This is a genomic window from Pseudomonas sp. HD57-3 (assembly GCF_056113135.1).
The window spans coordinates 1,735,792-2,197,164 of sequence record NZ_CM148568.1 but is presented as its reverse complement, the minus strand read 5'-3'; the positions used below and the strand labels follow the sequence as shown (position 1 = coordinate 2,197,164).

Genomic DNA, 461,373 nt, shown 5'->3' with positions numbered 1-461,373 from the left:
CGGCATCGAGCTGGCTCGTGATCGTCTGCGTCGTTCGGCCTTCCATCGCTCGGTGATCAACGGCGAGATGTTTGATCCGCAAAGCGCGGTGGATGCCGGCTTCCTCGATAAAGTGGTTGCGGCCGAAGAACTGCAAGGCGCCGCCCTTGCCGCCGCGCGTCAGTTGAAGAAGATCAACATGACCGCACACAAGAACACCAAGCTGAAAGTGCGCAAGGCGCTGCTGGAAACCCTGGACAACGCCATCATCCAGGATCAGGAACACCTGGGCTGACACCCGGCTCATACCGATACAGAAAAGCCCGACCGTCGTGTCGGGCTTTTTCTTGCACGCCCCGTTGAAAACTCCGCAGCAGCTCTAGGACGCCTCTGACCAACAAGTCGGAAACATGCGCTTAAACATCGCCCATCTCCGGACTCTATAGCGGCAATTGCCGAAAACAGTGCACATCCGTACACTGCGCCACCTTTTGTCCCGATGGGCCTGAAAATGCTGTTTGTGTTTCGTATGTTATTGATGGGCCTGCACTTTATTCTGGCGGGGATCCTCGGAGTGATCCTCGGCCTGTGCCGCCCGTTCAATCCGGACAACAGTCGCCTGTGCGCCCGTCTCTATGCACTGCCAGCGATGTGCATTTTGCGTCTGCGAGTGAAGGCCGACGTGGGCCCGTTGATGAACAAACCCGACAGCTGCGTGATCATCGCCAATCATCAGTCCAACTATGACCTGTTCGTGTTCGGCAACGTGGTGCCGCGTCGGACGGTGTGCATCGGCAAAAAGAGCCTGAAGTGGGTGCCGCTGTTCGGGCAGTTGTTCTGGCTGGCGGGCAATGTGTTGATCGATCGTGGGAACGCGCACAAGGCGCGCCAGTCGATGCTGACCACCACCGACACCTTGCAGCACAAAGACACCTCGATCTGGGTGTTCCCGGAAGGCACGCGCAACCTGGGTGAGGAACTGCTGCCATTCAAGAAAGGCGCGTTCCAGATGGCCATCGCCGCCGGGGTGCCGATCGTTCCGGTGTGTGTCAGCAGCTACATCAAGCACATGCGTCTGAATCGCTGGCACAGCGGGAAAATCCTCATACGCTCGCTGCCGGCAATTCCTACCGCCGGCCTGACCATGGATGACATGCCCATGCTGATCAACCAGTGCCGCGAACAGATGCGCGAATGCATCGATGCGATGGATCGGCAACTGCAAGCCGCGTGAAAAAGAAGCCCGCCCTGTGCGGGTTTTCTTTTGCCCGGTGAACTGTGCAGATTTCACTGACTCTCAAGCAGCGACACGGCTAAGCTGAAGCCATGTCTCCCCTGCCATCTGCCAAGAAGAAGTGAATCACCACCATGGGTCGAGTTGTTGCTGCTGCGGTTTACAGCGCCGGTAAGAAAGTCACCAATATTTCCCTCGACGAAGGCGCGGCCTGGGCCGCCAAGACCGGCCACTTCGTCTGGATCGGCCTCGAAGAGCCGAACGCCCAGGAACTCTCCAACCTGCAACGCCAGTTCAACCTGCACGAACTGGCCATCGAGGACGCCCTGGAAAAACACAGCCGCCCGAAGCTGGAAACCTTCGGCGACGCGCTGTTTATCGTCACCTACTCGCCGGTGCGCGAGCACGGGATTCTGCAGTTCATCGAAACCCACATCTTCGCCGGCAAGGGCTACATCATCACCGCCCGCAACGGCCACTCGGCGTCCTACGCCCATGTCCGTCAACGCTGTGAGGCGCGTCCGCTGTTGCTGGAGCACGGGGAAGATTTCGTACTGTATGCGCTGCTGGATTTCGTGATCGAAAACTATCAGCCGGTGGGCGAAGCGATCCACGCCGAGATCGATGAACTGGAACGCAACGTTTTGTGCAGCGCATTGAATGAATACGACATCCAGAAGCTGCACGGCCTGCGTCGCGACGTCCTGCGCCTGCGCCGTTACGCCGCGCCGATGGTGGAAATCAGCGAGGAACTGCAGAAGCTGAGCTTCCCCTTCATCGACAAGAACATGCGCCCGTACTTTCGCGACGTGCAGATTCACGTGAACCGGCAGATGGAAGATCTGACTACTCTGGCCGACATCGCCAGCCAGACCATCGAAATCGGCGTGCTGCTGGAAGCGTCACGACAGAGCGTGGTGCAACGCAAATTCGCTGCATGGGCGGCGATTCTGGCGTTCCCGACGGCGGTAGCGGGGATTTACGGGATGAATTTCCAGAACATGCCGGAGCTGAGCTGGCACTACGGCTATTTCGGCGTGCTGGGTTTTATCACGGTCGGCTGCGTGAGCCTGTGGGCGAGCTTCAAGAAATCCGGCTGGCTATAAGAAAAAACGCCCCCGTGCAAAACACAGGGGCGCCTGGATTCAAGCAGCGGTCGGCTTGTGCGCCACGAAACGCATCATCCATTCCGCAACGGTGGTGCCGTGGTGCTGATGCTCCAGGCTGGCCACGCCCTTGCTGTACACCTGCTCGCCCAGCGCTTCCTGACGCAGATCCAGCAGCGCCCGCGAGTAGTCGTGAATGAATTCCGGATGCCCCTGGAAGCACAGCACCTGATCGTTGATGTGGTACGCGGCGAACGGGCAGAAATCGCTCGATGCAATCACCGTGGCGTTCTCCGGCAACGCGGTGACCTGATCCTGGTGGCTGATCAACAGCGTCAGCTCTTCGCGCACCGGGCTCATCCACGGTGCCTTGGCCGCCAGTTTGTAGTTGTGGATGCCAACACCCCAGCCTTGAGTAGCACGCTCGCTCTTACCGCCCAGCAACAGCGCCAGCAGTTGATGGCCGAAACACACGCCGAGCAGTTTGTCGCCGCGCTCATAGCGGTTCAGCAGGTATTGCTTGAGGGTCTGGATCCACGGGTCGGTACCGAACGAATCGGCCTTGCTGCCGGTGACCAGGTACGCATCAAAGGTCAGGTCATCACTCGGATAATCACCCTGCATCACGTTGTACACCGTGAACTCGGCGGCGATCGGCTGTTGCGAGAACAGGCGCTGGAACATCTGCCCGTAACCCTGATATTCATCGACCAGTTCCGGACGCAGGATGTCGGTTTCCAGAATGCAGATGCGTAGCGACATAAAAAATACCTGACACGTGATGGGAATAATGCACACCCCAGAGCCTGCCTTGAAACCACCCGGCAAGGCAAGCCCCGAAATGCGTCCCCACCCCGTTAGAACGACTCGCCCTTGGCAGCTTTTTCCAGCAGCAGCGCAGGCGGTGCGAAACGCTCACCGTACTGCTCCGCCAGGTACTGCGCCCGGGCGACAAAGTCCTTCACGCCATATTGGTTGATGAACTGCAACGCGCCGCCCGTCCATGCCGCAAAACCGATGCCGAAGATCGAGCCGACGTTGGCGTCAGCCGTCGACGTCAGCACGCCCTCCTCCACACAACGCACGGTTTCGATGGCCTGCACGAACAGCAGTCGATCACGCACATCCTTCGGCGAAATCTGCCCGTCGGCTTTCTCGAAACGGTTTTTCAGCTCGGGCCAAAGATGTTTCTGCCCACCCGCCGGGTACTCGTAAAAACCGCCTCCCGCTGCCTTGCCCGGCCGCTTGTATTCGTTGAGCAGCAAGTCAATCACGGCGAACGCCGGGTGCTCAATCAGCGGTTTCCCTTCTGCTTGAAGGTCTTTGGCCGTTTGCTGACGGATATGGCTCATCAGGCTGAGGGAAACTTCGTCAGAGATCGCCAGCGGTCCGACAGGCATGCCGGCCTTGCGCGCTTCGGTCTCGATCATCGGCGCACTGACGCCCTCACCGAGCATCGCAATGCCTTCATTGGTAAAGGTGCCGAATACTCGCGACGTGAAGAAGCCGCGACTGTCGTTGACCACTATCGGGGTTTTCTTGATTTGCAGTACGAAATCGAACCCGCGTGCGAGGGTTTCGTCGCTGGTTTGCGCGCCCTTGATGATTTCCACCAGCGGCATCTTTTCCACCGGGCTGAAGAAGTGCAGGCCGATGAACTTGCTTTGATCCGGTACTGCGGTCGCCAGGCCAGTGATGGGCAAGGTCGACGTGTTGGAAGCAATCACCGCGTCGGCGCCAACCACCTGTTGCGCTGCTGCCGAGACCTTGGCCTTGAGTTGACGATCCTCGAACACCGCCTCGATGATCAGATCGCAACCTGCCAGATCGTCATCGCTTTCGGTCGGATGAATCCGCGCCAGCACCGCTTCACGCTGCTGCGCAGACATTTGCCCGCGAGCAACTTTCTTGTCCAGCAGCGCCGCCGAATGCGCCTTGCCCTTTTCCGCAGCCGCAAGGTTGATGTCCTTGAGCACCACGTCGATCCCGGTCGAGGCGCTGACATAAGCGATCCCGGCGCCCATCATGCCCGCGCCGAGCACGCCCACGCGTTTCGTCACATAAGGCGCAAAACCCTGCGGCCGCGAACCGCCGGCATTGATTTCATTGAGCTGGAACCAGAACGTGCCGATCAGGTTTTTCGAGATCTGGCCGGTGGTCAGTTCGGTGAAATAGCGGGTTTCGATCAGGTGCGCCGTGTCGAAATCCACCTGCGCGCCTTCCACAGCCGCACACAGAATTTTCTCCGGTGCCGGCAACGTACCCTGGGTTTTGGTGCGCAGGATCGACGGCGCAATCGCCAGCATCTGCGCGACTTTCGGATTGGATGGCGTGCCGCCGGGAATCTGATAACCCTTCACATCCCAACGCTGCACGGCCGCAGGATTGGCCAGAATCCAGGCCCGGGCCTTGGCCAGCAGCTCATCGCGATCCGCCGCCAGCTCATCGATCAATCCGGCCTGCAACGCCTGCTGCGGACGGACTTTCTTGCCTTCAAGCAGATACGGCAAAGCCTTTTCGATGCCAAGCATGCGCACCATGCGCACCACGCCACCGCCGCCCGGCAACAGGCCGAGGGTCACTTCCGGCAAACCGAGTTGCACCGACGCATCGTCCAGCGCCACGCGGTGGTGGCAGGCCAGGCAGATTTCCCAGCCACCGCCGAGCGCCGCGCCGTTGATCGCCGCCACCACCGGTTTGCCGAGGGTTTCCAGGGTGCGCAACTGGCCCTTGAGGGTCAGCACCATGTCGTAGAAAGCCTTGGCTTCGGGCTTGCCGACCTTGATCAGTTCATTCAGGTCGCCGCCGGCGAAGAAGGTTTTCTTGGCCGAGGTGATGATCACCCCGGCGATGTCATCTTTTTCCGCCTGCAAACGGGCGACGCTTTCGGCCATGGCTTCGCGGTACACCGCGTTCATGGTGTTGGCGCTCTGGCCCGGCATGTCGATGGTCAGGAGGACGATGCCGTCCTGGCCTTTTTCGTAACGAATGGCTTGGGTCATGACAGGATTCCTTGGGGTCAGAGGCGTTCGATGATGGTGGCGATGCCCATGCCGCCGCCGACGCACAGCGTCGCGAGGCCGTAGCGCAGGCGCCGGGCTTCCAGTTCATCGAGCAAGGTGCCGAGAATCGCGCAACCGGTGGCGCCCAGCGGGTGGCCCATGGCGATCGAGCCGCCATTGACGTTGACCTTGTCCGGGTCGACGGCCATGTCCTTGATGAATTTCAGCACCACCGAGGCGAACGCCTCGTTGACCTCGAACAGGTCGATGTCTTCCACCCGCAGCCCGGCCTTGGCCAGCGCCTTGCGAGTGGCCGGCGCCGGGCCGGTGAGCATGATGGTCGGGTCAGTGCTGGTGACCGCCGTGGCGACAATCCGCGCCCGGGGTTGCAGGCCCAGCGCACGCCCCTTCGCTTCCGAGCCGATCAACATCAGCGCCGCGCCGTCGACGATCCCCGAGCTGTTGCCCGGCGTGTGCACATGATTGATGCGCTCGACATGGCTGTAGACCCGCAGTGCCGTGGCGTCGAAGCCCATCTGGCCGATCATCTCGAAGCTCGGCTTGAGTTTGCCCAGACCTTCAAGGGTCGACTCGGCGCGAATGAACTCATCGTGATCGAGCAGGATGATGCCGTTCTGATCCTGCACCGGCACCAGCGACTTGTTGAACGAACCGTCGGCCCGGGCACGCGCGGCTTTCTGCTGTGAGTGCAGCGCGTAGGTATCGACATCCTGCCGGCTGAAGCCTTCAAGGGTGGCGATCAGGTCGGCGCCGACGCCTTGCGGCGTGAAGTGGCTGTGCAGGTTGGTCTGCGGGTCCAGCGCCCAGGCGCCGCCGTCGCTGCCCATCGGCACGCGGGACATGGATTCGACGCCACCAACCACCACCAGGTCTTCGAACCCGGAGCGCACTTTCATCGCCCCCAGGTTCACCGCTTCCAGCCCCGAGGCGCAGAAGCGGTTGATCTGCACGCCCGCGACGCTGACGTCCCAATCGGCCACCTGCACGGCGGTCTTGGCGATGTCGGAGCCCTGATCGCCAATCGGCGTGACGCAACCGAGCACCACGTCATCGACCTGGCTGGTGTCCAGCACGGTGCGCGCTTGCAAAGCGGTCAGCAGCCCGGCCACCAGGTTCACCGGCTTGACGCTGTGCAGCGATCCGTCGGCCTTGCCCTTGCCACGGGGCGTGCGTAACGCGTCGAAAATCAAAGCTTGGGTCATGACGTCCTCGAACCTGTGCGGTGAGTGAAATTCGTGCTGTCACTGTTGTCTTCGCAGGCCAAGGATTCAATGACCACAGCGCTCAATGACGTTGACGCGCACGCTCAGACGGACGGTCATCCGTGTCTTGGTTAACCGGTTCAGGTGCGCGAGCTGTCTAGCAAACGGGCGGCAAAGAAGCTGGCAATGGGCCTCATGCCTTTTTAATCGCGACAGGTAGCAAATACATACGAAATGGATCTAAGCCAAGCGTGACGCGGGCCCTAAGGTGAAGATGTACGTCGTTGTCGTCGGGTTTTGCCGAGACAGGCGTTCGCTACAGGAAGTGCAGCGCTTGCCGTCATGGATATGCAGGCAGGCATCAGGAAATAACAAAAAAGGCGGTCAAGCCATGTTCAAACAACCGAAAGTACGGCAAGCAGGGCTCATTCTTTTCGCCACGACGCTGTTGTTGATTCTGCCGAACCTGACCAAGGTCATCGGCTGATTCAAGCGGCAGGTATTGTTCATCGCCACTGAAAATGTGACTGGCCCGCTACCCGGGCCAGCGTGGCTGTGCCAACCTTTGCGCACTTCCACGACACGGACGGCGATCACTTGAAAACGCTCATTCTGTTCGGGGCCATGCTGCTGAGCATGCCCCTGTCTGCCGCGCAGCTGAACCTGGAGCTGGGCGCGAACAGCCGCACCTGGCAGACCGAGGAGTTGCTCAAGCATCCTCAGGTACAAACTCTCACGATCAAGAATGATGTGTCCTACAAGAAGGACATGACTTATCGCGCCGTGCCGATGGCCGCGCTGCTGACCGGCATCAAACCGGACGATCATCTGCAAGCCGTAGCGCTGGACGGTTTTGCCGCAGAGCTGTCCGCCGCGCCGCTACTGAACAACAAGGGTTCACGCGCCTGGCTCGCCATCGAAGATCCGGCGCAGCCCTGGCCGCCGCTGTCGGAAGGCAAGCACAGCGCCGGGCCGTTTTATCTGGTGTGGACCGATCCGCAAGCCGGCAATATCAGCCCGGAACAATGGCCGTTCGAAGTGGCGAGCATCAAGCGCATGGCGCCGGTGGCCGAGCGCTTCCCTGCCCTGTTGCCGGATCCTGCGTTGAAGGCCGATGACCCGGTGAATCAGGGGTTTGCGCTGTTCCAGAAGAACTGTCTGGCGTGCCATCGCCTGAATGGCGCGGGCGATGCGCAGTTCGGTCCGGACCTGAATATTCCCTACAACCCGACCGAGTACTTCGGCGCGGACTTCCTCAAGCGCTATATCCGCGATCCGCAGAGTCTGCGTCAGTGGCCGCAGGCGAAGATGCCGGGGTTTTCCGCCGAAGTGTTGCCGGATGCGGATCTGCAGAAGCTGATCGGGTATTTGCAGCACATGGCCGGGCGCAAGGTTGCGCCCGCCAAGTAAGCCAACTACGCCGTTTACTGCTGCTGCACCGAGATGATTGGCGCTGGTGTCGGCGACACCAGCACTTTCGCGTGCATCTGCTCTGAGCCGCCGCCCCGGCGCATCCCGCGCACCGGGCAGGCATCCAGATAATCCAGACCCACCGCCAGTTTCAGGTGCCGCTCCGGCCGCGCCAGTTCATTGGTCACGTCAAAGCTGTACCAGGCGTCATCGATCCAGGCTTCGGCCCAGGCATGACTGGCCAGATGCTCGCAATCCTCGCTGTACAGATAACCCGACACATACCGCGAAGGCACACCGAGGCTGCGCGCGCAGGCCAGAAACGCGTGGGCGTGATCCTGGCAAACACCCGCCCGGCCGGCAAACGCTTCGGCGGCGCTGGTGTCGACTTCGGTGGCGCCCGGCTTGTAGGTCATGTGCTGGTTCAAACCATGCATCAGATCGATCAGTGCATTGCGGTCCCGACGCTGTTTGCAGGACATCTCGGCAAACGCCCGCAATGCCTCGTCAGCCTCGGTCAGCCGGGTGAAACGCAGGAACGGCAGCGCCGACTGACTCTCGTGCTCCGCCTCGCGCAACTCGTCGATATCGACCTGCCCCCGGGCGCCGATGATGATCGCTTCGTGGGGCTCGTCCATAGTCAGCACATGCAGGATGTTGCCGAACGGGTCGAGCTGGGCACGCACCGGGCGCGGCAGATCGAGTTGCCAGCTCAGCACGTGCTGACGCTCGCTGTCGTGGGGTGTCAGGCGCAGGTACTGGATGCTCGCGCGCACCTGATCTTCGTAGTGATAGGTGGTCTCGTGGCTGATGGAAAGTCTCATGCGGCCTCCAGGTAGGAACTGTGAATGGCGTTGCCCAGCTGGCGCACCAGCGGGATGAATTCGGTGAGCCAGGCGTGCAGCCCTTCCTCGAGAATTTCTTGAATGCCGGTGTAGCGCAGACGCGCGTCCATTTCCGCCGCCAGTCGTTGCGCAGGACGACCGTTAGCCCCCGGCAATTGCGCGAGAATCTGGTCGATCTCTTCGGTGCAGGCCCGCAGCGAACGCGGCACGTCGGCGCGCAGCAACAGCAGCTCGGCCACATGCCGGGCGCCGGGCGCATCGCGATAGATCTCGGTGTAGGCCTCGAACGATGACAGCGCCCGCAACAGCGCACTCCACTGGTAATAGGCGTGAGCGGTGCCGTCGCTGACCGCTTCGGCCTGATCGCCGGCCATCTCGTAACGAGCATCGAGCAGGCGCAAGGTGTTGTCAGCGCGTTCGATGAAGGTGCCCAGGCGAATGAAACGAAACGCATCGTTACGCATGATGGTGCCGTAGGACGCGCCCCGAAACAGGTGCGAACGCTCCTTGATCCACTCGCAGAAACGGCTCATGCCATAGCGGCTGAGGCCCTGATTGGCGATCCCGCGGATCTCCAGCCAGGTGGCGTTGATGTTCTCCCACATGTCGGCGGTGATCCGACCGCGCACCGCGTGGGCGCTGGCCCGCGCCGCACCGAGGCAGCTATAGATGCTCGCCGGATTCGCCGCGTCGAGGGCGAAGAAATGCAGCAAGCGCTCGGCATGCAGCTCGCCGTGACGTTCCAGGTAATCGTCCAGCGTGCCGGTGATCAACAGCGGCATCGCCAGTTCGTGCAGACCGTCGCCACGGCCGTCCTGCGGCATCAGCGACAGCGAATAGCTGACATCGAGCATCCGTGCGAGGTTTTCCGCCCGCTCCAGGTAACGCGACATCCAGTACAGATCCGAGGCAGTTCTACTTAACATGGCAGGCTTCCTTCAATCCTCGACCACCCAGGTGTCCTTGGTTCCGCCGCCCTGGGATGAATTCACCACCAGAGAGCCTTCACGCAGGGCCACACGGGTCAAACCGCCGGGCACGACCCGGGTTTCGCGACCGGACAATACGAACGGGCGCAGGTCGATATGGCGCGGCGCAATGCCGTTTTCGACAAAGGTCGGACAGGTCGACAGCGACAGCGTCGGTTGCGCGATGTACGCGTGGGGCTTGGCCTTGATCCGCTCGCGGAACGCATCGATTTCCGCGGTCGTCGCCGCCGGCCCCACGAGCATTCCGTAACCGCCGGAGCCCTGGGTTTCCTTGACCACCAGATCCGGAAGATTGGCCAGGACATGGGAAAGTTCAGACGGATTGCGGCATTGCCAGGTCGGCACGTTCTTCAGGATCGGCTCTTCGTCGAGGTAGAAACGGATCATCTCGGTAACGAACGGGTACACCGATTTGTCGTCCGCCACGCCGGTGCCGATCGCATTGGCCAGCACCACGTTGCCCGAGCGATACGACGACAGCAGTCCCGGCACGCCGAGCATCGAATCCGGGCGGAACGCCAGCGGATCGAGGAACGCGTCGTCGAGCCGACGGTAGATCACGTCCACCGCTTTCGGGCCGTCGGTGGTGCGCATGAAAACCTTGTCGTCGCGCACGAACAGATCCGCGCCCTCCACCAGCTCCACGCCCATTTCCCGGGCGAGAAACGCATGCTCGAAAAACGCGCTGTTGAACCGTCCCGGCGTCAGCACCACCACACTCGGGTCGTCGATCGGGCTTGAGCTTTTCAGGGTGTCGAGCAGCAGGTTCGGGTAATGGTCGATCGGGGCGATGCGCTGGGCCGCGAACAGTTCGGGGAACAGGCGCATCATCATCTTGCGGTCTTCGAGCATGTAGCTCACGCCGCTCGGTGTGCGCAGGTTGTCCTCGAGCACGTAATACGTGCCGTCGCCGTCGCGCACCAGATCGACGCCGGAGATGTGCGAATAGATATCGCGGTGCAGATCCAGCCCCTGCATTGCCAACTGGTATTGCTCGTTGGCCAGCACCTGCTCGGCAGGAATGATCCCGGCCTTGATGATGCGCTGCTCGTGGTAAAGGTCGGCGAGGAACATGTTCAACGCCTTGACCCGCTGGATGCAGCCGCGCTCGACGATCCGCCACTCGCTGGCGGGGATGCTGCGCGGAATGGTGTCGAAGGGAATCAGGCGTTCTGTCCCTTGCTCGTCCCCGTAGAGCGTGAAAGTAATCCCGGCACGATGGAACAGCAGATCGGCCTCGCGTCGCCGCTGGGCCAGCAGTTCATCAGGCGTTTCGGCCAGCCAGCGGGCAAACTCCCGGTAATGCGGGCGAACCTGGCCGCCGGCATCGTACATTTCATCAAAATAGGTGCGGATCATGCCGTACTCCTTGTCACCCCGGACATACAGGCCTTCGCAAGGCCCGTGCCATCGGCATAAACGCTTTGATTTCAATCGGTTGGATATTCACGCCACACGCACCGCACCATTCCTGTGCGGCAAATGCCCCAACCTGATCGCCCCCGCTTCATTGCGACGCAGTCCCGTCGCCTATCACCAGCATAGTCAGAGTTGATTTCACTGCCCGCCGGCGGCTGCGGATAATCCGCGCATCCGCTGCAAAAACGTCGCCGACGAATTACGCAGCTCCACTGATCCGGCTTGCCTCGGCAGCCCTCCCGGCCGTAACCCTGACCGGTTTCCTCTCCTTCCGGTCTTCCCTTTCAGCCACCTTTTCAGGTGGCTTTTTTTTGCGCCGGTTTCTTGTTTCAGGGTTTTGCCATGCGCTTTCGGGGCGGCAGAAACGACAACGGCCGACCCGAAGGTCAGCCGTAGCTCGACGTGTTGCGAGAGTGATCAGTTCAAACGGTGCCGGTTGCGGATCTCCTGTTTCACGCCCCAGCCTTCGATGATGCCGCCCAAGGGCTCGACCACCGCCGAAAAGCCCTGCTCGAAATCGCCAATGTCGTCGTAGGTTGCGTACATCACCTTGCTCAATTCCAGAGACCAGGCGCCGTCGTCGCGCGCACTGACCTGGGCATTGATGGATTCACCGCGAAACTTGCCTGCCGCCCTGCGCGCCCGCTCCTCGTCCGGGAAAATGGCGTAGAACTCGATGGGATGGAATCGGGAAAAATCGAAACCGCCTTCTTTCATGCGGCGCAGCACGCTGCTGCTGATGTCTTCTTGATAGGCTGTGCTCATGAATCGTCCCCCTCGCATAGATGGATAGACTTTCCGTATTCCCTGCACTGACCCAACGGGCCCGGGTGCTTACGGCAACCGCGTTGCCGGCGGGAAACAAGCATGTAGCTGACAAGACCAGACCTTAGCGATCCGTTCGCTGATCTCGCTTGCAGAGTAGCCCCAAGATAGAGCCGCTGCCAAGGCCTGGTACATGAAGAAAATGAAGATTCAGATTGGGGTGATGCTGCGGATTTCGATGCTGTTCTGGGTTTTCAGGCTTTTCACGCCGGCATCGGCGGTGCGCCCTTCCAGATCGTTCAGGTCAAGCTCGGCGGCGACTGGCAGGAGTCGTTCCTTGATGAGGCGGGCTGCCCGTTCATGGCTGGGGCATTCCTCGCACTCGAAGACTTCGTCGATCGTTTCACCATGATCGTCCACGAAAGTGACTTTCCACTTTGACATCGGAGCCTCCTCGATCAAACCCGCAAATGGGCTTACACCTATCTCGACTTTTGTCAGGATTGATCGTTCAAAAGGTTTACACCGATGCAACATGAAAAAAGCCGAGGCCGGCGTGTTTTCGCACACCGGCCTCGGCTTTTTCTGACCCGCGAACGATCAGTCGTTGCTTGGCTTGTTCACTGCTTGCAGCACGTATTGCGGCAAGGCGAAGGCGCCGATATGGATTTCCGGGTTGTAGTAGCGGGTGACGATGCCGCTGCCGATGAAGCGTTGTTGCAATACTTCGCGGCTCAGCTTGCGGTAGGCCGGGTTGGTCGAGCCCCAGGCGAAGGTCATCGAACCACCGATGTAGGTCGGCACGGCCGCCTGATAGAAGTGCCAGTCCGGGAACAGGCTGCGCAGGCGGCCGGCGGTGGTTTTCACTTCTTCGATCTGCATGAACGGCGTGCCGTTCTGGGTCACGAGGATGCCGCCCTCGTTCAGGCAGCGGTGGCAGGCCTGGTAGAAGTTTTCCGAGAACAGCACTTCACCCGGGCCGATCGGGTCGGTGGAGTCGGAAATGATCACGTCGAACTTTTCAGTGGTGGTCGCGACGAAACGCATGCCGTCATCGATCACCAGATTCAGGCGTGGATCGTCGTAGGCGCCCTTGGAGTGGTTCGGCAGGAACTCCTTACACATGTCGACCACGGTGCCGTCGATCTCGACCATGGTGATGTGCTCGACGCTGGCGTGCTTGGTCACTTCGCGCAGCATGCCGCCGTCGCCGCCGCCGATGATCAGCACTCGCTTGGCGGTGCCGTGGGCGAGGATCGGCACGTGGGTGAGCATTTCGTGGTAGATGAATTCATCGGCTTCGGTGGTCTGGATCACGCCGTCCAGCGCCATCACCCGGCCCATGCGCGGGTTCTGGAAAATCACCAGGTGCTGGTGTTCGGTGCGCACTTCGTGCAGCAGTTTTTCCATGCGAAAACGCTGGCCGTAGCCTTCGTAGAGGGTTTCCAGGTATTCGCTGGTCTTGGTGACGGTCATGGTGAAGTGCTCCGATGAATGCGCGGGCGCCAATCGTCAGGTTCGATTGCCCGGGAAAGGCGCGCATTCTACGTTGCCGAAGATGACAGGTCGAACCTCAGTTCATCGGCCCGACCCAATCAGGGTGCGAACGGTCAGATCCGCACATTGCCCCGCGGCCCGGCAATCGCCCAGATGATCAGGCCCAGCACCGGCAGGAGGATGATGAGCAGCACCCAGAGGATTTTCATCCCGGTCTCGGCGCCGCTTTTCAGCACATTGATGATCGCCCAGATGTCGAGCGCAAGAATGATCAGGCCGACCAGGCCGTTGAACGTGGAACCCATGGTGTCGCTCCAGAATAGTGGCATGCACTTTTAGGATAGACGGTCGCGCACAGGGTTCCCTTTTATTGCATTCAGACGTGAACGGCGACCTTCAGGGCTTCCAGCGACGGCGCGGCGGCAATGCCGACTTCGGCGCACAGTTCCAGTACGCGCGGCACGTCGTTGTCGTAGACCAGCACCACTTGCAGCTCGTCATCGAGCAACTGGCTGAAGTTCATCAGGGTGTAACCGCCGTTTTCCTTGTTCAGGCTGCTCATCTGCACCTGGATGCGGTTGAGCGCGGTCAGCGCTTCGGTCTTGGCCAGTTGCTTGGGCTTGAGGTTGAAGTCGACGCCCGGGCCGAACGAGGCAACGATCTGCGCGAACAGGTCGGCGTAGGTGTCGGCCTGGAACAGCACGGTCTCTGGCAGGCTGCCGACCACGACCCACTCGCCCAGCGGAATCGGGAAAGTGTCGTCGTAGTTGATGTCCGGGTTGGCGGTCAGAAAAGCGTCGGCATCGGCGTAGGCCTGTGCCGCTTCGTCAGCGACCTTCAGGATCTCGTCTTCGCCCATGCAGCCGGAGCTGATTTTGCTGATGAGTTCGGCGAGTGCGGCTTTCATGGGGGCGGATCCTGTGGCGAAGGGAATTTTGAGGGCGCGAAGGATAGCGCATTCTCGCCTTCGCCACAGAGCGGGTTCCGGCCAGCGGCTTCAGCCCAGCAGTTTTTCCAGCTGCGCAGTAGTGTCGACAGCGCCCATTGTGCGGGCCGCGTCCAGCGCGGTGATGCCGTTGGCATCCTTGGCTTTCGGGTCGGCGCCCTGGTCGATCAGGAAGTCGACGATTTCAACGCGGTTGAACATCGCCGCCATCATCAGCGCCGTGCGGCCGTCGAAGGAGGCGCCTTCGATCTGCGCGCCACCGGCCACCAACGCCTTGACCACCGCCAGATCACCTTTGAACGCGGCGCCGGCAATCGGGCTCTGGCCGTTGCCGTTGCGTTGTTCCGGGTCAGCCTTGTGCTTGAGCAACACTTGCACCGCGTCCACATGCCCGTAGTAACTGGCGAGCATCAGCAGGGTGTCGCCCTTGCTGTTGGTCAGGTTCACCGGCAGACCGGCAGTGATCAGGCGATCCAGCATCACCGCATCGCCCTCGCGCGCCTTGTTGAATACCTGCTCGGTGAATTCGGCAGCTTCTTCTGGGGTCATCTGGCGGCTTTGGTCGGACATGGGGCAACTCCACTTTCGGTCTATCGGAAAGCCGATAGTTTCCCGAGCGCGGCGATAGCTGTCATCCCCTTTTTTCCAAGACCGCCGATAGCCAATATCAATAGCGGTACTTGCCTGCCCGGATGTCCGCAAGGATTTCATCCGTGACCTGCACGTAGGTTTCAGTCCCCGGCAGCCAGGCGTAAATCGGATCATCCCCCGTCTGGCCGGGGTCGAAGCCTTCGTTTTTCAGGCGGGTTTTCTGGTATTTGAAGGTGCCGGTGGTTTCCATTTTCACCTTGACCCGCAAGAACAGCGGCACCGCGTAGGCCGGCATGCGCTGGCGGGCGAAAGCCAGCAGCTCGGCGAAATCCAGGGTCGCCAAAGACTCGGCCGGGGTGATCGCCGCCATCCCGGCGCGGCCATTGGTGTTGGGGATTTCCACGCCATAGGCCACCGCTTCGGAAATATGCGGATGCTGGAGCAGCAGATTCTCGACCTCGGTGGTCGAGACGTTCTCGCCCTTCCAGCGGTAGGTGTCGCCGAGGCGGTCGACAAACTGCGCATGACCGAATCCGATGTTGCGCAGCAGATCGCCGGTGTTGAAAAAGCGATCGCCCTTGTTGAACACGTCCTGCAACACGACCTTGGCGGTTTTCTGCGGATCGGTGTAGCCGTCCAGCGGCGCCTTTTCATCGATCCGCGCCAGCAGCAGGCCCCGCTCGCCCCGGCCGACCTTGCGCATGAATCCATCATCGCCGCGAATCGGTTCGCCGCTGTCCTGGTCGTAGGCCACCAGTTCCCAGGCCATCAGCGAGAAACCGATGGTGTTTTCGAAATTGAGGATGTTGGTGAAGCCGATATTGCCGTCGCTGGCGGCGTAAAGCTCACAGATGTGATCCACGCCGAAGCGGGTCTTGAACTCGGCCCACGCACCGGGTCGCAGGCCGTTGCCGATCATCTTGCGCACGTCGTGACGACTGTCGTCGGCGCTGAGCGGCTGATCCACCAGATACCGGCACAACTCGCCGACGTAACCGATGGTGGTTGCGCGGTAGCGGCGCACATCGCTCCAGAACTGCCGGGCGCTGAACTTGCGGCGAATGGCGAAACCCGACGCGCCATTGACCGCCGAACCCCAGCACACGCAAAGCCCGGTGGCGTGGTACAGCGGCAAGGTGCAATAGACGATGTCGTTCGGGCGCATGTCGAGGGCGATCATGCCGAAGCTCGCCGAACTGCGCATCCAGCGTCCGTGCTTGAACACCCCGGCCTTGGGCAAACCGGTGGTGCCGGAGGTGTAGATATAAAAACAGGGATCGTCGAAGAAAATCTGCCGGCTACTAGCCGGGTTGTCGCCAGAGGCATCGGCACTGGCGCTGATCAGGTTGATATAACCCTCGGGCGCGATGCCCGGATGGCTGAAGGTATCCTGATCGGCGACGAACCATGCGCGCGCTGCCGAGATCGCTACTTCCTCGCGTACCGCCGCAAATGCCGGCAGCAATTCTTCACCGACGACAATCGCCGCCGGTGTCACCAGATTGATGCTGTGGATCAGCGTATCGCGGGTCTGCGAGGTATTGAGCAGCGCGCTGACCGCACCGACTTTGGCCAGGGCCAGAATCGTCACCAGCAGTTCCGGGCGGTTCTCGATGAACACCGCCACCACATCGCCCTTGCCGATGCCCTGCCCGATCAAATAATGGGCGATGCGGTTGGCCCACTGGTTGACCTGTGAATAACTCAGCACCACCTCGCCCGACAGCAGCGCGGGGCCTTCGGGATTGCGCAGGGTCGCTTGCTCGAATGTCCAGCCCAGGCCACAGGTTTGGGTCGGATCCTTGACGTTGGCCACCTTCATGCCTTTCACCACCCGAGGGATGGCTTTGGCAATCATCGGCAGTTTGCGGAGCATCATGCCCCAGGTAATCGTGTCGCTCGGCGCGTGGCGCATGGCAGCTCCCGTTCGACCTTGACGTGCAGGCCGGATTTTTATTGTCGGGCAATCGGGTGAGGCAACCAGCGCTTCTCGAGCGAGGGTCGAGGCCGAAAATACGTCAGGGCTTCGCGGGCTGTACACGCGGTTTTTGCAATGTTTTGTATCCGCCAGCGCTACAAGGCGAAGCGGGATTGCGGCCCGCCGGAATGGTTCCATCGGATCGACAGCGATCCCGCAAAATGCAGGATGCACGATGGCCATTCATGCAGATTGCACGACGATGGGAATTAGACAATTTTATAAGCTATTGATTTATAACGATTTTTAAAAAAATAAATACTGGCACAATCGCTGCAACTCCCTACGCATGCTTGCCATTCAAGTGCATACGGAGCTGAAAGACATGAGCCTGATCCAAGAAAAATTTACCTCCCTGTTCTCCAACTTCAATGTCACCACTGCGCCACGTCCCGATGGCGGGATTCTGCTGACGCTGAAGAGTGCCGACGGCAAAGTGTTCAAACGTGCGCTGACCTATCAGCAACTGCATGCCGGCGACCAACTGTCGTGGGCAATCAGCGCGATCCGTCGTGATCTGGCGGAACAAGCCAGCGAGCTGCCGCAGATCGGCATGCTGCAAAGTCAGCAGCGTTTTGCCCTGCCGACCTATCACTCGATGTAATTCGAACACCGTATAAACGGACAGGCCGTGGAGCTTTCGCTTCACGGCCTGTTTTTTTTGCGCGTCGATTGTGTGAACTCAGAACGCTTCCGGTTCGATCCCGGTGAAGCTGTCCACGGTTACATGCCCTGCCAACTCCCCGCCTTCACGGGCCAGCCCGCAGGTTTGCAGGCCGGCGGCCTGGGCGGCATCGAGTTCCTGGACGATGTCGGACAGGAACAGGATCTCCTGCGGCTCGACCCCGATGGCCTGCTGGATATTGCTGTACGACTGCGCCTCGCGCTTGGGGCCCGACGTGGTGTCGAAGTAGCCATTGAACAGCGGCGTCAGATCCCCTGCTTCCGAGCAGCCGAAAATCAGCTTCTGCGCCTGAATCGAACCGGACGAATACACAAACAGTTGATAACCGGCCTGATGCCAGCGCTGGAGCGCTTCAACGGCGTCCGGATAAACATGGCCTTTCAACTGCCCGGCCTGATAACCCTGTTCCCAGACCATGCCTTGCAACGCTTTCAGCGGCGTGGCCTTGCGGTCTTCGGCGATCCAGTCCAGCAGAATTTCCACGACCCGCTCGACGTCAGCCTGCGGTTCGTTGCTGTCGCGGCGCACGGCATCCAGTTGCTCGGCAACGTCGGCACGCTGGGCGTTCTGGCGAACGAAGTCCGGCAGGTGTTTGGCGGCATACGGAAACAGCACGTCGAACACAAAACTCACCGCGCTGGTGGTGCCTTCGATGTCGGTGAGAATGACCTTGATCGACATCGGCTCAGTCCTCCAGACGCGGGAAGCGGCCGGCGATGTCTTCGCCGGTGAAGTTGGCGACCCAGCCTTCAGGGTTGTTGAACAGGCGGATCGCCACGAAATGCGGGTTCTCGCCCATGTCGAACCAGTGCTTGGTGCCGGCTGGCACCGAAATCAGGTCGTTCTTTTCGCACAGCACGGCGTAGACGTAATCGTCGATGTGCAGGGTAAACAGGCCACGACCGGCGACGAAAAAACGCACTTCGTCTTCGCCATGCCGATGTTCTTCGAGGAACTTGGCGCGGAATTCGGCTTTTTGCGGGTGATCGCTGTTGAGGCTGATCACATCGACAGTGATGTAGCCGCGCTCGGTCATCAGTTTGTCGATCTGTTCTTTATAGGCACCGATCACTTCTTCCTGGCTGGCGCCGGGCTGGATCTTCGCGGCGGCTTGCCAGCGGTCGAAGCGCACGCCCTGCTCGGCCAGGGTCGAGGCGATGTCTTCGAAATGGGTCAGCACCTTGTTCGGAATTTCGGGGCTGGAAACGTGATAGACGGACAGGCTGCTCATGGGGCATTCCTCGGTATCGGCCTTGCCGTCCGGTTCTTCGAGACCGGTCGGGCACTGCATTCATCAGGCAAATGGGCTGGTTCTGGTGAAGTCAGCCTTGGCGGTTCATGACGCTGCGGGTCTTCAACTCGCATTCAAACAGAAATTCAAAGGCCTCGATCTGGCGCAGCGCATCGCTCATCTGCGCGCCCCAGGTGTAGAGGCCGTGGCCGCGAATCAGATAACCGACGCAATCGGGATGGGCTTCAAGCCAAGGCTGCACCTTGGCGGCGAGGCGTGCAATGTCCTGATCGTTGTCGAAGATCGGCACGCGCACCCGGGACTCGTGGGTCGAGATGCCGCTGAAGGCTTTTTGCAGTTCGTAGTCTTCGAACTCGATGAAGTCTTCCGGCGTCAGGCGCGACAACACCGTGGCGTTCACCGAGTGGGTGTGCAACACCGCGCCGATCTCCGGGCGCCAGCTGTAGAGCTGGGTGTGCAACAGGGTTTCGGCGGAAGGTTTTTTGCCGGGCTCAAGACTGTTGCCGGACAGGTCGGTGGCGAGCACGTCGTCCAGGCCCAATTGGCCTTTGTGCTTGCCGGACACGGTCAGCAGCGCTTCGCTCGGCGACAGGCGCGTCGAGTAATTGCTGCTGGTGGCCGGCGACCAGCCGCGACCATAAAGAAAACGCCCGGCGTCGACAATTTGCTGGGCAAGCTGTTCACGGGTAAGGCTCATGGCCTGTCCTCTTGCATTCGAATGGCAATGATAACGGCAGCGGCGAGCGCTGCGAGACTGGCAATACTAAAGGTCAATGTCGCGCCGAGGGCATTCCAGCTGTAACCGGAATACAATGCGCCGAGCGCACCACCGGTGCCGGCCAGCGCTGCATACAACGCCTGGCCCTGCCCTTGCTGGCGCGCGCCGAAGCTACGTTGCACGAACGCGATGGCAGCCGCATGAAAGCTGCCGAACGTCGCCGCGTGCAGCACCTGGGCGAACAGCAAGACCCAGAGGAACTCGGCGAACGAACCTAGCAGCAACCAGCGCAACGCCGCCAGCAGAAAACTCGCCATCAGCACCCGCCGCAGGGAAAAACGCGCGAGGATCCGGCTCATGGCCATGAACATCAGCACTTCCGCCACCACGCCGACCGCCCAGAGCATGCCGATCACGCCACGGCTGTAGCCCAGTCGTTCGAGGTGCAGGGTCAAAAACGTGTAATACGGCCCGTGGCTCATCTGCATCAGCGCCACGCAACCGTAGAACGCCAGCACCCCGGGATTGCGCAACTGCTTGAGAAAACCTTCCCCTGTCGGCCGGTTGCCCTGAGGCGGCTGCGCGTTTGGCACCCACAGACTGCTGAGCACGATGCCGGCCATGATCAACACCAGCGCCGCCGGATAGATATCGAGGCTGAGCCATTCGAACAGGCGACCGAGGGCGACCACGGTGATGATGAAACCGATCGAGCCCCAGAGGCGGATCTGACTGTAGCGGGAGGTCTGGCCCTGCAAATGCGCGAGGGTGATGACTTCGAACTGCGGCAGCACCGCGTGCCAGAAGAAGGCGTGCAAGGCCATGACCATCGCCAGCCAGGCGTAGGTCTTGCTGACGAAAATCAATGAGAACGTCAGCAGCGTACACACCGCGCCGAAGCGCACGATGGCCAGGCGTCTGCCGGTGTAATCGCCGAGCCAACCCCAGATATTCGGCGCCACGCAGCGCATCAGCATCGGGATCGCCACCAGCTCGCCAATGCGCGCGGCGCTGAATCCGAGGTGATCGAAGTACAGCGCCAGAAACGGCGCCGTCGAACCGAGCAAGGCGAAATAGAACAGATAGAAACTGGACAGCCGCCAGTACGGGAGCGCCGCCACGGTCAGACCGCGGCGGCCTTGAGATCACCCATCAAAGCTGACCCAGCACCGGGGTGCTCACGCGCACATCGGCGTTCTGGCCACGGTGACGCAGCAGGTGATCCATCAGCACGATGGCCATCATCGCCTCGGCAATCGGCGTGGCGCGGATGCCGACGCACGGATCGTGACGACCCTTGGTGATCACGTCGACCGGGTTGCCGTCGATGTCGATCGAACGGCCCGGGGTGGTGATGCTCGAAGTCGGCTTCAACGCCAGATGCGCGACGATCGGCTGACCCGAAGAGATCCCGCCGAGGATGCCACCCGCGTTGTTGCTGAGGAAGCCTTCCGGGGTCAGCTCGTCACGGTGTTCGGTGCCCCGCTGGGCAACGCAGGCGAAACCGGCACCGATTTCCACGCCTTTGACCGCGTTGATGCTCATCAGCGCGTGGGCCAGTTCGGCGTCGAGACGATCAAAGATCGGCTCGCCCAGGCCCGGCATCACGCCTTCGGCAACAACGGTGATCTTCGCCCCGACGGAGTCCTGATCGCGACGCAGTTGGTCCATGTAGGCTTCCAGCTCCGGCACTTTGTCCGGATCCGGGCTGAAGAAGGCGTTCTGCTCGACCGATTCCCAGGTCTTGAACGGGATTTCGATCGGACCGAGCTGGCTCATGTAGCCGCGAATGACGATGCCCTGGCTGGCCAGGTATTTCTTGGCGATGGCGCCGGCCGCGACGCGCATGGCGGTTTCCCGCGCGGAGCTGCGACCGCCGCCGCGATAATCGCGCTCGCCGTATTTGTGGTGGTAGGTGTAGTCGGCGTGGGCCGGGCGGAACAGGTCCTTGATCGCCGAGTAGTCCTTGGACTTCTGGTCGGTGTTGCGGATCAGCAGGCCGATGGAGCAGCCGGTGGTGCGACCCTCGAACACGCCGGAAAGGATTTCGACTTCGTCGGCTTCCTGGCGCTGGGTGGTGTGGCGGCTGGTGCCCGGCTTGCGACGGTCGAGATCGCGTTGCAGGTCCTCAAGGGAAATCTCCAGGCCCGGCGGGCAGCCGTCGACAATGGCGACCAACGCCGGACCATGGCTTTCGCCCGCGGTGGTGACAGTGAACAGCTTGCCGTAGGTATTGCCGGACATGCAGGACGCTCCGTGAAATCGAACCCAAATTCGTGATGCGCGCCAGTATACGCAGGCTAACCGAGTAGTTCATCCTCGAACCTTAGCGGTGTGGGTGAGTCCAACCGGCACCTTGGCAAATGATGGCGTGATGATGCTGCGAGTTTTGATCTTGAGCCTTTCCCTGTTTACCGGCTTTGTCCAGGCAACTGTCCTGCAACGACCGGTCACGTTGACGACTGACAACGGCGAACTTTTCGGCTCGCTGTTGCTGCCGAAATCCGACAGCCCCGTGCCGGTTGTCCTGATCCTTTCTGGCTCGGGTCCTACCGATCGTGACGGAAACAACCCCGAAGGCGGGCGCAATGACAGCCTCAAGCGACTGGCCTGGGTTCTGGCCAAACACAATGTCGCCAGTGTGCGCTTCGACAAGCGCGGGGTGGCGGCCAGCCTTGCGGCAACCCCGGACGAGCGAAACCTGTCGGTGGAAGCCTACGTGGCGGACGCCGTGGCCTGGGGCCAGAAGCTGAAAGCCGATCCGCGCTTCGGTCCGTTGATCCTGCTCGGCCACAGCGAAGGCGCGCTGATTGCCAGCCTTGCGGCGCCAAAGGTCGACGCGGCGGCGGTCATCTCGCTTTCCGGCACGGCCCGACCGATTGATCAGGTGCTGCGCCGGCAACTGGCCCGCAGCCTCCCTCCCCCGTTGATGCTGCGCAGCAATGAACTGCTCGACAGCCTCAAGGCCGGGCATACCGACGACAATGTGCCGGCGCCTTTGCAGGTGATTTTCCGTCCGAGCGTGCAGCCGTATCTGATTTCACTGTTCCGTCAGGATCCGGCGGCGGCCTTCGCTCAACTGAAAATGCCGGCACTGATCGTGCAAGGCAGCAACGACATTCAGGTCCAGGTCGATGATGCGAAATTGCTCAAGGCCGCCAAACCGGACGCGCAACTGGCGCTGATCGAAGGCATGAACCACGTGTTGCGCATCGTGCCCAACGACGTGAAGCGGCAACTGGCCTCCTACAAGGACCCGAATTTGCCCCTGGCGGCTGAACTGGGGACACGCGTCCTTGAATTTATTGACGGACTTCGCACCCGTAGAGCTCTTTTACCCTCTAGTCCTATGGAAAACGGCCGATAAGCCTTTGTCGCCAGCGTACTGGCTGGCGGCAAGCAGCTTGGACAGGATCTCGCCGTTATGACTGATACCCAGACTTCACCCGACACCACCGCTGAAAAAGACGCACCGCCAGCGGTCGAGCTGCCATGGGCGGATGTCCACGTCGAGCACCACAAGATGCTCCGCCTGGCGCCGCTGCAGACCGACCGCAACACCGGTGGGCGGCCGCTGCGCTTCGTTGAGTTCGGTTACGCCGAGCGCAACGGCAAAGAACACAGCCTGATGCGCATGGCGATCAAGTTGCCCGCGCAGCGCGTGCGCAAAGAGCAGAATCATCTGGACGTGTGGGTAGATCACACGACCAAACGCGTGCATTTCGGCCCGGACAGCGGTTTGCAGATCGAACCGATGAACCGTGGCATCGGCCGTTTCATGGCCGCCCAGGGCATCAACTGGGCGAAAAAACGCTGGCCCACCTACACCGTCGACGGCATGGACTTGAACAACAAGGACGCGCTGAACGAAGACACTCGCCTGCGCCGCGATCACTTTCTGCGGGTGCACGGCTTTGATGTGGTTTACGCCGACGCCCAGCATTTGAAGGGCAGCGTCAAGGAAGTGCAGGTCGGTGATTTGCTGGGCGACTGGAACAGCGAAAAGCTGCAGATCGTCGAGATTCTTGAAGCCGCGCAGATGTTGCAGCAGGCCGAGCAGAATCTGGCCGAGCAGGAAGTGAAGCTGAAGAAGCAGGAAGACAAGGTCAGCAAGTTCAAGCGCGAAGACGCCGGGTTGCGGTTCACCATTACTTGTCTGGTGGCGTTTGCGGTGTTTCAGGCCGGGTTGCTGATCTGGATTGCAACGCACCGCTGACTGATTGATCCCAGGCTCTGCGTTCAGTTTGGGGTGGGACGCGGAGCGTCCCGGGCTGCATTCCCACGCAGAGCGTGGGAACGATCGGCGCCCCGTCAGCGTTCGGCGTCAGTCAGACGCGGGAAGCGAACAGTGCCTGATGGGCGCGGCACTGTTCGGCGGTCAGCATGAACACGCCATGCCCGCCGCGCTCGAACTCCAGCCAGGCAAAATCGACTTCCGGGTACAGCGCTTCGACGTGCACCTGGCTGTTGCCCACCTCGACAATCAGCAACCCCTTCTCGGTCAGATGATCCGCCGCTTCGGCGAGCATCCGGCGTACCAGGTTCAAACCGTCATCGCCGCAGGCCAGGCCCAGTTCCGGCTCGTGCTGGTATTCGTCCGGCATGTCGGCGAAATCTTCCGCATCGACGTAGGGCGGGTTCGACACGATCAGGTCGAAACGTTGACCCGGCAGACCATCAAAACCATCGCCCTGCACAGTGAACACACGCTCATCGACGCCATGACGCTCGATGTTCTGGTTCGCCACTTCCAGCGCTTCGAACGACAGATCCGCCAGCACCACTTCGGCGTTCTGGAACTCGTAGGCGCAGGCGATGCCGATGCAGCCGGAGCCGGTGCACAGGTCGAGAATGCGCGCAGGTTCGTCGCCGATCCATGGGGCAAAACGGTTTTCGATCAGCTCGCCAATCGGCGAACGCGGGATCAGCACACGCTCATCGACGATGAACGACATGCCGCAGAACCATGCCTCGCCCAGCAGGTAAGCGGTCGGAATGCGTTCTTCGATGCGGCGCTTGAGCAGGCGCTGAAGATTGACCAGTTCATCGTCTTCCAGCGCGCAATCCAGATAGCTGTCGGCGATTTCCCATGGCAGGTGCAAGGCACCCAGCACTAGCTGCCGGGCTTCGTCCCAGGCATTGTCGGTGCCATGGCCGAAAAACAGATCCTCCCCATGGAAGCGGCTGACGGCCCAACGGATGTGGTCGCGCAGGGTACGAAGTCGGGAAGTGATCACGGGGCAGAACTCCAGAAAAAACGACTGGCGATTCTAGCAGCCAAAACGCGCCGCGACGACGCAGGAAAGATTCCGGGGCGACAGTAGGACTCTTCCGATTTTCCCATCGGCTATTGAACAGATCGTGTAACTTGACAAGGCTGCAGGCCAGCAACGACGGTGTCTACGATGGTAGCGATTCACAGAACCGCTCAGCCAGAGGACAATGTCGCAAAAGCCCCACCCGAAGGAGCCCCAGAATGTCCGTTCCAAAAACGATGTTTCAACTCAGCGGTCGCGGTTACGCAGCGGCCACGTTGAGCCATGCCACCGTGGTCATCATCGATGCCCAGAAAGAGTACCTCAGCGGCCCGCTGGCCCTGAGCGGCATGGACGCGGCTGTCGCGAACATCAAACAACTGGTTGCCGCCGCTCGCGCAGCCGGCCGGCCGATCGTGCACGTGCGCCACCTCGGCACCGTCGGCGGTCTGTTCGACCCGCAGGGCGAACGCGGCGAGTTCATCCCCGGCCTGGAACCCCAGGGCGATGAAACGATCATCGGCAAACTGCTGCCGAGCGCCTTTCACGGCACCGAACTCTACGATCGTCTGCAAACCATCGGCTCGCTGGACCTGATCGTCTGTGGTTTCATGAGCCACTCCAGCGTCAGCACCACCGTGCGCGCGGCGAAGAACCTGGGTTTCCGCTGCACCCTGGTCGAAGACGCCTGCGCCACCCGCGATCTGCCGTTCAAGGGCCGCGTACTCAGCGCTGAACAGGTGCAGGAAGCGGAGATGGCGATCATGGCCGACAACTTCGCCACCCTCGCGCTGACCCAGGATCTGATCTGATCGACCGTAAATGAGCGGTTCAGCCCGCCGCTCATCTGCAAAAACCTCGCATTTGCTTCAATTACCCTAGCCTCAGGAACAACCCGGTCAACTCCCGGTCGAAGGGCCGATACCCATTGAGGAAGGTCGGAATGAAGTTATCCGATGGATTTGACGCACGCCGCTTGCGGCCCAAAGGCCAAAGCAACTGGCGATTTCGATTCGGCGCGGCGATCGCGGCCATACTGGCCACGTTCGGCGTGCTGCTGGCGATGGCCGGGGCCGCCAGCCTGCTGGGGCGCCCGCCGGCGCTCGGCGACCTGAATGCAACACCGCTCGGCTCGGCGATCATTCTCGCAGTCGGCCTGCTGTTCCTGTATTTCGGCGTGGCCCTGTGGCGTCGTTGCCGGCGTCGCGCACGGCAATCGCGGGAGCTGAACATGTCCCCGCACCTGATGAAAAAACACGATTGATCGACGGCCTGGCTTTTTGCCGGGCCGTTTTGTGTCTGTTTGGGTAAACTGGCCGCCCTTCGCGGAGGCTGACATGCAAGACGACGATTTTTCTCTGTTCAAAAGTGCGATCCAAGGCGTCAAGCCGATCAAGCACGACCGCGCCGACACCGGCAAACCCAAGGCTGACCGTGACCGGATCGCCAAGCTGCGCCAGTCCGCCACCGTGCGCACCGACACCGCTACCGTTGATGGCCTGTCCGATCAGTTCGTGATCGACGTCGGTCCCGAAGACGAGTTGATGTGGGCCCGCGACGGCGTGCAGGAAAGCCAGATGCGCAAGCTCAAGATCGGGCAGATCCCGTTCGAAGGCAGCCTCGACCTGCACGGCATGAGCGTCGAAAAAGCCCGGGAAACCCTTTGGGCCTTTCTCGCCGAAGCGACCAAATTCGAAATCCGCTGCGTGCGCGTTACTCACGGCAAGGCTGTGCGTCTGGATGGCAAGCGGCCGATGATCAAAAGCCACGTCAACACCTGGCTGCGCCAGCATCCGCAAGTGCTTGGCTTCACGTCCTGCCAGGCGAAACATGGCGGCGCCGGCGCCGTGTATGTGATGCTCAAACGCACCATGATGGAAGGCCGCGACGAATAATCCCGTTACACCGAACTTGCAGGGTCGTGTCCGCCACCGTACCCTTGCCCTTTGCGAAAATCCCCACAGGTAGTTTCATGTCCCTGGAACAGAATTACACCGCGATTCTCGGCCAACTGGGCGAGGACGTCTCCCGCGAGGGCCTGCTCGACACGCCAAAGCGTGCCGCCAAAGCCATGCAGTACCTCTGCCGCGGTTATGAACAGACGCTCGAAGAGGTCACCAATGGTGCCCTGTTCAGCTCCGACAACAGCGAAATGGTGCTGGTCAAGGACATCGAGCTGTACTCGTTGTGCGAACACCACCTGCTGCCGTTCATCGGCAAGGCCCACGTCGCGTACATCCCGAGCGGCAAAGTGCTGGGCCTGTCGAAGGTCGCGCGGATCGTCGACATGTACGCCCGCCGCCTGCAGATCCAGGAAAACCTCAGCCGCCAGATCGCCGATGCGGTCCAGCAGGTCACCGGCGCGCTGGGCGTGGCCGTGGTGATCGAGGCCAAGCACATGTGCATGATGATGCGCGGTGTCGAGAAACAGAATTCGTCGATGATCACCTCGGTGATGCTCGGTGAGTTCCGCGAAAACGCGGCGACCCGCAGCGAGTTTCTCAGCCTGATCAAGTAATGCGTGACACAAAAAAACCGGCGTTGATCGCCGGTTTTTTTTCGTCCGTGAAAAATCGGGTAAGCTGCGCGCCTTCTTCAATGTCCCTGTGAGGCTTGTAACGTGTTCGTCAAAGCGCTTCGTGTCGGCCTCGGCCAACTGATCATTTTCGTTGATTTCCTGACCCGCCCGGGCAAGAAGCAGCGCCCCGCCGCTGCCCAGGCTCAGGTTGATGCCGCCGCCAAGGACCTGACCATGTATCAGTTCCACGCCTGCCCGTTCTGCGTGAAGACCCGCCGCAGCCTGCGTCGCCTGAATGTTCCGGTGGCCCTGAAGGACGCGAAAAACAACGAGCAGGATCGTCAGACCCTGCTGGAACAGGGTGGCAAGATCAAGGTGCCATGCCTGCGCATCGAAGAGAACGGCCAGACCACCTGGATGTATGAGTCCAACACGATCATCGAGTATCTGAACAAGCGGTTCGCCGCAGTCTGACTCAAAAAAACCGGCCTGATGGCCGGTTTTTTTATGCCGCCTGCGCGGCCTGGGCCTGGCGCACCACCGCCGCCAGACGCTTGAGCCCTTCATCCAGTCGGGCCGGATCGATGTGGCTGAAGTTCAGGCGCAGGTGGCCGGGGTTGCGATCCGGCTCGGGGAAGAACGGTTCGCCCGGCATGAACGCCACATCATTGGCCAGCGCGGTGTTCAGCAAGGTGCGGGTGTCCAGCGGTTGCTTCAGGGTCAGCCAGAAAAACAGCCCGCCCTGGGGTGTGTTCCAGTCCGCCAGATCGCCGAAGTGAGTTTCCAGCGCTGATTGAAATGCATCGCGACGCTGACGGTAGAAGCCACGCAATTCACTCAAGTGCTGCTGATATTTCTCACTGCCAATCCACTGCAACGCCTGCCACTGACCGATGCGGTTGGTGTGCAGATCCGCCGATTGTTTGAGCTTGAGCAGATGCGGGAAAAGATCCGGGCTGGCGATCAGGTAGCCGACGCGCAGACCCGGTAGCAGGGTTTTCGACACGGTGCCGGTGTAGATCCAGCTGGATTTCTTCAGGCGTCCGGCAATCGGCTGGGCACTGCCGCCATCGAAGGTCAGCTCGCGATAAGGCTCATCTTCGATCAGGGTCACGCCGAATTCGTCGAGCAATGCCGCAACGGCTTCGCGCTTGGCTTCGCTGTAGCGCACGGCGGACGGGTTCTGGAAGGTCGGAATCAAATAGATGAACGCCGGACGATGCTGCTCCAGGCGCTGACGCAATTGCGCAAGGTTCGGACCGTCAGCCTCCAGCGGCACGGTCAGGCAATCGGCGCCGAACAACTGGAAGATCTGCAAGGCCGCCAGATAGGTCGGCGCTTCGAGCAGGATTTCGGTGCCCTTGTCGATGTACAGCTTGGCCGCCAGATCGAGGGTTTGCTGGGAGCCACTGACCACCAGCACCTGACTCGCCTCACCCGGCAAACCCAGCGCCCTCGCCTCTGCCGCCAGCGCTTCGCGCAGTGCTGGCTCGCCTTCACTCATGCCGTACTGGCCGAGAGACAGTGGCATCTCAGCCCATTCAACTTTCGGCAGCATCGCTTCGGCCGGTAAACCACCGGCGAATGACATGACCTCCGGGCGCTGGGCCGCAGCAAGGATTTCACGGATCAGAGAACTTTTGAGGCGCGAGACACGTTCGGAAAAAGCCATGGAAGTCACCGCTAGCGAGGCATGGAAAAAATGAGTCAAACTTGTTGACTGAAATTACGACACCCTCTCTGGAAACGTCAATATGCTTGACCTTAAAAACTGCGCCAGCCAGCAACAAGCCATGGAAGCGTTTTTCTTCGGTTACCAGGCGTTCACCGCCAAGGCCGATGAAATGCTCGAGCGTCGCGGCTTGTCCCGCGTGCATCAACGCATCGTGTTTTTCATCGCTCGCTATCCGAACCTGAGCGTCAAGGAATTGCTCGCGCTACTCGGCGTCAGCAAGCAGGCGCTGAACATGCCGTTGCGGCAATTGCAGGAAATGCACTTGGTGGACAGCGTGGCGTCCGAGACAGACAAGCGTAAACGCCTGCTGGAGCTGACCGTTGAAGGGGCGAAATTTGAACAGGCATTGCGCCGCGAGCAGGTGAAATTGCTTGAGCGCGTCTTTGCCGAAGCGGGCGAAACGGCGGTCAACGGCTGGCTGGCGGTGAATCTGGCACTGGGAACACATCGTCCGAACGAGTGATATAGCTTGATCGCCAGTATTTTCGTCTACAAAACCAAAAACAATATTTGCTTTATTTGTACACAAAAGCATAATCCACAGCGTGCGAGTTCCTGACCGCATGGTCAACAAATTCGCGTATGCCTCAAAGGGCCGCTGCCACCCCTCATGGGTCCGGTCCTGGAAATAACAATAAAACTCTTGAGGAGTACTCGCTGTGGAAAGCCGCAAATCCGAAGCATCGACGCTGGAACTCTCGCCGCCGTTACGCAATGGCCTGCTTGAGCGCATCTTTAAACTCAGCTTGCATGGCACCACGGTGAAGACCGAGCTGATTGCCGGTCTGACAACCTTCATCACCATGGCCTACATCATTTTCGTCAACCCGAACATCATGGCCGATGCCGGGATCGATCACGGTGCAGCCTTCGTCGCCACCTGTATCGCCGCCGCGCTGGGCTGCCTGCTGATGGGCCTCTACGCCAACTGGCCGGTAGGCCTGGCGCCGGGCATGGGCCTCAACGCGTTTTTCACCTACACCGTGGTCGGCACCATGGGCTACAACTGGGAAACCGCGCTCGGTGCGGTGTTCGTCTCGGGCGTGCTGTTCATGATCCTGACCTTTTCGCGGATTCGCGAATGGCTGCTCAACAGCATTCCGGTCAGCCTGCGCTATGCAATGGGCGCTGGCGTGGGTCTGTTCCTCGGGCTGATCGGCCTGAAAACCGCCGGCATCGTCGTCGATAGCCCGGCCACCCTGATCAAACTCGGCTCGCTGCGTGAACCCGGCCCGCTGCTTGCCGCCATCTGCTTCCTGATGATCGCGATCCTCAGCTATCACAAAGTGTTCGGCGCGATCCTCATCAGCATCATCACCGTGACCCTGGCTGGCTGGGGGATTGGTCTGGTGCACTACGAGGGCATCATGTCCGCCCCGCCAAGCCTGGCACCGACCTTCATGGCCATGAACGTCGCCGGCGTGTTCAACGTCAGCATGATCAGCGTGGTGCTGGCCTTCCTCTTCGTGCACATGTTCGACACCGCCGGCACCCTGATGGGCGTCGCCCAGCGCGCCAACCTGGTGAACGCTGACGGCCGCATCGAAAACCTGTCCCGCGCCATGAAAGCCGACTCCGCCTCCAGCGTTTTCGGCGCAGTGGTCGGTGTCCCTCCAGTCACAAGCTACGTGGAAAGCGCCGCCGGTGTAGCGGCTGGTGGTCGGACTGGTCTTACCGCAGTCACCGTGGGTGTGCTATTTATAGCCGCGATGTTCTTTGCACCGCTGGCCGGCATGATTCCCGCCTATGCCACCGCCGGCGCGCTGATTTACGTAGCGATGCTGATGATGGGCGGCATGGCGCACATCGAATGGGACGAAGCGACCGACAGCATTCCGGCGATCGTCACCGCGATCATGATGCCGCTGACCTTCTCGGTCGCCGACGGTATCGCGCTGGGCTTCATTACCTATGTCGCGCTGAAGGCCGGCACCGGCAAGTACAAGGAAATCTCCGTCAGCCTGTGGGTGCTCTGCGCGATCTTCATCGCCAAGTTCATCTTCCTGTAAGCGCTACGCGGTTCACGCTTCAAAACAGCCTCACCCCACCGGGTGGGGCTTTTGCACATTCTTGATAACGATAAAAAGGAGCAAGTGATGAGTCTGGAAACCTGGCTGCTGTTCAGCGGCGCTGCGCTGGTGGTGATCCTGATTCCGGGGCCACTGTCGTTGCTGATGATCAGCAACAGTCTGAATTACGGTCTGCGTCGTTCGTACCCGGCGTTTCTCGGTGGCGTGTTCGCCTCGATCTGCCTGCTCAGTGCCTCGGCGCTGGGGCTGGGCGCCTTGCTGCTGGCGTCCGAAAAACTGTTCAGCGCCCTGAAGATCGTCGGCGCGATCTACCTGTTCTACCTCGCCTGGCAGAGCTGGCAGCAATCGCGCCAGCCGTCGGTGGGTGCCGAAGTACCTCAGGCTGCACCGGTTCCGAAATTCCGTGCATTGTTCAGCCGGGCCTTCGTGCTGGGCGCGAGCAATCCGAAAGACATTTTGTTTTTCGCCGCGTTTCTGCCGCAATTCCTCAGCGCCGAACAACCGTTCCTGCCGCAACTGCTGGTGATGATCGCCACCTGGACGCTGCTCGATCTGCTGTGCAAATTGACCTACGGCCTCGGTGCCCATGGTGCAGCGCGTTACCTGCGCAGCGGCAAGGGTCAGAGCTGGTTCAACCGCATCAGCGCCGGATTGTTCGGCGGTGCCGGTGCCGCATCGCTGCTCAGCGGGCACTGATTCCTCGCAGACAATCTTCTGAGCTTCAGAAATTTCAAAGCTGGCTGCCAGTTTCGACACTTGATTCATGCATCGAAACTGGCAGCAACTTCCGTTTCCAAAACGCAACACACCGCAACACCCCGCCGATGTACATCGTTTGAACCCTCTTCCTAAGATGACGCCACAGCGCAACCTCATCTTCAGAACAAGGATGTTCAAATGGCTACCCTTATCCTCCCGTCATCGATCGAACATAACGACGTAGACATTGCCGACATGCAACTTGTCGGCAATGAACGGCAACCGTCAACGATCGACTATGACGACAACAATTCCCTCCAGACCCCGCCCGCGCTCAAACGCAAAAGAGCGCAACTGAAAACGGTAGACCAGGTATTCGGCCCACTGCAGATAGGCGGATATTCAATCACCCGTAGAGCCCTGGATACATTGGGCGCGACCATTGACGGGCAACCCCTGAACGGCAAGAACACGTTTTTCCGCACGCCCGGAAAGCGTTTAATCAATGCGTTGCAGTTTGATCCAGCCGTCATTGAAGCGCGGATGAAAACAACGACCGGGGCGGATGATTATCTGCTTCCCAGCCTGCTCTTCGAACTTGCCAGCCATCGCCCCTTGACGGCGCCGCCGTTGTTGCATGACTCATTCGATTCCCCGAGCGATCCAGGTACTTATCCGGGCAAGCTGAAACAACTTCTGAACGCAGCGCAAAAACTCGACATCCGCCATGCCCATATTCAGGAGCCACTCCCAAACTGGGTCAAACGCTCAACCAGCCGCACCATGGCCAGCACGGGTATCGGACTTCAGGCGTTCGGGATCTACAGTGGTCTGCGCGGCCTGCAAGATGCAATCAGAGACAAGGATTCATATGGCATCGTGTTCAACAGTTCGGCGTTCAGCGCTGACGTTGCTTCGATAGCGATCGATCTCGCGGTAGCTCGCAAAGCCACGCAAATGCTCAAGGCCAGCGAGAGTGCCTTCAAGGGTTTTGCCAAAACCAGTTTCGCCCTGAAACTGGGGCGCGGCGGCGGCTTGATTGGCGGCGCCCTGACGCTGCCCTTCGATATCATTTCTGCGGTGGATGGTTTCAAGGCGGCAGCCCGGACAACCGGCAAAGAATCCATCAATCACTATGTGAATGCCGGGTTGAGTGTCACCAGCGCGGCCATGACCGTGCTGCTCGGTGCAGCGGCACTGGCCGGATTCTCCTCGGCGGGCCCGATCGGGCTGATCGCCGGTTTGCTGCTGGTCGCGGGATCCCGAGTCTGGGCGGCGATCAATGTGGTCGATGACATTGACGACTACATCACGTTGACCACCGAAGAGCGTCTGCGCACCGGCTGGTTTGCGTTCTGGGGTATCAGCCCGGATGAAAGCATTGAAGATCGCCACCTTATCGCCAGGTCGGCCGCCCGACACTCACAACAACTGCGCGCCACTGCCCGAAAGTTGCTGGACGAGACACTAAAAGACCAGGCCGAAGCCATCGTCAATGGCAGTTTCCAGGTGGATGTCGAACCCATCCAGGTCGCGACTTATGAGTGGACAGCACAAAACCCGAAGTACAAAACCATCAAGCGTCCCCGCATCAACGATCACAACGACACCATCGATGCACGCGCAGGCGTTACCAAAGACACTCCCGGAGCAGTGCTTGGAACTTCTGCCGACGACAAGGACATCCTGTGGTTTATCGGCGGCGGTAACGACACTATTCAAGGGGTGAAAAAAAAGCCCAACGGCTTCTATTACGCTGCGGGCCATAAATCCCTGAACGGTGGCGAGAAAGCCGACGAGTTCATCTTCGAGGGCGCTGCCGACCTGCTGAAAACCGGCACCCAAGAAACACTGATTTCCGAACTGCAAGGTGATGCAGGTAACGACACGCTGAAACTGGCGGGACACTTCCCGGAAACCAACGAAGATCGTTACGGATTCCGAGTGGACTTGCATAAGGGCGAGATGTCGCTACTGGTCAAGCCGCCCACTCCAAAAGAGCAGGCCTACAGGCTGCACAGTCATCTGCAAAGTATCGAAAACGTCGAGACGCTGGCCGGTGCAACCAATGAAGTCATCGGTAGTGACGGTCCGAACATCATCAAGTCCCGTGGTCGCGACGAGATTGATGCAGGCCCCGGCGAGGATCAGATTTATTTGCTCAGCCATTACGTATCGGCCAATGGCGGCAAAGGCAAAGATGCCTACGCTATCGCTCATGTCCCCGGCACAGCATCGATTATTGAAGACGGCGCAGAGGAAAGCATCATTGCACTGGACTGGCGATCGGACCTGATCGAAAGCTGGAAGATCGAAAACCGGGAGTTGGTCATCACATCAGGATTCGAATTCGACGACGTCAGCAAGAAAGTGGTCAGGATCAAGAATGTCTACCAGCGAACCGGGGACAAACGAGCGCTACAGAATGGAAAACTGACCTTCATCACCAAAGACGGATTTCATCTCGTGCCAGAACTTCCAGCCAGCATCGAAACGCCGCAAGCGGTCGATGTGGCAGTGGTGATCCTGCGACAGGGAATCCGACAGCTTCCGGTCATCGTGTTTGATACGAAGTGCACCGTCCCCAACGACAGGAGTTCGAGCTACTGGCTGTCACGCAACAATATCCAGACAGTTTTCCAGGTAACAGCGCCCGGTAATAATGGGGTCACTACGCTGCACATTGATTGCCCCAGCACAGAACTGACGCGCGTCGAGGCTTATTACAGCGCCGACCTCATACACGGAACTCACTTCAACTACATCATGTACAAGGAGTGCGGGATGACCCTGCATTTCGGCAGCAAACAGCTAGCGATCAAAAATCTTGCCTCTTCGACCATGTCCGGCATGCGCGATCTCAAGCCCCGATTGAAGGCCCCCGTACTGGCAACCCATCACTCGTTCATTCTGGTCATGAACGACGGCGCGTCTTATCGGCTTGTTCAGCCCGCCGTCACCGACAGTCATTTTTGGAACGACACGTTTGAAATAAGCGGTCCGATGCATTGGACCAGCAACGTGCCTCTGCCACTTTCCCCCAGAGCGGGAACGCATCAATACCTGCAACCGCTCGACAACCAGGCACATGCGCTGGGTAGCCGGGAGAAGTGCGTCATGCTCAAACCCGCTGCGTACCAGACTGCCGTGGAAAGCCTCACCGGTGAGGGCTCGAAGTACCTCGTCCACCTCAGTCCCGGCATGTCGTTGCGCATTTCCACACCCGACGCATTGGCGAGCGCGAGCCAGCAACTGGGATTTTCCTCGACGTGGGAATTCGACGCCTCCAGCCTGGGCACGGTCGAGATCACGCTCGTCGACAACCGGTTACAGATCGGGCAGACGATCATTTACCTGCCGCAATACCAGAACACGGGCGACCTGATCGACCAGATTCGCATCATCACCGCGCAAGGCATTGTCTGGGCGGTCGACCTGATCTTCGAAGCGGTTTATATCGAAGCGATCGATGCACGGTTTCTCGTACCGCCAACCGACCTCTCCACCCCGTTGCCTATCGAACTGAAGCACTATCCGGAAGACGACATACTTGTGCGCAACATGGCCATGAAAGATGGCACCCTCGGCGCCCTGCGATTTCACCTGGCGCAACGTCAATGGCTACTCGACACGGACAAGTCCCGCGAAATTGATCGCCAGGATCTGCAGACGACCAACCACTGCACCCACCAACTGAAACTGTTCGAAGAAGTGGCACAGATCGGCCTCGCTTACACTCCCCCGCTGGGCGACCACGCCTTGAAACTCCTGCGCGAACATTGCATCAGGTTGATGGGCGATCTCTCGCTGGACTACCCGGAGAAACTGGAAAAGGCGAAACACTTCGCCTGGCTTTTATCCGGACAAACGCACTACAACTGATGCCCTCGGGAGCAACGGACTCAGCTGGAAACGCTTTGCATCAGTCGCTTGCACCGATTGATCTATGTACCACACGCCAGAAGTGCGCTTTGACGATCATTCAGCCCCCTTTAGCCAGCATCACTCCATGGCTTTACACAGCTGAATCAGTCGTACATCGGAGCACTTCAAATGGCCAAGCCACCCAAGCAGATTCCTCCAGCGGGTTCGTCGCCTCCCAGGCCTTCAACAGACACGCCTCACGTCAACCTCGATAACGTTTCGAACATTCGCCCCGGCATGCATCTGCCCACCGGCGAGCCGACTCTGACCGGACACTCTTCGCCGCGCACGACGGAACATGACGCAGGCAACCGACAGCCCTCGGTCGAAGTCAGCGAGATGCTGCCCCGCCAGCCGCCACACGCGTCAGGCATTGCACCTGAAGCCTCGCCAAGGCCGACATCACCCGTATTCATTCCTGCACATCTGGCCCTCAGGCTGACCCCGGCAGCCGCGTCCTCGCAAGGCATCCGCCGTGACGGCCGGGAGCGAACCTATGTGGACATGCGCGAAGGCACCGCCATGGTTCATCAGCACCCTGACGGACGCTTTCAACTGACCTCGGCCAGCGAACTGACGCACTCCGGTTTTCTGGTCGAGCGGATCCGGGGCACGAATCTGTGGCAAAAACGACAAGCAATCACGGCACGCCGCCCGCATGTCGACGAGCCGGATACGCAGGCCGATCCGGGCAAGCGCCCGCGACTGAATGAAGATGACGCGTCGACCGATCCAGCCCCACTCGCCGACAAGCCTTCGACCATTGCCCAGCCGCTGGATCTGTCCAACAAGCCATGGCGAAATTGGGGCCAGCCGACAAAGCCCACCGGCGGTCAATCGGTTGAGATAGACGGGCTGCACTACCCGATCGTGCCGCAGATCGTTCGCTCCAACACATCGATCGTCTGCATCAAGCACCCGCGTTTCAACCCCGAGCGCTTTGATGCCTTCGAACAGATGCTCGTGGACGATCGCACACTGCAACCGCGCTGGGCAGCTCGCGGCCCGGACAATCAGTGGCGCTTTACAGACCATCGACTGCCATTCGAAAAGCCGCTGACGCAATATGTTGCCGATGCCTTCGAGTGCTTGTCCGGGCCGTCTGCCAGGGCCGTGGCCAAGGCCATGTTCAGAGAGTCCCGCGGCGCCGAAGTGATCAACGGTGAAGGGTTGCAGGCGCTGAGCCAGACCTTCCGTCACTGGCAAGACAGGGCCATGCCCGCCCACCGACACCTCGCAGATCCACTGCTGTTGCTGCCGGTCCAGCCCATCATCTCTGACGGCACTTTCGGGGGAAGAATCGTGCTGCCCCCGACAACCGGGCCGAGCCTGCAGCGAGTCGATTTTGATCCGCAGAAATTCTCGCAGCAATGGAGTGAATATACGGCTGCACCGGGGGCTGCGAGCTTGCAAAAGCTCTTCTACAACATCCTGGTCAAGAGCGGCTACACGGTCAGTCCGCCAGATCCCTCGCTGCTGGAACACTCGCTGGTTTTCCATCGGGAAGGACTGGACTCGCTTTTCGTATTGAAGCTACCGCTGGTCTCCCCGGGCTTCATCCCTCGCTATACCAGGCCGGGTTCCGAACTGACCAGTTCGGCAGCGCGGATGACACTCGATGAAACCGGACAACAAAGGCTGAACGCTCTGCTGGCACAAGACAAAGTCAATTATCTGGTGGGCGGCATTCAACATCCGAGCCCGGACCAACCCACCCTCTTCATTCTTCGCGAAGACTGATCATCAATGAGTCCCAAACGTCCTATCCGAACGAAAACAGATACAGCGGATTCCACGCCTGTCGTACGAGACACCACGCCGGACATTTCAACGCCGCCTCGACTGCTGCCCGACACACTGATTGATCCGACCTCGACCCACCCGGCCTGGCAATTGCCTGCGCCACCCGTTACCCGTCAACAGATGATCGAAATCTACGATCTCCCTGCCGAGACACATGTCCGGAACGTCACCGCGCAACGACCGATCGGCAGCTATTTTCTCGCCCCCGGACTGGTCAACAGATTGCCGCCTGCCGATCCTCGGGACGGCACGCGCACAGCGGGACGTTATACCTACGTCGACCTTGTCGAGGGGGGAACGGTGCAGATCGGCCCCGATGCGCAGAATGGATTGAGGGCCCGGTTATCCAGTGAACTCCTGGCATCCGGCCCACTGCTGGAAAGGGTTGAGGGTACGCTTGTGTGGCGTCCGCTCCTTGCGCAAAACGCGCCGGATGCCGACATCTCGCAGCTGTCCATGACACGTCACCGATTGCCGGATGACGAACCGTCGGTCGTACCGCCCAAACGTCAGCGCACCGATGAAACGCTGGATCCGTGGAGCAATTGGGCCATCGACCCGCAACATGCCACCACCGGTGACATTCGCATCGACGGTATCCAGTACAAAGTCATTCCGCGAGGCGATGCGAGCGATCCGATCGTCTACATCAAGAACCCGAGTCATCTGATCTACGACTTCGACTTGCTGGACCGCACGCTCAGACTGGAACCACAGGAACAGCCGCGGGGCGCCATCCAGGTTCCGCCTGCTCATGACTGGCAAATCGATCCGACGCTGCCGTTCGAACGTCCACTGACGAAATACATCAGCCAATACTTTCCGGAGCTATCGACGACCTCGCTGGAGAGTGTCGCCTTTCACCAGTTCGTGCTGGCAAATGGTTCCGACACGGCGACCGGATCGGGGCTGACCCTCCTGCGCCAGACATTCAACGACTGGCAGACCGGAAACCGCCATCCCCGCCCGCAACTGGCCGATCCGCTGCTGATGCTGCCGATTCTCCCGACGTCGGGCAATGGAGCGGTTCGCATCATCGAACTGCCGACGCCGACATCGAACGGTCCGCTGCAGCGACTGGATTTCGATCCGGCACTGTTTCGCCAGGAATGGCTGTATTCCAACACCACGCAATCGGCGCTGGATCTCAAACGTTTCATGGCGACGCTGCTGACCCGTAACGGCTACGCCGTATTCGATCCCAGCCTCTCCAACTCGTTTCCGGCGCTGGTGTTCAAGCGCTCGGGGCATGACTACGTGTTCTTCATCAGCCTGCATCGCATCCGGGGCCGCAAGATCAACCAGACGCTGAATGTCGATCACAGCAGTGCCAATCTGCGTCTGCACATTCAGGTGGGTGCGACAGCGGCGGCGGCCGTTATCGCAGCAAACGCTGCAAACAAGGTCGTCTGGCTCAGAGGCGGTCCCCAGATGCTGGCGAACGCCAACGACACCGTGTTTATCGTGCGCGATGCAAACCCACGGCTGTGATTGCACTTCGCTGAACGACGGGCGAAAAAAAGCCCGCAGTGTGAGCGGGCGAAAGACCAAAGAAGCTATATGCGCAGTCGCTTCCCGGTAGGGGCAGCTGCTTGGGGGTCAGCTGCCCCGATAGGTGGAATAGCTGTAAGGCGAGATCAGCAACGGTACGTGGTAGTGATCCTGTTCGGCAGAAATGCCGAACCGCAGCACGACCACGTCCAGGAATGCCGGCTCCGGCAACTGGACGCCACGGGCGCGGTAGTAATCGCCGGCGTGGAACTGAACCTGATAGACACCGGTACGGTAGTCATCGCCTTGCAGCAGCGGCGCATCGACCCGGCCATCGCTGTTGGTAAGCGCACTGGCGACCAATTCCAGGTGCGAACCTTCAACGCGGTACAGCTCGACCTTGATCGAGCTGCCCGGGCAACCGTGTGCAGCGTCCAAAACGTGTGTTGTCAAACGTCCCATTGATTCTGCGCGCCTGCCTGCGTGGAGCAGTCAGACTTCGCGCCTCCCGAAGTCAGTTGAAAAGGAGACCGCACCGTTTCGGAGCACGAAAAGCTGCGGCGAGCGATTGATTAAGACACTTTTCAAAAAAATTGTACACAATAAAAAACGACATTTTTGCTGCTACCCCCGCTATCTTTCGATTTCCCGGTGATTTGCCCCATAACCTCGCATTCATTGAACCCCCAATCCATTAGCTGACTGGTCAGGCAGGTTTCTTGCAGGTTCACGCCATTAACAGCAAAAGATGACAGCCGGTGAAAAATGCGAAAATTCAGGCTTACAAATTGAGATTAAAGTTGTATACAATCAGCCCATCGCTGTGACGCCAGCCTGCCATTCAAACTTCAGGGCGCCACACAATCTGTCAACGAATAAGAAGGAAGACTGCAGTGAGCGCTGACTACCCACGCGACCTGATCGGTTACGGCAGTAACCCTCCTCACCCACACTGGCCGGGCAATGCCCGGATCGCCCTGTCGTTCGTACTCAATTACGAAGAAGGCGGCGAGCGCAACATTCTGCACGGCGACAAAGAATCGGAAGCCTTCCTCTCGGAAATGGTCGCGGCCCAGCCTCTGCAAGGCGCGCGCAACATGAGCATGGAATCGCTTTACGAGTATGGCAGCCGCGCCGGCGTCTGGCGGATCCTGAAACTGTTCAAGGAATTCGACATTCCGCTGACCATCTTCGCCGTGGCCATGGCCGCCCAGCGTCACCCGGACGTGATCCGCGCGATGGTCGAGGCCGGTCACGAGATCTGCAGCCACGGCTACCGCTGGATCGACTACCAGTACATGGACGAAGCGCAGGAACGCGAGCACATGCTCGAAGCGATCCGCATCCTCACCGAACTCACCGGCGAGCGCCCATTGGGCTGGTACACCGGTCGCACCGGCCCGAACACCCGTCGCCTGGTGATGGAAGAAGGCGGTTTCCTCTACGACTGCGACACCTACGACGACGACCTGCCCTACTGGGAACCGAACAACCCGACCGGCAAGCCGCACCTGGTGATCCCGTACACCCTGGACACCAACGACATGCGCTTTACCCAGGTCCAGGGTTTCAACAAGGGCGACGATTTCTTCGAATACCTCAAAGATGCGTTCGACGTGCTTTATGCCGAAGGCGCCGAAGCACCGAAGATGCTGTCGATCGGTCTGCACTGCCGTCTGGTGGGCCGTCCGGCGCGTCTGGCTTCGCTCAAGCGCTTTATCGAATACGCTAAAAGTCATGAACAGGTGTGGTTCAGCCGTCGCGTCGACATCGCGCGTCACTGGCACGAAACCCACCCGTACCAAGGGGCTGCCAAATGAGCACCTTTCAAACCCTGAAACCGTCGACCCTGAGCCGCGACGCCTTCGTCAAAGCCTTCGCCGACATCTACGAACATTCGCCATGGGTGGCCGAGAAGGCCTTCGACCTGGGCCAGGACGCGTCGATCGACCAGATCGAAACCCTGCACCAGCGCATGAGCGACATCCTGTTGAGCGCCGATCACGCCAGCCAGCTGGCACTGATCAACGCTCACCCGGACCTGGCCGGCAAAGCTGCCGTCCAGGGCGAGTTGACCGAAGCCAGCACCAATGAACAGGCTGGCGCCGGTATTCACCAATGCACGGCCGAAGAGTTCCAGCGCTTCACCGAGCTGAACGACGCCTACAAAGCCAAGTTCAAGTTTCCCTTCATCATGGCGGTAAAAGGCAGCAACCGGCATCAGATCCTCGCGGCGTTCGAAACGCGCATTCACAACCCGGTCGACACCGAGTTCAAATGCGCGCTGGCGGAGATCAACAAGATCGCCCTGTTCCGATTACTGACTCTCTAGCGAGCCTGGCCCGAGAAACCTCTAGAACGCTTGTGTTTCCCAGGGCCCTGCAAGCATCCCAAGCCACTTATTTAAAGGCAGACAAGAAGAATGAAAGCTTACGCCGTACCTTTCGAGAAGTTCGTCAACCTGGCCGATGCCCGTCTGGGCACCAAAATCATCTCGGTCACCGATGACTGGTTCGCAGACGCCAATCGTCTGTTTCAGCCGACCCCGGCCGTGTGGAAGGAGGGCGTGTTCGATGACAACGGCAAGTGGATGGACGGCTGGGAGTCCCGCCGCAAGCGCTTCGAAGGCTACGACAGCGCGGTGATCCGCCTGGGCGTACCGGGTTCGATCAAAGGCGTGGACATCGACACTTCATTCTTCACCGGCAACTTCCCGCCATCGGCCTCGCTGGAAGCCTGCTTCCTGGCGTCGGGCGAGCCGGACGAAAACACCCAGTGGACTGAAGTGCTGTCGGCCGTCGAGCTGCAGGGCAACAGCCACCACTTCCACGAAATCAGCAACGACAAGGCGTTCAGCCACCTGCGCTTCAACATCTACCCGGATGGCGGCGTGGCCCGTCTGCGCGTGTACGGCATTCCGTTCCGCGACTGGTCGGCTGTCGGCGACAACGAGCAAGTCGACCTGGCTGCAGCCCTCAACGGTGGCCGCGCCCTCGCCTGCTCCGACGAACACTTCGGCCGCATGAGCAACATCCTCAACCCGGGCCGTGGCATCAACATGGGCGACGGCTGGGAAACCGCACGTCGTCGTACCCCGGGCAATGACTGGGTGATCGTCGCGCTGGGCCATCCGGGCGAGATCGAAAAAATCATCGTCGACACCCTGCACTTCAAGGGCAACTACCCGGACACCTGCTCGATCCAGGGCGCGTTCGTCAAGGGCGGCACCGACAGCCAGATCGAAACCCAGTCGCTGTTCTGGCGTGAACTGCTGCCGAGCCAGAAGCTGGAAATGCACGCCGAACACACCTTCGTCGAGCAGATCAAGGCACTGGGCCCGATCACCCACATCCGTCTGAACGTGTTCCCGGACGGTGGTGTGAGCCGCCTGCGCGTTCTCGGCAAGGTCGCGAAGTAACACCCGATCGTTCCCACGTCGAGGCGTCGAACCGTCTGCGTGGGAATGCATACCGTGACGCTCCGCGTCACAGTGGACGCGGAGCGTCCATGGCAGCGTTCCCACGCAGAGCGTGGGAACGATCAATTTTCAAGAGATTAAGAAGAACAGCATGCGCACACTGACGATTGAACCGCTGACCAAAGAAGCCTTCGCCCCTTTCGGTGACGTGATCGAAACCGACGGCAGCGATCACTTCATGATCAACAACGGTTCGACCATGCGCTTCCACAAACTGGCGACGGTCGAAACCGCGACGCCTGAGGACAACGCGATCATCAGCATCTTCCGCGCCGACGCGCAGGACATGCCGCTGACCGTCAGCATGCTGGAACGCCATCCGCTGGGCAGCCAGGCTTTCATTCCGCTGCTCGGCAACCCCTTTCTGATCGTGGTCGCGCCACTTGGCGATGTACCTGTATCAGGCTTGGTCCGCGCCTTCGTCACCAACGGCAGGCAGGGCATCAATTACCATCGCGGCGTCTGGCACCACCCGGTGCTGACGATCGAAAAGCGGGATGACTTCCTGGTGGTTGATCGCAGTGGCACAGGCAATAACTGCGATGAGCATTTTTTCAAAGAGGATGAGCGTTTGATCCTCGCCCCCCACCAATAAGAGAAGGTCTGATCACTCGACAACAAGAGTGACAGGCGAGAGGTAAAGACTGTGGAAGCACATCTGTTGGAATGGCTGAACCTGAGCGTGCGCTGGGTTCACATGATCACTGGCGTGGCCTGGATCGGCGCGTCGTTCTACTTCGTCTGGCTGGAGAACAACCTCAACCGCGTCAACCCGAAAACCGGACTTGCCGGTGATCTGTGGGCGATCCACGGCGGCGGTATCTATCACCTGGAAAAATACAAACTGGCCCCTCCGTCGATGCCGGAGAACCTGCACTGGTTCAAATGGGAAGCCTATTTCACCTGGATGTCGGGGATCGCGCTGCTGTGCGTGGTGTTCTACTCCAACCCCGTGCTCTACCTCGTGGCACCCGGCAGCGGCCTGACCGGCCCTGAAGGCGTGGCCATCGGCATCGGTTCGCTGATCGCCGGCTGGTTCATCTACGACTTCCTCTGCGATTCGCCTCTGGGCAAGAAACCTGCCCTGCTCGGCTTCATCCTGTTCGTGCTGATCATCGGCGCGGCATATGGCTTCAGCAAGGTGTTCAGCGGTCGTGGTGCGTACCTGCACGTCGGCGCGATCATCGGCACCATCATGGTCGGCAACGTGTTCCGCATCATCATGCCGGCCCAGCGCGCACTGGTTGCCGCGATTGCCGAGAACCGCACGCCAGATCCGGCGCTGCCGGCCAAAGGCCTGCTGCGTTCGCGTCACAACAACTACTTCACCCTGCCGGTGCTGTTCATCATGATCAGCAACCACTTCCCGAGCACTTACGGCAGCCAGTACAACTGGCTGATCCTGGCCGGGATCGCGGTGTTGGCGGTGTTGGTTCGTCACTACTTCAACACCCGTCACGACAGCCACAAGTTTGCCTGGACCCTGCCGGTTGCAGCGGTGGGCATGATCAGTCTGGCGTACGTCACCGGCCCTGCGCCGATGTCGACCGCTCCGGACGTGGCCAAGGCGCCTGCGAAAATCGAGTACCAGCCACTGCCGGAAACGGCTTTGGGTGGTGGCGCGAAACCGGCTGAAGCGGCACAACCAGCCGCCCCTGCTGCACCGGCCGCTGCTCCGGCTCAGGCGTCCAACGCCGGCCCGGGTTTCGACAAGGTGCACACCGTGATCCAGGAACGCTGCGCGGTCTGCCACTCGGCCAAACCGACCAGCCCGCTGTTCAGCGCTGCCCCGGCCGGTGTGATGCTCGACACCCCCGAGCAGATCCGCCAGAACGCGGCACGGATCCAGGCGCAAGCCATCACCACGCAGATCATGCCACTGGGCAACATCACACAGATGACTCAGCAGGAACGTGACCTGATCGGTGCATGGATCGCCCAGGGAGCCCAGACCAACTAAGCCGTAAAAACCTCGCGAGCAGGCTCGCGCCCACACGGATCATCCGGATCCTGTGGGCGCTGGCTTGCCTGCGATTGGCCGCATAAGCGGCCCGCCTGATGCAAAGAGGACAGCGGCAAGCAACCCGGCCGCTGTTCATCACAAGAATAAAAAAGATCCGAGGTGTTGCATGTCCGAGCTGTCCAAAGCGCGCATCCCCGACGCACCCGCCATTCAGCGTTTGCCCCTTTTGCAACTGATCCTGGTCGGTTTGCAACATGTACTGCTGATGTACGGCGGCGCCATCGCGGTACCGCTGATCATTGGACAGGCCGCTGGCCTGAGTCGTGAAGAAATCGCCTTCCTGATCAACGCCGACCTGCTGGTCGCCGGCATCGCCACCATCGTGCAGTCCTTGGGGATAGGCCCGATGGGCATTCGCATGCCGGTGATGATGGGCGCCAGTTTCGCCGCCGTCGGCAGCATGGTCGCCATGGCCGGCATGCCCGGCATCGGTCTGCAGGGAATCTTCGGCGCCACCATCGCAGCCGGGTTCTTCGGCATGATCATCGCGCCGTTCATGTCCAAGGTCGTACGCTTCTTCCCTCCTCTGGTGACCGGCACGGTCATCACCTCGATCGGTTTGTCGCTGTTCCCCGTGGCCGTGAACTGGGCCGGTGGCGGCGCTGGCGCTGCTCAATTCGGTTCACCGATTTACCTGGCCATCGCCGCACTGGTACTGGCTACCATTCTGTTGATCCACCGCTTCATGCGCGGTTTCTGGGTCAACATTTCCGTGCTGATCGGTATGTGCCTGGGCTACGTGCTCTGCGGCGCCATCGGCATGGTCGACCTGAGCGGCATGGCCAACGCGCCGTGGGTTCAGTTCGTCACCCCGCTGCATTTCGGCATGCCGAAGTTCGAACTGGCACCGATCCTGTCGATGTGCCTGGTGGTGGTGATCATCTTCGTCGAGTCCACCGGGATGTTTCTGGCGCTGGGCAAGATCACCGGCCAGGAAGTCTGCCCGCGCATGTTGCGTCGGGGCTTGCTGTGTGATGCCGGCGCGTCGTTCTTCGCCGGATTCTTCAACACCTTCACCCACTCCTCCTTCGCGCAGAACATCGGCTTGGTGCAAATGACCGGCGTGCGCTGCCGTTCGGTGACCATCGTTGCCGGCGGCTTGCTGATCGTCCTGAGCCTGCTGCCGAAAGCGGCGTTCCTGGTGGCATCGATTCCACCAGCGGTACTGGGTGGCGCGGCGATTGCGATGTTCGGCATGGTGGCGGCGACCGGCATCAAGATTCTGCAGGAAGCCGACATCGGCGACCGTCGCAACCAATTGCTGGTAGCCGTGAGCATCGGCATGGGCCTGATCCCGGTGGTGCGCCCGGAATTTTTCGCCCATCTGCCATTGTGGATGAGCCCGATCACCCACAGCGGGATCGCCATGGCCACCCTCAGCGCGCTGACGCTGAACCTGTTGTTCAACATTCTCGGCGGCGCCGAACGCGCCGCGATCAACGACTGCCACGCACACCCGCACTGATCCGAAGAGTAAAAAAGGGGGCTCGCCCAAGCCTGCCCCCTCGCGACAGCTTTGCCTCAAACAATAAAAACAAGAGGGAGCAACAGATGATCCGGACTCAAACCAACGTGTTGTTGAGCGGCGGCCTGCTGGCCGCATCGCAAGCCATGGCCGGCGATTTATTGCTGTGGCAGACCAACAGCCTGAGCTACCTGTACGGCAAGAATTTCGCGATCAACCCGTCAATCCAGCAGACGGTGACGTTCGAGCACGCTGACAAGTGGAAGTACGGCGACAACTTCCTGTTCGTCGACAAGATCTTCTACAACGGCCAGGAAGACCGCAACAAAGGGCCCCACGCGTTCTATGGCGAATTCAGCCCGCGTCTGTCGTTCGGCAAGATCTTCGACAAGAAACTGGAGTTCGGCCCGATCAAGGACGTGCTGCTGGCCATGACCTACGAGTACGGCGAAGGCGACAGCGAGGCCTATCTGATCGGCCCCGGCTTCGACCTCAAGGTGCCGGGCTTCAACTATTTCACCCTGAACTTCTATCGCCGCCAGACCGAAGGGCCGCGCCCCGGCGACGGCGTCTGGCAGATCACCCCCGGCTGGTCCTACAGCATTCCCGTGGGCAATTCCGACCTGCTGATCGACGGCTATCTGGACTGGGTGGTCGACAACGACCAGAACTCACGCGGCACCTATCACGCCAACCTGCACATCAACCCGCAGATCAAATACGACCTGGGCAAAGCGCTCGGCTGGGGTGAAAAGCAGGTGTACGTCGGCACTGAATACAGCTACTGGAAAAACAAATACGGGGTCGAGAGCACCCACAGTTTCGACACCAACCAGAACACCGCCAGCCTGCTGGTGAAGGTGCACTTCTAAGATGACCCGCAACCGTGCCCCCTACCTGTCGTCGGTGCTCTGTTGCGGGGCACTTGAGGCCTGGCCGTTGAGTCAGTATTCTCCGCGGCCTCCTGAATTCGGTCTAAAAAAAAGCCCGAATTTAATTCCTGACCGAAAAGCCAACTTATCCCGGCCGCGGTCAGTACCGAGGCATCCCGAAAACACGCTCAATCGACTGTTTTTCAGCAGCCGACGGGCGTTTTTTTGCTTTTCGAAAAGCCTTGGCTCAGCTCTTGCTAACAGCACTAAAGCTGACCGAATGGATGAATTTTGCTGCAACGAAAAAAGGCGCCACACCAGAGCGCCGACTCAAAAAAATAAACGTGGAACACCTACTTTGGGAGCAACCGAATGAAACGTATGTGCACCAGCCTGATGCTTGCGGGATCGCTGCTGGCAGGGGGTCAGGCCATGGCCGACGGCCTGCTGCAATGGCAGAACAACAGCCTGACCTACCTCTACGGCAAAGACTTCAAGGTCAACCCGGCCATCCAGCAGACCGTGACCTTCGAGCACGCCGATGCGTGGAAGTACGGGGACAACTTCTTCTTCCTCGACAAGATCTTCTACAACGGTGACAAGGACTTCAATAACGGTCCGAACACCTACTACGGCGAGTTCCAGCCACGCATCTCGCTGGGCAAGGTCCTCGACCAGAAGATCGAGTTCGGCCCGATCAAGGACGTCCTGCTGGCGATGACCTACGAGTTCGGCGAGGGTGACACCGAGTCCTACCTGATCGGCCCGGGCTTCGACCTGGCCATTCCGGGCTTCGACTACTTCCAGCTGAACTTCTACCAGCGTCACACCGAAGGCTCGCGTCCGGGTGACAACGTCTGGCAGATCACGCCTGTCTGGTCTTACACCATTCCGGTGGGCGACTCGAACATCCTGATCGACGGCTACATGGACTGGGTGGTCGACAACGACGTCAATAGCAGAGGCGAATACCACGCCAACCTGCACTTCAACCCGCAGGTCAAATACGACCTGGGCAAGGCGCTGAATTTCGGCGAGAAGCAGTTGTACGTCGGTGTTGAATACGACTACTGGAAAGACAAGTACGGTATCGACGACACCAAGGCCTTCACCACCAATCAGAACGTGACCAGCTTCCTGGTGAAATTCCACTTCTGATGAAGGTTCAGATGGCGCCCGTTCGGGCGCCATCGTTCTCAGGCCGGAACTAGCGCCTCGCCAATCCCGAGAAACCGGCACAGTTCATCGCGCTTGGCCAGGGCATCGCGCCGTCCAAGGTCGATCAATTCGCTGCAATACCCCGCCTCGAATAGCAAGTAACTCAACACCCCTGCCCCGCTCGTCTTGGTCGCTCCCGGCCCACGCAGAAACAACCGCAAAGCCGCCGGTAGTTCCTGACGATGCCGCGCCGCGATTTCATCGATCGGCTGACTCGGCGAGATCACCAGCACTTCCACCGGCGCCACCCCCAGCGCACGGGTCGGCGTGCCTTCGGGCATCAGATGACTGAACTGGTTGAGACGTTGAAGCAACTCGATGTCGCTTTCCAGGCTATCAATGAACGTACTGTTGAGCATGTGCCCGCCGATCTGCGCCAGCGTCGGCTGCTGCCCGGTGTAGGTGCGTTCCAGCGGTTGCGCCGGATCGAAACCGCGCGGGTTGCCGCTGACGCCCACCACCAGCACCCGGCTCGCGCCCAGGTGCAGCGCCGGGCTGATCGGCGCCGACTGTCGCACCGCGCCATCGCCGAAATATTCATCGCCGATCTTCACCGGCGCGAACAACAGCGGGATCGCCGAACTGGCCAGCAAGTGCTCCACCGACAACTGCGTCGGCACACCGATGCGCCGATGACGCAGCCAGGAATCGATGGTGCCGCCACCCTGATAGAAGGTCACGGCTTGCCCGGACTCGTAGCCGAACGCCGTCACCGCCACCGCGTGCAATTGCTTGCGGGCGATGGACTCGGCGATGCCGGGCAGGTGCAGTTTTTCGTTGAGCAGATGACGCAGCGGCGAACTGTTGAGCAGCGCCACCGGCATTTGCCGGCCCATGCCCAACAGGCTGTGGCTGACGAAACGACTGGCCTGGCGGATCACCCCCGGCCAGTCGCTGCGCAACACGCGATGGCTGCGAAAGCCTTGCCAGAAAAGCGTCAGGCGTTCGATGGCGGCGCGAAAATCCGTAGCACCGCTGGCCAGGCTGACCGCGTTGATCGCCCCGGCCGAGGTGCCGACGATCACCGGAAACGGATTGTCCGCCCCCAACGGCAGCAATTCGGCAATCGCCGCCAGCACCCCCACCTGATACGCCGCCCGAGCCCCGCCGCCGGAAAGAATCAAACCTGTGACCGGTTCAGCTGGGCTCATCGCAACGCTCCGTGGTGCTTATGGGGATGGGTCAATCAACCGCGTTTGGCGTACAGCTTCGGCTCGCCCGGTGGCCGGCTCTTGAAGCGCCGGTGTGCCCACAGGTATTGCTCGGGACACTCACGCAACACGCCTTCGACCCACTGATTGATGCGGATGCAATCTTCTTCTTCGGTCTCGCCCGGGAAACCTTCCAGCGGCGGATGAATCACCAGACGATAACCGCTGCCGTCGGCCAGACGCTCCTGGGTGAACGGCACCACCAGTGCCTTGCCCAGACGGGCGAACTTGCTGGTGGCGGTGACCGTCGCGGCCTGAATACCGAACAGCGGCACGAAGATGCTTTGCTTGGCGCCGTAGTCCTGATCCGGCGCGTACCAGATCGCCCGACCTGCGCGCAGCAATTTGAGCATGCCGCGCACGTCGTCACGTTCCACCGCCAGCGAATCGAGGTTGTGCCGCTCGCGGCCCTGACGCTGGACGAAGTCGAACAGCGGGTTCTTGTGTTCGCGGTACATGCCGTCGATGGTGTGCTGCTGGCCGAGCAGCGCCGCGCCGATTTCCAGGGTGGTGAAATGCACCGCCATCAGAATCACGCCCTTGCCTTCGCGCTGGGCCTTCTGCAAATGCTCAAGCCCTTCGACGTGGGCCAGCTTCGCCAGGCGCTGACGCGACCACCACCAGCTCATCGCCATTTCAAAGAAGGCGATGCCGGTGGAGGCGAAGTTTTCCTTGAGCAGGCGTTTGCGTTCGGCGGCGGATTTTTCCGGGAAACACAGTTCCAGATTGCGCTTGGCAATGCGCCGCCGGTCGCCGGCGAAGCGATACATCAAGGCACCAAGAAAACGACCGATGGCCAGCAAGGCCGGATACGGCAGCTGCACGATCAGCCACAACAGCCCGAGGCCGCACCAGAGCGGCCAGAAGCGTGGGGCAAGAAATGCTTTTCGAAAACGCGGGCGATCCATTAAAGCTTCCGTAAATACAGTGGCCGCGCATTCTACATCGTTCGACCCGGCTTGCGGCCTGCGGGCGTTCTCGTTATAAGTCTCGGCACTTTTAGTGACAAGCCGTTGTATGCCGACATGAGCCAAACCGAACCGAAAGACCAAGATCCCGTGTTCCAGCTGAAGGGCAGCATGCTCGCCATTACAGTGCTGGAGCTGTCCCGCAACGACCTGGACAGCCTCGATCGGCAATTGGCCGCCAAAGTCGCCCAGGCACCGAATTTCTTCAGCAACGCGCCGCTGGTTCTGGCGCTGGACAAACTGCCGCCAAGCGAAGGCGCCGTCGACCTGCCGGGCCTGATGCGCGTGTGCCGTCAGCACGGCCTGCGCACCCTGGCGATCCGTGCCAGCCGCATCGAAGACATCGCCGCCGCCATCGCCATCGACATCCCGGTGCTGCCACCGTCCGGCGCCCGCGAACGACCGCTGGAAAGCGCTGAACCCGTCGCACCGAAAAAACCGGAAAAGCCGCCGGAGCCGGCCGTCAAACCGACCCGCGTCATCACCACGCCAGTACGTGGTGGCCAACAGATATATGCGCAAGGTGGCGATCTGGTGGTGGTTTCCTCGGTCAGCCCGGGGGCGGAACTTCTCGCCGATGGCAACATCCATGTATACGGCCCGATGCGCGGTCGTGCGCTGGCCGGGGTCAAGGGCGACACCAAGGCGCGGATTTTCTGTCAGCAATTGAGCGCTGAACTGATCTCCATCGCAGGCCATTACAAGGTTTCCGAGGACCTGCGTCGCGATCCGATGTGGGGTTCAGGCGTACAGGTCAGCCTGTCGGGCGACGTGTTGAACATCATTCGGCTTTAACGGATACTGCCGCATTTTCCAAGCATCTCTAAAACGTAGCGAAAACGGCTCAAACGAAGTAGGAAAAAGGCCAAAAGCCGAATTCCAGCCAAGGCTGTCCGACTGCAGTAGTTTTCTAGAGATGTTTTTCAGGGGCTGAACAGTCCTTCTTCCTTAGGGGTGAAACACCTTGGCCAAGATTCTCGTGGTTACATCCGGCAAGGGTGGTGTGGGTAAGACCACCACCAGCGCCGCTATCGGTACCGGCCTCGCTCTGCGCGGCCACAAAACAGTGATCGTCGACTTCGACGTGGGCTTGCGTAACCTTGACCTGATCATGGGTTGCGAGCGCCGCGTGGTGTATGACTTCGTCAACGTGGTCAACGGCGAAGCCAACCTGCAACAGGCCCTGATCAAAGACAAGCGCCTGGAAAACCTCTATGTACTGGCCGCCAGCCAGACCCGCGACAAAGACGCACTGACCGTCGAAGGCGTGGAAAAAGTCCTGATGGAGCTCAAGGAACAATTCGAGTTCGTGGTCTGCGACTCCCCGGCGGGTATCGAAAAAGGCGCCCACCTGGCCATGTACTTCGCTGACGAAGCGATCGTCGTGACCAACCCGGAAGTGTCCTCGGTACGTGACTCGGACCGCATGCTCGGCCTGCTGGCCAGCAAGTCCCGTCGCGCCGAACGCGGCGAAGAGCCGATCCAGGAACACCTGCTGATCACCCGCTACCACCCGGAGCGCGTAGAGAAAGGCGAAATGCTCGGCGTCGAAGACGTCAAGGAAATCCTCGCCGTACGCCTGTTGGGCGTCATCCCGGAATCCCAGGCCGTACTCAAGGCCTCCAACCAGGGCGTACCTGTGATCCTCGATGATCAAAGCGACGCCGGCCAGGCCTACAGCGATACCGTTGATCGCCTGCTGGGCAAGGAAAAAGAACACCGGTTCCTGAATGTCGAGAAGAAGGGATTCTTCGAGCGTCTGTTTGGAGGTAGGTAATGAACCTTTTTGACTTCTTTCGTGCCAACAAAAAGCCAAGTACCGCCTCGGTCGCGAAAGAGCGTCTACAGATCATCGTGGCGCATGAACGCGGCCAGCGCAGCACCCCTGACTACCTGCCATCCTTGCAGAAGGAACTGGTGGAAGTGATCCGCAAGTACGTCAACATCGGTAACGACGACGTACACGTGGCACTGGAGAGCCAGGGCAGCTGCTCGATTCTGGAACTCAACATCACCCTGCCAGACCGCTGAGTCGATCCGGCAGGAACGACGGCGGCTCAGGGCCCTTCCGACACCGGAGGGGCCCTGAGCCGCCGTTGGCATTTGTTACGAGGCTGTTTTAATGCCGTTGTCCAACGTCCAAATCATTCATCAGGACGCCGCCGTTCTGGTGGTGAACAAACCCACCCTGTTGCTCTCCGTCCCCGGCCGGGCCGACGACAACAAGGACTGCCTGATCACCCGCCTGCAGGAAAACGGCTACCCGGAAGCGCGTATCGTCCATCGCCTGGACTGGGAAACGTCGGGGATCATTCTGCTGGCCCGTGACGCCGACACCCATCGCGAACTGTCACGCCAGTTTCACGACCGTGAAACAGAGAAAGCCTACACTGCGCTCTGCTGGGGTCAGCCGGAACTGGACAGCGGCAGCATCGACCTGCCATTGCGCTACGACCCGCCGACCAAACCGCGCCACGTGGTCGATCACGAACTCGGCAAGCACGCGCTGACCTTCTGGCGCGTGCTGGAGCGTTGCGGCGACTGGTGCCGCGTCGAGCTCACGCCGATCACCGGGCGTTCGCACCAGTTGCGCGTGCACATGCTGTCGATCGGTCATCCGTTGCTCGGAGACGGCCTCTACGCTCACGAACAAGCCCTCGCCGCCTGGCCACGCCTGTGCCTGCACGCGAGCATGCTCAGCTTCACCCATCCACAGTCCGGCGAGCGTTTGCGCTTCGAATGCCCGGCACCGTTTTAAGCACTGTCAGACCGACAGTTGCCCGATTTAAAGGATTTTGTTCCGGATGAGTTGTACTGATTCCCTGGCAACACCCGTCAAGAAGACCCGTCATCAACTGCTCTACCTGATTTACGGCAATCAGGACGTCTACCGGCGCGAAGCCAAGTTCAGCATCCTGACCGTCCTGTCCCAGGCCCAAAACGGCAAACGTCCGGCGATCAGGATTCTCACTGACCGGCCACAAGACTACGCAGGCTGGCCAGTCGACACCGTACTGCTCGACCAAGCGACCCTGACCCGCTGGCAGGGGCAGAACGGCTACCACCATCGGCGCAAGGCCTGCGCGATTGCCGCCGGCCTGCAACTGGCCGAGAAAACCCTGTTCGTCGACACCGACACCCTGTTCACCAGCCACCCGAACAGCCTGTTTCAGCACATCGATACGAATCAGTCGGTAATGGACCGCTTCGAATACGACTGGAAAGATGTCTTCGAACGGCCGGACTACCTGAAGCTCGCTCGCGACCTCAGCGTCCACGGTGTTTCCCCGCAGAACGGTTTCAAGCTTTACAACAGCGGCCTGTGTGGCATCACCGACCGCGATTCGGCACTGTTCGAAGAGTCGATCCGCCTGATCGATGAGTGGACGGCTGGCGGGTTCGAGATTCACACCATCGAGCAGATTGCCCTGTCCTACGCGATGCGCGAACGTCCTGTGGTGGAAGCGCGCAAACACGTCTACCACTACTTCGCGGAAAAACGTTTCTTCCACGCGATGCAGGCGTTTTTCTTCGCCCAGCACGGCGAGAAATTCAGCCAGCGACTGGTGGATCTGTGCGCTGACGTACCTCGGGTCAAACCCTTTCCGTCCGCCTGGCAGCGGCTGAAGATTAAATGGAAGCTGCGCAACCAGAGCGGTGCCATGCGCAAGGTCGGCCGGGATCTGCTGTACGGCAGCGCCGCGCCGGATCACCCTTACTACAGCGCCTGTCGCCATGAATGGTGGGAATGCGCCTCGCGGGAAATCCTGCGCTGGGACGAGAGTCGTCAGAAGAAGCTTCTGGAACAGAGTCGCTGGCCCAAGCAACTGCCTCGCCCGGACAAGCCTGAAGACGAAAAAACGATCATGAACTACCTGAAAAAACGCGTGGCCGCCGCTCGTTGACGCGAGCGGCATATGTCATGTCCCAAGCATCAGGCCGATGCGTTAAACTCCCGCCCATTGCTGTCTGGAGCTTCTTATGCGCGAAGAGTTGAACCAAGGCCTGATCGACTTCCTCAAGGCCTCCCCTACCCCGTTCCACGCCACCGCCAGCCTTGTTCAACGCCTGGAGGCCGCCGGTTATGTGCGCCTCGACGAGCGCGAAACCTGGCACACCGAAGCCAATGGTCGTTACTACGTCACCCGTAACGATTCCTCGATCGTCGCGATCAAGATGGGCCGCAACTCGCCGCTGCACGACGGCATCCGTCTGGTCGGCGCCCACACCGACAGCCCGTGCCTGCGGGTCAAGCCGCAACCTGAACTGCAACGCCAGGGTTTCTGGCAGCTCGGCGTCGAAGTCTACGGCGGCGCGCTGCTGGCACCGTGGTTCGACCGCGACCTGTCGCTGGCCGGCCGCGTCACCTTCCGCCGCGACGGCAAGGTCGAAAGCCAACTGATCGACTTCAAGGCCCCGATCGCGATCATTCCCAACCTGGCCATTCACCTCAACCGTGAAGCCAACCAGGGCTGGCCGATCAATGCCCAGACCGAACTGCCGCCGATTCTCGCGCAGTTCGCCGGTGACGAGCGCGTGGACTTCCGCGCGGTGCTCACCGATCAACTGGCTCGCGAACACGGCCTCAATGCCGACGTGGTGCTGGATTACGAGCTGAGCTTCTACGACACCCAGAGCGCTGCGGTCATCGGCCTGCACGGTGATTTCATCGCCGGCGCGCGTCTCGACAACCTGCTGTCGTGCTACGCCGGCCTGCAAGCCCTGCTGACCGCCGACACCGAAGAAACCTGCGTGCTGGTGTGCAACGACCACGAAGAAGTCGGCTCCTGCTCGGCCTGCGGCGCCGACGGCCCGATGCTGGAACAGACCCTGCGCCGTCTGCTGCCGGAAGGCGACGAATTCGTACGCACCATCCAGAAATCCCTGCTGGTCTCGGCCGACAACGCCCACGGCGTACACCCGAACTACGCCGAGAAGCACGACGCCAACCACGGTCCGAAACTCAACGCCGGCCCGGTGATCAAGGTCAACAGCAACCAGCGCTACGCCACCAACAGCGAAACCGCCGGCTTCTTCCGCCATCTGTGCATGGCCGAAGAAGTGCCGGTGCAAAGCTTCGTGGTACGCAGCGACATGGGCTGCGGCTCGACCATCGGCCCGATCACCGCCAGCCACCTGGGCGTGCGCACCGTCGACATCGGCCTGCCGACCTTCGCCATGCACTCGATCCGCGAACTGTGCGGCAGCCACGACCTGGCGCACCTGGTCAAAGTGCTGAGTGCGTTCTACGCCAGTCGCGAATTGCCATAAGAAACAGCCGGGATCGTAGCGTGGAGCTGCGATCCCCTGGTCTATAGAACCGGCTCATTTCTGATACACATCAGCACCGTCCATCGAAAACCCACCTAGACTTGAATTATCCCTTTCGACAAGGCTGTCGCCATGATCTCGATGTCTGCGTTCCACTCCATGCTCATTCCCATCCTGTGTGGAATGATTCTGCTGGCCATCGGCTTCAACTTCCGTGACAAGAACGCCGGTGTGTTGGCCATGTGGATCGGCATGCTGATGATCCTGGCCACCGTGGTCTACAAGATCCTCGCCAAACTCAACGAATAAATCCGCGCCCGGCTCGCATTGAATCTGGCGGGCTCGTACACTCGCCCGATCCGCCCCTTGCGAGGTTGACCGCCTAGTGTTCGCTCGTCTTTTTGCCCTGCCCTGCCTGTTTCTCGTCTGCCTGATGACCCTGATGTCGCCGGCACCTGCCGACGCCGCCGGTCTGCCGGGACTGCTCACGGGCTCCGGCAAGGCTCAGCCCGAGGCTCAGGAACCGCTTGGCCAGTCGCTGGACGAAGTCATCAAGTCGCTGGAAAACGACAAGCAACGCGCCCAGTTGCTGAGCGACCTGAAAAAACTCCGCGACGCCACGAAAAAAGCCCAGGCCAGCCCCGAAGAAGGTGTGCTGGGACTGATCGGCGGCACCCTCGCCACTTTCGAAAAACAGTTCACCGGCGCCGACAGCCCGCTCAATCGCTGGTCCGCCGAATTCGACATGGCCCAGGACGAGCTGAAAGGCCTGATGCTGCCGGCCAGCGAATGGCTGCCGATCATCTTCGCCTTCGCCGTGATCCTCGCGGTCTGGAGCCTGCTCGCCGCCGCGCTGATCTGGCTCGGCCACCGGGTACGCATGCGCTTCGGCCTGACCGAAGAACTGCCGCAAAACCCCCGAGCCCTCGACATGCTGCGCTTCGCCCTGCGCAAGCTCGGGCCCTGGCTGATCGCGTTGGTGATCACGGTCTACATGAGCTACGCACTGCCCTCGTCACTGGGCAAAAGCCTGGCGATGGTGCTGGCTTACGCGCTGGTGGTCGGCACCTGTTTCTCGGCGATCTGCGTGATCGCCTTCTCCGTACTCGACGGCCCGCACCGCCATCGCGCGCTGTACATCCTGCGTCACCAGGCCTTCCGCCCGTTGTGGCTGATCGGCAGCTTCGCCGCCTTCGGTGAAGCCCTGAGCGATCCGCGCCTGGTGGCCGGCCTCGGCGTACACCTGGCCCATACCGCCGCGACCGTCGCCAACGTCCTCGCGGCGCTGTCGACCGGCCTGTTCATCCTGCGTTTCCGCCGGCCGATCGCCCACCTGATCCGCAACCAGCCACTGTCCCGCCGCCTGACCCGCCGCGCCCTCAGCGACACCATCGAAATCCTCGGTACCTTCTGGTACGTCCCGGCACTGGTGCTGGTGGGCATTTCCCTGTTCGCCACCTTCGTCTCCGCCGGCGACACCAGCACCGCCCTGCGCCAGTCGCTGATCTGCACCGTGCTGCTGGTGTTGTGCATGGTCATCAACGGCCTCGTCCGCCGCCACGCCCTCAAACCCCAACGCGGGCCGAAACGCCACGCGCTGTATTCCGAGCGCCTGAAAAGCTTCTTCTACACCCTCGCCCATTTGCTGGTGTGGCTGGCCTTCATCGAACTCGGCCTGCGGGTCTGGGGCATGTCGCTGATCGGCTTCACCGAAGGCGAAGGCCACGACGTCAGCGTCAAACTGTTCAGCCTGATCGGCACGCTGATCTTCGCCTGGCTGATCTGGATCCTCAGCGACACCGCCGTCCACCACGCCCTCACCCGCTCCCGCAAAGGCCTGGCCAACGCCCGTGCGCAAACCATGATGCCGCTGATCCGCAACGTACTGTTCGTGGCGATCTTCATCATCGCCCTGATCGTCGCCCTCGCAAACATGGGCATGAACGTCACGCCCCTGCTGGCCGGTGCCGGCGTAATCGGCCTGGCGATCGGCTTCGGCGCCCAGTCGCTCGTAGCGGATCTGATCACCGGCCTGTTCATCATCATCGAAGACTCTTTGGCCATCGACGACTACGTCGACGTCGGCGGCCACCTGGGCACCGTCGAAGGCCTGACCATCCGCACCGTACGCCTGCGGGACATCGACGGCATCGTCCACACCATCCCGTTCAGCGAAATCAAAAGCATCAAAAACTACTCCCGCGAATTCGGCTACGCCATCTTCCGCGTGGCCGTGCCGTTCAACATGAGCATCGACGAAGCCATCAAACTGATGCGCGACGTCGGCCAGAAAATGCGCACCGACCCGCTGCAGCGGCGCAACATCTGGTCACCCCTGGAATTTCAGGGCGTGGAAAGCTTTGAATCCGGCAACGCAATATTGCGTGCAAGATTCAAAACCGCACCGATCAAACAATGGGAAGTTTCACGAGCGTTCAACCTATCGCTGAAACGACATCTGGATGAGGCGGGGCTGGACCTGGCGACGCCAAGGATGAATGTTCAGGTGATTACAGCAGGCGGCGGCCAAACCCAAGAATAGCCCAACCTCCCCACCACTCACCACGATGAGCGTTAGCTCGAGTACCGCTTTTGACGTGCCGGCCCCATCGGAAGGCTGAGTGGAGGGATTTATCCGGGGGGTGGGAGCGCAGCGACCGTTCGACGAAGTCGAACACATCGAGAGGAGGTGCAGCGAAGCAAACCGTAGGCGATGCCCCCGGATGAATCCCGGAACGAAGGAACACCGAGCCAAAGCGAGGTGCCGAACGCCGGGGCCCAGACCTTTTGGTTACTTTTGGGGCGTTTGCCAAAAGTGACCCGCCGTAAGGGCGGAACCATAAGCCGCAACACCCGAAGAAACGGATATTCACACAAAACGATCAAACCACATCAACCCCAACGTGAATCGCATCATGCCGCCAAAACTCCAGATCACAATCAATCAACCGCCCAAACTGATCATAATTAACCCGAGCAATCCTCAACCCCGGACTCCCCACCGAAACCCGTAACCCCGCCGCCGCCTCCACCGACAACGACGTCGGAACAATCTCGAACCGCACCCGCCCATAGTGCAAATCGTAATGCCGCGCATACAACTCGGTAATCGACTGATTCAAATCAAACTCCAGAATCCCCGGAAAAAACTGCGGATTCAGATAATGCTCCACATACAACACCAGCCGCCCATCGATCCGCCGCGACCGGCAAATCTGAATCACGCTCGACAACGCCGGCAACTGCAACCACGCACACACCGCCGCTGACGCCGGCTGCAAGCGCGCCGAGATCACCTCGGTCGACGGCACCCGCCCCTGCGCACTGACCATCGCGTGAAAATGACTGCGCTGCATCAGGTTGTAAGCCAGACGCGGCGGCGACACGAACCAGCCCCGACGCTCCTCGCGATAAATCTGCCCCTGCGCCTCCAGCTGCAACAAGGCTTCCCGTACCGTAATCCGCGTCGTGCCGAACAACTCACTGAGCTTGCGCTCGGCCGGCAACTTGCTACCCGCCGCCAGCAACCCATGGTCGAGCTGCTCCTGAAGGATCTGCCCAATCGCTGTCACCGCTTTTGTTGCCTCATCGCGCATCAACGTTACCTATCTGGACTAGACCAGCACTGTTTCGGGGCAAAACCGCACAGCTATTGCGCCGTTTGGTCGTGTTGCAAGCCTAGGCAGTGCAGATGACCGAGAGATGACAAAACTACCGAACGGTCGCCCTGACAACTTGCAATACATCGGCCAAGTCCCTTGCCCACCGGGACTTTGCGGGTGGTCTACGCTTAGCGGGCAGCCGTCGATACCGGAGAAATAAAACGCGGGTCGGGTATCCGCCGACATCAAAGTGTCATCCAGCCCCCCTACATTGGCTCAGGTATTGCTGACCTAGACCAACACAAACCGCAATCGCAGCGTTGAACACGACCAAGGAGCTTCGGAATGAAACAGCTTTTCCTGGCAACACTGTTAGGCTCGACCATTGCCATGTGCACCGCCGCCATGGCGGCTGATGATCTGAAAACCCTCGAAGCCGCTGCGAAAGCGGAAGGCGCCGTCAACAGCGTCGGCATGCCCGATGACTGGGCCAACTGGAAAGGCACCTGGGAAGACCTGGCCAGGAAATACGGCCTGAAACACATCGACACCGACATGAGCTCGGCCCAGGAAATCGCCAAGTTCGCCGCTGAAAAAGACAACGCCACCGCCGACATCGGCGACGTCGGCGCGGCCTTCGGCCCGATCGCGGTCAAGCAAGGCGTGGTGCAACCGTACAAGCCGACCACCTGGGATCAAGTGCCAGACTGGGCCAAGGACAAGGATGGCAACTGGGCACTGGCCTATACCGGCACCATCGCCTTCATCGTCAACAAGAAGCTGCTGCACGGCTCCGAGGTACCGACCAAATGGGCTGACCTCAAGGGCGGCAAATACAAGGTCTCCATCGGTGACGTGAGCACTGCTGCACAAGCTGCCAACGGCGTACTCGCCGCAGCACTGGCCAACGGCGGCGACGAGAAAAACCTCCAGCCGGCCCTGCTGCTGTTCGCAGACATCGCCAAGCAGGGTCGCCTGTCGATGGCCAACCCGACCATCGCCACCATGGAAAAAGGCGAGATCGAAGTCGGCGTGGTCTGGGACTTCAACGGCCTGAGCTACAAGGCCAAGATGGCCAACCCGGATGACTACGTGGTGCTGATCCCGTCCGACGGTTCGGTGATTTCCGGCTACACCACCATCATCAACAAATACGCGAAGAACCCGAACGCCGCCAAGCTGACCCGCGAATACATCTTCAGCGACGCCGGCCAGACCAACCTCGCCCGTGGCAACGCTCGTCCGATCCGCGCCGAGCATCTGCAACTGCCGGAAGACGTGAAAGCCAAGCTGCTGCCAAACGAGCAGTACAAGAAGGTCACGCCGATCAAGGACGCCGATGCGTGGGAAAAAACCTCCAAGGCCCTGCCGCAGAAGTGGAACGAAGAAGTCATCGTCGAGATGAAGTAAGCCCGTAAGTCCCGCTTCCGGGATTGCTGGAGATCCCTGTGGGAGCGAGCTTGCTCGCGAATGCGGTCTTTCATTCAACATTGATGTTGGCTGACACGACGCCTTCGCGAGCAAGCTCGCTCCCACCAGGGCTCCCGAATGAATCTGAAATTTTCTGTTTCGCGGAGTTTTTGCCCCTATGAAGCACACCGTCATCCTTGTCGTGCTCGACGGCCTCAACTACGAGGTTGCGCGTCACGCCATGGGGCATCTGCAGGCTTACGTTGGCGCAGGACGCGCCGCGCTCTATCAGTTGGAGTGCGAGCTGCCGGCCCTGTCCCGACCGCTTTACGAATGCATCCTCACGGGCGTGCCGCCGATCGACAGCGGCATCGTCCACAACAACGTCTCGCGCCTGTCCAACCAGCGCAGCATCTATCACTACGCCCGCGATGCCGGTCTGAAAACCGCCGCTGCGGCGTACCACTGGGTCAGCGAGCTCTACAACCGCTCGCCGTTCGTGGCAGCACGGGATCGGCATACCGATGACCCGACGCTACCGATCCAGCACGGCCACTTCTACTGGAACGATCACTACCCGGATTCGCACCTGTTCGCCGACGCCGAAAACCTGCGCCTGCGTCATGCCCCGGATTTTCTGCTGATCCACCCGATGAACATTGACGACGCCGGGCACAAGCACGGCCTCGACACCCCGCAATACCGCAACAGCGCGCGCAGCGCCGACATCATCCTCGCCGACTACCTGCAAGGCTGGCTCGACGCCGGCTGCCAGGTGCTGGTGACCGCCGACCATGGCATGAACAACGACCGCTCGCACAACGGCCTGCTGCCGGAAGAACGTCAGGTGCCGCTGTTCGTACTCGGTGATGCCTTCAGCCTGAACAGCGATGCTGCACCGAAGCAGACCGACATCTGCGGCACCGTCTGCGAACTGCTCGGCGTGCCCCACGACAAACCTGTGTGCCGGGAGTTGCTCAAGTGAACTCAATGACTCGCGGCAAATGGCTGGCGGCCCTGTGCCTGGTGCCTTTCGCGCTGTTTTTTATCGTGTTCGAAATCGCACCGTTGATCTGGGTGATGATCAACAGCCTGCAATCGGAAGAATTCGGTTGGGGCTTCGCCAACTTCAGCAAGATCTTCAGTTCGAAGTTCTATCTGCAGGCGATCCAGTACAGCCTCGAAATCAGTTTCTGGTCGAGTGTGTTCGGCATCATCATCGCGGTGCTGGGCGCCTACTCCCTGCGCCGGGTCGATTCGAAACTGCGCAACTTCGTCAACGCCTTCGCCAACATGACCAGCAACTTCGCCGGCGTGCCCCTGGCGTTTGCGTTCATCATCCTGCTCGGCTTCAACGGCAGCATCACCATCATGTTGAAGCAGGCCGGGATCATCGAGGACTTCAACCTGTATTCGAAAACCGGGTTGATCATCCTCTACACCTACTTCCAGATTCCCTTGGGCGTCCTGCTGCTATACCCGGCGTTCGACGCCCTGCGTGAAGACTGGCGCGAATCCGCCGCACTGCTCGGCGCTGACGGCTGGCAGTTCTGGCGCCACATCGGCCTGCCGGTGCTGACCCCGGCCCTGCTCGGCACCTTCGTGATCCTGCTGGCCAACGCCCTCGGCGCCTACGCCACGGTCTACGCGCTGACCACCGGCAACTTCAACGTATTGCCGATCCGGATTGCGGCGATGGTCTCCGGTGACATTTCCCTCGACCCGAACCTGGCCAGTGCCCTGGCCGTGGTGCTGGTGGCGCTGATGACCCTGGTGACCGTCGTGCATCAACTGCTGCTGAAGAGGAGCTACCATGTCTCGCGCTGAATCCGGCCCGGCCGGCGTCTACCACCGCGTCGTGGTCTATCTGCTGTTCGCCATCCTGCTGCTGCCGCTGGTGGGCACGCTGGTCTATTCGATCGCCAGCAGTTGGTCGGCCACCATCCTGCCCAGCGGTTTCACCTTCAAGTGGTACATCCAGTTGTGGAGTGATCCGCGCTTTCTGCACGCCTTCGGCCAGTCGTTGCTGGTGTGCGTCGGCGCGCTGATCCTGTCGGTGGTGCTGATTCTGCCGCTGCTGTTCGTGGTGCATTACCACTTTCCGAAACTCGATGCGCTGATGAACATCCTGATCCTGCTGCCCTTCGCGGTGCCGCCGGTGGTGTCGTCGGTGGGCCTGTTGCAGCTCTACGGTTCCGGGCCGTTCGCGATGGTCGGCACGCCGTGGATCCTGATCGGTTGCTACTTCACCGTGGCGCTGCCGTTCATGTACCGGGCGATCACCAACAACCTGCAAGCGATCAACCTGCGCGACCTGATGGACGCCGCCCAACTGCTTGGCGCCAGCACTTTTCAGGCAGCTTTCCTGGTGGTGCTGCCGAACCTGCGCAAAGGCCTGATGGTCGCGTTGCTGCTGTCGTTCTCGTTCCTGTTCGGTGAGTTCGTGTTCGCCAACATCCTGGTCGGCACCCGCTACGAAACCCTGCAGGTTTATCTGAACAACATGCGCAACAGCAGCGGCCACTTCACCAGTGCGCTGGTGATCTCCTACTTCTTTTTCGTGCTGGTCCTGACCTGGGTCGCCAACATCTTGAACAAGGACAAAAGCGAATGAGCTATGTCAGCGTCCAACACCTGCAAAAAAACTACGCGGGCACCACGGTGTTCAGCGACATCAACTGCGAGATCCAGAAGGGTGAATTCGTCACCCTGCTCGGCCCGTCCGGCTGCGGCAAATCCACCCTGCTCCGTTGCATCGCCGGGCTGACGCCGGTGGATGGCGGCAAGATCCTGCTCGATGGCGTCGACATCGTGCCGCTCACCCCGCAGAAACGCGGGATCGGCATGGTGTTCCAGAGCTATGCGCTATTCCCCAACATGACAGTCGAGCAAAACGTCGCCTTCGGCCTGCGCATGCAAAAGGTCAATGCCGACGACAGCCACAAGCGGGTTGCCGAAGTGTTGAAACTGGTTGAACTCAACGACTTCGCCAGCCGCTATCCGCATCAGCTCTCCGGCGGTCAATGTCAGCGTGTCGCCCTTGCCCGCTCGCTGGTCACCCGTCCGCGCCTGTTGCTGCTGGATGAACCGCTGTCGGCCCTCGACGCGCGGATTCGCAAACACCTGCGCGAACAGATCCGTCAGATCCAGCGCGAACTCGGCCTGACCACGATCTTCGTCACACACGACCAGGAAGAAGCCCTGACCATGTCTGACCGGATTTTCCTGATGAATCAGGGAAAGATCGTACAAAGCGGCGACGCCGAAACCCTCTACACCGCGCCGGTCGACGTGTTCGCCGCCGGCTTCATCGGCAACTACAACCTGCTGGATGCCGAGAGTGCCTCGAAGCTGTTGCAGCGGCCGATCAACCACCGCATCGCGATTCGCCCGGAGGCCATCGAGCTGAGCCTCAACGGCGAACCCGACGCGCAAATCCGCAGCCACAGCCTGCTGGGCAACGTGATCCGCTATCGCGTCGAAGCCCGGGGCGTGGAACTGGTGGTGGATGTGCTCAACCGTTCGGCGGCGGATCTGCATCCAGACGGCCAGCGCCTGTCACTTTCCATCGATCCCACCGCCCTGTGTGAGGTAGCCTGATGACTTTGCTGACACCCAAGAGGGAACTGAACTGATGGCCCTGGCAATTTTTGATCTGGACGAAACCCTGATCCACGGCGACTGCGCCACTCTCTGGAGCGAGCAGATGGGGCGCCTGGGCTGGGTCGATCCCGAGTCGTTCATGCGCCGGAACAACGAGCTGATGGACGCCTACAGCCATGGCAAGTTGCGCATGGAAGACTACATGGACTTCAGCCTCGAACCACTGATCGGGCGCACCCCGGAAGAAGTCGAGCATTTGGTTGGCCCGTGGGTTGAAGACTTCATCGAACCGATCATCTTCAGCGACGCCACCAAGACTATCGCCGCCCACCGCAAGGCCGGCGACCGGATTTTGGTGATCTCGGCCTCGGGCACGCACCTGGTCAAACCGATTGCCGAACGGCTGGGCATCGACGAGGTGCTGGGGATCGAACTGGAAGTGGCGCATGGCGTGTACAGCGGCCATACCGTGGGCACCCTGACCTACCGCGAAGGCAAGATCACCCGTTTGCTGGAATGGCTGGATGCCGAAGAGGAAAACCTTGAAGGCGCGAGTTTCTATTCCGACTCACGCAATGATCTGCCGCTGCTGCTGAAAGTGGATTACCCGCATGTGGTCAATCCGGATCCCGTACTGCTTGCAGAGGCCGAGAAGTCCGGCTGGCCGATCCACCTCTGGAAGTAAGCGATGGTCTTGTGGGAGCGAGCCTGCTCCCACAAGCATCGATGATCAGATCAGGCTTTCGTCGATCACCAGTACCAGCTTTCCCGCCACCGTGTTGCTCGCCAGCTCGGTGAACGCTGCCTCGGCATCCTTGATCGGGAACGCCTTGGCCAGTTGCGGCTTCAGCCGACCTTCGGAAAACAGCGGCCACACGTGCTGGCTCAGATCGCTGAACAGATCGGCCTTGAACTGATCGTCACGGCTGCGCAGGGTCGAGCCCAGCAGTTGCACGCGCTTGGCCAACACCTGGGCCAGATCCAGTTTCGCCTCGCGGCCGCCCATCAGGCCGATCAGCACCCAACGGCCGTCCTGAGCCATCAGCTTCAGATTCAGCGCCGAATAATTGCCGCCCACCGGATCGAGGATCACATCGAACGGCCCGAAATCCCGCAGGCTTTCCAGATCGTCGGTGCGCACCACCCCGCCCTGGGCACCCAGCGATTCGCAGTAGGCCAGCCGCTCAGCCGAGCCGACGCTGACCCAGCAGGGATTGCCGAACGCCTTGCACAGTTGAATCGCGGCTGAACCGATGCCACTGGCTCCGGCGTGCAGAAGAACTTTCTCACCCGGTTTGAGCGCCGCAAGCTGAAACACGTTCAGCCAGACGGTCGCGTACACCTCGGGCAACGCCGCGGCTTCGATCAGCGATACGCCTTCCGGAACCGGCAGCACATGCCGTCCGTCGACGACCACCTCTTGCGCCATCCCGCCCCCGGCCAGCAAGGCGCAAACCCGGTCACCGACCTGCCAGGACGAGCCTGCGCCGACCTCGCTGATCACCCCGGAACACTCAAGACCCAGCACCTGGCTGGCACCCGGAGGGGGTGGATAAAGTCCGGCTTTCTGTAATAAATCCGCGCGATTGAGGCCCGCTGCCGCCACCCGGATGCGAACTTGTCCTACATCACATGTAGGACTTGGTTCATCAACCCATGCCACTTGACCTTCAACGCCTTGCAATGCCTTCACAGTGCCTCCATAGTGAGTCTGGACTGAGCCCGAAGCTGTAGCGCCGGGCTTTTTGCATTATGCGACCGGCCCTGGGGTCTGAACGAACGCTGAACAGCAGTTATCGTACAGAGCGTAGAGGTACCGGCGACTTCAAAGACGGCCTAATATGCGTTATCAATTGTCCCCGCGTCGAATCAGCATGAAGCATCTGCTCCCCAGCACCGCCCTCGCTCTTTTCATCGGTATCGGTCTGTTGCCGGTGTCGGGCACCACATTCGCAGCCAACAGCTGGGACAAGTTGCAGCCTGATCGCGACGAAGTGATCGCCAGTCTGAACGTCGTCGAGTTGCTCAAGCGTCACCACTACAGCAAGCCGCCGCTCGACGATGCGCGCTCGGTGATCATCTACGACAGCTACATCAAGCTGCTCGACCCGTCGCGCAGCTACTTCATGGCCAGCGACATCGCCGAATTCGACAAGTGGAAGACCCAGTTCGACGACTTCCTCAAGAGCGGCGACCTCAACGCCGGGTTCACCATCTACAAGCGCTATCTGGATCGCGTGAAAGCGCGTCTGGACTTCGCCCTTGCCGAGCTGAACAAAGGCGTCGACAAGATGGACTTCACCACCAGGGAAACCTTGCTGATCGATCGCAAGGACGCTCCGTGGCTCAAGTCCACCGCCGAACTCGATGACTTGTGGCGCAAACGCGTCAAGGACGAAGTGCTGCGGCAGAAGATCGCCGGCAAAGAGCCGAAGCAGATCCAGGAAACCCTGACCAAGCGCTACAAGAATCAACTGGCGCGTCTGGACCAGACCCGCGCCGAAGACATCTTCCAGGCGTACATCAACACCTTCGCCATGTCTTACGATCCGCACACCAACTATCTGTCGCCGGATAACGCGGAGAACTTCGACATCAACATGAGCCTGTCCCTCGAGGGCATCGGCGCCGTGTTGCAGAGCGACAACGACCAGGTGAAAGTCGTGCGTCTGGTGCCGGCAGGCCCGGCCGACAAGACCAAGCAGGTTGCTCCGGCCGACAAGATCATCGGTGTTGCCCAGGGCAACAAAGAGATGGTCGACGTGGTCGGCTGGCGTCTGGACGAAGTGGTCAAGCTGATCCGTGGCCCGAAAGGCACCGTGGTGCGTCTGGAAGTCATCCCGGCCAGCAATGCGCCGAACGACCAGACCAGCAAGATCGTGCCGATCACCCGCGAAGCGGTGAAGCTCGAAGACCAGGCCGTGAAGAAGTCCGTGCTGAACCTGAAACAGGACGGCCGCGACTACAAGCTCGGCGTGATCGAGATTCCGGCGTTCTACCTCGACTTCAAGGCCTTCCGTGCCGGCGATCCTGACTACAAGAGCACCACGCGCGACGTCAAGAAGCTGCTGACCGAACTGCAGAAAGAGAAAGTCGACGGCGTGGTCATCGACCTGCGCAACAACGGCGGCGGTTCCCTGCAGGAAGCGACCGAGCTGACCAGCCTGTTCATCGACAAGGGCCCTACCGTACTCGTGCGTAACGCCGATGGCCGGGTCGATGTACTTGAAGATGAAAACCCGGGCGCGTTCTACAAAGGCCCGATGGCGCTGCTGGTCAACCGCCTGTCCGCCTCGGCTTCGGAGATCTTCGCCGGCGCCATGCAGGACTACCATCGCGCGCTGATCATCGGTGGCCAGACCTTCGGCAAAGGCACCGTGCAGACCATCCAGCCGCTGAACCATGGCGAACTGAAACTGACCCTGGCCAAGTTCTACCGGGTTTCCGGTCAGAGCACCCAGCATCAGGGCGTACTGCCGGACATCGATTACCCGTCGATCATCGACACCAAGGAAATCGGCGAAAGCGCCCTGCCGGAAGCCATGCCGTGGGACACCATCCGCGCGGCGATCAAACCGGCGAGCGATCCGTTCAAGCCGTACCTGGCCCAGCTGAAATCCGAGCATGACAGCCGTTCCGCCAAGGACGCGGAGTTCGTGTTCATCCGCGACAAGCTGGCCCTGGCGCAGAAGCTGCTGGAAGAAAAAACCGTCAGCCTCAATGAAGCCGAACGTCGTGCCCAGCACGCCGACATCGACGCCAAGCAACTGGCGATGGAGAACATCCGTCGCAAGGCCAAAGGCGAAGAACCGCTCAAAGAGCTGAAGAAAGAAGACGACGACGCACTGGCAGCCGCCGAGCCGGACAAGGTCAAACCAGAAGACGACGCCTACCTGAGTGAGACTGGGCGCGTACTGCTGGATTACCTGAAGCTGAGCAACCAGGTCGCAAAGAAGTAAGGTGATGGCAATTTAATGCTGAAGATCCCCGGATCGTCATCAAACAGTCATCATTCTGTCGTGCAATAAAGGACTGGGAGCTGTTCTCTTCATCGAGAACGCTCCCAGTCCTTTTTTTATCGCCAGAGATTGCCATGACCACGACCGAACAGCTGAGTGCCTTGAGCTCGATCCTGACTCAAAGCGGTTTACACAGCCTGTTCCAGCCGATCATTTGCCTCTCCGAACGGCGCATTCTCGGCTACGAAGCCCTGACCCGCGGCCCGTCCAACAGCCCGCTGCACTCCCCCATCGCCCTGTTCGCCGTGGCCCGCCAGGCCGGACGCCTGAGCGAGCTGGAAATCGCCTGCCGCCAGAGTGCCTGTCGTCGTTTCAACGAACAGCAGTTGCCGGGCAAGCTGTTTCTCAACGTCTCCCCCGAATCCTTGCTTGAAGCCGCGCACCAGCCGGGGCGTACGCTGCAATTGCTGCAGGACTTTGGTATCCCGCCTAGCCAGGTGGTTATCGAACTCACCGAACAGACGCCGATCGATGATTTCCAGTTGCTGCAAACCGCGCTGCATCACTATCGGGCGATGGGGTTTTCAATTGCGCTGGACGACCTTGGAGCCGGTTATTCGAGCCTTCGTCTGTGGTCGGAGCTGCGGCCGGATTACGTGAAGATCGACCGGCACTTCATCGACGGCATCCATCAGGATGCGTTGAAACGAGAGTTCGTTGGATCGATCCTGCAAATCGCCAAAGCCTCGCGAGCTCAGGTGATTGCCGAAGGCATCGAGTTGCCGGAAGAGTTGGCGGTGCTGACCGAGATGGGTGTGGATCTGGTGCAGGGCTATCTGCTCGGCCGCCCTCAGGAACACCCGCCGCGCGATGCCCGCGCCTTGATGCCCAAGCACGACAGCAGCGCCGTTGCGTTGAACGATGAAGGCAGCGACCTCAGCGCCCTGCTCAACGATCAACCGGCCGTGAATCGCGACACACCGACCGCTACTGTACTGGAAGCCTTCCGCCGTCAGGCCAACCTGAACTCACTGGCGGTGCTCGACGAACAGGGTCAGCCATGCGGCATCGTTCATCGTCACTCGCTGTCCGATGCGCTGCTCAAACCGTTCGCCACCGACCTGTTCGCCCGCAAACCGATCAGCCGCCTGATGAACGACGACTTCCTCGCCGTGGAAATGAGCCAGTCGCTGCAACAAGTCAGCCGCCTGATCACCAGCCGCGCCCGACAACGTATCGAAGAAGACTTCATCATCACCCTCAACGGCAGCTACCTGGGCCTGGGCCGGGTGATTGACGTGCTCAAGCTGATTACCGAACTGAAGATCCAGCAGGCGCGCTATGCCAATCCGCTGACCTTGTTGCCGGGGAATGTGCCGATTCAGCAATGCCTCACCCGACTACTGCAACAGGGGCGCGAGTCGGTCATTTGTTATGTCGACATCGACAGCTTCAAACCCTTTAACGATATCTATGGGTATGGGCGTGGGGATGAGGTGCTGCTGTGTCTGGCGCAATGCCTCAACGAACGGGTTGACCCGTCCCGCGATTTCGTTGGCCACATCGGGGGTGACGACTTTCTGTTGGTACTCGGCCCGGAGGATTGGCGCAAACGGCTGAACCAATTGCTCGATGACTTTCAGAGCCAATGCCGACGGTTTTATCGTCCCGAACACCTGGAGGCTGGTTGTTTTGTTGCGCCGAATCGTCAGGGTATTCGTCAGGAGTTTCCGTTGCTGTCATTGTCCATTGGCGTGGTGCATTTGCATCCTGAAGCTTGTGCGCAGCTGGATGCGAGCCAGTTGGCGGAAATGGCTTCGCAGGCGAAGCATCATGCGAAGAATGTTCCGGGGTACAGCGTACATTTGATTGATAGCCTGTTCGCTCAGCCACCTACAGAAGCACTTACACTCGGACATCGGTGATTCGACATAACCGAATTCGTGCAACCAGCATCTTCACCCTATGAATGCCCCCAAAACTTACAAAATCGCAGCGAGCACCAAGTCGCGCCTACCAAGTTGATAACTCTTCTTGACTGGCTTTGTAAAGCTCGTCCATCCATGCTTCGGACAACTGAAAGTACATACCTTCGAAAAATGCCCTTGGATCATTCATCTCATCCCAGCCGTCTGGTAGCAAGGAGTGAGAGTATGGATCATGCTCCAGCACCTCTTGAAAGACATCACCACTTTCTTCAAGCGCCTCTCCCAAGACAGCAAACAAAACGAACTTATGCCGATGGCTAAGTTTCGAAAACCGCTTGATTACGTACCTGGATATTAAAATACTTCTGTCTGATGGATCCTCCGGATCGTATGCAGACAGCGTCTCACCCAAGCTCTCCTCGCGATCATATGTATCAAACCCACCGAGAAAGTGAGACAACCTTGGACGATAAGGAATATCAAGATAAGGATGCATCAACATTATGCTTTCTCTATCGGATAAAGAGCCCAAGGCTTTAGCGTCTCGAAATCAAATCTCATTTCAAAGCCGTTCATTTCAGAAATGTAGCGTGGATCAGATGGATCTGCAGGATTTGGCTCATATCCTTCACCAATATTTTCAGTTTCCATTCTCACTACCAGATTTCCCATACTATCCTCTCCAGTGAAACGGGGCATTTTTCTGGATTCTCTTGTCATCGCCTCGTTATATGCATTCATTTGTGCTTTGTGACTCAAAAAGCGAGTGCTGTGAACACCCCGACACTTTCCAGGCTTAACAGAGTTCGCATCATCAATTTGTAAAAAAACTTCATTACCAACTTGGACTCCTGGCTTACGCCTTGCACCAAAAAACGACAGGAAAAACCGAAAAAAATCTTTAATCACAGCTACCCCACAACCAAAAAACTTAATCAATCTCACAGCATTTCATAAAACTTCACGACGATATCTTGAAAGACATTCTAGAAGCACGGTCATAAACTGCCTCCTGTCTTCCACCTCATCATCAAAGTAGGTTGTCATCCTTCCAAAAACCCGCTCAAAATCATCGTGTTCATTTAAGAAGTATCTAACAGTCTCGATTAACAAATCCTGCTCGTTTGTTGTGTATTCAAAAAACTCAACGCGCAACAAATCGTCAAACAGCTCGGCAAGCTCTAATCGGCTGTTTACATCCTTCGAAACTATCAATCTCTCCCTAGCATCATCCGTCGTATTCTCTATATCAAAAACAAAAAGCAAATTCTTAATATCTACAATTTTATATAAACTATTCATTAGTCAAAATCCGCATAAGCTGTCCTGACACGCTGCTGCGGCGTAAGAATCACCACAGCCCTAGATTGCCTTCCATATTCAAGACTTCCTTTTTTGTGCCCTTCACCAATAATCTTACCCATATCAATAGGCCTCTTGGAAACTTGTAAATTCGTATACTTAAAAATCAACTGCGCTCTATAGATCGCATTCAACTGATCCCTATGACTCAAAAAGTGTGTTGCTGCAGACGGAATTTTTGGTTCCCCATCCTTACTACCACCAATGTATCTCTCTATTTCACCCGTGGTTGGATTCCTGCCTGAATTCAACCTTTCAAGTTGAGATCCCAATGTAGTTTGAGCACCATGCTTTTCCAAAAAATGCTCTCCATTATCTGCATCTTCCATTTCATATAAACGCCGATAGGCATTCTCCTCCGCCAATTCATCAATCCGCGCCCGTCGCTCTTGCGCGGTCATCTTCGGTAGTGGTGGTTCCCCTTCATTAACTACCGAGCCAGATCCCGCATATTTCACCGGTCGACACGGTTTTTTCGGCGGCGGACAATTGGAGCTCAACCCCAACGGATCCACCCACCCCGTCGGATTCGGCACGTACCGGTACTGATTCAGCCCACCCGCCAGCTTCACCGGATCCGGCGTCAGATACCGGCCCACGTCCGGGTCGTAATACCGGTGCCGGTTGTAATGCAGCCCGCTTTCGTCATCGAAATACTGCCCCTGAAAGCGCAGCGGCTGGTTCAGGTAGTCCTCGGTCGCCAGTTCCAGCGAGGTGACCTTGCCGTAGGCGCTGTATTTGGCTGACCAGACGATGTCGCCGCTGTAATCAGTCAACTCTTGCGGAGTGCCGAGGTGGTCGATCTGGTAGTAGAACGGACAGGCGCGTTTCGGGCCTTTGCCGTCGAGCATGGCCAAGGGGCGGAAGGTGCCGGGTTCGTAGATGAAGCTGCGGTGCTGGGTCGGGCTGCTTTCGGCGATCAGGTGGTCGCCTTGCCAGAAGAACTCGGTGGTCTGGCCGTCGACGGTCTTGCGGATGCGGCGGCCGAAGGCGTCGTATTGGTAGGTGGCGCTGGTGCCGTCGGGGCGCGTGAGGCCGATCAGGCGGTGCTGGCTGTCGTAGCGGTATTCGGTGACCAGTGTTTGGGCGCGGCCGCGGCGTTCGCGGATCAGGTTGCCGAAGGCGTCGTAGTCGTAATGGCGGTCGCCCTGCATCAACAGGCGGTTGCCTTTGATCTGTGTCGGACCGGGGCGATCCTGCATCAGCAGGTTGCCGGCCGGGTCGTGGGCGAAGTTTTCCGGCAGGTCGTCGCGGGTGTGGCGCACGCGGATCAGCCGGTCGAGGGTGTCGTACTGGTAGCTGCGCTGGCCGTGGCGGGTGTCGGCGATGTGTTCGAGGTTGCCGTTGGCGCTGTAGGCAAAGTCGCGGCGGTACAGTCCGCTGCGCTGATGGCCTACGGCGTGGGCGCGTAACCGGCCCTGTTCGTCGTAGGCGTATTCGCTGAGCAGCAGGCCTTGCTGGCGCTGCTGTTCGCGGCCGTTCTGGTAGACGTGACGGGTCAGCAAGGCACCGTTGAGGTCGATCGCCGTCAGCGCGCCGCCCTTGGCGTAGTGGTAGTCGAGCTTGCTGTTGTCCGGCAAACGCATGCGAGTGAGCTGGCCGCAGGCGTCGTAGGTGTAACGCAGGGTGCCCCAGCCCTGATGCTCGCGCACCAGCCGGTCCTGCAGGTCGTATTCGAAGGCCAGCGGGTGATCCTGGCCGTCATCCACGCCGACCAGCCGACCGAGACGGTCATAGCGGTAGCTGACCTCGACCCCGTCCGGCAGGGTCTTGAGCAGCAGACGTCCGGCGCTGTCGCGCTCATAAGCGGTGACCAGCGTCGAGCCGTCGTCGCCGTACTCGGTCTTTTCCAGCAGGTGGCCGTTGCGGTCGTAGGCGTAGGCCGTGCGCCGGCCATCGAAGCCGGTTTCCTGTCGGATCAGTCCGGTCGGCGTGTAGTCCAGCCGGTACTTTTCGCCGGACTCGTTCTCGATTTCCGTGAGCAGCAGCTGCGCATGGTCGTAGCGGTACTGGACTCGTGTACCGTCCGGATTGATCCGCCGGCTGACCAGGTGCAGGTCGTCGTCATACTCGTAACGGGTGATCCGCCCCAGTTCGTCGCGTTCGGCGGTGATCTGGCCGTAGGCGCTGTAACTGAAGGCTCGAGTGGCGCCATTCGGCGAGGTGGTCTGGATCAGCCGGCCAACGGCGTCCCACGCATGACGAGTGATCGCGCCATGCTCGTCCTGCGCAGTAATCCGCCGCCCCAAAGCGTCGTAGGAAAACCTCCGAACCCCGCCGTCGGGCAAACTTTCCTCGACCAGTTGCCCGAGGTCGTTCCACACGAACACATGCCGGCCGCTATCCGGATAACGGATCGACAGCAACCGCCCCTGCGCGTCGTAGTGGTAATGGGTGACATGACCGTCCGGGTCAACCGCCTCGGTGATGTCACCCTGAGCATTGCGCCGGTACGTCCAAACGGCATCACCACGCGAACGGCTGTGCAGGAAACCATTGCGGTACTCGTAGGACGTCGGTGCATCGTCCGGCGGAATCAACGCGATTAGCCGTCCGACATCGTCGTAGCGGTATTCGGTGACCGCCCCCAGCGCATCCTGCTCGGCGACCAATCGGCCCTGCGCGTCATAGGCCTTGAGCTGTTCGCCCCCGTCGGCAGCGACCTGACGCACCAGCCGCGCGGTGTCGTCGTGGACATAAACCTCTTCGCGACCGTCGACGTACTGCACGGTGACGCTACCGGCGTCATCCCAGACGTAACGCGTATCCATCTGCGAAAACGACGCCCAATGCCGCACGCAGCGCGCAGCCTTGCCGGCACGCTCCCACTCCCAGAAGAAGCTCGCGCCGCCGCTCAGTTGTCGTTGCAGGATGACGTGCTGATCGTCGTAGTCGTAACGCTCAGTCTCGCCAACCGCGTTCGACGCCTCGATCAATCGATGGCGAGCATCAAAGCGGTAACTGGCCAGCGTCTGCTCGGTACGCCAGACAGACCCTCGAAAAACCTGATAATCGACCGCGACCAGATGCGCCCGCTCATAGCGCAGCAACAAGGAACGACCAGCGCCGTTGTCCAGGCGCTGAATCCGGTCGGAAAGATCCCGATGCACCGTCAGACGATTGCCATAGGCATCGCTGACAGCCGTCAGGCGCCCAGCCCGAAAGTGATAAAACCGCGCCGCCTCACCCGCCAGCGCAACGATCAACTCCTCCGGCTCATCCCCGAGAAAGATCGCCGCCCGCGAAAGGCTGTTGTGAATCGCCGGCCGCTCAACGCTCGGCAACGGAAACCGCGTCCACCGGTTCTCATGGTCAACCCAGACCACGCCATCGCCATCAACCTCCAGCCGATGCGCCAGCGAATGGCTCCAGCCAAACCCCAGCCCGACATCAATCTCGGCCGCACTGGTGCGATACAACCGACTGAACTCGAACGGCAGCAGTCCATCGAGCACACCGTCAGTCAGCGTCAACAATTCTTCGCCGGTGACCATCGACACCGGACAGCCGTTGGTGCAGGTTCGCGGCGCACAATCGGCACTGTCACCGTTGGGATTTTTCGCCTGATCCGGCGTGTCGTCGTGGTGCTCGTCTTTTTTCAGGGAAGCATTACGCCGGGCATCCCAGCGCAATTGCATGCGGCCCTTTTTCACCCCGGCGGCGATGCCCCGAGCGGCGACGGATTTGTATTGGTTCACGTAGCCGATGAAGGTGCTGACGATGCCGAACATCGCCTTCACCAGTCGCGCCACCGCCGACAGCAACTGAGCGCCACGCTCCGCCAGCCGCAAGGTCAGATACGCAATCCCCGCCCCGGCACCGACAAAGGTCAGCACAACGCCGATCAACACATCGATAAGCAGTTGAACCACCACCATCGATGCCACCTCGGCGGTTTTCCCGGCAATCTCATTGGGAGGCAGCATTTCCAGCCAGAGGCTGGCGGTACGCAGCAACAAACACAGCGCCGCTTCGTCACTGACCAGTAACTGAAGCTTCTCCATCATTTCAGGCGCTGTTTCTGCCAGCGCGATCAGCTGTGCAGCGCCACTGCCCAACCGCTCGGCAAACTTTGCGGGTTCCTGGAGAATCTCCGACAGCAACCCGATGCTGTCCCACACCCCCTCGATCGCCGCCCAGCTGCCGGCCAGCATGCCGTTCCCGGCTGCTGTGGCCACCGACTGCGACCATTGCGGCTTGAATCCCTGCCACTCGCTGCGCAGCCAGCCATCCAGCTGCCGAGTCAGGCCATCGTAGGATTCGAAAAGCGCATCAACCTGCTGCTCGCTGGCCTCGCCGTGCACCACCACCCGATAAAACTTGCCCGCCTCACCGGTGAACACCCCTTTGCCCTGAGCATCGAGGGTGACCGACTCGACTGCACCGCCCTCCACCGCCACCACATCGACAACGATGCCGCCCAACGGAATGTCGTAGGCCGACTCGAACTTGCTCTCGATCTCCATCGGACCGGTTTCCGGGCATTGCACGATCGCAGAAGAGAAACGGTTGTCGTCAATCGCAACCGCCGTGCTGTGCTCGCCGAAACGGATGATCCGCTCCATCCCCATCAGCGACGGCAGATCGGCCGCGTGACTGACGCCGTCTGCCGAGCGACTGAGCCAGTGCTTGAGCTGTTCGCGATAGAGATCGAGTGTGCGGGGAAAGCTGTCGAGTTCTTGCTCGATGCGGGTGACGGCATCCATCAGCGCATTTCCATACGCATGGCGAAACGAAAAACCGGGTCAAACATGTGCGTTCCCTCGCGCAAAAATCAGGCGAGGGACTTTGCGGGGGATCAACCAGAAAAGAAGTCAGGCGAGTAGGCAGAGGATGTAGGAGAAGTCTGTAACTGATTTTTATCGAATTGCAGACGCAAAAACGGGGCGGGAGGTTTCCCTCACGCCCCGTTCACGGAACAGATGAATTGTTTATTGAGAAGCGTCTCGGCCGGCCAGCTCTTTCAACTTGAGCTCGGCCAACGGGTGCCCGGCCTTCGCGGCCATGGTCCACCAGCGAGCGGCTTCCGAAGGATCTGGCGCTTTGCTCGGTGTACCTGCAAGACTGATGACACCGACTTGATACGCCGCCTTGCCATCCCCGGCCAGCGCCGCCAGTCGCAGCAACCGCACACCCTCTTCACGTGCGCCCAGGCCAACCCCGCGAAACGTCAGGATGTGCCCGTAAAAGCTTTGCGCGCCGACATCGCCCAGGTTGGCCATGCGCGCAAACTGTCCTTCGAGCCAGCGCCAGCCGCGGGGCTGACGGACAAACCACGACCAGTGAAACAGCCTACGGGCGAGCCAGTAACTTGCCCGCGCCTTGAGTCGTAAAAACACTCAAGCCTCCGCCGATTCCGGGTACTCGTACTCAAAGACCCGCACCACTTCCGAGGCATGCCAGGAGGCGGCGGCGACACCGTCGGACGGCCCGGAAAAACGGCCCAGACGTTCGACACATTCAAAGAAACCGGTGCGTGGCAGGCGGCTTGCACCCTGGCTGATCACCAGCGAGCTGCGCAACGGTTGTTCGGCTTTCGCGTCCAGTGCTGCGAGATGCTCCAGTGCAGCGGTCAATGTCTGCATGGCCGGCGTGGGCAGTTGCAGGCGTTCAAGCAAGGCTCGATAAGTCAAAAGATGGCGCTGCCTGCGCGCCTGATCCAGCTCCCCCAGCAATCCGTCCCAATGTTGACGACTGATGCGTACGCTCACGATTGTTCCCTCCACCCTGGCACCGTCAACTCCCAGGCCAGGCTGCGGCGAATCGCGGCGTCGGGCAGACGCTCGCCACTTTCAATCATGGCCAGGTAAGACGGGCTGATGCCTACCGTGCGGGCCAGCGCCTCGATGGCGATGCCCTTCCCTTCGCGCAAACTGCGTAACTGATCCAGACCTGGAAGTATCGGGTCCGGGGTTGCCGCAAGCGGCGCTGGAGCCAGTTGCGACGGTGCTTCGTTGATGCCTGCTGCTTTCAGTAGAGCCTGATACTGAGCCCATGGCAGAACCGCATATTCGGGCTCGCCATCGCGTGCAATTATCTGAATATCCATGACTACCCCGTAGGACAACAACACTTAGCGAGTCGGCACTTTTCCCTAGAAGTGTAATCCTAACAGCGGCCAAGGTCGTGGGGGGTATCTATCTGTGTACGAGGCTGTCGCGATTCAGGACTTTTTCGGCCCCTGAAGCTGAAGTTGTTCGGGCGTATCGGGCAGACGCTCGACCACTCTGAGCTTTTCCGGCGCCTGGCGCTGGCGCCACAGGCGGAAGGCATTCAGTTCATCGTCGAGGGTTTTCATCAGCCAGGCGAGGACGGCGATGTCATCGAGCATGCCAAACATGGGAATGAAATCGGGGATCGCATCCACCGGGCTGAGGAAGTACATCAGACCGGCCACTACCGAAACGATGGCCTTGGCGCTGATCGCGCGGTATTCGCCGCGCCAGTACGCCAGGCACAGAGCCTGCAACAGACGTAGATCGTCCTTCAGCTTGCCGAGACGATTGCCTTGGGCGGCGCCTTTGCTGGCCACGGCGAACAACAAGGTCGGCAAGCGGCCTCGAGCCAGCAAGCGTCCGGCCAAAGGCAGGAATCGGGCGAAATTCCACGGCGCTTTCATTTATTTCTCCCGTTGAAATGTTATCCACACAAATTGTGGATAACCTTGTGAACAGAGCTGCATTTCAGCGCTGAGAGCCCCGTTTCATAAGGGCTGCGCTCAGATCGGGCGTTTTTTACTCACATAAAAAAACCCAATATTTCATTGACTTGGCGGCTCCGGGCGTCTAGCGCGGGCAACCTTAAAGTCTAGGACTGCCATGACCGGCATCGGTTCGGTCTGTTTACGCTGACCATCGTCCAGATGCAACAACGCCCCGCATAAGCGAGGCGTTGTTGTTGAGACCGGCGCAGATTACTTGGCGGCGGCGTCTTCTTTGGCTGGATCCTTGATGGCCAGCAGTTCCAGGTCGAAAACCAGAACCGAGTTGGCCGGGATTGCCGGGCTTGGCGATTGTGCGCCGTAAGCCAGATCGCTAGGGATGTACAGCTTGTACTTCTCGCCAACGTGCATCAGTTGCAGACCTTCGACCCAACCCGGGATCACACCGCTGACCGGCAGATCGATCGGGCTGCCGCGCTCGACGGAGCTGTCGAAAACGGTGCCGTTGGTCAGCTTGCCGGTGTAGTGAACGGTCACGACGTCGGTAGGCTTAGGCTGTGGGCCGTCGGCTTTCTTGACCACTTCGTACTGCAGACCGGAAGCGGTGGTGGTCACGCCAGCCTTCTTGCCGTTTTCTTCGAGGAATTTCTTGCCAGCGGCTGCCGACTCTTCACTCATCTTGGCCATACGCTCTTCGGCACGCTTTTGCAGCGCGGCGAAAGCTTCGACCAGTTCTTCATCTTTCAGCTTCTGTTCTTTCTTGCCGACGGCATCTTCGATGCCCTGGGCTACCGCTTTGGAGTCCAGATCATCCATGCCTTCCTGAGCAAGGCTCTTGCCCATGTTCAGGCCGATACCGTAGGAAGCTTTTTGCGCCGGGGTTTTCAGCTCTACGCTGGTCTGCGAGTCACAACCCGCGAGTACCAGGCTAACCAGGGCAACCGCCGCCGCCAACCGATGCTGTTTCATGCTATTTCCTTGTTCATGCGCCGAAAGGGCAATCGAGTAAAGCCGCGAGCTTATCAGGCCGCCACGACCAATGGCTACCGGCATGAGAGCAGGAATCTTCCGATAAGTTCAGGGATTAAAAAGCATTTGGCGAAAGGCACGATGAAGCTTCTGTCATCTTTCGCCGACAGCGATTGATGCCGCTTCCCACAACACTTGGCGTAATGGCCACTTGCCGCACATGGCTTTGCTCAGGCATAACAGCGCAACAACTCGACAAGGATGTTCATCTTGCGCCTCTTATACCGTGTGTTGACGCTGATCGTGGTGCTGCTGGGACTGGTTCTGGCGGTGGTTCTTTACTATGTCGCCAATCCGAGATTGCCCTTCCCCGCGCCCGCAAAACAGGTGCATTACCTGAACCAGTGGACTGAGCAAGAACGCCAGACCTACTACTTCACTCCGCAGGGGACGCAGGTCAAAGGCCTTCGTTACGAATGGTTTCAGGCGCTGGAGCTGCCGTTCTCGCAGCAACGTTTTGCCTCCCCGGAATACCTCGCGCGCTTCGGGTTTCTGATCGATCCGCAGCAGAAAGCCACGCCGGACAACCCGGGCAATCTGCCGGTAGGTTTCGCCCGGCATCAGAATCCCGGCAGCTCCGAGCAATATCTCGACATCACGTGTGCGGCCTGCCACACCGGTGAACTGCACTTCAATGGCCAGGCAATACGCATCGACGGTGGCTCGGCCCAGCATGTGTTGCCTTCCAGCGTTCCTACATTGCGCGGCGGAAGTTTCGGACAGGCATTGGTCGCCAGTCTCACCTCGACTTACTACAACCCGTGGAAATTCGAGCGCTTCGCCCGCCACGTGCTGGGCAACGACTACGACGCACGCCACGAACAACTGCGCAAAGACTTCAAACGCTCACTGAACACCTTCATCAAAGTGGCCTGGAACGACACCCATCGTGGCCTCTACCCCACCGAAGAAGGCCCCGGCCGCACCGATGCGTTCGGGCGTATCGCCAACGCGACCTTCGGCGATGCGATCTCCCCAAGCAATTACCGCGTGGCCAACGCCCCGGTGGATTACCCGCAACTGTGGGACATGTGGACCTTCGACTGGGTGCAATGGAACGGTTCGGCGCAACAACCGATGGCGCGCAATATCGGCGAGGCGCTGGGCGTCGGCGCCACCCTGAATTTCTTCGACGCCAACGGCCAGCCGCTGCAGGGCGATGAGCGCTACGCCTCCAGCGTACGTGTGCGTGATCTGCACAAGATCGAAGAAACCCTGCAAAAACTGCGACCTCCGGCATGGCCTGAAGAGTTGCTCGGTGTCGTCGACAAACCGTTGGCAGCCAAGGGGCGAGCCCTGTTCGCCGAGAATTGCGCCGGATGCCACGTCCCGCGTCAGACCCAGGAAGGCGAGCGTTGGGTGCAACACCTGCACATGCTCCCGGTGGACGTCATCGGCACCGACCCGAATGCCGCCAACAACATTGCCAATCACCGCTTCGACCTGACCGCCCTGCAATGGAACCCGGCGGAACTCGAACAAATGGACGTGAAGCTGCACCCCAAACCCAAGGAACCGCTGGACCTCAGCCAGCTGTCAGTGGCCAAAGGACTGGCTTACGTCACTGCCTTCGTGGAAAACCGCGCGTACCGTGAAGCAGGCGTCAGCGCCGCCGAAAAACCACAGCTCGATGGCTTCGGTCTGCCGATTGGCGTTCGCGAAAAAGTCGCCTACAAGGCGCGTCCGCTTGCCGGCGTATGGGCCACGGCCCCGTTCCTGCACAACGGCTCGGTGCCGAGCCTTTATCAGTTGCTGTCGCCTCAGGACGAGCGCGCCACCACCTTCTATAAAGGCACTTTCGAATACGACCCGCGCCATCTGGGCTACCGCACCGAAGCCTTCACCAACGGTTTCCTGTTTGACACCCGCATCACCGGCAACCACAACAGCGGCCACGAATTCCGCGCCGGCGAGCGCGGCAACGGCGTCATTGGCCGACTGCTGCAGCCAGAAGAGCGCTGGGCGCTGCTCGAATACCTGAAAGTGCTGGGCGGCCCGCTGGAGGCGCAACTGCCATGATCTTCAATTCATTCAAAAGACCTTCGATGCTGGCGCGTTTCTGGCTCTGGCTGGGACGGTTACTGGGCAAAACCCTGTTGATCCTGCTGGTGATCGGCCTGATCGGCTGGGCCCTGAGCACCGCGTGGTTCGCCTGGCAGCACCGTGGTCCGGTGTCGGCACTGGAGCAGATTCCGGACGGCGAAGCCACCATGACCCAGGACGTGATTCAAACCGCCGTGCGCATCGTCGATCAGCACCGCGAAAGCACCCGCTACCTGCGCGATGCCCATGCCAAGGCCCATGGCTGCGTGAAAGCCGACGTGCAGGTGTTGCCGGATCTCGCTCAGGAATTGCGCCAGGGCGTCTTCAGCGAACCGGGCAAGTTGTGGAAAGCGACGATGCGCCTGTCCAACGGCAACGCCTATCCGCAATTCGACAGCATCCGCGATGCCCGGGGCATGGCGCTCAAATTGCTCGATGTGCCGGGCAAGCAGTTGCTGGGGGACCGTCAGGGACTGAACGAGCAGGATTTCGTGATGTTCAGTCACCCGAACTTCTTTGTCAGCGATGTCGCCGAGTATCGTCAGAATGTGGCGGCGCAGGCTGACGGCAAGAAGGTCATGGCGTTTTTTCCGGGGTGGGATCCGCGCAGCTGGCAGATCCGGCATTTGTTCATTGCATTGGCGACGCTTTCGCCGCCTCCAGAGAGCCCGACGAGTACTACGTACTTCTCGGTATCGCCCTACAAGTTCGGCGAGGCCAACGCCAAATTCCGGGTGATGCCGGATCCGGAGCGCTGCCCGGCTTATACCTTGCCGAAACAGAACCAGGATCTGCCGAACTTCCTGCGCAGCGCGCTGAATCAACAGCTGTCGACTGACCGGATTCCGGCGTGTTTCGTGTTGCAGATCCAGCGACAGGACGCGAACAAGTACATGCCGATCGAAGACACCAGCATCGAATGGCGCGAGCAGGACAGCCCATTCCAGACAGTGGCGAGGATCACCCTGCCCCCGCAGGACTTCGACACCCCGGCGCTGAACCTGCAATGCGACAACCTGTCGTTCAATCCCTGGTTCGGCATCGACGCTCATCGCCCGATTGGCGGGATCAACCGCCTGCGCAAAGCGGTGTATGAAGCAGTCAGCGATTACCGCCACAGCCGCAACTCGGCGCAATAGCAGCGCCAGAAACGAAAAAAGCGACCTTCAAAGGTCGCTTTCTCATGTTCAGGCCGGCAAAAGCCAAATCCCGGACAGCAAAAAGCCCGCACTAGGCGGGCTTTCTGTGGTGATCTGGCGTTCAGTGTTCCAGATTACCTAATATGGCGCAGCGGACGGGACTCGAACCCGCGACCCCCGGCGTGACAGGCCGGTATTCTAACCGACTGAACTACCGCTGCGCGAAACGCTTGAAACGAATGGTGGGTGATGACGGGATCGAACCGCCGACATTCTGCTTGTAAGGCAGACGCTCTCCCAGCTGAGCTAATCACCCTTCGCTTCGTTACGGGGCGCATTATGCCACAGATTTTCGTAATGTGTTGATTTAATTGAATTTTTTTTCAAATAAATCCGAAAACCGGTGAAACGACACATCCCGCATGTACAACTCGAGGCAGAAAAAAACCCGCCTTGGCGGGTTCTTCCGTGGTGACCTGGCGTTCAGTGTTCCAGGTTACCGAATATGGCGCAGCGGACGGGACTCGAACCCGCGACCCCCGGCGTGACAGGCCGGTATTCTAACCGACTGAACTACCGCTGCGCTAAACACTTGAAACGAATGGTGGGTGATGACGGGATCGAACCGCCGACATTCTGCTTGTAAGGCAGACGCTCTCCCAGCTGAGCTAATCACCCTTCGCTTCGGTGTGGCGCGCATTCTACGGAGCGACCCAACCTCTGGCAAGCACTTTTTTAATTAATTTTCTTAGCCCTTCCAAAGGCTTAGAGAAGGGTTGGCCTATGACCCGGCGAAGACAATAATGCCCCCCTTTGTATAAAGGAGAGACTCACCCCATGTGGTTCAAAAACCTGCTTATCTATCGCCTGACCCAAGACCTGCCTGTCGATGCCGAGGCGCTGGAAACTGCACTGGCCACCAAACTGGCGCGTCCATGTGCAAGCCAGGAGTTGACCACCTACGGTTTCGTCGCGCCGTTCGGCAAAGGCGAAGATGCTCCACTGGTGCACGTCAGCGGTGACTTCCTGCTGATCTCCGCCCGTAAAGAAGAACGCATCCTGCCGGGCAGCGTCGTGCGCGACGCGGTCAAGGAAAAGGTCGAAGAGATCGAAGCCGAGCAGATGCGCAAGGTCTATAAGAAGGAACGCGATCAGATCAAGGATGAAATCATCCAGGCTTTCCTGCCGCGCGCCTTTATTCGCCGCTCGTCGACCTTCGCCGCCATCGCGCCGAAACAGGGTCTGATCCTGGTCAACTCGGCCAGCCCGAAACGCGCCGAAGACCTGCTCTCCACCCTGCGTGAAGTGATCGGCACCCTGCCGGTTCGTCCGCTGACCGTGAAAACCGCGCCGACCGCCGTGATGACCGAGTGGGTCACCACCCAGCAAGCTGCCCCGGACTTCTTCGTGCTGGACGAGTGCGAACTGCGCGACACCCACGAAGACGGCGGCATCGTGCGTTGCAAGCGTCAGGACCTGACCAGCGAAGAAATCCAGCTGCACCTGAGCACCGGCAAGGTGGTGACTCAACTGTCGCTGGCCTGGCAGGACAAACTGTCGCTCATGCTCGACGACAAGATGACCGTCAAGCGCCTGAAATTCGAAGATCTGTTGCAGGATCAGGCGGAACAGGACGGCGGCGACGAAGCCCTCGGCCAACTGGACGCCAGCTTCACCCTGATGATGCTGACGTTCGGCGACTTCCTGCCGGCGCTGGTTGAAGCACTGGGCGGTGAAGAGACTCCGCAGGGCATCTAAGCCTCTGCGCAGTCTTTGGGTTATCTTCAAACGCCACCGCTTCGGTGGCGTTTTCACATAATAAGGAACAGGCCATGCGCGCACTGGCTGCACTGAGTCGTTTTGTCGGCAACACCTTCGCTTACTGGGTTCTGATTTTCGCGGTGATCGCGTTCCTGCAACCGGCCTGGTTTCTCGGCCTCAAAGGCGCGATCGTGCCACTGCTCGGGCTGGTGATGTTCGGCATGGGCCTGACCCTCAAACTCGACGACTTCGCCGCCGTCGCCCGCCATCCATGGCGCGTCGCATTGGGCGTAGTTGCGCATTTCGTGATCATGCCGGGGATGGCATGGTTGCTGTGCCAGATTTTTCATCTGCCGCCGGAAATCGCCGTCGGCGTGATTCTGGTCGGTTGCTGCCCGAGCGGCACGTCATCGAACGTCATGACCTGGCTGGCCCGTGGCGACCTGGCGCTGTCGGTGGCCATCGCCGCCGTCACCACCCTCCTCGCCCCGCTGCTGACCCCCGCGCTGATCTGGCTGTTGGCTTCGGCGTGGTTGCCGGTTTCGTTCATGGAGTTGTTCTGGTCGATCCTGCAAGTGGTGCTGCTGCCGATCATCCTCGGCGTGGTCGCGCAACGTGTGCTCGGTGACAAGGTCCGCCACGCGGTGGAAGTGTTGCCGCTGGTGTCGGTGGTCAGCATCGTGATCATCGTTGCCGCCGTGGTTGCCGCCAGCCAGGCGAAAATCGCCGAATCCGGCCTTCTGATCATGGCCGTGGTGATGCTGCACAACAGCTTCGGTTATCTGCTGGGTTATTTCACCGGACGCCTGTTCGGCCTGCCGCTGCCGCAACGCAAATCCCTGGCGCTGGAAGTCGGCATGCAGAACTCGGGGTTGGGGGCTGCGCTGGCCAGTGCGCACTTCTCGCCGCTGGCGGCGGTGCCGAGCGCGTTGTTCAGTGTGTGGCACAACATTTCCGGGGCGCTGCTTTCGACGTACTTCCGGCGGATGAGCGAAAAAGAAGACCGTGAGACGCTGGCGCAACAAGCGGCCGACTGATCCCGGATCAAGGCGCGGCGCACAATTTTAGGTAGTATGTGCGCCACGCGGGGACGACCCTGCGGCTCAATCGAGTTTTCAATCTGGGGACGGCCCCGTCAATCGATGGAGGTCTTTCATGTCCTGGATCATTCTGTTTTTTGCCGGTCTGTTCGAAGTCGGCTGGGCCGTCGGCCTGAAATACACTGATGGTTTCACCCGTCCCCTTCCGACCGTTCTCACCGTCGCCGCCATGGCAGTCAGCTTGGGCTTGCTGGGTCTGGCGATGAAGGAATTGCCGCTTGGCACGGCTTACGCGATCTGGACTGGCGTCGGTGCCGTGGGCACGGTGATTGCCGGGATCATCCTGTTTGGCGAATCGATGGCGTTGATTCGCCTGGCCAGTGTGGCGTTGATCGTCACCGGATTGATCGGGCTCAAGGTCAGCGCCTGAGCCGTTGCCGCCATCCGTCAGGGATGGCGGCTTTCCAACCAACTACCTGACAGTCCCGCGCAACTCCCCGACCATCGCCTGCAACTCCGCTGGCTGCGCCGCTTCAACGGCAACCGGCGAACCCGCCACCAGCGTCACCCGCGACCACAACCGGTGAAAGAAACCTTTATCGGGATCGCGACTGAAGAAACTCCCCCACAACCCCTGCAACGCCAGCGGAATCACCGGTACTGGCGTCTCCTCGAGAATCCGCGTCAGCCCGCCCTTGAACTCGTTGATCTCACCGTCGGCAGTCAATTTGCCTTCCGGGAAGATGCACACCAGCTCACCGTCCTTCAGATACTGGGCAATCCGGGTGAAGGCCTTTTCGTAGATCTGAATGTCTTCCTGGCGTCCGGCGATAGGAATAGCCCCCGCTGTGCGGAAGATAAAGTTCAGCACCGGCAGGTTGTAGATCTTGTAGTACATGACAAAGCGAATCGGCCGACGCACCGCGCCACCAATCAGCAAGGCATCGACGAACGACACGTGGTTGCACACCAGCAACGCCGCGCCCTCATCGGGAATCGCCTCAAGGTTGCGATGCTCGACGCGGTACATGGAATGGCTGAGCAGCCAGATCATGAACCGCATGCTGAACTCGGGGACGATCTTGAAGATGTAGGCGTTGACGCCGATGTTCAGCAGCGACACCACCAGGAACAGCTGCGGAATCGATAGCTTGACCACGCTCAGCAACACAATGGTGACAATCGCTGAAACCACCATGAACAACGCGTTGAGAATGTTGTTGGCCGCAATTACCCGCGCCCGCTCGTTCTCGGCGGTGCGCGACTGGATCAATGCGTACAGCGGCACGATGTAGAAACCGCCGAAGATCCCGAGGCCCAGCACATCGATCAATACCGCCCAGGCATGGCCGAAACTCAGCACTTCGGTCCAGCTATGGCCAACAGCGCTTTCTGGAACTCCACCGGAATGCCACCACAGCAACAGCCCGAAAACGGTCAGACCGAACGAGCCGAACGGCACCAGGCCGATCTCGACTTTGCGTCCGGAAAGCTTTTCGCACAACATCGAACCCAGTGCGATGCCGACCGAAAACACGGTAAGAATCAGGGTGACCACGGTTTCGTCGCCGTGCATCCATTCTTTGGCGTAAGCCGGGATCTGCGTCAGATAAATCGCCCCGACGAACCAGAACCACGAGTTGCCGACGATCGAGCGCGACACCGCTGGCGTCTGCCCCAAGCCGAGTTTCAAGGTCGCCCACGACTGACTGAAGATGTTCCAGTTCAGGCGCATTTCCGGAGTAGCCGCTGCGGCGCGAGGAATGCTGCGACTGGCCAGATAACCCAGCACGGCGATGCCGACTATCGCGGCGGACACCACCGGCGCGTAATTGGCCGACGACATCATCACACCGGCGCCGATGGTCCCGGCCAGGATCGCCAGGAACGTGCCCATCTCCACCAGCCCGTTGCCGCCGACCAGTTCGTCTTCTCGCAATGCCTGCGGCAGGATCGAATACTTCACCGGCCCGAACAGCGCCGAGTGCGTGCCCATGGCGAACAGCGCCACCAGCATCAGCGACAGGTGATCGAACAGGAAGCCGACGGATCCCACGGCCATGATGGCGATTTCTGCCAGTTTGATCAGACGGATCAACGCATCCTTGGCGAATTTTTCCCCGAACTGTCCGGCCAACGCCGAAAACAGGAAGAACGGAAGGATAAACAGCAGCGCACACAGGTTGACCCAGATGGAGCGGTCACCTTCGATGGTCAGCCGATAGAGAATGGCGAGGATCAGCGACTGCTTGAACACGTTGTCGTTGAACGCGCCCAGCGACTGGGTGATGAAGAACGGCAGGAAGCGCCGGGTGCGCAGCAGGTTGAACTGTGAGGGGTGACTCATCTTCCGTGTGACCCTGTTGTTTTTGGAAAGAGAAGGTAGCGAGTGGCCTGGCTACGCTTATAAGAATCTCGAACCGCGATCCAGGCCACACATTACCTAATCTTTGCAGGTTATTTCTTCAAACCTGCAATGCACGGTGAAACAAACAGCTCGCCGCGCCACGCACCTTGCAGCGTGCGTTTACCAACGATCAGCCACATCACCGCCAGCAACGTCACCAGCACACAACCGACCACACTGAAGAATGTCAGGTGCAACGTGCTGCCCAGTTTCAGGGTGGCCAGCGAATAAACGCCCAGCGGGAAGGTAAATCCCCACCAGCCGAGATTGAACGGGATGCCGTCACGCAAGTAGCGCAAAGTGATCAGCAGCGCCATCAACATCCACCACAGACCGAAGCCCCACAGCGTGATCCCGGCGACCAGGCCCAGGCCCGACGCCATTTCGCCGATGCCCGGCAGACCGTTGGCCGCGAAGATCGCCGGGGCATCGCCACCCAGCAGCAACATGCCCAGGGCGCCAGTGCCGATTGGCCCCAGGGCCAGCCAGCTCGATGCCGCCATGTTTTCGTGGGGCAATTTGTGCAAGGCCATACGCAACAACAGGATGGTCAGGATGCTGAACGCCACCGGCAGGGAAAAGGCCCACAGCACATAGCTGGTCACCAGCACCACCAGTTGCGAGTGCGCATCGGCGAGATGCGGCGCCAGCAGTCCACCGCTGGCCGCCGCCACTTCCGCGGCCACCACCGGCAGCAGCCAGACGGCGGTCATCTGATCGATGCTGTGTTCCTGACGGGTAAACATCATGTAGGGAATCAACACACCGCAGGCCAGCGACATCGCCACGTCCAACCACCACAACACCTCGGCCAGCTGAATCACCCCGTCGCCCCAGCGTGGCAGACCGAACAGCAGAAAACCGTTGATGATGGTCGCCAAGCCCATGGGAATGGTGCCGAAGAACATCGAAACCGTGGAGTGGCCGAAGATCCGCCGCGCTTCGTCGAAGAACAGAATCCAGCGCGCGGCGTAGGCAGCGGTAAACAGCACGAACAACAGAATGTTGAACAGCCACAGCCCTTCGGCCACGGCGTGCAGGCCGGGAATGGACACCGGCAATTGCGCCAGCGCCAACGCCAGCACGCCGGTGCCCATGGTCGCGGCGAACCAGTTCGGGGTGAATTGGCGAATCACTTCACGCGGGTGCTGAAGCTGACTGAATGGCTTGATGCCGGGTTTGGCGCTGTTGGGGCAAATCATCATGAACTCCTGTCCTCAGGTGAGGTTGGGCTCATGGTAGAACCGAATCGAATATCTATATAACGGGTAATATCTCTAACTGCTATCTGTTTTGCAGATATGCAGTCAAACACTGCCTTCGGTTTCGATCACCAGAATCCGCGCCGCGCCCTGCGGATGAGCGACGTGTTCAGTGCCGATGGACGCGTAGAAGATGTCACCGACATCGAGCAAGACTTGTTTCTCCTCGCCCTCTTCGCGGTAGTGCATGAGCACCTGACCGTCGAGCACCACAAACACTTCTTCGCCATCATTGACGTGCCATTTGTACGGCTGATCAGTCCAGTGCAGGCGCGTGGTGATGCCGTTCATGTTGGCGATGTCGAGCGCGCCCCAGGCGCGCTCGGCGGTGAAGGTCTTGCTGCGGATAATCTTCATGCGTTGATCCGTGAGAAGAATGGCCTGGCCAAGGCTAACCGAATCCAGAGTTGTTATGGAGCGCTGCAGGTCTTGGTTGCTTGCGCCCGGAAACTCATCAGCAGCGCACCAACCGCCAGCACGATCAGCACCGCACCATATACATCGGTGGTGGCCAGCAGGCCCACGCTGTGGGTGAAGTGCCCGGCCAGCAACGCCGGCAGGCAGAACGCCAGGTAACTCAGCACATAAAACGCCGACATCAAACCAGCCCGCTCATGAGGCAATGCCAGCGGCACCAGGCTGCGCACCGCACCGAGAAAACCCGAGCCAAAGCCACAACCGGCCACTAGCGTGCCAAAGAAGAACAGCGACAGACTGGCGCTGTGCACGCCCAACAGAATCAGCACAATGCCGGCCGGCAACAGACTCGCCCCGAGTTGCAGCGCCCGGGAGGCAGGACGGTTGCGCAACGTGAAGATCATCAATGCACCGGTCACGGTCAACGCCGCCACGGTCGCGCCGCCGATCAGGTTGGAGGTGGAACCGGTGGCCGTGCGCACCAGCGACGGCGCCAGCGAGGCATAGAAACCGCCGAGCGCCCAGGTCGCGGTGTTCAGCGGCAACACTCGCCACAACGTCGAACGCGCCTGAACCGGCACGTGCAGGGTCGGCCGTAACGAGGCCCACGCTCCGGCCTGCGGCGAGACGCTTTCCGGCAGGCGCCAAACATAAATGCCCTGCAACACAAACAGCGCGAGCAGCAGCCAATAGGTCAATTGCAACGGCGCCGGGGCGAATTCCGCCAGCAAACCGCAGCCCATGCCGCCCAACGCCATGCCCAGCAAAGGCGCAACGCTGTTGATCAACGGCCCCTGCTGGCGATCAGTGTCGAGCAGTGTCGCGCTCAACACGGCGGTGGCCATGCCGGTGGCGAAACCTTGCAGGACCCGCGCGCCGATCAACCAGCCCACGCTGTCGGCGTAGATAAACAGCAGCATCGCCAGCGCATTGAGCGTCACGGCGGCGAAGATCACCGGTTTGCGTCCCAGGTGATCCGACAGCGAACCGACCGTCAGCAACGCGGCCAGAAGACTGAGGGCGTAGACGCCGAAAATCAGGGTCAGCACCGCCGCCGAAAAATGCAGTTGATCCTGATACAGGTGATACAACGGCGTCGGCGCAGTGGAAGCGGCGAGAAAACTCAGTAAGGTAATCGCCAGAAACCACAGGCTGGAACGGTGGGAAACAAGGCTGGTCATGGGCACACTCCACAAAAGCTAATTTTTTGCTTTTGCGGAGTGTGCTCTCGGCTTGCTCTTAAAGCAAATTCTTTGTGTTAAGGTCTGCCGCATGGCTATTAAAGAAGGTTTACGCCCCGGCGGTCGCAGTGCCCGGGTGCAAGAGTCGATTCACTCGGCAGTCCGCGCGCTTCTGCAAGAACAGGAGCGCTCGACGGTGACCGTCCCGCAAATCGCGGCGCGCGCCGGGGTGACGCCGTCGACGATTTATCGGCGCTGGGGCGATCTGGCGACCTTGCTGGCCGACGTCGCCCTCGCCCGCATGCGCCCCGAAAGCGAGCCGGCTGAAACCGGCAGCCTGCGCAGCGATATCCGCGCGTGGGCGGAACAATATCTCGACGAAATGAGTTCGGAGCCAGGGCGCAACATGATGCGCGACGTGCAGGCGAGTGCAACGCCGGGCTACTGCGTGGCGATCATCGGCGCGCAGTTGCAGACCATCATCGAGCGCCACCCCGAGGAACCGGCGCCGAGCGTGGATCGGCTGATCAATCTGGTGGTGTCCCCGGTGGTGTTCCGCATTCTGTTTTCGGCAGCGCCGCTGGAAGTCGAAGAACTGCACCGGCTGATCGACATCGCGCTCAAACCGGACTGACCACAGAACTGCCCGGTTCTGTTCCTGCGACACCCCGCCGCGCCACGACCTTGGTCGACACTGACTAACCGCCGCGCCCGTGCGAGACTGTCTGACCGGGCGCGAGTCCGGTCGTTTTCTGTCGGGAGTGTTCCATGTCGTTGTCCACCGGGCTGATCGCCGCCGTCGCCCTGGCCTATATGGCCATCATGTTCGCCATCGCCTTCTACGGCGACCGTCGCAGCACACCGCTGCCGCCGCGGGTGCGCGCCTGGGTGTACAGCCTGTCGCTGGCGGTCTATTGCACTAGCTGGACATTCTTTGGCGCGGTCGGCCAGGCTGCCGAACAACTGTGGTCGTTCCTGCCGATCTACCTGGGGCCGATTCTTCTGCTACTCGGTGCGCCGTGGGTGCTGCAGAAGATGGTGATGATCAGCAAACAGGAGAACATCACCTCCATCGCCGACTTCATCGCTGCCCGCTACGGTAAATCCCAATCGTTGGCAGTCGTGGTTGCTCTGATCTGTCTTGTCGGCGTCCTCCCTTATATAGCCTTGCAGCTCAAAGGCATTGTCCTCGGCGTGAACTTGCTGATCGGTGCCGGCGCCGACGCCATGGGCACCCGCGCCCAGGACACCGCGCTGATTGTGTCGCTGGTGCTGGCGCTGTTCACCATCGTTTTCGGTACGCGCAACCTCGATGCCACCGAGCACCACCGGGGCATGGTGCTGGCGATTGCCTTTGAATCGCTGGTCAAACTGTTCGCCTTTCTCGCCGTCGGCGCATTCGTCACCTACGGGCTGTATGACGGCTTCGACGACCTGTTCAATCAGGCAATGCTCGCCCCGCGCCTTGAGGAATACTGGAAAGAAACCATCAACTGGCCGTCGATGGTCGTGCAGACCGGCGTGGCGATGATGGCGATCATCTGCCTGCCCCGGCAGTTCCACGTAACGGTGGTCGAGAACATCGACCCGCAGGATCTGCGTCTGGCCAAATGGGTGTTCCCCGCCTACCTCGCACTGGCCGCGTTGTTTGTAGTCCCGATCGCCCTGGCCGGTCAGATGATGCTGCCCAGCTCGGTCATCCCCGACTCGTTCGTTATCAGCCTGCCATTGGCCCAGGCTCACCCGGCGCTGGCGATGCTGGCGTTTATCGGCGGTGCATCGGCGGCCACCGGTATGGTGATCGTGGCGAGTGTGGCGCTGTCGACCATGGTCTCCAACGACATGCTGTTGCCGTGGCTGCTGCGCCGCAACAATGCCGAGCGCCCGTTCGAAGTGTTCCGCCAGTGGATGCTCTCGGTGCGTCGGGTCAGCATCGTGGTGATTCTGTTGCTGGCTTACGTCAGCTACCGCTTGCTCGGCTCGACCGCGAGCCTGGCGACCATCGGCCAGATTGCCTTCGCCGCCGTGACCCAACTGGCTCCGGCGATGCTCGGCGCGCTGTACTGGAAACAGGCCAACCGCCGCGGCGTGTTCGCCGGTCTCGCCGCCGGCACGTTCCTGTGGTTCTACACCCTGATCCTGCCGATCGCTGCGCGCAGCCTCGGCTGGTCGCTGGACAGCTTCCCCGGCCTTGCCTGGCTGCACAGCAACCCGCTGAACCTGCCGATTACCCCACTGACCCAAGGTGTGGTGCTGTCGCTGGCGGGTAACTTCACGTTGTTCGCCTGGGTCTCGGTGCTGTCACGCACCCGGGTTTCGGAGCACTGGCAGGCCGGACGCTTCATCGGTCAGGAAATCAGCGCACGGCCGAGCGCCCGCTCGATGCTGGCGGTACAGATCGACGACTTGCTGCAACTGGCGGCACGATTTGTCGGTGAAGAGCGCGCGCGGCAGAGCTTCATCCGCTTCGCCTACCGTCAGGGCAAAGGCTTCAACCCGAATCAGAACGCTGACGGCGAATGGATCGCCCACACCGAGCGCTTGCTGGCGGGTGTCCTTGGCGCCTCTTCGACGCGAGCTGTAGTAAAAGCCGCCATCGAAGGTCGGGAAATGCAGCTGGAAGACGTGGTCCGGATCGCCGACGAAGCCTCGGAAGTGCTGCAGTTCAACCGTGCGCTGCTGCAAGGCGCCATCGAAAACATTACCCAAGGCATCAGCGTGGTCGACCAGTCGCTGAAACTGGTGGCCTGGAACCGGCGCTATCTGGAGCTGTTCAACTACCCGGACGGTTTGATCAGCGTTGGCCGGCCGATTGCCGACATCATTCGCCACAACGCCGAACGTGGTTTGTGCGGCCCCGGTGAAGCGGAAGTTCACGTTGCCCGACGCCTGCACTGGATGCGTCAGGGCCGCGCCCACACTTCCGAGCGGCTGTTCCCCAACGGCCGGGTGATCGAGCTGATCGGCAACCCGATGCCCGGCGGCGGTTTCGTCATGAGTTTCACCGACATCACCGCGTTCCGCGAAGCCGAGCAGGCGCTGACTGAGGCCAACGAAGGGCTGGAGCAACGGGTCAGCGAGCGGACTCAGGAACTGTCGCAACTCAACGTCGCGCTGACCGAAGCCAAGGGCAATGCCGAAGCGGCCAACCAGTCGAAAACCCGTTTCCTCGCCGCCGTCAGCCACGATCTGATGCAGCCGTTGAACGCCGCGCGGCTGTTCTCCGCCGCCCTCTCCCACCAGGACGACGGCCTGAGCGGCGAAGCGCAGAAACTGGTGCAGCATCTGGACAGTTCGCTGCGTTCGGCCGAAGGCCTGATCAGCGACCTGCTGGACATCTCGCGCCTGGAAAACGGCAAGATCAACCCGGATCGCAAGCCGTTCGCGGTCAATGAGCTGTTCGATATTCTCGGCGCGGAGTTCAAGGCGCTGGCTCAGGAACAGGGCTTGAGTTTCCGGGTACGCGGAAGTCAATTGCGCATCGACAGCGACATCAAGCTGCTGCGGCGCATTCTGCAGAATTTCCTCACCAACGCGTTCCGCTACGCAAAAGGCCCGGTGCTGCTGGGCGTGCGTCGACGAAAAGGCGAAATCTGTCTGGAAGTGTGGGATCGCGGGCCGGGGATTCCGGAGGACAAACAGCAAGTGATCTTCGAGGAATTCAAACGCCTCGACAGTCACCAGACCCGCGCCGAAAAAGGTCTGGGCCTGGGCCTGGCGATCGCCGATGGCCTGTGCCGCGTGCTCGGCCATACCTTGCGCGTGCGCTCATGGCCGGGGCGCGGCAGCGTGTTCAGTGTCCGCGTGCCGTTGGCCAAAGCGCAGACCGTGCAGGCGCCAGCAGCGGTGGAAATCAATGGCAAACTGCACAGCGGCGCGCAGGTGCTGTGCATCGACAACGAAGACAGCATTCTGATCGGCATGAACAGCCTGCTCACGCGGTGGGGCTGTCAGGTGTGGACCGCGCGCAACCGCGAAGAATGTGCGGCGCTGCTCGACGACGGCGTGCGCCCACAATTGGCATTGGTCGACTATCACCTCGATCACGGCGAAACCGGCACCGATCTGATGGCCTGGTTGCGCACAAGACTGGGCGAGCCGGTGCCGGGCGTAGTGATCAGCGCCGACGGGCATCCGGAAACGGTGGCGCAGGTGCACGCGGCGGGACTGGATTATCTGGCCAAACCAGTGAAGCCGGCGGCGTTGCGGGCGTTGTTGAGTCGCTATTTGCCGCTCTAGCAGAGCGGCTTATTCAGGCAGTTCGACCAGGCCGTCGGCGTCGGTCATCGCGCGTTCCAGCAGATCCGCCGGCAGGCTTTTGCTGGCTCGCGCGCCCAACAACTTGAGCTGCTCGCTGCGGCTGACAAGGTTGCCGCGCCCTTCCGTCAGCTTGTTTCGCGCCGCGCTGTAGGCCTTGTCCAGTTGCTGCAAGCGATTGCCGACTTCGTCCAGATCCTGAATGAACAACACGAACTTGTCGTACAGCCAGCCAGCGCGCTCGGCGATTTCCCGGGCGTTCTGGCTCTGGCGCTCCTGCTTCCATAGGCTGTCGATGACTCGCAGTGTCGCCAGCAATGTGGTCGGGCTGACGATTACGATGTTGCGGTCGAAGGCTTCCTGAAACAGCGTCGGCTCGGCCTGCAACGCGGCTGAAAACGCCGCTTCGATGGGCACGAACAGCAAGACGAAATCGAGGCTGTGCAAACCTTCCAGACGCTTGTAATCCTTGCCGGCCAAGCCTTTGACGTGGCTGCGCAGGGATAGCACGTGCTGCTTCATGGCGATCTGGCCGATGGCCTCGTCGTCCGCAGCCACGTACTGCTGATACGCGGTGAGGCTGACCTTGGAGTCGACCACCACCTGCTTGTCGCCCGGCAGATAAATGATCACATCCGGCTGGAAACGCTCGCCGTCCGAGCCCTTGAGATTGACCTGGGTCTGGTACTCGCGGCCCTTCTCCAGCCCGGCGTGCTCAAGCACACGCTCGAGAATCAGCTCGCCCCAGTTGCCCTGGGTTTTCTGGCCCTTCAGGGCGCGAGTCAGGTTGGTCGCTTCGTCGCTGAGGCGCAGGTTCAGTTGTTGCAGGCGTTCCAGCTCCTTGGCCAGCGAGAAGCGCTCGCGGGCTTCGGCCTGGTAGCTTTCCTCGACGCGTTTTTCGAACGACTGGATGCGCTCCTTCAACGGGTCGAGCAATTGGCCGAGGCGCTGCTGGCTGGTTTCGGCAAAGCGTTGTTCGCGCTCATCGAAGATCTTGCCGGCCAGTTCGGCGAACTGGGCGCGCAGCTCGTCGCGGGAACCTTGCAGGTCATCCAGGCGTTGTTGATGGCTTTCCTGTTGCTCGCGCAATTCGGCGTTCAGCGAAGCCGCCTGGGCGTCCAGGCGCCGCAATTCTGCTTCCTTGTTGGCGCGTTCGAGGTTCCAGGCATGGGCGGCGTCACGGGCGTCATCGCGCTCGATCTGCAACAGCTCGACTTCCCGGCGCACGGCCGCGAGGTCCGCTTGTTTCGAGGCATTGGCCTGGCCGAGGTCGGCGATTTCATCGCGGCAGGCTTCCAGCTGTGCAGTAAGGCCGTCCTGGGCCAGCTGCGCCATGGCCAGCCGCTCTTCGAGCAACGCGACTTCAGACTGCTTTTGACTGGCCCGGCGTTGCAGTTGCCAGGCCAGTGCCAGCAGCGGCACGGCCGCGCCTGCCAGCCCCAGCAGGATGCTGGTCAAGTCCATCGCCATAGTGATTCCCGCCGATCCGATAAAGCCTGAAGGTTAACCAAGGCGTCTGGTCTTGGACAGCTCAGTCTTCGATCAGGCCGAGTTCCTGTTGCGCGCGGCGGTCACCGGCGCGGGCGGCCTGGCGCAGCAGGTCCTGGCCGATCCGGCGATCCCGGGCATTGCCGCACTCGCGGCACATCAACTGGCCGAGACGACTTTGCGCGGCGACCACCCCTTCCCGGGCCGGTTGCTTGAGCAGGCGGCCGGCGAGATGCTTGGCATTCTGGCTATCGCCCAGGCGCGGGCTGTCGAGCAGCCATTCGGCCACGCGCACGGAAAATCGCTTGGGAGCGGTAACACGAGGGGGTTGGGAGGTAACAGATTCTGGAGCTGAACGAAACTTCATAAAGCACTGTGGGACAGATCGGAAGGCGCGCCACTCTACTCTTTTTTTCGCACAGGTAAAGTCGAAAAAAACCCGGCACGCCCGTGCTAGAGCAAGCGCTCGGGACAATCCACAGAAGCTGTGGATAACTCAGTGGACAACCGTCCTCCAGTCGCCGCAAAGCCTTGTGGAATGGGGCTCGCAGTCAAACTGACGATTTTTTCACCAGTTAAAAAAAGCGATGTTTTTCATTGACTTAAACTTTCGATGCAGGCAGCCATCGGGGTCAGGATCGTTGTGACAGCGCCGTTACAGTCTGCGCAACTAATGTGCACAAGTACCTGTTACGCGGTTATATCGATGCGCCTTTTCGGGTCGTTTTGGCATTCGGACTGGGTATAAGCCCCTGCGCCGAGCTTCAGCGCCGGTCATGTCGTGGCGACCGACGGTCATGATGTGAGTCAGATCGGGGCAGGCTCGGGGCCGGGGCAATGTCTCCGGATTTTTTTGATCAACGGGTTTGCCTTCCGGGGATCGTTCCGTTAGTATCCGCGGCGTTAGTACCAAGCTGAAAGTCAATTCCGGTCGAACACACCCCCACGGTCAAGTTTCTCTCACAGAAGTCTTCACCGGAAAAAGCGGGATCGACCCCTCGATGGTTTCCAGGTAAATCTTGCGACAACACAGCCTTTGAATCGAATGCAAAGGGTGTTGCGAAGACCACTTACTCTGACCGAACCAACCTGCAAATTGATCAGGATCTTCACCCCGGGCCCAGAACCTCTGCCCTCGATGTGTTGCCTGTCCTCCTAAGTACCTACCTGCCAGCCCAAGCGCGCCAACTTTTATAGCGCTCGAACTGGCTGCCTTGTTCCAGTCGGGTTCTTCGTTCGACCAATGGTGGTTGACGTTACTGGAACGTTTTAACGTTGCACGGTTCTTATCCGTGTCATTTGTAGGAACACCTAATAACTATGTCGACTCAAATCCAGACTCAGGATGCCATTCGCACCCTAACCAACGCTTTTGCTCCAATGAACTGCCTGATCATGGCCGCTCGCAAAGGCTGCTTCAGCTTCACCGTGGTCAATGAACACGGGATCGCCCGCCACAGCGAGCGTCTGTACCCCGATCAATACTCCAGCGCCGAACCGCTGCAGGCCGTGATTGATCGCACCCGTCAGGCATTGATCGCCTGAGAGGCCGAAATGGCTGCAAAAGCAAAAGCCCCGCTGAGAATGCGGGGCTTTTTATTGCCCGATGTTTCACTTCTGCCACTTTCTGCCTAATCACTAACCGATATAACGGTTATAACGCCTCGCCGGAAATATTTTAAAAACAGGCCTTTACGTCGCGAATATGACACTACACTTCAACTCAAGCGGCGTGATCCGCTTCCGGCGAGCCTGAGTCGATCCACAGCTGCCAAGCTCCCCTTCAGGTCTCGCCGCCCGATAACAAGATCCGAGGGTTTTATGGGTATCGCTGCCAGCGAACTGTGCCGCTATGTGATCCGTCCTACGCTGATTTACCTGGGACGCCACTGCGCAACTGCCGAATCCCTGTTGCTGGGCATTGCCGCCAGCCAGTCCGCCCTCGGTTCCGCCCTGCATGACCGCCGTGGCCACGGCCTGTACCGGATTGCCGAACACCGTCACCAGGCCCTCTGGGATCATTACCTGGCACTGGATCCGGAACGCGCCAGCCTGGTTCGCGGCCTCGCCAGCCAGCATGCTTTCCTCAGCGGCCCGCACCTCGAACTGACCGTCAACCTGCGTTACGCCACGGCCATCGCTTGGCTGCTGGTCGAAGAACAAAACCCCATCCTCCCCGAGCCGGATGATCTGCTGGGTATGGCGCGCATCTGGCGTCAGACCTTCCAGCCTCAAGGTCGTCTGCGCGATTTCACCTGCGCCTGGCAAACCTGTGTTTCACCGCTGAATCAGGTCGCTTGCTGACCCACCGGTTTCGCAACATCGCCCAACGAGTAGCGAATTTGGTCGGATTGTCCTACAAAACCGCTCTAACTCAAGGCATACGGACTATAGCGCTGGGACGAAAATGTTGGTAATTTTCGCCCCGGTGATCACCAGGAGTTCTAATAATGAAAAAAGTCATGCTCAAAACCACCCTTAGCTTTGCCGTAACCGTGGCATCCACCCAGATCTTCGCAGCTGGCTTTGCCATCAACGAACACAGCATCAGCGGGATGGGGACTGGGTACGCCGGGCGATCTTCTTCTGCCGACGACGCAAGCACTGTTTATGGCAACCCTGCTGGCATGTCGCGCATCACGCGCGAACAAGTCACTGGCGGTGTTGCATTCCTCGACGCAAAAACCGATATCAGCGACGCCAGCTCCAGCCCGAACGGCGGCAGCAACAAAGGCGATATGGTGCCCTTCACCTCCGTACCTATGGGCTACTACGTCAAGCCGATCGACGAGCATTGGGCATTCGGCCTGGGTGTGTACGTACCCTTCGGCCTGATCACCGACTATGAAAACGGCTTCGCCGGCCGTTACTTCGGCAGCAAGTCCGAAGTCCAGGTCATCACCTTCCAGCCGACCGTCAGCTACAAATTCAACGACGTGGTGTCGATCGGTTTCGGTCCGACCATCAACCGCATCGACGGTGCGCTGGAATCCAACCTGTCGATCACTCAGGCTGCGCCGGACGGCAAGGTCAAGATCAAGGGTGACGACACCGCACTGGGCTACAACATCGGCGTACTGGTACAGGCTACCGACACCACTCGCCTGGGTCTGACCTACCACTCGAAAGTCGACTACAAGCTCGAAGGCAACACCAAGGTCAACTACGGTGTGCTGGGCGCGATCGGCCTGGGTGCGAACCAGAAATACGACGCTTCGCTGAAGATTACCACGCCTGAATCCGTGGACCTCTCGGTCACTCAGGCGATCAACGATCGCTGGAACGTCTACGCCGGTACCACCTGGACCCGTTGGAGCCAGCTGGAAAAGATCACCGTCAAGAACTCCGGTGTACAGCCTCTGCTGGCTGGCCAGTTCGGCGAGATCACCGAAGAACAGAACTGGCATGACACCTGGGCTTACGCCATCGGTACGTCCTACCAGCTGAACAAGGAATGGGTACTGCGTACCGGTCTGACGTTCGACCAGTCGCCGACCAACAACGTCGACCGTTCGCCACGCATCCCGACCGGCGACCGGACCATTTTCAGCATCGGTGCCGGCTGGAGCCCGACTGAAGACCTGACCATCGACGTTGCCTACTCGTACCTGAAGGAAGAGAAGGTCAACATCCGCAACGAAAACGATCGTGGCCAGAGCTACAACTCGCAGTATGAAAACTCGGCAAACGGCTTCGGTGTCGGCGCAACCTACCGCTTCTGATGCTGTACGGCGAGGCTGAGCTCTTTACCATTTGAGGCCTCGCCCACTAAAAAGCCCCGCTCTCTTCACAGAGGCGGGGCTTTTTGATGGGCGTCGATCAGGGTTTCAGCGGTTTGGAGGCAATGGCTTTCTCGATGGCTGCCAGAAACTCCGGATCATCCGGTTTGGTCAAGCTGGAGAAATTGGCGATCACCTTGCCCTGGCGGTCGATGACGTATTTGTAGAAATTCCACTTCGGTGCACTGCTCTGTTTGGCCAGCACCTGAAACAGATGAGTCGCATCGTCACCCCGCACCTTCTGCGGCTCGGTCATGGTGAAGGTTACGCCGTAGTTGGCGTAGCAGACCTTGGCGGTCTCGGCGCTGTCCTTGGACTCCTGCTTGAAGTCATTGGAGGGCACGCCGAGCATTTCAAGGCCCTGGGCCTTGTAGCGCTGATTGAGCGCTTCGAGCCCCTCGAACTGCGGAGCGAAACCACAGAAGCTGGCCGTGTTGATCACGACCAGCGGTTTGTCGGCGTAGCGCTGACACAGGTCGATGGATTCCTTGGCCCGCAACTTGGGCAGCGAACCTTGCAACAGATCCGGACAGTCCGCGGCCTGGGCCAGTCCGGTCAACGCCATCAGCAACGCGGGAACAGCACACCAGCGCTTGAGCATGTCGGGCATCCTTGAGCAATCGTCAGACCCCGACGTTACTCGCCCTCCCGCCGGTCTAGCAAGCACCCATGCCCAACTGCATCAGCGCCAGCCCGCCCTGATGCCAGCCCCACCACACCAGCGCCAGCAATGCGGCGCCGAGTGCGGTGACGACGATCTGCGGCCAGAAACGGCTCATGCGGCGCTCGCACGCGGTTGCAGTCGCTCGACCGGACGCTCGCGCACCGGCCAGTTCAGCGCTGCCGCCAACAGGCTCAAGAGAACCGCCACTTGCCAGATCAAGTCATAACTCCCCGTCCGGTCATACACCACCCCGCCCAGCCAGCCACCGAGGAACGAACCCAACTGATGGAACAGGAACACGATACCGCCGAGCATGGACAGGTTTCGTACGCCAAACAAGGTCGCCACCGTACCGTTGGTCAACGGCACCGTCGACAGCCACAGAAAGCCCATGGCCATGCCGAACAGATAGGCCGAAGTCGTCGTCACCGGCAGCCACAGGAACAGCACGATCACCACCGCCCGCAGCAGGTACAACCCGGTCAGCAGACGCGGTTTGGACATCCGCCCGCCGAGCCAACCGGCGGTGTACGTACCGAAGATGTTGAACAGACCGATCAACGCCAGCACCGTGGTGCCGACACTCGCCGGCAAATGCTGATCGACCAGATACGCCGGCAGGTGCACGCCAATGAACACCACCTGAAATCCGCAGACGAAAAAACCGAACGCCAGCAACCAGAACCCGGAATGCGAGCAGGCCTCACGCAGCGCTTCGGACAGGGTTTGCTCATGCCCGAGCACCGGCAGCGGCTTGTCCTTGAGCATGCTAACCAGCGGCACGATCAACGCCACCAGCAGGCCCAGCACCAGCAACGCCGCCGACCAGCCGAGCCAGCCAATCAGACCGAGGGTGCCCGGCAGCATGGCGAATTGGCCGAAAGAACCGGCAGCACTGGCAATGCCCATGCCCATGCTGCGTTTTTCCGGCGGCACAGCGCGGCCAACCACACCGAGGATGACCGAGAACGAAGTGCCGGAAAGCCCGATGCCGATCAGCAGACCTGCGCTCAGGGACAGGCCCAGCGCCGTTTCCGACAGGCCCATGAACACCAGGCCCAAGGCGTACAGCACACCTCCGATCAGCACCACTTTTGCCGCGCCGAAGCGGTCGGCCAGTGCGCCGGTAAACGGCTGCGCCAGGCCCCAGATCAGGTTCTGCAAGGCGATGGCGAAGGCGAACACTTCACGACCCCAGCCAAACTGGGCGCTCATCGGCGACAGAAACAAACCGAAACCGTGCCGCACGCCCAATGACAACGCCAGAATCAGCGCGCTCCCCAGCAACACCCAACCGCACGTACGCCACATCGAACTCATTGTTATTCTCCAGTCGCGGGTATATACCCGCTTAGATTCGGAAAAAACCGGCCCTCAGGCCAGTTCATCCAACAGCCGCAGCAAGGTTTCACGCTTCTCGGCACCCAGTCGGTCGATCAACCGCTGTTGCGCCGCTTCCCAGGCCGGCAAGGCTGCTGCCAGGCGTTGCGCACCGGTTTCGGTGAGCCGGACGATGCGGTTGCGCATGTCCTCGCCCTCGGCCAGCGCCACCAGGCCCTCGCCTTCCAGCACCCGCAGATTGCGCCCGAGAGTGCTGCGGTCCAGGCCCATCGCTTCGGCCAGTTCGGAAATGCTCGGCTGATCCAGCCGCTGCAGGTTGCACAGCAAAGAATACTGGGCAACGTTGATCCCGAAGCCGTCGAGAGCGCCGTCGTAATGCCTGCTGACGCCACGCGCGGCGCGTCGCAGGTTGGTGCACAAACACTGAGAAGGAAGCATGATGCGTGTATATACCCGCGACTGTGTTAAATCAAGTTACAGATCAAAGTTACTTATCAAAACAAGGCCAGCCCGACCAGCACTGACATCTCCAGCAATTCCAGCAGGGCACCGGCCGTATCACCGGTGGTTCCGCCCAATCGCCGCACCATCAAATGCCGTAGCCAGATGAACACGACAACCGCCAGCAGCAGCGCCACGACGGCGTTGAACCCAGCGATCACCACGCATACCGCTGCGCTCACCGCCAGCACCTGCCAACCCGTCTTGCGTGGCAGATGATCAGCCAACGCCTGCCCCAATCCACCGGCCCGCACATAAGTCGTGGTGAGGAACAGTCCGAGCAGCGCCGCACGCCCGATCAGCGGCACGATGATCAACGCTATACCCTGCTGTTGTTCGATCAACGCCAGCAACGCGGCGAACTTGAGCAACATCACCAGCACCAGCGTCACCACCGCGATCGGCCCGCTGCGCGGATCCTTCATGATCGTCAGCGTACGCTCGCGATCACCGAAACCGCCGAGCCACGCGTCAGCGCTGTCCGCCAACCCATCGAGGTGCAATGCGCCGCTGAGCAGCACCCACACCGTCAGCAACAGTGCTGCGTGCAACAGCAATGGCGCGCCGCCCAACGCAATGTTCAGCGCCCAGAGGATCACGCCGAACAGCAAGCCCACCATCGGATAAAACAGCAGCGAGCGCCCGAGCTGTTCAGGCGCCGGCATGCCCGGCAGACGAATCGGCAGGCTGCTGAGAAATTGCAGGGCGATCCACAGGGACAGCATCTCAGCACACTTCCTTGAGCGAACCGTCGGCCTCGACGATCAGCGAAAACAGCGCGCCGTGAGCGACTTCGACATTCAGCAACTGCTCACGGGGCAAACCACGGGCCCGCGCCAGCAACAGACGCATGACGCCGCCATGACTGACCAGCAACACCCGCTCACCCGCGTGCGCTGCATGCAGTCGCATCACCGCCGCCAGCACCCGCGCAGAAAAATCGCTGACCGGCTCACCCTGCGGCGGAGTAAACCCATACGGATCCGCCCAGAACAGCCCAAGCGCCTCGGCATCGGTTTCCATCAACGCCGCCGCGCTTTGCCCTTCCCAGGCACCGAAATGCAACTCTTGCAGATTCTTCTCCAGAGATACCGGCAGATCCCGCTGCGCGCTCAACTCTTCAGCAAACCGCGCGCAACGCTGCAACGGCGAACTGACCAGCCGATTCCACGGCCCCTGCCCGCTCACCGCCTCGCGCATCTGCGCCCAGCCTTTTTCGGTCAGTGCGTCGTCGAGGCTGCCACGCAGGCCGCCGCCGAGTTCGGTTTCACCGTGGCGCAGCAGATCCAGACGCAAGGTCATGCCGGGCGATCCGCCACCGCGGCTTCGGCGAAGGTCGCCATCTGCCCGTGCAGGTCGCAGGCCAGACGCAACAACGGCACCGCCAGCGCGGCGCCACTGCCCTCGCCCAGACGCAGGCCCAGTTCGAGCAGCGGTTCAGCGCCGAGGGTTTCCAGCACATGTCGATGACCCGGCTCGGCACCGCGATGACCGAACAGCAGCCACTCACGGCAGGCCGGATTCAAACGCACCGCCACCAGTGCGGCGACCGTGCAGATAAAACCGTCCACCAGCCCCGCCACACCTTCCTGAGCACAGGCCAGATACGCACCGACCAAAGCCGCAATCTCAAAGCCGCCGAGATTGAACAGGGTCTGCAACGCGTCGCCACGCTGCGCCGCATGCAGCGCCAGCGCCCGCTCGATCACCTGCGCCTTGTGGCTGACGCCTTCGGCATTCAGCCCGGTGCCCGGACCGGTCAGATGCGTCACCGGGCAATCCAGCAAGGCACAAGCCAGCGCACTGGCGGCGGTGGTGTTGCCGATGCCCATTTCGCCGCCGATGAACAATTGCGCGCCTGCCGCTTTCGCGCGCAGCACACTGTCGCGGCCGCCCTGCAAGGCGAGCTCGCCCTGGGCCCGAGTCATCGCCGCGCCCTTGGCGAAATTCGCCGTGCCCGGGCCGATGTTCAGGTGACGCACGCCCGGCATGTTCAGCGACGGGGTCACGGTGCCCAGATCCACCACTTCCAGCTGCGCGCCGAGTTGCCGCGCCAGCACGCTGATCGCCGCACCGCCGCTGACGAAGTTCAGCAGCATCTGCCCGGTGACTTCCTGCGGGAACGCGGAAACCCCTTCGGCGACAACGCCATGGTCGCCGGCAAAAATCGCGATCCAGACCTGATCGAGTGTCGGTTTGACCTGGCCCTGCAATCCCGCCAGTTGCACCGCCACCGATTCAAGCTGCCCGAGAGAGCCGGCGGGTTTGGTCAATTGCTGCTGACGCGCCGCCGCGTTTTCAACGGCTTGCGCATCCACCGGTTTGCACGGGTTCAGCCACCAGGCTTTGGTCATAACGCAGGTCCTTTCAGAGTCAGGGGCAGGCCGGCGACCGTCAGGACGACTCGCTGACAACGCTCGGCCAGAGCTTGATGCAGCCAACCGGCTTCATCGACGTAGCGGCGAGTCAATTCGCCCAGCGGCACGACACCCATTCCGGTTTCGTTGCTGACAAAAATGATTTCACCCGGCAGCGACGCCAGGCATTCGAGCAGGGCCTCGCGTTCGGCGGCGAGGCGTTCGGCGTCATCGAGCATCAGCAGATTGGTCAGCCACAGCGTCAGGCAATCCACCAGCAGGCAGCGCTCGGGACCGGCGTTTTCGCGCAGGACACGGGCCAGCTCCAGCGGCTCCTCAATCAACGCCCACTCGACGGGACGACGGGCGCGATGATGGGCGACGCGCTCATTCATCTCGCCGTCAAGCGGCTGGCTGGTGGCGATGTATGTCACGGCCAGTGCGCTGTCAGTGGCGAGCTTTTCCGCCAGGCGACTTTTACCGGAGCGGGCGCCGCCGAGGATCAACTGGAGCATGGAGGCATCCTGAAAAAAATTCGTTGAGACAACTGGCCTCTTCGCGGGCAAGCCCGCTCCCACAATGGATGTCGGCCGGACATGGCACTTGAGTACACCTCAGCCCCCTGTGGGAGCGGGCTTGCCCGCGAAGAGGCCATCACATCCAGCCTGGATGCCACAAAGTTCACACAACAGATCGGTATCCAGATGCTTCTCCACCAGATCCGCCAAGCGCTCGATATCGCGTTCACGCAGGCCGTGGTAATCCACCTCCTGCACATCGTTCAGACCGGCCCAGCGCAACAGCGCCGCACTGGCCGCCGGCGATTCGAACAGGCCATGCAGGTAGGTGCCGAAAATCTGCCCGTCGAGGCTTTGAGCGCCGTCGCAGCGGCCGTCGTCCAGATGCACCGCAGCATTTTCCAGCGCAGCTCCCGTGGTCACACCAGCATGAATTTCGTAGCCGCTGACTTCGGCGTCTTCCAGCGCCAGACGCCCGCGCACATTGCGCAATTGCTTCTCGGCTTCGAGCTGTGTTTCGAACGCCAGCAGCCCCAGACCGGCGCTGGAACCCCGCGCGCCTTCAAGGCCCAGCGGATCGTGCACTTGCTCGCCGAGCATTTGCAGGCCGCCGCAGATCCCGAGTAATTTGCCGCCGTAACGCAGGTGACGGCGGATGGCCGATTCCCAGCCATTGGCGCGCAGATACGCCAAATCACTGCGCACGCTTTTCGAGCCCGGCAGGATGATCAAGTCGGCCGGCGGAATCGCTTGCCCCGGACCGATGAATTGGAGATCCACCTGCGGATGCAGCCGCAGCGGATCGAAATCGGTGTGGTTGCTGATGCGCGGCAGCACCGGCACCACCACTTCCAGGACTTGCTCGGCCTTGTCGGTCTGACGCTGGTCGATGCCGTCCTCGGCCTCCAGATGCAAGTCCATCACGTACGGCAGCACGCCCACCACCGGCTTGCCGGTGCGTTGTTCCAGCCAGTCGAGGCCCGGTTGCAGCAAGGCGATGTCACCGCGAAAACGGTTGATGATGAAGCCTTTGACCCGTGCCTGTTCGCTCGGCGACAGCAGTTCCAGCGTACCCACCAGATGGGCAAACACGCCGCCACGATTAATGTCGGCAATCAGCAACACCGGGCAATCCACCGCTTCGGCGAAGCCCATGTTGGCGATGTCGCCGGCGCGCAGATTGATCTCTGCTGGCGACCCAGCGCCTTCGACCATCACCAGCGGATACGCGGCTCTCAAGCGCTCGTGGGAAGCGAGCACGGCTTGCATGGCGATGGCTTTGTAGTCGTGATAGGCGACGGCGTTCATGCTGGTGACCGCCCGACCGTGGATGATGACCTGGGCACCGGTGTCACTGTTGGGCTTGAGCAGCACCGGGTTCATGTCGGTGTGCGGTTCGAGGAACGCCGCCTGGGCCTGCACCGCTTGCGCGCGGCCGATCTCGCCGCCGTCGGCAGTCACCGCGCTGTTGAGCGCCATGTTCTGCGGTTTGAACGGCACCACGGCGACACCCTGACGGGTTGCCCAGCGGCACAGCGCCGTCACCAGCGTACTTTTGCCGGCGTCGGAGGTGGTGCCCTGCACCATTAATGTGGTCATGCTGGTTTTTCCATGGAGCAATGCTTGGCGAATGCTTGCAGGGCTTGCTCAAGGCGCGCCTCGTCGGCGGCATCGGCGGGCAGGCCGAATCGCAGGCTGCTGTTGTGCGCAAACAGGCGCAGGAGAATGCCGCGACGAGCCATGAATTCGTGCAGCACGGCGGCCTGTTCGGTGATCAGCCACTGAAACAGCGCGCAGCCGCCCTGCGGTTTGAAGCCGTGGCGCTCAAGCAGCGCAGCCAGCCGTTCGCTGGCCTCGTCGCTGCGGATCCGCTGGCGGGTATGGCCTTCGGTGTCGCGCAGACAGGCCTGGCCAAGCACCCGGGTCGGCCCGCTGACTGCCCACGGCCCGACCTGTTCGGCCAACAACCGGAGCAACTTGCGCTCGGCCAGCACGAAGCCCAGCCGCACACCGGCCAGACCGAAAAACTTGCCGAACGAGCGCAACACGATCAACCCAACCTGATGCGCATGCGGGGCCAGACTCAGCTGCGGCGTGTTGTCCATGAACGCTTCGTCGACCACCAGCCAGCCGCCGCGCTGGGCCAGCCGCGCATGCCAGTCGAGCAGGCGCGCCGGGGTCAGATTCAGGCCCGTTGGATTGTTCGGATTGACCACCACCAGCACGTCGAGGCTGTCGAGAAAGAAATCGACTTCCTGCTCCAGCACCTCGCGCACGATATAGCCGCTGCGCCGCCAGGCTTCGGCATGCTCGGCATAACACGGCGACAGCACGCCGACCTTGCCGGCGCGACGCAATCGCGGCAGCAGTTGAATGGCCATCTGCGAACCGGCAACCGGCAGCACTTGGCCGGCCCCGTAGTAATCACACGCAGCCTGCTCCAGACCGTCATCGTTTTCCGGCAGGCGCGCCCACGCCCGCAACGGAATCTCCGGGACCGGAAACGGCCATGGCGCTAGCCCCGTGGACAGGTCGAGCCAGTCTTCTTCCGCGATGCCGTATTCGAGCGCCGCCCTGCGCAACCGGCCACCGTGCTCAAGCATAGAATTCAGCCCCCACGCAGAGAATCAGCAGCCATAACCATACCCCGCGCTGGACCAATTGCCAGCCGCGATCAATGGAATCGGCATCCGCCTGCACGCCCTCGCCCAGTTGCGGACGCTCGTGCAGCTCGCCGTGGTAAATCGCCGGGCCTCCCAGCTCGACGCCCAAGGCACCTGCGCCGGCGGCCATTACCGGGCCGGCGTTCGGGCTGTCCCATTTCGGCGCCTGAGTGCGCCAGCATTTCAGCGCCAGTCGGGTCTTGCCCAGCAGCGCGTAGGTCAACGCCACCAGCCGCGCAGGAATGTAGTTGAGGACGTCGTCGATTTTTGCCGCTGCCCAGCCGAATCGCTCGAAGCGTTCGTTGCGATAGCCCCACATCGCATCGAGCGTATTGCTCAGACGATAGAGCACCACGCCCGGCGCACCAGCCACGGCAAACCAGAACAGCGCGGCGAACACCGCATCGCTGCCGTTCTCCAGCACCGACTCGGTGGCGGCGCGGGCGACAGCGGTGCTGTCCAGCTCATCGGTCTGGCGACTGACCAGATAACCCACACGCTTGCGCGCCTCTTCCAGATCATCGGCGCGCAGGGCCTTGGCCACCGGCTCGACGTGCTCACCCAGACTGCGCATGCCGAGGGCGCAATACAGCGCAAGAATCTCGACGACCCAGCCCACGTAAGGCGCCCAGGAAAACGCCGTGGCCAGCAGGGTCAGCGGCAACACCGCGATCACCCACGCGGTAACGCCATGGCTGCGCCAGCCACGACCAGCGCTATTGAAACGTTGCTCGATGCGCCCGGCGAAATTGCCGAACGCCACCAGCGGATGCCAGCGTTTCGGTTCACCCAGCAGCGCATCCAGCGCAACCGCGGCGACACTCAACAACGCCACACTCATTGACTCACTCCCCAAAAATTTTCATACAGCAGCTCATTGAGCGGACGCGCCTGCGCCCACCCTTCGAGTACCAGCATCGGCGCCGGATAGAATTCCTTGACCGGCCCCAGGCAAAGCACCGCCAGCGGCTTGGCCCCGGCCGGCAGTTTCAGCAGATCGGCCAGCGCCTGCGGCTCGAACAGCGACACCCAGCCCATGCCCAACCCTTCGGCACGCGCGGCGAGCCAAAGATTCTGGATTGCGCAGGACAACGACGCCATGTCCATTTCCGGCAGCGTGCGACGACCGAAAATATGCCGCTCGCGATCGTCCATCAACGCGGCGACCAACACTTCGGCGCAGTCGTTGATGCCTTCAACCTTAAGCTTCATGAACTCGTCACTGCGCTCGCCGAGGGCTTCGGCAGTGCGCACGCGTTCTTCTTCAACAAGGTTCTGGATCTGGCCACGCAAGGTGCGGTCGCTGATACGGATGAAGCGCCACGGCTGCATCAGGCCGACGCTCGGTGCCTGGTGCGCGGCTTCAAGCAAACGGCGCAACAGTTCAGGCTCGACCGTGCCGCCGCTGAAATGGCGCATGTCGCGGCGTTCGGCGATGGCGCGGTAGACCGCTTCGCGCTCGGCGTCAGTGAAGGCGTTGTCGGTCATGGCACCAACAGTGCGGCAATCGCCGACGGATTCGACGGAAAGTAAAAATGCACGTACGAGGCGGTCATTCGCCCTTCCCGGTACACCGCTTCCGCGCCACGCCCGCCGTTGGGACTGTGGCCACGGGCAATCGGCGTCAGTTCGGTGGTGGTCAGGGAATGGTGATAGGTGTGGCCGCGCAATAGGCCTTCCGGCAGGTCGACTTCTTGCAATGCCAGCGCGGCGAGGCGTTTTTGCATCACGGCGTCGCCACTCAACAGGCCGACCAAATCAGCGCGGGTGCCTTCGACATCGGTCAACGAGTCGAGCAGATAAAGCATGCCGCCACATTCGGCGAGCAGCGGTTTGCCGGCCGCATGATGCGCGCGGATCGCTTTGAGCATGTCGGCGTTCTGCGACAAGGCAACGTGGTGCAATTCCGGATAGCCGCCGGGCAGGTACAGACTGTCGGCGTCGGGCAATTGCGCATCGCGGATCGGCGAGAAGAAACTCAGCTCGGCGCCCATCGCCCGCAACAGATCGAGACTGGCGCCGTAGGTAAAGGCGAAGGCTTCGTCGCGGGCGACGGCAATTCGCACGCCTTCGAGCAGCTTTTCGGTCTCAATGATTTCAGGCGCGGCGAATTCCACAGCCGGTGGCAGCGCTACCTCGCAAGTGCCGGCCAGTGCTTCGGCGGCGGCGTCGAGGCGCACATCGAGATCATTGAGTTCGCTGGCCTGCACCAGGCCGAGATGACGGCTCGGCAGTTCGATTCCGGTTTCCCGGGACAACGCGCCGTACCAGCGCAGGCCTTCGGTGAGGCTGCCCTCGAGCAATTGCGCATGGCGCACAGTGCCGACACGGTTGGCCAGCACGCCGGCGAACGGCAAGTCCGACTGATAGCGCGCCAGGCCCAGGGCCAAGGCGCCGAAGGTCTGGGCCATGGCCGTGCCGTCGATCACGCCGAGCACCGGCACGCCGAAATGCCGGGCCAGGTCGGCACTCGACGGCGTACCGTCAAACAAACCCATCACGCCTTCGATCAGGATCAGATCGGCTTCAGCGGCGGCTTCCCACAAAAGACGTCGACTTTCCTGCTCGCCGACCATCCACATGTCCAGTTGATAGACCGGCGCACCGCTGGCGCGCTCGAGGATCATCGGGTCGAGAAAGTCCGGACCGCACTTGAATACGCGAACCTTGCGCCCCTGATTGCGATGCAGACGGGCCAGCGCAGCGGTGACGGTGGTCTTGCCCTGACCGGAAGCCGGCGCGGCGATCAGTACCGCCGGGCAGTGACGTGGTTGATTCAAAGTTCGACGCCTTTCTGCGCTTTGATGCCGGCCTGGAAGGCGTGCTTGATCATGCCCATTTCGGTGACGGTGTCGCCCATCTCGATCATTTCCGGCTTGGCGGCGCGACCGGTAACGATCACATGCTGCATCGGCGGACGGGCCTGGAGATCGCTGAGTACCTGATCCAGATCGAGGTAACCGTGCTTGAGGGCGATGTTCAGTTCATCGAGCACCACCAGACCGATCGACGGATCACGCAGCAGCTCGCGAGATACTTCCCACGCTGCCTCGGCGGCGGCGATGTCGCGCTGGCGGTCCTGGGTTTCCCAGGTGAAGCCTTCGCCCATCACATGAAAGCGCACTTGCTCGGGGAAGCGACGGAAGAACAGCTCTTCGCCGGTGCTGTTGCGGCCCTTGATGAACTGCACCACGCCGCACTGCATGCCGTGGCCCATGGCGCGGGCGAGCATGCCGAACGCCGAGCTGCTTTTGCCTTTGCCGTTGCCGGTCAGCACCAGCACCAGGCCGCATTCGTCTGGCGAATTGGCGATGCGTTCGTCGATGACGGCTTTTTTGCGCTGCATGCGCGCAAGGTGGCGCTCGTCGCGTTCGGGGGAATCAGTCATGGGGGAGCTCTCCGTTGAGGCTGGATAACGGCGGGCAGGCACAAGAATAGACGGCAACAAGCCTGGCATCGCCCACCATGATGCCGCTGGATGGATCAGGCCGGTCTCCGGGCTCATGAGCGGCTTGCGCCTGGCTGCGCGCCTTCCCGCTTTTACGCAGTGGCATCAGACGCAGCTTTTACTCATTTACCGTTGCGGGGGCAGCGCCGGGATCGTGAGGGTTCATCGCTTGAAGACCCGCCTCACCGGCTTCCCTGTTTCACTCTGTCGACATGCGCCACAGAGCACCTGAAACAAGCCGCGAAGGTTAGAGGGTTGGGGGTGGAGCGTCAATTGAAGAGGGGCTTGTGCGGCGAATAACTGCCGCCGATCAATTAACTGACGCCAATCTTGTGCCACACTGTCAGCAGTGATATCAAAGAGCCATGCTTTTTGACTGCAGAGAGCACATCACAATAACAAGGGAGAGCACCATGCAAGGCATGATCATCAGCAATCCGCGGCTGGAATTCCTGCGCCCGGTGCTGGAACGCTGGTTTGACTGTATCGACCGCTACAACGCCGTGCGCGGCGACAATGACACGCCCTACTGGCACGACGAAAAAGCCAACCTCGGCCTGCTGTCGGCCGCTGCCTGGATGGCCGAACTGGTCACCCTGCGCGACACCGCCACCCGCAAACAAAACGAAGAAGGCGAGCGCAATGCCCGCGCCGACCTGTTTATCGCTGGCGCCGAGGATCGCGCCTTCATTCAGGCCACCCAACGCTGGCCACGCGTCACCAGCCTGAATCTGACGCAGGCCCTGGTAGATATCACCAGCGATGCCAAGCGCATCAGCTACGCCAGCGACCTGAAACTCGGCTGCCTGTTCGTCGCCCCGCAAAAAGCCCAGCACAGCGCCAGCCCGGAAGAGCTGCAGGACATGGTCGACGACCTGCAAAAGGAACACACCTGCGCCGTCGCCTGGTATTTTCCCTACGCCTATCGCAAATTGCGCAGCGAAGCCGGCAACTATCACCCCGGCATTGCCGTGCTGTTCAAGGAAGCCCGCGGCTGAGGGTTGAACCATCGGGCTTGTGCGCTTCTCTATGATTAAGAATGCATTCATAGGGAAGATCAGCAATGCGCAAGCCCCAGCTCGTTTTCGTCATCGTGATCGCCGGAGGGCTCGCCGCCTGTGGTGAATCCTCCAGCCTGCAAGTCTCCGACGGCACCGGCCCGTCACCCCGATTGCCCGAACCGAACAAGACCCTGATCCCGACGGTGAACATCGCCCCGGCCATCGGCTGGCCGGCCGGCGCGAAACCGACGGCAGCGGCAGGCACGCAGGTAGCAGCCTTTGCCGAGAATCTCGATCACCCGCGCTGGCTGTACGTATTGCCCAATGGCGACGTGCTGGTGGCGGAAACCAACGCCCCGCCCAAACCCGACGACAGCAAAGGCATTCGTGGCTGGGTGATGAAAAAAGTCATGGGCCGTGCCGGTGCCGGCGTTCCCAGCCCGAACCGCATCACCCTGCTGCGCGATGCCGATCATGACGGCGTGGCCGAGACCCGCACGGTGTTCCTGCAGAACCTCAACTCGCCGTTCGGCATGACCTTGGTCGGCAACGATCTGTACGTGGCCGATACCGATCGCCTGCTGCGCTTCAACTACGAGCCCGGCGCGACCGAAATCAAGAGCCAGCCAATCAAGGTCGTCGACCTGCCTGGCGGTACGCTCAACCACCACTGGACCAAAAACGTTATCGCCAGCAAAGACGGCAGCAAGCTGTACGTGACGGTCGGCTCGAACAGCAACGTCGGCGAAAATGGCCTCGATCAGGAAGAAGGCCGTGCGGCGATCTGGGAAGTGGATCGCGCCACCGGCAACCACCGGATCTTCGCATCGGGCATCCGCAACCCCAACGGCCTGGCCTGGGAGCCGCAAAGCGGTGCGCTGTGGACTGCCGTGAACGAGCGCGACGAAATCGGCAGCGATCTGGTGCCGGACTACATCACGTCGGTCAAGGACGGTGGCTTCTATGGCTGGCCGTTCAGCTACTACGGCCAGCACATCGACGTGCGCGTGGAACCACAGCGGCCGGACATGGTGGCCAAGGCCATCGCTCCCGACTACGCCGTCGGCCCGCACACCGCGTCACTGGGCCTGACCTTCGCTGAAGGCAATCGCCTGCCGGCGCAGTTCAAGGAAGGCGCGTTCATCGGCCAGCACGGCTCGTGGAACCGCAAACCGCACAGTGGCTACAAGGTGATCTTCGTACCGTTCGCCGCTGGCAAACCGAGCGGAACGCCCGTGGACGTGCTGACCGGTTTCCTCGACAAGGACGAGAACGCGTTGGGTCGCCCGGTCGGCGTGGTGATCGACCAACAAGGCGGACTGCTGGTAGCCGATGACGTGGGGAACAAGGTGTGGCGGGTGTCAGCGGCCCGCTAGCGTATTGCAGGCATTAAAAAACCCGTGGGAGCCATTCAGCTCCCACGGGTTTTTATGTATCTGGATTACGGGTTATGCGCCAGATGCTCCGGCTGCAGAACGCGCTTGGCGCTCAGATAAGCCTTCTGCCAATACGCCTTCGACAGGCTGTCCAGCTTCACCGTGCCGCCGGTGGCCGGCGCATGAACGAAGCGCCCTTCCCCGACGTAGATTCCGGCATGGCTGACCTGCGAGCCGCCATTGGTGGCGAAGAAGATCAGGTCGCCGGTTTGCAGCCCTTCCTTGCCGACATTCGGCGCCTGCATCACGATCATCTCGCGGGTCGAACGCGGCAGGCTTATGCCCGCGGCGTCGCGGTAGACGAAACCGATCAGGCCACTGCAATCGAAGCCCGAATCCGGCGTATTGCCGCCCCAGCGATAAGGCGTGCCCACCAGCCCGAGCGCGCGGAACAGCACGTCTTCGGCAGCGGGGGAAAAGGCCTGGGAGGATCCGAACACGATCGGAGCGCGAACCACCGGCGCAGGCGGCGGAGTGCGACTGGCGCAGCCACTGAGCAGCGCTGCGAAGAACATCAAGGCAAAGCGGGCCGACATCGTCATATGCAGAACATCCTGATCTGGCTGAGGCTTTGACTGCCGATTCGACAGAAAACAAAACCGCCTGCGTTGGGACGCAGGCGGTTTGCCATCAATATAGATCAGGATTCTAGCGGCTACGCGGCAAACTTCAAGTAAGACTTTAACTTCACCTTGTAAAGTTTAAGTCTATTGCCCCTGAAGTACCGCTTGTCGCCACGAACGTGACGACAAAGGCGTGATTACTTGCGAGCGGTAACCACGGTTGGAGCGTTCGCCAAAGCGCGTTTGGCTTCGATGAAAGTCTTGCTCCAGTAGCTGTCGCCCAAGCTGTCGATGCGAACACCGCCGCTGCGACGAGAGCTGGAATGGATGAACTGGTTGTCGCCCAGGTAGATCCCGGCGTGGCTTACACGACCGCGACGACCATTGGTGGCGAAGAACAGCAGGTCGCCCGGCTCGAGGTTGCTGCGAGAAACCAGCGGCGCATCCACGTTGATCATTTCGCGGGTGGAGCGCGGCAGGTTCATGCCGGCTTCTTCGCGGAACAGGTAGCCGATGAAACCGCTGCAATCGAAACCGGCTTCAGAGGTACCGCCGAAACGGTAACGGGTACCGATCAGGGACATGCCGCGTTCGAGGATGCTGTCGGCCAGAACCGGAAGCTGGTAAGGCTTCTTGCCGTTGAAGTCGGCGAGTTCTTTTTCGGTGTACAGCTCTTCCTGGTAAATAACGGAAGACTGGGCGGTGGCAGAATTTTTAGCCTGTTGTTGCTGCTCTTGATTAACAGGTGAATGAGCAGCGCAACCGAACAACAGGGTGACGAGTGCGAGAGGCACGAGGGGTGCGAAGCGCTTTAGCATGGGCACGACCGTGGCTGATAGTTGTAAAGAAGCCGAGACTATGCCCGCTATCAGCCTCATTTGCAAATTCAATCGATCTTTTTGTGACTTCTCGGTTTCTCGTTAACATCTAAGCGCTTAAGCCTATTTGAATCGAGACGCGGCCTGTGCAACCCACAGGAAAGCGGGTTTTCTGGCGCCTGAAATATGCCGAAACCGGCTGAAAGCCCCGGTTTTACCAGCCCAGGGTTTCTTTCAGGAAGGGAATGGTCAGCTTGCGCTGAGCCTGCAAAGAGGCCTGATCGAGCTGCTCCAGCAGCTCGAAAAGCGCGCTCATGCTGCGGGTACCGCGAGTCAAAATAAAATGCCCGACTTCGTCGGTCAGATGCAGACCGCGACGGGATGCGCGCAATTGCAGGGCACGCAATTTGTCTTCATCGGAGAGAGGACGCATCTGGAAGATCAGCGCCAGGGTCAGGCGCGATTTCAGGTCAGCCAGTTTGATCGGCAGTTCACGCGGCGAAGTGGACGCCGCGATCAGCAAGCGGCGACCGCTGTCACGCAGACGGTTGAACAGATGAAACATCGCTTCTTCCCAGTCCGCCTTGCCGGCAATCACCTGCAAGTCGTCCAGACAGACCAGTTCGTACTGTTCGAGGTTGTCGAGAATTTCGATGCCGCGGTCCATCAACTCGGCCAGCGGCAGGTACACCGCCGGTTCACCCATCTGTTCGAAGCGCAGGCACGCGGCCTGCAACAGATGCGTACGCCCTACCCCGTGCTTGCCCCACAGATAGATCAGGCTTTCGGTCCAGCCGGCGTCGGCTTCGCATAGACGCTCGACATAGCCGAGTGCAGCGGCATTGGCGCCTGGGTAGTAGTTGATGAAGGTGGCGTCGTCACGCAGACGCACACCTAGGGGCAGCTGAATCGGTTTCATGCTGACTGAACAGTTCCCAAGGAACCGTTAGTGGCCTCTGTGTAAAGTGAGCGAAGTTTATACCCGTGAAGCGGAGCGCACAATGCGACAGACCCCAAGCAAAATCAAAGGTTTGCGTTAACGTGCTGGTTTTATGACAGTTTCTTTGGCGCCATGGCCTGCATGAGACGGGCCAACCCGGCAATCCACCGGGCGGCCCGCGCGTCACGATTACAACTCCGGCTCATCCACCCCGCTATAGATGTCGGAATCCTTGTACAGATCGTGGACATGTCGCACCAACACCATGATCACCGCCGCCACCGGCAACGCCAGCAGCACACCGGTGAAGCCGAACAACTCGCCACCGGCCAGAATCGCGAAGATCACCGCCACCGGGTGCAGACCGATCCGGTCCCCCACCAGCAAAGGCGTCAGCACCATGCCTTCCAGGGCCTGACCGACCATGAACACCGCGACGATCCCGATCATCGGATACAGATCGCCACCGAACTGGAACAACCCGGCAATCAGCGCCGCGCCAATACCGATCACGAACCCCATGTACGGCACAATCGCCGCCAGCCCTGCGATCAGACCGATCAACAGACCCAGTTCCAGACCGACAATCATCAAGCCGGCCGCATAGATCACACCCAGCGCCAGCATCACCAGCAACTGCCCGCGCACGAACGCGCCCAGCACTTCATGGCACTCACCCGCCAGCGCCACCACGCGCTCCTCGCGATCACGCGGCAACAGGCCACGGATCTTGGCCATCATCACGTCCCAGTCGCGCAGCAGGTAAAAGCTCACCACCGGGATCAGCACCAGATTCGCCAGCCAGCCGATCAGCGCCAGGCTCGAGGCCGTCGCCTGACTCAGCACCACACCGACGATGTCGGTGGTCTGGCCCATATGCTCGCTGATCGCGGCCTTGACCTTGTCGAACTTCCAGAAGCCGTCCGACAGCCCCAGCTTCGATTGTGCCCATGGCACGGCGGTATGTTGCAACCAGTCGAGCATTTGCGGCGCCAGTTCATACAGCCGCAGCAATTGCTTGGCGAGCATCGGCACCAGCACCAGCAACAGCGCGGTGACGATCAGGGTGAACAAGGCGAACACCGTGATCACACCCCAGGTGCGGGACAGCCCCAGACGCTCCAGTCGATCAACAAGCGGATCGAACAGATACGCGAGCAGCAGCGCCACCAGAAACGGCGTGAGGATCGGATGCAGCAACCAGACAAACGCGCAAAGCAGGAGCACCCCACCGAGCCAGAACCAACGCCGCGTATCGGCCATGTAACACTCCATTGCTTATATATAAGAAAGAAAACCTACCAGCGGAACCGCAAGGACGGCGCCACCGGTGTCGGCGTCGGCGCAGCAACTGGCGGCGCCCCGGCGACCGCAGGCTGAGGCGCAGCGACCGGCGCCGGCGCCTCGGCAGGCAGTTCCTGCAGCTTCGCCAGCGACAATTGCGCCCGCAACTGATCGGCACTGCCGTTGACCCGATACAGGATGCGATCAGCATCGACACTCTGCAGACGCACGCCGAACGGTTCGAGTAACCGCAGCAGCGCCGCGTAGTGCTCCAGATTCATGCCCTGCACTTCCAGGGTCTGCTGGCCGGACGCGCCCGGTTTGGCCACAAAGCGTGGCGCCAGACGTTCAGTCACCGCCAGCATCACCGCATCGGCCACGGCGGCCTGATCCGCGCCCTGCACGTTGCCCGCCTCTTTTTTATCGCCCAGCCACAATTGCCATTTGGCCTGCCATTGCCCGCCATCTTCGCGGGCATGCACGGCGAGCAAGGCGTCAGCGTTGTAGCGCTCGGAAGCGTTGCGCAGCGGCGCCGGGTCGGCTCCCTCAAGCGCTGGCGCCGTAGCGACCAATTGCTCGCTCAAATCAGCCAACGGCAGGCGCAACGGCAATCCACGGTGCTGGGCCGCACGGCGCAACGGTGCAGCACTGGCCTGACCGTCACCCACCAGACTTGAGCCCTCGGTCGAATCGTTCAGCCACCAACTGAGGATCGAGGGCCGATTGGCGCCCCACAGCGCCAGCCCGGCGCGGCGCAACGCCTGCTCGGTGGTTCCCGGATCGAAATCGACTTTCAGCACCTCCGGCGGCCCCGCATCGAAACCGAACTGACTGATGATCTGCTGCGGATCCTTGCGAACCGGCGCCAGCCCCGGATTCTGCGGGGCCTTCGGGTCGCCGGTCAGGCGCAGCACCAGCGTATCCAGCGCAGCCTGGGTCGCGCGATCGCGCTCCTCTGGCGACTGGCCAGTGACCGGTTCACGCACCTGATAAAGACCTTTGAGATTTTCGGCCTGGCTCGCCAGGCTAATCAGAGACAAGCCACCCACTAACAGCCATTTACAAAAACGCATGGAGAATTCCCGTCGACAAGAGCGGCTGGAACAGGCCGCGTGTACCGTTGTGGCAAGCCTGTGACCACAGGCCGTCGCAAAACATTCACACGCGGTCGGTAAGTTTTTGCACAGTCCTAACGATAGACGGTTCCTTATACAGGCACCCGTGATGTCATCCACAGCGTCAATTGCAAAATTTTTCCATCGATATGCCCCTGCCCGTCGGCGTGAGGATGGCCGCTGCCCCTCAAGCCTGATAAAATCGCGCGCCTTCGCAGACCGGCAACAGCCGGGCACCCCGAACTTCGCGTGAGGCAATCGCCCCTGTCGGATTCGGCGTACCCGCTGAACTCGGTCGTTACCCCTGAATCCCCTCCCCTAAAGGCCTGGATCATGAGCAAGCAACCCTCCCTGAGCTACAAGGACGCCGGTGTAGACATCGACGCCGGTGAAGCATTGGTCGAACGCATCAAGAGCGTCGCCAAGCGCACTGCGCGCCCGGAAGTCATGGGCGGCCTGGGCGGTTTCGGCGCCCTCTGCGAAATCCCGGCCGGCTACAAGCAGCCAGTACTGGTTTCCGGTACTGACGGCGTCGGCACCAAGCTGCGCCTGGCGCTGAACCTGAACAAGCACGACAGCATCGGCCAGGATCTGGTCGCCATGTGCGTCAACGATCTGGTGGTGTGCGGCGCAGAGCCGCTGTTCTTCCTCGACTACTACGCCACCGGCAAACTGAACGTCGACGTGGCTGCAACCGTGGTTACCGGTATCGGTGCAGGCTGCGAACTGGCTGGCTGCTCGCTGGTCGGCGGCGAAACCGCTGAAATGCCTGGCATGTACGAAGGCGAAGACTACGACCTGGCCGGTTTCTGTGTCGGCGTCGTGGAGAAAGCCGAAATCATCGACGGCTCGAAAGTCGCCACCGGTGATGCCCTGATCGCCCTGCCATCGTCCGGCCCGCACTCCAACGGCTACTCGCTGATCCGCAAGATCATCGAAGTGTCCGGCGCCGACATCGAAACCGTTCAGCTCGACGGCAAGCCGCTGACCGAACTGCTGATGGCCCCGACCCGCATCTACGTGAAGCCGCTGCTCAAGCTGATCAAGGACACCGGCGCTGTCAAAGCCATGGCCCACATCACCGGTGGCGGCCTGCTCGACAACATCCCGCGCGTTCTGCCAAAAGGCGCTCAAGCCGTGGTTGACGTGGCCAGCTGGAACCGCCCGGCCGTCTTCGACTGGCTGCAAGAGAAAGGCAACGTCGACGAAACCGAAATGCACCGAGTACTGAACTGCGGCGTGGGCATGGTGATCTGCGTGGCTCAGGAGCACGTTGAAGTGGCCCTGAACACCCTGCGTGACGCCGGCGAGCAGCCTTGGGTCATCGGTCAGATCGCTGTCGCTGCCGAAGGCGCGGCTCAGGTCGAACTGAAGAACCTCAAGGCTCACTGATGCCAAACACCTGTGATGTCGTGGTGCTGTTGTCCGGCACCGGCAGTAACTTGCAGGCCCTGATCGACAGCACGCGGACCGGCGACAGCCCGGTCCGCATCGCTGCGGTGATTTCCAACCGCGCCGACGCCTACGGCCTGCAACGCGCCAGTGACGCGGGTATCGCCACCCGCTCGCTGGATCACAAGGGATTCGAGGGCCGCGAGGCCTTCGATACCGCTCTGATCGAACTGATCGACGAATTCAACCCCAAACTCGTGGTACTGGCCGGCTTCATGCGCATTCTCAGCGCTGACTTCGTCCGCCACTACCAGGGTCGCCTGCTCAACATCCACCCGTCGCTGCTACCCAAATACAAAGGGTTACACACTCATCAGCGCGCGCTGGAAGCCGGCGACGCCGAACACGGTTGCTCCGTGCACTTCGTCACCGAGGAACTCGATGGCGGACCACTGGTCGTACAGGCAGTAATACCGGTAGAGTTGCACGATTCGCCGCAAAGTCTGGCGCAACGGGTTCACGTTCAGGAACACCTGATCTACCCGATGGCGGTACGCTGGTTCGCCGAAGGACGGCTGAGCCTCGGCGAGCAAGGTGCTTTACTGGATGGCCAGCTACTCGGGGCCAGCGGTCACTTGATTCGAAACTAGGAGATTTTATGCGTCGCGCCCTGCTCTTCGCTTGCGCTCTGCTCGCCCTGCCTTTTGCCCAGGCGGCAGACCTTCAACCGTTCTCCGCCAGCTACACCGCCGACTGGAAGCAGCTGCCCATGAGCGGCACTGCCGAACGCAGCCTGACCAAACAGGCCAACGGCGTCTGGAAGCTCAGCTTCAAGGCCTCGATGATGATTGCCAGCCTGTCCGAGGAAAGCACCCTGACCCTGGACAAGGACACCCTGCTGCCGCAGTCCTACCACTTCGAACGCGGTGGTCTGGGCAAGGCGAAAAAGGCTGACCTGGACTTCGACTGGGCCAACAAGCTGGTGACCGGCACCGACCGCGGCGACGCGGTGAAAATCCCGCTCAACCGCGGCATGGTCGACAAATCCACCTATCAACTGGCGCTGCAGCATGACGTGGCCGCCGGCAAGAAAAGCATGAGCTATCAGGTGGTCGATGATGGCGAAGTCGATACCTACGACTTCCGCGTGCTGGGTTCGGAAAAAGTCGAAACCAAGGCCGGCCAGATCGATGCGATCAAGGTCGAGCGCGTTCGCGATCCGACACAAAGCAAGCGCATCACCGTCCTGTGGTTCGCCAAGGACTGGGATTACCTGCTGGTTCGCCTGCAACAGGTCGAAACCGACGGCAAGGAGTACAACATCATGCTCCTCGACGGCACGGTCAACGGCAAGACGGTCAAAGGCAGCTGATCCGACGCAAAATCAAAAAGCCCCGCAAACGCGGGGCTTTTTTTCGCCTGTCGAAAGGTGATCAAACCGAGAATTTGGCCACCATGCTGTTCAGGTCCACCGCCAGCCTCGACAGCTCCTGGCTCGCGGCGCTGGTCTGATTGGCCCCGGCAGACGTCTGCATCGCCAGGTCACGGATGTTCATCAGGTTGCGATCCACTTCCCGCGCCACAGCCGCCTGCTCTTCCGACGCACTGGCGATCACCAGGTTGCGCTCGTTGATCAGGGTAAACGCCGAAGCAATTTCTTCCAGCGCCACGCCAGCCGCCTTCGCCAACTCCAGGGTCGAGCGCGCCCGGACGTTGCTCTGCTGCATCGAGCTGACCGCCGAATCGGTGCCCTGCTGGATGCCGCCGATCATCTGCTCGATCTCCTGCGTCGACTGCTGAGTGCGATGGGCCAGCGCCCGCACTTCGTCCGCCACCACCGCAAAACCCCGCCCGGCATCACCCGCCCGCGCGGCCTCGATTGCCGCGTTCAATGCCAGCAGATTGGTCTGCTCGGCAATCGAGCGGATCACATCCAGCACTTTGCTGATGCTGTAGACCTTCTGCGCCAGATCTTCCACCTGCGTGGCATTCGCCGTGACATCGTCCGCCAGCAACTCGATGGACGATACCGTCTGCTGGACCTGCTCCCGGCCATGCTGGGCAATGCGATCAGACTCACGGGATGCCTCGGAAGTCGCGACGGCATTGCTCGCCACTTCTTCCACGGCGGCGGTCATCTGATTGACCGCCGTGGCGGCCTGTTCAATCTCCAGACTCTGCTGATGCAGCCCCCGCGTCGCGTCTTCGGTGACGCAGCTCAACTCTTCCGAGGCCGAAGCCAGCTGACTGGAGGACTCCGAGATTCGGCGGATGGTGTCGCGCAGGTTGTGCTGCATGCTCTTGAGCGCGTGCAGCAGCCGCGCCGGTTCGTCCTTGCCGGAAATGCTGATATCGCCGGTCAGATCACCACCGGCCACCACTTCCGCGACATTGAGCGATTGCGACAGCGGCAGCACGATGCTGCGGGTCAGCAACAACGCCAAGGCGATGGTAATCAGTGCGGTGATGCCGATCATCACCCCGACCCAGACCCGGGAATTAGTGAACACCAGCCGTGCGGCCTCAGTGGCGAGGTTGGCGTTGTGCTTGTTCAGCTCGACCAGCTCACGCAGGCTCACCGCAATTTCGTCCGCCAGCGGGCTCATCTGCCCGTTGAGAATGGCGGCCGCCTCTTCCACTCGTCCCTGAGCAGATAACGTCATCACCTGCGCCTGAAGCTCCAGGTACTTGTGTTCAGCGACCTTGAAGCGATCGAACAGCGCGCGCTCTTCGGGCAATACGATCAGGATGTCGTAACGCTGCTGGGCTTCACTCAGCACACCGCGCAAATCATTGAGCTTGGCCACATTCTGATCCAGCGCCTGCGGATCGCGATTGAGCAACAGGCGCATGGTCAGCGCGCGCAGGCGCAACATGTCCTGGCTCATCTCGCCCACCGCCATCACGCTGGGTAGCCAGTTGTTGTCGACCTCGTCGGACTGCGCGCGCATGTTCGACATCTGCAGCAGTGCAAACGCCCCAAGGGCAAACACCATCAGCGCCAGCACGCCAAAACCCAGCCCGGCCCGGGGCGCAATATTGAGACTACGGATACTCATTGCTCTGGTTCCTTCCAAAAGCGCTGCATCAACCCTGCAGCTGGTTGCTCTAGAAGGTATCGGCCCTTTGGAAAATTGCGTAAGACCAAAACGTGATATCAAAAGGCCTCGATACTTCGAACCTGGCGCATTAACGATTCAGCGCGGGTTTGCCGGACTTGAGCGCTGTTCGCGGCAAGATCACCAGGAAGTTGTCCCGCGCGACTTTTTTCGCGACCGCCTCGGGCAACGCGTCGAGAAACGGCTTGAAGCCATGGATTTCCTTGCCGAGTTTGTTGAATCGCCCGACTACATCGGAACCGATCATGAAGCGATCCGGATAGCGCTCCACCAGTTGCACCCATTCCGCTCGCGGCTGGCCCTTTTCGTCCAGCAGATAAGGCGTCAGCAGGCTCCACGACAGATCAATGAACAGGTTCGGGTACGCCTCCAGCATTCGCGTCAGGGTCGGCAGCAGAAAATCCAGCTGCGTCTGATGACGATGGATTTCGGCGCTGGTGCCGGCATGCGCCCAGATAAACCGGGTGTGCGGATGATTACGCAGCGGCTCTTCGATTTCCTTCAGATACAGCGGATTCTTCTCACGCTTGGAGGTGATGTTGGAATGCAGCATCACCGGCAGATCGTGTTCGGCGGCCAGGTGATAGATGCGGGTCATCGCTTCGTTATTGGCACGCGGCGTGTCACCCGAGGTGAGCGCCGTGAGGTCGTCGTGACGGGTAAAGACCTCGCCGATGCCCTGCCACAAGCCGGGATACAGATCGAGCATGCGCTGGATGTGCGCGGCGGAGTTCTTGTCGTTGGGGTTGAAGCCTGAAAGAAACGGGTGAAAGTACTGGCGTTGCTCAGGTGTCAGTTTCTGCACCGCGTCGGCGACGATCACGTCAGTCGCGCTGTACCAATAGGCATCGGCATCATCGCCAGCGTAATAGCGCGGGCGCTTCGGCTCGTCTTCATGCCATTTCTTCGCCACGGGTATGCCGGAAATCATCACGTGCTCGATGGAATTTTCCTTCATGGCCGTCAGCAATTTCGGCATGCCGGCGGTTTCCTGGAAAAAATCCACGTAATGCAGGTGCGCGTCACTGTAGGTGTAATCCCGGGCACTGGCGGCGCCGGTGAAAACCATCAGACAGACAAGACTCAAACGAAACACGGACACAAGCATTCTCCGGCAGACAGGCATAGCCTAGACCCTCGCCGGGCGACGAGGGTTCACCCGGCAAGAAAGTGGAACGCGCCTGTGTGGGAATGCTCTATACCTGCAAGGTCTTTTTTGATCGAATCCCTTTTCCTACAGCTTGCGAGGTTCACATGACCGTTACCGTCAATACCGTGTCCGCCGAAGGTTTTCGCCACACCGTACAGATCGATGAGCATGAGCTGTTTGCCGATGTCCCGACCACTGCCGGCGGCGAAGGCTCGGCTCCGGAGCCGCACGATTACTTCGACGCCGCCCTCGGCGCCTGCAAGGCCCTGACCCTGAAGCTGTACGCAAAGAGAAAGGACATCCCGCTGACCGGCGTCGGCGTTGAGGTCAAACGCGACAACAGCCAGGAACAGAAAGGCAAATACGCCCTGCACGTGACCCTCACCCTCAAGGGCGTGCTCACCGATGCCCAGCGCGAAGAGCTGCTGCGTGTTGCCGATCGCTGCCCGATCCACAAGCTGATGACCACCAGCGAAGTCATCATCGAAACCCACGCGCCAGTCGGCTTCGACAGCCAGTAATCACCCCGACGACACCGGCGGGTTATGCTCCTCGCATCACCCGCCAAGCCTGGAATGGAACATGGACACCCAACCCCTGATCATCCGCCCGCGCGCCGAAGACGTCGAAGGCCAGCCGATTCTGCGCCCGCTGCCGTCAGCCAAATGCCGCAGCGTCGGGCCTTTCGTGTTTTTCGACCACATGCTCGAAACGGTTTATCCGGCGGGCAAAGGCATGAACATCCGACAGCACCCGCACATCGGTCTGTCGACCCTCACGTATTTGTTCGACGGGCAAATCCAGCACAAGGACAGCCTGGGTTCGGATCAGGTGGTCAGCGCCGGCGATGTCAGCTGGATGACAGCCGGCACAGCGATCGCTCACGTCGAGCGCACACCTGAACCGCTGTGGGAACAAAGCTTCAAGATGCACGGGCTGCAAATCTGGCTCGCCTCGCCCAAGGAACACGAACAAGGCCCGGGGCATTACAGCCATCACCCGGCCTCGACCTTGCCGGTCAGCGATAACCTCGGCGTGCAAATCCGCATGATCGCCGGGTCAGGCTTTTGCCTGGAATCGCCGGTGCCGGTGCTTTCTCCTACGCTGTACGCCGAATTGAAGATGCAAACCGCGACCACACTACTGATCCCGACCGAGCATGAAGAGCGGGCGCTGTACGTGTTGAGCGGTGATGTGCAATTGAATGGCGAAGCGGTCGAACCCCATGCACTGGTGGTGTTGCCAACCGGGGAAGAGATGAGCCTGTTTGCCGAGAGCGATAGCCACGCGGTGCTGTTTGGTGGCGCGCCACTGGATGGGCCACGGCGGATCAACTGGAACTTTGTTGCAAGCGATCCGGCGGCGATCGATGAGGCGCGGCGCAAGTGGGCGGCCGGGGATTGGCCGACGGTGCCGGGGGAAGTCGAGCGGATCGAGCTGCCTAAATCGCGCAGCGAACCGACACCGCTGTAAAGCAACACTCCCACGCCAGGCGTGGGAGTGCGTTCAGCCGATTCAGCCCTTGAACACTTCTTCCAACAAGTCATGCATCGACTTGAACGCCCGCGCTGCGGTCTTCGCGTCGTACATCATCTTGCCCGGAACATTGGCATGCGGATCGGTGAACGAGTGCACCGCGCCGCCGTAGCTCAGCAACTGCCAGTCCACGCCAGCCGCGTTCATCTCGTCCTCGAATGCCGGCAACTGTTCTTTCGGCACCAGCGGATCGGAAGCACCGTGCAGCACCAGCACCGAGCCCTTGATGTTTTTCGCGTCCGCCGGGTTCGGCGAGTCCAGCGTACCGTGGAACGACACCGCCGCTTTCACCGCAGCGCCGGTGCGCGCCAGATCCAGCGCACAGCAACCGCCGAAGCAGAAACCGAACACCGCCAGTTTCGAGGTATCAACCACCGCCTCGCCCTGCTTCTGCAATTGTTCGAACGCGGCCTGCATACGCTTGCGCAGCAGCGCGCGGTCGTCCTTCAGCGGCATCATCGCCGCACCGGCCTGATCGGCATTCTGCGGACGCACCGCCTGGCCGTACACGTCAGCGATCAGCACCACATAACCCTTGGCCGCCACCGATTTGGCGATCTCTTCAGCGCCAGCGCTGACACCCATCCAGTTCGGCGCCATCAACAGACCCGGACGCGCGCCTTTATGCTCGGCGTCGAACGCCAGGCGACCTTCATAAGGCTGGCCGTCAATCTGATAGACCACGGAACGTACAGTGACTTGGCTCATTTCTGACTCCTGATTGGTTGAACACCAGAATGAAAAAACCCGCCGAAGCGGGTTTTTCTACAGTTTGATCAAGCGGACAGCTCGACCAGCAGCTTGTTCAGGCGGCTCACGTAAGCGGCCGGGTCTTTCAAGCTGTCGCCAGCCGCCAGCGCAGCCTGGTCGAAGAGGATGTGCGACAGGTCGCTGAAGCGATCTTCGCTGGCCTCGTTGTCGAGCTTCTCGATCAGCGGGTGGCTCGGGTTGAATTCGAAGATCGGCTTCGAATCCGGCACCTTCTGCCCGCTGGCTTCAAGGATCTGACGCATTTGCAGACCCAGATCCTGCTCGCCAATCGCCAGGATGGCCGGCGAATCGGTCAGGCGATGGGAAACCCGGACTTCGGCAACGGAATCGCCCAGTGCGGTTTTCAGACGCTCGACCAGACCTTCTTTCGACTTGGCGACTTCTTCTGCGGCCTTCTTGTCCTCTTCCGAGTCCAGGTTGCCCAGGTCCAGGTCACCGCGCGCGACGTCGACAAACGTCTTGCCGTCGAATTCGCTGAGGTAGCTCATCAGCCACTCGTCGATACGGTCGGTCAGCAGCAGCACTTCGATGCCTTTCTTGCGGAAGACTTCCAGGTGCGGGCTGTTCTTGACCTGCGCGTAGGTTTCGCCGGTGAGGTAGTAGATCTTGTCCTGACCTTCCTTGGCGCGCGCCAGGTACTCGGCCAGACCGACGATCTGCTCGCCATCGGTGCCGTTGGTCGATGCGAAACGCAGCAGACCGGCAATTTTTTCCTTGTTGGAGAAATCTTCAGCCGGGCCTTCTTTCATGACCTGACCGAAGTTTTTCCAGAAGCCCTTGTATTGCTCAGGCTCGTTCTTCGCCAGTTTTTCCAGCATGTCCAGCACGCGCTTGGTCAGCGCCGACTTCATCGAGTCGATGATCGGGTCTTTCTGCAGGATTTCCCGCGACACGTTCAGCGACAGGTCGTTGGAGTCGACCACGCCTTTGATGAAGCGCAGGTACAGCGGCAGGAACGACTCGGCCTGATCCATCACGAACACGCGCTGCACGTACAGCTTCAGGCCTTTTGGCGCTTCACGCTGGTACAGATCGAACGGTGCGCGGGCCGGCACGTACAGCAGCGAGCTGTACTCGAGCTTGCCTTCGACCTTGTTGTGGCTCCACGACAGCGGGTTTTCGAAGTCGTGGGCGATGTGTTTGTAGAACTCCTGGTATTCCTCGTCCTTCACTTCAGTGCGAGGACGGGTCCACAGGGCGCTGGCGCGGTTGACGGTTTCCCATTCAACTTCAGGCTTTTCTTCGCCCTCGGCAGCGGCCACTTCTTTCGGCAGCTCGATCGGCAGTGCGATGTGGTCGGAGTACTTCTTGATGATGTTGCGCAGACGCCAGCCATCGGCGAACTCGTCTTCACCGGATTTCAGGTGCAGAACGATGCGGGTGCCGCGCTCCGGCTTGTCGATGGTGGCGACTTCGAATTCGCCCTCGCCTTTCGACGACCAGTGCACGCCTTCGCTGGCGGCGGTGCCGGCGCGACGGCTGTACACGTCAACTTTGTCAGCGACGATGAAGGCCGAATAGAAGCCCACACCGAACTGGCCGATCAGGTGCGAATCCTTCTTCTGATCGCCGGACAGGTTTTTCATGAAATCGGCAGTGCCGGATTTGGCGATGGTCCCCAGGTGGGTGATCACATCGTCGCGGTTCATGCCGATGCCGTTGTCTTCGAGGGTGACGGTCTTGGCGTCCTTGTCGAAGCTCACACGGATTTTCAGTTCAGCGCCACCTTCGAGCAACTCAGGCTTGGCCAGGGCTTCGAAGCGCAATTTGTCGACGGCGTCAGAGGCGTTCGAGATCAATTCGCGAAGGAAGATTTCCTTGTTGGAATACAGCGAATGGATCATGAGGTGCAGCAGTTGCTTCACCTCGGTCTGGAAGCCCAGGGTTTCCTTTTGAGTTTCCACACTCATGGTCATCAAACTCCAATCAGATGGCATTGGCCGCGACCTTGCTGGTCGGCGGCGGGTTGTTCTGTGAGTTGGGGGCGTGGTTCAGGATTTCAAGGGCTCATCGATTTTGAAGTGAGCACGGGCGGTGGCAATCGGTTGGCTTTCGGTGCTTTGCCAGGCCGTGACCGCGACGTTTGCCACCCGCCGGCCCTGACGGCAGACCTGACACCGGGCCCACGTATCGCGAAACTGCCCGGCCCGCAGGTAATCGAGGGAGAAATCGATAATCTTCGGCACACCCGGCGCGCCGGTGAAAATCAGCAGGTGCAGGGCCGCAGACAACTCCATGAACCCGGCAATCACCCCGCCGTGGATCGCCGGCAATAAGGGGTTACCAATGTTGTCCTTGTTGGCTGGCAGCTTGAACAGCAAGTCGTCACCGACTCGCGAACACTCGACGCCGATGAGTCCGGCATAGGGGATCAGCTTCAGCAGCGGCGCGTAGTCACCCTTCTCGTGCGCCTCTTGCAGTTGCTGCTTGAAATCATCGCTCATGGGTTTTCTCCCTTGATCGCGCCACCAAAACCTTTGGTGCCTTTTAGGCCCTTGCCCATGCGCATGAAGGTGCCGACGACGTGGGCAATCGGTTGCTCGGGATCTTCCTGATAGGCAAAGCCGCGAGCGAAGATCACATCGGTGGTGACCCGATAACATTGGGCGAAGCCATAGACGTCTTTATGCGGCTCGGCGGCGTGCATGTAGTCGATGCGCAGATCGAGGGTCGGGCAGACTTCGAATTCCGGCAGAACGCACAGGGTCGACATGCCGCACGCGGTATCCATCAATGACGTGATTGCCCCACCGTGGATGACGCCGGTCAGCGGGTTGCCAACGATTTGCGCACTGTACGGCAGCACCACCGTCAGGCCTTCGCTACTTGCGCTGTGCACCTTCAATCCCAGCACCTGACAGTGGCGCAAGGCCGAGAGAAACCGTGTCGCACGCTCAAAAACGGGGTTTTCGGCCATTTGATAATTACTCTTGTTAGTCGCTATTCCCAGTAGTGGAAAGAACAGCAAAAGTTCCATTGCAAAACAAACTTATATATCTGAAAGAAATGAGGAACTTAAGCCTCGGGCCTGAGCTCTTAAGGCCAGTAGTTATTTTCCATAAGGAGAAACACCCCATGCGTAAGACTTTAGCTATTGCCTTGATGTTGACCGCTTCCCTCGGTCTCGCTGCCTGCGATAAAAAATCCGAGGACAAAGCTCAAGATGCCAACCAACATGCTGAACAAGCTCAGCAAGACATGAACAAAGCTCAGGATAAAGTGAACGACGCAGCGAAAGAAAACGCCGAAGCTGCCAAAGCTCAGGCCGAATCGAACGCTGCAGCGCAAGAAGAAGCTGCCAAGAAGCAGTAAGCCGCTTCTAGCTGGCAAAAAAGAAAACCCGCCAAGTGCGGGTTTTCTTTTGCCTGTCATTTTTTTGCCGGTGCCGCCTTAGAGCAAGACAGTTCTAAAAGTCGGACTAATCATCAGCAACAATGAACACACTAAGCCGACCAGCCAGACCAGACTGCGCAGCTTGGGAATATCCGCCAGGTAAAACCACAGATAGAAAATCCGCGAGATCACGAAGATGATCGCCAAGGTATCGATCAGCCACCCCGCCGTCTGCGTGGTATGCGCCATCAGCACGCCAACGGCAAACAGAATGAAGGCTTCGATGCTGTTCTGATGCGCCGCCAGCGCCCGGGCTCCGTAACCGGTAAGTTGCGCCTGTTGCTGACGCGGCAGATGGTTGTTGTAGCCGCCCTGCTCTTTCATGGCCTTGCCGACCGGCATCCGCGCCACGTAGATTAACAATGCACTGATAAACACACACCAGAACGGAATACTCATCAAGCAGCCTCCTTGTTCGCTTCGGGCAATGGCGCCTCTGTAGGGGTATAGACCATTACATCGAGCACGTCGGAATGAAACTCCCGGCGATACAACACCAGCACCACGCCTGCGCTCATCAACATGAACAGCCACGGGCTGACGAACCACGCCAGCATGCTCATGCCGAAGTAGTAGGAACGCAGACCGAAGTTGAACTGGTTGGCCGCCATCGAAATCACCCGAGCCGCCCGTGAGGCGAACGCCTTGCGCTCCTGCTCCGAGACTTGCCGCTCACCGATCATTGGGGCCGAGCCGACCAGAATGGCGGCGAAATTGTATTGGCGCATGCACCAGCTGAAGGTGAAGAAGGCGTAAACGAACACCAGCGCCAGGCACAGCAACTTGATCTCCGACATGCCCTGCGAGGCCTGTTGCACCATCGGAATGTCCGCCAACAGCGACACCGCGCGCTCGGACGCGCCGAGCACTGTCAAGATGCCCGCCAGGATAATCAGCGTGCTGGAGGCAAAGAACGAGGCGTTGCGCTCGAGGTTGCCGATCACGCTGGCGTCGGCGATGCGGTTGTCACGCAGCAGCATGCGGCGCATCCAGTCTTCGCGATACAGGTGCAGCACGCTGGCCAGGCACGCGGTGTCACGAGCCTTCCAGGTGGCATAACGGGTGTAACCGCCCCAGCAGATGACAAACCAGAGCGCGGCCAGCAGATGGATCAGGTTGGCTTGGATGAACGACATGCAATTCCCTGTGATGAAGATTTCGGCTCCCCTTCGACGTTAGTCGAGGGAAAAAGACACTGCCTGAAGCCCATAAAAAATGCCCCGTATCGATTGATACGGGGCATTTCTGTTTAATCGCTCGGCAGCCGCTTGTGGCGGCCCGGCAATCTTAGGCGAGTGCTTCGGCGCGCTTGCCCAGCAGGCGGTCGCAAACCACAGCAACCACCAGGGTCATTACGCATGGCACCAGCCACGCCAGACCTTGCTCGCTCAGCGGCAGGTGGGCCAGTTGCGATGGCATCCAGTCCGCCAGACCGGCGCCTTTCAACGCATCGATGGTGCCAAACACGAACGACACCAGCATCACCGGGCCCATGATACGGCTCTGCTCATGCCAGAACGCAGCGCAGAAGCTCAGGGCCACCAGCACGATGCACGGCGGGTAGATCGCGGTCAGCACCGGGATCGAGAACGCGATCAGCTTGGTCAGGCCCAGGTTGGACACCAGCAGCGAGAACGCCGCGAGGATGATCACCAGGGTCTTGTACGACAGCGGCAGTACGCGGCTGAAGTATTCGGCACACGCGCAGGTCAGGCCAACAGCGGTCACCAGACAAGCCAGGGAAATCAGCACAGCGAGGAAGCCACTGCCCAGCGAACCGAAGGTGTGTTGCACGTAAGCGTGCAGCACCGCCGCGCCGTTGGTCGCGCCCGCCGCCACTTCATGGCTGCCGGAACCCAGACGAAACAGGCTGACATACACCAGCGCCAGACCGACGCCGGCAATCAGCCCGGCGATGATCGCGTAACGGGTGATCAGTGCTGGCGACTCTACGCCACGGGAGCGGATCGCGTTGACGATGACGATGCCGAACACCAGCGCGCCCAGGGTATCCATGGTCAGGTAACCATTGATGAAGCCTTGGGAGAACGGTGCCGCAACGTATTCCGGAGTGGCAACGCCGATATCACCGGCCGGCAGTGCGAACGCGGCGATGCCGAGCACGGCCAGGGCGATGATCTTCAGCGGCGCGAGGAAACGACCGACGGTGTCCAGCAGACGCCCAGGGTAGAGCGAGATGAAGAACACCAGCAGGAAGTACACCGAACTGTAGAGGAACAGTGCCAGCGGGCTCTCGCCGGTCAACGGCGCCAGACCCACTTCAAAGGAAACGGTCGCGGTACGCGGGGTGGCGAACAGCGGGCCGACTGCCAGGTAGCAAGCCGCTGCCAGTACGCCGCCAGCGATCTTGCCGATCGGGCTGCTCAGGGCGTCCATGGCGCCACCGACCTTGGCCAGTGCGACCACGGTGACCACCGGCAAACCGACCGCCGTGATCAGGAAGCCCAGCGCCGCCATCCAGACGTTTGGCCCGGACTGCAAACCGACGATAGGCGGGAAGATGATGTTGCCGGCCCCGACGAACAGGGCGAATGTCATAAAGCCAAGTGCCAGGATGTCCTGACCTTTCAAAACTTTCATTAAGGAAATACCACACTACTGAATCGGAATTTAGAGGGGGATTTCCCTGTGGGGTTAGGGAAATGCTGTCAATCCGTATAAGACTGACCCGTTTAGCGCGTTGCATGCCTTGTGGGCGGCAGACGCAAAAATGGCTGCTAGCCTAACGAATTTGCCTGACAAACGCACTGTTAGAGGGCGAACTATCCGATACGCGACGTTTCCGTGTCGCGTTTTTGCATGTTATTGGGTGAGTGCTTATAAGTTGCCATCGTCCACCGAACCCCAGAAACGACAAAGGCCACCCGAAGGTGGCCTCTGTTGCTGGAGCAGAGAAGTCAGCCGAAGCTTACTTCTTCACTTCCCAGCCAGTCAGCTCGGCCAGGGCCTTGCCGATGTCTGCCAGCGAACGCACGGTTTTCACGCCTGCGTCTTGCAGAGCAGCGAATTTCTCGTCTGCAGTGCCTTTGCCGCCGGAGATGATTGCGCCAGCATGGCCCATGCGCTTGCCCGGAGGAGCAGTCACACCAGCGATGTAGGAAACAACCGGCTTGGTCACGTGTGCCTTGATGTAGGCAGCCGCTTCTTCTTCAGCCGAACCGCCGATCTCGCCGATCATTACGATCGCTTCGGTCTTCGGGTCTTCCTGGAACAGCTTCAGGATGTCGATGAAGTTCGAACCCGGGATCGGGTCACCACCGATGCCGACGCAAGTCGACTGACCGAAACCGGCGTCAGTAGTCTGCTTCACAGCTTCGTAGGTCAGGGTGCCGGAACGGGAAACGATACCGACCTTGCCTGGCAAGTGAATGTGACCTGGCATGATGCCGATCTTGCATTCGCCTGGGGTGATCACGCCTGGGCAGTTAGGGCCGATCAGGGTAACACCCAGCTCGTCGCACTTAACTTTGGCATCCAGCATGTCCAGGGTAGGAATGCCTTCGGTGATGCAGACGATCAGCTTGATGCCGCCGAAAGCTGCTTCCAGGATCGAGTCCTTGCAGAAAGGAGCCGGAACGTAGATGACGCTGGCGGTGGCGCCAGTGGCTTCTACAGCTTCTTTCACGGTGTTGAACACAGGCAGGTTCAGGTGAGTGGTGCCACCTTTGCCTGGAGTCACGCCGCCAACCATTTTGGTGCCGTAGGCAATGGCTTGTTCGGAGTGGAAAGTACCCTGCGCACCGGTGAAGCCCTGGCAGATTACTTTGGTGTCTTTATTGATCAGGACGCTCATTACTTGCCCTCCGCAGCTTTAACGACTTGTTGAGCAGCGTCGGTCAGGCTGGTAGCAGCGATGATGTTCAAACCGCTTTCTGCCAGTACTTTAGCGCCCAGTTCAGCGTTGTTGCCTTCAAGACGAACAACAACCGGGATTTTCACGCCGACTTCTTTCACTGCACCGATGATGCCTTCGGCAATCATGTCGCAACGAACGATGCCGCCGAAGATGTTAACCAGTACTGCAGCGACATTGCTGTCGGACAGAATGATTTTGAAAGCTTCGGTTACGCGTTCTTTGGTAGCACCACCACCTACGTCGAGGAAGTTGGCTGGCTTGCCGCCGTGCAGGTTGACGATGTCCATGGTACCCATGGCCAGGCCGGCACCGTTCACCATGCAGCCGATGTTGCCTTCCAGTGCTACGTAGTTCAGTTCGAACTTGGCAGCGTGCGCTTCGCGCGGATCGTCCTGCGACGGATCGTGGAAAGTCTTCAGCTTAGGCTGACGGTACATTGCGTTGGCGTCGATGTTGATCTTGGCGTCCAGGCAGTGCAGATCGCCGTCAGCCTTGATCACCAGCGGGTTCACTTCCAGCAGAGCCAGGTCGTGATCCTTGAACAGCTTGGCCAGACCTACGAAGATCTTGGCGAACTGAGCAACCTGCTTGCCTTCCAGACCCAGCTGGAATGCCAGCTCGCGACCCTGGAATGGCTGAGCGCCAACCAGTGGATCGATAGTGGCTTTCAGAATTTTTTCTGGAGTGTCGTGAGCGATTTTCTCGATGTCCACGCCACCTTCGGTGGAAGCCATGAACACGATACGACGGCTCGAACGGTCAACGACAGCGCCCAGGTACAGCTCTTTAGCGATATCAGTGCACGATTCAACCAGGATCTTGGTGACTGGCTGGCCGTTGGCGTCAGTCTGGTAAGTCACCAGACGCTTGCCCAGCCACTGCTGTGCGAAGGCTTTGGCGTCTTCTTTGCTGCGAACCAGCTTGACGCCGCCCGCTTTACCGCGACCACCGGCGTGAACCTGGGCTTTGACAACCCACTCGTTGCCGCCGATTTTGTCGCAAGCTTCTGCTGCTGCTTCCGGGGTGTCTACTGCGAAACCAGTGGAAACTGGCAGGCCGTATTCAGCGAACAGCTGCTTACCCTGATACTCGTGAAGATTCATGCTTTTTACCGTCTTCGTTAGGTACTGCGCATTCGGCGCTGCGCTCTTTATGAGTGCCGCGCCACCTGTGACTGCTGCTTGCGTAGCCTTTCCGGATACCCGGTGCAGCTACGCAAGGCTGCGTCCAGCGGACATTCCGCGGTGAGTCTTGCACGCAAGGCTCACGACGGGCCGTACCGCCGTGGTTTCTTATTGTGTCTTAACGCTTCTTGCGGTTGGCAATGTGGATGGCGCCGCCATTCACTGCCAGAGCTGCTTCGTGCAAGGCTTCGGACAGGGTCGGATGGGAGAAAACCATCATGCCCAGGTCTTCAGCGCTGGTACCGAATTCCATACCGATCGCGCCCTGCTGAACCAGTTCTGCAGCGCTCGGGCCAATCACGTGCACGCCCAATACGCGGTCAGTCTTGGCATCGGCGATGACCTTGACGAAACCACCGGTATCGTTGGCGGCCATGGCACGGCCGGATGCTGCGAACGGGAAGGTGCCGACGTTAACTTCAACGCCTTCAGCTTTCAAGGCCTGCTCGGTTTTACCGACCCATGCGATTTCCGGGTGAGTATAAATAACCGAAGGGATCAGGTCATAGTTCATCTGGGCCTTGTGGCCCTTGATGCGCTCGACAACCATGATGCCCTCTTCCGAGGCCTTGTGAGCCAGCATCATGCCGCGAACCACGTCACCGATGGCGTAAACGCCCGGTACGGTGGTGGCGCAGTGATCGTCAACGTGCACGAAACCGCGCTCGTCCAGGGTCACGCCGCTGTCGGCAGCCAGCAGATCAGTGGTCACCGGACGGCGACCAACGGCTACGATCAGCTTGTCGAAAGTAATGGTCTGTTCGCCGTTGGCATCGGTGTAGTTCACAACGACTTCGTCGCCGTTCACTTTCGAGCCGGTTACGCGAGCGCCCAGTTTGATGTCCAGACCCTGTTTGGTCAGGGTTTTCAGCGCTTCCTTGGAAACAGCGGTGTCCGCTGCCATCAGGAAAGTGTCCAGTGCTTCCAGAACAACCACTTCGGCGCCCAGACGCGACCATACCGAACCCAGTTCCAGACCGATCACGCCAGCGCCGATCACGCCCAGACGCTTAGGTACGGATTGGAATTCCAGAGCGCCAGTCGAATCAACGATGACTTTCTGATCGACCGGAGCCGGTGGAATATCGATCGGACGCGAGCCTGGAGCCAGGATGACGTTTTCGGCTTCGATGACTTCAACCGAGCCGTCCGGCTTGGTGACTTCGACTTTCTTGCCGGCCAGCAGTTTGCCGTGGCCCTGGATCGAAGTAACACCGTTGGCCTTGAACAGGGTGGCAACACCGCCGGTCAGGTTCTTGACGATGCCAGCCTTGCGGCCAACCATCGCTGCGACGTCCATTTTGACTTCGCCGGTCGAGATACCGTGGACGTTGAAGCTTTCTTTCGCTTCCTTGTATTTCCAGGAGCTGTCCAGCAGCGCCTTGGAAGGAATGCAGCCTACATTCAGGCAGGTGCCGCCCAGGGCTTGCTTGCCTTCAGCATCGGTGTACTTCTCGATGCAGGCAGTGCTCAGGCCGAGTTGCGCGGCCTTGATAGCTGCCACGTAGCCGCCAGGGCCCGCACCGATCACTACTACGTCAAATTTCTGCGACATTCAAAAAATCCTCTTTAGCGAAAAGCTTCAAGCCGCGCGCTGCAAGCCAGGCTGCGTTTTCCCGCAGCTTGAAGCTTGCAGCGCGTGACTGCTTCTATCAGATATCCAGCAACAGACGAGCCGGATCTTCCAGCAGGTTCTTGATGGTCACCAGGAAGGTTACAGCTTCTTTGCCATCGATCAGACGGTGATCGTAGGACAGTGCCAGGTACATCATCGGACGGATCACGACCTGACCGTTGATGGCCATCGGACGCTGGATGATGTTGTGCATGCCCAGAATCGCTGCCTGCGGCGGGTTGACGATCGGGGTCGACATCATCGAACCGAAGGTACCACCGTTGGTGATGGTGAAGGTACCGCCGGTCATTTCGTCCATCGACAGTTTGCCGTCACGGGCTTTCTTGCCGAAGGTTGCGATGCCGCCTTCGATTTCAGCCAGGCTCATGTGTTCGGCGTTACGCAGAACCGGAACCACCAGGCCACGGTCGCTGGAAACAGCGACGCCGATGTCAGCATAACCGTGGTAAACGATGTCGTTGCCGTCGATCGAAGCGTTGACAGCCGGGAAGCGTTTCAGCGCTTCGGTGGCAGCCTTCACGAAGAACGACATGAAGCCCAGGCGTACGCCGTTGTGGGACTTCTCGAACAGGTCCTTGTACTTCGAACGCAGGGCCATGACTTCGGTCATGTCGACTTCGTTGAAAGTGGTCAGCATCGCCATGTTCGATTGAGCTTCAACCAGACGCTTGGCAACGGTGGCACGAACGCGGGTCATCGGAACGCGCTTCTCGATGCGGTCGCCAGCGGCGAACACAGGAGCGGCGGCGGCCGGAGCAGCAGCCTTGGCAGGCGCGGCAGCCGGAGCGGCTTTCTTGGCAGCAACGGCTGCAACCACGTCTTCCTTGGTCACGCGACCGCCTTTGCCGGTGCCGGCAACGGAAGCGATGTTGATGCCGTTCTCTTCAGCCAGCTTGCGCGCGGCTGGAGCTGCGATCGGGTCGTCTTCGCCATCGGCGGCTGGAGCAGCGGCAGCAGCGGCCGGAGCAGCAGCGGCAGCCGGGGCGGCAGCAGCAGCGCCGCCTTCAACGATGGAGCCCAGCACTTCGTCGGACAGGACGGTTTCGCCCTCGCCCTTGACGATTGCGCCCAGCACGCCGTCGGCGGTAGCCAGCACTTCCAGTACGACTTTGTCGGTTTCGATGTCGACGATCAGTTCGTCACGCTTGACGGCGTCGCCCGGTTGTTTGTGCCAGGTGGCAACGGTGCCATCGGCAACCGATTCCGGGAAAGTGGGGGCTTTGATCTCGATAGCCATTATCTGTGGTTCCTTAAATTCGGTTTCAGGTGCGCGAAGGCGTTAAACGGTAAACGCGGCTTGCAGCAGTTGTTCCTGCTGCTCGGCGTGCATCGATGCGTAACCACATGCAGGTGCAGCAGAAGCCTCACGGCCCGCGTACTCGAGTACGAGAGATTTGTTGAGGTTGCTGATGCTGCGACGCAGGTGGTGCTGGCTGCAGTACCAGGCGCCCTGGTTCATCGGCTCTTCCTGACACCACACGGCCGCTTTGGCGTTGGTGTAAGGAGCCAGGACTTCTTTCAAGTCGTCCTCAGGGAACGGGTACAGCTGCTCGATACGCACGATGGCGATATCTTCGCGGCCTTCGGCACGACGTTTTTCCAGCAGGTCGTAGTAGACCTTGCCGCTGCACAGAACAACGCGCTCGACCTTTTTCGGGTCCAGTGCATCGATTTCCGGGATCACGGTCTGGAACGAACCTTCGGCCAGATCTTCCAGGGTCGAGATGGCCAGTTTGTGGCGCAGCAGCGACTTTGGAGTCAGAACAACCAATGGCTTGCGCAGCGGGCGAATCACCTGACGGCGCAGCAAGTGGTAAATCTGGGCCGGGGTGGTCGGCATGCACACCTGAATGTTGTGCTCGGCGCACAGCTGCAGGTAACGCTCAAGACGTGCCGAGCTGTGCTCAGGGCCCTGACCTTCGTAACCGTGTGGCAGCAGCATGGTCAGACCGCAGAGACGGCCCCACTTGTGCTCGCCGCTGGTGATGAACTGGTCGATAACGACCTGTGCACCGTTGGCGAAGTCGCCGAACTGGGCTTCCCAGATCACCAGCGCGTTCGGCGTGGTGGTCGAGTAACCGTATTCGAACGCCAGTACAGCTTCTTCCGACAGGAACGAGTCGTACAGGTCGAAGCGTGGCTGACCTTCATACAGATGCTTGAGCGGAATGTAGGTACCGGCATCTTTCTGGTTGTGCAGCACAGCGTGACGGTGCGAGAACGTACCGCGGCCGATGTCCTGACCGGTCATGCGGATCGGGTGACCTTCGAACGCCAGGGTCGCGTACGCCATGGTTTCGGCGTAACCCCAGTTGATCGGCAGGCCGCCGGCTTGCATCTTCTGACGGTCTTCGTAGATCTTCGCGACCTGACGCTGAACCACGAAGCCTTCCGGAATTTCCAGCAGCTTGGCGGACAGTTCCTGCAGGGTCTTGAGGTCGAAACGAGTGTCGTGACGCGCAGTCCAGGCGTGGCCCAGATACGGACGCCAGTCCACGAACAGCTCTTTGTTCGGCTCTTTGACCAGCGATTTCACTACGTGCAGACCGTTGTCCAGCGCGTTGCGGTATTCGTCGACTTTCGCCTGAACACGCTCTGCGTCCAGCACACCGCCCTGGGTCAGACGATCAGCGTACAGCTCACGGGTGGTGCGCTGCTTGGTGATCTGCTGATACATCAGAGGCTGGGTGCCGCTTGGCTCGTCGGCCTCGTTGTGGCCGCGACGACGGTAGCAGACCAGGTCGATCACCACGTCACGCTTGAACTGCATGCGGTAGTCGATGGCCAGCTGGGTCACGAACAATACGGCTTCCGGATCATCACCATTCACATGGAGGATCGGCGCCTGGATCATTTTCGCAACGTCGGTCGCGTACTCGGTGGAACGCGAGTCCAGCGGGTTGCTGATGGTGAAACCGACCTGGTTGTTGATCACGATGTGCACGGTACCGCCGGTCTTGAAACCGCGGGTCTGCGACATCTGGAAGGTTTCCATCACCACGCCCTGACCTGCGAATGCCGCGTCACCGTGAATGGAGATCGGCAGAACCTTCTCACCGGTAGGGTCGTTGCGACGATCCTGACGGGCGCGAACCGAACCCTCGACCACCGGGGAAACGATTTCCAGGTGGGACGGGTTGAACGCCATGGCCAGGTGAACTTCACCGCCGGTGGTCATTACGTTGGACGAGAAGCCCTGGTGGTATTTAACGTCACCGGAACCCAGCTCGACCTTCTTCTTGCCTTCGAACTCGTCGAACAGCTCGCGCGGGTTCTTGCCGAAAGTGTTGACCAGTACGTTCAGACGGCCACGGTGGGCCATGCCGATGACGACTTCCTTGGTGCCGTAGGAACCGGAACGCTGGATCAGTTCGTCGAGCATCGGAATCAGGCTTTCGCCGCCTTCCAGACCGAAACGCTTGGTGCCCGGGTATTTGGTGCCCAGGTATTTTTCCAGGCCTTCACCGGCCGTCACGCGCTCGAGCAGGTGGCTCTTGATGTCCGCGGAATATTCCGGACGGCCACGCACGCTTTCCAGACGCTGCTGGAACCACTGGCGCTGCTCGGAATCGGTGATGTGCGTAAATTCAGCGCCGATGGTGCGGCAATATGTCTGCTGCAACGCTTCGTGAATTTCGCGTAGGCTCGCTTCCTCTTTGCCGATGAACAGGTCGCCGGCACGGAAGGTCGTATCAAGATCGGCATTGGTCAAGCCGTAGTGATTGATCGACAGGTCTGCAGGTGCAGGACGCTGCCACAGCCCCAGCGGGTCAAGCTGGGCTGCCTGGTGGCCACGCATACGGTAGGCCTGGATCAATCGCAGCACTTCAACTTGCTTCTTCTCGTGCTCACTGCTCACGCTGCCGGCGGAAACCGGTTGGGCGCGGCGCTGGTTCTTTGCCAGCAGCACGAAATGATCGCGAATTGTGGAGTGCGAAACATCTGTGGCAGAGCTGCCGTCGGCAGGCAGCTTCTGAAAGTAGGTGCGCCACTCTTCCGGCACAGCGTTAGGGTCGTGCAGGTAGAGCTCGTAGAGCTCTTCCACATAGGCAGCGTTTCCACCTGAAAGGTAGGCGCTGTTCCACATGCGCTGCATCACGCTTTCTTGCATGCTTGGTCACCCTCGGTTAGGGGAACACCATCGGTGTCGACACCGAGCAAGCTTGCAGAAGTCCGAATGCAGCGACCAAAACAAGCCACTTAGGATCACACTGATAGTCCGGGTACCAGCCCGGATGCCCCTGCTTGTCTCATTTCTTCAAAATAAGAGCCGCAGCTTATGGCTGCTGCTCTGGTTATAGCCATGGCGCGGGTTGAAGCCCGCGCCTAAGCCCTCTGCGGGTACAGCGGTTACAGCAGCTGAATCACACGCCGCTCGAAAGCAGCATGTTACGGATGTGACCGATGGCCTTAGTCGGGTTCAGGCCTTTCGGACATACGTTGACGCAGTTCATGATGCCCCGGCAGCGGAAGACGCTGAACGGGTCATCGAGGGACGCCAGACGCTCGGACGTCTTGGTATCACGGCTGTCTGCCAGGAAGCGGTACGCTTGCAGCAGGGCAGCTGGACCCAGGAACTTGTCCGGGTTCCACCAGAAGGACGGGCAAGAGGTCGAGCAGCAAGCGCACAGGATGCACTCGTACAGACCGTCGAGCTTTTCACGCTCTTCAGGGGACTGCAGACGTTCGATGGCCGGAGCCGGCGTGTCGTTCTGCAGGAATGGCTTAACCTTCTCGTATTGCTTGTAGAAGATGCTCATATCGACAACCAGGTCACGGATAACCGGCAAACCTGGCAGCGGACGAACGATCAGCTTGTTACCTTTTACGACAGCGGACAGCGGCGTGATGCACGCCAGGCCGTTCTTGCCGTTGATGTTCATGCCGTCGGAGCCGCAGACGCCTTCACGGCAGGAGCGACGATAGGAGAAACCCTCGTCCTGCTCTTTGATCAGGGCCAGAACGTCCAGCACCATCAGGTCTTTACCACCGGTATCGACCTGGAATTCCTGCATGAACGGCGCAGCGTCCTGATCAGGGTTGTAACGATAAACACTGACTTGCAACATGGCGGTCACCCTTAATAAGTCCGGACTTTAGGTTCGAAAGTCGGAACAGTCTTCGGCGAGAAGTTCACGGCACGCTTGGTGACGCGCTTGTCACCCGGGAAGTACAGGGTGTGGCACAGCCAGTTTTCGTCGTCACGGTCTTCGAAGTCTTCACGGGCGTGAGCGCCGCGGGACTCTTTACGTACTTCGGCAGCGATGGCGGTAGCTTCAGCCACTTCCAGCAGGTTTTGCAGTTCCAGCGCTTCGATACGTGCAGTGTTGAACGCCTGCGACTTGTCGTTGATCTTCACATTCGCGATGCGCTTGCGCAGATCAGCCAGCTGGGCAATACCCTTCTGCATGTATTCGCCGGTACGGAATACACCGAAGTAGTTCTGCATGCAGCTTTGCAGCTCGCGACGCAGGGTAGCGACGTCTTCGCCGTCGGTACGGTTGTTCAGGGCGTTCAGACGCGCCAGGGCAGCTTCGATGTCGGCTTCGGTAGCGTCGTCGTATTCGATGCCGTCGGTCAGCGCCTTTTCCAGGTGCAGGCCGGCAGCGCGGCCGAATACCACCAGGTCGAGCAGCGAGTTGCCGCCCAGACGGTTGGCACCGTGAACCGATACGCAAGCCACTTCACCTACCGCGAACAGACCAGGAATGATCTGATCCACGCCTTCGGCGTCCTGGGTGATCGCCTGGCCGTGAATGTTGGTGGCAACGCCGCCCATCATGTAGTGGCAAGTCGGAACAACCGGAACCGGAGCAACCACCGGGTCAACGTGCGCGAAAGTCTTCGACAGTTCGCAGATGCCTGGCAGACGGCTGTGCAGCACTTCCTCGCCCAGGTGGTCGAGTTTGAGCATTACGTGGTCGCCATTCGGACCGCAACCGTTGCCGGCAATGATCTCTTTAACCATCGAACGGGCAACAACGTCACGACCGGCAAGGTCTTTGGCGTTCGGAGCATAACGCTCCATGAAACGCTCGCCGTGCTTGTTGATCAGGTAACCACCTTCACCACGGCAACCTTCGGTAACCAGTACACCGGCACCGGCGATGCCGGTCGGGTGGAACTGCCACATTTCGATGTCTTGTACCGGCACGCCAGCACGCAGAGCCATGCCGACGCCGTCACCGGTGTTGATCAGGGCGTTGGTGGTGGATGCGTAGATACGACCTGCACCGCCGGTAGCCAGTACGGTGGCTTTGGCGCGGATGTAGGTGGTTTCGCCGGTTTCGATGCAGATCGCGATCACACCGACGAATTCGCCTTCCTGGTTTTTCACCAGGTCGACAGCGTAGTACTCGTTCAGGAACGTGGTACCGGCTTTCAGGTTGCCCTGATAAAGGGTGTGCAGCAGCGCGTGACCGGTACGGTCGGAAGCGGCGCAGGTACGGGCAGCCTGCCCGCCTTTACCGTAATCCTTCGACTGACCGCCGAACGGACGCTGGTAGATACGGCCTTGCTCGGTACGCGAGAACGGCAGACCCATGTGGTCCAGCTCGAAAACGGCAGCCGGGCCTTCCTGACACATGTATTCGATAGCGTCCTGGTCACCGATGTAGTCGGAACCCTTGACGGTATCGTACATGTGCCAGCGCCAGTCATCGTTCGGGTCGGCCGAAGCGATGGCGCAGGTGATGCCGCCCTGTGCGGACACAGTGTGCGAACGGGTCGGGAAAACCTTGGTGATCACGGCAGTCTTGTGACCGCCCTGTGCCAGTTGCAGCGCTGCGCGCATGCCGGCACCGCCGCCACCAATAATGATGGCGTCGAAAGAAATCGTTGGAATGTTAGCCATGAATCAGATACCCCAGAGAATCTGCACACCCCAGACGAAGTAAGCGAACATCGCGACGCCGCATACTGCCTGGAAAAGGAAACGTACTGCAGTCGCGGACTTACCCAGCGCCATTGGCGTCAGGTAGTCGGTCGCGATGGTCCACATGCCGACCCAGGCGTGAGCGCCCAGGGCAACCAGTGCCAGCAGACTGAAGATACGCATTCCGTTGTGGGCGAACAGGCCGTGCCATTGGTCGTAGCCAATGCCCGGGTTCGCGACGAGGTAGCCGATCAGGAAGATGAAATAAGCCGCGAGAACGACCGCAGACACACGCTGTGCCATCCAGTCATAGAGGCCCGAACGCGAAAGGTTTGTAACGCTGGTTACCATATCCAAACTCCTGCCAGAACGATCAGCACCACGGAAACGGCGATGATCAGTTTCGAGCCCAGGCGGCCGCCTTCCAGCGTCTCACCGATGCCCATGTCCATGATCAAGTGGCGCACACCGGCAACCAGGTGATACAGAAGAGCGGACAGGAGGCCCCATGCTACGAACTTGGCCAGCGGGCTGGTCAAGCATGCCTTCACCTCGACATAACCTTCCTCGGAACCCAGGGATTTGCCCAATGCATAAAGCATGATGCCAAGGCCCAGGAAGAGGATGATGCCGGAAACACGGTGAAGAAACGACGTAACGCCGGTGATGGGGAGTTTGATGGTCCTTAGGTCTAGGTTTACAGGTCGTTGGCTTTTCACGGCTTTTTTTTCACACTGAAGAGCCCCTAACAATCAGGGCAAAGTTGTTGGGGAGTGCACTGGTCAGGTAACCACCACCCAGGGATGCGACCCCCAATGAAAGCAAGCCCAAAAGCCCTTGGCGGTCGGTCGCCGAGTATAGACAGTTAGGCTACTAATGACAACGCAATCGCCTACCCCCAATAGCGGATTGCACAAGTCGTATAAAAGGCGTAAATGGCAGGCAATTTCGAGGAAAAAGTACGGTTAAAGCCTTCTGGAGCAAGACTTTAGGCAAATTGACATTCGAATTTATCTCACTATAGTGGTGCGGGCCCTGCGTGGGGGGTCTGTCTGATGATTTCAAGCATAAATAGGAGGCCACATGGCTGACAAAAAAGCGCAGTTGATCATCGAGGGCGCAGCCCCCGTCGAGCTGCCCATTTTAACCGGCACCGTTGGTCCCGATGTTATCGATGTTCGGGGCCTGACGGCCACGGGCCGCTTCACTTTCGACCCCGGTTTCATGTCGACCGCTTCCTGCGAATCGAAGATCACCTATATCGACGGCGACAACGGCATCCTGCTGCACCGCGGCTACCCGATCGAACAGCTGGCTGAAAAGTCGGACTACCTGGAAACCTGCTACCTGCTGCTGAACGGCGAACTGCCGACTGCAGAGCAAAAGGCCCAGTTCGTCGGCACCGTGAAGAACCACACCATGGTTCACGAGCAGCTGAAAACCTTCTTCAACGGCTTCCGCCGTGACGCCCACCCGATGGCCGTCATGTGTGGTGTAGTCGGCGCCCTCTCGGCCTTCTACCACGACTCCCTCGACATCAATAACCCGCAGCATCGCGAAATCTCCGCGATCCGCCTGGTTGCCAAGATGCCGACCCTGGCCGCGATGGTTTACAAGTACTCCATGGGTCAACCCATGATGTACCCGCGCAACGACCTGTCGTACGCGGAAAACTTTCTGCACATGATGTTCAACACCCCGTGCGAGATCAAACCGATCAGCCCGGTACTCGCCAAGGCCATGGACCGGATCTTCATCCTCCACGCCGACCACGAGCAGAACGCTTCGACCTCCACCGTGCGTCTGGCGGGCTCTTCGGGTGCCAACCCGTTCGCCTGTATCGCCGCCGGCATCGCCGCACTGTGGGGCCCTGCCCACGGCGGTGCGAACGAAGCCGTGCTGACCATGCTCGATGAAATCGGCGATGTTTCGAACATCGACAAGTTCATCGCCAAGGCCAAGGACAAGAACGATCCGTTCAAGCTGATGGGCTTCGGTCACCGCGTCTACAAGAACCGCGACCCTCGCGCGACTGTCATGAAGCAGACCTGCGACGAAGTGTTGAAGGAACTGGGCATCCAGAACGATCCGCAACTCGAACTGGCCATGCGCCTGGAAGAGATCGCCCTGACCGATCCGTACTTCATCGAGCGCTCGCTGTACCCGAACGTCGACTTCTACTCGGGGATCATCCTCAAGGCAATCGGCATTCCTACCAGCATGTTCACTGTGATTTTCGCCCTGGCACGTACTGTCGGCTGGATTTCGCACTGGAAGGAAATGCTCTCCAGCCCGTACAAGATTGGCCGTCCGCGTCAGCTGTACACGGGTTATGAGTCGCGGGATATCACCAAGCTGGAAGACCGCAAATAAGGGCTGTCTTGCGATAGCGTCTTAGCGTTGTACCGGGAACGGCCTCCATGAGAATGGGGGCCGTTTTTGTTTTTGCGGTCTTTGATCGGGTGTATATCCGTTGCTGCGGTAACGGCTTCTTAGGGTTCCGCCCTTACGGCGGGTCACTTTTTCCAAACGCCGAAAAAGTAACCAAAAAGGCTGAGCCCCGGCGTACGGCACTTCGCCTAGGCTCAGTGTTCCCTCGCTACGGTGTCCATCAGGGGGCATCGCCTACGGTTTGCTTCGCTGCACCTCCTCTCGATGTATGCGGCTTCGCCGCACGGCGCTGCGCGCCTACCCCCTGATGGACACCTCCGCTCGGCCTGCCGAAGGGGCAAAAAATCAAAAGCCAGAGCCAAAGCAAAAACCAAGTCAAAAGCCCCGCTCCTCCCCACTCACCACAATGAGCGCTAGCTCGAGTACCGCTTCTGATCGCAGGGCCCGTCGGCAGGCTGAGTGGAGGGATTGATCCGGGGGTGGGAGCGCAGCGACCGTGCGGCGCAGCCGCATGCATCGAGAGGAGGTGCAGCGAAGCAAACCGTAGGCGATGCCCCCGGATCAATCCCGGAGCGAAGGAACCCCGAGCCTCAGCGAGGGGCCGTACGTCAGGGTTAGAGACCTTTTGGTTACTTTTGGGGCGTTTGCCAAAAGTGACCCGCCGTAAGGGCGGAACCCCAAGAAGCCGTTACCACAACAACGGATATACACCCAACCCCAAGAACATCCGATAACCGCCCACAAAAAAATGCCCCAATCTCTCGATCAGGGCACTTTTCCATTCAACTCAACCTACACAAAAACCTCAGTGCGAAACCGCCCCACTAGCCCCCAACCCAGTCTGCGAACGCACAAACTGCGGGAAGAACGCCGCACGCTCGTTCTCAGCCGCCGCCGACTTGTCGGTAACGGAGAAGAACCAGATCCCGATAAACGCAATGATCATCGAGAACAACGCAGGATACTCGTAAGGGAAGATCGCCTTCTCATGATGCAGAATCTGCACCCAGATGGTCGGGCCAAGAATCATCAGGCCCACCGCACTCACCAGACCCAACCAGCCGCCAATCATGGCGCCACGGGTGGTCAGCTTCTTCCAGTACATCGAAAGCAGCAGCACCGGGAAGTTGCAGCTCGCCGCGATGGAGAACGCCAGGCCAACCATGAACGCAATGTTCTGGCTTTCGAACAGGATGCCCAGGCCGATGGCCAGAACGCCCAGTGCGATGGTGGTGATCTTCGAAACGCGGATCTCATCCTTCTCGTTGGCCTTGCCCTTCTTGATCACGCTGGCGTACAGGTCGTGAGACACCGCCGAAGCACCGGCCAGAGTCAGACCGGCCACTACTGCCAGAATGGTCGCGAACGCTACCGCCGAGATGAAGCCGAGGAACACGCTGCCGCCCACGGCGTTGGCCAAGTGCACCGCCGCCATGTTGTTGCCGCCGAGCAGAGCGCCAGCCGCATCCTTAAAGGCCGGGTTGGTGCTGACCAGCAGGATCGCGCCGAAGCCGATGATGAAGGTCAGGATGTAGAAGTAGCCAATGAAACCGGTCGCGTACAGCACGCTCTTACGGGCTTCCTTCGCATCGCTCACGGTGAAGAAACGCATCAGGATGTGCGGCAGGCCGGCGGTACCGAACATCAGTGCCAGCCCCAGGGAGAACGCCGAGATCGGATCTTTTACCAGACCGCCCGGGCTCATGATCGCTTCGCCCTTGGCGTGAACCTTGATGGCTTCGGAGAACAGGGTGTTGAAGTCGAAGTTGACGTGCTTCATCACCATCAGTGCCATGAACGAGGCACCGGACAGCAACAGCACCGCCTTGATGATCTGCACCCAGGTGGTCGCCAGCATGCCGCCGAACAGCACGTACATGCACATCAGGATACCGACCAGAATCACCGCAACGTGGTAGTCGAGACCGAACAGCAGCTGGATCAGCTTGCCGGCACCGACCATTTGCGCGATCAGGTAGAACGCCACCACCACCAGCGAACCGCAGGCAGACAGGGTGCGGATCTGGGTTTGCCCGAGGCGGTAGGACGCCACGTCGGCAAAGGTGTATTTACCCAGGTTACGCAGACGCTCGGCGATCAGGAACAGAATGATCGGCCAGCCCACCAGGAAGCCGATCGAGTAGATCAGGCCGTCGTAGCCGGAGGTGAACACCAGCGCGGAAATACCCAGGAAGGACGCCGCCGACATGTAGTCACCGGCAATCGCCAGGCCGTTCTGGAAACCGGTGATCTTGCCGCCCGCCGCATAGTAGTCGGCCGCCGAGTTGTTGCGCTTGGACGCCCAGTAAGTGATGCACAGGGTCGCGCCAACGAACGCCACGAACATGACGATCGCGGAAACGTTGAGTGGTTGTTTGTGGACTTCGCCGGTCAGGGCGTCAGCGGCCCAGACGGCCGGAGCGAACGCTGCGATGCTCAAAAGAGCCAGTAGACGCCGGATCATTGCTGAGCCTCCTTGAGAATCGCGTTGTTCAGGTCGTCGAACTCGCCATTGGCGCGGCGCACGTAAATGCCGGTCAGGATGAAGGCCGAGATAATCAGCCCGACACCGATCGGAATGCCCCAGGTGATGGACGATTCGGGACTGATTTTCGTGCCGAGCACTTGCGGCCCGTACGCGATCAGAAGGATGAAGCCGGAGTAGAGCCCGAGCATGATCGCCGAGAGTATCCAAGCGAACCTTTCTCTTTTCTTGACCAGCTCCTTGAAGCGCGGGCTGTTCTGAATAGAGAGGTAAATGCTGTCGTTCATTGTTTTTATCCTCGCAGCACAGATTTTTATTTTTGGAACATATCCACTGTATGCGGCTACGAGCCGGGTTCCAGACGACCTTAGTAGTAGAACGCCATGACGTTTTTGCCAATTTCCAGACAAGCCGAAAACGGCCAACGCTGCTTATTAATAGTGGGCAAATAAAAAAGGCCGCCCGACTGTCATGTCGGGCGGCCCTGGGAAGCGCAGATTAGACGCTTCGGCTTAAATCACTTGGTCCAGTCGGCAACACGTTCCGGGTGTTTGGCAACCCAATCCTTGGCCGCTGCGTCAGGTTTTGCACCGTCCTGAATCGCCAGCATGACTTCGCCGATTTCGTCTTTCGAAGCCCACTGGAAGTTCTTCAGGAACTTGGCCACTTCCGGCGCCTTGGTCGCCAGTTCCTTGCTGCCGATGCTGTTCACGGTTTCAGCCGCGCCGTACACGCCTTTCGGGTCGTCGAGGAAGCGCAGTTTCCACTTGGCGAACATCCAGTGCGGCACCCAGCCGGTGACGGCGATGGATTCGTTTTTCTTCTCGGCACGGGTCAGCTCGGCAATCATGCCGGCGCCGGAACTGGCCTTGAGTTGATAGCCGGTCAGGTCGTAATCCTTGATCGCCTGATCGGTCTTGAGCATCACGCCTGAACCGGCGTCGATGCCGACGATGCGTTTCTTGAAGGAGTCGTCGGTTTTCAGGTCTTCGATGGTCTTGGCCTTGACGTACTCCGGCACGATCAGACCGATTTTCGCGTCCTTGAAGTTCGGGCCGTAATCGACGACCTGATCCTTGTTCTTGGTCCAGTAGTCGCCGTGGGTCACCGGCAGCCAGGCCGAGAGCATGGCGTCGAGTTTGCCGGTGGCAACGCCCTGCCACATGATGCCGGTGGCGACGGCTTGCAGTTTCACGTCGTAGCCGAGTTTCTGCTTGATCACTTCGGCCGCCACGTGGGTGGTCGCGACGCTGTCGGACCAGCCGTCAACGTAACCGATGTTCAGGGTCTTGGTTTCAGCACTGGCGAGTGTGGAGCCCATCGCAAGCACCAGAGCGGCACCTGCGCCTAAAAGTCGTCGCATCTTCATCGTTACTTCCCCGAAATGCTGCGCCCGACGGATGCCGGACATCGTCAACGTATTGTTATGGTGCACAGCGCCCCCATCACGCCTGACCGCAAACTCGTTAGTACATCAGCCGGATTATCAATAAGGGTACTGACGAGTTCGATCATCAACCTGACGCCCGATAAGACCTGCTCTGTCAGCGACCTCAAGGCAACGAGAAACGACATCAGAAAGCCATTAACTGCCTCCGGATATTTGGCGCCAGACAATCCGCCCGAACTTTGCATGTCAAAATCGTGCGGGCCACCAACCTGCTTATAAATGCAGGTAACATGCGTCGCTTTGCAGCCACTCGGCCTGACCATGTCCGCGACTTCCCGCTTCCCCTTTCTTCCTTATGTGTTCGCCTGCCTGCTCGGGCTGTTTGCCCTGTGCGGCTTCTGGTACGGCCTCGGCAAACCGGTGATCCTGCCGGACGTCGCCACCCCGACCCACAAGCTGCAATGCGCCTCCTACACCCCGTTCGACAAAGACCAGTCGCCGTTCGACGTGCCGTTCAAACTGCGCCCGGAGCGCATGGACGCCGACCTCGCCCTGCTCGCCACCCGCTTCGAATGTATCCGCACCTACTCCATGACCGGCCTCGAAGCGCTGCCGGACCTGGCGCGCAAGCACGGCTTGAAGTTGATGATCGGCGCGTGGGTCAACAGCAATCCGGTGGACACCGAGAAAGAAGTCGACTTGCTGATCGCTTCGGCCAACGCCAACCCGGACGTGGTCAGCGCCGTAATCGTCGGCAATGAGGCCTTGCTGCGCAAAGAGGTCACCGCGACCCAACTGGTGAAGCTGATCAACAAGGTCAAGAGCCACATCAAGCAGCCGGTGACCTACGCCGATGTCTGGGAGTTCTGGCTCAAGCACCCGGAAGTTGCGCCGGCGGTGGATTTCCTGACCATTCATTTGCTGCCGTACTGGGAAGACGATCCGTCGAACATCGACGCCGCGCTGCACCATGTAGCGGAAGTGCGTCAGGTGTTCGGCAACAAGTTCGCCCCCAAGGACGTGATGATTGGCGAAACCGGCTGGCCGAGCGAAGGTCGCCAGCGGGAGACCGCGCTGCCGAGCCGGGTCAACGAGGCCAAGTTCATTCGTGGTTTTGTCACCCTCGCCGAACAGGAAGGCTGGCGTTACAACCTGATCGAAGCGTTCGACCAGCCGTGGAAGCGCGGCAGCGAAGGCGCGGTCGGCGGTTACTGGGGGCTGTTCGATGCCGATCGTCAGGACAAGGGCGTGCTGGCCGGCCCGGTGTCGAACGTGCCGTACTGGTCGCAGTGGCTGGCGGTCGGTGGACTGATTTTCCTCGGAACACTGCTGCTGGGTGGTCGGGTTCGTACGACGCGTTCGGCGTTGATCCTGCCGCTGCTCGGCGCCCTCGCCGCCTGCTCAATTGGTGCCTGGGGTGATTTGGCGCGGGTGACCACGCGGTTTGCCAGCGAATGGCTGTGGGTCGGGTTGCTTACGGCTCTGAATCTGTTGGTGCTGGCCCATGCCGCGCTGACCTTGAGCGCCCGCAGTGGCTGGCGTGAACAGGCGTTCAACGCTTTCGAGCGACGGGCCGGCTGGCTGGTCGCAGCAGCCGGTTTCGCCGCTGCGGTGATGATGCTGGAGCTGGTGTTCGATCCGCGCTATCGCAGTTTTCCGAGCGCGGCGTTCATCCTGCCCGCGCTGGTTTACCTGTGCCGCCCGGTGCCCGTGGCCCGTAGGGAGATCGCCCTGCTGACCTTCATCATCGGCGCCGGCATTGCGCCGCAGCTGTTCCGTGAAGGATTGCAGAATCAGCAGGCGTGGGGCTGGGCGCTGGTCAGCGTGGTGATGGTGGCTGCACTTTGGCGCTGCCTGCGGGTTCGCAAAGCCTGATTCACAGAGAATGCCCGCGATGACTGACGATCAGGCGTCGCGGGATTCCCGGACCAGTCGCAACCCGGCAATCACCACCGCAAACACCGCCAGCGTCGTGTTGTACAGCGCCAGCGCCGGCAACCCGAACACCAGCGCCAGCACCGCCAGCCACCACCCTGCCCGTCCCGGCACGACAAAACCGATCACCGCAGCCGCGATCGCCGCCCAGCCCAGCATCTGGAAATGAATCATCAGGCCCAGGTTCGAGCGCACCGAGCATTCCCAGCGGCTCGCCTCATCCACGCAGATGCCCACCCACTGCGCGTCCTCCATGAAGCCATAACGCGCGCCATAACTGGCGGCCAGCCACAACGGCAACAGAACGAGCAGCAGAATCACGGGCAAGCGGCGGGACATGGAACACTCCAATCGATGAAATCGGCGGCCAGCTTAATCTGCCGCCGCGCATACGCAAGGCCTAACAACTCTTAACTGGCCATTCATTCCGTGCAAAGTGTATCGTCCGGCTACTATTACTCCGAATTCCGTCAGTTTGGTGCCGTGGCATGGCACTTTGGCGCAAACCCGGTGGTCATAGCCTGCGAACCTCATTCGGCACCTTCCTCTAAGGGATCTAGTCATGCTCCGTTCCTTGCGCTTCGCCGCCCTGTTTGGCGGCCTTATTCTGAGTGCGTCCGCGCTGGCGGTGGATATCGACGCCGCCAGCTATGGCTATCCCCTGACCAACCCGTTCGAGGCGACCATCGCCACCACGCCGCCGGACTTGCGCCCTGAACTGCCACTGGACGACGACATCGATCAGACCGATCGCAGCGTCACCCTGCGCCCCGAGCGCGAATTCATCCTGCCGGACAATTTCTGGCCGGTGAAAAAACTGACTTACCGCATCGCCACCCAAGACAAGGCCGCGCCGCTGATCTTCCTGATCGCAGGCACCGGCGCGCGCTACGACAGCACGCTCAACGAATACCTGAAGAAGCTTTATTACAAGGCCGGCTACCACGTGGTGCAGCTGTCATCGCCGACCAGCTTCGACTTCATGAGCGCCGCCTCGCGTTTCGCCACCCCCGGCGTGACCAAGGAAGACGCCGAAGACATGTACCGGGTGATGCAGGCCGTGCGGGCGCAGAACCCGAAACTGCCGGTCACCGACTATTACCTGAGCGGCTACAGCCTCGGCGCACTGGACGCCGCATTTGTGGCCCATCTGGATGAAACCCGTCGCAGCTTCAACTTCAAGAAAGTCCTGCTGCTGAATCCGCCGGTCAACCTCTACACCTCGATCACCAACCTCGACAAACTGGTGCAGACCGAGGTCAAGGGCATCAACAACAGCACCACCTTCTATGAACTGGTGCTGAGCAAACTGACCCGCTACTTCCAGCAGAAGGGCTACATCGACCTCAACGATGCACTGCTCTACGACTTCCAGCAGTCCAAGCAGCACTTGAGCAACGAACAGATGGCGATGCTGATCGGCACCTCGTTCCGCTTCTCGGCGGCGGATATCGCGTTCACTTCGGACCTGATCAACCGCCGCGGCCTGATCACCCCGCCGAAATTCCCGATCACCGAAGGCACCAGCCTCACGCCATTCCTCAAGCGTGCGCTGCAATGCGACTTCGACTGCTACCTCACCGAACAGGTGATTCCGATGTGGCGCGCCCGCACCGACGGCGGCAGCCTGCTGCAACTGATCGATCAGGTGAGCCTGTACGCATTGAAGGATTACCTGCACGACAGCCCGAAAATCGCCGTCATGCACAACGCCGACGACGTGATCCTCGGCCCGGGCGACCTCGGTTTCCTGCGCCGGACCTTCGGCGATCGCCTGACCGTTTATCCGCTGGGCGGCCATTGCGGCAACCTTAACTACCGCGTCAACAGCGACGCCATGCTGGAGTTCTTCCGTGGCTAAATATCTCCTGCTGATTGCAGCGCTCCTCAGTGCAGGTATGGCCCAGGCCGACAACAGCAAAGCCAATGCACCGGTGGTCATCGACAGCGATGGCTTCAAGGAGCCGCTGTCCAAACTCAAGTTCAACCCGGGGCTGGATCAGCGCGAGTTCGAGCGCTCGACCCTCAGCGCGCTGAACGTCTATGACCCGCTGGAAGAGTGGAACCGCCGCGTCTACCACTTCAACTACCGCTTCGACCAATGGGTGTTCCTGCCGGTGGTCGATGGCTACCGCTACATCACCCCGAGCTTCGTGCGCACCGGCGTGAGCAACTTCTTCAACAACATTGGCGACGTACCGAACCTGGTCAACAGCCTGTTGCAGTTCAAGGGCAAGCGCTCGATGGAAACCACCGCGCGCCTGCTGCTCAACACCACCATCGGCATCGCCGGGCTCTGGGATCCGGCCACCGCCATGGGCCTGCCGCGTCAGAACGAAGACTTCGGCCAGACCCTGGGCTTCTACGGCGTACCGGGCGGCGCTTACTTCGTGCTGCCGATCCTCGGCCCGTCGAACCTGCGCGACACCGCAGGCCTGGCCGTGGACTACACCGCCGAGTCCGCGATCAACTTCCTCAATGTCTCGGAAGTCAGCTCCAACCACCCAGAAGTCTGGGTACTGCGTGGCGTCGACAAGCGTTACCAGACCAGCTTCCGCTACGGTCAGCTGAACTCACCGTTCGAGTACGAGAAGGTGCGCTACGTCTACACCGAGTCGCGCAAGTTGCAGATCGCCGAGTAAAAACGCCGGCCACAAAAAAGGCCATTCGATGCGAGTCGAATGGCCTTTTTTATTTCACAGTGATCAATCCTTGCAGATTGAACTTTCAAGCATGAACAACCTTTGGCTCCCTTGGGTCCGGGCCGTGACTGTTCTCCCCTTTTGTCCCGCTTGCCGCCAACGTGATCAAGAAAATGAACGGCCCAACCAAAGGAACAGCCGCCCAGAATATATTGAGTCCACTTTTATTCATGTCGTGATACCTGCGCCAAATCACTGCTAGACGAGGGCTCAAGGTCAATACGCCATAAATTGGCAGTGCCAGCAAATAATAAGGTTCTCTATTCAGTTCCGTAGCGTATCCAATCGCAAGAAACACCGCCTGCAAACAGGTTTCCATTAGAAAAAACATCCAAAACTCTTTTCTGCTGGCTCTCCCTTTGAACGTTGCGTACTTCCTCAATACCTGCAAATACCATTTCATTCCAGAATCCCTTCGCTACCGAAAAATCTGTTCCAACCGTTACTGGAGAAACAGCGGTGCGGAGTCTACGAATGTCCTCAAAACAACAATGTAGGAACAATCTGAAAGAAATGTGGGAGAAGCGATTTTTTTAGCCCTTCAGAGCTTTCCAGACTTTGCCGATCACGGACACGCCCGCCAGCACCACCGCACCCGCGATGATCCCCGCCACGCCGTTCAACAGCATCGGCACCACAAACCCGGCGCCACCGGCCGCTGCGCCGACGCTTTCGATCCAGTGATGCACCACCGGTACGCCGTGGGTCAGGATGCCGCCACCGACCAGGAACATCGCTGCGGTGCCGATTACCGACAGGCTTTTCATCATGTACGGCGCCGCACGCAGGATGCCGTTGCCGATACTTTTGGCCATCTGCCCAGGCTTCTGGGTCAGCCACAGACCGAGATCATCGAGTTTGACGATGCCGGCCACCAGACCGTAAACACCCACGGTCATGACAATGGCGATGCCCGACATCACGATCACTTGCTGGGTCAGCGAAGCATCGGCCACGGTGCCGAGGGTGATGGCGATGATTTCCGCCGAGAGGATGAAGTCGGTGCGGATCGCGCCCTTGATCTTGTCCTTCTCGTACGCCACCAGATCGGTTGCCGGATCAGCCACGGCCTCGACCAGTTGCGCATGCTCGACCTCGTCTTCGGCCTTGCTGTGCAGAAACTTGTGCGCGAGTTTTTCGAAACCTTCGAAACACAGGTAGGCGCCACCGACCATCAACAGCGGCGTCACCAGCCACGGCACGAAGGCACTGATCGCCAGCGCCGACGGCACCAGGATCAGTTTGTTGACGAATGAGCCCTTGGCCACCGCCCAGACCACCGGGATTTCCCGCTCCGCGCGTACGCCGGAGACTTGCTGGGCGTTGAGCGCCAAGTCGTCGCCGAGCACGCCGGCGGTCTTCTTGGCAGCCATTTTGGTCATCAACGCAACGTCGTCCAGAACGGTAGCGATGTCGTCGATCAGCACCAGCAAACTGCTTCCTGCCATGAATCTTGTTTCCTTATGTGAATAATGCCGCGCAGCATACCGCGACTGCAGGCCACACGGGGCATTGTTGAGCGCTGCGCGAGGCCGGTGCTACCATGCGCAACCGCCAGAACAGGCAAGGAACCACCGGGTTTATGAGCACAATCCGCGAGCGCAACAAAGAACTGATCCTGCGTGCAGCCAGTGAAGAGTTTGCCGACAAGGGCTTCGCTGCCACCAAAACCAGCGACATCGCCGCCAAGGCAGGACTGCCCAAGCCCAACGTCTATTACTACTTCAAGTCCAAGGAAAACCTCTACCGCGAGGTGCTGGAAAGTATCATCGTGCCGATCCTGCAGGCCTCGACCCCGTTCAACCCGGACGGCGTACCGAGCGAAGTGCTGAGCGGCTACATCCGCTCGAAGATCCGCATCTCCCGCGACCTGCCCTTCGCCTCCAAGGTGTTCGCCAGCGAAATCATGCACGGCGCCCCGCACCTGAGCGCCGACCTGGTCGAGCAGCTCAACGGCCAGGCCAAGCACAACATCGACTGCATCCAGACCTGGATCGACCGCGGCCAGATCGCCCCGATCGACCCCAACCACCTGATGTTCAGCATCTGGGCCGCAACCCAGACCTACGCCGACTTCGACTGGCAGATCTCCGCCGTCACCGGCAAGGACAAGCTCGACGAAGCCGACTATGAAGCGGCAGCACAAACCATCATCCGGTTGGTGCTCAAGGGCTGCGAGCCGGACTGAAGTCCGCACCTCCAGACACAAACAAGCCCGCCCTCACATCATCCTGTGAGGGCGGGCTTGTGCGTTTCAGCGACTATTCGGTTTTAGTCACTTAAGCCGCCACCCCCGCATCCGCACGCAGGTCCAGGGCCTCTACGGCCTTGATTGCCACCTGTTCATCGATGTCCGACAGATCGCCGCTGATGCCGATCGCACCCAGCACGTTGCCCGCCTGATCACGAATCAGCACACCACCCGGTGCCGGCACGACGCTGCCCTGCCCCATGCTGTTGAGTGCGGCGATGAACGCCGGGCGTTGTTGCGCGTCCAGCGCCAGCAGGCGTGAGCCCTTGCCCAGGGCGATGGCGCCCCAGGCTTTGCCGATGGCGATGTTCGGGCGCAGCAGGCTGGCGCCGTCTTCGCGTTGCAAGGTGACCAGATGGCCGCCGGTATCCAGTACCGCGATGGTCAGCGGCGCGGCGGAGATGGCCCGCCCTGCATTGATGGCTTCGTTGACCAGCTTGACTGCGACTTTCAAGGTTAAAGCGCTCATGGTGCCGTCCTCATTTTGTTATTGGGAAAGTCGTTGGGCTGCGCGTTTGTGCCGCAGCCCGATGCAACAAATAGAACACAATGAATTATTTTTTTGTATACAATAATTCTCGAAAAGCGCCTCATGCGACGAAAAGCCACAGCAGAACAGGCTTCCGACGAATGAAACAGGCGCTTGAGAAAATGGATTGACCTGCGCCGTCCGCCGTGAATACACTCTGCGCAAAGCCACTTGTATACAATTACAAAACGTAAAGAGGCACAAAACCATGAGCAAAATGAGAGCAATCGAAGCCGCCGTTCTGGTGATGCGCCGTGAAGGGGTTGATACCGCTTTTGGCATTCCAGGCGCTGCAATCAACCCGCTGTACTCCGCCTTGCAGAAAGTCGGTGGCATCGATCACGTCCTCGCTCGCCACGTTGAAGGCGCCTCGCACATGGCCGAGGGCTACACCCGCACCAAGGCCGGCAACATCGGCGTGTGCATCGGTACTTCCGGCCCGGCCGGTACCGATATGGTCACCGGTCTGTACAGCGCCTCCGCGGACTCGATTCCGATCCTCTGCATCACCGGGCAAGCACCCCGCGCCCGTATGCACAAGGAAGACTTCCAGGCCGTCGACATCACCAGCATCGTCAAGCCAGTGACCAAGTGGGCGACCACCGTTCTGGAGCCGGGCCAGGTGCCTTACGCCTTCCAGAAAGCCTTCTACGAAATGCGCTCCGGCCGTCCAGGCCCGGTGCTGATCGACCTGCCGTTCGACGTGCAGATGGCTGAAATCGAATTCGACATCGACGCTTACCAGCCACTGCCGCTGGCCAAGCCGAGCGCGACCCGTGTGCAAGTCGAAAAAGCCCTGGCGATGCTGGACCAGGCCGAGCGTCCATTGCTGGTCGCCGGCGGCGGCATCATCAATGCCGACGCCAGCGAGCTGCTGGTCGAGTTCGCTGAGCTGACCGGTATTCCAGTGATCCCGACCCTGATGGGCTGGGGCACCATTCCGGACGATCACCCGCTGATGGTCGGCATGGTCGGTCTGCAGACTTCGCACCGTTACGGCAACGCCACGATGCTGAAATCCGACGTGGTACTGGGCGTCGGCAACCGCTGGGCCAACCGTCACACCGGCTCGGTCGACGTTTACACCGAAGGCCGCAAGTTCATTCACGTTGACATCGAACCGACCCAGATCGGCCGCGTGTTCACCCCGGACCTGGGCATCGTTTCCGACGCCGCTGCCGCGCTGACCGTGTTCATCGAAGTCGCCCGTGAATGGCAAGCCGCCGGCAAGCTGAAAAACCGCTCTGCCTGGCTGCAAGACTGCCAGCAGCGCAAAGCCAGCCTGCACCGCAAGACCCACTTCGACAACGTGCCGGTCAAGCCGCAGCGCGTTTACGAGGAAATGAACCAGGTGTTCGGCAAGGACACCTGCTACGTCAGCACCATTGGTCTGTCGCAGATTGCCGGCGCGCAGTTCCTGCACGTCTACAAGCCGCGTCACTGGATCAACTGCGGCCAGGCCGGCCCGTTGGGCTGGACCATTCCGGCAGCGCTGGGCGTGGTGAAGGCCGATCCGAACCGTAAAGTCGTGGCCCTGTCGGGGGACTATGACTTCCAGTTCATGATCGAAGAGCTGGCGGTCGGCGCTCAGTTCAAACTGCCGTACATCCACGTCGTGGTGAACAACTCGTACCTGGGGCTGATCCGTCAGGCCCAGCGCGGGTTCGATATGGACTACTGCGTGCAGCTGTCCTTCGATAACCTGAACGCGCCGGAACTCAACGGTTATGGTGTCGACCACGTCGCAGTCGCCGAAGGCCTGGGCTGTAAAGCGCTGCGTGTGTTCGAACCGGCTGACATCGCCCCTGCCCTGCGCAAGGCCGAAGAGCTGATCGAAGAGTTCAAGGTGCCGGTGATCGTCGAGATCATTCTGGAGCGTGTGACCAACATCTCCATGGGGACCGAGATCAACGCCGTCAACGAATTCGAAGACCTGGCGCTGGTCGGCAACGATGCGCCTACCGCGATTTCGCTGCTCGACTGATTGCTTTTGCTTGATCGTTCCCACGCTCTGCGTGGGAACGCAGCCGGGGACGCTCTGCGTCCCAAAGCGGACGCAGAGCGTCCATAGAGGCATTCCCACGCAGAGCGTGGGAACGAGAATCTAGAACGGGAGACCACCATGCCGCGTTTCGCAGCCAACCTGTCCATGCTGTTCACCGAACAGGATTTCCTTGCCCGTTTCGACGCCGCCGCCAAGGCTGGCTTCAGCGGTGTCGAGTACCTGTTCCCGTACGATTTCAGCTCCGCCGAAATCAAGGCCAAACTCGACGCCAACGGTCTGACCCAGGTGCTGTTCAACCTGCCGGCCGGTGACTGGGCCAAGGGCGAGCGCGGTATCGCGTGCCTGCCGGACCGGGTCGAAGAGTTCCGCGCCGGGGTCGACCTGGCCATCGCTTACGCGCAGGTTCTGGGCAACACCCAGGTCAACTGCCTGGCCGGTATCCGTCCGCAGGGCGTGGACGATGCCACCGTTGAAAAGACCTTCGTCGCCAACCTCAAGTACGCCGCCGACAAGTTGCAAGCCGTCGGCATCAAACTGGTGATGGAAGCGATCAACACCCGCGACATCCCGGGCTTCTACCTGAACAACACGGCGCAGGCCCTGTCGATTCGCGAGCAGGTCGGCAGCGCCAATCTGTTCCTGCAATACGACATCTATCACATGCAAATCATGGAAGGCGATCTGGCCCGCACCCTGCAATCGCACCTGGCCGAGATCAACCATGTGCAGCTGGCCGACAACCCGGGCCGCAACGAGCCGGGCACTGGCGAGATCAACTACCGCTTCCTGTTCGAACACCTTGATCGCATCGGTTATCAGGGTTGGGTCGGCTGCGAATACAAACCGCTGACCACCACTGAAGCAGGCCTCGGCTGGCTGAAGACCCACAACGCGATCTGACCCCCTATTTGCTTGAGCAAGACAAAAACAAGAGGAATTTCTCATGGCTAAAATCGGATTCATCGGCACCGGCATCATGGGCCACCCAATGGCGGCGAACCTGCAGAAAGCCGGTCACAGCCTGTTCCTGTCGGCGCACCACGACGCCGCCCCTGCCGACCTGGTCGCCGCTGGCGCCGTCGCTCTGGCCAACCCGCGTGACGTGGCTCAAGAAGCCGAATTCATCATCGTCATGGTGCCGGATACCCCGCAGGTCGAAGACGTGCTGTTCCGCGCGGACGGCGTCGCTGCCGGCATCGGCAAAGGCAAGGTCGTGATCGACATGAGCTCGATCTCGCCGACCGCCACCAAGGCTTTCGCCGCGAAGATCAACGAGAAAGGCGCGCAATACCTCGACGCTCCGGTGTCCGGTGGTGAAGTCGGCGCCAAGGCCGCGACCCTGAGCATCATGGTCGGTGGCGACGCCGATGCCTTCGAACGCGCACTGCCGCTGTTCCAGGCCATGGGCAAGAACATCACCCTGGTCGGCGGCAATGGCGACGGTCAGACCGCCAAGGTGGCGAACCAGATCATCGTTGCCCTGAACATTCAGGCCGTCGCCGAAGCGCTGCTGTTCGCTTCGAAAAACGGTGCCGATCCAGCCAAGGTGCGTGAAGCGCTGATGGGCGGTTTCGCCTCCTCGAAGATCCTCGAAGTGCACGGCGAGCGCATGATCAAAGGCACCTTCGATCCGGGCTTCCGCATCAGCCTGCACCAGAAGGACCTGAACCTGGCCCTGCAAGGCGCCAAGGAGCTGAACATCAACCTGCCGAACACCGCCAACGCCCAGCAAGTGTTCAGCACCTGCGCGGCCATCGGTGGCAGCAACTGGGACCACTCGGCGTTGATCAAGGGCCTGGAACACATGGCCAACTTCTCGATTCGCGACAAGAAGTAAGCCCTGCCCCGTCGCTCGTTCCCACGTCGAGGCGTCGAACCGTTTGCGTGGGAACGCAGCCCGGGACGCTCCGCGTCCCTGCCGAAGCGGACGCAGAGCGTCCATTGAGGCATTCCCACGCAGAGCGTGGGAACGATCACCCGCACTAACCAAGAACAATAAGAATGGGAGCCCGCCATGTCGGTCGATCCGCAACAACTGCTGCGCGAGCTGTTTGCCACAGCCATCGACGCGGCCCATCCGAACCAGGTCCTCGAAGCGCATCTGCCGGCCGATCGCACAGGTCGCGTGATCGTCATCGGCGCCGGCAAGGCTGCCGCGGCCATGGCGCAAGTGGTCGAGCGCTGCTGGGAAGGTGAAGTCTCGGGCCTTGTGGTGACCCGCTACGGTCACGGCGCCCCGTGCGAAAAAATCGAAGTGGTCGAAGCCGCGCACCCGGTACCGGATGCTGCCGGTCTGGCCGTGGCCAAACGCGTGCTGGAACTGGTCAGCAACCTGACCGAAGACGACCGCGTGATTTTCCTGTTGTCCGGTGGTGGCTCTGCCCTGCTGGCGCTGCCGGCCGAAGGCATCACCTTGGCCGACAAGCAATCGATCAACAAAGCCCTGCTCAAATCCGGCGCGACCATCGGCGAGATGAACTGCGTGCGCAAGCACCTCTCGGCGATCAAGGGCGGACGCCTGGGCAAGGCCTGCTGGCCAGCGACTGTTTATACCTACGCGATTTCCGATGTACCGGGTGACCTCGCCACGGTCATCGCTTCCGGCCCGACCGTGGCCGACCCGAGCACCAGCGCCGAAGCGTTGGCCATCATCAAGCGCTACGGCATCGAGATTCCGGCCTCCGTGCGCACCTGGCTGCAAAGCCCGGAATCGGAAACCGTCAAACCCGGCGATCCGAGCCTGGCCCGCAGTCACTTCCAGTTGATCGCCCGCCCTCAGCAATCGCTGGATGCCGCGGCAGTGAAATGCCGTCAGGCCGGTTTCAGCACGCTGATCCTCGGCGACCTGGAAGGCGAATCCCGTGAAGTGGCGAAAGTCCACGCCGGCATCGCGCGCCAGATCATTCATCACGGCCAGCCACTGGCGGCGCCGTGCGTGATTCTCTCCGGCGGCGAAACCACGGTGACCGTGCGCGGCAATGGCCGTGGCGGACGCAACGCCGAATTCCTCTTGAGCCTCACCGACAGCCTCAAAGGTCAGCCCGGCGTTTATGCGCTGGCCGGTGACACCGACGGCATCGACGGCTCGGAAGACAACGCCGGCGCGATCATGACCCCGGACAGCTACGCCCGCGCCGCCGCCCTGGGCCTGAGCGCCAGCGACGAGCTGGATAACAACAACGGCTATGGCTACTTCGAGGCGCTCGATGCGCTGATCGTCACCGAGCCGACCCGCACCAACGTCAACGACTTCCGCGCCATCCTGATCCTCGAGAGCTCTAAATCATGACGCCTGATAAAAAGGTCAAAATCCTCGCCACCCTCGGGCCTGCCGTCGACGGCATCGAAGACATCCGCGAGCTGGTCGAGGCCGGGGTCAACATCTTCCGCCTCAACTTCAGCCACGGCGATCACGCCGACCACGCCAAGCGCTATCAGTGGATCCGCGAAGTCGAGCGCCAGCTCAACTACCCGCTCGGCATCCTGATGGACCTGCAAGGGCCGAAACTGCGGGTCGGCAAGTTCGCTGACGGCAAGGTTCAGTTGCATCGCGGTCAGGCCTTCCGCCTTGATCTGGACGCGACGCCGGGCGACGAACGCCGGGTGAACCTGCCGCATCCGGAGATCATCGCGGCGCTGGAAGCCGGGATGGATCTGCTGCTCGATGACGGCAAACTGCGCCTGCGCGTCGTGACCAAATACTCCGACGCGATCGACACCACCGTGCTCAATGGCGGCGAACTGTCGGATCGCAAAGGCGTGAACGTGCCGCAAGCGGTACTCGACCTGAGCCCGCTGACCACCAAGGATCGTCGCGACCTGAGCTTCGGTCTGGAGCTGGGTGTGGACTGGGTCGCACTGTCGTTCGTGCAGCGTCCGCAAGACATCATCGAAGCCCGCGAACTGATCGGCGACAAGGCGTTCCTGATGGCGAAAATCGAGAAGCCATCGGCCGTCGAGCAACTGCGCGAGATCGCCGAACTGAGCGACGCGATCATGGTTGCCCGCGGTGACCTGGGCGTGGAAGTGCCGGCCGAGAGCGTGCCGCAGATCCAGAAAAACATCATCACTACCTGCCGCCAGCTCGGCAAACCGGTGGTGGTGGCGACGCAGATGCTCGAGTCGATGCGCTTCTCGCCTGCCCCGACCCGCGCCGAAGTCACTGACGTTGCCAACGCCGTGGCCGAAGGCGCCGATGCGGTGATGCTGTCGGCCGAAACCGCGTCCGGCGAATACCCGCTGGAAGCAGTGCAGATGATGAGCAAGATCATCCGTCAGGTCGAAAACGGTCCGGACTACCAGACCCAACTCGACGTCAGCCGCCCGAAAGCCGAAGCGACCGTGTCCGACGCGATCAGCTGCGCGATTCGCCGGATCAGCAACGTGCTGCCGGTGGCGGTGCTGGTCAACTACAGCGAGTCCGGCGCATCGAGTCTGCGTGCCGCGCGGGAACGGCCGAAAGCGCCGATCCTCAACCTGACGCCAAACCTGCAGACCGCCCGCCGGTTGAGCGTGGCGTGGGGCATTCATTCGGTGGTCAATGATCGCCTGCGTCAAGTGGATGAGGTGTGCTCGACCGCGCTGGAAATCGCTCAGGCTCAAGGAATGGCCGAGCGTGGCGATACGTTGCTGATCACCGCGGGTGTGCCGTTCGGGCAGCCGGGATCGACTAATTCGCTGCGGATCGAAACATTGATTTAACCACTGACCAAGATCGTTCCCACGCTCCGCGTGGGAATGCGGCCCGGGACGCTCTGCGTCCCAAGAGCAGACGCAGAGCGTCCTTTGAGGCATTCCCACGCAGACGGTTCGACGCCTCGACGTGGGAACGATCAGTACCGAATGACCTGCCATGCCTGCCAATCATTTCAACACCCACTGCCCTGACTGGGCCGAGGCTTTGCTCAACGGCTTCAGTCAAATCTTCCTCCAGCGCCATCCGCTGTGTGGACTCCTGTGCCTTCTGGCCATTTTATTCACCGCGCCGGTGCTGTTCGCCGGCGCGCTGCTGGGCGCGGTTGCCGGTTTGCTCACCGCGCAACGGCGCAACTACGCCAAGGCGGATCGCCAGGCCGGACTGTTCAGCTACAACGGCGTGCTGGTCGGCCTGTTGCTGAGCCTGTATTTCCCTTGGTCGCCGATGCTGCCGCCGCTGATTCTGGCGGCCGGCGGACTGAGCGCGATGATCACGCAGCAATGGCTCAAACGCGCGCGCCTCACCGAGTACCTGCCCGCCTACACGGCGCCGTTCGTATTGTTGAGCTGGGTGTTCCTGTGTTTCGCCGAGCCTTCGACGCCGGCTCCGGCGCTTGAGCTGAATACCGTGAACCTGCTCGGTGCCGCCCTTAAAGGCTTCGGTCAGGTGATGTTCCTCGACCATCCGTTGGCCGGAGGATTGATCGCCGCCGGCTTGCTGATCGCCGATCGCCGGGCCTTTGCCTGGGCGCTGCTGGCTTCGGTAATCGGTCTGGGTTCCAGTCTGTTGCACCACGACAGCCAGGTCGCGCTGCTGGGGTTGGGTGGCTACAACGCGGTGCTCGCCGCCCTCGCCTTCAGCGCCCAACGCCAACAACCGTGGCTGCCAATGTTCGGCATCGGCCTGGCGCTGCTGCTGACGCCGCTGTTCAGTGCCTTGGGGCTGGCGACCCTCACGGCACCGTTCATTCTCGCCTGCTGGCTGCTGCGCACCGGCATTCGCCTGATGCGCCAACCGGAGATCAACGTCGCGCCTTGCGCTAACGGGGAGAATCAACCTAGGCTGCGCTGATTGATGGCCAAGGCAATGTGCATGAACGGTAACAACACGTGGCGTGATCGCCTGTACGTGATCATTTTCCAGACCGATACGGTGGCGGGCCGCCGTTTCGACAAGACCCTGCTGCTGATCATTCTCGCCAGTCTGGTGATCGTGATCCTCGACAGCATCGATGAAGTCCACCAGAACTACGCCAATGTGCTGGCGTACATCGAATGGGGCTTCACGATCATCTTCCTCGGCGAGTATTTGCTGCGCCTCTACTGCTCGCCCAAGCCTTTGCGCTACGCCTTCAGTTTCTACGGGCTGGTGGACTTGCTGGCCATCGTGCCGGGCATCCTCGCGCTGTATTACAGCGATGCCCAGTACCTGCTGATCATCCGGGTGATCCGAATGCTGCGGATCTTCCGCGTACTCAAACTCGGGCCGTACCTGAAACAGGCGCATTACCTGCTCGATGCCCTGCGCGGCAGCAAGCAGAAAATCCTCGTATTCCTGCTCAGCGTCTGCACCCTTGTCACGGTGTTCGGCACCCTGATGTACGTGGTCGAAGGCCCGGAACATGGCTTCACCAGCATTCCCAAAGGCATCTATTGGGCTATCGTGACCCTGACCACCGTGGGTTACGGCGACATCGTGCCGAGGACCGTGCTGGGCCAGGTGATTTCGTCGCTGGTGATGATCACTGGTTATTCGATCATCGCCGTGCCCACCGGGATTTTCACCGCTGAACTGGCCACCGCCATGCGCGGCGGTCAGCTGCAACACGACTGCCCCGTGTGCAAGAAAAGCAGCCATGAACACGAAGCGTCGTTCTGCTCCCGTTGCGGCAATGCGCTGTTCAGGAAAACGGAATAAGCAAAGTTCTTTTTAATCTTTAAACGACTATGCGGGCCCCGCTATAGTCGCTGGCAAATGGCCTCATCTTTGTAAAAAAACACCCCCACAGAACAAGGAATGCGCAGTGAAAAAACTCTTTGGCGCCTCACTTCTCGCCGCTGGTCTTGCCTTCGGCAGCGTGGCTCAGGCCGCACCGACCCTGCTCAACGTTTCCTACGACGTGATGCGCGATTTCTACAAGGACTACAACGCTGCGTTCCAGAAACACTGGCAAGCCGAGCACAAAGAGGACATCACTGTGCAGATGTCTTTCGGCGGTTCGAGCAAGCAAGCCCGTTCGGTCATCGACGGTCTGCCGGCTGACGTCATCACCATGAACATGGCCACCGACATCAACGCCCTGGCCGATAACGGTCAACTGGTGCCGAAAGACTGGGTCACCCGTCTGCCGAACAACAGCGCGCCGTTCACCTCGGCCACCGTGTTCATCGTGCGCAAGGGCAACCCGAAAGCCCTGAAAGACTGGCCGGACCTGCTCAAGGATGGCGTGCAAGTGATCGTGCCCAACCCGAAAACCTCGGGCAACGGCCGCTACACCTACCTGTCGGCGTGGGGCTACGTGCTGAAAAACGGCGGTGACGAGAACAAGGCGAAAGACTTCGTCGGCAAGCTGTTCAAACAGGCGCCGGTGCTGGACACCGGTGGCCGCGCCGCCACCACCACGTTCATGACCAACCAAATCGGTGACGTGCTGGTGACCTTCGAAAACGAAGCCGAAATGATCGCCCGCGAGTTCGGCCGCGACCAGTTTGAAGTGATCTACCCAAGCGTCTCCGCCGAAGCCGAGCCACCGGTGTCGGTGGTCGACAAAGTGGTCGAGAAGAAAGGCTCCCGCGCCGCTGCCGAGGAATACCTGAAGTTCCTGTGGTCGCCGCAAGGTCAGGAAATCGCGGCCGCCAACTACCTGCGTCCACGTGACCCGGCGGTACTGGCCAAGTACACCGACCGTTTCCCGAAAGTCGACTTCCTGTCGGTCGAGAAGACCTTCGGTGACTGGCGCACCGTGCAGAAGACCCACTTCAACGATGGCGGGATCTTCGACCAGATCTACAGCGGCCAGTAAGGCGTGAGCTGACATGAAAAAGGCGACCTGCAGAGGTCGCCTTTTTTGTGGCCGGCTACATGGGCGGCTTGACGCCATCCTTGCCGGCCGAGATCGATTGCGCGGTCAACGTGCCGTCCGCGCTCTGGGTCACGAAGGTGACGATCTTCACCCCAACCTTGAGCAGGCTGCGATCGCCCGGGGTCAGGTTGACGATCGGCACGTCCTCCGGCACCAGAATCTTCTGCTGGCCGCCCTTGTAGTTGACGGTCAGCACCCGGCCGTTGCTCACCACCAGATCGCCGACGCTGCCGTTGGTCATGCTGCTGCCCTTGGTCAGGTCGAACGGACGATGGCCATCGCCGCTGCCGGCCAGTTCCGGTGGGAAGACATGAACCTCCAGCGCCTTGAGCGTGCCATCTTCCTGGGGAATGGCGGCCGAACCGATGTAGCTGCCGGGCTTGATGTCTTCGATGTTGGCCAGGGTGACCGCGCGGACCTTGGTGTCCGGGGTCAACTGGACCACCACGTTTTCACCGCTGTTGACGTGAACCTTGAGCGAGTCGGGGCTGACCCCGGTGATCTCGCCGCGCACGCCCATGCGCATGCCGGGCGCTTCGGCGGCCTGTGCGGCAGTGGCGCCGAGCAGGCTGATCAGGGCAATGGTTGTGGTGTGGCGAAGCAACTGACGAAACATCGCAATCCTCCGTTGATGAACGCTGAAACCCGGTCACAACATAAGCACGCTATCGAACAAGATGTAAGTGAATGTATCATCGACACTCAACGGTCGGACGCAAGGTTCGCCGATGAACAATGGATTGTTCGGCGCCACCTATTCCGCAACGGAATAACTGATATCGATCAGAAGCCTCTACTGCCGGCTCGGCCCGTCCCTTAGCCTCACCGCATTCCTTTTCGCTGGATCGAGAAACCCTATGACCGCCACAACTCACGCAATGACCCGAGGCATGGTGCTGCTGTTCGCTTTCTGCTGCGGCGCCATCGTTGCCAACATCTACTACGCCCAACCGATCATCGGCCTGATCGCGCCGGACATCGGCCTGAGCGACACCATGGCCAGTTTCATCGTGTCGCTGACCCAGATCGGGTATGCGCTGGGCCTGTTCTTCCTAGTGCCGCTGGCGGACCTGCTGGAAAACCGCCGTCTGATGATCATCACCACCGTGGTGGCAATTGCCAGCCTGCTCGGCGCGGCGTTTACCGATCAACCGAATGTGTTCCTGCTGATCTCGTTGCTGGTGGGTTTCAGCTCGGTGTCGGTGCAAGTGCTGATTCCATTGGCGGCGCATCTGGCGCCGGAAGAATCCCGTGGCCGGGTGGTCGGCGGGATCATGGGCGGTTTGCTGCTGGGGATTCTGCTGGCGCGTCCGGTGTCGAGCGTGGTGGCTGACCATCTCGGCTGGCGGGCGATGTTCATGATCGCCGCAGCCTTGATGGCAGCGATCAGCGTAGTGCTGGCGTTGACCGTGCCCAAACGCCAGCCGGATCACAGTGCTTCGTATGGTCAGTTGCTCGGATCGTTGTGGACGCTGCTGCGCAAGCAACCGGTGCTGCGTCAGCGCGCGTTTTACCAGGCCTGCATGTTCGCCACGTTCAGCCTGTTCTGGACCGCCGTGCCGCTGGAACTGGCGCGCAACCATGGCCTGTCCCAGAGTGAAATCGCGATCTTCGCCCTGGTCGGCGCCATCGGTGCCATCGCCGCGCCGATCAGCGGACGCCTGGCCGACGCCGGCCACACCCGCATCGCCTCGCTGCTGGCCATGCTGTTCGCCAGCCTGAGTTTCCTGCCGGCCTTCATCCACCCGGCCTACAGCGTGATCGGCCTGGCCGTGACCGGCGTGGTGCTCGACTTCTGCGTACAAATGAACATGGTGCTCGGCCAGCGCGCGGTCTACTCCCTCGACGCCAAAAGCCGCGGCCGCCTCAATGCGCTGTACATGACCAGCATCTTCGTCGGCGGCGCCTTCGGCTCGTCGGTGGCGAGTGCGGTGTACGAGCATGGCGGCTGGTTGTGGATCGTGATTGTTGGCAGCGCGTTCCCGCTGCTGGCGCTGGTGCGGTTTTTGAGTGCTTCGCAGAAGCCTGTTCTGGCAACGGCCTAAAATCTGAAAAGCACTGCCGGATCGCTGATCCGACAGTGCTTGATGCTCAATGCCGGACCAGTTTTTCCATGGCGGCATCCGCCAGGAAAGATGAACGGCTTTTGACGTTGTGCTCACGCACGTAGCGGTCGATCCGCCGGATGACATAGCCGGGCAACGTCACATTGACCTTTTCGGTCTTGCCCATGTACGGCGAGATGTCCAGCTCGAGCATGCCCCAACCCATGTCCGCGAACTCCGGGTTGTTGCGATGTGCAGCCGCAGAAGTCGGCATCGGAATCGAATCACCATCCGCCGCGATCTCCTGCAGCATGATGTGGGCAATCTCGACAGCCGCGTTGTAGGCATCCTCAAACGTATCCCCGGCCGTTACCGCGCCGGGAATATCGGGGATCTGAATCCCGATGGCGGTGTTCTCGTCACCCCACTCGATGCAGATTGGGTATTGCATTGTGAAATTGCCTCGCCCATTAAAGTAACTCTAGAGATACCTTTAGTAGTCTGCGGAAGCCTGTGACACAACGTTGGTTGTTTTGCAGGATGTTTTGACTACCTGTCGGCGGTGTTTCCGACGGGCAGGCTGGCCAGTGTCAAGGCGCGGGCGTTCGTTGAATATGTGCAGGGGTTGTTGACGAAAAAACCATAAAACCCAAACTCGTTTCGTTTATTGCGATTTTCGCTTATTTCGAATAACGTTCCGGCATTCCTCATTTCCAAAGCCGGACTCGCCATGTCGACCGTTATTCATCCCTCCATCAGCCTCCCCGTAGAACGCGAAGTAAAAGCCGCCATTGAAGGGCAGCGTGCCCTGGCGGCATACCTCGCGACCCATTTCGAGACTCAGCACATCCAGATTTTCGACGAGCAGAACGAAGCTCATCGCGTCGAACTGCCCACCTCGGCCCTGCGCTTGCTGATCGACATTCTGGCGGAACTGGCAGCCGGCAACGCGGTGCAGGTCGTACCGGTGCATGCCGAATTGACGACCCAGGAAGCCGCCGACCTCCTCAACGTCTCACGTCCACACCTCATAAAACTGCTGGAAAGCGGCGAGTTGTCCTACCACAAAACAGGCAAGCACCGACGTGTGCGTTTTGCCGATCTGATGGACTATAAGACCCGGCGCAACACCGCCAGCGAGCAGGCAATGGCGCTTCTCGCAGAGCAAGCTCAGGCGTTAAGGACAGGATACGAGTGAGGCATTCCTCTTTTACTGCTTTGTACGGATCTACTGCAACGACAAGGCCTGATTAAATCGGTCCAGGCACTCAGCAGTTATCACGCGATCCTTTAAAAACTCACCACCCCACACAGCAAAACGGCGATCCAAAGATCGCCGTTTTTCATTACTGCCCGAACTGCTTGCCCAGTCCCGCCGGTACGCCGTGGATGTTGGTTTCTTCCCACGGGCCGCTGGGGCTGATCGAGCGGCTCCAGCCGTTGTTCCAGCGGTAGTAGGTGCGCTGGCGGTAGAAGGTGTTGGTCTGGTTGTCGAGCACGTACACGCCCAGTTTCTGGTCCCAGTGGCTGTTGCCGCCCGGTGGCGGGGCAAAGCTGGCGGAGGTGCGCGGGACCGGTTTGGCGGGTTTGGCCGGGATGCCCGGTTTGCTCGGCGCCGGGCTGGTCGACGGGGTCGGGCTGGGTTGTGACGGCGGGATCGGCGGCAGCCGTGTGGTCGGCTCCGGTCGTTGCACCGCACATGCGCTCAAGCCCAGGGCCAGTGTGAGGACTGTGATTCGGGCGATGGCGTTCATGGCGGTGCTTTCCTGTTGGTTCCGGCTATTTGTCCGGGCTGTCGATGGTCAGTGTCTGCGGCGCGGTGGTGCTGCTGGCCAGAGGCCCGCTGCGACCGACCCACTCCCCGGCGGTCGCTTGACCGGCACGGGAGATACGCGCAACCAGTTGGACTTCGGGGAAGTTCGACAGTTTCAATTGCGGCATCATCGCGTCGGCATCGCCCAGTTCGACGGTCACCGGCAGATCGGCGACGGTCAGGCGCTTGGCTGCCAGCGGTGCCGGTGGGCCCGAGGTAGCGCGGGCAAAAATGAACACGCTGTCACCCGGTTGCACCTTGGCTTTGAGCTCGCTGGCCAGATCCACACGCACTTTCAACAACGCCGCCGCTTTCGCCGCCGGTGCCTGGGCGACCTTGCCGCCGCTGGCTTGCAGTTTCTCGGTGGCGCGGGTGATGCCGCCCTGCAGGGCCTCGCGGGATTTGTCCTGTGGCGGCAGTTGCGCCAGCAGACGGTTCCAGTAGTCGATGGCTTCCTGATAACGCTCGCCTTCGAACGCGGCGATGCCCAACAAGCCGAGGCTGGTGACTTCCTTCGGATCGGCTTTCAGTGCTTCATCGGTCAGGGCCTGAACCTTGTCCGACCATTTTTTGTTGTCGGCAAAGTACTGGGCCTGCGCCCACTGACCGAGCAGTTCCGGCTGACGACCGGCGAGATTGACGGCACGCTCGAACATCTTCGCCGCGTCTGCTGGACGATCCTGGGCCATGTAGGTGCGACCGAGGAAATACACGCCTTCGGCGGAATCCGGTTGCGCAGCGACTGCGCGCTCCAGACGCTGGGTCATCTCCTCCATCGACTGCGGCGCCTGGGCGAACTCGCGGGTCAGTTCGACCTTGTCGCTCGCGCCAAAGTGCAGGTACAGACCGAGGCCCAACACCGGCACCAGCACGGCTGCCAGCAATGGCAGTGGTTTACCCAAACGCGACACCCGCGCCGGCGCCACACCTTCGGTGTCGGCCAGCAACTCACGGGCTGCTTCGGCACGACCGCTGTCCATTTGCGCGGCATCGAGCACGCCTTCGGCCTGCTGCGATTGCAGTTCGGCGACGCGTTCCTGATACAGCGCGACGTTGAGAGCGGTTCGATCCTCTTCACGCTGGACGCGACGTTCACGCAGGACGGGGATCAACAGAAAACTCAGGGCGACCAGAAGCAACAGCCCTGCGGCAAGCCAGAAATCAATCATTCTTGGTTTTTATCCAACAGTTGGTCGAGGCGCTGACGTTCTTCAGGGGACAGCGATTGCGGAGTCTCGGCGCGTTGTCCGCGACGGCGGCGGACGATCACGGCGATGACAACAAAACCGCCGAGCAACAATCCGGCCGGGCCGAACCACAGCAGAGCGGTCTTGGCATTGAGCGCCGGTTTGTAGCGGACGAAATCACCGTAGCGGTCGACCATGAAGTCGATGATCTGCTGATTGTCCTTGCCCTCGCCGAGCATGCGAAAAATCTCTTTGCGCAGGTCGGCGGCAATCGGCGCATTGGAATCGGCGATGTCCTGGTTCTGGCACTTGGGGCAGCGCAGTTCCTTGGTCAGTTCGCGGAAGCGCTCGCGATCGCCCTCTTTGGCAAACTCGTAGGTATCGATAGCGGCGTGGGCCACACCGGCCAGGCTCAAGCCCAGCACCATGGCGGCTAAGAAGCGCTTCATGGCTTGGCCTCATCGACCAGAGCCTGATACTTGGCCGCCAGTTTTTCCCGCCAGACCTGCTCGTCGATCACCCCGACGTACTTGTCGCGGATGATGCCCTTGGCGTCGATGAAGAAGGTTTCCGGCGCACCGTAGACACCGAGGTTCAGGCCCAGCGAGCCTTCGTCGTCGCGGATGTCCAGTTGATAAGGGTTGTGGAATTCGGCCAGCCACTTCAACGCATCGGCGTTGGTGTCCTTGTAGTTGATGCCGTAGATCACCACGCCGCGCTCGGCGAGTTTGTTCAGCACCGGGTGCTCGACCCGGCAGGAAATGCACCAGGTGCCCCAGACGTTGACCAGTGCCGGTTTGCCGAGAATGTCAGCGCGGGTCAAGGTCTTGTCGCTCTGCACCGCCGGCAGGGAAAACTCCGGGAACGGCTTGTTGATCATCGCCGACGGCAGCTCCGCCGGATCCAGATACAGACCGCGATAAAGGAATACGGCCACCAGCAGGAAAATCGCCAATGGCACCAGCATCAACCAACGTCTCATGCAGCGGCTCCTTCCATGCCCAGCGCTTCACGCACGCGGGCTTTGACCTTGACTCGATAACGCCGATCCAGCGCCGCCAGCAGACCACCGAAACCGGTCAGCAGACCGCCGAACCAGATCCAGCGCACGAACGGTTTCACATGCACCCGCACCGCCCAGGCGCCATCGCCCAGCGGTTCGCCCAAGGCGACGTAGAGGTCGCGGGTGAAACCGGCGTCGATCCCGGCCTCGGTCATCACCGAGTTCTGCACGGTGTACAGGCGTTTTTCCGGGTGCAGCACGCTGACTTCCTGACCGTTGCGGATCACCCGAACGGTGCCCTTGTCGGAGGTGAAGTTAGGGCCTTCGAAGTGTTTGGCACCCTCGAACACGAACTGATAACCGGCCAGGTCCATCGACTCGCCCGGCGCCAGGCGCAGGTCACGCTCGGCACTGTTCTGGCTCGACAACACCACGCCCAGCGCGCAGACGGCGATGCCCAAGTGCGCGATCTGCATGCCCCAGTAGCTGCGGGTCAGGGTCGGCAGGCCTTTGATCAGGCCTTTGTGACGAGTCTTGTCGAAGATGTCGCGCACACCGGCCAGCAACACCCAGGCCGCGAGCAGGAACGTCGCGATCACCGCCCAGTTGAAATCGCCGTAAGCGACGCCGGCCACCACCGCCAGCGCAACACTGCCCAGCAGCACCGGAGTGAGCATGCTGGCCAGCCATTTCACCGGGGTGTCTTTCCAGCGCACGATCACACCGACCGCCATCACCAGCATCAACAGCGCCATCAACGGAATGAACAGCGCGTTGAAGTACGGCGGGCCGACCGACAGCTTGGCGCCGCTGATCGCATCAAGAATCAACGGATACAGGGTGCCGAGCAGGATCATCGACGCGGCCACCACCAGCACCAGGTTGTTGCCCAGCAGCAGGGTTTCCCGTGACCACAGGTTGAAGCCGACCTGGCTCTTGACCACTGGCGCACGCAGCGCGAACAGGGTCAGCGAACCACCGACGACAAACAGCAGGAAGATCAGGATAAACACGCCGCGCTCAGGATCCGAGGCAAACGCGTGCACCGAGGTCAGCACGCCGGAACGCACGAGGAAGGTGCCGAGCAGGCTCAGGGAGAACGCGGCAATTGCCAGCAACACCGTCCAGCTCTTGAACACGCCGCGTTTCTCGGTGACCGCCAGCGAGTGAATCAGCGCCGTGCCCACCAGCCATGGCATGAACGAGGCGTTTTCCACCGGGTCCCAGAACCACCAGCCGCCCCAGCCGAGTTCGTAATAGGCCCACCACGAACCGAGGGTGATGCCGATGCCGAGGAAGGCCCACGCAACGATGGTCCACGGACGCGACCAGCGTGCCCACGCGGCATCGAGACGACCGCCGAGCAATGCGGCGATGGCGAAAGCAAACGCCACGGAGAAACCGACGTAGCCCATGTAGAGCATCGGCGGATGCACGATCAAGCCGATGTCCTGCAGCAATGGGTTGAGGTCACGACCGTCGGCCGGGATCTGCGGCAGGATCCGCGAAAACGGGTTCGAGGTCAGAATCAGGAACAGCAGAAAACCAGTGCTGATCATGCCCATCACCGCCAGCACGCGAGCGAGCATCACTTGCGGCAGTTGCCGCGAGAACACCGACACCGCGAAGGTCCAGCCGCCGAGGATCAACGCCCACAGCAGCAGCGACCCTTCGTGGGCGCCCCACACCGCGCTGAACTTGTAGTACCACGGCAGCGCGCTGTTGGAGTTCATCGCGACGTAAGCCACGGAGAAGTCGTCGGTCATGAACGCATAGGTCAGGCAACCGAACGCGAACAGCAGGAATGCGAACTGCCCCCACGCTGCCGGCTGGGCCAGGCCCATCCACAGACGATCGCCGCGCCAGGCACCGAGCAACGGCACCACGGCCTGCACCAGCGCGAAACACAGCGCGAGGATCATGGCCAGATGGCCGAGCTCGGGAATGAATATGATGGATGTCATCGATCAACCCTCCTTCGCAGGGGTTGGCGCGGATTGACCGCTGTCCTTCAGGGCTTTGGTCACTTCTGGCGGCATGTATTTCTCGTCGTGCTTGGCCAGCACTTCATCGGCGACGACCACGCCGTCGGCGTTGAGCTTGCCGAGCGCGACGATGCCCTGCCCTTCACGGAACAGGTCCGGCAGGATGCCGCGATAGGTGATGGTCACGGACTTGTTGAAATCGGTGACCACGAATTTGACGTCCAGCGAATCCGTGGAGCGTTGCAGCGAGCCCTTCTCGACCATGCCGCCGGCGCGGATGCGGGTGTCCTGCGGCGCTTCGCCGTTGGCGATCTGGGTCGGGGTGTAAAACAGGTTGATGTTCTGCTGCAGGGCGCTCAGGGCCAGGCCGACGGCAGCGCCGACCCCGACCAGAATTGCCAGGATGATGATCAGACGCTTTTTACGCAGCGGATTCACTTGCCGTTCTCCCGGCGCAGACGACGCGCCTCTTGTTGCAGATAACGCTTGCGGGCCGCAATCGGCGCCGCCACGTTGAGGATCAGTACCGCCAGACAGATGCCGTAGGCCGACCAGACATACAGGCCGTGATGGCCCATGGCGAGGAAGTCGCCGAATGACGCGAAACTCATCGAGCGGCCTCCAGGCTGTTCTGCACTTCTTCTTTCACCCAACTGGCGCGGGATTCGCGCTTGAGCACTTCAAGGCGCATGCGCAGCAACAGCACAGCGCCGAAGAAACAGTAGAAACCCAGCACCGTCAGCAGCAGCGGCAGCCACATTTCAACGGGCATCGCCGGTTTTTCGGTGAGGGTGAAGGTCGCGCCCTGGTGCAGGGTGTTCCACCACTCCACCGAGTATTTGATGATCGGAATGTTGATTACGCCGACGATGGCCAGCACCGCGCAGGCCTTGGCGGCGCTGTCGCGATTGCTGATGGCGTTGCCCAGGGCAATGACGCCGAAATACAGGAACAGCAGAATCAGCATCGAGGTCAGCCGCGCGTCCCAGACCCACCACGAACCCCAGGTCGGCTTGCCCCAGATCGCCCCGGTAACCAGCGCCACGGCGGTCATCCACGCGCCGATAGGTGCGGCGCATTGCAGGGCGACGTCGGCCAGTTTCATCTTCCACACCAGCCCGACCACACCGCACACCGCCAGCATCACGTAGATCGACTGAGCGAGCATCGCGGCGGGTACGTGGATATAGATGATGCGAAAGCTGTTGCCTTGCTGATAGTCCGGCGGCGCGAAGGCCAGGCCCCAGATGACGCCAACGGAGATCAGCAACAACGCTGCGATGCTCAACCACGGCAGGAACTTGCTGCTGATGCCGTAGAACCACTTGGGCGAGCCGAGCTTGTGAAACCAGGTCCAGTTCATACTGTTTCCATCACGGGTGCCGCTCATCGGTGTGAGCAGTCTCAGGGTCTTTGCTGGTTAAATTTTAACCAGACCTCATTATTCGCCGACGCTGATCTTCAGGCCAGCAGCTATTGCAAAGGGTGTCAGGGTTATTGCCAGGGCGGTCAGGCTACCAAGCCACAACAGATAACCAATCGCCGGCATGCCCTGCAACGCCGCCTGCAAGGCGCCACTGCCCAGGATCAACACCGGGATGTACAACGGCAGAATCAGCAGCGCCAGCAATAGGCCACCGCGTTTCAGACCGACCGTCAGCGCCGCGCCCACCGCGCCGAGCAGGCTCAGCACCGGTGTTCCCAGCAGCAACGAAAGCAGCAAAACCGGCAGACACGCAGCCGGCAACCCGAGCATCAACGCCAGTAACGGCGAGAGCAAAACCAGTGCCAGCCCGGAAAAAAGCCAGTGTGCCAGCACCTTGGCCAATACCAGAAGTGGCAGGGGGTGCGGCGAAAGGACCCACTGTTCAAGGGAGCCATCTTCGAAATCACTGCGGAAAAGCCCGTCCAGCGAGAGCAGGACCGACAAAAGTGCCGCCACCCAGACTAACCCCGGGGACAAGTTTTGCAATACTTGAGTTTCCGGTCCGACGGCCAGCGGGAACAGCGCGATGACGATGGCGAAGAAAATCAGTGGATTGGCCAGCTCCGCCGGGCGGCGGAACAGCAGTCGGGATTCACGGGCAACCAGCAGGCCGAACACACTCATACCGCCCAATTCCCCAGATCGATGTCGCGATAACCGGCCGGCATACGGCTCAGCGTGTGGTGCGTGGTGAGCACCACCAGCCCTCCCCGTTCGCAGTGCCCGGCCAGGTGCTCTTCAAGCTGTGCCACGCCCTGCTTGTCCAGCGCGGTGAACGGTTCGTCGAGAATCCACAACGGCGGGCTGTCCAGATACAACCGCGCCAGTGCCACGCGGCGCTGCTGGCCGGCGGACAGACTGTGGCAGGGAACATCCTCGAAACCGCGCAATCCAACCGCCGCCAGCGCCTGCCAGATCGCGTCGCGTTCGGCGGGTTGATGCAGGGCGCAGAGCCAGGCGAGGTTTTCTTCCGGCGTGAGCAGATCCTTGATCCCGGCGGCATGACCGATCCATAGCAGGTTGCGCGCCAGCTCGCTGCGTTGCTCGCCCAGCGGCTTGCCGTTGAGCAGCACTTGACCGTCGGTCGGCTGCATCAGACCGGCCAGCAAACGCAACAGGCTGGTCTTGCCGCTGCCGTTGGGGCCGCTGATCTGCACCATATCGCCACTGGCCAGTCTCAATTCGAGATTGTCGAAGAGCAGTCTGAGATCACGTTCACACGCGAGGGCAACGGTTTGCAGGACAGGACTGGTCAAGGGTTCACGGCCTTATACGGTTCAAGTCGGCTCTGGCGCGGCCGTTAAAGAGTTGCAGCATAAATGCAATGACGGCTCAATCCAGAGAGCTGCGTCAAACAATTGCTATGTTTTTTGAACGAATGGAAGGACGGGCGGCATTATACATGTCGCCATCCTCTCTCCAGAGTGCATTTTCCTCAGGTTGTGTCCGCGTATGACAGGCGAAATGAACATCCTCCCGCTCCCGCCCACCACCCCGGCGACCGTTCGCCCGCAGGTGGGTGAGCTGCTGAAGTTGCTGACGCCGGTCGACGGGCTGATTGCCGCCGGCCAGAGCGCCAAGGCTGAGGTGTTGTCGCTCAAGCAGGCGGATCAGACCTTTCAGTTGCTGCTCAAGGTGACGCTGGACAGCGGCCGTCAGACCACCGTGCAAGCGACCAGCAATCTGCCGCTGCCTCAAGGCACCAGCCTGGCGATCACCCAGCCGTCGGCGGGCAATCTGGCGATCACCGTGCAACAGGCCATCGCCAGCAGCGTCGCCACCCTCACCCGCATCGACACCGCACAACTGCCGGTCGGCACGCTGCTGCAAGGCAAGGTGCTGACGGCTCAGGTCTTGCCGCAGGTGCCGGGGCAACCGACGGTGTACCGCTCGATGGTCAGCCTGCTCAACACCGCGCTGAGCGGCACCACCCTGAGCATCGACAGCCCGCAACCGTTGCGCATCGGCACCTTGCTGTCGGCGCTGGTGCAGGACTCGCAGACCTTGAAGTTCCTGCCGCTGAGCAATCGCCAGGAACAACTGGCGGTCAGCCAGCAATTGGTCAGTCAGCAAAGCCGTCAGGGCTCGCTCGACGGCTTGCTGAAAATGCTCCAGAGCCTGCCCCCCGCCACCGATCAGACGTCCCAGGATTTGCGCGCCGCCGTGGACAAACTGCTCGCCAACCTGCCGGACGTGCAGCAACTGAGCACCCCAAAAGGTCTGGCCCAGGCGCTGGCCAACAGCGGCGTGTTCCTCGAAACCAAACTGCTGACCGGACAGAACCCGACGCTGGCCCCGGACATGAAAGCCGATCTGCTCAAGCTGATCGCCCAAATCACTCCCGGCCTGCCCGGCAACACCAATCTGAACGCGATCATCGCCGCGAACACGCTGGCCCAGGCGCTGCCGAGCTTCGTGCGTAACGCCCTCGGCATGCTCGGCCAGGTCAGCGCGAAACCGGTGCCGAGCAGTTTTCCGCTGCCCGACCGGTTGTTGCAAAGTCTGGAGGGCGAAGCCGATCTGGAGCATTTGCTGCGCCTCGCCGCAGCTGCCGTGTCGCGCCTGCAAAGTCATCAACTGTCGAGTCTGGAACAGACCGGCGTGACCGACGACGGCCGCCTGCTCAGCACCTGGCAACTGGAAATCCCGATGCGCAACATGCAAGACATCGTGCCGTTGCAGGTCAAGTTCCAGCGCGAAGAAGCACCGGAGAAACAGGAAGCCAACGAGCAGCGCCGCGATGAGCGCGAACCGAAACAACAACTGTGGCGCGTCGATCTGGCGTTCGACATGGAACCGCTGGGGCCGATGCAGATTCAGGCGCAATTGATCAGCGGCAGCCTGTCCAGCCAGTTGTGGGCCGAGCGGCCGTACACCGCGAGCCTGATCGAAAGCAACCTGACCGCCCTGCGCCAGCGCCTGCTGGATTCCGGGCTGAACGTCGGCGACATCGACTGCCACCTCGGCACCCCGCCGCAAGGCATCCAAACCCGCCTCGAACACCGCTGGGTCGACGAAACCGCATGAATGACACCACCACTCCACGCCAGGCCATCGCCCTCAAATACGACGGCAGCCACGCCCCGACCCTCACCGCCAAAGGCGACGAAGCACTGGCCGAAGAAATCCTGCGGATCGCCCGCGACTGTGAAGTGCCGATCTACGAAAACGCCGAGCTGGTGAAGTTGCTGGCGCGGATGGAATTGGGCGACAGCATCCCTGAAGAGCTGTACCGCACGATCGCCGAGATCATCGCGTTTGCCTGGAACCTCAAGGGCAAGTTCCCGGCGGGACACAACCCGAATACACCGATGGTCGAGAAAGACGTCACCGAACGCGGCGACGATTACTGAAGGCAAAAAAAAACGCAGTCATCGATGACTGCGTTTTTTTTCGCTGATTGTTCCCACGCTCTGCGTGGGAACACCCGCCCGTGACGCTCTGCGTCACCCATCACACGCGGAACGCGGAGCGTCCCAAGATGCATTCCCACGCAGACGGTTCGACGCCTCGACGTGGGAACGATCCCGGTGTGACAACTAGTTCTTGTGCAACTTGCGCATCAACTCCGCCTCAGCCTGGGTCAACCCGCAGGACTGGGTCAGCTCATCGACGCTTGCGCCCATCCCGACCAGTTTCGCCGCTTGGGCGAACGACAGGCTGGAAGGATCGCGCTGTTCGAGCTGGGCGAGTTTGTCCGGGATCGGACCGACCACCGAGCGCAGCTCGTGCAGGGCTTCGCCCATGCGCACGTTGCCGTTCTGGTAATCGTCGACACGCTTGGCCAGGTCCTTGATGCGCTGATCACGCAGCGCATCGCCCTGGGCCTGTTGCGCAGCGATTACGCGCTGCGCCTTGATGTACGCCAGAAACATCGCCAGCGTGCCTGCCCAGAACAGGAACAGGACAATGACCGCTACCTCGAGAATCAATCAGATGTTCTCCAGTTCCGACCATTCTTCTTCGCTCATCATCTTGTCCAGCTCGACCAGGATCAGCAACTCGTTGTTCTTGTTGCACACGCCCTGGATGAACTTGGCCGACTCTTCGTTACCGACGTTCGGTGCGGTCTCGATTTCCGACTGACGCAGGTAAACCACTTCAGCCACGCTGTCGACCATGATGCCCACAACCTGCTTGTCGGCTTCGATGATGACGATACGGGTGTTGTCGCTGATCTCACCGCTCATCAGGCCGAAGCGCTGACGGGTATCGATCACGGTCACCACGTTGCCGCGCAGGTTGATGATGCCCAGCACGTAGCTTGGCGCACCCGGAACCGGAGCGATCTCGGTGTAGCGCAGGACTTCCTGAACGCGCATCACGTTGATGCCGTAGGTTTCGTTGTCCAGCTTGAAGGTCACCCATTGCAGGATCGGATCTTCGGAACCCTTTGCCGCCGTAGCCTTGTCGTTCATACCCTAGCCCCTCGAAATACCGCAATGGCGGTGTGTGTCTCGTGTGCCGGCGGTGAATGCCGGTACATGTCTGTTATGTAAGTGTTATGTCGGTTTGTGGTTCGGCTTACTGCCGGACATGTGCTTTGCCCCACCGCTGGCGATCAACTCGGCCAGAGCGGAAACATCGAGCAAGGCGCACATGTGTTCAATCACCGTGCCGGCGAGCCATGGCCGCTGACCCCGGTGACTTCTCCATTTGATTTCATTCGGGTCCAGACGCAACGAGCGACTGACCTGATGCACTGCCAGGCCCCACTCGTAACCCTGCACCGAAATCACGTATTGCAGGCCCTGACGGAAGTCATCGCGGTAGCGATCCGGCATGACCCAGCGTGCGGTGTCCAGCACCTTCAGGTTGCCGGCCTGGCTCGGCAGAATGCCGAGGAACCATTCCGGCTGACCGAACAGCGGCGTCAGCTCATGGCCGGCCAGTGAATAGATCGAACCGAGGCATACCAGAGGCACCGCCAGCGTCAGCCCGGCCACGTCGAACAACAGGCATTCGAACGCTTCCGAAGCCCAGGCCGGACGGCCATCGGTTTCCACCGGTGGCGGCGTATTGCTGGGCGGCAGATGCACTTCGACCAGCGGCGCAACCAGGGTCGGCTCGACCGGAGCTGGCGCAGGTGCTTCAGGTTCTGGCTCTGGAACTACCGGAACCGGAGGCGTTTGCAGAAGCTGGGTTTGCAGCAGCGGTGCGAGGGTCGAGACCACGCGCACCGGCTCAGGCTCTTTGATCAACGTCGCAGGTGCCTTCGCTACCACGGCGGCAGGCGCTGCAACCGGGGCGACCGGCCTAGCGGCTTTTTGCGCATCCCGGGCCTGCTCTTCAAGCACGGCGGCCTGGAATTCATCGAGCGCCGCAGCGGTCTCGACCACCTCGACCGGCGCTGCGATTTCCTGCTCGACCTCGTCCGGCACTTCCTGCAGCAAGCCGTCCAGATAGGACTGCAGCGCCAGTTGCGGCTTCGACGTCAGCTTGATCGGCCGATTCATGCTCAAGCCACCTGCGGAACGAGTTGCTGCGCCAGCAGATGCTTGAGCAGCGCGCGGTAAGCCAGCACGCCACGGCTCTTGCCGTCGAACTGCGAAGGGGTGACACCGGCACGACTGGCGTCGCGCAGACGGGTATCGACCGGGATGTAACCCTGCCAGATCTCGTCGGGGAATTTGTCGCGCAGCACGCGCAAGGTGCCCATCGACGCCTGGGTACGGCGGTCGAACAGGGTCGGCACGATGCTGAACGGCAGCGCCTGTTTGCGCGAGCGGTTGATCATCGCGAGGGTGTTGACCATACGCTCCAGGCCTTTGACGGCCAGGTGCTCGGTCTGCACCGGGATCACCAGTTGTTGACTGGCTGCCAGGGCGTTGACCATCAGCACGCCGAGCAACGGCGGGCTGTCGATGATCGCGTAATCGAAGTCCTGCCACAGCTGCGCCAGACTCTTGGCGATCACCAGGCCCAGCCCACTTTGCCCCGGCGACTGGCGCTCGAGGGTGGCCAGCGCAGTGCTCGACGGCAACAGGGAAATGCGTTCGTCGCTGGTCGACAACAGCAGTTGGCCCGGCAGGCCTTGCGGCACGCTGCCCTTGTGCAGAAACAGGTCGTAGTTGCTGTGTTCCAGGCTGTCGGGGTCGTAACCGAAATAGCTGGTCATCGAGCCGTGCGGGTCGAGATCGACCACGACCACGCGCTTGCCCGCCTCTGCCAGCAAACCGGCTAAAGCGATGGAAGAAGTGGTTTTACCAACACCACCCTTTTGATTGGCGACTGCCCAGACTCTCATTCAGATCGTTCCTCCCGGCCGGGATACTCGGCCGAGACATGGTTCAGCGTATTAATGCGGGCGACGGAGAATTGACGGCACTCTCGCGTCCCGGCGTCTTGACCGGGGTCGGTGCAGTTTGTGTGCCAGCACGCTTCAACGCGGCGTCCGGTTGCGCATGGGCGGTTCCGGTGCCGGTCAGGCTGCGACGCACATCGAGATTGCGCGACACCACCAGCACCACACGACGGTTCTTCGCCCGGCCTTCGGCGGTGGCGTTGTTGGCCACCGGCTGGAATTCGCCGTAGCCCACCGAGGCCATCCGGCCAGGGTTTACACCCTGCATCGCCAGCATGCGCACGATGCTCGCCGAACGCGCCGAGGACAGTTCCCAGTTGGTCGGGTACTGCGCCGTGCGGATCGGTTGATCGTCGGTGAAACCTTCGACGTGGATCGGGTTGTCGAACGGTTTGAGGATCGCCGCGACCTTGTCGATGATGTTGAACGCGATGTCGCTCGGCATCGCATCACCGCTGCCGAACAGCAGGCTGGAGTTGAGTTCGATCTCGACCCACAACTCGTTGCCACGCACGGTCATCTGGTTCGAGGAGATCAGATCGCCGAACGCGGCGCTGATGTCATCGGCAATGCTTTTCAGCGGATCGCTGGCCCCGGCGATGCCGGCATCGACCTGTTCGGCGTCCTTGACCAGCGGCTTGGCCGGGGTCACGGTCTTCGGTCGTTCTTCACCGATCGGGATCGGCTTGAGCGCGCGGTCGGAGTCGGTGAAGACCCCGATCAGCGCTTCGGAGATGATCTTGTACTTGCCTTCGTTGATCGACGAGATGGAGTACATCACCACGAAAAAGGCAAAGAGCAAGGTGATGAAGTCGGCGTAGGAAACCAGCCAACGTTCATGGTTTACTTGCTCTTCATGCTGGCGACGACGTGCCATGAGGTTAGTCCCTTAATCCATGAAGCCCTGAAGCTTCAACTCGATGGAGCGTGGGTTTTCACCTTCAGCGATCGACAAGATCCCTTCCAACAACATTTCGCGATAACGCGACTGTCGCAACGCGATTGACTTGAGCTTGGCAGCGACTGGCAACAGGATCAGGTTGGCACTGGCCACACCGTAGATGGTGGCGACGAACGCGACCGCAATACCGTTGCCCAGTTGCGACGGATCGGCCAGGTTGCCCATCACGTGGATCAGGCCCATTACCGCACCGATGATGCCGATGGTCGGCGCGTAGCCGCCCATGCTTTCAAACACTTTGGCCGCTTCGACATCGCGGGCTTCCTGAGTGTAGAAATCCACTTCGAGGATGCTGCGGATTGCTTCCGGCTCGGCGCCGTCGACCAACAGTTGCAGGCCTTTGCGCGAGTAGGCATCAGGCTCGGCATCCGCCACGCCTTCCAGGCCCAGCAGGCCTTCCTTGCGCGCGGTGAGGCTCCAGTTGACCACGCGGTCGATGCCGCCGGCCAGGTCCACACGCGGCGGGAAAAAGATCCAGGCCAGAATCTGCATGGCGCGCTTGAACGCGCTCATCGGCGATTGCAGCAGCGCGGCACCGATGGTGCCACCGAGCACGATCAGCGCTGCCGGGCCGTTGGCCAGCGCGCCGAGGTGACCACCCTCCAGGTAGTTGCCGCCGATGATGGCGACGAACGCCATGATGATCCCGATAAGGCTTAGAACATCCATCAGACGCATGCCTCGACGATGTGCTTGCCGATATCGTCCAGGCTGTACACCGCGTCGGCGAGGTCAGCTTTGACGATGGCCATCGGCATGCCGTAGATCACGCAACTGGCTTCGTCCTGAGCCCAGACCGTGCTGCCGCCCTGCTTGAGCAGGCGTGCACCTTCACGGCCGTCGGCGCCCATGCCGGTCAGTACGACCGCCAGAACTTTGTCACTGTATGACTTGGCTGCAGAACCGAAGGTGATGTCCACGCACGGCTTGTAGTTCAGACGCTCGTCGCCCGGCAGGATTTTCACCGCGCCACGGCCGTCGATCATCATCTGCTTGCCACCCGGTGCCAGCAGCGCCAGGCCCGGACGCAGGATGTCGCCATCCTCGGCTTCCTTGACGCTGATGCGGCACAGCTTGTCCAGACGCTCGGCGAAGGCCTTGGTGAAGGCCGCCGGCATGTGCTGGATCAGCACGATCGGCGCCGGGAAGTTGGCCGGCAACTGGGTCAGAACCCGTTGCAGGGCAACCGGGCCACCAGTCGACGTACCAATCGCCACGAGCTTGTAGTTTTTGCGTTTCGGGGCCGGCGACGAAGCACTGGCCGCTGGCGCGCGAGTCGGTGCAGGCGCAGGTGCCGGACGGGCCGGAGCGCTGTGACTGCCAAAGCTCGACGGCGCCGGCGCTGGGGTCGGCGCAGGTGCAGGTGCAGCGGCTGGTGCCGGCGCACTGTAGGCACTGAAACGACGGTTGCTGCGCGAGATGCTGTGAACCTTCTCGCACAGCAGTTGCTTGACCTTCTCCGGATTGCGGGAGATGTCTTCGAAATTCTTCGGCAGGAAATCCACCGCGCCGGCATCCAGCGCATCCAGGGTAACCCGGGCGCCTTCGTGCGTCAGCGAGGAGAACATCAACACCGGCGTCGGGCAGCGCTGCATGATGTGCCGCACGGCCGTGATGCCATCCATCATCGGCATCTCGTAGTCCATGGTGATCACGTCCGGCTTGAGGGCCAGGGCCTGATCGATCGCCTCTTTACCGTTGGTTGCCGTGCCGACAACCTGGATGCTCGGATCCGCTGAAAGAATTTCCGAGACGCGGCGGCGGAAAAAACCCGAATCGTCCACCACCAGGACTTTGACTGCCATAAACACTCCATTAGGTGCGGCGGGACGTTGTCGCCCCGCCGCCCCGGATTCAAATACGCCGTGCGGCGTAACGCTTGAGCATGCTCGGAACATCGAGAATCAGTGCAATGCGGCCGTCACCGGTGATGGTGGCGCCGGACATGCCCGGAGTTCCCTGGAGCATCTTGCCCAATGGCTTGATGACCACTTCTTCCTGGCCGACCAGTTGATCGACGACGAAGCCGATCCGCTGGGTGCCCACCGAAAGGATCACCACATGGCCTTCGCGCTGCTCTTCGTGAGCGGCGGAGCTGACCAGCCAGCGCTTGAGGTAGAACAATGGCAGCGCCTTGTCCCGCACGATCACCACTTCCTGGCCGTCCACCACGTTGGTGGTCGACAGGTCGAGGTGGAAGATTTCGTTGACGTTCACCAGCGGGAACGCGAACGCCTGATTGCCGAGCATCACCATCAGGGTCGGCATGATCGCCAGCGTCAGCGGCACCTTGATGACGATCTTCGAGCCCTGGCCCTTGGTCGAGTAGATGTTGATCGAACCGTTGAGCTGGGAAATCTTGGTCTTCACCACGTCCATGCCGACACCGCGGCCGGACACGTCGGAGATCTCGGTCTTGGTCGAGAAACCCGGGGCGAAAATCAGGTTGTAGCACTCGGTGTCGCTCAGGCGATCGGCGGCATCCTTGTCCATCACACCGCGTTTTACGGCGATGGCGCGCAGGACGTTCGGGTCCATGCCTTTGCCGTCGTCGGAGATCGACAGCAGGATGTGGTCGCCTTCCTGCTCGGCCGCCAGGATCACCTTGCCGCCACGGGCCTTGCCCGAAGCTTCACGTTCTTCCGGCGACTCGATACCGTGGTCGACCGCGTTGCGCACCAAGTGGACCAGCGGGTCGGCCAGTGCCTCGACGAGGTTCTTGTCGAGGTCGGTCTCTTCGCCCACCAGTTCCAGGTTGATCTCTTTCTTGAGCTGACGTGCCAGGTCGCGAACCAGACGCGGGAAGCGGCCGAAGACTTTCTTGATCGGCTGCATCCGGGTCTTCATGACGGCGGTCTGCAAGTCGGCGGTGACCACGTCGAGGTTCGACACGGCCTTCTGCATCGACTCGTCGCCGCTGTTCAGGCCCAGGCGCACCAGACGGTTACGCACCAGCACCAGCTCGCCGACCATGTTCATGATTTCGTCGAGACGCGCGGTATCCACACGTACGGTGGTCTCGGCTTCGCTCGCCGGTTTTTCCGGTGGTGGAGTCGCCGGTGCACGGGCCGGAGCCGGTGCCGCAGCGGCAGCCGGTTTGGCCGGTTCGGCTTTCGGCTCAGGCGCTTTTGCAGCAGGTTTTGCCGCAGCGGCCGGGGCCTTCGCAGCAGGTGTTGCAACAGCCGAAGCATTGCCAGCAGTCACGACGGCACCGGTGGCGACGTCAGTGAACTTGCCTTTGCCATGCAGATCGTCGAGCAGCGATTCGAACTCGTGATCGCTGATCAGATCGCTACCGGCCGCAGCCGCTGCCGGAGCAGCCGTCGCAGGAACCGAAGCAATTGCCGATTCCAGTGCATCGACGGCAAAGTTGCCCTTGCCGTGCAACTGATCGAGCAAGGCTTCGAATTCGTCGTCGGTGATGTCCGAGCTGTCGCCCGCCGCCGGAGCAGCCGGTGCAGCAGCGGCCGGAGCCACAGCGTCGGCCGCGAACTGGCCTTTGCCATGCAACTGGTCGAGCAGCGACTCGAACTCCGCGTCGGTGATTTCATCGCTGGCCGCTTCGGTGGAAGCAGGTGCAGCGGCAGCCGCCGGGGCTTCGGCTTCGGCCTTGACGGCGTTCAGCGAGTCCAGCAACTGTTCAAATTCGTTATCGGTGATGTCACCCGAATCGCCTTCGACGACCAGTTCTTCGATCATCTCGGCAACAGGCGAAGCCGGGGCTTCATCCGCCGATTGCGGTTCGGCCAGACGCGCCAGGGCGGCCAGCAGTTCCGGGGTGGCGGCGGTGATCGGGCTGCGATCGCGGACTTCGCTGAACATGCTGTTCACCGCGTCCAGCGCTTCGAGCACCACGTCCATCAGTTCTGCATCGACGCGTCGTTCACCCTTGCGCAGGATGTCGAACACGTTTTCGGCGATGTGACAGCACTCCACCAGCTCGTTGAGCTGAAGGAAGCCGGCGCCCCCTTTTACAGTGTGGAAACCGCGAAAAATTGCGTTGAGCAGATCTGCGTCATCCGGGCGGCTTTCCAGCTCGACCAGTTGTTCGGACAGTTGCTCAAGAATCTCGCCGGCCTCAACCAGGAAATCCTGAAGGATCTCTTCATCGGCGCCGAAGCTCATTAATGGGGTGCTCCTACAGGTCTAAAAACCCAAAAAAACTCAAAATCCAAGGCTGGATAGCAAATCGTCCACATCGTCCTGACCGGACACAACGTCTTCTCGTTTATCGGCATGAATCTGCGGACCTTCACCCTGCGAGAGATGTTTTTGTGGATCTTTTTCAGCAAGCATCGCCGCACGGTCATGTTCGATGCCCGCAAAGCGGTCCACCTGGCTGGCCATGAGCACGAGCTTGAGCAGGTTGCTTTCGACTTCGGTGACCAATTGGGTCACGCGCTTGATCACCTGGCCTGTGAGGTCCTGGTAATCCTGGGCGAGCAGAATGTCGTTCAGATTGCTCGACACCGCGCGGTTGTCCGCGCTGCTGCGTGCCAGAAAACCGTCGACCCGGCGCGCCAGTTCACGGAACTCTTCAGCCCCGACCTCACGGCGCATGAAGCGGCTCCAATCGGCGCTCAAGGCCTGGGCTTCGTCAGCCAGGCCATTGACCACAGGGGTCGCGCTTTCCACCAGATCCATGGTGCGGTTGGCGGCAGCTTCGGTCAGTTTGACCACGTAGCCCAGGCGCTCGGTAGCGTCGGTGATTTGCGACACTTCCTCAGCCTGCGGCATGTGCGGATCGATCTGGAAATTGACGATCGCACTGTGCAGTTCACGCGTGAGCTTGCCCACTTCCTGGTACAGGCCACGGTCACGGGTCTGATTGAGCTCATGGATCAGTTGCACAGCGTCGCCGAACTTGCCTTTTTCAAGGCTCTCGACCAGTTCGACCGCGTGTTTTTTCAGGGTCGACTCAAAATCGCCCTGTGAAGATTCGTTATGCTCCATAGCTCCCCCGCGCGTTCATCAGCCGATGCGTTCGAAAATCTTCTCGATTTTTTCTTTCAACGCCTGGGCCGTGAAAGGTTTGACCACATAGCCGTTCACGCCGGCCTGGGCCGCTTCGATGATCTGCTCGCGCTTGGCTTCAGCGGTCACCATCAGCACTGGCAGGTGCTTGAGCTTTTCATCGGCACGGACGTGGCGCAGCAGGTCGATACCGGTCATGCCAGGCATGTTCCAGTCGGTCACCAGAAAGTCGATGCTGCCGCTGTTGAGCACCGGAATGGCAGTGGTGCCATCGTCGGCTTCAACGGTGTTGGTGAACCCGAGATCACGCAACAGGTTCTTGATGATCCGCCGCATCGTTGAGAAGTCATCAACGATGAGGATTTTCATGTCTTTGTTCAATTCGACCTCCAAGCAGTCTTAAACGCGCCCAGCACCTGGACGCGCCATTTCAATCAATCCGGCAAAACACTCGATGACTGTCTGGAGCACAACAGAGCAAGACCGGTGCCGTTCACCACCGCACCAGCCTCGTTCGCAGTGTCCCCACACTGCCTTCAGCGCGCTCGCCACTCCCCCAAACGCCCCCGCAAGCGGGCCGCGCACTGGCTGTGTAACTGGCTGACCCGCGATTCACTGACGCCAAGGACTTCACCGATCTCCTTGAGGTTCAGCTCTTCGTCGTAGTACAGCGCCAACACCAGTCGCTCACGCTCCGGCAAATTGGCAATCGCGTCCGCCAGCGCGGCCTGGAAACGTTCGTCTTCCAGATCGCGCGACGGCTCCAGATGAGCACTGGCGCCATCCTCGTGCAGCCCTTCGTGTTCGCCGTCCTGCAACAGGTCGTCGAAACTGAACAGCCGGCTGCCCAGGGTGTCGTTCAAAATCCCGTAGTAATCGTCGAGACTCAATTGGAGTTCGGCCGCAACTTCGTGATCTTTAGCGTCACGGCCGGTTTTAGCTTCAATCGAGCGAATCGCGTCGCTGACCATACGGGTATTGCGGTGAACCGAGCGTGGCGCCCAATCCCCCTTACGGACTTCATCGAGCATCGCACCGCGGATCCGGATGCCCGCGTACGTTTCAAAACTGGCGCCCTTGCTGGCGTCGTATTTGGTCGAGACTTCGAGCAGGCCGATCATCCCGGCCTGGATCAGGTCTTCAACCTGCACACTGGCCGGCAATCGCGCCAGCAAGTGGTAGGCGATGCGTTTGACCAGTGGCGCGTAACGCTCGATCAGCTCGTACTGCGCGTCACGCGCCGACTTTTTGTAAAGGTTCATACCGCTGGCGGTCATAGCACAGGTCCTGCCGTTTGCTGCACGAGGCGCTCGACGAAAAATTCGAGGTGGCCGCGCGGGTTGGCGGGCAGCGGCCAGGTGTCGACCTTCTGTGCGATCGCCTTGAACGCCAGTGCGCACTTGGAACGCGGGAAGGCTTCATAGACCGCACGCTGCTTCTGCACCGCCTTGCGCACGCTTTCGTCGTAGGGCACCGCGCCGACGTATTGTAGGGCGACGTCGAGGAAGCGATCCGTGACCTTGGTCAACTTGGCGAACAGATTGCGACCTTCTTGCGGGCTCTGGGCCATGTTGGCCAGGACGCGGAAGCGGTTCATGCCGTAATCGCGGTTGAGCAGTTTGATCAGCGCGTAGGCGTCGGTGATCGAGGTCGGCTCGTCGCAGACCACCAGCAACACTTCCTGGGCCGCGCGAACGAAACTGACTACCGAGTCACCAATACCCGCAGCGGTGTCGATCACCAGCACGTCGAGATTGTCGCCGATGTCGCTGAATGCCTGAATCAGGCCGGCATGCTGGGCCGGGCTCAGGTGAACCATGCTCTGGGTGCCGGAAGCGGCGGGCACGATGCGGATTCCGCCGGGGCCTTGCAACAGCACGTCGCGCAGCTCGCAGCGGCCTTCGATCACGTCGGCCAGGGTGCGTTTGGGTGTGAGGCCCAGCAGAACGTCGACGTTCGCCAGCCCCAGGTCGGCGTCCAGCAGCATGACCCGACGGCCAAGCTCTGCCAGCGCCAGGGACAAGTTCACTGACACATTAGTCTTGCCGACGCCACCTTTGCCGCCGGTCACCGCGATCACCTGTACGGGATGCATGCTGCCCATGTTATTTCTTTACCTTGTCTTGCATAGACGGAGGCCACATTACTGGCTGCGCGTTCACAACCGGAACAATGCATGGCAGACCATCGATGTAGGTACAAAAACGGTTCATTACCTCAGCCAACCTGCTTGGTCGGACTGTGGTAGATATCAGCGAACATGTCAGCCATGGCTTCTTCGCTGGGTTCTTCCTGCATTTGCACACTGACGGCGCGGCTGACCAGTTGATGACGGCGCGGCAGATGCAGATCATCCGGAATACGCGGCCCATCGGTCAGGTAGGCGACCGGTAGTTCGTGACTGATCGCCAGGCTCAGCACTTCGCCAAGGCTGGCCGTCTCATCCAGTTTAGTCAGGATGCACCCGGCCAGCCCGCAACGCTTGTAACTGTGATAAGCGGCGGTTAGAACCTGTTTCTGGCTGGTGGTTGCCAGCACCAGATAATTTTTCGACCGAATGCCACGACCGGCCAGACTTTCCAGCTGCATGCGCAGGGCAGGATCGCTGGCTTGCAGGCCGGCGGTATCGATCAGCACCACGCGTTTGCGCAGCAGTGGATCCAGCGCCTGCACCAGGGACTGGCCCGGATCGACGTGGGTCACCGAAACGTTAAGGATGCGGCCCAGAGTCTTGAGCTGCTCCTGCGCGCCGATACGGAAACTGTCCATGCTCACCAGCGCGATGTTCTGCGCGCCGTACTTGAGCACGTAACGGGCGGCCAGTTTGGCCAGCGTGGTGGTTTTGCCCATGCCGGCAGGACCGACCATGGCAATCACCCCACCCTCTTCCAGCGGCTCGACTTCCGGTACGGCAATCATCCGTGCCAGGTGCGCCAGCAGCATGCGCCAGGCCTGACGCGGTTCGTCGATCTCGGTGATCATCGACAGCAGATCACGGGACAGCGGGCCGGACAAACCGATGCGTTGCAGACGACGGTACAGATTGGCCTGGGCCGGACGGCTGCCTTGCAGCTGGTTCCAGGCCAGAGTGCCGAGTTGCACTTCCATCAGTTCGCGCAGGCTGTTGAGTTCGAAACGCATCGAGTCCAGAGCACGCGGGTCGACGCCAGCGGAAACCGCTGCAGGCGCCGGTGCCGGACGGGCCGGAGCCTCGTAGGTCGGTTCGGTCAGCGGCTCGGCAGCGGTCAGCGGCAGGCCGGCCGTCAACGGCAGCCCGGCGAACAACTGGCGATTGGTGTTGCCGTCGGCTTCGCCACGCAGGCTCAGTTCGGCCTGTGCGGTGACGATGCGCGACTGGGTCTTGCGCAGCTCGTCCTCGAGCTCCATGTTCGGAACACGCGGGGCCAGCGCCGACAGTTTGTAATCGAGCGCCGCCGTCAGCTCGACGCCGCCGGCGATGCGGCGGTTGCCAATGATGGCGGCATCAGCGCCCAGCTCATCACGAACCAGCTTCATGGCCTGACGCATATCGGCGGCGAAAAAACGCTTAACTTGCATAAACCACTACCTCAGCCGTTGGGCCCTACTGTCGCAACGATGGTCACTTGCTTGTTGTCCGGAATTTCCTGGTAGGCCAGCACATGCAGTCCGGGAACTGCCAGGCGACCAAAGCGCGAGAGCATCGCGCGAACCGGGCCTGCTACCAACAGGATCACCGGCTGACCTTGCATTTCCTGGCGCTGCGCCGCTTCGATCAGCGAACGCTGCAGCTTCTCGGCCATGCTCGGCTCCAGCAGAACGCCCTCTTCCGAGCCTTGTCCTGCCTTCTGCAGACTATTGAGCAATATTTGTTCCAACCTTGGCTCCAGCGTGATAACTGGCAGCTCCGACTCAGTCCCTACAATGCTTTGGACGATGGCGCGGGATACGCCGACCCGCACAGCGGCCACCAAAGCGGCGGTATCTTGACTCTTGGCGGCATTGTTGGCGATGGCTTCGGCAATGCTGCGGATATCGCGCACCGGCACGTGTTCGGCCAGCAACGCCTGCAATACTTTGAGCAACTGCGACAGCGTGACCACGCCCGGCACCAGCTCTTCAGCCAGTTTCGGCGAGCTCTTGGCCAGCAATTGCATCAATTGCTGCACTTCTTCGTGGCCGATCAGCTCGCTGGAGTGCTTGTACAGAATCTGGTTCAAGTGGGTCGCAACCACGGTGCTGGCATCGACCACGGTGTAACCGAGCGATTGCGCCTGGGCGCGCTGGCTGACTTCGATCCACACCGCCTCCAGGCCGAAAGCCGGATCTTTGGCGGTAATGCCGTTGAGCGAGCCGTAGACCTGCCCCGGGTTGATCGCCAGTTCGCGATCCGGGTAGATCTCGGCTTCGGCCAGGATCACGCCCATCAGGGTCAGGCGATAGGCGCTTGGCGCCAGGTCGAGGTTGTCGCGGATGTGCACGGTCGGCATCAGGAAGCCCAGATCCTGCGAGAGCTTTTTGCGCACGCCCTTGATCCGCGCCAGCAATTGCCCGCCCTGGTTGCGGTCCACCAACGGAATCAGGCGGTAGCCGACCTCCAGGCCAATCATGTCGATCGGGGTCACGTCGTCCCAGCCCAGCTCCTTGGTTTCCATGGCGCGGGCCGGCGACGGCAGCAGCTCCTGTTGACGCTTGACCTCTTCCAGCGCGACGACCTTGGCCACGTTCTGCTTCTTCCAGAACAGGTAAGCGCCACCGGCAGCCAGGGCAGCCATGCTCAGGAACGAGAAGTGCGGCATGCCCGGCACCAGGCCCATGACCGCCATCAGACCGGCAGCCACCGCCAGCGCTTTGGGCGAGGCGAACATCTGGCGATTGATCTGCTTGCCCATGTCTTCCGAGCCGGAAGCACGGGTCACCATGATCGCCGCAGCTGTAGATAACAACAGTGATGGCAATTGCGCCACTAAACCGTCACCAATGGTCAGCAAGGCGTAAACCTTGCCCGCGTCAGCGAAAGTCATGTTGTGCTGGAAGATACCGACGGCCATGCCGCCGATCAGGTTGATGAACAGAATCAGCAAACCGGCGATGGCGTCACCGCGTACGAACTTGCTGGCACCGTCCATCGAACCGTAGAACTCTGCCTCTTGGGCGACTTCCTGACGACGGGCCTTGGCCTGGGCCTGATCGATCAGACCGGCGTTGAGGTCGGCGTCGATCGCCATTTGCTTGCCGGGCATCGCATCGAGGGTGAAGCGCGCGCTCACCTCGGAGATCCGGCCGGCACCCTTGGTTACCACGACGAAGTTGATGATCATCAGGATCGCGAAAACCACGATACCGACCACGTAGTTACCGCCGATCACCACCTCACCGAAGGCCTGGATCACCTTACCGGCGGCGGCGTGGCCGTCCTGACCGTGGAGCATCACCACCCGCGTCGACGCCACGTTCAGCGCCAGTCGCAACAGCGTCGCCACCAGCAGGATCGTCGGGAACACCGCGAAATCCAGCGGCCGCAAGGCGTACACGCAGACCAGAAGCACGACGATCGACAGGGCAATGTTGAAGGTGAAGAACACGTCGAGCAGGAACGGCGGCACCGGCAACATCATCATCGCCAGCATGACCAGCAGCAACAGCGGCACACCCAGATTGCCCCGACTGAGATCGGCAATGTTCGAGCGAGCACTGTTGATTAACTGAGAGCGATCCACCGGTTTTCCCCGTTCCTTTAAAGCAAACTTTTGACGCCCGAAGCAGGCGCACGGCGGCTACTGCAAGAAGCCTTCCAACTTTTGCGGGGGATTGAAACAGAGGGGCTGATGAATGCACAAAGGGGCGGCACGCACGTCGTGCGCCCGCCCCTGTTCAGCGATGTTCACTGAGAAGAAACCCCGATAGTCAACCGGCTACCAGAATGTGCTCCGAAGTGATCGAACCGAAAGAGAGGGCCGCATTATCCAGATAGCGCGTGCCCCTGAACACGTTGTGACCGCCGACATCGACAACATCCTCCTCCGTATACATCAGTACCACCCTGGTGACAGGCGCGACATCAGTGGACTTCACATGACCTTCCATCAGGTTCAATGCCCATTCGAAACGCATGAATGGCAGATCACTGATTTCGATCGGAGGCGCGCCCGCATCCAGTCGAAAGTACTGCCGCGCCGTGATGCGCAATTGGTTGCCGAACACCGTGAATGAGGGTTTTCCATATCGTTGTTCTACGGGCCCGCCATCACTCGCCCACTGGTCCATGTAATAACTGGGGTCGGTAAATAGAGCGAACAACGACGGGTTATCGCGGATATTACCGGCTGCGCCAAAGAAGTAGTTGTAGGAGTAGTGATACGCAAACCCGGCCAGTTCAGGCCGGATCGCATTGATGGGATTATCCAGATAACTCGGAATGAACTGATTGGCCATGACCAGAAAGTTGAGAAAGTCCAGCTTCAGGTCGAACGTCACCTCATAGAAGATGGCCCGCTCGCCTGCGTCCCTTTCCAGCTTCCCTGAAACGAACTCCATCTCCATGCCCGGCAGTTTTCGATAAACGCGCCTTGTCATGATCTACCTCGGATTTCCAGTGAATGAGTTATCAACCACTGCGTTCGCAGAGTGCGAATAGGCAACGGCGTGAATTGCGGGTTTATGAGGCGCCAGGGAACAACACGCGTCTACTGTCAGAACTAACAGGTGGAGGGTCTTTTCAGACCGGCGGCATCAAGTGCCCCTTAAACTCCGGCGTTTAAAAGACACCTCCAGACACGCGTTTGAGGCTACGAATCCTTGCGCCGTTGCCTACAGCTACGCCAGAATCCGCCGGCTTGTGCGCTTTGGGGTCGGGGCCTATTGTGGGTCGGTCGCTGACGAATCAGCGATCGGGTTTAGCGACTCGAATCATAAATAGGTGCACCAGCGCTCGATGCCTTGTCGCAGATTCAATGTCTGCAACTCCGCTATGGTGGCTGTATGCGGGAGACCCTCGGGTCTGCCGGGTGCCTATAACCGGTTCGCTAACCTGCGTACAGCCGCCACCTTACTGTTTAGCGACAGTTCCGGGCGGCTCCACTTTATAGGAGCTTCACCATGATCAAACCCACACCCAATCCACCCGAAACCGATCCCGCCTCGCCCTACGAATCCGCCGATTCCAGAAAGCTTCACGAAGCCGCCGACCGCGCCCTCGATCACTATCTCTGCCCGCCCGACTCCACGCCGCCACCGCGCAAAACCCGCAGAATGTACGCCGTCACCGCGGACTTCAAAAACGAAGAGCTGCTGGTCGATGCCTGCGAAACCCTGGCTTCCGCCAGAACCATCGTCAATGACTTCACCCACCTCATGCCCGCCTCGCAGCGCAGGACGCTGGTGGGGATTGCGCAACTGATCATGCTCGGCGAGCTGGCAGTGAATCGGGTGCTGGACAATCTGGAATTACCGCCGTCGCCGAACCCTGTGTAAGGGCTTGAGTGATGTGCCGTGGCTACTGACGCCTTCGCGGGCAAGCCCGCTCCCACATTTGGAATGCATTTCCCTGTGGGAGCGGCGGTGCGACGATTCGACTTGCCCGCGAAGGCGGCCTCACAAGCACCACAGATCATCAGGCATAAAAAAACCGCCACCGGATTCAACCGGAGGCGGTTTTTTTGTTTCATCAGAATCAGGAATCGCGCCGCAGATCCGGCGGAATCGGCAGGTCGTCCTTGAGCGGTTCCGGGAACTTGCCCTTGCCCGCACGGTGCTGGCGGATCTGGTAGACGTAGGCCAGAACCTGGGCGACCGCCAGGTACAGGCCGCCGGGGATTTCTTCTTCCAGCTCCGTGGAGTAATAGATCGAACGCGCCAGCGCTGGCGATTCGAGGAGCATGACGTTGTTGGCCACGGCGATTTCGCGGATCTTCAGCGCCAGGAAGTCGCTGCCCTTGGCCAGCAGCATCGGCGCCCCACCCTTCTCGGCGTCGTACTTGAGCGCCACGGCGTAGTGGGTCGGGTTGGTGATGACCACGTCGGCATCCGGAATCGCCGCCATCATCCGGCGCTGCGACATCTCGCGCTGGACCTGGCGAATCCGTTGCTTGACCTCCGGCCGACCTTCCTGGTCCTTGTGCTCGTCGCGCACTTCCTGCTTGGTCATCTTGAGCTTCTTGATGCTCTCCCAGATCTGCACAGGAACGTCGACGGCGGCGATGATGATCAAGCCGCACGCCAGCCACAGCGAGCTCCAGCCCACCAGTTGCAAGCTGTGAATGATCGCCCGGTCCAGCGGTTCATGGGCAATGCGCAGCAGGTCGTCGATGTCCGAATTGAGCACCACCAGCGCCACACCCAAGGTGATGAGAAACTTGGCCAGGGCCTTGAGCAACTCGACCACAGCCTTCATCGAGAACATCCGCTTGAGGCCCGCCGCCGGGTTCATCCGGCTGAACTTGGGTGCCAGCGAACCAGCGGCGAACAGCCAACCACCCAGCGCAATCGGCCCGAGGAAAGCCGCCACCAACAGGGTGATCATGATCGGCTGAATCGCCAGCAATGCCTGCAATCCGGAGTTCATCAGGAACGTCGCCATGGAGCGCTCGTCCATGATCACTTCGCGCGACAGCGTGAAGTTCTGGCGCATCAGGTCCATCAAATCCTGCGCCAGCATCCCGCCAAAAATCAGCAGCGCTGCAGAGCCGGCGAGCATGATCGCCAGGGTGTTGAGCTCCTTGGAGCGCGCAATCTCACCCTTTTCCCGGGAGTCCTTCTTGCGCTTCTCCGTAGGGTCTTCTGTTTTGTCCTGACCGCTTTCGCTCTCAGCCATGACTCAGCGCGCCTGTGCCAGTTCGCGTAAAAACTGCAAGGCCTCGGTGGCCAGCGGTTGATACTGATTGAGAATGTCCGCCAACCCGACCCAGACGATGAACAGGCCGAGTACGAGGGTCAGCGGAAAGCCGATGGAGAAAATGTTGAGCTGTGGCGCAGCGCGGGTCATCACGCCAAACGCGATGTTGACCACCAGCAGCGCAGTGACCGCCGGCAGCACCAGCAACAAGGCGGCACCCAGCACCCAGCCGAGTTTGCCGGCCAGTTCCCAGTAATGCGTGGTCATCAACCCGCCGCCGACCGGCAGCGTGGTGAAGCTTTCGGTGAGCACTTCGAAGACCACCAGGTGCCCGTTCATCGACAGGAACAGCAAGGTCACCAGCATCGTGAAGAACTGCCCGATCACCGCCACCGACACGCCGTTGGTAGGGTCGATCATCGACGCGAAGCCCATGCCCATCTGGATCGCGACGATCTGCCCCGCCACCACGAAGGCCTGAAAGAACAATTGCAGAGAGAAGCCCAGCACCGCACCGACCAGAATCTGCTCGGCGATCAGCAGCAAACCGCTGAGATCCAGCGGGCTGACCGCCGGCATTGCCGGCAGGTTGGGCGTGATCACCACAGTGATCGCGAAGGCGAAGTAAAGACGGATCCGCCGGGGCACCAGCGTGGTTCCGAAGACCGGCATCACCATCAACATCGAGGCGACGCGAAACATCGGCAGCATGAACGACGCCACCCAGGTGCTGATCTGGGTATCGGTCAACTGAAGCAGCGATTGCATGGCTTAGCCGATGACCATCGGAATGTTTTTGTACAACTGCGTGATGTATTCCATGAACGTCTGCACCAGCCACGGGCCGGCGACGATCAGCGTGACCAGCATCACCAGCAGACGCGGCAGGAAGCTCAGGGTCTGTTCGTTGATCTGGGTGGCGGCCTGGAACATCGACACCAGCAGGCCCACCAACAGACTCGGCACCACCAGGATCGCCACCATCATGGTGGTCAGCCACAGGGCTTCGCGAAAGATGTCGACCGCTACTTCTGGCGTCATGGCGATACACCTCCGAAACTGCTGGCCAGGGTGCCGATGATCAGCGCCCAGCCATCCACCAGCACGAACAGCATGATTTTGAACGGCAGGGAAATGATCAGCGGCGACAGCATCATCATACCCATCGCCATCAGCACGCTCGCGACCACCAGGTCGATGATCAGGAACGGGATGAAGATCATGAAGCCGATCTGGAACGCAGTCTTCAGTTCAGACGTCACGAACGCCGGCACCAGAATCGTCAGCGGCGCAGCATCCGGAGTGGCGATGTCGGTGCGCTTGGACAGGCGCATGAACAGCTCCAGATCGCTGGAGCGGGTCTGGGCGAGCATGAAGTCCTTGATCGGCACTTGAGCCTTTTCCACCGCCTGCTGGGCCGTCAGCTTTTCCGCGAGGTACGGCTGCAAGGCATCGTTGTTCACACGATCGAACACTGGCGCCATGATGAACAGCGTCAGAAACAGCGCCATGCCGGTGAGGATCTGGTTCGACGGTGTCTGCTGCAAGCCCAGGGCCTGACGCAGGATCGAGAAGACGATGATGATCCGGGTGAAACTGGTCATCAGGATGACGGCGGCCGGAATGAAGCTCAGCGCCGTCATGATCAGCAGGATCTGCAGGCTGACCGAATACTCCTGCGCGCCCTCGGCGTTGGTGCCCAGTGTGATCGCCGGGATCGACAAAGGATCGGCGGCGAATGCCAGCGGCGCGGCCAACATCAAGGCCAGGGTCAAGACGATGCGCAACGCACCCATTACTTCTTATCCTTCTGATCCTTGCCGAGGATCTTCAACAGATGCTGGGCAAATTCCGGAGTCGCTTTGTCGGCGGTGCTCGGCACCTCGACCGGCTCTTTGAGCACGTGCAACGCAGTGATGGTTCCAGGGCTGAGGCCGAGCAGGATCTGCTCGTTGCCGACCTGCACCAGCATCAGACGGTCACGCGGCCCGAGCGCGCGGGAACCGATCAACTCGATCACCTGACCCTTGCCGGCGGGACCTGCCTGCTGCACCCGGCGCAATAGCCAGGCGAGGAAGAAGATCAACCCCAGTACCAGCAACAGACCCAGCACCAGTTGCGTCAGCTGACCCGCCACGCCGCTGTTGACGGCCGGCGCAGCAGTGGCCGCAGTTGCCGCCACCGGCTCGGCCGCGAGTACGCTGAACGGCAACGCCAGCGCCAGACCGAACAAAGCCCCCAGAACCTTTTTCACTCAGCGCAGCTTCTTGATGCGTTCGCTCGGGCTGATCACGTCAGTCAGACGGATGCCGAACTTTTCGTTGACCACAACCACTTCACCGTGGGCGATCAGGGTGCCGTTGACCAACACGTCCAGCGGCTCGCCGGCCAGACGATCGAGCTCGATCACCGAACCCTGGTTGAGTTGCAGCAGGTTGCGAATGTTGATGTCGGTGCTGCCCACTTCCATCGAGATCGATACTGGGATGTCGAGAATCACGTCCAGGTTAGGACCGTCGAGGGTCACTGGGTCGTTGTTCTTCGGCACGCTGCCGAACTCTTCCATCGGCAGACGGTTGGAGCTCGAAGCACCTGCATCGGCGGCCAGCAGCGCGTCGATGTCGGCCTGCCCGGCTTCACCGGTTTCTTCCAGGGCGGCAGCCCATTCATCGGCCAGTGCCTGATCGTCCTGGGTGTTCATATCGTCGTTCATCATTTGTCCTCGGCGGGCAAAAAACCGGTAAAAGAATCAGGGAGTGAGGGCGCCGCTTCAGCGGCGCTCGATCGGCTCGATAACCTGCAACGCAAGGTTGCCTTTGTGCGAGCCCATCTTGACCTTGAAGGCCGGCACGCCGTTGGCGCGCATGATCATGTCTTCCGGCATCTCCACCGGAATCACGTCACCCGGCTGCATGTGCAGGATGTCGCGCAGTTTCAACTGGCGGCGCGCCACGGTGGCACCGATCGGCACGTCGACGTCGAGCACGTCCTGGCGCAGGGCGTTGACCCAGCGCTCGTCCTGGTCGTCGAGGTCCGACTGGAAACCGGCGTCGAGCATTTCGCGCACCGGCTCGATCATCGAGTACGGCATGGTCACGTGCAGGTCGCCGCCACCGCCGTCGAGTTCGATGTGGAAGGTCGAGACCACGATCGCTTCGCTCGGGCCGACGATGTTGGCCATGGCCGGGTTCACTTCCGAGTTGATGTACTCGAAGTTGACTTCCATGATCGCCTGCCAGGCTTCCTTCAAGTCGACGAACGCCTGCTCCAGCACCATGCGCACCACGCGCAGTTCGGTCGGGGTGAATTCACGCCCTTCGATCTTGGCGTGACGGCCGTCGCCGCCGAAGAAGTTGTCCACCAGCTTGAACACCAGTTTGGCGTCGAGGATGAACAGCGCGGTGCCGCGCAGGGGTTTGATCTTGACCAGGTTGAGGCTGGTCGGCACGTACAGCGAGTGCACGTATTCGCCGAACTTCATCACCTGTACGCCACCGACGGCAACGTCCGCCGAGCGGCGCAGCATGTTGAACATGCTGATGCGGGTGTAGCGGGCAAAACGCTCGTTGATCATTTCCAGAGTCGGCATGCGTCCACGGACGATGCGATCCTGGCTGGTCAGGTCGTAGCTTTTGACACTGCCGGGTTCGGCAGCGTTATCGGTCTGTACCAGACCATCGTCGACGCCATGCAACAGCGCGTCGATTTCATCCTGGGACAGCAGATCCTGCACGGCCATGTCGTGTTCCTACTGCAGTACGAAATTAGTGAAAAGCAACTGTTCGATCACCACTTTGCCCAGCTCTTTCTGCGCCACTTCCTGGACGCTGGCTGTGGCCTTCTGGCGCAACATCTCTTGACCGACCGGAGTCGCCAGCGTGGCGAAATCCTGACCGGAGAAGAGCATCACCAGGTTGTTGCGGATCACCGGCATGTGCACTTTGAGCGCTTCCAGATCCGCCTGATTGCGCGCCAGCATGGTGATGCTCACCTGCATGTAGCGCTGACGGCCGTTCTGGTTGTAGTTGGCCACGAAAGCCGGCGCCATCGGCTCGAAAATCGCCGGTTGCTTACCGACCGGGGCCGCTTCGGCCGCCGCCTCGGGCTTGCTCTGGGCGCTGTGCATGAAGAACCAGGTCGCCCCCACGGACGTGCCGATGGCCAGCAACAGACCCAACACGATCATGATGATCAGCTTGAGTTTGCCTTTGGTTGCGGGGTCTTTTACTGCTGCAGCTTCGCTCTTCGCCATGCCAATAATCCGTCACTAATCGGGTTTTCACAGTCGCACGGCAAGGCAAGAGCAAGTGTTATGCCAGAAGTGTCGGAGGGAAATGGTGAGCGGTGGCAAAACGGACGAGGGAGCGGACAGGGCCGCTCCCTCGGGGGAGGATTAATCAGGCGTAGTAGTCGACGGCGCTGGAGCCGATCACGTGAGTAGCCGTGGCCGCCGCTTCAGCCACGGAGGCCGGCGTCAGCTCTTCTTCGGCCGAATCCAGGCGACCGCCGGCAGCGCTGGTGCGACCGCCCTGCCCCTGCTGCGCCTGTTCCTGGCCTTGACCCTGCCAGCCACGGTTCTGGTCGGACACGTTGACATCGACCTGCCCCATGCCTTGCTGGTTGAACATGTCGCGCAGGCGGTGCATCTGACCGTCGAGGGCTTCACGCACGCTCGGATGCGCGCTCATGAACGTCACCTGGGTCTGCTGGTCCGGGACCATGTTCACCCGGATATCCAGACGCCCCAGCTCGGCCGGTTGCAACTGGATGTCAGCCGCCTTCAGGTTGTTGCTCGACAGGTACATGACCCGGTTGACCACTTCCTCGGTCCAGCCGTTCTGGTGCATGGCAATCGGCTGGTTCACCGGCACCGCGTTGGCGGTTTTCGGCGTGGCAGCCTGGGTCAGCGCCGCCAGACGGTTGGCGAAATCATCCACCCGGGTGTCGCTGGTGGCGGTCTTCAGGTCTTTCAGGCCATCATCGATCAGACCGCTGAACGCCTTCTCACCGCCCTGACTGGTGCTGTCCTTGTCAGCCTGCACATCGAGCATGCTGGCCATGCCGGCAGCGAAGTTCTGCGCCGAGGTCAATTCGCCGTCAGCCTGAGCCTGGGCCGGGGTGGCCTTGGGCTGGGACTGGCTGGAAGCGGAAATGTGACCACTCTGCTCCATGGCCATGCGCACGGCAGGCAGTGAATCCAGCGGATCCGCCTCGGGGTCGAAAGCCGGATCAGTGGCCGGCGCCGGATCCTTGACCATAACCGGCAATGCCGCCACGGCAGGTTGATCGGTTTCCGGTTTTGCGGCGGTATCGACAACGGGGGTGGCTACCACCGGCGCGGTGACGACGGGCTCTACCGCTGCCACCAGCGCCGGATCCACCGGTGCCGTATCGACAACAGGAGTCGGTGCGGTATCGGCAGTCTCATCATCAGTAGCGGTCTTGTCGTCCGTTGCCGCCGTCGCCGGTTTGTCGGCGGGCAAGGCTTTGCCGCTATCGGCAACCGCCGGCTCCGTGGCGGCAGACTGATCCTTGCCGAGGTCTTCCTTGCCGCTGTTGTCGGCGACCTTGTCACGGGCAGGTTTTGTCGAATTGTCGACGCTCACCGAGGGCTTGTTCGGGCCTTGATCGGCGAACACCTGAGCGAAGCTGGAGGCCTTGTCCCCGGGCTCTGCGGCCACTGCCGACGATTTGGCCGAGGCAGCTTGCGCCTTGGCCTGTGCGGCGGTCTGAAGAAGAATGTTGGGGCTTGCAGGCATGGCACGGTCTCCGCTGCACTGGGATCGTAGGTACAGTTGAGATAGATGACTGCAAGTGCCGGGCCAGTTTCGTCAGAATTCCGACAAAACCGCCCGGCGGCAGGATCAGTGCGTCAGCGAGCGCTGCCGCTCGGCGACATAAACGGGCCGCACATCGGCGAATTCGCTATGGATGTCGGCGACCAGTTTGATGATTTCAGAAGGGCTTTTGTCTTTGGCATGCTGTTCCAGCTCCTGGCACAGCACCGCAAGACGGGTCGCACCCATGTTGCTGCTGCTGCCCTTGAAGCTGTGCGCAACGGAAGACAATGCGTCGGCATCGGCAGTCTGCTGCAACTCGCGCAGGCGATTTTCGGAATCGGCGAGGAAGGTATCCAGCAGTTCCGGATAGCTGTCTTCCATCACTTCCCGCAGCGCGCTTAGCGCCTCGTGGTCCACATGTGTATCAGCCACTTGTTCACTCCTTGATCAAGAATGCGCGGATTATGCCAGAGCCTCCCAGAAAAACTCCACGCGAGCACTGCGACCATCGTCTGACCAGCTGGCATTACGCGCCAATTGGCGGATCAGGCTGACGCCGCGCCCCGACAAACGGACACCGTCGAGCGGCCGCTCCATCACGCGCGAGACGTCAAATCCCTGGCCGCTGTCTTCGACCCGCACCACCAGACAACCGCCCTCGCCTTCCGGCCGCACCTGCAAATGCACGCGCACGTAACCGTCCTGCAAGGCCTCGAGACGCGCATTGCGCTGCTCGTAATAACGGGCGAAACCCGACGCATCGCGCTTGAGGCTCGAATCCAGTCCCAGCACGCCATGCTCCAGCGCGTTGGAATAAAGCTCGGCCAGCACGCTGTACAGTGCGCCACTCTGCGCCCGCAAGCCATGCACCTCAAGCAGCAACTGCAACAGATAAGGCAACGGGTTGAAGCGCTTGAGCGTGGCACCGCGAAATTCGAAGCTCACCGACCAGTCCAGCGGACAGGACTGGCCGCTGTCGGAATACACCGGCGCCGACGGATTGACCTGCGCCATCTCCAGCAGGCTGACCTCGACCATGCTCACATCGTCACGGGCCTCACCGCGAAAGTCCTGCAACGCCTGCTCGATGTCCTCGAACAGCCGATCCGGCTGTCGATTGGCGGCGAACACCTGGTGCAAGCGCTCGACACCGAACAGCTGATCGTTGGCATCGCAGGTGTCGATGACCCCGTCCGAGAGCAGGAACACCCGATCGCCCACCGCCATCGAATGAACCTCGGTGCGGTCATCGAAGGTCTGCGGGCTGAGCACCCCCAGCGGCAGGTGACGTGCCGCCAGCGGTGTGCGCTCCCCGGTGGCGAGGCAATGCAGATAACCGTCGGGCATGCCGCCGTTCCAGACTTCCACCGAGCGTCGCTGAAAACTCAGGCACAACAGCGTCGCGCAACAGAACATGTCCACCGGCAGGATGCGCTTGAGCTTGGCGTTCATTTCCCGCAGGGTTTCGGCCAGACCGTAACCCTTGGCGGTCATGCCATAGAACACCTCGGCCAGCGGCATGGCGCCGACCGCCGCCGGCAAACCGTGACCGGTGAAGTCACCGAGTAACACATGCATGTCGCCGGCCGGGGTGTACGCGGCCAACAGCAAGTCGCCATTGAACAGCGCATAGGGTGATTGCAGGTAACGGATGTTCGGTGCGCTCAGGCAGCCGGAATGCGCGACCTTGTCGAACACGGCCTTGGCGACCCGTTGTTCGTTGAGCAGATACTCGTGGTGTTTGGCAATCAGGTCACGCTGCTGAAGAACCGTGGCCTGTAAACGTCGCAAGCGATCCATCGCCTTGATTTTGGCGGCGAGGATCACCTGGTTGTAAGGCTTCGCCAGAAAGTCGTCACCGCCGGCCTCAAGGCAACGGGCCAGGGCTTCACTTTCCGTCAGCGACGTGAGGAAGATGATCGGCACCAGGTTTTCACCCGCCAGCTTCTTGATCTGGCGTGCGGCTTCGAACCCGTCCATCACCGGCATCATGGCATCCATCAGCACCAGATGCGGCTTTTGCCGGATAAACGCCTCGACTGCCTCCGCACCGTGGGTGGCCGTCAGCACTTCATGCCCCTGACGACGGACGATGGTCGACAACAACAGCCGGTCAGCGGCGCTGTCTTCGGCAATCAGGATCGTCAGCGGCTCTTGCGGCTGCATGGCCGTCAACTGATGTCGAACAGTTTGTCGAAGTTGGAGATGGCGAGGATTTTCTTCACGTCGGAGCTGCTGTTGACCACGCGGATTTCCGAGTCGTCACCGCCCACATGATCACGCAGCAGAAGCAGCATGCCGAGCGCCGAACTGTCGAGATAGGTCGCCTCCTTGAGGTCGACAATCACCGATTCGGGCTGCTCTTTTTCGTAGGATTGGCGAAATTCCTGATGCTTGGCGAAATCGAATCGCCCCTTGACCGAAATCGTCAGTTTTTTCTTGTCCGGAGAGACTTCTGTAACGACTGACATGTACTGGCTTCCTTGTCATTGACGAACTTGTACAAGGTTTAGCACTTGGAGGGGCCATGGGCAAGGCGCGATGGCGTCGGGATCTGTGCGAGATCTGCCCGTCAAAACGCCTCGTGGCGCGGCAAACGCTGGGACAACTCGTCCAGCAGCTTCTGTTCGCGCTTGTCTTCGGCGCGCTGCGCTTCATCCAGATAACGTTGTACAAGCTTGCGCAGACCTTCGACCCGGGCGAATGCCTGCTGCCAGGCATCGCGGGCCTTGTCCAGATTGTTCTGGTGCCATTGCAGGCTTTGACGCTGCTGATCGACAGCGGTGTCGAGCTGCGCCAGAAAGCCCTGAAAGCCCAGCAGCCATTGCCCGGAAACGCCCGTGCTGCCGCGCACGATCCACTGCTCGGAGTAATCCAGACGAAAGGCATGCAAGTCGGCGAGTTTGCTCTCGGCCACTTTCACCTGACCCTGAAAATAACCCAGGCGTTGCACGGCGGTTTTCTCGGCCTTCTCGGCCATGTCCACCACCGGCGCCAGACGCGCGGCTCGACTCAGGGCCATGACCGGTTACCCGCCGGCCGCCGGGGCGAAAATCGTGCCGAGATACGCTTCGCTTTCACCCAGGCTGATGTTGTCGTTGAGGCCCTGACGCAGATACCTGACCAGCTGCGGCTGCAGGTTGATGGCAAGGTCAGTCTCGCGGTCACCGCCAGCGACATAGGCGCCGACGCTGATCAGGTCACGGCTCTGTTGGTAGCGCGACCACAGCTGCTTGAAGTATTGCGCGCGCTGCATGTGTTCCGGCGACACCACCGCCGGCATCACCCGGCTGATCGAGGCTTCGATATCGATGGCCGGGTAATGACCTTCCTCGGCCAGCCGCCGGGACAATACGATGTGGCCGTCGAGCACGCCCCGTGCGGAGTCGGCGATCGGGTCCTGCTGGTCATCGCCCTCGGACAGCACGGTGTAGAACGCGGTGATCGAACCCCCGCCCTTCTCCGCGTTACCGGCGCGCTCCACCAGTTTCGGCAGTTTGGCGAATACCGACGGCGGATAACCCTTGGTCGCCGGCGGCTCGCCGATGGCCAGGGCAATTTCCCGCTGGGCCTGGGCAAAACGGGTCAGCGAATCCATCAGCAACAGGACGTTCTTGCCCTTGTCGCGGAAATACTCGGCGATCCGCGTGCAGTACATCGCCGCGCGCAGACGCATCAGCGGCGCATCGTCCGCAGGCGACGCCACCACCACGGAACGCTTGAGGCCTTCTTCACCGAGGATGTGCTCGATGAATTCCTTAACTTCACGACCCCGCTCACCGATCAGGCCGACGACAATGATGTCGGCCTCCGTGAAGCGGGTCATCATGCCGAGCAACACCGACTTACCGACACCGGTACCGGCGAACAGACCCAGACGCTGACCACGTCCGACCGTCAACAAACCGTTGATGCAACGGATGCCGACGTCCAGCGGCACGCTGATCGGGTCACGGTTGAGCGGGTTGATCGTCGGGCCGTCCATCGGCACCCAGTCTTCGGCCTTCATGCCGCCCTTGCCGTCCAGCGCACGTCCGGCGCCGTCCAGCACGCGACCAAGCATGCTCATGCCCATCGGCAGGCGACCGGTGTCGGCCAGCGGCACCACGCGGGCGCCCGGGGCAATGCCGGCCACACTGCCGACCGGCATCAGGAACACCTTGCTGCCGGAGAAGCCCATGACTTCGGCTTCAACCTGGGACGGGTGATAGGTGTCGTCGTTGATCACCATGCAGCGGGTGCCCATGGCGGCGCGCAGGCCTTCGGCTTCGAGCGTCAGGCCGACCATGCGCAGCAGGCGCCCTTCGAGGATCGGCGCACCGGCGATTTCGGTGGCCTCGGCGTAGGTGCTCAGGCGCTTGGCGAAGCTGGTGCGTTCAAGGCGCATCGGGGGCGTCCGCGAGCGGCTCTTCTGCGGCCGGTGCCGGTTTTGGCGCTTCCGGTAAGTCGAGGCTCAGGTCCGGCGCGGCCGGGTGCAGGGCCTGTTCGTGCAACTGGTCGAACAGCTTGGCCATGACCTGGCTGACGCGGGTTTCGATGCTGGCGTCGATCCGGCTGTGGTCGGTCTCGACCCGGCAACCGCCCGGCAACAGGGATTCGTCCTCGACGATGCGCCAGGTTTCCTCATGACGTTCGCGCAGGGCTTTGACCTGTTCGAAATCCTGTGGATTGACGTACAGCCGCACATTGCCCACGCCCAGCGGCAACAGCTTGAGGGCGTCGCGCATGACGTGTTCGATTTGCGTCGAGTCGATGGCCAGCTCGCGCTGAATCACCTGTTTGGCGATGTGCTGCACAAGGTCGACCAGCGACTTTTCGATCTGGGTGTCTTGCTCGGCGATGGGCTCGAACAGGTGGCCCATCAGTTGCTCAAGGCTGTCGACCTTGGCCGTCAGGACCACTTCGGCTTCCTGGCGCACCTTGAGGGTGGCGCTGTGGAAGCCTTCCTTTTCGCCGATGGCGAAGCCCTCGTTGTAGGCCTCCTGACGGATGCTTTCGAGTTCTTCCAGAGTCAGTGGCTGGACTTCTTCCAGCGGCACTTCTTCCATTTCCGGCGGTTCAGGCTCCGGTTCCGGCTCGGGCTCCGGTTTCGGCGGGTCGAAGCTGGGCAAGGCCCAGGTATCGAAACCGCGGACGTCCCGGGCACGGATCAGGTCCGTCACATCGTCGTCATGCTTGTCCATGGGCTTAGATCATTTCCTCGCCGCCCTTGCCACCGAGCACGATTTCTCCGGCTTCGGCCATACGGCGGGCGATGGTGAGGATTTCCTTCTGCGCGGTCTCCACGTCGCTGACGCGCACCGGGCCCTTGGCCTCGAGGTCGTCGCGCAGCAGTTCGGCGGCACGCTTGGACATGTTCTTGAAGATCTTCTCCTTGACGCCTTCGTCCGAACCCTTGAGGGCCAGCACCAGCACATCGGAGGACACTTCGCGCAACAGCGCCTGGATCCCGCGGTCGTCGACATCGGCCAGGTTGTTGAACACGAACATGAGGTCTTCGATCTGACCGGACAGGTCTTCGTCGACTTCGCGGATCGAGTCCATGAGCTGGCCTTCGATCGAGCTGTCGAGGAAGTTCATGATGTCCGCCGCCCGCTTGATGCCACCCAGGGTGGTACGCGAGGCGTTCGAGTTGCCGGAGAACTGCTTCTCGAGGATCTGGTTCAATTCTTTCAATGCGGCCGGCTGCACAGTGTTCAACGACGAGACGCGCAGGATGATGTCCAGACGCACCTTGTGGTCGAAGTTGCCCAGCACTTCACCGGCCTGATCCGGATCGAGGTACGCGACCACGATCGCCTGGATCTGCGGGTGTTCGTAACGGATCACGTCGGCAACGGCGCGCGGCTCCATCCATTTCAGGCTGTCGAGGCCGCTGGTGTTGCCGCCCAGCAGAATGCGGTCGATCAGGCCGTTGGCCTTGTCTTCACCCAGGGCCTGGGTGAGCATTTTGCGCACGTAGTCGTCGGAGCCGACGCCCAGGCTGGTCTGATCGCCGACGATGTCGACGAACTCGCTCATGACCTGCTCGACCTGCTCACGGTGGACGTTGCCCATCTGGGCCATGGCCACACCTACACGCTGGACCTCTTTGGGGCCCATGTGGCGCAGCACTTGTGCGGCATCGGTCGAACCCAGGGACAGCAGCAGAATCGCGGCTTTATCGACCCGGGACAGTTTGGCGACGGCGGCTCGGTTATCACTCATCTGCGTTAATCCACTCTTTCACGACCTGGGCCACACGACCCGGGTCTTCTGCCACCAGACTCTTGATTGCGTTCAACTGAGCGTCATAACCCTCGCTCGGGCTCGGCAGCAGAATGCTGGTCGGGCCGCCGAGGCTGACGCGATCGTTGGACAGTTCACCGTCCAGACCGCCCATGCCACCGAGTTCCATGTCGCCGCCCAGACCGGCCAGCTCCTTGCTTTTGCCACCACCGGTGATGTTGTTGAGCACCGGACGCAGCACGCCGAACACCAGCACCAGGATGAACAGCACACCCAGCACTTGTTTGACGATGTCCCAGAACCATGGCTGGGAGTAGAACGGAATGTCGGCGATCACTTCGCCGCGCTCGGCGGAGAACGGCATGTTGATCACGCTGACGCTGTCGCCACGGCTGGCGTCGAAGCCGACGGCGTCCTGTACCAGACGAGTGAAGCGCGCCAATTCGTCGGCGCTCCACGGCGCGCGAGTCGTTTCGCCGTTGGCCGGGTTGATCTTGACCTGATCGTCCACCACCACCGACACCGACAGGCGATTCAGGCGACCCTGCTGCTGTTTGGTGTGGCTGATGGAACGGTCGAGTTCGAAGTTCTTGGTGGATTGTTGACGCTTGTCCGCCGGGTACGGCGCAAGCATCGGCTGGCCGGTGGCCGGGTCCATGATCTGCTGACCGTTGGCATCAACCAGTGGCTGACCTGGCTGCACCATGCTCGCCGGAGCGGCTGCGCCACCGGTGGTTTGCGGCGCCGAAGCCGGCGACGGTGGCTGGTTGCTCAGGGCACCCGGCACACCTTGCGGGCCATTGCTGGCGGTGCGTTGTTCGTTGACCGACTGTTCGCTGCGCAGGGCCGGTTGATCCGGGTTGAACTGCTCGGCGGTCGATTCGACGGCACTGAAATCGACGTCGGCCGAGACCTCAGCCTTGTAGCGATCGTTGCCCAGTACCGGTTGCAGAATGTTGTGCACGCGCTGGGTGAGCATGCTTTCCATGCGGCGGCTGTAGTCGAACTGCTTGCCGGCCATGGTCATTTCGGAGTTTTCCGCCTGATCCGACAGCAGGTTGCCCTTCTGGTCGACGACGGTGATCTGCGATTTGCTCAGCTCGGGAACGGAGGTCGCCACCAGATTGATGATGGCAACGACCTGGCCTGGTTCCAGCGAACGACCGGAGTACAGCTCGACCAGTACCGAAGCGCTTGGCTTGCGCTCGTCACGCACGAACACCGAGCTTTTCGGGATCGCCAGGTGAACGCGCGCGCCCTTGACGTTGTTCAGGCTGGAGATGGTGCGGGCCAGTTCGCCTTCGAGACCGCGACGATAACGGGTCGCTTCCATGAACTGGCTGGTGCCCAGACCCTGTTCCTTGTCGAGGATTTCAAAACCGATGTTGCCGTCGCTGGGAGTGACACCAGCGGCCGCGAGCTTGAGCCGCGCACGGGACAGGTCATCGGCCTTGACCAGCAAGGCGCCGGAATTCGGTTCGACGGTGTAGGGAATGTCGGCGGAGGCCAAGGTGTCCATGACCTGCTTGGCGTCCATACCGGCAAGGCTGCCGTACAGAGGCCGGTAGTCCGGTTGCTGCGACCACAGCACCACGGCAAAGCCAATCGCCACGCTCGCGGCCAGGCCGACCAACAGGCCCACCTGACGCAGCACGGTCATCTCGGAGAGGTTTTCCAGAAAGGACAGGCCGAACAGCGGCGGTTTGCCGTCTATCGGGGTGGCCTTGGCCGGAACGTTATCGGCGACTGCTTCTGCCATGACTCAATCTCGTCCTTAAACCGGCATCTGCATGATGTCTTGATAAGCCTGAACCAGCTTGTTGCGCACCTGGGTCAAGGCCTGGAACGACACGCTGGCTTTTTGCGAGGCAATCATCACGTCCGTCAGATCGACGCCGCTCTTGCCGATTTCAAATGCGTTGGCCAACTGAGTCGACGCCTGCTGGGTATCGCTGACTTTGTTGATGGCCTGACCGAGCATGTCGGAAAAGCTGCTGCCTGCCACTTCAGGGGCAGCGGCAATCGATTTCGGCTTCGACATGGCGTCCATTTGCATGGCCTTCATGTCCATCATCAACCGATTAAATTCAATACCTTGGCTCATGGTCTACTCTCTTGGGCGGCCCGCAATTTTTTGACACTCACTCGGCGGGTACTCAGGTGTTAGCAACAACGGTGCCAGCTCGTGGGCACCGCTTTCAGAAAAGCCGTTTCAAACGTTTGCGCCACCCGTCAGGTGGCGAACAGGTAGCCTTCGACATCCATGCCCGCATCGCGCATTTGCGCCAGTTTGTAACGCAGGGTGCGCGGGCTGATGCCGAGTTTTTCGGCGGCTTCCTTGCGTCGACCGCGCTCGGTACGCAGGGTGTCGATGATCATCTGGAACTCGCGGCGACGCAGGTCATCGCCCAGCGCACCGGCCGAATCCGCCTCGATCTCGACTTCACGAATGACCGGCGCAACCGGCACTGCCGCCGGCAATGGAGCAAACAGCGCAGGCCCGGAGAGACAGAAATCCTGCGGCTGGATCAACCCGCCCTGCTGCAGAATCAAGGCCCTCTGGACCGCGTTATCCAGCTCGCGCACGTTGCCCGGCCACGGATAACCGATCAGGCACGCTTGCGCCTCGGGCGAGAACTTCGCCATCGCATGCTTCATTTTATTGACGTGTTTGGCCAACAGACGCTTGGCCAGCGGCAGGATATCGGCGGTGCGCTCGCGCAACGGACGCCAGGCCAGGGGAAATACCGACAGACGATAATAGAGGTCTTCACGGAACCGCCCCGCCGCCACTTCACCGGCCAGGTCGCGGTTGGTGGTCGCGACCACGCGAATATCGAGGGTAATCGGCTTGCGTGCGCCGACCCGCTCCACTTCCCGCTCCTGCAATACGCGTAGCAGCTTGGCTTGCAAACCCAGGGGCATTTCAGAAATTTCGTCGAGCAGAATGGTGCCGCCGTCCGCCTGTTCGAACTTGCCGGCCTGGGCCGCGATGGCGCCGGTGAACGAGCCTTTTTCGTGACCGAACAGGGTGGCTTCGAGCATGTTGTCGGGGATCGCCGCACAGTTGATCGCAATGAACGGCTGACTGGCGCGATGGGATTGCTGGTGGATGTAGCGCGCCAGCACTTCCTTGCCGGTGCCGGACTCGCCGGAAATCAGCACGGTGGAATCGCTGCGCGCGACCCGCGCCGCCAGATCCAGCAATTGAGCACTGGCCGGTTCGACCGCGACCGGCCCTTCGGCGTCACTGGCGCCAAGGCTGCCCAAGGCGTGACGCGCTACCAGATCCAGCAGAGCCTTGGGCTCGAACGGCTTGACCAGATAATCCGCCGCGCCCTGGCGCATGGCATCGACCGCGCGCTCGACCGCGCCATGGGCAGTCATCAGCAGCACCGGCAATTGTGGTTGCCGCGCGCGCAGCAGACCGAGCAATTGATGACCGTCCATGCCCGGCATGTTGACGTCGCTGACCACCAGACTGAACGCTTCGCGCTCGACGGCGTTCAGCGCCTCTTCGGCCGAACCCACCGCGTGATAGTCGTGACCGGCCAGCAACAGCGTATCGGCCAGCGCTTCGCGCAACGAGCGGTCATCCTCGACCAGCAGAACCTTGATGCCCATGACCTTCACTCAGCTCCCTTTACAACAGAAAACAACGGCAGGATGACCTGCGCGCACGTACCGCGCCCGACCCGCGAACGCAGCTGCAATTCTCCCTGATGCGCACGCGCCACGGCCTTGACCACGGTCAGGCCCAGGCCGGTCCCGGTAACCTTGGTGGTGAAAAACGGCTCGCCCAGCCGCGCCAGCACCGCCGCATCGATACCGCTGCCGCTGTCACTGACACACAAACGCAGGGTGTTGTCGCGGGTATAGCAATGCACCTTCAGACGCACCTCGCCGGCACTCGCCTGAATGGCGTTTTCAATCAGATTGAGCAGCGCCCCGACCAGCGTGTCGCGATTGCACAGCAACTCGCCGGCATGGCTGTCGCACTGCCAGCGGATCGGCAGATCCTGCACATGGGTCAGCGCCGCGGCCTGCAATGACTGCATCAAGGCATTCGGCGTGACACGGTCGGTCAGCGGCAGCTCGCCACGGGCGAACACCAGCATGTCGCGCACCTGATGCTCGAGCTCGTGCAGGCGCTCCTTGAGGCGACCGGCGAAACGCTGCTGGGTGGCGACCGGCAATTCCTGCTCGGTCAAATGACTGGCGTACAACAAGGCGGCGGACAATGGCGTGCGGATCTGATGCGCCAGCGACGCGACCATCCGACCCAGGGACGACAGTCGCTCGTGGCGCGCCAGTTGATCCTGCAAGTGACGGGTTTCAGTCAGGTCGTTGAGCAGCACCAACTGCCCCGGCTCGGCATCCAGCGAGCGGGTGGCAATCGACAGGCGTCGACCGTTCTTCAAGGAAATTTCGTGGCCGTCGTCTTCACGGGGGGCGAAGCAACGGGCAATAACATGGCGCCACAGCTCGCCTTCCAGCGGCAGGCCCAGCAGATCGATGGCGGCAGGATTGGCCTCGCACACAATGCCGTGACCGTCGATGACGATGACGCCTCCGGGCAACAGATCGAGGAGGTTTTGCAGACGGTTGGCCAGGCGTTCTTTTTCCGCCAGCTCCTGCATGCGCTGGGCGCTGACTACGGCCAGTTCGCCCTTGAGCTCGGTGACCCGGGCTTCGAGCATGCTGTAGGAGTCGGTCAACTGGCTGGACATCTGATTGAACAGGGCGAATGCCTGCTCAAGCCCTTGGCGGCTCGCCTGCTCTACGGACGGCAGTTGCCCCGAGGACTCGGGAACAGAAGACATCTGGGAGGCTTGGGGCATTGTGCTCTCTCGCTTGGCTGACCGTCAGTTAAACGGAACGTTGCGAGGGACGTAGCAATACCCGTGCCTAAAAAAAACCGCTTATAAATGAAGCAGTTGAAAAACCGGCGTCAATCATCCGCCTGTTCATCACCTTCACGACGGCTCATGCCGTACTTGCGCATCTTCTCCACCAGCGTGGTGCGGCGAATGCGCAGGCGTTCGGCGGCGCGGGCCACGATGCCGTTGGCGTCGTCCAGCGCCTGCTGGATCAAGCCCTGCTCCAGACCACCGAGGTAGTCCTTCAGGTCGAGACCTTCCGGCGGCAGCATGGCGTTGGCGGTGAAGTCCGGCGTGTGGCCGTTGATTGCCACGCGCTCTTCCAGATCGCTGCGCAGGCTGTCGACCATTTGCTCGTCTTCGTCGTCGACGTAGCGGAATTTCTTCGGCAACTCGACCACGCCGATCACCCCGTACGGATGCATGATCGCCATGCGCTCCACCAGATTGGCCAGCTCGCGGACGTTGCCCGGCCAGCCGTGGCGGCACAGGGACATGATCGCGGCGGAGTTGAAGCGGATCGAACCGCGCTTCTCGTGCTCCATGCGCGAGATCAGCTCGTTCATCAGCAGCGGAATGTCTTCGACGCGCTCACGCAGCGGCGCCATCTCGATCGGGAACACGTTCAGGCGATAGTAGAGGTCTTCGCGGAAGGTGCCGATCTCGATCATGCTTTCGAGATTCTTGTGGGTCGCGGCGATGATGCGCACGTCGACGCTCTGGGTCTTGTTGCTGCCCACGCGCTCGAAGGTACGCTCCTGCAGCACGCGCAGCAGTTTGACCTGCATCGGCAGCGGCATGTCGCCGATTTCGTCGAGGAACAGCGTACCGCCGTTGGCCAGCTCGAAGCGACCGGCACGGCTGGTGATCGCGCCGGTGAAGGCACCCTTCTCGTGGCCGAACAGTTCGCTTTCCAGCAACTCGGCCGGGATCGCCCCACAGTTGACCGGTACGAATGGCGCGTCACGGCGCTTGGAATGGTAATGCAGGTTGCGCGCAACCACTTCCTTGCCGGTCCCGGACTCGCCGAGGATCAGTACGCTGGCGTCAGTGTCGGCCACTTGCTGCATCATCTGACGCACGTGCTGGATCGCACGGCTGGTGCCGACGAGACTGCGGAACAGGTTGGGTTCGCGATGACGGCCGCGCTCGCGGGCCTGGTCGTACATTTCGCGATAGACCTGGGCACGGTGCAGGGAGTCGAGCAGTTTGCTGTAGCTCGGCGGCATTTCGAGGGTCGAAAGTACCCGGCGGCGTTGGTCTTCGGGCAGGTCCACCGAAGAATTATCGCCCATCAGCAAAACCGGAAGGAACTCATCCCAGGTTGAGAGTGTCTTTAACAGGCCCAAAAGCGCACCAGGAGCATTGACCGTCCCGATCAGTACGCAAATGACCTCACGACTAGACGACAAAGAGCCGACTGCCTGCTGCCAGTCATGGCTTCCGCAGGGTAAATTTTCTTCGCCAAGAAAATTTAAGATCACCGCCAGGTCGCGGCGGCGGACGCTATCGTCATCGATCAGCAGAATTTTGGTTTCACGCCACATGCAATAGCAACTTCCCTAGTCAACTCAATGCCCAAAATGAGGGGCAAGCGAGACGCTTGCAGGACACCTTGTGCCTGTAGACGCCTGAAATCTGAAAACAGCCACTAGTTAAGTCAAAAAACCGTGCACAGTCAAATTTATGGCGCACATGTCTGGATTAACTGAGGGTTAATTAACCAAACAGATGGTAAACCTTTGCCGCGTTCTGCGCTTGGGTGATCTGCGACATCTCGTCGACTATCGCCTGACGCTCACCCATGGCGACTTCAAGCAGCTGCTTGTAGACATGCAGCAACTCCTCAAGGTTATCGCGCAACGCCTGCTCATCAAGCGAGGCCTCGGCCATGACGTCTTCCATGCAGGAACGGCAAGCCAGGTCCAGCTCGCCAATAGCTTCCCAGTTGCGCTCGGCCAAGGCGCCGACCAACGCTTCACGGGTATCGGCAATTCGCTGCAATACAAGACTCATGGTGCTCTCCTTAAAACTGGGGGCCTGGCGGAGCAATGCCGTCCCAGCCTTCCTTTACGGTGCGCAGCAGGTCAGCCACCTCGTCGAGTATCCGTGGATCACTCTTGAGGTTGGCTTCAGCGAGTCGCTTCATCATGTAGATGTAAAGCTGGTTGAGCTCGCCGACCGAGTCCGCACTGTTTTCCAGATCCAGGCCTTCACACAATCCACCAATGATGCCAACGGCCTTACTGATGGCCGTGCACTTGGCAGCAATATCCTTGCGCTCGATAGCGCCTTTGGCCTGAGCGATGCGCTCCAGGCCACCTTCCATCAACATTTGCACCAGGCGGTGCGGACTCGCCTCGGATGTCTGGGCGTGCGCGCCGACTTTCTGGTACTGCCGAAGGGCTAACATTGGGTTCATGTTCTACCTCATTTGCCACATTGACTCGTATAACCAGTGTATCGCCAACGAGCCACAGAACTTTAGATCAAAAGACAAAAACCCGGCGCACGCCGATAAAGCGTAGCCGGGTTTTTGTCGTTCTTGCCTGTTACTTCGCAGATTGCTGAGCGTTCAGCGAGCTGAAGAACGACGTGATGTTGCTCGCGGTGGCCTTCATCTGCCCAACCAACAAGTCCATGGCGTTGTATTTTGCAGTCAACGTCTTGGTGAGGTTGGCAACACGCAAGTCCAGCGCGAGCTGCTGGTCAGTCAGGCTGCGCGTATTTTTGGTCAGAATGGCCATGCGCTGATCAAGCAAACTGGTGCCGGACTTATTGTTCGCTGGCGGGTTGAGATACGGATCGACCGCTTTGCTCATACGCGTCAACAGCCCATTGCTGTCGTCGGTACCCGTGAACAACTGCTGAACCTGACCGGTCATGCCTGGCTGGTCCATGGTCTTGTTGAACGCAGCGGTATCAAACTTCAGGTTACCGGTGTCGCGGTCGGTCATCACACCCAACTGCGACAGCACAGCCAGCGGCCCACCCGCCCCGGGTGCAGTCAACTCGGCGCGAACACTGGCAATCAGTGCGCGCGGCATCGCGTCACCCGTGAAAGCCGCTTGCACGGTCAGCTTGCCATCTTCGTCCGGTGTGGCCTTGGACAGCGTATCGATGGTGGTCTTCAACGTGTTGTAGGCATCGACAAACTGCTGAATCGATGTCTGCAAGCCCTTGGTGTTGGCATCTACATTGACAACCGTCGGAGTGCTCGGCGGCGTGCCAGCGCTGACAGTTGTCAGATTCAGAGTCAGACCACTGATTGCACCGGTTACGGTGTTGCTTTTGCTGCTGACCTGAAGACCATCGATCGTCAACAGGGCATTTTGGGCAACGCCGTTAACTGCGCCCGAAGCACCTGCCGCCGGACTGGTGCCCATCGGCTTGGTACCATCGATTTCGAGGCCGGCGATACCGCTGACGGTGAGGTCGGAACCTGCGCCGGTTTTGTTCGAACTGATCACCAGACGCGAAGCACCGCTGGCGTCGGTCACGATGTTGGCGGAAATACCGTTGGCACCCTGAGCCTTGTTGATGGCATCGCGGGTGTTCTGCAAGGTAGAACCGGCCGGAATGTCGACGTTGTAATCAGTGCCATTCTGACTGATTTTCAGGGTACCACTCGGAATGGCACTGGCGGCACCGCCGGCAAAAGAGGCACTGGCGACTTTCGAACCGGTGGCCAACTGGGTCACGACAACATTGTAATTGCCCGTCACTGCGGTGCTGTCGGATGTGGCATTCAGAACGTTCGTGTTACTCGAAGTCGCGGTGAAGCCGGCAAACGCAGGATTGGTCGTACTGCCCAGATTTTTCATCGACGTCTGGAATGCGGTCAGCGCGCTCTTCAACGAACCGATGCCGGAAATCTTCAGCGTGTTGGCTTTGGTCGCAGTATCGATTTGCGTCTGCTTCGGCGCCTTGTCGGCGTTGACCAGCGCGGTAACGATCGCACCGATGTCCAGGCCGGAACCCAGGCCCGTACCCGGTAAAATTGGACTTGCCATGTGCATCTCCCTTCAGATTGCTGCCGTTCTTTTGACCCTTCCCGGCGTCATCAAGAAAGACAGACACTATTCATGCCAGCTCTCAGACTTTGGCGTCGAACAATACGTGACTCGCGTTGGCGAGGCTGTCTGCCAGTTTGAGGGCTTCTGCGGAGGGGATCTGTCGAACGACCTCACCCGTCTCACTCGCGATCACCTTGACGATGACCTTCCCGGAGTGTTCGTCGATGGAGAACTCCAGATTGCGCTTGATCGATTGAACGAACTTCTCGATCTCCTGCACCGCCAGTTTCAACTTGGTCTCGTCCGTATCCTGACCCTTGGCAGCGACCGGCGCTTCAGCCTTGGCAACTTTGGGTGTCTCTGACGGTTTGTCAGCGACCGGCGTTACTGGCTTGGGAGCCGGATAAGACTGGTTAAGCTTTACGCTCATGTCCATGCTCATCACCTCCTAACGTAAAAAGGCGAGAGAGCACGACCAGCGCACTCCCCCGCCCAAACTCATTCCGAAATTACTGAAGCAGCTTCAGTACAGCGGAAGGCAGTTGGTTGGCTTGAGCCAGAACGGAGGTCGAAGCCTGCTGCAGAGTTTGCTGCTTGGTCAGGTTAGCAGTTTCTGCGGCGAAGTCGGTGTCTTGTACACGACCCTGTGCAGCGGTGGTGTTCTCAACGATGTTCTGCAGGTTGGCGATGGTGCTGGTCAGACGGTTTTGCGAAGCACCCAGGCTGGCACGGGTATCACCGATCGCAGCGATAGCGGCGTCGATTGCAGTGATAGCGTTGTCGATGTTGCTACCAGCGGTAGCAGCGTCAGTACCGGTCAGAGCCAGAGTAGCCTTGTCCACGGACAGGCTGACGGCGTCGAACTTGGAGCTCAGTACCAGGTCGATGTGGTTAGCAGTACCGGTGTTGGCACCCACTTGCAGAGTCACAGTACCAGCCGAACCGTCCAGCAGGTTTTTGCCGTTCAGGTTGGTGGAAGCAGCGATACGGGTGATTTCGTCGGACATGTCCGCGAATTCTTTGTTGGTCGCTTTCTGATCAGCAGTGCCGTTGGTACCGGTACGTGCTTTAACAGCCAGTTCACGCATACGCTGCAGGATGTCGGTAGTAGCTTGCAGAGCGCCTTCAGCGGTCTGGGCAACGGAGATACCGTCGTTGGCGTTCTGGATAGCCTGGTTGCCACCGCGGATTTGCGATTGCATACGAGTGGAGATCTGCAGGCCAGCGGCGTCGTCTTTAGCGCTGTTGATTTTCAGGCCGGAAGACAGGCGCTGCATCGAAGTCGACAGAGCGTCGGAAGCGCGGTTCAGGTTTTTCTGAACGTTCAACGACGTGGTGTTGGTGTTTACTGTTAAAGCCATGACGAATTCCTCGTTGGTTGGGTACTGCGGCTTCCGGCCCTGGCAACCGCCGGGTATGGCCTAGAGAACCTTCGTAATAGTTATCGTCGGGTTTGCAGGTTGCTTGAGGGCTTTTTTGAAAAAATTTGCCATCAACCTGCCACCCCCTAGAAAACAAAGACTTAGCAGCACTTCACCTTCGAAAAAATGACGTCATAAAACCGTCCGTGGCGCAAACCTGCGGGCCAGCGCCCTCGCTCCCCTTCAGCTGGACGGTTGTTCCAGCAATTGCATCAACTCGTACTCCATGAAATCGGCAAGCCCCAACCAGTCCTGACGCTCCTGGCACTCGAGCATTTGCGTGAGCAATTGCGCCCAGACTTGCTGCGTCTGCGCGCCGGCCGTCAGCAATGACTGCTGTGCGCCCTCGAACACATCGACCATGGTCAACGCAGCCTCGACATCACGCCCCAGGCGGAACAGCCCGGCGCACTGGTGGCATTCGTCTACCCAGCCTTGCAGCGCGGTCATTGCACGAACTCCTGATTGAACGCCGTACCGGCAATCTGCGCGCCCGCGCGACTGCTGTTGAAAAACGCAACCTGCGGCTGACTGGCGATGTATCGCTCCAGCACGCACAGATAACCGCGAAAATTGAGCTGGGTACTGACGCGCTGGCCATACCCGTCACGCACCCAGTGCCGCGCCTGATTCACCGACGGCCCCAGGTCACCGTCATCCCAGCCGGCATGGGTCTTGTTCATCGGGAAGGCAAAATCGGCGCCGAACAGCGTGATGCGCGCAGCGCCCATCTTCACCGCCAGGTCCACGGCCGGGTGAATCACGCTGCCGCCCATATGCAACAGCGCCCTCGGGTGCTGCTCACGCAATGCCGCATAGACCGGACTGGCCGAGTAGCCGCCATAACGTTTGCCCTTCCAGGCCCTCAACACCTGAGGATCACTCATGGGCAGGTACACCAGCGGGATGCCGTCGGATTCCTCGAAAGGCAGATGCCGGAAGCTGATGCGCTGATCGATGCTCACCACATAGTCGGGCACGATCCCGTGCTCGCGCAGTGGTCGGTACGCGGTATCGACACAAATGAACAACGGGCGCTCGGCCCGCTCGCGGATCGCCGCCAGACGTTCGAAGTGTTGCTCCAGCGTCGGCCCGGTGCCGATCACATAAATCTCCCGACCGGCACAGGTGCCGAACAATGTCGCCACATCATCGTCAGCCAGCAATACGGGCAAGCAGTCCTGCAGACGCTGCTGAATGAACGGTGACTGCGGATCGAAATCGCGGTTGTTGAAGCTCAGGTGCACCTCGCTGACCAGTCGATCACGGATCTTCGCGTTGAAGTCATCGGCCAGCAGCATCTCGGCAGGCAATGCGAAAAACGGCGTGCAGATGTCGGACAGGTCGCCGGCGTACAGCAACTCAACCCGCGGATCCTGTAGCCATTCCCGCTGATCCAGCAGTTGCAGCACCAGAGCGAACAGCGCGCCGTTGAGGATGTGCACATACAAGCGCTCAAGCCCGGCGCGCTCCAGCAACACCATGGGCAAATCCCCGAGGCCGGTGCCGTAGACATGCAGTTGCGGCTTGTCCGCCGGCAGGCTGGCGGCCTGAATCTGCGCCTCGCGGACACGGTCATGCCGGCTGGTGAGCTGAATGCCGCCAATGCTCAGCGTCGAGCCCAACCCCTGCGTCAGCTCGGCCTCGATCGCCGAACTGTCTTCGTTCAACAATCGTGCGAACAGCGCCGGCCAGCGTCGTTCGATGACTTCAGCATTGGCCTGGAAAAACTCACTCATGGCGCCTCGCGCTCCTTTCAGGCAAAAAAATAGCGTTCAAGGTTAACCCTTGAACGCTATTTTTGTATCCGTCGTTCTTAGCGGATTCAAGGACGATAAATAATCGCCGAACCCCACGACAGACCGACGCCGAAACCACTGATCGCGATGCGATTCCAGTCGGAATCCATCACGTGTTTTTCCAGCAGCAGCGGCACACTGGACGACACGGTGTTGCCGGTCTCGACCATGTCCTTGATGAACTTCTCCGGCTCGCCTTCGAAGCGCCGCGCCACGGCATCGACAATCGCCGCACTGCCCTGGTGAATGCAGAAGGCATCGATGTCATCGGCCTTCAGACCGGAATCGTCGAGCAGTTCGTGCAAGTGCGCCGGGACCTTGAGCAGCGCGAAGTTGAACACCTGACGACCATTCATGAAAAACACGCCATCGGTGACTTTCAGGTGCGGTGCGCCGGAACCGTCAGTACCGAACTTGGCCTTGCCCAGTGCCCAGACCGGGTCTTCGCCCATCCAGGTCGCGGTAGCGGCGTCGCCGAACAGCATGGTGGTGTTGCGATCTTCCGGATCAACGATCTTCGAATACGGGTCAGCGGTGATCAGCAGGCCGTTCTTCAGGCCGGCGGCTTCCATGAAGCCTTTGATCGCGTAGATGCCGTAGACGTAACCGGAGCAACCCAGGGAAATGTCGAACGCCGCGACATTGGTCGGCAGACCGAGCTTGTCCTGGACGATGGCCGCGGTGTGCGGCAGGCCTTCTTCGTCACCGTTCTGGGTGACGACGATCAGCGCATCAATGGATTCACGCTTCAGTTCAGGGTTGTTGGCAAACAGCGCATTGGCCGCTTCAACGCACAGATCGGAGGTTTCCTGTTCCGCGTCTTTGCGTGGGAGGAAGGCCGAACCGATCTTGCCGAGGATGAATTCTTCATCCTTCTCGAATTTTGCACCTTGTGCGTAATTGTCCACGCCGGCTACAGGAACGTAGCTCGCAATGCTTTTTATGCCAATCATTACGGCTTCCCAATAATAAACAGCCCAATACCACCGCTCGCAAGGATTCGAGGGGCGCCGACAAACAGAAAACGGCCGCCACAACGGGCAGCCACGGGGAGCGCAAAGGGCTATCACTGGAACCGAAAACGGGCCAGGCGCCATCTCCCCGGTCATTACAATACAGTGAAGATGCGCGTTATGACTCGCAGGTCACGCTATTTTGCCGAATCGGTGACAGATCGGGTCATTCGACCAATGACCAGTCCAGCGGTGTACCGCGTTTGATCGGCTGGCGCGCGCGGCGCCCGAGGACGGCATCGGTGTGCTTGGGCGGCAGACCGAGACCGGGACGAATGGCACGCACATTGGCCGCCGTGAAGGGTTCACCGGCCGCCATATCGGCCGTGACGTACAGCGACCGGCGGTAAACCAGCGACTTTTTCTCAGCCTCGGTCACCCCGTAATGCACCTGGCCCATGGCCTGCCAGGCGCGCTCGGTCTCGACCACCAGACTGGCCAGCTCCGCCGGTTCCAGCGAGAAACTGGCGTCCACCCCACCGGCTGACCGGTCGAGGGTGAAGTGTTTTTCCACCACCGTCGCACCCAGCGCCACCGCCGCCACCGATACGCCGACGCCCATCGAATGATCGGACAGACCGACCTCACAGCCAAACAACTCACGCAGATGCGGGATCGTGCGCACGTTGCTGTTGATCGGGGTCGCCGGGTAGGTGCTGGTGCACTTGAGCAGCACCAGATCCTTGCACCCCGCTTCACGGGCGGCGCGCACGGTTTCGTCGAGTTCGGCGATGCTGGCCATGCCGGTGGAAATGATCAACGGTTTGCCGGTCGCCGCGACACGGCGAATCAACGGCAGATCGGTGTTCTCGAAACTGGCGATCTTGTAGGCCGGCACATCGAGGCTTTCAAGGAAGTCCACGGCGCTGTCATCGAACGGCGTCGAAAACGCGAGCATGCCTAATTCCCTGGCCCGGGCGAAGATCGGCGCATGCCATTCCCAGGGCGTGTGGGCCTTTTCATACAGGTCGTAGAGCGAGGTACCGGCCCACAGACTGTTCGGATCCTTGATGAAGAACTCGCCTTCCGCCAGATCCAGGGTCATGGTTTCGGCGGTGTAGGTTTGCAGCTTCAAGGCATGCGCGCCGGCCCTGGCCGCCGCTTCGACAATCTGCAAGGCGACGTCCAGCGACTGGTTATGGTTGCCGCTCATTTCAGCGATGATGAACGGCGGCGCATCGGCACCGATCTGGCGGTTGCCGATCTTGAAACTGCTCATTGACGTGATTCCTTCAAAACCTTGGTGAACGCGCAGGCACTCTGGGTGAACCCGGCGTCACGAAAAACATTCATCGAGGGCCGATTGGCCGGCAACACCTGGGCGGTGATGGCGGTCATGTGCGGCCAGTGCGCAGCCACAAAGGCTTCACCTTGGGCCAGCAGCGCCCTGCCCCAGCCGAGGCCGAAACGCCCCTCGAGCAGATACAGCGAAACCTCTGCCTCAAAGCCGCGCAAATCGTAGCGCAGGACACCGACCGGGCCGTCATCCGCCTCCGCCACCAGCAGCAACCGCTGAGGATTGCGCAGACTCGCGTCCAGCCAGTTCACATGTTGCGACCAATCGATCGCACCGCTGTCCAGCGACCAGCGGCGCACCGCCTCGGCATTGCGTCCGTCGTAAAGTAATTTAGCGTCATCCGGCGTCGCCAGACGCAACTTGAGTACCGCGCCGGCCAGTGCCGCCGCCACCCGCACCGCACCGCGTCCGTCGACCAGTTGTCGCGAGCGCTCGGCCAGGCTCTGGCGCAGATAGAAATTGCCCACGACAAAGCCGATGGCATCGCGCAGTTGCTCGACGCTGACCTGCTCGCGCGCGCCCATGAACACATGCGCCCCGGCCGCCGCCATCACCTCACCGTTGGCCTGCTGGTTGTTCGACACCGCAATGCAGATCGTCGGCAGGCCCAGGGCCGCGCGTTCCCAACTGGTGCCGCCGCCAGCGCCGATAAACAGGTCAGCCTCGGTCATGCGTCGATGGAAATCGCTGACGAAACTGTGCAGGCGCCAGTGCGGCCGCGTTTCGGCCAGCGCCTGCATCTCTGCCCAGGCCGGGTTGTCGGCACCGGCCACGAAATCCACTTCAAGCCCGGAAAAATCCGCCAGCGCCAGCATCGCGTGATGGGTCTGGCGCGCCGCATCGAAGCCACCGAAATTCACCAGCACCCGGCGCGCCACCGGTTTGATCTCGATGGCCGGGCCACTGAACTCTTCGCGCAGCATGGCGAAGCGCGGGCCGAGCAGCGTTCGGCAACCGGCCGGCAGCAGCGGCTGATAGTTTTCGCTGAGCCCGGAAAGGTTCTGATTGAGCAGCAGATCCACGCTGTAGCGACGGGTCGCCAGATCGTCGACGGCGGCGATCCGTGGCGCGAAGCGACGGGCAGCGGTCTGCCAGTGATGGTCGAGGCCGTAATGGTCGGCGATCACCCAGTCAAATCCGGGCTGCCCTTCCAATTGCGCCGCCAGTGCATCGATATCCGCCTGCCACGGCAGCATCGATTCGATGGCCTGCTCCGGGTCTTCACCGGCATAGCGATCCGGCAACGCGAAGGTCTCGAAGCCTTCGCTCTGCAACGCATCGAGCCGATGCCCCGGCAAACGACGACAGGCGAACGCGACATGACTGCCTTGCGTGCGCAGCACTCGCGCCAGCGTCAGGCACCGGGCGATGTGGCCGCTGCCGATGGTCGGCGAAGCGTCGGCACGGATCAGCACTCTCATTGCAGTTCCCCGCCAGCCTTGAGTGCCGCGTAAAGGTACTCGGCGCGCTTCCAGTCTTCGACGGTATCGATGTCCTGCACCAGATACCGGGGCAGGATCACCGGCAGACTGGCCGGCGAATACAGCACCTCGCCACCCAGCCAGGCGTCGCGACGGCCCCAGTAGAACTGGCCGGCATCCTGAAAGGCTGTCGGCAGATCCTGGGAACGGGTATTGCGAAATTCGGGGTACAACGCCGTAAGCGCGCCCTGCCCGTCGAGGGTCAGGGCGCGCTGCACCGGAAAGCCGAAATCGGTGACTGAAAAAGCAAAGGACTTGTCCGGATGCTGCGCCAGCAATTCCAGTCCCTGACGCAGAAACCGCGCCTGCAACAACGGCGCCGTGGCGTACACACAGCAGGCGTATTCGAAGGCCGGCAGTTGCTGCAAGGCATGCGCGATCACCGCTGCGGTACCGGTGAAATCATCGGCCAGCTCCGCCGGACGCATGAACGGCACGTGAGCACCGTTGGCCCGCGCCACGTCTGCGATCTCTGCGTCGTCGGTGCTGACCACCACTTGCTCGAACAACCCTGAGTCGAGGGCCGTACGAATCGAACGGACAATCATCGGCACACCGTCGAACGGCTTGAGATTCTTGCGTGGGATGCGTTTGCTGCCCCCGCGGGCCGGGATGATTGCGACGTTGTTCAAGGACGTTTTTCCAGCAGGAACCAGGTGATGTCGTCCACCGGAAACTGCGGATCGCGGTGATAACCGAAGCCGTAGTCCAGCAGTTGCAGATCAGGATAACGATCGAGCATTTCCCCGGCGAAGTCGCGCTTGAACAGCTTGCCGCTGTTGCCGCGATAGGACACTTCGACCGGCGAGGGATTGTAGTACTCGGCGATCAGGATGTAGCGCGAGCTCAACTCATACAACTGCGCATACGCCGTCGCCAACAGCTCCGGCGCCAGATGGATCAGCACACCCTTGCTCAGGGTCAGGTCGTATTGGCGTTCACGGGGAAAGTCGAACAGCGAACCGTGCCAGATGTTCGCAATCTCCAGCGCTCGCGCCTGGGCGCAGGCGCTGGCATTGATTTCGACCCCGAACAGCTCGCAGCGCGGCAGCAACTGACGCAGCGCCTGCAAGTTGTTGCCGGCGTTGGTGCCCAGTTCCAGCAGGCTGTCGATCCGCCCGGCCCGGGTCAGCGCTTTGGCGAACAACGCCAGATTGGCCGCCACCAGTGGCTGGCCGACGTTGCGGTCAACGTACTGGTTGCCGAATTCGCCCTGCCAGAATTGTTCCTGCTCGCTCAGATCACGCATTACCGTTTTCCATCCACCGCCGCAGCGGCAATCATTCAGTCAACCGACGCAATTGCTCGACCACGTAGTCCTGCTGCTGATCGCTCAGCAATGGGAACAGCGGCAGGCTGATCGCTTCGGCGTAATAACGCTCGGCTTCGGGAAAGTCACCCTCGGCGAAACCCAGGTCACGATAGTACGGCTGCAGATGCACCGGAATGTAGTGCAGGTTCACGCCGATGCCGGCGGCACGCAAGCCTTCGAACACCTGACGGTGGCTGAGGCCGATGCGCTCGGTCTGCAAACGCACCACGTAAAGATGCCAGGCCGATTCGGTCTCCGGCTGGAGGCTCGGCACGGTGACTGGCAAGTACGCCAGCAAGCGGTCGTAGCGCGCGGCCAGCTCCCGGCGACGGGCGATGAACTCGTCCAGTTTGCTCAGCTGTGACAGGCCCAGCGCGGCTTGCAGATCGGTGATCCGGTAATTGAAACCCAGCTCGACCTGCTGGTAGTACCACGGGCCGTGGCTGGGTTCGGTCATCTGCTGCGGATCGCGGGTCATGCCGTGGCTGCGCAAGCGTTGCAGACGCTCGGCCAGCTCCGGGCGATTGGTCAGCACCATGCCGCCTTCGCCGCTGGTGATGATCTTCACCGGATGGAAGCTGAACACGGTCATCGCGGCAAATGCACCGCAGCCCACCGGACGCCCGGCATAGCTTGCGCCGACCGCGTGGGAAGCGTCTTCGATCACCGTGAAGTTGTAGCGCTCGGCCAGTTCGGCAATTCGCCGCATGTCGCAGCTCTGCCCGGAAAACGCCACGGCCACCAGCACTTTGGGCAGCGTGCCGTCGCGTTCGGCAGCATCGAGTTTGCTCGCCAGAACTTCGGCATCGAGGTTCCAGGTCAGCGGATCGATGTCGACGAAATCGACGTCGGCACCGCAATAGCGCCCGCAGTTGGCCGACGCGAGAAAGGTGTTCGGCGTGGTCCACAAGCGGTCGCCCGCGCCGAGCCCTGCCGCCAGACAGGCAATGTGCAGCGCCGCCGTGGCGTTGCACACCGCCACGGCGAAGTCGGCCTGGCAACGCTCGGCCATCGCCTGCTCGAAGCGTTCGATGGTCGGGCCCTGGGTCAACCAGTCGGACTGCAACACCTCGACAACCGCGTCGATGTCCGTCTGGTCGAGGCTTTGCCGACCGTAAGGAATCATACCGAGAGCTTCGCGTGCAGCTCGGCGATCTGCCCCACCGAGAGGAAGTGCGGGTTGGTGTCGGAGCGGTACTCGAAATCTTCGCCGACCGGCACACCACGTTCGCCGAGTTTGTCCTCGGCAAAGTCCACGTCGACGCTGGTGAAACGAATCGACGGCTGGATGGTGTAGTGATCGGCGAACTCCAGGGTCATCCGCGCATCGTCCAGCGGCACCATCAGCTCGTGCAGTTTCTCGCCCGGACGGATGCCGACGTTCTTGTGCGGCAGATGCTCGGCCATGCCACGCGCGAGATCGACCACGCGAATCGACGGGATCTTCGGCACGAACACTTCGCCGCCGTGCATCCGCGCAAAGCTGTCGAGCACGAATTGCACGCCGTGATCGAGGGTGATCCAGAAGCGGGTCATGCGCTCGTCGGTGATCGGCAGTTCTGTCGCGCCATCGGCGATGAGCTGGCTGAAGAACGGCACCACCGAGCCGCGCGAACCGGCGACGTTGCCGTAGCGCACCACGGCAAAACGCGTCTGCTGTTCGCCGGCGATGTTGTTGGCCGCGACGAACAACTTGTCCGACAGCAACTTGGTGGCGCCGTACAGGTTGATCGGGCTCGCGGCCTTGTCGGTGGACAGCGCGACGACTTTCTTCACGCCGTTGTCGATGGCGGCAGCGATGATGTTTTCTGCGCCGTTGACGTTGGTGCGGATGCATTCGGTCGGGTTGTACTCCGCCGCCGGCACCTGCTTCAACGCCGCGGCATGCACCACATAATCGATGCCGCGCATGGCCTGACGCAGACGGTCGGCGTCGCGCACGTCACCGAGGAAGTAACGCATGCACGGCGCGTTGAACGTCTGCTGCATTTCGTATTGCTTGAGCTCATCGCGGGAGAACACCACCACGCGCTTGGGCTGGTATTGCTCGAGCAGGCGCGCGATGAACTTGCGCCCGAACGAGCCAGTGCCGCCGGAGATGAAAATCGATTTACCGTTGAACATGTGCTGATTCCTGAACCTTGTCCGACGGACTTAAGCGAGCAACTGCGACCAGTCAACCGAAGCCTTTTCAGCCAACGCAAAACCTTTGCCGGCAAGGGCCAGGTTGGCGTTGTAGGCCGGATCCTGCGCGAAGGCGCCGCTCCATTTCTCCCGCAAAGCCTGCAGCGCTTCGGGCGCTTGCGGCAGCTCGCCGGTGTGCAGCACCTGCACCGACGGCGTCCACACGGTGAGGAAGCCGGCCTGGCCGATCTTGAGGCACAGATCGACATCGCTGAAACCGGCGGCGAAGGTGACTTCGTCCAGACCGCCCAGCGCGTCGAACAACTCTTTGCGCACCATCAGGCAAACCTTCGACACCGCCGAGTAGTTCTGCTCGACTCCCAGACGTTGCATGTAACCCGCAGCAGAGTGTTTTTCGCCAATGAAGGCCGAGCCCACGCCCCCGTTCAGACCGAGGATCAAGCCGGCCTGGGAGACCTTGCCGTCGCGGTCGACCAGTTTCGCGCCGACAACACCGACCTCAGGACGCTGGGCGTGATTGAGCAACGAATCGATCCAGTTCGGATTGACGATTTCGCTGTCAGTGGCCAGCAGCACCAGATATTCACCCTGCGCCTGCTCGCTGGCGGCGTTATACAACGCGACTTCGCTCAGCGGCTGATCGGCACGCAACACATTCACTTTGCTGCTGCGCAGCGTGCCCAGCCAATCGTTGACCTGCGCCGACTGAGTCGGATTGGCCGCGATCAACACTTCGTAGCGGCTGTAGCGGGTTCGCAGCAACACACCTTCGAGGCAGCGACGCAGAGCCACCAGATCATCGCCAGCAGGCAGGATGATCGACACCATCGGCTGTTCGGTATGTCGATAATCAACTTGCCAGGTACCCGGCAGCGCCGGGGTGACGTTGGCCTTGTAACCGCGATTGGTCAAATGGCGCAGCAATGCCTGACGCTCGTGGGCCACTTCCTCCTGCACCGGAACCTGGGTGATCAGCAGCGGCTCGTCGAGATGCGCCAGACCGTCGAGGCCACCCTGCTCGATCAGACGCAACAGCAGGTCGAACTCCATCGCCTTGCTGAAGTCGGCCTGATAACCGCCCGCTTCCAGGAAAACATCGCGACGAATCAGCCAATGGCGTGCCATCAACGATGGATTGCTTTGCAGCAAGTCAAGATTGAAGCCAGGGCGGAACACATCGATCAGCGCGCCCTCTTCATTGCGCTGGATTTCATCGGTGGCGACGGCGCGAAGGCCGGTGGCCGACATCAACTCCAGACCGGCGCGCAACAAGCCACCCGCCGTGAACTCATCGCCCACTTGCGCCAGCAGCAGCCAGTCGCAGGGAGACTGGGCAGCACTCTGGTTGAGTTTGTCGACGAGATTGCCCGGGGTGACGCGGACAAAGTGCAGCGTGTTCTGCGCCGTCGTCGCAGCCTGCGGCTCGCCGGTGGTGAAGACCACGATCTTGAAGGCTTTGCTGTGACCTTCGACCAGGCTGTCGAGGGTCACTTGCAATTTCTCGACGTTGTCGTCCAGATCCAGCAGGAAAATGCCGAACTGTGGCCCGCCGTTGTTCGCCGCCAGATGAGCAGCGATCGCCGCGCGCTGCTGGGCGTCCGGCTCGCGGCACGCCAGCCATTCGAGCAAACGGCCGGAGCGCATTTTGTTGAAGACCGGGTAATGATCAGCCTTCGACACCGACTCAAGTCGAGCATCCCACGCGGCCAGTTCCTGCGCTTGCGTGTCATCGCCGACCACGTGCAGTTGCTCGACCAGACGCTTGATCACACGACGGTTGAACACGTTGCTGTCATGGGCCTGCCACAAGCGATCGAGCACACTTTCCGGGGTGTCGTTATTGCGCGCCTGCATCAGGTAATCCTGGCGGGTCCAGACGCCTTCGAGCTGTTCCAGTTGCACGCGGCCGGCCGGCATCGCATGCAACAGAAACTCGAACCCGGCCAGCAAGTCGAAAAAGCGCTGGTTGTAGAACGGCATCTCGACGTATTGCAGAGGCCCGAATTTGCGTTCCGGTTGTTTGGATACGTTGTTCCAGATGGACTGGAAAATCAGCTCGGCTGTCAGTGCGCGACCTGTCACCAGGCTATCGGTCATGGCCGCGAAGCTTTCCAGGGCGAACGCCTTGCGCTGCGCCTGATCGAGATCTTTGATGCCGGTCGGCAAGGACGCGAGAAACTCGGCGAAGGCGTCACGCTCGGCCACCGACTTGGCGTCGACATACGACAGCGCGTGATAGACCTCGGTGTTGTGGTCGGAGAAACCGACGTTGATTTCGCGCACCACATACGGGATTGGCAGAACGCGCGCCTTGGCGTTCGCCAGCAGATAGTAGGTGTGGCCGATTTCCTGCCACTCGAAACTGGTACCCGGTGGCAATGCCGCGTACCAGTCCTTGATGATCGAAGTCCGGCACACGCCATAGAACGGCGGCACGTACTGATGCATGAAGTCGAGGACCCGATCCTCGGCACGCTCCGACGCGTAGTCTTCGCAGATTTTCTTGTCGCGGCGGTAGTAGCTGACACTCCCGGCCAGCGCCAGGTACATCAGGCAATACCCGTGGCACAGACCATAGTCGCGATTGGCCTCCAGGAAGCTCACCGACTCGGCCAGCGACTCATGCAGGATAAAGTCGTCATCAGCCGCGAACACCATGTAAGGCGTTGTCAGTTGCTCGACACCGTAAGTCAGCTTGGCCTGCATGCCCCAGTAGGCGAATTGCGGCAAATGCTGATAGTCGACCGATGAAAAATCACCCTCCGGGCGCTCGGGAGAAGAGTCCAGCACCAGGACCTTGCAAGGCAGGCTGCTGTAGTACTGCAGCGCTCGACGCAAAAAAGCCGGGCGGTTGTGGGTGATCAGAACCACCGTCAGCAACTCGCTCAATGGCAGCTTGTTTTCAGTACCGTACTTGCCTTGCATAACTTCTCCCACGACCGGCGAAACCGCCCGAAAAACGCTTTGATGATGGAACCGATTAACGAACCCGACGCAGATAACCGTCCGACGCGACAGTGATCAGCAACTTGTCTTGCATGTGCTGATCAATCTCGAAATCGGCGTTCTCTTTGAGATAGGCCCAGACGGCGGTTTTCGGGTTGTCACCCGGCCCCCATGGACGATCCGGGAACGCATCGGCCGGCATGTCTTCAACCACGGTGTCCATGACCACGCAGTAGCTGTCCAGCGAAACCAGTGGTGCGTACAGACGCAATTCTTCGAGGACATGCTCGTGGGTATGGTTGGAATCGAGTACCACGATGACTTTCTTGCCGGCAGCAGCCTGACGCACCTGTTCGACCACCGCCGGATCGAGGCTGGAACCTTCGATCATGCTGATGCGCTTGATCATCGGATGGCTTTCGATGGCCTCGCGGTTGTGCGCACGGATATCACGATCGATGCCCAGCACTTCGCCGTGGCCCTGCAGTTCCAGCAGCGAGGCGTAGTAAATGATCGAGCCGCCGTGGGCGATGCCACACTCGATGACCAGGTCCGGCTTGATCCGCCAGATCAGTTCCTGCATCGCCATCATGTCTTGCGGCAGCTGAATGATCGGACGCCCCATCCACGAGAAATGGTAGGTGTACTTGTGCTTGGCCGACTGGTTGTAGAACTCCTGGGCCAGCGCCTTCAGGTCCTTGTCCTGGCCCTGGGCAATCACTTCGGCCTGGCACTCCGCCTCGAAGGCTTTGATTACGTTATCGCTCATTGTCCGGTCTCACTGAAAAGTCATTTGATAGTCACGCTGCCAAAGGCATTCGCGTCGAGGCACATCAGTTGGTTTGCTGTGCCTCAAGCAACTGTTGCAAACGGTCGACCACCGCCCAGAACGCCATGGGTTCGTGTGTCGGATAGGGGTAATGCCCCAAATTCAAATCGATCGAAGCGCCGCGTTCACGCAGGTGTTGCTCGACCAGCGTCCTGACCGAAATCGCTCGGCCGCTGGCGCAATTGATCACGCCGTTGAAGTCGCGTTGATGCAGGATCGCGGCGAGATGATTCGCCGCTGTCCGGATCGGCAGAAAATCTCGCAACTGCTCGCCCGCCGACATGTTGAACGTCGCATCGCCGGCATCGATTGCCCGGTCCAGCGCCGCCAGCAGACTGTTGGGGTTCTGCCCTTCGCCGTGCAAATAGAACAGGCGCGCCCACTGCAAAGTGAACGGGTGCTCCTGCTGCAGATTTTGCAAAAACAGGTGCAGCGTGTGCTTGGCCAGGCCATAGGGATTGGCTGGCCGGGCGTCGTTCTGTTCGCTCAGCGGACCGCTCTGCATGCCGTATTCGAAGCACGTCCCGGTCACCAGCGCCTGCTTCACGCCCGCCTCTACCGCGCCTTTGATGAAGCGGTAGTCGGCCATCAGGTTGTGCTCGAAATGGAACAGCGCGCGATAGTTCGGCAACCCCGGCCAGGCCAGGTGCGCGAGTGCATCAACGCCCTCGGTCAACGCGCCGACATCCAGATCCGAAGCGTGAATATCCGCGCTCACGAACTCGACGTCCTTGATCCACGGCATGTCCGCGGCTTTCTGCGCGTCGCGTGCAACCGCCCGCACCGTGCAACCACGGGCCAGCAACGCCGCGACCAGATGACGACCGACGAAGCCGGTAGCGCCAGTGACCAGAACCTTCACAGCACGCTCAACTCAGGCACGGCGATCACGAAGCGTCCGTCCCACTGACGCACCTGGGCCAGTTGCTGACTGACTTCGTGCAGCAGGTTCCACGGCAGCACCAGCACGTAATCCGGCTTCTCGATATCGATCTGCGCCGGCGCGACAATCGGGATGCGGCTGCCCGGCAAAAACTTGCCCTGTTTGTGCGGGTTGGCATCGGCGACCCAGGCCAGCAGATCCGGTTTGACCCCGGCGTAGTTGAGCAAGGTGTTGCCCTTGGCAGCGGCGCCATAACCCACCACACGTTTGCCGTCGGCTTTGGCCTGCAACAGGAAACGCAACAGGTCATGCTTGATGCGTTCGGCAGCCGGCGCCAGCGTCGCGTAGTACTCGGCGGTTTTCACCCCGGCGTCGAGCTCGGCCTGCAACTGCTGTTGCACGGCCGGCTGCACGGCGCGGCGTTCGCCATCCTTGCGCTGGACGAACACCCGCAGCGATCCGCCGTGGGTGGTCAGCTGGCTGACGTCGAACACTTCCAGGCCGTTGCGTTCGCACAGGGTCTGCACGGCAGTCAGGGACAGGTAGGAATAGTGTTCGTGATAGAGCGTGTCGAACTGCGCGCCCGCCATCAGCGTCAGCAGTTGCGGGAATTCGAAGGTGGCGACGCCGGTCGACTTGAGCAGCGTGGCGAAACCGCCGAGGAAATCGTTGATATCCGGCACATGAGCCAGCACGTTGTTGGCGGCCATCAGGTCGGCGGCCCAGCCTTCGCTTTTCAGCTGGGCGGCAGTGTCTCGACCGAAGAACAGTTCACGGATCTCCAGGCCTTTTTCCCGTGCCGCCTGCGCGGTGCTGCGTGTCGGCTCGACGCCCAGGCACTGGATGCCGCGACCGGCCACGTATTGCAGCAGGTAGCCGTCGTTGGCCGCGACTTCCACCACCCGGCTATCGGCGGTCAGGCCGAAACGCTCGACCATCTCGGCCACATAACGCTCGGCGTGGGCCAGCCAGGTGCTGGAGAACGAACTGAAGTAGGCGTACTCGGCATCGAACAGGCTGTCGGCGCTGGTGTAATCCTCGGTCTGGACCAGCCAGCATTGCTGACACACGGCAACCTTCAGCGGCACCCATTGTTCGGCCTGCTCCAGCCGATCGGCATGCACGTAGGCGTTGGACGGTGGCGAGGTGCCGAGGTCGATCAGCGGCAGGCTCAGCGGTGCGGCGCACCCACGGCAGTTCATAGACGCACTCCAGCAAAGTGTTGATCGAGCGCGGGATGGCTGGAATCCCGCGCTGACAAATTATTGACAGGGAACGGCCAGGCGATCGCCAGCCGTGGATCATTCACCGACAGACCGCCCTCGTGCTCCGGCGCGTAATCGGCGCTGTGCAGGTAAAGCAGTTCGGCATCTTCGGTGAGGGTCTGGAAACCGTGGGCGAAGCCGGCCGGAATCAGCAGGCTGCGACCGTCGCCGGCCTTCAGGTGCTCGGCGTGCCAGTGCAGGAAGGTTTCCGAGTCCGGGCGCAGGTCTACCGCCACGTCCCACAACTCACCGCGCAGGCAGGTGATCAGTTTGGCTTCCGGCGCGTTGGCATTCTGGTAATGCAGACCGCGCACGCTGCCCTTTTCACGGGTGCAGGAGTGGTTGATCTGGCGGATGTGAAATTCACTGCCGAACGCCTTCAAACTGCCCTCGCAGAACAACCGCGCGAAGTGCCCGCGCTGATCTTCGAAGCGCTTGTGCTGGATGCTGAACAACCCGGCCAGCGGCAACGGTTTCAAGGAAAACTCGCTCACAGCGCGCCCCGGTACAGGTTCAGTTGGCCGAGGGTCACGGTGCGCATGTCGTCGCCGTTCTGCCACGCCAGATGCCAGTCGAGGGTCTGGGTCAGGCATTGCTGCAACGTCCAGCGCGGTTGCCAGCCCAGCACCTGACGGGCGCGGCTGCTGTCCAGGCGCAGCAGACCGGCTTCGTGCAGGTCACTCTTTTCGAGGCGCAGGCCACGAGCCTGAGGCCAGCGGTTGGAGAGCAGTTCGACCACTTCGCCGACGCTGCACATGTCCGCCTCACCCGGGCCGAAGTTCCACGCGCCGGCGTATTCCGGGCCATCTTCATAGAGGCCGGCGGCCAGTTGCAGGTAGCCGGCCAGCGGCTCCAGGGCGTGCTGCCACGGGCGAACGGCTTGCGGGTAACGCAGGGTCACCGGCTCGTCTGCCGTCCATGCCTTGAGCACGTCGGGAATCAGCCGTTCAGGGGCGAAATCGCCGCCGCCCAACACGTTGCCGGCGCGCGCGGTGGCCAGGGCCAGACCGTGCTCGGCGTACTTGTCGGCCGGGAAAAACGACGCCGCGTAAGACTGCGCCAGCAACTCGCAGCACGCCTTGCTGCTGCTGTAAGGATCGTGGCCACCGAGTGCTTCGTCTTCGCGGTAGGGCCACAGCCATTCCTTGTTGGCGTAGACCTTGTCGGTGGTCACCAGCACGCAGGCCCGCACGCAACCAACCTGACGAATCGCTTCGAGCAGGTTGAGGGTGCCCATGACGTTGCTGGAATAAGTGCCGAGCGGATCGCGATAACCTTCGCGCACCAGCGGCTGGGCCGCCAGGTGCAGGACGATTTCCGGCTCGGTGTCGGCGATGATCTCAAGCAAGGCGCCGAGGTCACGCAGGTCGCCACGCTGATCGTTGATGCCTTCGCTCACGCGCGCCAGTTCGAACAGGCTCGGCTCGGTCGACGGATCGAGGGAAAAACCGCTGACTTGCGCGCCGAGGCTTTGCAGCCACAGGGTCAGCCAGCTGCCCTTGAAACCGGTGTGACCGGTGACCAGAACCCGCTTGCCGCGCCAGAATTCCGGACTCAGTCCCATTGCTTCCATGGGGCCTCCCCGCTCTGCCACAGCGCTTCGAGATGGTTCTTGTCGCGCAGGGTGTCCATCGGCTGCCAGAAACCGTCGTGTTCGAACGCCTTGAGCTGCTCCTCCCGGGCCAGACGGGCCAAGGGCTCGGCTTCCCAGGTGGTTTCATCGCCCGCGATGTACGGCAACACTTTGGGCGACAGCACGAAAAAGCCGCCGTTGATCCAGCCGCCATCACCACGGGGTTTTTCGGTGAAGCCCAGGACCTGATCGCCCTGACGCTCCAGCGCCCCGTAACGACCCGGCGGCTGCACCGCGGTCACGGTCGCCAGACGGCCATGGGCCTTGTGGTAATCGACCAGATGACGAATGTTCAGATCGGAAACGCCGTCGCCGTAGGTGAAGCAGAACGCCTCTTCATCCTTGAGGTAACGGCCGGCACGCAACAGACGGCCACCGGTCATGGTTTCCTCGCCGGTGTCGATGAGCGTAACGCTCCACGGCTCACTGTAGTTCTGATGCACGTCCATGCGGTTCTCGCGCATGTTGAAGGTGACGTCGGAGGTGTGCAGGAAGTAGTTGGCGAAGAAGTCCTTGATCGCGTAACCCTTGTAGCCCAGGCAGATCACGAAGTCGTGGATTCCGTGGGCGGAATACTGCTTCATGATGTGCCAGAGAATTGGCTTGCCGCCGATCTCGATCATTGGCTTGGGCTTGAGGTGCGACTCTTCACTGATGCGCGTGCCGAGGCCACCCGCCAAAATTACTGCCTTCATCGTCTCCCCTCTTGTTCGTCACCGGGCTGCGCGCAGCTTTATTGAGCCGTGCGAGCCATCTGGCTCAATCTTTTGCCGCTGCGGGCGCCGGTGGGATGACCGCGAGCGCTCGTTTTATGGCGATTTATGGGGGACTTGCAGGAAACGCGCCAGCTAGCTGGACTGCCAAATGCCTGCGTCACAAGTAGCGACGAACGCTCAAAATTAAAAAAGGAAGGCCGATCTACCAGGATCGGCCTTCCTTCATTTCGGCTCAAAATGCCTTCGATGTACGCAAGGCAAATGAATCAGCCAAACATGGCAAACCCATCACCATTGAGCGGCAGAACATCACCGTTGGCTGCCTTGAAGTGTTCAATGGTGTTGCCACCAGCGAACCAGTCCAGCAGTTTGACACCTTGCTTGGTCGGGTCGGACGGCGGGAAGTAGCCATCGTTGAGGTACAGGTCGTCGCCAACCCGCGCCAGTTGCAACGTACTGGCCGAACGGATGTTATTCAGGATCAAGGTGTCATTGGTGCTGAGCCCGTCATCCCGAATTGTCACCAACATGCCGGTGTTGACGAAATAGGTGTCATCCCCCTCTCCACCATTGGCGAAGCCGGTAGCCTTCATCTGCCCGTAGGCAGTACCCAGGGCGCCAAAGGTCAACGCATCGTTGCCCGCACCACCGAGCAGGACAAAGTTCGCTCCCGTACCGAGCAGATCGTCGTTGCCCTCTCCGCCATCTGCGGTGCCACTGACGACATAAATCGTGTCATGGCCGGCCTCACCATAAGCGATGGTGCCACGGTCGTCCGGAGCACTGACGATCATGTCGTTGCCATTGCCGCCGTACAACATGTCGGCTTGCGGGCCAGCGGCAGCCACGTCGACCGCGAATGGCCCGAGCTGGGTATAGAAGCTGCCGTAGATGACGTCATTGCCATCGCCGCCATAAATGGTGTCATTGCCGAGACCGCCTTCAAGCCCGTTGGCCAGCGCATTGCCGGTCAGAGTGTCGTTGAAGTGGGTACCGATAATGCTCTCGACGTTGATCAGCACATCGCCCTGCGCATCGCCGCCCTGATTGACGCCGGTTTGCAAATTGATGCTCACCGCTGCGGCACTGTTGAGGTACCAGACGGTGTCGATCCCTTCACGACCGTCAATCACATCGGCGCCACCGCCACCGACGAAGTTGTCGTTGATCGCAGTACCGGACAAGGTGTCGGCAAAATTGCTGCCCTGGAAGATCTCTATCCCGGTAAAGGTATCGCCAGCGGCATCACCGGCGTTGACGTTGGTTTTCAGGTCGATGGTGACGCCACTGGCGGACGACTCGTAGCTGACCAGATCGAAGCCCGTACCGCCATCGAGCGCCAGTGCGGCAGCACTGCCAACAAAGACGTCGTTGAAGTTTGAACCACGCATCGCTTCGATGCTGTTGTAGGTATCACCCAGCGCGATCCCGGTATTGATCCCGGTTGTCAGGTTGACGCTGACACCCACGGTGCTGTCAAGGTACGACACGGTGTCCATCCCGGCGCCACCAATGAACTGGTCGGCACCACCACCGCCATACAACACGTCGTTGCCGTTGCCGCCAGTGATGATGTTGTCGCTGGCATTGCCCCAGCCGGTAAACGAACCGGTGCCGGTGTAGGTCAGGCGCTCGACGTTGGCCGCAAGCACATGGTCCTTGTAGCTGACCCGCACTTCATCGTTACCGCCGCCAGCCTGCTCGATGACGGTGACGCCGCCACCGTTGACGTAGTAGATATCGTCCCCTGCACCGCCGTCGTAAGTGGCAAAAAGGTAGGCGTCGGTGGTGAAGGTATCGTTGAAGGCCGAACCGATGACTTTCTCGACGTTGGTCAGGGTCACGCCCTGCGAATCGCCACCGACACCAGGCAAGCTGACGCCCGGACGGATGTCGATGTTCACGCCGGCAGCCGACGTCGAGTAATCGACGGTATCGAAACCTTCACCGCCATCGACGCCCAAGATCCGGCTGTCGACCACGAAGGTATCGTTGTATTTGGAGCCGGCGATGACTTCGATACTGTTGAACGTATCGCCTGCACCGATCCCCGAAATAACGCCGGTTTTCAGATTGATGTTCATGGCGACCGTGCTGTCCAGGTACGACACGGTGTCGCGACCCGCACCACCGAAGAACTGGTCGGCACCACCACCGCCATAGAACATGTCGTTGCCGTTGCCACCGGTGATGATGTTGTCGCTGGCATTGCCCCACCCGGTAAACGAACCGGTGCCGGTGTAGGTCAGACGCTCGACGTTGGCCGCCAGCGTGTGATCCTTGTAGCTGACCCGCACTTCATCATTGCCGCCACCCGCCTGCTCGATGACGGTAACGCCGCCACCGTTGACGTAGTAGATGTCGTCACCGGCACCACCGTCGTAAGTGGCGAAGAGGTAGGCGTCGGTGGTGAAGGTATCGTTGAAGGCAGAACCGATGACTTTCTCGACGTTGGTCAGGGTCACACCCTGCGAATCGCCACCGACACCAGGCAAACCAGTGCCTGGACGGATGTCTACGTTCACGCCGGCAGCCGACGTCGAATAATCAACAGTATCGAAACCTTCACCGCCATCGACGCCCGAGATCCGGCTGTCGACCACGAAGGTATCGTTGTATTTGGAGCCGGCGATGACTTCGATACCGTTGTAGGTATCGCCCGCGCCGATCCCCGAGTTGACCCCGGTTTTCAGGTTGATGTTCACCGCCACCGTGCTGTCCAGGTACGACACGGTATCGCGACCTGCACCACCGAAGAACTGGTCGGCACCACCACCGCCATAGAACATGTCGTTGCCGTTACCGCCGGTGATGATGTTGTCGCTGGCATTGCCCCAGCCGGTAAACGAACCGGTGCCGGTATAGGTCAGACGCTCGACGTTGGCCGCCAGCGTGTGATCCTTGTAGCTGACCCGCACTTCATCATTGCCGCCACCGGCCTGTTCGATGACAGTGACGCCACCGCCGTTGACGTAGTAGATGTCGTCACCGGCACCACCGTCGTAAGTGGCGAAGAGGTAGGCGTCGGTGGTGAAGGTATCGTTGAAGGCAGAACCGATGACTTTCTCGACGTTGGTCAGGGTCACACCCTGCGAATCGCCACCGACACCAGGCAAACCAGTGCCTGGACGGATGTCTACGTTCACGCCGGCAGCCGACGTCGAGTAATCGACGGTATCGAAACCTTCACCGCCATCGACGCCCGAGATCCGGCTATCGACCACGAACGTGTCGTTGAATTTGGAACCGGCGATTGCTTCGATGCTGTTGAACGTATCACCTGCTCCGATCCCCGAAATAATGCCGGTTTTCAGATTGATGTTCATGGCGACCGTGCTGTCGAGGTACGACACGGTGTCGCGACCTGCACCGCCGAAGAACTGGTCGGCACCGCCGCCGCCATAGAACAGGTCGTTGCCGTTGCCGCCGGTGATGATGTTGTCGCTGGCATTGCCCCAGCCGGTAAACGAACCCGTGCCGGTATAGGTCAGACGCTCGACGTTGGCTGCAAGCATGTGGTCCTTGTAGCTGACCCGCACTTCATCATTACCGCCACCCGCCTGCTCGATAACAGTGACGCCACCGCCGTTGACGTAGTAGATGTCGTCACCGGCACCGCCGTCGTAAGTGGCAAAAAGGTAGGCGTCGGTGGTGAAGGTATCGTTGAACGCCGACCCGATGACTTTCTCGATCCCGGTCAGGGTATCGCCCTGCGCATCACCACCAACACCGGCCAAACCGGTACCCGGTCGAATATCGACGCTGACACCCGCAGTGGAAGCCGAGTAATCGACCGTGTCGAAACCCTCACCACCATTCAACTTGTCTGCACCGGCCCCACCGATCAGGATGTCATTGCCACCCAGGCCATTGATTTCATCATCCCCACTTGTACCGATCAGCGTATCCGCGCCGTTTGTCCCGTTTATTACAGCCATTACATCTTCCTTGCCTTGTTTGTGAACCGGTACAGGCCCGCGTGGCGATCACACGTCATCGCGGCGCAATTTTCTGGAACAGCGAATGTGTTGATATCGACAGGAAATACCCAATCCTTGAGCCCGCTGAAAAGAAATGTATCGGGAATGAAATAAAGACGAACAGGCAGGCAAAAAAAAACAGGCGACTGTGAAAGTCGCCTGTTTTTCGCTGCTGCCTGGACGAACCGGTCAGTCCGCCAGCCAGCCATTTTCCCAGTACCGCAGGTTATCGCCACGCAGTACGTAATCGCGCAGCACGACCTCACGCAACTCGTCGCCCATGCGATAGCTGGCGTCCGGGTCGGCCAGGTGCATGCGGATCGCTTGCAGCCACTCGTCCGTGGTGTTGGTCTTGATCCGGGTGCACGGCAGGTAACCGCGATAGGCCTCGGTGTCGGTGCAGATCACCGGGTAACCGCAGGCGCCGTACTCCAGCAGACGCAGATTGCTCTTGCAGTCGTTGAAGATGTGAAATTCCAGCGGCGCCAGCGCCAGGTCCAGATTGAGGCTGGCCAGTTTCGCCGGGTACGCATCGAGGGGGATCACCCCATGGAACTCATGCATGTAGGGACGCAGGTCATCCGGGCACATGCCGAAAAAGACCCAGTCGACTTCATCCGCCAGTTCGCGCACGACATCGGCGATCACAGCGAGGTCGCCGTGGTGACTGGTGCCGCCGCCCCAGCCGACTCGCGGCTTTTTCGAAGTGCGGCGCTGGCTGCGCAGGTTGGTCCAGAATTCTTTCGCCAACATGTTCGGCACGACGCGGATGTCGTGATGCATGTCCGACAATGCGTTGGCCAACGGCTGAGTGGAGACCACGACACGGTCGCACATGCCGATCGCACGGCGCACGACGCGCTCCATTTCATACTTGTCCGGCATGTTGCGGATATGCGCGTTGCGATGCGGAACATCGATGACGTAGTCATCCAGCTCGTAAATTCGCCGCGCCTTGAAGTAGTTGCACAGCACCGGCATTTCATTGACCGGTGCTTCGGTATAACGCCCTTGCAGAATGATCACATCCGGCGCCATACGCTCGATTTCAACAATCGGCGGCAGGTTCACGCTGTAGCGAATATGCCCCTGAACCCGGCCTGCCGCTTCGAGTTCGATCATCGGTTGAGTGACACGATAGTGGCCGATGGCCGATGCGTTGATCGGCAACCCGAGAATCTTCGGCAAGCTGCTGTGGCTGAAAGGACTCCAGCCCGTACGCAGGCCCGGCTCGAGCGCGAAGCTTGAGCCCGTGTGCTTGTGCAACGACAGATTGGGATTGTAGGCCGGGTCACGGGCAACGACCGGCAGCCAACGCTTGAAGAACGTCTCTTCCTGCTGACTGTGCGAGACCCATTTTTCATCGTTGACCGCGTCCACCGGCTGCGCACCCAGCGCCAGCACTGCGTAAGGCGTCCACACCACAAGATAACCCTGCCGGGCCACGCGAAGTGCCAGGTCAACTTCATGCAGCATATGCGGCAGGCTCTGCTCATCCATGCCATCAACCGCATCGAATACCGATTTGCGCACCATCAGGCAGTCGGCACCGACGGCACTCAGATCCTGAACGGCCTGCAAGCGGAACATGTACCCGGGGGACTGCATGGCCTGACCATAAAACGGCAGGCCGGCCGCCCCCTGCAAACCGAGCACCAGCCCCGCGTGCAGAACATAGCCATCAGGGTTGAAGAGCTTGGCGCCGACGATGCCGACTTCAGGGCGCTGGGCGTGATTGAGCAACTCGTCGAGCCAGTCACCCTGAGTGATGATCGTGTAAGGGTTGAGCAGCAGCACATATTCGCCCCTCGCCTGGCTCACGGCAAAGTTGCGCATGGCGGCGAGGTTACCCTGCTGCGCGTACGTCAGCACCCGCACCCGATCGCTGCCCAATTGCGCCATACCGTCCAGCCAGGCACGGGCCTCGGCGGTCTGGCTGCCGTTGTCGACCAGCAACAGCTCGTATTCGCTGTAGGCGGTTTTTTCCAGCAGGCTCTCGACACAGCGTTGCAACGCCGCAATGTGATCGCGAGTTGAAATGATGATCGAGACCAGCGGCCGATTCGCATGCCGATAATCGACACGATTGAGCAGCTCGACGCTGCCGCGACGCAGGTCGTGGGAGATCCCCAGGCGCTCAAGGTGCGCCGACAGCAAGCGCGGGTTTTTTTGCGTCACCTCAGGCAGCGACAGCCATTGGGTCAGGTCGAATACCGACTCGATGGCAACCTCGGCCAGATGCCCGACCACCTGCGTGCCCTGACCTTCCACCATCCGCCACAGCATGTCGTGAGGCGCCAGCTCAGTGAACGTCGAATCGAAACCGCCGAGAGCCAGGAAGGTGTCGCGCTGGAACGCCAGGGCACGGCCGACATAAGGAAAGGTGCGCATCAGATCCAGGTTGAAGTCAGGCTTGAACGCCGGTCCGACCGGCTCACCCGCACGCAAACCGCCCTCATCGCTGTACACAATGCGCAAGGCTGTGTCGAAGGCGATGCGCTCGGCCATCATCAACAACGCAGGGACCACCAGACGATCGCCGGCACGCAGCAGATAGAACCAGTCGGCGCCTTCCAGCTGCGGCATTAGCTGATTGATCTGTTGCAGGTAATCGTCCTGCAACGGCAAATGAAACACTCGCCCATCCAGTGCCGGCTCCGCGCAATCGCTGGAAAGCACCAGTGTCAGTTCGGGCGGGTAGTCCTGGGCGGCGAGGCTTTCCAGCGTTCGCTCCAGCGCCGCCAGACTGCCCTGCTCATCAACCACGATTGGCACGATTCGCGGCGTGGATGGCCAGCCCGCCAGAATGTCCGGCAGCAATCTGCGCTGGACGTCGCTGAGCGCGCGGCACTCCAGCCATTGCGAATAGAGCTCGGAAAAACTCTGGCTTTTATTGCCGACCTGCCATATCTGTGCACTCTGTTTGGTGCCGAGCGTTCGGCTCAGGGGCAATTCTTTCCAGACCCGCGGCGATTCGTCAGCCTTGGACAACGGCACATGACGCACCCATCCCTTTGCAGGAGCCGACTCGCCACTGCGCGACTTGAGCATTTGCAGCAGCCATTGTTGCTCGACCCCCAGAGCATCCTTCATGGCTTGCTGGCCGCTCAGACGATCGGGATAAAGGCGCTCGACACTCAATACGTGGTTGGAGACCACCGCATTGCCGCGACGCAGCAAACACACGAACAGTGCAAAATCGAGGCTCGCCACAAAGCAGTGGCCCGGCTGGGTCAAGGCCGGCAGTAATTCGACCATATCGGCGCGACGGAACAAGGCACTGCTGAAACCACCGAGGATGTTTGACGGAAACGTCTCGAACAGCGCCAGCAGGTCAACACCCTTGAACAGACCACTGGTTGGCGACAGTGGCGTATTTTCCAGCCGCGAAGGCAACACCATGTCGTCGGCGTCCCAGAACAGACGCTGGGCCAGCACCAGGTTGACATCATCATACCGGGCCAGCACATCGGCCTGGTGCTCGATACAGCTGGTGAACAACTGATCGTCATCACACAAAAACTTGATGAATTCGCCCTGTGCCTGATCCAGGCAGGCTTGCAGATTGCCGACCATGCCCAGGGTGCGCGGGTTACGCACGTAATGCACGGCAACCCCGCTTTGCTCGATCATCGTCGCGACCATGCCCTCGATTTCAGAGCCACGACTGTCATCGCACACGATGATTTCGAGGTTGCCATAACCCTGACTGACGGCGCTGCGCAATGCCCGCTCGAAAAAGCGTGGATTGAAGGCTGGAATGACGAGGCTGACGAGGGGAAGTGACTTCACGGCGGGCTCACAGGCGGTACGAGCCCGCTCGGTGAAGCGAGCCCTTGAAACCGCTAAAAAACGTTAACTGAGGAACTGGGCAAACGGGCGCTTGCGCGCCCGTCCAGCGTCAGATCTTGTTGAACAGACCCAACTGACTGATCTTGCTGAATGCCAATTGCGAGGCCTGCAACATGGTCTGCTGCAAGGTCAGGCGGGTCATGACTTCGGCCGGATCCGAATCGCGGATCGTGCCCTGGGTCATGGTGTTCGCCTGGACCAGGCTCTGGTTGGTAGTCGTCTGGTCATCCAGCGACTGTCCGCGAGCACCGATCGAAGTCACGGCAGCCCCGATCTGATTGGAAGCGCTGTCGAGGTTGCCCAGTGCCGATTCCATGGCGCCCTGGAATTTCTGCTTGGTCACCGGATCAGCATCGATCTGCCCGTTCAGCGCCGTGACCATCTGGCCCAGGGTGTCGAGCACGTTCTGGGTCTGGTGGTTGTTGGACTGGATCGAGAACTGGTCACCGGCTGCAGGCGTACCACCGAGAGCGAAGGTTACACCGGCCGCTGTCGCGTTGCCGCCAACCACGGTGCCCGACGACACGGGCTTGCTGTCGGCGGTGACAGGCGCTGCGTACAGGTCGAACGCGGTAGCGCTGGTGAACTTCAGGACCGCGCCGCCACCGGACGGGAAGGCGGCGTTGTAGGCCGCCTGGTTGGTCACGTTCGAACCGGTGATGACCGCGGTCGACGGGTTGCCCGGGCTGCGCGCGGCAGTGAACGAATCAGGCGTAGCCGACAACTGGAAGCTGTGACCGGCAATGACCGCATCCGCGTTGTCACCGGACTTGAGGTTGATGTTCAGCTTCAGATCGACGCCACGGAAGCTGACAGCCTGGTTCTCACCGTTGCTGTTGCTGATCACACCGTTCTTGCTGGCTTCAGCCGTCACGTCGTTGCCCAGGGCATCGGTGATTTTCAACTGGGTGCTGCTCAGGAAGCTGATCGTGTAAGGCTGACCGCTTGCGAACTTGGCGTCATAGGTCGCACTGGAACCGATGGTCCCGCTGGACAGCACCACACGTCCGTCATCGACAGCCGGAGCCGTCATCGTGGTCTGGGTGCGGCTGGTGTTGATGGTCTGCTGGAATGCATCCCAACCAGTGGTATTGGTAGCCACCGAAAGGCCGTCGCCAATGCCAAGGTTGATCTGGGTCTGGTCACCGTTGTAGGTGTAAGTGCCGTCGGGGTTCTGCGAGTACGGCGCGGTATCGGTCTTCGAACCGGAGAACAGGTAGTTGCCGTTGGCATCCTTGGAGTTCATCAGGCCCAGCACCTGTTGCTGGATCTGGCCCAGTTCCGCCGCGTAGGCCTTGCGGTCCGCGTCGGTGGCGATGCCGTTGTTGGCGGCCAGACCGATTTCCTTCGCACGCTGCAAAGCGGTGGTGATGGAGTTCAGCGTGGACTCCTGCACGGTCAGCGCGCTTTTGGTGGTATCGATGTTGCCCTGATACTGCTCAAGCACCGCGGCCTGCTGGCCGAGCTTCAGCAGGCGACCGGCACCGATCGGATCGTCGGCGGCGGTGTTGATGCGCTGCAGGCTGCTGGCTTCGTTCGCGGTCGCGACAGCCTTGCTGTAGTTGCGCTGATATTGAGCAGCTTGCGTCGCGTAATACTGAGCGGTGGAAATGCGCATGAATTACGACTCCTTAAAGACTGTTGATCAGCGTGGCGAAGGTTTCCTGCGCAGCTTTGATGATCTGCGAAGACGCTGTGTAGTACTGCTGATACTTGACCAGGTTGCCGGTCTCTTCGTCCAGGTTGACCTGAGACAGCGAATCACGCGCGCCTTGCGCCTGATCCAGAATGGCCGTGGTGGCTTCGATGTCGGACTTGCTTTGAGCAGCCTTGGTACCGACGTTGGTCACCAGCTTGTTGTAGGCGTCGGTCAGGCTGATGCCCTTGCTGCCCGAGCCGGTGTCCACGGTCTGCTTGGTCTGCAGGCCGACCAGCGCCTGGGCGTTGCGGTTGTCCGAAGACGCCGCGCCGGTCAGGCTCATGGTGAAGGTTTCGCCGGCTTTCGGCGTCGCGCCCACGGTGGTCTGCACGGTGAAGGTTTTCTGCACGTTCGGCGTGACGCTGGTGTCCATCACCGGAGCGCCGGTGGAGTCGACCATGCCGATCTTCAGGTTCAGGGTATTGGCCTGCCCCGGCACGATGGTCCCGCTGCCGATGGTGTTGCCCTTGGCGTCGACCATGTTGTACGACTGGCTGCCGCTGGCGACCGCACCGAACACCAGTTTGACCGGGGTCGAATACTTAAGCGCGTTCTGCAACTCGGCCTGGGAGGCCGGGTTGTAGATGTCGATGGTGTCGGTCAGCGTTGGCTGGGTGTAAGTGCCGGAGTTGTTGGCACTGGCCACGCCGGTCAACGGTGCCGCCGCCGCGATTTTTTTCGGGTCGGTCAGTACGGTCTGGATGCTGGCGGCCGCGTTACGGGTCGGGGTCACCTTGAAGGTGTCGCCGGCGCTCAGGGCACCGCCATTGAGGGCCAGTGTGAAGCCGTCGATGACCGGAGGCGGCGTGGTCGTGGTGCTGAACGAACCCATGTCGGTGCCGTCCGAGCGCTTGACCGTGTAGTTGGTCGCGCTGGTGAAGGTGACCTGGTAATCGTTGGTGGTCAGCTTGCCGGTGTCCTTGATGGTGACGTCAAGGTTGCCCGAACCTGCGCTGTTGCCCGCCTGGGCAATGCTGCGCTGACTGATCAGCGCGGCACTGTTGATGTTGTTGAAAATCGCTGCGCCGAAGTCACCGTTCTTGTCGATGCCCTGGGCTTGCTGACGGTTGACCTGATCGGCGATCACCAGCGCTACACGGCCCAGTTCGTTGAGCGACGGGTCGAGCACTTCCTTGCGATAGCTCAGCAGACCGCCGATTTCGCCACCGCTGATCACCGAAGTGATGTCGATGGTGCTCGAACCGCGATCCATCTGGATGCCCATGCGCGACGGGTCATCCTTGCTCGGCACAGTGCTCAGGGTGTTGGTGGTGTTACCGACAACCAGCGGCTGACCGCTGCCGACGTAGACGTCGAAGCTGGTGCCGCGCTCGACGACCTGCGCGCCGACCAGCTGGGAGAGCTGGCGCACGGCTTCGTTACGGGTGTCGAGCAGATCGTTCGGCTGGCCGCCGCTGGTGGAAATCTCGCCGATCTTCTGGTTGAGATTGGCAATCGAGGTGGCCAGCTTGTTGACCTGGGCCGCCATGTCGCCGAGGTTGCCGTTGAGCGTGGTGTTCTGGTCGTTGAGCTGCTTGGCCAGGGCGTTGAAGCGGCTGGTCAGGGCTTGCGCGCCGGTCAGCACCGATTGACGGGAAGTGTCGTCGGTGGCCGAGGTCGATACGCCTTGCATCGAGGTAAAGAACTTCTGCAGCACGCCGGTCAGGCCGGTGTTGGTGTCGGACAGCGAGCCGTCCAGCGCTGTCGCCTGCGCGCCATAGGCGGCCGCTTCGCTGCTCAGCGAGGTGGCGGTGTGCAGCTGCGATTCGAGGTAGGAGTTGTACACCCGGCGCACGTCGGCCAGGGTCGTACCGGTACCAATGAACACGTTACCGTACTGAATCGAGGACTTGGTGCCCTGCACGGTTTGCTGGCGTGAATAACCGGCGGTGTCGACGTTGGCAATGTTGTTACCTGTCACAGCCAGAGAGGAAGAACTCGCGTTCAACCCCGACATCCCGATATTGAGCAAACTCATGATTCAAACCTTACCTTGTGTTTATAAGGGCGTTGTTGAAACGCCGGCCGCAGCGTAGTTCTGATTTACCGTCATCTGTTTGGCAATCTGCGAAATCTTCGTCGCGTAGTTCGGGTCGGTCGCGTAACCGGCCTTTTGCAACTCGCGTACAAACTGTTCTGGGTTATCGGCCGACTTCAGCACATCTTGATAGCGATTATTGCTCTGCAGCAACGTCACCAGATCGTGGAAGCTGTCCTTGTACGAGGCATAGGAACGGAACTCGGCCGTCTCCTTGACCATCTGCCCGTTGCGGAATTCGCTGGTGATCGCCCGGGCCGAATCGCCCTTCCAGTTGCTGCTCGCCTTGATGCCGAACAGGTTGTGGCTGCTGCTGCCGTCCTGGGCGCGCATGACCGATTTGCCCCAACCGGTTTCCAGTGCGGCCTGAGCCACCAGATAACGCGGATCGACGCCAATGCGTGCGGCGGCTTCCTGCGCCATCGGCAGCATGGTGTTGACGAACTGGTCGGCGCTGCTGAACGCGCGCTTGGCCGGTGCCAGCGGGATCTGCGCCATGGCGCGGCCGTAAATCTGCATCTGTCCGCCGGAAGCCTTGTCCGCCTCGGCGCGGTCCAGCCAGTCGCCGTTGTACAGCGGGCCGGAACCGGTGACAGCGGCGGTCGTGGCGCGTTGCGGCAGTTGAGTGGCCGCTGCCGGCGTGGCCGACGGCACCAGACCTGCGAGCAAGCGATCCGCCAGTTTCGGCGGCAACGCCAGACGACGCTTGTTGATCATTTCCATGTCATTGCGATGGGTCAGTTCGGTGTTCGGCGCATGCACCGAACGCGACGCCCACAGCGGACGCTCGCCATTGAGTCGCGACAATGGGCCATTGGTGGCCACGGTGCCGGCGGCAATCGGCGTGGCCACGGCAGCGGCCTTGACCCTGGCTTCTTCCTGCTTGGCGGCGGATGCGGCCGCAGCCTCGCCCGGCGCCATCGGTTTGTTCTTCGACATCTGCTTGATCAGCACGTCGGCCAGGCCGATACCACCGCCCTCGCGGGACATGGAAACCGCCAGTTGCTGGTCGTACATTTCCTGATACTGCTTGGCAGCCGGCGTGTTGAGCGGGTTGTCCTGGCCCAGCGCTTCGGTGGCCGAACGCATCGACTTGAGCATTTCACCGAGGAACAGCGATTCGAATTCCTGCGCAACCTTGCGCATGTTTGCGTCGCTGTTCTTGTCGCCGACCTTGAGCTGGTTCAAGCGATTGAGGTCGGAGTACGAACCCGAATCGCTGCTGCTGACCAGACCGCTTTTGCGCATATCCATGGTCGCCGTCCTCAGATCACGATCAGGTCGGCTTGCAACGCGCCGGCCTGCTTCAGTGCTTCGAGAATGGCCATCAGGTCACCCGGCGCTGCGCCGACCTGGTTCACCGCCCGGACGATCTCGTCAAGGGTGGTGCCCGGGCCGAATTTGAACATCGGCTTGGCTTCCTGCTCGGCATTCACCCGCGAGCGCGGCACCACGGCGGTCTGGCCGTTGGACAGCGGACCCGGCTGGCTGACGATCGGGTCTTCGGTGATGGTCACGGTCAGGCTGCCGTGGGTCACGGCGGCCGGCGATACCTTCACGTTCTGGCCGATGACGATGGTGCCGGTACGCGAGTTGATGATGACTTTCGCCACGGCCTGACCCGGATCGACTTCGAGGTTTTCCAGGATCGACAGGTAGTCGACGCGCTGGCTCGGATCGAGCGGCGCGGTCACGCGGATCGAACCGCCGTCGATGGCCTGGGCGACGCCAGGGCCGAGCATGTCGTTGATCTTGTCGACGATGCGCTTGGCAGTCGTGAAGTCGGAACGGTTGAGGTTCAGCGTCAGGCTGTTGCCCTGGTTGAAACCGCTCGGCACCGAACGCTCCACCGACGCACCACCAGGGATGCGACCGGCCGACGGAACGTTGACGGTGATCTTCGAACCGTCACGACCTTCAGCGTCGAAACCGCCGACCACCAGGTTGCCCTGAGCGATGGCGTAGACGTTGCCGTCGATACCCTTGAGCGGAGTCAGCAACAGGGTGCCGCCGCGCAGGCTCTTGGAGTTACCGATGGACGACACGGTGATATCGACCTGCTGACCCGGCTTGGCGAACGCCGGCAGATCGGCACTCACCGATACCGCCGCAACGTTTTTCAGCTGCACGTTGCCCGATCCCGGCGGCACCTTGATGCCGAACTGCGAGAGCATGTTGTTGAAGGTCTGCAGGGTGAACGGGGTCTGCGTGGTCTGGTCGCCGGTGCCGTTAAGACCGACCACCAGGCCATAGCCGATCAACTGGTTGGAACGCACGCCGGAAATGCTGGCGATGTCCTTCAACCGTTCGGCTTGTGCATTGAAGGCCGCCGACAACAGGAACGCGGCCACCATGAGACTTCTGAAATTCAACTTAGCCACCTAGAAAGGGAACAGCGGGCTGAGGAAGAAACGGTCGAACCAGCCTGGCTGACTCGCATCGGCGAACGAACCGGTGCCCGAGTAGGTGATGCGCGCATCGGCGACCCGGGTCGAGGACACGGTGTTGTCGGTGGCAATGTCATCGGCCCGCACGAGACCGGCGATCCGCACCAGCTCGTCGCCGGTGTTGAGGGTCATCCACTTCTCGCCACGCACGGCGATGATGCCGTTGGGCAGCACGTCGGCGACGGTCACGGTGATCGAACCGGTCAGGGTGTTGCCCTGGGCGGCCTTGCTGTCACCTTTGGTCGCACGGTCGCCTTCGTAGCTGGCGCTCAGGCTCAGGTCATTGCCGCCGATCGGGTTGTTGGTGGTCGCACTGCTGCCGAACAGCGACGTCAGACCGATGCCGGTCTTGCTGTTCTTGGCCACCTGCGAGTTGGCGTTCTTGCTGGCCTGGGTCCTCTCGTTCAGGGTGATGGTGATGATGTCACCGACCCGGAACGCCTTGCGGTCGCTGTACAGGTTCTGTTCGAAACCGGCCTGATAGATCGAGCCGTTGTTGGCGGCCGACGGCAACGGTGTGCGCGGCAACACCGGGGCGTAGTAAGGATCATTGGGCTTGGGCGTCGGAGCGACGCAGCCCGCGAGCGAGACGACCCCACTCAATGCCACAACAGATACAAAGCGCTTCATGACCCTTACCTCACGGTGTTGCAGGCGACCTCATGGCCGCCTCATAGACTTGATTACAGATTCTGCGTTACGAACGAGAGCATCTGGTCGGCGGTGGAGATCACCTTGGAGTTCATCTCGTACGCGCGCTGGGTGGTGATCATGTTGACCATCTCTTCCACGGTGCTGACGTTGGAGGTTTCCAGGGTGTTCTGCAGGGTGGTACCGAAACCGTTCAGGCCCGGAGTACCGACTTGCGGTGCACCGGAAGCGGCGGTTTCCAGGAACAGGTTGTTGCCCACTGCTTGCAGACCGGCCGGGTTGATGAAGTCGGCGGTTTGCAGGTTGCCGATCACCTGAGCAGCCGGGTTACCCGGGACAGTGATCGACACAGTGCCGTCAGTACCGACAGTGAAGCTCTGGGCGTTGTTCGGAATGACGATGGCCGGCTCCAGGGCGAAACCGCTGGCGTTGACGATCTGGCCGTTGGAATCGAGGTGGAATGTACCGTCACGGGTGTAGGACGTGGTGCCGTCCGGCTGCAGGATCTGGAAGAAACCGCGACCGTCGATGGCCATGTCCAGTGGCTGCTCGGTGGCTTGCAGGCTGCCGGCGGTGAAGTTTTTCTGGGTGCCGACGATGCGCACACCGGTACCCAGTTGCAGACCCGACGGCAGTTCGCTGTCCTGGGTCGACTGGGCGCCTGGCTGACGCTTGATCTGGTACAGCAGGTCCTGGAACTCGGCGCGGTCACGTTTGAAACCCGTGGTCGATACGTTCGCCAGGTTGTTGGAAATGGTGGTCAGGTTGGTGTCCTGGGCGGACAGACCGGTTTTGGCAACCCATAGAGCCGGAAGCATTCGATTCTCCTCGTGCGCCTGTTTTACGGCGCGACGTTCTGATAATTAGCTGATCTGCAAGACCCGAGCCATGGCCTGGTCGTCGTCTTTGGCGGTGTTCATCATCTTGACGTGCAGTTCGAACTGCTTGGCCAGGGCCAGCACCGACGTCATCTCTTCCACGGCATTGACGTTGCTCGACTCCAGGAAACCCGACACCAGTTTGACGTTGGCATCGGCCGGCGCAGGCTGGCCGTCCTTGGTGTAAATCGAACCGTCCAGGCCCTTGTTCATGTTCTTTATGTCCGGGTTGACCAGCTTGATCCGGTCGACTTCGGCCATGACGCGCGGCCCCTCGCCCATCGCACGGATGCTGATGGTGCCGTCTTCACCGACTTCCACCTGCTGCTCCGGCGGTACGGCGATCGGACCGCCGTTGCCCATGACCGGCATGCCGTTGCCGGCACGCAACACGCCTAGGGCATCGATGTTGAGGCTGCCGGTGCGCACGTAGCTTTCACCGCCATTAGGGTTCTGCACGGCGATCCAGCCGTTGCCCGACACGGCGACGTCGAGGTCACGACCGGTCTGCACCAGCGAGCCCGGCGTGAAGTCGGTGGCGGGCCGTTCGCTCATGGCAAACGCACGCGCCGGAAAGCTGTCACCGAACACCGGCATCGAACGCGCCTGCTCCAGGTCGCGCTGAAAACCGTTGGTGGAGATGTTCGCCAGGTTGTTGGCATGAGCCTTTTGCGCCAGTGCGTTCTGGCTGGCGCCGGTCATTGCCACATAAAGGTACTTGTCCACACTCTTTCCTCTGCATGCCGGACGTTTGCCGCCCACCGCTGTACTGCTGAGCCATAAGCAATTTGCAGACCAACTTTTTTCTGGCGGCCGAGGGCCCGGTAAACAAAGGACTTGAGGGATTTTGCGGGGAGGTGGGAAATGTATCGAAGACGAAAAACCGGCGGTGTCATGCCGCTTGGCGGCAAACACTCGATCCGGCCGTGATCACTCGGACGCGTCCTTGCCGACTTCGTACTCACGCAGCTTGTTGGCAATCGTGGTGTGCGAAACCCCGAGCCGCTTGCCCAGTTGCCGGCTGCTCGGATGTTCGGAATACAAGCGCTCCAGCACCGCTTTCTCGAAGCGCCCGACAATCTCGTCCAGCCCGCCTTCGAGGGAGAAATCGCCAAGCGGCTGACGCACACCGTAATCCGGCAGGCGAATGTGCTCGGCCTTGACCGTGCCGCCGTCGCACAGCGAAACCGCCTGGAACAGCACGTTCTCCAACTGCCGCACATTGCCCGGCCAATGGTAGTGGCTGAGCCGGTCCATCGCCGCCGGCGCCAGTTTCGGCAACGGGCAGCCGATCTGTCGGCTGGCCTGATCGAGGAAGTGCTCCACCAGCGGCGTCAAACCGTCGAGGCATTCGCGCAGTGGCGGGATGTGCAGCGACAGCACGTTCAAACGGTGATACAGATCCTGGCGAAATTCCCCGCGCGCGCACAACTCCGACAGGTCGACCTGGGTTGCGCAGATCACCCGCACATCCAGGTAAACCTCTTCATCACTGCCCACCCGCCGGAAGCAGCCGTCCTGCAGGAAGCGCAGCAATTTCACCTGCAAGCGCGGGCTCATTTCGCCGACGCCATCGAGGAACAACGTGCCGCCCGCCGTCAGCTCCAGCAGCCCGAGCTTGCCTTCAGCCCGCGCGCCTTCAAAGGCACCGGGGCCGTAGCCGAACAGTTCGGTCTCGGCCATCGACTCCGGCAGCCCCGCGCAGTTAAGCGCCATCAACGGCGACTGACCGCGCGGGCTCGCCAAATGGCAGGCCCGTGCCAGCAATTCCTTGCCAGTGCCGGTTTCGCCCTCAATCAACAACGGCGCATCCAGCGGTGCCATGCGTCGTGCTTCGCGCACCACCGCCGCCATCACTTTCGAGCTCTGGAAGATGCTGTCGAAGCCACGCAGCTCTTGTTTGCGTACGTTATAGATGCGCTCGCCAACCCGGTCCGCGCGGTGCAAGGTGAGCACGGCACCGGCCATGGCCTCGCTGTCGTCGTGCTCCGATTGCAGCGGCGCGATGTCGGCCAGAAAAATGTCGCCCTTGACCTTGACCCGCATGCCGTTGATTCGCGATTTGTTGGCGCGCACCAGTTCCGGCAGGTCGAAATCCTCGGCGTAACGCGACAATGGAATACCCGGTACCTCGTCCACCCGCACCCCGAGCAACTGCGCCGCCGCACGGTTGGCCGCCACGATGGAGCCGCCCATGTCGATCGACAGCACCGGAAACTCCAGCGCACCGAGCAGCGCATTCAACTCCATGTGCCGCCGCTCGCTAGGCATCAGCCCTACCCGCTTGACGCCGAACACACCAGCGATGGCCTCGAACTTGGGTCGCAGCGCCTGGAACTGAATGTTGATCAGGTTCGGGCAATGCAGATAGATCGCGTTGCCATGCTCACCGCCCACCTCGCCACGGGCGACGTTGATCCCGTACTCCACCAGCAGATTGAGAATGTCGCGCAGGATGCCGATGCGGTTCTGACAGTGGACTTTGATACGCATATAAAGGCCCGAAACAGGTGAAGAAGCGGTCTGACGCCGGAATTTTCTGCGCAGCGCGCAAGATAGTCGTCAAGATTATGTGACAGCCATCGGCCTTTTCAAACCCGACAGTCACCGCAAACACGACTTATCACACGAAGCGTAACGAAAATTTTACGAATTAAAGAGACTTTTCCTACTCGACCGGTGTTCAACCTGCTGCAACAACGAACGTTCCGGGGTATTTCTCAGTCCATCGCAGGACATAACAAGAACGAAATCCCCCTCGCAGGAGAGCAGTATGAAGCAGACGCAATACGTGGCCCGCGAGCCCGATGCGCAAGGTTTTATCGACTACCCCGCCGAAGAACACGCGGTGTGGAACACGCTGATCACCCGCCAGTTGAAAGTGATCGAGGGTCGTGCGTGCCAGGAATACCTGGACGGTATCGAAAAACTCGGTCTGCCCCACGACCGCATTCCGCAACTGGGCGAGATCAACAAGGTGCTCGGCGAGACCACCGGTTGGCAGGTTGCCCGCGTCCCGGCGCTGATCCCCTTCCAGACCTTTTTCGAATTGCTCGCCAGCAAGCAGTTTCCGGTGGCCACGTTCATTCGTACCCGTGAAGAACTGGACTACCTGCAAGAGCCGGACATTTTCCACGAGATCTTTGGCCACTGCCCGCTGCTGACCAACCCGTGGTTCGCCGAATTCACCCACACCTACGGCAAGCTCGGCCTGCAAGCGACCAAGGAAGAACGTGTTTATCTGGCGCGTCTGTACTGGATGACCATCGAGTTCGGCCTGGTCGACACCCCGCAAGGCAAACGCATCTACGGCGGCGGCATCCTGTCTTCGCCGAAAGAAACCGTTTATTCGCTGTCGGACGAGCCCGAGCATCAGGCCTTCGATCCGCTGGAAGCCATGCGCACGCCGTATCGCATCGACATTCTGCAACCGCTGTATTTTGTCCTGCCGAACCTCAAGCGCCTGTTCGACCTGGCCCACGAAGACATCATGGCCATGGTCAAGCAAGGCATGCAGCTGGGTCTGCACGCACCGAAGTTTCCGCCAAAACCAAAAGCCGCGTGACCCGCGACTTTTGCTTACAAGTGAGTCTGTCCGTCGTCGCCACTTTGGTTTAGCGTGGCGACACTGACCGCCAATATAAAAAAACACCTTCAGATTTCAGGAAGTCCACCATGTCCACTTTGAACCAAGCCCATTGCGAAGCCTGCCGTGCCGATGCCCCACAAGTCAGCGATGAGGAACTGCCGATCCTGATCAAGCAGATCCCTGACTGGAACATCGAAGTCCGCGACAGCATCATGCAGCTGGAAAAAGTCTTCCTGTTCAAGAATTTCAAGCACGCGCTGGCCTTCACCAACGCCGTCGGCGAGATCTCCGAGGCCGAAGGTCACCACCCGGGCCTGCTGACCGAGTGGGGCAAAGTCACCGTGACCTGGTGGAGCCACTCGATCAAAGGCCTGCACCGCAACGACTTCATCATGGCCGCGCGCACTGACGAAGTGGCCAAGACTGCAGAAGGACGCAAGTAATGCACTTCGACGCCATCGGCCGGGTGCCCGGCGACCCGATCCTCGGCCTGATGGAGGCCTATGCGCAGGACTCCAACCCGCGCAAGTTCGACCTCGGTGTGGGCGTCTACAAGGATGCCCAGGGCCTGACGCCAATCCCCGAGGCGGTGAAAATCGCCGAGGCGCGTCTGGTCGAGAGCCAGGACACCAAGACCTACATCGGTGGCCACGGCAATCCGCTGTTCGGCAAGGTCATCAATGAGCTGGTACTCGGTGCCGATTCGGCGCTGATCGCCGAGCAACGCGCCGGTGCCACCCAAACCCCGGGCGGCACGGGCGCCCTGCGCCTGGCAGCGGATTTCATCGCCCAATGCCTGCCGGGCAAAGGCGTATGGCTGAGCAACCCGACCTGGCCGATCCACGAAACGATTTTCGCGGCCGCCGGGGTCAAGATCAGCCATTACCCGTACGTCGGCAGCGACAACCGCCTCGATGTCGACGCGATGCTCGCCGTGCTCAATGAAGTGCCGAAAGGCGATGTGGTGCTGCTGCACGCGTGCTGCCACAACCCGACCGGTTTCGACCTGAGCCACGACGACTGGCAGCGCGTGCTGGATGTGGTGCGCAGCCGTAATCTGCTGCCGCTGATCGACTTTGCCTACCAGGGCTTTGGCGACGGTCTGGAGCAGGATGCATGGTCAACCCGGCTGTTCGCCGCCGAGTTGCCCGAGCTGCTGATCACCAGCTCCTGTTCGAAGAACTTTGGCCTGTATCGCGACCGCACCGGTGCGTTGATCGTCAGCGCGAAAACCGCTGACAAGCTCATCGACATCCGCAGCCAGTTGGCGCACATCGCTCGCAACCTGTGGTCGACGCCACCGGATCACGGCGCGGCTGTCGTCGCCACGATCCTCGCCGACCCGGAGCTGAAACGCCGCTGGGCCGACGAAGTGGAAGCCATGCGTCTGCGCATCGCCCAGTTGCGCAGCGGTCTGGTGGAAGCGCTGGAACCGCACGGTCTGCGCGAGCGCTTTGCGCACATCGGCGTGCAACGCGGGATGTTCTCCTACACCGGCCTGTCGCCGGAACAGGTGAAAAACCTGCGCGAGCATCACAGCGTGTACATGGTCAGCTCGGGCCGGGCCAACGTCGCCGGGATTGATGCGACACGTCTGGATCTGCTGGCCGAAGCGATCGCCAGCGTCTGCAAATAACTCCCCCTTGTCTTGATCGTTCCCACGCTCCGCGTGGGAATGCCTCAATGGACGCTCCGCGTCCGCTTCGGCAGGGACGCAGAGCGTCCCGGGCTGCATTCCCACGCAGAGCGTGGGAACGATCATCGCGAGCAGGCTCGCCCCTGCATTCGCCCTGCGTCACCCTGTCGCACTTGTCTAGACAATCCCGCCCGTCGAAACAAATGGATTTAAAAATCTATTTGTCACTTTTCCTGCTGTATCCTTCGCAGGCTTTCTGAAAGCGCGGATCTACCAGATCTATCAACAGACTTAGCGAGGAGCGCAACCATGCACGAGATTCCGAATCTCCCCTTCCCAAGCCTGCACGAAACTGAGCAGACGACCACGCAACAAGCCGGTGCCCAACAGCCCGAGCCGAAAGAAGCCGCCGAGAGCCGTCCGGCCGACAGCGAAGAGTAAGCAACACCCGCCGTACAGACCGTGTGGAAAGCGCTAACATGCGCTTTCCACACTGCCTGAAACCTGAGCTGCCATGTCCAAAGAATTCGATGAACAACAGGCCGAGATCCTGATCGGTGCCACCGAGAAGATGATCGAGATCTGGAGCCGTCTCTCGCCCGAGAAACAGGCCGCCCTGCTCGCCCGTTTCGGCAGCGAGGAAAACGCGTTGGCCGCACTGGTCACCACGCAATTGGTCGCCCCGGCCAAATAGTTTTACTTTTCCCCGCCCCAGACGCGTCCGCATCGGTATCATGAGCAGCCTATCTATTCTGCTCTTCCCGTGGATCGTAATTCATGTCGTCCTCTATGCCAGAACCCCAGCGTCCCCTGGCGGTCACGCTGCAAGTCGTTTCCATCGTCCTGTTCACCTTCATCGGCTACCTGAACATCGGCATTCCGCTGGCGGTGCTGCCAGGTTATGTGCACAGCGACCTGGGCTTCGGCGCGGTCATCGCCGGGCTGGTGATCAGCGTGCAATATCTCGCCACCCTGCTCAGTCGTCCGTATGCCGGCAAGATCATCGATAACAAGGGCAGCAAACGTGCGGTGATGATTGGTCTGGCCGGTTGTGGCTTGAGCGGTGTGTTCATGTTGATTTCGGCGTGGACACCCCATCTGCCGCTGCTGAGCCTGATCAGCCTGTTCATCGGCCGACTGGTGCTGGGCAGCGCTGAAAGCCTCGTAGGTTCGGGCTCGATCGGCTGGGGCATCGGCCGCGTCGGCGCCGCCAACACCGCCAAGGTCATCTCGTGGAACGGCATCGCCAGTTACGGCGCGCTGGCGGTCGGTGCGCCGCTGGGCGTGTGGCTGGTCAGCCGTTTCGGCTTGTGGAGCATGGGCGTGAGCATTCTGTTGCTGGCCACGCTGGGGCTGCTGCTGGCCTGGCCGAAAACCGCCGCGCCGATCGTGGCCGGCGAGCGTCTGCCGTTCATGCACGTGCTCGGTCGCGTCTTCCCGCACGGCTGCGGACTGGCGCTGGGCTCGATCGGCTTCGGCACCATCGCCACGTTCATCACTCTGTATTACGCCACGCAGCACTGGGATAACGCGGTGTTGTGCCTGAGCCTGTTCGGCGCCAGCTTCATCGGTGCGCGGCTGCTGTTCGGCAACTTGATCAACCGCCTCGGCGGCTTTCGTGTGGCGATTGCCTGCCTGTCGGTGGAAACCCTGGGCCTGCTGTTGCTGTGGCTCGCGCCGGACGCGCATTGGGCATTGGCCGGTGCGGCATTGAGCGGTTTCGGTTTCTCACTGGTGTTCCCGGCGCTGGGCGTGGAAGCCGTGAACCTGGTGCCAGCCTCCAGTCGAGGTGCGGCGGTCGGGGCGTATTCGCTGTTCATCGACTTGTCGCTGGGCATCACCGGGCCGCTGGCGGGTGCGATTGCGGCGGGCTTCGGTTTTGCCTCGATCTTCCTGTTCGCCGCCCTCGCTGCGCTGAGCGGTCTGGCATTGAGCGTCTACCTGTACCGCCACACGGCGAAGTACCGCGAAGACTAGAAATCCACCTTGCCGCGCCCGGCCTTGATGCTGCCGCGCTTGGTTTTCGACTCGAGCCGACGCTTCTTTGAACCCAGCGTCGGCTTGGTCGGCCGGCGCTTCTTTTCAACCTTGGTAGCGCTGAGAATCAACTCGGTCAAACGCTCCAGCGCATCGGCGCGATTCTGTTCCTGCGTACGATATTGCTGAGCCTTGATGATCAACACACCGTCGCTGGTGATGCGGCTGTCGCGCAACGCCAGCAGTCGCTCCTTGTAGAACTCGGGCAAGGACGAGGCCGGAATGTCGAAGCGTAAATGCACGGCACTGGAGACCTTGTTGACGTTCTGCCCACCGGCGCCTTGGGCGCGGATGTACGTCAGTTCGATCTCTGCATCCGGCAGATGCACATTGTTGGAAATCACCAGCATGGAAAAGCGTCCGTAATCAGAACCCGCAGGATACCGCGAAAGTACAAAAAACCCGGCACGTGGCCGGGTTTGTTGTTTTTGCTGCGACGCTTACTTGGCAGCGTTCGCCGCGTGCAGTGCCTGCTGTGCACCGCGCTTGTTCTTGATCACGTAGCAGACCCACATGAACACCACCCACACCGGGATCGCGTACACCGAGATCTGAATGCCCGGGATCAGCAGCATCACGCCAAGAATGAACAGGACGAACGCCAGGCAGATGTAGTTGCCGTACGGGTACCACAGCGCCTTGAACAGCGGCTTCTGGTGGGTCTTGTTCATGTGCTGGCGGAACTTGAAGTGCGAGAAGCTGATCATCGCCCAGTTGATCACCAGCGTTGCAACCACCAGCGACATCAGCAGTTCCAGCGCGTGTTGCGGGATCAGGTAGTTGAGCAGCACCGCCACCAGGGTCACGGCCGCCGACGCCAGGATCGAACGCACCGGCACGCCGCGCTTGTCGATCTTCGCCAGCGCTTTCGGCGCATCGCCCTGCTCGGCCATGCCCAGCAGCATGCGGCTGTTGCAGTAGGTGCCGCTGTTGTACACCGACAATGCCGCGGTCAGAACCACGAAGTTGAGGATGTGCGCAGCGGTGTTGCTGCCGAGCATCGAGAATACCTGCACGAACGGGCTGCCGCTGTAGGAGTCGCCGGAAGCGTTGAGGGTTTCCAACAGGCTGTCCCACGGGGTCAGCGACAGCAGGATCACCAGTGCGCCGATGTAGAAAATCAGGATCCGGTAGATCACCTGGTTGATCGCTTTCGGGATCACGGTTTTCGGCTTGTCGGCTTCGGCTGCGGTGAAACCGAGCATTTCCAGACCGCCGAAGGAGAACATGATGATCGCCATGGCCATCACCAGACCGCTCACACCGTTCGGGAAGAAGCCACCGTGGGACCACAGATTGCTGACCGAAGCCTGCGGGCCGCCATGGCCGCTGACCAGCAGGTAGCTGCCCAGGGCGATCATGCCGACGATCGCCACGACCTTGATGATCGCGAACCAGAATTCGGCTTCACCGAAGACTTTGACGTTGGCCAGATTGATCGCATTGATCAGCACGAAGAACGCGGCAGCAGTGACCCAGCTCGGGATTTCCGGCGCCCAGTAGTGGATGTATTTGCCGACTGCGGTCAGCTCCGACATGCCCACCAGAATGTACAGGATCCAGCAGTTCCAGCCCGACAGGAAGCCGGCGAAACCGCCCCAGTATTTGTGTGCGAAATGACTGAAGGAACCGGCTACCGGCTCTTCGACGATCATTTCGCCGAGCTGGCGCATGATCATGAAGGCGATGAAGCCGCAGATGGCATAGCCGAGGATCATCGACGGGCCGGCGGATTTCAGCACTCCGGCCGAGCCGAGGAACAATCCGGTACCGATCGCACCACCGAGGGCGATCAGTTGAATATGGCGATTTTTCAGGCCGCGTTTCAGCTCGCCTGATTGCGAGTTTTGTCCACTCATGAAAAAGGTCTCACGCAAGGTTTGATGATGTTCAGTAGACGTTGCTGCAAGGTTGCGATTTCAGCCAACCTTGATCAAACCCCAGCGCAGGCACCAGGAATTCAGCTTTTTTACAACGGTCATGCGTCACCTGTTTGTTTTTATCTGTGACGAAATCGAACCCGACACGCTTGTGACGCGGCGGAGTGAACAAGGCGGATAAACCTTGAGGTTTGCGCGATTACGCAGAGGGTCACAGTTAAAACGCGGCGCATTGTACACCGCTAACCCCCTGCTGCCAGACCTCGCCGGATCAGCGTGTCGGTTGCCGGGATTGCATGTGTCCACCCCGGGAGGCCCGGGCGGCTGCAAAAATTGAGTCAGGCCTTTGCAGGCCATCGGCGTGGACGATGGAAAATCCGCCCCACGTGGAGAAGTGAAAATGGATATCGGCGTTCATTGCGCCTCCTTCTTGTTATGCACCTGCACGACAGGCATGCAGCGCATCTCACCCTCCAAACGACGCTGAAACAAGCGCGCCAGAGCGCTGCGCAAGGCCCGGCGGGACTGGCTCCGGCAGATTTTCCTTACAGCCTGACAAAGACACCCGATTCACGGGACCGCGACGGCTTTTTCGTAAATATTCACTGACAGTGCGTAACGTTAAGTTTCCACTTCAGACCCATCGAAGCCCGGAGCAGCGATTTACGTTAGCTGACTAACTATTTGAAAGGCGTTGAGTTTTTTGTTTTAAAACAAGAAAAACACGCCCGAAAAATAGAAATAAAAAGACCAAAAAAAAACGCCAACCCTGAGGTTGGCGTTTCTGTTTTCAGCTTGAAGCTTGCCGCTCGAAGCTTACAACCGCGTTATTCCGGCTTCTTGCGACCGAAACCCGGACGCTGGCCGGAACCGGCCGGTGCGCCACGGCGCTTGCCCGACGGCTTGTCATCGTCAGCCAGCTTGATGCCTGGACGCTTCGGCGATGGCTTGGACGGACGCTTGGTGTCGACTGGACGATCCGCCACCGGCGTACCGCGACCTTCGCCCCGCTCGGTACGGCCATTGGCCGGACGCGGCGTGCGTGGACCGCGCTCGCCATCCGGACGCGCTGCCGGTTTGCGACCTGGACGCTCGCCTTCGATCTGCGGCTCGCGGACCGGACGCGGACCGGCGCCAATCGGTGCACCGTTGGCCGGACGCAGGGTGCGCACGCGCTCGGTACGGGCCATCGGGCGCGACGACTTGCGCTGCATGCGATCGAGCTTGTCTTTGCTCTTGGCATTCAGTTGCGGCATGGCCACCGGGGTCAGGCCGACTTCGGCGCTCAGCACGTCGACTTCGTACTGGCTCATTTCACGCCAGCGGCCCATCGGCAGGTCGGAGTTGAGGAACACCGGACCGAAACGCACGCGCTTCAGGCGGCTGACCACCAGGCCCTGGGATTCCCACAGACGACGTACTTCACGGTTACGGCCTTCCATCACCACGCAGTGATACCAGTGGTTGAAGCCTTCGCCGCCCGGTGCCTGTTGAATGTCGGTGAAACGCGCCGGGCCGTCTTCCAGCACAACGCCGGCCTTCAGGCGCTCGATCATTTCGTCATCGACTTCGCCACGTACACGCACCGCGTACTCGCGGTCCATCTCGTAGGACGGGTGCATCAGACGGTTGGCCAGTTCACCGTCGGTGGTGAACATCAGCAGACCGGTGGTGTTGATGTCGAGACGACCGATGTTGATCCAGCGGCCTTCTTTCGGACGCGGCAGCTTGTCGAACACGGTCGGACGGCCTTCCGGGTCGTCACGGGTGCAGATCTCGCCATCGGGCTTGTTGTACATGATCACGCGGCGAACCGACTCGGCGGCTTCTTCGCGCTTGATGACCTTGCCATCGATGGTGATGGCGTCGTGCATGTCGACGCGCAGGCCCAAGGTGGCGTCTTTGCCATTGACCTTGATCCGGCCGGCAGCGATCCAGGATTCGACGTCACGGCGCGAGCCGACGCCGATACGGGCGAGGACTTTCTGCAGCTTTTCGCCTGCTGGGCCGATTTCCTGGTCGTCTTTCTGATTGATGTCACTCATCTGGGCACCTCCCGGTGTGGTCTGTTCAGCGGCGCTGAATGAGCCGCTGAAGCGTTGAAATCTGGGTTTTCGGGCGAAGGGATCGCCGAAGGGTCGCGAATCATACGCGGATGTGGCCGCGCGCGCATCAGAGACTAGTCGATCAGGGCAAGGTTATTTCTTTTTCCGCCGACCGGTGGCCCCGAGCTTGATGAGACGCAGCGCGGCTTCGGCCAGTACGGTGCGCTTGTCGTCCTTGTCGAGTTTCTTCCAGGCCCGGATCTCGCGCTTGCTGCGGCCGCAGCCGAGACAGATGTCGTCGCTGAACTTGCAGACGCTGATGCACGGATCCTTGGTCGAGCTCATGCTCAATCCTCGAACTCGCGGCGTTCGGCTTCGATGGCTTCGGCCAGGGCGCGGGCTTCGGCTTCTTCTTCGCTCAGCTCTTCCTCGGCGGCAGGCTCCGGTGCGGGCTGTTCAAGCCGGGCGACGGCGGCCAGCAGTTTTTCCCGGGCTTCGGCCACGCCGAGCACATCGTCTTCCTGCTCAGGCTCGGGCTCGAATTCAGACTCATGCTCAAATTCAGGCTCAAATTCAGATTCTGGCTCACCCTCGACCGACGGCTCGAGCGGATCGGATTCAACCCCGGTCGGCATCGATTCACCGTCCACCCCGTCACGCAGCAAGTCGTCGAAGTCGGTCTTGATCCCCTCCTCCATGCTGTCCAGTTCCAGCAGCAAGGTGTGGAAACTGGTTTCCTCCTTCGGCTCTTCCGGCTCGGCGCTGGCGTCGGCCAGCTCCTGCAAGCCCGGCGGCACGGGAGCGTCGTCGAAGTCGAGCACCGGATCCGCCTCGATCTCGCGCAATTCGGCAAGCGGCGGCAGGTCGTCGAGGTTCTTCAGGTTGAAGTGATCGAGAAACGCCTTGGTGGTGGCGAACATCGCCGGTTTGCCCGGCACGTCGCGGTAACCGACGATGCGGATCCACTCGCGCTCCATAAGCGTCTTGACGATGTTGGTGTTGACCGCCACGCCCCGCACGTCCTCGATCTCGCCCCGGGTGATCGGCTGGCGATAGGCGATCAGCGCCATGGTTTCCAGCAGCGCCCGGGAATAACGCTGCGGGCGCTCTTCCCACAAGCGACCGACCCACGGCGCAAACTTCTCGCGGATTTGCAGGCGATAGCCGGAGGCGACTTCTTTGAGCTCGAACGCCCGGCCCTCGCAGGATTTGCCGAGCAGGGTCAGGGCTTTCTTGAAGACCGGCGGTTCCGGGCGTTCGCCTTCTTCGAACAGTTCATACAGGCGCTCGAGGGATTGCGGCTTTCCCGAGGCCAACAGAAAGGCTTCAAGCAGGGACGCCAGCTCGCGGGGTTCAGTCAGGTTCATATCGGGACTCGTTATTCGGCTCGGGCTCGCACGTGGATCGCGGCGAACGGCTCATTCTGCACCAGCTCGATCAGGGATTCCTTGACCAGTTCAAGGATCGCCATGAAGGTCACCACCACCCCGAGCTTGCCCTCTTCGGCGGTGAACAGCTCGACGAACGGCACAAATCCGCCGCCCTTGAGCCGCTCCAGCACGTCGCTCATGCGCTCGCGGGTGGACAGCGCCTCGCGGCTGACCTGATGGCTTTCGAACATGTCGCCCCGGCGCAGCACTTCGGCCATGGACATCAGGATTTCTTCCAGCGCCACGTCCGGCAACAGCTTGCGCGCGCGGGCTTCCGGGGCGTCGAGCTTGGGCACGATCACGTCGCGACCGACCCGGCTCAGGCCATCGATGCCTTCGGCGGCGGCCTTGAACCGTTCGTACTCCTGCAGGCGGCGGATCAGTTCGGCGCGCGGGTCGTCTTCTTCGTCCTCGACGGTTTCGGCCCGGGGCAACAGCATCCGCGACTTGATCTCGGCCAGCATCGCGGCCATCACCAGGTACTCGGCGGCCAGTTCCAGGCGCACCGACTGCATCAGCTCGACATAGCCCATGTACTGGCGGGTGATTTCCGCCACCGGGATGTCGAGGATGTTGATGTTCTGTTTGCGGATCAGGTACAGCAGCAGGTCGAGCGGGCCTTCGAAGGCTTCAAGGAAGACTTCCAGCGCATCCGGCGGGATGTACAGGTCCAGCGGCATTTCCGTGACTGCCTGGCCATAGACCATGGCAAACGGCAGTTCCTGCTGGGCACCGGCCTGGGGATCAACGGTTTCCACTGCGGACATTCAGGCCTCGACCATGAATGGAGCAGGATCGCCGCAACCGACGCGGATCACTTCCGGATCATCGCCCGTAAGGTCGATCACGGTGGAGGCCTTGATGCCGCCGGAACCGCCGTCGATGATCAGGTCGACCTGATGCTCGAGCAACTGACGCATTTCGTACGGATCGCTCAGCGGATCTTCTTCGCCCGGCATGATCAGGGTCACGCTCATCAGCGGCTCGCCCAGCTCGGCCAGCAGCGCCAGCGCGATGGGATGGCTCGGCACCCGCAGACCGATGGTGCGTTTCTTCGGATGCAGCAGCAGGCGCGGCACTTCGCGGGTGGCGTTGAGAATGAAGGTGTACGGCCCCGGCAAGTGGGCTTTCAGGATTCGAAAGGTCCCGGTGTCGATCTTGGCGTAGTTGCCCAGCTGCGACAGGTCGCTGCAGATCAGCGCGAAGTTGTGCTTTTCGTCGAGCTGACGCAGGCGTCGAACGCGCTCGATGCCGTTCTTGTCGCCGATCTGGCAGCCGATTGCGTAGGAAGAATCCGTGGGATAGACCACCACCCCGCCCTTGCGAATGATCTCGACCGCCTGTTTGATCAGGCGCGCTTGCGGGTTTTCCGGATGAATCTGGAAAAATTGACTCACATTTTCTACCTGTTCAGACGGCGGCAATAACTGTGTCATGTTTGAACCGACACCACAGGGGTGGAAGGTCCTCCGGCACCGGCCGGTACTGGCCGATCTCGGACCAGCCACCAGGGCCATGGAAATCACTGCCGGCGCTGACCAGCAGACCGAACTCACGGGCAAGGATTGCCAGGCTGCCCACCTGTTCCGCAGGCTGGTGACCGTTGACCACTTCGATCGCATGCCCGCCTGCTTGAATATAGTCGGCAATCAGCTTTCGGCGCTTGCTGCGGGTGAAATCGTAGTGCCACGGATGCGCCAGACTGACCCAGGCACCGGCGGCGCGCAGCGTGCCGACGGTGTCTTCGAGGGTCGGCCAATGCTGCTTGACGTCCCCCAGCTTGCCGGCGCCGAGCCATTTGCGAAACGCCTCGGCGCGATCCTTCACAAAACCTTCACGCACCATCCAGTCGGCGAAATGCGGGCGGGCCGGCGCGTTGCCGCTGTCGCCCAGTTCCTGCTGGATCTGCCGCGCGCCGTCGAGCGCATTCGGCATGCCCTTGAGGGCAAGCTTGCGGCTTATTTCCTCAGACCGCAGCCAGCGGCCGTCGTGCAACTGCGCAATCGCCTCGACCAACGGTGCGGCGTTGACGTCGAAACCGTAGCCGAGCACGTGAATGGTCGCCCCGCCCCAGGTGCAGGACAACTCGACGCCGTTGACCAGTTGCATGCCCAGCGCCTCGGCGGCCGTGCGCGCTTCGGCGAGGCCTTCGAGAGTGTCGTGATCGGTCAGGGCCAGGACTCGCACGCCGTTCTCGAACGCACGCGCAACCAGTGCCGCAGGCGCCAGGGCGCCATCGGAGGCCGTGCTGTGGCAGTGCAAATCAACATTCACGGGGATGTGTAACCTCAAATCAGCTGGCGCTATCGCGCGCCCATATGTTTGTTATTATGCCGCCACATCCAGCTTCTGGCTCTCACTGTGAAACAATTCATCGATTTCATCCCGCTTCTGCTGTTCTTCATCGTCTACAAACTCGATCCACGCACCGTCGACGTTGCGGGCCATGAACTGACGGTAGGCGGCATTTACAGTGCAACCGCCGTGCTGATCATCAGCTCCCTCGTGGTGTACGGCGCGATCTTCATCAAGCAGCGCAAGCTGGAGAAGAGCCAGTGGCTGACGCTGGTCGCCTGCCTGGTGTTCGGCAGCCTGACCCTCGCCTTTCACAGCGAAACCTTCCTGAAATGGAAAGCCCCGGTGGTCAACTGGCTGTTCGCCCTGGCCTTCATCGGCAGCCATTTCATCGGTGACCGCCTGCTGATCAAGCGCATCATGGGCCACGCGCTGACCCTGCCGGATCCGGTCTGGACCCGACTGAACATTGCCTGGATCGGTTTCTTCCTGTTCTGCGGTGCCGCCAACCTGTTCGTCGCCTTCACCTTCCAGGACTACTGGGTGGACTTCAAGGTGTTCGGCAGCCTGGGCTTGACCGTGCTGTTCCTGGTCGCTCAAGGCATCTACCTGTCCCGTCACCTGCACGACGCCGATACCACAACGCCAAAAACCGAGGACTGACATGCTCTACGCCATCATTGCCACCGACGTCGCCAACTCCCTGGAAGCCCGCCTCGCTGCGCGCCCGGCACACCTTGAACGCCTGCAAGTGCTCAAGGGCGAAGGCCGCATCGTGCTGGCCGGCCCGCACCCGGCGGTCGACAGCAATGATCCTGGCGCAGCAGGTTTCAGCGGCAGCCTGATCGTTGCCGAATTCGACTCCCTGAGCGCGGCGCAAGCCTGGGCCGACGCCGACCCGTACATCGCCGCCGGCGTCTATGCCAATGTGATCGTCAAGCCGTTCAAGCAAGTCCTGCCGTAACCGCCCCCGCCAATGTCCCCACGCGATGAACCTTGTCGGTTCATCGCGTTCTCAATCGCTCATTATTCTCGTTTGCCGGCCGACAACCTGCCCAATATCCATTTGGAAACAGGAGTCGCAATGCGCAAGGGTCCGTTGTGTCTGATGTTGGTCACGTTGTCGATCGTGGCGCCCGCCCATGGTGAAGAAAGCACCGAAGGCGGCAGCTCCACGCCGCTTTCGTTGAGCGCCGGCAGTCAGATCACCGAGTTGCAGCAGCGCCTGAAGGCCAGCGAGCAGCAACGGGAAGAACTGAGCAAACAACTGCAAAGTGCCGACAACACCCGCGAAAGCGCCCAGCTCGCCCGGTTGCGCCAGGAGAACCAGCGTCTGAAGCTGCAACTCAAGGAAGCCCAGGCCAGCCCGCTGCCGCGCCTGCTGACCGAACAGCAGCAATGGTTCGTCACCGGGGCCGGGGTAGCGCTATTGGCGCTGCTCTGCGGTATCTTTGCCAGTGGAGCAAGCCGAAAACGTCGGCAATGGCTAAATTGAGTGAGTCATGAGCGAGCTGTTACTGATTGATGATGACCAGGAGTTGTGCGAACTCCTGAGTAGCTGGCTGAGCCAGGAAGGCTTTCAGGTCCGGGCCTGCCACGATGGTCAGAGTGCCCGCAAGGCGCTGGCCGAAACCGCGCCGGCGGCCGTGGTGCTGGACGTGATGCTGCCCGACGGCAGCGGTCTGGAACTGCTCAAGCAACTGCGCAGCGATCACGCCGATCTGCCGGTGCTGATGCTCTCGGCCCGGGGCGAGCCGCTGGACCGGATCCTCGGCCTGGAACTGGGCGCCGACGATTACCTGGCCAAACCCTGCGATCCGCGCGAACTGACCGCCCGCCTGCGCGCCGTGCTGCGCCGCAGTCATCCGGCCGCCGTGTCGACCCAGCTCGAGCTGGGCGACCTGAGCTTCAGCCCGGTGCGCGGCGTGGTCAGCATCGACGAAAAGGAATTCACCCTCACCGTCTCCGAAAGCCGCCTGCTCGAAGCCCTGCTCAAGCAACCGGGCGAGCCGCTGGACAAACAGGAACTGGCGCAGATCGCCCTAGGCCGCAAGCTGACCCTGTACGACCGCAGCCTGGACATGCACGTCAGCAACCTGCGAAAAAAGATCGGCCCGCACCCCGACGGCCGCCCGCGCATCGTCGCCCTGCGCAGCCGTGGCTACTACTACAGCCTCTGATCGTCTGTCAGTTTTGTCAGGTCGGCGCGAAAACGTGTTTACCCAAGCTTTACACAGCGCTGACCGCCGCTGACCTTGATCTCCGTAATCTGTACTCATCCGGAACGTACCGGGAACGAGACAAAGGAGATTCACCATGCGCAAGACTCTTATCGCTCTGATGTTTGCCGCTGCCCTGCCGACCGTCGCCATGGCCATGCCACAGGATGGCGGCCCGATGGGTGGCCCGCTGGACGGCCCGCGCCATGGCGGTCAGATGCATGGCATGCACGGCAAAGGCCCGTACAGTCAACTGGACCTGTCCCGCGAACAGCGCGAGCAGATCCGCAAGATCATGGGCGAGCAGATGCACGAGCGTAAGCAGACGGTCGAAAAATACCTGGAGAAACTCTCGCCAGCCGACCAGAAAGCCATGAAGGACGAGATGGCGGCCAACCACAAGAAAGCCGAATCCGATGTCCGCGCCGTGTTGAAACCGGATCAACAGAAGAAATTCGACGAGATCCAGAAGAAACAGGCCGAGCGTCGCGCCGAATGGGCCGAGTTCAAAGCCTGGAAAGCGCAACAGCCGCAAAAGGCGCAATAATGTTCTAGCGTCACGCCCTGACCCAACGGCTCACCGCCGTTGGGTTTTCTTTGTTTGAGGATTTTCTGTGCGTTCATTGTTCTGGCGTATCCTCGCCAGCTTCTGGCTGGCCATCGCTCTGGTTGCAGGGCTTTCCATTCTGCTGGGGCACATGCTTAACCAGGACGCGTGGATTCTCAGCCGCCATCCGGGCCTCAACACCCTGGCCGCCGAATGGACGCAGACCTACGAAGCCCAGGGCGAAGACGCCGCCCAGGACATCCTCGAACAGCGCAAGCGCCAGTACCACATCGACGTGCAAGTGCTGAACGAAAGCGGCGACCCGGTGGTGCGTGGCACCTTCCCCCGGCGCGCGGCAGCCTTCGAGGCGCGGCAGAACAACGATGACCGCCGCCTGCCTTGGCGTCGCCTGACCGACGAATTCACCAGCGACAAAAGCGGCGACACCTACCTCTTCATCTACCGCATCCCGCACCCGGAACTCGACGCCTGGCACCGCGAAAGCCTGCTCTGGCCGTTGAGTGCGCTGGGTATCGCGCTGGTGGTGCTGACCCTGTTCAGCCTGCTGGTGACGTTTTCCATCACTCGCCCGCTCAGTCGTCTGCGCGGTGCGGTGCACGACCTCGGCCAGACCACCTATCAGCAGAACAGCCTGGCGCAACTGGCCAACCGCCGCGATGAGTTCGGCGTGCTGGCCAACGACTTCAACCGCATGGGCGCACGCCTGCAAAGTCTGATCGGCAGTCAGCGCCAGTTGCTGCGCGACGTGTCACACGAATTGCGTTCACCGCTGGCCCGGCTGCGCATCGCGCTGGCCCTGGCCGAACGGGCGAGCCCGGAAGAACGGGAAAAACTCTGGCCGCGCCTGACCCGCGAGTGTGACCGGCTGGAAGCGCTGATCAGTGAAATCCTGGTGCTGGCGCGAGTCGATGCCGACAACGCCAGCGCCGAAGACGTGGATCTGAATGCCTTGCTCGCCACCCTGCAAAAGGACGCGCAGCTGGGCTCGCCTGAGCAGACCGTGCGTCTGGAGGCCGAGCCGGCGCTCAATCTGACAGGCTGGCCGACCATGATCGAGCGCGCCGTGGACAACCTGCTGCGCAATGCCCAACGCTTCAACCCGGTCGGGCAGTCGATTGAAATGCAGGCGTCACGTCAGGGCGAGCGGATAGTGGTCAGCGTGCGTGACCATGGGCCGGGGGTGCAGGCCGAGCATCTGAGCCAGTTGGGCGAACCGTTTTATCGAGCGCCGGGGCAGACCGCTGCGGGCCATGGCCTGGGGCTGGCGATAGCCCGGCGGGCAGCGGAGCGGCATGGCGGGACGCTGGTGCTGGCCAATCACCCGCAGGGCGGGTTTGTGGCCAGTCTTGAGTTACCGCTGGAGCCGGGGGCTGTTGTTCAGCCCTGATGGAGTCAGGCTTTACCCGGCCACGCGCTGACAAACTCCGTCAGATCAACTTTCTCGGCCACCCGCGGTTCTTTCTGCGGCGTGCCGAGGTAGAGGAACGCAATCACCTCTTCGTCATCCGTCAGGCCCAAACCCTTGGCGACATGTTTCGAGTAAGCCAGATCACCGGTGCGCCACACCGCGCCAATCCCCTGCGCGTAAGCCGCCAGCAGAATCCCGTGCGCCGCACAACCTGCGGCCAGCAACTGCTCGGCCTTCGGGTATTTGACGTGATCCTGCAATTTGGCGATGACCACGACCACCAGCGGCGCCCGCAGCGGGCCGTTGCGGGCCTTGTCGATCATCGCTTCGGTGACTTCGCCTTCCTGCATTTGTGCAGCTTCGGCCAGCAACTCGCCCATCTGCTCACGCGCCGCGCCTTCGACGGTCAGGAAGCGATACGGCTGCAAATGGCCGTGATCCGGTGCGCGGGTCGCGGCAGCGAACAGCACTTCGCGCTGTTCGGCGGTGGGGGCCGGATCGATCAGTCGTGGAACGGAAACACGGTTGAGCAAAGCGTCGAGAGCCTGCATCGGCCACCTCCTGAAAAAAATGTCCGGCTATTCTAGCTGCAAGTGATCCAGACGCGTCGGTTTACATGCCTTGCACCGCAGGTAGAATGGCGCCCTTCCCACATCAGCCCGAGCGGACTTCATGGCGTTGCCGACCTTACGGATCATTGGTTTCATCATCGGCATCTTCCTGATCACCCTGGCCATCGCCATGGTCGTGCCCATGGCCACCCTGGTGATTTTCGAGCGCACCGGCGATCTGCCGTCGTTCCTCTGGGCGAGCATGATCACATTCGTCGCCGGCCTCGCGCTGGTGATTCCCGGTCGTCCGGAGCACATTCACCTGCGCCCCCGGGACATGTACCTGCTGACCGTCAGCAGCTGGCTGGTGGTGTGCATCTTTGCCGCGCTGCCGTTTTTGCTGACCCAGCACATCAGCTACACCGATTCGTTCTTCGAAAGCATGTCCGGCATCACAGCCACCGGCTCGACCGTGCTCAACCATCTGGACGACATGTCCCCCGGCATCCTGATGTGGCGCTCGCTGCTGCACTGGATCGGCGGCATCGGCTTCATCGGCATGGCGGTGGCGATCCTGCCGCTGCTGCGCATCGGTGGCATGCGGCTGTTCCAGACCGAATCCTCGGACCGCTCGGAGAAGGTCATGCCCCGCTCGCACATGGTGGCGCGGCTGATCGTGGCGGCGTACGTCGGCATCACGATTCTCGGCAGCCTGGCGTTCTGGTGGGCGGGGATGAGCCCGTTCGATGCGATCAACCACGCGATGTCGGCGATTTCCACCGGCGGGTTCTCGACCTCCGACCAGTCCCTGGCCAAGTGGACGCAACCGGCAGTGCACTGGGTGGCGGTGGTGGTGATGATTCTCGGCAGCCTGCCGTTCACCCTGTACGTGGCGACGCTGCGCGGCAACCGCCGGGCGCTGATCAAGGATCAACAGGTACAGGGTTTGCTCGGCATGTTGCTGGCGACCTGGCTGGTGCTCGGCACCTGGTACTGGTGGACGACCAACCTGCATTGGCTGGACGCATTGCGTCATGTGGCGCTGAACGTGACGTCGGTGGTCACTACCACGGGGTTTGCACTGGGGGACTACAGCCTGTGGGGCAACTTCTCGCTGATGCTGTTCTTCTATCTGGGCTTCGTCGGTGGCTGTTCCGGCTCGACGGCGGGCGGGATCAAGATCTTCCGTTTCCAGGTCGCCTACATTTTGCTCAAGGCCAACCTTAACCAGTTGATTCACCCGCGTGCGGTGATCAAGCAGAAGTACAACGGTCATCGCCTCGACGAGGAAATCGTCCGGTCTATTCTGACGTTCTCGTTCTTCTTCGCCATCACCATCTGCGTGATCGCCCTGCTGCTGTCGCTGCTGGGCGTGGACTGGATGACTGCGCTGACCGGCGCCGCCAGCACCGTGTCCGGCGTCGGCCCCGGCCTGGGCGAGACCATCGGCCCGGCCGGCAACTTCGCCAGCCTGCCGGATGCGGCCAAGTGGATTCTGTCGTTCGGCATGCTGCTCGGCCGACTGGAGATCATTACGGTGTTTGTACTGTGTATTCCGGCGTTCTGGCGTCACTGATCGCCTTCGGCGCCTCGAGCAACCGCGCCCGGTAATCGCCGGGCGTGGTGTCGAACCAGCGGCGGAAGGCGCGAAAGAAATTGCTCGGATCGGCAAACCCCAGCAGATAGGCAATCTCCAGCAGGGTCATGCTCGGCTGCGCCAGGTATTGCTCGGCGAGTTCGCGGCGGGTGTCATCCAGCAACTGCTGAAAACTGGTGCCCTCCTCCTGCAAGCGCCGTTGCAAGGTGCGCTGGGACAAGTGAAGAGTCTGCGCAACCGTGTCGCGCTTGGGTTCCCCCTGCGGCAGCAGGCGGCACAGCACCTGACGCGCCTTGTGGGTCACGCGGCTTTCGGAAAACCGCGCCAGATACTCCCCGGCAAACCGGTCATGCAACAGCGCCATCGCCTCGTTGGCGGTGGGCAGCGGCGCTTCCATGTCGGCCCGTTCAAAGATCAGCGCGTCGTACGGCGCGTTGAACACCAGCGGTGCATGGAAGGCTTGTTTGTAGGGTTCAAGATCATCCGGTTCGTCGCCCTGCACCAGCACTTTGCGCGGGTGCAGCGTGCGCCCGGTCAGCCAGCCGCACAGCGCGAGCGCGCAGGCCAGCGAGGCTTCGGCACTTTGCCGGGTCGGCGGCAGATGATCGCCGTGCACCGTCAGGATCAGCGCATAACCTTCGTCGAGCAGGCGAAAACTCAGGTCGGCACTTTCGGCGATGATCCGCTGATAACGCACCAGCCGCTGAAAACCTTCCGCCAGCGTATTGCTGGACATCAGCGCATAGCCCGCGACATGGAACGACGCCGGCCGCACCACCTTGCCCATGTTCAGGCCGATTGCCGGATTACCGGACAGCTCGACCGCCCGTTGCCAGAGTCGGGTCATGGAATCCTGCGGGAAGCGTGCGTCCGGATCCTCCAGCGCCGCGTAGTCGAGCCCCAGCTGTCTGAACAAAACCCGGCAATCCAGGCCGTCCATTTCCAGTGCTTTGACAATCCCCATCGCCCAGCTTGCAGAAGTCGTTCGTTCGCTCATGGCGTTTTTTCTTGGATGACATGGTGAGCCGCATACTACGGCCGATTTCCCAAGGATAGTAAAGTGGCGCCGATTGTCACTGGCCGACGCCATTGATCACTCTAGACTCAAATAAGCTACCCGCCGAACAACTTGCAATCAGAACAATAACCACAGAGATCGCAGTCGTGGAAACCATCAAGCATTTCAACAGCTTCGCCGAGTTCTATCCGTATTACCTCAGCGAGCACAGCAACAGCACCTGCCGTCGCCTGCATTTCATCGGCACGACGCTGGTGATCTTCATTCTCGCCCTGACCATCGCCAAGGGCGCCTGGCTGCTTTTACTTGCGTTGCCGCTGGCGGGCTACAGCTTTGCCTGGGTCGGCCATTTCTTTTTCGAGAAAAACCGCCCGGCCACCTTCCAGCATCCGTTCTACAGCCTGCTCGGCGACTTCGTCATGTACCGCGACATGATCCTGGGCCGCGTGCCGTTCTAGAAATTCCGACCAAGAGGATTGCCGATGAATGCCACTGCCCGTTTCACCCACATGAAGGACGGCACACAGGACGACTGGGCGATCATTGCGGCGGATTTCAGCGCCTACGCCCGTCAGTTGCCGGGCCGGATCATCGCGCATCTGAAACTGCTCGAAGGCGATTTCGGCGGTTTCCCGGTGGATCGCCTGACCCATTCGCTGCAAACCGCCACCCGCGCCTTTCGCGACGGGCGCGACGAGGAATACGTGGTCTGCGCCCTGCTCCACGACATCGGCGACACCCTCGGTTCCTACAATCACCCGGACATCGCTGCCGCCATCCTCAAGCCGTTCGTCAGCGCCGAGAACCTGTGGATGGTGGAAAAACACGGGATCTTCCAGGGCTATTACTTCTTCCATCACCTGGGCATGGATCGGCACCTGCGCGAGCAATTCAGCGACCATCCACAGTTTCTGGCGACCGCGGAGTTCTGCGCCAAATATGACGCGGCAGCGTTCGACCCCGAGTACGACACCCTGCCGCTGAGCTTCTTCGAGCCGATGATGGAAAGGCTGTTCGCCCAGCCGAAGAACTCGATCTACAAGGCGGCAATGGAAGAACACACCCCGGCCTGATGTTGTCTGCACCGGCCTCATCGCTGGCAAGCCAGCTCCCACAGGTTTTTGGGGAGTACACAAAGGCTACGTACACCTTCGACCACTGTGGGAGCGGGCTTGCCCGCGATGAGGCCAGCAAAACCGACACACATCTTTTCTAAGCCAGCTCGGCAACCTTCGCCGCTTTCAGTTCGGCTTCCCGCGCCTGCGCATCCGCCAGGCGATACAGCTCGATCGTGCCGTCCCAGTGCTCGATCAGCGCCGTGCACGACTCCACCCAGTCGCCACAATTGAGGTAGTCCACCTCGCCGACCTTGCGGATCTCGGCGTGGTGAATGTGTCCGCAGACCACCCCGTGCAACTCGCGTTTCACGCATTCGTGGGCGATGGCTTCTTCAAAGTCGCTGATGAAGCTGACCGCAGTCTTCACCTTGTGCTTGAGATAGGCCGACAGCGACCAGTAGCCATAACCGTATTTCGCCCGCCAGTGATTGAGCCAGCGGTTGAGGGTCAGGGTGAATTCGTAGGCCGAATCACCGAGGAATGCGAGCCAGCGGTGATAGCGGGTGATCACGTCGAACTGGTCACCGTGAATCACCAGCAGATGCCGGCCATCAGCGGTGACGTGCACCGCTTCGTCGACCAGCTGGATATTGCCCAGAATCAGCTTTGAATAGCGGCGCAGGAATTCGTCATGGTTGCCGGTGACGTAAATCACCTCGGTGCCGCGCTTGCTCATGGTCAGCAAACGGCGGATCACGTTGGTGTGCGCCTGGGGCCAGTACATGCCGCCGCGCAGCTTCCAGCCGTCGATGATGTCGCCGACCAGGTAGATCTTGTCGGCGTGGTAGCCCTTGAGAAATTGCGACAGATGCTCGGCCTGGCAATCCCGCGTGCCCAGGTGCACGTCGGAGATCCACAGGGTGCGAACCCGTTGTTTACGGCTGGGTCTGGCGAGCTCGGCGCTGGTCATGGGCAACCCTCTGCGATGTTTTCGCCACTCTGCGCGCGCCCGGTTAATCGACCATGACAGGTATGCGTCAGTCGTGTGACAAACGCGTCGCCCCTGCGCCGGTGTAGACTGGCGGCTCGCCCGGAGACCGCCATGCAACCGATCCTGACCCTGCGCCATTACAGCCACGACCTGATCGCCCACAGCCACGACCATGCGCAACTGGTGTTCGGCCTGTCCGGCGCTTTGGATTTCGAAGTCGAAGGGCGTGGCAGTCAGGTATTGCAGCAGAGCTTCGTGGTGATCCCCGCCGGCGCGCATCATGCGTGCGGCAGTCCCAAGGGCAGCCGTTGTCTGGTGCTGGATGTGCCGGACGCACAATGGCTGACGCGCTCGCTGGGCAATCACGCCGATGCCAGCCGCCGTCTGCTGGACAACGCCGCGCGGTTGTCGCTGGATGCCGGGCAAGGTCAATTGGTCAACTGGCTGGCGAACAGTCCGGTGGACGATCCGCTGATTGCGCAACAGGGCGCGGTGTTGTTGCTGGCGAGCCTGAACCACGTGCCACCCGCCGAGATCGTCGCGCGCCGCCTGCCCTACGCGGCACTCGACGCGCACATCGAGCAGTACGCGGCCTATCCGCTGCAAGTGGCGGATCTGGCGCGCGTCGCTGGCTTGTCCAGCGCCCGGTTGCATGCGCGGTTCGTCGCCGAATGCGGGCAGACACCGATGGACTACATTCGCAGTCGCCGGCTGCACAAAGCCGTGGCGCTGTTGCGCAACACCACGCTGCCCATCGGTGAAGTGGCCAGCCGTGTTGGCTACAACTCGCAAAGCGCGTTCTCGGCCGCCATCCTGCGTGAATTTGGTACCTCTCCTACACAATTGCGACGCAAGGCTGACGACAAAAGTCGATAGCCTGCCGACAGACTTTTCGGCCGTTACACGCTTCAATGTGTGCCTGTAATGGTGTTTGGAAAAAGGACTGCAATGACTCCCCGTACCGCCCTCGGCGCCTTGCATATCGGCGCACTGATGTTCGGCCTGACCGGTGTTTTCGGCAAACTCGCGGCCGCAACGCCCGCCGTCATCGTGTTCGGACGCGCCGCGTTTGCCGTGCTGGCCCTGGCGTTTTTCGCCCGCTTCGCCCAACAGGGCGGCTGGCAGAAACTGCAGGCCGTGGACTGGCGGCGACTGGCCCTGAGCGGCGTGCTGCTGGCCGGGCACTGGGTGAGTTTCTTCATTGCGGTCAAGGTCGCGGGCGTTGCCATCGCGACCCTGGGTTTCGCCAGTTTCCCGGCCTTCACGGTGATCCTCGAAGGGCTGATTTTCCGCGAACGCATCCGCATCAATGAAATCGTGCTGGTGGTGCTGGTGAGTGTCGGGCTGGTGCTGGTGACCCCGGCGTTCGATCTGGCCAGCGGCGCGACCACCGGCCTGCTCTGGGCGATCCTGTCCGGCCTGCTGTTTTCCCTGTTGTCCCTGACCAACCGCGCCAGCTCCGGGCGCATCCCGGCGGTGCAGGCGGCACTGTGTCAGAACGTGGTGGTGGCGTTGTGTCTGCTGCCGGTGGCGGCGCCGCAACTGAGCGAAGTACGGGCCATCGACTGGTTGTGGATCGGTCTGCTCGGGGTGTTCTGCACCGGCGTCGCCCACAGTCTGTTCGTCGCCAGTCTGGCGGTGATCAAGGCCCGCACCGCGGCGGTGGTGTTCGCCATGGAGCCGGTGTACGGGATTACCGTGGCCTGGCTGCTGTTCGATGAAGACCCGACCCTGCGCATGCTGATCGGCGGCGCGCTGATCATCGTCGCGATCGTGGTGTCGAGCCGGATGTCAGGCAGCAGCGACAAGAAAACCGTCGCGGCCGAAGCGGCTTCTCACTGAGTACGGTCGTTGTGGCCGAGGTCGCGGTCCGGGTCGATCTGGTCGCGTACCCGCTGCTTGAGCACCTTGGCCTCGGGGAAACCGCCGTCGGCCTTGCGTTCCCAGATCTGCACGTCGTTGCAGGTGATGTGGAATATCCCGCCGGTGCCCGGCACCAGTGACACTTTGCCCAGATCGTCGCCGAAGGTGCTGAGCAGCTCTTGCGCCAGCCACGCGGCGCGCAACAGCCACTGGCATTGCGTGCAATAGGTGATGACGATTTCCGGTTTTGTGACGGTCATGATCGCTGAAACTCCTGAGCCAGAGGGCGCCGCTATAATAGCCGGCTTTATCGCTCGCCCCGAGACTCACGATGCGTCGTCTGCTGATCTGCCTGTTGCTTGGTTTCCTACCGCTGTTCGTTCATGCCAGTGAGGCAACGCGCCCGAAAGTCGGCCTGGTGCTGTCCGGCGGCGCGGCCCGTGGCCTGGCGCACATCGGTGTGCTCAAGGCCCTGGAAGAACAAGGCATCAAGATCGATGCGATTGCCGGCACCAGCATGGGCGCGGTGGTCGGCGGGCTGTACGCCTCGGGCTACAAGATCGACGAGCTGGAAAAACTCGCCCTGACCATCGACTGGCAGCAAGCGCTGTCCGACGCCCCGCCCCGTGAAGACGTACCGTTCCGGCGCAAGCAGGACGACCGCGACTTTCTGGTGAAACAGAAGCTGAGCTTTCGCGATGACGGCAGCCTCGGCCTGCCATTGGGCGTGATTCAGGGCCAGAACCTCGCGCTGCTGCTGGAAAGCCTGCTGGCCCATACCAGCGACACCCGGGATTTCGACAAGCTGCCGATCCCGTTCCGCGCCGTGACCACCGACATCGCCAACGGCGAAAAAGTGGTGTTCCGCAAGGGCCACCTGCCCCAGGTGATCCGCGCCAGCATGTCGATCCCGGCGGTGTTCGCCCCGGTCGAACTCGACGGCAGACTGCTGGTGGATGGCGGCATGACCGACAACATTCCCCTCGACGTAGCCCGTGAAATGGGCGTCGACGTGGCCATCGTGGTCGACATCGGCACCCCGCTGCGCAACCGCAAGCAACTGGTGACCCTGGTCGACGTACTGAACCAGTCGATCACCCTGATGACCCGGCGCAACTCCGAAGAGCAACTGGCGACCCTGCATTCCGATGACGTGCTGATCCAGCCGCCGCTGGCGAGTTTCGGCGCTACCGACTTCGGTCGTGGCCAGGAGATGATCGACGCCGGCTACCGCGCGACCCAGGCCCTGAACGTGCGCCTCGCTCGCCTCAAACCCGTGCAGTCGCAGGACGCCGAACTCAACGCCGCCCGCGCGCCGGGCCAGCGCACGCCGATCATCACCGCGATCAAGGTCGAGAACGACTCGAAAGTCGGCGATGACGTGATCCGCTATTACATCCGCCAGCACATCGGCGAACCGCTGGACCTGGGACGTCTGCAAACCGACATGGGTACCCTGTACGGCCTCGACTACTTCGAGCAGGTGCAATACCGCGTGGTACACAAGGGCGCGGATCACACGCTGGTGATCAGCGCGCGCGGCAAACGTACTGGCACGGATTACCTGCGGGTCGGCCTGAACCTGTCGGACGACATGCGCGGCGACAGCGCTTTCAACCTCGGCGCCAGTTACCGCATGAACGGCATCAACCGCCTCGGTGCGGAATGGCTGACCCGCGCGCAGATCGGCGATAAACAGGAGCTTTACAGCGAGTTCTATCAGCCGCTCGACGTCGGCTCTCGCTACTTTGTGGCGCCTTATGCGTCATTTGCCGCGCAGAACGTCGACTCGGTTCTGGACAACGATCCGATCGCCCAGTATCGCGTCGAGCGCTACGGTTTCGGCCTCAATTTTGGCCGGCAGATCGGCAACAGCGGCGAAGTCCGTTTCGGCGTCGGCGAAGCCTGGGGCAAGGCCGATGTGCGGATCGGCGATCAGGATCTGCCGAGCGAAAACTTCAACGAAGGGTTCTATGCGCTGAAGTATTCCTTCGACTCGCTGGACAACGTCTACTACCCCCACGAAGGCGAAGACATTGGCCTGACGCTGGTGCAGTTCGAACCGAGCCTGGGTTCCGACACGCGCTACCGGCAGTGGGAATTCAAACTGGACAAGGCCATGAGCAGTGGCCCGGACACGCTGATTCTGGGTGGCCGTTACGGCCGCACGCTGGACGATGCCAATGTGGTGACCTCCAGTTTCCTGCTCGGCGGCGCCCGGCAATTGTCCGGTTTCCGCGAGGACGCGATCTCCGGGCAGAACGTCAGCCTGATGCGCGCCGTGTATTACCGCCGCCTCACGCCGCGCTCTTACCTGCCGCTGGACTTCCCGCTGTACGCCGGCGCCTCGCTGGAACGCGGCCGGGCCTGGAACAACGACAATGAGTTCGACAGTGGCTACATCAACGCGGCCAGCGTGTTCATCGGCTTCGATACGCCGCTGGGCCCGCTGAATTTCAGCTATGGCCTGAACGATGCGGATGAACAGGCGGTATACCTGAACCTCGGGCAGACCTTCTGACAGCGCTCAACGAATTCCCGCCAACAGCGTGCGCGCCGTTTGCCTGAGGGGTTCGTCGGCTTCCTTGAGCAGTTCGTTGAGCAAGGCAATGGCGCTGTCGATATCGCCGTCGTCGATGCAGGTCTGGGCCTGTTCGAGTTTGCCGGCGTTGGCGGTGTCCGAGGGTTCGGGTTCCAGGTCTTGCAGTTCCAGTGGTTCGAGCGAGAGCGACGTGCCGGGATCGCCAAACTCGTTGAGAAAGTCCTCGTCCAGCGGCTGCGTTTCCGGTTCGACGATCCATTCCAGCTCGGCGGTTTCGGCGTCGTCGGGCAGGGTTTCCGGCAATTCGAAATCCTGTGGCAGTACCTGCAGATCTGAGCCGAGCGTTGATGGCGGCTGTTCAGGTGCTGTGGTGGCCGGGCGAGTTTCTTCAAGATCCCAACTGGAGGCCATCGAGAGTTGATCCAGATTCAGTTCGAAATTGTCTTCGGGTTCCGGCTCCACAGGGGGTTCGATCGGCAGCGCGGCAATCACCGGGGCCGCCGCCACCAAAGGCGCGGCGCTGACCAGTTTCGGGTAGCGGGCGCGAATCTCCTGCAAGCGCTGATCCTCGACCCCGAGCTGGCGCAGAAGGCTTTCCTGCTCGTCATAGGCCGGCGTGTCGCCCTGCCGTCCCAGCACTTCAAGCAACTGCACGCCGAGGTCGATGCGCTCCGGCTCCCGCTGCAACGCATCACGCAACAGACCGGCGGCCTCGCCCAAGCGTCCGTAGGCCAGATAAATGCCGACCGCTTCCAGCACATCGCCGTTGGCGTGTTCCTCGCGATGTTCGACAGCACTGTGAACGGCACTCGGCTGCATCGGTTCGGCGTCGTCGACCGGGGGGTCGTTTCGTACCGGCAGGAACGGTGTCGGCGACTCAGACCCTTGCGCCTGCTGGCGTTGCCGGCGCACGTACAGTCCCGCCACCAGCAACCCCAGTACCAGCAGCAGTCCGCCGAGCAGCGGCCAGTTGAGTGAATCCTCCTGAGACTCGACCGGGGCAATGACCGGCGCTGGCGCAGGTGCCACGGGTGCAACAGATGCCGGCGGCGCCTGTTGCACTTCAATCAGTCGGGCCTGCAAATCACCGAGCTGTTTCTTGCCGTCAGCGATCAGCACTTCCTGGGCCTGAAGCTTCACGTTCAATTCATCGATGGTTTTTTGCAGTTGCTGATTCTGCACAAGGCTCGCCGCCAGTTGCTGGGCGTCGGCGACCGGAGCCGGCGGCTGCACCGGCGCAGCAGGTTTGGCCGGCGTGGTTGCGGACGGCGCCTCGGGGGTCGGGAATTCCGACGATTGCGCACGCGCAGTTGGCTCATCGGTAGCCGGGACAATCCCCGGAGTACCCGGCGGATCGATCAGCACGGTGTATTCGCGCAGCAGGTGGCCATTGGGCTGATCGAGCTGCACGAGGAAATTCAGAAAGGGTTCGTTGACCGGTTTGCTGGACGTCACCCGGATCATGTTGCGATTGCCGCGCAGGATCGGGGTGAACTTGAGGTCATTGAGAAAGAACACGCGCTCGATGCCGGCGCGGCCAAACTCGTCCGCCGAGGCCAGACGAACCGCCAGTTCGCTTTCGCCGACGCCCCCGACATCCACCAGAGCGATGTCAGCCTTGAGCGGTTGATTGAGGGCTGAATGCACGGTGATGTCACCGAGCCCCAGCGCCAATGACGCGGTGGACCAGGTGAGAACACCGGCCACCAACAGCGAGTTGGCGCAACGCAGTACCACGTGCCGACTTCCGAGCATGAGCATCCCTTAAATAAGCAAAACCGACTTCTATGCGTTCGCACATCCGGTACGAACACGATATTGCCCAGTAGTTCTTATAGTCTGCCCAGCGCGATCTCTCAAAAAAACGGCACGCGGTTATGCCTCAAGACTTTTCCAGGTTGGCCAGAATATGCCCGTGAACCCGCATGCAGACCTTCAGATCCGCCTCGTCGACGCCTTCGAACAATTCCTTGCGCAGTTGTGTAGCGATGGTTTCGATCTGTTCGATCAGCGGCAGGGCCGGTGCGCACAGCACGATTTTTTTCGCCCGGCGGTCTTCCATCACGGACTGGCGTTGCACCAGCCCCTGGCTTTCCAGGCTGTCGAGCAGACGGGCCAGGGTCGGCCCTTCGACGCCGACGCTTTGCGCCAGCTCCCGCTGGGTCGGCGCCTCTTCGAAGCGCGCCAGATGCAGCAGCACCAGCCAGCGTGCCTGGGACAAGCCCAGACCGGCCAGCCGGCGATCCAGTTCGGCACGCCAGCCACGAGACATCTGGGCCAATTGCATGCCAAAACGGTGTTGATCGGTTAACGGCATAAAACACTCATGATTAGACTGAACAAATAGAGAAAAACTAATTATTAGTCAGCTAAGCATGACATTTGGCTATAGGCAAGAGGCGTCCTGTACTGAATCGTTACAACCGTATAACGGTTGGCACAAACGCCCTCTTACATTTCAAACTCGGATTGCAGCGCAGCCCGCACGCAGTAAAGCACGCCCTCCGGTACGCGACCGGCAAACAGCTCGGCCACTTCGGCGACCGACGGCAACTCGCCTTCGCCGTCGAGGAACGCATCCTGGACTTCGCCCATCAGGTCTTCCGGCAAATCCAGCGCTTGCTCGAGCGACAGCTGCTGCTTGCCGATGGCTTCGGCGAGCATGGTGTAGACGTTCTTTTCCGAACACTGCAACTGACCGGAGATCTGCAACGGCGTCATGCCGGCGCGGGCCAGGGTGATCAGTTCGTGACGCACGTCGGCCACCACCTTCGGCGCCTCGGCCTCGCCGCCGAGCACTTCGAGGAAGGCCTCGCCGTAACGCTCCAGCTTGCGCGCGCCGACGCCGCTGACCCGGGCCATGTCCGCCAGCGAAGTCGGCTGGCTGCGGAGCATTTCCAGCAGGGTCGAGTCGGGGAAGATGACGTACGGCGGCACGCCGTGTTCTTCCGCCAGTTTGCGTCGCAGGGCACGCAACGCTTCCCACTGTTCGCGTTCTTCGCCGCGCACCAGTTGGCTGGCCGGGCTTTTGCTGCCGCTTTTGGCCGCGACTTGCGGCTTGAGGTCGCGGCGCAGTTCCAGGCTTACTTCGCCTTTGAGCAGCGGTCGGCAGGTGTCGCTCAGGCGCAGCCCGCCGTAACCTTCATGATCGACATCGGCCAGGCCGCGAGCAACCAGTTGACGGAACAGCGAGCGCCATTCGCTCTCGCTCAGCGCCTTGCCGACGCCGTACACCGAAAGGTGTTGATGGCCGAAGCTGCGGACTTTTTCGTTGTCCTTGCCCAGCAATACGTCCACCAGATGGCCGACGCCGTAACGCTGGCCGGTGCGATAGATTGCCGACAGCGCCTGACGCGCAGGCTCGGTGGCGTCCCAGGTCTGCACGCCGTCAGTGCAGTTGTCGCAGTGGCCGCACGGCTCTGGCATGTCTTCGTCAAAGTACGCCAGCAGTGCCTGACGGCGGCAGCGGGTTTCTTCGCAGAGCGAGAGCATGGCGTCGAGCTTGTGCTGCTCCAGACGCTTGTGGCGTTCGTCGCCTTCGGAGTTCTGCAGCATCTGCTTGAGCATCACCACGTCTTGCAGACCGTAGGCCATCCACGCGTCCGCCGGCAGACCGTCACGGCCGCCGCGTCCGGTTTCCTGGTAGTAGGCTTCCAGGGATTTCGGCAGGTCGAGGTGAGCGACGAAGCGTACGTTGGGTTTGTCGATGCCCATGCCGAACGCCACGGTGGCGACCATGATCAGGCCTTCCTCATTGAGGAAGCGCTTCTGGTGATAGGCGCGCAGATCATTGGGCAGACCGGCGTGATACGGCAGCGCCGGGAAACCCTGCTCGGTGAGAAACGCGGCCACCTCCTCCACCTTCTTGCGCGACAGGCAGTAGACGATGCCGGCATCGCTGCGCCGCTCGGCAAGGAACGCCAGCAACTGCTTGCGCGGCTGCTCCTTGGGCACGATGCGGTAGAAGATGTTCGGCCGGTCGAAGCTCGACAGGAAACGCTCGGCGTTCTGCAAATGCAGGCGGGTGACGATTTCTTCGCGGGTGCGTTTGTCGGCGGTGGCGGTCAGGGCGATGCGCGGCACGTCGGGGAACATTTCCGCCAACTGCCCCAGTTGCAGGTATTCCGGACGGAAGTCGTGGCCCCATTGCGATACGCAATGCGCTTCGTCGATGGCGAACAGCGCGATGTTCAAGCCTTGCAGGAACGACAGCATGCGCGGCTGCACCAGACGCTCCGGCGCCAGATACAGCATCTTCACTTCGCCGCGCTTGATCCGGTTGGCAAGGTCGCGTTGCTGCTCGGCGCTCAGGGTGGAGTTCAACGCGGCGGCGGCCACGCCCAGCTCTTCGAGGGTGGCGACCTGATCGTCCATCAAAGCGATCAGCGGCGAAACCACCACCGCCAGGCCGTCGCGCAGCAGCGCCGGCACCTGGAAGCACAGGGATTTACCGCCGCCGGTCGGCATCAGGACAAGGGCATCACCGCCACTGGCCACGCGCTCAATGATTGCACCCTGACGGCCACGGAAACTGTCGTAGCCGAAGATGTCCTTGAGGACGCGTTGAGCCTGTTCGAGCATAAAAACTCCAAAAATCCACCGAAACATCCCTGCACAGGCTGGTTCAAGACAGCCGAGGCTGCTTTAAACAAAACGTAAGCGCGCATTGCATCGCGCCGTACACAATCAGCCGCGACACCGGCAGGGATCGCAAAGCGCGGCAGTATACCCGAGCCCTCCCCGGCAAAGGGCACCGCCGATAAGAAGCTTGTGCGGGCAAATCTGCCGTGCGGCTGGCTTGAGGGCTCAAGAAGGCCTAGAATTCCCGCATTGTTTATTCCCCCAAGGTAGCCCTTTAATGTCCTTCGCCGAGCAACTAACCCGCCTGCAAGTCTTCCTCGACGCCGACGAGCTGCATGAAGAGGCGCTGGACTACGTGGCCGCTCATGGCTACCTGACTGCGCTGTCGATCTGCGCCGACGTGGTGCCGGATCGTGAGTGGATCGACGCCCTGTTCGCCGAAGAGCCGCATTACAGCAGCGAAGCCCAGCGTGAAGAGATCGAAGCCACGCTGATCGGACTCAAGGCCCACATCGCCCGCCAACTGGCGTCGGATGAAGAATTCGAGCTGCCATGCGAACTGGACTTGGGCGACGACCCGGACGATTCCGAACTGCGCGGCTGGTGCATCGGCTTCATGGAAGGCGTATTCCTGCGCGAAGCGGCCTGGTTCGAAACCGCCGAAGAAGAAGTCAGCGAAATGCTCCTGCCGATCATGGTCGGTTCGGGCCTGTTCGATGAACAGCCTGAGTTCGAAGACATCGCCAAGGACGCCAACCTGATGGACGACATGATCGTCCAGATCCCGGAAGCCCTGACCGCGCTGTACCTGCTGTGCCAGGCGCCCGACGAAAAACCGGCGATCCTCAAGCCACGTCACCACTAAGATACGGCCTATGGACAACCCCATAGGCAACCGCCCCCTGATGTTGCGCTACATCTTGCTGGCCATCGGCTGGCTGAGCGTGGCATTGGGGGTGATCGGGATATTCCTGCCTGTTCTCCCCACCACCCCCTTCCTTCTGCTGGCAGCCGCCTGCTTCGCACGCAGCTCCCCGCGTTTCTATCTATGGCTGGTCGAGCATCCCCGGCTCGGGCCATGGATCCGCGACTACCTCGACGGCAACGGCATTCCGCTCAAGGGCAAGGTCTACGCGATCGGGCTGATGTGGGCGAGCATTCTGTTCTCGTGCTACCTGGTGCCGCTGGTGTGGGCGCGGGGGTTCATGTTGACCAGTGCAGTGCTGGTGACGGTCTACATTCTGCGACAGAAAACCCTGCACAAACGCTGAGCGCTCAGCAACCGTTCGTCGAAAAACCCTGCTCACCTGTCAGATCTGACAGTACCCCTCCCTCCTCCCCTCAGGTTCAATAAAAAACCGTCTGCGATCCCACTGCGTGCTCGTTCAGGAGTTTCGTCATGCCCACCAAGAGCCTGCTTCTGTTTCCCGATCTCGATCAGCCCGTCACGCAGGCGTCGCTGCGTCCCTTGCGGATCAGCGGGGCAGTCACGCCAGTCGTGGATGCCGATAGCGGGATCAATATCGCGGTGGTTGAGGAAAGCGCCAGCGGGGTGCTGTGCGTAATCATGGCGTACCTCGGCATGTTGGAGGGTGATAAAAATGTTGTTTACTGGGACGACTTTCCGGAGTTCACCCGAATGGTTGAACCGGGAGAAAAAGACAATCACCTGTTCTTTTACCTGCCCGATAAGCTGTTCACTCCCGGTCTGCATAAATGCTTTTATGAGTTGACCCGGTTCGGCGAAACCGCGCCGGACGATTCCTCTATGGTGTCGCTGTTTTTCGTCAAACTCACCAGACCCGGTGGCCGAGACAGGGAACCTCATCTACCCGACGGGCACTCCGAACTGCACATCCCGCAACTGCCGCGGGAAATCATCGATCAGGAAAAGATCGACGCGGAGTGGGCAAAAAAAGGTGTTCCCCTGACGGTTCCTACCTATCCGGAAATCGAGGTGCTAGACACCATTCTGATGCGCTGGGGCAGTCATACTTTGCTCCCTCATCTCGTCACGCAGGATCAGGCGGAAGGCAAGGATCCCATCGTGATCGTCGCCAGACAGGAAGACATTCTGGCCGGTGGCGACAGCCCGGCACTGGAAGTCAAGTACGACCTATACGATAAAGTATGGAACTGGTCTTCCCGGCACTCCAAACGCACACGAATCGCCGTCGACGCCGGCGCCTGGAGTCTTGCTGCCCCGATTATCAAGCAATCGGTCAATGGAATCATCACGATCATCAACTTGAACGGGGAGGACGTCACGGTCCAGGTCAACATCCAGGACTCGGATTTCGCGCAGCAAGATTTAGTGACAATGACCTGGATCGGCACCCCTCCCAGCGGAAAACCATTGATCCACTCGGAAACCAAACCAGTGGAGAACATCCCGAGTGTCATGGAATTCAAGGTGCCGTACGCGCAAGTACGCGCCATCGCCATGGGCCGGGCCGATGCCTCGTACGTGCTGACGAGAGCCGACGGAAGTCCGCCGTTATCCTCCAAACGTGAGTTCGCCGACGTGGTGGGTGACGTTTTGATGCCGGACGCACCGACGATTGTCGAGTTGCTGGGCGACATACTCGAGTCGGACAGGCCCTTTGCCACAGTACTGATCGAGTACCTGAACATAGCCAATGGCGATCTGGTCGCCGGTCACTGGATAGGTGAAAAGTCCAACGGCCAGGCGTATGTCCATGAGTTCACCCACACCGTCAGTGACAATGAGGCAAAAGCAGGCTTTTTCACTGTTTACGTCAAAGGAGAGCACATTGGCGTACTCGACAAGGGCAAACTCGATCTTTCGTACACCGTGTCCAATGACAAGCCGGAGCTCTACGGCGTCAGTGATTCAGAGCATCTGCGGGTCAAGGTGCAAGCCGTCACCGCAACACTAGCCAGGCCCGAGGTGGAGGAAGCCGACGGGGATGTGCTCGACCCTTCCAAAGTCTTCGATGTCGCCCACATATCCATCGAAAATCCGCCGACGCAAAAAGACGACATCGTGACCTGGAACTGGCAAGCGACCCATCCGTTAGGCAGCATCAGCGACTGGGTGCCCATCACCACGCTGAGCGCCGGTAAACCGCTGCGTTTTCGAGTGCCCGCGAACTTCGTCACGATCAGTATCGGGCAGTACGTCAAAGTGCGTTACTCGCTCAAGCACGCGACCACAGGTTTATACAGTTACTCCGCCGCACTCAATCTGCTGATCGGGTCGCTGATAGCGCCGACCATCACCAACGCCCAGGACTCCAAAGGCACCGTGATTCCAGATGGCGACACCACCGTCGACACACCGTGAAACTGCCTTTGCATCAGGTTCGGATCTACGATGGAGGCACGCCAAAACACACTGAGACTGCTCTGAACACCGGTGTATGGACCACTGGCAAGATCTACCTGATTCCCGGCAATCCCGAAATCCTCCCGGCTTTCGGCGCGGGAACGTCAGTGCATCACCAAGCATCCGGGGGGCAGCGCGATTATATCTATACCTCCAGCGTCACGAGCGTGGCTTTCGTTGATCGCTCATCTGGACTGGTCACGGTCAGAGGTCGCGGTTCTGCAACCATTACCGTCACAGATGCAGCCAACCAGTCAAAGAGCTATACCGTGACCGTGACAGGTGTCATCCATTGTATCGGGCTGGGTAGTAATTGGTGGTCGAACATTATGGACGCTGCTCGTAACCAGGGAGCAAGGGTGCCTTCGTTGGCCGAGTTACGGGAAATACACAGCGCTTATGGAGGCCGCTGGCCAATGGGCAACAGAATGTATTGGTCGTGGGAGGAAAGGCCTGTGCCTATCAACCCCAACCCGTTTTATCACTGTAAAAATCTGGTAACCGGAGAGGAAAATCACCACATGGCTATCACATCCCAACTTGGAGTTGGCATTAAACCTTAAGCATCGTTCCTGGACACTCTTGCGCAAAGAGTGTCCAACGACATCAGGCAAAACCAATTAACAGAAATGACAAGGCCGCTGCTCATCGACAGAGCAGCGGCCGTTAAGGTATCTCGCTGGTTACGAAACACCTTCCCTACCAAACAGTCGTTAAAAGCTGTACCGCCCCCCAAGACTCACCCCAAACGGCTGCTCAATATGCTCCCCATTGGAATAGTCCAGATCGACATGCACCTGCCACTTCTTCGACAGGGCCACCGCCACCCCCGCACCTAACTCCGCCCGGGGGCCTGACAAGTCATTGTTGAACACGTTGCTTTCGTTGACCTTGACCTTGTTGTTATTGACAAACTCATTGGCGATCGCAGCACGCACATAAGGCTGTGCAACAGCACCGTTGCCTATGTCGAAGTTACGCCCGAACGTGGTACCGACCTTGCCCAGCAGCGAACGGGCATGATCGCCATCGGCCTGCATGTCGTTGTCCAGGCTGAAGCGTTTGCCCTGGATCTGCGCTGCCGAAAACTGAACGAACGGTTCAATGAAGTAATCGTTGCTCAACTTGATGTGACGACCGGCTTCAACCGATGCGCTGACACCCCAATTATCGTAATCGCCCTTGGCACGCGTGCCGTCGCTCAAACCGACCTTGGCCTCGTTCTGGAACTGGTTGAATTTCAGCAAACCGTCAACGTAGTAACCGGTGTAACGGTCCATCCACGTCACGTAGGGCCCGAAGTAGTAACTCTTGACCGTGCCCGAGGTGCCATGGTCAAGATTCAGATCCGATTGACTGAAGCCACCCATCACACCGACCAGCACATCGCTGTCATTGAGTCGGGCGTCGGCCCCGAGGGAAAGCCCTCGCTGTTTTTGCTTGTACGCCACACCGGATCTTCCGGACACGTTGTACTGGCTGCTATAGGTGCGTGCCCAGGCGCCCGACTGGCCACCGTTGAACCGCAACTCGCCCATGCGGCTGCGCAGTGAACTGGCTTCGCCGTACAACAGGGTAATCGGAGAGTTGAACAAGGCCAGTACCGCACTGGCGCCGGGGCTGATCACCTGGGTGGCCGGATCGAGGAACCACTCGGTGCCGCCCGTTTCTCCCGGTCGCTGGGCCAGGTCATAGGACCAGGTACCGAGATCCACTCGCCCGCCCCTCAAAGCAAATTGCGCATCGCCAGCGGCGGTGTGCACCAGGGTCAGTTGCTGTGGATTCAGCGCATCCAGGCCGGACGCCGTCACCAGCAAACCAAACTGACCGGTCGCCACACCAGTGACATTGAGGAAGTCATGCTGGCCCGTAGCGAAGTTGCCCTTCATGGCGAAGGTGCTGGAACCATCCGGCGAGCCGGCGAGCGTACCGACATTCAACTGGTAGAAGGTATTCGGCACATCCTGCGCACCAAAGCGAACCGTCCCACCATTCATGGCGAGTGTTCCTACGGTGTCGTTGCCAGTCAGGGTCCAGATCGAACCACTGTTGACGGTCACGCCATTGACCTTGTCGAGACGGCCGGTGAACTGCGAACTGTTCTGCAGAGTGACGTTGGCGGTCGAACCGTTTTCGACCAGCACATCGCCGGTCATGCGGCCTTGATCGAAGGTCAGGTTACCGGTGCTGTTGCCGGCGATGTTGATGTCGCCTTGCAACTCGCTGTTGCCGACGGTCATGGCGGCGGTAGAGGCTCCCTGGACGTCGAGCAGGAGATTGTTGCCGGCGAGCAGGCTGGCGCCGTTAGACAGATTGACAGTGGCATTGGTACCCCGATCAACCAGAACTGCCGAGCCATTGACCCCTTGTACAGTGGCGTTATCCAGCGAGAGCGAACGGGCGCCGACATTGTCCGTGTCGTTGACCATGCGCACGCCTGTCGCCTGACCGGTAATGACAGTCCCGGCGGAGGCGTTCAGCGCGCCGCCAAGAAGATCCGCACCAATGCCATTGCTGCCAGTACCGGTCACTTGCGTATTGGCCAGCGACAAAGTGCTGAGCCCCGTGACTTGCGCACCGAAAACATCACCACGGATCTGACTGTTGGAAACATCCACGGTCGAGCCGCCAGCGGCAATTGAAGAACGGTTGACGGCCAGACCGATGTCGTCGCTGGTCACAGTGGCCTGGTTGATGGTGCCCCGGCTGCTGGTAACCGTTATACCTTCGCCGCCGGGATTGCCGACGACCGTAGCGCCGTTGATGTTCAGCGTCGACCCCGAGCGAATGGTGATCGATCGGGTGGTGGCGCCATTGACGTTCAACACACCCTTGTTGCGCACGAGATAGTCGATCGGTGCTGTCGTTGCGTCGATATCCCGAGAAGTGTTGTCGACGATAACAGCCGCCTGCACACCATCACCGAAAAAAGAGAATGCAGGTACGAACATAAGCGCACCCATCGTACTTTTTACAACGGGACCATTGAACCGGCCACTCAACTTTTTCATGATTTGCCCACCTCCAAAACCATTACAAAAAAATGCGAGAAGCATCTGCGTGAAAAATCGAGCGCGAACAGTAGTCAGATTCCCCACAAAAAACTGTAGGAGAAGTCCGAAAATCAAAGCGGAAATAACCCGAGCACTACCCAAAAAAAACGGGAGGTATTGAACCTCCCGTCTTCCTCACTTAAATATTGCAAGTATCACCACTGCCTGATTCCATATGCACCCTGACAAAGTGACTGGATTCCACCGGTCTTCCATCAATATCAGCCACATAACTGATCTTCCCCCACGCACTGCCTGTTGCGATCAGTTCCTGATAACGGACTTTCAAAATGAACCCGGCATCCACCTCCTGATCGGTAGGTGAGTAAGGGAAATCGTATTTTGTATTCGGCTTTACCGTATTGCCCCCCGAATCCATATAACCTTGATAAGAGCAAGCCAATGTCTGACCCTTCAATTGATTTTCCCCACCTGCAACCAGCGCATGAGCACACTTGGTAAGTACGGCATCTGCTTGTAATGACGGGCAGTTGAGCAGAGGCGGAGTATAATCATCATCCATATGTTGAAAAGTTACTGCTGGGGCTACGCTTGGACGAATGAGCACATCAACTTCCCGAGGCAATGAAAACTCTTCGTTATCGTTAATATCTGGATTGGTCAGCTTATAACTTACCGGTAGTTTCTTGCCATTCCCTCCATCCTCGACAACCTCCCATGCAACAACCCACTCCAGATCACCGGTCTCCGTTCCATCCAAATCGATAACACCGCCGTCCGCTTTAGAAACTTCTACGTTCTTCCAGATAAGTGTCGCAACATCCCCATCCTTTACATCGCCAAAAACTGCCACCTTCACCGATACCGTCTGGTCCTTGTCAGCTTCAGTCAGCACGTTTGCGGGATTGCCTCCTTGCCCTTCAACTGTCACCAGAGCGAGATCCGGGTTAGGGTTCTCTCCCCCTTGCCCAGGGCCAGCCCTGCGAAGATCGACATCAATATCTTTTGTGAGAGGTCCTGTTAATGGATGTCGAACATTCCCGCGCTTTATTTGAATGCTGGTTGTAATTGTCTTTGGGCCAAGATCGCCATTGAACAGTGCAGCGTAAGGAATATCCCTGTAGAAAGGAAAACCTGTAATTATCTCGGGCGGCAATTTGGTGCCATCAACGGTAACTTCCAACTCATCCATGCCTGCAATGAAGTTGGTGTACTCGGCTGTTATACCGATCCCCAATGGCGTCCGAGCGTCCGCCAGATCTACCAGTTTGGGGGGAGTATCGCCATCAAACAGCGGGATATCAGGCGGAAGCAAGTCCTCTGGAGAATCTGTCAGCGTTACGTAGACCTTCTTGAATAGAGAGGTTCCACTCACGTTACCTTTACGGTCTTCCAATTTAGTCCAAAGTTCTTTTTCGCCCTCCTCCGTTCCGATGTGGGCCCTGGTCAGATTGAAAGTTACCGGCGTAGTAGTATCTTGACGCTCAAACTCTCCAACCAAGATTGCACTTGGTATACTGGTTCCGTAGTAACAGCGAACGATATCCTTGATTTTTCTTGTAGGGTACTCAGTAATACCAACCTCAATAACACCCTGATGATCATCCAGATATTTTTTGGTAATACCAAACTGCTCCACTTCGTCCGGAAGTGTCACCAGACCAATTGGAACAGGAGCCTGGGTATCAATATTGATCGTCAGAGGTGTAACGTCATCCTCGTTGCCACCATGTTTTGCTATATAACTTAGTTCATGCGAGCCTGACTCGGTCGTCAAACCAGCAGGGAGCACCCGTTCAAATTCAGTTATTGTCGAATCAACCGGTGTTATGTAGGAAAGTCGATCTCCTACAGGCGTACCTTTCCAGGTCAACTGTAAATAACCCGGTACTGAATTGGGATCATCTGCCTTGGGAAATCGAGGAATCAAAACCTTGAGTGCAGCGCCCTGAAGACTGCTATGCAATTGATTTGGCAAGTCATCTGCTTCATCCGCAAGCAGAGGGTTATCCGCATGCAATTCGGGTGGGGCCAGATCAACTACAGCCATTCCTTGGCGAACCTTAAGATAGCGTGCACGATTTTCTGCGGGACTTAACGGTTTAAAAATGGTCATGTCATTTATCCTTTCCAAATTTTAAATAGCTGGCCAAGGAGTCATGCAAACCTGCACCAGCGCTCATTGAAAACTGACAACTTTCAGGGAACTGCAAAAGCCTCAACAGCAGTCAGCACAACTTATGTCGGCGTCCGGCAACTTAAACAATCCGGCGCCACAGGCATTACTTCGAACAAAGATCGTTATCCGGCCCACAGGTTTCCCCGCTGGGCATGGTTCTATTGATAACCACGAAATCCGGCCTCGACACTCCCCGCCCGCCATTGCTCTTTCTCAAAAAGTAACGACAGAGCGCCGACCCGTTATTCACCATGGGCGCAATCAACTTTTGATAGTCCGTCACCCACACGTCAAAACCATCGCGTGCCTGATCAAGAGTCAGCTGCGTTTCGAAAGAGTCCTCGACACCGGGAATAGGAGAAGAACCGTTGGGGCCCTGACACCCTTGCCAAAACAGCTCGACAACATCGTCCTTGTCGAATGCGTCATTCCCGTTGATGTGGACTTTCACATGCACCCACAACCGTGGGTTGGCGCAGCAATCGAGTACCCCATCCCGCCCGCCATCGGGGAAGGTCGGCTCGGGCAGATTCCTGATGATGATGATTGCCACTTCCACCAGGGTTGTCGGGGCCAACTGCTGGTTCACACCGTTATCGGTGAAGTACCGCACAGGCAGCGCCGGATTTTCCTTGTCCTGGTCGATAAACTCCCAAGGGATACTGAAGAGAACTATTTTCCCGGCCGTATCACCGGGCTGAACCTCATACTCCGCGACGGGTGCACTGATGGTTCCCCAATACAGAAATACTTTTTCCCCCTGTACGGGATTGTCATGGAGCGCCAGTTGCCCTTCGGCGGGCAATTCGTAGTCATCCGGAAGCAGCTTGTTCAGCTGTTTTGAGACGGCGCCGTAAATCTCGATTTTCGCCAGTCTGGTGTTCAACAGTGCGGGCGCGTCGGGGTGGTCTAGACCTGCGACTTTAAAGTTGTAGGGCACGCGTGTTTCGGGTGACGGCGGCGTCGGTGTCCCGCCGCGACTGACGCGGTAGTCGATACGCGCGTCCATGGGACCGAGCCCGTCGGCCGTCAGTGTTGGCCAAGGCACGGTCGCGGTCTGTACCGGCTTCGAAGGATCGACATCGAGCGGTGCGAGATCATGACCATTCCACTGGATCAAAAGCTTGTCGGAAGCATCCGGATTGTCATAGTTATCGATTTCGACCGTAACAGCCTTCTGATTCGTAGCCCCTTCGCGGGCATGCTCGCGGTCGATCAATCCCCTGGCCGACAAAGGCACACGTGGCGGCTTGAGTTTGCCGGGCCCGGGTTTCAGATCGACGAACACCGGCAAAAGAGTAGAGCGCGGTCCGATGTTGCCGGCCCAGTCCCGCAACTTGTAATAAAAGTAACGCGGGCCGTGTCCCTTGGCCCGAATGTCCGCTTCATAAATCGTGATGATCAGTTGCTTTTGATCAATGTCCTGCTGGCTGAATGCTTGCTCACTAATTTCCTGCTCGGAGTCCGGCGGATTGTCCTTGTCGGTCAGGAAATAGATCGCACGATCCCTTGCCCTGGCATCCGGATAGAACCAGACTTGAAACCTGACCTCGCCAAAACGAATGAGATAGTCATCGGTGATATCGCCGGGAACGTTCTGCATGATCAGGGCTTTCGGGCTCTGATTATCATTTGGGGGGGTTCGATCAACCGTCACGCGTTTACGAAAGGAATACTGCTTGTTCCCGCCGTAGTTCAGCATGTAGGACAAGTCATAAGTGCCAGGTTCCAGCTTGTCCCGCGGGACTTTCAATACCTTTTCCCCCGGTTCATCAAATGGCTCGCTGTAAACCGGATTGAACGGGCCGCCCTCAAACACCCAACTGATGGAAATGATGTAGGGGATCGGATCATCGAAGGTAGTCGCTCTCCAATTGGGAACAATCACTTTCAGATCATCGCTCGAAGCATCGCGTGGCAGCAGCCCATCGGGGCTCTCAATACCATTTTCATCCTTGAGAATGGCGGGAACCTCGGGTTTCTTCAGGACTGGATCCTCAGGATCGGCCAGCTTTTGAGTCATCGGCATTGCAGACGCCCTCTCACGTAATCGCCCACGCTTCCAGATCATCTGTCCGTTATCGGCAGGTTGAGGATTCGTTGCGCTGAAGTGATTTAACGGCGTTGCACATTCACTGGCTACTGTCAGAAATTACAGGTTTGGCGACCGTTCGTCGGAGATTGGCTGCCACTGGCAACTCGGCAGAACGACATAAACAGTGCCGTTTAACAAACCGGATCACTGACTGACTCAGGCTACGCATCCTTGCGCCGATGCCTACGCATCAGCCAGAATCCGCCGGCTTGTGCGCCTTGGGGGCGGGTTCTATTGTTTGGCGGTCGCTGAAAAACAGCGATCGGGTTTAGCAGCCCGGTTAACTTCAAGGCACGTTGGTGTCGCCAATGTTTTGTTATGGCGGCTGACGTGGGGCACTTCGGTGCGCCGGGATCCTTGAGCCTGGTCTGCTAACCCGCATTCAGCCGCCACCTAATTCGTTTAGCAGCGGGTTTGTCGTCTCAGCACTCAAGACAACCGTTCGTCTTGAACCTGCGAGCACCTGTAATTTCTGACAGTAGCCAACTCCGCCACAGCGCCGTTCAATGCCTCCATCGCCCCGCCATTCGATCGGAGTTCGCGCCATGACTGTCAACAACACCACTGGTTCATCTTCGCGGGTGCTCAAGGCGCTCGATGTTCCCGGCCGCACCGGCCCCGTTTCGCAAAACCCTGATGTGTGGGGGCTCAACATTGCGGCCGTGGAGGACAACTTTCCCGAAAAGGGCTTGCTGTGCCGGGCCGAGCCGTGGGATGTCATGAACGAGGGCGACAAGCTGGTAATTTCCCTGGGCGGAGAGCCGGTACTCAACAAACCTGTCTTCGCTCATGAAGTGAACACCACGCTGTCGATGTTTGTGCCGTCCGCCCGTTTCAGTAACCGCTCGACCACCCTGTCCTACACCGTCACCCGACTGGTCGGACCGCCCGAACCGTCCGAAGTGATGCAGGTACGGGTCAAGCTCACCCGCCCCGGTGGTCATGACAGCGACGAAGGCCCGGGCCACCCGAAACTTAAAATGACCATCCCGAGGAAGATTGTCGAGGGCGGCATCGACGAGGACAACGTTGCCGCCGGCGTGCCGATCACGATCGGCCCCTCTGACGACGGGCCAGAGCCCTATCCCAACGCAGCGGCCGGCGACCGGATTCAGGTGATCTGGGGCTGGGTTTACGTGCTCTACGGACCGCTGACCCAGGATGAGGCCGACGGCAAGGTGCCGGTTATCGTGCACGTCACCGAGCAGGACATTCGCGATGGCGAGGACTCCGGGGATACCGGTGTCGCCGTGGCCTATGAGGTCTATGACGCTGTCGACAACCGTTCCGTAGACTGGAGTTACGAGCAGCGCGTGGTGGTGGCCGTCAACGCCGACAGACTGGGCGCACCACTGTGCAAGGAAATGCTGAACAATCAGCTGAACGCCGACGAACTGGGGGAAGCCGATGGCACGGCGCAGATCCTTGCCGTGAACGAACCAGGCAAAATCAAGTTCGAGGTCGGTGACATCCCCATCGTCCGGCTCAAGGGCACACCGCTTCAAGGGCCGCCGATCGACATCGAGATCACCGGCCAGCCGCTGATCAGTGTGCCAAACATCCCCGAGATCCCGATTCCCAATGCCGCAATACGGCAACTGGCCAAGACCCAGATCGGCTTGTCCTTTCGCCTGAAAAAAGCCGACGGTTCCGCCGACCTGCTGTCCAAAACCCAGTTCATCAGTGTCATTGGCGAGATCCAGCGTCTGCTGGCCCCGGTCGCCCGCGACGCATTGCAAGGCGCCCTCGATCCGGACCTGCCACAGACCCGCATCGAGATTCCATTCGACAAGTCCTTCGTTGCCGGCCAGGCGATCCAACTGTTCTGGCTCGGCACCCGAGCCGACCAGAGCACTTATTTACCCGACCTGCTGTTGCGCCCGATTAGCAATGGCGATATCGAGGACGGCGTGCCCTTGCTGATCAACGTCCTGGGCCTTCATCTCAAACAGATCCAAGGTGGCACGTTGGAGCTGTATTACCACTTGCTGAGCCAGGACGCGGTGCTGGGCACGATGAACCGCGTCAACGCCACCCATGCCATTCGTGAGTCGATCCATGCCGAGATTCTGAACGTCGGCGATCCGAAAAAAGAACTGCCAGAGCCAAAGGTGGAGGGCGTGGTTGACGGCGTATTGCCGGCAGACACAGACGGCACCACGCTGATCGTGGAATACCTGAATACGGTCATGGATGACGTGGTGACCTACTACTGGAATGGCTCGAAAACCGGGCCGGACAGCGACTGGGTCACGCTGTCCTCGTTTACCGCCGGCCAACCGGTGCCGTTCACCATCAGGGCGCAGCTGATCAAGGGCAATGAAGGCGGGACGGTCAAGGCGTCTTATTCCATTAAATGGGAGGATGGGCGGCCTACCAGCTATTCCGATGAAAAGACGTTCAGTGTGGGCGTAGCGCTGGACCTGACGGCCCCGCGCATCAAGGAGGCGCCGAACGACACCAGCCTGGTCCCGAATGCCGCGAAGGATGCCCTGACCGCCATCGTGGACTACGTGGGCATGCTGCCCGATGACAAGATCATTGCCACCTTGACCGGCGCAGCGGGCACGCCGGCGGGAGGCTCATACACGGCGCCGGAAAAAACCGTCACCGTGCTCGGGCCGCAGGAGATTTCACTGGCCAACAGCGTGGTGGCTTTCAACCTGAACAAAGCGGTGACGGTCAGCTACACAATGAAACGCGGGAGTGCGACACCGCTGCCTTCGGGCATCCGCACCCTGGCGGTACAGTCGCTGGCGCTGGATCTTTCCAACGTGCCAATGATTCTTCAGGCGGCCAATAACGGCGACGGGCCAGAGCTGGATCTGGATGCGATCAAGTCGTCGGCAACATTACGCGCCTTGGGCTGGCCGTTGATTGCCCTCAGACAATGGGTATGGCTGCGATTCAAGGGGACACTCAACGACAACACCTCCTATGACAAAGTTTTCTGGGCCCAACCGGGGCCCGTCACCAATGACGGTTGGATAACTAATGGTTATTACAACTCTAGCCTCTCTGCTACGTTTTTGAACGAATTCAAAAATCTGAAGCATGGCTCATTGTTCTCCATCGAATTCAAAGCCGCGTTGGGAGGCAGCCCGAACGAAGCCGAGGCGGTACCTTTTCCGTTGCGGACCTACACAGTCAAGGCAATTCCGGATGTAAAACCGGTCATCACAAAAGCTGAGGATTCCAAAGGCGACGAAATCCTGCCCGGTCGCTACACCGTCGATACCAGCGTGACGCTTATCGGCACGGCCGCCAAGGGCCAGAAGGTTCAGCTACGCGATGACGCGACGCCCGATGGCCAACCCACAGCCGATCCCGGCACCGGCATCTGGCGGCACATACTCACCGGCCGGACACTCACGTTGCACACATTCACGGCACAGGCGCTGTACGGTTCAGGACAGACATCCGACCCGCGTTCGTTGACGGTAACGGCAGCCACGGAGCCGACCATCACCTCGGTCAAGGGCTTGCCGAGCAATGTGGAAATCCCTAACGCCGGTTACACTGTCGAAACCAGCGTGATCCTGACCGGCGCCGCCGCCAAGGGCCAGAAGGTCGATGTGCTGCTGGGCACCGTGTCCAAAGGTCAGCCCACTGCCGATCCAACGACCGGGATCTGGACGCTGACGGTGACCGGCCTGACGGTGACCGGCCTGACGGTGACCGACCTGACGGTGATCGGCCTGACGGTGACCGACCTGACGGCCACACCACATAGCTTCAGTGCCAAGGCGTTGTATGCGTCGGGGGCGACCTCGGCAGCGCGAACTTTTACCGTAGTAACTCCACTATGGATTGATCCATCTCAGATGAATTTGAACGGAGCCAATATCTCAATCGAGGGCACTTCGCTCAAATGGGAGAAAGTCGGGAATCCTTCCGGAACTAGTTCAATCCGCCAAGCAATAGGTGGAGTCGGTCCTTACAAATATAAAACCTCTAACAGTTTGATTGCCTCGGTTGATGATAATGGATTGGTGTGCAGTGAGGGGAACGGAACGGCCGACATCACAGTGGAGGACAAAATAGGCCAAGTTAAAAATTATAAAGTTACTTGCAGCAATGTAAAAAAGTACGTACATACACAAAGCGATTCACCCATAAATCGCAGCCAATACCTTCAATGGGCAAGAGAAAACAACGCAACTCCGTACGCATCATGGCAACAGATGACTAGCGATTGGACTACAATACTTGAGATCAAATTTATTGTCCTCAAGCCTTTCTCACCACTACTGAATGCATCAACTCACATATACTCCGGCAACCTTTATTACATCATAGCTCAACATGAGGGAAATCACCCTGTGCCCGGAACTCCAGGGCATTCTGATATATTCGAGAGTATTGCAATTTTGAATCAATAGCGCCGAAAGTGAACTCGCTTGTTTACGGCGAGAAAAAGCGGACGCAACAAGTCAAGAAAAATGTAATAAATGCGTAATAAATGGGGCGCATTTATTTTCTAGTCCCAACCATGCCCCCCCGCTCTTCCCTTCAACTGGGAGGGCGGGTTTCTTTTAAGCGCCATCGAAAAACCATGTTGAAGTGTGTTTAAGGTTATGTCCGCAAAGCCACGCAACCTTGCGCCTTTGCCTACGCATCCGCCAGAATCCGCCGGCTTGTGCGCCTTGGGGGCGGGTTCTATTGTTTGGCGGTCGCTGAAAAGCAGCGATCGGGTTTAGCAGCCCGGTTAACTTCAAGGCACGTTGGTGTCGCCAATGTTTTGTTATGGCGGCTGACGTGGGGCACTTCGGTGCGCCGGGATCCTTGAGCCTGGTCTGCTAACCCGCGTTCAGCCGCCACCTAATTCGTTTAGCAGCGATGGATGACGGCTCCATTTCTCAAGGAGCTTCACCATGATCAAACCCACGCCAAACCCACCCGAAACCGACACCACCTCGCCCTACGAAACCCTCGATTCAAAGAAATTCCACGAAGCCGCCGAGCGCGCGCTCGATCACTACCTCAATCCCCTCCTCCCCCGAAAACCGCTGCTCAAACCCAACACCCGCTACCTCATCGCCCCCGGCATCGACAGCGAAGAACTGCTGGCTGACGCCTGCGAAACCCTGACTTCGGCCAAGACCATGGCCAATGACTTCGCCGGGTTGGTGGATGGCTCGCATCGACATGTGCTTTTGGGGATTGCGCAGCTGATCATGCTGGGTGAGCTGGCGGTGAATCGGGTGCTGGATAATCTGGAGTTGAAGGCTGAGGCGTCCGCTGTAGCCTGACCGCCGCCTGATCGTTCCCACGCTCTGCGTGGGAATGCAGCCCGGGACGCTCCGCGTCCCAAAAAGCGGACGCAGAGCGTCCATTGAGGCATTCCCACGCGGACGGTTCGACGCCTCGACGTGGGAACGATCAATCCAAGAAAAAACCCGTCGTCCCGATTACTCGGGACGGCGGGTTTTGTCGTTTCAGCGTTCAGATCAAACCGTGTCCACCTTCAACGAATGATCATTCAACATCCCGTTGATGATCGTCGCCGTGTCATGACCGCTGGCAATCAACCCGCCCGCGCCCGGTGTTACACCGTAGTGGCTGGCCAGGTTGACGCCGGCCAGGTCGATGGTCTGGTTCGGCGTGGCGCCGGCCATGGCGCTGACGTCGATGCTGGTCATGACCGAGGCGCCGCTGCCGGTGACGGTGAAGTGCAGGTAGTCATCCAGCGACGCCGACGTGCCGTTTTCACCTTGCAGCAGTTGCGACAGGTCGAGCTTGTCGGTGCCGGGGGTGAAGTCGGTGACGAGGTCGTGACCGCTGTTGCCCTTGAGCCACTGGAAGGTGTCGGCGCCCGGCCCGCCGGTGAGAGTGTTGTTGCCCATCCCGCCGATCAGCAGGTCATCGCCCCCGCCGCCATTGAGGATGTCGTTGCCCAGGCCGCCGTTGATCACGTTGTTATTGTTGTCGCCGGTGAGGGTGTCGTTGAAGTTCGAGCCGACGAGGTTTTCGATACCGGTCAGGGTGTCCGTCCCGGCGCCAATGGTGTTTTGCGCACCGAGCAGGCCGAGGTTGACCGTCACCCCGGCGGTGGCGTGGGCATAGCTGGCGGTGTCGATGCCGGTTCCGCCGTCGAGCAGGTCGTTGCCCGGGCCGCTGTAGAGCAAGTCGTTGCCGGCGCCGCCGTGCAGTTCGTTGTTGCCGGAGCCTGCGGTGAGCACGTCGTTGCCGTCGCCGGCGTTGATGATGTTGTCGCCGGTGCCGGCCACCAGTACGTCATCGCCCGAGGTGCCGGTGAGGGTGTGGCCGTCCTGATAGCTGATGGTCACGTTTGCCGTGTCGCTGCCGCCGTGGTTGTCATTGGCGGTGTAGGTGCCGTGGTAGTCCGGGGTAATGTCGTGGGCCCCGGCGTAGTTGAGGGTCATGGTCAGCTGGTAGTTTTCCGCCGCGTTGGCGTTGCTGCCCGTGGTGTTGGTGATGTTGGTGATGTGGATCTGGTAGACGCCATCGGACGTCGCGGTCAGGGTCTGGCCGTCCGCGAGGGCGATGTAGGCGCCGCCGTTGTTCGAGTACTCCATGGTGATGTGACCGGCCGCCAGGTTGTGGTCCAGGTTGAGGGTTTCGCCCTGGCGCAGGTTGACGGTGATGCGGTCTTCATCGTTGGCGTTGGTGTTGGTCACCGCGCCGAGGTAGCCGCTGACCACCAGCACGGCGGTCATGGTCGCGGCGTTGGCGCTGAACGAATTACGCACGTTGGCCAGGTTCTGGTTGGCGGCGGTGTTGGCGTTGGTGCCGGTGAAGCTGATCGCGCCGGTGCCGGTGAAGTCTGCCGATTTGGAGATCCAGCCGGTGTTGAACGAGGTTGGCGTGGCGTTGAGGGTGTCGCCGTTCGGGTCGGTGTCGTTGGCCAGCAGCAGTTCGCCCGGCACCACGATGTTGCCCGACAGCACATTGGTGATGACGTGGTCGTCCGCCGCCACCGGAGGCGCGTTGGGGATCACTTTCACGGTCAGGGTCGAGCTGGCGAGGTCGCCGTCGTTGTCGCTGAGGGTGAAGCCGATGTTCTCGGTAATCACCACGGCGGTGGTTTTCTGCGAGGTGTAGCTGTAGTCGCCGGTATCGAGATTCACCACCAGGGTGCCGCTGTTGTTGGTGGCGATGCTCAGGGTGTTGTTCACCGTGTTGAACGTGCCGTGGTTGGCGCCGCCGCTGGCGACCAGTGAACCCTGGCCGCCGTTGGCTTTCGGGTCATAGGTGTAGGTGGTGCCGTCGACCACGATGGATTTGATGAACCCGCCATCGGCGCCGAACGTGCCGCCCTCGCCCAGCAGCGAACCGGTAACCGGCGCGCCCTGCACAGTGCCGGACAACACCGAGTTCAGTTGATTGAGGTCGGTGACCACCACCGCGTTGGTGTTGGTGTGCGTGATGCCGTCGTACGCCAGCGGATCGAGGTTGGCGTTGCTCACGCCGCTGCCCAGGCCGATTGCGTAGTTCTTGATGTTGTTGGCGTCGAGGAACGCCTTGAGCGTCGCTTCGTCGGCGGTGCCGATGTCACCCTCGTTGGGTTTGCCGTCGGAGAAGAAGTAGCCGACGTTCTGCGCCCCGGTGAGTTTGCCCGAGGTGTTGAACGCGTTGTACATGGTCGCCACGGCCGCGTCGTAGTTGGTGCCGCCGCCCGCGCTGAGGCCGGCCAGTATCGTCTTGGCCGTCGCAACATCGACCCACACCGAAGTGCGGTCAGTGGCGTTGCTGCTGAAGGTGACGAGTTGCACTTTCACGTCGCCCAGATCGTCGTACTTGTCGAGCAAGGCGCTGATCGCCTGCTTGGCCAGCTCCAGCCGCGACAGGCCCGGTACGCCGGAGGCGTCGGCCATGCTGCCGGAGATGTCGAGGACGATGAGGATGTTGGAGTCGATCTCCACCGCCGTTACCGAACGATCCGACGCCACCGCTTTTGGCACGTCGTCGACGATGTTGACCACGATGGTGCTGGTGGTGCTGTTGCCCAGCGCATCGGTGGCCTTGTAGGTGAAACTTTCGCTCAGGGTGTTCGGCCCGTCGTTGGCGTTCGGCGTGGTTTTCGGCGCCGAGGTCAGGGTGTAGGTGTAGGTGCCGTCGGCGTTGAGCTGGATCTGCCCGTAAGTGCCGGTGGCGCTGCCGACCAGGGTGTAGGTGATCGCCCCGCTGCCGCCGCTGACCGAACCGACCAGCGTGCCGGTCGCGGTTTCGCCGGTGTTGCTCGGGTCGCTGCCGGTGACCGTGCCGGGGGCCAGGTCTTGGCCGTCCTTGGTCAGGTCGAGGGCTTTTTCGTAGACGGTCACGTCCTGATCGGTCGAGGCCACGAGTTTGCTGTCGGCGACGTTGACGGTGATGGTGGTGGTGCTTTCGTCGCCGTCACTGTCGCGGATGGTGTAGGTGAAGGTGTCGGTGGCGCCCGGCGGGCTCACCGAGTTCGGGTTGCTGTGATAGACCGCGTTGCCGGCCGCATCAAGGGTCAGGTAACCGTAGCTGCCGTTGATGTTGTTGCCGAGGCCACCGATGGCCGAGGTCGCAGTGTTACTGCCGGCGCGCACGCCGACCACGATCGCCGCGCCATCTGCGCCGCTGACATCGTTGCCCAGCACGCTGATGTTGACCGTGCCGCCCTCCGCCACCGAGCCGGTGTCGGGTTTGGCGGTCGGCAGGTCGTCGATGATGTTGACGTTGATCTGCCCGGTCGCCGTGCTGCCGTCGGTGTCCGTCGCCACCACGTTGAAGTTCTCGGTGATGCTGTTGGCGCCGTTGGCGTTCGGGTGGGTTTCGTTATCGACCAGGGTGTAGCTGTAACTCACCACGCCGGTAGTCGGGTTGTAACCGGTGATGGTCAGCGTGCTGCCCAGCGGGGTGACGGTCGATTGCGGGAAGCCGGCGGCCACGCCGTTGGTCATCACGGCGATGCCGCCCACGGTCAGGGTTTGCAGACCGTCGAGCGCGGTGACGGTGAAAGTGCCGCTCTGGGTCAGCGCCGGAGTGTTGGGGCTGGTGCCGTCGCTGAGGTTTTTCTCATAGACGGTCAGCTCGCCGCCATTCACGTCGAGGCCGTTGAGGACCACCGGATCGTCGTTGTTGTGAATGTTCAGCACCAGATTCGCAGTGCTGGTATCGCCGTCGGCATCGGTCAGGGTGTAGGTGAAGGTCTCGGTGCCATTGCCACCGCCGTGCAGGTTTTTGAAGTCTGCATCGTTGGTGTTCAGCGTGTAGGTGTACGTGCCGTTGGCGTTCAGCACCAGAGTGCCGTAAGTGCCGGTGAAGGTGCCGGGGGTGATCGGGCCCGCATTCGGGCCGGTCGCCACCACGTCGGCGCCTTGCACGTCGTTGGTCAGCACGTTGCCGTTGAGGGTCAACTGGGTTTCCGACGCGGTGCTGGCGTTGCTGTCGTTGATCGCCTTCGGCACGTCATCGACGATGCTGACCACGATGGTGCTGGTGACGACGTTGCCCAGCGAATCGGTGGCCTGGTAGGTGAAGGTTTCGGTCAGGGTGTTGGCGCCATCGTCGGCGTGCGGGGTGGTGCTGGCCGGTGAGGTCAGGGTGTAGGTGTACGTGCCGTCGGGGTTGAGCACGATCTGCCCGTAGTTGCCGGTGGCGCTGCCGACCAGCGCGTAGCTGATCGCACCGACCGCACCGGTGACCGAGCCGACCAGCGTGCCGGACGCGGTTTCCCCGGTGCTGGTCGGATCGCTGCCGGTGACCGTGCCAGGGGCCAGGTCTTGCCCGTCCTTGGTCAGGTCGAGGGCTTTTTCGTACACGGTGACGTCGGTGTCGCTGACCGCGCACAGTTTGCTGTTGGACACGTCGATGGTGATGGTGGTGGTGCTTTCATCGCCGTCGGAATCGCGCACGGTGTACACGAACACGTCCACCGCGCCCGGGCCGCTCACGGCATTCGGGTTGCTGTGATAGACCGCGTTGCCGCTGGCGTCGAGGGTCAGGTAGCCGTAAGTGCCGTTGATGTTGCTGTTGAGGCCGCCGATGGCCGAGGTCGAGGTGTCGGAGCCGGCGCGCACGCCCACTACCGCGCCACTGGCAGCCGGGCCGTCGGCGCCGCCGATGTCGTTGTCCAGCACGTTGCCGCTGACGGTGCCGCCCTCCTGCACCGACGTCGCGTCGGGTTTGGCGGTCGGCAGGTCGTCGATGATGTTGACGTTGATCTGCCCGGTGGCGGTGCTGCCGTCGGTGTCGGTCGCCACCACGTTGAAGTTTTCGGTGATGCTGTTGGCGCCGTTGGCGGTCGGATGGGTTTCGTTATCCACCAGGGTGTAGCTGTAGCTGACCACGCCCGTGGCCGGGTCGTAACCGGTGATGGTCAGCGTGCTGCCCAGCGGAGTGACGGTTGATTGCGGGAAGCCTGCTGCCACACCATTGGTGATCACGGCAATGCCGCCCACGGTCAGGGTTTGCAGACCGTCGAGGGCGGTGACGGTGAAGGTGCCGCTTTGGGTCAGCGCCGGGGTGTTGGGGCTGGTGCCGTCGCTGAGGTTTTTCTCGTAGACGGTGAGTTCACCGCCGTTGACGTCGAGGCCGTTGAGGTAGACCTGATCGTCGTTGTTGTGGATGTTCAGCACCAGGTTGGCGGTGCTGGTATCGCCGTCGGCATCGGTGATGGTGTAGGTGAAGGTTTCAGTGCCGTTGCCGCCGCCGTGCAGGTTTTTGAAGTCCGCATCGTTGGTGTTCAGCGTGTAGGTGTACGTGCCGTTGGCGTTCAGCACCAGAGTCCCGTAAGTCCCGGTGAAAGTGCCCGCCGTGATCGGGCCGGCATTCGGGCCGGTCGGTACACGGTCGGCGCCTTGCACGTCGTTGGTCAGGACGTTGCCGCTCAGCGTGAGGTTGGTTTCCGAAGCTGTCCCGGCGTTGCTGTCGTCCACGCCTTTTGGCAGGTCGTCGACGATGTTCACGTCCAACGTGGCATTGGCGGTGGTGCCGTTGTCATCGACTACGGTCACGGCGAATTGCTCGTTGAGCACGTTGGCGCCGTTGGCGGTTGGATGCGCTTCGTTGTCGACCAGGGTGTAGCTGTAGCTGACGACGCCGGTCGCAGCGTTGAAGCCAGTGATGGTCAGCGTGCTGCCCAGTGGCGTGGTCACCGATTGCGGGAAGCCTGCCGCCACGCCATTGGTGACCACGGCGATGCCACCGATGGTCAGGGTGGTGACACCATCGAGAGCTGTGATGGTGAAGGTGCCGCTTTGGGTCAGCGCTGGAGCATCGGGGCTGCTGCCGTCGCCGAGGTTTTTCTCGTAAACGGTGAGCTCGCCGCCGTTCACGTCGAGGCCGTTGATGATCACCGGATCGTCGTTGTTGTGGATCTGCAGGACGAGGTTCGCGGTGCTGGTGTCGCCGTCGGCGTCGGTGATGGTGTAGGTGAAGGTCTCGGTGCCATTGCCGCCGCCGTGCAAGGCCTTGAAGTCGGCGTCGCTGGTGTTGAGGGTGTAGGTGTACGTGCCGTTGGCATTCAGCACCAATGTCCCGTAAGTCCCGGTGAACGTGCCGGCGGTGATCGGGCCGGCGTTTTCGCCGACAGGCACGCGGTCAGCGCCTTGCACGTCGTTGGTCAGGACGTTGCCACTCAAGGTGAGGTTGGATTCCGAGGCAGTCCCGGCGTTGCTGTCGTCCACGCCTTTTGGCAAGTCGTCGACGATGTTCACGTCCAGTGTCGCGTTGGCGGTGGTGCCGTTGTCATCGACCACGGTCACGGCGAATTGCTCGTTGAGCACGTTGGCGCCGTTGGCGGTTGGATGCGCTTCGTTGTCGACCAGGGTGTAGCTGTAGCTGACGACGCCGGTCGCCGCGTTGAAGCCGGTGATGGTCAGCGTGCTGCCCAGTGGCGTGGTCACCGATTGCGGGAAGCCTGCCGCCACGCCATTGGTGACCACGGCGATGCCACCGATGGTCAGGGTGGTGACACCATCGAGAGCAGTGATGGTGAAGGTGCCGCTTTGGGTCAGGGCTGGAGCATCGGGGCTGCTGCCGTCGCCGAGGTTTTTTTCGTAGACGGTGAGTTCGCCGCCATTCACGTCGAGGCCGTTGATGATCACCGGGTCGTCGTTGTTGTGGATCTGCAGGACGAGGTTCGCGGTGCTGGTATCGCCGTCGGCATCGGTGATGGTGTAGGTGAAGGTTTCAGTGCCGTTGCCGCCGCCGTGCAGGTTTTTGAAGTCTGCATCGTTGGTGTTGAGGGTGTAGGTGTATGTGCCGTTGGCGTTCAGCACCAGAGTCCCGTAAGTCCCGGTGAAAGTGCCCGCCGTGATCGGGCCGGCGTTCGGGCCGGTCGGTACACGGTCGGCGCCTTGCACGTCGTTGGTCAGGACGTTGCCGCTCAGCGTGAGGTTGGTTTCCGAAGCTGTCCCGGCGTTGCTGTCGTCCACGCCTTTTGGCAAGTCGTCGACGATGTTCACGTCCAGTGTCGCGTTGGCGGTGGTGCCGTTGTCGTCGACCACGGTCACGGCGAACTGCTCGTTGAGCACGTTGGCGCCGTTGGCGGTTGGATGCGCTTCGTTGTCGACCAGGGTGTAGCTGTAGCTGACGACGCCGGTCGCAGCGTTGAAACCAGTGATGGTCAGCGTGCTGCCGAGTGGCGTGGTCACCGATTGCGGGAAGCCTACGGCTACACCGTTGGTGACCACGGCGATGCCACCGATGGTCAGGGTGGTGACACCATCGAGAGCAGTGATGGTGAAGGTGCCGCTTTGGGTCAGGGCTGGAGCATCGGGGCTGCTGCCGTCGCCGAGGTTTTTTTCGTAAACGGTGAGCTCGCCGCCGTTCACGTCGAGGCCATTGATGATCACCGGATCGTCGTTGTTGTGGATCTGCAGGACGAGGTTCGCGGTGCTGGTGTCGCCGTCGGCATCGGTGATGGTGTAGGTGAAGGTTTCAGTGCCGTTTCCACCGCCGTGCAGCGCTTTGAAATCGGCGTCGCCGGTGTTCAGCGTGTAGGTGTACGTGCCGTTGGCATTCAGCACCAAGGTTCCGTAAGTACCAGTGAAAGTGCCCGCCGTGATCGGGCCGGCATTCGGGCCGGTCGGTACACGGTCGGCGCCCTGCACGTCGTTGGTCAGGACGTTGCCGCTCAGTGTGAGATTGGTTTCCGAAGCAGTACCGGCGTTGCTGTCGTCCACGCCTTTTGGCAGGTCGTCGACGATGTTCACGTCCAGCGTCGCGTTGGCGGTGGTGCCGTTGTCATCGACCACGGTCACGGCGAATTGCTCGCTCAGCACGTTGGCACCGTTGGCGGTTGGATGCGCTTCGTTGTCGACCAGGGTGTAGCTATAGCTGACGACGCCGGTGGCGGCGTTGAAGCCGGTGATGGTCAGAGTGCTGCCCAGTGGTGTAGTCACCGATTGTGGGAAGCCTGCGGCTACACCGTTGGTGACGACGGCGATGCCGCCGATGGTCAGGGTGGTGACGCCGTCCAGTGCGGTGATGGTGAAGGTGCCGCTTTGAGTCAGGGCTGGAGCATCGGGGCTGCTGCCGTCGCCGAGGTTTTTCTCGTAGACGGTGAGTTCACCGCCCTCGACGTTCAACCCGTTGATGACCACAGGATCGTCGTTGTTATGAATCTGCAGCACGAGGTTCGCGGTGCTGGTGTCGCCGTCGGCATCGGTCAGGGTGTAAGTGAAAGTCTCAGTGCCATTGCCACCGCCATGCAGATTCTTGAAGTCCGCATCACTGGTATTCAGCGTGTAGGTGTAGGTGCCGTTGGCATTCAGCACCAGGGTGCCGTAAGTCCCGACGAATGTACCGGCGGTGATCGGGCCGGCGTTTTCGCCGACAGGCACGCGGTCGGCACCTTGCACGTCGTTGGTCAGGACGTTGCCGGTCAGCGTCAGTTGAGTCTCTGTCGCCGTACCGTTGTTGTCATCGAACGCTTTCGGCACGTCGTCGGTGATGTTGACGTCCAGCGTGCCAGTGGCGGTGTCGCCATTGCTGTCGCCGGCGATCACGGTGAATTGTTCGCTGAGGTTATTGACACCGTCGCCCGCCGCGTGGGTTTCGTTGCCGTTGAGGGTGTAGCTGTAGCTGACCGTGCCGGTGGCCGGGTTGTAGCCGGTGATGGTCAGGGTGTTGCCCAGTTGTGTGGTGATCGATTGCGGGAAACCGATCGGCACGCCGCCGACAATCACGTTGATGCCGCCGATGCTCAGGCTGCTCAGACCGTCCGGCGCCGACACCGTGAAGCTGCCGGTCTGGGTCAGCGCGCCAGGGTTGGCGGCGGAACCGTCGGGCAGATTGGCTTCGTTGAGATTCAATTCGCCACCGGCAACAGACAGCCCGGTGAGTGTGACCGGATTGTTGACTGGCGGTGGTGGTGGAGCGATCGGCGCGGTGTCGTCACCGTTGTCGATCACCGCGTTGTGGCGTTCTTCGGGAAACTCGGGAATGCCATTGAAACCGGCGGTGGGGAAACCGATGACCGGATCGACCCGGCCCGCCACTTCAGTCAACAACACGAAACTGTGACCGCCACCCAGTGCGCCCGGCGCGCCACCGGTGGCTCCGGGGCCGGCCGCTGTCGCTTCGGCGGTTTTGGTCGGGTCATCGCCGGCGGCAATGGCTTTCTGGATCTGTTCGACGTCGGTCAGTTGCGACTCGCTCGGGGTCACCGCTTCCGGGGCATTGACGTGGGCGGCCTGATCGGCGAGCAACTGGCCGGTCATGGTCAGGCTGCTGTCGCGGCCGAGGGTCAGCTCCTGGCCATTTTGCAGATGGACGGCAACCGCGCCCTCCGCCCCGGTGATCAATTGATCCCCTGCAAACAGCCGATCGCCTTCGACCAATGGGCGGCGAATGCCGTCTGCCGATTGAGCGAAAACCTGACCAATGACTTTAGTGACGATCCCGATGAGCGTTGCCATGTGCATTCCTCCGCTGCCGACCACCGTCGGCGCTGGTTCGCGAAGCAGCCCATGGCTCAAGCGGGTTGTCGGGGCGACGCTCGCACCTCGACAGTTCGTTTCGCAGGTTGCGCAAATCCAGAAACTCCAGCGCCATCAAGCACTTGGAATCTCTGTTCGATGCAGCAGGCCCACTAACGCTACGTAACGGTGGTGAATCACCCGAGTGACAAAAAAATGTCGCTCATCAGCCGCTACGCGTCCCTCCCCTTTAGCAGTACTTCGCCGTATGTCGCAAAGTGAGTGGAACTTTCCTCAAGCCTTTCTGTGCTCCCTAAAGCGCATAAAACAAAGGCTTTCGAGTGGAACAATGTGCTGGATTTGGCGAACCGCATAAGTTTTTTTTGGCATAACCCATATGAAAATTTTTTCTTAGCTACGCTTCAGGATGTTCTTAGCTCTGTTGTTACAGGCATGAAACGCTTTCTACTAAAAATATCGTCAATAAATTGGCGACAGCGGAACACCATCAGGACTCAGGGAGATGCACCCATGCGCGTACTAACCCCCCTCTGCAGCGCGGTTTTGCTGGCCATGGCTTGCACTTCCCAAGCCCAGGCCATGAACCTCACCGAAGCGATCCAGAGCACCATCGCCACCCACCCGGAACTTGCCTCGCGCGTGGACGCGCGCCTGTCAGCTGATGAACAAGTGAAAGTCGCCAAGGGCGGCTTCTATCCGTCGGTGGATCTGAACGCTGCTTACGGGCGCGGCTACAGCGACAACACCAACACCCGGGCCTTCGGTAATCACCACACCGAAATCCTCAATTACACCCAGTCCGAGTTGCGTCTGCGGCAGATGCTGTTCGACGGTTTCAACACTGCCAACGAAGTCGAGCGCACCAAGGGCGTTTCCAACTCGCGCGCCTATTACGCGCAAGGCACCGCCCAGGACCTGGCCCTGCGCACCATCGAGGTCTACCTCGAAGTGCTCAAGCGCCGTGAACTGGTGACCCTGGCCAGGAACAACCTGCAGGCGCACTTGCGCGTCAACGACCAGATCGGCCTGCGCACCGAGCGCGGCGTGGGCAGCACCGCCGACTCCGATCAATCGGTCGCCCGTAAGGCACTGGCGCAGAACAACCTCGACACCGCCGAAGTCGATCTGGCCGACGCCGAGTCGAACTTCTACAGCGTGGTCGGGCGCATGCCGGATGAACTGGAAACCCCCGCCTCGACCCGCGGCGAATTGCCCGCCACCCTGCCCGAAGCCCAGCAGAGCATGGTCGAGAACAACCCGTACCTGAAATCCGCCCAGGCTGACGTGCAATCGGCCGAGAGCCAGTACGAAGTCGCCAAGTCGCCGTTCTACCCACGCTTCGATGCGGAAGCGGCGGTCGGCGCCAACAACAACGTGCAGGGCGACGAAGGCCACGACAACGAATGGCGGGTCGGCGTGGTGATGAACTACAACCTGTTCCGTGGCGGCAGCGACAAGGCACGACTGGCCTCCGACGCGCACCAGATCAATCAGGCGATGGACATCCGCAACAACGCCCTGCGCCAGCTCAACGAGAACATTCACCTGGCCTGGAACGCCATGGTCAACGCCAAGAAGCAAACCCCGACCGCCCGTGAATACGCTGAAACCACCAAGCGTGTACGCGCCGCGTATCAGGATCAGTTCGGCCTCGGCCAGCGCACCCTGCTCGACCTGCTCGACAGTGAAAACGAGCTGTACAACGCCAACCGCCGTTACACCGAAATCCGCTACACCGAGGAATATTCGATGTACCGCGTGCTGGCGAACATGGGCCAGTTGTTGAACAAGCAGCGGGTCGTGCTGCCGGCCGATGCGATTGCCGCGACCGAGGTGAAAAACGAAGCGCGCTTGCCCGAGCTGAAATAACCACGCTGCCGGAGCTGTCGAAAGCTGTGATCTGATCGTTCCCACGCTCTGCGTGGGAATGCAGCCCGTGACGCTCCGCGTCACTGGACGCTGAGCGTCCCTAGAGGCATTCCCACGCGGACGGTTCGACGCCTCGACGTGGGAACGATCAACTGAAGTAGTGCCAGGGGAGCGATCAATATGACCAGCATGCAACCCGGTAACACCGGGATCGATCCGCGGCTGAGTTTCGATGACCCGTTGCTCGACGGTCTGTTGATCCTCTGCAAACTGCATGGCGCGACGGTCAGTCGCGCCAGCCTGAGCGCCGGGCTGCCCCTGGACAAACAACGCCTGAGCCTGGACCTGCTGCCCCGCGCCGCAGCCCGGGCCGGGTTGCAGGCGCGCTTGCTGCGCCGGGAACTCAAAGACATTTCTCCGCTGAACCTGCCGGTACTGTTGCTGCTCGGCAACGGGCGCACGGCGGTGCTGCGGCGTTTTTCCGAAGACGGCAAGGCGCTGATCCTGCCCAGCGAAGCCGACGGCGGCGAGCAATGGGTCAGCCGTGAAGAACTCACCGAACACTACAGCGGCCAGGCGTTGTTCGCCCGGCCACGGCATGAACTGGAAGACCTGCGCTCACCGTTGGTGCCACGGGTGCAAGCGTGGTTTCGCGACACCCTGAAGCTGTCGAAATGGCTGTACAGCGACGCGATCCTCGCCAGTTTCCTGATCAACCTGCTGGGCCTGATGGTGCCGCTGTTTGTCATGCAGACCTACGACCGCGTGGTGCCGAACCAGGCCACCTCAACGTTGTGGGTGCTGTCGATCGGGTTGCTGATCGGCACCGGTTTCGAACTGGTGCTGCGAGTGGTGCGTGCGCATCTGCTGGACACTGCCGGCAAGAAGACTGATGTGATCCTTTCCGCCACTTTATTCGAGCGCATCACCGGCATGTCGATGAAGGCCCGGCCGGCGACCATCGGCGGATTCGCCCAGAGCATTCACGACTTTCAGGGCCTGCGGGAATTTCTCACCGCCGTGACCCTGACCAGCCTGATCGACCTGCCCTTCGTGGTGTTGATGCTGGTGGTGATCGGCCTGCTCGGCGGCTGGCTGGTGGTGATTCCACTGCTGGCGTTTCCGATCACGATCGTGTTCGCAATGATCATTCAGGCCCGTCTGCGCGACACCGTGCAGAAAAGCCTGAGCCTCGGCGCCGAGCGTCAGGCGTTGCTGATCGAAACCCTCGGCGGCCTGGAAACCCTCAAGGCGTGCAGCGCCGAAAGCGAGCGCCAGCACAAGTGGGAAAGCACCCACGGCGCCCTCACCCGCCTCGACAGTCACGCGCGCAACCTCTCGGCGCTGGCCACCAATGGCACGCTGTTCATCCAGCAGTTTTCGGGGATGGCGACGATTGTGGCCGGGGTCTACAGCATCATCGCCGGCAACCTCAGCGTCGGCGCGCTGGTAGCGACTTACATGCTCGGCAGCCGCGTGCTCGCGCCGCTGGGCCAGATCGCCGGGCTGATCACCCGCTACCAGCAAGCGCAACTGACCATGAAAAGCACCGACGCGCTGATGTCCCTGCCCCAGGAGCGCGACGGTAAACAACGGCCGCTGGAGCGCACGCAACTACAAGGCGCGCTGGACGCCAACGCCGTGACCTTCCACTACAACGGCCAGAACTCGCCGGCCCTGAGCAACGTCAGCTTCAGCCTCAAACCCGGCGAGCGGATCGGCATCATTGGCCGCAGCGGCTCGGGCAAAAGCACGTTGGCGCGGCTGGTGATGGGCTTCTACGAACCGGAAGAAGGCCAGTTGCTGCTCGACGGCCTCGACCTGCGACAACTGGATGTCGCCGACCTGCGCCAGCAGATCGGTTACGTCGCCCACGATCTTCCGCTGCTGGCCGGCAGCCTGCGTGACAACCTGACCCTCGGTGCCCGCTATATCAGCGATTCACGCATGCTCGAAGTGGCCGAACTGACCGGCGTCACCGAGCTTGCACGGCAGCACCCGCAAGGCTTCGACCGGCCGGTGGGCGAGCGCGGGCAATTGCTCTCCGGCGGCCAGCGCCAGGCGGTGTTACTGGCGCGGGCGCTGCTGCTCGACCCGCCGATCATGCTGCTCGACGAACCCACCAGCGCCATGGACAACAGCAGCGAAGACGTCCTGCGCCAGAAGCTGCACGGCTGGGTGCAAGGCAAGACGCTGCTGCTGGTCACCCACCGCACTTCGATGCTGAGTCTGGTGGACCGGTTGCTGGTGCTGGACAACGGCCGGATCGTCGCCGACGGTCCGAAAGAAGCGGTCATCGATGCACTGCGCAAGGGCCGGGTCGGCTCGGCAGCGGTCTAGGAGTTACCCCATGTCTGCTTCCTCCTCTTCAAAACCGCGCGGTTACTTCGACAGTTTCGGTAAAAGCGCCGAAGCCGAATTCATGCCGGAAACCGCCGGCGCCTCGTTGCAGGATTCGCCGCGCTGGTCGCGCATCACCGTGTGGCTGGCGGCGGCGCTGCTGATCAGTGCGCTGGTCTGGGCCAAGTTCGCCGTGCTTCAGGAAGTGACCATGGGTGAAGGCAAGGCGATTCCGTCGAGCAAGGTCCAGGTGATCCAGAACCTCGAGGGCGGGATCGTCACCGAGATCTTCGTCCGTGAAGGGCAAATGGTCAGCAAGGGCGACACCTTGCTGCGCCTGGATGACACGCGGTTTCTGTCGAACAAGGGTGAGAGCGAGGCTGATCGTTATGCTCTGACCGCGCAGGTCGAACGCCTGTCCGCCGAAGCCGAAGGCCGGCCGTTCAAGCTCTCGGACGAGGTGATTGCCAAGGCCCCGCAAGTCGCCGAGGACGAGCGCTCGCTGTACGAGCAACGTCAACGCCGGCTGGCCAGCGAGCAACGCACCCTCAGCGAACAACTGCGGCAAAAGGCGCAGGAGCTGGCCGAGTTTCGCTCGAAACAGGGGCAATACAGTTCGAGCCTGGCGCTGCTGCAACAGGAAATGAACATGTCGGAACCGCTGGTGAAAACCGGCGCGGTATCGCCCGTGGAGATCCTCCGGCTACGTCGTAGCGCTGTGGAAATTCGTGGTTCGTTGAATGCCACGACCCTCGCCATTCCCCGGGCCGAATCGGCGATCAACGAGATCAAGAGCAAGATCGACGAATCGGAACAGACCTTCCGCTCCGAGGCGGCCAAAGAGCTCAACGAGAAACGCACCGACCTGTCGAAAATCACCGCGTCGAGCATCGCCATCGACGACCGCGTCAGCCGCACCACCGTGACCTCGCCGGTGCGCGGGGTGATCAAGCAGATGAAGGTCAACACCATCGGCGGCGTGGTGCAGCCGGGCAGCGACATGGTGGAAATCGTGCCGCTGGAAGACAACCTGTTGATCGAGGCCAAGGTGCGGCCGCAGGACGTGGCGTTCCTGCATCCGGGCCAGAAAGCCATGGTCAAGTTCAGCGCCTACGATTACACGATCTACGGCGGGCTCAGCGCCAAGCTTGAGCTGATCGGCGCCGATACCATCACCGACGATAAGGGCAACAGCTTCTACCTGATCCAGGTGCGAACCGACAAAAACCATTTGGGCGGGGATGTGAAACCGCTGCTGATCATTCCGGGGATGGTGGCGACGGTGGACATCATTACCGGGGAGAAAAGTGTGCTGGATTACCTGCTCAAACCGGTGCTGAAGGCGCGGACCGAGGCGATGCGCGAGCGCTAGCCTCATCTGATCGTTCCCACGCTCCGCGTGGGAATGCCGCCCGGGACGCTCCGCGTCCCTTCGCGACGGTGACGCAGAGCGTCACTGTATGCATTCCCACGCAGAGCGTGGGAACGATCAGGCTGAGTCCGATCAGCCACCGTGATTCTTCTGGAAAGTCTCCTCCCCCATCGCCGCAATCTGCCCTTCAATCAACGCCTCGAACGGCTTGAGCAACGGCTCGAACGACGTCGGCGCTTCCAGCGTCTGCAACGCCTGAACAATCGCCTCAATCGTCGACAACGCCCCCGGCCCCGGTGCCTTGCGCAGCCGATACCGTGAAACCCCACCCTCGGCCAAAGTCACCCGTGGCAACGCCGCCAGCAGCGGATTGAGGTGCAGCATCTTGCGCGCCTTGCGCCACGTGCCATCCGGCACCACCAGCAACAGCGGCTCATCCGATGCGGCGTAAGCCTGCATCGGCTGCGCATCCTCCGCCGGAAACAGCAAACGCGCCCGATACCCCGGTCGGTTCAGCAGCGCGGGCAGATCCTCGAACACTTCACCGACGATCAGCTCGGCATTGTTCAAACCGAGCGCCGCCAGCCGTGCCGTGTTGAGCGCATGATTGACCTCGCTCGGGTGCTGCAACAGCAACACCCGGGTGCGGCTGTCGAGGCTGGGGATCAGCGGGCAAAGGCAATGGGTTTGTGGGCGCAGGCAGCGCGGGCATTGGGGTCTGGACATGTTCTTATGCCTGATTGAGCTGCGCTTTGAGCAGGTCGCGGAAAGTCTGGATCAGCGGCTCGCGGCTGCGGCCACGGCGCATGATCATGGAAAACGGCGCCTGATAACCGAAGGTCGCCGGCAACAGCACCCGCAAATCGCCCTTGTCGGCCCAAGCCTGGGCGTAGTGCTCCGGCAGGTAACCGATGTAGGCGCCGGACAGCACCAAAATCAGCTGCGCCTCCATACTTTCCACGGTTGCGGCGCTGTGTTTGAAACCGTGGCGTGCGAGTTCAGCCTGGCTCCAGTAACCGCGTCCGACCATGCGTTGCTGGGTGATGACCTGCTCGGGAATCCGCCGCTCGTTGAACAACGGGTGACGGCTGCTGCAATACAGCCAGTGCTGCTCGCGGTACAGCGGCATGTACACCAGACCGCTCATGCGCGTGGAGAACGCGCCAATGGCCAGATCGAGTCGGTTGTCCTGCACGCCGAGTTGCAGTTCATACGGGCTCATCACCGACAAATGCAAATGCACCGCCGGATGTTCCTGGCTGTAGGCGCCGATGGCTTCGGCGAACGGCAGGGCCTTGTCGCTGACCGTGGAGTCGATTACCCCGAGATTGAGCGTGCCGCGCAGTTCGCCCTTGAGCGCGGCGGCGTATTGCTCGAAACCCTCGAGTTCGGCCAGCAGGCGCAGGGTTTCCTGATGGAACAGCTCGCCCTTGCTGGTCAGGCTGAAACCGCCGCGCCCGCGATGGCAAAGCACCAGACCGAGCGCGGCTTCGAGCTGGCTCATGTAGGTGCTGATCGCCGAGGTCGACAGGTTGAGTTCCTGCTGCGCGTTGGCAAACCCCTGATGGCGCACGACGCTGACGAAGATGCGCAAAAGTTTCAGGTCGGGTAAAGCGTTGGCCATGTCTACTCCAAGGATCGTTCCCCATAGATCGTTCCCACGCTCTGCGTGGGAATGCCGCCTTGGACGCTCTGCGTCCGCTTCACGGCTGTGACGCGGAGCGTCACGGGATGCATTCCCACGCGGACGGTTCGACGCCTCGACGTGGGAACGATCAGCGAGAAGTCTATCCATCTCCCTCTCATTAGTTTAGAAATTTCTGAACTAAGTATTTGCCCGTAGCGATTCTTTCGCCCCACTACATTTCGCAGAATCGGCCCACAGCGGTGCCCGTGACCTTGCGAATGCGGTGCGCCGACATAAATAAAACAAAGACGATGAGGCCCTACCCGTGGACAAGATTCTTCACCAACCACTGGGCGGCAACGAAATGCCGCGCTTCGGCGGCATCGCCACCATGCTCCGACTCCCCCATGTACCGACCGCTGCCGGTCTGGACGCCGCCTTCGTTGGCGTGCCGCTTGACATCGGTACTTCGCTGCGCCCCGGCACCCGCTTCGGGCCCCGCGACATCCGCACCGAATCGGTGATGATCCGCCCGTACAACATGGCCACCGGCGCTGCGCCGTTCGACTCGCTGTCGGTTGCCGACATCGGTGACGTGGCGATCAACACCTTCAACCTGCTCGACGCCGTGCGCATCATCGAAGAAGCCTACGACAACATCCTCGAGCACAACGTGATCCCGATGACCCTGGGTGGCGACCACACCATCACCCTGCCGATCCTGCGTGCCATCCACAAAAAGCACGGCAAGGTCGGTCTGGTACACATCGACGCCCACGCTGACGTCAACGATCACATGTTCGGCGAGAAGATCGCCCACGGCACGACCTTCCGTCGCGCCGTCGAGGAAGGTCTTCTGGACTGCGACCGCGTGGTGCAGATTGGTCTGCGGGCGCAGGGCTACACCGCTGACGACTTCAACTGGAGCCGCGATCAGGGCTTCCGCGTTGTTCAAGCCGAAGAGTGCTGGCACAAGTCGCTGGCACCGCTGATGGCCGAAGTGCGCGAGAAAGTCGGTGGCGGCCCGGTGTACCTGAGCTTTGACATCGACGGCATCGACCCGGCCTGGGCGCCTGGCACCGGTACCCCGGAAATCGGTGGTCTGACGACCATTCAGGCAATTGAAATCGTTCGCGGCTGCCAAGGCCTCGACCTGATCGGCTGCGATCTGGTAGAAGTCTCGCCCGCTTATGACACCACCGGCAACACCTCGCTGCTGGCCGCCAACCTGCTGTACGAAATGCTCTGCGTACTGCCAGGCGTGGTCCACCGCTGAGGGTCCGGGTCATGAACGAACGTGATCAGGTTCTGAAAGCGGCCGCCGATCTGGTGTCCGCCTTCGCCCGCAACGATCGCGAAGCCTACTTCGGTGCATTCAGCAGCGACGCGAGCTTCGTGTTCTACACCCTCGAACAGCCCCTGCTGTCGCGCGATGCCTATCAGGCGTTGTGGGACAGCTGGCGCGCCGAGGATGGCTTCGAGGTGCTGTCCTGCACCTCGAGCAACGCCTTCGTCAGCCTGCAGGGTGACGTGGCGATTTTCATCCATGACGTGGCCACCGAGCTGCGCATGCAAGGGGAGCAACACTTCAGCCAGGAGCGCGAGACGATTGTTTTCAGAAAACAAGCGTCGAGCCTAGAACAACAAGGCCATTGGCTGGCCTGCCACGAACATTTGTCCGCAATGCCGGAAGGGCTGCCATCCCCTTAGCCAAGCCAGGTGACGCTCACGCACGATGAGCGCGCCTTGATGATCGGAGCAGATCATGAATAACAACAACAAAGACCAAAGCCTTACGCAGATTGAAACCCACGGGGTCGAACAGATCCCGGACAACGAACGCACCGCCGGTCCCGTGGATTTGTTCCGCATGATCTTTGGCGGCGCGAATACTTTTGCCACCGCCGTGCTCGGCAGTTTCCCGGTGCTGTTCGGTCTGTCCTTTCAGGCAGGCGTGTGGGCGATTGTCTCGGGCGTGCTACTCGGCTCGCTGATCCTCGCACCGATGGGCCTGTTCGGCCCGCTCAACGGCACCAACAATGCCGTGTCGTCCGGTGCACACTTCGGCGTGCACGGGCGGATCGTCGGTTCGTTCCTGTCGCTGCTGACCGCCATCGCCTTCTTCTCGCTCTCGGTGTGGAGTTCGGGAGATGCGCTGATCGGTGGTGCGAAACGCCTGATCGGCCTGCCGGAAACCGACCTGACCCTGGGCCTGGCCTACGGTCTGTTCGCGATTCTGGTGCTGACCGTGTGCATCTACGGCTTCCGCTTCCTGCTGTGGGTGAACAAGGTCGCGGTGTGGAGCGCGAGCCTGCTGTTCCTGCTGGGCATCTTCGCCTTCGCCGGCCCCTTCGATTCGCACTACGCCGGCACGGTCAGCCTCGGTCAACCGGGCTTCTGGGCCGCGTTCATCGGCGCTGCGCTCGTAGCGATGAGCAACCCGATTTCCTTCGGCGCGTTCCTCGGCGACTGGGCCCGCTATATCCCGCGTGAAACTTCGCGTCAGCGGATCATGGCGGCGGTGGTGCTATCGCAGATCGCTACTTTCATCCCGTTCCTGTTCGGCCTGACCACCGCGACCATCGTGGCGATCCAGGCACCGGACTACATCGCGGCCAACAACTACGTCGGCGGTCTGCTGGCGGTGTCGCCGAGCTGGTTCTACCTGCCGGTGTGCCTGATTGCGGTGATTGGCGGCATGTCCACCGGCACCACCTCGCTGTATGGCACCGGGCTGGACATGTCGAGCGTGTTCCCTCGCCTGCTGTCGCGAGTGAAAGCGACGTTGCTGATCGGCGTGCTGTCGATTGCCTTCATCTTCATCGGGCGCTTTGCGGCGAACCTGGTGCAGAGCGTGTCGACCTTCGCCGTGCTGATCATCACCTGCACCACCCCGTGGATGGTGATCATGATCATCGGCCTGGTGGTGCGTCGCGGCTTCTACTGCCCGGACGACCTGCAAGTGTTCACGCGCGGCGAACAAGGCGGACGCTACTGGTTCAGCCACGGCTGGAACTGGCGTGGCCTGGGCGCGTGGATCCCGAGCGCGGCGGTCGGCCTGTGCTTCGTCAACCTGCCGGGGCAGTTCGTTGGTCCGCTCGGTGAACTGGCCGGCGGCATCGACATCAGCCTGCTGGTGACCCTCGGTCTGGCCTCGGTGATGTACCTGATGTTGCTGAGCCTGTTCCCGGAACCGGCGCTGGTCTACGGCCCGAAGGATCCCCGGAGCAAAGGCGCGCATGCGCCGGCTGAAGCGGCGCTGCGTCAGGCTGCCTGAATAAACGAATCGCCTGTGGGGGTCAGCCTTCTCCCACAGTGTTCCACCCCATAAAAAAGACAATCGGAGACACGCCATCATGGCTTTGGATTTATTCGTCGTCCTCATCTACGCCGCCGGCATGCTTTTGCTCGGCTACTTCGGCATGCGCAAGGCCAAGACCAACGAGGACTTCCTGGTTGCCGGGCGTAACCTCGGCCCGAGCCTGTACATGGGCACCATGGCGGCGACCGTTCTCGGTGGTGCGTCCACCGTCGGCACCGTTCGCCTGGGCTACGTGCACGGCATTTCCGGTTTCTGGCTGTGCGCGGCACTGGGTTGCGGCATCGTGGCGCTGAACCTGTTCCTGGCCAAGCCGCTGCTGAAACTGAAGATCTACACCGTTACCCAGGTCCTGGAAAAACGCTACAACCCGATGGCCCGCTCGGCGAGCGCGGCGATCATGCTGGCCTACGCACTGATGATCGGCGTGACCTCGATCCTCGCCATCGGCACCGTGCTGCAAGTGCTGTTCGGCCTGCCGTTCTGGATCTCGGTACTGCTCGGCGGTGGCGTGGTCGTGGTGTACTCGGCCATCGGCGGCATGTGGTCGCTGACTCTGACCGACATCGTCCAGTTCATCATCAAGACCGTCGGCCTGATGTTCATCCTGTTGCCAATCTGCCTGTACCGCGTTGGCGGCTGGGACGAGCTGGTGCTGAAACTGCCGGCCACCGCCTTCAGCTTCACCACCATCGGCTGGGACACGATCATCACCTACTTCATGATCTACTTCTTCGGCATCCTGATCGGTCAGGACATCTGGCAACGGGTGTTCACCGTCAAGAACGAAAAAGTCGCTCAGTACGCCGGTAGCTTCGCGGGCATCTACTGCATCCTCTACGGCCTGGCCTGCGCCCTGATCGGCATGGCGGCGCACGTACTGATCCCGGATCTGGACAACGTCAACAATGCCTTCGCCGCGATCGTCAAACTGTCGCTGCCGGACGGTATCCGTGGTCTGGTGATCGCCGCTGCCTTGGCCGCGATGATGTCCACCGCCAGCGCCGGCCTGCTCGCCGCCGCCACCACCCTGACCGAAGACCTCCTGCCGAAACTGCGTGGCGGCAAACAGTCGAGCCTGGGTGTGAACCGTCTGTTCACCCTGCTGACCGGCATCGTGGTGCTGGGCATCGCGCTGGTGGTCAACGACGTGATCAGCGCCCTGACCCTCGCTTACAACCTGTTGGTGGGCGGCATGCTGATCCCGCTGATCGGTGCGATCTTCTGGAAACGCGCGACCACTGCCGGCGCCATCGCCAGCATGGGCCTGGGTTTCGCCACCGCCCTGCTGTTCATGTTCAAGGATGGTCTGGATGCCAACACGCCGATCTACTACAGCCTGGCTGTGGGTCTGGTGAGCTTTGTGGTGGTCAGCCTGATGTCCCGTCGCCCAAACGTGGTGGCCAGCGCGATCTAAGCTGAACACAACGACTTGATGCTTTCTTCGGCGGGTGTGGCGTCGGTTGCCACACCCGTTTTTTTCGTCTCAAGGAAAGTGCTTATGAAGATTGTTTCTCGCGATCAGTGGTTCGAAGTGCAAACCCTGAGCGACGGCATTCGGCTGATTCACGAGCCGTTCATCCGCCCGTTCTACCGCTGCAACCTGTGGCACGTTCAGGGGCGCGACAAGGATCTGCTGCTCGACAGCGGTTCCGGGCTGGTCAGCCTGCGCGAGCAACTGCCGTGGCTGACCGAACGGCCACTGGTGGCGGTGGCCAGTCATTGCCATTTCGACCATATCGCCGGGCATCACGAATTTGCCGAACGGCTGGTGCATCCCGCCGAGGCGGACATTCTGGCAGCGCCGGATGGCGAGAACGATCTGAGCCGGGCCTTCGTCGGCGACGACATGTTCGAAGCGCACCCGGATTGCCCGTTGTGCTACGCCGAGTATCGGGTCAAGGCTGCGCCGGCCACCGGTTTTGTCGAGGATGGCGATGTGCTGGACCTGGGCAATCGCACGTTGCAGGTGCTGCACACGCCGGGGCATTCACCGGGGGGGATCAGCCTCTACGAAGCGGCCAGCGGAACCCTGTTCAGCGGCGACATCATCTACGACGGGCCGTTGATCGAAGACGCCTACCATTCCAACCTCGATGATTACGCCGCCAGCCTGCGTCGATTGCAGGGGTTGAAGATCCGCACGGTGCATGGCGGGCACTTCGGCAGTTTTTCCGGGGAGCATCTGCGCGGGATGATTGACGAATGGTTGCGCCGCCACGCCTGAGGCCTGCTGTACTTCAGTCAGACTAACAACACAAAGATCTGCCATGAGAAGAGCTGCCGTGCGTGCTGCCGTGCACCGGTTCATCCTGCGCCTGCTGGAAAATCGTGAATTCGACGACAACACCAGCCTCGCGCAGCTGGGGCTGGAAAAAGCGGATATCGAGGATCTGATCTTCCATCTGGAAGATGAATTCGGACTGACGGCCTTCACCGCCGAAGAGGACCGGATGCTCAAGACCGCGAAAACCGCGAATGACCTGAGCCGGTTTCTGATGGAAATCGGGCGTCACTGAAAACAAAAGATCGCACCCGCCCGCCACTCCAATGGAGCGACGGGCGGGTGCGATCTTTTGTCGTTTAAATCCTTTGATCCTTCAAAGCGGGGCATTACCGCCGACGTGGCTGACGCCGACGCTGTTCGTCATCGGTGCGAATCGGGACCGGTTGCAGAGGCGGTTCGATCAAGCCGAGGGCAACACCCAAATCGTGCAGCCAGTTTTGAATTTTCTCTTTCATCGTCATGCCCCCTTCAGGGTGGTGCTGAGCGTCCGGAATTCTGAGGCCGCTTCGCACTGATAATAGTCCGAAGTCCTACGCAATGCTCGGCCAAATCCGCAATGATCTGTTACTGAATTGATCCAAATCCCTGACCGTTCGTTCAAGCCGTTTCCCGCACGTCTTCGCCAGCCACGGGATAGAGCGCCTGCTGCTGTTCGATCCACGCATTGAGGTTGGCACCGACCATGCCCCGGCGCCACATGAGCCATGTTGTCGCACTGGCAAAAGGCTCGGCCAGCGGGTGCACCGCCACGCTTTCGCGCCCCGGCAGGCTGGCGAGCATCGACTCCGACATCAGCGCCACGCCACTGCCGGCAATCACACAAGCCAGCATCCCTTGGTAGGACTCGATCTCCATCGCCCGGCCCATCGCCGCCTGATAATGCGCGAACCACGCTTCCAGCCGCGCGCGATAGGCGCAGCCATGACGGAAGGTGAACACCGCCCGACCTTCGATATCCCTGGCGCTGCGTATCGGCGGGTGATCGGCCTCGCTGATCAGCACCAGCCGCTCGTTGCACAGCGGCACCCCAACGATGCCGGCCAGTTGCGGTGGGCCATCCACCAGCGCGGCGTCGAGACGACCGGTGAGCAGGCCTTCAAGCAATTCACCACTGGGCCCGGACTGCACCTGAAGATTCACCGCCGGATATTGCTTGTGATACCGCGCCAGCAGCGCCGGCAAATGGATCGCGGCGGTGCTGTACAGCGTGCCGAGCACGAAATCCCCCGCCGGTTGCCCGCCCATCACCGCTGCACTGGCCTGATCGCGCAGGGCGAACAGTTTGCCGGTGTAGTCCAGCAGGACTTTTCCCGCAGGCGACAACTGCAAACGCTGACGCTCACGGACGAACAGTTCGACGCCCAGTTGCTCCTCGAGCTGTTTAAGCCGGGTCGACAGGTTCGACGGCACGCGGTGCAAACGTTCGGCGGCGCGGGTGATCGAACCCTCCTCCGCCACGGCCTGGAAGATCCGCAATTGGCTGAACTCCACAACCTTTCTCCTGAACAGAACAAGTTACTCACTATTATTCAATTTTAAAGAAAGTCAATCAGTCCTAGCCTGACGGTCATTGAACCTCTAACGGAATTCAGACCATGTCCCCTCTGATTCGCTTATCCGCCTGTTTCATTGCCCTGATGATGGCCATGGGCATCGGGCGTTTCGCCCTCACCCCGCAACTACCGCACCTGCTCAGCGAAGGGCAGATCGACCTGACCGCCGCCGGTCTGATTGCGGCGGCCAACTACCTCGGTTACCTGCTCGGCGCGGTGGATGCGATGTTCTCCCGTCGGCCGGATCAGGTGCAGCGACGCCTGCATGGCGGCCTGTGGTTGTGCGTGTTGCTGACGCTGGCGTCGTTCTGGGCCAACGGTTTCTGGTCGCACCTGCTGCTGCGCTTCGGTACCGGTGTGGCGAGCGCCTGGGTGCTGGTGATGATTACTGCGCTGAGTCAGCCGCTGGCTGCGGCGGCGGGTCGCCCACGGTTGGGAGCACTGGTGTTTGCCGGGCCGGGGCTGGGGATTTTTCTGACGGGGTTGCTAGCGCTGTTTTCACATCTGGCGCAGCAGACTTCCGCCACCCTGTGGTTGATTTACGCTGCTGTGGCGCTGGTGATGTTGCTGGGGATCGTGCGGATCCTGCCGCAACCGGGCGTCGGTGTGCCGGTCGTGCCGGCTGCCGTGAGTTCATCGAATCGCGGCATTGGGCGCTTGGCGGTGGTGTATGCCTTGTATGGCGTGGGCTACATCATTCCGGCCACATTTCTGTCGCAGATGGCCAACGCGCAGTTTCACGGGCAGTGGCAGGCCGATCTGTTCTGGCCGTGCTTCGGCCTCGGCGCTGCGATCGGGGTATTGCTGGTGAGTTTGCGTCGGCACGATCCGCAAACCACCCGGCACTGGTTGATGGCGACGTTGTGGCTGCAGGCTGCCGGGGTGTTCGCTTGCCTGCTGGGCAGCGGCCTCGGCCTGGCATTGGGCGTGATCCTCTGCGGCACGCCGTTCCTGGCGTGCATGCAACTGGTGATGCAACGCTCCCGGGAACTCGCGCCCCACGCCACCCAGCGCAACGCCGGCCTGCTCACCGCGTGCTTCGCCGTCGGTCAGCTCAGCGGGCCGTTACTGGCGGCGGTCAGCAGCCATTTCAGCGGTGGCCTGCAACCGGCGCTGGTGATCGCCGGCAGCGGCCTGCTGATTGCCGGCGGACTGGCGTGCAAATCGGTTACGGCTGACCGAGGGCTTTGCGCAAACGCCGACGCACCCACTGTTCCGCGCTGACGAAAGTGATGCCGAGCAACACCAGCACGGCGCCGATGATGAAGTTCAGGCTCAGTTCTTCGCCGAGCAGCACCACGCCGAATGTGACGCCGAACAACGGCGTCATGAAGGAAAACACCGCGAGGTTGGCCGCCAGATAACGACGCAGCAACCAGAACCAGGTCAGGTAACTGAAGAACGACACCACCAGCCCCTGGAACAGCACACTGCCCACGGCCACGACGGTCAGGCTGACGTGGGTGATCTGGCCGCTGAGCAGCGCGATCAACAGCAGGCCGATGAAACCGACGATCAGTTGATAGAACAGGGTCAGGGTCACTGGCGCTTCCGACAGACGCGAGGCGCGCACCACCACGGTGGTTGCGCCCCAACTGGCGCCGGCCAGCACGCCGAGGGCATCGCCCATCAACATGCGGCGGTCGAGGTTGTCCCACGACACGCCGCCGGCAAATGCCACGGCAATCCCGACGAACGCCATGAAGATCCCCAGCCATTGCACCGGCCGCAGACGCTCGCTCGGCAACAGGAAATGCACGCCCAGCGCGGTGAAAATCGGCGCGGTGTAGAGGAACACCGACATGTGCGCGGCGGTGGTCAACTGCAAGCCTTCAGAGATGAACAGGAATTCGAGGCCGAACAAGGCACCGGCCAGCAAGCCACCGCGCCAGGTAGCACCGACCTGATCCCAGCCGCCCTTCCAGCAGATCAGCAATCCCACCAGCAACGCGGAAATTCCCGACCGCCCCGCCGCCTGCATCACCGGCGCAATGTCGGTCGCCGCCCACTTGATCATCACCTGCTGCACGCCCCAGATCAGGCACAGGCCGATCATCACTTGCAGGGCAAATCCGTCGGCACTACGCCGACTGGCGCTCACCTCGACACCTCGAACACACACGACATGGCAGTTTTTCCAATGGTCAAACAAAGCCCCGGCTCTTTGTCCGGGGCGAAAAAGGATGGCAGGGATTATCAACCAGTCGGACAGAAATTGCCGCCCGGCAAAGACATGCAATTGCCCTGTTGCGTCATGCCTGCCGTCAGCTTCGGCGAGCGGCCCAAAACCCGACCGTACAGGCCAGCGCCGTGGCAAATGTCCCCCAGGCCCAATCCATCAGCGACACCTGCGCCGACCAGCCACGCAATGTCGCCCAATTGGTCAGGTCATAAGTGCCATAAGCGACCAGCCCGAGCAGTGCGCCCATGCGGGCGGCGCGTTGCCAGGTCAGCGACGGCAGCACCACAAACACCACACAGCCGAAAACGTACAGGCAATAAAAAACCGCTGCTGGCACCAGCAACGGTTTTTCGAGCATCAGCGAACCGAGCAGTTCGCGATAGGTCGGCGCCATCAACACGCCGAGCCAGACGCCGTCGAGCAGAAGAACCGTCAGCAGCGTGGCGACGTAGGCAATCAGTGCTTTTTTCATCTGCCCGACCTCAAGTAAGCCCATGCAACATGGGCCACGCGAGACTCAGGTTAGTTCAATGCGATCAGCATGAATGACGATCTTGCCTTCCTTGTACAACGAACCGATGGCCTTCTTGAAGTTGCCCTTGCTGACACCGAACAGGCTGCTGATCAGTGCCGGATCGCTCTTGTCGCTGACCGCCAGAGTGCCATCGTTTTCGCGCAACTTGGCGAGGATCTTCGAGTTCAGGCTGCTGGCCGCTTCCTGCCCCACCGGTTGCAGGCTCAGGCTGATCTTGCCGTCGGCGCGCACTTCCTTGATGAAGCCTTTCTCGCGCATGCCGGAACGCATGAACTTGAAGATTTCATTCTTGTGAATCAGACCCCAGTGCTTGTTGTTGATGACGGCCTTGAAACCCATGTCGGTGGATTCGGCCACCAGCAGATCAACTTCCTGGCCCACGCTGTAGTTGGCCGGGGTCTTGTCCAGATAACGATCCAGGCGCGCGGTCGCGGTGATGCGGCGGGTGTGCTTGTCGAGGTAGACGTGCACCACGCAGTACTCGCCGGCGGTCATCTGGCGCTTTTCTTCGGAGTAAGGCAGCAGCAGATCCTTCGGCAGGCCCCAGTCGAGGAACACGCCGATGCTGTTGACTTCAACAACTTTCAAACTGGCAAATTCACCGACCTGAACTTTTGGTTTTTCAGTGGTGGCAATAAGTTTGTCGTCACTGTCCAGATAAATGAAAACATTGAGCCAGTCTTCATCTTCGCTGGGAATATCTTTAGGGATATAACGGTTGGGCAAAAGAATTTCGCCGTCGGCACCGCCGTCCAGATATAAACCGAAGTTAGTGTGTTTAACCACTTGCAAACTGTTGTAACGCCCGACTAAAGCCATTTCCAATACCCTCATTGCGTGGGCGGCATTCTACCCGGTTTTGCCGGATTCGTCGGTCGCCAGATCGGACGGCTGACCGAAAATCTGCGGGAGGCCTTGATTTTCCTGGATTTCGCGCCGCACGCGCGCCACTCGTCAGGCCAGCGTGACGGCTTTCGTCTGATCCCGACGCCGGCTGGCAGCCTCAAATCCAATAAATGTTGTTATTTAAAACAGCAGGTTAGCGGGATATTTCGAATAATTAATCGAGAATAATCCACCAGCGCGCTGGGTTATTCCGGGGGATATTTACCAAGCAATTGTCAAGTTATTCCTGTACGATGCCTGGCCGAGTTACTTTTCTACAGGTTAATGGCCGCCATGCGTGTAAAAGCATCCACCAGCAAAGCAAAGCCAGCTCCAGCCGTTGAAACCAGCGAATCGATCAACGATCAAATCGCGGCATTCCTCAAGTCCGGCGGCGAGATCCAGCAAATTGCCAAGGGCGTCAGCGGCCAGACGTTCGGCCCGTCCAAGCAGATCAGCCTGGGCAAGAAGTAACACCCCCGCAGCACACCTGTCCAAAGGCGCTTTGAGCTTCGAAGCGTCTGGACCGGATCCCTCGCAAGACCTCTCTTACGTTTAATCAAACATTCAAAACAGCAGAAATCGACGAACGGCCCTCAATGCCGATCATTCGCCGGTATCCTTGCACGCGTCTGGATCAAGCGTTTCAGCAGGTTTGTCGCACCTGCGCTCGCTGCTCAAGGAGTGACGCATGCTCAAATCTTCCTGTTTATTGCTTGTAGGCCTTCTGGCGAGCCCGGCGGCGCACGCGCAGATTTTTCAGCGTGAACTCGGCGACTTCGACCTCAAGCTCGGCACCACGCCCAGCCGCAGCATGGCCCAGGGGCTGGTCAAACCTTCGGCGGTCGGCTCGTTCCACGGCGGGCTGGATCTGAGTCACGACAGCGGCCTCTATGTCGGTCAGTACGCACCGAGCATGGGCCTCACGCCGGGGAAGAATCTCGAAATCGATTCCTACGTCGGCTTTAAACAACCTTTCGATCAAACCCTCGGCTACGAAGTCGGGATGATCCACTACAGCTATCCCAAGGTCGACACCCTCGACAGCCAGGAACTGTTTGGTGGCCTGACCCTGCTCGGCAGCCGGATCGGCATCGCCCTGAGCAACGATCCGGATAAACAGAACAACACCCTGTTTGCCGACCTGGGCGGCAATCAGCCGTTCGGCATCGGGATCAGCATGAAATACACCACCCATCAGCTCAACACGCCGGTCTCGGTGGACGGGGGTTATGTCAGCAGTTTTACCGATTGGTCGGTGAAATTTTCCCGGCCGTTCATGGGCATCGATCTCGACCTGATCTACAGCAATTCAAGCCTCAGCGGCAGCGATTGCTCGGCCTATTCCGGGCATAACAGTCAGTGCGACGGGCTGGTCACGCTCAAGGCCGAACGCCCGTTCTATTGATTGGCTGAACTGCCGGGTCCATCCTGCGTTCACATAAGAATCAGACCCTCAAGGCTGGCTTTCGCAAGGACTCGCCCATGTCTAGCTGGTTCAAACGCCTCGCCGTTCTACTGATCCTGACCCTCGCCCTCGGCGCCTGCAGCCGTGTCGGCCTGGCCTATCGCAATCTCGACGTGATCATTCCGTGGACGCTCAGCGACTACCTGGACATGAACGGCGAGCAGAAAGGCTGGTTCAACGAACGCCTCAGGGAACACCTGAGCTGGCACTGCAACACGCAACTGCCGGGTTATCTCGACTGGCTCGATCGCCTGCAAACCATGGTCGAGACCAATCAGGTCACCGACGCTGCCCTTCAGGCCCGCACCGCAGAAGCCAAGCAGGCGATCGCCGAAACCGCTCGGGAAATCACTCCGTCCGCGATTGAGTTGCTGCAAGGGCTGGACGACAAACAGGTCGCCGAAATGAACGACGCCTTTGCCAAAGACCTGCAAAAGCGCCAGCAGGAATACCTTAAGCCACCGCTGTCGCAGCAGATTGCCGAACGTGGCGCGCGCATGGACAAGCGCCTCAACGATTGGCTCGGCCCGCTGAGCGCCAAGCAGGAGCAGCGCGTGATGGCCTGGTCGACCGCCCTGGGCGATCAGAACACCCAATGGATCGCCAACCGCGCCCACTGGCAGAAGCAGTTCAGCGCGGCGGTGGCGCACCGCAACAGTCCTGAATTCCCACAACGGATCGAGACGCTTCTGGTCAATCGCGAGCGTTTATGGACAGCGGATTACCAAAAGGCCTACGCCAATACCGAGGCGCAGGCCCGTTCGCTGTTCGTGGATCTGATGGCCGACAGCACGCCGCAGCAGCGCCAACGCCTGTTGAAAAAGATCGAGGGGGTGCGCAAGGACTTCAATGACTTGAAGTGCCTGAAGGCCGCACAAAAAAGCTGAGATCACTGCAAAACCCATGTGGGAGCGAGCACGTTCGCTCCCACATTTTTTTGTGCAAAGCCTCAGGCAATCTGCGCCTTGGAGGCCACCTCATCGAACATCAGCTCATCCAGCGCGTCTTCCTGATCATCCAGCACTTCGCGCGGATGATCATTGCCGGGAATGCTGCTGTCGATCAGGCTCAACAGGCTGGAGCCGCGCGGGGTCAGGCTGAAGTTGTTGCCGGTGCTGCCCTCGTCTTCGCCACGGGGCTGGATGTAACCGCGCAACAGCAACAATTGCTCATAGTCGCAGGCGAGCGTTTTCAGGTGATCCAGATTCTCGATCGGCTCGCCCGCCGCCGCTTTCTCCGCCGCATAGTCTTCGGCAAAAGACCGTGGCGCAAAGCTGTGGCCCGCGCCGTTCTGCACTTCATGCAGCAGGCGTTCAATCAAATCCCAGTTATAAGTCGTCATCCTGATTCAACCTCCGGTGCGCGTGATTTTTTGGCGCGTTCACAGGTTGTGACCGGAGCGCTGCGCCACCGTTCAGGATTATTCGGCGCCCCGACCGACCGGCGGTCTGTCGATTTCCCGGGTGGTTGAACGACTAGTCTGAGACAGACGGTTTCAACCCCCGCAGGAGAAATCATCATGAACGTTGAGAATCATCCGGTGGTATCGCGCGAAGAATGGCTCACCGCCCGCAAGCAGCATCTGGCCGATGAAAAGGCCTTCACCAAGGAACGCGACCGCCTCAGCGCCAAACGCCGCGCCCTGCCCTGGGTGAAGGTCGACAAGGATTACCGCTTCATGGGGCCGAACGGCGAATTGAAACTCGCCGATCTGTTCGGCAAACACAGCCAACTCGTCGTCTACCACTTCATGTTCGCCAAGGGCTGGGAAGAAGGCTGCCCGGGCTGTTCATTCCTCAGCGACCACATCGACGGCGCCAACCTGCACCTGGCCCATCACGACATTGCGCTGGTAGCGGTGTCCCACGCACCGTTCGCCGAATTCCAGGCCTTCAAGCGGCGGATGGGCTGGACATTCGACTGGGTATCGTCGGACGGCTGCGATTTCAACTACGACTTCGGCGTGTGCGCCCGTGCAGAGGATGTCGAAGCAGGCAAGGCTACGTACAACTACGAAAAGACCGACAGCGCCGAGGAAGAAATGCCCGGGCTCAGCGTGTTTTATCGCGCCGACAACGGCGACATTTTCCACACCTACTCAACCTATGCTCGCGGCCTCGACCTGCTGGTCGGCTCCTACAACTACCTCGACCTCACGCCCAAGGGCCGGAACGAGGATGAGATCATGGAATGGGTGCGGCACCATGACCGCTACGACGGGGCAGCAAAATCCAGTTGCTGCCATGGAGACTGAGCCCCAAACACACTGAACTTTTCACGGTTGAAAGCCCTCAACCGGTTAACCCGCCTTAACCGGAACTGAGGCCTGCCCCCATGAAAACCCTGCTCAAGCTCACCCTCGCCGCCACGCTCGCCTGCGCCCTGCCCGTTTGGGCCTGTACGCCGGAGGAAGCCACCGCCAAACGTGAGCAACTGGCCAAGGAAGTCGCGAAGCTCACCGAGCAAAACCCGACCAAGGCCAAGGAGATCAACGCCGAATTGCAGAAAATGGACCTGGGCACTGCCTCCGCCGATCTGCCGGACAAATGCCAGTTGATCGATCAGCGCTTGAAGGAACTGGGTTCGGCGGAGAAAAAAACCGAGGGATAACACCCGCTCAGACAACGGCAGGCTTTGGCATCGATCAGGCTGGATCGATACCAAAGCCTGCTTCCTTTTAACCGGAGATTTGCATTAGTGCATTTTGTTATTTGCACAAATGCATATCTACACCTAGGGTTACCCCGAGCCTGATCGGAACCGGCCATCGGAGATGGCAACCGTTTAGCACCGATCGCTCGGCAATACCGTTATCCCGCAAACGCGGAACGTTTGTTTTCATTCATGGAGGATTGAAAAATGTTAACCACTGAAACAACGGCATTCACCGGCAACACCCTGCCCGAATGTCTGATCGGCCATCTGCTCGACCCGCAACTGGTCGAGGCAGCTGTTCAACAGCGCGCCCTGGCAGCCGCCAGCCTGAACTTCACGATGCAGCAACAGACCCAGACCAACTGGTGCTGGGCCGCCGCTTCCGCCTCGGTCGGCAATTATTACGGCACCGGGTCCTGGACCCAATGCGCCGTTGCCAGCGCCGCGCTGGATCGCAACTGCTGCAATCAACCGGGGCCGTGCAACGTGTACGGCTATCTGGACGTTGCGCTGAAGATCACCCGCAGTTTCAACGGCATGAATTCGGGCTCGCTACAAATGTCGGCCATCCAGAACCAGATCAACATGGGCCGCCCGATCGGCCTGCGCTGCGCCTGGTACGGCGGCGGTGCGCACTTTCTGGCGATCTACGGCACCAACGGCAATTACGTGCTGGTCGCGGATTCAATCTACGGCTATTCGACCCGCGCGCTGAGTTCCTTCCCCGGTTCCTACAACGGCGGCGGCAACTGGACCCACACTTACTTCACGGCGAAAAACTAGGAGGGCGACATCATGCAACTGACTTATCCAAAGGCGCCTTCCAACGGCGTACAGACCTTGCGTCCGGCCCTGCAGGCCGCGTTGCAGTCCCAGGGTTTTGGCGTCAATCACCAGTTCGCCAGTGCTGCGCCCGCCGGGATCAGCCTCAGCGAGGCCTATCGCGGCTACTCGCTCAGTCTGGACGACCTGAGCCAGGGCAAAGGCCTGAAAAACGCCCGAGTGGGCGACTGGCATTACCTGGTGTTTTCCGGCGGGGTGTCGATTGCCGATGCGCAATTGGCCGAAGTACGCGGTCACGTCGAGTTTGCCTCGTTGAACCACGGCAACCTGGCGGCCGCCACGGTCGATGCACTGAAGCTGGCCGAGCAATCGCCGCAACTGAAGGGCAAAACCGTTGAGCTGCGGATGCTGTTTGTGTCGGCGCTGCACCTTGTGGCGATCTGGCTGCATGCGGCGGGTGAAGACGTACTCATCCCGATCGAGCCAACCCCCAAGGAACTGGCACTGACCGGGCTGTACAGCGAGGCCGCCCTGCTCGCACAGCTCAAACCGGCAGCCGATCAAGCCAAGCGGCGCTTTGATGCCGACACCACCGGCCTGCTGGGCAGTTGATAAACCCTGGCGATAAAAAAACCCGGACCATGTCCGGGTTTTTTATTGCCTGCCTGAAACGGCTTATTCAGCCGCCGGCGCTTCCGGCTTGCGGCGCTTGAGCGGAGCCATGCCGTCGCTGCTCACCAGAGAGTCTGGTTTCGGACGGTTGGCGCTCTTGCGCTTGGTCGGGGTCTTGGCGGCGGTTTTCTTCTTGTCGCCCTTGGCGTCGGTCTTTTTCTTCTTCACGCCGACAGCCTTGCCCGAGGCCTTGACCTTTTTCGGTCCGCCGTAGGTGCCTTTGACTTCCTTGATCGTGCGGCGCTCGAAGCTCTGCTTCAAATAACGCTCGATGCTCGACATCAGGTTCCAGTCGCCGTGGCAGATCAGCGAGATCGCCAGACCGTCGTTGCCGGCACGGCCGGTACGACCGATGCGGTGTACGTATTCGTCGCCGCTGCGAGGCATGTCGAAGTTGATCACCAGATCCAGGCCATCAACGTCCAGACCACGGGCCGCCACATCGGTGGCCACCAGGATCTTCACGCCGCCCTGCTTCAGACGGTCGATCGCCAGTTTGCGATCCTTCTGGTCTTTCTCGCCGTGCAGCACGAACGCCTTGTATTCCTGGGCAACGAGGCGACCGTAGATGCGGTCGGCCATGGCGCGGGTATTGGTGAAGACGATGGCCTTCTGATAGGTCTCGTTGGCCAGCAGCCAGTTCACAATCTGTTCTTTGTGCTGGTTGTGGTCGGCAGTGATGATCTGCTGACGGGTGGTCGAGTTCAGTTGGCTGACCGCGTTGAGCTGCAAGTGCTCAGGGTTGTTCAGCACCTTGGCGATCATCTCGCGCAGGCCGGAACCGCCGGTGGTGGCGGAGAACAGCATGGTCTGCTGACGATTCGGGCATTCGTCGACCAGACGCTGCACGTCTTCGGCGAAACCCATGTCGAGCATGCGGTCGGCTTCGTCGAGCACCAGCACTTCGACTTCCTTGAGGTCAAGGTTACCGGCGTTCAGTTGCTCGATCATCCGGCCCGGAGTACCGATCAGGATGTCCGGCACCTTGCGCAGCATGGCGGCCTGGACCTTGAAGTCTTCACCGCCAGTGATCAGGCCGGACTTGATGAAAGTGAACTGCGAAAAGCGCTCGACTTCCTTCAGGGTCTGCTGGGCCAGCTCGCGGGTCGGCAGCAGGATCAGGGTCTTGATGCTGACGCGGATCTTGGCCGGGCCGATCAGGCGGTTGAGGATCGGCAGGACGAAAGCGGCGGTCTTGCCGCTACCGGTTTGCGCCGTCACCCGCAGGTCACGCCCCTGAAGCGCCAGCGGAATGGCCGCGGCTTGCACAGGCGTTGGCTCGACAAATTTCAGCTCGGCCACGGCTTTGAGCAGGCGTTCGTGCAGGGCGAATTGGGAAAACACGGGTGCTACCTCGAAGATATGCAAAAAATCAGCTGCATAGGTTACCGGTTTCGAGCGCTCAGGCCGAGTTTCTTTGTGAAATCCGCCGTAATCAGTGGCTTTTTTGTTGCTCGATTTGTCTCCAACGGTAATACACAGCGTCTTAAATGCTCTAATCGCTCGTCGCGTCTTACAGAAGAATCGTCTCTCTCATGGATTTCAAACAGCTCTGGCTCAACGCCCAAGACCTCTGGGGTACCCTCGAACAGCACCCGCTCCTGCACGCCGGCCTGGCTTTGGTCCTGCTGCTGGTGATCGCGCTGGTCCTCGGACGAGTGGCGCGTTACCTGATCCTGCATGCCAGCCGCATGCTCGGTCGCCAGCCCGCCCTGCACTGGATCAACGACTTTCGGCATAACAAGGTGTTTCAGCGTCTGGCGCAGATGACGCCGTCGCTGGTGATCCAGTTCGGCCTGCACCTGGTGCCGGAACTGAGCAAGACCGCCACGGTGTTCCTCGGCAACGTGGCGCTGGCGTTCACCATTCTGTTCCTGCTGCTGTCGGTCAGCGCCCTGCTCAATGCACTGCTGGACATCTACGCCCGCACCGAACACGCCCGCACCCGCTCGATCAAGGGGTATGTGCAACTGGCGAAAATGGTTCTGTACGTGTTCGGCGCGATCATCATCGTCGCCACCCTGATCGATCGTTCGCCGCTGTTGCTGCTGTCCGGTCTGGGTGCGATGTCGGCGGTGATCCTGTTGGTCTACAAGGACACCCTGCTGTCGTTCGTCGCCAGCGTGCAACTGACCAGCAACGACATGCTGCGGGTCGGCGACTGGATCGAAATGCCGCAAGTCGGCGCCGATGGCGACGTGGTCGACATCACCCTGCACACGGTCAAGGTGCAGAATTTCGACAAGACCATCGTCTCGATCCCGACCTGGCGCCTGATGTCCGAGTCGTTCAGAAACTGGCGCGGCATGCAGCAGTCCGGCGGGCGACGCATCAAGCGCAGCCTGTTCATCGACGCCAGCGGTGTGCGGTTCATCCGCGACGATGAAGAAGAAAAACTCTCCCAGGTGCACCTGCTGACCGCCTACATGGGCCGCAAGAAAGCCGAACTCAAGGCCTGGAACGAGGCGCAGGGCAACGTCGCCGCAATGTCGGCCAACCGCCGGCGCATGACCAACATCGGTACGTTCCGCGCCTATGCGTTGGCCTATCTGAAGAGTCACCCGGAGATCCAGCCGAACATGACCTGCATGGTCCGCCAGATGCAGACCACGGCCCAGGGCATTCCGCTGGAAATCTATTGCTTTACCACCACCACGGTGTGGGCCGATTACGAGCGGATCCAGGGGGATATTTTCGATTACCTGCTGGCGGTGCTGCCGGAGTTCGGGTTGAGTCTGTATCAGCAGCCGAGTGGTGGGGATTTGCGTTCCGGGATATTGCCGGCAGTCCTTGGCGCGAGCCATATTCCGGAAGCCGAAAAACATCTGATGTAACGCTTGCTTCAAACGCAAAAAAAGACGCAACCCCGGTTGCGTCTTTTTTTGTCCCGCCGATTTATCAGGCCTGCCGCTGCGGTGCCTTGTGCACCATGGTGTAGGCGTAATCGACGCCCATGCCGTACGCGCCGCTGTGTTCCAGCACCAGGTCCATTACCGCCTGATAAGTGTCTTTGTGTGCCCAGTCACGCTGGTACTCGAGCAGCACTTGCTGCCAGGTCACCGGTACGGCGCCGGCCTGAATCATCCGCTGCACCGACATGTCGTGGGCTTCCTTGGTGGTGCCGCCGGAAGCGTCGGTGACGATGTACACCTCGTAGCCTTCAGCCAGGGCTTCCAGGGCCGGGAAGGTCAGGCAGACCTCGGTCCACAGCGCGGCGATGATCAGTTTCTTGCGCCCGGTGGCCTTCACTGCGTCTACCAGCGCCTTGTCTTCCCAGGAGTTCATCGAGGTGCGTTCGATCGGCTTCTGCTCAGGGTGTACCGCCAGCAGTTCCGGCCAGATGTAGCCGCTGAAGCTTTCGGTTTCGACCGAGGTGTAGATGGTCGGTACGTTGAAGATCTTCGCCGCCTTGGCCAGGCCGACGGTGTTGTTCTTCAGGGTCTGACGGTCGATCGACTGTACGCCGAAAGCCATTTGTGGCTGGTGGTCGATCAGGATCAGGGCGGAGTTGGTTGGGTTCAGCAGTTCACGGATAGACATGGCGCGTTCCTTTTGATGTCGATTCAGAGTTTCGATTGAGTAATGGGTGAGTCGAGTGGCTGGCCGTCTGCGGCGTTGTTGTCTCGGCTTGGATGTCACTTTAGGGGCTAGCCGATAAAGGGACAATTCCCTAAAATCGAGAATCATTGATTCTAAAAAAGGGACAATCATGGATCGCATCGAATGCATGCGCGCCTTCGTGGTGACGGTCGGCGAGAACGGCTTCGCGGCCGCCGCCCGGGCCATGGACGTGCCCCGCTCGAAAGTCAGCAAACAGATTCAGGCGCTGGAAGAAGCCATCGGCGTGCAACTGCTGCAACGCACCACCCGCAGCCTGCACCTGACCGAGGCCGGTGCCGAGTATTTCGAAGCGGCGCGGGAAGTGATTGCGGCACTGGACGAGGCCGAACAGCGAGCGCGGGACGGGGTGGGCGAATTGCGCGGAGTGTTGCGGGTCAACGCACCGATGTCGTTCGGCTTGCGGCGCTTGGGCAAGCTGATTCCGCTGTTCCACGAGCAGCACCCGAACATCGAGCTGCAACTGGTGCTCAGCGACCAGCAGGTCGACCCGGTGCGCGGCGGGTTCGACGTGACCATCCGCATCGCCAGCCTGCCCGACTCGACCATGATCGCCCGGCAACTGGCGCCTGCCCCACGAATCATGGTCGCCTCCCCCGCTTACCTCGAACGCGCGGGCACGCCGCAGAACCCGCAGGATCTGCGCTCACATCAATGCTTGAACTACGGCTATCTGCAGAGTGGGGTCAGCCTGCAACTGTGCAACGGCAAGGAGACGCAGCGGGTCAACGTCACCGGGCCGTTGCACGCCAACAACGGCGACTTGCTGGCGCAAGCGGCCGAGGCCGGGATGGGCATTGCGCTGCTGCCGGACTTCATCGTCGAAGAAGCATTGGCAGCCGGACGGCTGGTGCCGGTGCTGTGCGAATGGCAAGCCCCGGCGATCACCATCAACGCGGTGTATTCGTCAGCGCGGCGGGTGCCGCAGAAGACCCGGGCGTTTATCGAGTTTCTGGTGGGGCAACTGGCGCCGGCTTGCGAATCCCCAACCGGCTGATCCACACCGCCGCCAGAATCACGCTGCCACCGAGGAACAACCGCCCGAGCTCTTCGTGCTGATTCCAGATCAGCAGGTTCAGCAGCAAGCCGACGGGCACGTGCAGGTTGTTCATCACCGCCAGGGTGCCGCCGTTGACCAGGCAGGCGCCCTTGTTCCACCAGTACAGACCGAGTGCGGTCGAGACCAAACCGAGGAACACCAGCACGCCCCATTGCAGCGGTGCTTCGGGCAGGAAGTTGGATTTGCCGAACAGCAGGAACGCCGGCAACGCCACCGCCAATGCGCCGAGGTAGAAGAAACCGAAACGCCGGTAGTGCGGCAGATCACTCGGGTGTTTCGCCACTAGGTGTTTGTACAGAACCTGCCCGGCGGCGTAGGTGAAGTTGGCCAGTTGCAGCAGCAAAAAACCCATGAAGAAGTCCGGGTTGATCCGGTCGTAGCGAATCACCGCCGCCCCCGCCACCGCCACCAGTGCGGCGATCAGCGCCCACGGGTTGAAGCGTCGGTTGAGCGCGTCTTCGATCAGCGTTACATGCAACGGCGTGAGGATGGTGAACAGCAGCACTTCCGGCACCGTCAGCACGCGGAAGCTCAAATACAGGCAGACGTAGGTCACGCCGAATTGCAACGCGCCGATCAGCAGCATGCCGCGCATGAACGCCGGTTCCACCGAGCGCCAGCGCGTCAGCGGGATGAACACCAGACCGGCCAGCACCACACGCACCAGCACCGCGAAGTAGCTGTCGACATGACCGGCCAGGTATTCGCCGATCAGACTGAAGGAAAACGCCTGGATCAGCGTGACAAAAAGTAGATAGCCCATGCTCGCCTCGATTTCGAATGGCGGCGACGATAGCGGTTTTTCCCGGCCATCGCTAAATCGCAGGCAAAAAAAAGCCCGATCTCGCTAAAGCGTTCAATCGGGCTACAGCACTCAGGAGCAACAAGTGCAAAGGGAGGTTCGATGCGCGTAGAGCCTTGAAGGGGTTGCGCCAGGTCACTAGAACAATCGGCGATTATCTGGCGATTAACATATCAAGCGACCTGAGACAGTTTGGCGTTGGCCTGGTTGAGGCCCTTCTCCTGGAAGTCGCCGCCCAGGTTCATACCCTCGGCGTGGATGAAGGTCACGTCGTGGATGCCGATGAAACCCATCACCTGACGCAGGTACGGTTCCTGATGATCCGCCGGGCCGCCGGCATAGATCCCGCCGCGAGCGGTCAGCACGTAGGCACGCTTGCCGCTGAGCAGGCCTTGCGGGCCGGTTTCGGTGTACTTGAAAGTCACGCCGGCACGCAGTACGTGGTCGAGCCAGGCTTTCAGGGTGCTCGGGATCGCGAAGTTGTACATCGGCGCAGCCATCACCAGCACGTCGGCCGCCAGCAACTCATCGGTCAATTCGTTGGAACGGTCCAGCGAGGACTGCTCGCTGTCGTTGCGCTGCTCGGCGGATTTCATCCAGCCGCCCAGCAGGTTGATGTCCAGGTGCGGCACCGGGTTCACGGCGAGGTCACGTACGGTGATCTGATCGGCCGGATGCGCCGCTTTCCACTGACTGATAAAGGTCTGGGTCAGTTGACGGGAAACCGAGTCTTGCTGGCGGGCGCTGCTTTCGATGATCAGAACGCGGGACATGTTGTGTAGCCTCCATCCGAGAATGTTGTAAGTCGATGGAGTGAAGGTTAAACAGAGTCGTATCGATGAAAAAGCGCAAATAATTGCTGCAAAGCATCGAAAAATTCGTTTAGATGCAAGCCATACCCTGTGGGAGCCCGCCCCCACAGGGCCGTGACGCTATTTCGGGGTGCAGCTCAGCTTGATGCGCAGCTTGATGATGGTCCGGGTGAACTTGGCCGTGGCGTTCTTATGCTTGCCCGCGGCCACTTCGATGTTGCGGGTGCGCGGCGCTTCCGGGCCGTTGGTGAACACCACCTTGCAGGTCGCGTCGACGTCGCCGTAGTTGTTGACCTGGATGGAGCCGATGTCGTTATCGGTGTCGAACGCGTTGTAGTCGATCTTCAGGCCGTTGAGATCTTTCTCCACATCGATCGGGTACGCAAACGCAGTCAGCGGAAGCAGCGCCAGCAACACACAACAGAATTTTTTCATTCGGCAGTCTCCATGAGGGACCGCCAGCTTAGGACAAGAGGAGCTATTGATGAAAGCGCCCCGCGTGACCCTTGATCAATGGCGAACGTTGCAGGCCGTGGTCGACCACGGCGGATTCGCCCAGGCCGCCGAGGCCCTGCATCGCTCGCAATCGTCGGTGAGCTACACCGTCGCCCGCATGCAGGATCAGCTCGGCGTGCCGCTGTTGCGCATCGATGGCCGCAAGGCGGTGCTGACCGAAGCCGGTGGCGTGTTGCTGCGCCGCTCGCGACAACTGGTGAAACAGGCCAGCCAGCTGGAAGACCTCGCCCATCACATGGAGCAGGGTTGGGAAGCCGAAGTGCGGCTGGTGGTCGACGCCGCCTACCCGAGCGCCCGCCTCGTCCGCGCCCTGACCGCGTTCATGCCGCAAAGCCGTGGCTGCCGCGTGCGTCTGCGTGAGGAAGTGCTGTCGGGCGTCGAAGAAGTGCTGCTCGAAGGCGTGGCCGACCTGGCCATCACCGGCCTGAGCATTCCCGGTTACCTCGGCGCGGAATTGAGCGACGTGGAGTTCGTCGCCGTCGCTCACCCTGAACACGCCCTGCACCGCCTGAACCGCGAGCTGAATTTCCAGGATCTGGAAACCCAGATGCAAGTGGTGATCCGCGACTCCGGCCGCCAGCAACCGCGGGACGTTGGCTGGCTCGGCGCCGAGCAGCGCTGGACCGTCGGCAGCCTCGCCACCGCCGCCAACTTTGTCTCCAGCGGCCTGGGCTTCGCCTGGCTGCCACGGCACATGATCGAACGGGAATTGAAGGAAGGCCTGCTCAAGCTGCTACCGTTGGATCAGGGCGGCAGCCGCAATCCGAGCTTCTATCTGTACTCGAACAAGGACAAACCCCTGGGCCCGGCTTCGCAGATCCTCGTCGAACTGCTGCGCACCTTCGACACCCTGCCGCTGGACGCACCGTTTGCCGCCCCCGAACAAGCCTGACACGGAGTTCACCGATGGCGTATTTCGAGCATGAAGGTTGCAACCTGCACTACGAGGAATATGGCCACGGCGATCCGTTGCTGCTGGTTCACGGTCTGGGCTCCAGCACCCTGGATTGGGAAATGCAGATTCCCGCGCTGGCCGCGCATTACCGGGTGATCGTTCCGGATGTGCGCGGTCACGGCCGCTCCGACAAGCCCCGCGAGCGCTACAGCATCGCCGGGTTCAGCGCCGACATCGTCGCCCTGATCGAACATCTGAAGCTCGGCCCGGTGCACTTCGCCGGGCTGTCCATGGGCGGCATGATCGGTTTCCAGTTCGCCGTCGATCATCCGCGGATGCTCAAGAGCCTGACCATCGTCAACAGCGCGCCCGAGGTCAAGGTGCGCAGTCGCGACGATTACTGGCAGTGGTTCAAGCGCTGGAGCCTGATGCGCCTGCTCAGCCTCGCCACCATCGGCAAGGCCCTTGGCGCCAAGCTGTTCCCCAAACCGGAGCAGGCCGATTTGCGTCAGAAAATGGCGGAGCGCTGGGCAAAAAACGACAAACGTGCTTATCTCGCCAGCTTCGATGCGATTGTTGGCTGGGGGGTTCAGGAACGACTTTCCCGGGTCACCTGTCCAACCCTCGTCGTCAGCGCCGACCGGGACTACACCCCGGTTTCGCTGAAAGAAACCTATGTCAGACTGCTGCCCGATGCGCGGCTGGTGGTGATCGCCGATTCGCGCCACGCCACCCCGCTCGATCAGCCCGAACGCTTCAATCAAACGCTGCTGGAGTTCCTCGCCACAGCCGATAATCACCCTCAGGATCACTGACCCATGCTGAAAAAACTCGCCCTCGCCGCCGGCACCGTGCTGTTCGCTGCCAACCTGATGGCTGCCACACCGGCAAAAGCGCCGCACGTGCTGCTGGACACCACCAACGGCCAGATCGAAATCGAACTGGACCCGGTCAAGGCGCCGATCAGTACCAAGAACTTCCTCGAGTACGTCGACAGCGGTTTCTACACCAACACCATTTTCCACCGCGTGATCCCGGGCTTCATGGCCCAGGGCGGCGGCTTCACCCAGCAGATGCAACAGAAAGAAACCAAGGCGCCGATCAAGAACGAAGCCAGCAACGGCCTGCATAACGTTCGTGGCACCCTGTCGATGGCCCGTACCTCCAACCCGGATTCGGCCACCAGCCAGTTCTTCATCAACGTGGCAGACAACGCCTTCCTCGATCCGGGCCGTGACGCCGGTTACGCGGTGTTCGCCAAAGTGGTCAAGGGCATGGACGTGGTCGACATCATCGTCAACTCCCAGACCACCACCAAACAGGGCATGCAAAACGTGCCGGTCGACCCTGTGATCATCAAGTCGGCCAAGCGCATCGACTAAGCTTTACAGGGCATATCGAGCGGTGCTGACTGACGTCACGCCGCTCACACTGATAAAAGGAGAGCCCGTGCTCCGGGCGGTTATCTGATGCTCTATCGCCGTTTCGAACAACTGATCGACATATTCCGCGATGCCCCGACGGCATCCCCGCCGGACCGCGTTCTGCCCTTCTATACCTATTACCTGAAGCAGGTCTGGCCGAGTTTCGCCGCCCTGCTGATCGTCGGCCTGTTCGGTGCCTTGATCGAAGTGGCGCTGTTCAGTTACCTGAGCCGCATCATCGACCTTGCCCAAGGCACGCCGAACGTCGATTTCTTCAAAGTACACGGCGTCGAACTGGCGTGGATGGCGGTGGTGGCATTGCTGCTGCGCCCTCTGTTCCTGGCGCTGCACGACATGCTGGTGCATCAGACCCTGAGCCCGAGCATGACCAGCATGATTCGCTGGCAAAACCACAGCTACGTGCTCAAGCAGAGCCTGAATTTCTTCCAGAACGACTTCGCCGGACGCATTGCCCAGCGCATCATGCAGACCGGCAACTCGCTGCGCGATTCCGCCGTGCAAGCGGTGGATGCGCTGTGGCATGTGCTGATCTACGCGATCAGCTCGCTGGTGCTGTTCGCCGAGGCCGACTGGCGCCTGATGATCCCGCTGCTGACGTGGATCGCCGCCTACATCGGCGCGCTCTATTACTTCGTGCCACGGGTCAAGGACCGCTCGGTGGAAGCCTCCGATGCGCGCTCGAAGCTGATGGGCCGGATCGTCGACGGCTACACCAACATCGCCACCCTGAAGCTGTTCGCCCACACCAACTTCGAACAGCATTACGCCCGCGAGGCGATCCAGGAACAGACCGAAAAAGCCCAGCTGGCGGGCCGCGTGGTCACCAGTATGGACGTGGCGATCACCACCATGAACGGCCTGTTGATCGTCGGCACCACGGCGCTGGCCCTGTGGCTGTGGACGCAATCGCTGATCAGCGTCGGCGCGATTGCTCTGGCCACCGGCCTGGTGATCCGCATCGTCAACATGTCCGGCTGGATCATGTGGGTGGTCACCGGCATCTTCGAAAACATCGGTATGGTTCAGGACGGTCTGCAGACCATCTCGCAACCGGTCAGCGTCACCGACCGGGAGCAGGCCAAACCGCTGGCCGTGGCCCGTGGCGAAGTGCGTTTCGAGCACGTGGATTTTCACTACGGCAAGAAGAAAGGCATCATCGGCGACCTCAACCTGACCATCAAACCGGGCGAGAAAATCGGTCTGATCGGCCCGTCCGGCGCCGGCAAATCGACTTTGGTAAACCTGCTGCTGCGCCTGTACGACGTCGAGGGCGGACGGATCCTGATCGACGGCCAGAACATCGCCGAAGTCGGCCAGGAAAGTCTGCGCGCGCGGATCGGCATGATCACTCAGGACACCTCGCTGCTGCACCGTTCGATCCGCGACAACTTGCTGTACGGCAAGCCCGACGCCACCGACGCCGAACTCTGGGAAGCGGTGCGCAAGGCCCGTGCCGATGAGTTCATTCCACTGCTGTCGGACGCCGAGGGGCGCACCGGATTCGACGCGCATGTCGGCGAGCGCGGGGTGAAACTGTCCGGTGGTCAGCGTCAGCGGATTGCGATTGCCCGGGTGCTGCTCAAGGACGCACCGATCCTGATCATGGACGAAGCGACCTCGGCGCTGGACTCGGAAGTCGAAGCGGCGATTCAGGAAAGCCTGGAAACCCTGATGCAGGGCAAGACCGTGATCGCCATCGCCCACCGCCTCTCGACCATTGCCCGCATGGATCGGCTGGTAGTGCTGGAGAACGGCAAGATTGCTGAAAGCGGCAACCATGCCGAACTGCTGGCCCATGGCGGATTGTATGCGCGGCTGTGGGCGCACCAGACCGGAGGGTTTGTCGGCATCGACTGATCGTTTTCACGCCTGGTCACTGATCGTTCCCACGCTCCGCGTGGGAATGCAGCCCGTGACGCTCCGCGTCACTGGACGCGGAGCGTCCCCTGAGGCATTCCCACGCGGACGGTTCGACGCCTCGACGTGGGAACGATCAACGTGAGATAAAACCGCCAGAGCCCTTTACCCACGGGCTCTGGCGGTTTTTTATCGCCTGCTGGAAATCCACAAAATCCCTGCTGTACTGAGCCAAGGCTCCGGAACGGAACCTGTCGTAAATCTGCAGGGAAGCATCACTCGATGCAGTCTCGATAGCACGCCTATCAAGGACTCTCTCATGTCTCTGTTCAAACGTTCAGTTACTGAGTTGCTGGGTACGTTCTGGTTGGTGTTGGGCGGTTGCGGCAGTGCGGTCATCGCCGCGTCTTCACCTTTGGGTATCGGTGTGCTGGGGGTCGCCCTGGCGTTTGGTCTGACGGTGCTGACCATGGCGTTTGCCATCGGCCACATCAGCGGCTGTCACCTCAATCCGGCCGTGTCGGTCGGTCTGGTCGTCGGCGGTCGGTTCCCGGCCAAGGAACTGCCTGCCTACGTCATCGCCCAGGTAATCGGCGGGATTCTGGCAGCGGCACTGCTCTACCACATCGCCAGCGCCAAGGAAGGCTTCGACATCGCTGCCGGCCTGGCCTCAAACGGTTATGGCGAGCACTCGCCCGGCAAATACTCGATGGCTTCCGGCTTCGTCACCGAGTTGGTGATGACCGCCATGTTCGTGGTGATCATCCTCGGCGCCACCGACAAACGCGCCCCGGCAGGACTGGCACCGATCGCCATAGGCCTGGCCCTGACGCTGATCCACCTGATCTCGATCCCGGTCACCAACACCTCGGTCAACCCGGCCCGCAGCACGGGCCCGGCGCTGATGGTCGGCGGCTGGGCCATCGCCCAGTTGTGGATGTTCTGGGTCGCGCCGCTGCTCGGTGCGGTGGTCGGCGGCGTGCTCTATCGCTGGCTGGGCAAGGAAGACACCTAAAATCCTGTGGGAGCGAGCTTGCTCGCGAAAAGCGGTGTGTCAATGCAGCAAATATTGGCTGATACCAACCTTTCGCGAGCAAGCTCGCTCCCACATTGGAATCTAGGCCTGGCGGTAGGGCAAGGCTGCTCTTGCCTCTTCGGCATAGGCCAGTACACCGGCGCGCTCCTGGTGCAGGAAGTCTTTGACCGCGGCTTTTAGACCGGGATGGCGCAGGTAGTGCCAGGAATGGGTGATCACCGGTTCGAAGCCGCGAATCAGTTTGTGCTCGCCCTGGGCACCGGCATCGAAACGTTGAAATCCGTTGGCAATCGCATAGTCCATGCCCTGATAGAAACAGGTCTCGAAGTGCAGTCGGTCGAACTCGGCCAGGCATCCCCAGTAGCGCCCGTAAAAACTGTCGCCGCCCACCAGGCTGAACGCCATCGCCACCGGCCGTGAGCCCTGCCGGGCCAGCACCACGCGAATCGATTCCGGCATGCGCTCGGCCAGCAGGCTGAAGAATTCCCGGGTCAGGTACGGCGCCTGCCGACGCACCGCGTAGGTGTTGGCGTAACAGGCATAGACGAAATCCCACTGGGCCTCGTCCAGCTCCCGCCCTTCCAGCCATTCGAACTCGAAGCCCTGCCCCGCCACTTGCTCGCGCTCCTTGCGCATCTGTTTGCGCTTGCGCGAGGCAAGTACGTCGAGGAAATCCTGAAAGTCGCGGTAGCCGCGATTCTGCCAGTGGTACTGACAGCCGATGCGTTGCAGCCAGCCCGGCTGCTCGGCCATGGCGGCATCGGTAAACGCGTCGGTGAAATTGATGTGGGCGCTGGAGAGTTCTTCGATTTCCAGATACCCCGGCAGGCTCTTGAGTAGCTCGAATCCGTCCTCGACATTCGCTGCCAGCAACCGTGGGCCGCTGACCGGACTGAAGGGCACCGCGCTCAAAAACTTGGGGTAGTAATCGATGCCGGCACGGGCGCAGGCATCGGCCCAGCCGTGATCGAACACGTATTCACCGTAGGAATGCCACTTGCGATAACCGGGCAATGCGGCGATTACGCGCCCCGCTTCGACGTGCAGCAAATGCTCCGCTTGCCAGCCCGTGTGCGGCCCGACGCTGCCGCTGTCCTCCAGCGAAGCCAGGAAGGCGTGGCGCAGAAACGGCTGGTTTTGCGGGACCAGAACATCCCAGTCGGACGCTGGAATTTCCGACAGTTTGTGCAGACGTTGCAGCGGCATTTTCCTCTCCACTTTCGGGCGTGAACGCCCGACGAGTATCGCTGATCGGCCCGGCGTTGCCCACGCCAGAATGCGCGACAGCGCTCTAGATCAATAGTTCACGGCAGTTTTGTATCGTCATCAACCTGCCATCATCGTGCCACTGCTCTGTCATAAACCATCGCGATACTGGCGCCTGTTTTTAGAGCGCCGGGTTCTACCCCGGACACTGTTTTCCGACCGTCAAACCGTCGGTTGTGCCCAGGATGGTTCAGCCATCCCCTTCATCTTCGGAGATTGCTATGCGTCTTGCTTCCACGAAAACTGCGGCGGCCCTGTGCGGTGGCCTGTTGCTGGCCATGAGTGTTCCGGCCAGTGCCGCAGTCGACGCCAAACTGCTCGACATGCTCAAGGCTAACGGTTCGATTTCCCAGGCGCAGTACGTTGAACTGCAAACTGAACTGGCCAAGGATCAGAAGGCCCAGCAAATCGCGCAGCAGGCGCAGCAAGAGACCAACGAGCAAATCGCGGCGACCGCGAAGAAAACCAACGAGCTCAGCAGTTTCGACCAGAAACTGGCCTGGGCCGCCAAAACCCAGTTCAAGGGCGACGTGCGTATCCGTCAGGAAACCATCAAGATCGATGGCGAGCCGAACAACGGCGGCCGCGACAAGGATCGCCAGCGTATCCGTGCCCGTCTGGGTGCGTACACCGAGATCAACCCGCAAGTCGACACCGGCATCCGTATCGCCACCGGCGGCGGCGACGACGCCCGTTCGACCAACCAAGACCAGGACAACTACTTCGACAAGAAGCAGATCTGGCTCGACCTGGGCTACATCGACTACCACCCGGACCAGATCAAGAACCTGCACATTATTGGCGGCAAGATGCTGCAACCATGGGTGAGCATGGGCGACGTTATCTGGGACAGCGACATCAACCCGGAAGGTCTGGCCGTTACCTACAAGTATCCATTGGGCAGCAGCGTCGAACTGTTCGGCAGCCTGGGTAACTACAACCTCAAGGACAACGTCGACGGCGACGGCGTGCAATTCCGTCACGACCTGCGCCTGACCGCCGGCCAGCTGGGCAGTCGCTTCACCATCACCGACAACCTGAAACTGACCCTGGGCGGCAGCGTCTACGCCTACCAGAACGACGAAGACAGCCGTTGCACCGGTACCTCCACGCCGTGCGCCCTGGCCGTCAACGGCAACTCGGCCGACAACGAATTCCGTCTGTACGAAGGCTTCAGCCAGGTCGACATCGGCGGCCTGCCAATGCCGCTGTCGTTCTACGGTCAGTACGTGAAGAACAACGATGCAGTGACCGATCAGGACACCGCCTGGCTGGTGGGTGCCAAGTCGAAAGTCTTCGGCCTGAACCTCGACTACAACTATCGTGACGTGCAGCGCAACGCTGTGGTCGGCGCCTTCACCGATTCGGACTTCGCCAACGGCACCACCGGTTCCCGTGGCCACAAGTTCAAGGTCGGTTACGACATCGACAAGAACTTCGCCATCGGTGCGACTTACTTCCTGACCAAGGCCGACTTCTCCAGCCGTACCCAGCGTGATGCAGACACCAACACCCTGCAGCTGGATGCGGAAGCGAAGTTCTAAGCAACTCGGCGACAGACTTCAAACGATGGGTTGTACATCCGCTTCCATCGTTTGAAGAGGCTTCAACAGACTGGCGCGGCCGCAGCGATCCCCATCATCCGTTCGCTGCGACCGCGCCAGTCTGTGTTTTCAGGATCGATCCTTGCGCCGCAGCTGTGCCAGCTGCTCGGCCAACGCGTCCACGCCCTCTTCAGGCTTTTGCGGCATCGCCCGCAACGTCGCCTGCATCAAACGCATCTGGCGAATGAAACGCCGGCAATTGCGGCAGAACATCAGGTGATGACGCACCATCAGTTTCTCGCGAAAGCTCAACTGGCCATCGAGATAATCGCTGGATCGCGCCACTTGCTCCTTGCAGGTCAACATTCTCCCGTCTCCTCAAAATGCTCCACGGTCGCAAAGACCTTCAAACGTGCCCGATGCAGCAGCACGCGGACATTGGAGAGCGAGATCTCCAGAAGATTACAGATCTCCTCCAGCTCCAGGCCCTGGCGTTCGCGCAGCGTGAGCACGCTGCTCTGAAGCTTGGAGAGACTGAGCAACGTATGCTCCAGGCACTCACGCAGCTCGCCTTCCGTCAGCAGCGCTTCGGGTGTGTCTTGGTGCCAGGCGAACGGTGCGACCAGCCAGTGGCCGTCGCCGGGAGAAAAACGATCGTCGTCGATGGTGCCGTGGGGGGACGGCAGATCATCCAGCAACACTTCGCGACGATTGAGTTTATAGCGGCTCTTGGCCGAGTTGGCGGTGATGGTCAGCAGCCAGGTCTTGAGACTGGAGCGCCCCTCGAAACGGCCGATATTGCGCACCACCGACAGCCAGGCATCCTGCACCACTTCTTCGACATGGCGCTGGCCGACAATCGCGTAGGCCACCGCGCGCATGGGGCTTTGATAGGTGCTGACCAGTTCCTTGAAGGCGTTCTGTTCGCCTGCCAACAACCGCTCGAGCAGTTGTGTGTCGTCAACCGCCATCCATCAATCCCCTTTTCCTGACTCCGAAAATGATAGCGGCAGGATCTCTCCTGCCGCCAGTTTCGAAAATTACAGCGTTCGCGCCGATTCGGATGTAGGAAACGTCAGCGCGATTAAGAGGAAATGAACTGGTCTTAGCGTTTACGCAGAATCACGCTACCAATCGAGTAACCGGCACCGAACGAACTCAGCACTGCCAGCGAGCCGGCTGCCAGATCGTCCTGATACTTGTGGAACGCGATCACGGAACCTGCGGAGCTGGTGTTGGCGTAGGTGTCGAGAATCACCGGGGCTTCTTCTTCGGTGGCTTCGCGGCCCAGCAGCTTGCGCACGATCAGGTGGTTCATGCTCAGGTTGGCCTGGTGCAGCCAGAAGCGCTTCACGTCACCGACGTTGAGCTTGTTCTCTTCCAGATGTTCGCCGATCAGCTCGGCCACCATCGGGCAGACGTCCTTGAACACCTTGCGGCCTTCCTGCACGAACAGTTTGTCGCGGGCGCCGATGCCCTCTTCCGCTGCGCGGTTGAGGAAGCCGAAATTGTTGCGGATGTTGTTGGAGAACTTGGTCAGCAGTTTGGTGCTGACCACGTCGAACTGGTGTTTCGATGTCGCTGTATCGGCACGCTCGATGATCACCGCAGTAGCCGCGTCGCCGAAGATGAAGTGGCTGTCACGGTCACGGAAGTTCAAGTGACCGGTGCAGACTTCCGGGTTGACCATCAGGATCGCCCGGGCCTGGCCCAGTTGCACGGTGTTGGCCGCTTGCTGGATGCCGAAGGTCGCCGACGAGCAGGCAACGTTCATGTCGAAACCGAAACCCTGGATGCCCAGTGCTTCCTGGACTTCGATGGCGATGGCCGGGTAGGCGCGCTGCAGGTTGGAGCAGGCAACGATCACGCCGTCGATATCGGCGGCAGTCTTGCCGGCACGCTGCAGGGCTTGCTCGGCAGCACCGATGGCCATCTGGCAGAGCACCGACCATTCGTCGTTGGAACGCTCTGGCAGACGTGGTGCCATGCGTTGCGGATCGAGGATGCCGTCCTTGTCCATGACAAAGCGGCTCTTGATGCCGGAGGCTTTTTCGATGAACGCGGCGCTGGACTCGGTCAGGGCCTGCACTTCGCCGCTGGCGATGGCTTCGGCGTTGTCCGCATTGAACTGGGCGACGTAGGTATTGAAAGACTGCACCAGCTCTTCGTTGGAGATACTGTTGGCCGGGGTGTACAGGCCGGTGCCGCTGATGACGACGTTATGCATGGTCGTTTCTCTAATCTGTTCAGGCAGAAAGTGCTGGCACCGACGTGCCAACACGCAAAGGGTCCATTCCCGTATAAGGGACGCAAAAACCTGGCATCGCTTTATTCCGTTGCGCGACCCGGCAAAGGCTCTGGGACGCGAAAACGGCATTTATGGTGGCGAAGTTTGCCATAACCGTGGCCATTTGGCGCCTTTCTCAAGATCGACGCGCAATGATCGTTCCCACGCTCCTGCGTGGGAATGCAGCCCGTGACGCTCTGCGTCACTGGACGCGGAGCGTCCCCGGAGGCATTCCCACGCGGAGCGTGGGAACGATCAGCGTCACTGTTCTACCTGGCTCCACTGCTTGTTCAGGCGCTTGTCGGAGATCGGCACTTTCGTCCCCAACTGCTGGGCGAACAGCGAAACCCGATACTCCTCCAGCCACCAGCGATACAGCTCGAGCTGCGGATCGCGTTTGCCTTCCTGCGCATGTTTGGCGGCGCGGGTCTGGTATTGCGTCCAGAGGCCGGCGAGTTCGCCGCTCCACACCCGATCCTTCTGCACCTGCGCGCCCAGTTTCTCGAAACGCTGCTCGACGGCCTTCAGATAACGTGGCAACTCCTTGAGCCAGAGCATCGGCGTTTCCCGGACGAAGCCCGGATACACCAGATGACTGAGCTGCTGCTTGATGTCGTTGAGCGCCACCGCCTGAGCTAGGTCGATCTTGCCCTTGAAGCGTTTTTGCAGGCCGTGCCAGAGCTTGAGGATCTCAAGAGTCAGACGCGCCACTCGCTCGGCGTGCTCGGTCCAGCTGCCACGCTTGCGCTCGGCCAGTGCCGCCAGCCCTGCGCCGTCACGCGGCAACGGGTCTTCGCCCTCGAGAATGCAGCTGTCGAGGCTGGCCAGCAGAATGTCTTCCACCAGCGCATCGACGCGACCCAGTTCGCGGTACAGCAACCCCATTTCGGTCAGGCCCGGCAACTTGCCGCGCAGGAACTTCGCCGGTTCGGCCAGTTGCTGCATCAGCAGGCGTTGCAAGGCGCGGCGGTGCTGGAATTCGGCTTCGGCCGGGGTCGAGAAGCGCCCTTCCTTGACCGTGCCGCCCTCTTCCACCAGCGCCGGATAGACCGTCATCGACAGCCCGGCGATCTTCTGCTGCGTCTTTTCCGCCACCGGCGCGAAGACCTTGGCCTCCACCGGCTGCTGGCTTTTCGCGCTCTGCGGCACGGCCAACGCAGCCTGGCTGGCTTCGGCGAAACGTGCGGTCAGCTCGGCCAGATCCCGTCCTTCGCCGAGGAACTTGCCCTGACCGTCGACGATTTCCAGGTTCATCCGCAGGTGGCTTTCAACCTGCTGCGCCGCTTCCGCCCACGCCTCATCGCTGACCCGCGCGCCGGTCATGCGCAGCAGTTCGCGGCCCAGCGCTTGCGGCAACGAGCCTTCGGCAAAGGTCATGCGCTGCAGCGCGGCCTTGATGAAGTCCGGCACCGGCACGAAGTTCTTGCGCAGGGCCTTGGGCAGGTTGCGCACCAGCGCAATGCACTTGGCCTCGATCAGCCCCGGCACCAGCCACTCCAGGCGCTCCGGCGGCAGCATCGGCAACAGCGGCGCCGGCACACGCAGGGTCACGCCGTCGCGCGGGTGATTCGGTTCGAAGTGATAACTCAGCGCCAGTTCCAGATCGCCGATGTGCAGCGTGTCCGGGTAATGCTGGGCGGTGACTTCACTGGCCTCGCGAGCCAGTACGTCTTCCTCGCGCATGATCAGCAATTGCGGATCTTTCTGGCTGTTGACGCGGTACCAGCTGTCGAACGTCGCGGTCTGGTGGATCTCCGCCGGCAGTCGCGCGTCGTAGAACGCGTAGAGCGTTTCCTCGTCGGCCAGAATGTCCCGGCGACGAGCCTTGGCTTCCAGTTCGTCGAGCTGTTCGAGCAATTGCTTGTTGGCCGTCAGGCACTTGGCCCGGGACTGAATCTCGCCACGCACCAGTCCTTCGCGGATGAACAGCTCACGCGAGACCACCGGATCTACCGGGCCGTAGTGCACCGGTCGACGGCCGACCACGATCAGGCCGAACAGGGTGATCTGTTCGAACGCGACGACCTGGCCGCGCTTCTTCTCCCAGTGCGGTTCGAAGTGGTTCTTCTTGATCAGGTGCCCGGCCAGCGGTTCGATCCAGTCGGCGTCGATCTTCGCCACCATCCGCGCGTAGAGCTTGGTGGTTTCCACCAGTTCGGCGGTCATCACCCACTGCGGGCGTTTCTTGCCGATACCCGACGACGGGTGAATCCAGAACCGCCGCTGACGGGCGCCAAGGTAATCGCCGTCCTCGGTTTTCTGGCCGATCTGGCTGAGCAGGCCGACCAGCACCGCTTTGTGCAGCTTCGGATAATCCGCCGGTTCTTTGTTCAGGCTCAGCTGCAAGTCGCGGCAGATCAGGCTCAACTGACGGTGGGAATCACGCCACTCGCGCAGCCGCAGATAGTTGAGGAAATTCTTGCGGCACCAGTTGCGCAGCGGGCTCGCCGTCAGCGCCTGGCGCTGCTCTTCAAAACCGCGCCACAGATTGACCAGCCCGGCGAAGTCGGAGTCAGCGTCCTTCCATTGGGCGTGCGCCTGGTCAGCGGCTTGCTGACGCTCCGGCGGACGCTCGCGCGGGTCCTGAATCGACATGGCGCTGGCGACGATCAGCACTTCCTGCAGGCTGCCGAGCTTTGCCGCTTCCAGCAGCATGCGGCCCATGCGCGGGTCCACCGGCAGACGCGCCAGCTGACGGCCGAGCGGGGTCAGCTGACTGTTGCGGTCCACCGCCGAGAGTTCTTGCAGCAGGTTGAAACCGTCGCTGATTGCCTTGCCGTCCGGCGGCTCGATAAACGGGAAATCGGTGATCTCACCGAGGCGCAGATGGAGCATCTGCAGGATTACCGCCGCAAGGTTGGTGCGCAGGATTTCCGGATCGGTGAATTCCGGGCGACCGAGGAAATCCTCTTCGCTGTACAAGCGCACGCAGATACCCGGCTCGACCCGGCCGCAGCGACCTTTACGCTGGTTCGCGCTGGCCTGGGAAATCGCTTCGATCGGCAGCCGCTGAACCTTGGCGCGGTAGCTGTAGCGGCTGATGCGCGCGGTGCCGCTGTCGATCACGTAACGGATGCCCGGCACGGTCAGCGAAGTTTCGGCGACGTTGGTCGCCAGCACCACGCGACGACCCGGGTGCGACTGGAAAATCCGCTGCTGCTCGGCCGGCGACAGGCGCGCGTACAACGGCAGGATTTCCGTGTGTTTGAGCTGGGCCTTGCGCAGCATGTCGGCGGCGTCGCGGATCTCGCGCTCGCCGGGCAGGAACACCAGCACGTCACCGGGACTGCGGCGCTCGCTACGCTCGTAAGCGGCGATTTCGTCGAGGGTGGCGAGGATCGCCTGATCGACGGTCAGGTCGTCCTCGACACGGTTGCCCTCTTCGTCCTGCTCAAGCGTCAGCGGGCGATACCAGGTTTCAACCGGGAAGGTGCGGCCGGACACTTCGACAATCGGCGCATCGTCGAAATGCTTGGAGAAACGCTCCAGATCGATGGTCGCCGAGGTGATGATGACTTTCAGGTCCGGACGACGCGGCAGCAGGGTTTTCAGGTAACCGAGCAGGAAGTCGATGTTGAGGCTGCGTTCGTGGGCTTCGTCGACGATGATCGTGTCGTAGTGTTCGAGGTAGCGATCGTTCTGGGTTTCCGCCAGCAGGATGCCGTCGGTCATCAGTTTGATCAGGGTGTTCGAATCGCTTTGGTCTTCGAAGCGCACCTGATAGCCGACCAGTGCGCCCAGCGGCGTGCCGAGTTCTTCGGCCACCCGGCTGGCCACGCTGCGTGCTGCGATCCGCCGAGGCTGGGTGTGGCCAATCAGACCATGCTGGCCACGACCGATCTCCAGACAGATTTTCGGCAACTGGGTGGTTTTACCCGAGCCGGTTTCGCCGGCGATGATCAGCACCTGGTGCTTTTCCAGGGCCTTCTTGATTTCGTCACGCTTGGCCGCGATCGGCAGGCTGTCGTCGTAACGGATCACCGGCAGGCTGGCCTTGCGCGCCAGCACCTGATCGCAGGACGCCTGCATGCGCGCCACCCACTGGGCCAGCTTGGCCTCGTCGGGTTTCTTGCGCAGCTCAAGCAACTGCCGCCGCAGCCGGTGGCGGTCGGCGAGCATGGCGTGATCAAGGTTTTTCAGCAGTTTGTCGATGGAGGGCGATTCGTCGGTCATCGGGTACGCAATTCGGTCGTCTAGTGGCGCAAGGACGCGATTGTCGCAGATTTACGCCTGACTGTGATCGTTCCCATGCTCTGCGTGGGAATGCAGCCAAGGACGCGGAGCGTCCCAAAAGCGGACGCGGAGCGTCCGGTGAGGCATTCCCACGCAGAGCATGGGAACGATCATTAACGGGTTATTCGTTATCCAGGCCCTTGCGCCGATACGGGAAAACATCAATCACTTTCCCGGCCCGAATCGCCTCCTGTAGCCCCTTCCAGTAATCAGCGTTGTACAACTCGCCATGCAACTGATCGAACAGTTTTCGCTGCGCCGAATCGGCAAACAGAAACGGCGGAAACTCTTCGGGGAACACATCCAGCGGGCCGATCGAATACCACGGTTCGGAGGCCATTTCATCCTCCGGCGTGCGCGGCGCCGGGATGTGGCGGAAATTCGCTTCAGTGAGGAAACAGATCTCGTCGTAGTCGTAGAACACCACCCGGCCATGGCGGGTGACGCCGAAGTTCTTCAGCAACATGTCGCCGGGGAAGATGTTGGCCGCCGCCAGTTGTTTGATTGCCAGTCCGTAATCTTCCAGCGCTTCGCGCACCTGGGCTTCGTTGGCGTTATCCAGATAGAGGTTGAGCGGGGTCATCCGGCGCTCGGTCCAGCAGTGGCGGATCAGCACGGTTTCGCCTTCCAGCGACACCGTGGACGGCGCGACGTCCAGCAGTTCCGCCAGGCACGCCGGCTCGAATTTGCTCAGGGGAAAACGGAAGTCGGCGAACTCCTGGGTATCAGCCATGCGCCCCACGCGGTCGACGCTTTTCACCAATCGATACTTCTCGATCACCGTGGCGCGGTCGACGTTTTTCGACGGCGAGAACCGGTCCTTGATGATCTTGAACACGGTGTTGAAACCCGGCAGCGTGAACACGCTCATGACCATGCCGCGCACGCCCGGCGCCATGATGAACTGGTCGTCGGTGTTGGCCAGATGATTGATCAGGGCGCGGTAGAACTCGGACTTGCCGTGCTTGTAGAAACCGATCGAGGTGTACAGCTCGGCGATGTGCTTGCCCGGCAAAATGCGTTTGAGAAAGCCGATGAATTCCGCCGGCACCGGCACATCCACCATGAAATACGAACGGGTGAACGAGAAGATGATCGACACATCGGCTTCGTCGGTGATCAGCGCATCGATCTGAATCCCCCGCCCTTCGCGGTGCAGCAGTGGAATCACCAGCGGCCATTGATCGTCGTTGGTGTAGATGCGCCCGACCAGGTACGCGCCCTTGTTGCGGTACAGCACCGAGGAGAACAGCTCGACGCTCAGCTCCGGGTCCTTGCACACCCAGTCCGGCAGGTTCTCGCGCAGCTGTGCTTCCAGGCGATGCAAGTCACCGGGCAGATCGGCGTAGGCCTCGTTGAACCGGTAATCGGCAAAGATACTCGCGAGCATGCCCGAGATCTGCCCTTGGGGTTTATAGGTGCGGGTTTGCGCGGCGCGGGCCCGACGCAGGCTCGGGCGGGTGGTGTGGATGAACATGCAGCCGTCGCTGATCAGGTCGTGACTGAACAGGCCGCAGAAAATCGAGTTGTACCAGGTCTCGGACAGCTCATCGTCGAAGCGCAGGTCGATGATGCTGATGTAGGCGCTTTTCACCAGCGGCCAACAGGTGACGTCCATCAAGGTGTCCGGCTCGAAATACTCGCGCAGCCGGGCAACGGTTTCACCGACCTTTTCTTCGTAGAGGTTGATCCGCGCCGCCGACGCGGTTTGCGTGTCCTGCCAGCGGGCCTGCTCGAAGCGCTCCCGGGCGCCGTCGGTGATCCGCCGGAAATGCTCGCGGTAATCGTCAAAGCCATCGAGGATCAGGCGGGCGATGTCGGTGGCTGGCCATTGCTGCGGCATAGATGAGACCTCTGCGGGAATTGGAGAATCTGTGCTCGAAGGCCTGAGCTTAGCCACGGAAGCGGGCGCAGGAGAAGCGCAATTTCTGCCAAATCCTCTTGCGGCTTGTACAACGACACAGTTTTTATCAAAGTTTTTTTAATCGACCGTTCGGTCAATAAACGTCCAATTCGGTTCTCCCCACCACTGGGCGCCAGCCCGCGTTTTCTGTGGGTTTCGGATCCAATTCAGCGACGACATCTCTAGCCTGCGCTTTTGCCCGAGTTGTTCATGCCTGTCCATTCCCGTCAGCGACTGGTCTTACCAAGATAGTGGCACTTTGATATATAGCCCGCCATTACCCGCCTCACAACAAGATCCTCGGCTCACGAGGACGACCTCTCCCCAAACGCCCAAGGAGCACATTGATGTCTATCCGGAATCTGCGCATCGGTTTGCGCGCCAGTTTGTGTTTTGCCGTTCTGGCCAGTCTGCTGGTGGTGGTCGGCCTTTTCGGTCTGGGCCAGATGAAAACCCTGCGCGAGAGCGCGGCGGTGATCGAGGAATCGTGGATGCCCAGCATCGAAAGCATCCATGACGCAGCGGCAAACATCGCCAGCATCCGCCTCGAATCCCTGCGCCTGATCACCAGTACTCAGGCGGCCGTTCGCGATCGCAGCAAAGGCCTTCTCACCGCGCAACGCCAGGAATTGCTCAAGCGCCTCGACGGCCACAAAGCCCTGATCGCCAATGACCAGGAACGGGCGATGCTGGAAGGCCTGAGTGCCGACACCGCCAAGTACCTGAGCATCCTCGACCAGATCATCAAACAGCTTGATGCCGGACAAAACGAACAAGCCTACGCCCGCCTGGGCAGTGAACTGGCGCCCCAGGGCACGGTGCTCGACAAGACCCTGGAGCAAATGATCAGCCTCAATCAGCAAGGCGCGGATGTCGCGGCCAAGTCCGCGGCGGCGATGTACCAGCAAGCGCTGTGGATCGTCGCCACGATCATCGTCATCGCCCTGATTGCCACGTTGCTGCTGGCCTGGTTGCTGACCCGCAGCATCACCGCGCCGATCAATCAGGCGCTGAATGTGGCACGGCGGATTGCTTCGGGAGACCTCAGTGGTCGCATCGACAGCGACGGCAAGGATGAAGCGGCGCAGTTGCTCACAGCTCTGGCGGAGATGCAGGGCAATCTGCGCTCGACCATTCGCGGCATCAGCGAATCGGCCCAGCAACTGGCCTCCGCTGCCGAGGAAATGAGTTCGGTGATGGAACAGAGCACTCGCGGCCTGCAACAGCAGAATGACCAGATCGAGCAGGCTGCCACGGCGGTCACCGAGATGAGCACGGCGGTCGATGAAGTGGCCGCCAATGCAGTGTCCAGCGCCGAAGCCTCCGAAGCCTCGAACGAGGACAGCAAGCACGGACATGTGCAAGTCAGCGAGACCATCAGTTCGATTCAGGAACTGGTCAGCGCGGTGCTCGGTGCGTCCGAACAGGCCGAGGGCCTTGCGACTCAGGCCCAGGACATCAGCAAGGTTCTGGAAGTGATTCGCGGCATCGCCGGGCAGACTAACCTGCTGGCCCTGAACGCCGCCATTGAAGCCGCACGAGCCGGAGAGGCTGGGCGTGGGTTTGCGGTAGTCGCCGACGAAGTCCGTTCGCTGGCCCAGCGCACGCAGAACTCCACCGAAGAAATCGAGCTGATGATCAGCAGCATTCAGCAAGGCACCAGCGCCACCGTCGGCGCTTTGCAAACCAGCGCCGAGCAGGCCAGCCAAACCCTGCGCCGGGCCAACAGCGCCGGCCAAGCCCTGGAGAAAATCACCGCGTCGATCTCGCAGATCAACCAGCGCAACCTGGTGATCGCCAGCGCCGCCGAGCAACAGGCGCTGGTGGCCCGGGAAGTCGATGAAAACCTGGTGACCATCCGCGATCTGTCGACCCAGACCGCTGCCGGCGCCACCCAGACGTCTGCCGCCAGTCAGGAACTGTCGCGCCTGGCCGTCGACCTGAACGGACTGGTGACGCGCTTCGTGATCTGATCAGAAAATTAAATGCCCGATTAGCGGTTGCCATCGCCGGGGCCCTCGGCAACACTCTCGTCCCGATCAAGGAAGGAGTGGCCCGTGAGCCCTGTCGATATTTTCCGCATGTTGTCGCTGGCTGCCATCTGGGGCGCGAGCTTCCTGTTCATGCGCATCATCGCTCCCGCGATCGGTACGGTTCCGACCGGATTCTTCCGCGTTTCGATTGCCGCCGTCGGCCTGCTGGTGATCCTCGGACTGATGCGCATCAGCTGGGATTTCAAAGGCAAGCTCAAGACCGTGATGATGCTCGGCGTGATCAACTCCGGCGTTCCGGCGACGCTGTATTCGGTCGCCGCCCAGGTGCTGCCGGCCGGATACTCGGCGATCTTCAATGCCACCACGCCGTTGATGGGCGTGTTAATCGGCGGGTTGTTCTTCAGTGAAAAACTGACGCTGGCCAAACTCGCCGGGGTGTTCCTTGGCCTGCTCGGGGTGGGCGTGCTGACCCGCGCCGGCCCGGTCGCGTTCGATCTGCACCTGCTGATGGGCGCCGTTGCCTGCCTGCTCGCAACCACTTGCTATGGCTTCGCCGGGTTTCTTGCACGACGCTGGCTGGATCAGGCCGGTGGGCTCGACAGCCGTCTTTCGGCGTTGGGCAGCATGCTCGGTGCGACCCTGTTTCTGTTGCCGTTGTTCGGTTACAGCGTCATCACTCAGCCGCCCGTGAGCTGGGGTGGCTGGAATGTCTGGCTGTCGCTGCTGGGCCTGGGTCTGGGCTGCACCGCGTTTGCCTACATCATTTACTTCCGCCTGCTGAGCTCCATCGGGCCGGTGAAGTCGATGACCGTGACCTTCATGATTCCGCCGTTCGGCGTGTTGTGGGGGGCGCTGTTTCTCGATGAGCCGCTGTCGATGGCGCACGTGTATGGCGGGGTGTTGATCGCGATTGCGCTGTGGCTGGTGTTGAAACCCGCTGTGGTGAAGCCGGCAGAAATCGCCACCCGCTGAAAGGCAGATGCACAAAGGCCCGGGAGTTTCCTCCCGGGCCTTTTTTCATGCGCGGCGGTTACGCCGATTTACGGAACACGAACACCAGACCGACGATGATCAACAGCATTCCCAGCACGCTCAGCGCCGCCAGACGATTGCCGAAGATCAGGTAGTCCATCACCGCCGTCACGGCCGGCACCAGATAGAACAGACTGGTGACATTCACCAGATTGCCCCGGGCGATCAGTCGATACAGCAGCAACGTCGCCAGCACGGAAACCACCAGCCCCATCCACAACACCGGCACGATGAAACCTGCGCTGTGCTCGAAGTGAAACGGCTGGAACGGCACGAAAATCCCGCACAGCAACAGGCCGGCCAAGTACTGCACCGGCAGCGTGCCGAGGGGATTGTCGGTGATGCGCTTTTGCATGATTGAGCCGAAGGTCATGCTCGCCAGCGCCAGCAGCCCGAACAACATTCCCGCCAGCGACATCCCGGCCAGACCGATGCCTTGGTAAACCACCATGATCAACCCGGCCAATCCCAGCGCCAGACCAAACATCCGGCTCGCCGAGCGCTGCCGCTCCATGATCACCACCGTGAGGATCGGCTGCACGCCCATGATGGTCGCCATCACCCCGGGCGTGACTTTCAGATCCAGCGCCAGCAGATAAAAGATCTGATAAGCCCCCAACAGCACCACACCAGTGGCCATCGCGTACAGCATCGGCTTGCCGAGCTTGGGCAACCTCAACTTGAGTAACGGCACCAGCAGCACCAGCCCGCACAGGGCAATCACAAAACGGATCAGCAGAAAGGCAAAGGGCGAAGCGTGGGCCAGCCCCCACTTGGAGAAGATCGCCCCGCTGCTCCACAGCAGAACGAACAGGCTCGTGGACGCCGCCGCGAGCGCGGACTTTTTCGAAAGGACAAACATGAATACCACCTGTAGTCAGGCAAATAGCCAACTCAGCCGAAGCTGAAATTCAGTAGGTTTTTTCAGGCGGGCACAGGGGTCAGCAAAAAACGCTGATCAGCCCGAAACACCAACGCCCGGCGGTGATACGACTGCGCACACCGGCGTGCTACTGACAGGTGGAGGGTAATGACTGATCTGCACAGGCTGCTGATTCCCGCACGGCACGACGCCAGCGTTGACCGCTGAATCGACTACCGCGTTGATGAGGGATGCAGGCATCTGGGCTGATCTTTTTTGAAGGGTTGAAAGGTGAGCCGTGCGACTCACGAGCGCCGACTATAACCAGCCCGCGACATGGATTGCAACGACTTGGACAAAGGGCCAGTAGCGACGGATGGACGAGAGCTGAATAGGCTGTTGAGCTGACTTGGAAGGCCGCCTTGTCCTCGCAGTGGAGAGTAAAGTATCGTGAAAACTGTTCAAGTAATGATCAACGAGGGCGGGCTCATGCGCAAATCCGTGAAAAAATCCCCCACCAGGAAAAGATCCATCAAAACGGATGAAAAGCTTATCTCCTCCGAGCTTTCAACCAATCAGCAACGCTTTCTTCAGCTACTGATTACAGGCATTGAAGACGAGCCCGACGTTCTCGCTGGACGGCGCTGACTCGCAGACAATAAAAAACCGCTCACAAGGAGCGGTTTTTTTCTGCATCCAGCCTCAACCAAACAGCCAATACCCTAGCAACGTCAGCACCACCACCGCCAGCACCGGCCGCATCACGCGGTAGGCTTTTGGATTACGGCGTTTCCACTGTTTGACCGCACCGCTGAACTTGTCGCTGAAGTTCTTGCTCCACGCGTAAGCCTGGTTGATCCCGCCGACACGCTCGTCGTCGAGGTTCTGCGGTGCCGTGGCACGGCCCAGCCAGGCGCTGATGAAGCGGTTGATCCGGGTCATCAGGCGGTTGCTCAGCGGACGCTCGATGTCGCAGAACAGGATGACGCGGGTCTTGTCGGTTTCGTTCTTTACCCAGTGCACGTAGGTTTCGTCGAACATCACGTCTTCACCGTCGCGCCAGGCGTAGACCTGACCGTCGACGAAAATCCGGCAGTCGTCGGAGTTCGGCGTCGACAGGCCGAGGTGATAACGCAGGGAACCGGCGAACGGATCGCGGTGCGGGTTCAAATGGCTGCCGCCCGGCAACAGGGCGAACATTGCGCCTTTGACATTGGGGATGGCACTGACCAGCGCCACGGTTTTCGGGCACAGGGTTTCGGCCGATGGCAGCGGTTTGTCATACCACTTGAGATAGAAACGCTTCCAGCCCTTCTTGAAGAACGAGCCGAAACCGGCGTCGTTGTTCTTCTCGGCGGCGCGAATATAACCCTCGTCGAACAGGTGCATCGCCTCGTCGCGAATGGTTTCCCAGTTATCGCGCAACACGTCCAGTTCCGGAAACTTGCTGCGATCCAGATACGGCTTGGACGGCACGCCCGAGAACAGGTACATCAAGGCGTTATACGGGGCGAACAGCGCCGAGTGGTTGACGAACTGACGCAGCACCGGCAAACGCGCCTTGCCGCGCAAATGCACGTAGAGGATGCTGCCCACAAACAGCAGCAACACCGACACCTTGGCGGCTAACGAAAAGGTCATCAACAACTCCTTGAAATAAGACAACGCCACGCCATGTCATTTACCCGAGATGGCGGCCGGCCATGATAAACACTACCGGCTCCGGGAAAAACCCGCCCGACTCAAGATTCAGTGTTAAGAATTGCGCAACAAAGCACTTATTAACATAACGATCCTGAACCCTGGCTGACCTGAATCAACGCGCCCTTACTGCTGGTTCTCCTGATCGGTGAACAGATCGCTGAAGAGCATGCTCGACAGGTAACGCTCACCTGAATCCGGCAACACCACGACGATGGTCTTGCCCTGCATTTCCGGAGTTTCCGCCAGGCGCATCGCTACCGACATGGCCGCACCACAGGAAATCCCGCACAGAATCCCCTCTTCCTGCATCAGGCGCAGGGCCATGGCCTTGGACTCGTCATCCGTCACCAGCTCGACCCGGTCAACCATCGACAGATCAAGGTTCTTCGGCACGAAACCGGCGCCAATGCCCTGAATCTTGTGCGGGCTCGGCTTGATCTCTTCGCCCGCCAGCGCCTGGGTAATCACCGGCGAGGACACCGGTTCCACTGCCACCGACAGAATCGGTTTGCCCGCCGTATTCTTGATATACCGCGACACGCCGGTAATGGTTCCGCCGGTGCCGACGCCTGCGACCAGCACATCAATGGCGCCATCGGTGTCGTTCCAGATTTCCGGGCCGGTGGTTTTTTCGTGGATGGCCGGGTTGGCCGGGTTATCGAACTGGGCCGGCATGAAATATTTGCCCGCGTCACTGGCGACAATCTCCGCGGCCTTTTCGATCGCGCCCTTCATGCCCTTGGCAGGCTCGGTCAGCACCAACTCGGCGCCCAGCGCCTTGAGCACCTTGCGCCGCTCGATGCTCATCGAGGCCGGCATGGTCAGCAGCAGTTTGTAACCGCGAGCGGCCGCGACAAAGGCCAGGCCGATGCCGGTGTTGCCCGAGGTCGGCTCGACAATGGTCATGCCCGGCTTGAGTTTGCCGCTGCTTTCGGCGTCCCAGATCATGTTGGCGCCGATCCGGCACTTGACCGAGTAGCCCGGGTTGCGACCTTCGATCTTGGCCAGAATGGTCACGCCACGGGGCGCGATGCGGTTGATCTGCACCAGCGGCGTGTTGCCGATGGAATGGGCGTTGTCAGCAAAAATACGGCTCATGGCTGGGTCCTTGTGCAGCGTTGAATTCAGCTCTCCAAGGTAAGCCTGTTGCCTCTCTCAGTCCAGTCGGGCCGAACGTCTGCGGCAGGCGGCAGTCAATCGCTTTACACCGTTCGGGATTTGCTGCCATGAAGCGTCGCTACCGCTGGCCGTTGTGGATTCTCGCCACTGTTGTGGTGTTGCTGGTCGCCCTGCACATCGCCCTGCCCTACCTCGTGCGTGACTATCTGAATGACAAACTGGCCAACATGGGCGACTACCGCGGCCAGATCACCGACGTTGACCTGGCGCTCTGGCGCGGGGCCTACAAGATCAACGGCCTGAAAATCGTCAAGGTTGACGGCAAGGTGCCGGTGCCGTTCGTCGATGCGCCGCTGATCGACCTGTCCGTCAGCTGGCATTCGCTGTGGTACGACCATGCGGTGGTGGCGCAGGTGAAGTTCTTCAAACCGCAAGTGAACTTCGTCGATGGCGGCGCCAACAAGCAGAACTCCCAGACCGGTCAAGGCACCGACTGGCGCGCGCAGCTGGGCAAACTGCTGCCGATCACCCTCGACGAGGTGCAGATCAACGATGGCCGCATCAGCTTTCGCAACTTCAACTCCAAACCACCGGTGAACATGAATGCGACCAATGTCGACGCCAGCATCTACAACCTGACCAACGTGGTCGACACCAAGGGCAAACGCGACGCCCGCTTCGAAGGCAAAGCCCTGCTGCTGGGCCATGCGCCGCTGGAAACCACCGCCACCTTCGACCCGCTGAGCAACTTCGAAGACTTCGAATTTCGCCTGCGGGCCCGGGACATCGAACTCAAGCGCATGAACGACTTCGCCTCGGCCTACGGCAAGTTCGACTTCAACGCCGGTCACGGCGATGTGGTCATCGAAGCCGCCGCGACCAAGGGCCAGCTCAAGGGCTACATCAAACCGCTGCTGCGCGACGTCGACGTATTCAACTGGCAGCAGGATGTCGAGAACAAGAACAAGGGCATCTTCCGCTCGATCTGGGAAGCACTGGTCGGCGGCACCGAAACCGTGTTGAAAAACCAGGGCAAAAACCAGTTCGCCACCCGCGTCGAACTCAGCGGCAGCGTGCACCAGCAAGATATCAGCGCGTTCGAAGCGTTTTTACAGATTTTGCGCAACGGATTCATCCAGGCCTTCAATGCCCGGTATGAACGGCCGAAGCCGGATGCGGGTTAGCGCACTTGCTCAACTCGCTCTCGGCCGAAACTGAGTCAACATGTGACGCCCCATTCAGAGACTGAATAAGCCGTCTGCGTTCACAGTCGACCGGGCCGCGCGTTATAGTCGGGCATCCGATTATTTCGCCCCCGCCCTGCCCGTTCAGGTCGGCGTTACCGTTCGAGGATTAGCAGATGAAGTTCGAAGGCACCCAGGCCTACGTCGCCACCGATGACCTGAAGCTGGCGGTCAACGCCGCCATCACCCTGGAGCGGCCGCTGCTGGTCAAGGGCGAACCGGGCACCGGCAAGACCATGCTCGCCGAGCAACTGGCCGAATCGTTCGGCGCCAAGCTGATCACCTGGCACATCAAGTCCACCACCAAGGCCCATCAGGGCCTGTACGAGTACGATGCGGTCAGCCGTCTGCGCGACTCGCAACTGGGCAATGAAAAAGTCCACGACGTGCGCAACTACCTGAAGAAGGGCAAGCTCTGGGAAGCGTTCGAGTCCGAAGAGCGGGTCATTCTGCTGATCGACGAAATCGACAAGGCCGACATCGAGTTCCCCAACGACCTGCTGCAAGAACTCGACAAGATGGAGTTCTACGTTTACGAAATCGACGAGACCATCAAGGCCAAGAAGCGTCCGATCATCATCATTACCTCCAACAACGAGAAAGAGCTGCCGGACGCCTTCCTGCGCCGCTGCTTCTTCCACTACATCGCCTTCCCCGACCGCACCACCCTGCAGAAAATCGTCGATGTTCACTACCCGGACATCAAGAAGGATCTGGTCAGCGAAGCGCTGGACGTGTTCTTCGACGTGCGCAAGGTGCCGGGCCTGAAGAAGAAGCCTTCGACCTCCGAGCTGGTGGACTGGCTGAAACTGCTGATGGCCGACAACATCGGCGAAGCGGTGCTGCGCGAGCGCGATCCGACCAAAGCCATCCCGCCGCTGGCCGGTGCGCTGGTGAAGAACGAACAGGACGTGCAACTGCTTGAGCGCCTGGCGTTCATGAGCCGTCGCGGCACCCGCTAAGAGGCTGATGCCATGTTGCTCAACCTGTTCAATGAAATGCGTGCAGCCAAGGTGCCGGTCTCGGTGCGCGAGCTGCTCGACCTGATCAACGCGCTGAAACAGCGCGTGACCTTCGCCGACATGGACGAGTTTTACTACTTGTCGCGGGCGATTCTGGTGAAGGACGAACGGCATTTCGACAAGTTCGACCGTGCGTTCGGCGCCTACTTCAATGGCCTGGAAAAGCTCGACGATCACTTGCAGGCGCTGATTCCCGAAGACTGGCTGCGCAAGGAGTTCGAACGCTCGCTGAGCGACGAGGAACGCGCGCAGATCCAGTCCCTTGGCGGTCTGGACAAGCTGATCGAAGAGTTCAAGAAACGCCTGGAAGAACAGAAGGAACGCCACGCCGGCGGCAACAAGTGGATCGGCACCGGCGGCACCAGCCCGTTCGGCTCCGGCGGTTTCAACCCGGAAGGCATCCGGGTCGGCGATGCCGGCAAGCGCCAGGGTAAAGCGGTGAAAGTCTGGGATCAGCGAGAGTACAAGAACCTCGACGACTCCGTGGAGCTGGGCACCCGCAACATCAAGGTCGCCCTGCGCCGCCTGCGCAAATTCGCTCGTCAGGGCGCGGCGGAAGAGCTGGACATCGACGGCACCATCGACCACACCGCCAAGGACGCCGGCCTGCTGAACATCCAGATGCGCCCGGAACGGCGCAACACGGTGAAGCTGTTGCTGCTGTTCGACATCGGCGGTTCGATGGACGCCCACGTGAAGATCTGCGAGGAACTGTTCTCGGCCTGCAAGACCGAGTTCAAGCATCTGGAGTACTTCTACTTCCACAACTTCATTTATGAATCGGTGTGGAAGAACAACATGCGCCGCACCTCCGAGCGCACGTCGACCCAGGACCTGCTGCACAAGTACGGCGCCGACTACAAAGTGATTTTCATCGGCGACGCCGCGATGGCGCCTTATGAAATCACCCAGGCCGGCGGTAGCGTCGAGCACTGGAACGAAGAGCCGGGTTACGTGTGGATGCAGCGCTTCATGGAGAAGTACAAGAAGCTCATCTGGATCAACCCGTACCCGAAAGATACGTGGGGCTACACCTCGTCGACCAATATCGTGAGGGATTTGATCGAGGACCAGATGTATCCGCTGACGTTGCGCGGGCTGGAAGAAGGGATGCGGTTTCTGTCCAAGTAATCCGCAATGGCTCCCCCGCCAGCGGCGGGGGAAACAATCAAAAACGCTTCAGGTACTCGACGTGTTCCCGGTGTGCAACTTCTTGTACCACCGGGCGCAATCTGACCTTCGCCCCCGGCAGACACTGCGCCAGGCGGGCCAGCGCCAACGGCGTCAACGCTCCCAATCGCGGGTAACCGCCAATCGTCTGCCGATCATTGAGCAACACGATCGGCTGTCCGTCCGGTGGCACCTGCACCGCGCCCAGCGGGATGCCCTCGGAAATCATCGGCTTGCCCTGATACTGCAACGCCGTGCCCAACAGACGAATACCCATGCGATCGGCGCGACTGTCCAGCGTCCAGGCGCTGTTGAATGCATCAAACAGGCTCTGCCCGCTGAACTGACCGATCTGCGCGCCCAACACCAGATCGAGCGGCGCGTCGAGGTGCAGATCCGGTCGATGCTCCGCCGGGACCTCACGCACCAATAGGGTGTCGCCCTGATAACCCAGCGAAGCGCCCTTGGCCAACGGCAAGCCAAAACCATCGAGGCCACCGAGCTCCTCGCGTACCACCGTGGCACTGCTGCCCAGCACTTTCGGCGCGTTGAAACCACCGGGGGCCGCCAGATAGGCCCGCGCCCCGAGCAACGGCTGGGTGAACTTCAAGGTCTGCCCTTTGCGCAGTTTGAAACTGCGCCACGGCGCCAGCGCTTCACCGTCGATCTGCGCGCCAAGATCGGCACCCGTCAATGCCAGCAGGCAATCTTCTTCAGCCGCTACCGTGAACCCGCCGAGGGTGATTTCAATCACCGGCAAGTCCAGATCATTGCCCAGCAGCCAGTTGGCCCAGGCCATCGACCGCCAGTCCGCCGCGCCGCCCTGGGTCGCGCCCAGATGGCGCACGCCGAACCGCCCGGCGTCCTGCAACAGGCACAGCGGTGTGCTCGCTTCAATCGTCAGTCGGCTCATGCGAGGGCCTCCAGAGGCGTGTCGTCACCGCCGAGGCGGATGAATTCGGCATGGCTCACCGCTTCGAAACGCACGGTATCGCCGGGCTGCATGAGGCTGTAGCCATCGCGTTCACGGTCGAAAAGTTTTGCCGGCGTGCGGCCGATCAGGTTCCAGCCACCGGGAGACACCACCGGATACGCCGCTGTCTGCCGCTCGGCGATGCCGACGCTGCCGGCGGCGACTTTCTTTCGTGGCGTATTAAGACGCGGTGCTGCCAGGACTTCTTCCACCAGCCCCATGAAGGCAAACCCCGGCGCAAAGCCAAGGGCGAACACCTGGTATTCCCGAGCGCTGTGACGGCGGATCACTTCTTCCACCGACAAACCGCTGCGTTGCGACAGCAGGCTCAATTCCGGTCCGACGCTAAGGTCGTACCACACCGGCAACACATGACACTGGCCGCCCGTGCGCGCATTCGGCGACAGGTCGATCAAGGCTTCGGCGATCAATTCCCGAGCCTGACCCGGATTCAATTCGGTCAGGTCGTAATGCACCATCAACGTGGTGTACGACGGCACCAGATCGATCAGATGTGCGCCGAACACCGTGCGCAACCGCTCGCTGGCGGCAAGCATCCACGGCATGTTGGCTTCGGCGATTTCATCGAACAGGCGCAGCATCAGGCAATCCAGCGCTACCACTTCCACCCGCGGATTCATGGCGCGCTCTGCTCGTTCAGGGCCTGACGAATGCGCTGCACGGCTGCCACTGAACTGGCGTTGTCACCGTGCACGCACAGCGTGTTGGCTTGCAGGTGCAGCACGCTGCCGTCGCTGGCGGTGAGGTTGTCGCCACGGGCGATAGTCAGCGCTTGCCCGATGATGGTTTCGGAATCGTGATGCACCGCGCCGGGGAGTTGTCGCGAAACCAGTCGGCCGGCGCTGTCGTAGGCGCGATCGGCGAAGGCTTCGAACCACAGGGTCACGCCGTATTCGTCACCGAGTTGCTGGGCTGCCGTGTTGTCGCGGGTGGCCATCAGCATCAGCGGCAAACTGCGGTCGTAAGCCGCGACAGCCTGGATCACGGCCCGCAGTTGCGCCGGGTTGGCCATCATGTCGTTGTACATCGCGCCGTGGGGTTTGACGTAACTGACTTTGCCACCCTGGGCACGGCAAATGCCGTCGAGGGCGCCGATCTGGTAATGCAGGATGTCTTGCAGTTCCTGGGCGGTGTAAGCCATGGAGCGGCGGCCGAACCCGACCAGATCCTGATAGGCCGGATGCGCGCCGATCTGCACGCCGTGGCTCAGGGCCAGGCTGACGGTCTTGCGCATGATGCCCGGGTCGCCGGCGTGAAAACCGCAGGCAATGTTGGCGCAATCGATGAAGGGCATGACTTCCGCGTCCAGACCCATGGTCCAGCTGCCGAAGCTCTCGCCGATGTCACAGTTCAATAGCAGGCGGCTCACGGTGAACACTCCTGTAGCTTTTGTCTTTTTTTATCGTAGGGCGTTGTCGCAGGTTATCAGTTACTGCGCGTCCAGTTGCTTGCCACGGGTTTCCGGCAGGCTCAACGCCGCGAGGATCACCACCCCGTAGGACACTGCCGCAAAGGCACCGATGCCTACGCTCAGCGGTACTTTCTGGCTGAGCAGCCCGATCAGCAGCGGGAACAATGCTGCCAGCGCCCGGCCGATGTTGTAGCAGAAGCCCTGCCCCGAGCCGCGAATCCGGGTTGGAAACAACTCGGTGAGAAACGCGCCCATGCCACTGAAAATCCCCGAGGCGAAGAAGCCCAGCGGGAAACCCAGCCACAGCATCACGCCGTTGCTGACCGGCAATTGGGTGTAGAGCAGAACGATGGTGAACGAGCCGACCGCGAACAGGATGAAGTTCTTCTTGCGACCCAACAGGTCGGTCAAATAGGCGCTGATCACATAACCGACGTAGGAACCGATGATCACCATCGCCAGATAACCGCCGGTGCCGAGTACGCTCAAGCCGCGTTCGTTCTTCAGAAAAGTCGGCAGCCAGGAGGTGATCGCGTAGTAACCGCCGAGGGCGCCGGTGGTCAGCAATGAGGAGCGGATCGTGGTGAAGAGCATGCCGGGGGCGAAGATCTCGTAGAACTTCGAAGGGCTGTCCGGAGTTTGCTTGGCTTTGGCTTCGCGGTAGATCTCCGGATCTTTCACCAGACGGCGGACGAAAATCACGAACACCGCCGGCACGATGCCGAGGATGAACAGTGCGCGCCAGGCGTCTTCCGGTGGCAGCACTGAGAACAGCAGCGCATACAGAATCGCCGTCAGGCCCCAACCCAAGGCCCAGCCGGATTGCACCATGCCCACCGCTTTGCCGCGATCCTTGGCGCGGATCACTTCACCGATCAGCACGGCGCCGGCGGTCCATTCACCACCGAAACCGAAGCCCATCAGGGTGCGGGCGATCAGCAGCTGTTCGTAGTTCTGGGCGAAGCCGCAAAGGAAAGTGAAGAAGGCGAACCACAGCACCGTCAATTGCAGGGTGCGCACGCGGCCGATGCGGTCAGAGAGAATCCCCGCCACCCAGCCGCCGATGGCCGAAGCGATCAGGGTGCTGGTGTGGATCAGGCCGGCCTCGCCGGTGGTGATGCCCCACATCGCGATCAGGGTCGGCACCACGAAGCTGAGCATCTGGGTGTCCATGCCGTCCAGACCGTAGCCGATCTTGCAGCTCCAGAAGGTCCGGCGCTCTTGCTGATTGATGTTTCGATACCAGTCGAACGGGCCGGGACGGGCCGCAGTCTTGGGGAGGTTGAGGGTGTCGGGCGCACTCATGGCATGTCTCCGCAGGCTTTTATTGGTCTTGTTCGAAGCTCCGACGACGCCTATCGTGGGAACCGGATGCGTCGATTCTTGGGTGCGTCACCCGGTCGCGTCCAACGAATAAAAACCCGCCCAAGACATAAGAAAAATTTGTTGCCATGAACCTGAAGTTTCTCGAAACCTTCGTCTGGGTCGCCCGGCTGAAAAGTTTTCGCCTGACCGCCGACAAGCTGTTCACCACCCAGGCCTCGATTTCCAGCCGGATCGCGGTGCTCGAAGGCGAGCTCGGGGTGAAGCTGTTCCTGCGTGATTCACGCGGCGTCAGCCTGACGCCCGAAGGTTTGAAAGTGCTGGACTATGCCGAGCAGATGCTCGACACGATGCAGGCGCTGAAGCAGTCGATCGAGACCCGATCGAGCAAGGTCGGCCGGGTACGGATCGGGGTGATGGACACGGTGATTCACACCTGGCTCAGCCCGCTGGTGGCGCAGATGACCGATCTGTACCCACGGGTGGAAATCGAGCTGGTGGCGGATACCTCGCTGAACCTCTGCGATCAGCTGCAAAAAGGCTTTCTCGATCTGATCCTGCAAACCGATCTGGTGCGCCAGGAAAGCGTGCGCAGCCTGGAGCTGGCCAGCCACCCCATCGGCTGGATCGTCGCCAGCAATTCGATCTACAACCGCGACTACCAAAGCCTCGCCGACCTGGCGCAGGAACGGATCATCACCTACTCGAAAAACTCACGGCCGCATCAGGACATCCTGGCGTTGATGCAGGCCCAGGGCGTGCTGGCGCCACGGTTGAACTGTGTGAATTCGGTGTCGGCGATCACCCGACTGTTGCGCGACGGGTTCGGCATTGGCGCGTTACCGCCGGTGCTGGTGGCCGAGGAACTGGCGCGGGGGGAACTGACCCTGCTCGACATCGAACAGCGTCCGCCGAATTTGCAGGTGGTGGTGTCGTGGCGGGTGGGTGTGGAATGGGTCGAGGAGATTGTGACGCTGTGTCAGCAGGTGCTGGAGGGGTATGCGCGCAAGGTGGGCGAGAACTACGTCGTGCTCGCCCCTTGATCGTTCCCACGCTCTGCGTGGGAATGCAGCCCGGGACGCTCCGCGTCCCTCGCAAGCCCAGCGCGGAGTATCCGTTGAGGCTCAGAGCCCGCGCACATCCCGGTCTTCGATCGGCCGGCTCTGGCGCAGGCGCTTGCCGCCCAGCACCACCCAGTCGATCAGACGGAACAGGCATTCAAGACCGAACGACAACAGCAGCGCGCCGCTCATCCCCCAGATCATCGCTTCCGGCGTCAGCAGGATCTGGTAGCTGTAGCCGTTCCAGGTTTCCTTGCGGATGTCCGGGTCGGCGGCCAGCACCACTTGCAGGAAGCGGATGTACCACGGGCCCTGCATCGCCTGGAATTGCTTGTCCAGCGCCAACTGACGGTTGAGCAAGGTGCTCAAGCTGTCGGCATCGCTGCGAAACACCGGGTCTTCGCTGGCACGGTAATGGGCGACCAGCGCCTGGATATCACCTTTGAAGAACTGCTCGGCGGTGCCCTGGAAGCCGCGCAGACCGGTCTGCGCCTCGATCAGGTGTGCTTCGACCCGCTTGGCGTAATCGTTGATGAAGCCCGGCACCTGGACACCGATCAACAGGCCCGCCGCAAACAACACCAGCCGTAGATAACTGAGCAACATGGGGGTGCAATCCTTATTCGGTCGTGCCTTGGCTGACGCATTCGCCGCGTCGCCACAGGCTCCATTGGCCCGGTTCGTAGCGGGTCCAGGTTTCGTTTTCGGTCAAGGGTTCGGTGGCAATCACCGTGACCACGTCGTTGGGCGTGGTTTCGGCCTGGAAATCGACGATCACATCGACGTCCTTGAGCCGCGCCGGGCCGAACGGTGCGCGTCGGGTGATCTGCGCCAGTTTGGTCGAGCAATAGCAGAACAGCCAGTCGCCGTCGCTGAGCAGGCAGTTGAACACGCCTTTGCTGCGATATTCGGCGCAGGCCGCGACCAGATCCGGCAGCAGCACTTCTATATCGACCGGTTCCGGAAACGCTGCACGTACGCGGTTGAGCAAATCGCAGAACGCCGCTTCACTGTCGGTATCGCCGACCGGGCGGTAGAAACTCTTGATCGGGGAGAAATCGGCGAGCTGGCCATTGTGCGCGAAGCACCAGTTGCGGCCCCACAATTCACGGACGAACGGGTGGGTGTTGGACAGGCAGACCTTGCCGACGTTGGCCTGGCGGATATGACCGATGACCACTTCACTCTTGATCGGATAGCGCTGCACCAGATTCGCCACTTCCGATTCGCTGCTGGCCGCTGGGTCCTGGAACAGGCGCAGCCCACGACCTTCATAGAAACCGATCCCCCAGCCGTCGCGGTGCGGGCCGGTGCGACCACCGCGCTGCATCAGCCCGGTGAAGCTGAACACGATGTCGGTCGGCACGTTGGCACTCATGCCCAGTAATTCACACATGTGCGGACTCTCGTGATTACAGACGCGGCTCGACCCGCATGCGCTGCGGATTGCTTGGCACCGGCGGGCGACCATAGCGGTCATCGCCGGCGCCGCCGAACGGTTGATCGGCGTCCCGCTCGTCATCGGCCCGGGCCGCTGCGCGGGCGGCTTCAGCCTGTTCCTTGCGGGCCTTGGAGGCGCGCTCGATCGGCAGGCGGATCAGCACGAAAATCAGGTACAGGCCGAACGCGATCATGGCGTACATGAGCAATTCGGAAATCGCGCGCCAGGCGTTGTTGCCGACCTTGAACGCCAGATCCAGCGCCGTGATGGCGATGGCCGGGGCGAATTTTTCCTTCACCGGGTCAATGATGGTCGGGCTGAACAGCAACACCGCCATCAATACACGCAGCGGCTCGCGCAGCCAGCGCCACATCCAGCGGGTCATGCGCATCCACACCAACAGGCAGCCCACGGCGGCAAAGGCGTAAAGGCCCCAGGCGATCAGATAGTCGTTCTCGGTCATGGTGTCCATGGCAAGGCAGGCAAGTCGGGTAGAGACAGACCATTACTGGTCTGCCTCCCCCTAAGAACCGTACGTGCGCCTTTCAACGCATACGGCTCAAGTCTTTAAAAAGCCCCGGTTGGGGCCGGCTTGTTTACTGTCAATCCACGGCTGTGTAGCTGCTGATGACAAACTGGATGCAATAGTACTCGGTTATCCAAGGTGTCTCCACCGCCTTGGGAGCGGTGGATTACATGATGGTCGTGCCACCCGCTTTCCTTGGTAATCGGCTGATTGCACAGCGGACATAGACCTTTTTGGCTTTGAAAAAGACTTACGATCTGTTTCCGATACTTCAGCTTTTTAAGCATTCGCACCATTCGCAATTTCTCTCCCATTTCCTCCATGGAAGGATCGAAGGGGTTGTATTCCCCGCTCACCTTTCTATGCCGCTCGATCGCAGTGCTCACTATTGAGTACAGAGGAGCTATTGCTTTCGTCCCGTCCGTCCTCATCGCCGTGGTGGCGAATACCCAACTTCTGCCTTCATGGGGTTGGAAATAACCTCTCCTGACCCATTCCAACGATTTATTTGGGTGTCGCCTTTTCGCCCAACGCCAAAGAGCATGGAAAACAGAGTTATCCATTCTGCTAAACGCCTTCTTGGCAACCACTGGCTGGTGGTACATCGCCCAGCCACGCAGTATCGGATTCAGCCGTTGGATTAGATCCTCTTGCTTTGCCGTTTTGTTGGTACTGATGACGTCCTTCACCTTGCGATAGAACGATTTCACGTTTTTCTTGCTTGGCTTGATCAGGAGCTTTCCCTCGTACTTGCGGAAATTCCATCCCAGAAAGTCAAAGCCTTCGTCAATGTGGACCACGCGGGTTTTCTCGAGTGACAGCTGCAACCCCCGCACGGCGAGGAATTGCTCCACCCAAGGTTTGATTTCGCTTTCCAGCATCTCTTTCGAGTTTCCGGTAATCACAAAGTCATCCGCATAGCGCACCACATTGATTTTCAGTTTCTTGGCCTTCGTCACACCCAAATGTTGCTTGAGTTGTGATTCCAGCCCGTCCAGCACCAAATTTGCCAAGGTCGGCGAGATGATCCCGCCTTGTGGCGTACCGGCATCCGTTGCCAGAAGTTGGCCTTTATGAATCACTCCAGCCTTTAGCCATTTCCGGAGAATCATTTTGTCCGTAGGGACATTGGCGATCAGCCAGTCATGGTTGATGTGGTCAAAGCAACCTTTGATGTCCGCCTCCAGTACCCATTCGGCCGAGACCTTCTTGGATAAGCAGATGAACAGCTGTCCCATCGCGTCCGCGGTAGAGCGCTCGATCCTGAAGCCGTAGCTGTTCGGATCTCCGGTGGTTTCTGCAATGGGCGCCAGAGCCAGTAGATACAACGCCTGCATGGCCCTGTCAGTCATGGTCGGAATGCCCAGTGGGCGCTCCTTCCCGTTTGACTTCGGAATGAACACACGCCTTAAAGGCCGTGGTTTGTATCCGTGGCGCTTCAACCCGTTTGCCGCTTTCCATTTGGCATCGGGTGTATCCCAGAGCACGCGGTCGACTCCAGCCGTGCGCTTGCCCTGGTTTTCAGTGACTCGCCGAACGGCCAAATATCTGGCCGAACGAGAGCGGGTCAGCATTCGTTGCAGGGAATTAACCCTGCGCCAATTGCCTTCCCGACAAGCCTTCGCAATCCGTAACTGCATCGCCCGGACATTCCGCTGAACACGCCACCAATCGATGTCATGCCATTGTTGCGGAGCGCCGGAAGGCGCAGACACGGCCGTAGGGCTGTGTACTTTCATGCTGCCTTCCTCTCAAGTTGCCTGAGCTGAAGACGTACGCATCCCCTGACGGGAATGGACGTCCCGTCAGGGCTGGATTAATGGGAAACCTCAACCGCAGGTTTCTGAAATTATTGAGACAGACTCAGTCAGAGTTCATGCGACGAAAGACCACGCAGAAGTCTGCACGGTTTCCCGTGGGGTGATGTTTCAACCCCTATCCGATCCATTACAGATAGGCTTTCGCTTTCTCTGCGATCCCATACCCGCACAGCCAACAGATCCCCTTGCGGTTCACCTGCCCGAAGGCAGCCATACGGGCTTACCACGTTCCCTGCCTGTCACACGATTGGTTTAGGGCCTGCCTTTTCGCCGGTGATCCTGATGACGACGTATCTCCAGCCTCTACAGAGATATCCGATCACTTTGCCTTTTGGCTCAAGCCTGACAGCTGTTTTGGCTTGTTTATAATTACGACGTTTATCAGCAGTTCACATATGTTGCCCATACCAACCAGCCTAGCGCCTCAACCCGGTTCAGCTCCGAGCATCTCCACATCCCCTCACGGTGGCTGCAGACCTTTTCAGGGGCTACGTTGTTAGAAAAGCTTCACACCTCATCGTTGCCAATGACGCATGTTTTCCTAGGCTATCGTTGGTCGCACAACGAGTCCGCTGCCAACTTGCGAGCAAGCCAGATGGACAATGACCGACAGAGCTTTCGCTCGAGTCTTCAGAGGGATAAGCAAGAACTGACAAAGTCAGCATGCTCAGAAAAGCGTTTCCTCCTGTTTCAGAAGCAGGAGAAAACCCTTGCGGGGATTCTTTCCCGCTGGGGTGGAGTTCTGTGAGAACCAAAAATTGAAGATGCATTCTAGAAAGAAAAAGATCCTTTCCCAGTCGATAGTGTCGAATGCTGATCGACTGTGGGCATGCCCCGCCGCAACGGTAAGTCCTTGAAGGCAGTGGACTTCTTTGATGGATTGTTATTCCGGAGATTGGGTACTCCAGCCTTGGCTGTAATCAAACAGCCCTTCAAGATGACCATCCACCTCGAAGTCTTGAAGACACGCTACGCGTGTCGCACAGAGGCGCTTATAGTAACGACTTTTCGCACGTCAGGCTTCCCCGCCGTCCGTGCGGCCCTTATTTGTCATGTCCGAGAGCTTTCCATGCCCGTATCCGCCAACGTCAGCAGCGCCCCGATTGCCCACAAGGCCGCCGGTCACGACCCGTACGCCTGGCTGCAGGAACGCGACACCGACGCGGTGCTCGACTACCTCAAGGCTGAAAACGACTATCAGCAGGAGCAGACCGCCGATCAGGCCGAACTGCGTGAAACCCTGTTCGAAGAGATCAAGGGCCGGATCCTCGAAACCGACCTGTCCCTCCCCTCGCCATGGGGCCCGTATCTGTATTACACCCGCACCACAGCGGGTGACGAATACGCCCGTCACTACCGCTGCCCGCGCCCGGCCGACGACAGCCTGACCCTCGATGAAAGCCGCGAACAACTGCTGCTCGACCCGAACGCCCTGGCCAACGGCGGCTTCTTCTCCCTCGGTGCCTTCAGCATCAGCCCGGATCACCAGCGTCTGGCCTACAGTGTCGATGCCTCGGGCGACGAGATTTACACGCTGTTCGTGAAGGAATTATCCAGCGAACGTGTCAGCGAACTGGAATTCCAGGACTGCGACGGCAGCATGACCTGGGCCAATGACAGCCTCACGCTGTTCTTCGGCGTGCTCGACGACACCCATCGTCCGCACAAACTGTTCCGCTATCGTCTGGACGGCACCGCCGCCGAAGAGGTCTTCCACGAGCCGGACGGGCGTTTCTTCCTGCATTGCTACCGCGCCAGCTCCGAGCAGCAATTGCTGTTGTCCCTGGGCAGCAAGACCACCAGTGAAGTCTGGGCGCTGGACGCCAATCAGCCGCAGCAGCCGTTCACTTGCCTGGCGCCACGGGTCGAGGATCACGAATACGACGTCGATCACGGCAAGCTCGATGGCGAGTGGACCTGGTTCATCCGCACCAACCGCGACGGCATCAACTTCGCCCTGTATCAGGCGCCGGACACCGGCATCGCACCGAGCGAAGCCGACTGGCAGAACCTGATTCCGCACAGCGATTCGGTGATGCTCGATGGCGTGACCCTCAACGCCGAAGCCCTGACCCTGAGCCTGCGCGAAGGTGGCCTGCCGATCATCGAAGTTCGCCCACACGGTCTGGCGCCTTATCGCGTGCAATTACCGGACGCGGCCTACAGCCTCTACGTGCAAAACAGCCTGGAATTCGAAAGCGACCGCATTCGCCTGCGCTATGAAGCGCTGAATCGTCCGGCTCAGGTCCGGCAACTGATCCTCGCCACCGGCGAACAGACTGTCCTCAAGGAAACCCCGGTGCTCGGCCCGTTCGACGCCGACGCCTACGTCAGCCAACGCCTGTGGGCGACTGCGCCGGACGGCACCCAGGTGCCGATCAGTCTGGTGATGAAACGCGAAATGGTCGGCAAAGCGGTGCCGCTGTACCTGTACGGTTACGGCGCCTACGGTTCGAGCCTCGACCCGTGGTTCTCCCACGCCCGCCTGAGCCTGCTGGATCGCGGCATGGCGTTCGCCATCGCCCACGTGCGCGGCGGCGGCGAGCTGGGCGAAGCCTGGTACCGCGCCGGCAAGCAGGAGCACAAGCACAACACCTTCAGCGACTTCATTGCCTGCGCCGAATTCCTGATCCTCAACGGCATCACCACCGCACCACAACTGGCGATCAGTGGTGGCAGCGCCGGTGGACTGCTGATCGGCGCAGTGCTCAACCAGCGTCCGGACCTGTTCGGCGTGGCGATTGCCGAAGTGCCCTTCGTCGACGTGCTCAACACCATGCTCGACCCGGATCTGCCGCTGACCGTCACCGAATACGACGAGTGGGGCAATCCGGAAGAGCCGGACGTTTACGAGCGGATCAAGGCCTATGCGCCGTACGAAAACGTCACCGCGCAGGCGTATCCCGCAACGCTGGTGATCGCCGGCTACAACGACAGCCGCGTGCAGTACTGGGAAGCGGCCAAGTGGGTGGCGAAATTGCGCGCGACCAAGACCGATGACAATCCTTTGCTGCTCAAGACCGAACTGGGCGCCGGCCACGGCGGCATGAGCGGGCGTTATCAGGGATTACGTGACGTAGCGCTCGAATATGCATTTGTTTTCAAGGTTCTGGGCGTTGCCTGAGGAACTCCGCCGGTCAGTCAGGTCTTAATTCCGGGCACCGGGAGCCGATAAGCAGATCGGCCCCCGGTGGCGAGCCTGCCACCCGACACAACAAAAAGACCGCACGACATGTCAGAACCCACTCTACTGAACAACGAAATCCGCGACTGGCTGATGGACTGCGGCCTGTTCGATCAATTGCAACTGGCGGATTTTGCCGCCGCTTCGGGCTACTTCAGCATCAGCACCGTGGCTGAAGGCGAAGCGATCTTTCGCGAAGGCGATGCCGGCAGTTTCATGTGCATCATCCACACCGGCCAGGTGGCCGTGCAGAAAACCGGCGGCGACGGCCAGGTCGTGACCATGGCCACCCTGCGCAGCGGCCGAGCGTTCGGTGAAATGGCCGTGCTCGACGGCGAGCGCCGCTCGGCAACATGCGTCGCGGCGAGCAATTGTCAGTTGCTCAACCTCGGCAAGGATTCGCTGGAAAAAATGCTCAACGACGCACCGAAGATTGCGGCCAAGATCATCCGCGCCCTCGCCGTCTCCCTGTCCAAACGCCTGCGCATGGCTGACGGCCAGCTCGCCGCCCAGCAGATCTAGCCTCCCGGGGATTTGGGTTTGCTGTCGTTCTGTTCCAGGCCCGGCAATGGCTGATCCTTGGTCGGCGGGCTGGGCATTTCGATCGGCACCAGCGGCGGGCCGCCACTGCCGGGGCCGGCCTTGGGAATCGGCACCGGGCTGATCTGCGGATACGGGGTTGGCGTCGCCGTGCCGGGCGAGCCCGGTTGCGGTGTCGGGCTGACGGGAATCGTCTGTTGCGCCTGTACGGCAGTTATCGAGAGCGCGGCCAGGGTAATGACCGTTAGAATGGTGCGCTTCATCAAGGGCTCCGTTGGCCTGAAGTCTGCCTTCAGGCTACTCCCAACGCGCCGGCTTGCCTTCCCCCCTGTAGAGATTTCCATGAAACGTTTCGTTCTGCTCGACACCACGCCGATCCCTGACAACGGCGGCGCCCTGTGCCTGTTCGAGTATGGCGAGGATTTCGTCATCAAGATCCAGGGCGGCGACGGCGGCCAATTGATGAACACCCGCATGCACGGTTCCGAAGACGCGCTGGCCGAGATCCCGTGCCGCAAGGTCGCCGGCCGGCCGGACTCGCGGGTGCTGATCGGCGGTCTGGGCATGGGCTTCACCCTCGCCTCCGCACTCAAGCATCTGGGCAAGAGCGCCGAAGTGGTGGTCGCCGAGCTGGTGCCCGGTGTGGTCGAGTGGAATCGCGGCCCGCTCGGTGAAAAGTCCGGACGCCCGCTGCTCGATCCGCGCACGGTGATCCGTCAGGAAGACGTGGCCAAGGTGCTGCAAAGCGAGCCGAACGGCTTCGACGCGATCATGCTCGACGTCGACAATGGGCCCGAAGGCCTGACCCAGAAGGCCAACAGCTGGCTGTATTCCGCCGCAGGCCTGGCCGCGTGCGCCCAGGCGATGCGCCCCAAAGGCGTGCTGGCGGTGTGGTCGGCCAGCGCCGACCGGCAGTTTTCCGACAAATTGAAGAAGGCCGGTTTCAAGGCCGAGGAAGTCCAGGTCTTCGCCCACGGCAACAAGGGCACGCGCCACACGATCTGGATTGCCGAGAAGCTCAAGGGCTGAGCTAAACTTGCCTCATAACCGTCATTAGTCTTTTTACAAAGGTGAACCCATGAGTTCGTCCACCCCGACCAACACTTCGAAGCTGGATCGCATCCTCGCCGACAACCAGCGCGACAAGGAAATGGGCTACCGCGACAAGGCCCTGAAGATGTACCCGCACGTGTGCGGCCGCTGCGCCCGTGAGTTTTCCGGCAAGCGCCTCAGCGAACTGACCGTACACCACCGCGACCACAACCACGACAACAACCCGCAGGACGGTTCCAACTGGGAACTGCTGTGCCTGTACTGCCACGACAACGAGCACTCGCGCTACACCGACCAGCAGTACTTCGGCGAAGGCTCGCTGAGCACGCCGAAAATCGCCAAGGCGACGCACAATCCGTTTGCGGCGCTGGCCGGGCTGATGAAAAAAGAAGACTGATCCCCCAACTCTGATCGTTCCCACGCTCTGCGTGGGAATGCCTCAAGGGACGCTCCGCGTTCCAGCTCTCGAATGGGACGCAGAGCGTCCCGGGCTGCATTCCCACGCGGAGCGTGGGAACGATCTGTCCTGAATCTGCCCGCCCTTACCCAATCCCCGTATAATCGCCCTCTTTTTCCCGAAGGCACCCCGCTCGTGGCAGACAAACGGTACAGCTGCATTGGTTTGTATAACCCCAAATCACCGGAAAACGTCGGTTCGGTGATGCGCGCCGCAGGCTGCTACGGCGTGTCGACCGTGTTCTATACCGGCAAGCGCTATGAGCGCGCCGCCGATTTCGTCACCGACACCAAGCGCGTGCACTACGACATCCCGCTGATCGGCATCGACGACCTGAAAAAGATTCTGCCGCTCAACTGCGTCCCGGTCGCCGTGGAACTGGTAGACGGCGCCCGTCCGCTGCCGGAATACACCCACCCGGATCGCGCCCTGTACATCTTCGGCCCCGAAGACGGCTCGCTGGATCAAGAGATCCGCGACTGGTGCGAAGACGTCGTGTACATCCCGACCACCGGCTGCATGAATCTCGCCGCCACGGTCAACGTCGTGCTCTACGACCGCATGGCCAAAGGCCTGAACACCCGTTCCGGGCCGAAATTCCGCTGAAACGCCGCACATCCGATGGAACGAGCTGACCGCCTGCGCAGTCAGCTTGTTTATCCATTACTCATTGCCTGGAGAAAGATCATGACCGAGCTCAAACGCGTCGAGCGTATCGAATCCACCCCGTTCCAAAGCCGTTCCGAGCAGAACGTCGAAGGCTGGGAGCGCATCGGCTCGCTGGCCGGCGGCGTGATCATGGTCGGCAAGGGCCTGCGCCGTGGCGGCGTATTCGGGTTGATTCAGGTGGCGATTGGCGGCGTGGCCATGGCCCGCGGCATCACCGGCCACAGCTCGGTGAAAAGCCTGCTGGAGAAAAGCCGTCAGGACATGAACAACGTGCGGGCGAAAATCGAGCGGGCCGGTGAGGAGCTGAGCAAGCTCAAGGCCAATGCCGAGGCGGCGACCAAAACCGCCACCGTGACCGGCAATGACTCGGTGAAATCGCCGAAAGCCGGGGTCTGACCGCTACCGAAGCAACCCGGTATCAAGGACTTTGGACGACTCGCCGAGAATGCTTTCGGCGAGTTGCACGAACTCTTTGGTATCCACCGTCCCCAAGTGCATCGCCCCGCGCAGCACGTCATCCAGCGAGCGCTTGTTGCGGGTCTTAAGGCGAATCTCGCCGTCCAGTTCCTGTAACAACAGCACCGCTTTCGACAGCTGCGCCGGGCTGATCTGCTCGCCGCGCAGGGTCGTAACCTTCTGGCTGTCCTTGGCCAGTTTCGCCTGTAACGCCTGATAGCGCTCGTCGCTCATCCCCCCGGCACGGCGCACCAGTTCGATCGCGTAATACTCGGCAACCCCCTCGCTGATCCAGTCGCTGCGCTGCTCGTCGTTGATCCGTCCAAACACCTGCGCCAGCTCGCGCACCAGTGCGCTGCTGCCGCTTTCGCTGACCAGCGGCAACCGCGTGTTGAGGTAGATCGACTCCCGTGCCGCCAGGCTGCCGCGCCACATCGGGTCGTTGGCACCGACGATCAACAGTTTGCTCGGATGACGGGGAAACACCGCCTGCACTTGCGGCCAGACAAACGTCAGCAGCGTCAGCACGTCCATCCGGCGCATGCCCTGCCCTTGCGGCGAGGCCACGGTGACTTCGGTCTCTCCCAGCCGGGTGCGACGGCTGCCAAGGTGGCCGGCGAGCATCCAGCCGGTCGGGCGGTCGAACAGGCGTGACGGATTGTCGATGCGGAATTTGTTCTTGCCGATGCGCGGCCAGGCAGTTTCGACGCTTTTCCAGCCGTCGGGCAATTCGAAGTGCAGACGCGCGACCAGTTCGATGCCGTCCTGCTGATCGAGCCTGGCCGGCGGCACCAGTTCATCGCCGCGCATCAACGCCCAGGTCGGGGTCATGCGCGTGTCGAAGCTGCCGTTCTTGCGGCCGTGGCTGATGCGTACGCGGTAGGTCAGGCTGGCCTTGTCCGCCGTCGGGCGCCATACGCCGCGTGCGTGTTGGCCCGGCGTCAGTTGCCATTGGCCGTCGGCCTTGAAATCGCTGTAGTGGCTGCCATCGCCGAGGTCGAAATCCATGCTGCGCACCGCCTCGCCTTTGGCGAGGGTCAGGCGTACTTCGGCCTGATCGCTCTGCGGCAGCAGGCGTACCTGATAATCCAGATCGACTTTCTTCGCCGCCCACACCGGCGCACTCAGCGCCAGCAACGTGACGATCAGCGCCCGGCGCAATCCCGTCGCCATACCTGCTCCTTGGTCAATCGTTAACCTGCGCGGAAAATCAGGTGATCTTCCCAGTCGTCTTCCGGCACGCTGCCTTCGGCGAGCATGCGCCCGGACTGGGAAATCCGTTCGTGGTGCACCGCGTCGCGATCACCGCAGACCAGGTGATGCCACAGCGGCAGATCCTTGCCTTCGCTGACCAGCCGATAACCGCAGGTCGGCGGCAGCCATTTGAATTCTTCGGCCTGGCCCGGGGTGAGCTGGATGCAGTCCGGGACAAACTTCATGCGGTTCGGGTAGTCGCTGCACTGGCAGGTTTTCAGGTCCAGCAGTTTGCAGGCGATACGCGTGTAATAGACGCTGTTGTCTTCTTCATCCTCGAGCTTTTGCAGGCAGCACAGGCCGCAACCGTCGCACAGCGATTCCCATTCCTCGTGATCGAGTTGATCGAGGGTTTTGCGTATCCAGAACGGTTCGACTTTGGCGGCCATGGCTCAAGCATCAACATCAGGTGGTGAAAAGGCCGCCAGTCTAGTGCCCAAGGCCCCGTGATCCAAGCGCTGGCGACTGCCGGTTGTGCAGGGCTTGTCAGTTTTTGCGCGGCCAAGTAGCTTTGCCGGTCACACCAGGCTTTTACCGGATGCCATAAACGCTCGACCGCGTTGCGTCCGGTGAACTGCAGGCTTGCGCCACGACCCCATCGTTCAGCCCAACTGATCCCGCCGGGTTTCGCTTCCAACCTGTCCTCAAACGTAGCAAGGAATCTCTCGATGAGTGCCAACCCTCGCGTTGCCGAATACGCCATTCACCCGCAGTTCACCGATCGCTGGTCGCCCCGCGCCTTCACCGGCGAAGCGATTTCCGAAGAAACCCTGCTGAGCTTCTTCGAAGCCGCGCGCTGGGCGCCGTCGGCGTACAACTCGCAGCCGTGGCGTTTTCTCTACGCCCGTCGCGACACCCCGAACTGGGAGCGTTACCTGGGCCTGCTCAATGAATTCAACCGCAGCTGGGCACAACACGCTTCGGCGCTGGTGATCGTAATTTCGAAAACCACCTTCACCGCACCGGGTGCGACCGAGGAAACGCCGGCGCTGTGGCACACCTTCGACACCGGTTCCGCGTGGGGTCATCTGGCGCTGCAAGCAAGCCTGAGCGGCTGGCACACCCACGGCATGGCCGGCTTCGATCAGGAGCTGACCCGCAAGGAGCTGAACATTCCGGAGGGTTATGCGCTGCACGCCGCCGTTGCGGTGGGCAAGCTGGGTGACAAGGCAACCCTGGCGGATTACCTGCAAGCACGGGAAACGCCGAGCCCGCGTCGTCCGCTGAGCGAACTGGCGGCTGAAGGCGACTTCACCCTCTAAGCCCCGCTTGATCGTTCCCACGCTCCGCGTGGGAATGCAGCCCGTGACGCTCCGCGTCACTGGACGCGGAGCGTCCCTTGAGGCGTTCCCACGCGGAGCGTGGGAACGATCTCTCTGGACTCAGTAACCGCGTGCGAAATCCACTTCCCCGCGCAACGCCTCTCCCGCCTGATACGCCCGCAAGTTATCCAGAAACAACTGCACCATCATCGGCGGCGAGGTCGGCGCCGAGCTGTGCCCGGTCAGCAGCAAGCCCCATGCGGTCCAGAACGGATGCCGTTGCGGCAGCGGTTCCTGACGGCAGACGTCGATCACCGCGCCGGCCAGATGGCCTTCCTTCAACGCTTCGACCAGATCCGCATCGACCACCGCCACACCGCGCCCGGCATTGATGAACAAACCGGTCGGCTTGAATTGCTTGAACAGCGCAGCGTCGTAGATATCGTGGGTGTGCTCGGTGTTGGGCAGCAGGTTGACCACGTAATCCGCTTCGCCCACCAGACGCGGCAAATCCGCCATCGAACCGACTTCGACAAACGGCGCCTGCTCGCGGGCGCTACTGGCGATGCCGTACAACTCGACGCCGAACGGCAGCAGGAACTGGGCCACGCTCTGGCCGATGTCACCGGTGCCGACGATCAGCACCTTGCGCCCGACCAGACTCTGGCCGGTTCGGTTGTCCCACTTGCGCTCGACCTGACTGACCAACCGCGCCAGTACTTCGCGCTCGTGGCCGAGCATGTAGGTCAGCACGTACTCGGCCATCACCTGACCGAAAATGCCGACCGCCCGGGTCAGGCGGTAATCCCGACGCAGGCCGTCGGCCAGCAGCGGCGTGATGCCCGCCCAGGTCGATTGCAGCCATTGTGGCTGGTGGCCCTGACGCAGCAGGGTCGCCAGCAGATCCGGCTGGCCCAGCCACACCGGGCAATCGACGGCCTGACGGGCCAGTTCGGCGGAGTCGCCGCTGGTCAGCACTTCAAGCTCCGGGGCCGCCTGACGCAGCAGTCGGGCGTATATCGCGTGGTCGTGTTCAGCAATCAGAACGCGCATCTTCAAACCTTTCGCAAACCGTGCAGGCGGCCGTCCACTTCGTGGCAGCCGTCGCCGTAAAAACCGTTCCAGGGGTTACAAGAGGCCCAGGACAGGGCCTCGCGGATCAGACCGGGTCGTTGCGTCGCAGCAACTCTTCGGGCAAGTGCTCGATGTACTCTTCCTCGGCCGGTGGCATTTGCAGGTGATAGCCCTGCTTTTCGAGGTTTTCCAGGACCACGGCGATGTCTTCACTGGCCAGCTTGCGCTCGGGGGTCAACACCAGATCGAAGGAATGCTTGGCCTTGCCGAACGCCGCCATCAGACCTTCCGGCACGCGCTCCAGCGCATCGCTCTTGAGCACGTAAAGGTACATGCCGCTTTTCTTCGAACTTTGATAAATGGAACAAATACGTTTCAAGGCTGTTCTCCGGCGGTGGCCAGGCTGTCGAGCAGCTTCTGGCCCATCAATTCGCGGCGCCAGCCACGCAGCGAATCAGGCAATTGGTAAGGGCCCTCGGGGAAGCCGCTTTTGACCAGCGCTTCGAGGGTTTTCTTGCGCAGCATCAGTTCCGGCGCGATGCCCAGACGTTCAGCTTCGGCCTGACCGAGAGCCCGCAGCTGTTTGATCAGCGCAGCGGCTTCGATCGGCAACGGCTCCGGCACGGCTGGCGGCCATTGATCAGGCCCCACACTGCCAGAGCGCTTGATCAGATCAAGCAGAAACTCGCCGTCCTGACGCACGGTACGCGGGTGCATGTCTTCGATCTTGCCCAGCGCGCTGAGGTTGTCCGGTTGGGTCCGGGCCAGCGGCCACAGCGAGTGCTCACGCACGATGCGGTTGCGCGGCAGGTCGCGGGCGCGGGCCTCGCGTTCACGCCAGGCGCACAGCTCACGCAGCACGGCCAGTTGGGCGCGGGACAGTTTCCACGCCAGTTTGGCCTCACGATACACCTCGTACGGATCGGTCTCGCGGCGCAGGTTGGCGACCAGTTCGGCGCCATCCTCCAGTACCCAGGCGAATTTGTCGTCAGACAGTTTCGGACGCAGTTGTACGAAAACCTCCGCCAGATGCACGGCGTCTTCGGCGGCATAGCTGATTTGCGTGTCGGACAACGGACGCTGCAACCAGTCGGAACGGGTTTCGCCCTTCGGCAGTTCGATGCCGAGCACTTCCTGCACCAGACGCGAATAACCCATCGAGAACCCGAGGTTCAGGTAGGCAGCGGCCAGTTGGGTGTCGAACAGCGGCGCCGGCAGGCTGCCGGTCAGGCGCAGCAGGACTTCGAGGTCTTCGCTGCAGGCGTGCAGGACTTTGAGCACCGCCGGGTTTTCCAGCAACGCGGCCAAGGGTTGCCAGGCGTTGATGGTCAGCGGGTCGATCAGGTAGGCGCGTTTGCCGTCGCCGACCTGCAACAGGCCGGCAATCGGGTAGAAGGTGTCGACCCGCATGAATTCGGTGTCGAGGGCAACGAACGGCAGCTGCTGCCACTCGGCGCAAAACTGCGCGAGGCTATCGTTGTCGCGAATCCAGTGAATATCGATGGCCACACGGCTCTCCCTTCAAGAATGGCGCGCAGTATATATCGCCACCGGCGCTTTCCGCGCCTTTACAGGGCAAGAGCTTGATGAAATCTCCTGCCTGAGGGAAAGAATAGTCTTACAGAGTGAGTCTGCCGGCTCAGTCCTTGGCCAACACCCCGTCGATCACAGCGCCCCGGCAGCCGGCAAACATGTCCAGATCCGGCTGGTAGACCTTGCTCTGCACTTCCAGCAGACCGAGCATCGAGTGGAACAGGTTGTCCTGGCTCAGCGGCTTGTCGCGGCTCATTTGCAGGCAATGAGTGTCGACCGAGTAGGACTTCTGATAGCTGTCGGAGAACCACGCCAGCATCGCCACGTGTTTCTGCTGCTCCGGCGCCAGCATGTACGGCGTGCCGTGGAGGAACAGGTTGTACTCGCCCAGGGATTCGCCGTGATCGGACAGGTACAGCATGGCGGTATCGACCTTGTCCTGATTGCTGCGCAGCACATCGATCAGGCTCGACAGCACATGGTCGGTGTACACCAGCGTGTTGTCGTAGCCGTTGACGATGCTCTCGCGGCTGCAATTGTTCAGCGCATTGCTTTCACACACCGGGGTGAAGCGTTCGTATTCCTTCGGATAGCGTTTGAAGTATTCCGGGCCGTGGCTGCCCATCTGATGCAGGACCAGCACGGTGTCCTTGTCCAGGTGATCGATGAAGCTTTGCAGGCCCTGCAACAGGATTTCGTCGCGGCACTCGCTGTTGGCGCACAGCGCCGGGTCTTTCAGATTGCTGACGTCCTGCAGGGTGACGCGATCGCAGGTGCCCTTGCAGCCGGACTGGTTGTCGCGCCAGATCACGTCGATCCCGGCACGTTTCAGTACGTCCAGCAGCCCTTCCTCATTCTTCGCCTTGCTGGCGTCGTAATCCTTGCGGCCCATGTTGGAGAACATGCACGGCACCGACACGGCGGTTTCCGTGCCGCAGGAATGCACGTCGGTGAAGGCGATCAGGCCGGCTTCCTTGTCCAGTTTCGGCGTGGTGTCGCGGTCATATCCGAGAATCCCGAAGTTTTCCGCCCGGGCACTTTCCCCCACCACCAGCACCGTCAGGGATTTGCGCGGATGATTCTGCACGGCGACGTTGCGCTGGGCGTCATCGCCAATCGTGACGAACGGTTGCTGCGCCGAAGCCACCTGCTCACGCAGATAACCGGCCGAGGCGCCGATGTAGTTGCTCGGCACCAGCATCAGGCGAATTTCGTGGTGATTGCGAAACAGCGACGACAGCCCTTGATAATTGGCCAGCGCGACGCCGCCAATGACCGCGACCAACGCGACACTTACCACAACTTTACTTAATAACTCGCGATGCCAGCGACGATAGTTGACTGGAACTTTCCACAACAACCAGGACGGCAAGACACCCAGAAAAACGATATAAGCGAACAACTTCAAAGACAGCAGATCGCGCACTTCAGTGGCATTGGTTTCGGCAAAGTTGCGAAACATGCCGGCATCGATCATTACACCGTATTGGCTCATGAAATAAGCCACGCCGGCGCTGACCATAAACAACAACGTCAACACGGGTTTCAACACGGGTCGAAACGCCAGCAACGTCAGCACGATGTTATACGCCGCGAAGATCATCACCCCGAACGCAATGCGCATGGCAATGCCTTTGCCGTCCGCAGCGGTGATATCGAACAGGTGTTGCCAGAGAACGAAATTGAATCCCGCCAAAAGAAAGGCGCTGGCAAACAACGTCACCCATTCCGGGCGCACGGCTTTTAACTTGAACATGGCGAGGGGCTATTTCCTTGAAAGAAGTGCCGTCGTCAATTGTGAAAATTTCATTGACTCAGACAACACAAACTTTAAGCAGGCAACCATCAATTTTTTGTGAAAAAGAAGCCAACGATTAGTTGGCCCATGAAATAACCATGAAACTTTCGGAGTATTTGAGAATGGTTCAGCTGTGGTTCAGTCGCGGGCGACGAGGTGCCGTATCGAATTTCTCGATACCGCTCCCGACTTTCTGATTTGCCGCCCCGCTCGCCTGCCCGCCTAATCGACCGCCTCTGGTTCAAAGGTCTGAAGATGGAAAACGTTCGCGCCACTGCCCGCCCCGCTGCCTGGCTGATGCTCGGCATCGTCCTGGTCGCCCTCAACCTGCGCCCGTCGATGGCGGCGGTCGGGCCCTTGCTCTCGGCCATTCGCGGCGATATGGCGCTGAGTTTCAGTCTCGCAGCGTTGCTGACCCTGCTGCCGGTGATGGCGATGGGGCTGGCGATGTTTTTCGGCATGGCGGTCAGCCAGCGCCTCGGTGAACAGCGCACGGTGCTGCTGTCGTTGCTGATCATTGGCGGGGCGACGCTGTCGCGACTGTTTCTCGACTCGGCGGGCGGATTGATCGCCAGCGCCGTGCTGGCCGGGATCGGCATTGCACTGATCCAGGCCTTGATGCCCGCGCTGATCAAATCGCGGTTTCCCGACAACGTGGCGCTGTGCATGGGCCTTTACGTCACTTCGATCATGGGCGGCGCGGCGCTGGCCGCTTCGTTCGCTCCGTGGGTGATGGTGCAGACCGGCAACTGGCGGGCGGGGCTGGCGGTCTGGGCTTTTTTGGCACTGCTCGCCATTCCTGTCTGGTGGGCAAGTCGTGACACGTCACCGGACACCATTCGGACCGTCGTCAGAAAAGAATCCTTCTTCACGAATTCCCGCGCATGGCTGCTCGCGATCTTCTTCGGTCTCGGCACCGCGTCCTACACCTGCGTGCTCGCCTGGCTGGCGCCGTACTACGTGGAAAAGGGCTGGAGCGAACAAAACGCCGGCCTGATGTTGGGTTTTCTGACGGCCATGGAGGTGATTTCCGGGCTGGTGGTGCCCGCCATCGCCAATCGCAGCCGTGACCGACGCCTGGTGCTTGGCGCCCTGCTCGGCCTGATCATCGCCGGATTTCTGGGGCTGATCCTCAGCCCGCAGCTCCTGAGCCTGCTGTGGCCCTGCCTGCTCGGGCTGGGCATCGGCGGACTGTTCCCGATGAGCCTGATCGTGTCCCTCGATCACCTCGACGAACCGCAACGTGCCGGCGGGCTGACCGCATTCGTACAAGGTATCGGTTACCTGATTGCCGGGCTGTCGCCGCTGATGGCCGGCGTAGTTCGCGATCGACTGGGCAGCTTCGAGTGGGCCTGGTGGTCACTGACGGCTGTGATGGCGCTCATGCTGCTGATGGTGCTGCGTTTCAACCCACGGCATTACGCCCGACACATGGGCTGATCCCGCGAATGGCAGGCCGACCCGTCTGGATAAAGGCTTCTGGCCACCTTTTCCGGGTTTGATTGTGTACGTCGTGTTACTAAAACTTTCTGTCCCACAACTGACCGTGAAAAGTCCTACAGGGCTTTCTCCTGGCACCATCGTTCCGTTACGATCATGCGCACACGTTTGCGCGGATTCGGCGCAAGGAGCACAGCGAGACAGAACGGATGCTGAACAGTAACTTGCTTAGAAAGCTCGACATGCAGGATCTCATGGTGTTTGTCGCCGTGTATGAGCAAAGCAGCGTCACCGACGTGTCGGAGGCGCTGTTCGTCAGCCAGTCCACCGTCAGTTACTGCCTGAAAAAACTGCGCACCAGCTTCGAAGACGATTTGTTCGTCAACACCCGCACCGGCATGCGCCCGACCTACAAGGCCAGCAGCATGTACGGCCATGTGCAGAAAATCCTCGAAAGCATCAACCTCTGCCACGCCGGCGCCCCGACTTTCGATCCGATGGCGCAACCGGTGACCTTCAACATCTGCGCCCCGGAATACTTCGAGCAACTGATCCTGCCACGGATGTTGAAGCGCTTTGACTTCGATGACTTGCCGGTGGTGGTCAACATGCACAAGTTCGAAACCGACGTGCCGGTCGAAGAATTGCGCGACGGCAGCCTCGATCTGGTGATCTGCTTCGGCCCGCACTTCCATCGCAGCCACGCCGACCTGAAATCACGGATGCTGCTGGAAGATGACCTGGTCTGCGTCTTCGACAAACGCGCCACGCCGCTGGAGCCGCGCCTGAGCCTGCAAGCTTTCACCGAACGCCGGCATGTGTTCCCGACACCGTGGACGTCGACCACCAACATGGTCGATGGCTGGCTAGCGCGGCAGGCGCAGAAACGCCAGATCGTCGCCCGTTCCAACAGCTACAGCGCGGCGTTGAAGATGATCACCGGCACCGATTTCATCCTGACCCTGCCCCGGCGGATCCAGCGTTTGCTGACCAACGACGCCGTGTTCAATCACTGCGAGGCGCCGAACGGTCTGCCGGGGTTCACCCTCGACATGCAATGGAGCCACAACGTCGATCAGGACAGCGCCAACCTCTGGCTGCGCGAGCAGGTCATCAAGACCTGCGCGGAACTGGAAGCGGCTTGAGTCTTACACGCCGATGGCGGTCTTGTTGTAGGACTCGCGGTCGATGTCGAGCAGTTCCACACTCAACTGCACCTCGACCCCGGCCGGCCATTCGCACAGATCCTGCAACACCGCCAACAGACTCTGCGAGAGCTGCTTCTTGATCTCCGGAGAACGCCCGCTGAGCAGCGCCAGCCTTACCGCGACAAAAGCGCGTTCGTTCATGGCGGTGCCGACCTTGAAGGTTTCAACCTTGAGCGCACGGCTCTTGATATCGAACTCCGCCGCGAACTGACCGGAACCCACCAGCGTGTTGTTGAGCCGGATCAACGCCACGTCGGCGTTCAGTTGCGGCAGGTTGGCGGTGTATTCCAGGTGCAGGTGTGGCATCTCGGAGCTCCAGTGGTTCGGCGGAAAGGTCGTACATATAACACAGCAACGCCTGACTCACGCCAACGACGACATCACCGGCCGCTCACTCATGAACTGCTCCAGCCGCGAACGCAACCAGCGCTCGGCCGGGTCACTGTCGACGTGGCTGAGCCAGACCATCGACAGGTCGAGGGTCGGGGTCTTGAACGGAAACGGCTCCTTGAACAAGAACCCGGAAGCGGCCATGGCGTCGGCGGTGTAATCCGGCAGGCTGGCGATCAGGTCGGTGCCGGCCAGCAGCGCCGGCAACGAACTGTATTGCGGCACCGACAGCACCACCTGACGGGTGCGACCGATGTCCGCCAGCCACTCATCGGCGTAGCCACTGACATTGGCGGTGTGGGAAACCAGCACGTGAGGGCGTGCGCAATATTCATCGAGGGTCAGCGGCGTGTCGGACTTGTCGGCGCGCAGGATGCTCGGCTGGATGTGCCGCAGCAGTTTGCGTTTGGCGTTGGCCGGCAGGCCGCGGGTCTGGCTGATGCCGACGGTGATGTCGCCGGCTGCCAGCAGATCGGGAATCCGCCAGTAATCGACGTGCTGCACCACGAACACCACGCTCGGTGCCTCCTGGCGCAAGGCACGCAACAGCGGCGGCAGCAGACCGAATTCGACGTCATCCGACAGACCGATGCGAAAGGTCATGGTGCTGACGGCGGGATCGAAATCGCGGGTCAGGCTGAGCGCCACCGACAGCGAGTCGAGCGCGGGTTTCAGGTGGCGATAAATGTCTTCGGCGCGGGCGGTCGGCTCCATGCGATGGCCGACGCGGATGAACAACGGATCGTTAAGCATGGTGCGCAGACGGTTGAGCGCCGAGCTGATGGTCGGCTGGCCGAGAAACAGCTTCTCGGCGGCTCGCGTTACGTTGCGTTCGAGCATCAAGGTCTCGAACACCACCATCAGGTTGATGTCGGCCTTGCGAAGTTCATTGCGGTTCATCCATTGCCCCCCCCCGATCCCCAGATTGCGGCAGTGTAGAAAGGCCGTGGGGGCGGCGTCCATCGAAACGGTGCGTCATTGCACCGTCAACGTCTTCAGCCCCAGGCCCATGATCCGCGAATCGTCGTTGATACCCAGCTGTCGGGGGCTGACGGCATCCGGCAGCTGCAATTCGATATCGAGCCGGTCATCGTTCCCGAGGCGCTGGCTGAGCGCGGCGCTGATCGGGATTTCCAGGCGATTGCCTTGAAACTGCGTCAAGCGGGCATCCAGTACCTGTTGGCCATTCAGGCTGACGATCACCCGCTGGTCGGGGTGCCCGGGCGAGATGAAAGCCAGCGCGTCGATCACGATCGAACGCACCGGCGGCTGCACCCGCAATTGGATTTTCGCCTGTCGCCCTTCTGTCCACGTCCCCCAGCTTTCCGGCTTCGACCAGCCGCTGACCAGTTGCCGATTACGATAATTGAAGGTCAGTGTTTGCCTTGGACGAGTAAGGGGCGCGAGCAAAATCTGCCGCCCTTCATCGGGCACCTGCAGGCACTCACGGCAGCGTTTCCAGCCTGGTGCCAGCACCGCCACCCCGTCCACGCGCGTCAGCAGATCGGTTTCACTGTTGATGCTCCGTGCGGCATCGACCAGAGCATCGTCATCAAGAAGGTACAAAGAGTCCGCGTCGTACTGCCCCGAATCGAGCATCGCGCGTGCTTTCTGCTGTGCTTGCGCCAGCGCCGAAGTGCTCATGCGTCCCAGATACACCGCATCGGTTTTCATCCCGTGGGTCGCTGCGAAACCGGCGATCATCTGCCAGCGATCGCTCTGATTCTGCGGCATCAGGCTGCGCACATTGACATAACGGGCAGCAGCACTGGCCCAGAAGGGATGCGTCATCGGACTGCTCCAGGACGATGACGGCGTCAGCGTTTTCCCCTGCCTGATGGCCATCCAGCCATCGCGGGTGTCGGCCACCTGGATCAACAATGCGACGGCCAGCAGACCGATGGCGATGCGTGGCCGATAACCGCGTACCACCAGAAAAATCATGGTCAGGACGCAGGCGTACAACACCGGCCAGAACATCCGCCCCGAGGCGCGAAAAATACTGGCCAGAGCGATGATTCGATCGGGTAGCGGATACTCGAACGTCAACGTGCCTATGCCTATTCGGTTCGACAGCGCGAACAGCCATAAACCGAGCATGGCCACCAGCAGCCATGGACGAGCACGCCATTCATCCTTCAAGAGTCGCCGGTTTCGCAGCCAGGCCAGAAAAGCCGGCGGCACCAGCAACAGAACACCCAGGCCAAAGTAGTTGAAACCTTCGTAATCCCCCTCTTCTTTCGGCAGACCGGGAAGGAGACGGGACCAGCCTGCCGGATCGGCGGGCGACAGCAGATTCATCCGGTACAAACCGAAACCACCGGATGCCGCGCCATCGGCAATGCTGAAGTAACCGGCCTGCCAGCAACACACGCTCACCAGCGCGAAAATCGCGCCGCCCTCGATCAGCCCCTGACCCCGGGTCAATGACCGACTGAATGTCTTGCCCAACAGGTCAGCCAGCCAGATCAGCGCAACCATTGCCAATAAGTAGGCATGCACCCCGGCCGTCACCGCCAGCAACGTGCCCCACGCCAGGCGACGACGTTGCAGATCCTGCAGCAACGCCAGGTACAGCGCCGCCAGAACCAGGAAATGGCCCGCCAGGGAAAGGTGCCCCACAAGGCGAAAAAACATCACCGGCGAAAACGCCAGCAACCCTGCGCCCAGAAGGCGAATCACGGGATGAGGCGTCATCAACCCCAGCAGTTTCCAGCCGAACCAGGCTTGCAGGACACAACAGGCCAGCAGCCACAAACCGAAATACTGGAAGGTGTCGGGTAACCAGGCACTGAACGGCTTGAACAACAGCGCGAGCAGTGGATTGGAGTCGGAAAAAATGATCGCGCTGCCCAGCTCCAGGCCGTAGGACGGATTGAGCCCGAGCGGGAATGTCCAGGGCCCATGCCGAAAAAACGCCCACCCCAGATAATGCGTGGCCGGATCGCCCTGTTCCAGCCAGGCGATGTTCTGCGGGTTCAGCGCTTGCGGTCCGACCACCAGAAAAAACACCAGAACACCCAAGAACAATGGCAGCAGGGAAAGTTCCGGATGCTCCCGTGAATCCGTCATCGATATGTCCAGAAGTTGTGCAGTACAAAAGTGAATGCCGGAATCGTCAGCGCCACGGCAACGATTCCGGCGAGATAGTGCAGCCCGGCCATCTGTGCCGCCCAGGCCACGAACATCGCCAACAGAAAGCCCCCCACCGAAACCAGCATGAAACGCAGCAGGGTTTTACCGTGCAGTCGGGCTGAAAAACTCCAGGTGGTGTTGATCACATAGGACACCACCGTCGCGACGATAAAGGCCACGCCGTTGGCCAGGGGTGGCTGGTGGCTGACGAAGTTGATGAACAGCACCGCCACCAGCGCATGCAGCGCGGTGACGAACAGACCGGTCACGGCGAAACGCAGACCGCGCTGGATCAATGCGGACTTTTCGGCGGACGTCACGGTTTGCGCGCCAGCACGAACACGCTCAAACCGGCGAGGCGATTCATGCCCATCAACGGCAGCTCGAGACTGCACAGGGTTTTCAGCAGCGTATTGACCAGCGGATGATGTTTTTTCAGCTGCGAACGCGGTGCCGAACCCCGAGTGCCGCCGGGTATCAGCCGCGATGCCAGCGCAATCGGGAAAACCGCTCCGAAATAATAGGCGCCCCGCTCTACCGCCAATCCGGCGTTACCCGCCAGAGCCTCGAATTGCCCCAGGGTGTAACGACGTTTGTGTTCGAGAAAATCATCGTGCCCGCTCCACATGAACTGGAACGCCGGCACGGTCATCAAAAAACGGCTGCCGGACGGCACTTTGTCGACGTACGACTTGAGCAGGCCGAGGTCGTCATCAACGTGTTCCAGCACATCCATCAGCAGCACCAGATCCGCGTCCACGCTGTCGATGGAACGACGGTAATGCACCGGTTTTCCGGCGGTGGTGGCGCTGGAGTCGGCCGGGTAACTGATGTCCACGCACCACGCTTCGCGCGCCGCCGTGTGGGTCAATAAATGGTGGGAAAAAAAGCCTGAGCCGGCACCGACATCGAGAATTCGCTTGATCGGCGCTTCACCCAGCAAGCGCCGGGTGGCGGCCGCTTTGGAGCAGTAATACCAATGCTCGCCGATGCTGTCGCCGAGGATGTCGGTTTCCTTGAGGTCCATCGGTCAGTCCTTGGGATCGTAAACGCGGCGTACCAGAAAGACCGGTCGGCGCTTGGCTTCAATGTAAGTGCGCCCCAGGTATTCACCGAGTACGCCAATGCCGATCAGTTGCAGGCCACCGAGGAATGTCACGGCCACCATCAGCGACGCATAACCCGGCAGATCGACACCGTACAGCAGCGTGCGCACCACGATGAACATGGCAAAGGCAAACGACACCAGCGACACCATCGCCCCCAGATATGTCCAGATCCGCAGCGGCTCGGTGCTGAAACTGGTGATGCCTTCCAGCGCAAAATTCCACAGTCGCCAGCCATTGAATTTAGTCTGCCCCGCTGCCCGCTCCGGGCGCTCGTATTCGACTTGCGTGGTGCGAAATCCGACCCAGGCGAACAGGCCTTTCATGAAGCGTCGGGATTCGGGCAGCGTCAGCAGCGCGTCGACCACGCAGCGATCCATCAGCCGGAAGTCGCCGACGTTTTCCGGCAATGACTGTTCGGCAATTCTGTTGTGCAGGCGATAGAACCAACTGGCGGAAGTCTGCTTGGCCCAGGAGTCGCTGCGCCGGCTGATGCGGTGGCCAAGCACCACTTCAAAACCATCGCGCCAGCGCTCGATCATTTGCAGAATGACCTCGGGCGGGTCCTGCAGATCAACGTCGATCGGCACCACGATCTGCCCGGTGGCGATCTGCAAACCGGCGGACAGCGCCGCTTCCTTGCCGAAATTGCGGCTCAGATCAACGATGCGGATGCGTGAGTCGCTCTGCTGGCAGTTCAGGAGACGTTCCAGCGTCGTATCGGAACTGCCGTCGTTGACGAACACCAGTTCGAGGCTGATCCGGGAATCACCCTCGAACACCTGACGAATGCGCAGGAGAAAACCTTCGAGGCTGTCCTCTTCGTTGAACACGGGAACCACCAGCGACAACTTCACCGGGCCCGCGTGCTGCGTTCCATTCGGATGGGTCAATGGACTGCTCTTTTTTTATAGTGATTGTCGGTCGCCGAACGCTGTTCGACGCCATGAGCCGCACCGTATTAAGCAGCAGCCCGAAATGTCATGCAAGGGTGAAACGACGGCGTTCCGGCCAATCCAAAGGCCGATTCCTGCGCTCTGGCCCGCGCCTTTCAGAAACATCCACGAACGATTGGAAACAAATCCCCGATAGCCAAAAATCCGCGCTCCGCTAGGCTTGCGTCGAGGCGTCACACAGGTTGTCGCACATAAATCGCATGGAGCGAACTGAATGTATTTCGAGATTTACAGGCAATCCAAAGGCACTCCGAGCACCGGCAAGGGCCAATGGCGCTGGAGATTAAGGGCGGGGAATCACGAGACGGTCGCCAGTGGCGAATCGTATGTGAACAAGGCGGATTGTCTGCATGTGATCGAGTTGATCAAGGGTGTGCAGGGAGAGACCCCGGTCAAGGAGATCTGAGAACTGTCCAAGTCGCCGGAGCTGCCTGTGTTGGCAGCTCCGGCGACTTCTGAACTTGCTTCAGAACCTTTCGGGAATGTTCCGGAATGGATAATCCGACTCCTTGTACCCCCCAGGTTTCTGCCGTTTGGGCAATGTCACCTTCTCTCGCGGCACCTCTTTATAGGGGATGCGACTGAGCAGGTCGGAGATGATATTGAGCCGCGCCCGTCGCTTGTCGTTCGAGTTGGCCACCAGCCACGGTGCGTAATCAGTGTCGGTCGCTTCGATCATGTCGTCCCGCGCCCGGGAGTAGTCATACCAGCGGCTGTAGGACTTGAGGTCCATCGGCGACAACTTCCAGATCTTGCGCCCGTCGACAATGCGCGCCTCCAGGCGCCGAGTCTGTTCTTCCTGACTGACATTCAGCCAGTACTTGAGCAGGATCACTCCCGAACCGACAACGGCGCGCTCCACCAGCGGCACGGTCTTGAGAAACTTGTCGACCTGTTTGTCCGTGCAAAAACCCATCACCCGCTCGACGCCGGCGCGGTTGTACCAGCTGCGATCGAAGATCACCACTTCGCCGGCCGCCGGCAAATGGGGCAAATAGCGCTGCATGTACATCTGGCTCTTCTCGCGATCGGTCGGGGCTGGCAACGCGATGACGCGAAAGACTCGCGGGCTGACCCGCTCCGTCAGCGCCTTGATGGTGCCACCCTTGCCCGCACCGTCACGGCCTTCGAAGATGATGCAGATCTTGATGCCTTCGGCCTTCACCCATTCCTGCATTTTCACCAGTTCGATATGCAGGCGGCGCAGCTCGGCCAGGTAGTCCTTGTTTGACAGCTTTGCATGTTCGTCAGTTTTTTCTCGGGGCGAGTCTTTCTTCTTTCCCTTTGCCATGACCAGACCTCTCGGGTTGGAACGACAGCCAGGCTCGTTGGCAATGCATGACCTGGAACCGGAAAGTTTAGTCATTTATCGCAAAACGCAAGCAAACGGGCGGTAACGCTCAGGCAACGTGCTTATTGCGAAAAAACCTGTGCAGTTTTTGACGGAACGCCAATCGCCAACCATTCTCCATCACGGCGCAGCGTCCGATGTCGGCCGTTGATGCCTCGCGTGTTGCAAACCTGCCATCTGGATGTGGGGAAGAGGTCATGCACAGTTCGCTCTTGCGTGCCGCGTCGCTCATGCTCGCCTTGAGCGCTGCACCGCTCTTGTTGCAGGCCGCCGATGCGCCTGCAGCCCCGGCCCCGGCCGCGGCCACCGCTCCGGCCAAAGATGCCGTGTTTACCACGGAGCAGCTCGACCAGATGCTCGCGTCGATTGCCCTGTATCCCGACCCCCTGCTCGCACAAGTGCTGATGGCCGCCACTTATCCGGGAGAAGTCGCCGAAGCCGCGGCCTGGTCCAAGGCTCATCCGGACGCCAAGGGCGATGACGCGGTCAAGCAAGTGGCCAGTCAGACGTGGGATCCCAGCGTGCAGGCCTTGGTCGCGTTCCCACAGGTTTTGGCCACACTGGGGCAGGATCCGGTCTGGGTGCAACGTCTGGGGGATGCCTTTCTGGCCCAGCCTGACGAACTCATGGCGGGCGTTCAGCGCTTGCGGCGTCAGGCCCAGGCGGCGGGCAATCTGCAGAGCAATCAATATCAGAATGTGACGGTGCAAAACGTAACGCCGCCCATCTCTGCCGGGACAACCAAGGCGGCCGACAACACGACCATCATCATTCAGCCCGCCGATCCGCAGGTGGTTTACGTTCCGACCTATAACCCGACGACCACCTACGGCACCTGGCCCTATCCGGCCTCGCCGCCGGTGTATTACCCGCCGCCACCCGCTTACTACCCGGGTCAGGCACTGGTGGCCGGGCTGGCCTTCGGTACGGGCGTGGCGGTCGTTGCGTCGTTGTGGGGCGACTGCGACTGGGGCAATAACGACATCGACATCGATGTGAACCGTTACAACAATATCAACGGCAATAACCGCATCACCAACAACCAGAACAAGTGGCAGCACAACACCGTGCATCGCGATGGCGTGCCCTATCGTGACAACCGCAGCCGCGCGCAGTATGGCCGGCAGCTGGACGGCGCAGCTCAGCGTGACGCCTATCGTGGAGACAACGCGCAACGGGCGCAGGCTCGGGAACGGGCGCGCAGTTCGATGGACAGGGCCGGTTTCGAACGCCCCGCCACCAGCAATCGGGAAGCCCGCAATCAAGTCCGCGAAGCGCAATCCGCCAATGTCGGCAACCGCATGCAAGGCGGCGCGGACAGACCCAGAGCCGCCGACCGCGCTCAAGCCAACACGCGGGAGGCGCGCCAGCCGGGCGCCAATCAACGTGACAACCGTGCGTCCCAAGCCCGACCCGCCGCGGGCAGCGCGCGCAACAACGCTTTCGCCGGCGCGCGCTCTCCGTCACAGACCCGCGTCCAGGCTGATCGCGGCCGGGCCAGCCAGATTTCCGCGCAACGTCCCAACACCTCACGCGCCGCCGGACATCAGATCAGCCGGCCATCCGGCGGGGGCATGCGTCAGAGAGGAGGTGGCCGTCGATGAACATTCATTCTCTGTTCAGGAGCTGCCTGACCCTCGCGGCGAGCCTCGCATTTTCGAGCCTTGCTTTAGCACAGCAAGTATTTCCAACCCCGGAAAAAGCCGCTGACGCCTTCGTCGAAGCCCTCGGTACGCAACACGCCGACCAAAAACGCCTGACCGAACTGCTGGGCGAGGAGTGGCACAGTTTCATTCCCCGTGAAGGCGTGCAGCGCAGCGATGTCGATGCCTTCCTGCAGCAATACCGCGAACAGCACACCCTGGAAAAGACCGGCGACAGCAAGGCCGTGCTCTCCGTCGGGCCCGATCACTGGACCCTGCCCATCCCGCTCATCAAAGACAAAACCGGCTGGCGCTTCGACATGAAAGCCGCCCAGATCGAAATCCGCGCCCGTCGCATCGGTCGTAACGAACTGGCGGCAGTGCAATCGGCGCTGGCCTACCACGACGCGCAAATGGACTACGCCTCGGAAGACCGCGACGGCGACGGCGCCCTCGAATACGCACAGAAAATCTTCAGCTCCCCCGGCAAACACGACGGCCTCTATTGGCCAGAAGACGACACCAACCAGATCAGCCCCCTCGGCCCCGCCTTCGGCCAAGCCATCAACGATGAAGACTGGCACGGCTACCACTTCCGCATCCTCGACGCCCAAGGCCCGTCAGCCCCGGGCGGAGCCTACAGCTATCTGATTGGAGACAAGATGAGTCGCGGGTTTGCCTTGATCGCCTGGCCAGCAAAATACAACGACACCGGGGTGATGAGCTTCATGATCAGCCATGAGGGGCAGGTGTTTCAGAAGGACCTCGGGCCGGATGGGGAGAAAGTGGCGAAGGCGATGAAGCGGTTTGATCCGGATGATAGTTGGGAGGTGGTGGATTTGGGGCAGAAGTAGCTGGGATAGCGAATTGCGCTGGATCGGAAACGAAAAAGCCCCGTAGATTTTCATCTACGGGGCTTTTTCTATGTATGGCGGAGAGATAGGGATTCGAACCCTAGGTACCGGTGAAGGTACAACGGATTTCGAATCCGTCCCATTCGGCCACTCTGGCATCTCTCCAACGGCGCGCATCATAACAACACTTTCGCTGAATGGGAAACCCCCAGACGAAATTTTTTCCGTGCTATCAGATGCTTGCGTCGATTAAAGCGGTACGCCCAGACGGTTGGCGACTTCTTCGTAGGCTTCGATGACGTCACCGAGGCCCTGGCGGAAGCGGTCCTTGTCCATCTTCTTCTTGGTGTCCTTGTCCCACAGACGGCAGCCGTCCGGGCTGAACTCGTCGCCCAGGACGATGGAGCCGTCGCTGAACACGCCGAATTCAAGTTTGAAGTCCACCAGCAAGAGGCCGGCGTCGTCGAACAGTTTGCTCAGGACTTCGTTGACCTTGAGCGACAGTTCTTTCATGCGCGCCAGTTGCTCGGCGGTGCCCCAGCCGAACGCCACGACGTGGGATTCGTTGATGAACGGGTCGCCCTTGGCGTCGTCCTTCAGGAACAGTTCGAAGGTGTACGGGTTGAGCTTCATGCCCTCCTCGACGCCCAGACGCTTGACCAGGCTGCCGGCGGCGTAGTTACGCACGACGCACTCGACCGGGATCATGTCGAGTTTTTTCACCAGCACTTCGTTGTCGGCCAGCAGCTTGTCGAACTGGGTCGGAATGCCGGCCGCTTCGAGTTTCTGCATGATGAAGGCGTTGAACTTGTTGTTCACCATGCCTTTGCGGTCGAGCTGCTCGATGCGCTTGCCGTCGAACGCCGAAGTGTCGTTGCGAAACAGCAGGATCAAGCGGTCAGCGTCGTCGGTCTTGTAAACCGATTTGGCTTTGCCGCGGTAGAGTTCTTCACGTTTTTCCATGATGGGCTCCGCTTGCTAAGTAGATGGGCTAGGCGATGTGGCGCCAGTCGAGCCCTGAATCTTGATCGGCCAGTTGCAGCCAGTCCGGGTCGCACCCGAGGGTGTCGACAAAACATTGCCGGGCCAGCTGCGGCAGGTTGTTCTTGCTGCTCAGATGGGCCAGGACCAGGTGTTGCAGGCCTTGCCAGCCCAACTCGGCCACCAGGAATGCCGCCTGATGGTTGTTCAAATGTCCCAGCTCGCCGCCCACCCGCTGCTTGAGAAAGTACGGGTAATGACCACGGGCCAGCATGTCGCGACAGTGATTGGACTCGATCATCAACGCATCGAGGTCTCGATAACCGTCCAGCACCCGCTCGCAGTAGGAACCCAGGTCAGTCAGCAGGCCGAAGCGCCGCTGCTCTTGATCGCTGAATACGTACTGGGTCGGTTCCTGCGCATCATGGGCCACGGCAATGACCCCGATGTTCAGAGCACCGATCTGCAGTTGCTCGCCACCGGTCACGAAACCGGCAGGTTCAATCGGTTTGCGCATCCCGCGCAGAGTGCCGCGACTGAGGTAGACAGGCAGATTGTAGCGCCGAGACAGCAAACCCACGCCATGCACGTGGTCGGCATGTTCGTGGGTTACGAGTATCGCGCTCAGTTGCGCCGGGTTCACACCCAGGCGCAACAGGCGTTTTTCGGTTTCCCGCAGGGAAAAACCACAATCCACCAGCACATACGTATCAGCACTGGCGATCAGCGTGCCGTTCCCTTGGCTACCGCTGCCGAGAACGGCAAAACGCATTGGATCAGCCCAGGTTGTCCTGAATCACGCTCAACACTTTGCGGGCCACATCGGCCGGCGCAACGGTGTTGATGTTTTTCTCGACGGTCACCTGAACGTTCTCGCCGACCTTGCTCAGGCGAACCTGATAACGCTCGGCGCGGGCTTCAACCTCTTCCTTGGTCGGCGCGCTGCCGAACAGGCTGCTGAAGAAACCAGGCTTCTCGTCTTTCTTCTCGGCCTTTTCGGACAAGTTGATGTAGTAGAGGCCCAGGCTGCGGTTGATGTCTTCAACACGCCACTCGCCCTGCTCCAGCGCACGACCGACGCTCGACCAGGCACGATCCAGATCCGTACCGACGTTCAGTACCGGGTTGCCGCTGCCGTCTTCGCTCAGGCTGACACGGCTCGGGGTATCGAAATCACGCGAAGCCAGCATCGACACCGAACCACCCTTCTCGGAGGTGCGGCTCATGCTCGCGAGCATGTCGTCGACCAGCGCAGCGTCCAGGCCAGTGTTGACCGAACGGTTGGTGAAATCGACATTGGCGGTGCTGCCGGCAGGACGCTCGGCGCTGACCACATAGACTTCACTGGTGTTGCGCTGCACGCCCGGCTCGATGCGTACCCGCACGCGGGTTTCGCTGTCGGTGCTGACGCCGGCGGCGCTCAGGCGCTTGGCCATCGCGGCGGACAGTTCGTCGGAATGCTGCCAGGTGGTGGTGAATTCGCCGGTTTGCGGGCGCTGTTCATCCAGACGGAAACCGTTGTCCTGGAAGTACTGCACCGCCACTGGCCAGACTTCGGCCGGTGGGTGCTGGGCCATGACCCAACGCGAATCACCGCTCTTCTGCAGCGAGTAGTCGCTGGCGTCGGCAACGGTCGACAGCGGTTGAGGACGCGGAACGATGTATTCACCCTTGGCGGTGTCGTCGGCCACGTTGCGCGGGATCGGCAGCAGCGGATCCAGGCGCTTGGAGGTGCTGACATCCGGTGGCAGTTGCATCGGTGCAGTCTGTTGCGCTTCCAGGTAATCGCTACCACGGTCACGGAAATAACCTTCCGGGCCCCAGATCCATCCGCAGCCACTGGTGCTGGAGATAATCAAGGCAAGTGCGGAAAGTCCGGCCATTCGCTTCATGCGTTGTACTTCCTCAATTAAACCAGGACGTTGCACTGGCGCAGGGCCGAGCGCAGCGTTTCATGACAAGGAGCGCTCAGCCAGGTCAGCGGCAGGCGGATGCCTTGGTGCATCAGGCCCATTTCGACCAAAGCCCACTTCACCGGAATCGGGTTGGCTTCGATGAACAGGTCCTTGTGCAGCGGCATCAGTTTTTCGTTGATGGCCCGTGCGGTCTCGGCGTCGCCCTGGAGCGCGGCCTCGCACAGGTCGGCCATTTCGCGTGGCGCGACGTTGGCGGTAACAGAGATGTTGCCCTTGCCGCCCAGCAGGATCAGCTCGACGGCGGTCGGATCATCGCCGGACAGCACGATGAAGTCCTTGCTCACGCCGTCGATGATCGCCTTGGCGCGCTTCAGGTCGCCGGTCGCTTCCTTGATGCCGATGATGTTCGGCACAGTAGACAGGCGGATCACGGTCTCGGCCTGCATGTCGCAGGAGGTGCGGCCAGGAACGTTGTAGAGAATCTGTGGGATGTCGACCGCTTCGGCGATGTGCTTGAAGTGCTGGTACAGGCCTTCCTGGGTCGGCTTGTTGTAGTACGGGACTACCAGCAGGCAGGCATCGGCGCCGGCTTCTTTGGCATTGCGGGTCAGCTCGACCGCTTCGCGGGTCGAGTTGGCGCCGGTACCGGCGATCACCGGAATGCGACCGGCAACCTGTTTGACCACGGCTTTGATGACGGCGATGTGTTCTTCTACATCAAGAGTTGCCGACTCGCCGGTGGTGCCGACCGCGACAATGGCATGGGTGCCGTTCTTGAGATGGAAGTCCACGAGTTTGCTGAGGCTGTCCCAGTCAAGACGCCCTTGTGCATCCATGGGTGTGACCAGTGCCACCATACTGCCCGCAATCATGAAACCGCTCCTGCCGGAAAAAGAGAGCGGTAATGGTACTGGCGCCAAGATGCTTGCACAAGCGAAGTACTGTGCCGCCATTCCCCTTGGCGCCGCTTTTCGCTACCCTTCAGACTTTGATCGGTACTGATCAGCTTGTACGCCGGGTTCCAGTCTCCCGTTTCGGCCTCCCGGGCCCCGTTCCAGTGTCGTTGCCGTACGCTTCCTTGTTGATGGAGCCGTAGCGCCACACGAACCGGGCCTTCCGGACAGTCATTGCCCCGGCAATCAACGCCCTCTCCCTACCGACCGCTCATCGCTTTAGGAATGCTGCATGTCCACCCCCACAGTTCGCGAACAATTCCTTGTCATCAGTGCCCTCGGCGCCAATCCCATGGAGCTGACCAACGTCCTGTGCCGCGCCAGCCATGAAAACCGCTGTGCGGTCGTCACCTCACGCCTGACCCGCCACGGCGAGTGCAGCGCGCTGGTGCTCGAAGTCTCCGGCAGCTGGGACGCCCTGGCTCGCCTTGAAGGCAGCCTGCCGGTGCTGGCCAAGCGTCATGCGTTCACCGTCAACGTGGTGCGCAGCGCCGCCCTGGAAAACCGTCCGCAAGCCCTGCCGTACGTGGCTTACGTGTCTTCGGCATACCGTCCGGACATCATCAACGAGCTGTGCCAGTTCTTCATGGATCACAACGTCGAGCTGGAAAACCTGACCTGCGATACCTATCAGGCACCGCAGACCGGCGGCACCATGCTCAACGCCACGTTCACCGTGACCCTGCCGGCCGGCACCCAGATCAGCTGGCTGCGCGACCAGTTCCTGGATTTCGCCGACGCCATGAACCTGGATGCACTGATCGAACCCTGGCGCCCACAGAACCCAATGTAAGGAAGCTTTCATGGCCGTTGTCATCGACCAACCGGTTACGGATTTCGAAGCACCTGCCACCAGCGGGCAGACCGTCAGCCTGTCCGCCCTCAAGGGCAAGCAAGTGGTGATCTACTTCTATCCGAAGGACAGCACCCCGGGCTGCACGACCGAAGGCCAGGGATTTCGCGATCAATACGCAGCATTCAAGGCTGCCAACACGGAAATCTTCGGCATCTCCCGCGACAGCCTGAAGTCCCACGAGAACTTCAAGTGCAAGCAGGAGTTTCCGTTCGAGCTGATCAGCGACAAGGACGAAGCCGTCTGCCAGCTGTTCGACGTGATCAAGCTGAAAAAGCTCTACGGCAAGGAATACCTGGGCGTTGATCGCAGCACGTTCCTGATCGACAAGAACGGTGTATTGCGTCAGGAATGGCGCGGCGTGAAAGTGCCAGGACATGTGGATGCAGTGCTGGCTGCAGCTCAGGCGCTGAACAAGGCCTGATGCTGTCGGCGCCCTTGCGGGCGCCGATTCATTCTCAAAGCAGCGGCGCCACCACCGGCTCCTTGCGTGGCCACGCATCAAGTACAGCCTTGAACAGCGTCGCCAGCGGAATCGCGAAGAACACGCCCCAGAATCCCCACAACCCGCCGAACAACAGCACCGCGCAGATGATCGCCACCGGGTGCAGGTTGACTGCTTCGGAAAACAGCAACGGCACCAGCACGTTGCCGTCCAGCGTCTGGATGATCCCGTAAACCGCCATCAGATAGATGAACTGATCGCTCCAGCCCCACTGGAACAGCGCTATCAGCAGCACCGGCACGGTCACCACCACCGCTCCGACATACGGCACCACCACCGACACGCCGACCAACAGGGCCAGCAGCGCCGCGTAGTTGAGTCCCAGCGCGACGAATGCGATGTAGGTCACGCCACCACAAATCACGATCTCGATGACCTTGCCGCGAATGTAGTTGGCGATCTGCCGGTTCATTTCTTCGGCGACCCGGGTGATCAGCGCCCGCTCACGCGGCAAATAGCCGCGCACCCACTCGCCGATCATTGCCCGATCCTTGAGGAAGAAGAACACCAGGATCGGCACCAGCACCAGGTAGATCATGATGTTCACCAGCAGCGGCAGGCTCGACAACGAGAATGTCAGCGCCCACTGGCCGAACTTGCCGATCTCGCCTCGCGCTGCTTCGATCGCTTGCAGCACCTGCTCGTCGGAGACCAGATGCGGATAGCGCTCGGGCAGCAACAACAGCAGCGATTGCCACTTGGCGAGCATCCCCGGCAATTCGTTGAACAGCGTGATCAACTGATGCCAGAGCAGCGGCAACACCACGACGATGAACACCATCAGCACGCCCATGAACAGCGCAAACACCAGACCGACCGCCGCCCCACCAGGCACGCGCAAGCGTTCGAGCGTGACCACCAGCCCCTGCATCAGGTACGCCAGCACCATCCCGGCCAGCACCGGCGCGAGCATTCCACCCAGCGTCAGCACAGCGGTGAAGGCGAGAAACAGCAAAACCGCCAGCACCACCGCTTCCTCATCGGAGAAGTAGCGCTGAATCCAGTCGCGCAACACTTTGAACATCAATTTTCCTTAGGTCATTTACGCGGTCGGTTTCAGGCTTTTTTCAGCCAGTAACGGTAGACACCCGCCTCGTCTTCTTCACGCAGCAGCGTATGACCGGCCAACTTGGCAAAGGTGCGAAAGTCGCGTTGCGAGCCGGCATCCGTGGCAATCACCTTAAGTACCGCGCCACTGGGCAGCTTGTTCAGCTCCATCTTGGCCTTGAGCAACGGCAGCGGACAATTCAGGCCACTGGCGTCCAGTTCACAGTCATGGGCTACAGCGTCGGTCATGCGTCACTCCGGATCAGGTGGTCAGGCTGCCTAGAATATCTGGTCGCAAGCCCGGTGTCCGGCTACAGTAAGGTCTTTGTCGACTAAGGCTTTGTGCATGACATTTCTGCGCCCTACCCTGCTGACGCTCGCTTGCCTGCTCGCCTCACCGGGCTTCGCCGACGACCTGCCGTCACTCGGTGACGCCAGCTCTGCCATCGTCTCGCCACAACAGGAATATCAATTGGGTCGCGCCTGGCTGGCGTTGCTGCGCAGCCAGGTTTCGCAACTCAACGATCCACAGCTCAAGGACTACGTCGAGTCCAGCGTCTATAAGCTGGTGGAAACCAGCCAGGTCAATGACCGACGCCTGGAATTCATCCTGATCAACAGCCCGCAGCTCAACGCCTTCGCGGCACCGGGCGGGATTGTCGGGGTCAACGGCGGTTTGTTCCTCAATGCGCAGACCGAGGGCGAATATGCCTCGGTACTGGCTCACGAACTGGCTCACTTGTCCCAACGCCACTTCGCTCGTGGCGTCGAGGCCTCGCAGCGGATGCAGGTGCCGATGATGGCGGCGCTGCTGGCCGGCATCGTGATCGCCGCTGCCGGCGCGGGCGACGCTGGCATCGCGGCGATTGCCGGCACCCAAGCGGCGGCCATCCAGGAGCAACGGCGCTTCTCGCGTCAGAACGAGCAGGAGGCCGATCGCATCGGCATCCTCAACCTGGAGAAGGCAGGCTACGATCCGCGCTCGATGCCGACCATGTTCGAGCGTTTGATGCGCCAGTATCGTTTCGACGCCAAGCCGCCGGAATTCCTGCTGACTCACCCGGTCACCGAATCGCGTATCGCCGACACCCGTAACCGCGCTGAACAGGCTAAACCCGGTGGCATTGAAGACAGCAAGCGCTATCAGCTGATCCGCGCGCGGGTGCAGTTGACCTACGAAGAAACGCCGGGCCTTGGCGCCAAGCGTTTCCGCGCGCAACTGGATGAGAACCCGAAAAACGACGTGGCCCGTTACGGTCTGGCGATCGCTCAGATCAAGGGCGGTCAGTTGAATGAAGCACGGGAGAATCTCACGCAACTGCTGGCCAAATCGCCGAACGAGATCATTTACAACCTCGCGCAGGTCGATCTGGACATCACCAACAACAAGCTGGCTGATGCCCAGTCCCGGGTTGACCGGATGCTAAGTCAGTATCCTGGCAATTACCCGCTGAATCAGGTGCGCGTCGATCTGTTGCTGAAACAGAACCGCACCGCCGATGCAGAGAAGGCGCTGGAAGGCTTGTTGAAATCGCGTCCGGACGATCCGGATGTCTGGTATCAGGTCGCAGAAACTCGCGGACTGTCCGGCAACATCATCGGCCTGCATCAAGCCCGTGCCGAATATTTCGCGCTGGTCGGTGATTACCGCCAGGCGATCCAGCAACTGGACTTCGCCAAACGCAAGGCCGGCAGCAACTTCCCGTTATCCTCTCGTATCGACGCTCGCCAACGCGAGCTGATGGAGCAAGAGCGCATGGTCAAGGACATGATGGGTTAGCCCGCGCCGAGACAAATTCCGGACACAAAAAAACCGCCTCTTTCGAGGCGGTTTCTTTTTACTTCTTAGACAACTGGATCATTCAGCCAGTTTGAAGGTGATGAAGCTGGCACGGCCCTGACGCAGAACGCGCATCGACACCGAACGGTTCTTCGGCAGCGCCTTGGCGATCTCGGCAAACTCCTTCGAAGAACCAATGGCCTGATTGTTCAGGTGGGTGATGATGTCGCCCGGTTGCAGACCGATCAGGGCCGCAGGACCGTCCTGCACTTCCTTGATCACCACACCGCCTTTGAGGTCGTAGGTTTTCTTCTGCTCGGCGCTCAACTCGGCAACCGAAACACCCAGACGATTGCTGTTGGTCTCGGCACCGGATTTCGGCAGGGCATCCAGTTCCTTGTCTTCGTCAGGAATCGCGCCGACGGTCAGCTCGACATTCTTGCGCTTGCCGTCACGAATCACTTCGAGATTGGCTTTGGCGCCAGCCTTCAAAGCACCCACCAGATGTGGCAGGTCAGCGGACATGACGATCGGTTGACCGTTCATGCTCAGGATCACGTCACCCACTTGCAGGCCGCCCTTGGCAGCCGGGCCGTCATCCTGAATCTGCGCAACCAGCGCACCGGCCGGTTTGTCCAGACCAAACGACTCGGCCAGATCCTTGTTCACTTCCTGGATGACGACGCCCAACCAGCCACGGCTGACTTTACCGCCGCTTTTCAGCTGGTTGGAAACGTCCATCGCCACGTCGATCGGAATGGCGAACGACACACCCATGAAGCCACCGGAACGGGTGTAGATCTGCGAGTTGATCCCGACCACTTCACCGTTCAGGTTGAACAGCGGGCCACCGGAGTTACCCGGGTTGATCGGCACGTCGGTCTGGATGAATGGCACGTAGTTTTCGTTCGGCAGGCTGCGGCCGACGGCACTGACGATGCCTTGGGTCACGGTGTGGTCAAAGCCGAATGGCGAACCGATTGCGACGACCCACTGACCGGCTTTCAGGTCTTGGGATTTGCCGAGCTTCAGCACTGGCAGATCCTTGCCTTCGATTTTCAGCAGCGCCACGTCGGAGCGTGGGTCGGTGCCGATCAACTTGGCCTTCATTTCACTGCGATCAGCCAGACGAACGAGAATTTCATCGGCATCGGCGATCACGTGGTTGTTGGTCAGGATGTAGCCATCTGGCGAAATGATGAAGCCCGAACCCAACGACTGCGCTTCACGCTGGCGATCACCACGCGGAGAACGCTGTTGCGGCGGCATGCCGCGTTCGAAGAACTCGCGCAACATCGGCGGCAAGCCTTCCAGGTCAGGCATCTGCTGGTTCACTTTGCGATCCGGCAGCTTTTGCGTGGTACTGATGTTCACCACCGCAGGCGAGGCCTGTTCGACCAACTGGGTGAAATCCGGCAAGTTGGCCGGACTGGCTGCATCAGCCGCCTGGACTGCAGGGACAGCCTGACCGAGCACCAGCACAGTGGCGAAAATGGAGAGATAAGACTTCAAGCTTGGTATCGACATACAGCTCCCGTTACGACGAGCAGGGTTAAGCGATATGGAGCAAGGAACACCGGAAACCACAGGCCGGCATTTTTGTTCCGGGAACAACAAACAAGGCCAGAGCCGAGAGGCTCTGACCTATAAAAAATTTTCGGGTGTTTTGCAAATGAAAATGCTCAGCAAACATTTCACGTCTCGACGACGAAGTGGAGATAGCTGGAATCAGCTCACTGCTTGCTGGTTGCAGCGCCATCATTGCGCATCGACAGGGCAATCCGTTCGGCGGTCCCGATTGGAATCTCGCCAACCACCGTGACCATCATTTCGCCTTGAGGCGTAGTCAAACGGCGGGATACGGCAACGGTCGGGCCCAGTTGAGTCCGGGTATCGGTGACGGTTGCGCCGTTCAGCGGCTCTAGAAATACGGAGAATCGGGCAAGACCATCGTCATACATCAGGCTGTTGACCTGGGTCTTGGTTTCCGGATCCTTGTGCGAGGAGCTGCTGGTCAGTTCGAAGCCAGGAGGCAACCAATCGGAACGCCAGACCTGTGCGGTCTTGACCGCAGACGCCTTGTCGCTGTCGAGGGTGACTGTCTTGCAATCGGAGTTGGCTTGCAGGTCTTTATCGGATGGGACTTCAGAAGTATCCAGCCGCGTAAACTGGAATCTCTCAAGCAACTGCCCCTTGTCGTTCAACAGCAACGACTTGAGCGGCAGGCCCGTTTCCTTGTCCAGATGCAGTTCGAAACCGTAGCGGTGCTGATCCCGCGGCGTCAGCGATACGATCACCGCTTCACGCCCGGCCACGCGCGACTTGCCAATGACGGCAAGCTCATACCAGTTCTTCAGCTTTTGAGGATCGAGAGGGCGAGCGGCGGAATTGGGAGAATCTCCCAGCCCCGCAATCAGGGTGCCGCTGACGCATTGAGTATGTCCATCAATGCGCACGACTTCCTGAGCCGAACCGTCGAGCTGAAGCAAACGCTCGCGGACCTGGCCATTCTGGACGCGATGCCAGATGTTGTGGGTAGAAAAGCTACCGTTACGCTCGTAAACGAATGTGCCGTGAAAGCTTTGCTGCTGCTCGGCCTGGCCCAGGCGGGTCAACCAGTCCTGAGCCTCGTCGGCATGGGCTGGAACAATGAACCAGCCGCTGAGCAGAAGCGAAAGTAGAGGTATGGAGCGCATGATCCCCCTTAACGGTTTTCCAGGCTTGCTGCACGTGCATAAGGCAGCGCGCTCTCGGTGCCTTTCAAGGCAGCCTGTTGAGCGTGTTGACGCAGGTAACCTGGCAGACGCTGATCGTGCCAGCCTGGCTGACCTTGCAGTACGCCATTGGCCATTGGGCCAGTAGCCTCCGAACTCTCATTATAGCCTGCCAATACCGCCGGGCCTTTGACCTGAGGGGTGGCCAGCACTGGCTGGTTGGATTGCTGAGCGAGTTCGACGCCAGCGATTTCGTCCTGGTTGTACAGGCGAACACCCGCAAGTACGGCAACGGTCACCGAGGCAGCTACGGCCAGACGACCGAGACTGCGCCATGGGCCGCGGGACACTTTGGCAGGGGTCGCTTCGTCTTCCAGCGCAGCAGAAACGGCCGCAGCAAGATCCAGACGTGGAAGCAACAGATCCTTGTGCATGGCTGCCCGAGCGATCTGATAACGAGCCCAGGTTTCACGGGTTTCAACATCGTCCAGTGCGTTGAGCACCCGACGCAATTCCAGTTCGTCCGCTTCGTTATCCATCACTGCGGACAGCGATTCCTGCAGGGCTTCACGACTCATGGCGTTCCTCTCTTGGCTGTCGCCGCTGTCTTTAGTTTTCCTGCAACAACGGCTGCAGGGCTTTATCGATGGCCTCCCGGGCGCGGAAAATCCGGGAGCGCACGGTACCAACCGGACATTGCATGACGCTCGCGATGTCCTCGTAACTCAGACCATCGAATTCGCGCAAAGTTAACGCCGTGCGCAAATCCTCTGGCAGTTGCTGAATGGTTCGATGGACGGTGCCTTCGATCTCATCCCGCAGCAATGCACGTTCAGGTGACTCGAGATCTTTCAGGCCGTGATCGCCGTCATAGAACTCTGCATCCTCGGAACTTACATCGCTATCCGGCGGCCGACGGCCGCGTGAAACCAGATAGTTCTTCGCCGTGTTGATGGCGATGCGGTACAGCCACGTATAAAACGCACTGTCGCCGCGGAAATTTCCAAGCGCTCGATACGCCTTGATAAAGGCTTCTTGTGCGACGTCCTGGGCTTCATGGGTGTCGTGCACAAAACGCACGATCAACCCGAGAATTTTGTGCTGATACTTCAGCACCAGCAGATCGAAAGCTCGCTTGTCGCCACGCTGAACACGTTCGACCAGCTGCTGATCCTCTTCCTGGGTTAGCATGAACACTCCTCGATAAACTCGGAGGAGGCTTGCATGACCAAACGACCGGACTTGCAAACATAGACTCGGGCTTTTCGCAAAAGTTCTCCCCCTCCAAGCAAGTTTCCTGCGGGCTCTGATTTGGCACGCACGAAAAACGCAGCGCGGGATGAACCGGCTGCGCGAATAATCTTGTCATCGGCTCGCCGGCAAGAACCCAACCGCAGGTTCCGCATTGAAGCCGACACTGTCCCTTGTTTCGGGCAACTGTCTATTGATCTTGGGCCTCTGGCAAAAGTTCCAAATATTTATAGACGTGCCGCGCCGACATTGTGCAACCGTGAGCGGAAAAAGCGTGTTTCATCTGCGATACAGTCGCTTTTTCCCAAAACCGCTGAAAAAAACATCCGACAAAGCGTCGGTATTTTTCCGTCACGGTAGTTTCACAATGCCATATCGGCCCGGCTATTGTGCCGCCCCACCCCTCTATATACTAGTGGGCTGTGTGGCTGTCTCGACTCGCCCATCCGCCTGTCCTGCGCCAACCCCGACCCGGGTCGCTTTGAGCGGAATCCTGAAATGAGCCAACAGTTTCAACACGATGTTCTGGTGATTGGCAGCGGCGCTGCCGGTTTGAGTCTCGCGCTGACCCTGCCCGGTCACTTGCGCATCGCCGTACTGAGCAAAGGCGACCTCGCCAACGGCTCGACCTATTGGGCACAAGGTGGCGTCGCGGCCGTGCTGGATGATACCGACACCGTCGAGTCCCATGTCGATGACACCCTCAATGCCGGCGGCGGCCTGTGCCATGAAGACGCCGTGCGTTTCACCGTCGAGCACAGCAAGGAAGCGATCCAGTGGCTGATCGACCAGGGCGTGCCGTTCACTCGTGACGAACAGTCCGGCACAGAAGATGGCGGCTTTGAATTCCACCTGACCCGCGAAGGCGGCCACAGCCATCGACGGATCATCCACGCAGCCGACGCCACTGGCGCTGCGATCTTCACGACCCTGCTGGCCCAGGCCAAAGAACGCCCGAACATCGAATTGCTCGAACAGCGGGTAGCGGTCGATCTGATCACCGAGCGCCGGTTGGGGCTGGAAGGCGAACGTTGCCTCGGCGCCTATGTGCTCAACCGCAAAACCGGGGAAGTCGATACCTTCGGCGCACGCTTCGTGATTCTGGCGTCCGGCGGCGCCGCCAAAGTCTATCTATATACAAGCAACCCCGACGGTGCCTGCGGTGATGGCATCGCCATGGCCTGGCGTTCGGGCTGCCGGGTGGCGAACCTGGAGTTCAACCAGTTTCACCCCACCTGCCTCTATCACCCGCAAGCCAAGAGCTTTCTGGTAACCGAAGCCCTGCGCGGCGAAGGCGCCCATTTGAAGCTGCCGAACGGCGAACGCTTCATGCAGCGTTTCGACTCACGTGCAGAACTGGCGCCACGGGACATCGTCGCCCGAGCCATCGACCATGAAATGAAGCGTCTGGGTGTCGACTGCGTCTACCTCGACATCAGCCATAAACCCGAAGCCTTCATCAAATCGCACTTCCCGACTGTCTACGAGCGCTGCCTCGGATTCGGCATCGACATCACCAAACAGCCGATCCCGGTCGTACCGGCTGCACACTACACCTGCGGCGGCGTGATGGTCGATCAACAGGGCCGCACCGACGTGCCCGGCCTGTACGCCATCGGCGAAACCAGCTTCACCGGCCTGCACGGCGCCAACCGCATGGCCAGCAACTCACTGCTCGAATGCTTCGTCTACGCCCGTTCGGCAGCGGCGGACATTCTCGAGCAACTGCCCGAGGTCGCGATCCCGCGCGCCCTGCCCGCCTGGGACGCCAGCCAGGTGACCGACTCCGATGAAGACGTGATCATCGCCCACAACTGGGATGAATTGCGGCGATTCATGTGGGACTACGTCGGCATCGTGCGTACCAACAAGCGCCTGCAACGGGCACAGCATCGCGTGCGCCTGCTGCTGGATGAAATCGACGAGTTCTACAGCAACTATAAAGTCAGTCGTGATCTGATCGAGTTGCGCAACCTGGCGCAAGTAGCGGAACTGATGATCCGCTCGGCCATGGAGCGCAAGGAAAGCCGTGGCCTGCATTACACCCTCGACTACCCGGACCTGCTGCCCGAAGCACTCGACACTATTCTGGTGCCGCCCACCTACGTCGGCTGAACTTGAGACGTACCCGCAGGCGTCGGTGCAGATCCGCCGCCTGCGAATCCCGGGGCACACAAATCGACCTGACCCGCCGTTCACCACGCAAGCGAAAGCGCAGCACCACGATCAGTGGCAGCGCCAGGCTGTCCGGGCGCAATTGCACCGCTTGCCAGCCATCGGCCTTGTTCCACAGCTGCCAGCCATCGGCGTCCCGACGCAATCCGCAAAATGCCTCGGGATGACTCAGCAGGATCTGCCGCGGCAACACCCAGGCAGCATGGGCGAGACACGCGAATGCCCCGAGCAACCCGACCCAGAATGGAATCGATAACAGAAACAAAGAACCCAGCGCGAATGCCTGGGCCAGAAGATATGCCGCCAGCAACTGCCGTGAGGCATGCCAGCGGCATTCGAACGTGTTACTTGGGCTGGACACGATCCAGGATCATGCGAACCATGCGTTGCAGCTCGGGATCTTCCGATTCGCTGCGCTCCATGAACCAGCCGAACATGTCCTGATCCTCGCACTCGAGCAGGCGGACATACAGCGCGCGATCCACCTCGTTCAGATTGGCGTAGACCTCTTTCACGAACGGCACCAGCAACACGTCGAGTTCCAGCATGCCGCGACGGCTGTGCCAAAAGAGGCGATTCAGTTCAACTTGTTCGACCATGGAGCCCTCCTCAAATAGGCCGCAAGTATACAGGCCCGAAGCGGGTCGAACAGTCGGCTTTGGTCGGGCACCACCGATCCTTTATCAACTACCCATTTCAACACCACCCCCTTATGATGTGCCCCAGTCTATTTACCCTGCGATGACCCATGGCCGATTCTGCTTTTTTCTGCACCCTCTCTCATGAAGGCGTTCTCGCGGTTCGCGGCGCGGATGCCGGCAAATTCCTGCAAGGCCAGCTGACCTGCAACATCAATTACCTGAGTGAAACCCAGGCCAGCCTTGGTGCCCGTTGCACGCAGAAAGGCCGGATGCAGTCGAGTTTCCGCATCGTGCTTGATGGCGACGGCGTGCTGCTGGCGATGGCCGGCGAGCTGCTGGAGCCGCAACTGGCGGATCTGAAGAAGTACGCAGTGTTCTCCAAATCGAAACTGACCGACGAAAGCGCCTCCTGGGTGCGCTTCGGTCTGGATCATGGCGATGCCGCCCTGAGCAGCCTGGGTCTGGAACTGCCGGCAGACACCGACAGCGTGGTTCGCCACGAAGGGCTGATCGCGATTCGCGTCTCCCCTAACCGTGCCGAACTCTGGGTGCCTGCCGATCAGGCCGACACCGTCAAAGGCAAGCTGTCCGCGCAATTGACCGAAGGCGAACTCAATCAATGGCTGCTGGGCCAGATCCGCGCCGGTATCGGCCAGGTCATGCCGAGCACCCGCGAGCTGTTCATCCCGCAGATGCTCAATCTGCAGGCCGTCGGCGGTGTGAGCTTCAAGAAAGGCTGCTACACCGGCCAGGAAATCGTCGCGCGCATGCAGTACCTGGGCAAACTCAAGCGTCGCCTGTACCGCGTGCAACTGGACGCCAGCGAATTGCCGGAGCCGGGCACCCCGCTGTTCGCCCCGAGCCACGGCAGCTCCATCGGCGAAGTGGTGCTGGCCGCCCGTACCGAAAAGAATATTGAACTGCTGGCGGTGTTGCAGGCCGAAGCTGCCGAAGCGGGCGATTTGCATCTGGGCACGGCCGAAGGTCCGGCGCTGCACTTGCTCGACCTGCCTTACGAACTGGATCGCGACCGCGAAATCCAGCGTTGATCGCAGCATTTGTTGCAACACCCTAGAGAAACGACATGAGTGAGCTGGCGGATAAGGTCCAACAGGATTTGGTTGAGGCCATCGATAACGATGACCTGGTTCTGCCAACGTTACCGGAAGTGGCCCTGCAGATTCGCAAGGCCGCTGAAGACCCGGATATCAGCGTCAGCGACCTGAGCAAAGTGATCGGCCGCGACACGGCGCTGTCGGCGCGCCTGATCAAAGTGGTCAACAGCCCGCTGCTGCGCGCCACTCAGGAAGTCACCGACCTGCACACCGCCATCACCCGGCTCGGCGTCAATTACAGCAGCAACCTGGCGATCGGTCTGGTGATGGAGCAGATCTTCCACGCCCGCTCCGACGTGGTCGAACAGAAGATGCGCGAAGTCTGGCGCAAGAGCCTGGAGATCGCCGGCGTCAGCTACGCGCTGTGCCGCCGCTACACCCAGCTCAAACCCGATCAGGCTGCGCTCGGTGGGCTGGTTCATCAGATCGGCGTGCTGCCGATCCTGACCTACGCCGAAGACCACTACGAATTGCTGTCCGACCCGGTCAGCCTCAACCATGTGATCGACCACATTCACCCGCTGCTCGGCGACAAGCTGCTACGGGTCTGGGAGTTTCCGGAGCGTCTGGTCGAGTTGCCGGGGCTGTATCAGGATCTCAAGCGCGAATCGCAGCAGATCGATTACGTCGACATCGTGCAAGTGGCCAGCCTGTATTGCCACAAGGACACCGATCACCCGATGGCCCGCATCGATCCGTTCAGCGTGCCGGCATTCCGCAAGCTCGGCATCGACCCGGACAACAAGGCGCTGTGCGCCGATCTGGAAGAATCGAGGTCGATGTTCTACTGATCAACCGGCGACAAAACTCACCCGCACCTTCAAACCCGCCTGCTCGCCATCGTGCAGACTGATCTGCGCCAGATGCGCGCGGCAGATTTCCCCGACAATCGCCAGCCCCAGCCCGGAACCGGCCACCTGCTGGTTGCGCCGGTAAAAACGTTCGAACACCCGATCCCGCTCCTCCAGCGGAATGCCCGGCCCATCGTCTTCAACCTCCAGCACCGCCGGCGCCGTGACCCGCAGAATCACGTTGCCGCCCGGCGGCGTGTGCGCCAGCGCGTTGTCCACCAGATTGCTCAGCAATTCATTGAGCAATGTCGGCTCGCCGCGCAGCCAGACCGGCTCGTCCGCTTCCAGCGCCAGCGCGACACCCCGCGCGTGGGCCAGCGGCGCCATGGCCATCCCCAGTTCGCGGGCCAACTGACTCAGATCGAGCAACTGCGCACCACCCTCGGCAATCGCCCGGGCGCCGTTTTCCACCCGGGCCAGCGACAGCAACTGATTGGCCAGATGGGTCAGGCGATCCGTGCTTTGCGCCGAGGATTCCAAAGTGTCGCGCCAGGTCTGCGGCTCGTTTGAGCGCAAGCCCAGTTCAAGCCGCGCCTTGAGCGCCGCCAGTGGCGTGCGCAGTTCATGGGCCGCATCGGCGATGAATTGCGCCTGCCGCTCGAATTGTCCGCGCAGGCGTTCGGTAAAGTGATTGAGCGCCCGCACCAGCGGCCACAATTCGTGTTGCACTTCCACCAGCGGCAACGGCCGCAGGTCATCGGGCTGACGCTCTTCCACTGCCGTGCGCAAACGCTCGATCGGCCGCAGCGCAGCACTCACCGCAAACCACACCAGCAACAACGCGCCAATCGCCAGCATGCCCAATCGCAGCAAAGTGTCGGCCGCCAGACTGCGGGCCATGCTGACGCGCGCCTCGTCGGTTTCGGCGACGCGGATTTCCGCCATGCCGTTCATGTTCGGCTCGCTGACCGCTTTGAGCAGGCTCACCACACGCACGTTCTGCCCCTGATATTTCGCGTCGTAAAAGCGCGCCAGGGCGGGATAGCTGTCGGTTCTCGGGGTGCCCGGTGGTGGGCCGGGCAGATTTTCATAGCCGGAAATCAACTTCTGGTTGATGTCGTTGACCTGGTAATAGATGCGACCCGCACTGTCGTAGGCAAAGGTATCGAGCGCCACGTAAGGCACGTCGGCACTGAGACTGCCGTCGCGCTGCGACAGACCGGCGGCAATGGTCCGCGCAGAGGCCAGCAGCGTGCGGTCGTAGGCGGTGTCGGCAGCTTCGCGACCGTTCCAGTACGCGCTCAATCCGCTGGCGAGCATCAACACCACCAGCAATAGCGCGAGGTTCCACAGCAACCGCCAGCGCAGGCTGCTGGGCTTATGCATCACGGCTTTCCAGCAGATAGCCCAGACCGCGGAAAGTCACGATGGCCACTGAATGGCCGTCGAGTTTCTTGCGCAGGCGATGCACGTAGATTTCGATGGCGTCGGGGCTGGCCTCTTCGTCGAGACCGAACACCTGCGCAGCCAGTTGTTCCTTGCTCATTACCCGCCCGGGACGGGCAATCAGCGCTTCGAGCACTGCCTGTTCGCGGGAGGTCAGCGTCAGCAATTCATCGCCGAGGGTGAAGCGCCGAGTGTCGAGGTCGTAGGCCAGCACACCGCAACGCTGCTGGCGTTCGCCGCCGAGCACGCTACGGCGCAACAGGGCTTTGACCCGCGCTTCGAGTTCGGTGAGTTCGAACGGCTTGGCGAGGTAATCGTCGGCGCCGAGATTGAGCCCATGGACCCGATCCTTGACGTCGCTGCGAGCGGTCAGCATCAGCACCGGCAGGTTCTTGCCCCGGGCCCGCAGGTGCGCCAGCACTTCAAAACCGTCCATGCGCGGCAGGCCGACATCGAGGATCGCCACCGCGTATTCCTCGCTGCCCAGGGCCAGGTCGGCAGCCACGCCATCGTGCAAGACGTCCACGGTCAGACCGGTGCTCTTGAGCGCCTGGGCGACGCTTTCAGCCAGCGGCAAATGGTCTTCGACGAGCAGGACACGCATGGATCTCTACCTCATTCAGGGATGGCCGACGCCATTCTTTGCGGCGGAGTTTACAGCCGCAACCGCCACTGTGAAGCCCGAAAACACGCGAAAGAATACTGAAAGGTTAGCGAAAGGTTGGGCCGTTAGAGTCGCTTCACCGAGGGTCCCGACTGCCGACCTTCGCCGTTTTGTCTGTCCTTACACCGTAGCTTCAAAACGTAGCTCTCGAAAAACGCCTCGATGCGTTTTCGCCAATAAGAACAATAACGAGGTACTGCACCATGCTGTCCACACAGCTTCAGGTTGACCCGTTTCATTCTTCCTCTCGAATTTCCCCGTTTTCGCTTGTCAGCGCCATCGTCGGCTGCGCGGCGTTCAACCCGTTCGGGTCTGAGCCTGTCAGCCTGCGCGCGCGAAACTGCCGCACCTGAAACATCCCCAAAAACAACAACTCCCGTGGAGACTCTCATGAACCGATCCCTGCGCCGTTTCGCCCTCGCCGCCGGTTGCGTGCTGTTCGCCGGCCAACTGATGGCCGAACCGAAACGTCCGGAATGTATCGCCCCCGCCTCCCCCGGCGGCGGTTTCGACCTGACCTGCAAACTGGCGCAAAGCGCGCTGGTCAACGAAAAACTGCTGACCAAACCGATGCGCGTGACCTACATGCCCGGCGGCGTCGGCGCAGTGGCGTACAACGCCGTTGTGGCGCAGCGTCCCGCCGATGCGGGCACTCTGGTGGCGTGGTCCAGCGGTTCGCTGCTGAACCTGGCCCAGGGCAAGTTCGGTCGGTTCGATGAAACCAACGTGCGCTGGCTGGCAGCGGTCGGCACCAGCTACGGCGCCATCGCGGTGAAAAACGATTCGCCCTACAAAACGCTCGACGATCTCGTGCAGGCGCTGAAGAAAGATCCGAGCGCTGTGGTGATCGGTTCCGGCGGCACCGTCGGCAGCCAGGACTGGATGCAGACCGCACTGATCGCCAAAGCCGCCGGGATCAACCCGCGCGACCTGCGTTACGTCGCCCTCGAAGGTGGCGGCGAGATCGCCACCGCCCTGCTCGGCGGCCACATCCAGGTCGGCAGTACCGACATCTCCGACTCCATGCCGCACATTCTCAGCGGTGACATGCGCCTGCTGGCCGTGTTTGCCGAGAAACGCCTGGACGAGCCGGAAATGAAGGACATCCCGACCGCTCGCGAACAGGGCTACGACATCGTCTGGCCGGTGGTGCGCGGTTTCTACCTCGGGCCAAAAGTCAGCGATGAAGACTACGCCTGGTGGAAAGACTCCTTCGACAAACTGCTGGCCTCGGAAGACTTCGCCAAGCTGCGCGATCAGCGTGAGCTCTTCCCGTTCGCCATGACCGGTCCCGAGCTGGACACCTACGTCAAGAAGCAAGTGGCGGACTACAAGGTGCTGGCCAAAGAGTTCGGCCTGATTCAGTGATCGTCTCTGTCTAGCGCTCACGGCCCTGCCTCGCAGGGTCGTGGCCCAGGAGCTCCCCATGCTTATTCAACGCATTTTTGCCTCGGTGCTGTTGCTGGTCTGCGCCAGCCTGGCACTGATGGCCTGGCCGTATCAGGCGGCTTTTTCCTACGAACCGGTCGGCCCTCGGGCATTCCCCCTGCTGATGCTCGGCCTGATGGGCCTGGCGCTGCTGTACATGGTGTTTCGCCCGGCGCCCATCAAACACAGTGAGGACGAGCCGCCGCTGGATCGCGAAACCCTGACCAAGATCTCGATCTGCGTCGCCCTGCTGCTGGTGTTCGCCGGCTTGTTCGAACCGCTGGGCTTCATTCTCAGCAGCATTCTGATCGGCATCCCGATGGCGCGCCTGTATGGCGGGCGCTGGGTGCCCAGCGTCATTGTCACGACGCTGATGGCGATCGGTTTGTACGTGCTGTTCGACCGCGTGATGGACGTACCGCTGCCCCTCGGCCTGCTCGACGTTCTGGAGAACTGATATGGATACTCTCGGTTATTTGGGTCAGGGCTTCGGCGTCGCGCTGAGTCCGTACAACCTGGTCACGGCCCTGACCGGCACGTTGATCGGCACCGTGGTCGGATTGTTGCCGGGCCTGGGCCCGATCAATGGCGTGGCGTTGCTGATCCCGATTGCATTCGCCCTCGGGCTGCCGCCGGAATCGGCACTGATCCTGCTGGCGGCGGTTTATCTGGGCTGCGAATACGGCGGCCGGATCAGCTCGATCCTGCTGAACATTCCGGGCGAAGCCTCCACCGTGATGACTACCCTCGACGGTTACCCGATGGCCCGCAAAGGTCTGGCCGGCGTGGCGCTGTCGTTGTCGGCGTGGAGCTCGTTCATCGGCGCCTTCATCGCCACCTGCGGCATGGTGCTGTTCGCCCCGCTGCTGGCGAAATGGGCGATAGCCTTCGGGCCGGCGGAATACTTCGTGTTGATGGTGTTCGCGATTGTCTGCCTGGGCGGCATGGCCGGTGACCGACCGTTGAAAACCTTCATCGCGGCGTTGATCGGCCTGTTCCTGTCCAGCGTCGGCATCGACGCCAACAGCGGTGTTTATCGCTTCACCGGCGACAACATTCACCTGACTGACGGCATTCAGTTCGTGGTGCTGGTGCTGGGCCTGTTCTCGATCAGCGAAATCCTTCTGCTGCTGGAGAAAACCCATCGCGGCCAGGAAGCGGTGAAAGCGACCGGGCGGATGATGTTCAACTTCAAGGAAGCGGCGTCGGTGTTCGTGGTGAACATCCGTTGCGGCCTGCTCGGCTTCATCATGGGCGTGTTGCCGGGTGCCGGTGCGACCCTCGCCAGCGCCGTGGCCTACATGACCGAGAAACGCATCGCCGGTGCCAGCGGCAAGTTTGGCCAGGGCGACGCCCGCGGCCTCGCTGCACCGGAAACCGCCATCGGTGCCTCCGCTTGCGGCGCGCTGGTGCCGATGCTGACCCTCGGCGTTCCGGGTTCGGGCACCACGGCGGTGATGATCGGCGCTCTGTCGCTGTACAACATCACTCCGGGCCCGCTGCTGTTCCAGCAACAGCCGGACATCGTCTGGGGCCTGATTGCCTCGCTGTTCATCGCCAACATCATGCTGGTGATCCTGAACATCCCGATGATCCGCATCTTCACCCGCATCCTTGCCGTGCCGAACTGGGCACTGGTGCCGGTGATCGCGATCATTACCGGGATCGGCGTCTACGCCGTGCACGCGACCACGTTCGACCTGTTCCTGATGGTCGGCATCGGCATCTTCGGCTACATCCTGCGCAAACTGGATTTCCCGCTGTCGCCAGTCCTGCTGGGCTTCATCCTCGGCGGCCTGATGGAGCAGAACCTGCGCCGGGCGCTGTCGATTTCCAACGGTGCGCTGGACATCCTCTGGTCGAGCCCGATCACCTTCGGTGTCTGGGTGCTGACCGCGCTGATGCTGGCGTTCCCGCTGCTGCGCATCTGGCGCCGTCGCTCCGCTGCCCGGAACGCGATTGCCGATGTTTGATCGCTCCTCTTTGAAACAGTGGTGGGGAACCCCGCTGGTCGGTCTGCTTGGCGGTTACATCGCCAGCCAGATCGGCTGGCCGCTGCCGTGGATGGTCGGCTCGTTGCTGGCGATCATCCTGGTGCGCTGCCTGACCCCATGGCAATTGGCTGAAATCCCTGGCGGCCGCAAGTGCGGCCAGTGGATCGTCGGGATCGGTATCGGCCTGCACTTCACCCCGCTGGTGATGGAGCAGGTGCTCAGCCACTTCGGCCTGATCTTCTTCGGCGCGCTGGTCACCAGCCTGTCGGCGGTGGTCGGCGTGTGGCTGATGCGCCGCACCGGCGAAGATCGCGCCACGGCGTTTTTCTCCAGCATGCCCGGCGGCTCCGGCGAGATGGTCAACCTCGGCGCCCGCAACGGCGCGATGCTCAGCCATGTCGCGGCCGGGCAGAGTCTGCGGGTGCTGGTGGTGGTGTTGTGTGTACCGGCGGCGTTCAAGTATCTGCTGGGTGACGGCACCCCGATTTCACACGCTGGCAGCGTCGATTGGCGCTGGCTGGCGATTCTTTTTCCGGCGGGTGGCTTGCTCGCCTGGCTCTGGCAACGTCTGCGTCAACCCAACCCTTGGCTGTTCGGCCCGCTGCTGGTAAGCGCGGCGGTGAGCATCGGCTGGGATCTGCACATCGGTTTGCCCAACGGTGGCAGTCAGATCGGCCAGTGGCTGATCGGCAGCGGGCTGGGTTGTCACTTCAACCGGCAGTTCTTCCGCCGCGCACCGTCGTTCATGGGCCGCACGCTGATCGGCACGGCGCTGACCATGTTGATCGCGACACTGGCGGCGTTGGGGCTGAGTGCACTGACCCACCTGGATCTGCGTTCGCTGACCTTGGGCATGATGCCCGGCGGGATCGCCGAGATGAGCCTGACCGCAGAAACCCTGCAACTGTCGGTGCCGCTGGTGACGGCGATGCAGGTGATGCGGCTGTTGTTCGTGCTGTTTCTGGCGGAACCGTTGTTCAAATACTGGAACCGTAATTCCGAAGCCTGATCCGGTTACTGATCGTTCCCACGCTCTGCGTGGGAATGCAGCCTGGGACGCTCCGCGTCCCAAAGCGGACGCAGAGCGTCCATTGAGGCGTTCCCACGCAAAGCATGGGAACGAGATTAGCTGCCAGCCCTGAGTTTCAGACTACCGACGGCAGGCGCCACTCGATCGGCGCTTCGCCGTTCTGCTCGAGGAATTTGTTGGTGCGGCTGAAATGCCCGCAACCAAGGAAACCGCGATAAGCCGACAGCGGCGACGGGTGCACCGAGGTCAGCACCAGATGTTTGGTGGCATCGATCAGCTTCTGTTTACTCTGCGCATGAGCGCCCCAGAGCATGAACACCAGATGCGGTTGCTGCTGGCTGACCACCTCAATGATCCGATCCGTGAAGAACTGCCAGCCCTTGTCCTTGTGCGCATTGGCGTTGGCGCGTTCGACGGTCATGGTGGTGTTGAGCATCAACACGCCCTGATCGGCCCAGCTCTGCAGATAGCCATGGTTGGGGATGTCGATGTTCAGGTCGCGTTTCAACTCTTTATAGATGTTGACCAGCGACGGCGGCGCCGGCACGCCCGGTTGCACCGAGAAGCACAAGCCGTGGGCCTGGCCCGGGCCGTGGTACGGGTCCTGGCCGAGGATGACCACTTTCACCTTGTCCAGCGGCGTCGAGTTCAGCGCGTTGAAGATCATCGGGCCCGGCGGATAGATTTCCTTGCCGGCCGCCCGCTCCTGCTGCAGAAAAGTGCGCAACTCTGCCATGTAAGGCTGGTCGAATTCGGCACGCAGTGCCTCCTTCCAGCTCGGTTCGAGTTTGATACGGTCGTCAGCAGTCATGGTCATACCCGGCAAAAACAATGGGGCGAACCCTAGGAAAGCCGACCACGCTTGTCAATTGATCTGACGCAGATCCGGCACTTTCCCACACAGCGATCATACTGATCGTTCAAATTCCCGATCGAGGTCACGATGAATCTGCACTTCGAAGAACTCACCGGCACCGACGGCGCGCGCATCGGCGTGGCCACGCTGGATGCCGAAAAGTCGCTCAATGCGCTGTCCCTGCCGATGATCCACGCCCTGAGCGACAAACTGAACGCCTGGGCCAAGGATCCGCAAATCGTCTGCGTGCTGCTGCGCGGCAACGGCGCCAAGGCCTTCTGCGCCGGCGGCGAAGTGCGCAGCCTGGTGGAAGCCTGTCGCGCCCATCCCGGCGAAGTGCCGCCGCTGGCCGCCCAGTTTTTCAACGCTGAATACCGTCTGGACTACAGCCTGCATACTTACCCGAAACCGTTGATCTGCTGGGGCCATGGTTATGTGCTCGGCGGCGGCATGGGCCTGTTGCAAGGCGCGAGCATCCGGATCGTCACGCCGAGCAGTCGTCTGGCGATGCCGGAAATCAGCATCGGCCTGTACCCGGATGTCGGTGCCAGTTGGTTCCTGTCACGACTGCCGGGCAAGCTCGGTTTGTTCCTTGGTTTGACCGGCGCACACATGAACGGTCGCGATGCGATCGATCTGGACCTGGCCGACCGCTTCCTGCTCGACGAACAGCAGCAGGAACTGATCGACGGCTTGTTGCAGTTGAACTGGCAGGAACAGACCGCCATGCAGCTCAACAGCCTGCTCAAGGCGCTGCAGCAGGAAGCTGTGGCGCAAATGCCTGAGGCGCAATGGCTGCCGCGTCGGCAGCAAATCGATGAATGGCTGGATGTCAGCGACGTGACCTGCGCCTGGAAAGCCATCAGCCTGCATCGGGACAGCAGTGACCTGTTGATTGCCCGTGCAGCGAAAACCATGAGTGAAGGCTCGCCACTGACCGCGCATCTGGTCTGGGAACAGATCATTCGTGCACGCCACTTGTCGCTGGCCGAAGTCTTTCAGATGGAATACACCCTGAGCCTCAATTGCTGCCGACATCCGGAGTTCAGCGAAGGGGTCCGGGCGCGGCTGATCGACAAGGATCACAAACCGCACTGGCACTGGCCGGACATCGCCCGGGTGCCGGATGCGGTGGTCGAGGCGCACTTTCACAAGGTCTGGGAGGGGCGGCATCCGTTGGCGGATCTGTCGCAATACTAAAACCGATCATTGCCCGCGATGGCACTCTCTTGAGCTCTGTCGCGGGAAGTTTGAGCCCGTTGCGAAACTATCTGCGATCAAACATTCAACTTGTAAAACGCGATTATTTCCTTCATTGCCCGCAACGCCTCCTCATCATTTCTCGGCAAGATATCCTCTACATCCCGTAAGGGAGGTAGAGGGTGCAAAAGCTCAGCGAGCTGGTTCGCCGAGTAATTTTTAACAGCGCCCTCTTCTCCTTGAACGCTGATGAAGCTGATAGCGGCATCGCCTCCAGAAAAGTGTTTGGAGACACGAATCTTTGGAGACATGCCATAGCTGACTACGATGACGAGATCATCCCGTTCACGGTGGAACTTGAGTTGATCAATCGACAGCCCGACCTCAGAAAAGTCTATACCGTCAGTTCCGCCACCGGCATTGACTACCAGGTCTCGCCCAAGTCCATCATATTTATAAACATCATTGCCCCCGCCACCGGACAAGGTGTCATTGCCCGGCCCACCGTAAAGCACGTCATCGCCTGAACCACCGCCGAGCAGATCATCTCCTTGCATCCCTCTTATTTCACCAGCGCCGCTGAGGGTGTCATTACCACGACCGCCCACGAGCGGTAGAAAACGATTGTCTCGAAAAGACTTAACCTGAGTAGCGTACTGAACGGTGATGCCATGATGATAAGTATCGGGGGCAATGCCTAAGCGGCTAACGACGTCTTTAAAATTGATGCTCGAGCCATCAGCAAACCTCACCCTTTCAATTCCGGAACCACTGAGATCGTTCGGATTGGGCAAAACGATTCGTACTTTTTGAGTTCCGCCCCATTCGATATCGAGTGTGGTGTACAGCATCTGGGCTCGAGGCGGTTGACGATGAGCGCCACGCAGTGGGGCCGGTGAGAGTTCAATATTTACCGCCTCAACCAACACAGCGCCCCAGGTTAGTTTCAACTTATCTGGTTTCGCCTCTTCCGGAAGAACGACGGTATCAATATCAAGCCCCCCAAACTCTTCATGCCACCCAGAGGCTCCAACCTCGGGGCGCAAAAAAACAGGGTCAAGAACGTCGGCAATAATGGTGGTTGCGCCATCATGCGCTTCAACTATGTAAGTGTCGGGACCGTTTTCGCCGTAAAGCCAATCTTCTCCCGGCCCACTGATCAAATAATCGGCACCCGCGGAGCCGAGCAGTGTGTCGTTGCCTGCGCCAGCTGATAAAAATGCGCCTGAGATCCTGTCGCTCACCCCGCCGTACTTAAGCACTGAACCAGCATAGGTAACCACCAAGTCATCTCCTGCACCGCCATGAAAGAGATTTCCCACTTCGAGATTTACCCTGCCGCCAGCGTCATTACCATGAACAACTTTATGCTTGATCGTTTGGGTAGTAGAACTCCAGCGAAACGCTTTACGAACAGTTTCATGATTTTCAAAACTGCCAGGGGGGTACACGTACCACCCCAGAATAGCGCCCGAGTGGTCTATATCTTCGACTACAGCATCACCCACGTTGAACGAGAACCCCGAATAACTGGAGCCAGACGGGTAATATTTTGGCTTTTGTTTCGGTAATTGCGCAGTTTCAGCTTTTACAAACTTGAACGTGGTTTTCGTTGCAGAATTTGACTGCCTTTCACTCACCACGGCATCTGCGGCAATCGCCCCCATCCACTCAGGTGTATTGGAAAAGACTCCGGCTTCAACGTCTTCATGGATCAGTTCGGCGCTGATGGCGTAGCCACTTTCGTCGGTAGCAATATGACTTCTAACCCAAACACCCTGATCGTTCAGTGCAAATCCTGATGCCTGCCGGGCCGCTGAGCGCTTTGTGTTCAGTTCCGAAAGAAAAAGGCTATCCCACCGGGTGTGACGACCCGTTTCACTGCCTTCCCTCTTAGTAGAAGCGGCTAAGTCATCGGGCAGTGTCTGGACGACTGCTTCGCTCTCACTCTCAATGTCCTGCTTTTTTTCGGGATCGGGTACCGCAGCAAATGTCGCAGACGGATCCGTTACATCTACCGGTTGCACCTTTAATTTGATTACATCCTGGAAATTCAGGATCACGCCATCGTTGAACCTGAACGTCGAACCTGCCCACTTTTCATGGTGAAGAATCAGAAGCGCGTCACCAATACCATTCGACAGCCGCAACGCCGTGCCCACATCAAGATTGACGATCTTGGCCTGCAAGTTCTCCGCAGAAAATCCATCACCAAAACTTACGACATTGTTGCCACCTGCATCGGTAACAACATCCAGTCCATCGCCCACTCCGAAATAGAAAACATCGTTGCCCTGCATCCCTTCCAGATAATCGTTGCCGGCGCCACCCTCAAACACGTTATCGCCAGGGCCGCCGCGCAAATAATCGACTCCCTCCCCGCCAACCAGCGTGTCGTTTCCACCACTGCCCAGCAAAGTGTCGTTGCCTGAACCGCCATCAAGATAATCGGCGCCATGTTCCGCTTCGGATGTTTGCTCGTAGTCCCCCACCAAAAAGTCATCATCGGCACCGCCCAAAAGCGTATCGGCGCCCAAACCACCCCAGAGCGTATCGTTTCCTGAATTACCTTGAATGTGGTCATCGTTGGTTCCGCCCGCTTTCAAGTTGGGCTCATCGCCATCCAGAGCGTCGGCGCCTGATCCGCCTATCAGTGTGTCGGAGCCACCCAACCCACGGAGTGTGTCGTCTCCCGCACCGCCATCGAGATAATCATCACCGTGGTAACGAATCGGGTGTTCATGGTAATCACCGACCAATTCGTCATTCCCACCGCCACCGAAAAGCGAATCACCGGCACCGCCGCCCCAAAGGGTGTCATTTCCCTCACCGCCATCCAGAAAATCACTTCCGAAAAAGTCTGCGGCATCACCCGAAACGCCTCGCAGCACCTCGTCATCACCTTTCAGAACATCATTGCCGCTGCCGCCGTACAACACGTCGCTACCACCGTTTCCGGCAAGGGAGTCATCGCCACTGCCACCCGCCAACAAATCGTTGCCATGATGGCGACTGTCGAGACCGCCAGCCCAATCCAGGTTATCTCCCAGTAATGTGTCATCGCCACTCCCGCCAGCCAGCGTGTCATTACCCTCTTCGCCGAACAGCGTGTCGTCGTCCTCTCCGCCATCGAGCAGATCATCTCCCCGACCACCATTGATAAAATCCCGTCCACCCTGCCCATAGAGAATGTCGTTACCGCCCTCGGTAGGACTGCTCAATGAAGATTTGTCAAAGACGCTACGCATGCTGATGACGCCATCACTGAGTGGAACGTCGAGGCGCTTGACTGTCCAATTTTGCTCATGTGCACCGGTTGTTTGATCACCGGACAAATTGTCATCACCTGCTCCCCCAATCAGCGTGTCTCGACCGTTGCCGCCGAGCAGCACGTCTCGCGAGGCAGTGCCGACAAGCAGGTCATCACCCTGCCCACCATCCAGCCAGTCGCCACGGCTGGCCTTTCCTTTTGTTGCATCGGCAAAGGCTTTTTCAAGAGACGACTGCTTGTCGCCGAATAAACGATCGTTGCCTTCTTTGCCGAACAATCGATCAGACCCGCCAAGACCAACGATCAGGTCATCTTTCGGTGATCCGTAAAGCAGGTCGGCTTTGTTCCTCTGTTTAACATTGGGCAAAAGCAAGGCGTTGCCCAACTCATCGTAAGAAGGCTGATCTCCGCGAACATTGGGGTCGTTATCTTTAATTTTCCAGTCGCCTTGAAGGACCAGATCGGGAGCGGGGAACACCTGGTCCTGGTAATCAGGAAGATCAATGCCGAGCATCCCCGGCTTGAAGTTCTTTACGACGATGAGATCACTCAGTCCGTATTGAATGTTCAGCGTGTTTTCAGCCTGATCTTCAATGAGCGTCAAGCTGATGGCTCGATCTTCCGTAAGCCAGATATTGCTGAGCGGAGCACTGCGTTCGAGAGGTGGGATCGGAAGTCCATTTATCAGCAACGCGCCCTCAACGTCCGCATCAAAAATTTCGTCGATTCCATCTCCGCTGGAGAACTCATACCGATCGTTACCCGGCCCGCCAGTCAGAGAGTCGTTGCCCTTGCCACCCACCAACACATCATCACCGGCCATACCGTACAACGCATCATTGCCATCGCCTCCTGTTAAAGAGTCATTGCCGCTAGCCCCCTGGATAAAGTCATTACCGGAAAGTCCGCTGACGGAATCGTTGCCGCCACCGCCGTAAAGATGATCGGTATTCGTTCCGCCACCAAATGATCGACCGCCGTCATCACCAAACATGACCAGAGGGTTTGAGACGCCGGTGGTCATAGGGGCCTGTTTGCCCGAAGCCAGATCCGAATAGGAAAAGGTCTGGACAGTATTTCGACCGAACGATCCATTGGTTCGGGCAATCAGCCGGGCCAGCATTTCAGAGCGATCGGCAAGCCACTGTTCAGTGATGATGCCCTCGCCCGTTTCGGGGTCGTAAAGCTCCAGGCCGCGTCCGGAAAAACCGTCGGCCCGCTCAATCACAATTTCACTTAGCTGCTTCAAGGAATTGCGTAACGCGGCACCGATTGGCGTTACCTGACTAGCCAACGTTGCCCAGTCCTTGGCACTGCCATACTCGCCAATGGTTCTGGTAACGATGCTTTGCGATTGAGACGGAGAAAGTGCGGAGAAAAATGTGTAGGCGTTGGAGGCGAAGGTTTCGTCGGTGGTCGGTGTGGCAGCCGAGTTCCCGTCGTAGGTTCGCCTGAACATGTCAAAGAAATCATTCAGGTTATATCGCAATATCAGGCTGACAATGGGTGAGATGGGCGTACCTTTCACCACATGCTGAATCAGTGGATTGATGCTGCCACTGGCGAGAGCGATATTTATTTGTTCGGGCAGGACTGAAAACAGGCTTTCAACCATATTCGACCCGAAGTTTTTAATCACTGCCTGCAATGCAACACTGTATGAGTCCACGGCAAACAGAATATTCTTTAGGTCATCGAGCCTATTTAACTTGGCAAGATGATGATTCCCTTTTATATGGGAATCCGGATCACCGGCGGAGATCAACCTCCAAGTTTCATATGGTTTTTCTCCACCCAACAGGCTGAAGCCGATTGTTCCAGACCATCCGGCGTTATGACGGGTCGCTGTATCAACGTTGCCAATATCATCACGAAATAGTACTTTACCAATCGCGCTCGCATCGATTTCTGCAATTTGGCTTATGGAGGGCACAGTCCATGGAGCCAAATCATGTTCAACGGAGCCTTTTATCAGCGTATTCATGAAATTGACAGCCACCTGATTAGATGACTCTTGCATCTTGAAATCGCTAAATTGTTTATTTAGCCTCAACTCCCCCTGCCGCAAAGTGTAGGCTCGGATCAACGCAGAGTAAGCGCCCACCCCGCCATTTGCATCAATTGCTACATCGAGCCAGAGTTTGGCATCCTTAAAAATGCCCATTACATTCTCATCGAACGCAGAACCGTCTAAAAATTTTTCCCCAAAAATATTCGATAATGTGCGATAAAGTACGGCGCAGTTTCGCCCCTCTACCGCCACAGCACGATACTCTTGCCGCTCGACATTGAATTCCATCCCATCACAAACATTTGCAGCTTGTAAAATTACCGACTTTTCCAAATCACTGAATACATAGCTCATACTTACTTCCCTGTAATAATTGAACGTGAAAGATAGTCACTAACAGATTTAAGCGCTTCAGGAGCACCCCGCAATGCTTCTGTACCCAAATGTATACGGCCATCCCCGCCTGCAAAGTCAAAACTATGCAACTCGACCGTACAATACGCACGCAGACTCCCAAACTCCAAATTCTCCAACTGCTCCTTATTCATTTTCAAAAGATATGCTTTACTCAAACCGCTGACCGAAGCTTTAGATTCTGGCGAATTCAAACCATCACAATTTATCGTCCGTGGTGTTCCATCACGCCGGCGCCAGTCGTGCATAACAAAAGTTCGAACAGAGAATTCATTTTTGATACTGGGTGGAGGCGCGGTAAGCCAAAGTTCAAGGCCTGGATAGTTCTTCAGCTTTACAACCAGATCATCCGGCCAATCCACATGCCGTCCGCCCATATTATGCGGCTCCGTGGTATCCCTTCTGGTGTAAAGTCTGGCGGAAACATTGTAATACGTCCAACTAATGGGTGGTTCTACCCCGTGAGCTTCATATTCCGGAAACAGCTCTTTTCCCGTCCACCAGAATGACCCTGAAAGAAGATCGGCAATACAGGAACCGTCGCTCCTTAATGTCGATCCAAAATGGAATCCGGGAATCTTTGTCCGATCCAGCAGGCTGCCGCCAAGTATCGGGACCTGCTCCATACCCGCCAGCTTCCTGCTGCATTCCCCTTGTTTCTTCTGATAAATCGCCCGCGCTTCTGCGGCCTCCTCCCATCGAATACAGAAATCAACGACCCAATAACAGATCGCTAGTAACACTCCATATTTAATTCCCCTTCTGCACTGGCGGAAAACTTCCTTGTGAGACATCTTAAGCATTTCAAATCTCCATTGTAAAATGACCAATCCCATCACTCGAAACAACTCACCTCATCAACTCCTTAAATACTTCAAAGTAACCGCTTACTCCTTTAACCACATCAAATTCGCTTGCCTTCAACCTCGCCGCATCTTTCATAGACTCAAAACCACCGAAAGACGTTAAAACCCTGCACACTGCCTTGGCGATTTCTTCAGCGTCAAAAAAATCAACAAGTATCCCGCTGATCCCATCTTCGATAACTTCCTGCACGGGAGCGGTATTTGAACCTACGACAACACAGCCAGATGCCATGGCTTCCAACAGAGACCAAGACAAAACAAACGGATATGTCAAATACACGTGAGCGTTTGAAAAATTCAGAATCGATCTGTATGTTTGATAAGGCAACTTCCCAACAAAGTGAACATTGGAAATATCAATATCCACCTCCGCGACCATCTTGCTTCGCCAGTTCGGAAATCCAAAAGGCAGCCGCCCATAACTTACGCCGTCTCCACCTATTACAACAATCTGCGCACTCGGGCACTTTTCCTGAATATAGGGAATGGATCTCATAAAACTATGAAAGCCTCGGTACGGCTCGAGGTTTCTGGCGACATAAGTCACGATAGGCTGACCTGCTCTTAACACGCGCCCACTCGGCAGCGTTACAGACTCGACCTTTTCTGATTCGGCAAATTGAACAATGCCTTCATGAATGACGCGAATTTTAGACTGATATATTTTCGGAAAAAGACCGCGCTGCCATTGTGTAGGTGCAATCCCGGCATCGCACTGCTCAATATTCAGGAGATGCATCGAATTCAAGATTCTAAGCCTTGAAGTCGCGTCCATCGCACTGGGAAATTCAGGATCAAAACCAGAGTCGGCCCCGTGCGCTCGGTAATAGTACTCACAGAAATGAACCAGAGGCACATCGGGATACACATCTTTGACGAATAGCGATTCACCCCACCCAGGATGAGCGAGAACTACATCAGGCCGAAAGCCTGCCTGACTGATCCTCTTCAATATTCGTTGAACTTGTTGCCCGTCCGAAACAGCCTCTTGATATCTGTACAAATAGTTATGAACGCCATTAATCATCTTCCTTGAGGGTCGATATCGAAATAACTTTACCCCGACAATACCTGGCGCTGTATCGCGTCCAATTGCAATGACGTCAAGACGCCTGCGCAATGCTTCCAACGCCACATGACGAAACTGACCGGGAAAATTCTGATGAATGATAAGAAGATTCATATCTGAGCAATAACCCGCGCTTATACACCTCCATGAAATTGAAGTTTTTCAACGTCAACATGTGCATACAAACGCTAACAAATGGTCAGAAATAAAACTGTAGGAGGGTTCCGAGAACCTCCTAGGAGATGGTGCAATCCACACCAACATAAAAAACAGGCACAAAAAAAGCGGCGCTCAATGCGCCGCTTTTTTGCGGGGAGTTACCAGCGGTTGCCGTGCCGGTTGTAATCGCCGCGTCCACTGTGACGGTCGTAGTTGCCACGACCCCGGCGGTCATCCCAGCCACCGCGACGGTGGTCGTCCCAGCGTCCGCGATCATGACCGTGCCAGCGACGGTTCTCGTAGTAGCGCGGAGCCGGTTGGTAGTAACGAGGCGCCGAGTAGTAGCGTGGAGCCGGTTGATAATAGCGTGGCGCTGGCTGGTAATAGCGCGGCGCCGAATAATACGTGCTGCCGCCGGTGTAATAGGTGCCACCGCTGTAATACGAAGGTGCCTGCGATGTGTAGACCTCTGAGCTGTAGTAGCCATCTCCGTAGGAATAAGGGACGCATCCGCCAAGGGAAAAAAGCATCACGGTAAACAGAAGAATTCGGCGATACATGGCGGCCTCCTGGACCGCGGGTAGCCACACCAGCGACGCTGGCAGGCGTCAGTCTTTCATTCGGCGACTGACGAAATATCTGACAGCGTTTTCGGCATCCGGTGCGTTTCTGCAACAACTTGAAACAAGTGATTCATGAAACCTTGTTCATGCAGAACCGCCGTCATTCAGCCGCTGATTAATGGTGCCCACCGTGGTATCCGCCGCCGTGATAACCCCGTCCGTAACCGCCGCGATAGCCATATCCGCCATAGTAATAGCGGGCACCGCCGTAGTAGCGCGGGCCGTAATATCCACCGTAGTAATAGGGCGAGTAATAGCCGGGATAGTAATAGGGCGTGGAGTAAACATCGTAGCCGCCGGCGTAGTAGTAACAACCGGACAGCCCCAGACCGAACACCGCAGCGAACAGTGCTCGACGCAGCATTTTCTTAAGAAGCATGGCGGCCTCCTGAAAGACCTGTGACAGCAGTCGGCACAGACCGGCTGACATCAGGTTTGACTGGCGAACCGCTACCGAGTGCCCACGCCGGACGAGCATCGGATCAGCGGCCATCGCGCTGCATCACGGTGCAAGCGCGCACCAACACAAAGCGCTGCCCTCACCTGCCAACTGAGCCCTGCTACCCGCAAGCCACGTCGCAGACGGCTCGTCGCGACTTGGCACGCCTCTCGCTTTAGCAAACCCGTGCAGGAGTCATCACAGGTTCGCGGCACCACAATTTGCAATGGCTGACTAGGGTTCCGGCTCGCATCTGCGAGTGGCTGGTCCGAGAGTTGGCGACCTCCAGTTGAGGTTACACGGCGGGACAAAAGCCCGGGAGACAAGCCACCGTTCGCGGTGCCGCGTTGCCTTCCTGTCCGCCCTCGATCAACTGGAGAAGCCACCATGTCCCGACTACGTTTACCCGCCCTGCTCGCCGCCGCGTTCGCCGCGCTCGTCAGCACCCAATCCCCCGCCGCGCAGAAAGACCACTTCAGTGTCTGCTGGACGATCTACGCCGGCTGGATGCCATGGGAATACGCCGGTAGCCAGGGCATCGTCGACAAATGGGCGAAGAAGTACGGGATCAAGATCGATGTGGTCCAGCTCAACGACTACGTCGAATCGATCAATCAATACACCGCCGGTCAGTTCGATGGCTGCACCATGACCAACATGGATGCGCTGACCATTCCGGCCGCCGGTGGCGTCGACAGCACCGCGCTGATCGTCAGCGATTTCTCCAACGGCAACGACGGCATCGTCCTCAAGGGTGACGGCAAGAAAGTCGCCGACCTGAAAGGCATGGACGTCAACCTGGTCGAACTGTCGGTCTCGCATTACCTGCTGGCCCGCGCGCTGGACTCGGTCGACCTCACCGAGAAAGACCTGAAAGTGGTCAACACCTCCGACGCCGACATTTCCGCCGCCTTCAACACCGAGCAGGTCAACGCCGTCACCACCTGGAACCCGATGCTCTCGGACATCAAGGCCAAACCCGGCGTGACCGAAGTCTTCAACTCCAGCCAGATCCCCGGCGAAATCATGGACATGATGGTGGTCAACAGCGCCACCCTCAAAGACAACCCGGCGCTGGGCAAGGCGCTGACCGGCGCGTGGTTCGAAGTGGTCGACTTGATGAACGCCAGAAACGCCGCCGGCAAAGCTGCACTTGAGCACATGGCCAAAGCTTCGGGCACCGATCTGGCCGGATTCCAGGCGCAACTGGACACCACCAAACTGTTCGCCACGCCGAAAGAAGCCCTGGCGTTCGCCACCAGCAAGCAACTGCCGGAAACCATGCGCAAAGTTGCCGAGTTCTCGTTCCAGCACGGCTTGCTCGGCGAAGGCGCCAAGGACACCAGTGCCGTCGGCATGTCCTTCGCCAACGGCGTGACCAGCGGTGACACAGGCAATCTCAAGCTGCGTTTCGATCCGACTTACGTGCAGCTGGCCGCCGACGCCAATCTGTGAGCCACGGAGGATTTGGCCATGCGCCTGATCAATCGTCACCCGGATCGACCGAGTCGCCTGCTGCTGGTGATCCTGCCTTTCGCCCTGGTGCTGTTCGCCTACTTCATGGGCTCGGCCGAGAGACTGGCGGACAACCCCAACGACAAACTGCTGCCCAGTGCGGTGCAGATGAGCGATGCGGTCAAACGCCTGGCATTCAATGCCGACAGTCGCACCGGCGAATACCTGCTCTGGCAGGACACCGCGTCGAGCCTCGGACGCCTGGCCATCGGCCTCGGCATCGCGGCGCTGGCCGGGTTGTGCCTGGGCATGGCGGCCGGCACCCTGCCGCTGTTCGGCGCACCGTTGTCGCCGATGCTGACGGTGTTATCGATGGTGCCGCCGCTGGCGATCCTGCCGATTCTGTTCATCGTCTTCGGCCTCGGCGAGCTGTCGAAAGTGATGCTGATCGTGATCGGTATCACCCCGGCGCTCGCCCGTGATCTGGAGCAGCGCGCGCGGGACATTCCGGTCGAACTGCTGATCAAGGCGCAGACCCTCGGCGCCTCGACCTGGACCCTGATGCTGCGCGTGGTTCTGCCGCAACTGTTGCCGCGCCTGCTGATTTCACTGCGGCTGATGCTCGGTTCGGCGTGGCTGTTCCTGATCGCCGCCGAAGCCATCGCTTCCACCGACGGTCTGGGCTACCGGATTTTCCTCGTGCGCCGTTACCTGGCGATGGATGTGATCCTGCCGTACGTGGTGTGGATCACCCTGCTCGCCTGGCTGATGGATTGGGGCCTCAAATACCTGACCCGTCGGGCATTCCCTTGGTATGAGGGGGCGGCCAAATGAGCTTCATCACAGTGAAAAACGTCTGGCAGCAATACGCCGACCAAGTGGTGCTGGAAGGCTTGAACCTCAACGTCAACGAGGGCGAGTTCTGCACGCTGGTCGGTGCTTCGGGTTGTGGCAAGTCGACCTTCCTGCGCCTGCTGCTGGGTCAGGAAACCGCCAGTCGCGGCGAGATTCTGCTCGACGGTCAGCCACTGGCGCGCGAGCCGGATGCGAGCCGTGGCGTGGTGTTCCAGCGCTACTCGGTGTTCCCGCACCTGAGCGTGCTGGACAACGTCGCCCTCGGCCTCGAACTGCCCCGGGCGCCACTGCTCGGGCGTCTGTTCGGCAGCGCCAAACGGGACGCCCGCGAGCAGGCCTCGGCGCTGCTGCAAAAAGTCGGCCTCGGCCATGCGCTGGACAAGTACCCGGCGCAACTGTCCGGCGGCATGCAACAGCGGCTGGCGATCGCCCAGGCGTTGATCATGAAACCGCGCGTGTTGCTGCTCGACGAACCGTTCGGCGCGCTCGATCCGGGCATTCGCAAGGACATGCACGCGCTGCTGCTGGCGCTGTGGCGCGAAACGCAACTGACGGTGTTCATGGTCACCCACGACCTGTCCGAAGGTTTCAGCCTCGGCACCCGCCTGCTGGTGTTCGACAAGGTCCGCCTCGACCCGCATGCTCCCGGTGCCTATGGCGCACGCATCACCTACGACATCCCTTTGAACAGCGACCGCCGCGCCGAACGCGCCGCCGTCGACGCCCTGCCCGCCGCGCTGGCCGGCACGCTTCGTATTGCCTGAGAGGACTGCTCCCATGACTGATTCGACCCAACTGTTTCCACCCTTCGCCGAAGAAACCCTGCCCGGCGGCGGCCACCGCTCCTTCGTCCTGAAACGCGGCCAGTTGCTGCGCCTGACTGACCTGCGCGGCGGTGCCAACGTCAGCCTGACCTTGCTCAACGCCAACGAGAAAACCGAACGCCTGAACCTGCCCGACAGCCTCAAATGCCAACACACCGCCAAGCTGACCGCCGGCCATTGCCTGTACTCGGACATGGGCCGCGTGCTGGCGGCGATCACGGCGGATACCTGCGGCTGGAGCGACAGCCTCGGCGGTGTGCTGTGCGCCGAGGAAGTCGCGGAAAAATACGGTCAGGGCCGCTATCAGGAACTGCGCAACGGCTTCTTTCGCAACGGCACCGACAACCTGCTGGTGGAGCTCGGCAAGTGGGGGCTGGGCCTGTCCGACCTGCTGATGACCCTCAACCTGTTCAGCCGGGTCAACGTCGACGACAGCGGGCGTTTGCACTTCGTCGAGGGCCATTCGCAGGCCGGTGACTACATCGAACTGTATGCACCGATGGACACGCTGGTTGTGCTCACCGCTCTGCAACATCCGCTGGATCCGTCGCCGCAATACGCCCCCAAACCGCTGAAGCTGAGCTGGATGAACGCTGACCCGAGCGTCGCCGAGCACTGCCGTACCTCGCGCCCGGAGAACGAGCGCGGCTTTATCAACACCGACCGTTTGTTCGCCTGAGGATCGTCGCCATGTCAGTTGCTATCGCCACTTCGCAAAAACAACCCGACGCTGCGGTGTACCGCGCCACCATTCCCGCCGGCGAACCCTGGCTGATGGAGGTCAAGGCCGGCCAGACCCTGCGCATCCTCGATCTGGAAGGCAATCAGGCGGTCGACACCTTGTTTTACAGCGCCGCCAATCCCCGTGAGCGCTATGACGTGCAACGCACATTGCGCCGACAAAACAACGTCTACCTGAGCACCGGCAGCGTTTTGTATTCCAACCTCGGCAAACCGATGCTGACCCTGATTGCCGACACCTGCGGCCGCCACGACACCCTCGGTGGTGCCTGCGCGCAAGAGAGCAACACCGTGCGCTACGCCCTGGAAAAACGCTACATGCACAGCTGCCGCGACAACTACCTGCGCGCCTGCGCCCACGACGGGCGCCTGGGCAAAGGTGACATCGGGCCGAACATCAATTTCTTCATGAACGTGCCGGTGACCACCGAGGGCGGCCTGACCTTCGAAGACGGGATTTCCGCCCCCGGCAAATACGTCGACCTGCGCGCGGAGATGGACGTGATCGTGCTGATCTCCAACTGCCCGCAACTGAACAACCCGTGCAACGCCTACAACCCGACACCTGCGGAGCTACTGGTATGGAACTGAAATTCGTCCGTCTGCGCCGCTGGTTGTTTGCCCTGTGCCAGGCGCGCTCAGGCCAGTGCCTGAAAAAGTGAAGTGATTTCGCCGTCGGGGACGACCCTGGCGCCTGAACAAAAACGGCGGGACGGCCCGCCTCCCAGTCGAGCCCGCACCCTGCGCGGGCTCCGGGGGTTTCTCCATGTTCGAAAAAGTCCTGATTGCCAACCGTGGCGCGATTGCCTGCCGCATTCTGCGCACCTTGCGTGAACTGCACGTCGAAGGCGTCGCGGTGTACTCCGAAGCCGATGCCGCCAGCCTGCATATCCTGCAAGCCGAGCAAGCCCACAGCCTCGGCGAAGGCGCAGCGGCCGGCACCTATCTGGCGGTGGACAAGATTCTCGCCATCGCCAAAACCACTGGCGCCACCGCGATCCACCCCGGCTACGGCTTCCTCTCGGAAAACGCCGCGTTCGCCGAAGCCTGCGCAAACCACGGCATTGCCTTCATCGGCCCGACACCGGAACAACTGCGGGTGTTCGGCCTCAAGCACACTGCACGGGCCCTGGCCAAACAGCACGGCGTGCCGATGCTCGAAGGCACCGAACTGCTCGACAGCCTCGACGCCGCGCTGATTGCCGGCGCGCAGGTCGGTTATCCGGTGATGCTCAAAAGCACTGCCGGTGGCGGCGGCATCGGCATGCGTGTGTGCCGTAACGCCAGCGAATTGAGCGAGTCGTTCGAGGCAGTGAAGCGCCTAGGGCAGAACAACTTCAGCGACGCCGGGGTGTTCATCGAGAAGTACATCCAGCGTGCACGGCATCTGGAAGTCCAGGTGTTCGGCGACGGCCACGGCGCGGTGATCGCTCTCGGTGTGCGCGACTGCTCGGTGCAGCGGCGCAATCAGAAAGTCCTCGAAGAAACCCCGGCACCGAACCTGCCCGAAGGCATGGCGGATGAGCTGTGCGCAGCGGCGATCAAACTGGCCAAAGCGGTGAATTACCGCAGCGCCGGCACCGTCGAATTCGTTTTCGACAGCGATGCGCAGCGCTTCTATTTTCTGGAAGTGAACACCCGGTTGCAGGTCGAACACGGCGTTACCGAACAGGTGTGGGGCGTCGATCTGGTGCGCTGGATGATTGAACTGGCGGCGGGAGATCTGCCGCCGCTGGCCGAGTTGTTCGCAGGCCTGCAACCGCAGGGGCATGCGATTCAGGCGCGGCTGTATGCGGAGGATCCGGGGCGCGATTTCCAGCCGAGCCCAGGGCTGCTGACCGCTGTGGAGTTTCCTGCGGCCAACGGCATTCAACTGCGCATCGACACCTGGGTCGAGGCTGGCTGCGAGATCCCGCCCTACTTCGATCCGATGATCGCCAAACTCATCAGCTGGGCGCCGACCCGCGAACAGGCGCGTGCCGATCTGCATCAGGCCCTCGGCGACAGCCTGCTGTACGGCGTGGAAACCAACCGCGACTACTTGCGGCAGATTCTGCTCGATACGCCGTTTGCCAGCGGTCAGCCCTGGACCCGTTGCCTGGAAGGCCTGGTGTACCGGGCCAACACGTTTGAAGTGCTGAGCGCCGGCACCCAGACCAGCGTCCAGGACTACCCCGGCCGCCTCGGCTACTGGGCGGTCGGCGTGCCACCTTCGGGGCCGATGGACAGCCGCGCGTTGCGTCTGGGCAATCGTTTACTGGGCAACGATGAAGGCGTGGCGGCGCTGGAAATCACCATGAGCGGGCCGTTGCTGCGCTTCAATTGCGATGCGGTGGTGGCCGTGACCGGCGCACCGATTGCCCTGACACTCGACGGCCAGCCGCAGGCGATGAACACCGCCCTGCTGATCCCGGCTGGCAGTCAATTGCATCTGGGCAATCTGCCGGGCGCCGGAGCCCGCAGCTACCTTTGCCTGCGTGGCGGTGTGCAAGTGCCGGATTATCTGGGCAGCAAAAGCACCTTCACGCTCGGTCAGTTCGGTGGTCATGGCGGGCGGGCCTTGCGCGCCGGTGACGTGCTGCATGTGCCGGCCTTGAGTGAGCGCAGCGCCGGGCAGACATTGGCGCCCCATCACGTCAGCGAATTACCTGCCGTGCGCCGGATCCGCGTCATCTACGGCCCTCATGGCGCGCCTGAATATTTCACTGAAAACTACATCGGCACCTTTTTCGCCACGCAATGGGAAGTGCATTTCAACTCCAGCCGCACCGGCGTGCGCCTGATCGGGCCGAAACCAGAGTGGGTGCGCGCCGACGGCGGCGAGGCCGGGCTGCATCCGTCGAACATTCACGACAACCCCTACGCCATCGGCGCCGTGGACTTCACCGGCGACATGCCGGTGATCCTCGGCCCGGATGGCCCGAGCCTTGGCGGTTTCGTGTGCCCGGTAACGGTGATCGAAGCGGATCTCTGGCAGCTCGGGCAACTGAAGGCCGGGGACAAGGTGCAGTTTGAGCCGGTCGATCTCAAGACTGCCCGCGATCTCGCCCTGAGATGGGAGACCTGTGGGAGCTGGCCTGCCAGCGATGAAGTTGACGCGGTGTCTGCTCGGGCCTCATCGCTGGCAAGCCAGCTCCCACAGGGTCTGGTTTCGCCTGTGGTTCTGGAGTTGGGTCAAGACGACAAGCGGCTGGTCGGGCGTGTGTCCGGCGATACCCATCTACTGCTGGAAATCGGCGCGCCGGAACTGGATCTGGTCCTGCGCTTTCGCGCCCATGCCCTGATGCAGGCGCTGGAAGGCAAAAACCTGCACGGCGTGATCGACCTGACACCGGGCATTCGTTCTTTGCAGATCCACTACCAGCCCGAACAATTGCCGCTGGCCGATCTGCTCGGCATCGTCGCCGGTGAATGGGATGCGGTGTGCGCCGCCCAGGACCTGCAAGTGCCGTCGCGAATCGTCCACTTGCCCCTGTCGTGGGACGATCCGGCCTGCCAGTTGGCGATCGAGAAATACATGACCACCGTGCGCAAGGACGCGCCGTGGTGCCCGAGCAATCTGGAGTTCATCCGCCGCATCAATGACCTGCCCAACCTCGACGAGGTGCAACGCACGGTGTTCGATGCGAGCTATCTGGTGATGGGCCTCGGTGACGTCTACCTCGGTGCGCCGGTCGCCACACCGCTCGACCCGCGCCATCGGCTGGTGACCACCAAGTACAACCCGGCGCGCACCTGGACCGCCGAGAACTCGGTGGGCATCGGCGGCGCCTACATGTGCGTCTACGGCATGGAAGGCCCGGGCGGTTATCAGTTCGTCGGACGTACCTTGCAGATGTGGAACCGCTATCGCGCGGTAGCCGCGTTCGAAGGCAAACCGTGGCTGCTGCGCTTCTTCGACCAGATCCGTTTCTACCCGGTGAGCGCCGACGAACTGCTGCGCATCCGTCGGGATTTTCCCCTCGGGCGTTTCGACCTGAACATCGAACAGAGCCAGCTCAACCTCGGCGACTATCAAGGGTTTCTCAACCGCGAAGCCGAGAGCATCCACGCCTTTCGCCTGCAACAACAAGCCGCGTTCAACGCCGAACGCGAACGCTGGATCGCCAGCGGCCAGGCGCACTTCGACAGCGAAGAGGCCGTGCCGCAAAGCCACGAAGAAACACCGCTGGCCAGCGGTCAGCAGAGTGTCGACAGCCACATCGCCGGCAACCTGTGGCAGGTCCAGGTCGAGGTCGGGAGTCGCGTCGCGGCCGGTGATGCACTGGTGATTCTGGAGTCGATGAAGATGGAAATCCCCGTGCTCGCGCCACTGCCCGGCGTGGTCCGGGAGATTCGCGTGCAACCCGGTTCGGCGGTACGCGCCGGTCAACGGGTCGTGGTGCTGGAACTCGACTGAACCCATTTTTGCAAAGGATGACCTCATGAACCTGCAACTCGATGCCCTGCGCCAGGCCTACCGCGACGGCCAGACCACACCGCGCAAATTGCTGTTGGCCCTGCGGGAAAAAGCCGCTGCGCTCAATCCCGACTATCACCTGTTTATTCATCTGCTCAGCGTCGAGGAACTGGAACCATACCTCGCCAGCCTCGACGGCCGCGATCCAGAGAGCTTGCCGCTGTATGGCGTGCCGTTCGCGATCAAGGACAACATCGACCTCGCCGGTGTCCCGACCACGGCTGCGTGCCCCGCATTCGCCTACCTTCCCGAACGTTCGGCAACCATCGTCGAGCAGTTGCTGGCGCTGGGGGCGATTCCGCTGGGCAAGACCAACCTCGACCAGTTCGCCACCGGCCTCAATGGCAGCCGCTCGCCGTATGGCGCCTGCCCGAACAGCGTGTTGCCGGAATATCCCTCCGGTGGTTCCAGCGCCGGCTCTTCGCTGGCGGTGGCGCTCGGCGTCGCCAGTTTTGCCCTGGGCACCGACACCGCAGGCTCGGGACGGGTGCCGGCAGCGCTGAACAATCTGCTGGGACTCAAAGCCACCAAAGGCCTGATCTCTACGGCGGGCGTGGTGCCGGCCTGCCGCACACTGGACTGCGTCACGACGTTCACCGCGACCGCACGCGAGGCCAGCCAGTTGCTGGCACTGACCGCCCGCTTCGACCCTCGGGATGAATACAGCCGCAGCAATCCAGCGTGGAATGACGGCTCGGCATTCGGTGCCCCCAAACCCTTCCGGTTTGGCGTACCGCGGGCGCAGGATCTTGAGTTTTTCGGTTGCCCCGAAGGGCCGCTGCTGTTCGGCGATGCCATCGACCGTCTGAAGGCTCTGGGCGGCGAAGCGGTCGAACTGGATCTGTCACCGTTCCTCGAAGCTGCGCGGTTGTTGTACGAAGGGCCATGGGTCGCCGAGCGTTACAGTGTCGCCGGCGAACTGATGGAACAGCGTCCCGAAGCAGTGCTGCCGGTGATCCGCGCGGTGCTGGCCAAGGCCCCCGCAGTGACTGGTGTGCAAGCGTTCCGTGCGCAGTATCGACTGCAAGCGCTCAAAGCCGTTTGCGATCAGGCCCTCGACGGACTCGACTGCGTGCTCACGCCCACCATCGGCCGCCCGGTGACCCTGGCCGAACTGGACGCCGAGCCGGTGCTGCGCAACGCCGAACTGGGTTACTACACCAATTTCATGAACCTGCTGGATTACGCGGCCGTCGCCGTACCCAGTGCGGTCATGGACAACGGTTTGCCATGGGGTGTGACGCTGTTTGGACGGGCGTTCACCGACCAGTATCTGCTGGGCCTGGCGGACGCCTTGCAGCGCCAGCAGAATCCGGCGCTGCCGACACCGGCGAGTCCGGCGCGCAATGACCGGGCGCGCCTGGTGGTCTGCGGCGCGCACCTTGATGGGTTGGCCCTGAACTGGCAGTTGCAGCAACGCGGCGCACGCCTGATCGAAGTCACCCACAGCTCGAAGGACTACAAACTCTACGCGCTGGCCGGCGGCCCACCGCTGCGTCCGGGCATGCTGCGCGTGGCGGAGGGCGGCGTGGCAATCGAGGTGGAAGTCTGGGAGTTGCCAAGCCGCGAGCTCGGTTCATTCCTGACCGGCATCCCGGCCCCCCTCGGGCTGGGCAAGGTACAACTGGCGGACGGCCGCTGGGAGAGCGGTTTCATCTGCGAACCCTACGGCCTGGAAGGTGCGCTCGACATCAGCCATCTGGGTGGCTGGCGCGCCTACCTCGCCAGCCGCGACTGACCCGAAAATCTGGCAAATCGCCGACCTTCTCTGCTGGAGAGGGTCGGTGAGAGAGAGCGGCGTCTGATTACCCGTCATTTCAGGCACAAATCCCGCAGTTTTTTCCCGGCCATCTCACTAGAATGCTGCCATCGGGCCACCGTCGACGGAACTGCCAATGCCGCTCAGATCTGCGTTTTACTCCCAACGTTCGCTGGTATTGACTCTGGTCGCCCTCCTCGGCGCAGGTTTCCTCGCCACCTCGCTGCTCAGCTACTACGCCTCGCGCGCGTCGATCCGCGACAATATCGTCAACACCGAACTGCCGCTGACGTCCGACACGGTGTACTCGGAAATCCAGAAAGACCTTGTCAGACCGATCCTGATTTCCTCGATGATGTCCCGCGACACCTTCATGCGCGACTGGGTGGTGAACGGCGAGAAAGACAGCGACCAGATGACCCGCTACCTCGACGAGGTCATGACCCACTACGGCGCCTACACCGCGTTCTTCATTTCCAACAGCACCCACACCTACTACCACGCCAAGGGCGTGCTCAAGCAGGTGAAGATCGACGAGCCACGCGATGCCTGGTACTTCCGCGTGCGCGACATGAAGGATCCGTACGAGATCAACGTCGACCCGGATCTGGCCAACAAAGACAACATGACCTTCTTCATCAACTACAAGGTCTACGACTACAACGATCGCTTCATCGGTGCCGCCGGCGTAGGGCTGACGGTGGACGCGGTGATCAAGCTGATCGACAAGTACCAGCAGCGCTATCAACGCAGCGTTTACTTCGTCGACACCTTCGGCCGACTGGTCTTGACCGGCGCCGAGGGCGGGCCAGAGGGGGCGCCAGTCGGGAAAAGCCTGAACGACCTCGACAGCATGAAAAGCCTGGTCAGCCAGTTGCCCAAACCCCACAGCGGCAGCTACGAATATTCCGCCCACGGTCAGGGACATTTCCTCAACGTGCGGTTCATTCCGGAGTTGAACTGGTACCTGTTCGTCGACAAACGTGAAGACGGCGCACTCAGCGAAATCCGCCAGTCGCTGTACCTCAATCTGATGATCTGCCTGCTGGTAACGCTGATCGTGCTGGCGCTGGTCAACCGCTTGATCCGCCGCTATCAGGAAAAGATCCACGCCCAGGCCACCCTCGACAGCCTCACCGAACTGCCCAACCGTCGCGGCTTCGACCTGCTCGCCGTGCAAGCGCTGCACGAAGCTCACCGCGAGCCGAAACCGCTGACCGCGCTGTTGCTGGATCTGGACCACTTCAAGGTATTGAACGACACCTACGGACACATGGCCGGCGATCAGGTGCTGATCGGGTTCGCCCGGGATCTGCAAAGTTGCCTTCGGCATTCCGACATCGTTTGCCGTTGGGGCGGTGAGGAATTTATCGTGCTGCTGAAGGACACCGACGGCGAGACCGGTCAGAAGATTGCCGAGAAGATCCGCCAGCACGTCGAACAGCATGAATATGCCTACGACGGTCATACCCTGAATCTGACGGTCAGCATCGGCGCCACCACCCTGCAACGGGATGACACCTTGCACAGCCTGCTGTCCCGGGCCGATCATGCGATGTACCGGGCCAAACAGACCGGCCGTAACCGCACCTGCGTGGAAATGCCTCACTCGACCTATGCCTGACACTCATGAACAAACCTGACCTCTGCCCGGCCTGCGGCGCCCGCAATGACTGCACCCTGGCCGACCCGCGCACCGCCGACCGCGCCTGCTGGTGCTACGGCGTTTCCATCGATCCGGCAGTGCTCGAGGCCCTGCCGGCGGAACTGCGCGACAAGTCCTGCCTGTGCCCGCGTTGCGCCCAGGTCGAGGCGCAACTGCAAGCGGCCAAGCCGTCGATCCCGTAAGATGCGCGCCCCGCTTCCTGCCGATTCCTGATCATGCGCGTCGACCGTTTCCTCAGTAACTTGCCCCGCTACAACCGCAAGCAGGTTCGCCTGTTGCTGGTGGAAAAGCGCGTGCGCATTGACGGAAAAGTCGTCAGCGACCCTCACAGCGAAGTCCTGGAATTCAACCGCGTCGAAGTCGACGACGAAGTGCTGCAAAGCGGCAAACCGGCGCGCTATTTCATGCTGTACAAACCGCAAGGCTGCGTCAGCGCCACCCGCGATCCCGAGCATCCGACCGTGCTCGACCTGATCCACGAGCCGGACAAGGATGACCTGCACATCGCCGGACGCCTGGACTTCAATACCACCGGGCTGATGCTGATCACCAACGATGGCACCTGGTCACGGCGCCTGACCCAGCCGCAGACCAAACTGCCGAAGGTCTATTACGTCGAGACCGAACAGGAAATCGGCCCGGAATATGCGATCAAGTTCGCCGAGGGGATCTACTTCGCCTTTGAGGACCTGACCACCCAACCGGCGCAGCTGCAAGTGCTCGGCCCGCGAACTGCGCGGTTGAGCATCGTCGAAGGTCGTTACCATCAGGTGAAGCGCATGTTCGGCCACTTCAACAACAAAGTGCTGCGCCTGCACCGCGAATCCATGGGCCCGCTGCCGCTCGATCACGCGCTAAAACCGGGCGAGTACCGCGCTTTGCGCACCGAAGAGATTCATTTGTTCTAAGCAGCCGACCGCTCAGCAGAAGTTGTCGAACAATTTACCAACGGCACTTGCGCGATCCGGATCCCCCTGCTTGAATCAGGACGTCGGCCAAATTGTGACCGATGAGTCACACATAACTTCTAAGAAACTTTTTGCCGGTAGACAGCCCTCAAGGGCTGCGCCTCAGCCGGCAGATTGCCCGCCAATAACAATACCCGTCGACCTGCCGTTCCGGATCGACATGGGCTCCAAAATTCCAGGCGTATGCCTACCTGTCACAAAGCTCGTGCAATCTCTATTTGCGCGCATACCCGCTTGCTTGCCAGGAGTCTTATGACATGAGGCCAGAAATCGCTGTGCTGGATATACAGGGTCAGTATCGGGTTTACACGGAGTTCTATCGCGCAGACGCCGCAGAAAAGACCATCATCCTGGTCAACGGCTCGATGGCCACGACTGCGTCGTTTGCACAAACCGTGAAAAATCTGCACCCGCAATTCAACGTGGTCTGCTACGACCAGCCCTACGCGGGCAAGTCGAAAGTCCACAACCGCCACGAGAAACATCTGACGAAGGAAGTCGAAGGTCTGATCCTGCTGGAGCTGATCGATCACTTCGCGGCCGAACACGTGCTGTCGTTCTCCTGGGGTGGCGCCGCGACCATGGTCGCCCTCGCGCATCAGCCTCGGAGAATCGAAAAAGCCGTGATCAGCTCGTTCTCCCCGGTGATCAACGCGCACATGCTCGATTACCTCGAACGCGGCGTCGAATGCCTCGGTCAACGTGACGGCGACCGGGTCGGCCACCTCGTCAACAACACCATCGGCAAACACTTGCCGTCGCTGTTCAAGCGCTTCAACTATCGCCACGTCAGCAGCCTGGCCGAGCACGAATACGGGCAGATGCATTTCCACATCAACGACGTGCTGCACAGCGACCGTCAGTGCTATCTGAACGCGGCGAAGAAAATCAACGTGCCGGTGCTGTTCATGAACGGCGAATGGGACGAATACACCGCCGCCGAAGATGCGCGCCTGTTTGGCAGCCACGTGGCGCAAAGCACCTTCACCACCCTGCAGGCCACCGGGCACTTCCTCGACATGGAACACAAGTCGGCCTGCCGCGACAGTCAGAACGCCCTGCTCGGTTTCCTGAAACCGGCGCAACAGGCCAGCCGAACGCGTTACCAGTTAGTCCAGGATCACCATGCATTGGCCATTTGAAACAGTGTCGTCGCGAGCAAGCCTGCGCGGCTGAGATTTAGCCGTCCTCCAGCCCGCAGCGCTTGCCCGCGATTGACCGATTTCGGCTCTGTTTCAGGACTTTCCGTAGTTCGCGTGCAAAGAAAACTTCAAATCCGTGGCCGAGTCTGGTACAAAGTCAGCCGCTCTGAGCGGGTGTCGTATAATGGCATTACTCCAGCTTCCCAAGCTGATAACGAGGGTTCGATTCCCTTCACCCGCTCCAATCGAATTTATGTCCTGCGTCGTGGTTTGACGGGGGATGAAAAAAACCGGCCTTGATGGCAGGTTTTTTTGTGTCTGGGATTTGAGTTTTCAGTGGCAAATCCAAAGATCGCTACCGTCGAAACAACCCTGCCCCTACTGTTCCTTAGTGATCAGCTTATCGCCGCAAATTCCGCATACGTATGATCCTTCTCCGACGGCGAAGTCAGGTTTAAACCCTCATAAGCAACGCTCCGTATTCAGGCCAAAGAACCTGGTAACCAACCGGCACAGGGATCGACCATGAACGACACAGCTATTCCCGAGGGCTTCACTCCGCTGACCCGCAGCAGTCCGCTGCTCGACTTGCTTGGCCCGATCTATACCAGAGGCAGTGGCTTGCAACTTGAAATCGGTCTGCGGACAGACTCACGACATGCCAACGGACGGGGCACGTTGCATGGCGGTGTATTGGCGACTTTGGCGGATGTCGGCATGGGTTACGCCATGGCATTCTCCAGCGACCCTCCCCTGCCATTGATCACGGCGAGTATGACCCTGGACTATCTCAGCGCGGTGCAGATCAATGAGTGGCTCGAGGTACGCGTTGAGCACTCCAAAAAAGGACGGCAGCTAGCGTTTGCCACTGTTGGGTTGCATGTCGGTGATCGAATGGTTGCCCGTGCCAGCGCGGTGTTCGCGGTGCCGCAGTAGTCCCCCCACCCGAATTCAACCGGTCTTGATGACTGGTTTTTTGTGCCCGTTTCATTTCGCAGCAACGGCCCGCAATACACTCCTGATCCTGCTGAATGATCCCCGCCTAGACTCCTTCGTGAACACCAGCCCCATCAAAGGACGATGACCGCTCGGTGGTTATAGTGTTGATCGATAAAAAATCGTGGGTATAGTACCCACCAAGCACACCACAGGGAGGTGTCGTGAATAGCCGTTTTCTAATTGGCCAGCTCGTCGCAGACGGTTGGTATCTGGTGCGGGTCAGGGGCAGTCATCATCACTTCAAACATCCGACCAAACCTGGTTTGGTCACAGTGCCTCACCCAAAGAAGGATCTGCTCAAGAAAACGGCCATCAGTATTTTGCAGCAGGCGTTGCTTTGACCCGTCAGGTCAATTGCGCCTTGGAGGACGACACATGCTTTACCCGATCGCGATTTCAGTGGGTGATGAAGGACATGCCTGGGGAGTGGAGGTGCCGGATATTCCGGGCTGCTTCTCCGCTGGAGATGATCTGGATGACGCCATGGCGATGGCCCGCGAAGCCATTGAAGGCCATTTCGAGATTCTGGCCGAAGACGGCTCGCCTATCCCGCCAGCCAACAAGGTCACGCTGCATGCTGCCAACCCTAAATACGCCGGCTGCACTTGGGCGGTGGTGGATATCGATGTGACCAAATACCTGGGCAAAGCTCAGAAACTCAACATCACATTGCCGGGCTACCTGCTCAATCGAATCGATGAGTACGTGTTGCACCATCCGGAAGAGAAAAGCCGCTCCGGATTCCTGGCCTCGGCGGCGCTCAAGGTTTTGCAGCAACGTTGAAGCGGATAAAAACCGGTCTTGTAGACCGGTTTTTTCTTGCCCGCTGAAACGTCGCATCGGCGTAGTTAATCTTCGATTCAGCGACGCCGGGATTTAAGACAGCCTCACAATTGCTTGTTTCTACATAAATCTACCGACGTATAACGGGTGTCCCTATATGCCGTTAGGTTTCACTATATTTTCCTCTTATCCGGCTCAGCCTTTCACCTCAACATGATCCAGCGCCTGATTCACCGCCAATTCCCCCAGCATCACCAACTGCGCAATGCCTATCGCGGTTCTGCGGTGGGTGGGGTCGAGGGTGGCGGCGAAGTTGTTGAGCATCTCGGATGCCGAGCCCAGTGATTCGCTGGCGTTGGCCAGCAGGGATTCGGTGTCGTAGGCCGGGTTGGCGAAGTACATCGGGTCGGGCTGGTTGTTCGTGCCCATGACATGGGCGCCGGGGCAGAGGTAGTGATCGAGGGCGCGGTTGGCGGCGTCGTTGAGTTTTCTGGAGTCGACTGAGGTGTAGGGGGATGTTGGGTCGGTTTCGACTTCTGGGGGATTCGGGGTTGGCTTCTTCATAATGGCTTCTTTCTAGTCGATAGGTGGAGCTGACCTACTCGGTTCCAATCGAAGAGGTGGCAGCTGTACGCGAGTTGGAACCCGGGCGAAAAAAGCCAAAAACCCGACAGACTCGAAGTCTCTCGCGCACAGCCGCCATAACAGAGTGCACACCATGAAGGCGGGCAAGCATACGTCATGAAAGCTGCTTTTGCTTTTTTGGGAAGTCGCCGGGGTTCCAATCCCGATCGCCGATTCATCAGCGACCCTCACAGGCTAGAGCCCGCACTTCCGACGGACAACCTGAAAACCGTGTGGGAAGGTTCAGTAAACAAGGCCAACGCTTTAAACATCCCGAATCGAAAAACCGCGTTTACAGATCCCTAACACTCGTTCGGTTCTCACACTCGCCACGACCCGCTAGCATTTCCCCATCGCCCACCACCCTCCCCCTGCGCGGCCATCGACGAATACGCGCCATCACGTTTCGAGGGATTCAAAACCGTGGCTCCCAAGCCACCCAAATCAAATTCAAAAGAGCAGCAAATCCATGACCCAGAACATCTACGACGACCCCGAATTTTTCCAGGGCTACAGCCAGATGAACCGCTCCATCGGCGGCCTCGATGCCGCGCCGGAATGGCCCGCGCTGAAAGCCTTGTTGCCTTCCCTGCACGGTTTGCAGGTAGTGGATCTGGGCTGCGGCTATGGCTGGTTCTGCCGCTGGGCCAGCGAACACGGCGCAGCCGAAGTGCTGGGGCTGGATGTCTCGGAGAAAATGCTCGAACGGGCGAAGGAAACCACCTCGGCCGCGAACATCCGCTACCAACGTGCCGACCTGGAACACCTCGATTTGCCTGCGTGCACTTACGATCTGGCCTACAGCTCACTGGCCCTGCACTACATCAAGGATCTCTCGGGGCTGTTCGCCAACCTGCATTCGGCACTTAAACCCGGCGCGCATTTTGTGTTTTCCATCGAGCACCCGATCTTCATGGCGCCGCGCAATCCGGGTTGGCTGGTCGACAGCGAAGGCAACAAGCGCTGGCCGCTGGACAGTTATCAGATGGAAGGCGAGCGGGTGACCAACTGGCTGGCCGATGGCGTGATCAAGCAGCATCGCACGGTCGGCACGCTACTCAACACGTTGATCGACGCAGGTTTCACGATTCAACACGTCAATGAATGGGGCCCGAGCGATGCCGAAGTGGCCGCGCAACCGGCCCTCGCTGAAGAGCGTGAGCGGCCGATGATGATGCTGATCTCGGTACAGCGCTGACCGCAAAAAAAGGGCCGATCAAATCGGCCCTTTTTCATTTCATCGTGTGGCGACAATGAACAACCGTGGAAACGGCAATAACACCGAACCATCTGCAAGCGCCGGATAAGCCTTCGCGACCTCCGCCAGATATTGCGCCAGATAGTCCGCCCGCTCCGCTTCCGTCAACGGACTGAGGAACGGAATCAAACCACTGCCCTTGAACCACTCAACGACACCCGAGGCCCCGCCCGCCAACTGATGGTGATACGTGGTGCGCCACACATCGACCCGCGCGCAATGCGGCCGCAGCATCGAGAAATAGGCACTGGCATCCGCCATTTCGGTTCGCTGCCCCGCCGCGCCCGCCAGTTTGCTGGCCCACGGCCCATTGGCCGCCACTTCACGCATCAACCGATGGGACGGCTCGTTGAGGTTGTCCGGCATCTGAATCGCCAGACTGCCGCCCTGCGCCAGCTTGCCCGCCAGCGCCGGCAGCAACGTCGCGTGATCCGGCACCCACTGCAAAACGGCGTTGGCAAAAATCACATCGAACGGCCCTTCATCGGCCCATTTATCGATGTCCGCCACCTCGAACTGCAACTGCGGCAGACGCTTGCGCGCGGCATCGATCATGTCCGGCGAACTGTCGAGCCCCTGCACTTTCGCCCCCGGAAATCGCTCCACCAACAACTCGGTCGAGTTGCCGGGGCCACATCCGATATCGACCACAGAACGCGCCTCCGGCGTGGGAATCGCCGCCAGCAGGTCGCGGGCCGGGCGGGTGCGTTCATCTTCGAAAGTGACGTATTGCTTGGCGGACCAGGTCATTGCGTTCTCCTGTCTTGGACGTTCTGGCGAAACGTGGAAAAGCGGCTGCCGTCACGATACAGCGATCGTGTTTATCTGCCTTCCCCTACGTAGGTCCGATATCGCCGGGAACGCTGTCTTCGGCCGTGCCTACAGGGACTCAGAAAACTGTAAGTAGAATTTTCCGCCCACCCCCGATGTCTGAATTTCAAGCTCCCCCCACAAGGAACACGGCCATGAAATTCGCAAAGATCTCCCAGACGCTCGCCCTCTGGGCCGGCAGCCCCAAGACGTTCATGGGGGCGTTGATTCTGATCGGGCTCTGGGGGTTGAGCGGGCCGATTTTCGATTACAACGACACGTGGCAACTGATCATCAACACCTCGACCACGATCATCACGTTCCTGATGGTGTTCCTGATCCAGAACACCCAGAACCGCGACACCGACATCCTGCATTTGAAACTCGATGAACTGCTGCGGGTGAACAAGGAGGCGCAGAACGCGATGCTCGGGCTGGAGTCGCTGGATCTCAAGCAGCTGGAAGCGCTGCGTCGGCATTACCGGGCGATGGGCGAGAACGAGGTGTTTGACCTGGAAGGTTTGGGGGACAAAAGCAAGCCGAAGCAGGATCTGAATGAATGCTGACAGGCAAAAAAAACGGCGCTAAAAAAGCGCCGTTTTCATTGCCACGGATTTAGCGGCTTGCCTGAAGCGCCCGAGCCATTTCCAGATGACTCTGGAGTTTCGGCAGGGTCTCGTCGGCAAACGCCTTGATCTCCGGCACGTCGGTAGTTTGAGCTTCCTGCTGGATCTGTTCGATGGCTTCTTCCGTGGCTTTGACCTGACTTGCGGCGTAGGCCTGATCGAAGCTCGCGCCCTCTTTGACTTCCGGCATCAACGCCTTGGCCTTGTCGGCGACTTCTTCGCGGGGTGCCACCGGCAGGTCCAGTTTCTTGGCGATTTTCGCCAGGTGCTGGTTGGCGGTGGTGCGGTCGTTGATGACAACGATGGTGTAATCCTTGACCTCTTTGGACTCGGCCTTGCTGTGCGCCAGACGACTGGCCTCGATGTCGGCCATGCCTTTGGCCGAGGCTTCGTTTATGAAGTCGGCGGGCGACTGGGCAAACGCGCTGCTGGCGAACAACCCCAGCAGGCTGACAAAACTGATGTGGCGTACTCGGGTGGCCATCCGGCTCATGGTCGCGCCCTCCTTCTCTCGAAATTCAAGCGGGAGCTTGCGCCCCCGCCTCTCAATCAAAACAACCTTCGCCGACTACTTCGATTTCTGAGCAGGCTTGCGGCCCATGTCGGTTTTAGGCTCTTTGTCGACAGTCGTGGTGGTGGTTTTCCCACCTTTGCGACCGGCTTCAGACGCCTTCGTTCGATCGTTGGCGAAGTTTCCCGAGTTCGAGTTTCTTGAGTTAGGCATGATTCTCTACCTCTTGGCATTGATCGTTAGCGAGCAGGTGCCCGCGTAGATTGAGAATTTCCTGACCGCCAAAGGTTTAGAAAAGTTGCCGTCGCCGCGACGAACGGTGGCCCGCCAATCAGCTGTCCAGCCGCCGATGATTCTGACGTTTGGCGGTGTACATGGCCTGGTCGGCGTGACGGAACAGTTGCTGTTCCTCGTCACCATGCTCGGGATAGCGGGCCACGCCGATGCTCGGTTCGATGTGCAGGTTATTCCCGTCCAAGCGCATGGGTTGCACCAGTACCTGTCGGATTTTTTCCGCCACGCTGTCGGCATCGTCGGCGGCGTGGACGCTGTGCAGCAGTACCACGAACTCGTCGCCGCCGATCCGCGCCACGGTGTCGGTTTCGCGCACGCAGCCTTTGAGCCGGTTGGCCACCGTCTGCAACAGCATGTCGCCAACCCCATGGCCAAAGGTGTCGTTGACCTGCTTGAAGCGATCCAGATCGACATACAGCAGCGCCATGTGCCCGGACTGTTCCCGCGCATGGCTCAGTGCAGCCTTGAGCCGGTCGCGCAGCAGTTCGCGGTTGGGCAACTGGGTCAGTTGATCGTATTGCGCCATGCGTCGCAAGCGGGCGTGCAATTGCTGGCGTTCGATGGCGGTGGCGACCTGGGCGCAGACGTATTGCAGCAGTTCCTTGTCGCGTTCGGTGTAGCGCTCGCCGCCGGGCAGGCTTTTGACGATCAGTGCGCCGATGGTGCGGTCTTTCGAACTCAGCGGCACGCCGAGCCAGCACGGCGATTGCTGGCCGACCACCAGCGCGGCGAACTCCGGCGGCGCGTGGGGGCAATCCGGGGTCAGGAGGATTGGCTGACCGCTGCGGATCACCTCGGCGCACAGGCGGCCGGTGATGGTGCCGGGTTGCTCCGGTTGCAACTCGTCATCGTCGACGTGATAGGGAAAATTCAGCTGCGCGCAGTGTTCGTCGTACAGCGCCACGGAGAAATTCAACGCCGGCAGCCACTCGCCGATGATCATGTGAATGCGCTTGAACAGCGCCAGCAGATCCTCCGCCGCATGGGCCGCTTCGGAGATCGCGTACAGCGCCGCCTGACGGGATTCGGCGAGTTTGCGCTCGGTGATGTCCCGGGCCACGGCAATGCGCAGTTGATCGACTTCCGACCAGCGCGCCGACCAAAGGATATGCACGACGCTGCCGTCCTTGCGCACGTAGCGGTTTTCGAAATTGTGCTTGGGCTCGCCGCCCATGATGTCGCTCGCGGCGGCCAGGGTGCGCTCACGGTCGGCCGGGTAGACGTAGTCGATCATCGACTGGCCGATCATTTCGTCAGGCGTGTAGCCGAGAATTCGCTCGCAGGCCGCGCTGACAAAAACGAAACGACCTTGCTTGTCGACCGCGCAGACGGCGTCCAGCAACAGATCGATGTAACTCGCCAGCGGCGCGGAATTTCGGCTTTCCATGGTTCAGCGTGGGTGTCCGGGCAATGCAGCACTGTTCAACCATCCGTGACCTCGACCTCGCATCCCAGCGACTGTTTTCAAGCCTTGTTCGGCATCAACCCCGGCAGCGCATGCACCAGCGCGTTGATGGCAAAACCGATGAACATGATCCCGCACAACCGGGTGATCGCCAGTTCATGGCGCTGGTACAGCGTACGCACCTGCCGCGCCCCGACGATGCCAATGAGGATAGCGTAGGCGAGCAATCCGCCGAGGAAACTCAAGGCGATCAGCATTGGCAGCATCGACCAGTTGAGCAATTCGGCGCGGCTCGACAGCAACGCAGTGAACGTTGCCACTGCCACCGGGTAAGCCTTGGGGTTGGTCAGCCCGAACAGGATGCCGTGCCAGAACGGCTGACGCGCCGCGCCCTGCGGCTGATCGCCGTTGCTGCGTTTGGCCCGCACTGCACGCCAGCCGAGCCAGAACAGGTACAGGCCGCTGAGTACGCCGAGTACATCGAACGCGGTGCTGCCGATTTCCCGGGCGCCGACAATCGCAATCAGCGCGGTGCTGCACCAGATCACATCGCCCAGCAGATGCCCGCACAGAAACCCCGCTCCGGCCCGCCGTCCACGTGCGGCGCCGATGCCGAACACCGCCAGCACACCCGGCCCCGGCGTGATGCCGTAAATGAAACCCGAGGCCAGCACGGCCATTAGCAACGATGGAGTCATGGAAAACCTGCAAGTCCCGGAAAACGTGGCCGCCAGTCTATCCCAGCGGTTTGTGAATATTCACGGCTCGTTGAAAAAACGCATCCCCGCATAGGGCTTTTGCCGACACGCGGCCAGTCGCGAGGCCAGATCACCTGCGTGGGCTTCGAGTTTGTGCCCGTCCGGGTCGAGGAAGTAGAACGACGCGCCTTCGCTGCGGTTATCGCGCCATTCCTGCACGTTGGCGGCGCGCAGCTGTTGCACGAACAGCGGGAAATCCGCCGCGGCGAGGCTGAAGGCGTAATGGGTGTAGTCGGCGGCGGGCTCGGGATGGCGTTGCGCATCGAGCGACAGGCACAACCACAGGCCCGGGAGCGACAGATAGGCACCGGCGTCCCAGGTGGCCTCGACTCGCAGCTTCAGCACGTCGCGGTAGAACGCGAGGCTGCGATCCAGATCGGTGACGGCGAGGGTCAGGTGGTTGAGGCCGGTGAGCATCGGGTCAGTAACCTCTGAGGTCTTCGGGGAGGGTGTATTGCTTGCCGTCGTAGGTCAGGGTGATTTGGGTTTTGGTCAGGTCGGTGGTTTTGGAAACGCACTCTTTGCCTGACTGGGTCGAGGTGTACACCACACCACTTGAGGAAACGATCAGATCAGCGAAGCCATTATGACTGGACGGGCCGATTTCCAAAGTCCTGAGGATTTTCGTGTCCTTGGTTTCGCACTCACCAGTGCCCTCGCCAAACTCCTTTCGAATAACCAGACCTTCCAGCACCGGGCGCAACTTGCTGCCTTCGCGCACATACAGCGCCAGATCGGCTCTTGCGTAGGGGTTGGCTCTTGAGAGATGGTCGGCAAAATCAGAACGCAGGCCAAAGGCGCGAACGTCCGACGCGAGACGGTATCGAGCCGTATCGATCTTCAAGTCATCAAAGCTGATCGCATCGGAGTTGTAGGCTCCAGGCTTGACGTAAGTCGCTAAAGGCTTGGCGTTCGCGGCGTTGAGGAGCGACAGCTCCAGATCGAACACGCCGTCGTGATCACCTTCGGAGTCGGACACGAATGTGGATTTTGCCGAGATCGCCTTGTCCGGGAAGGCCGGCCACACTTTGCAGCGTGACAGGGAGTGACCGTTGAATTTCTTTATCTCACAGGCGGCGTGGGCCTGAGTGGTTACGGCCAGGAAGCCGAGGACGATAAGAAGTCGGGTTGGTGTAAACATTGTTCTTCCTTGAAATAAGTCGCGTTGGCTCTGTATCACTCGATGGCTTTGAAACCTTTAGGCAAGACGTAAGACTTTCCGTCATACCGAAGCGTCGTCATCAGGGGTTTATCGGCCGTGGTCTTCAATTCGCAAGTGTCCGGTGGCCCCTCGCCCACAAGACTGGTAGTGACTGATTTAACAATCAGGTCGGCGTAACCGTGCGAACTGGTTTTACCGATTTCGATAGTACGATCCGTGTAATAACGCTCCCCCGCACAACCACCATCCCACTCGCCACCGTAGTCATACATCACCAGTCGATCCAGCACTGGACGCAACTTGTCGCCCTCCTTCACATAGAGCGACAACAGGACTTGATCCATAGGATTGACGCGGGAAGAGCCCTTGAATCTCACTCGAACGCCAAAAGCCCGAAGCTCGGTAGTGAGCTTGTAACGCGCCGTATCGAACTCCACGCTTTCCAATGCGATGGCATCGGACATGAATGCAGAGGGCAAGTGATAGGTGGCAATCGTTTTGGATTCATCTGTCGTTACCGACAACCCAAGGTCATAACTGCCGACGTCATTGTCCTTGCCATACACCGGATCGGGTGCAAACTTCGAGACCGCATTCAGGGTCAAGCCGGGATAAGCGAGCCACGCCTTGCACACTGAAAAATCCCGCGCGCCCGTCACAGCCTCAGGCACACAATCAGCCAGCACCTGCCCCGCCATCAACGCCCCACACAGCGCCACCCACCCAAAAACCCCAGACTTCACTGTCACCCCCCGCTCCTTGATGTTTTTCAGCCGCGCACTATCCCCTGCTCAATCCGCCGATTCAACCAGTTCAACGCCTGATCCCCGCCCCGCCGCTTGTGCCACGCCGATACAAAGGTGAACGGCGCAATTTCAAACGGTGGCGGCACGACGATCAACGATTCGTCATCCACCTCATTCAACGCCCGCGAAGCCACGGTCAAAATCAGATCCGTGCCGCTGATGAACCGTGGCGCAACGCTCCAGTGCGGCAGGCTGATGGCGACGCGGCGGCGTTCGCGCAGGGCGGTCAGGGTGCGTTCGATTTCCGGGGTGCCGCTGCCGCGCATTTCCAGCAAGACATGGGGACGGGAGAGATAGGTTGGCAGGTCGAGAACACCTCCGGCGGGAAGGCTCTGGCGATCCAGGAGGCAGACGTAACGTTCCTCGAACAGCGGCGTGCTGCGCAGTTCGCCGGGCAATTCGGGGAGTACGCCGGCGGCGAGGTCGATGTCGCCGTTGAGCAAGCCTTCGACCATGCCTTCGCGGCTGGCATGGCTGATTTGCAGGTCGATGCCCGGTGCTTCCGCGCGCAACGTGCGAATCAGCCCCGGCAGGATGATCGCCGCGCCGTAGTCCGACATCGCTAGGCGAAAGGTCCGACGGGCGCTGGCCGGGTCGAAGGTGTTCGGCGCCAGCAGCGATTGCACCTGAGCCAGAGTTTCCGCCAGCGGAGCCGCCAGCTCCAGCGCCCGTGCGGTAGGCGCCAGCCCCGAACCGGCACGCACCAGCAACGGATCACCGAGCAAGTCGCGCAGACGCGCCAACGCATGGCTGACTGCCGGTTGGCTCAGGTGCAGACGCTCGGCGGCGCGGGTCACATGTTGCTCGCCGAGCA

The 461,373-nt window shown here is 60.5% G+C and carries 429 protein-coding genes, 6 tRNA genes, 3 pseudogenes and 2 riboswitches (2 of these 440 cut by a window edge); of the genes and pseudogenes, 175 read left to right on the top strand and 263 right to left on the bottom strand.

Translation table 11 applies throughout. The features are described from left to right. From AC0R79_RS10000 to AC0R79_RS09990, 3 genes are all read left to right on the top strand, one after another. Positions 1–274, top strand: the 3' portion of a protein-coding gene (locus AC0R79_RS10000; RefSeq protein WP_011333225.1) for a crotonase/enoyl-CoA hydratase family protein. Its footprint begins 416 nt before the window's first position; only the last 274 of its 690 coding nucleotides appear in the window; the start codon falls outside the window, past its left edge; the stop codon is at positions 272–274. 216 nt (positions 275–490) lie between these two features. Then, positions 491–1,213: a 1-acylglycerol-3-phosphate O-acyltransferase gene (locus tag AC0R79_RS09995; protein WP_045121916.1), complete on the top strand. Its 723-nt coding sequence runs from the start codon at positions 491–493 to the stop codon at positions 1,211–1,213. A gap of 134 nt (positions 1,214–1,347) precedes the next feature. Further along, positions 1,348–2,319, top strand: coding sequence for a magnesium and cobalt transport protein CorA (locus AC0R79_RS09990; RefSeq protein WP_375746182.1), 972 nt, complete (start codon positions 1,348–1,350; stop codon positions 2,317–2,319). Positions 2,320–2,358: 39 nt separating this feature from the next. On the opposite strand, the gene AC0R79_RS09985 is transcribed toward AC0R79_RS09990, so the two are convergent. From AC0R79_RS09985 to AC0R79_RS09975, 3 genes are all read right to left on the bottom strand, one after another. Further along, the gene (locus AC0R79_RS09985) at positions 2,359–3,081 is read right to left on the bottom strand and encodes an amidotransferase (RefSeq protein WP_085608794.1); all 723 of its coding nucleotides are present in this window, start codon (positions 3,079–3,081) and stop codon (positions 2,359–2,361) included. 95 nt (positions 3,082–3,176) lie between these two features. After that, positions 3,177–5,321 (bottom strand): 3-hydroxyacyl-CoA dehydrogenase NAD-binding domain-containing protein, encoded by a 2,145-nt coding sequence (locus tag AC0R79_RS09980; RefSeq protein ID WP_474734267.1) that lies wholly within the window; start codon positions 5,319–5,321, stop codon positions 3,177–3,179. Positions 5,322–5,338: 17 nt separating this feature from the next. Further along, on the bottom strand, positions 5,339–6,544 hold the full coding sequence (locus AC0R79_RS09975; protein ID WP_474734265.1) for an acetyl-CoA C-acetyltransferase: 1,206 nt from the start codon (positions 6,542–6,544) through the stop codon (positions 5,339–5,341). A 624-nt stretch (positions 6,545–7,168) separates the two neighbouring features. Between AC0R79_RS09975 and AC0R79_RS09970 the strand changes: the two genes are divergently transcribed. After that, positions 7,169–7,954, top strand: coding sequence for a c-type cytochrome (locus AC0R79_RS09970; protein ID WP_474735081.1), 786 nt, complete (start codon positions 7,169–7,171; stop codon positions 7,952–7,954). Positions 7,955–7,968: 14 nt separating this feature from the next. Here AC0R79_RS09970 and AC0R79_RS09965 read toward each other — a convergent pair whose 3' ends face one another. The 10 genes from AC0R79_RS09965 to AC0R79_RS09920 all read right to left on the bottom strand — a co-directional run bounded on the left by AC0R79_RS09965 (position 7,969) and on the right by AC0R79_RS09920 (position 16,921). Next, positions 7,969–8,778 carry a transglutaminase family protein gene (locus tag AC0R79_RS09965; RefSeq protein ID WP_474734264.1) on the bottom strand — a complete coding sequence of 270 codons (810 nt, stop codon included), beginning with the start codon at positions 8,776–8,778 and terminating at the stop codon, positions 7,969–7,971. After that, on the bottom strand, positions 8,775–9,725 hold the full coding sequence (locus AC0R79_RS09960; RefSeq protein ID WP_007959974.1) for an alpha-E domain-containing protein: 951 nt from the start codon (positions 9,723–9,725) through the stop codon (positions 8,775–8,777). The genes AC0R79_RS09965 and AC0R79_RS09960 overlap by 4 nt, the downstream gene beginning before the upstream one ends. 12 nt (positions 9,726–9,737) lie before the next feature. Next, entirely contained in the window at positions 9,738–11,147 is a 1,410-nt protein-coding gene (locus AC0R79_RS09955; protein ID WP_085690507.1) for a circularly permuted type 2 ATP-grasp protein, read from the bottom strand. A gap of 477 nt (positions 11,148–11,624) precedes the next feature. Then, positions 11,625–11,972, bottom strand: a complete 348-nt coding sequence (locus AC0R79_RS09950) for a ribonuclease E inhibitor RraB (protein WP_007959978.1) — start codon at positions 11,970–11,972, stop codon at positions 11,625–11,627. 210 nt (positions 11,973–12,182) lie between these two features. Beyond that, the gene (locus AC0R79_RS09945; protein WP_007959980.1) at positions 12,183–12,416 is read right to left on the bottom strand and encodes a hypothetical protein; all 234 of its coding nucleotides are present in this window, start codon (positions 12,414–12,416) and stop codon (positions 12,183–12,185) included. A gap of 156 nt (positions 12,417–12,572) precedes the next feature. Continuing rightward, positions 12,573–13,448 carry a polyamine aminopropyltransferase gene (gene speE / locus AC0R79_RS09940; RefSeq protein WP_007959983.1) on the bottom strand — a complete coding sequence of 292 codons (876 nt, stop codon included), beginning with the start codon at positions 13,446–13,448 and terminating at the stop codon, positions 12,573–12,575. A gap of 134 nt (positions 13,449–13,582) precedes the next feature. Continuing rightward, a complete protein-coding gene (locus AC0R79_RS09935) occupies positions 13,583–13,774 on the bottom strand; it encodes a PLDc N-terminal domain-containing protein (protein ID WP_007959984.1) in 192 nt (63 codons plus the stop codon). Between the two features lie 71 nt (positions 13,775–13,845). Next, complete coding sequence (locus AC0R79_RS09930; protein ID WP_474734260.1) at positions 13,846–14,376, bottom strand: hypothetical protein; 531 nt, start codon at positions 14,374–14,376, stop codon at positions 13,846–13,848. Between the two features lie 90 nt (positions 14,377–14,466). After that, complete coding sequence (locus AC0R79_RS09925) at positions 14,467–14,985, bottom strand: ankyrin repeat domain-containing protein (RefSeq protein ID WP_085608799.1); 519 nt, start codon at positions 14,983–14,985, stop codon at positions 14,467–14,469. 97 nt (positions 14,986–15,082) lie between these two features. Further along, a complete protein-coding gene (locus AC0R79_RS09920; RefSeq protein WP_474734259.1) occupies positions 15,083–16,921 on the bottom strand; it encodes a long-chain-acyl-CoA synthetase in 1,839 nt (612 codons plus the stop codon). A 388-nt stretch (positions 16,922–17,309) separates the two neighbouring features. Here AC0R79_RS09920 and AC0R79_RS09915 point away from each other — a divergent pair, with 388 nt between their 5' ends. Then, positions 17,310–17,588, top strand: coding sequence for a DUF3509 domain-containing protein (locus AC0R79_RS09915; protein WP_007959992.1), 279 nt, complete (start codon positions 17,310–17,312; stop codon positions 17,586–17,588). Between the two features lie 78 nt (positions 17,589–17,666). On the opposite strand, the gene mtnC is transcribed toward AC0R79_RS09915, so the two are convergent. From mtnC to aroC, 5 genes are all read right to left on the bottom strand, one after another. After that, on the bottom strand, positions 17,667–18,350 hold the full coding sequence (mtnC, locus tag AC0R79_RS09910; protein WP_474734257.1) for an acireductone synthase: 684 nt from the start codon (positions 18,348–18,350) through the stop codon (positions 17,667–17,669). A 4-nt stretch (positions 18,351–18,354) separates the two neighbouring features. Next, positions 18,355–18,900: a 1,2-dihydroxy-3-keto-5-methylthiopentene dioxygenase gene (locus AC0R79_RS09905; RefSeq protein WP_007959995.1), complete on the bottom strand. Its 546-nt coding sequence runs from the start codon at positions 18,898–18,900 to the stop codon at positions 18,355–18,357. Positions 18,901–18,991: 91 nt separating this feature from the next. Further along, a complete protein-coding gene (locus tag AC0R79_RS09900) occupies positions 18,992–19,618 on the bottom strand; it encodes a methylthioribulose 1-phosphate dehydratase (RefSeq protein WP_127797381.1) in 627 nt (208 codons plus the stop codon). Beyond that, positions 19,615–20,760, bottom strand: a complete 1,146-nt coding sequence (locus tag AC0R79_RS09895; RefSeq protein WP_011333208.1) for an MFS transporter — start codon at positions 20,758–20,760, stop codon at positions 19,615–19,617. Before AC0R79_RS09895 ends, AC0R79_RS09900 begins: the two co-directional genes overlap by 4 nt. A gap of 31 nt (positions 20,761–20,791) precedes the next feature. Beyond that, positions 20,792–21,883 carry a chorismate synthase gene (aroC, locus tag AC0R79_RS09890; protein WP_011333207.1) on the bottom strand — a complete coding sequence of 364 codons (1,092 nt, stop codon included), beginning with the start codon at positions 21,881–21,883 and terminating at the stop codon, positions 20,792–20,794. Positions 21,884–22,013: 130 nt separating this feature from the next. Between aroC and AC0R79_RS09885 the strand changes: the two genes are divergently transcribed. Beyond that, positions 22,014–23,006: an alpha/beta hydrolase gene (locus AC0R79_RS09885; RefSeq protein ID WP_474734254.1), complete on the top strand. Its 993-nt coding sequence runs from the start codon at positions 22,014–22,016 to the stop codon at positions 23,004–23,006. A 57-nt stretch (positions 23,007–23,063) separates the two neighbouring features. After that, on the top strand, positions 23,064–23,855 hold the full coding sequence (locus tag AC0R79_RS09880; protein ID WP_007960006.1) for a hypothetical protein: 792 nt from the start codon (positions 23,064–23,066) through the stop codon (positions 23,853–23,855). A gap of 112 nt (positions 23,856–23,967) precedes the next feature. Here AC0R79_RS09880 and prmB read toward each other — a convergent pair whose 3' ends face one another. Continuing rightward, entirely contained in the window at positions 23,968–24,876 is a 909-nt protein-coding gene (prmB, locus tag AC0R79_RS09875; RefSeq protein ID WP_007960007.1) for a 50S ribosomal protein L3 N(5)-glutamine methyltransferase, read from the bottom strand. A 239-nt stretch (positions 24,877–25,115) separates the two neighbouring features. Between prmB and AC0R79_RS09870 the strand changes: the two genes are divergently transcribed. The 5 genes from AC0R79_RS09870 (at position 25,116) to AC0R79_RS09850 (ending at position 27,886) form a co-directional block, all read left to right on the top strand. Continuing rightward, a complete protein-coding gene (locus tag AC0R79_RS09870; RefSeq protein ID WP_011333204.1) occupies positions 25,116–25,706 on the top strand; it encodes a cysteine hydrolase family protein in 591 nt (196 codons plus the stop codon). 131 nt (positions 25,707–25,837) lie between these two features. Then, a complete protein-coding gene (locus AC0R79_RS09865) occupies positions 25,838–26,158 on the top strand; it encodes a hypothetical protein (RefSeq protein ID WP_007960009.1) in 321 nt (106 codons plus the stop codon). A gap of 73 nt (positions 26,159–26,231) precedes the next feature. Further along, complete coding sequence (locus AC0R79_RS09860; protein WP_474734251.1) at positions 26,232–26,789, top strand: Smr/MutS family protein; 558 nt, start codon at positions 26,232–26,234, stop codon at positions 26,787–26,789. 77 nt (positions 26,790–26,866) lie between these two features. Then, entirely contained in the window at positions 26,867–27,412 is a 546-nt protein-coding gene (gene folE / locus AC0R79_RS09855; RefSeq protein ID WP_003204506.1) for a GTP cyclohydrolase I FolE, read from the top strand. Positions 27,413–27,514: 102 nt separating this feature from the next. Then, complete coding sequence (locus AC0R79_RS09850; protein ID WP_474734248.1) at positions 27,515–27,886, top strand: glutaredoxin family protein; 372 nt, start codon at positions 27,515–27,517, stop codon at positions 27,884–27,886. Between the two features lie 31 nt (positions 27,887–27,917). Here AC0R79_RS09850 and AC0R79_RS09845 read toward each other — a convergent pair whose 3' ends face one another. Then, complete coding sequence (locus AC0R79_RS09845; RefSeq protein WP_474734246.1) at positions 27,918–29,084, bottom strand: aminotransferase-like domain-containing protein; 1,167 nt, start codon at positions 29,082–29,084, stop codon at positions 27,918–27,920. Between the two features lie 82 nt (positions 29,085–29,166). Here AC0R79_RS09845 and AC0R79_RS09840 point away from each other — a divergent pair, with 82 nt between their 5' ends. The 6 genes from AC0R79_RS09840 (at position 29,167) to AC0R79_RS09815 (ending at position 39,094) form a co-directional block, all read left to right on the top strand. Then, a complete protein-coding gene (locus AC0R79_RS09840; RefSeq protein WP_085608807.1) occupies positions 29,167–29,610 on the top strand; it encodes a MarR family winged helix-turn-helix transcriptional regulator in 444 nt (147 codons plus the stop codon). 196 nt (positions 29,611–29,806) lie between these two features. Continuing rightward, on the top strand, positions 29,807–31,156 hold the full coding sequence (locus tag AC0R79_RS09835) for an NCS2 family permease (RefSeq protein ID WP_007960018.1): 1,350 nt from the start codon (positions 29,807–29,809) through the stop codon (positions 31,154–31,156). An 87-nt stretch (positions 31,157–31,243) separates the two neighbouring features. After that, positions 31,244–31,873, top strand: a complete 630-nt coding sequence (locus tag AC0R79_RS09830; protein ID WP_007960020.1) for a LysE family translocator — start codon at positions 31,244–31,246, stop codon at positions 31,871–31,873. Between the two features lie 201 nt (positions 31,874–32,074). Continuing rightward, positions 32,075–35,758 carry a calcium-binding protein gene (locus AC0R79_RS09825; protein WP_474734244.1) on the top strand — a complete coding sequence of 1,228 codons (3,684 nt, stop codon included), beginning with the start codon at positions 32,075–32,077 and terminating at the stop codon, positions 35,756–35,758. A 171-nt stretch (positions 35,759–35,929) separates the two neighbouring features. Next, positions 35,930–37,540: a hypothetical protein gene (locus AC0R79_RS09820; RefSeq protein ID WP_474734243.1), complete on the top strand. Its 1,611-nt coding sequence runs from the start codon at positions 35,930–35,932 to the stop codon at positions 37,538–37,540. 6 nt (positions 37,541–37,546) lie between these two features. Next, positions 37,547–39,094 carry a hypothetical protein gene (locus AC0R79_RS09815; protein ID WP_375746154.1) on the top strand — a complete coding sequence of 516 codons (1,548 nt, stop codon included), beginning with the start codon at positions 37,547–37,549 and terminating at the stop codon, positions 39,092–39,094. Between the two features lie 108 nt (positions 39,095–39,202). Here the strand turns inward: AC0R79_RS09815 and uraH are convergent, their stop codons facing one another. Beyond that, a complete protein-coding gene (uraH, locus tag AC0R79_RS09810; RefSeq protein WP_011333195.1) occupies positions 39,203–39,556 on the bottom strand; it encodes a hydroxyisourate hydrolase in 354 nt (117 codons plus the stop codon). 431 nt (positions 39,557–39,987) lie between these two features. Here uraH and puuE point away from each other — a divergent pair, with 431 nt between their 5' ends. The 8 genes from puuE to AC0R79_RS09770 all read left to right on the top strand — a co-directional run bounded on the left by puuE (position 39,988) and on the right by AC0R79_RS09770 (position 48,090). Then, entirely contained in the window at positions 39,988–40,914 is a 927-nt protein-coding gene (puuE, locus tag AC0R79_RS09805) for an allantoinase PuuE (protein ID WP_007960032.1), read from the top strand. Beyond that, on the top strand, positions 40,911–41,426 hold the full coding sequence (uraD, locus tag AC0R79_RS09800; protein ID WP_007960034.1) for a 2-oxo-4-hydroxy-4-carboxy-5-ureidoimidazoline decarboxylase: 516 nt from the start codon (positions 40,911–40,913) through the stop codon (positions 41,424–41,426). Before puuE ends, uraD begins: the two co-directional genes overlap by 4 nt. Positions 41,427–41,516: 90 nt before the next feature. Continuing rightward, entirely contained in the window at positions 41,517–42,512 is a 996-nt protein-coding gene (gene alc / locus AC0R79_RS09795; RefSeq protein ID WP_127797372.1) for an allantoicase, read from the top strand. 151 nt (positions 42,513–42,663) lie between these two features. Continuing rightward, positions 42,664–43,167 (top strand): ureidoglycolate lyase, encoded by a 504-nt coding sequence (locus AC0R79_RS09790; protein ID WP_027613342.1) that lies wholly within the window; start codon positions 42,664–42,666, stop codon positions 43,165–43,167. Between the two features lie 51 nt (positions 43,168–43,218). Further along, entirely contained in the window at positions 43,219–44,532 is a 1,314-nt protein-coding gene (locus AC0R79_RS09785) for a urate hydroxylase PuuD (protein WP_474734240.1), read from the top strand. A 169-nt stretch (positions 44,533–44,701) separates the two neighbouring features. After that, a complete protein-coding gene (locus AC0R79_RS09780; protein WP_011333188.1) occupies positions 44,702–46,060 on the top strand; it encodes a nucleobase:cation symporter-2 family protein in 1,359 nt (452 codons plus the stop codon). 86 nt (positions 46,061–46,146) lie between these two features. Beyond that, positions 46,147–46,932: an outer membrane protein OmpK gene (locus tag AC0R79_RS09775; RefSeq protein WP_007960055.1), complete on the top strand. Its 786-nt coding sequence runs from the start codon at positions 46,147–46,149 to the stop codon at positions 46,930–46,932. A 372-nt stretch (positions 46,933–47,304) separates the two neighbouring features. Further along, the gene (locus AC0R79_RS09770) at positions 47,305–48,090 is read left to right on the top strand and encodes an outer membrane protein OmpK (RefSeq protein ID WP_007960057.1); all 786 of its coding nucleotides are present in this window, start codon (positions 47,305–47,307) and stop codon (positions 48,088–48,090) included. Positions 48,091–48,128: 38 nt separating this feature from the next. On the opposite strand, the gene AC0R79_RS09765 is transcribed toward AC0R79_RS09770, so the two are convergent. Together AC0R79_RS09765 and AC0R79_RS09760 are read right to left on the bottom strand one after the other, a co-directional pair. Then, positions 48,129–49,301 (bottom strand): patatin-like phospholipase family protein, encoded by a 1,173-nt coding sequence (locus AC0R79_RS09765; protein WP_127797369.1) that lies wholly within the window; start codon positions 49,299–49,301, stop codon positions 48,129–48,131. A 35-nt stretch (positions 49,302–49,336) separates the two neighbouring features. Next, a complete protein-coding gene (locus tag AC0R79_RS09760; RefSeq protein ID WP_007960061.1) occupies positions 49,337–50,269 on the bottom strand; it encodes a lipid A biosynthesis lauroyl acyltransferase in 933 nt (310 codons plus the stop codon). A 117-nt stretch (positions 50,270–50,386) separates the two neighbouring features. On the opposite strand from AC0R79_RS09760, the gene minC reads away from it, so the two are divergent. The 8 genes from minC to AC0R79_RS09720 all read left to right on the top strand — a co-directional run bounded on the left by minC (position 50,387) and on the right by AC0R79_RS09720 (position 58,142). After that, on the top strand, positions 50,387–51,124 hold the full coding sequence (gene minC / locus AC0R79_RS09755) for a septum site-determining protein MinC (RefSeq protein ID WP_007960063.1): 738 nt from the start codon (positions 50,387–50,389) through the stop codon (positions 51,122–51,124). A gap of 169 nt (positions 51,125–51,293) precedes the next feature. After that, a complete protein-coding gene (minD, locus tag AC0R79_RS09750) occupies positions 51,294–52,106 on the top strand; it encodes a septum site-determining protein MinD (protein WP_007960065.1) in 813 nt (270 codons plus the stop codon). Beyond that, positions 52,106–52,360 carry a cell division topological specificity factor MinE gene (gene minE / locus AC0R79_RS09745; protein ID WP_007960071.1) on the top strand — a complete coding sequence of 85 codons (255 nt, stop codon included), beginning with the start codon at positions 52,106–52,108 and terminating at the stop codon, positions 52,358–52,360. Before minD ends, minE begins: the two co-directional genes overlap by 1 nt. 91 nt (positions 52,361–52,451) lie before the next feature. Continuing rightward, positions 52,452–53,087, top strand: coding sequence for an RluA family pseudouridine synthase (locus AC0R79_RS09740; protein ID WP_007960072.1), 636 nt, complete (start codon positions 52,452–52,454; stop codon positions 53,085–53,087). A gap of 46 nt (positions 53,088–53,133) precedes the next feature. After that, the gene (locus AC0R79_RS09735; RefSeq protein WP_474734235.1) at positions 53,134–54,234 is read left to right on the top strand and encodes a hypothetical protein; all 1,101 of its coding nucleotides are present in this window, start codon (positions 53,134–53,136) and stop codon (positions 54,232–54,234) included. A gap of 76 nt (positions 54,235–54,310) precedes the next feature. Continuing rightward, positions 54,311–55,600, top strand: a complete 1,290-nt coding sequence (locus AC0R79_RS09730; RefSeq protein WP_085608813.1) for a M18 family aminopeptidase — start codon at positions 54,311–54,313, stop codon at positions 55,598–55,600. Positions 55,601–55,732: 132 nt separating this feature from the next. Beyond that, the gene (locus tag AC0R79_RS09725) at positions 55,733–55,909 is read left to right on the top strand and encodes a hypothetical protein (protein ID WP_164872134.1); all 177 of its coding nucleotides are present in this window, start codon (positions 55,733–55,735) and stop codon (positions 55,907–55,909) included. Between the two features lie 76 nt (positions 55,910–55,985). Then, a complete protein-coding gene (locus AC0R79_RS09720; RefSeq protein ID WP_474734232.1) occupies positions 55,986–58,142 on the top strand; it encodes a mechanosensitive ion channel family protein in 2,157 nt (718 codons plus the stop codon). 340 nt (positions 58,143–58,482) lie between these two features. Here the strand turns inward: AC0R79_RS09720 and AC0R79_RS09715 are convergent, their stop codons facing one another. Beyond that, the gene (locus AC0R79_RS09715; RefSeq protein ID WP_007960207.1) at positions 58,483–59,196 is read right to left on the bottom strand and encodes a UTRA domain-containing protein; all 714 of its coding nucleotides are present in this window, start codon (positions 59,194–59,196) and stop codon (positions 58,483–58,485) included. A gap of 351 nt (positions 59,197–59,547) precedes the next feature. Here AC0R79_RS09715 and AC0R79_RS09710 point away from each other — a divergent pair, with 351 nt between their 5' ends. Next, entirely contained in the window at positions 59,548–60,612 is a 1,065-nt protein-coding gene (locus tag AC0R79_RS09710) for an ABC transporter substrate-binding protein (RefSeq protein ID WP_474734230.1), read from the top strand. 33 nt (positions 60,613–60,645) lie between these two features. Here AC0R79_RS09710 and AC0R79_RS09705 read toward each other — a convergent pair. After that, positions 60,646–60,763, bottom strand: a pseudogene (locus AC0R79_RS09705) (metal ABC transporter ATP-binding protein); the annotation flags it as partial. 27 nt (positions 60,764–60,790) lie between these two features. Here AC0R79_RS09705 and AC0R79_RS09700 point away from each other — a divergent pair. Genes AC0R79_RS09700 through AC0R79_RS09680 form a run of 5 tightly spaced genes read left to right on the top strand, consistent with a single transcriptional unit; the run spans position 60,791 to position 64,900 of the window. Continuing rightward, positions 60,791–61,597: an alkaline phosphatase family protein gene (locus tag AC0R79_RS09700; protein ID WP_007960205.1), complete on the top strand. Its 807-nt coding sequence runs from the start codon at positions 60,791–60,793 to the stop codon at positions 61,595–61,597. A gap of 5 nt (positions 61,598–61,602) precedes the next feature. After that, positions 61,603–62,439, top strand: coding sequence for an ABC transporter permease (locus AC0R79_RS09695; RefSeq protein ID WP_162130491.1), 837 nt, complete (start codon positions 61,603–61,605; stop codon positions 62,437–62,439). Then, the gene (locus AC0R79_RS09690) at positions 62,426–63,226 is read left to right on the top strand and encodes an ABC transporter permease (protein ID WP_096822924.1); all 801 of its coding nucleotides are present in this window, start codon (positions 62,426–62,428) and stop codon (positions 63,224–63,226) included. The genes AC0R79_RS09695 and AC0R79_RS09690 overlap by 14 nt, the downstream gene beginning before the upstream one ends. After that, positions 63,223–64,212: an ABC transporter ATP-binding protein gene (locus AC0R79_RS09685; protein ID WP_007960200.1), complete on the top strand. Its 990-nt coding sequence runs from the start codon at positions 63,223–63,225 to the stop codon at positions 64,210–64,212. Before AC0R79_RS09690 ends, AC0R79_RS09685 begins: the two co-directional genes overlap by 4 nt. Before the next feature lie 34 nt (positions 64,213–64,246). Then, positions 64,247–64,900: an HAD family hydrolase gene (locus tag AC0R79_RS09680; RefSeq protein WP_127797363.1), complete on the top strand. Its 654-nt coding sequence runs from the start codon at positions 64,247–64,249 to the stop codon at positions 64,898–64,900. A gap of 45 nt (positions 64,901–64,945) precedes the next feature. Here AC0R79_RS09680 and AC0R79_RS09675 read toward each other — a convergent pair whose 3' ends face one another. Then, positions 64,946–65,908: a zinc-binding dehydrogenase gene (locus tag AC0R79_RS09675; RefSeq protein ID WP_127797362.1), complete on the bottom strand. Its 963-nt coding sequence runs from the start codon at positions 65,906–65,908 to the stop codon at positions 64,946–64,948. Between the two features lie 181 nt (positions 65,909–66,089). Here AC0R79_RS09675 and AC0R79_RS09670 point away from each other — a divergent pair, with 181 nt between their 5' ends. Continuing rightward, positions 66,090–68,174: a carboxy terminal-processing peptidase gene (locus AC0R79_RS09670; RefSeq protein ID WP_164872133.1), complete on the top strand. Its 2,085-nt coding sequence runs from the start codon at positions 66,090–66,092 to the stop codon at positions 68,172–68,174. Between the two features lie 134 nt (positions 68,175–68,308). Then, complete coding sequence (locus AC0R79_RS09665) at positions 68,309–70,099, top strand: bifunctional diguanylate cyclase/phosphodiesterase (protein ID WP_127797360.1); 1,791 nt, start codon at positions 68,309–68,311, stop codon at positions 70,097–70,099. A gap of 88 nt (positions 70,100–70,187) precedes the next feature. On the opposite strand, the gene AC0R79_RS09660 is transcribed toward AC0R79_RS09665, so the two are convergent. From AC0R79_RS09660 to AC0R79_RS09620, 9 genes are all read right to left on the bottom strand, one after another. Beyond that, complete coding sequence (locus AC0R79_RS09660) at positions 70,188–70,604, bottom strand: hypothetical protein (protein WP_375746135.1); 417 nt, start codon at positions 70,602–70,604, stop codon at positions 70,188–70,190. Next, a complete protein-coding gene (locus tag AC0R79_RS09655) occupies positions 70,604–71,047 on the bottom strand; it encodes a hypothetical protein (protein WP_375746133.1) in 444 nt (147 codons plus the stop codon). The genes AC0R79_RS09660 and AC0R79_RS09655 overlap by 1 nt, the downstream gene beginning before the upstream one ends. 6 nt (positions 71,048–71,053) lie before the next feature. Further along, a complete protein-coding gene (locus tag AC0R79_RS09650) occupies positions 71,054–71,404 on the bottom strand; it encodes a hypothetical protein (protein ID WP_375746131.1) in 351 nt (116 codons plus the stop codon). Continuing rightward, positions 71,404–76,170: an RHS repeat-associated core domain-containing protein gene (locus tag AC0R79_RS09645; RefSeq protein ID WP_474734227.1), complete on the bottom strand. Its 4,767-nt coding sequence runs from the start codon at positions 76,168–76,170 to the stop codon at positions 71,404–71,406. Before AC0R79_RS09645 ends, AC0R79_RS09650 begins: the two co-directional genes overlap by 1 nt. A gap of 225 nt (positions 76,171–76,395) precedes the next feature. Beyond that, complete coding sequence (locus AC0R79_RS09640; protein WP_085608825.1) at positions 76,396–76,803, bottom strand: SEL1-like repeat protein; 408 nt, start codon at positions 76,801–76,803, stop codon at positions 76,396–76,398. Then, positions 76,804–77,175, bottom strand: coding sequence for a hypothetical protein (locus AC0R79_RS09635; RefSeq protein WP_003223109.1), 372 nt, complete (start codon positions 77,173–77,175; stop codon positions 76,804–76,806). It abuts the gene before it with no gap. Then, on the bottom strand, positions 77,172–77,513 hold the full coding sequence (locus tag AC0R79_RS09630; RefSeq protein WP_102688669.1) for a helix-turn-helix domain-containing protein: 342 nt from the start codon (positions 77,511–77,513) through the stop codon (positions 77,172–77,174). The genes AC0R79_RS09635 and AC0R79_RS09630 overlap by 4 nt, the downstream gene beginning before the upstream one ends. Positions 77,514–77,627: 114 nt before the next feature. Beyond that, positions 77,628–78,083, bottom strand: a complete 456-nt coding sequence (locus AC0R79_RS09625; protein WP_007950434.1) for a YkvA family protein — start codon at positions 78,081–78,083, stop codon at positions 77,628–77,630. Positions 78,084–78,377: 294 nt separating this feature from the next. Then, on the bottom strand, positions 78,378–79,094 hold the full coding sequence (locus AC0R79_RS09620) for an FKBP-type peptidyl-prolyl cis-trans isomerase (RefSeq protein ID WP_007950433.1): 717 nt from the start codon (positions 79,092–79,094) through the stop codon (positions 78,378–78,380). A gap of 270 nt (positions 79,095–79,364) precedes the next feature. Between AC0R79_RS09620 and AC0R79_RS09615 the strand changes: the two genes are divergently transcribed. Beyond that, positions 79,365–81,173 carry a di-heme-cytochrome C peroxidase gene (locus tag AC0R79_RS09615; RefSeq protein ID WP_474734224.1) on the top strand — a complete coding sequence of 603 codons (1,809 nt, stop codon included), beginning with the start codon at positions 79,365–79,367 and terminating at the stop codon, positions 81,171–81,173. A gap of 26 nt (positions 81,174–81,199) precedes the next feature. Continuing rightward, positions 81,200–82,336, top strand: coding sequence for a catalase family protein (locus AC0R79_RS09610; RefSeq protein WP_474735078.1), 1,137 nt, complete (start codon positions 81,200–81,202; stop codon positions 82,334–82,336). Positions 82,337–82,480: 144 nt separating this feature from the next. Here the strand turns inward: AC0R79_RS09610 and AC0R79_RS09605 are convergent. The 4 genes from AC0R79_RS09605 to AC0R79_RS09590 form a co-directional block, all read right to left on the bottom strand. Beyond that, a tRNA-Asp gene (locus tag AC0R79_RS09605) sits at positions 82,481–82,557 on the bottom strand. Positions 82,558–82,576: 19 nt separating this feature from the next. Further along, positions 82,577–82,652, bottom strand: a tRNA-Val gene (locus AC0R79_RS09600). Positions 82,653–82,842: 190 nt separating this feature from the next. Then, positions 82,843–82,919, bottom strand: a tRNA-Asp gene (locus tag AC0R79_RS09595). A 19-nt stretch (positions 82,920–82,938) separates the two neighbouring features. Further along, positions 82,939–83,014: transfer RNA gene (locus tag AC0R79_RS09590), tRNA-Val, on the bottom strand. Between the two features lie 159 nt (positions 83,015–83,173). Here AC0R79_RS09590 and rdgC point away from each other — a divergent pair. The 3 genes from rdgC to sugE all read left to right on the top strand — a co-directional run bounded on the left by rdgC (position 83,174) and on the right by sugE (position 85,567). Next, positions 83,174–84,094 carry a recombination-associated protein RdgC gene (gene rdgC, locus AC0R79_RS09585; RefSeq protein WP_474734222.1) on the top strand — a complete coding sequence of 307 codons (921 nt, stop codon included), beginning with the start codon at positions 83,174–83,176 and terminating at the stop codon, positions 84,092–84,094. Between the two features lie 74 nt (positions 84,095–84,168). Next, positions 84,169–85,134 carry a bile acid:sodium symporter family protein gene (locus tag AC0R79_RS09580; RefSeq protein WP_085608827.1) on the top strand — a complete coding sequence of 322 codons (966 nt, stop codon included), beginning with the start codon at positions 84,169–84,171 and terminating at the stop codon, positions 85,132–85,134. 118 nt (positions 85,135–85,252) lie between these two features. Beyond that, entirely contained in the window at positions 85,253–85,567 is a 315-nt protein-coding gene (gene sugE / locus AC0R79_RS09575; protein WP_039769847.1) for a quaternary ammonium compound efflux SMR transporter SugE, read from the top strand. A 42-nt stretch (positions 85,568–85,609) separates the two neighbouring features. Here sugE and AC0R79_RS09570 read toward each other — a convergent pair whose 3' ends face one another. From AC0R79_RS09570 to AC0R79_RS09555, 4 genes are all read right to left on the bottom strand, one after another. Further along, positions 85,610–87,484, bottom strand: a complete 1,875-nt coding sequence (locus tag AC0R79_RS09570) for an MFS transporter (RefSeq protein ID WP_474734221.1) — start codon at positions 87,482–87,484, stop codon at positions 85,610–85,612. A gap of 110 nt (positions 87,485–87,594) precedes the next feature. Beyond that, the gene (locus AC0R79_RS09565) at positions 87,595–88,746 is read right to left on the bottom strand and encodes a TDT family transporter (RefSeq protein ID WP_433899244.1); all 1,152 of its coding nucleotides are present in this window, start codon (positions 88,744–88,746) and stop codon (positions 87,595–87,597) included. A gap of 105 nt (positions 88,747–88,851) precedes the next feature. Beyond that, on the bottom strand, positions 88,852–89,163 hold the full coding sequence (locus AC0R79_RS09560; RefSeq protein WP_115077071.1) for a cupin domain-containing protein: 312 nt from the start codon (positions 89,161–89,163) through the stop codon (positions 88,852–88,854). 53 nt (positions 89,164–89,216) lie between these two features. Further along, a complete protein-coding gene (locus AC0R79_RS09555; RefSeq protein WP_474734219.1) occupies positions 89,217–90,404 on the bottom strand; it encodes an MFS transporter in 1,188 nt (395 codons plus the stop codon). Between the two features lie 91 nt (positions 90,405–90,495). Here AC0R79_RS09555 and AC0R79_RS09550 point away from each other — a divergent pair, with 91 nt between their 5' ends. Then, positions 90,496–91,038 carry a TetR/AcrR family transcriptional regulator gene (locus AC0R79_RS09550; protein WP_474734217.1) on the top strand — a complete coding sequence of 181 codons (543 nt, stop codon included), beginning with the start codon at positions 90,496–90,498 and terminating at the stop codon, positions 91,036–91,038. A 134-nt stretch (positions 91,039–91,172) separates the two neighbouring features. Then, positions 91,173–94,643, top strand: coding sequence for a hybrid sensor histidine kinase/response regulator (locus AC0R79_RS09545; protein ID WP_474734216.1), 3,471 nt, complete (start codon positions 91,173–91,175; stop codon positions 94,641–94,643). A 9-nt stretch (positions 94,644–94,652) separates the two neighbouring features. Here the strand turns inward: AC0R79_RS09545 and AC0R79_RS09540 are convergent, their stop codons facing one another. Beyond that, entirely contained in the window at positions 94,653–96,017 is a 1,365-nt protein-coding gene (locus AC0R79_RS09540) for a DNA recombination protein RmuC (RefSeq protein WP_474735077.1), read from the bottom strand. 175 nt (positions 96,018–96,192) lie between these two features. Next, positions 96,193–96,516, bottom strand: a complete 324-nt coding sequence (locus AC0R79_RS09535; RefSeq protein ID WP_081493545.1) for an SEL1-like repeat protein — start codon at positions 96,514–96,516, stop codon at positions 96,193–96,195. A 953-nt stretch (positions 96,517–97,469) separates the two neighbouring features. Here AC0R79_RS09535 and AC0R79_RS09530 point away from each other — a divergent pair. The 3 genes from AC0R79_RS09530 (at position 97,470) to AC0R79_RS09520 (ending at position 99,871) form a co-directional block, all read left to right on the top strand. Further along, positions 97,470–97,694 carry a hypothetical protein gene (locus AC0R79_RS09530; RefSeq protein WP_007950419.1) on the top strand — a complete coding sequence of 75 codons (225 nt, stop codon included), beginning with the start codon at positions 97,470–97,472 and terminating at the stop codon, positions 97,692–97,694. Between the two features lie 276 nt (positions 97,695–97,970). Further along, positions 97,971–98,453, top strand: a complete 483-nt coding sequence (locus tag AC0R79_RS09525; protein WP_011333151.1) for a hypothetical protein — start codon at positions 97,971–97,973, stop codon at positions 98,451–98,453. 146 nt (positions 98,454–98,599) lie between these two features. Next, positions 98,600–99,871 (top strand): OmpP1/FadL family transporter, encoded by a 1,272-nt coding sequence (locus tag AC0R79_RS09520; protein WP_474734215.1) that lies wholly within the window; start codon positions 98,600–98,602, stop codon positions 99,869–99,871. Positions 99,872–99,968: 97 nt separating this feature from the next. Here AC0R79_RS09520 and AC0R79_RS09515 read toward each other — a convergent pair whose 3' ends face one another. The 14 genes from AC0R79_RS09515 to cobO form a co-directional block, all read right to left on the bottom strand. After that, on the bottom strand, positions 99,969–100,529 hold the full coding sequence (locus tag AC0R79_RS09515; protein WP_127797348.1) for a glutathione peroxidase: 561 nt from the start codon (positions 100,527–100,529) through the stop codon (positions 99,969–99,971). Between the two features lie 55 nt (positions 100,530–100,584). Then, positions 100,585–100,707, bottom strand: a complete 123-nt coding sequence (locus AC0R79_RS09510; protein WP_269669306.1) for a hypothetical protein — start codon at positions 100,705–100,707, stop codon at positions 100,585–100,587. Further along, the gene (locus AC0R79_RS09505) at positions 100,704–101,912 is read right to left on the bottom strand and encodes an MFS transporter (protein ID WP_007950414.1); all 1,209 of its coding nucleotides are present in this window, start codon (positions 101,910–101,912) and stop codon (positions 100,704–100,706) included. Before AC0R79_RS09505 ends, AC0R79_RS09510 begins: the two co-directional genes overlap by 4 nt. A gap of 54 nt (positions 101,913–101,966) precedes the next feature. After that, entirely contained in the window at positions 101,967–102,371 is a 405-nt protein-coding gene (locus tag AC0R79_RS09500; RefSeq protein WP_007950413.1) for a MarR family winged helix-turn-helix transcriptional regulator, read from the bottom strand. A gap of 56 nt (positions 102,372–102,427) precedes the next feature. After that, positions 102,428–103,159, bottom strand: coding sequence for an adenosylcobinamide-GDP ribazoletransferase (locus AC0R79_RS09495; protein WP_474734213.1), 732 nt, complete (start codon positions 103,157–103,159; stop codon positions 102,428–102,430). 1 nt (position 103,160) lies between these two features. After that, the gene (gene cobC, locus AC0R79_RS09490) at positions 103,161–103,736 is read right to left on the bottom strand and encodes an alpha-ribazole phosphatase family protein (RefSeq protein ID WP_474734212.1); all 576 of its coding nucleotides are present in this window, start codon (positions 103,734–103,736) and stop codon (positions 103,161–103,163) included. Then, a complete protein-coding gene (gene cobT / locus AC0R79_RS09485; protein ID WP_474734210.1) occupies positions 103,733–104,788 on the bottom strand; it encodes a nicotinate-nucleotide--dimethylbenzimidazole phosphoribosyltransferase in 1,056 nt (351 codons plus the stop codon). The genes cobC and cobT overlap by 4 nt, the downstream gene beginning before the upstream one ends. Further along, positions 104,785–105,306 carry a bifunctional adenosylcobinamide kinase/adenosylcobinamide-phosphate guanylyltransferase gene (gene cobU / locus AC0R79_RS09480; protein WP_064378675.1) on the bottom strand — a complete coding sequence of 174 codons (522 nt, stop codon included), beginning with the start codon at positions 105,304–105,306 and terminating at the stop codon, positions 104,785–104,787. The genes cobT and cobU overlap by 4 nt, the downstream gene beginning before the upstream one ends. Positions 105,307–105,405: 99 nt before the next feature. Then, positions 105,406–106,908 (bottom strand): cobyric acid synthase, encoded by a 1,503-nt coding sequence (locus tag AC0R79_RS09475; RefSeq protein ID WP_474734209.1) that lies wholly within the window; start codon positions 106,906–106,908, stop codon positions 105,406–105,408. Beyond that, on the bottom strand, positions 106,905–107,912 hold the full coding sequence (cobD, locus tag AC0R79_RS09470) for a threonine-phosphate decarboxylase CobD (protein ID WP_474734207.1): 1,008 nt from the start codon (positions 107,910–107,912) through the stop codon (positions 106,905–106,907). The genes AC0R79_RS09475 and cobD overlap by 4 nt, the downstream gene beginning before the upstream one ends. Beyond that, entirely contained in the window at positions 107,905–108,813 is a 909-nt protein-coding gene (gene cbiB / locus AC0R79_RS09465; protein ID WP_474734205.1) for an adenosylcobinamide-phosphate synthase CbiB, read from the bottom strand. The genes cobD and cbiB overlap by 8 nt, the downstream gene beginning before the upstream one ends. Continuing rightward, a complete protein-coding gene (gene bluB / locus AC0R79_RS09460; protein ID WP_127797341.1) occupies positions 108,810–109,460 on the bottom strand; it encodes a 5,6-dimethylbenzimidazole synthase in 651 nt (216 codons plus the stop codon). The genes cbiB and bluB overlap by 4 nt, the downstream gene beginning before the upstream one ends. Beyond that, entirely contained in the window at positions 109,457–110,752 is a 1,296-nt protein-coding gene (locus tag AC0R79_RS09455; RefSeq protein WP_474734204.1) for a cobyrinate a,c-diamide synthase, read from the bottom strand. Before AC0R79_RS09455 ends, bluB begins: the two co-directional genes overlap by 4 nt. Next, positions 110,749–111,360 (bottom strand): cob(I)yrinic acid a,c-diamide adenosyltransferase, encoded by a 612-nt coding sequence (gene cobO, locus AC0R79_RS09450; protein ID WP_007950401.1) that lies wholly within the window; start codon positions 111,358–111,360, stop codon positions 110,749–110,751. The genes AC0R79_RS09455 and cobO overlap by 4 nt, the downstream gene beginning before the upstream one ends. An 81-nt stretch (positions 111,361–111,441) precedes the next feature. Then, positions 111,442–111,667: riboswitch (cobalamin riboswitch) on the bottom strand. Positions 111,668–111,833: 166 nt separating this feature from the next. Here cobO and AC0R79_RS09445 point away from each other — a divergent pair. Together AC0R79_RS09445 and AC0R79_RS09440 are read left to right on the top strand one after the other, a co-directional pair. After that, positions 111,834–112,418, top strand: a complete 585-nt coding sequence (locus tag AC0R79_RS09445) for a hypothetical protein (RefSeq protein ID WP_115077050.1) — start codon at positions 111,834–111,836, stop codon at positions 112,416–112,418. A 65-nt stretch (positions 112,419–112,483) separates the two neighbouring features. Continuing rightward, positions 112,484–113,797 carry a PQQ-dependent sugar dehydrogenase gene (locus AC0R79_RS09440; protein ID WP_375746105.1) on the top strand — a complete coding sequence of 438 codons (1,314 nt, stop codon included), beginning with the start codon at positions 112,484–112,486 and terminating at the stop codon, positions 113,795–113,797. A 65-nt stretch (positions 113,798–113,862) separates the two neighbouring features. Here AC0R79_RS09440 and AC0R79_RS09435 read toward each other — a convergent pair whose 3' ends face one another. The 5 genes from AC0R79_RS09435 to AC0R79_RS09415 all read right to left on the bottom strand — a co-directional run bounded on the left by AC0R79_RS09435 (position 113,863) and on the right by AC0R79_RS09415 (position 118,535). Continuing rightward, positions 113,863–114,399 (bottom strand): C40 family peptidase, encoded by a 537-nt coding sequence (locus tag AC0R79_RS09435; RefSeq protein ID WP_007950398.1) that lies wholly within the window; start codon positions 114,397–114,399, stop codon positions 113,863–113,865. 218 nt (positions 114,400–114,617) lie between these two features. Then, positions 114,618–115,238 carry a C40 family peptidase gene (locus AC0R79_RS09430; protein ID WP_474734201.1) on the bottom strand — a complete coding sequence of 207 codons (621 nt, stop codon included), beginning with the start codon at positions 115,236–115,238 and terminating at the stop codon, positions 114,618–114,620. 214 nt (positions 115,239–115,452) lie between these two features. Beyond that, positions 115,453–116,157, bottom strand: coding sequence for a DnaA regulatory inactivator Hda (gene hda / locus AC0R79_RS09425; protein WP_474734199.1), 705 nt, complete (start codon positions 116,155–116,157; stop codon positions 115,453–115,455). Positions 116,158–116,367: 210 nt separating this feature from the next. After that, positions 116,368–117,441: an AI-2E family transporter gene (locus AC0R79_RS09420; protein ID WP_007950395.1), complete on the bottom strand. Its 1,074-nt coding sequence runs from the start codon at positions 117,439–117,441 to the stop codon at positions 116,368–116,370. 35 nt (positions 117,442–117,476) lie between these two features. After that, complete coding sequence (locus AC0R79_RS09415; RefSeq protein WP_262158111.1) at positions 117,477–118,535, bottom strand: DUF2066 domain-containing protein; 1,059 nt, start codon at positions 118,533–118,535, stop codon at positions 117,477–117,479. Between the two features lie 375 nt (positions 118,536–118,910). Between AC0R79_RS09415 and purM the strand changes: the two genes are divergently transcribed. Genes purM through AC0R79_RS09400 form a run of 3 tightly spaced genes read left to right on the top strand, consistent with a single transcriptional unit; the run spans position 118,911 to position 121,341 of the window. Next, a complete protein-coding gene (gene purM / locus AC0R79_RS09410; protein WP_007950393.1) occupies positions 118,911–119,969 on the top strand; it encodes a phosphoribosylformylglycinamidine cyclo-ligase in 1,059 nt (352 codons plus the stop codon). Beyond that, positions 119,969–120,619, top strand: coding sequence for a phosphoribosylglycinamide formyltransferase (gene purN, locus AC0R79_RS09405; RefSeq protein WP_007950392.1), 651 nt, complete (start codon positions 119,969–119,971; stop codon positions 120,617–120,619). Before purM ends, purN begins: the two co-directional genes overlap by 1 nt. Positions 120,620–120,627: 8 nt before the next feature. Next, positions 120,628–121,341, top strand: coding sequence for a DUF3108 domain-containing protein (locus tag AC0R79_RS09400; RefSeq protein ID WP_007950391.1), 714 nt, complete (start codon positions 120,628–120,630; stop codon positions 121,339–121,341). Positions 121,342–121,402: 61 nt separating this feature from the next. Here AC0R79_RS09400 and AC0R79_RS09395 read toward each other — a convergent pair whose 3' ends face one another. The 3 genes and pseudogenes from AC0R79_RS09395 to AC0R79_RS09385 form a co-directional block, all read right to left on the bottom strand. Continuing rightward, a complete protein-coding gene (locus tag AC0R79_RS09395) occupies positions 121,403–122,446 on the bottom strand; it encodes a methyl-accepting chemotaxis protein (RefSeq protein WP_431768342.1) in 1,044 nt (347 codons plus the stop codon). 102 nt (positions 122,447–122,548) lie between these two features. Further along, positions 122,549–122,965 (bottom strand): annotated as a pseudogene (locus AC0R79_RS09390) (MCP four helix bundle domain-containing protein); the annotation flags it as partial. A 193-nt stretch (positions 122,966–123,158) separates the two neighbouring features. Beyond that, on the bottom strand, positions 123,159–124,196 hold the full coding sequence (locus AC0R79_RS09385) for an amidohydrolase family protein (protein WP_474734195.1): 1,038 nt from the start codon (positions 124,194–124,196) through the stop codon (positions 123,159–123,161). Positions 124,197–124,342: 146 nt separating this feature from the next. Between AC0R79_RS09385 and AC0R79_RS09380 the strand changes: the two genes are divergently transcribed. Continuing rightward, the gene (locus AC0R79_RS09380) at positions 124,343–124,759 is read left to right on the top strand and encodes an OsmC family protein (protein ID WP_474734194.1); all 417 of its coding nucleotides are present in this window, start codon (positions 124,343–124,345) and stop codon (positions 124,757–124,759) included. Between the two features lie 61 nt (positions 124,760–124,820). After that, positions 124,821–125,711, top strand: a complete 891-nt coding sequence (locus AC0R79_RS09375) for a pirin family protein (protein WP_127797332.1) — start codon at positions 124,821–124,823, stop codon at positions 125,709–125,711. A gap of 42 nt (positions 125,712–125,753) precedes the next feature. On the opposite strand, the gene AC0R79_RS09370 is transcribed toward AC0R79_RS09375, so the two are convergent. The 4 genes from AC0R79_RS09370 to AC0R79_RS09355 form a co-directional block, all read right to left on the bottom strand. Next, positions 125,754–126,482 (bottom strand): dienelactone hydrolase family protein, encoded by a 729-nt coding sequence (locus tag AC0R79_RS09370; protein WP_127797331.1) that lies wholly within the window; start codon positions 126,480–126,482, stop codon positions 125,754–125,756. Between the two features lie 68 nt (positions 126,483–126,550). Further along, the gene (gene htpG, locus AC0R79_RS09365) at positions 126,551–128,455 is read right to left on the bottom strand and encodes a molecular chaperone HtpG (protein ID WP_474734192.1); all 1,905 of its coding nucleotides are present in this window, start codon (positions 128,453–128,455) and stop codon (positions 126,551–126,553) included. Positions 128,456–128,536: 81 nt separating this feature from the next. Next, a complete protein-coding gene (locus AC0R79_RS09360; RefSeq protein WP_210709423.1) occupies positions 128,537–128,989 on the bottom strand; it encodes a PaaI family thioesterase in 453 nt (150 codons plus the stop codon). Continuing rightward, positions 128,986–129,462: a PaaI family thioesterase gene (locus AC0R79_RS09355; protein ID WP_127797329.1), complete on the bottom strand. Its 477-nt coding sequence runs from the start codon at positions 129,460–129,462 to the stop codon at positions 128,986–128,988. The genes AC0R79_RS09360 and AC0R79_RS09355 overlap by 4 nt, the downstream gene beginning before the upstream one ends. A 158-nt stretch (positions 129,463–129,620) precedes the next feature. On the opposite strand from AC0R79_RS09355, the gene AC0R79_RS09350 reads away from it, so the two are divergent. Further along, positions 129,621–129,857 carry a hypothetical protein gene (locus AC0R79_RS09350; protein ID WP_007959016.1) on the top strand — a complete coding sequence of 79 codons (237 nt, stop codon included), beginning with the start codon at positions 129,621–129,623 and terminating at the stop codon, positions 129,855–129,857. A 78-nt stretch (positions 129,858–129,935) separates the two neighbouring features. On the opposite strand, the gene AC0R79_RS09345 is transcribed toward AC0R79_RS09350, so the two are convergent. The 12 genes from AC0R79_RS09345 to sdhC all read right to left on the bottom strand — a co-directional run bounded on the left by AC0R79_RS09345 (position 129,936) and on the right by sdhC (position 144,228). Further along, the gene (locus AC0R79_RS09345; RefSeq protein ID WP_064594489.1) at positions 129,936–130,337 is read right to left on the bottom strand and encodes an MAPEG family protein; all 402 of its coding nucleotides are present in this window, start codon (positions 130,335–130,337) and stop codon (positions 129,936–129,938) included. After that, the gene (locus AC0R79_RS09340; RefSeq protein WP_085608854.1) at positions 130,337–131,074 is read right to left on the bottom strand and encodes a DUF599 domain-containing protein; all 738 of its coding nucleotides are present in this window, start codon (positions 131,072–131,074) and stop codon (positions 130,337–130,339) included. The genes AC0R79_RS09345 and AC0R79_RS09340 overlap by 1 nt, the downstream gene beginning before the upstream one ends. A gap of 151 nt (positions 131,075–131,225) precedes the next feature. Next, the gene (gene brnQ, locus AC0R79_RS09335; protein ID WP_007959023.1) at positions 131,226–132,539 is read right to left on the bottom strand and encodes a branched-chain amino acid transport system II carrier protein; all 1,314 of its coding nucleotides are present in this window, start codon (positions 132,537–132,539) and stop codon (positions 131,226–131,228) included. 328 nt (positions 132,540–132,867) lie between these two features. After that, positions 132,868–133,752, bottom strand: coding sequence for a succinate--CoA ligase subunit alpha (gene sucD / locus AC0R79_RS09330; protein WP_007959025.1), 885 nt, complete (start codon positions 133,750–133,752; stop codon positions 132,868–132,870). Continuing rightward, complete coding sequence (sucC, locus tag AC0R79_RS09325; RefSeq protein ID WP_007959029.1) at positions 133,752–134,918, bottom strand: ADP-forming succinate--CoA ligase subunit beta; 1,167 nt, start codon at positions 134,916–134,918, stop codon at positions 133,752–133,754. Before sucC ends, sucD begins: the two co-directional genes overlap by 1 nt. A 199-nt stretch (positions 134,919–135,117) precedes the next feature. Then, a complete protein-coding gene (gene lpdA / locus AC0R79_RS09320) occupies positions 135,118–136,554 on the bottom strand; it encodes a dihydrolipoyl dehydrogenase (protein ID WP_127797326.1) in 1,437 nt (478 codons plus the stop codon). A 97-nt stretch (positions 136,555–136,651) separates the two neighbouring features. Then, positions 136,652–137,872, bottom strand: coding sequence for a 2-oxoglutarate dehydrogenase complex dihydrolipoyllysine-residue succinyltransferase (gene odhB / locus AC0R79_RS09315; RefSeq protein WP_007959031.1), 1,221 nt, complete (start codon positions 137,870–137,872; stop codon positions 136,652–136,654). A gap of 42 nt (positions 137,873–137,914) precedes the next feature. Beyond that, on the bottom strand, positions 137,915–140,746 hold the full coding sequence (locus tag AC0R79_RS09310; RefSeq protein WP_007959032.1) for a 2-oxoglutarate dehydrogenase E1 component: 2,832 nt from the start codon (positions 140,744–140,746) through the stop codon (positions 137,915–137,917). 253 nt (positions 140,747–140,999) lie between these two features. Next, on the bottom strand, positions 141,000–141,704 hold the full coding sequence (locus AC0R79_RS09305) for a succinate dehydrogenase iron-sulfur subunit (RefSeq protein WP_007959035.1): 705 nt from the start codon (positions 141,702–141,704) through the stop codon (positions 141,000–141,002). 11 nt (positions 141,705–141,715) lie between these two features. Then, the gene (sdhA, locus tag AC0R79_RS09300) at positions 141,716–143,488 is read right to left on the bottom strand and encodes a succinate dehydrogenase flavoprotein subunit (protein ID WP_007959037.1); all 1,773 of its coding nucleotides are present in this window, start codon (positions 143,486–143,488) and stop codon (positions 141,716–141,718) included. Positions 143,489–143,491: 3 nt separating this feature from the next. After that, positions 143,492–143,860 carry a succinate dehydrogenase, hydrophobic membrane anchor protein gene (sdhD, locus tag AC0R79_RS09295; protein ID WP_007959040.1) on the bottom strand — a complete coding sequence of 123 codons (369 nt, stop codon included), beginning with the start codon at positions 143,858–143,860 and terminating at the stop codon, positions 143,492–143,494. Beyond that, on the bottom strand, positions 143,854–144,228 hold the full coding sequence (sdhC, locus tag AC0R79_RS09290; protein ID WP_011333113.1) for a succinate dehydrogenase, cytochrome b556 subunit: 375 nt from the start codon (positions 144,226–144,228) through the stop codon (positions 143,854–143,856). Before sdhC ends, sdhD begins: the two co-directional genes overlap by 7 nt. Positions 144,229–144,592: 364 nt before the next feature. On the opposite strand from sdhC, the gene gltA reads away from it, so the two are divergent. After that, complete coding sequence (gene gltA, locus AC0R79_RS09285; protein WP_007959044.1) at positions 144,593–145,882, top strand: citrate synthase; 1,290 nt, start codon at positions 144,593–144,595, stop codon at positions 145,880–145,882. Between the two features lie 823 nt (positions 145,883–146,705). Here gltA and AC0R79_RS09280 read toward each other — a convergent pair. The 3 genes from AC0R79_RS09280 to AC0R79_RS09270 all read right to left on the bottom strand — a co-directional run bounded on the left by AC0R79_RS09280 (position 146,706) and on the right by AC0R79_RS09270 (position 149,754). Next, positions 146,706–148,364: a cation acetate symporter gene (locus AC0R79_RS09280; protein WP_064594474.1), complete on the bottom strand. Its 1,659-nt coding sequence runs from the start codon at positions 148,362–148,364 to the stop codon at positions 146,706–146,708. After that, the gene (locus tag AC0R79_RS09275; protein ID WP_007959307.1) at positions 148,361–148,672 is read right to left on the bottom strand and encodes a DUF485 domain-containing protein; all 312 of its coding nucleotides are present in this window, start codon (positions 148,670–148,672) and stop codon (positions 148,361–148,363) included. Before AC0R79_RS09275 ends, AC0R79_RS09280 begins: the two co-directional genes overlap by 4 nt. A 230-nt stretch (positions 148,673–148,902) precedes the next feature. After that, a complete protein-coding gene (locus AC0R79_RS09270; protein ID WP_085605856.1) occupies positions 148,903–149,754 on the bottom strand; it encodes a glycine betaine ABC transporter substrate-binding protein in 852 nt (283 codons plus the stop codon). A gap of 300 nt (positions 149,755–150,054) precedes the next feature. Between AC0R79_RS09270 and AC0R79_RS09265 the strand changes: the two genes are divergently transcribed. Beyond that, entirely contained in the window at positions 150,055–151,650 is a 1,596-nt protein-coding gene (locus tag AC0R79_RS09265; RefSeq protein ID WP_474734185.1) for a glycoside hydrolase family 17 protein, read from the top strand. A gap of 30 nt (positions 151,651–151,680) precedes the next feature. Here the strand turns inward: AC0R79_RS09265 and AC0R79_RS09260 are convergent, their stop codons facing one another. Continuing rightward, entirely contained in the window at positions 151,681–152,049 is a 369-nt protein-coding gene (locus tag AC0R79_RS09260) for a hypothetical protein (protein WP_127797323.1), read from the bottom strand. 223 nt (positions 152,050–152,272) lie between these two features. On the opposite strand from AC0R79_RS09260, the gene AC0R79_RS09255 reads away from it, so the two are divergent. Beyond that, positions 152,273–153,571: a serine protein kinase PrkA gene (locus AC0R79_RS09255; protein WP_007959293.1), complete on the top strand. Its 1,299-nt coding sequence runs from the start codon at positions 152,273–152,275 to the stop codon at positions 153,569–153,571. Next, on the top strand, positions 153,564–154,352 hold the full coding sequence (locus AC0R79_RS09250) for an MlaA family lipoprotein (protein WP_011333106.1): 789 nt from the start codon (positions 153,564–153,566) through the stop codon (positions 154,350–154,352). Before AC0R79_RS09255 ends, AC0R79_RS09250 begins: the two co-directional genes overlap by 8 nt. Positions 154,353–154,437: 85 nt before the next feature. Here the strand turns inward: AC0R79_RS09250 and AC0R79_RS09245 are convergent, their stop codons facing one another. Both AC0R79_RS09245 and AC0R79_RS09240 read right to left on the bottom strand, forming a co-directional pair. After that, a complete protein-coding gene (locus AC0R79_RS09245) occupies positions 154,438–154,815 on the bottom strand; it encodes a DUF805 domain-containing protein (RefSeq protein WP_375746081.1) in 378 nt (125 codons plus the stop codon). Positions 154,816–154,945: 130 nt separating this feature from the next. Beyond that, entirely contained in the window at positions 154,946–155,860 is a 915-nt protein-coding gene (locus tag AC0R79_RS09240; protein ID WP_085605845.1) for a DUF808 domain-containing protein, read from the bottom strand. A gap of 134 nt (positions 155,861–155,994) precedes the next feature. On the opposite strand from AC0R79_RS09240, the gene AC0R79_RS09235 reads away from it, so the two are divergent. Next, positions 155,995–156,600 (top strand): TetR/AcrR family transcriptional regulator, encoded by a 606-nt coding sequence (locus AC0R79_RS09235; RefSeq protein ID WP_007959290.1) that lies wholly within the window; start codon positions 155,995–155,997, stop codon positions 156,598–156,600. Positions 156,601–156,691: 91 nt separating this feature from the next. Here AC0R79_RS09235 and AC0R79_RS09230 read toward each other — a convergent pair whose 3' ends face one another. Continuing rightward, positions 156,692–157,132: a GlcG/HbpS family heme-binding protein gene (locus AC0R79_RS09230; RefSeq protein ID WP_011333104.1), complete on the bottom strand. Its 441-nt coding sequence runs from the start codon at positions 157,130–157,132 to the stop codon at positions 156,692–156,694. A gap of 268 nt (positions 157,133–157,400) precedes the next feature. Here AC0R79_RS09230 and gcl point away from each other — a divergent pair, with 268 nt between their 5' ends. The 8 genes from gcl to AC0R79_RS09190 all read left to right on the top strand — a co-directional run bounded on the left by gcl (position 157,401) and on the right by AC0R79_RS09190 (position 166,915). Then, positions 157,401–159,176: a glyoxylate carboligase gene (gene gcl, locus AC0R79_RS09225; RefSeq protein ID WP_085747087.1), complete on the top strand. Its 1,776-nt coding sequence runs from the start codon at positions 157,401–157,403 to the stop codon at positions 159,174–159,176. 138 nt (positions 159,177–159,314) lie between these two features. Further along, the gene (hyi, locus tag AC0R79_RS09220) at positions 159,315–160,097 is read left to right on the top strand and encodes a hydroxypyruvate isomerase (RefSeq protein ID WP_007959286.1); all 783 of its coding nucleotides are present in this window, start codon (positions 159,315–159,317) and stop codon (positions 160,095–160,097) included. A gap of 43 nt (positions 160,098–160,140) precedes the next feature. After that, positions 160,141–161,034, top strand: a complete 894-nt coding sequence (locus tag AC0R79_RS09215) for a 2-hydroxy-3-oxopropionate reductase (RefSeq protein ID WP_085747089.1) — start codon at positions 160,141–160,143, stop codon at positions 161,032–161,034. Between the two features lie 177 nt (positions 161,035–161,211). Continuing rightward, positions 161,212–162,486 (top strand): glycerate kinase type-2 family protein, encoded by a 1,275-nt coding sequence (locus AC0R79_RS09210; RefSeq protein ID WP_085605834.1) that lies wholly within the window; start codon positions 161,212–161,214, stop codon positions 162,484–162,486. Further along, positions 162,483–163,898, top strand: a complete 1,416-nt coding sequence (gene pyk / locus AC0R79_RS09205; RefSeq protein WP_085710519.1) for a pyruvate kinase — start codon at positions 162,483–162,485, stop codon at positions 163,896–163,898. The genes AC0R79_RS09210 and pyk overlap by 4 nt, the downstream gene beginning before the upstream one ends. A 151-nt stretch (positions 163,899–164,049) precedes the next feature. Beyond that, a complete protein-coding gene (locus AC0R79_RS09200) occupies positions 164,050–164,964 on the top strand; it encodes an urea transporter (protein ID WP_474734180.1) in 915 nt (304 codons plus the stop codon). 21 nt (positions 164,965–164,985) lie between these two features. Further along, entirely contained in the window at positions 164,986–165,810 is an 825-nt protein-coding gene (locus tag AC0R79_RS09195; protein WP_474734178.1) for an ion transporter, read from the top strand. A gap of 106 nt (positions 165,811–165,916) precedes the next feature. Further along, positions 165,917–166,915, top strand: a complete 999-nt coding sequence (locus AC0R79_RS09190) for a sulfate ABC transporter substrate-binding protein (protein WP_221534212.1) — start codon at positions 165,917–165,919, stop codon at positions 166,913–166,915. Between the two features lie 55 nt (positions 166,916–166,970). Here the strand turns inward: AC0R79_RS09190 and AC0R79_RS09185 are convergent, their stop codons facing one another. Beyond that, positions 166,971–167,591 (bottom strand): DUF5666 domain-containing protein, encoded by a 621-nt coding sequence (locus tag AC0R79_RS09185; protein WP_085682964.1) that lies wholly within the window; start codon positions 167,589–167,591, stop codon positions 166,971–166,973. A 241-nt stretch (positions 167,592–167,832) separates the two neighbouring features. Here AC0R79_RS09185 and AC0R79_RS09180 point away from each other — a divergent pair, with 241 nt between their 5' ends. Beyond that, the gene (locus AC0R79_RS09180; RefSeq protein ID WP_085611510.1) at positions 167,833–169,020 is read left to right on the top strand and encodes an MFS transporter; all 1,188 of its coding nucleotides are present in this window, start codon (positions 167,833–167,835) and stop codon (positions 169,018–169,020) included. A gap of 46 nt (positions 169,021–169,066) precedes the next feature. On the opposite strand, the gene AC0R79_RS09175 is transcribed toward AC0R79_RS09180, so the two are convergent. Beyond that, positions 169,067–169,471 carry a type II toxin-antitoxin system HicB family antitoxin gene (locus AC0R79_RS09175; protein WP_127797314.1) on the bottom strand — a complete coding sequence of 135 codons (405 nt, stop codon included), beginning with the start codon at positions 169,469–169,471 and terminating at the stop codon, positions 169,067–169,069. A 102-nt stretch (positions 169,472–169,573) separates the two neighbouring features. Here AC0R79_RS09175 and AC0R79_RS09170 point away from each other — a divergent pair. Both AC0R79_RS09170 and AC0R79_RS09165 read left to right on the top strand, forming a co-directional pair. Further along, positions 169,574–169,666, top strand: a pseudogene (locus AC0R79_RS09170) (LysR family transcriptional regulator); the annotation flags it as partial. A gap of 84 nt (positions 169,667–169,750) precedes the next feature. Beyond that, entirely contained in the window at positions 169,751–170,218 is a 468-nt protein-coding gene (locus tag AC0R79_RS09165; protein ID WP_474734175.1) for a helix-turn-helix domain-containing protein, read from the top strand. A 148-nt stretch (positions 170,219–170,366) separates the two neighbouring features. Here the strand turns inward: AC0R79_RS09165 and AC0R79_RS09160 are convergent, their stop codons facing one another. The 10 genes from AC0R79_RS09160 to ccmA form a co-directional block, all read right to left on the bottom strand. Further along, positions 170,367–170,774 (bottom strand): hypothetical protein, encoded by a 408-nt coding sequence (locus AC0R79_RS09160; RefSeq protein ID WP_474734173.1) that lies wholly within the window; start codon positions 170,772–170,774, stop codon positions 170,367–170,369. 25 nt (positions 170,775–170,799) lie between these two features. Further along, the gene (gene ccmI, locus AC0R79_RS09155; RefSeq protein ID WP_474734171.1) at positions 170,800–172,002 is read right to left on the bottom strand and encodes a c-type cytochrome biogenesis protein CcmI; all 1,203 of its coding nucleotides are present in this window, start codon (positions 172,000–172,002) and stop codon (positions 170,800–170,802) included. Then, the gene (locus AC0R79_RS09150) at positions 171,999–172,469 is read right to left on the bottom strand and encodes a cytochrome c-type biogenesis protein (RefSeq protein WP_011333089.1); all 471 of its coding nucleotides are present in this window, start codon (positions 172,467–172,469) and stop codon (positions 171,999–172,001) included. Before AC0R79_RS09150 ends, ccmI begins: the two co-directional genes overlap by 4 nt. Continuing rightward, the gene (locus AC0R79_RS09145; protein WP_127797312.1) at positions 172,466–173,002 is read right to left on the bottom strand and encodes a DsbE family thiol:disulfide interchange protein; all 537 of its coding nucleotides are present in this window, start codon (positions 173,000–173,002) and stop codon (positions 172,466–172,468) included. The genes AC0R79_RS09150 and AC0R79_RS09145 overlap by 4 nt, the downstream gene beginning before the upstream one ends. Next, entirely contained in the window at positions 172,999–174,987 is a 1,989-nt protein-coding gene (locus AC0R79_RS09140; protein ID WP_474734169.1) for a heme lyase CcmF/NrfE family subunit, read from the bottom strand. The genes AC0R79_RS09145 and AC0R79_RS09140 overlap by 4 nt, the downstream gene beginning before the upstream one ends. A gap of 3 nt (positions 174,988–174,990) precedes the next feature. Next, entirely contained in the window at positions 174,991–175,446 is a 456-nt protein-coding gene (ccmE, locus tag AC0R79_RS09135) for a cytochrome c maturation protein CcmE (RefSeq protein ID WP_011333086.1), read from the bottom strand. After that, entirely contained in the window at positions 175,443–175,619 is a 177-nt protein-coding gene (gene ccmD, locus AC0R79_RS09130) for a heme exporter protein CcmD (RefSeq protein ID WP_011333085.1), read from the bottom strand. The genes ccmE and ccmD overlap by 4 nt, the downstream gene beginning before the upstream one ends. Continuing rightward, positions 175,616–176,371 (bottom strand): heme ABC transporter permease, encoded by a 756-nt coding sequence (locus AC0R79_RS09125; RefSeq protein WP_375746068.1) that lies wholly within the window; start codon positions 176,369–176,371, stop codon positions 175,616–175,618. The genes ccmD and AC0R79_RS09125 overlap by 4 nt, the downstream gene beginning before the upstream one ends. A gap of 78 nt (positions 176,372–176,449) precedes the next feature. Then, a complete protein-coding gene (ccmB, locus tag AC0R79_RS09120) occupies positions 176,450–177,118 on the bottom strand; it encodes a heme exporter protein CcmB (RefSeq protein WP_007959235.1) in 669 nt (222 codons plus the stop codon). Beyond that, positions 177,115–177,750: a cytochrome c biogenesis heme-transporting ATPase CcmA gene (gene ccmA / locus AC0R79_RS09115; protein ID WP_007959232.1), complete on the bottom strand. Its 636-nt coding sequence runs from the start codon at positions 177,748–177,750 to the stop codon at positions 177,115–177,117. Before ccmA ends, ccmB begins: the two co-directional genes overlap by 4 nt. Before the next feature lie 196 nt (positions 177,751–177,946). Here ccmA and fliK point away from each other — a divergent pair, with 196 nt between their 5' ends. Continuing rightward, positions 177,947–179,521, top strand: a complete 1,575-nt coding sequence (gene fliK, locus AC0R79_RS09110) for a flagellar hook-length control protein FliK (RefSeq protein ID WP_474734166.1) — start codon at positions 177,947–177,949, stop codon at positions 179,519–179,521. Further along, a complete protein-coding gene (locus AC0R79_RS09105) occupies positions 179,518–179,847 on the top strand; it encodes an EscU/YscU/HrcU family type III secretion system export apparatus switch protein (protein ID WP_474734164.1) in 330 nt (109 codons plus the stop codon). The genes fliK and AC0R79_RS09105 overlap by 4 nt, the downstream gene beginning before the upstream one ends. Positions 179,848–180,033: 186 nt before the next feature. Here the strand turns inward: AC0R79_RS09105 and AC0R79_RS09100 are convergent, their stop codons facing one another. From AC0R79_RS09100 to AC0R79_RS09030, 15 genes are all read right to left on the bottom strand, one after another. Next, positions 180,034–180,426: a DUF2802 domain-containing protein gene (locus AC0R79_RS09100; RefSeq protein WP_085605812.1), complete on the bottom strand. Its 393-nt coding sequence runs from the start codon at positions 180,424–180,426 to the stop codon at positions 180,034–180,036. Next, positions 180,427–180,912, bottom strand: coding sequence for a chemotaxis protein CheW (locus tag AC0R79_RS09095; protein ID WP_007959223.1), 486 nt, complete (start codon positions 180,910–180,912; stop codon positions 180,427–180,429). 84 nt (positions 180,913–180,996) lie between these two features. Next, positions 180,997–181,950 carry a CheW domain-containing protein gene (locus AC0R79_RS09090; RefSeq protein ID WP_474734161.1) on the bottom strand — a complete coding sequence of 318 codons (954 nt, stop codon included), beginning with the start codon at positions 181,948–181,950 and terminating at the stop codon, positions 180,997–180,999. 2 nt (positions 181,951–181,952) lie between these two features. Beyond that, positions 181,953–182,741, bottom strand: coding sequence for a ParA family protein (locus AC0R79_RS09085; RefSeq protein ID WP_007959220.1), 789 nt, complete (start codon positions 182,739–182,741; stop codon positions 181,953–181,955). A gap of 43 nt (positions 182,742–182,784) precedes the next feature. Next, positions 182,785–183,675 (bottom strand): flagellar motor protein MotD, encoded by an 891-nt coding sequence (gene motD / locus AC0R79_RS09080; RefSeq protein WP_474734159.1) that lies wholly within the window; start codon positions 183,673–183,675, stop codon positions 182,785–182,787. A 12-nt stretch (positions 183,676–183,687) separates the two neighbouring features. Next, the gene (locus tag AC0R79_RS09075; protein WP_011333074.1) at positions 183,688–184,428 is read right to left on the bottom strand and encodes a flagellar motor protein; all 741 of its coding nucleotides are present in this window, start codon (positions 184,426–184,428) and stop codon (positions 183,688–183,690) included. Continuing rightward, on the bottom strand, positions 184,428–185,564 hold the full coding sequence (locus AC0R79_RS09070; protein ID WP_221534227.1) for a protein-glutamate methylesterase/protein-glutamine glutaminase: 1,137 nt from the start codon (positions 185,562–185,564) through the stop codon (positions 184,428–184,430). Before AC0R79_RS09070 ends, AC0R79_RS09075 begins: the two co-directional genes overlap by 1 nt. Before the next feature lie 49 nt (positions 185,565–185,613). Then, positions 185,614–187,884 carry a chemotaxis protein CheA gene (locus AC0R79_RS09065; RefSeq protein WP_474734156.1) on the bottom strand — a complete coding sequence of 757 codons (2,271 nt, stop codon included), beginning with the start codon at positions 187,882–187,884 and terminating at the stop codon, positions 185,614–185,616. A 39-nt stretch (positions 187,885–187,923) separates the two neighbouring features. Continuing rightward, the gene (locus tag AC0R79_RS09060) at positions 187,924–188,712 is read right to left on the bottom strand and encodes a protein phosphatase CheZ (protein ID WP_085605803.1); all 789 of its coding nucleotides are present in this window, start codon (positions 188,710–188,712) and stop codon (positions 187,924–187,926) included. An 18-nt stretch (positions 188,713–188,730) separates the two neighbouring features. Then, positions 188,731–189,102, bottom strand: a complete 372-nt coding sequence (locus AC0R79_RS09055) for a chemotaxis response regulator CheY (protein WP_003183998.1) — start codon at positions 189,100–189,102, stop codon at positions 188,731–188,733. A 167-nt stretch (positions 189,103–189,269) separates the two neighbouring features. Further along, positions 189,270–190,010, bottom strand: a complete 741-nt coding sequence (gene fliA / locus AC0R79_RS09050) for an RNA polymerase sigma factor FliA (protein WP_007951959.1) — start codon at positions 190,008–190,010, stop codon at positions 189,270–189,272. Then, positions 190,007–190,837 (bottom strand): flagellar synthesis regulator FleN, encoded by an 831-nt coding sequence (fleN, locus tag AC0R79_RS09045; protein ID WP_003222917.1) that lies wholly within the window; start codon positions 190,835–190,837, stop codon positions 190,007–190,009. The genes fliA and fleN overlap by 4 nt, the downstream gene beginning before the upstream one ends. A 113-nt stretch (positions 190,838–190,950) precedes the next feature. Beyond that, the gene (gene flhF / locus AC0R79_RS09040; RefSeq protein ID WP_007951958.1) at positions 190,951–192,291 is read right to left on the bottom strand and encodes a flagellar biosynthesis protein FlhF; all 1,341 of its coding nucleotides are present in this window, start codon (positions 192,289–192,291) and stop codon (positions 190,951–190,953) included. An 11-nt stretch (positions 192,292–192,302) separates the two neighbouring features. Continuing rightward, positions 192,303–194,432 (bottom strand): flagellar biosynthesis protein FlhA, encoded by a 2,130-nt coding sequence (flhA, locus tag AC0R79_RS09035; protein ID WP_007951956.1) that lies wholly within the window; start codon positions 194,430–194,432, stop codon positions 192,303–192,305. 187 nt (positions 194,433–194,619) lie between these two features. Next, positions 194,620–195,288, bottom strand: coding sequence for a hypothetical protein (locus tag AC0R79_RS09030; protein ID WP_375746052.1), 669 nt, complete (start codon positions 195,286–195,288; stop codon positions 194,620–194,622). Positions 195,289–195,810: 522 nt separating this feature from the next. Here AC0R79_RS09030 and AC0R79_RS09025 point away from each other — a divergent pair. Further along, entirely contained in the window at positions 195,811–196,185 is a 375-nt protein-coding gene (locus AC0R79_RS09025; protein WP_474734152.1) for a DUF6124 family protein, read from the top strand. A gap of 199 nt (positions 196,186–196,384) precedes the next feature. On the opposite strand, the gene flhB is transcribed toward AC0R79_RS09025, so the two are convergent. The 52 genes from flhB to AC0R79_RS08765 form a co-directional block, all read right to left on the bottom strand. Beyond that, on the bottom strand, positions 196,385–197,524 hold the full coding sequence (gene flhB, locus AC0R79_RS09020) for a flagellar biosynthesis protein FlhB (protein WP_474734150.1): 1,140 nt from the start codon (positions 197,522–197,524) through the stop codon (positions 196,385–196,387). Between the two features lie 3 nt (positions 197,525–197,527). Beyond that, positions 197,528–198,313 carry a flagellar biosynthetic protein FliR gene (fliR, locus tag AC0R79_RS09015; protein WP_127797304.1) on the bottom strand — a complete coding sequence of 262 codons (786 nt, stop codon included), beginning with the start codon at positions 198,311–198,313 and terminating at the stop codon, positions 197,528–197,530. 3 nt (positions 198,314–198,316) lie between these two features. After that, positions 198,317–198,586 carry a flagellar biosynthesis protein FliQ gene (gene fliQ / locus AC0R79_RS09010; protein WP_007951951.1) on the bottom strand — a complete coding sequence of 90 codons (270 nt, stop codon included), beginning with the start codon at positions 198,584–198,586 and terminating at the stop codon, positions 198,317–198,319. Beyond that, positions 198,583–199,341: a flagellar type III secretion system pore protein FliP gene (fliP, locus tag AC0R79_RS09005; protein ID WP_039765605.1), complete on the bottom strand. Its 759-nt coding sequence runs from the start codon at positions 199,339–199,341 to the stop codon at positions 198,583–198,585. The genes fliQ and fliP overlap by 4 nt, the downstream gene beginning before the upstream one ends. After that, entirely contained in the window at positions 199,341–199,799 is a 459-nt protein-coding gene (gene fliO, locus AC0R79_RS09000; RefSeq protein WP_085747106.1) for a flagellar biosynthetic protein FliO, read from the bottom strand. Before fliO ends, fliP begins: the two co-directional genes overlap by 1 nt. After that, positions 199,800–200,258, bottom strand: coding sequence for a flagellar motor switch protein FliN (gene fliN / locus AC0R79_RS08995; protein WP_007951948.1), 459 nt, complete (start codon positions 200,256–200,258; stop codon positions 199,800–199,802). Positions 200,259–200,315: 57 nt separating this feature from the next. Continuing rightward, positions 200,316–201,284: a flagellar motor switch protein FliM gene (gene fliM / locus AC0R79_RS08990; RefSeq protein ID WP_003222890.1), complete on the bottom strand. Its 969-nt coding sequence runs from the start codon at positions 201,282–201,284 to the stop codon at positions 200,316–200,318. A 9-nt stretch (positions 201,285–201,293) separates the two neighbouring features. Next, positions 201,294–201,797, bottom strand: coding sequence for a flagellar basal body-associated protein FliL (gene fliL, locus AC0R79_RS08985; protein ID WP_085666707.1), 504 nt, complete (start codon positions 201,795–201,797; stop codon positions 201,294–201,296). Between the two features lie 145 nt (positions 201,798–201,942). Next, the gene (locus AC0R79_RS08980) at positions 201,943–203,304 is read right to left on the bottom strand and encodes a flagellar hook-length control protein FliK (protein ID WP_474734147.1); all 1,362 of its coding nucleotides are present in this window, start codon (positions 203,302–203,304) and stop codon (positions 201,943–201,945) included. 105 nt (positions 203,305–203,409) lie between these two features. Further along, positions 203,410–203,757 carry an Hpt domain-containing protein gene (locus AC0R79_RS08975; protein WP_007951942.1) on the bottom strand — a complete coding sequence of 116 codons (348 nt, stop codon included), beginning with the start codon at positions 203,755–203,757 and terminating at the stop codon, positions 203,410–203,412. 30 nt (positions 203,758–203,787) lie between these two features. Beyond that, positions 203,788–205,491, bottom strand: a complete 1,704-nt coding sequence (locus AC0R79_RS08970; protein ID WP_127797301.1) for an ATP-binding SpoIIE family protein phosphatase — start codon at positions 205,489–205,491, stop codon at positions 203,788–203,790. A 5-nt stretch (positions 205,492–205,496) separates the two neighbouring features. Continuing rightward, a complete protein-coding gene (locus tag AC0R79_RS08965) occupies positions 205,497–205,796 on the bottom strand; it encodes an STAS domain-containing protein (RefSeq protein ID WP_007951938.1) in 300 nt (99 codons plus the stop codon). 101 nt (positions 205,797–205,897) lie between these two features. Beyond that, positions 205,898–206,347: a flagellar export protein FliJ gene (fliJ, locus tag AC0R79_RS08960; RefSeq protein ID WP_007951935.1), complete on the bottom strand. Its 450-nt coding sequence runs from the start codon at positions 206,345–206,347 to the stop codon at positions 205,898–205,900. Positions 206,348–206,353: 6 nt separating this feature from the next. After that, positions 206,354–207,712: a flagellar protein export ATPase FliI gene (fliI, locus tag AC0R79_RS08955; RefSeq protein ID WP_085605786.1), complete on the bottom strand. Its 1,359-nt coding sequence runs from the start codon at positions 207,710–207,712 to the stop codon at positions 206,354–206,356. Further along, on the bottom strand, positions 207,702–208,508 hold the full coding sequence (fliH, locus tag AC0R79_RS08950) for a flagellar assembly protein FliH (RefSeq protein ID WP_474734144.1): 807 nt from the start codon (positions 208,506–208,508) through the stop codon (positions 207,702–207,704). Before fliH ends, fliI begins: the two co-directional genes overlap by 11 nt. Before the next feature lie 4 nt (positions 208,509–208,512). Continuing rightward, the gene (gene fliG, locus AC0R79_RS08945) at positions 208,513–209,532 is read right to left on the bottom strand and encodes a flagellar motor switch protein FliG (protein WP_007958288.1); all 1,020 of its coding nucleotides are present in this window, start codon (positions 209,530–209,532) and stop codon (positions 208,513–208,515) included. Further along, positions 209,525–211,312 (bottom strand): flagellar basal-body MS-ring/collar protein FliF, encoded by a 1,788-nt coding sequence (gene fliF / locus AC0R79_RS08940; RefSeq protein WP_007958290.1) that lies wholly within the window; start codon positions 211,310–211,312, stop codon positions 209,525–209,527. The genes fliG and fliF overlap by 8 nt, the downstream gene beginning before the upstream one ends. Before the next feature lie 15 nt (positions 211,313–211,327). After that, positions 211,328–211,657 (bottom strand): flagellar hook-basal body complex protein FliE, encoded by a 330-nt coding sequence (gene fliE, locus AC0R79_RS08935; protein WP_007958292.1) that lies wholly within the window; start codon positions 211,655–211,657, stop codon positions 211,328–211,330. A gap of 128 nt (positions 211,658–211,785) precedes the next feature. Further along, a complete protein-coding gene (locus tag AC0R79_RS08930; RefSeq protein ID WP_474734142.1) occupies positions 211,786–213,177 on the bottom strand; it encodes a sigma-54-dependent transcriptional regulator in 1,392 nt (463 codons plus the stop codon). Between the two features lie 5 nt (positions 213,178–213,182). Continuing rightward, complete coding sequence (locus AC0R79_RS08925; RefSeq protein WP_474734141.1) at positions 213,183–214,394, bottom strand: sensor histidine kinase; 1,212 nt, start codon at positions 214,392–214,394, stop codon at positions 213,183–213,185. Positions 214,395–214,504: 110 nt separating this feature from the next. Then, entirely contained in the window at positions 214,505–215,980 is a 1,476-nt protein-coding gene (locus AC0R79_RS08920; protein WP_003222863.1) for a sigma-54 dependent transcriptional regulator, read from the bottom strand. A 172-nt stretch (positions 215,981–216,152) separates the two neighbouring features. Beyond that, complete coding sequence (fliT, locus tag AC0R79_RS08915) at positions 216,153–216,449, bottom strand: flagellar protein FliT (protein ID WP_127797297.1); 297 nt, start codon at positions 216,447–216,449, stop codon at positions 216,153–216,155. Between the two features lie 10 nt (positions 216,450–216,459). Continuing rightward, entirely contained in the window at positions 216,460–216,855 is a 396-nt protein-coding gene (gene fliS, locus AC0R79_RS08910; protein WP_127797296.1) for a flagellar export chaperone FliS, read from the bottom strand. Positions 216,856–216,985: 130 nt separating this feature from the next. Continuing rightward, complete coding sequence (gene fliD, locus AC0R79_RS08905) at positions 216,986–218,446, bottom strand: flagellar filament capping protein FliD (RefSeq protein ID WP_127797295.1); 1,461 nt, start codon at positions 218,444–218,446, stop codon at positions 216,986–216,988. Between the two features lie 82 nt (positions 218,447–218,528). Next, positions 218,529–218,885: a flagellar protein FlaG gene (locus AC0R79_RS08900; protein WP_127797294.1), complete on the bottom strand. Its 357-nt coding sequence runs from the start codon at positions 218,883–218,885 to the stop codon at positions 218,529–218,531. Positions 218,886–218,958: 73 nt separating this feature from the next. Then, positions 218,959–219,810, bottom strand: a complete 852-nt coding sequence (locus tag AC0R79_RS08895) for a flagellin domain-containing protein (protein WP_127797293.1) — start codon at positions 219,808–219,810, stop codon at positions 218,959–218,961. 243 nt (positions 219,811–220,053) lie between these two features. Continuing rightward, complete coding sequence (locus AC0R79_RS08890) at positions 220,054–220,320, bottom strand: hypothetical protein (protein WP_474734139.1); 267 nt, start codon at positions 220,318–220,320, stop codon at positions 220,054–220,056. Beyond that, positions 220,317–221,609 carry a motility associated factor glycosyltransferase family protein gene (locus AC0R79_RS08885; RefSeq protein WP_474734138.1) on the bottom strand — a complete coding sequence of 431 codons (1,293 nt, stop codon included), beginning with the start codon at positions 221,607–221,609 and terminating at the stop codon, positions 220,317–220,319. The genes AC0R79_RS08890 and AC0R79_RS08885 overlap by 4 nt, the downstream gene beginning before the upstream one ends. An 86-nt stretch (positions 221,610–221,695) precedes the next feature. Then, positions 221,696–222,622 carry a ketoacyl-ACP synthase III gene (locus AC0R79_RS08880; protein ID WP_085611535.1) on the bottom strand — a complete coding sequence of 309 codons (927 nt, stop codon included), beginning with the start codon at positions 222,620–222,622 and terminating at the stop codon, positions 221,696–221,698. 226 nt (positions 222,623–222,848) lie between these two features. After that, positions 222,849–223,901 carry a pseudaminic acid synthase gene (pseI, locus tag AC0R79_RS08875; RefSeq protein ID WP_474734136.1) on the bottom strand — a complete coding sequence of 351 codons (1,053 nt, stop codon included), beginning with the start codon at positions 223,899–223,901 and terminating at the stop codon, positions 222,849–222,851. After that, entirely contained in the window at positions 223,898–225,400 is a 1,503-nt protein-coding gene (gene pseG / locus AC0R79_RS08870) for a UDP-2,4-diacetamido-2,4,6-trideoxy-beta-L-altropyranose hydrolase (protein WP_474734134.1), read from the bottom strand. The genes pseI and pseG overlap by 4 nt, the downstream gene beginning before the upstream one ends. Continuing rightward, positions 225,397–226,092 carry a pseudaminic acid cytidylyltransferase gene (gene pseF / locus AC0R79_RS08865; protein WP_474734132.1) on the bottom strand — a complete coding sequence of 232 codons (696 nt, stop codon included), beginning with the start codon at positions 226,090–226,092 and terminating at the stop codon, positions 225,397–225,399. The genes pseG and pseF overlap by 4 nt, the downstream gene beginning before the upstream one ends. Next, positions 226,089–226,709: a pseudaminic acid biosynthesis-associated methylase gene (locus AC0R79_RS08860; RefSeq protein WP_085699487.1), complete on the bottom strand. Its 621-nt coding sequence runs from the start codon at positions 226,707–226,709 to the stop codon at positions 226,089–226,091. Before AC0R79_RS08860 ends, pseF begins: the two co-directional genes overlap by 4 nt. Positions 226,710–226,740: 31 nt before the next feature. Continuing rightward, positions 226,741–227,898 (bottom strand): UDP-4-amino-4,6-dideoxy-N-acetyl-beta-L-altrosamine transaminase, encoded by a 1,158-nt coding sequence (gene pseC / locus AC0R79_RS08855; protein ID WP_474734130.1) that lies wholly within the window; start codon positions 227,896–227,898, stop codon positions 226,741–226,743. Then, positions 227,895–228,896: a UDP-N-acetylglucosamine 4,6-dehydratase (inverting) gene (gene pseB, locus AC0R79_RS08850; RefSeq protein ID WP_127797286.1), complete on the bottom strand. Its 1,002-nt coding sequence runs from the start codon at positions 228,894–228,896 to the stop codon at positions 227,895–227,897. The genes pseC and pseB overlap by 4 nt, the downstream gene beginning before the upstream one ends. Positions 228,897–228,926: 30 nt before the next feature. Beyond that, entirely contained in the window at positions 228,927–231,842 is a 2,916-nt protein-coding gene (locus AC0R79_RS08845) for a TIGR00180 family glycosyltransferase (RefSeq protein ID WP_474734128.1), read from the bottom strand. A 55-nt stretch (positions 231,843–231,897) separates the two neighbouring features. After that, a complete protein-coding gene (locus AC0R79_RS08840) occupies positions 231,898–232,632 on the bottom strand; it encodes a cephalosporin hydroxylase family protein (protein ID WP_474734126.1) in 735 nt (244 codons plus the stop codon). A 64-nt stretch (positions 232,633–232,696) separates the two neighbouring features. After that, positions 232,697–233,554: an NAD-dependent epimerase/dehydratase family protein gene (locus tag AC0R79_RS08835; protein ID WP_474734124.1), complete on the bottom strand. Its 858-nt coding sequence runs from the start codon at positions 233,552–233,554 to the stop codon at positions 232,697–232,699. After that, the gene (locus AC0R79_RS08830) at positions 233,551–234,777 is read right to left on the bottom strand and encodes a methyltransferase domain-containing protein (protein WP_375746011.1); all 1,227 of its coding nucleotides are present in this window, start codon (positions 234,775–234,777) and stop codon (positions 233,551–233,553) included. The genes AC0R79_RS08835 and AC0R79_RS08830 overlap by 4 nt, the downstream gene beginning before the upstream one ends. Beyond that, positions 234,774–235,334, bottom strand: a complete 561-nt coding sequence (locus AC0R79_RS08825; RefSeq protein ID WP_474734122.1) for a dTDP-4-dehydrorhamnose 3,5-epimerase family protein — start codon at positions 235,332–235,334, stop codon at positions 234,774–234,776. The genes AC0R79_RS08830 and AC0R79_RS08825 overlap by 4 nt, the downstream gene beginning before the upstream one ends. Beyond that, complete coding sequence (gene rfbG, locus AC0R79_RS08820; RefSeq protein WP_127797280.1) at positions 235,331–236,413, bottom strand: CDP-glucose 4,6-dehydratase; 1,083 nt, start codon at positions 236,411–236,413, stop codon at positions 235,331–235,333. The genes AC0R79_RS08825 and rfbG overlap by 4 nt, the downstream gene beginning before the upstream one ends. Beyond that, the gene (gene rfbF, locus AC0R79_RS08815) at positions 236,395–237,168 is read right to left on the bottom strand and encodes a glucose-1-phosphate cytidylyltransferase (RefSeq protein WP_127797279.1); all 774 of its coding nucleotides are present in this window, start codon (positions 237,166–237,168) and stop codon (positions 236,395–236,397) included. The genes rfbG and rfbF overlap by 19 nt, the downstream gene beginning before the upstream one ends. Before the next feature lie 287 nt (positions 237,169–237,455). After that, positions 237,456–241,127 (bottom strand): beta strand repeat-containing protein, encoded by a 3,672-nt coding sequence (locus tag AC0R79_RS08810; RefSeq protein ID WP_474734120.1) that lies wholly within the window; start codon positions 241,125–241,127, stop codon positions 237,456–237,458. A 231-nt stretch (positions 241,128–241,358) separates the two neighbouring features. Further along, entirely contained in the window at positions 241,359–244,961 is a 3,603-nt protein-coding gene (locus tag AC0R79_RS08805; protein ID WP_474734118.1) for a glycosyltransferase, read from the bottom strand. A gap of 109 nt (positions 244,962–245,070) precedes the next feature. After that, positions 245,071–246,639 (bottom strand): flagellar hook-associated protein 3, encoded by a 1,569-nt coding sequence (locus tag AC0R79_RS08800; protein ID WP_127797276.1) that lies wholly within the window; start codon positions 246,637–246,639, stop codon positions 245,071–245,073. A gap of 13 nt (positions 246,640–246,652) precedes the next feature. Continuing rightward, positions 246,653–248,698: a flagellar hook-associated protein FlgK gene (gene flgK, locus AC0R79_RS08795; RefSeq protein WP_474734116.1), complete on the bottom strand. Its 2,046-nt coding sequence runs from the start codon at positions 248,696–248,698 to the stop codon at positions 246,653–246,655. Positions 248,699–248,719: 21 nt separating this feature from the next. Further along, on the bottom strand, positions 248,720–250,012 hold the full coding sequence (gene flgJ, locus AC0R79_RS08790) for a flagellar assembly peptidoglycan hydrolase FlgJ (protein WP_474734115.1): 1,293 nt from the start codon (positions 250,010–250,012) through the stop codon (positions 248,720–248,722). An 11-nt stretch (positions 250,013–250,023) separates the two neighbouring features. After that, positions 250,024–251,112, bottom strand: a complete 1,089-nt coding sequence (locus tag AC0R79_RS08785) for a flagellar basal body P-ring protein FlgI (RefSeq protein WP_039765528.1) — start codon at positions 251,110–251,112, stop codon at positions 250,024–250,026. A 27-nt stretch (positions 251,113–251,139) separates the two neighbouring features. Then, positions 251,140–251,835, bottom strand: a complete 696-nt coding sequence (flgH, locus tag AC0R79_RS08780; protein WP_039765527.1) for a flagellar basal body L-ring protein FlgH — start codon at positions 251,833–251,835, stop codon at positions 251,140–251,142. A gap of 53 nt (positions 251,836–251,888) precedes the next feature. After that, positions 251,889–252,674 carry a flagellar basal-body rod protein FlgG gene (flgG, locus tag AC0R79_RS08775; RefSeq protein WP_127797273.1) on the bottom strand — a complete coding sequence of 262 codons (786 nt, stop codon included), beginning with the start codon at positions 252,672–252,674 and terminating at the stop codon, positions 251,889–251,891. Between the two features lie 45 nt (positions 252,675–252,719). Then, a complete protein-coding gene (locus tag AC0R79_RS08770) occupies positions 252,720–253,460 on the bottom strand; it encodes a flagellar basal body rod protein FlgF (protein ID WP_007958343.1) in 741 nt (246 codons plus the stop codon). A 204-nt stretch (positions 253,461–253,664) separates the two neighbouring features. After that, positions 253,665–255,227 carry a sigma-54-dependent phenylalanine hydroxylase transcriptional regulator PhhR gene (locus tag AC0R79_RS08765; protein WP_011333015.1) on the bottom strand — a complete coding sequence of 521 codons (1,563 nt, stop codon included), beginning with the start codon at positions 255,225–255,227 and terminating at the stop codon, positions 253,665–253,667. Between the two features lie 280 nt (positions 255,228–255,507). On the opposite strand from AC0R79_RS08765, the gene phhA reads away from it, so the two are divergent. The 6 genes from phhA (at position 255,508) to AC0R79_RS08735 (ending at position 259,936) form a co-directional block, all read left to right on the top strand. After that, on the top strand, positions 255,508–256,299 hold the full coding sequence (phhA, locus tag AC0R79_RS08760; RefSeq protein ID WP_011333014.1) for a phenylalanine 4-monooxygenase: 792 nt from the start codon (positions 255,508–255,510) through the stop codon (positions 256,297–256,299). Between the two features lie 110 nt (positions 256,300–256,409). After that, the gene (locus AC0R79_RS08755; RefSeq protein ID WP_003222798.1) at positions 256,410–256,766 is read left to right on the top strand and encodes a 4a-hydroxytetrahydrobiopterin dehydratase; all 357 of its coding nucleotides are present in this window, start codon (positions 256,410–256,412) and stop codon (positions 256,764–256,766) included. After that, positions 256,766–257,959 (top strand): amino acid aminotransferase, encoded by a 1,194-nt coding sequence (locus AC0R79_RS08750; protein ID WP_127797271.1) that lies wholly within the window; start codon positions 256,766–256,768, stop codon positions 257,957–257,959. Before AC0R79_RS08755 ends, AC0R79_RS08750 begins: the two co-directional genes overlap by 1 nt. 309 nt (positions 257,960–258,268) lie before the next feature. Then, the gene (locus tag AC0R79_RS08745) at positions 258,269–258,400 is read left to right on the top strand and encodes a hypothetical protein (RefSeq protein WP_007958347.1); all 132 of its coding nucleotides are present in this window, start codon (positions 258,269–258,271) and stop codon (positions 258,398–258,400) included. A gap of 73 nt (positions 258,401–258,473) precedes the next feature. Beyond that, entirely contained in the window at positions 258,474–258,653 is a 180-nt protein-coding gene (locus AC0R79_RS08740; protein ID WP_007958348.1) for a hypothetical protein, read from the top strand. Positions 258,654–258,748: 95 nt separating this feature from the next. Further along, positions 258,749–259,936: an MFS transporter gene (locus AC0R79_RS08735; protein ID WP_474735075.1), complete on the top strand. Its 1,188-nt coding sequence runs from the start codon at positions 258,749–258,751 to the stop codon at positions 259,934–259,936. On the opposite strand, the gene arfB is transcribed toward AC0R79_RS08735, so the two are convergent. The 8 genes from arfB to AC0R79_RS08695 all read right to left on the bottom strand — a co-directional run bounded on the left by arfB (position 259,933) and on the right by AC0R79_RS08695 (position 267,625). Then, on the bottom strand, positions 259,933–260,346 hold the full coding sequence (gene arfB, locus AC0R79_RS08730; RefSeq protein ID WP_007958352.1) for an alternative ribosome rescue aminoacyl-tRNA hydrolase ArfB: 414 nt from the start codon (positions 260,344–260,346) through the stop codon (positions 259,933–259,935). The genes AC0R79_RS08735 and arfB overlap by 4 nt on opposite strands. Before the next feature lie 90 nt (positions 260,347–260,436). Continuing rightward, positions 260,437–261,855, bottom strand: a complete 1,419-nt coding sequence (locus AC0R79_RS08725; RefSeq protein ID WP_085605723.1) for an amino acid permease — start codon at positions 261,853–261,855, stop codon at positions 260,437–260,439. A gap of 848 nt (positions 261,856–262,703) precedes the next feature. After that, entirely contained in the window at positions 262,704–263,921 is a 1,218-nt protein-coding gene (rluB, locus tag AC0R79_RS08720; RefSeq protein ID WP_007958356.1) for a 23S rRNA pseudouridine(2605) synthase RluB, read from the bottom strand. A gap of 153 nt (positions 263,922–264,074) precedes the next feature. Further along, positions 264,075–264,266 carry a DUF1289 domain-containing protein gene (locus AC0R79_RS08715; protein ID WP_007958358.1) on the bottom strand — a complete coding sequence of 64 codons (192 nt, stop codon included), beginning with the start codon at positions 264,264–264,266 and terminating at the stop codon, positions 264,075–264,077. A 2-nt stretch (positions 264,267–264,268) separates the two neighbouring features. After that, a complete protein-coding gene (gene scpB, locus AC0R79_RS08710) occupies positions 264,269–265,288 on the bottom strand; it encodes an SMC-Scp complex subunit ScpB (RefSeq protein ID WP_127797268.1) in 1,020 nt (339 codons plus the stop codon). An 11-nt stretch (positions 265,289–265,299) separates the two neighbouring features. Continuing rightward, entirely contained in the window at positions 265,300–265,998 is a 699-nt protein-coding gene (locus AC0R79_RS08705; protein WP_170844946.1) for a segregation and condensation protein A, read from the bottom strand. A 120-nt stretch (positions 265,999–266,118) separates the two neighbouring features. After that, positions 266,119–266,748: an L-threonylcarbamoyladenylate synthase gene (locus tag AC0R79_RS08700; protein ID WP_115076972.1), complete on the bottom strand. Its 630-nt coding sequence runs from the start codon at positions 266,746–266,748 to the stop codon at positions 266,119–266,121. Between the two features lie 13 nt (positions 266,749–266,761). Further along, positions 266,762–267,625, bottom strand: coding sequence for a PHP domain-containing protein (locus AC0R79_RS08695; protein WP_085747145.1), 864 nt, complete (start codon positions 267,623–267,625; stop codon positions 266,762–266,764). 87 nt (positions 267,626–267,712) lie between these two features. Here AC0R79_RS08695 and AC0R79_RS08690 point away from each other — a divergent pair, with 87 nt between their 5' ends. From AC0R79_RS08690 to AC0R79_RS08665, 6 genes are all read left to right on the top strand, one after another. Then, positions 267,713–268,309 (top strand): septation protein A, encoded by a 597-nt coding sequence (locus tag AC0R79_RS08690; RefSeq protein WP_007958367.1) that lies wholly within the window; start codon positions 267,713–267,715, stop codon positions 268,307–268,309. Between the two features lies 1 nt (position 268,310). Beyond that, positions 268,311–268,610, top strand: a complete 300-nt coding sequence (locus AC0R79_RS08685) for a YciI family protein (RefSeq protein WP_011333002.1) — start codon at positions 268,311–268,313, stop codon at positions 268,608–268,610. A 120-nt stretch (positions 268,611–268,730) separates the two neighbouring features. Then, entirely contained in the window at positions 268,731–269,141 is a 411-nt protein-coding gene (locus AC0R79_RS08680; protein ID WP_007958369.1) for an SH3 domain-containing protein, read from the top strand. Between the two features lie 7 nt (positions 269,142–269,148). After that, positions 269,149–269,826: a response regulator transcription factor gene (locus tag AC0R79_RS08675; protein ID WP_007958370.1), complete on the top strand. Its 678-nt coding sequence runs from the start codon at positions 269,149–269,151 to the stop codon at positions 269,824–269,826. A 136-nt stretch (positions 269,827–269,962) separates the two neighbouring features. Next, a complete protein-coding gene (locus AC0R79_RS08670) occupies positions 269,963–270,412 on the top strand; it encodes a Spy/CpxP family protein refolding chaperone (protein WP_007958371.1) in 450 nt (149 codons plus the stop codon). A 67-nt stretch (positions 270,413–270,479) separates the two neighbouring features. Beyond that, on the top strand, positions 270,480–271,820 hold the full coding sequence (locus tag AC0R79_RS08665; RefSeq protein WP_085605709.1) for a sensor histidine kinase: 1,341 nt from the start codon (positions 270,480–270,482) through the stop codon (positions 271,818–271,820). A gap of 5 nt (positions 271,821–271,825) precedes the next feature. Here AC0R79_RS08665 and AC0R79_RS08660 read toward each other — a convergent pair whose 3' ends face one another. Next, positions 271,826–272,392, bottom strand: a complete 567-nt coding sequence (locus AC0R79_RS08660; RefSeq protein ID WP_127797265.1) for a nitroreductase family protein — start codon at positions 272,390–272,392, stop codon at positions 271,826–271,828. Between the two features lie 121 nt (positions 272,393–272,513). On the opposite strand from AC0R79_RS08660, the gene AC0R79_RS08655 reads away from it, so the two are divergent. Further along, positions 272,514–273,968 carry a TrkH family potassium uptake protein gene (locus AC0R79_RS08655; RefSeq protein ID WP_007958377.1) on the top strand — a complete coding sequence of 485 codons (1,455 nt, stop codon included), beginning with the start codon at positions 272,514–272,516 and terminating at the stop codon, positions 273,966–273,968. Here the strand turns inward: AC0R79_RS08655 and AC0R79_RS08650 are convergent. Continuing rightward, positions 273,925–274,986: an AraC family transcriptional regulator gene (locus AC0R79_RS08650; RefSeq protein WP_011332998.1), complete on the bottom strand. Its 1,062-nt coding sequence runs from the start codon at positions 274,984–274,986 to the stop codon at positions 273,925–273,927. The two genes, AC0R79_RS08655 and AC0R79_RS08650, sit on opposite strands and share 44 nt — an antisense overlap. A gap of 167 nt (positions 274,987–275,153) precedes the next feature. Between AC0R79_RS08650 and AC0R79_RS08645 the strand changes: the two genes are divergently transcribed. Further along, positions 275,154–275,465, top strand: a complete 312-nt coding sequence (locus tag AC0R79_RS08645; protein ID WP_127797264.1) for an Mpo1-like protein — start codon at positions 275,154–275,156, stop codon at positions 275,463–275,465. A 24-nt stretch (positions 275,466–275,489) separates the two neighbouring features. Then, positions 275,490–276,080 carry an HD domain-containing protein gene (locus AC0R79_RS08640; RefSeq protein WP_474734105.1) on the top strand — a complete coding sequence of 197 codons (591 nt, stop codon included), beginning with the start codon at positions 275,490–275,492 and terminating at the stop codon, positions 276,078–276,080. Between the two features lie 139 nt (positions 276,081–276,219). On the opposite strand, the gene AC0R79_RS08635 is transcribed toward AC0R79_RS08640, so the two are convergent. Continuing rightward, entirely contained in the window at positions 276,220–277,035 is an 816-nt protein-coding gene (locus tag AC0R79_RS08635) for a UDP-2,3-diacylglucosamine diphosphatase (protein WP_007958385.1), read from the bottom strand. Between the two features lie 132 nt (positions 277,036–277,167). Between AC0R79_RS08635 and AC0R79_RS08630 the strand changes: the two genes are divergently transcribed. Continuing rightward, positions 277,168–277,932 carry an AraC family transcriptional regulator gene (locus AC0R79_RS08630; protein ID WP_474734103.1) on the top strand — a complete coding sequence of 255 codons (765 nt, stop codon included), beginning with the start codon at positions 277,168–277,170 and terminating at the stop codon, positions 277,930–277,932. A 72-nt stretch (positions 277,933–278,004) separates the two neighbouring features. After that, positions 278,005–278,898, top strand: coding sequence for a DMT family transporter (locus AC0R79_RS08625; protein WP_007958389.1), 894 nt, complete (start codon positions 278,005–278,007; stop codon positions 278,896–278,898). Here AC0R79_RS08625 and AC0R79_RS08620 read toward each other — a convergent pair. Next, positions 278,892–279,179 carry an Rdx family protein gene (locus AC0R79_RS08620; protein ID WP_011332993.1) on the bottom strand — a complete coding sequence of 96 codons (288 nt, stop codon included), beginning with the start codon at positions 279,177–279,179 and terminating at the stop codon, positions 278,892–278,894. The two genes, AC0R79_RS08625 and AC0R79_RS08620, sit on opposite strands and share 7 nt — an antisense overlap. Positions 279,180–279,250: 71 nt before the next feature. Here AC0R79_RS08620 and AC0R79_RS08615 point away from each other — a divergent pair, with 71 nt between their 5' ends. Next, on the top strand, positions 279,251–281,440 hold the full coding sequence (locus AC0R79_RS08615) for a patatin-like phospholipase family protein (RefSeq protein ID WP_474734100.1): 2,190 nt from the start codon (positions 279,251–279,253) through the stop codon (positions 281,438–281,440). Between the two features lie 6 nt (positions 281,441–281,446). On the opposite strand, the gene AC0R79_RS08610 is transcribed toward AC0R79_RS08615, so the two are convergent. The 3 genes from AC0R79_RS08610 to recQ all read right to left on the bottom strand — a co-directional run bounded on the left by AC0R79_RS08610 (position 281,447) and on the right by recQ (position 286,042). Continuing rightward, the gene (locus AC0R79_RS08610; RefSeq protein ID WP_127797261.1) at positions 281,447–283,216 is read right to left on the bottom strand and encodes a motility hub landmark protein FimV; all 1,770 of its coding nucleotides are present in this window, start codon (positions 283,214–283,216) and stop codon (positions 281,447–281,449) included. A gap of 127 nt (positions 283,217–283,343) precedes the next feature. After that, positions 283,344–283,778, bottom strand: a complete 435-nt coding sequence (locus AC0R79_RS08605; protein ID WP_039765478.1) for a MarR family transcriptional regulator — start codon at positions 283,776–283,778, stop codon at positions 283,344–283,346. Positions 283,779–283,912: 134 nt separating this feature from the next. After that, the gene (gene recQ, locus AC0R79_RS08600; RefSeq protein ID WP_127797260.1) at positions 283,913–286,042 is read right to left on the bottom strand and encodes a DNA helicase RecQ; all 2,130 of its coding nucleotides are present in this window, start codon (positions 286,040–286,042) and stop codon (positions 283,913–283,915) included. Positions 286,043–286,319: 277 nt separating this feature from the next. On the opposite strand from recQ, the gene AC0R79_RS08595 reads away from it, so the two are divergent. The 4 genes from AC0R79_RS08595 to AC0R79_RS08580 all read left to right on the top strand — a co-directional run bounded on the left by AC0R79_RS08595 (position 286,320) and on the right by AC0R79_RS08580 (position 289,954). Next, positions 286,320–286,907, top strand: a complete 588-nt coding sequence (locus AC0R79_RS08595) for a UPF0149 family protein (RefSeq protein WP_007958400.1) — start codon at positions 286,320–286,322, stop codon at positions 286,905–286,907. 10 nt (positions 286,908–286,917) lie between these two features. Beyond that, complete coding sequence (locus tag AC0R79_RS08590) at positions 286,918–287,313, top strand: YbaN family protein (protein ID WP_375745977.1); 396 nt, start codon at positions 286,918–286,920, stop codon at positions 287,311–287,313. A gap of 128 nt (positions 287,314–287,441) precedes the next feature. Continuing rightward, the gene (locus AC0R79_RS08585) at positions 287,442–289,349 is read left to right on the top strand and encodes a hypothetical protein (RefSeq protein WP_474734097.1); all 1,908 of its coding nucleotides are present in this window, start codon (positions 287,442–287,444) and stop codon (positions 289,347–289,349) included. Continuing rightward, entirely contained in the window at positions 289,346–289,954 is a 609-nt protein-coding gene (locus AC0R79_RS08580; RefSeq protein WP_240664983.1) for an Ig-like domain-containing protein, read from the top strand. The genes AC0R79_RS08585 and AC0R79_RS08580 overlap by 4 nt, the downstream gene beginning before the upstream one ends. A gap of 150 nt (positions 289,955–290,104) precedes the next feature. On the opposite strand, the gene AC0R79_RS08575 is transcribed toward AC0R79_RS08580, so the two are convergent. From AC0R79_RS08575 to AC0R79_RS08565, 3 genes are all read right to left on the bottom strand, one after another. Then, entirely contained in the window at positions 290,105–292,342 is a 2,238-nt protein-coding gene (locus AC0R79_RS08575) for an autotransporter outer membrane beta-barrel domain-containing protein (protein WP_375745974.1), read from the bottom strand. A 241-nt stretch (positions 292,343–292,583) separates the two neighbouring features. Then, complete coding sequence (locus AC0R79_RS08570; protein WP_375745972.1) at positions 292,584–294,521, bottom strand: hypothetical protein; 1,938 nt, start codon at positions 294,519–294,521, stop codon at positions 292,584–292,586. 166 nt (positions 294,522–294,687) lie between these two features. Next, positions 294,688–296,613, bottom strand: coding sequence for a hypothetical protein (locus tag AC0R79_RS08565; RefSeq protein WP_474734095.1), 1,926 nt, complete (start codon positions 296,611–296,613; stop codon positions 294,688–294,690). Positions 296,614–297,224: 611 nt separating this feature from the next. Between AC0R79_RS08565 and AC0R79_RS08560 the strand changes: the two genes are divergently transcribed. Further along, a complete protein-coding gene (locus tag AC0R79_RS08560) occupies positions 297,225–301,061 on the top strand; it encodes a hypothetical protein (RefSeq protein WP_474734094.1) in 3,837 nt (1,278 codons plus the stop codon). Between the two features lie 492 nt (positions 301,062–301,553). Continuing rightward, complete coding sequence (locus AC0R79_RS08555; protein ID WP_474734092.1) at positions 301,554–301,931, top strand: DUF6124 family protein; 378 nt, start codon at positions 301,554–301,556, stop codon at positions 301,929–301,931. Between the two features lie 198 nt (positions 301,932–302,129). On the opposite strand, the gene AC0R79_RS08550 is transcribed toward AC0R79_RS08555, so the two are convergent. Beyond that, positions 302,130–311,534: a retention module-containing protein gene (locus AC0R79_RS08550; RefSeq protein WP_474734090.1), complete on the bottom strand. Its 9,405-nt coding sequence runs from the start codon at positions 311,532–311,534 to the stop codon at positions 302,130–302,132. 531 nt (positions 311,535–312,065) lie between these two features. Between AC0R79_RS08550 and AC0R79_RS08545 the strand changes: the two genes are divergently transcribed. The 3 genes from AC0R79_RS08545 to AC0R79_RS08535 all read left to right on the top strand — a co-directional run bounded on the left by AC0R79_RS08545 (position 312,066) and on the right by AC0R79_RS08535 (position 317,136). Beyond that, complete coding sequence (locus AC0R79_RS08545; RefSeq protein ID WP_007956601.1) at positions 312,066–313,424, top strand: TolC family outer membrane protein; 1,359 nt, start codon at positions 312,066–312,068, stop codon at positions 313,422–313,424. 180 nt (positions 313,425–313,604) lie between these two features. Next, positions 313,605–315,764 (top strand): type I secretion system permease/ATPase, encoded by a 2,160-nt coding sequence (locus AC0R79_RS08540; protein ID WP_474734088.1) that lies wholly within the window; start codon positions 313,605–313,607, stop codon positions 315,762–315,764. 10 nt (positions 315,765–315,774) lie between these two features. Further along, positions 315,775–317,136, top strand: coding sequence for an HlyD family type I secretion periplasmic adaptor subunit (locus tag AC0R79_RS08535; protein ID WP_085605682.1), 1,362 nt, complete (start codon positions 315,775–315,777; stop codon positions 317,134–317,136). 132 nt (positions 317,137–317,268) lie between these two features. Here the strand turns inward: AC0R79_RS08535 and AC0R79_RS08530 are convergent, their stop codons facing one another. After that, positions 317,269–317,862 (bottom strand): tRNA-uridine aminocarboxypropyltransferase, encoded by a 594-nt coding sequence (locus AC0R79_RS08530; protein WP_474734086.1) that lies wholly within the window; start codon positions 317,860–317,862, stop codon positions 317,269–317,271. Positions 317,863–317,866: 4 nt separating this feature from the next. Beyond that, on the bottom strand, positions 317,867–318,760 hold the full coding sequence (locus tag AC0R79_RS08525; RefSeq protein WP_007956593.1) for a LysR family transcriptional regulator: 894 nt from the start codon (positions 318,758–318,760) through the stop codon (positions 317,867–317,869). Positions 318,761–319,088: 328 nt separating this feature from the next. Between AC0R79_RS08525 and speB the strand changes: the two genes are divergently transcribed. The 6 genes from speB (at position 319,089) to AC0R79_RS08495 (ending at position 324,601) form a co-directional block, all read left to right on the top strand. After that, a complete protein-coding gene (gene speB, locus AC0R79_RS08520; protein WP_003222717.1) occupies positions 319,089–320,039 on the top strand; it encodes an agmatinase in 951 nt (316 codons plus the stop codon). 11 nt (positions 320,040–320,050) lie between these two features. Then, positions 320,051–320,473 (top strand): YybH family protein, encoded by a 423-nt coding sequence (locus tag AC0R79_RS08515; RefSeq protein ID WP_127797249.1) that lies wholly within the window; start codon positions 320,051–320,053, stop codon positions 320,471–320,473. 55 nt (positions 320,474–320,528) lie between these two features. Continuing rightward, on the top strand, positions 320,529–322,040 hold the full coding sequence (locus tag AC0R79_RS08510) for a purine-cytosine permease family protein (RefSeq protein WP_474734084.1): 1,512 nt from the start codon (positions 320,529–320,531) through the stop codon (positions 322,038–322,040). Positions 322,041–322,119: 79 nt separating this feature from the next. Beyond that, complete coding sequence (locus AC0R79_RS08505; protein ID WP_085605676.1) at positions 322,120–323,499, top strand: sodium:solute symporter family protein; 1,380 nt, start codon at positions 322,120–322,122, stop codon at positions 323,497–323,499. A gap of 84 nt (positions 323,500–323,583) precedes the next feature. Further along, positions 323,584–324,309 (top strand): MBL fold metallo-hydrolase, encoded by a 726-nt coding sequence (locus tag AC0R79_RS08500; RefSeq protein WP_127797247.1) that lies wholly within the window; start codon positions 323,584–323,586, stop codon positions 324,307–324,309. A 43-nt stretch (positions 324,310–324,352) separates the two neighbouring features. Continuing rightward, complete coding sequence (locus tag AC0R79_RS08495) at positions 324,353–324,601, top strand: hypothetical protein (protein WP_007956577.1); 249 nt, start codon at positions 324,353–324,355, stop codon at positions 324,599–324,601. A 94-nt stretch (positions 324,602–324,695) separates the two neighbouring features. Here the strand turns inward: AC0R79_RS08495 and AC0R79_RS08490 are convergent, their stop codons facing one another. Next, positions 324,696–324,824, bottom strand: a complete 129-nt coding sequence (locus AC0R79_RS08490) for a PA1414 family protein (RefSeq protein ID WP_003184145.1) — start codon at positions 324,822–324,824, stop codon at positions 324,696–324,698. 142 nt (positions 324,825–324,966) lie between these two features. Continuing rightward, the gene (gene ptrR, locus AC0R79_RS08485) at positions 324,967–325,860 is read right to left on the bottom strand and encodes a putrescine utilization regulator PtrR (protein WP_474734082.1); all 894 of its coding nucleotides are present in this window, start codon (positions 325,858–325,860) and stop codon (positions 324,967–324,969) included. A 104-nt stretch (positions 325,861–325,964) separates the two neighbouring features. Between ptrR and AC0R79_RS08480 the strand changes: the two genes are divergently transcribed. Then, positions 325,965–327,146, top strand: a complete 1,182-nt coding sequence (locus tag AC0R79_RS08480) for an MFS transporter (RefSeq protein WP_474734081.1) — start codon at positions 325,965–325,967, stop codon at positions 327,144–327,146. On the opposite strand, the gene AC0R79_RS08475 is transcribed toward AC0R79_RS08480, so the two are convergent. The 3 genes from AC0R79_RS08475 to AC0R79_RS08465 all read right to left on the bottom strand — a co-directional run bounded on the left by AC0R79_RS08475 (position 327,091) and on the right by AC0R79_RS08465 (position 329,458). Continuing rightward, entirely contained in the window at positions 327,091–328,023 is a 933-nt protein-coding gene (locus AC0R79_RS08475; protein WP_474734079.1) for a DMT family transporter, read from the bottom strand. The two genes, AC0R79_RS08480 and AC0R79_RS08475, sit on opposite strands and share 56 nt — an antisense overlap. A gap of 163 nt (positions 328,024–328,186) precedes the next feature. Beyond that, positions 328,187–328,576, bottom strand: a complete 390-nt coding sequence (locus tag AC0R79_RS08470) for a DUF2177 family protein (RefSeq protein WP_474734077.1) — start codon at positions 328,574–328,576, stop codon at positions 328,187–328,189. A gap of 45 nt (positions 328,577–328,621) precedes the next feature. Next, positions 328,622–329,458: a CvfB family protein gene (locus tag AC0R79_RS08465; RefSeq protein WP_127797242.1), complete on the bottom strand. Its 837-nt coding sequence runs from the start codon at positions 329,456–329,458 to the stop codon at positions 328,622–328,624. A 351-nt stretch (positions 329,459–329,809) separates the two neighbouring features. Here AC0R79_RS08465 and AC0R79_RS08460 point away from each other — a divergent pair, with 351 nt between their 5' ends. The 3 genes from AC0R79_RS08460 to AC0R79_RS08450 all read left to right on the top strand — a co-directional run bounded on the left by AC0R79_RS08460 (position 329,810) and on the right by AC0R79_RS08450 (position 331,879). After that, a complete protein-coding gene (locus AC0R79_RS08460; protein ID WP_016985943.1) occupies positions 329,810–329,998 on the top strand; it encodes a hypothetical protein in 189 nt (62 codons plus the stop codon). Positions 329,999–330,215: 217 nt separating this feature from the next. After that, the gene (locus AC0R79_RS08455; protein ID WP_115076941.1) at positions 330,216–330,932 is read left to right on the top strand and encodes a TorF family putative porin; all 717 of its coding nucleotides are present in this window, start codon (positions 330,216–330,218) and stop codon (positions 330,930–330,932) included. Between the two features lie 77 nt (positions 330,933–331,009). Next, positions 331,010–331,879, top strand: a complete 870-nt coding sequence (locus AC0R79_RS08450) for a DUF6279 family lipoprotein (protein ID WP_474734075.1) — start codon at positions 331,010–331,012, stop codon at positions 331,877–331,879. Positions 331,880–331,941: 62 nt separating this feature from the next. Here AC0R79_RS08450 and AC0R79_RS08445 read toward each other — a convergent pair whose 3' ends face one another. Next, entirely contained in the window at positions 331,942–332,334 is a 393-nt protein-coding gene (locus tag AC0R79_RS08445; RefSeq protein ID WP_474734073.1) for a transcriptional regulator, read from the bottom strand. A gap of 177 nt (positions 332,335–332,511) precedes the next feature. On the opposite strand from AC0R79_RS08445, the gene AC0R79_RS08440 reads away from it, so the two are divergent. The 4 genes from AC0R79_RS08440 (at position 332,512) to AC0R79_RS08425 (ending at position 335,042) form a co-directional block, all read left to right on the top strand. Continuing rightward, positions 332,512–333,246, top strand: a complete 735-nt coding sequence (locus AC0R79_RS08440) for a DUF899 domain-containing protein (RefSeq protein WP_474734071.1) — start codon at positions 332,512–332,514, stop codon at positions 333,244–333,246. Positions 333,247–333,326: 80 nt separating this feature from the next. Next, the gene (locus tag AC0R79_RS08435) at positions 333,327–333,602 is read left to right on the top strand and encodes a hypothetical protein (RefSeq protein ID WP_007956561.1); all 276 of its coding nucleotides are present in this window, start codon (positions 333,327–333,329) and stop codon (positions 333,600–333,602) included. 249 nt (positions 333,603–333,851) lie between these two features. Further along, a complete protein-coding gene (locus AC0R79_RS08430) occupies positions 333,852–334,430 on the top strand; it encodes a papain-like cysteine protease family protein (protein ID WP_474734069.1) in 579 nt (192 codons plus the stop codon). Positions 334,431–334,442: 12 nt separating this feature from the next. Next, the gene (locus AC0R79_RS08425) at positions 334,443–335,042 is read left to right on the top strand and encodes a hypothetical protein (RefSeq protein ID WP_474734067.1); all 600 of its coding nucleotides are present in this window, start codon (positions 334,443–334,445) and stop codon (positions 335,040–335,042) included. A gap of 63 nt (positions 335,043–335,105) precedes the next feature. On the opposite strand, the gene AC0R79_RS08420 is transcribed toward AC0R79_RS08425, so the two are convergent. Beyond that, on the bottom strand, positions 335,106–336,446 hold the full coding sequence (locus AC0R79_RS08420) for a DEAD/DEAH box helicase (RefSeq protein WP_127797234.1): 1,341 nt from the start codon (positions 336,444–336,446) through the stop codon (positions 335,106–335,108). A gap of 191 nt (positions 336,447–336,637) precedes the next feature. Here AC0R79_RS08420 and AC0R79_RS08415 point away from each other — a divergent pair, with 191 nt between their 5' ends. Further along, positions 336,638–337,936, top strand: a complete 1,299-nt coding sequence (locus tag AC0R79_RS08415; RefSeq protein ID WP_127797233.1) for a mechanosensitive ion channel family protein — start codon at positions 336,638–336,640, stop codon at positions 337,934–337,936. 64 nt (positions 337,937–338,000) lie between these two features. On the opposite strand, the gene AC0R79_RS08410 is transcribed toward AC0R79_RS08415, so the two are convergent. Further along, positions 338,001–338,642: a hydrolase gene (locus tag AC0R79_RS08410; protein ID WP_007956548.1), complete on the bottom strand. Its 642-nt coding sequence runs from the start codon at positions 338,640–338,642 to the stop codon at positions 338,001–338,003. 169 nt (positions 338,643–338,811) lie between these two features. Between AC0R79_RS08410 and AC0R79_RS08405 the strand changes: the two genes are divergently transcribed. After that, positions 338,812–339,717: a LysR family transcriptional regulator gene (locus AC0R79_RS08405; RefSeq protein WP_474734064.1), complete on the top strand. Its 906-nt coding sequence runs from the start codon at positions 338,812–338,814 to the stop codon at positions 339,715–339,717. Here the strand turns inward: AC0R79_RS08405 and AC0R79_RS08400 are convergent. From AC0R79_RS08400 to AC0R79_RS08390, 3 genes are all read right to left on the bottom strand, one after another. Next, positions 339,662–340,543 (bottom strand): carboxylate/amino acid/amine transporter, encoded by an 882-nt coding sequence (locus tag AC0R79_RS08400; RefSeq protein ID WP_085611579.1) that lies wholly within the window; start codon positions 340,541–340,543, stop codon positions 339,662–339,664. The genes AC0R79_RS08405 and AC0R79_RS08400 overlap by 56 nt on opposite strands. A gap of 212 nt (positions 340,544–340,755) precedes the next feature. Next, on the bottom strand, positions 340,756–341,355 hold the full coding sequence (locus AC0R79_RS08395; protein WP_007956545.1) for an FMN-dependent NADH-azoreductase: 600 nt from the start codon (positions 341,353–341,355) through the stop codon (positions 340,756–340,758). Positions 341,356–341,514: 159 nt separating this feature from the next. Then, the gene (locus AC0R79_RS08390) at positions 341,515–341,829 is read right to left on the bottom strand and encodes a hypothetical protein (protein ID WP_011332961.1); all 315 of its coding nucleotides are present in this window, start codon (positions 341,827–341,829) and stop codon (positions 341,515–341,517) included. Between the two features lie 49 nt (positions 341,830–341,878). On the opposite strand from AC0R79_RS08390, the gene AC0R79_RS08385 reads away from it, so the two are divergent. From AC0R79_RS08385 to aqpZ, 5 genes are all read left to right on the top strand, one after another. Further along, entirely contained in the window at positions 341,879–342,802 is a 924-nt protein-coding gene (locus AC0R79_RS08385; RefSeq protein WP_007956543.1) for a PA3225 family LysR-type transcriptional regulator, read from the top strand. Positions 342,803–342,816: 14 nt separating this feature from the next. Next, entirely contained in the window at positions 342,817–343,620 is an 804-nt protein-coding gene (locus AC0R79_RS08380; protein WP_085605641.1) for an alpha/beta fold hydrolase, read from the top strand. Between the two features lie 3 nt (positions 343,621–343,623). Beyond that, a complete protein-coding gene (locus tag AC0R79_RS08375; RefSeq protein WP_007956541.1) occupies positions 343,624–344,187 on the top strand; it encodes a peptidylprolyl isomerase A in 564 nt (187 codons plus the stop codon). A gap of 87 nt (positions 344,188–344,274) precedes the next feature. Continuing rightward, positions 344,275–346,107, top strand: coding sequence for an ABC transporter ATP-binding protein (locus AC0R79_RS08370; RefSeq protein WP_127797232.1), 1,833 nt, complete (start codon positions 344,275–344,277; stop codon positions 346,105–346,107). Positions 346,108–346,426: 319 nt separating this feature from the next. Further along, positions 346,427–347,122 (top strand): aquaporin Z, encoded by a 696-nt coding sequence (gene aqpZ / locus AC0R79_RS08365; RefSeq protein ID WP_474734063.1) that lies wholly within the window; start codon positions 346,427–346,429, stop codon positions 347,120–347,122. Between the two features lie 102 nt (positions 347,123–347,224). Here aqpZ and AC0R79_RS08360 read toward each other — a convergent pair whose 3' ends face one another. Then, positions 347,225–348,349, bottom strand: coding sequence for a GNAT family N-acetyltransferase (locus AC0R79_RS08360; protein WP_007956538.1), 1,125 nt, complete (start codon positions 348,347–348,349; stop codon positions 347,225–347,227). Between the two features lie 281 nt (positions 348,350–348,630). Between AC0R79_RS08360 and AC0R79_RS08355 the strand changes: the two genes are divergently transcribed. Then, positions 348,631–349,953: a putative porin gene (locus AC0R79_RS08355; RefSeq protein ID WP_007956537.1), complete on the top strand. Its 1,323-nt coding sequence runs from the start codon at positions 348,631–348,633 to the stop codon at positions 349,951–349,953. Positions 349,954–350,082: 129 nt separating this feature from the next. Here AC0R79_RS08355 and AC0R79_RS08350 read toward each other — a convergent pair whose 3' ends face one another. The 5 genes from AC0R79_RS08350 to aceK all read right to left on the bottom strand — a co-directional run bounded on the left by AC0R79_RS08350 (position 350,083) and on the right by aceK (position 358,316). Then, positions 350,083–350,319 (bottom strand): anti-sigma factor family protein, encoded by a 237-nt coding sequence (locus tag AC0R79_RS08350; RefSeq protein WP_007956536.1) that lies wholly within the window; start codon positions 350,317–350,319, stop codon positions 350,083–350,085. Continuing rightward, entirely contained in the window at positions 350,313–350,924 is a 612-nt protein-coding gene (locus AC0R79_RS08345; RefSeq protein WP_474734061.1) for an RNA polymerase sigma factor, read from the bottom strand. The genes AC0R79_RS08350 and AC0R79_RS08345 overlap by 7 nt, the downstream gene beginning before the upstream one ends. 134 nt (positions 350,925–351,058) lie before the next feature. After that, a complete protein-coding gene (locus AC0R79_RS08340; protein WP_007956533.1) occupies positions 351,059–352,180 on the bottom strand; it encodes a beta-ketoacyl-ACP synthase III in 1,122 nt (373 codons plus the stop codon). A gap of 321 nt (positions 352,181–352,501) precedes the next feature. Beyond that, positions 352,502–356,413: an ATP-dependent RNA helicase HrpA gene (gene hrpA / locus AC0R79_RS08335; protein ID WP_474734060.1), complete on the bottom strand. Its 3,912-nt coding sequence runs from the start codon at positions 356,411–356,413 to the stop codon at positions 352,502–352,504. A gap of 181 nt (positions 356,414–356,594) precedes the next feature. Beyond that, on the bottom strand, positions 356,595–358,316 hold the full coding sequence (aceK, locus tag AC0R79_RS08330; protein ID WP_127797225.1) for a bifunctional isocitrate dehydrogenase kinase/phosphatase: 1,722 nt from the start codon (positions 358,314–358,316) through the stop codon (positions 356,595–356,597). 407 nt (positions 358,317–358,723) lie between these two features. On the opposite strand from aceK, the gene AC0R79_RS08325 reads away from it, so the two are divergent. Continuing rightward, the gene (locus AC0R79_RS08325) at positions 358,724–360,349 is read left to right on the top strand and encodes a methyl-accepting chemotaxis protein (protein ID WP_474734059.1); all 1,626 of its coding nucleotides are present in this window, start codon (positions 358,724–358,726) and stop codon (positions 360,347–360,349) included. Between the two features lie 84 nt (positions 360,350–360,433). After that, on the top strand, positions 360,434–361,342 hold the full coding sequence (locus tag AC0R79_RS08320; RefSeq protein WP_007956522.1) for a DMT family transporter: 909 nt from the start codon (positions 360,434–360,436) through the stop codon (positions 361,340–361,342). Positions 361,343–361,400: 58 nt separating this feature from the next. On the opposite strand, the gene AC0R79_RS08315 is transcribed toward AC0R79_RS08320, so the two are convergent. After that, entirely contained in the window at positions 361,401–362,264 is an 864-nt protein-coding gene (locus tag AC0R79_RS08315; RefSeq protein WP_085605619.1) for a DMT family transporter, read from the bottom strand. A 450-nt stretch (positions 362,265–362,714) separates the two neighbouring features. Here AC0R79_RS08315 and AC0R79_RS08310 point away from each other — a divergent pair, with 450 nt between their 5' ends. Then, entirely contained in the window at positions 362,715–362,912 is a 198-nt protein-coding gene (locus tag AC0R79_RS08310; protein ID WP_474734057.1) for a hypothetical protein, read from the top strand. A gap of 54 nt (positions 362,913–362,966) precedes the next feature. Here AC0R79_RS08310 and AC0R79_RS08305 read toward each other — a convergent pair whose 3' ends face one another. Both AC0R79_RS08305 and cysK read right to left on the bottom strand, forming a co-directional pair. Beyond that, positions 362,967–363,905: an aspartyl/asparaginyl beta-hydroxylase domain-containing protein gene (locus AC0R79_RS08305; RefSeq protein ID WP_197871680.1), complete on the bottom strand. Its 939-nt coding sequence runs from the start codon at positions 363,903–363,905 to the stop codon at positions 362,967–362,969. 186 nt (positions 363,906–364,091) lie between these two features. Continuing rightward, the gene (gene cysK, locus AC0R79_RS08300) at positions 364,092–365,066 is read right to left on the bottom strand and encodes a cysteine synthase A (protein WP_474734055.1); all 975 of its coding nucleotides are present in this window, start codon (positions 365,064–365,066) and stop codon (positions 364,092–364,094) included. A 128-nt stretch (positions 365,067–365,194) separates the two neighbouring features. Between cysK and AC0R79_RS08295 the strand changes: the two genes are divergently transcribed. From AC0R79_RS08295 to AC0R79_RS08285, 3 genes are all read left to right on the top strand, one after another. Continuing rightward, entirely contained in the window at positions 365,195–366,271 is a 1,077-nt protein-coding gene (locus tag AC0R79_RS08295) for a DUF748 domain-containing protein (protein ID WP_474734054.1), read from the top strand. Between the two features lie 176 nt (positions 366,272–366,447). Further along, positions 366,448–367,293: an AAA family ATPase gene (locus tag AC0R79_RS08290; protein WP_007911294.1), complete on the top strand. Its 846-nt coding sequence runs from the start codon at positions 366,448–366,450 to the stop codon at positions 367,291–367,293. A 12-nt stretch (positions 367,294–367,305) separates the two neighbouring features. Continuing rightward, positions 367,306–368,484 (top strand): vWA domain-containing protein, encoded by a 1,179-nt coding sequence (locus AC0R79_RS08285; RefSeq protein WP_016771218.1) that lies wholly within the window; start codon positions 367,306–367,308, stop codon positions 368,482–368,484. A gap of 37 nt (positions 368,485–368,521) precedes the next feature. Here AC0R79_RS08285 and AC0R79_RS08280 read toward each other — a convergent pair whose 3' ends face one another. Genes AC0R79_RS08280 through AC0R79_RS08265 form a run of 4 tightly spaced genes read right to left on the bottom strand, consistent with a single transcriptional unit; the run spans position 368,522 to position 372,233 of the window. Further along, the gene (locus AC0R79_RS08280; protein ID WP_474734051.1) at positions 368,522–369,436 is read right to left on the bottom strand and encodes a 5-oxoprolinase subunit C family protein; all 915 of its coding nucleotides are present in this window, start codon (positions 369,434–369,436) and stop codon (positions 368,522–368,524) included. Further along, positions 369,433–370,137, bottom strand: coding sequence for a 5-oxoprolinase subunit PxpB (gene pxpB, locus AC0R79_RS08275; protein WP_115076908.1), 705 nt, complete (start codon positions 370,135–370,137; stop codon positions 369,433–369,435). The genes AC0R79_RS08280 and pxpB overlap by 4 nt, the downstream gene beginning before the upstream one ends. After that, the gene (locus AC0R79_RS08270) at positions 370,134–370,886 is read right to left on the bottom strand and encodes a 5-oxoprolinase subunit PxpA (protein ID WP_474734049.1); all 753 of its coding nucleotides are present in this window, start codon (positions 370,884–370,886) and stop codon (positions 370,134–370,136) included. Before AC0R79_RS08270 ends, pxpB begins: the two co-directional genes overlap by 4 nt. A 60-nt stretch (positions 370,887–370,946) precedes the next feature. Continuing rightward, positions 370,947–372,233, bottom strand: a complete 1,287-nt coding sequence (locus AC0R79_RS08265; protein ID WP_474734047.1) for an MFS transporter — start codon at positions 372,231–372,233, stop codon at positions 370,947–370,949. Between the two features lie 146 nt (positions 372,234–372,379). Between AC0R79_RS08265 and AC0R79_RS08260 the strand changes: the two genes are divergently transcribed. Next, the gene (locus tag AC0R79_RS08260; RefSeq protein WP_221533392.1) at positions 372,380–373,294 is read left to right on the top strand and encodes a LysR family transcriptional regulator; all 915 of its coding nucleotides are present in this window, start codon (positions 372,380–372,382) and stop codon (positions 373,292–373,294) included. An 81-nt stretch (positions 373,295–373,375) separates the two neighbouring features. Here AC0R79_RS08260 and AC0R79_RS08255 read toward each other — a convergent pair whose 3' ends face one another. From AC0R79_RS08255 to ltrA, 4 genes are all read right to left on the bottom strand, one after another. Continuing rightward, positions 373,376–373,918, bottom strand: coding sequence for a DUF2937 family protein (locus AC0R79_RS08255; RefSeq protein WP_007956487.1), 543 nt, complete (start codon positions 373,916–373,918; stop codon positions 373,376–373,378). Between the two features lie 13 nt (positions 373,919–373,931). After that, positions 373,932–374,708 carry a class II glutamine amidotransferase gene (locus AC0R79_RS08250; protein WP_007956486.1) on the bottom strand — a complete coding sequence of 259 codons (777 nt, stop codon included), beginning with the start codon at positions 374,706–374,708 and terminating at the stop codon, positions 373,932–373,934. 16 nt (positions 374,709–374,724) lie between these two features. Next, positions 374,725–375,225, bottom strand: a complete 501-nt coding sequence (locus AC0R79_RS08245; RefSeq protein ID WP_007956485.1) for a hypothetical protein — start codon at positions 375,223–375,225, stop codon at positions 374,725–374,727. 95 nt (positions 375,226–375,320) lie between these two features. Further along, positions 375,321–377,018 (bottom strand): group II intron reverse transcriptase/maturase, encoded by a 1,698-nt coding sequence (gene ltrA, locus AC0R79_RS08240; protein WP_474734044.1) that lies wholly within the window; start codon positions 377,016–377,018, stop codon positions 375,321–375,323. Positions 377,019–378,168: 1,150 nt separating this feature from the next. On the opposite strand from ltrA, the gene AC0R79_RS08235 reads away from it, so the two are divergent. Together AC0R79_RS08235 and AC0R79_RS08230 are read left to right on the top strand one after the other, a co-directional pair. Beyond that, entirely contained in the window at positions 378,169–380,223 is a 2,055-nt protein-coding gene (locus tag AC0R79_RS08235) for a S9 family peptidase (RefSeq protein ID WP_474734043.1), read from the top strand. Positions 380,224–380,331: 108 nt separating this feature from the next. After that, positions 380,332–380,805, top strand: coding sequence for a cyclic nucleotide-binding domain-containing protein (locus AC0R79_RS08230; RefSeq protein ID WP_007956482.1), 474 nt, complete (start codon positions 380,332–380,334; stop codon positions 380,803–380,805). Here the strand turns inward: AC0R79_RS08230 and AC0R79_RS08225 are convergent. After that, the gene (locus AC0R79_RS08225) at positions 380,802–381,086 is read right to left on the bottom strand and encodes a hypothetical protein (protein ID WP_039772629.1); all 285 of its coding nucleotides are present in this window, start codon (positions 381,084–381,086) and stop codon (positions 380,802–380,804) included. The two genes, AC0R79_RS08230 and AC0R79_RS08225, sit on opposite strands and share 4 nt — an antisense overlap. Positions 381,087–381,165: 79 nt before the next feature. Here AC0R79_RS08225 and AC0R79_RS08220 point away from each other — a divergent pair, with 79 nt between their 5' ends. The 4 genes from AC0R79_RS08220 (at position 381,166) to AC0R79_RS08205 (ending at position 383,398) form a co-directional block, all read left to right on the top strand. Then, the gene (locus tag AC0R79_RS08220; protein WP_474734040.1) at positions 381,166–381,852 is read left to right on the top strand and encodes a spermine/spermidine synthase domain-containing protein; all 687 of its coding nucleotides are present in this window, start codon (positions 381,166–381,168) and stop codon (positions 381,850–381,852) included. A 49-nt stretch (positions 381,853–381,901) separates the two neighbouring features. After that, positions 381,902–382,273 carry a YajD family HNH nuclease gene (locus tag AC0R79_RS08215; RefSeq protein ID WP_007944009.1) on the top strand — a complete coding sequence of 124 codons (372 nt, stop codon included), beginning with the start codon at positions 381,902–381,904 and terminating at the stop codon, positions 382,271–382,273. Positions 382,274–382,468: 195 nt separating this feature from the next. Then, on the top strand, positions 382,469–382,939 hold the full coding sequence (locus AC0R79_RS08210; protein WP_007958066.1) for an RNA methyltransferase: 471 nt from the start codon (positions 382,469–382,471) through the stop codon (positions 382,937–382,939). Between the two features lie 81 nt (positions 382,940–383,020). Next, positions 383,021–383,398: a YgaP family membrane protein gene (locus AC0R79_RS08205; protein ID WP_007958064.1), complete on the top strand. Its 378-nt coding sequence runs from the start codon at positions 383,021–383,023 to the stop codon at positions 383,396–383,398. 3 nt (positions 383,399–383,401) lie between these two features. Here AC0R79_RS08205 and AC0R79_RS08200 read toward each other — a convergent pair whose 3' ends face one another. After that, entirely contained in the window at positions 383,402–384,631 is a 1,230-nt protein-coding gene (locus tag AC0R79_RS08200; protein ID WP_474734037.1) for a hypothetical protein, read from the bottom strand. A gap of 20 nt (positions 384,632–384,651) precedes the next feature. After that, entirely contained in the window at positions 384,652–385,101 is a 450-nt protein-coding gene (locus tag AC0R79_RS08195; protein WP_007958058.1) for a YcgN family cysteine cluster protein, read from the bottom strand. A 279-nt stretch (positions 385,102–385,380) separates the two neighbouring features. Here AC0R79_RS08195 and AC0R79_RS08190 point away from each other — a divergent pair, with 279 nt between their 5' ends. Further along, the gene (locus tag AC0R79_RS08190; RefSeq protein WP_085605592.1) at positions 385,381–385,974 is read left to right on the top strand and encodes a nitroreductase family protein; all 594 of its coding nucleotides are present in this window, start codon (positions 385,381–385,383) and stop codon (positions 385,972–385,974) included. A 120-nt stretch (positions 385,975–386,094) separates the two neighbouring features. On the opposite strand, the gene AC0R79_RS08185 is transcribed toward AC0R79_RS08190, so the two are convergent. The 4 genes from AC0R79_RS08185 to AC0R79_RS08170 all read right to left on the bottom strand — a co-directional run bounded on the left by AC0R79_RS08185 (position 386,095) and on the right by AC0R79_RS08170 (position 390,337). Beyond that, positions 386,095–387,027, bottom strand: coding sequence for a D-2-hydroxyacid dehydrogenase (locus AC0R79_RS08185; protein WP_007958054.1), 933 nt, complete (start codon positions 387,025–387,027; stop codon positions 386,095–386,097). Positions 387,028–387,133: 106 nt separating this feature from the next. Further along, positions 387,134–387,427, bottom strand: a complete 294-nt coding sequence (locus tag AC0R79_RS08180) for a YcgL domain-containing protein (RefSeq protein WP_007958052.1) — start codon at positions 387,425–387,427, stop codon at positions 387,134–387,136. Then, positions 387,424–388,557 (bottom strand): ribonuclease D, encoded by a 1,134-nt coding sequence (gene rnd / locus AC0R79_RS08175; RefSeq protein ID WP_007958043.1) that lies wholly within the window; start codon positions 388,555–388,557, stop codon positions 387,424–387,426. Before rnd ends, AC0R79_RS08180 begins: the two co-directional genes overlap by 4 nt. A 130-nt stretch (positions 388,558–388,687) precedes the next feature. Continuing rightward, on the bottom strand, positions 388,688–390,337 hold the full coding sequence (locus AC0R79_RS08170) for a phosphoethanolamine transferase (RefSeq protein WP_474734033.1): 1,650 nt from the start codon (positions 390,335–390,337) through the stop codon (positions 388,688–388,690). 297 nt (positions 390,338–390,634) lie between these two features. Here AC0R79_RS08170 and AC0R79_RS08165 point away from each other — a divergent pair, with 297 nt between their 5' ends. Then, positions 390,635–391,819, top strand: coding sequence for a cyanate transporter (locus AC0R79_RS08165; protein ID WP_474734031.1), 1,185 nt, complete (start codon positions 390,635–390,637; stop codon positions 391,817–391,819). 209 nt (positions 391,820–392,028) lie between these two features. Further along, positions 392,029–392,964 carry a LysR family transcriptional regulator gene (locus AC0R79_RS08160; protein WP_474734029.1) on the top strand — a complete coding sequence of 312 codons (936 nt, stop codon included), beginning with the start codon at positions 392,029–392,031 and terminating at the stop codon, positions 392,962–392,964. 3 nt (positions 392,965–392,967) lie between these two features. On the opposite strand, the gene AC0R79_RS08155 is transcribed toward AC0R79_RS08160, so the two are convergent. From AC0R79_RS08155 to AC0R79_RS08130, 6 genes are all read right to left on the bottom strand, one after another. Beyond that, a complete protein-coding gene (locus AC0R79_RS08155; RefSeq protein ID WP_085605582.1) occupies positions 392,968–393,333 on the bottom strand; it encodes a 5-carboxymethyl-2-hydroxymuconate Delta-isomerase in 366 nt (121 codons plus the stop codon). 57 nt (positions 393,334–393,390) lie between these two features. Further along, positions 393,391–394,317 carry a LysR substrate-binding domain-containing protein gene (locus AC0R79_RS08150; RefSeq protein ID WP_045121852.1) on the bottom strand — a complete coding sequence of 309 codons (927 nt, stop codon included), beginning with the start codon at positions 394,315–394,317 and terminating at the stop codon, positions 393,391–393,393. Between the two features lie 75 nt (positions 394,318–394,392). Beyond that, the gene (locus tag AC0R79_RS08145; protein WP_474734026.1) at positions 394,393–396,489 is read right to left on the bottom strand and encodes a DUF6311 domain-containing protein; all 2,097 of its coding nucleotides are present in this window, start codon (positions 396,487–396,489) and stop codon (positions 394,393–394,395) included. Further along, positions 396,486–396,872, bottom strand: a complete 387-nt coding sequence (locus AC0R79_RS08140; RefSeq protein ID WP_221535242.1) for a GtrA family protein — start codon at positions 396,870–396,872, stop codon at positions 396,486–396,488. Before AC0R79_RS08140 ends, AC0R79_RS08145 begins: the two co-directional genes overlap by 4 nt. Further along, on the bottom strand, positions 396,869–397,579 hold the full coding sequence (locus AC0R79_RS08135; protein ID WP_474734025.1) for a class I SAM-dependent methyltransferase: 711 nt from the start codon (positions 397,577–397,579) through the stop codon (positions 396,869–396,871). Before AC0R79_RS08135 ends, AC0R79_RS08140 begins: the two co-directional genes overlap by 4 nt. A gap of 3 nt (positions 397,580–397,582) precedes the next feature. Next, entirely contained in the window at positions 397,583–398,551 is a 969-nt protein-coding gene (locus AC0R79_RS08130) for a glycosyltransferase family 2 protein (RefSeq protein ID WP_474734023.1), read from the bottom strand. Between the two features lie 277 nt (positions 398,552–398,828). Here AC0R79_RS08130 and AC0R79_RS08125 point away from each other — a divergent pair, with 277 nt between their 5' ends. Continuing rightward, the gene (locus AC0R79_RS08125) at positions 398,829–399,020 is read left to right on the top strand and encodes a YegP family protein (RefSeq protein ID WP_007958030.1); all 192 of its coding nucleotides are present in this window, start codon (positions 398,829–398,831) and stop codon (positions 399,018–399,020) included. Between the two features lie 60 nt (positions 399,021–399,080). On the opposite strand, the gene ppk2 is transcribed toward AC0R79_RS08125, so the two are convergent. Further along, on the bottom strand, positions 399,081–399,905 hold the full coding sequence (ppk2, locus tag AC0R79_RS08120) for a polyphosphate kinase 2 (RefSeq protein WP_474734021.1): 825 nt from the start codon (positions 399,903–399,905) through the stop codon (positions 399,081–399,083). A 257-nt stretch (positions 399,906–400,162) separates the two neighbouring features. Between ppk2 and AC0R79_RS08115 the strand changes: the two genes are divergently transcribed. Continuing rightward, positions 400,163–401,569 carry a DUF3300 domain-containing protein gene (locus AC0R79_RS08115; RefSeq protein ID WP_474734019.1) on the top strand — a complete coding sequence of 469 codons (1,407 nt, stop codon included), beginning with the start codon at positions 400,163–400,165 and terminating at the stop codon, positions 401,567–401,569. After that, positions 401,566–402,462, top strand: coding sequence for a DUF2950 domain-containing protein (locus tag AC0R79_RS08110; RefSeq protein ID WP_474734017.1), 897 nt, complete (start codon positions 401,566–401,568; stop codon positions 402,460–402,462). Before AC0R79_RS08115 ends, AC0R79_RS08110 begins: the two co-directional genes overlap by 4 nt. Before the next feature lie 75 nt (positions 402,463–402,537). On the opposite strand, the gene AC0R79_RS08105 is transcribed toward AC0R79_RS08110, so the two are convergent. The 5 genes from AC0R79_RS08105 to dapA all read right to left on the bottom strand — a co-directional run bounded on the left by AC0R79_RS08105 (position 402,538) and on the right by dapA (position 406,231). After that, positions 402,538–402,627, bottom strand: a tRNA-Ser gene (locus AC0R79_RS08105). A gap of 84 nt (positions 402,628–402,711) precedes the next feature. Further along, complete coding sequence (gene purC / locus AC0R79_RS08100) at positions 402,712–403,425, bottom strand: phosphoribosylaminoimidazolesuccinocarboxamide synthase (RefSeq protein ID WP_007958019.1); 714 nt, start codon at positions 403,423–403,425, stop codon at positions 402,712–402,714. 28 nt (positions 403,426–403,453) lie between these two features. Further along, the gene (locus tag AC0R79_RS08095; RefSeq protein WP_011332911.1) at positions 403,454–404,215 is read right to left on the bottom strand and encodes an MBL fold metallo-hydrolase; all 762 of its coding nucleotides are present in this window, start codon (positions 404,213–404,215) and stop codon (positions 403,454–403,456) included. 4 nt (positions 404,216–404,219) lie between these two features. Then, positions 404,220–405,335 carry an outer membrane protein assembly factor BamC gene (gene bamC, locus AC0R79_RS08090; RefSeq protein WP_011332910.1) on the bottom strand — a complete coding sequence of 372 codons (1,116 nt, stop codon included), beginning with the start codon at positions 405,333–405,335 and terminating at the stop codon, positions 404,220–404,222. A gap of 17 nt (positions 405,336–405,352) precedes the next feature. Then, a complete protein-coding gene (gene dapA / locus AC0R79_RS08085) occupies positions 405,353–406,231 on the bottom strand; it encodes a 4-hydroxy-tetrahydrodipicolinate synthase (protein ID WP_474734015.1) in 879 nt (292 codons plus the stop codon). Between the two features lie 313 nt (positions 406,232–406,544). Here dapA and AC0R79_RS08080 point away from each other — a divergent pair, with 313 nt between their 5' ends. Further along, positions 406,545–407,105 carry a glycine cleavage system transcriptional repressor gene (locus AC0R79_RS08080; protein WP_007958014.1) on the top strand — a complete coding sequence of 187 codons (561 nt, stop codon included), beginning with the start codon at positions 406,545–406,547 and terminating at the stop codon, positions 407,103–407,105. A 10-nt stretch (positions 407,106–407,115) separates the two neighbouring features. Beyond that, positions 407,116–407,589, top strand: a complete 474-nt coding sequence (locus AC0R79_RS08075) for a peroxiredoxin (RefSeq protein WP_064594118.1) — start codon at positions 407,116–407,118, stop codon at positions 407,587–407,589. 34 nt (positions 407,590–407,623) lie between these two features. Here the strand turns inward: AC0R79_RS08075 and AC0R79_RS08070 are convergent, their stop codons facing one another. Both AC0R79_RS08070 and AC0R79_RS08065 read right to left on the bottom strand, forming a co-directional pair. Beyond that, positions 407,624–408,694: an AI-2E family transporter gene (locus tag AC0R79_RS08070; RefSeq protein WP_007958012.1), complete on the bottom strand. Its 1,071-nt coding sequence runs from the start codon at positions 408,692–408,694 to the stop codon at positions 407,624–407,626. A 32-nt stretch (positions 408,695–408,726) separates the two neighbouring features. Beyond that, positions 408,727–408,966 carry a sulfurtransferase TusA family protein gene (locus tag AC0R79_RS08065; RefSeq protein ID WP_007958011.1) on the bottom strand — a complete coding sequence of 80 codons (240 nt, stop codon included), beginning with the start codon at positions 408,964–408,966 and terminating at the stop codon, positions 408,727–408,729. Between the two features lie 97 nt (positions 408,967–409,063). Between AC0R79_RS08065 and AC0R79_RS08060 the strand changes: the two genes are divergently transcribed. Then, positions 409,064–410,497, top strand: a complete 1,434-nt coding sequence (locus AC0R79_RS08060) for a M48 family metalloprotease (protein ID WP_007958006.1) — start codon at positions 409,064–409,066, stop codon at positions 410,495–410,497. 78 nt (positions 410,498–410,575) lie between these two features. Here AC0R79_RS08060 and AC0R79_RS08055 read toward each other — a convergent pair whose 3' ends face one another. The 4 genes from AC0R79_RS08055 to rpoE form a co-directional block, all read right to left on the bottom strand. After that, positions 410,576–412,024, bottom strand: coding sequence for a DegQ family serine endoprotease (locus AC0R79_RS08055; RefSeq protein ID WP_007958003.1), 1,449 nt, complete (start codon positions 412,022–412,024; stop codon positions 410,576–410,578). A gap of 206 nt (positions 412,025–412,230) precedes the next feature. Continuing rightward, positions 412,231–413,193 carry a MucB/RseB C-terminal domain-containing protein gene (locus AC0R79_RS08050; RefSeq protein WP_127797200.1) on the bottom strand — a complete coding sequence of 321 codons (963 nt, stop codon included), beginning with the start codon at positions 413,191–413,193 and terminating at the stop codon, positions 412,231–412,233. A gap of 8 nt (positions 413,194–413,201) precedes the next feature. Next, complete coding sequence (locus AC0R79_RS08045; RefSeq protein ID WP_011332903.1) at positions 413,202–413,789, bottom strand: sigma-E factor negative regulatory protein; 588 nt, start codon at positions 413,787–413,789, stop codon at positions 413,202–413,204. A 31-nt stretch (positions 413,790–413,820) separates the two neighbouring features. Continuing rightward, positions 413,821–414,402, bottom strand: a complete 582-nt coding sequence (gene rpoE, locus AC0R79_RS08040) for an RNA polymerase sigma factor RpoE/AlgU (protein ID WP_003172477.1) — start codon at positions 414,400–414,402, stop codon at positions 413,821–413,823. A 558-nt stretch (positions 414,403–414,960) separates the two neighbouring features. On the opposite strand from rpoE, the gene nadB reads away from it, so the two are divergent. Then, the gene (nadB, locus tag AC0R79_RS08035) at positions 414,961–416,577 is read left to right on the top strand and encodes an L-aspartate oxidase (protein WP_127797199.1); all 1,617 of its coding nucleotides are present in this window, start codon (positions 414,961–414,963) and stop codon (positions 416,575–416,577) included. Here nadB and AC0R79_RS08030 read toward each other — a convergent pair. Together AC0R79_RS08030 and AC0R79_RS08025 are read right to left on the bottom strand one after the other, a co-directional pair. Next, the gene (locus tag AC0R79_RS08030; protein WP_127797198.1) at positions 416,546–416,998 is read right to left on the bottom strand and encodes a protein YgfX; all 453 of its coding nucleotides are present in this window, start codon (positions 416,996–416,998) and stop codon (positions 416,546–416,548) included. The two genes, nadB and AC0R79_RS08030, sit on opposite strands and share 32 nt — an antisense overlap. Further along, positions 416,982–417,236, bottom strand: coding sequence for an FAD assembly factor SdhE (locus AC0R79_RS08025; protein ID WP_007957989.1), 255 nt, complete (start codon positions 417,234–417,236; stop codon positions 416,982–416,984). Before AC0R79_RS08025 ends, AC0R79_RS08030 begins: the two co-directional genes overlap by 17 nt. Positions 417,237–417,385: 149 nt before the next feature. Between AC0R79_RS08025 and ygfZ the strand changes: the two genes are divergently transcribed. Together ygfZ and AC0R79_RS08015 are read left to right on the top strand one after the other, a co-directional pair. After that, positions 417,386–418,327, top strand: a complete 942-nt coding sequence (gene ygfZ, locus AC0R79_RS08020; protein WP_474734011.1) for a CAF17-like 4Fe-4S cluster assembly/insertion protein YgfZ — start codon at positions 417,386–417,388, stop codon at positions 418,325–418,327. 35 nt (positions 418,328–418,362) lie between these two features. Further along, positions 418,363–419,184: an HDOD domain-containing protein gene (locus AC0R79_RS08015; RefSeq protein WP_007957984.1), complete on the top strand. Its 822-nt coding sequence runs from the start codon at positions 418,363–418,365 to the stop codon at positions 419,182–419,184. On the opposite strand, the gene AC0R79_RS08010 is transcribed toward AC0R79_RS08015, so the two are convergent. Both AC0R79_RS08010 and AC0R79_RS08005 read right to left on the bottom strand, forming a co-directional pair. Next, positions 419,185–420,570: a sensor histidine kinase gene (locus tag AC0R79_RS08010; RefSeq protein ID WP_011332897.1), complete on the bottom strand. Its 1,386-nt coding sequence runs from the start codon at positions 420,568–420,570 to the stop codon at positions 419,185–419,187. Next, entirely contained in the window at positions 420,563–421,234 is a 672-nt protein-coding gene (locus AC0R79_RS08005) for a response regulator (RefSeq protein WP_474734008.1), read from the bottom strand. The genes AC0R79_RS08010 and AC0R79_RS08005 overlap by 8 nt, the downstream gene beginning before the upstream one ends. A 450-nt stretch (positions 421,235–421,684) precedes the next feature. Here AC0R79_RS08005 and AC0R79_RS08000 point away from each other — a divergent pair, with 450 nt between their 5' ends. The 4 genes from AC0R79_RS08000 to AC0R79_RS07985 are packed head-to-tail and all read left to right on the top strand — an operon-like array spanning position 421,685 to position 425,725. After that, a complete protein-coding gene (locus tag AC0R79_RS08000) occupies positions 421,685–422,662 on the top strand; it encodes a Bug family tripartite tricarboxylate transporter substrate binding protein (RefSeq protein WP_474734006.1) in 978 nt (325 codons plus the stop codon). A gap of 58 nt (positions 422,663–422,720) precedes the next feature. Next, positions 422,721–423,179: a tripartite tricarboxylate transporter TctB family protein gene (locus AC0R79_RS07995; protein WP_007957976.1), complete on the top strand. Its 459-nt coding sequence runs from the start codon at positions 422,721–422,723 to the stop codon at positions 423,177–423,179. A 1-nt stretch (position 423,180) separates the two neighbouring features. Then, positions 423,181–424,695: a tripartite tricarboxylate transporter permease gene (locus AC0R79_RS07990; RefSeq protein WP_007957974.1), complete on the top strand. Its 1,515-nt coding sequence runs from the start codon at positions 423,181–423,183 to the stop codon at positions 424,693–424,695. After that, positions 424,688–425,725, top strand: coding sequence for an AbrB family transcriptional regulator (locus AC0R79_RS07985; protein WP_221535252.1), 1,038 nt, complete (start codon positions 424,688–424,690; stop codon positions 425,723–425,725). The genes AC0R79_RS07990 and AC0R79_RS07985 overlap by 8 nt, the downstream gene beginning before the upstream one ends. A gap of 136 nt (positions 425,726–425,861) precedes the next feature. Here AC0R79_RS07985 and ung read toward each other — a convergent pair whose 3' ends face one another. Continuing rightward, positions 425,862–426,557 carry a uracil-DNA glycosylase gene (gene ung, locus AC0R79_RS07980; protein ID WP_085605867.1) on the bottom strand — a complete coding sequence of 232 codons (696 nt, stop codon included), beginning with the start codon at positions 426,555–426,557 and terminating at the stop codon, positions 425,862–425,864. A 132-nt stretch (positions 426,558–426,689) separates the two neighbouring features. On the opposite strand from ung, the gene AC0R79_RS07975 reads away from it, so the two are divergent. Then, a complete protein-coding gene (locus AC0R79_RS07975) occupies positions 426,690–427,802 on the top strand; it encodes an enoyl-CoA hydratase/isomerase family protein (protein WP_085605524.1) in 1,113 nt (370 codons plus the stop codon). A gap of 77 nt (positions 427,803–427,879) precedes the next feature. Here AC0R79_RS07975 and AC0R79_RS07970 read toward each other — a convergent pair whose 3' ends face one another. From AC0R79_RS07970 to AC0R79_RS07950, 5 genes are all read right to left on the bottom strand, one after another. After that, positions 427,880–433,438, bottom strand: coding sequence for a calcium-binding protein (locus AC0R79_RS07970; protein WP_474734003.1), 5,559 nt, complete (start codon positions 433,436–433,438; stop codon positions 427,880–427,882). A 2-nt stretch (positions 433,439–433,440) separates the two neighbouring features. Then, positions 433,441–434,301, bottom strand: coding sequence for a hypothetical protein (locus AC0R79_RS07965; RefSeq protein WP_474734001.1), 861 nt, complete (start codon positions 434,299–434,301; stop codon positions 433,441–433,443). A gap of 46 nt (positions 434,302–434,347) precedes the next feature. Then, positions 434,348–435,547 (bottom strand): glycosyltransferase family 4 protein, encoded by a 1,200-nt coding sequence (locus AC0R79_RS07960; protein WP_474733999.1) that lies wholly within the window; start codon positions 435,545–435,547, stop codon positions 434,348–434,350. Positions 435,548–435,750: 203 nt separating this feature from the next. Further along, on the bottom strand, positions 435,751–436,152 hold the full coding sequence (locus tag AC0R79_RS07955) for a hypothetical protein (RefSeq protein WP_064594097.1): 402 nt from the start codon (positions 436,150–436,152) through the stop codon (positions 435,751–435,753). Positions 436,153–436,330: 178 nt separating this feature from the next. Continuing rightward, positions 436,331–436,594 carry a hypothetical protein gene (locus AC0R79_RS07950; RefSeq protein ID WP_221535256.1) on the bottom strand — a complete coding sequence of 88 codons (264 nt, stop codon included), beginning with the start codon at positions 436,592–436,594 and terminating at the stop codon, positions 436,331–436,333. A 283-nt stretch (positions 436,595–436,877) separates the two neighbouring features. Continuing rightward, positions 436,878–436,978, top strand: a riboswitch (guanidine-I (ykkC/yxkD leader). A 63-nt stretch (positions 436,979–437,041) separates the two neighbouring features. Here AC0R79_RS07950 and AC0R79_RS07945 point away from each other — a divergent pair. The 15 genes from AC0R79_RS07945 to AC0R79_RS07875 all read left to right on the top strand — a co-directional run bounded on the left by AC0R79_RS07945 (position 437,042) and on the right by AC0R79_RS07875 (position 452,305). Beyond that, positions 437,042–438,109, top strand: coding sequence for a putative urea ABC transporter substrate-binding protein (locus tag AC0R79_RS07945; RefSeq protein ID WP_127797190.1), 1,068 nt, complete (start codon positions 437,042–437,044; stop codon positions 438,107–438,109). An 18-nt stretch (positions 438,110–438,127) separates the two neighbouring features. Beyond that, entirely contained in the window at positions 438,128–438,943 is an 816-nt protein-coding gene (locus AC0R79_RS07940) for an ABC transporter permease (RefSeq protein ID WP_102685956.1), read from the top strand. Continuing rightward, entirely contained in the window at positions 438,940–439,728 is a 789-nt protein-coding gene (locus AC0R79_RS07935) for an ABC transporter ATP-binding protein (protein WP_127797189.1), read from the top strand. Before AC0R79_RS07940 ends, AC0R79_RS07935 begins: the two co-directional genes overlap by 4 nt. A 13-nt stretch (positions 439,729–439,741) precedes the next feature. Continuing rightward, on the top strand, positions 439,742–440,467 hold the full coding sequence (locus AC0R79_RS07930; protein WP_127797188.1) for an urea amidolyase associated protein UAAP1: 726 nt from the start codon (positions 439,742–439,744) through the stop codon (positions 440,465–440,467). 11 nt (positions 440,468–440,478) lie between these two features. Then, positions 440,479–441,120: an urea amidolyase associated protein UAAP2 gene (locus AC0R79_RS07925; RefSeq protein ID WP_474733996.1), complete on the top strand. Its 642-nt coding sequence runs from the start codon at positions 440,479–440,481 to the stop codon at positions 441,118–441,120. A gap of 175 nt (positions 441,121–441,295) precedes the next feature. After that, entirely contained in the window at positions 441,296–444,928 is a 3,633-nt protein-coding gene (gene uca, locus AC0R79_RS07920; RefSeq protein ID WP_474733994.1) for an urea carboxylase, read from the top strand. 25 nt (positions 444,929–444,953) lie between these two features. Then, complete coding sequence (gene atzF, locus AC0R79_RS07915) at positions 444,954–446,726, top strand: allophanate hydrolase (RefSeq protein ID WP_474733993.1); 1,773 nt, start codon at positions 444,954–444,956, stop codon at positions 446,724–446,726. Between the two features lie 157 nt (positions 446,727–446,883). Then, positions 446,884–448,371, top strand: coding sequence for a sensor domain-containing diguanylate cyclase (locus tag AC0R79_RS07910; protein WP_127797185.1), 1,488 nt, complete (start codon positions 446,884–446,886; stop codon positions 448,369–448,371). A 5-nt stretch (positions 448,372–448,376) separates the two neighbouring features. Then, a complete protein-coding gene (locus AC0R79_RS07905; RefSeq protein WP_007957955.1) occupies positions 448,377–448,595 on the top strand; it encodes a cysteine-rich CWC family protein in 219 nt (72 codons plus the stop codon). A gap of 33 nt (positions 448,596–448,628) precedes the next feature. Continuing rightward, the gene (locus tag AC0R79_RS07900) at positions 448,629–449,321 is read left to right on the top strand and encodes a pseudouridine synthase (protein ID WP_474733990.1); all 693 of its coding nucleotides are present in this window, start codon (positions 448,629–448,631) and stop codon (positions 449,319–449,321) included. Between the two features lie 317 nt (positions 449,322–449,638). Beyond that, positions 449,639–450,523, top strand: coding sequence for an alpha/beta fold hydrolase (locus AC0R79_RS07895; RefSeq protein ID WP_085605494.1), 885 nt, complete (start codon positions 449,639–449,641; stop codon positions 450,521–450,523). Between the two features lie 170 nt (positions 450,524–450,693). After that, positions 450,694–450,767, top strand: a tRNA-Gly gene (locus AC0R79_RS07890). 281 nt (positions 450,768–451,048) lie between these two features. Beyond that, complete coding sequence (locus AC0R79_RS07885) at positions 451,049–451,459, top strand: PaaI family thioesterase (RefSeq protein ID WP_039772722.1); 411 nt, start codon at positions 451,049–451,051, stop codon at positions 451,457–451,459. A 224-nt stretch (positions 451,460–451,683) separates the two neighbouring features. Further along, positions 451,684–451,863 carry a type II toxin-antitoxin system HicA family toxin gene (locus AC0R79_RS07880; protein ID WP_007957952.1) on the top strand — a complete coding sequence of 60 codons (180 nt, stop codon included), beginning with the start codon at positions 451,684–451,686 and terminating at the stop codon, positions 451,861–451,863. A 34-nt stretch (positions 451,864–451,897) separates the two neighbouring features. Continuing rightward, the gene (locus tag AC0R79_RS07875; protein ID WP_007957951.1) at positions 451,898–452,305 is read left to right on the top strand and encodes a type II toxin-antitoxin system HicB family antitoxin; all 408 of its coding nucleotides are present in this window, start codon (positions 451,898–451,900) and stop codon (positions 452,303–452,305) included. Positions 452,306–452,500: 195 nt separating this feature from the next. Here the strand turns inward: AC0R79_RS07875 and AC0R79_RS07870 are convergent, their stop codons facing one another. Continuing rightward, positions 452,501–452,869, bottom strand: coding sequence for a DUF6124 family protein (locus AC0R79_RS07870; protein WP_474733988.1), 369 nt, complete (start codon positions 452,867–452,869; stop codon positions 452,501–452,503). A 529-nt stretch (positions 452,870–453,398) separates the two neighbouring features. Between AC0R79_RS07870 and AC0R79_RS07865 the strand changes: the two genes are divergently transcribed. Next, positions 453,399–454,127: a class I SAM-dependent methyltransferase gene (locus AC0R79_RS07865; protein WP_474733986.1), complete on the top strand. Its 729-nt coding sequence runs from the start codon at positions 453,399–453,401 to the stop codon at positions 454,125–454,127. Between the two features lie 39 nt (positions 454,128–454,166). Here AC0R79_RS07865 and tam read toward each other — a convergent pair whose 3' ends face one another. Beyond that, on the bottom strand, positions 454,167–454,937 hold the full coding sequence (gene tam / locus AC0R79_RS07860) for a trans-aconitate 2-methyltransferase (protein ID WP_127797181.1): 771 nt from the start codon (positions 454,935–454,937) through the stop codon (positions 454,167–454,169). Between the two features lie 215 nt (positions 454,938–455,152). Between tam and AC0R79_RS07855 the strand changes: the two genes are divergently transcribed. Then, positions 455,153–455,563, top strand: a complete 411-nt coding sequence (locus AC0R79_RS07855; RefSeq protein ID WP_011332870.1) for a low affinity iron permease family protein — start codon at positions 455,153–455,155, stop codon at positions 455,561–455,563. Positions 455,564–455,612: 49 nt separating this feature from the next. Here AC0R79_RS07855 and AC0R79_RS07850 read toward each other — a convergent pair whose 3' ends face one another. The 8 genes from AC0R79_RS07850 to AC0R79_RS07815 form a co-directional block, all read right to left on the bottom strand. After that, positions 455,613–456,116 carry a DUF4142 domain-containing protein gene (locus AC0R79_RS07850; RefSeq protein WP_039772728.1) on the bottom strand — a complete coding sequence of 168 codons (504 nt, stop codon included), beginning with the start codon at positions 456,114–456,116 and terminating at the stop codon, positions 455,613–455,615. 75 nt (positions 456,117–456,191) lie between these two features. Next, positions 456,192–456,347 carry a KGG domain-containing protein gene (locus AC0R79_RS07845; protein WP_077045875.1) on the bottom strand — a complete coding sequence of 52 codons (156 nt, stop codon included), beginning with the start codon at positions 456,345–456,347 and terminating at the stop codon, positions 456,192–456,194. A gap of 118 nt (positions 456,348–456,465) precedes the next feature. Next, positions 456,466–457,815 carry a sensor domain-containing protein gene (locus tag AC0R79_RS07840; protein ID WP_474733984.1) on the bottom strand — a complete coding sequence of 450 codons (1,350 nt, stop codon included), beginning with the start codon at positions 457,813–457,815 and terminating at the stop codon, positions 456,466–456,468. A 77-nt stretch (positions 457,816–457,892) separates the two neighbouring features. After that, positions 457,893–458,531 carry a LysE family translocator gene (locus AC0R79_RS07835; protein WP_039772730.1) on the bottom strand — a complete coding sequence of 213 codons (639 nt, stop codon included), beginning with the start codon at positions 458,529–458,531 and terminating at the stop codon, positions 457,893–457,895. Positions 458,532–458,591: 60 nt separating this feature from the next. Beyond that, on the bottom strand, positions 458,592–459,008 hold the full coding sequence (fos, locus tag AC0R79_RS07830; RefSeq protein ID WP_474733982.1) for a fosfomycin resistance glutathione transferase: 417 nt from the start codon (positions 459,006–459,008) through the stop codon (positions 458,592–458,594). A gap of 4 nt (positions 459,009–459,012) precedes the next feature. Beyond that, on the bottom strand, positions 459,013–459,732 hold the full coding sequence (locus tag AC0R79_RS07825) for a PA3715 family protein (protein ID WP_474733980.1): 720 nt from the start codon (positions 459,730–459,732) through the stop codon (positions 459,013–459,015). Between the two features lie 35 nt (positions 459,733–459,767). Next, positions 459,768–460,502 (bottom strand): PA3715 family protein, encoded by a 735-nt coding sequence (locus tag AC0R79_RS07820; RefSeq protein WP_474733979.1) that lies wholly within the window; start codon positions 460,500–460,502, stop codon positions 459,768–459,770. Between the two features lie 20 nt (positions 460,503–460,522). Beyond that, a protein-coding gene (locus tag AC0R79_RS07815; RefSeq protein ID WP_170929364.1) for a LysR family transcriptional regulator crosses the window boundary here: on the bottom strand, positions 460,523–461,373 show its 3' portion. Its footprint extends 61 nt past the window's final position; only the last 851 of its 912 coding nucleotides appear in the window; the start codon falls outside the window, past its right edge — the gene reads right to left on this strand; the stop codon is at positions 460,523–460,525.

Coding starts and splice junctions, on each gene's coding strand:
- AC0R79_RS09995 (WP_045121916.1), top strand. CDS start 491: ATGCTGTTTGTGTTTCGTATGTTATTGATGGGCCTGCACTTTATTCTG.
- AC0R79_RS09990 (WP_375746182.1), top strand. CDS start 1,348: ATGGGTCGAGTTGTTGCTGCTGCGGTTTACAGCGCCGGTAAGAAAGTC.
- AC0R79_RS09985 (WP_085608794.1), bottom strand. CDS start 3,081: ATGTCGCTACGCATCTGCATTCTGGAAACCGACATCCTGCGTCCGGAA.
- AC0R79_RS09980 (WP_474734267.1), bottom strand. CDS start 5,321: ATGACCCAAGCCATTCGTTACGAAAAAGGCCAGGACGGCATCGTCCTC.
- AC0R79_RS09975 (WP_474734265.1), bottom strand. CDS start 6,544: ATGACCCAAGCTTTGATTTTCGACGCGTTACGCACGCCCCGTGGCAAG.
- AC0R79_RS09970 (WP_474735081.1), top strand. CDS start 7,169: ATGCTGCTGAGCATGCCCCTGTCTGCCGCGCAGCTGAACCTGGAGCTG.
- AC0R79_RS09965 (WP_474734264.1), bottom strand. CDS start 8,778: ATGAGACTTTCCATCAGCCACGAGACCACCTATCACTACGAAGATCAG.
- AC0R79_RS09960 (WP_007959974.1), bottom strand. CDS start 9,725: ATGTTAAGTAGAACTGCCTCGGATCTGTACTGGATGTCGCGTTACCTG.
- AC0R79_RS09955 (WP_085690507.1), bottom strand. CDS start 11,147: ATGATCCGCACCTATTTTGATGAAATGTACGATGCCGGCGGCCAGGTT.
- AC0R79_RS09950 (WP_007959978.1), bottom strand. CDS start 11,972: ATGAGCACAGCCTATCAAGAAGACATCAGCAGCAGCGTGCTGCGCCGC.
- AC0R79_RS09945 (WP_007959980.1), bottom strand. CDS start 12,416: ATGTCAAAGTGGAAAGTCACTTTCGTGGACGATCATGGTGAAACGATC.
- speE (WP_007959983.1), bottom strand. CDS start 13,448: ATGACCGTCACCAAGACCAGCGAATACCTGGAAACCCTCTACGAAGGC.
- AC0R79_RS09935 (WP_007959984.1), bottom strand. CDS start 13,774: ATGGGTTCCACGTTCAACGGCCTGGTCGGCCTGATCATTCTTGCGCTC.
- AC0R79_RS09930 (WP_474734260.1), bottom strand. CDS start 14,376: ATGAAAGCCGCACTCGCCGAACTCATCAGCAAAATCAGCTCCGGCTGC.
- AC0R79_RS09925 (WP_085608799.1), bottom strand. CDS start 14,985: ATGTCCGACCAAAGCCGCCAGATGACCCCAGAAGAAGCTGCCGAATTC.
- AC0R79_RS09920 (WP_474734259.1), bottom strand. CDS start 16,921: ATGCGCCACGCGCCGAGCGACACGATTACCTGGGGCATGATGCTCCGC.
- AC0R79_RS09915 (WP_007959992.1), top strand. CDS start 17,310: ATGAGCCTGATCCAAGAAAAATTTACCTCCCTGTTCTCCAACTTCAAT.
- mtnC (WP_474734257.1), bottom strand. CDS start 18,350: ATGTCGATCAAGGTCATTCTCACCGACATCGAAGGCACCACCAGCGCG.
- AC0R79_RS09905 (WP_007959995.1), bottom strand. CDS start 18,900: ATGAGCAGCCTGTCCGTCTATCACGTTTCCAGCCCCGAAATTCCGAAC.
- AC0R79_RS09900 (WP_127797381.1), bottom strand. CDS start 19,618: ATGAGCCTTACCCGTGAACAGCTTGCCCAGCAAATTGTCGACGCCGGG.
- aroC (WP_011333207.1), bottom strand. CDS start 21,883: ATGTCCGGCAATACCTACGGCAAGCTGTTCACTGTCACCACCGCGGGC.
- AC0R79_RS09885 (WP_474734254.1), top strand. CDS start 22,014: ATGATGCTGCGAGTTTTGATCTTGAGCCTTTCCCTGTTTACCGGCTTT.
- AC0R79_RS09880 (WP_007960006.1), top strand. CDS start 23,064: ATGACTGATACCCAGACTTCACCCGACACCACCGCTGAAAAAGACGCA.
- AC0R79_RS09870 (WP_011333204.1), top strand. CDS start 25,116: ATGTCCGTTCCAAAAACGATGTTTCAACTCAGCGGTCGCGGTTACGCA.
- AC0R79_RS09865 (WP_007960009.1), top strand. CDS start 25,838: ATGAAGTTATCCGATGGATTTGACGCACGCCGCTTGCGGCCCAAAGGC.
- AC0R79_RS09860 (WP_474734251.1), top strand. CDS start 26,232: ATGCAAGACGACGATTTTTCTCTGTTCAAAAGTGCGATCCAAGGCGTC.
- folE (WP_003204506.1), top strand. CDS start 26,867: ATGTCCCTGGAACAGAATTACACCGCGATTCTCGGCCAACTGGGCGAG.
- AC0R79_RS09845 (WP_474734246.1), bottom strand. CDS start 29,084: ATGGCTTTTTCCGAACGTGTCTCGCGCCTCAAAAGTTCTCTGATCCGT.
- AC0R79_RS09840 (WP_085608807.1), top strand. CDS start 29,167: ATGCTTGACCTTAAAAACTGCGCCAGCCAGCAACAAGCCATGGAAGCG.
- AC0R79_RS09830 (WP_007960020.1), top strand. CDS start 31,244: ATGAGTCTGGAAACCTGGCTGCTGTTCAGCGGCGCTGCGCTGGTGGTG.
- AC0R79_RS09825 (WP_474734244.1), top strand. CDS start 32,075: ATGGCTACCCTTATCCTCCCGTCATCGATCGAACATAACGACGTAGAC.
- AC0R79_RS09820 (WP_474734243.1), top strand. CDS start 35,930: ATGGCCAAGCCACCCAAGCAGATTCCTCCAGCGGGTTCGTCGCCTCCC.
- AC0R79_RS09815 (WP_375746154.1), top strand. CDS start 37,547: ATGAGTCCCAAACGTCCTATCCGAACGAAAACAGATACAGCGGATTCC.
- uraH (WP_011333195.1), bottom strand. CDS start 39,556: ATGGGACGTTTGACAACACACGTTTTGGACGCTGCACACGGTTGCCCG.
- uraD (WP_007960034.1), top strand. CDS start 40,911: ATGAGCACCTTTCAAACCCTGAAACCGTCGACCCTGAGCCGCGACGCC.
- alc (WP_127797372.1), top strand. CDS start 41,517: ATGAAAGCTTACGCCGTACCTTTCGAGAAGTTCGTCAACCTGGCCGAT.
- AC0R79_RS09790 (WP_027613342.1), top strand. CDS start 42,664: ATGCGCACACTGACGATTGAACCGCTGACCAAAGAAGCCTTCGCCCCT.
- AC0R79_RS09780 (WP_011333188.1), top strand. CDS start 44,702: ATGTCCGAGCTGTCCAAAGCGCGCATCCCCGACGCACCCGCCATTCAG.
- AC0R79_RS09775 (WP_007960055.1), top strand. CDS start 46,147: ATGATCCGGACTCAAACCAACGTGTTGTTGAGCGGCGGCCTGCTGGCC.
- AC0R79_RS09770 (WP_007960057.1), top strand. CDS start 47,305: ATGAAACGTATGTGCACCAGCCTGATGCTTGCGGGATCGCTGCTGGCA.
- AC0R79_RS09765 (WP_127797369.1), bottom strand. CDS start 49,301: ATGAGCCCAGCTGAACCGGTCACAGGTTTGATTCTTTCCGGCGGCGGG.
- AC0R79_RS09760 (WP_007960061.1), bottom strand. CDS start 50,269: ATGGATCGCCCGCGTTTTCGAAAAGCATTTCTTGCCCCACGCTTCTGG.
- minC (WP_007960063.1), top strand. CDS start 50,387: ATGAGCCAAACCGAACCGAAAGACCAAGATCCCGTGTTCCAGCTGAAG.
- minE (WP_007960071.1), top strand. CDS start 52,106: ATGAACCTTTTTGACTTCTTTCGTGCCAACAAAAAGCCAAGTACCGCC.
- AC0R79_RS09740 (WP_007960072.1), top strand. CDS start 52,452: ATGCCGTTGTCCAACGTCCAAATCATTCATCAGGACGCCGCCGTTCTG.
- AC0R79_RS09735 (WP_474734235.1), top strand. CDS start 53,134: ATGAGTTGTACTGATTCCCTGGCAACACCCGTCAAGAAGACCCGTCAT.
- AC0R79_RS09730 (WP_085608813.1), top strand. CDS start 54,311: ATGCGCGAAGAGTTGAACCAAGGCCTGATCGACTTCCTCAAGGCCTCC.
- AC0R79_RS09725 (WP_164872134.1), top strand. CDS start 55,733: ATGATCTCGATGTCTGCGTTCCACTCCATGCTCATTCCCATCCTGTGT.
- AC0R79_RS09715 (WP_007960207.1), bottom strand. CDS start 59,196: ATGCGCGATGAGGCAACAAAAGCGGTGACAGCGATTGGGCAGATCCTT.
- AC0R79_RS09710 (WP_474734230.1), top strand. CDS start 59,548: ATGAAACAGCTTTTCCTGGCAACACTGTTAGGCTCGACCATTGCCATG.
- AC0R79_RS09700 (WP_007960205.1), top strand. CDS start 60,791: ATGAAGCACACCGTCATCCTTGTCGTGCTCGACGGCCTCAACTACGAG.
- AC0R79_RS09695 (WP_162130491.1), top strand. CDS start 61,603: ATGACTCGCGGCAAATGGCTGGCGGCCCTGTGCCTGGTGCCTTTCGCG.
- AC0R79_RS09690 (WP_096822924.1), top strand. CDS start 62,426: ATGTCTCGCGCTGAATCCGGCCCGGCCGGCGTCTACCACCGCGTCGTG.
- AC0R79_RS09685 (WP_007960200.1), top strand. CDS start 63,223: ATGAGCTATGTCAGCGTCCAACACCTGCAAAAAAACTACGCGGGCACC.
- AC0R79_RS09680 (WP_127797363.1), top strand. CDS start 64,247: ATGGCCCTGGCAATTTTTGATCTGGACGAAACCCTGATCCACGGCGAC.
- AC0R79_RS09670 (WP_164872133.1), top strand. CDS start 66,090: ATGAAGCATCTGCTCCCCAGCACCGCCCTCGCTCTTTTCATCGGTATC.
- AC0R79_RS09665 (WP_127797360.1), top strand. CDS start 68,309: ATGACCACGACCGAACAGCTGAGTGCCTTGAGCTCGATCCTGACTCAA.
- AC0R79_RS09660 (WP_375746135.1), bottom strand. CDS start 70,604: ATGTTGATGCATCCTTATCTTGATATTCCTTATCGTCCAAGGTTGTCT.
- AC0R79_RS09650 (WP_375746131.1), bottom strand. CDS start 71,404: ATGAATAGTTTATATAAAATTGTAGATATTAAGAATTTGCTTTTTGTT.
- AC0R79_RS09645 (WP_474734227.1), bottom strand. CDS start 76,170: ATGGATGCCGTCACCCGCATCGAGCAAGAACTCGACAGCTTTCCCCGC.
- AC0R79_RS09630 (WP_102688669.1), bottom strand. CDS start 77,513: ATGGATATTCAGATAATTGCACGCGATGGCGAGCCCGAATATGCGGTT.
- AC0R79_RS09625 (WP_007950434.1), bottom strand. CDS start 78,083: ATGAAAGCGCCGTGGAATTTCGCCCGATTCCTGCCTTTGGCCGGACGC.
- AC0R79_RS09620 (WP_007950433.1), bottom strand. CDS start 79,094: ATGAAACAGCATCGGTTGGCGGCGGCGGTTGCCCTGGTTAGCCTGGTA.
- AC0R79_RS09610 (WP_474735078.1), top strand. CDS start 81,200: ATGCTGGCGCGTTTCTGGCTCTGGCTGGGACGGTTACTGGGCAAAACC.
- rdgC (WP_474734222.1), top strand. CDS start 83,174: ATGTGGTTCAAAAACCTGCTTATCTATCGCCTGACCCAAGACCTGCCT.
- AC0R79_RS09580 (WP_085608827.1), top strand. CDS start 84,169: ATGCGCGCACTGGCTGCACTGAGTCGTTTTGTCGGCAACACCTTCGCT.
- sugE (WP_039769847.1), top strand. CDS start 85,253: ATGTCCTGGATCATTCTGTTTTTTGCCGGTCTGTTCGAAGTCGGCTGG.
- AC0R79_RS09570 (WP_474734221.1), bottom strand. CDS start 87,484: ATGAGTCACCCCTCACAGTTCAACCTGCTGCGCACCCGGCGCTTCCTG.
- AC0R79_RS09565 (WP_433899244.1), bottom strand. CDS start 88,746: ATGATTTGCCCCAACAGCGCCAAACCCGGCATCAAGCCATTCAGTCAG.
- AC0R79_RS09560 (WP_115077071.1), bottom strand. CDS start 89,163: ATGAAGATTATCCGCAGCAAGACCTTCACCGCCGAGCGCGCCTGGGGC.
- AC0R79_RS09555 (WP_474734219.1), bottom strand. CDS start 90,404: ATGACCAGCCTTGTTTCCCACCGTTCCAGCCTGTGGTTTCTGGCGATT.
- AC0R79_RS09550 (WP_474734217.1), top strand. CDS start 90,496: ATGGCTATTAAAGAAGGTTTACGCCCCGGCGGTCGCAGTGCCCGGGTG.
- AC0R79_RS09545 (WP_474734216.1), top strand. CDS start 91,173: ATGTCGTTGTCCACCGGGCTGATCGCCGCCGTCGCCCTGGCCTATATG.
- AC0R79_RS09535 (WP_081493545.1), bottom strand. CDS start 96,516: ATGAAGTTTCGTTCAGCTCCAGAATCTGTTACCTCCCAACCCCCTCGT.
- AC0R79_RS09530 (WP_007950419.1), top strand. CDS start 97,470: ATGTCGACTCAAATCCAGACTCAGGATGCCATTCGCACCCTAACCAAC.
- AC0R79_RS09525 (WP_011333151.1), top strand. CDS start 97,971: ATGGGTATCGCTGCCAGCGAACTGTGCCGCTATGTGATCCGTCCTACG.
- AC0R79_RS09520 (WP_474734215.1), top strand. CDS start 98,600: ATGAAAAAAGTCATGCTCAAAACCACCCTTAGCTTTGCCGTAACCGTG.
- AC0R79_RS09515 (WP_127797348.1), bottom strand. CDS start 100,529: ATGCTCAAGCGCTGGTGTGCTGTTCCCGCGTTGCTGATGGCGTTGACC.
- AC0R79_RS09510 (WP_269669306.1), bottom strand. CDS start 100,707: ATGAGCCGTTTCTGGCCGCAGATCGTCGTCACCGCACTCGGCGCCGCA.
- AC0R79_RS09505 (WP_007950414.1), bottom strand. CDS start 101,912: ATGAGTTCGATGTGGCGTACGTGCGGTTGGGTGTTGCTGGGGAGCGCG.
- AC0R79_RS09500 (WP_007950413.1), bottom strand. CDS start 102,371: ATGCTTCCTTCTCAGTGTTTGTGCACCAACCTGCGACGCGCCGCGCGT.
- AC0R79_RS09495 (WP_474734213.1), bottom strand. CDS start 103,159: ATGCTGTCCCTGTGGATCGCCCTGCAATTTCTCAGCAGCCTGCCGATT.
- cobC (WP_474734212.1), bottom strand. CDS start 103,736: ATGACCTTGCGTCTGGATCTGCTGCGCCACGGTGAAACCGAACTCGGC.
- cobT (WP_474734210.1), bottom strand. CDS start 104,788: ATGACCAAAGCCTGGTGGCTGAACCCGTGCAAACCGGTGGATGCGCAA.
- cobU (WP_064378675.1), bottom strand. CDS start 105,306: ATGCTCCAGTTGATCCTCGGCGGCGCCCGCTCCGGTAAAAGTCGCCTG.
- AC0R79_RS09475 (WP_474734209.1), bottom strand. CDS start 106,908: ATGACCACATTAATGGTGCAGGGCACCACCTCCGACGCCGGCAAAAGT.
- cobD (WP_474734207.1), bottom strand. CDS start 107,912: ATGCTTGAGCACGGTGGCCGGTTGCGCAGGGCGGCGCTCGAATACGGC.
- cbiB (WP_474734205.1), bottom strand. CDS start 108,813: ATGAGTGTGGCGTTGTTGAGTGTCGCCGCGGTTGCGCTGGATGCGCTG.
- bluB (WP_127797341.1), bottom strand. CDS start 109,460: ATGACCGACAACGCCTTCACTGACGCCGAGCGCGAAGCGGTCTACCGC.
- cobO (WP_007950401.1), bottom strand. CDS start 111,360: ATGACTGATTCCCCCGAACGCGACGAGCGCCACCTTGCGCGCATGCAG.
- AC0R79_RS09445 (WP_115077050.1), top strand. CDS start 111,834: ATGCAAGGCATGATCATCAGCAATCCGCGGCTGGAATTCCTGCGCCCG.
- AC0R79_RS09440 (WP_375746105.1), top strand. CDS start 112,484: ATGCGCAAGCCCCAGCTCGTTTTCGTCATCGTGATCGCCGGAGGGCTC.
- AC0R79_RS09435 (WP_007950398.1), bottom strand. CDS start 114,399: ATGACGATGTCGGCCCGCTTTGCCTTGATGTTCTTCGCAGCGCTGCTC.
- AC0R79_RS09430 (WP_474734201.1), bottom strand. CDS start 115,238: ATGCTAAAGCGCTTCGCACCCCTCGTGCCTCTCGCACTCGTCACCCTG.
- hda (WP_474734199.1), bottom strand. CDS start 116,157: ATGAAACCGATTCAGCTGCCCCTAGGTGTGCGTCTGCGTGACGACGCC.
- AC0R79_RS09420 (WP_007950395.1), bottom strand. CDS start 117,441: ATGGCCGATACGCGGCGTTGGTTCTGGCTCGGTGGGGTGCTCCTGCTT.
- AC0R79_RS09415 (WP_262158111.1), bottom strand. CDS start 118,535: ATGCGTTTTTGTAAATGGCTGTTAGTGGGTGGCTTGTCTCTGATTAGC.
- purM (WP_007950393.1), top strand. CDS start 118,911: ATGAGCAAGCAACCCTCCCTGAGCTACAAGGACGCCGGTGTAGACATC.
- purN (WP_007950392.1), top strand. CDS start 119,969: ATGCCAAACACCTGTGATGTCGTGGTGCTGTTGTCCGGCACCGGCAGT.
- AC0R79_RS09400 (WP_007950391.1), top strand. CDS start 120,628: ATGCGTCGCGCCCTGCTCTTCGCTTGCGCTCTGCTCGCCCTGCCTTTT.
- AC0R79_RS09395 (WP_431768342.1), bottom strand. CDS start 122,446: ATGATCGGCATCACCGCACTGATTACCATCGCCTTGGCGTTGTTGCTG.
- AC0R79_RS09385 (WP_474734195.1), bottom strand. CDS start 124,196: ATGCTTGTGTCCGTGTTTCGTTTGAGTCTTGTCTGTCTGATGGTTTTC.
- AC0R79_RS09380 (WP_474734194.1), top strand. CDS start 124,343: ATGACCGTTACCGTCAATACCGTGTCCGCCGAAGGTTTTCGCCACACC.
- AC0R79_RS09375 (WP_127797332.1), top strand. CDS start 124,821: ATGGACACCCAACCCCTGATCATCCGCCCGCGCGCCGAAGACGTCGAA.
- AC0R79_RS09370 (WP_127797331.1), bottom strand. CDS start 126,482: ATGAGCCAAGTCACTGTACGTTCCGTGGTCTATCAGATTGACGGCCAG.
- htpG (WP_474734192.1), bottom strand. CDS start 128,455: ATGAGTGTGGAAACTCAAAAGGAAACCCTGGGCTTCCAGACCGAGGTG.
- AC0R79_RS09360 (WP_210709423.1), bottom strand. CDS start 128,989: ATGAGCGATGATTTCAAGCAGCAACTGCAAGAGGCGCACGAGAAGGGT.
- AC0R79_RS09355 (WP_127797329.1), bottom strand. CDS start 129,462: ATGGCCGAAAACCCCGTTTTTGAGCGTGCGACACGGTTTCTCTCGGCC.
- AC0R79_RS09350 (WP_007959016.1), top strand. CDS start 129,621: ATGCGTAAGACTTTAGCTATTGCCTTGATGTTGACCGCTTCCCTCGGT.
- AC0R79_RS09345 (WP_064594489.1), bottom strand. CDS start 130,337: ATGAGTATTCCGTTCTGGTGTGTGTTTATCAGTGCATTGTTAATCTAC.
- AC0R79_RS09340 (WP_085608854.1), bottom strand. CDS start 131,074: ATGTCGTTCATCCAAGCCAACCTGATCCATCTGCTGGCCGCGCTCTGG.
- brnQ (WP_007959023.1), bottom strand. CDS start 132,539: ATGAAAGTTTTGAAAGGTCAGGACATCCTGGCACTTGGCTTTATGACA.
- sucD (WP_007959025.1), bottom strand. CDS start 133,752: ATGAGCGTCCTGATCAATAAAGACACCAAAGTAATCTGCCAGGGCTTC.
- sucC (WP_007959029.1), bottom strand. CDS start 134,918: ATGAATCTTCACGAGTATCAGGGTAAGCAGCTGTTCGCTGAATACGGC.
- lpdA (WP_127797326.1), bottom strand. CDS start 136,554: ATGTCGCAGAAATTTGACGTAGTAGTGATCGGTGCGGGCCCTGGCGGC.
- odhB (WP_007959031.1), bottom strand. CDS start 137,872: ATGGCTATCGAGATCAAAGCCCCCACTTTCCCGGAATCGGTTGCCGAT.
- AC0R79_RS09310 (WP_007959032.1), bottom strand. CDS start 140,746: ATGCAAGAAAGCGTGATGCAGCGCATGTGGAACAGCGCCTACCTTTCA.
- AC0R79_RS09305 (WP_007959035.1), bottom strand. CDS start 141,704: ATGTTGCAAGTCAGTGTTTATCGTTACAACCCTGATCAGGACGCTGCG.
- sdhA (WP_007959037.1), bottom strand. CDS start 143,488: ATGGCTAACATTCCAACGATTTCTTTCGACGCCATCATTATTGGTGGC.
- sdhD (WP_007959040.1), bottom strand. CDS start 143,860: ATGGTAACCAGCGTTACAAACCTTTCGCGTTCGGGCCTCTATGACTGG.
- gltA (WP_007959044.1), top strand. CDS start 144,593: ATGGCTGACAAAAAAGCGCAGTTGATCATCGAGGGCGCAGCCCCCGTC.
- AC0R79_RS09280 (WP_064594474.1), bottom strand. CDS start 148,364: ATGATCCGGCGTCTACTGGCTCTTTTGAGCATCGCAGCGTTCGCTCCG.
- AC0R79_RS09275 (WP_007959307.1), bottom strand. CDS start 148,672: ATGAACGACAGCATTTACCTCTCTATTCAGAACAGCCCGCGCTTCAAG.
- AC0R79_RS09270 (WP_085605856.1), bottom strand. CDS start 149,754: ATGAAGATGCGACGACTTTTAGGCGCAGGTGCCGCTCTGGTGCTTGCG.
- AC0R79_RS09265 (WP_474734185.1), top strand. CDS start 150,055: ATGCAGGTAACATGCGTCGCTTTGCAGCCACTCGGCCTGACCATGTCC.
- AC0R79_RS09260 (WP_127797323.1), bottom strand. CDS start 152,049: ATGTCCCGCCGCTTGCCCGTGATTCTGCTGCTCGTTCTGTTGCCGTTG.
- AC0R79_RS09255 (WP_007959293.1), top strand. CDS start 152,273: ATGCTCCGTTCCTTGCGCTTCGCCGCCCTGTTTGGCGGCCTTATTCTG.
- AC0R79_RS09245 (WP_375746081.1), bottom strand. CDS start 154,815: ATGAAATGGTATTTGCAGGTATTGAGGAAGTACGCAACGTTCAAAGGG.
- AC0R79_RS09240 (WP_085605845.1), bottom strand. CDS start 155,860: ATGGCAGGAAGCAGTTTGCTGGTGCTGATCGACGACATCGCTACCGTT.
- AC0R79_RS09235 (WP_007959290.1), top strand. CDS start 155,995: ATGAGCACAATCCGCGAGCGCAACAAAGAACTGATCCTGCGTGCAGCC.
- AC0R79_RS09230 (WP_011333104.1), bottom strand. CDS start 157,132: ATGAGCGCTTTAACCTTGAAAGTCGCAGTCAAGCTGGTCAACGAAGCC.
- gcl (WP_085747087.1), top strand. CDS start 157,401: ATGAGCAAAATGAGAGCAATCGAAGCCGCCGTTCTGGTGATGCGCCGT.
- hyi (WP_007959286.1), top strand. CDS start 159,315: ATGCCGCGTTTCGCAGCCAACCTGTCCATGCTGTTCACCGAACAGGAT.
- AC0R79_RS09215 (WP_085747089.1), top strand. CDS start 160,141: ATGGCTAAAATCGGATTCATCGGCACCGGCATCATGGGCCACCCAATG.
- AC0R79_RS09210 (WP_085605834.1), top strand. CDS start 161,212: ATGTCGGTCGATCCGCAACAACTGCTGCGCGAGCTGTTTGCCACAGCC.
- pyk (WP_085710519.1), top strand. CDS start 162,483: ATGACGCCTGATAAAAAGGTCAAAATCCTCGCCACCCTCGGGCCTGCC.
- AC0R79_RS09200 (WP_474734180.1), top strand. CDS start 164,050: ATGCCTGCCAATCATTTCAACACCCACTGCCCTGACTGGGCCGAGGCT.
- AC0R79_RS09195 (WP_474734178.1), top strand. CDS start 164,986: ATGAACGGTAACAACACGTGGCGTGATCGCCTGTACGTGATCATTTTC.
- AC0R79_RS09185 (WP_085682964.1), bottom strand. CDS start 167,591: ATGTTTCGTCAGTTGCTTCGCCACACCACAACCATTGCCCTGATCAGC.
- AC0R79_RS09180 (WP_085611510.1), top strand. CDS start 167,833: ATGACCGCCACAACTCACGCAATGACCCGAGGCATGGTGCTGCTGTTC.
- AC0R79_RS09175 (WP_127797314.1), bottom strand. CDS start 169,471: ATGCAATACCCAATCTGCATCGAGTGGGGTGACGAGAACACCGCCATC.
- AC0R79_RS09165 (WP_474734175.1), top strand. CDS start 169,751: ATGTCGACCGTTATTCATCCCTCCATCAGCCTCCCCGTAGAACGCGAA.
- AC0R79_RS09160 (WP_474734173.1), bottom strand. CDS start 170,774: ATGAACGCCATCGCCCGAATCACAGTCCTCACACTGGCCCTGGGCTTG.
- ccmI (WP_474734171.1), bottom strand. CDS start 172,002: ATGATTGATTTCTGGCTTGCCGCAGGGCTGTTGCTTCTGGTCGCCCTG.
- AC0R79_RS09150 (WP_011333089.1), bottom strand. CDS start 172,469: ATGAAGCGCTTCTTAGCCGCCATGGTGCTGGGCTTGAGCCTGGCCGGT.
- AC0R79_RS09145 (WP_127797312.1), bottom strand. CDS start 173,002: ATGAGACGTTGGTTGATGCTGGTGCCATTGGCGATTTTCCTGCTGGTG.
- AC0R79_RS09140 (WP_474734169.1), bottom strand. CDS start 174,987: ATGACATCCATCATATTCATTCCCGAGCTCGGCCATCTGGCCATGATC.
- ccmD (WP_011333085.1), bottom strand. CDS start 175,619: ATGAGTTTCGCGTCATTCGGCGACTTCCTCGCCATGGGCCATCACGGC.
- AC0R79_RS09125 (WP_375746068.1), bottom strand. CDS start 176,371: ATGAACTGGACCTGGTTTCACAAGCTCGGCTCGCCCAAGTGGTTCTAC.
- ccmB (WP_007959235.1), bottom strand. CDS start 177,118: ATGAGTGTGTTCGGCCTGCTGGTTGCCCGTGAATCCCGACTGCTGTTC.
- fliK (WP_474734166.1), top strand. CDS start 177,947: ATGACAGGCGAAATGAACATCCTCCCGCTCCCGCCCACCACCCCGGCG.
- AC0R79_RS09105 (WP_474734164.1), top strand. CDS start 179,518: ATGAATGACACCACCACTCCACGCCAGGCCATCGCCCTCAAATACGAC.
- AC0R79_RS09095 (WP_007959223.1), bottom strand. CDS start 180,912: ATGAACGACAAGGCTACGGCGGCAAAGGGTTCCGAAGATCCGATCCTG.
- AC0R79_RS09090 (WP_474734161.1), bottom strand. CDS start 181,950: ATGAATCGGCCGATCAAGCTGACGTCGAAGCCGCAACTGGCGCTGCAG.
- AC0R79_RS09085 (WP_007959220.1), bottom strand. CDS start 182,741: ATGAGAGTCTGGGCAGTCGCCAATCAAAAGGGTGGTGTTGGTAAAACC.
- motD (WP_474734159.1), bottom strand. CDS start 183,675: ATGGCACGTCGTCGCCAGCATGAAGAGCAAGTAAACCATGAACGTTGG.
- AC0R79_RS09075 (WP_011333074.1), bottom strand. CDS start 184,428: ATGGATGTTCTAAGCCTTATCGGGATCATCATGGCGTTCGTCGCCATC.
- AC0R79_RS09070 (WP_221534227.1), bottom strand. CDS start 185,564: ATGGCAGTCAAAGTCCTGGTGGTGGACGATTCGGGTTTTTTCCGCCGC.
- AC0R79_RS09065 (WP_474734156.1), bottom strand. CDS start 187,884: ATGAGCTTCGGCGCCGATGAAGAGATCCTTCAGGATTTCCTGGTTGAG.
- AC0R79_RS09060 (WP_085605803.1), bottom strand. CDS start 188,712: ATGGAGCATAACGAATCTTCACAGGGCGATTTTGAGTCGACCCTGAAA.
- AC0R79_RS09055 (WP_003183998.1), bottom strand. CDS start 189,102: ATGAAAATCCTCATCGTTGATGACTTCTCAACGATGCGGCGGATCATC.
- fliA (WP_007951959.1), bottom strand. CDS start 190,010: ATGACCGCCAGCGGTATGAACCTTTACAAAAAGTCGGCGCGTGACGCG.
- fleN (WP_003222917.1), bottom strand. CDS start 190,837: ATGGGCAGCATGCATCCCGTACAGGTGATCGCGGTGACCGGCGGCAAA.
- flhF (WP_007951958.1), bottom strand. CDS start 192,291: ATGCAAGTTAAGCGTTTTTTCGCCGCCGATATGCGTCAGGCCATGAAG.
- AC0R79_RS09030 (WP_375746052.1), bottom strand. CDS start 195,288: ATGACAAGGCGCGTTTATCGAAAACTGCCGGGCATGGAGATGGAGTTC.
- AC0R79_RS09025 (WP_474734152.1), top strand. CDS start 195,811: ATGATCAAACCCACACCCAATCCACCCGAAACCGATCCCGCCTCGCCC.
- flhB (WP_474734150.1), bottom strand. CDS start 197,524: ATGGCTGAGAGCGAAAGCGGTCAGGACAAAACAGAAGACCCTACGGAG.
- fliR (WP_127797304.1), bottom strand. CDS start 198,313: ATGCAATCGCTGCTTCAGTTGACCGATACCCAGATCAGCACCTGGGTG.
- fliQ (WP_007951951.1), bottom strand. CDS start 198,586: ATGACGCCAGAAGTAGCGGTCGACATCTTTCGCGAAGCCCTGTGGCTG.
- fliP (WP_039765605.1), bottom strand. CDS start 199,341: ATGGGTGCGTTGCGCATCGTCTTGACCCTGGCCTTGATGTTGGCCGCG.
- fliN (WP_007951948.1), bottom strand. CDS start 200,258: ATGAACGACGATATGAACACCCAGGACGATCAGGCACTGGCCGATGAA.
- fliM (WP_003222890.1), bottom strand. CDS start 201,284: ATGGCCGTGCAGGATCTGCTGTCCCAGGATGAAATCGACGCGCTGTTG.
- fliL (WP_085666707.1), bottom strand. CDS start 201,797: ATGGCGAAGAGCGAAGCTGCAGCAGTAAAAGACCCCGCAACCAAAGGC.
- AC0R79_RS08980 (WP_474734147.1), bottom strand. CDS start 203,304: ATGCCTGCAAGCCCCAACATTCTTCTTCAGACCGCCGCACAGGCCAAG.
- AC0R79_RS08970 (WP_127797301.1), bottom strand. CDS start 205,491: ATGCAGCCGCAAGAGCCGCTGACGATCCTGATTGCCGAAGACAGCGCC.
- AC0R79_RS08965 (WP_007951938.1), bottom strand. CDS start 205,796: ATGTCAGTCGTTACAGAAGTCTCTCCGGACAAGAAAAAACTGACGATT.
- fliJ (WP_007951935.1), bottom strand. CDS start 206,347: ATGGCCCTGAGTCGAGCCGCGCGTCTGGCGCCGGTGGTGGACATGGCC.
- fliI (WP_085605786.1), bottom strand. CDS start 207,712: ATGCGCCTTGAACGCACCAGCTTCGCCAAGCGCCTGAGCACCTACGCC.
- fliH (WP_474734144.1), bottom strand. CDS start 208,508: ATGGACAAGCATGACGACGATGTGACGGACCTGATCCGTGCCCGGGAC.
- fliG (WP_007958288.1), bottom strand. CDS start 209,532: ATGAGTGATAACCGAGCCGCCGTCGCCAAACTGTCCCGGGTCGATAAA.
- fliF (WP_007958290.1), bottom strand. CDS start 211,312: ATGGCAGAAGCAGTCGCCGATAACGTTCCGGCCAAGGCCACCCCGATA.
- fliE (WP_007958292.1), bottom strand. CDS start 211,657: ATGAGCCAAGGTATTGAATTTAATCGGTTGATGATGGACATGAAGGCC.
- AC0R79_RS08930 (WP_474734142.1), bottom strand. CDS start 213,177: ATGGGCATCAAGGTTCTGCTGGTCGAGGATGACCGCTCGTTGCGCGAA.
- AC0R79_RS08925 (WP_474734141.1), bottom strand. CDS start 214,394: ATGCCCCAAGCCTCCCAGATGTCTTCTGTTCCCGAGTCCTCGGGGCAA.
- AC0R79_RS08920 (WP_003222863.1), bottom strand. CDS start 215,980: ATGTGGCGTGAAACCAAAATTCTGCTGATCGATGACGATAGCGTCCGC.
- fliT (WP_127797297.1), bottom strand. CDS start 216,449: ATGAGTCTTGTATTGCAGCGAATTGCCGATACCCGTGAAGCGTTGGTC.
- fliS (WP_127797296.1), bottom strand. CDS start 216,855: ATGAACCCAATGTTAGCCCTTCGGCAGTACCAGAAAGTCGGCGCGCAC.
- fliD (WP_127797295.1), bottom strand. CDS start 218,446: ATGGCAAGTCCAATTTTACCGGGTACGGGCCTGGGTTCCGGCCTGGAC.
- AC0R79_RS08900 (WP_127797294.1), bottom strand. CDS start 218,885: ATGGACATGAGCGTAAAGCTTAACCAGTCTTATCCGGCTCCCAAGCCA.
- AC0R79_RS08895 (WP_127797293.1), bottom strand. CDS start 219,810: ATGGCTTTAACAGTAAACACCAACACCACGTCGTTGAACGTTCAGAAA.
- AC0R79_RS08890 (WP_474734139.1), bottom strand. CDS start 220,320: ATGACCGCGCTGCAAGGCTGGGTAGACGAATGCCACCAGTGCGCCGGG.
- AC0R79_RS08885 (WP_474734138.1), bottom strand. CDS start 221,609: ATGAGTGAGTTTTTCCAGGCCAATGCTGAAGTCATCGAACGACGCTGG.
- AC0R79_RS08880 (WP_085611535.1), bottom strand. CDS start 222,622: ATGATTGGCATAAAAAGCATTGCGAGCTACGTTCCTGTAGCCGGCGTG.
- pseI (WP_474734136.1), bottom strand. CDS start 223,901: ATGAGCAGTTTCAAGATCGGCAACCGCCAGATCGGTGCCGATGCGCCG.
- pseG (WP_474734134.1), bottom strand. CDS start 225,400: ATGAGAGTGCTGATCCGTGCCGACGCTTCGCCGACCATCGGCAGCGGC.
- AC0R79_RS08860 (WP_085699487.1), bottom strand. CDS start 226,709: ATGCGTGATCTGAGCGAGCAGGAACAATTCTGGCAGGGCGAATTCGGC.
- pseC (WP_474734130.1), bottom strand. CDS start 227,898: ATGATTCCTTACGGTCGGCAAAGCCTCGACCAGACGGACATCGACGCG.
- pseB (WP_127797286.1), bottom strand. CDS start 228,896: ATGTTCAACGGTAAATCGATTTTCATCTCCGGCGGCACTGGCTCGTTC.
- AC0R79_RS08845 (WP_474734128.1), bottom strand. CDS start 231,842: ATGCAAGGCAAGTACGGTACTGAAAACAAGCTGCCATTGAGCGAGTTG.
- AC0R79_RS08840 (WP_474734126.1), bottom strand. CDS start 232,632: ATGAGCGATAACGTAATCAAAGCCTTCGAGGCGGAGTGCCAGGCCGAA.
- AC0R79_RS08830 (WP_375746011.1), bottom strand. CDS start 234,777: ATGAACTGCCGTGGGTGCGCCGCACCGCTGAGCCTGCCGCTGATCGAC.
- rfbG (WP_127797280.1), bottom strand. CDS start 236,413: ATGGAAGCAATGGGACTGAGTCCGGAATTCTGGCGCGGCAAGCGGGTT.
- rfbF (WP_127797279.1), bottom strand. CDS start 237,168: ATGAAGGCAGTAATTTTGGCGGGTGGCCTCGGCACGCGCATCAGTGAA.
- AC0R79_RS08810 (WP_474734120.1), bottom strand. CDS start 241,127: ATGGCTGTAATAAACGGGACAAACGGCGCGGATACGCTGATCGGTACA.
- AC0R79_RS08800 (WP_127797276.1), bottom strand. CDS start 246,639: ATGCGCATTTCCACCGCTCAGTATTACGCGACGCAAGCTGCTCAATAT.
- flgK (WP_474734116.1), bottom strand. CDS start 248,698: ATGAGTTTGCTCAATATCGGGATGTCGGGGTTGAACGCGAGTTCTTCC.
- flgJ (WP_474734115.1), bottom strand. CDS start 250,012: ATGGATATGCGCAAAAGCGGTCTGGTCAGCAGCAGCGATTCGGGTTCG.
- AC0R79_RS08785 (WP_039765528.1), bottom strand. CDS start 251,112: ATGGTGGCCGCGTTCCTGTTGTCGGCGGCCTTCAATGCACAAGCCGAA.
- flgH (WP_039765527.1), bottom strand. CDS start 251,835: ATGAAGCGCTTTGTATCTGTTGTGGCATTGAGTGGGGTCGTCTCGCTC.
- flgG (WP_127797273.1), bottom strand. CDS start 252,674: ATGCTTCCGGCTCTATGGGTTGCCAAAACCGGTCTGTCCGCCCAGGAC.
- AC0R79_RS08765 (WP_011333015.1), bottom strand. CDS start 255,227: ATGCGTATCAAAGTCCACTGTCAGAACCGCATCGGCATCCTGCGCGAC.
- phhA (WP_011333014.1), top strand. CDS start 255,508: ATGAAGCAGACGCAATACGTGGCCCGCGAGCCCGATGCGCAAGGTTTT.
- AC0R79_RS08755 (WP_003222798.1), top strand. CDS start 256,410: ATGTCCACTTTGAACCAAGCCCATTGCGAAGCCTGCCGTGCCGATGCC.
- AC0R79_RS08750 (WP_127797271.1), top strand. CDS start 256,766: ATGCACTTCGACGCCATCGGCCGGGTGCCCGGCGACCCGATCCTCGGC.
- AC0R79_RS08745 (WP_007958347.1), top strand. CDS start 258,269: ATGCACGAGATTCCGAATCTCCCCTTCCCAAGCCTGCACGAAACTGAG.
- AC0R79_RS08740 (WP_007958348.1), top strand. CDS start 258,474: ATGTCCAAAGAATTCGATGAACAACAGGCCGAGATCCTGATCGGTGCC.
- AC0R79_RS08735 (WP_474735075.1), top strand. CDS start 258,749: ATGCCAGAACCCCAGCGTCCCCTGGCGGTCACGCTGCAAGTCGTTTCC.
- arfB (WP_007958352.1), bottom strand. CDS start 260,346: ATGCTGGTGATTTCCAACAATGTGCATCTGCCGGATGCAGAGATCGAA.
- AC0R79_RS08725 (WP_085605723.1), bottom strand. CDS start 261,855: ATGAGTGGACAAAACTCGCAATCAGGCGAGCTGAAACGCGGCCTGAAA.
- rluB (WP_007958356.1), bottom strand. CDS start 263,921: ATGAGTGACATCAATCAGAAAGACGACCAGGAAATCGGCCCAGCAGGC.
- AC0R79_RS08715 (WP_007958358.1), bottom strand. CDS start 264,266: ATGAGCTCGACCAAGGATCCGTGCATCAGCGTCTGCAAGTTCAGCGAC.
- scpB (WP_127797268.1), bottom strand. CDS start 265,288: ATGAACCTGACTGAACCCCGCGAGCTGGCGTCCCTGCTTGAAGCCTTT.
- AC0R79_RS08685 (WP_011333002.1), top strand. CDS start 268,311: ATGCTCTACGCCATCATTGCCACCGACGTCGCCAACTCCCTGGAAGCC.
- AC0R79_RS08680 (WP_007958369.1), top strand. CDS start 268,731: ATGCGCAAGGGTCCGTTGTGTCTGATGTTGGTCACGTTGTCGATCGTG.
- AC0R79_RS08675 (WP_007958370.1), top strand. CDS start 269,149: ATGAGCGAGCTGTTACTGATTGATGATGACCAGGAGTTGTGCGAACTC.
- AC0R79_RS08670 (WP_007958371.1), top strand. CDS start 269,963: ATGCGCAAGACTCTTATCGCTCTGATGTTTGCCGCTGCCCTGCCGACC.
- AC0R79_RS08660 (WP_127797265.1), bottom strand. CDS start 272,392: ATGCAGGCTCTCGACGCTTTGCTCAACCGTGTTTCCGTTCCACGACTG.
- AC0R79_RS08655 (WP_007958377.1), top strand. CDS start 272,514: ATGGCGTTGCCGACCTTACGGATCATTGGTTTCATCATCGGCATCTTC.
- AC0R79_RS08650 (WP_011332998.1), bottom strand. CDS start 274,986: ATGAGCGAACGAACGACTTCTGCAAGCTGGGCGATGGGGATTGTCAAA.
- AC0R79_RS08640 (WP_474734105.1), top strand. CDS start 275,490: ATGAATGCCACTGCCCGTTTCACCCACATGAAGGACGGCACACAGGAC.
- AC0R79_RS08635 (WP_007958385.1), bottom strand. CDS start 277,035: ATGACCAGCGCCGAGCTCGCCAGACCCAGCCGTAAACAACGGGTTCGC.
- AC0R79_RS08630 (WP_474734103.1), top strand. CDS start 277,168: ATGCAACCGATCCTGACCCTGCGCCATTACAGCCACGACCTGATCGCC.
- AC0R79_RS08625 (WP_007958389.1), top strand. CDS start 278,005: ATGACTCCCCGTACCGCCCTCGGCGCCTTGCATATCGGCGCACTGATG.
- AC0R79_RS08620 (WP_011332993.1), bottom strand. CDS start 279,179: ATGACCGTCACAAAACCGGAAATCGTCATCACCTATTGCACGCAATGC.
- AC0R79_RS08615 (WP_474734100.1), top strand. CDS start 279,251: ATGCGTCGTCTGCTGATCTGCCTGTTGCTTGGTTTCCTACCGCTGTTC.
- AC0R79_RS08610 (WP_127797261.1), bottom strand. CDS start 283,216: ATGCTCGGAAGTCGGCACGTGGTACTGCGTTGCGCCAACTCGCTGTTG.
- AC0R79_RS08605 (WP_039765478.1), bottom strand. CDS start 283,778: ATGCCGTTAACCGATCAACACCGTTTTGGCATGCAATTGGCCCAGATG.
- recQ (WP_127797260.1), bottom strand. CDS start 286,042: ATGCTCGAACAGGCTCAACGCGTCCTCAAGGACATCTTCGGCTACGAC.
- AC0R79_RS08595 (WP_007958400.1), top strand. CDS start 286,320: ATGTCCTTCGCCGAGCAACTAACCCGCCTGCAAGTCTTCCTCGACGCC.
- AC0R79_RS08590 (WP_375745977.1), top strand. CDS start 286,918: ATGGACAACCCCATAGGCAACCGCCCCCTGATGTTGCGCTACATCTTG.
- AC0R79_RS08585 (WP_474734097.1), top strand. CDS start 287,442: ATGCCCACCAAGAGCCTGCTTCTGTTTCCCGATCTCGATCAGCCCGTC.
- AC0R79_RS08575 (WP_375745974.1), bottom strand. CDS start 292,342: ATGTTCGTACCTGCATTCTCTTTTTTCGGTGATGGTGTGCAGGCGGCT.
- AC0R79_RS08570 (WP_375745972.1), bottom strand. CDS start 294,521: ATGACCATTTTTAAACCGTTAAGTCCCGCAGAAAATCGTGCACGCTAT.
- AC0R79_RS08565 (WP_474734095.1), bottom strand. CDS start 296,613: ATGCCGATGACTCAAAAGCTGGCCGATCCTGAGGATCCAGTCCTGAAG.
- AC0R79_RS08560 (WP_474734094.1), top strand. CDS start 297,225: ATGACTGTCAACAACACCACTGGTTCATCTTCGCGGGTGCTCAAGGCG.
- AC0R79_RS08555 (WP_474734092.1), top strand. CDS start 301,554: ATGATCAAACCCACGCCAAACCCACCCGAAACCGACACCACCTCGCCC.
- AC0R79_RS08550 (WP_474734090.1), bottom strand. CDS start 311,534: ATGGCAACGCTCATCGGGATCGTCACTAAAGTCATTGGTCAGGTTTTC.
- AC0R79_RS08545 (WP_007956601.1), top strand. CDS start 312,066: ATGCGCGTACTAACCCCCCTCTGCAGCGCGGTTTTGCTGGCCATGGCT.
- AC0R79_RS08540 (WP_474734088.1), top strand. CDS start 313,605: ATGACCAGCATGCAACCCGGTAACACCGGGATCGATCCGCGGCTGAGT.
- AC0R79_RS08535 (WP_085605682.1), top strand. CDS start 315,775: ATGTCTGCTTCCTCCTCTTCAAAACCGCGCGGTTACTTCGACAGTTTC.
- AC0R79_RS08530 (WP_474734086.1), bottom strand. CDS start 317,862: ATGTCCAGACCCCAATGCCCGCGCTGCCTGCGCCCACAAACCCATTGC.
- AC0R79_RS08525 (WP_007956593.1), bottom strand. CDS start 318,760: ATGGCCAACGCTTTACCCGACCTGAAACTTTTGCGCATCTTCGTCAGC.
- AC0R79_RS08515 (WP_127797249.1), top strand. CDS start 320,051: ATGAACGAACGTGATCAGGTTCTGAAAGCGGCCGCCGATCTGGTGTCC.
- AC0R79_RS08510 (WP_474734084.1), top strand. CDS start 320,529: ATGAATAACAACAACAAAGACCAAAGCCTTACGCAGATTGAAACCCAC.
- AC0R79_RS08505 (WP_085605676.1), top strand. CDS start 322,120: ATGGCTTTGGATTTATTCGTCGTCCTCATCTACGCCGCCGGCATGCTT.
- AC0R79_RS08500 (WP_127797247.1), top strand. CDS start 323,584: ATGAAGATTGTTTCTCGCGATCAGTGGTTCGAAGTGCAAACCCTGAGC.
- AC0R79_RS08495 (WP_007956577.1), top strand. CDS start 324,353: ATGAGAAGAGCTGCCGTGCGTGCTGCCGTGCACCGGTTCATCCTGCGC.
- AC0R79_RS08490 (WP_003184145.1), bottom strand. CDS start 324,824: ATGAAAGAGAAAATTCAAAACTGGCTGCACGATTTGGGTGTTGCCCTC.
- AC0R79_RS08480 (WP_474734081.1), top strand. CDS start 325,965: ATGTCCCCTCTGATTCGCTTATCCGCCTGTTTCATTGCCCTGATGATG.
- AC0R79_RS08470 (WP_474734077.1), bottom strand. CDS start 328,576: ATGAAAAAAGCACTGATTGCCTACGTCGCCACGCTGCTGACGGTTCTT.
- AC0R79_RS08465 (WP_127797242.1), bottom strand. CDS start 329,458: ATGGCTTTAGTCGGGCGTTACAACAGTTTGCAAGTGGTTAAACACACT.
- AC0R79_RS08460 (WP_016985943.1), top strand. CDS start 329,810: ATGGCCGCCATGCGTGTAAAAGCATCCACCAGCAAAGCAAAGCCAGCT.
- AC0R79_RS08455 (WP_115076941.1), top strand. CDS start 330,216: ATGCTCAAATCTTCCTGTTTATTGCTTGTAGGCCTTCTGGCGAGCCCG.
- AC0R79_RS08450 (WP_474734075.1), top strand. CDS start 331,010: ATGTCTAGCTGGTTCAAACGCCTCGCCGTTCTACTGATCCTGACCCTC.
- AC0R79_RS08445 (WP_474734073.1), bottom strand. CDS start 332,334: ATGACGACTTATAACTGGGATTTGATTGAACGCCTGCTGCATGAAGTG.
- AC0R79_RS08440 (WP_474734071.1), top strand. CDS start 332,512: ATGAACGTTGAGAATCATCCGGTGGTATCGCGCGAAGAATGGCTCACC.
- AC0R79_RS08435 (WP_007956561.1), top strand. CDS start 333,327: ATGAAAACCCTGCTCAAGCTCACCCTCGCCGCCACGCTCGCCTGCGCC.
- AC0R79_RS08430 (WP_474734069.1), top strand. CDS start 333,852: ATGTTAACCACTGAAACAACGGCATTCACCGGCAACACCCTGCCCGAA.
- AC0R79_RS08425 (WP_474734067.1), top strand. CDS start 334,443: ATGCAACTGACTTATCCAAAGGCGCCTTCCAACGGCGTACAGACCTTG.
- AC0R79_RS08415 (WP_127797233.1), top strand. CDS start 336,638: ATGGATTTCAAACAGCTCTGGCTCAACGCCCAAGACCTCTGGGGTACC.
- AC0R79_RS08410 (WP_007956548.1), bottom strand. CDS start 338,642: ATGTCTATCCGTGAACTGCTGAACCCAACCAACTCCGCCCTGATCCTG.
- AC0R79_RS08405 (WP_474734064.1), top strand. CDS start 338,812: ATGGATCGCATCGAATGCATGCGCGCCTTCGTGGTGACGGTCGGCGAG.
- AC0R79_RS08400 (WP_085611579.1), bottom strand. CDS start 340,543: ATGGGCTATCTACTTTTTGTCACGCTGATCCAGGCGTTTTCCTTCAGT.
- AC0R79_RS08395 (WP_007956545.1), bottom strand. CDS start 341,355: ATGTCCCGCGTTCTGATCATCGAAAGCAGCGCCCGCCAGCAAGACTCG.
- AC0R79_RS08390 (WP_011332961.1), bottom strand. CDS start 341,829: ATGAAAAAATTCTGTTGTGTGTTGCTGGCGCTGCTTCCGCTGACTGCG.
- AC0R79_RS08385 (WP_007956543.1), top strand. CDS start 341,879: ATGAAAGCGCCCCGCGTGACCCTTGATCAATGGCGAACGTTGCAGGCC.
- AC0R79_RS08380 (WP_085605641.1), top strand. CDS start 342,817: ATGGCGTATTTCGAGCATGAAGGTTGCAACCTGCACTACGAGGAATAT.
- AC0R79_RS08375 (WP_007956541.1), top strand. CDS start 343,624: ATGCTGAAAAAACTCGCCCTCGCCGCCGGCACCGTGCTGTTCGCTGCC.
- AC0R79_RS08370 (WP_127797232.1), top strand. CDS start 344,275: ATGCTCTATCGCCGTTTCGAACAACTGATCGACATATTCCGCGATGCC.
- aqpZ (WP_474734063.1), top strand. CDS start 346,427: ATGTCTCTGTTCAAACGTTCAGTTACTGAGTTGCTGGGTACGTTCTGG.
- AC0R79_RS08360 (WP_007956538.1), bottom strand. CDS start 348,349: ATGCCGCTGCAACGTCTGCACAAACTGTCGGAAATTCCAGCGTCCGAC.
- AC0R79_RS08355 (WP_007956537.1), top strand. CDS start 348,631: ATGCGTCTTGCTTCCACGAAAACTGCGGCGGCCCTGTGCGGTGGCCTG.
- AC0R79_RS08350 (WP_007956536.1), bottom strand. CDS start 350,319: ATGTTGACCTGCAAGGAGCAAGTGGCGCGATCCAGCGATTATCTCGAT.
- AC0R79_RS08345 (WP_474734061.1), bottom strand. CDS start 350,924: ATGGCGGTTGACGACACACAACTGCTCGAGCGGTTGTTGGCAGGCGAA.
- AC0R79_RS08340 (WP_007956533.1), bottom strand. CDS start 352,180: ATGCATAACGTCGTCATCAGCGGCACCGGCCTGTACACCCCGGCCAAC.
- hrpA (WP_474734060.1), bottom strand. CDS start 356,413: ATGACCGACGAATCGCCCTCCATCGACAAACTGCTGAAAAACCTTGAT.
- aceK (WP_127797225.1), bottom strand. CDS start 358,316: ATGCCGCAGCAATGGCCAGCCACCGACATCGCCCGCCTGATCCTCGAT.
- AC0R79_RS08325 (WP_474734059.1), top strand. CDS start 358,724: ATGTCTATCCGGAATCTGCGCATCGGTTTGCGCGCCAGTTTGTGTTTT.
- AC0R79_RS08315 (WP_085605619.1), bottom strand. CDS start 362,264: ATGTTTGTCCTTTCGAAAAAGTCCGCGCTCGCGGCGGCGTCCACGAGC.
- AC0R79_RS08305 (WP_197871680.1), bottom strand. CDS start 363,905: ATGACCTTTTCGTTAGCCGCCAAGGTGTCGGTGTTGCTGCTGTTTGTG.
- cysK (WP_474734055.1), bottom strand. CDS start 365,066: ATGAGCCGTATTTTTGCTGACAACGCCCATTCCATCGGCAACACGCCG.
- AC0R79_RS08295 (WP_474734054.1), top strand. CDS start 365,195: ATGAAGCGTCGCTACCGCTGGCCGTTGTGGATTCTCGCCACTGTTGTG.
- AC0R79_RS08290 (WP_007911294.1), top strand. CDS start 366,448: ATGAAGTTCGAAGGCACCCAGGCCTACGTCGCCACCGATGACCTGAAG.
- AC0R79_RS08285 (WP_016771218.1), top strand. CDS start 367,306: ATGTTGCTCAACCTGTTCAATGAAATGCGTGCAGCCAAGGTGCCGGTC.
- AC0R79_RS08280 (WP_474734051.1), bottom strand. CDS start 369,436: ATGAGCCGACTGACGATTGAAGCGAGCACACCGCTGTGCCTGTTGCAG.
- pxpB (WP_115076908.1), bottom strand. CDS start 370,137: ATGAATCCGCGGGTGGAAGTGGTAGCGCTGGATTGCCTGATGCTGCGC.
- AC0R79_RS08265 (WP_474734047.1), bottom strand. CDS start 372,233: ATGAGTGCGCCCGACACCCTCAACCTCCCCAAGACTGCGGCCCGTCCC.
- AC0R79_RS08260 (WP_221533392.1), top strand. CDS start 372,380: ATGAACCTGAAGTTTCTCGAAACCTTCGTCTGGGTCGCCCGGCTGAAA.
- AC0R79_RS08255 (WP_007956487.1), bottom strand. CDS start 373,918: ATGTTGCTCAGTTATCTACGGCTGGTGTTGTTTGCGGCGGGCCTGTTG.
- AC0R79_RS08250 (WP_007956486.1), bottom strand. CDS start 374,708: ATGTGTGAATTACTGGGCATGAGTGCCAACGTGCCGACCGACATCGTG.
- AC0R79_RS08245 (WP_007956485.1), bottom strand. CDS start 375,225: ATGGACACCATGACCGAGAACGACTATCTGATCGCCTGGGGCCTTTAC.
- ltrA (WP_474734044.1), bottom strand. CDS start 377,018: ATGAAAGTACACAGCCCTACGGCCGTGTCTGCGCCTTCCGGCGCTCCG.
- AC0R79_RS08235 (WP_474734043.1), top strand. CDS start 378,169: ATGCCCGTATCCGCCAACGTCAGCAGCGCCCCGATTGCCCACAAGGCC.
- AC0R79_RS08230 (WP_007956482.1), top strand. CDS start 380,332: ATGTCAGAACCCACTCTACTGAACAACGAAATCCGCGACTGGCTGATG.
- AC0R79_RS08225 (WP_039772629.1), bottom strand. CDS start 381,086: ATGAAGCGCACCATTCTAACGGTCATTACCCTGGCCGCGCTCTCGATA.
- AC0R79_RS08220 (WP_474734040.1), top strand. CDS start 381,166: ATGAAACGTTTCGTTCTGCTCGACACCACGCCGATCCCTGACAACGGC.
- AC0R79_RS08215 (WP_007944009.1), top strand. CDS start 381,902: ATGAGTTCGTCCACCCCGACCAACACTTCGAAGCTGGATCGCATCCTC.
- AC0R79_RS08205 (WP_007958064.1), top strand. CDS start 383,021: ATGACCGAGCTCAAACGCGTCGAGCGTATCGAATCCACCCCGTTCCAA.
- AC0R79_RS08200 (WP_474734037.1), bottom strand. CDS start 384,631: ATGGCGACGGGATTGCGCCGGGCGCTGATCGTCACGTTGCTGGCGCTG.
- AC0R79_RS08195 (WP_007958058.1), bottom strand. CDS start 385,101: ATGGCCGCCAAAGTCGAACCGTTCTGGATACGCAAAACCCTCGATCAA.
- AC0R79_RS08190 (WP_085605592.1), top strand. CDS start 385,381: ATGAGTGCCAACCCTCGCGTTGCCGAATACGCCATTCACCCGCAGTTC.
- AC0R79_RS08185 (WP_007958054.1), bottom strand. CDS start 387,027: ATGCGCGTTCTGATTGCTGAACACGACCACGCGATATACGCCCGACTG.
- AC0R79_RS08170 (WP_474734033.1), bottom strand. CDS start 390,337: ATGTTCAAGTTAAAAGCCGTGCGCCCGGAATGGGTGACGTTGTTTGCC.
- AC0R79_RS08165 (WP_474734031.1), top strand. CDS start 390,635: ATGGAAAACGTTCGCGCCACTGCCCGCCCCGCTGCCTGGCTGATGCTC.
- AC0R79_RS08160 (WP_474734029.1), top strand. CDS start 392,029: ATGCTGAACAGTAACTTGCTTAGAAAGCTCGACATGCAGGATCTCATG.
- AC0R79_RS08155 (WP_085605582.1), bottom strand. CDS start 393,333: ATGCCACACCTGCACCTGGAATACACCGCCAACCTGCCGCAACTGAAC.
- AC0R79_RS08150 (WP_045121852.1), bottom strand. CDS start 394,317: ATGAACCGCAATGAACTTCGCAAGGCCGACATCAACCTGATGGTGGTG.
- AC0R79_RS08145 (WP_474734026.1), bottom strand. CDS start 396,489: ATGACGGATTCACGGGAGCATCCGGAACTTTCCCTGCTGCCATTGTTC.
- AC0R79_RS08135 (WP_474734025.1), bottom strand. CDS start 397,579: ATGGACCTCAAGGAAACCGACATCCTCGGCGACAGCATCGGCGAGCAT.
- AC0R79_RS08125 (WP_007958030.1), top strand. CDS start 398,829: ATGTATTTCGAGATTTACAGGCAATCCAAAGGCACTCCGAGCACCGGC.
- ppk2 (WP_474734021.1), bottom strand. CDS start 399,905: ATGGCAAAGGGAAAGAAGAAAGACTCGCCCCGAGAAAAAACTGACGAA.
- AC0R79_RS08115 (WP_474734019.1), top strand. CDS start 400,163: ATGCACAGTTCGCTCTTGCGTGCCGCGTCGCTCATGCTCGCCTTGAGC.
- AC0R79_RS08110 (WP_474734017.1), top strand. CDS start 401,566: ATGAACATTCATTCTCTGTTCAGGAGCTGCCTGACCCTCGCGGCGAGC.
- purC (WP_007958019.1), bottom strand. CDS start 403,425: ATGGAAAAACGTGAAGAACTCTACCGCGGCAAAGCCAAATCGGTTTAC.
- AC0R79_RS08095 (WP_011332911.1), bottom strand. CDS start 404,215: ATGCGTTTTGCCGTTCTCGGCAGCGGTAGCCAAGGGAACGGCACGCTG.
- bamC (WP_011332910.1), bottom strand. CDS start 405,335: ATGAAGCGAATGGCCGGACTTTCCGCACTTGCCTTGATTATCTCCAGC.
- dapA (WP_474734015.1), bottom strand. CDS start 406,231: ATGATTGCGGGCAGTATGGTGGCACTGGTCACACCCATGGATGCACAA.
- AC0R79_RS08080 (WP_007958014.1), top strand. CDS start 406,545: ATGTCCACCCCCACAGTTCGCGAACAATTCCTTGTCATCAGTGCCCTC.
- AC0R79_RS08075 (WP_064594118.1), top strand. CDS start 407,116: ATGGCCGTTGTCATCGACCAACCGGTTACGGATTTCGAAGCACCTGCC.
- AC0R79_RS08070 (WP_007958012.1), bottom strand. CDS start 408,694: ATGTTCAAAGTGTTGCGCGACTGGATTCAGCGCTACTTCTCCGATGAG.
- AC0R79_RS08065 (WP_007958011.1), bottom strand. CDS start 408,966: ATGACCGACGCTGTAGCCCATGACTGTGAACTGGACGCCAGTGGCCTG.
- AC0R79_RS08060 (WP_007958006.1), top strand. CDS start 409,064: ATGACATTTCTGCGCCCTACCCTGCTGACGCTCGCTTGCCTGCTCGCC.
- AC0R79_RS08055 (WP_007958003.1), bottom strand. CDS start 412,024: ATGTCGATACCAAGCTTGAAGTCTTATCTCTCCATTTTCGCCACTGTG.
- AC0R79_RS08050 (WP_127797200.1), bottom strand. CDS start 413,193: ATGCGCTCCATACCTCTACTTTCGCTTCTGCTCAGCGGCTGGTTCATT.
- AC0R79_RS08045 (WP_011332903.1), bottom strand. CDS start 413,789: ATGAGTCGTGAAGCCCTGCAGGAATCGCTGTCCGCAGTGATGGATAAC.
- rpoE (WP_003172477.1), bottom strand. CDS start 414,402: ATGCTAACCCAGGAAGAGGATCAGCAGCTGGTCGAACGTGTTCAGCGT.
- nadB (WP_127797199.1), top strand. CDS start 414,961: ATGAGCCAACAGTTTCAACACGATGTTCTGGTGATTGGCAGCGGCGCT.
- AC0R79_RS08025 (WP_007957989.1), bottom strand. CDS start 417,236: ATGGTCGAACAAGTTGAACTGAATCGCCTCTTTTGGCACAGCCGTCGC.
- ygfZ (WP_474734011.1), top strand. CDS start 417,386: ATGGCCGATTCTGCTTTTTTCTGCACCCTCTCTCATGAAGGCGTTCTC.
- AC0R79_RS08015 (WP_007957984.1), top strand. CDS start 418,363: ATGAGTGAGCTGGCGGATAAGGTCCAACAGGATTTGGTTGAGGCCATC.
- AC0R79_RS08010 (WP_011332897.1), bottom strand. CDS start 420,570: ATGCATAAGCCCAGCAGCCTGCGCTGGCGGTTGCTGTGGAACCTCGCG.
- AC0R79_RS08005 (WP_474734008.1), bottom strand. CDS start 421,234: ATGCGTGTCCTGCTCGTCGAAGACCATTTGCCGCTGGCTGAAAGCGTC.
- AC0R79_RS08000 (WP_474734006.1), top strand. CDS start 421,685: ATGAACCGATCCCTGCGCCGTTTCGCCCTCGCCGCCGGTTGCGTGCTG.
- AC0R79_RS07995 (WP_007957976.1), top strand. CDS start 422,721: ATGCTTATTCAACGCATTTTTGCCTCGGTGCTGTTGCTGGTCTGCGCC.
- AC0R79_RS07990 (WP_007957974.1), top strand. CDS start 423,181: ATGGATACTCTCGGTTATTTGGGTCAGGGCTTCGGCGTCGCGCTGAGT.
- AC0R79_RS07985 (WP_221535252.1), top strand. CDS start 424,688: ATGTTTGATCGCTCCTCTTTGAAACAGTGGTGGGGAACCCCGCTGGTC.
- ung (WP_085605867.1), bottom strand. CDS start 426,557: ATGACTGCTGACGACCGTATCAAACTCGAACCGAGCTGGAAGGAGGCA.
- AC0R79_RS07975 (WP_085605524.1), top strand. CDS start 426,690: ATGAATCTGCACTTCGAAGAACTCACCGGCACCGACGGCGCGCGCATC.
- AC0R79_RS07970 (WP_474734003.1), bottom strand. CDS start 433,438: ATGAGCTATGTATTCAGTGATTTGGAAAAGTCGGTAATTTTACAAGCT.
- AC0R79_RS07965 (WP_474734001.1), bottom strand. CDS start 434,301: ATGCTTAAGATGTCTCACAAGGAAGTTTTCCGCCAGTGCAGAAGGGGA.
- AC0R79_RS07960 (WP_474733999.1), bottom strand. CDS start 435,547: ATGAATCTTCTTATCATTCATCAGAATTTTCCCGGTCAGTTTCGTCAT.
- AC0R79_RS07955 (WP_064594097.1), bottom strand. CDS start 436,152: ATGTATCGCCGAATTCTTCTGTTTACCGTGATGCTTTTTTCCCTTGGC.
- AC0R79_RS07950 (WP_221535256.1), bottom strand. CDS start 436,594: ATGCTTCTTAAGAAAATGCTGCGTCGAGCACTGTTCGCTGCGGTGTTC.
- AC0R79_RS07945 (WP_127797190.1), top strand. CDS start 437,042: ATGTCCCGACTACGTTTACCCGCCCTGCTCGCCGCCGCGTTCGCCGCG.
- AC0R79_RS07940 (WP_102685956.1), top strand. CDS start 438,128: ATGCGCCTGATCAATCGTCACCCGGATCGACCGAGTCGCCTGCTGCTG.
- AC0R79_RS07935 (WP_127797189.1), top strand. CDS start 438,940: ATGAGCTTCATCACAGTGAAAAACGTCTGGCAGCAATACGCCGACCAA.
- AC0R79_RS07930 (WP_127797188.1), top strand. CDS start 439,742: ATGACTGATTCGACCCAACTGTTTCCACCCTTCGCCGAAGAAACCCTG.
- AC0R79_RS07925 (WP_474733996.1), top strand. CDS start 440,479: ATGTCAGTTGCTATCGCCACTTCGCAAAAACAACCCGACGCTGCGGTG.
- uca (WP_474733994.1), top strand. CDS start 441,296: ATGTTCGAAAAAGTCCTGATTGCCAACCGTGGCGCGATTGCCTGCCGC.
- atzF (WP_474733993.1), top strand. CDS start 444,954: ATGAACCTGCAACTCGATGCCCTGCGCCAGGCCTACCGCGACGGCCAG.
- AC0R79_RS07910 (WP_127797185.1), top strand. CDS start 446,884: ATGCCGCTCAGATCTGCGTTTTACTCCCAACGTTCGCTGGTATTGACT.
- AC0R79_RS07905 (WP_007957955.1), top strand. CDS start 448,377: ATGAACAAACCTGACCTCTGCCCGGCCTGCGGCGCCCGCAATGACTGC.
- AC0R79_RS07900 (WP_474733990.1), top strand. CDS start 448,629: ATGCGCGTCGACCGTTTCCTCAGTAACTTGCCCCGCTACAACCGCAAG.
- AC0R79_RS07895 (WP_085605494.1), top strand. CDS start 449,639: ATGAGGCCAGAAATCGCTGTGCTGGATATACAGGGTCAGTATCGGGTT.
- AC0R79_RS07885 (WP_039772722.1), top strand. CDS start 451,049: ATGAACGACACAGCTATTCCCGAGGGCTTCACTCCGCTGACCCGCAGC.
- AC0R79_RS07875 (WP_007957951.1), top strand. CDS start 451,898: ATGCTTTACCCGATCGCGATTTCAGTGGGTGATGAAGGACATGCCTGG.
- AC0R79_RS07870 (WP_474733988.1), bottom strand. CDS start 452,869: ATGAAGAAGCCAACCCCGAATCCCCCAGAAGTCGAAACCGACCCAACA.
- AC0R79_RS07865 (WP_474733986.1), top strand. CDS start 453,399: ATGACCCAGAACATCTACGACGACCCCGAATTTTTCCAGGGCTACAGC.
- tam (WP_127797181.1), bottom strand. CDS start 454,937: ATGACCTGGTCCGCCAAGCAATACGTCACTTTCGAAGATGAACGCACC.
- AC0R79_RS07855 (WP_011332870.1), top strand. CDS start 455,153: ATGAAATTCGCAAAGATCTCCCAGACGCTCGCCCTCTGGGCCGGCAGC.
- AC0R79_RS07850 (WP_039772728.1), bottom strand. CDS start 456,116: ATGAGCCGGATGGCCACCCGAGTACGCCACATCAGTTTTGTCAGCCTG.
- AC0R79_RS07845 (WP_077045875.1), bottom strand. CDS start 456,347: ATGCCTAACTCAAGAAACTCGAACTCGGGAAACTTCGCCAACGATCGA.
- AC0R79_RS07840 (WP_474733984.1), bottom strand. CDS start 457,815: ATGGAAAGCCGAAATTCCGCGCCGCTGGCGAGTTACATCGATCTGTTG.
- AC0R79_RS07835 (WP_039772730.1), bottom strand. CDS start 458,531: ATGACTCCATCGTTGCTAATGGCCGTGCTGGCCTCGGGTTTCATTTAC.
- fos (WP_474733982.1), bottom strand. CDS start 459,008: ATGCTCACCGGCCTCAACCACCTGACCCTCGCCGTCACCGATCTGGAT.
- AC0R79_RS07825 (WP_474733980.1), bottom strand. CDS start 459,732: ATGTTTACACCAACCCGACTTCTTATCGTCCTCGGCTTCCTGGCCGTA.